Annotated in this window: 409 protein-coding genes, 7 tRNA genes, 1 other RNA gene and 3 pseudogenes (1 of these 420 running past the window's edge); 268 read left to right on the plus strand and 152 right to left on the minus strand. The window is 48.6% G+C overall.

Annotated elements, in window-relative coordinates; translation table 11 throughout:
• The first annotated feature begins 147 nt into the window (after positions 1–147).
• The 9 genes from JYB87_RS02695 to JYB87_RS02735 all read left to right on the plus strand — a co-directional run bounded on the left by JYB87_RS02695 (position 148) and on the right by JYB87_RS02735 (position 11,071).
• Complete coding sequence (locus JYB87_RS02695) at positions 148–3,357, plus strand: TonB-dependent receptor domain-containing protein (RefSeq protein WP_207355378.1); 3,210 nt, start codon at positions 148–150, stop codon at positions 3,355–3,357.
• A 60-nt stretch (positions 3,358–3,417) separates the two neighbouring features.
• Complete coding sequence (locus tag JYB87_RS02700; protein WP_207355379.1) at positions 3,418–5,325, plus strand: alpha/beta hydrolase family protein; 1,908 nt, start codon at positions 3,418–3,420, stop codon at positions 5,323–5,325.
• 307 nt (positions 5,326–5,632) lie between these two features.
• Positions 5,633–6,598 (plus strand): Fe-S cluster assembly protein NifU, encoded by a 966-nt coding sequence (gene nifU, locus JYB87_RS02705; RefSeq protein WP_207355380.1) that lies wholly within the window; start codon positions 5,633–5,635, stop codon positions 6,596–6,598.
• Positions 6,588–7,826, plus strand: coding sequence for a cysteine desulfurase NifS (gene nifS, locus JYB87_RS02710; RefSeq protein WP_207355381.1), 1,239 nt, complete (start codon positions 6,588–6,590; stop codon positions 7,824–7,826). The genes nifU and nifS overlap by 11 nt, the downstream gene beginning before the upstream one ends.
• Positions 7,827–7,856: 30 nt before the next feature.
• Positions 7,857–9,068, plus strand: a complete 1,212-nt coding sequence (gene nifV, locus JYB87_RS02715) for a homocitrate synthase (RefSeq protein ID WP_207355382.1) — start codon at positions 7,857–7,859, stop codon at positions 9,066–9,068.
• Complete coding sequence (locus tag JYB87_RS02720) at positions 9,055–9,330, plus strand: nitrogenase-stabilizing/protective protein NifW (protein ID WP_207355383.1); 276 nt, start codon at positions 9,055–9,057, stop codon at positions 9,328–9,330. Before nifV ends, JYB87_RS02720 begins: the two co-directional genes overlap by 14 nt.
• Before the next feature lie 26 nt (positions 9,331–9,356).
• Complete coding sequence (locus JYB87_RS02725) at positions 9,357–9,848, plus strand: nitrogen fixation protein NifZ (protein ID WP_207355384.1); 492 nt, start codon at positions 9,357–9,359, stop codon at positions 9,846–9,848.
• Positions 9,821–10,654 (plus strand): peptidylprolyl isomerase, encoded by an 834-nt coding sequence (locus tag JYB87_RS02730; RefSeq protein ID WP_207355385.1) that lies wholly within the window; start codon positions 9,821–9,823, stop codon positions 10,652–10,654. The genes JYB87_RS02725 and JYB87_RS02730 overlap by 28 nt, the downstream gene beginning before the upstream one ends.
• Positions 10,655–10,747: 93 nt before the next feature.
• Complete coding sequence (locus tag JYB87_RS02735) at positions 10,748–11,071, plus strand: hypothetical protein (RefSeq protein WP_207355386.1); 324 nt, start codon at positions 10,748–10,750, stop codon at positions 11,069–11,071.
• A gap of 41 nt (positions 11,072–11,112) precedes the next feature.
• Here the strand turns inward: JYB87_RS02735 and JYB87_RS02740 are convergent, their stop codons facing one another.
• Positions 11,113–11,604 (minus strand): hypothetical protein, encoded by a 492-nt coding sequence (locus tag JYB87_RS02740; protein WP_207355387.1) that lies wholly within the window; start codon positions 11,602–11,604, stop codon positions 11,113–11,115.
• A gap of 200 nt (positions 11,605–11,804) precedes the next feature.
• Here JYB87_RS02740 and JYB87_RS02745 point away from each other — a divergent pair, with 200 nt between their 5' ends.
• From JYB87_RS02745 to ppnP, 8 genes are all read left to right on the plus strand, one after another.
• Positions 11,805–12,746: a ketopantoate reductase family protein gene (locus tag JYB87_RS02745; protein ID WP_207355388.1), complete on the plus strand. Its 942-nt coding sequence runs from the start codon at positions 11,805–11,807 to the stop codon at positions 12,744–12,746.
• Between the two features lie 335 nt (positions 12,747–13,081).
• A complete protein-coding gene (locus JYB87_RS02750) occupies positions 13,082–15,097 on the plus strand; it encodes an alpha/beta hydrolase family protein (RefSeq protein ID WP_207355389.1) in 2,016 nt (671 codons plus the stop codon).
• Between the two features lie 238 nt (positions 15,098–15,335).
• Positions 15,336–16,577, plus strand: coding sequence for a porin (locus tag JYB87_RS02755; RefSeq protein WP_207355390.1), 1,242 nt, complete (start codon positions 15,336–15,338; stop codon positions 16,575–16,577).
• Positions 16,577–17,017 carry a type 2 periplasmic-binding domain-containing protein gene (locus JYB87_RS02760; RefSeq protein ID WP_207355391.1) on the plus strand — a complete coding sequence of 147 codons (441 nt, stop codon included), beginning with the start codon at positions 16,577–16,579 and terminating at the stop codon, positions 17,015–17,017. Before JYB87_RS02755 ends, JYB87_RS02760 begins: the two co-directional genes overlap by 1 nt.
• Positions 17,018–17,345: 328 nt before the next feature.
• Positions 17,346–18,572 (plus strand): hypothetical protein, encoded by a 1,227-nt coding sequence (locus JYB87_RS02765; protein WP_207355392.1) that lies wholly within the window; start codon positions 17,346–17,348, stop codon positions 18,570–18,572.
• A complete protein-coding gene (locus JYB87_RS02770; protein WP_207355393.1) occupies positions 18,572–19,009 on the plus strand; it encodes a type 2 periplasmic-binding domain-containing protein in 438 nt (145 codons plus the stop codon). Before JYB87_RS02765 ends, JYB87_RS02770 begins: the two co-directional genes overlap by 1 nt.
• Complete coding sequence (locus JYB87_RS02775; protein ID WP_207355394.1) at positions 18,966–20,579, plus strand: sensor domain-containing diguanylate cyclase; 1,614 nt, start codon at positions 18,966–18,968, stop codon at positions 20,577–20,579. Before JYB87_RS02770 ends, JYB87_RS02775 begins: the two co-directional genes overlap by 44 nt.
• A 204-nt stretch (positions 20,580–20,783) precedes the next feature.
• Positions 20,784–21,101 carry a pyrimidine/purine nucleoside phosphorylase gene (ppnP, locus tag JYB87_RS02780; RefSeq protein ID WP_207355395.1) on the plus strand — a complete coding sequence of 106 codons (318 nt, stop codon included), beginning with the start codon at positions 20,784–20,786 and terminating at the stop codon, positions 21,099–21,101.
• A 161-nt stretch (positions 21,102–21,262) separates the two neighbouring features.
• Here the strand turns inward: ppnP and JYB87_RS02785 are convergent, their stop codons facing one another.
• From JYB87_RS02785 to nifL, 5 genes are all read right to left on the minus strand, one after another.
• Positions 21,263–21,829, minus strand: coding sequence for a nitrogen fixation protein NifQ (locus JYB87_RS02785; RefSeq protein ID WP_207355396.1), 567 nt, complete (start codon positions 21,827–21,829; stop codon positions 21,263–21,265).
• Positions 21,807–22,082 (minus strand): 4Fe-4S dicluster domain-containing protein, encoded by a 276-nt coding sequence (locus tag JYB87_RS02790; RefSeq protein WP_207355397.1) that lies wholly within the window; start codon positions 22,080–22,082, stop codon positions 21,807–21,809. The genes JYB87_RS02785 and JYB87_RS02790 overlap by 23 nt, the downstream gene beginning before the upstream one ends.
• Entirely contained in the window at positions 22,063–23,421 is a 1,359-nt protein-coding gene (gene nifB / locus JYB87_RS02795) for a nitrogenase cofactor biosynthesis protein NifB (RefSeq protein ID WP_207355398.1), read from the minus strand. The genes JYB87_RS02790 and nifB overlap by 20 nt, the downstream gene beginning before the upstream one ends.
• Before the next feature lie 159 nt (positions 23,422–23,580).
• Positions 23,581–25,158 (minus strand): nif-specific transcriptional activator NifA, encoded by a 1,578-nt coding sequence (gene nifA / locus JYB87_RS02800; RefSeq protein WP_207355399.1) that lies wholly within the window; start codon positions 25,156–25,158, stop codon positions 23,581–23,583.
• A 7-nt stretch (positions 25,159–25,165) separates the two neighbouring features.
• Entirely contained in the window at positions 25,166–26,695 is a 1,530-nt protein-coding gene (nifL, locus tag JYB87_RS02805) for a nitrogen fixation negative regulator NifL (protein WP_207355400.1), read from the minus strand.
• A 597-nt stretch (positions 26,696–27,292) separates the two neighbouring features.
• On the opposite strand from nifL, the gene rsxA reads away from it, so the two are divergent.
• From rsxA to JYB87_RS02845, 8 genes are all read left to right on the plus strand, one after another.
• Positions 27,293–27,868 (plus strand): electron transport complex subunit RsxA, encoded by a 576-nt coding sequence (gene rsxA / locus JYB87_RS02810; RefSeq protein ID WP_207355401.1) that lies wholly within the window; start codon positions 27,293–27,295, stop codon positions 27,866–27,868.
• Between the two features lie 12 nt (positions 27,869–27,880).
• Positions 27,881–28,423, plus strand: a complete 543-nt coding sequence (locus JYB87_RS02815) for an RnfABCDGE type electron transport complex subunit B (protein ID WP_207355402.1) — start codon at positions 27,881–27,883, stop codon at positions 28,421–28,423.
• Positions 28,424–28,431: 8 nt separating this feature from the next.
• Positions 28,432–29,913 (plus strand): electron transport complex subunit RsxC, encoded by a 1,482-nt coding sequence (gene rsxC / locus JYB87_RS02820; RefSeq protein WP_207355403.1) that lies wholly within the window; start codon positions 28,432–28,434, stop codon positions 29,911–29,913.
• Complete coding sequence (locus JYB87_RS02825) at positions 29,906–30,904, plus strand: RnfABCDGE type electron transport complex subunit D (RefSeq protein ID WP_207355404.1); 999 nt, start codon at positions 29,906–29,908, stop codon at positions 30,902–30,904. The genes rsxC and JYB87_RS02825 overlap by 8 nt, the downstream gene beginning before the upstream one ends.
• Positions 30,904–31,521 (plus strand): RnfABCDGE type electron transport complex subunit G, encoded by a 618-nt coding sequence (locus JYB87_RS02830; RefSeq protein ID WP_207355405.1) that lies wholly within the window; start codon positions 30,904–30,906, stop codon positions 31,519–31,521. Before JYB87_RS02825 ends, JYB87_RS02830 begins: the two co-directional genes overlap by 1 nt.
• Positions 31,508–32,218 carry an electron transport complex subunit E gene (locus JYB87_RS02835; protein ID WP_207355406.1) on the plus strand — a complete coding sequence of 237 codons (711 nt, stop codon included), beginning with the start codon at positions 31,508–31,510 and terminating at the stop codon, positions 32,216–32,218. The genes JYB87_RS02830 and JYB87_RS02835 overlap by 14 nt, the downstream gene beginning before the upstream one ends.
• Before the next feature lie 2 nt (positions 32,219–32,220).
• On the plus strand, positions 32,221–32,481 hold the full coding sequence (locus JYB87_RS02840; RefSeq protein ID WP_207355407.1) for an RnfH family protein: 261 nt from the start codon (positions 32,221–32,223) through the stop codon (positions 32,479–32,481).
• Between the two features lie 190 nt (positions 32,482–32,671).
• The gene (locus JYB87_RS02845; protein ID WP_207355408.1) at positions 32,672–33,208 is read left to right on the plus strand and encodes a flavodoxin; all 537 of its coding nucleotides are present in this window, start codon (positions 32,672–32,674) and stop codon (positions 33,206–33,208) included.
• A gap of 55 nt (positions 33,209–33,263) precedes the next feature.
• Here JYB87_RS02845 and JYB87_RS02850 read toward each other — a convergent pair whose 3' ends face one another.
• On the minus strand, positions 33,264–33,539 hold the full coding sequence (locus tag JYB87_RS02850) for a DUF3861 domain-containing protein (protein WP_207355409.1): 276 nt from the start codon (positions 33,537–33,539) through the stop codon (positions 33,264–33,266).
• Between the two features lie 80 nt (positions 33,540–33,619).
• On the opposite strand from JYB87_RS02850, the gene JYB87_RS02855 reads away from it, so the two are divergent.
• Positions 33,620–34,051, plus strand: coding sequence for a MarR family winged helix-turn-helix transcriptional regulator (locus JYB87_RS02855; protein ID WP_207355410.1), 432 nt, complete (start codon positions 33,620–33,622; stop codon positions 34,049–34,051).
• 84 nt (positions 34,052–34,135) lie between these two features.
• Here the strand turns inward: JYB87_RS02855 and JYB87_RS02860 are convergent, their stop codons facing one another.
• From JYB87_RS02860 to JYB87_RS02870, 3 genes are read right to left on the minus strand one after another with little or no spacing between them, the layout of a single operon-like run.
• Complete coding sequence (locus JYB87_RS02860) at positions 34,136–35,035, minus strand: SphA family protein (protein WP_207355411.1); 900 nt, start codon at positions 35,033–35,035, stop codon at positions 34,136–34,138.
• Between the two features lie 11 nt (positions 35,036–35,046).
• On the minus strand, positions 35,047–36,573 hold the full coding sequence (locus tag JYB87_RS02865; RefSeq protein ID WP_207355412.1) for an FAD-dependent oxidoreductase: 1,527 nt from the start codon (positions 36,571–36,573) through the stop codon (positions 35,047–35,049).
• A 20-nt stretch (positions 36,574–36,593) separates the two neighbouring features.
• Positions 36,594–36,956 carry a cytochrome c3 family protein gene (locus tag JYB87_RS02870; protein ID WP_207355413.1) on the minus strand — a complete coding sequence of 121 codons (363 nt, stop codon included), beginning with the start codon at positions 36,954–36,956 and terminating at the stop codon, positions 36,594–36,596.
• A gap of 373 nt (positions 36,957–37,329) precedes the next feature.
• On the opposite strand from JYB87_RS02870, the gene JYB87_RS02875 reads away from it, so the two are divergent.
• The gene (locus tag JYB87_RS02875) at positions 37,330–38,754 is read left to right on the plus strand and encodes a PAS domain-containing sensor histidine kinase (protein WP_207355414.1); all 1,425 of its coding nucleotides are present in this window, start codon (positions 37,330–37,332) and stop codon (positions 38,752–38,754) included.
• A 21-nt stretch (positions 38,755–38,775) separates the two neighbouring features.
• Positions 38,776–39,432: a response regulator transcription factor gene (locus JYB87_RS02880; protein ID WP_207355415.1), complete on the plus strand. Its 657-nt coding sequence runs from the start codon at positions 38,776–38,778 to the stop codon at positions 39,430–39,432.
• A 50-nt stretch (positions 39,433–39,482) separates the two neighbouring features.
• Here the strand turns inward: JYB87_RS02880 and JYB87_RS02885 are convergent, their stop codons facing one another.
• Positions 39,483–39,950 (minus strand): hypothetical protein, encoded by a 468-nt coding sequence (locus JYB87_RS02885; RefSeq protein ID WP_207355416.1) that lies wholly within the window; start codon positions 39,948–39,950, stop codon positions 39,483–39,485.
• Positions 39,950–41,122 (minus strand): PepSY-associated TM helix domain-containing protein, encoded by a 1,173-nt coding sequence (locus JYB87_RS02890; RefSeq protein ID WP_207355417.1) that lies wholly within the window; start codon positions 41,120–41,122, stop codon positions 39,950–39,952. The genes JYB87_RS02885 and JYB87_RS02890 overlap by 1 nt, the downstream gene beginning before the upstream one ends.
• A gap of 308 nt (positions 41,123–41,430) precedes the next feature.
• Between JYB87_RS02890 and JYB87_RS02895 the strand changes: the two genes are divergently transcribed.
• Positions 41,431–43,359, plus strand: coding sequence for a S9 family peptidase (locus tag JYB87_RS02895; protein ID WP_207355418.1), 1,929 nt, complete (start codon positions 41,431–41,433; stop codon positions 43,357–43,359).
• Between the two features lie 107 nt (positions 43,360–43,466).
• Entirely contained in the window at positions 43,467–44,147 is a 681-nt protein-coding gene (gene mtgA, locus JYB87_RS02900; RefSeq protein ID WP_228729929.1) for a monofunctional biosynthetic peptidoglycan transglycosylase, read from the plus strand.
• 186 nt (positions 44,148–44,333) lie between these two features.
• Here the strand turns inward: mtgA and JYB87_RS02905 are convergent, their stop codons facing one another.
• The 4 genes from JYB87_RS02905 to JYB87_RS02920 all read right to left on the minus strand — a co-directional run bounded on the left by JYB87_RS02905 (position 44,334) and on the right by JYB87_RS02920 (position 47,613).
• Positions 44,334–44,927, minus strand: a complete 594-nt coding sequence (locus tag JYB87_RS02905; RefSeq protein WP_207355420.1) for a hypothetical protein — start codon at positions 44,925–44,927, stop codon at positions 44,334–44,336.
• 116 nt (positions 44,928–45,043) lie between these two features.
• Complete coding sequence (locus tag JYB87_RS02910) at positions 45,044–45,475, minus strand: FKBP-type peptidyl-prolyl cis-trans isomerase (RefSeq protein ID WP_207355421.1); 432 nt, start codon at positions 45,473–45,475, stop codon at positions 45,044–45,046.
• A 161-nt stretch (positions 45,476–45,636) separates the two neighbouring features.
• On the minus strand, positions 45,637–46,248 hold the full coding sequence (locus JYB87_RS02915; RefSeq protein ID WP_207355422.1) for a glutathione S-transferase family protein: 612 nt from the start codon (positions 46,246–46,248) through the stop codon (positions 45,637–45,639).
• Positions 46,249–46,365: 117 nt separating this feature from the next.
• A complete protein-coding gene (locus JYB87_RS02920; protein ID WP_207355423.1) occupies positions 46,366–47,613 on the minus strand; it encodes an MFS transporter in 1,248 nt (415 codons plus the stop codon).
• Between the two features lie 297 nt (positions 47,614–47,910).
• Here JYB87_RS02920 and ampC point away from each other — a divergent pair, with 297 nt between their 5' ends.
• Positions 47,911–49,032 (plus strand): class C beta-lactamase, encoded by a 1,122-nt coding sequence (gene ampC, locus JYB87_RS02925; RefSeq protein WP_407695838.1) that lies wholly within the window; start codon positions 47,911–47,913, stop codon positions 49,030–49,032.
• A gap of 137 nt (positions 49,033–49,169) precedes the next feature.
• A complete protein-coding gene (locus JYB87_RS02930; RefSeq protein WP_207355425.1) occupies positions 49,170–49,640 on the plus strand; it encodes an energy transducer TonB in 471 nt (156 codons plus the stop codon).
• A 126-nt stretch (positions 49,641–49,766) separates the two neighbouring features.
• Here the strand turns inward: JYB87_RS02930 and JYB87_RS02935 are convergent, their stop codons facing one another.
• Together JYB87_RS02935 and JYB87_RS02940 are read right to left on the minus strand one after the other, a co-directional pair.
• A complete protein-coding gene (locus tag JYB87_RS02935) occupies positions 49,767–51,275 on the minus strand; it encodes a fumarate hydratase (RefSeq protein ID WP_207355426.1) in 1,509 nt (502 codons plus the stop codon).
• 68 nt (positions 51,276–51,343) lie between these two features.
• The gene (locus JYB87_RS02940) at positions 51,344–52,747 is read right to left on the minus strand and encodes an anion permease (protein ID WP_207355427.1); all 1,404 of its coding nucleotides are present in this window, start codon (positions 52,745–52,747) and stop codon (positions 51,344–51,346) included.
• 766 nt (positions 52,748–53,513) lie between these two features.
• Here JYB87_RS02940 and JYB87_RS02945 point away from each other — a divergent pair.
• Positions 53,514–53,996: a GNAT family N-acetyltransferase gene (locus tag JYB87_RS02945; protein WP_207355428.1), complete on the plus strand. Its 483-nt coding sequence runs from the start codon at positions 53,514–53,516 to the stop codon at positions 53,994–53,996.
• 26 nt (positions 53,997–54,022) lie between these two features.
• Here the strand turns inward: JYB87_RS02945 and JYB87_RS02950 are convergent, their stop codons facing one another.
• On the minus strand, positions 54,023–54,961 hold the full coding sequence (locus JYB87_RS02950) for a LysR family transcriptional regulator (RefSeq protein WP_324032464.1): 939 nt from the start codon (positions 54,959–54,961) through the stop codon (positions 54,023–54,025).
• 132 nt (positions 54,962–55,093) lie between these two features.
• On the opposite strand from JYB87_RS02950, the gene JYB87_RS02955 reads away from it, so the two are divergent.
• Positions 55,094–56,509 carry an acetyl-CoA carboxylase biotin carboxylase subunit gene (locus JYB87_RS02955; RefSeq protein ID WP_207355429.1) on the plus strand — a complete coding sequence of 472 codons (1,416 nt, stop codon included), beginning with the start codon at positions 55,094–55,096 and terminating at the stop codon, positions 56,507–56,509.
• 46 nt (positions 56,510–56,555) lie between these two features.
• Positions 56,556–58,367: a sodium-extruding oxaloacetate decarboxylase subunit alpha gene (gene oadA, locus JYB87_RS02960; RefSeq protein ID WP_207355430.1), complete on the plus strand. Its 1,812-nt coding sequence runs from the start codon at positions 56,556–56,558 to the stop codon at positions 58,365–58,367.
• A gap of 87 nt (positions 58,368–58,454) precedes the next feature.
• Here oadA and JYB87_RS02965 read toward each other — a convergent pair whose 3' ends face one another.
• The gene (locus JYB87_RS02965) at positions 58,455–62,396 is read right to left on the minus strand and encodes an ExeM/NucH family extracellular endonuclease (protein ID WP_207355431.1); all 3,942 of its coding nucleotides are present in this window, start codon (positions 62,394–62,396) and stop codon (positions 58,455–58,457) included.
• Between the two features lie 554 nt (positions 62,397–62,950).
• On the opposite strand from JYB87_RS02965, the gene JYB87_RS02970 reads away from it, so the two are divergent.
• Both JYB87_RS02970 and JYB87_RS02975 read left to right on the plus strand, forming a co-directional pair.
• Complete coding sequence (locus JYB87_RS02970) at positions 62,951–63,742, plus strand: SDR family oxidoreductase (protein ID WP_207355432.1); 792 nt, start codon at positions 62,951–62,953, stop codon at positions 63,740–63,742.
• A 47-nt stretch (positions 63,743–63,789) separates the two neighbouring features.
• Positions 63,790–64,494 carry a glutamine amidotransferase-related protein gene (locus tag JYB87_RS02975; RefSeq protein ID WP_207355433.1) on the plus strand — a complete coding sequence of 235 codons (705 nt, stop codon included), beginning with the start codon at positions 63,790–63,792 and terminating at the stop codon, positions 64,492–64,494.
• A 108-nt stretch (positions 64,495–64,602) separates the two neighbouring features.
• Here the strand turns inward: JYB87_RS02975 and JYB87_RS02980 are convergent, their stop codons facing one another.
• The 3 genes from JYB87_RS02980 to JYB87_RS02990 all read right to left on the minus strand — a co-directional run bounded on the left by JYB87_RS02980 (position 64,603) and on the right by JYB87_RS02990 (position 67,558).
• Positions 64,603–66,147: a POT-type proton-dependent oligopeptide transporter gene (locus tag JYB87_RS02980; protein ID WP_207355434.1), complete on the minus strand. Its 1,545-nt coding sequence runs from the start codon at positions 66,145–66,147 to the stop codon at positions 64,603–64,605.
• Positions 66,148–66,372: 225 nt separating this feature from the next.
• Positions 66,373–66,816: an HNH endonuclease gene (locus JYB87_RS02985; protein ID WP_207355435.1), complete on the minus strand. Its 444-nt coding sequence runs from the start codon at positions 66,814–66,816 to the stop codon at positions 66,373–66,375.
• A 190-nt stretch (positions 66,817–67,006) separates the two neighbouring features.
• Entirely contained in the window at positions 67,007–67,558 is a 552-nt protein-coding gene (locus tag JYB87_RS02990; RefSeq protein ID WP_207355436.1) for a hypothetical protein, read from the minus strand.
• Positions 67,559–67,862: 304 nt separating this feature from the next.
• Here JYB87_RS02990 and JYB87_RS02995 point away from each other — a divergent pair, with 304 nt between their 5' ends.
• Both JYB87_RS02995 and JYB87_RS03000 read left to right on the plus strand, forming a co-directional pair.
• The gene (locus JYB87_RS02995; protein ID WP_324032468.1) at positions 67,863–69,080 is read left to right on the plus strand and encodes an alkaline phosphatase family protein; all 1,218 of its coding nucleotides are present in this window, start codon (positions 67,863–67,865) and stop codon (positions 69,078–69,080) included.
• A 45-nt stretch (positions 69,081–69,125) separates the two neighbouring features.
• On the plus strand, positions 69,126–69,932 hold the full coding sequence (locus JYB87_RS03000) for a 5'-nucleotidase, lipoprotein e(P4) family (protein ID WP_207355438.1): 807 nt from the start codon (positions 69,126–69,128) through the stop codon (positions 69,930–69,932).
• A gap of 76 nt (positions 69,933–70,008) precedes the next feature.
• Here JYB87_RS03000 and JYB87_RS03005 read toward each other — a convergent pair whose 3' ends face one another.
• A complete protein-coding gene (locus JYB87_RS03005) occupies positions 70,009–71,148 on the minus strand; it encodes an endonuclease/exonuclease/phosphatase family protein (protein ID WP_228729930.1) in 1,140 nt (379 codons plus the stop codon).
• 294 nt (positions 71,149–71,442) lie between these two features.
• Between JYB87_RS03005 and JYB87_RS03010 the strand changes: the two genes are divergently transcribed.
• Positions 71,443–74,586 carry a TonB-dependent receptor gene (locus JYB87_RS03010; RefSeq protein WP_228729931.1) on the plus strand — a complete coding sequence of 1,048 codons (3,144 nt, stop codon included), beginning with the start codon at positions 71,443–71,445 and terminating at the stop codon, positions 74,584–74,586.
• A 157-nt stretch (positions 74,587–74,743) separates the two neighbouring features.
• Here the strand turns inward: JYB87_RS03010 and asnC are convergent, their stop codons facing one another.
• Together asnC and rluA are read right to left on the minus strand one after the other, a co-directional pair.
• The gene (gene asnC / locus JYB87_RS03015; RefSeq protein ID WP_207355440.1) at positions 74,744–75,205 is read right to left on the minus strand and encodes a transcriptional regulator AsnC; all 462 of its coding nucleotides are present in this window, start codon (positions 75,203–75,205) and stop codon (positions 74,744–74,746) included.
• 111 nt (positions 75,206–75,316) lie between these two features.
• On the minus strand, positions 75,317–75,994 hold the full coding sequence (gene rluA / locus JYB87_RS03020) for a bifunctional tRNA pseudouridine(32) synthase/23S rRNA pseudouridine(746) synthase RluA (protein ID WP_207355441.1): 678 nt from the start codon (positions 75,992–75,994) through the stop codon (positions 75,317–75,319).
• Between the two features lie 161 nt (positions 75,995–76,155).
• On the opposite strand from rluA, the gene JYB87_RS03025 reads away from it, so the two are divergent.
• The 3 genes from JYB87_RS03025 to JYB87_RS18780 all read left to right on the plus strand — a co-directional run bounded on the left by JYB87_RS03025 (position 76,156) and on the right by JYB87_RS18780 (position 78,759).
• Complete coding sequence (locus JYB87_RS03025) at positions 76,156–78,270, plus strand: winged helix-turn-helix domain-containing protein (RefSeq protein ID WP_207355442.1); 2,115 nt, start codon at positions 76,156–76,158, stop codon at positions 78,268–78,270.
• Positions 78,271–78,410: 140 nt separating this feature from the next.
• Complete coding sequence (locus JYB87_RS03030) at positions 78,411–78,611, plus strand: hypothetical protein (RefSeq protein WP_207355443.1); 201 nt, start codon at positions 78,411–78,413, stop codon at positions 78,609–78,611.
• 22 nt (positions 78,612–78,633) lie between these two features.
• Complete coding sequence (locus tag JYB87_RS18780; RefSeq protein ID WP_267459561.1) at positions 78,634–78,759, plus strand: hypothetical protein; 126 nt, start codon at positions 78,634–78,636, stop codon at positions 78,757–78,759.
• A gap of 60 nt (positions 78,760–78,819) precedes the next feature.
• Here the strand turns inward: JYB87_RS18780 and JYB87_RS03035 are convergent, their stop codons facing one another.
• Positions 78,820–79,110, minus strand: a complete 291-nt coding sequence (locus JYB87_RS03035; protein ID WP_207355444.1) for a hypothetical protein — start codon at positions 79,108–79,110, stop codon at positions 78,820–78,822.
• Between the two features lie 284 nt (positions 79,111–79,394).
• On the opposite strand from JYB87_RS03035, the gene JYB87_RS03040 reads away from it, so the two are divergent.
• Positions 79,395–80,255, plus strand: coding sequence for an EamA family transporter (locus JYB87_RS03040; RefSeq protein ID WP_207355445.1), 861 nt, complete (start codon positions 79,395–79,397; stop codon positions 80,253–80,255).
• Positions 80,256–80,363: 108 nt separating this feature from the next.
• On the opposite strand, the gene JYB87_RS03045 is transcribed toward JYB87_RS03040, so the two are convergent.
• Positions 80,364–82,277 carry a phytase gene (locus tag JYB87_RS03045; RefSeq protein ID WP_207355446.1) on the minus strand — a complete coding sequence of 638 codons (1,914 nt, stop codon included), beginning with the start codon at positions 82,275–82,277 and terminating at the stop codon, positions 80,364–80,366.
• 2 nt (positions 82,278–82,279) lie between these two features.
• Positions 82,280–85,048, minus strand: coding sequence for a TonB-dependent receptor (locus JYB87_RS03050; protein ID WP_207355447.1), 2,769 nt, complete (start codon positions 85,046–85,048; stop codon positions 82,280–82,282).
• Between the two features lie 360 nt (positions 85,049–85,408).
• Here JYB87_RS03050 and JYB87_RS03055 point away from each other — a divergent pair, with 360 nt between their 5' ends.
• From JYB87_RS03055 to JYB87_RS03065, 3 genes are all read left to right on the plus strand, one after another.
• On the plus strand, positions 85,409–86,338 hold the full coding sequence (locus JYB87_RS03055; RefSeq protein WP_207355448.1) for a GGDEF domain-containing protein: 930 nt from the start codon (positions 85,409–85,411) through the stop codon (positions 86,336–86,338).
• A 1-nt stretch (position 86,339) separates the two neighbouring features.
• Positions 86,340–87,356: an AraC family transcriptional regulator gene (locus tag JYB87_RS03060; protein ID WP_207355449.1), complete on the plus strand. Its 1,017-nt coding sequence runs from the start codon at positions 86,340–86,342 to the stop codon at positions 87,354–87,356.
• A gap of 169 nt (positions 87,357–87,525) precedes the next feature.
• On the plus strand, positions 87,526–89,430 hold the full coding sequence (locus tag JYB87_RS03065; RefSeq protein WP_207355450.1) for a methyl-accepting chemotaxis protein: 1,905 nt from the start codon (positions 87,526–87,528) through the stop codon (positions 89,428–89,430).
• A gap of 116 nt (positions 89,431–89,546) precedes the next feature.
• Here the strand turns inward: JYB87_RS03065 and JYB87_RS03070 are convergent, their stop codons facing one another.
• The 5 genes from JYB87_RS03070 to JYB87_RS03090 form a co-directional block, all read right to left on the minus strand.
• Positions 89,547–90,113: a hypothetical protein gene (locus tag JYB87_RS03070; protein WP_207355451.1), complete on the minus strand. Its 567-nt coding sequence runs from the start codon at positions 90,111–90,113 to the stop codon at positions 89,547–89,549.
• Between the two features lie 272 nt (positions 90,114–90,385).
• Entirely contained in the window at positions 90,386–90,601 is a 216-nt protein-coding gene (locus JYB87_RS03075) for a hypothetical protein (protein WP_207355452.1), read from the minus strand.
• Between the two features lie 214 nt (positions 90,602–90,815).
• A complete protein-coding gene (locus JYB87_RS03080; protein ID WP_207355453.1) occupies positions 90,816–92,489 on the minus strand; it encodes a hypothetical protein in 1,674 nt (557 codons plus the stop codon).
• Positions 92,490–92,497: 8 nt separating this feature from the next.
• Positions 92,498–94,891 (minus strand): carboxypeptidase-like regulatory domain-containing protein, encoded by a 2,394-nt coding sequence (locus tag JYB87_RS03085; RefSeq protein WP_207355454.1) that lies wholly within the window; start codon positions 94,889–94,891, stop codon positions 92,498–92,500.
• Positions 94,888–96,330, minus strand: a complete 1,443-nt coding sequence (locus tag JYB87_RS03090) for a glycerophosphodiester phosphodiesterase (protein ID WP_207355455.1) — start codon at positions 96,328–96,330, stop codon at positions 94,888–94,890. Before JYB87_RS03090 ends, JYB87_RS03085 begins: the two co-directional genes overlap by 4 nt.
• A gap of 225 nt (positions 96,331–96,555) precedes the next feature.
• Here JYB87_RS03090 and JYB87_RS03095 point away from each other — a divergent pair, with 225 nt between their 5' ends.
• The 4 genes from JYB87_RS03095 to JYB87_RS03110 all read left to right on the plus strand — a co-directional run bounded on the left by JYB87_RS03095 (position 96,556) and on the right by JYB87_RS03110 (position 98,962).
• Complete coding sequence (locus tag JYB87_RS03095) at positions 96,556–97,401, plus strand: cobalamin-binding protein (RefSeq protein ID WP_207356581.1); 846 nt, start codon at positions 96,556–96,558, stop codon at positions 97,399–97,401.
• A 118-nt stretch (positions 97,402–97,519) separates the two neighbouring features.
• Positions 97,520–97,912 carry a SpoIIAA family protein gene (locus JYB87_RS03100; RefSeq protein ID WP_207355456.1) on the plus strand — a complete coding sequence of 131 codons (393 nt, stop codon included), beginning with the start codon at positions 97,520–97,522 and terminating at the stop codon, positions 97,910–97,912.
• Between the two features lie 88 nt (positions 97,913–98,000).
• Positions 98,001–98,432 (plus strand): universal stress protein, encoded by a 432-nt coding sequence (locus JYB87_RS03105; protein WP_207355457.1) that lies wholly within the window; start codon positions 98,001–98,003, stop codon positions 98,430–98,432.
• 212 nt (positions 98,433–98,644) lie between these two features.
• Positions 98,645–98,962, plus strand: a complete 318-nt coding sequence (locus JYB87_RS03110; protein WP_207355458.1) for a winged helix-turn-helix domain-containing protein — start codon at positions 98,645–98,647, stop codon at positions 98,960–98,962.
• Positions 98,963–99,018: 56 nt separating this feature from the next.
• Here the strand turns inward: JYB87_RS03110 and JYB87_RS03115 are convergent, their stop codons facing one another.
• The gene (locus JYB87_RS03115; RefSeq protein WP_207355459.1) at positions 99,019–99,351 is read right to left on the minus strand and encodes a DUF2956 domain-containing protein; all 333 of its coding nucleotides are present in this window, start codon (positions 99,349–99,351) and stop codon (positions 99,019–99,021) included.
• 135 nt (positions 99,352–99,486) lie between these two features.
• On the opposite strand from JYB87_RS03115, the gene JYB87_RS03120 reads away from it, so the two are divergent.
• From JYB87_RS03120 to JYB87_RS03130, 3 genes are all read left to right on the plus strand, one after another.
• Positions 99,487–101,265, plus strand: a complete 1,779-nt coding sequence (locus JYB87_RS03120) for an ABC transporter transmembrane domain-containing protein (RefSeq protein WP_207355460.1) — start codon at positions 99,487–99,489, stop codon at positions 101,263–101,265.
• 94 nt (positions 101,266–101,359) lie between these two features.
• Positions 101,360–102,064 (plus strand): DUF3581 domain-containing protein, encoded by a 705-nt coding sequence (locus JYB87_RS03125; RefSeq protein ID WP_207355461.1) that lies wholly within the window; start codon positions 101,360–101,362, stop codon positions 102,062–102,064.
• 203 nt (positions 102,065–102,267) lie between these two features.
• Positions 102,268–102,750 (plus strand): glutathione peroxidase, encoded by a 483-nt coding sequence (locus JYB87_RS03130; protein WP_207355462.1) that lies wholly within the window; start codon positions 102,268–102,270, stop codon positions 102,748–102,750.
• A gap of 29 nt (positions 102,751–102,779) precedes the next feature.
• Here the strand turns inward: JYB87_RS03130 and JYB87_RS03135 are convergent, their stop codons facing one another.
• Positions 102,780–103,544 carry an EAL domain-containing protein gene (locus JYB87_RS03135; protein ID WP_207355463.1) on the minus strand — a complete coding sequence of 255 codons (765 nt, stop codon included), beginning with the start codon at positions 103,542–103,544 and terminating at the stop codon, positions 102,780–102,782.
• Between the two features lie 383 nt (positions 103,545–103,927).
• Here JYB87_RS03135 and ggt point away from each other — a divergent pair, with 383 nt between their 5' ends.
• The 5 genes from ggt to JYB87_RS03160 all read left to right on the plus strand — a co-directional run bounded on the left by ggt (position 103,928) and on the right by JYB87_RS03160 (position 112,457).
• The gene (gene ggt / locus JYB87_RS03140) at positions 103,928–105,712 is read left to right on the plus strand and encodes a gamma-glutamyltransferase (RefSeq protein WP_207355464.1); all 1,785 of its coding nucleotides are present in this window, start codon (positions 103,928–103,930) and stop codon (positions 105,710–105,712) included.
• A gap of 301 nt (positions 105,713–106,013) precedes the next feature.
• A complete protein-coding gene (locus tag JYB87_RS03145) occupies positions 106,014–106,619 on the plus strand; it encodes an acetate uptake transporter (RefSeq protein WP_207355465.1) in 606 nt (201 codons plus the stop codon).
• 370 nt (positions 106,620–106,989) lie between these two features.
• Positions 106,990–108,324, plus strand: coding sequence for a leucine-rich repeat-containing protein kinase family protein (locus JYB87_RS03150; protein ID WP_207355466.1), 1,335 nt, complete (start codon positions 106,990–106,992; stop codon positions 108,322–108,324).
• A gap of 303 nt (positions 108,325–108,627) precedes the next feature.
• Entirely contained in the window at positions 108,628–110,169 is a 1,542-nt protein-coding gene (locus JYB87_RS03155; RefSeq protein ID WP_207355467.1) for a M20/M25/M40 family metallo-hydrolase, read from the plus strand.
• Between the two features lie 914 nt (positions 110,170–111,083).
• Positions 111,084–112,457, plus strand: a complete 1,374-nt coding sequence (locus tag JYB87_RS03160) for a hypothetical protein (protein WP_207355468.1) — start codon at positions 111,084–111,086, stop codon at positions 112,455–112,457.
• A gap of 464 nt (positions 112,458–112,921) precedes the next feature.
• On the opposite strand, the gene ppa is transcribed toward JYB87_RS03160, so the two are convergent.
• Entirely contained in the window at positions 112,922–113,455 is a 534-nt protein-coding gene (gene ppa / locus JYB87_RS03165) for an inorganic diphosphatase (RefSeq protein WP_207355469.1), read from the minus strand.
• 124 nt (positions 113,456–113,579) lie between these two features.
• Positions 113,580–114,542 carry a class 1 fructose-bisphosphatase gene (locus JYB87_RS03170; protein WP_207355470.1) on the minus strand — a complete coding sequence of 321 codons (963 nt, stop codon included), beginning with the start codon at positions 114,540–114,542 and terminating at the stop codon, positions 113,580–113,582.
• Positions 114,543–114,721: 179 nt separating this feature from the next.
• Here JYB87_RS03170 and JYB87_RS03175 point away from each other — a divergent pair, with 179 nt between their 5' ends.
• Entirely contained in the window at positions 114,722–116,926 is a 2,205-nt protein-coding gene (locus JYB87_RS03175; RefSeq protein WP_228729932.1) for a S9 family peptidase, read from the plus strand.
• A gap of 99 nt (positions 116,927–117,025) precedes the next feature.
• On the opposite strand, the gene JYB87_RS03180 is transcribed toward JYB87_RS03175, so the two are convergent.
• On the minus strand, positions 117,026–118,234 hold the full coding sequence (locus tag JYB87_RS03180; protein ID WP_207355472.1) for a cation:proton antiporter: 1,209 nt from the start codon (positions 118,232–118,234) through the stop codon (positions 117,026–117,028).
• 117 nt (positions 118,235–118,351) lie between these two features.
• Between JYB87_RS03180 and JYB87_RS03185 the strand changes: the two genes are divergently transcribed.
• A complete protein-coding gene (locus JYB87_RS03185; protein WP_207355473.1) occupies positions 118,352–119,194 on the plus strand; it encodes a universal stress protein in 843 nt (280 codons plus the stop codon).
• Here JYB87_RS03185 and JYB87_RS03190 read toward each other — a convergent pair.
• Positions 119,187–120,083 carry a LysR family transcriptional regulator gene (locus JYB87_RS03190; RefSeq protein ID WP_207355474.1) on the minus strand — a complete coding sequence of 299 codons (897 nt, stop codon included), beginning with the start codon at positions 120,081–120,083 and terminating at the stop codon, positions 119,187–119,189. The genes JYB87_RS03185 and JYB87_RS03190 overlap by 8 nt on opposite strands.
• Before the next feature lie 95 nt (positions 120,084–120,178).
• On the opposite strand from JYB87_RS03190, the gene JYB87_RS03195 reads away from it, so the two are divergent.
• Entirely contained in the window at positions 120,179–120,319 is a 141-nt protein-coding gene (locus JYB87_RS03195; protein ID WP_207355475.1) for a hypothetical protein, read from the plus strand.
• Between the two features lie 90 nt (positions 120,320–120,409).
• Here JYB87_RS03195 and JYB87_RS03200 read toward each other — a convergent pair whose 3' ends face one another.
• Positions 120,410–120,751: a zinc ribbon domain-containing protein YjdM gene (locus JYB87_RS03200; RefSeq protein WP_207355476.1), complete on the minus strand. Its 342-nt coding sequence runs from the start codon at positions 120,749–120,751 to the stop codon at positions 120,410–120,412.
• A 241-nt stretch (positions 120,752–120,992) separates the two neighbouring features.
• Here JYB87_RS03200 and JYB87_RS03205 point away from each other — a divergent pair, with 241 nt between their 5' ends.
• Complete coding sequence (locus tag JYB87_RS03205; RefSeq protein WP_207355477.1) at positions 120,993–121,628, plus strand: class I SAM-dependent methyltransferase; 636 nt, start codon at positions 120,993–120,995, stop codon at positions 121,626–121,628.
• Between the two features lie 147 nt (positions 121,629–121,775).
• On the opposite strand, the gene JYB87_RS03210 is transcribed toward JYB87_RS03205, so the two are convergent.
• From JYB87_RS03210 to JYB87_RS03220, 3 genes are read right to left on the minus strand one after another with little or no spacing between them, the layout of a single operon-like run.
• Positions 121,776–122,210 carry a nitrate reductase cytochrome c-type subunit gene (locus JYB87_RS03210; RefSeq protein ID WP_207355478.1) on the minus strand — a complete coding sequence of 145 codons (435 nt, stop codon included), beginning with the start codon at positions 122,208–122,210 and terminating at the stop codon, positions 121,776–121,778.
• A gap of 47 nt (positions 122,211–122,257) precedes the next feature.
• Positions 122,258–124,741 carry a nitrate reductase catalytic subunit NapA gene (napA, locus tag JYB87_RS03215; RefSeq protein WP_207355479.1) on the minus strand — a complete coding sequence of 828 codons (2,484 nt, stop codon included), beginning with the start codon at positions 124,739–124,741 and terminating at the stop codon, positions 122,258–122,260.
• A gap of 28 nt (positions 124,742–124,769) precedes the next feature.
• On the minus strand, positions 124,770–125,033 hold the full coding sequence (locus JYB87_RS03220) for a chaperone NapD (RefSeq protein ID WP_207355480.1): 264 nt from the start codon (positions 125,031–125,033) through the stop codon (positions 124,770–124,772).
• A 558-nt stretch (positions 125,034–125,591) separates the two neighbouring features.
• Here JYB87_RS03220 and JYB87_RS03225 point away from each other — a divergent pair.
• The 8 genes from JYB87_RS03225 to JYB87_RS03260 all read left to right on the plus strand — a co-directional run bounded on the left by JYB87_RS03225 (position 125,592) and on the right by JYB87_RS03260 (position 132,689).
• Positions 125,592–126,950, plus strand: coding sequence for a Na(+)-translocating NADH-quinone reductase subunit A (locus JYB87_RS03225; protein WP_207355481.1), 1,359 nt, complete (start codon positions 125,592–125,594; stop codon positions 126,948–126,950).
• On the plus strand, positions 126,950–128,185 hold the full coding sequence (locus JYB87_RS03230) for an NADH:ubiquinone reductase (Na(+)-transporting) subunit B (RefSeq protein WP_207355482.1): 1,236 nt from the start codon (positions 126,950–126,952) through the stop codon (positions 128,183–128,185). The genes JYB87_RS03225 and JYB87_RS03230 overlap by 1 nt, the downstream gene beginning before the upstream one ends.
• On the plus strand, positions 128,172–128,942 hold the full coding sequence (locus tag JYB87_RS03235) for a Na(+)-translocating NADH-quinone reductase subunit C (RefSeq protein ID WP_207355483.1): 771 nt from the start codon (positions 128,172–128,174) through the stop codon (positions 128,940–128,942). Before JYB87_RS03230 ends, JYB87_RS03235 begins: the two co-directional genes overlap by 14 nt.
• Position 128,943: 1 nt before the next feature.
• Entirely contained in the window at positions 128,944–129,564 is a 621-nt protein-coding gene (locus tag JYB87_RS03240) for an NADH:ubiquinone reductase (Na(+)-transporting) subunit D (RefSeq protein WP_207355484.1), read from the plus strand.
• Positions 129,565–129,573: 9 nt separating this feature from the next.
• Entirely contained in the window at positions 129,574–130,182 is a 609-nt protein-coding gene (gene nqrE / locus JYB87_RS03245) for an NADH:ubiquinone reductase (Na(+)-transporting) subunit E (protein ID WP_207355485.1), read from the plus strand.
• A 23-nt stretch (positions 130,183–130,205) separates the two neighbouring features.
• A complete protein-coding gene (gene nqrF / locus JYB87_RS03250; protein ID WP_207355486.1) occupies positions 130,206–131,423 on the plus strand; it encodes an NADH:ubiquinone reductase (Na(+)-transporting) subunit F in 1,218 nt (405 codons plus the stop codon).
• 189 nt (positions 131,424–131,612) lie between these two features.
• Entirely contained in the window at positions 131,613–131,792 is a 180-nt protein-coding gene (locus JYB87_RS03255) for a hypothetical protein (protein WP_207355487.1), read from the plus strand.
• Between the two features lie 99 nt (positions 131,793–131,891).
• Positions 131,892–132,689 (plus strand): UDP-2,3-diacylglucosamine diphosphatase, encoded by a 798-nt coding sequence (locus JYB87_RS03260; RefSeq protein ID WP_207355488.1) that lies wholly within the window; start codon positions 131,892–131,894, stop codon positions 132,687–132,689.
• Between the two features lie 63 nt (positions 132,690–132,752).
• Here JYB87_RS03260 and JYB87_RS03265 read toward each other — a convergent pair whose 3' ends face one another.
• The 4 genes and pseudogenes from JYB87_RS03265 to JYB87_RS03275 form a co-directional block, all read right to left on the minus strand.
• Entirely contained in the window at positions 132,753–134,759 is a 2,007-nt protein-coding gene (locus JYB87_RS03265; RefSeq protein ID WP_207355489.1) for a methyl-accepting chemotaxis protein, read from the minus strand.
• Positions 134,760–134,927: 168 nt separating this feature from the next.
• Positions 134,928–135,302 carry a CZB domain-containing protein gene (locus tag JYB87_RS18860; RefSeq protein WP_267459565.1) on the minus strand — a complete coding sequence of 125 codons (375 nt, stop codon included), beginning with the start codon at positions 135,300–135,302 and terminating at the stop codon, positions 134,928–134,930.
• Positions 135,303–135,329: 27 nt separating this feature from the next.
• Positions 135,330–136,013, minus strand: a pseudogene (locus tag JYB87_RS18865) (methyl-accepting chemotaxis protein); the annotation flags it as partial.
• Between the two features lie 197 nt (positions 136,014–136,210).
• Positions 136,211–137,752, minus strand: a complete 1,542-nt coding sequence (locus JYB87_RS03275; protein WP_207355491.1) for an MFS transporter — start codon at positions 137,750–137,752, stop codon at positions 136,211–136,213.
• Between the two features lie 368 nt (positions 137,753–138,120).
• On the opposite strand from JYB87_RS03275, the gene JYB87_RS03280 reads away from it, so the two are divergent.
• From JYB87_RS03280 to JYB87_RS03290, 3 genes are all read left to right on the plus strand, one after another.
• Complete coding sequence (locus JYB87_RS03280) at positions 138,121–140,025, plus strand: peptidase U32 family protein (protein WP_207355492.1); 1,905 nt, start codon at positions 138,121–138,123, stop codon at positions 140,023–140,025.
• A gap of 161 nt (positions 140,026–140,186) precedes the next feature.
• Entirely contained in the window at positions 140,187–140,783 is a 597-nt protein-coding gene (locus JYB87_RS03285) for a hypothetical protein (protein WP_207355493.1), read from the plus strand.
• A gap of 135 nt (positions 140,784–140,918) precedes the next feature.
• Entirely contained in the window at positions 140,919–141,524 is a 606-nt protein-coding gene (locus JYB87_RS03290) for a HupE/UreJ family protein (protein ID WP_207355494.1), read from the plus strand.
• A gap of 55 nt (positions 141,525–141,579) precedes the next feature.
• On the opposite strand, the gene JYB87_RS03295 is transcribed toward JYB87_RS03290, so the two are convergent.
• The 7 genes from JYB87_RS03295 to JYB87_RS03325 form a co-directional block, all read right to left on the minus strand.
• A complete protein-coding gene (locus JYB87_RS03295) occupies positions 141,580–142,401 on the minus strand; it encodes a formate/nitrite transporter family protein (RefSeq protein WP_207355495.1) in 822 nt (273 codons plus the stop codon).
• Positions 142,402–142,838: 437 nt separating this feature from the next.
• Positions 142,839–143,291 carry a SufE family protein gene (locus tag JYB87_RS03300; RefSeq protein WP_207355496.1) on the minus strand — a complete coding sequence of 151 codons (453 nt, stop codon included), beginning with the start codon at positions 143,289–143,291 and terminating at the stop codon, positions 142,839–142,841.
• A 2-nt stretch (positions 143,292–143,293) separates the two neighbouring features.
• Positions 143,294–144,514 carry an aminotransferase class V-fold PLP-dependent enzyme gene (locus JYB87_RS03305; protein ID WP_207355497.1) on the minus strand — a complete coding sequence of 407 codons (1,221 nt, stop codon included), beginning with the start codon at positions 144,512–144,514 and terminating at the stop codon, positions 143,294–143,296.
• A gap of 103 nt (positions 144,515–144,617) precedes the next feature.
• Positions 144,618–145,655 carry an NADP(H)-dependent aldo-keto reductase gene (locus JYB87_RS03310; protein ID WP_207355498.1) on the minus strand — a complete coding sequence of 346 codons (1,038 nt, stop codon included), beginning with the start codon at positions 145,653–145,655 and terminating at the stop codon, positions 144,618–144,620.
• A gap of 96 nt (positions 145,656–145,751) precedes the next feature.
• Positions 145,752–146,336 (minus strand): GNAT family N-acetyltransferase, encoded by a 585-nt coding sequence (locus JYB87_RS03315; protein ID WP_228729933.1) that lies wholly within the window; start codon positions 146,334–146,336, stop codon positions 145,752–145,754.
• A 68-nt stretch (positions 146,337–146,404) separates the two neighbouring features.
• Complete coding sequence (yjjX, locus tag JYB87_RS03320; protein WP_207355500.1) at positions 146,405–146,935, minus strand: inosine/xanthosine triphosphatase; 531 nt, start codon at positions 146,933–146,935, stop codon at positions 146,405–146,407.
• 4 nt (positions 146,936–146,939) lie between these two features.
• Positions 146,940–147,407 carry a GNAT family N-acetyltransferase gene (locus JYB87_RS03325; protein WP_207355501.1) on the minus strand — a complete coding sequence of 156 codons (468 nt, stop codon included), beginning with the start codon at positions 147,405–147,407 and terminating at the stop codon, positions 146,940–146,942.
• Between the two features lie 206 nt (positions 147,408–147,613).
• On the opposite strand from JYB87_RS03325, the gene JYB87_RS03330 reads away from it, so the two are divergent.
• Positions 147,614–147,871, plus strand: coding sequence for a hypothetical protein (locus tag JYB87_RS03330; protein ID WP_207355502.1), 258 nt, complete (start codon positions 147,614–147,616; stop codon positions 147,869–147,871).
• Positions 147,872–147,928: 57 nt separating this feature from the next.
• On the opposite strand, the gene JYB87_RS03335 is transcribed toward JYB87_RS03330, so the two are convergent.
• Both JYB87_RS03335 and JYB87_RS03340 read right to left on the minus strand, forming a co-directional pair.
• Entirely contained in the window at positions 147,929–148,342 is a 414-nt protein-coding gene (locus JYB87_RS03335; protein WP_207355503.1) for an META domain-containing protein, read from the minus strand.
• Positions 148,343–148,472: 130 nt separating this feature from the next.
• Positions 148,473–149,396, minus strand: a complete 924-nt coding sequence (locus JYB87_RS03340; RefSeq protein ID WP_228729934.1) for a GGDEF domain-containing protein — start codon at positions 149,394–149,396, stop codon at positions 148,473–148,475.
• Positions 149,397–149,567: 171 nt separating this feature from the next.
• Here JYB87_RS03340 and JYB87_RS03345 point away from each other — a divergent pair, with 171 nt between their 5' ends.
• The 5 genes from JYB87_RS03345 to JYB87_RS03365 all read left to right on the plus strand — a co-directional run bounded on the left by JYB87_RS03345 (position 149,568) and on the right by JYB87_RS03365 (position 152,698).
• Positions 149,568–150,089, plus strand: a complete 522-nt coding sequence (locus tag JYB87_RS03345) for a hypothetical protein (RefSeq protein WP_207355505.1) — start codon at positions 149,568–149,570, stop codon at positions 150,087–150,089.
• A gap of 47 nt (positions 150,090–150,136) precedes the next feature.
• Positions 150,137–150,490 carry a hypothetical protein gene (locus JYB87_RS03350; RefSeq protein ID WP_207355506.1) on the plus strand — a complete coding sequence of 118 codons (354 nt, stop codon included), beginning with the start codon at positions 150,137–150,139 and terminating at the stop codon, positions 150,488–150,490.
• A gap of 100 nt (positions 150,491–150,590) precedes the next feature.
• Positions 150,591–151,577, plus strand: a complete 987-nt coding sequence (gene dusA / locus JYB87_RS03355) for a tRNA dihydrouridine(20/20a) synthase DusA (RefSeq protein ID WP_207356582.1) — start codon at positions 150,591–150,593, stop codon at positions 151,575–151,577.
• Positions 151,578–151,809: 232 nt separating this feature from the next.
• Positions 151,810–152,124: a hypothetical protein gene (locus JYB87_RS03360; protein WP_207355507.1), complete on the plus strand. Its 315-nt coding sequence runs from the start codon at positions 151,810–151,812 to the stop codon at positions 152,122–152,124.
• 223 nt (positions 152,125–152,347) lie between these two features.
• Positions 152,348–152,698, plus strand: coding sequence for a hypothetical protein (locus tag JYB87_RS03365; protein ID WP_207355508.1), 351 nt, complete (start codon positions 152,348–152,350; stop codon positions 152,696–152,698).
• 92 nt (positions 152,699–152,790) lie between these two features.
• Here the strand turns inward: JYB87_RS03365 and JYB87_RS03370 are convergent, their stop codons facing one another.
• Positions 152,791–153,534 carry an enoyl-CoA hydratase-related protein gene (locus tag JYB87_RS03370; RefSeq protein ID WP_207355509.1) on the minus strand — a complete coding sequence of 248 codons (744 nt, stop codon included), beginning with the start codon at positions 153,532–153,534 and terminating at the stop codon, positions 152,791–152,793.
• 151 nt (positions 153,535–153,685) lie between these two features.
• Here JYB87_RS03370 and JYB87_RS03375 point away from each other — a divergent pair, with 151 nt between their 5' ends.
• Both JYB87_RS03375 and JYB87_RS03380 read left to right on the plus strand, forming a co-directional pair.
• On the plus strand, positions 153,686–154,663 hold the full coding sequence (locus JYB87_RS03375; RefSeq protein ID WP_207355510.1) for a DUF2333 family protein: 978 nt from the start codon (positions 153,686–153,688) through the stop codon (positions 154,661–154,663).
• Positions 154,664–154,668: 5 nt separating this feature from the next.
• The gene (locus JYB87_RS03380) at positions 154,669–155,406 is read left to right on the plus strand and encodes a TIGR04219 family outer membrane beta-barrel protein (protein WP_207355511.1); all 738 of its coding nucleotides are present in this window, start codon (positions 154,669–154,671) and stop codon (positions 155,404–155,406) included.
• Positions 155,407–155,480: 74 nt separating this feature from the next.
• Here JYB87_RS03380 and tolC read toward each other — a convergent pair whose 3' ends face one another.
• The gene (tolC, locus tag JYB87_RS03385; protein WP_207355512.1) at positions 155,481–156,800 is read right to left on the minus strand and encodes an outer membrane channel protein TolC; all 1,320 of its coding nucleotides are present in this window, start codon (positions 156,798–156,800) and stop codon (positions 155,481–155,483) included.
• A 266-nt stretch (positions 156,801–157,066) separates the two neighbouring features.
• On the opposite strand from tolC, the gene nudF reads away from it, so the two are divergent.
• From nudF to JYB87_RS03435, 10 genes are all read left to right on the plus strand, one after another.
• Positions 157,067–157,681 (plus strand): ADP-ribose diphosphatase, encoded by a 615-nt coding sequence (gene nudF, locus JYB87_RS03390; RefSeq protein WP_207355513.1) that lies wholly within the window; start codon positions 157,067–157,069, stop codon positions 157,679–157,681.
• Positions 157,674–158,117, plus strand: a complete 444-nt coding sequence (locus tag JYB87_RS03395; protein WP_207355514.1) for a DUF1249 domain-containing protein — start codon at positions 157,674–157,676, stop codon at positions 158,115–158,117. The genes nudF and JYB87_RS03395 overlap by 8 nt, the downstream gene beginning before the upstream one ends.
• A 15-nt stretch (positions 158,118–158,132) precedes the next feature.
• Positions 158,133–158,972 (plus strand): 3',5'-cyclic-AMP phosphodiesterase, encoded by an 840-nt coding sequence (gene cpdA / locus JYB87_RS03400; RefSeq protein WP_207355515.1) that lies wholly within the window; start codon positions 158,133–158,135, stop codon positions 158,970–158,972.
• A 33-nt stretch (positions 158,973–159,005) separates the two neighbouring features.
• Positions 159,006–159,581: a YqiA/YcfP family alpha/beta fold hydrolase gene (locus tag JYB87_RS03405; RefSeq protein ID WP_207355516.1), complete on the plus strand. Its 576-nt coding sequence runs from the start codon at positions 159,006–159,008 to the stop codon at positions 159,579–159,581.
• Between the two features lie 52 nt (positions 159,582–159,633).
• Entirely contained in the window at positions 159,634–161,520 is a 1,887-nt protein-coding gene (parE, locus tag JYB87_RS03410; RefSeq protein WP_207355517.1) for a DNA topoisomerase IV subunit B, read from the plus strand.
• Positions 161,521–161,624: 104 nt separating this feature from the next.
• On the plus strand, positions 161,625–162,683 hold the full coding sequence (locus JYB87_RS03415; protein WP_228729935.1) for a PQQ-dependent sugar dehydrogenase: 1,059 nt from the start codon (positions 161,625–161,627) through the stop codon (positions 162,681–162,683).
• 39 nt (positions 162,684–162,722) lie between these two features.
• Positions 162,723–165,005, plus strand: coding sequence for a DNA topoisomerase IV subunit A (gene parC / locus JYB87_RS03420; protein ID WP_207355519.1), 2,283 nt, complete (start codon positions 162,723–162,725; stop codon positions 165,003–165,005).
• Between the two features lie 485 nt (positions 165,006–165,490).
• Positions 165,491–167,173: an FAD-dependent oxidoreductase gene (locus tag JYB87_RS03425; protein ID WP_207355520.1), complete on the plus strand. Its 1,683-nt coding sequence runs from the start codon at positions 165,491–165,493 to the stop codon at positions 167,171–167,173.
• Positions 167,174–167,235: 62 nt separating this feature from the next.
• Positions 167,236–167,592: a cytochrome c3 family protein gene (locus JYB87_RS03430; protein WP_207355521.1), complete on the plus strand. Its 357-nt coding sequence runs from the start codon at positions 167,236–167,238 to the stop codon at positions 167,590–167,592.
• Positions 167,593–167,869: 277 nt separating this feature from the next.
• A complete protein-coding gene (locus JYB87_RS03435) occupies positions 167,870–169,498 on the plus strand; it encodes a sigma-54-dependent Fis family transcriptional regulator (RefSeq protein ID WP_207355522.1) in 1,629 nt (542 codons plus the stop codon).
• 38 nt (positions 169,499–169,536) lie between these two features.
• Here the strand turns inward: JYB87_RS03435 and JYB87_RS03440 are convergent, their stop codons facing one another.
• Both JYB87_RS03440 and JYB87_RS03445 read right to left on the minus strand, forming a co-directional pair.
• A complete protein-coding gene (locus JYB87_RS03440; protein ID WP_207355523.1) occupies positions 169,537–169,728 on the minus strand; it encodes a bacterioferritin-associated ferredoxin in 192 nt (63 codons plus the stop codon).
• Positions 169,729–169,881: 153 nt separating this feature from the next.
• Entirely contained in the window at positions 169,882–170,808 is a 927-nt protein-coding gene (locus JYB87_RS03445; protein ID WP_207355524.1) for a D-2-hydroxyacid dehydrogenase, read from the minus strand.
• Between the two features lie 51 nt (positions 170,809–170,859).
• On the opposite strand from JYB87_RS03445, the gene JYB87_RS03450 reads away from it, so the two are divergent.
• The gene (locus tag JYB87_RS03450) at positions 170,860–171,192 is read left to right on the plus strand and encodes a DUF3392 domain-containing protein (protein ID WP_207355525.1); all 333 of its coding nucleotides are present in this window, start codon (positions 170,860–170,862) and stop codon (positions 171,190–171,192) included.
• A 38-nt stretch (positions 171,193–171,230) separates the two neighbouring features.
• Here the strand turns inward: JYB87_RS03450 and JYB87_RS03455 are convergent, their stop codons facing one another.
• The 3 genes from JYB87_RS03455 to rsgA form a co-directional block, all read right to left on the minus strand.
• A complete protein-coding gene (locus tag JYB87_RS03455; protein ID WP_207355526.1) occupies positions 171,231–171,953 on the minus strand; it encodes a glycerophosphodiester phosphodiesterase in 723 nt (240 codons plus the stop codon).
• A gap of 189 nt (positions 171,954–172,142) precedes the next feature.
• Positions 172,143–173,003 (minus strand): archaetidylserine decarboxylase, encoded by an 861-nt coding sequence (asd, locus tag JYB87_RS03460; RefSeq protein WP_207355527.1) that lies wholly within the window; start codon positions 173,001–173,003, stop codon positions 172,143–172,145.
• 22 nt (positions 173,004–173,025) lie between these two features.
• Positions 173,026–174,090, minus strand: coding sequence for a small ribosomal subunit biogenesis GTPase RsgA (gene rsgA, locus JYB87_RS03465; protein ID WP_207355528.1), 1,065 nt, complete (start codon positions 174,088–174,090; stop codon positions 173,026–173,028).
• 99 nt (positions 174,091–174,189) lie between these two features.
• Between rsgA and orn the strand changes: the two genes are divergently transcribed.
• The 29 genes from orn to JYB87_RS03610 all read left to right on the plus strand — a co-directional run bounded on the left by orn (position 174,190) and on the right by JYB87_RS03610 (position 200,876).
• Positions 174,190–174,735: an oligoribonuclease gene (gene orn, locus JYB87_RS03470; protein WP_207355529.1), complete on the plus strand. Its 546-nt coding sequence runs from the start codon at positions 174,190–174,192 to the stop codon at positions 174,733–174,735.
• A gap of 100 nt (positions 174,736–174,835) precedes the next feature.
• A tRNA-Gly gene (locus JYB87_RS03475) sits at positions 174,836–174,911 on the plus strand.
• Between the two features lie 20 nt (positions 174,912–174,931).
• Positions 174,932–175,007 (plus strand) — tRNA-Gly (locus tag JYB87_RS03480).
• A 24-nt stretch (positions 175,008–175,031) separates the two neighbouring features.
• Positions 175,032–175,107 (plus strand) — tRNA-Gly (locus JYB87_RS03485).
• Positions 175,108–175,126: 19 nt separating this feature from the next.
• Positions 175,127–175,202, plus strand: a tRNA-Gly gene (locus tag JYB87_RS03490).
• A 250-nt stretch (positions 175,203–175,452) separates the two neighbouring features.
• Positions 175,453–175,908: a hypothetical protein gene (locus tag JYB87_RS03495; protein ID WP_207355530.1), complete on the plus strand. Its 456-nt coding sequence runs from the start codon at positions 175,453–175,455 to the stop codon at positions 175,906–175,908.
• A gap of 211 nt (positions 175,909–176,119) precedes the next feature.
• Complete coding sequence (locus JYB87_RS03500) at positions 176,120–177,604, plus strand: NAD(P)H-hydrate dehydratase (RefSeq protein ID WP_207355531.1); 1,485 nt, start codon at positions 176,120–176,122, stop codon at positions 177,602–177,604.
• Between the two features lie 33 nt (positions 177,605–177,637).
• Positions 177,638–178,117: a tRNA (adenosine(37)-N6)-threonylcarbamoyltransferase complex ATPase subunit type 1 TsaE gene (gene tsaE, locus JYB87_RS03505; RefSeq protein WP_207355532.1), complete on the plus strand. Its 480-nt coding sequence runs from the start codon at positions 177,638–177,640 to the stop codon at positions 178,115–178,117.
• A complete protein-coding gene (locus JYB87_RS03510) occupies positions 178,104–179,438 on the plus strand; it encodes an N-acetylmuramoyl-L-alanine amidase (RefSeq protein ID WP_207355533.1) in 1,335 nt (444 codons plus the stop codon). Before tsaE ends, JYB87_RS03510 begins: the two co-directional genes overlap by 14 nt.
• 7 nt (positions 179,439–179,445) lie before the next feature.
• A complete protein-coding gene (gene mutL / locus JYB87_RS03515) occupies positions 179,446–181,287 on the plus strand; it encodes a DNA mismatch repair endonuclease MutL (RefSeq protein WP_207355534.1) in 1,842 nt (613 codons plus the stop codon).
• A 32-nt stretch (positions 181,288–181,319) separates the two neighbouring features.
• On the plus strand, positions 181,320–182,210 hold the full coding sequence (gene miaA / locus JYB87_RS03520) for a tRNA (adenosine(37)-N6)-dimethylallyltransferase MiaA (protein ID WP_228729936.1): 891 nt from the start codon (positions 181,320–181,322) through the stop codon (positions 182,208–182,210).
• An 83-nt stretch (positions 182,211–182,293) separates the two neighbouring features.
• The gene (gene hfq, locus JYB87_RS03525) at positions 182,294–182,572 is read left to right on the plus strand and encodes an RNA chaperone Hfq (RefSeq protein WP_207355536.1); all 279 of its coding nucleotides are present in this window, start codon (positions 182,294–182,296) and stop codon (positions 182,570–182,572) included.
• A 20-nt stretch (positions 182,573–182,592) separates the two neighbouring features.
• Complete coding sequence (gene hflX, locus JYB87_RS03530) at positions 182,593–183,879, plus strand: ribosome rescue GTPase HflX (protein WP_207355537.1); 1,287 nt, start codon at positions 182,593–182,595, stop codon at positions 183,877–183,879.
• Between the two features lie 59 nt (positions 183,880–183,938).
• A complete protein-coding gene (gene hflK / locus JYB87_RS03535; protein WP_207355538.1) occupies positions 183,939–185,099 on the plus strand; it encodes an FtsH protease activity modulator HflK in 1,161 nt (386 codons plus the stop codon).
• A gap of 3 nt (positions 185,100–185,102) precedes the next feature.
• A complete protein-coding gene (gene hflC / locus JYB87_RS03540) occupies positions 185,103–186,017 on the plus strand; it encodes a protease modulator HflC (protein ID WP_207355539.1) in 915 nt (304 codons plus the stop codon).
• A 195-nt stretch (positions 186,018–186,212) separates the two neighbouring features.
• Positions 186,213–186,800: a ubiquinol-cytochrome c reductase iron-sulfur subunit gene (petA, locus tag JYB87_RS03545; protein ID WP_207355540.1), complete on the plus strand. Its 588-nt coding sequence runs from the start codon at positions 186,213–186,215 to the stop codon at positions 186,798–186,800.
• A 2-nt stretch (positions 186,801–186,802) separates the two neighbouring features.
• Complete coding sequence (locus JYB87_RS03550) at positions 186,803–188,017, plus strand: cytochrome b (protein ID WP_207355541.1); 1,215 nt, start codon at positions 186,803–186,805, stop codon at positions 188,015–188,017.
• The gene (locus JYB87_RS03555) at positions 188,014–188,739 is read left to right on the plus strand and encodes a cytochrome c1 (RefSeq protein ID WP_207355542.1); all 726 of its coding nucleotides are present in this window, start codon (positions 188,014–188,016) and stop codon (positions 188,737–188,739) included. The genes JYB87_RS03550 and JYB87_RS03555 overlap by 4 nt, the downstream gene beginning before the upstream one ends.
• A gap of 97 nt (positions 188,740–188,836) precedes the next feature.
• Positions 188,837–189,466: a stringent starvation protein SspA gene (sspA, locus tag JYB87_RS03560; protein WP_207355543.1), complete on the plus strand. Its 630-nt coding sequence runs from the start codon at positions 188,837–188,839 to the stop codon at positions 189,464–189,466.
• On the plus strand, positions 189,466–189,927 hold the full coding sequence (locus JYB87_RS03565) for a ClpXP protease specificity-enhancing factor (RefSeq protein ID WP_207355544.1): 462 nt from the start codon (positions 189,466–189,468) through the stop codon (positions 189,925–189,927). The genes sspA and JYB87_RS03565 overlap by 1 nt, the downstream gene beginning before the upstream one ends.
• Positions 189,928–190,084: 157 nt before the next feature.
• A complete protein-coding gene (locus JYB87_RS03570; protein ID WP_207355545.1) occupies positions 190,085–190,492 on the plus strand; it encodes a hypothetical protein in 408 nt (135 codons plus the stop codon).
• A 6-nt stretch (positions 190,493–190,498) separates the two neighbouring features.
• Complete coding sequence (locus tag JYB87_RS03575) at positions 190,499–191,170, plus strand: glutathione S-transferase (RefSeq protein WP_207355546.1); 672 nt, start codon at positions 190,499–190,501, stop codon at positions 191,168–191,170.
• Positions 191,171–191,275: 105 nt separating this feature from the next.
• On the plus strand, positions 191,276–191,845 hold the full coding sequence (locus tag JYB87_RS03580; protein WP_207355547.1) for an anthranilate synthase component II: 570 nt from the start codon (positions 191,276–191,278) through the stop codon (positions 191,843–191,845).
• A 143-nt stretch (positions 191,846–191,988) separates the two neighbouring features.
• A complete protein-coding gene (locus tag JYB87_RS03585) occupies positions 191,989–194,481 on the plus strand; it encodes a S9 family peptidase (protein ID WP_207355548.1) in 2,493 nt (830 codons plus the stop codon).
• Between the two features lie 194 nt (positions 194,482–194,675).
• Entirely contained in the window at positions 194,676–195,812 is a 1,137-nt protein-coding gene (locus JYB87_RS03590; RefSeq protein ID WP_207355549.1) for an HDOD domain-containing protein, read from the plus strand.
• 396 nt (positions 195,813–196,208) lie between these two features.
• Positions 196,209–197,426 carry an aspartate aminotransferase family protein gene (locus tag JYB87_RS03595; RefSeq protein WP_207355550.1) on the plus strand — a complete coding sequence of 406 codons (1,218 nt, stop codon included), beginning with the start codon at positions 196,209–196,211 and terminating at the stop codon, positions 197,424–197,426.
• Positions 197,427–197,523: 97 nt separating this feature from the next.
• Positions 197,524–198,549 (plus strand): arginine N-succinyltransferase, encoded by a 1,026-nt coding sequence (gene astA, locus JYB87_RS03600; protein ID WP_207355551.1) that lies wholly within the window; start codon positions 197,524–197,526, stop codon positions 198,547–198,549.
• 9 nt (positions 198,550–198,558) lie between these two features.
• Positions 198,559–200,019, plus strand: a complete 1,461-nt coding sequence (gene astD, locus JYB87_RS03605; RefSeq protein ID WP_207355552.1) for a succinylglutamate-semialdehyde dehydrogenase — start codon at positions 198,559–198,561, stop codon at positions 200,017–200,019.
• 56 nt (positions 200,020–200,075) lie between these two features.
• Entirely contained in the window at positions 200,076–200,876 is an 801-nt protein-coding gene (locus JYB87_RS03610; protein WP_207355553.1) for a DUF1338 domain-containing protein, read from the plus strand.
• Between the two features lie 107 nt (positions 200,877–200,983).
• Here the strand turns inward: JYB87_RS03610 and JYB87_RS03615 are convergent, their stop codons facing one another.
• Complete coding sequence (locus tag JYB87_RS03615) at positions 200,984–201,583, minus strand: TetR/AcrR family transcriptional regulator (RefSeq protein WP_207355554.1); 600 nt, start codon at positions 201,581–201,583, stop codon at positions 200,984–200,986.
• A gap of 100 nt (positions 201,584–201,683) precedes the next feature.
• Here JYB87_RS03615 and JYB87_RS03620 point away from each other — a divergent pair, with 100 nt between their 5' ends.
• The 3 genes from JYB87_RS03620 to JYB87_RS03630 are packed head-to-tail and all read left to right on the plus strand — an operon-like array spanning position 201,684 to position 205,898.
• Positions 201,684–203,129 (plus strand): efflux transporter outer membrane subunit, encoded by a 1,446-nt coding sequence (locus JYB87_RS03620; RefSeq protein WP_324032479.1) that lies wholly within the window; start codon positions 201,684–201,686, stop codon positions 203,127–203,129.
• 16 nt (positions 203,130–203,145) lie between these two features.
• On the plus strand, positions 203,146–204,336 hold the full coding sequence (locus JYB87_RS03625) for an HlyD family secretion protein (protein WP_207355556.1): 1,191 nt from the start codon (positions 203,146–203,148) through the stop codon (positions 204,334–204,336).
• Positions 204,337–204,347: 11 nt separating this feature from the next.
• Entirely contained in the window at positions 204,348–205,898 is a 1,551-nt protein-coding gene (locus tag JYB87_RS03630) for a DHA2 family efflux MFS transporter permease subunit (RefSeq protein ID WP_207355557.1), read from the plus strand.
• 65 nt (positions 205,899–205,963) lie between these two features.
• Here JYB87_RS03630 and JYB87_RS03635 read toward each other — a convergent pair whose 3' ends face one another.
• From JYB87_RS03635 to crp, 5 genes are all read right to left on the minus strand, one after another.
• The gene (locus tag JYB87_RS03635) at positions 205,964–206,956 is read right to left on the minus strand and encodes a DUF4382 domain-containing protein (protein ID WP_207355558.1); all 993 of its coding nucleotides are present in this window, start codon (positions 206,954–206,956) and stop codon (positions 205,964–205,966) included.
• A gap of 149 nt (positions 206,957–207,105) precedes the next feature.
• Positions 207,106–208,434, minus strand: a complete 1,329-nt coding sequence (locus tag JYB87_RS03640; RefSeq protein ID WP_207355559.1) for an ATP-binding protein — start codon at positions 208,432–208,434, stop codon at positions 207,106–207,108.
• A 3-nt stretch (positions 208,435–208,437) separates the two neighbouring features.
• The gene (locus JYB87_RS03645; RefSeq protein WP_207355560.1) at positions 208,438–209,109 is read right to left on the minus strand and encodes a response regulator transcription factor; all 672 of its coding nucleotides are present in this window, start codon (positions 209,107–209,109) and stop codon (positions 208,438–208,440) included.
• A complete protein-coding gene (locus tag JYB87_RS03650; RefSeq protein ID WP_207355561.1) occupies positions 209,090–209,452 on the minus strand; it encodes a PepSY domain-containing protein in 363 nt (120 codons plus the stop codon). Before JYB87_RS03650 ends, JYB87_RS03645 begins: the two co-directional genes overlap by 20 nt.
• Positions 209,453–209,531: 79 nt before the next feature.
• Positions 209,532–210,167 carry a cAMP-activated global transcriptional regulator CRP gene (gene crp, locus JYB87_RS03655; RefSeq protein WP_037442706.1) on the minus strand — a complete coding sequence of 212 codons (636 nt, stop codon included), beginning with the start codon at positions 210,165–210,167 and terminating at the stop codon, positions 209,532–209,534.
• 361 nt (positions 210,168–210,528) lie between these two features.
• Between crp and JYB87_RS03660 the strand changes: the two genes are divergently transcribed.
• Entirely contained in the window at positions 210,529–211,311 is a 783-nt protein-coding gene (locus JYB87_RS03660) for a tetratricopeptide repeat protein (protein ID WP_207355562.1), read from the plus strand.
• Between the two features lie 208 nt (positions 211,312–211,519).
• Here the strand turns inward: JYB87_RS03660 and JYB87_RS03665 are convergent, their stop codons facing one another.
• From JYB87_RS03665 to JYB87_RS03685, 5 genes are all read right to left on the minus strand, one after another.
• Positions 211,520–212,449 carry a phosphoribulokinase gene (locus JYB87_RS03665; protein WP_207355563.1) on the minus strand — a complete coding sequence of 310 codons (930 nt, stop codon included), beginning with the start codon at positions 212,447–212,449 and terminating at the stop codon, positions 211,520–211,522.
• Positions 212,450–212,558: 109 nt separating this feature from the next.
• On the minus strand, positions 212,559–212,813 hold the full coding sequence (locus JYB87_RS03670; protein ID WP_207355564.1) for a YheU family protein: 255 nt from the start codon (positions 212,811–212,813) through the stop codon (positions 212,559–212,561).
• A complete protein-coding gene (locus JYB87_RS03675; protein ID WP_207355565.1) occupies positions 212,797–213,765 on the minus strand; it encodes a hydrolase in 969 nt (322 codons plus the stop codon). The genes JYB87_RS03670 and JYB87_RS03675 overlap by 17 nt, the downstream gene beginning before the upstream one ends.
• Before the next feature lie 128 nt (positions 213,766–213,893).
• Positions 213,894–214,349 carry a TIGR02444 family protein gene (locus tag JYB87_RS03680; RefSeq protein WP_207355566.1) on the minus strand — a complete coding sequence of 152 codons (456 nt, stop codon included), beginning with the start codon at positions 214,347–214,349 and terminating at the stop codon, positions 213,894–213,896.
• A 44-nt stretch (positions 214,350–214,393) separates the two neighbouring features.
• Positions 214,394–216,307: an ABC transporter ATP-binding protein gene (locus JYB87_RS03685; protein WP_207355567.1), complete on the minus strand. Its 1,914-nt coding sequence runs from the start codon at positions 216,305–216,307 to the stop codon at positions 214,394–214,396.
• A 151-nt stretch (positions 216,308–216,458) separates the two neighbouring features.
• Here JYB87_RS03685 and JYB87_RS03690 point away from each other — a divergent pair, with 151 nt between their 5' ends.
• The 7 genes from JYB87_RS03690 to JYB87_RS03720 all read left to right on the plus strand — a co-directional run bounded on the left by JYB87_RS03690 (position 216,459) and on the right by JYB87_RS03720 (position 224,378).
• Positions 216,459–216,650 carry a YheV family putative zinc ribbon protein gene (locus tag JYB87_RS03690; protein WP_207355568.1) on the plus strand — a complete coding sequence of 64 codons (192 nt, stop codon included), beginning with the start codon at positions 216,459–216,461 and terminating at the stop codon, positions 216,648–216,650.
• Positions 216,651–216,846: 196 nt separating this feature from the next.
• On the plus strand, positions 216,847–220,524 hold the full coding sequence (locus JYB87_RS03695) for an ATP-binding protein (protein WP_207355569.1): 3,678 nt from the start codon (positions 216,847–216,849) through the stop codon (positions 220,522–220,524).
• On the plus strand, positions 220,521–221,159 hold the full coding sequence (locus JYB87_RS03700) for a hypothetical protein (RefSeq protein ID WP_207355570.1): 639 nt from the start codon (positions 220,521–220,523) through the stop codon (positions 221,157–221,159). Before JYB87_RS03695 ends, JYB87_RS03700 begins: the two co-directional genes overlap by 4 nt.
• Complete coding sequence (locus tag JYB87_RS03705) at positions 221,156–222,373, plus strand: phosphoenolpyruvate carboxylase (RefSeq protein ID WP_207355571.1); 1,218 nt, start codon at positions 221,156–221,158, stop codon at positions 222,371–222,373. The genes JYB87_RS03700 and JYB87_RS03705 overlap by 4 nt, the downstream gene beginning before the upstream one ends.
• Positions 222,374–222,623: 250 nt before the next feature.
• Positions 222,624–223,763, plus strand: coding sequence for a transglutaminase-like domain-containing protein (locus JYB87_RS03710; protein WP_207355572.1), 1,140 nt, complete (start codon positions 222,624–222,626; stop codon positions 223,761–223,763).
• A gap of 16 nt (positions 223,764–223,779) precedes the next feature.
• On the plus strand, positions 223,780–224,097 hold the full coding sequence (locus JYB87_RS03715) for a mercuric transporter MerT family protein (RefSeq protein ID WP_207356583.1): 318 nt from the start codon (positions 223,780–223,782) through the stop codon (positions 224,095–224,097).
• Positions 224,094–224,378 carry a heavy-metal-associated domain-containing protein gene (locus JYB87_RS03720; RefSeq protein WP_207355573.1) on the plus strand — a complete coding sequence of 95 codons (285 nt, stop codon included), beginning with the start codon at positions 224,094–224,096 and terminating at the stop codon, positions 224,376–224,378. The genes JYB87_RS03715 and JYB87_RS03720 overlap by 4 nt, the downstream gene beginning before the upstream one ends.
• 76 nt (positions 224,379–224,454) lie before the next feature.
• Here JYB87_RS03720 and JYB87_RS03725 read toward each other — a convergent pair whose 3' ends face one another.
• Together JYB87_RS03725 and JYB87_RS03730 are read right to left on the minus strand one after the other, a co-directional pair.
• Positions 224,455–224,877 (minus strand): CBS domain-containing protein, encoded by a 423-nt coding sequence (locus JYB87_RS03725; protein ID WP_207355574.1) that lies wholly within the window; start codon positions 224,875–224,877, stop codon positions 224,455–224,457.
• A gap of 204 nt (positions 224,878–225,081) precedes the next feature.
• Positions 225,082–225,966, minus strand: a complete 885-nt coding sequence (locus JYB87_RS03730) for a L,D-transpeptidase family protein (RefSeq protein WP_407695839.1) — start codon at positions 225,964–225,966, stop codon at positions 225,082–225,084.
• A 476-nt stretch (positions 225,967–226,442) separates the two neighbouring features.
• Here JYB87_RS03730 and JYB87_RS03735 point away from each other — a divergent pair, with 476 nt between their 5' ends.
• A complete protein-coding gene (locus JYB87_RS03735; RefSeq protein ID WP_207355576.1) occupies positions 226,443–228,182 on the plus strand; it encodes a potassium/proton antiporter in 1,740 nt (579 codons plus the stop codon).
• Between the two features lie 26 nt (positions 228,183–228,208).
• Here the strand turns inward: JYB87_RS03735 and lpxL are convergent, their stop codons facing one another.
• Entirely contained in the window at positions 228,209–229,135 is a 927-nt protein-coding gene (gene lpxL, locus JYB87_RS03740; protein ID WP_207355577.1) for an LpxL/LpxP family Kdo(2)-lipid IV(A) lauroyl/palmitoleoyl acyltransferase, read from the minus strand.
• A gap of 104 nt (positions 229,136–229,239) precedes the next feature.
• Between lpxL and hldE the strand changes: the two genes are divergently transcribed.
• The 5 genes from hldE (at position 229,240) to JYB87_RS03765 (ending at position 233,368) form a co-directional block, all read left to right on the plus strand.
• Positions 229,240–230,670 carry a bifunctional D-glycero-beta-D-manno-heptose-7-phosphate kinase/D-glycero-beta-D-manno-heptose 1-phosphate adenylyltransferase HldE gene (hldE, locus tag JYB87_RS03745; RefSeq protein WP_207355578.1) on the plus strand — a complete coding sequence of 477 codons (1,431 nt, stop codon included), beginning with the start codon at positions 229,240–229,242 and terminating at the stop codon, positions 230,668–230,670.
• Positions 230,670–231,521, plus strand: coding sequence for a hypothetical protein (locus tag JYB87_RS03750; RefSeq protein ID WP_207355579.1), 852 nt, complete (start codon positions 230,670–230,672; stop codon positions 231,519–231,521). Before hldE ends, JYB87_RS03750 begins: the two co-directional genes overlap by 1 nt.
• A 114-nt stretch (positions 231,522–231,635) precedes the next feature.
• Positions 231,636–232,109, plus strand: coding sequence for a TetR family transcriptional regulator (locus tag JYB87_RS03755; RefSeq protein ID WP_207355580.1), 474 nt, complete (start codon positions 231,636–231,638; stop codon positions 232,107–232,109).
• Positions 232,110–232,364: 255 nt separating this feature from the next.
• Positions 232,365–232,715, plus strand: coding sequence for a hypothetical protein (locus JYB87_RS03760; protein WP_207355581.1), 351 nt, complete (start codon positions 232,365–232,367; stop codon positions 232,713–232,715).
• A gap of 62 nt (positions 232,716–232,777) precedes the next feature.
• A complete protein-coding gene (locus JYB87_RS03765) occupies positions 232,778–233,368 on the plus strand; it encodes a CBS domain-containing protein (RefSeq protein ID WP_207355582.1) in 591 nt (196 codons plus the stop codon).
• A gap of 96 nt (positions 233,369–233,464) precedes the next feature.
• On the opposite strand, the gene pntB is transcribed toward JYB87_RS03765, so the two are convergent.
• The gene (gene pntB, locus JYB87_RS03770; protein WP_207355583.1) at positions 233,465–234,946 is read right to left on the minus strand and encodes a Re/Si-specific NAD(P)(+) transhydrogenase subunit beta; all 1,482 of its coding nucleotides are present in this window, start codon (positions 234,944–234,946) and stop codon (positions 233,465–233,467) included.
• Positions 234,947–234,957: 11 nt separating this feature from the next.
• The gene (locus JYB87_RS03775; protein ID WP_207355584.1) at positions 234,958–236,484 is read right to left on the minus strand and encodes a Re/Si-specific NAD(P)(+) transhydrogenase subunit alpha; all 1,527 of its coding nucleotides are present in this window, start codon (positions 236,482–236,484) and stop codon (positions 234,958–234,960) included.
• Between the two features lie 414 nt (positions 236,485–236,898).
• Between JYB87_RS03775 and JYB87_RS03780 the strand changes: the two genes are divergently transcribed.
• Genes JYB87_RS03780 through JYB87_RS03790 form a run of 3 tightly spaced genes read left to right on the plus strand, consistent with a single transcriptional unit; the run spans position 236,899 to position 241,180 of the window.
• On the plus strand, positions 236,899–238,689 hold the full coding sequence (locus tag JYB87_RS03780; RefSeq protein ID WP_207355585.1) for an assimilatory sulfite reductase (NADPH) flavoprotein subunit: 1,791 nt from the start codon (positions 236,899–236,901) through the stop codon (positions 238,687–238,689).
• Between the two features lie 48 nt (positions 238,690–238,737).
• Positions 238,738–240,432: an assimilatory sulfite reductase (NADPH) hemoprotein subunit gene (gene cysI / locus JYB87_RS03785; RefSeq protein ID WP_207355586.1), complete on the plus strand. Its 1,695-nt coding sequence runs from the start codon at positions 238,738–238,740 to the stop codon at positions 240,430–240,432.
• Positions 240,425–241,180, plus strand: coding sequence for a phosphoadenylyl-sulfate reductase (locus JYB87_RS03790; protein WP_207355587.1), 756 nt, complete (start codon positions 240,425–240,427; stop codon positions 241,178–241,180). The genes cysI and JYB87_RS03790 overlap by 8 nt, the downstream gene beginning before the upstream one ends.
• A 314-nt stretch (positions 241,181–241,494) precedes the next feature.
• Here the strand turns inward: JYB87_RS03790 and JYB87_RS03795 are convergent, their stop codons facing one another.
• The gene (locus tag JYB87_RS03795; protein ID WP_207355588.1) at positions 241,495–242,940 is read right to left on the minus strand and encodes a S41 family peptidase; all 1,446 of its coding nucleotides are present in this window, start codon (positions 242,938–242,940) and stop codon (positions 241,495–241,497) included.
• A 12-nt stretch (positions 242,941–242,952) separates the two neighbouring features.
• On the minus strand, positions 242,953–243,876 hold the full coding sequence (locus JYB87_RS03800) for a phospholipase A (protein ID WP_207355589.1): 924 nt from the start codon (positions 243,874–243,876) through the stop codon (positions 242,953–242,955).
• A 270-nt stretch (positions 243,877–244,146) separates the two neighbouring features.
• Between JYB87_RS03800 and cobA the strand changes: the two genes are divergently transcribed.
• The gene (cobA, locus tag JYB87_RS03805) at positions 244,147–244,956 is read left to right on the plus strand and encodes a uroporphyrinogen-III C-methyltransferase (RefSeq protein WP_207355590.1); all 810 of its coding nucleotides are present in this window, start codon (positions 244,147–244,149) and stop codon (positions 244,954–244,956) included.
• Between the two features lie 70 nt (positions 244,957–245,026).
• Here cobA and JYB87_RS03810 read toward each other — a convergent pair whose 3' ends face one another.
• A complete protein-coding gene (locus JYB87_RS03810; protein WP_207355591.1) occupies positions 245,027–245,869 on the minus strand; it encodes a TIGR03899 family protein in 843 nt (280 codons plus the stop codon).
• 257 nt (positions 245,870–246,126) lie between these two features.
• Here JYB87_RS03810 and hemG point away from each other — a divergent pair, with 257 nt between their 5' ends.
• The gene (hemG, locus tag JYB87_RS03815) at positions 246,127–246,648 is read left to right on the plus strand and encodes a menaquinone-dependent protoporphyrinogen IX dehydrogenase (RefSeq protein WP_207355592.1); all 522 of its coding nucleotides are present in this window, start codon (positions 246,127–246,129) and stop codon (positions 246,646–246,648) included.
• Between the two features lie 9 nt (positions 246,649–246,657).
• Complete coding sequence (locus tag JYB87_RS03820; protein ID WP_207355593.1) at positions 246,658–247,173, plus strand: cytochrome b/b6 domain-containing protein; 516 nt, start codon at positions 246,658–246,660, stop codon at positions 247,171–247,173.
• 42 nt (positions 247,174–247,215) lie between these two features.
• On the opposite strand, the gene JYB87_RS03825 is transcribed toward JYB87_RS03820, so the two are convergent.
• Complete coding sequence (locus JYB87_RS03825; protein WP_207355594.1) at positions 247,216–248,820, minus strand: long-chain-fatty-acid--CoA ligase; 1,605 nt, start codon at positions 248,818–248,820, stop codon at positions 247,216–247,218.
• A gap of 469 nt (positions 248,821–249,289) precedes the next feature.
• Here JYB87_RS03825 and JYB87_RS03830 point away from each other — a divergent pair, with 469 nt between their 5' ends.
• Both JYB87_RS03830 and JYB87_RS03835 read left to right on the plus strand, forming a co-directional pair.
• The gene (locus JYB87_RS03830) at positions 249,290–251,800 is read left to right on the plus strand and encodes a TonB-dependent receptor plug domain-containing protein (protein ID WP_228729938.1); all 2,511 of its coding nucleotides are present in this window, start codon (positions 249,290–249,292) and stop codon (positions 251,798–251,800) included.
• Between the two features lie 143 nt (positions 251,801–251,943).
• Positions 251,944–252,558 carry a LysE family translocator gene (locus tag JYB87_RS03835; protein ID WP_207355595.1) on the plus strand — a complete coding sequence of 205 codons (615 nt, stop codon included), beginning with the start codon at positions 251,944–251,946 and terminating at the stop codon, positions 252,556–252,558.
• On the opposite strand, the gene JYB87_RS03840 is transcribed toward JYB87_RS03835, so the two are convergent.
• A complete protein-coding gene (locus tag JYB87_RS03840) occupies positions 252,550–253,452 on the minus strand; it encodes a LysR family transcriptional regulator (protein ID WP_207355596.1) in 903 nt (300 codons plus the stop codon). The genes JYB87_RS03835 and JYB87_RS03840 overlap by 9 nt on opposite strands.
• Positions 253,453–253,572: 120 nt before the next feature.
• Here JYB87_RS03840 and JYB87_RS03845 point away from each other — a divergent pair, with 120 nt between their 5' ends.
• The gene (locus tag JYB87_RS03845) at positions 253,573–254,580 is read left to right on the plus strand and encodes a zinc-binding alcohol dehydrogenase family protein (protein ID WP_207355597.1); all 1,008 of its coding nucleotides are present in this window, start codon (positions 253,573–253,575) and stop codon (positions 254,578–254,580) included.
• An 89-nt stretch (positions 254,581–254,669) separates the two neighbouring features.
• Here JYB87_RS03845 and JYB87_RS03850 read toward each other — a convergent pair whose 3' ends face one another.
• Both JYB87_RS03850 and JYB87_RS03855 read right to left on the minus strand, forming a co-directional pair.
• Positions 254,670–254,996 (minus strand): DUF3144 domain-containing protein, encoded by a 327-nt coding sequence (locus JYB87_RS03850; protein WP_207355598.1) that lies wholly within the window; start codon positions 254,994–254,996, stop codon positions 254,670–254,672.
• Between the two features lie 95 nt (positions 254,997–255,091).
• Positions 255,092–255,481 (minus strand): tautomerase family protein, encoded by a 390-nt coding sequence (locus tag JYB87_RS03855; protein WP_207355599.1) that lies wholly within the window; start codon positions 255,479–255,481, stop codon positions 255,092–255,094.
• A gap of 150 nt (positions 255,482–255,631) precedes the next feature.
• Here JYB87_RS03855 and ung point away from each other — a divergent pair, with 150 nt between their 5' ends.
• The 3 genes from ung to JYB87_RS03870 are packed head-to-tail and all read left to right on the plus strand — an operon-like array spanning position 255,632 to position 257,770.
• Positions 255,632–256,300 carry a uracil-DNA glycosylase gene (gene ung / locus JYB87_RS03860; protein WP_207356585.1) on the plus strand — a complete coding sequence of 223 codons (669 nt, stop codon included), beginning with the start codon at positions 255,632–255,634 and terminating at the stop codon, positions 256,298–256,300.
• A gap of 30 nt (positions 256,301–256,330) precedes the next feature.
• Complete coding sequence (gene folM, locus JYB87_RS03865; protein ID WP_207355600.1) at positions 256,331–257,035, plus strand: dihydromonapterin reductase; 705 nt, start codon at positions 256,331–256,333, stop codon at positions 257,033–257,035.
• Between the two features lie 6 nt (positions 257,036–257,041).
• Positions 257,042–257,770, plus strand: a complete 729-nt coding sequence (locus JYB87_RS03870; protein WP_207355601.1) for a 16S rRNA pseudouridine(516) synthase — start codon at positions 257,042–257,044, stop codon at positions 257,768–257,770.
• A 34-nt stretch (positions 257,771–257,804) separates the two neighbouring features.
• Here JYB87_RS03870 and JYB87_RS18785 read toward each other — a convergent pair whose 3' ends face one another.
• The 4 genes and pseudogenes from JYB87_RS18785 to metH all read right to left on the minus strand — a co-directional run bounded on the left by JYB87_RS18785 (position 257,805) and on the right by metH (position 263,691).
• On the minus strand, positions 257,805–257,936 hold the full coding sequence (locus tag JYB87_RS18785; protein WP_267459562.1) for a hypothetical protein: 132 nt from the start codon (positions 257,934–257,936) through the stop codon (positions 257,805–257,807).
• 333 nt (positions 257,937–258,269) lie between these two features.
• Positions 258,270–259,175, minus strand: a complete 906-nt coding sequence (gene rimK, locus JYB87_RS18635; protein WP_228729986.1) for a 30S ribosomal protein S6--L-glutamate ligase — start codon at positions 259,173–259,175, stop codon at positions 258,270–258,272.
• 132 nt (positions 259,176–259,307) lie between these two features.
• Positions 259,308–259,706 (minus strand): annotated as a pseudogene (locus tag JYB87_RS18640) (ATP-dependent zinc protease family protein); the annotation flags it as partial.
• 262 nt (positions 259,707–259,968) lie between these two features.
• Positions 259,969–263,691, minus strand: coding sequence for a methionine synthase (metH, locus tag JYB87_RS03880; RefSeq protein ID WP_207355603.1), 3,723 nt, complete (start codon positions 263,689–263,691; stop codon positions 259,969–259,971).
• 230 nt (positions 263,692–263,921) lie between these two features.
• Here metH and JYB87_RS03885 point away from each other — a divergent pair, with 230 nt between their 5' ends.
• The 8 genes from JYB87_RS03885 (at position 263,922) to JYB87_RS03920 (ending at position 270,990) form a co-directional block, all read left to right on the plus strand.
• The gene (locus JYB87_RS03885) at positions 263,922–264,602 is read left to right on the plus strand and encodes a histidine phosphatase family protein (RefSeq protein WP_207355604.1); all 681 of its coding nucleotides are present in this window, start codon (positions 263,922–263,924) and stop codon (positions 264,600–264,602) included.
• 107 nt (positions 264,603–264,709) lie between these two features.
• Entirely contained in the window at positions 264,710–265,558 is an 849-nt protein-coding gene (locus tag JYB87_RS03890) for an ABC transporter ATP-binding protein (protein ID WP_207355605.1), read from the plus strand.
• Positions 265,533–266,585 carry a FecCD family ABC transporter permease gene (locus JYB87_RS03895; protein ID WP_207355606.1) on the plus strand — a complete coding sequence of 351 codons (1,053 nt, stop codon included), beginning with the start codon at positions 265,533–265,535 and terminating at the stop codon, positions 266,583–266,585. The genes JYB87_RS03890 and JYB87_RS03895 overlap by 26 nt, the downstream gene beginning before the upstream one ends.
• Before the next feature lie 20 nt (positions 266,586–266,605).
• Positions 266,606–267,673 (plus strand): nicotinate-nucleotide--dimethylbenzimidazole phosphoribosyltransferase, encoded by a 1,068-nt coding sequence (gene cobT, locus JYB87_RS03900; RefSeq protein WP_207355607.1) that lies wholly within the window; start codon positions 266,606–266,608, stop codon positions 267,671–267,673.
• Positions 267,673–268,458: an adenosylcobinamide-GDP ribazoletransferase gene (locus tag JYB87_RS03905; RefSeq protein WP_207355608.1), complete on the plus strand. Its 786-nt coding sequence runs from the start codon at positions 267,673–267,675 to the stop codon at positions 268,456–268,458. Before cobT ends, JYB87_RS03905 begins: the two co-directional genes overlap by 1 nt.
• The gene (gene cobU, locus JYB87_RS03910) at positions 268,455–268,973 is read left to right on the plus strand and encodes a bifunctional adenosylcobinamide kinase/adenosylcobinamide-phosphate guanylyltransferase (RefSeq protein ID WP_207355609.1); all 519 of its coding nucleotides are present in this window, start codon (positions 268,455–268,457) and stop codon (positions 268,971–268,973) included. Before JYB87_RS03905 ends, cobU begins: the two co-directional genes overlap by 4 nt.
• A 78-nt stretch (positions 268,974–269,051) precedes the next feature.
• Entirely contained in the window at positions 269,052–269,693 is a 642-nt protein-coding gene (gene cobO, locus JYB87_RS03915) for a cob(I)yrinic acid a,c-diamide adenosyltransferase (RefSeq protein WP_207355610.1), read from the plus strand.
• A gap of 181 nt (positions 269,694–269,874) precedes the next feature.
• Positions 269,875–270,990: a tetratricopeptide repeat protein gene (locus tag JYB87_RS03920; protein ID WP_207355611.1), complete on the plus strand. Its 1,116-nt coding sequence runs from the start codon at positions 269,875–269,877 to the stop codon at positions 270,988–270,990.
• Positions 270,991–271,106: 116 nt separating this feature from the next.
• Here the strand turns inward: JYB87_RS03920 and JYB87_RS03925 are convergent, their stop codons facing one another.
• The 3 genes from JYB87_RS03925 to JYB87_RS03935 all read right to left on the minus strand — a co-directional run bounded on the left by JYB87_RS03925 (position 271,107) and on the right by JYB87_RS03935 (position 274,419).
• Positions 271,107–271,649: a glutathione peroxidase gene (locus JYB87_RS03925; protein ID WP_207355612.1), complete on the minus strand. Its 543-nt coding sequence runs from the start codon at positions 271,647–271,649 to the stop codon at positions 271,107–271,109.
• A 128-nt stretch (positions 271,650–271,777) separates the two neighbouring features.
• Positions 271,778–273,676, minus strand: coding sequence for a methyl-accepting chemotaxis protein (locus tag JYB87_RS03930; protein ID WP_207355613.1), 1,899 nt, complete (start codon positions 273,674–273,676; stop codon positions 271,778–271,780).
• A gap of 326 nt (positions 273,677–274,002) precedes the next feature.
• A complete protein-coding gene (locus JYB87_RS03935) occupies positions 274,003–274,419 on the minus strand; it encodes a hypothetical protein (RefSeq protein ID WP_207355614.1) in 417 nt (138 codons plus the stop codon).
• A 294-nt stretch (positions 274,420–274,713) separates the two neighbouring features.
• Between JYB87_RS03935 and JYB87_RS03940 the strand changes: the two genes are divergently transcribed.
• Both JYB87_RS03940 and JYB87_RS03945 read left to right on the plus strand, forming a co-directional pair.
• The gene (locus JYB87_RS03940; protein WP_407695829.1) at positions 274,714–276,507 is read left to right on the plus strand and encodes a flavocytochrome c; all 1,794 of its coding nucleotides are present in this window, start codon (positions 274,714–274,716) and stop codon (positions 276,505–276,507) included.
• A gap of 194 nt (positions 276,508–276,701) precedes the next feature.
• Positions 276,702–277,697 carry a 2-hydroxyacid dehydrogenase gene (locus JYB87_RS03945; protein ID WP_207355616.1) on the plus strand — a complete coding sequence of 332 codons (996 nt, stop codon included), beginning with the start codon at positions 276,702–276,704 and terminating at the stop codon, positions 277,695–277,697.
• On the opposite strand, the gene JYB87_RS03950 is transcribed toward JYB87_RS03945, so the two are convergent.
• Positions 277,694–278,260, minus strand: coding sequence for a mechanosensitive ion channel family protein (locus tag JYB87_RS03950; protein ID WP_207355617.1), 567 nt, complete (start codon positions 278,258–278,260; stop codon positions 277,694–277,696). The genes JYB87_RS03945 and JYB87_RS03950 overlap by 4 nt on opposite strands.
• A gap of 85 nt (positions 278,261–278,345) precedes the next feature.
• Here JYB87_RS03950 and JYB87_RS03955 point away from each other — a divergent pair, with 85 nt between their 5' ends.
• The 3 genes from JYB87_RS03955 (at position 278,346) to ahpF (ending at position 281,477) form a co-directional block, all read left to right on the plus strand.
• Complete coding sequence (locus JYB87_RS03955) at positions 278,346–279,089, plus strand: spermidine synthase (protein ID WP_207355618.1); 744 nt, start codon at positions 278,346–278,348, stop codon at positions 279,087–279,089.
• A gap of 172 nt (positions 279,090–279,261) precedes the next feature.
• Positions 279,262–279,828, plus strand: a complete 567-nt coding sequence (gene ahpC, locus JYB87_RS03960) for an alkyl hydroperoxide reductase subunit C (protein WP_207355619.1) — start codon at positions 279,262–279,264, stop codon at positions 279,826–279,828.
• 101 nt (positions 279,829–279,929) lie between these two features.
• Positions 279,930–281,477, plus strand: a complete 1,548-nt coding sequence (gene ahpF, locus JYB87_RS03965) for an alkyl hydroperoxide reductase subunit F (RefSeq protein ID WP_207355620.1) — start codon at positions 279,930–279,932, stop codon at positions 281,475–281,477.
• A gap of 168 nt (positions 281,478–281,645) precedes the next feature.
• On the opposite strand, the gene JYB87_RS03970 is transcribed toward ahpF, so the two are convergent.
• Complete coding sequence (locus tag JYB87_RS03970) at positions 281,646–281,864, minus strand: CCE_0567 family metalloprotein (RefSeq protein WP_207355621.1); 219 nt, start codon at positions 281,862–281,864, stop codon at positions 281,646–281,648.
• 328 nt (positions 281,865–282,192) lie between these two features.
• On the opposite strand from JYB87_RS03970, the gene JYB87_RS03975 reads away from it, so the two are divergent.
• The 6 genes from JYB87_RS03975 to JYB87_RS04000 all read left to right on the plus strand — a co-directional run bounded on the left by JYB87_RS03975 (position 282,193) and on the right by JYB87_RS04000 (position 291,628).
• Complete coding sequence (locus tag JYB87_RS03975; RefSeq protein WP_207355622.1) at positions 282,193–283,107, plus strand: hypothetical protein; 915 nt, start codon at positions 282,193–282,195, stop codon at positions 283,105–283,107.
• 309 nt (positions 283,108–283,416) lie between these two features.
• Positions 283,417–284,694: a 2-hydroxycarboxylate transporter family protein gene (locus JYB87_RS03980; protein ID WP_207355623.1), complete on the plus strand. Its 1,278-nt coding sequence runs from the start codon at positions 283,417–283,419 to the stop codon at positions 284,692–284,694.
• Positions 284,695–285,225: 531 nt separating this feature from the next.
• A complete protein-coding gene (locus tag JYB87_RS03985; RefSeq protein ID WP_207355624.1) occupies positions 285,226–286,275 on the plus strand; it encodes an NAD(P)-dependent alcohol dehydrogenase in 1,050 nt (349 codons plus the stop codon).
• 157 nt (positions 286,276–286,432) lie between these two features.
• Positions 286,433–287,365, plus strand: a complete 933-nt coding sequence (locus JYB87_RS03990) for an ADP-ribosylglycohydrolase family protein (protein ID WP_228729939.1) — start codon at positions 286,433–286,435, stop codon at positions 287,363–287,365.
• A 2-nt stretch (positions 287,366–287,367) separates the two neighbouring features.
• A complete protein-coding gene (locus JYB87_RS03995) occupies positions 287,368–288,198 on the plus strand; it encodes an NAD(+)--dinitrogen-reductase ADP-D-ribosyltransferase (protein WP_207355625.1) in 831 nt (276 codons plus the stop codon).
• A 244-nt stretch (positions 288,199–288,442) separates the two neighbouring features.
• Complete coding sequence (locus JYB87_RS04000) at positions 288,443–291,628, plus strand: HD domain-containing phosphohydrolase (RefSeq protein WP_207355626.1); 3,186 nt, start codon at positions 288,443–288,445, stop codon at positions 291,626–291,628.
• Between the two features lie 78 nt (positions 291,629–291,706).
• On the opposite strand, the gene JYB87_RS04005 is transcribed toward JYB87_RS04000, so the two are convergent.
• Entirely contained in the window at positions 291,707–293,692 is a 1,986-nt protein-coding gene (locus JYB87_RS04005; RefSeq protein WP_207355627.1) for a TonB-dependent receptor domain-containing protein, read from the minus strand.
• 370 nt (positions 293,693–294,062) lie between these two features.
• Between JYB87_RS04005 and JYB87_RS04010 the strand changes: the two genes are divergently transcribed.
• Positions 294,063–294,521 carry an Lrp/AsnC family transcriptional regulator gene (locus tag JYB87_RS04010; protein WP_207355628.1) on the plus strand — a complete coding sequence of 153 codons (459 nt, stop codon included), beginning with the start codon at positions 294,063–294,065 and terminating at the stop codon, positions 294,519–294,521.
• A gap of 50 nt (positions 294,522–294,571) precedes the next feature.
• Here the strand turns inward: JYB87_RS04010 and JYB87_RS04015 are convergent, their stop codons facing one another.
• Positions 294,572–295,870 carry an L-cysteine desulfidase family protein gene (locus JYB87_RS04015; protein ID WP_228729940.1) on the minus strand — a complete coding sequence of 433 codons (1,299 nt, stop codon included), beginning with the start codon at positions 295,868–295,870 and terminating at the stop codon, positions 294,572–294,574.
• Positions 295,871–296,218: 348 nt separating this feature from the next.
• On the opposite strand from JYB87_RS04015, the gene JYB87_RS04020 reads away from it, so the two are divergent.
• The 4 genes from JYB87_RS04020 to JYB87_RS04035 all read left to right on the plus strand — a co-directional run bounded on the left by JYB87_RS04020 (position 296,219) and on the right by JYB87_RS04035 (position 301,175).
• Positions 296,219–298,219 carry a methyl-accepting chemotaxis protein gene (locus JYB87_RS04020; protein ID WP_228729941.1) on the plus strand — a complete coding sequence of 667 codons (2,001 nt, stop codon included), beginning with the start codon at positions 296,219–296,221 and terminating at the stop codon, positions 298,217–298,219.
• Positions 298,220–298,355: 136 nt separating this feature from the next.
• Positions 298,356–298,721 (plus strand): hypothetical protein, encoded by a 366-nt coding sequence (locus tag JYB87_RS04025; protein ID WP_207355630.1) that lies wholly within the window; start codon positions 298,356–298,358, stop codon positions 298,719–298,721.
• Between the two features lie 46 nt (positions 298,722–298,767).
• Positions 298,768–299,007 carry a DUF3624 domain-containing protein gene (locus JYB87_RS04030; RefSeq protein WP_207355631.1) on the plus strand — a complete coding sequence of 80 codons (240 nt, stop codon included), beginning with the start codon at positions 298,768–298,770 and terminating at the stop codon, positions 299,005–299,007.
• Positions 299,008–299,225: 218 nt separating this feature from the next.
• On the plus strand, positions 299,226–301,175 hold the full coding sequence (locus tag JYB87_RS04035) for an ankyrin repeat domain-containing protein (protein WP_207355632.1): 1,950 nt from the start codon (positions 299,226–299,228) through the stop codon (positions 301,173–301,175).
• A gap of 94 nt (positions 301,176–301,269) precedes the next feature.
• Here JYB87_RS04035 and JYB87_RS04040 read toward each other — a convergent pair whose 3' ends face one another.
• On the minus strand, positions 301,270–302,121 hold the full coding sequence (locus JYB87_RS04040) for an AraC family transcriptional regulator (protein ID WP_207355633.1): 852 nt from the start codon (positions 302,119–302,121) through the stop codon (positions 301,270–301,272).
• A 106-nt stretch (positions 302,122–302,227) separates the two neighbouring features.
• Positions 302,228–303,196: a zinc transporter ZntB gene (locus tag JYB87_RS04045; protein ID WP_207355634.1), complete on the minus strand. Its 969-nt coding sequence runs from the start codon at positions 303,194–303,196 to the stop codon at positions 302,228–302,230.
• A 136-nt stretch (positions 303,197–303,332) separates the two neighbouring features.
• Here JYB87_RS04045 and JYB87_RS04050 point away from each other — a divergent pair, with 136 nt between their 5' ends.
• Complete coding sequence (locus JYB87_RS04050) at positions 303,333–303,704, plus strand: YacL family protein (RefSeq protein WP_207355635.1); 372 nt, start codon at positions 303,333–303,335, stop codon at positions 303,702–303,704.
• Positions 303,705–303,833: 129 nt separating this feature from the next.
• Here the strand turns inward: JYB87_RS04050 and JYB87_RS04055 are convergent, their stop codons facing one another.
• Entirely contained in the window at positions 303,834–304,463 is a 630-nt protein-coding gene (locus tag JYB87_RS04055; RefSeq protein WP_207355636.1) for a response regulator, read from the minus strand.
• Complete coding sequence (narQ, locus tag JYB87_RS04060) at positions 304,456–306,162, minus strand: nitrate/nitrite two-component system sensor histidine kinase NarQ (protein ID WP_207355637.1); 1,707 nt, start codon at positions 306,160–306,162, stop codon at positions 304,456–304,458. The genes JYB87_RS04055 and narQ overlap by 8 nt, the downstream gene beginning before the upstream one ends.
• Before the next feature lie 298 nt (positions 306,163–306,460).
• On the opposite strand from narQ, the gene nrfA reads away from it, so the two are divergent.
• Positions 306,461–307,861: an ammonia-forming nitrite reductase cytochrome c552 subunit gene (gene nrfA, locus JYB87_RS04065; RefSeq protein WP_207355638.1), complete on the plus strand. Its 1,401-nt coding sequence runs from the start codon at positions 306,461–306,463 to the stop codon at positions 307,859–307,861.
• 566 nt (positions 307,862–308,427) lie between these two features.
• Here the strand turns inward: nrfA and JYB87_RS04070 are convergent.
• The 4 genes from JYB87_RS04070 to JYB87_RS04085 form a co-directional block, all read right to left on the minus strand.
• Complete coding sequence (locus JYB87_RS04070) at positions 308,428–311,583, minus strand: efflux RND transporter permease subunit (RefSeq protein ID WP_207355639.1); 3,156 nt, start codon at positions 311,581–311,583, stop codon at positions 308,428–308,430.
• The gene (locus tag JYB87_RS04075) at positions 311,583–312,791 is read right to left on the minus strand and encodes an efflux RND transporter periplasmic adaptor subunit (protein WP_207355640.1); all 1,209 of its coding nucleotides are present in this window, start codon (positions 312,789–312,791) and stop codon (positions 311,583–311,585) included. Before JYB87_RS04075 ends, JYB87_RS04070 begins: the two co-directional genes overlap by 1 nt.
• Positions 312,792–312,978: 187 nt before the next feature.
• On the minus strand, positions 312,979–314,199 hold the full coding sequence (srmB, locus tag JYB87_RS04080; RefSeq protein WP_207355641.1) for an ATP-dependent RNA helicase SrmB: 1,221 nt from the start codon (positions 314,197–314,199) through the stop codon (positions 312,979–312,981).
• Positions 314,200–314,281: 82 nt separating this feature from the next.
• Positions 314,282–315,004 carry a tRNA1(Val) (adenine(37)-N6)-methyltransferase gene (locus JYB87_RS04085; protein ID WP_207355642.1) on the minus strand — a complete coding sequence of 241 codons (723 nt, stop codon included), beginning with the start codon at positions 315,002–315,004 and terminating at the stop codon, positions 314,282–314,284.
• A gap of 339 nt (positions 315,005–315,343) precedes the next feature.
• On the opposite strand from JYB87_RS04085, the gene brnQ reads away from it, so the two are divergent.
• The 6 genes from brnQ (at position 315,344) to JYB87_RS04115 (ending at position 321,658) form a co-directional block, all read left to right on the plus strand.
• Entirely contained in the window at positions 315,344–316,747 is a 1,404-nt protein-coding gene (gene brnQ / locus JYB87_RS04090; protein WP_207355643.1) for a branched-chain amino acid transport system II carrier protein, read from the plus strand.
• Positions 316,748–316,840: 93 nt separating this feature from the next.
• Positions 316,841–317,743: a site-specific tyrosine recombinase XerD gene (gene xerD / locus JYB87_RS04095; RefSeq protein ID WP_207356588.1), complete on the plus strand. Its 903-nt coding sequence runs from the start codon at positions 316,841–316,843 to the stop codon at positions 317,741–317,743.
• A gap of 157 nt (positions 317,744–317,900) precedes the next feature.
• Positions 317,901–318,623, plus strand: coding sequence for a bifunctional protein-disulfide isomerase/oxidoreductase DsbC (gene dsbC, locus JYB87_RS04100; protein WP_207355644.1), 723 nt, complete (start codon positions 317,901–317,903; stop codon positions 318,621–318,623).
• Positions 318,624–318,715: 92 nt separating this feature from the next.
• On the plus strand, positions 318,716–320,440 hold the full coding sequence (gene recJ, locus JYB87_RS04105) for a single-stranded-DNA-specific exonuclease RecJ (RefSeq protein WP_207355645.1): 1,725 nt from the start codon (positions 318,716–318,718) through the stop codon (positions 320,438–320,440).
• Positions 320,441–320,785: 345 nt separating this feature from the next.
• The gene (locus JYB87_RS04110; protein WP_207355646.1) at positions 320,786–321,322 is read left to right on the plus strand and encodes a hypothetical protein; all 537 of its coding nucleotides are present in this window, start codon (positions 320,786–320,788) and stop codon (positions 321,320–321,322) included.
• Entirely contained in the window at positions 321,323–321,658 is a 336-nt protein-coding gene (locus JYB87_RS04115; RefSeq protein WP_207355647.1) for a cupin domain-containing protein, read from the plus strand.
• An 83-nt stretch (positions 321,659–321,741) separates the two neighbouring features.
• On the opposite strand, the gene rpiA is transcribed toward JYB87_RS04115, so the two are convergent.
• The gene (gene rpiA, locus JYB87_RS04120) at positions 321,742–322,401 is read right to left on the minus strand and encodes a ribose-5-phosphate isomerase RpiA (protein ID WP_207355648.1); all 660 of its coding nucleotides are present in this window, start codon (positions 322,399–322,401) and stop codon (positions 321,742–321,744) included.
• A 177-nt stretch (positions 322,402–322,578) separates the two neighbouring features.
• Here rpiA and JYB87_RS04125 point away from each other — a divergent pair, with 177 nt between their 5' ends.
• On the plus strand, positions 322,579–323,520 hold the full coding sequence (locus JYB87_RS04125) for a DUF808 domain-containing protein (RefSeq protein WP_207355649.1): 942 nt from the start codon (positions 322,579–322,581) through the stop codon (positions 323,518–323,520).
• 177 nt (positions 323,521–323,697) lie between these two features.
• Here the strand turns inward: JYB87_RS04125 and sodC are convergent, their stop codons facing one another.
• The 4 genes from sodC to zapA all read right to left on the minus strand — a co-directional run bounded on the left by sodC (position 323,698) and on the right by zapA (position 325,634).
• A complete protein-coding gene (sodC, locus tag JYB87_RS04130; RefSeq protein ID WP_324032490.1) occupies positions 323,698–324,222 on the minus strand; it encodes a superoxide dismutase [Cu-Zn] SodC in 525 nt (174 codons plus the stop codon).
• Positions 324,223–324,350: 128 nt separating this feature from the next.
• Positions 324,351–324,971, minus strand: coding sequence for a 5-formyltetrahydrofolate cyclo-ligase (locus tag JYB87_RS04135; protein WP_324032492.1), 621 nt, complete (start codon positions 324,969–324,971; stop codon positions 324,351–324,353).
• Between the two features lie 128 nt (positions 324,972–325,099).
• A non-coding RNA gene (ssrS, locus tag JYB87_RS04140) (6S RNA) lies at positions 325,100–325,284 on the minus strand.
• Between the two features lie 41 nt (positions 325,285–325,325).
• Entirely contained in the window at positions 325,326–325,634 is a 309-nt protein-coding gene (gene zapA / locus JYB87_RS04145; RefSeq protein ID WP_207355651.1) for a cell division protein ZapA, read from the minus strand.
• Between the two features lie 232 nt (positions 325,635–325,866).
• Here zapA and JYB87_RS04150 point away from each other — a divergent pair, with 232 nt between their 5' ends.
• From JYB87_RS04150 to JYB87_RS18815, 10 genes are all read left to right on the plus strand, one after another.
• Complete coding sequence (locus tag JYB87_RS04150; RefSeq protein ID WP_207355652.1) at positions 325,867–326,442, plus strand: UPF0149 family protein; 576 nt, start codon at positions 325,867–325,869, stop codon at positions 326,440–326,442.
• 36 nt (positions 326,443–326,478) lie between these two features.
• The gene (gene ubiH, locus JYB87_RS04155) at positions 326,479–327,726 is read left to right on the plus strand and encodes a 2-octaprenyl-6-methoxyphenyl hydroxylase (RefSeq protein WP_207355653.1); all 1,248 of its coding nucleotides are present in this window, start codon (positions 326,479–326,481) and stop codon (positions 327,724–327,726) included.
• A gap of 2 nt (positions 327,727–327,728) precedes the next feature.
• Positions 327,729–328,943, plus strand: a complete 1,215-nt coding sequence (locus JYB87_RS04160) for an FAD-dependent oxidoreductase (protein ID WP_207355654.1) — start codon at positions 327,729–327,731, stop codon at positions 328,941–328,943.
• A 253-nt stretch (positions 328,944–329,196) separates the two neighbouring features.
• Positions 329,197–330,291: a glycine cleavage system aminomethyltransferase GcvT gene (gcvT, locus tag JYB87_RS04165; RefSeq protein ID WP_207355655.1), complete on the plus strand. Its 1,095-nt coding sequence runs from the start codon at positions 329,197–329,199 to the stop codon at positions 330,289–330,291.
• 22 nt (positions 330,292–330,313) lie between these two features.
• Positions 330,314–330,703 (plus strand): glycine cleavage system protein GcvH, encoded by a 390-nt coding sequence (gene gcvH / locus JYB87_RS04170; RefSeq protein WP_207355656.1) that lies wholly within the window; start codon positions 330,314–330,316, stop codon positions 330,701–330,703.
• 115 nt (positions 330,704–330,818) lie between these two features.
• A complete protein-coding gene (gene gcvP, locus JYB87_RS04175) occupies positions 330,819–333,707 on the plus strand; it encodes an aminomethyl-transferring glycine dehydrogenase (protein WP_207355657.1) in 2,889 nt (962 codons plus the stop codon).
• 322 nt (positions 333,708–334,029) lie between these two features.
• On the plus strand, positions 334,030–335,103 hold the full coding sequence (locus JYB87_RS04180; RefSeq protein WP_207355658.1) for an ABC-three component system protein: 1,074 nt from the start codon (positions 334,030–334,032) through the stop codon (positions 335,101–335,103).
• Positions 335,091–335,546 (plus strand): ABC-three component system middle component 2, encoded by a 456-nt coding sequence (locus JYB87_RS04185; protein ID WP_207355659.1) that lies wholly within the window; start codon positions 335,091–335,093, stop codon positions 335,544–335,546. The genes JYB87_RS04180 and JYB87_RS04185 overlap by 13 nt, the downstream gene beginning before the upstream one ends.
• Positions 335,543–337,363, plus strand: coding sequence for an AAA family ATPase (locus JYB87_RS04190; RefSeq protein ID WP_207355660.1), 1,821 nt, complete (start codon positions 335,543–335,545; stop codon positions 337,361–337,363). The genes JYB87_RS04185 and JYB87_RS04190 overlap by 4 nt, the downstream gene beginning before the upstream one ends.
• Before the next feature lie 29 nt (positions 337,364–337,392).
• Positions 337,393–337,557: an RHS repeat-associated core domain-containing protein gene (locus JYB87_RS18815; protein WP_207355661.1), complete on the plus strand. Its 165-nt coding sequence runs from the start codon at positions 337,393–337,395 to the stop codon at positions 337,555–337,557.
• Positions 337,558–337,888: 331 nt separating this feature from the next.
• Here the strand turns inward: JYB87_RS18815 and JYB87_RS04200 are convergent, their stop codons facing one another.
• From JYB87_RS04200 to JYB87_RS04215, 5 genes are all read right to left on the minus strand, one after another.
• Positions 337,889–338,374, minus strand: coding sequence for a hypothetical protein (locus JYB87_RS04200; protein ID WP_207355662.1), 486 nt, complete (start codon positions 338,372–338,374; stop codon positions 337,889–337,891).
• A gap of 32 nt (positions 338,375–338,406) precedes the next feature.
• A protein-coding gene (locus tag JYB87_RS04205) for an IS3 family transposase (RefSeq protein WP_207355000.1) occupies positions 338,407–339,557 on the minus strand; the annotation gives its coding sequence in 2 pieces (ribosomal slippage) (positions 338,407–339,314 and positions 339,314–339,557; 1,152 coding nt in all).
• Positions 339,558–339,582: 25 nt separating this feature from the next.
• Positions 339,583–340,743, minus strand: a complete 1,161-nt coding sequence (locus JYB87_RS04210; RefSeq protein WP_207355663.1) for a hypothetical protein — start codon at positions 340,741–340,743, stop codon at positions 339,583–339,585.
• 44 nt (positions 340,744–340,787) lie between these two features.
• Entirely contained in the window at positions 340,788–341,138 is a 351-nt protein-coding gene (locus JYB87_RS18820; protein WP_324032495.1) for a tyrosine-type recombinase/integrase, read from the minus strand.
• Positions 341,139–341,347: 209 nt separating this feature from the next.
• A complete protein-coding gene (locus JYB87_RS04215) occupies positions 341,348–342,334 on the minus strand; it encodes a 3'-5' exonuclease (protein WP_207355664.1) in 987 nt (328 codons plus the stop codon).
• A 175-nt stretch (positions 342,335–342,509) separates the two neighbouring features.
• Between JYB87_RS04215 and umuD the strand changes: the two genes are divergently transcribed.
• From umuD to JYB87_RS04235, 5 genes are all read left to right on the plus strand, one after another.
• Positions 342,510–342,917 carry a translesion error-prone DNA polymerase V autoproteolytic subunit gene (gene umuD / locus JYB87_RS04220; RefSeq protein WP_207355665.1) on the plus strand — a complete coding sequence of 136 codons (408 nt, stop codon included), beginning with the start codon at positions 342,510–342,512 and terminating at the stop codon, positions 342,915–342,917.
• The gene (locus JYB87_RS04225; protein ID WP_207355666.1) at positions 342,917–344,179 is read left to right on the plus strand and encodes a Y-family DNA polymerase; all 1,263 of its coding nucleotides are present in this window, start codon (positions 342,917–342,919) and stop codon (positions 344,177–344,179) included. Before umuD ends, JYB87_RS04225 begins: the two co-directional genes overlap by 1 nt.
• A gap of 15 nt (positions 344,180–344,194) precedes the next feature.
• A complete protein-coding gene (locus tag JYB87_RS18645; RefSeq protein WP_228729942.1) occupies positions 344,195–344,647 on the plus strand; it encodes a hypothetical protein in 453 nt (150 codons plus the stop codon).
• Positions 344,619–344,879 carry a GmrSD restriction endonuclease domain-containing protein gene (locus JYB87_RS18870; protein ID WP_407695840.1) on the plus strand — a complete coding sequence of 87 codons (261 nt, stop codon included), beginning with the start codon at positions 344,619–344,621 and terminating at the stop codon, positions 344,877–344,879. The genes JYB87_RS18645 and JYB87_RS18870 overlap by 29 nt, the downstream gene beginning before the upstream one ends.
• A 478-nt stretch (positions 344,880–345,357) precedes the next feature.
• Positions 345,358–345,648: a hypothetical protein gene (locus JYB87_RS04235; RefSeq protein ID WP_207355667.1), complete on the plus strand. Its 291-nt coding sequence runs from the start codon at positions 345,358–345,360 to the stop codon at positions 345,646–345,648.
• A gap of 362 nt (positions 345,649–346,010) precedes the next feature.
• On the opposite strand, the gene JYB87_RS04240 is transcribed toward JYB87_RS04235, so the two are convergent.
• The gene (locus tag JYB87_RS04240; protein WP_207355668.1) at positions 346,011–346,361 is read right to left on the minus strand and encodes a hypothetical protein; all 351 of its coding nucleotides are present in this window, start codon (positions 346,359–346,361) and stop codon (positions 346,011–346,013) included.
• Between the two features lie 467 nt (positions 346,362–346,828).
• Between JYB87_RS04240 and JYB87_RS04245 the strand changes: the two genes are divergently transcribed.
• The 9 genes from JYB87_RS04245 to JYB87_RS04285 all read left to right on the plus strand — a co-directional run bounded on the left by JYB87_RS04245 (position 346,829) and on the right by JYB87_RS04285 (position 356,623).
• Positions 346,829–347,692 carry a TnsA endonuclease N-terminal domain-containing protein gene (locus JYB87_RS04245; RefSeq protein WP_207355669.1) on the plus strand — a complete coding sequence of 288 codons (864 nt, stop codon included), beginning with the start codon at positions 346,829–346,831 and terminating at the stop codon, positions 347,690–347,692.
• Positions 347,682–349,925 carry a transposase gene (locus JYB87_RS04250; RefSeq protein WP_207355670.1) on the plus strand — a complete coding sequence of 748 codons (2,244 nt, stop codon included), beginning with the start codon at positions 347,682–347,684 and terminating at the stop codon, positions 349,923–349,925. The genes JYB87_RS04245 and JYB87_RS04250 overlap by 11 nt, the downstream gene beginning before the upstream one ends.
• 1 nt (position 349,926) lies before the next feature.
• Positions 349,927–351,399 carry an ATP-binding protein gene (locus JYB87_RS04255; protein WP_207355671.1) on the plus strand — a complete coding sequence of 491 codons (1,473 nt, stop codon included), beginning with the start codon at positions 349,927–349,929 and terminating at the stop codon, positions 351,397–351,399.
• Complete coding sequence (locus tag JYB87_RS04260) at positions 351,396–352,316, plus strand: TniQ family protein (RefSeq protein ID WP_207355672.1); 921 nt, start codon at positions 351,396–351,398, stop codon at positions 352,314–352,316. Before JYB87_RS04255 ends, JYB87_RS04260 begins: the two co-directional genes overlap by 4 nt.
• Positions 352,317–352,319: 3 nt before the next feature.
• Positions 352,320–353,915 (plus strand): TnsD family Tn7-like transposition protein, encoded by a 1,596-nt coding sequence (locus JYB87_RS04265; RefSeq protein ID WP_207355673.1) that lies wholly within the window; start codon positions 352,320–352,322, stop codon positions 353,913–353,915.
• A gap of 18 nt (positions 353,916–353,933) precedes the next feature.
• Positions 353,934–354,215: a hypothetical protein gene (locus JYB87_RS04270; protein ID WP_207355674.1), complete on the plus strand. Its 282-nt coding sequence runs from the start codon at positions 353,934–353,936 to the stop codon at positions 354,213–354,215.
• Positions 354,216–354,346: 131 nt separating this feature from the next.
• On the plus strand, positions 354,347–354,502 hold the full coding sequence (locus JYB87_RS04275) for a hypothetical protein (RefSeq protein WP_207355675.1): 156 nt from the start codon (positions 354,347–354,349) through the stop codon (positions 354,500–354,502).
• A gap of 141 nt (positions 354,503–354,643) precedes the next feature.
• Complete coding sequence (locus tag JYB87_RS04280; RefSeq protein ID WP_207355676.1) at positions 354,644–354,892, plus strand: helix-turn-helix domain-containing protein; 249 nt, start codon at positions 354,644–354,646, stop codon at positions 354,890–354,892.
• Between the two features lie 624 nt (positions 354,893–355,516).
• Complete coding sequence (locus JYB87_RS04285) at positions 355,517–356,623, plus strand: hypothetical protein (RefSeq protein ID WP_207355677.1); 1,107 nt, start codon at positions 355,517–355,519, stop codon at positions 356,621–356,623.
• Positions 356,624–356,917: 294 nt separating this feature from the next.
• Here JYB87_RS04285 and JYB87_RS04290 read toward each other — a convergent pair whose 3' ends face one another.
• Genes JYB87_RS04290 through JYB87_RS04300 form a run of 3 tightly spaced genes read right to left on the minus strand, consistent with a single transcriptional unit; the run spans position 356,918 to position 359,528 of the window.
• Positions 356,918–359,137, minus strand: coding sequence for an ankyrin repeat domain-containing protein (locus JYB87_RS04290; RefSeq protein ID WP_207355678.1), 2,220 nt, complete (start codon positions 359,135–359,137; stop codon positions 356,918–356,920).
• The gene (locus JYB87_RS04295) at positions 359,124–359,336 is read right to left on the minus strand and encodes a hypothetical protein (RefSeq protein WP_207355679.1); all 213 of its coding nucleotides are present in this window, start codon (positions 359,334–359,336) and stop codon (positions 359,124–359,126) included. Before JYB87_RS04295 ends, JYB87_RS04290 begins: the two co-directional genes overlap by 14 nt.
• 51 nt (positions 359,337–359,387) lie before the next feature.
• Positions 359,388–359,528, minus strand: a complete 141-nt coding sequence (locus tag JYB87_RS04300) for a hypothetical protein (protein WP_207355680.1) — start codon at positions 359,526–359,528, stop codon at positions 359,388–359,390.
• A gap of 247 nt (positions 359,529–359,775) precedes the next feature.
• Between JYB87_RS04300 and JYB87_RS04305 the strand changes: the two genes are divergently transcribed.
• The 5 genes from JYB87_RS04305 to JYB87_RS04325 all read left to right on the plus strand — a co-directional run bounded on the left by JYB87_RS04305 (position 359,776) and on the right by JYB87_RS04325 (position 364,544).
• Positions 359,776–360,363: a glyoxalase superfamily protein gene (locus JYB87_RS04305; RefSeq protein WP_207355681.1), complete on the plus strand. Its 588-nt coding sequence runs from the start codon at positions 359,776–359,778 to the stop codon at positions 360,361–360,363.
• An 817-nt stretch (positions 360,364–361,180) separates the two neighbouring features.
• Entirely contained in the window at positions 361,181–361,609 is a 429-nt protein-coding gene (locus JYB87_RS04310) for a hypothetical protein (protein ID WP_207355682.1), read from the plus strand.
• A gap of 106 nt (positions 361,610–361,715) precedes the next feature.
• Entirely contained in the window at positions 361,716–362,774 is a 1,059-nt protein-coding gene (locus JYB87_RS04315) for a hypothetical protein (RefSeq protein ID WP_207355683.1), read from the plus strand.
• Positions 362,775–363,048: 274 nt separating this feature from the next.
• Positions 363,049–364,265, plus strand: a protein-coding gene (locus tag JYB87_RS04320) for an IS3 family transposase (RefSeq protein WP_407695816.1) whose coding sequence is annotated in 2 segments (ribosomal slippage) — positions 363,049–363,364 and positions 363,364–364,265 — 1,218 coding nt in all. Because the reading frame shifts where the segments join, the coding sequence is not laid out codon by codon here.
• A gap of 135 nt (positions 364,266–364,400) precedes the next feature.
• A complete protein-coding gene (locus JYB87_RS04325) occupies positions 364,401–364,544 on the plus strand; it encodes a hypothetical protein (RefSeq protein WP_207355684.1) in 144 nt (47 codons plus the stop codon).
• A 32-nt stretch (positions 364,545–364,576) separates the two neighbouring features.
• Here JYB87_RS04325 and JYB87_RS04330 read toward each other — a convergent pair whose 3' ends face one another.
• Positions 364,577–366,115 (minus strand): phospholipase D family protein, encoded by a 1,539-nt coding sequence (locus tag JYB87_RS04330; RefSeq protein ID WP_207355685.1) that lies wholly within the window; start codon positions 366,113–366,115, stop codon positions 364,577–364,579.
• 163 nt (positions 366,116–366,278) lie between these two features.
• On the opposite strand from JYB87_RS04330, the gene JYB87_RS04335 reads away from it, so the two are divergent.
• Positions 366,279–366,752 carry an HAD family hydrolase gene (locus tag JYB87_RS04335; protein WP_207355686.1) on the plus strand — a complete coding sequence of 158 codons (474 nt, stop codon included), beginning with the start codon at positions 366,279–366,281 and terminating at the stop codon, positions 366,750–366,752.
• A 120-nt stretch (positions 366,753–366,872) separates the two neighbouring features.
• On the opposite strand, the gene JYB87_RS04340 is transcribed toward JYB87_RS04335, so the two are convergent.
• Entirely contained in the window at positions 366,873–368,336 is a 1,464-nt protein-coding gene (locus JYB87_RS04340) for a helix-turn-helix transcriptional regulator (RefSeq protein WP_207355687.1), read from the minus strand.
• 442 nt (positions 368,337–368,778) lie between these two features.
• Here JYB87_RS04340 and rlmF point away from each other — a divergent pair, with 442 nt between their 5' ends.
• The 3 genes from rlmF to JYB87_RS04355 all read left to right on the plus strand — a co-directional run bounded on the left by rlmF (position 368,779) and on the right by JYB87_RS04355 (position 372,895).
• On the plus strand, positions 368,779–369,921 hold the full coding sequence (gene rlmF, locus JYB87_RS04345) for a 23S rRNA (adenine(1618)-N(6))-methyltransferase RlmF (protein ID WP_228729943.1): 1,143 nt from the start codon (positions 368,779–368,781) through the stop codon (positions 369,919–369,921).
• 256 nt (positions 369,922–370,177) lie between these two features.
• A complete protein-coding gene (locus tag JYB87_RS04350) occupies positions 370,178–370,987 on the plus strand; it encodes a molybdate ABC transporter substrate-binding protein (RefSeq protein ID WP_207355688.1) in 810 nt (269 codons plus the stop codon).
• Between the two features lie 234 nt (positions 370,988–371,221).
• Positions 371,222–372,895 carry a sensor domain-containing diguanylate cyclase gene (locus tag JYB87_RS04355; protein WP_207355689.1) on the plus strand — a complete coding sequence of 558 codons (1,674 nt, stop codon included), beginning with the start codon at positions 371,222–371,224 and terminating at the stop codon, positions 372,893–372,895.
• Between the two features lie 86 nt (positions 372,896–372,981).
• Here JYB87_RS04355 and JYB87_RS04360 read toward each other — a convergent pair whose 3' ends face one another.
• From JYB87_RS04360 to JYB87_RS04405, 10 genes are all read right to left on the minus strand, one after another.
• A complete protein-coding gene (locus JYB87_RS04360) occupies positions 372,982–373,338 on the minus strand; it encodes a cytochrome c3 family protein (RefSeq protein ID WP_207355690.1) in 357 nt (118 codons plus the stop codon).
• 73 nt (positions 373,339–373,411) lie between these two features.
• Positions 373,412–375,076: an FAD-dependent oxidoreductase gene (locus JYB87_RS04365; protein ID WP_207355691.1), complete on the minus strand. Its 1,665-nt coding sequence runs from the start codon at positions 375,074–375,076 to the stop codon at positions 373,412–373,414.
• Between the two features lie 696 nt (positions 375,077–375,772).
• Positions 375,773–377,551 carry a tetratricopeptide repeat-containing diguanylate cyclase gene (locus JYB87_RS04370; RefSeq protein ID WP_207355692.1) on the minus strand — a complete coding sequence of 593 codons (1,779 nt, stop codon included), beginning with the start codon at positions 377,549–377,551 and terminating at the stop codon, positions 375,773–375,775.
• Positions 377,529–377,807 carry a hypothetical protein gene (locus tag JYB87_RS04375; RefSeq protein WP_207355693.1) on the minus strand — a complete coding sequence of 93 codons (279 nt, stop codon included), beginning with the start codon at positions 377,805–377,807 and terminating at the stop codon, positions 377,529–377,531. The genes JYB87_RS04370 and JYB87_RS04375 overlap by 23 nt, the downstream gene beginning before the upstream one ends.
• Entirely contained in the window at positions 377,804–378,658 is an 855-nt protein-coding gene (locus JYB87_RS04380) for an SAM-dependent methyltransferase (RefSeq protein WP_207355694.1), read from the minus strand. Before JYB87_RS04380 ends, JYB87_RS04375 begins: the two co-directional genes overlap by 4 nt.
• On the minus strand, positions 378,655–379,164 hold the full coding sequence (locus tag JYB87_RS04385; protein WP_207355695.1) for a GNAT family N-acetyltransferase: 510 nt from the start codon (positions 379,162–379,164) through the stop codon (positions 378,655–378,657). The genes JYB87_RS04380 and JYB87_RS04385 overlap by 4 nt, the downstream gene beginning before the upstream one ends.
• Positions 379,165–379,166: 2 nt before the next feature.
• Complete coding sequence (locus tag JYB87_RS04390; RefSeq protein ID WP_207355696.1) at positions 379,167–380,438, minus strand: pepsin-like aspartic protease; 1,272 nt, start codon at positions 380,436–380,438, stop codon at positions 379,167–379,169.
• A gap of 161 nt (positions 380,439–380,599) precedes the next feature.
• Positions 380,600–383,461 carry a valine--tRNA ligase gene (locus JYB87_RS04395; RefSeq protein WP_207355697.1) on the minus strand — a complete coding sequence of 954 codons (2,862 nt, stop codon included), beginning with the start codon at positions 383,459–383,461 and terminating at the stop codon, positions 380,600–380,602.
• A gap of 13 nt (positions 383,462–383,474) precedes the next feature.
• A complete protein-coding gene (locus JYB87_RS04400) occupies positions 383,475–383,933 on the minus strand; it encodes a DNA polymerase III subunit chi (RefSeq protein ID WP_207355698.1) in 459 nt (152 codons plus the stop codon).
• Between the two features lie 314 nt (positions 383,934–384,247).
• Complete coding sequence (locus JYB87_RS04405; protein ID WP_207355699.1) at positions 384,248–385,681, minus strand: ATP-binding cassette domain-containing protein; 1,434 nt, start codon at positions 385,679–385,681, stop codon at positions 384,248–384,250.
• Positions 385,682–385,921: 240 nt separating this feature from the next.
• Here JYB87_RS04405 and JYB87_RS18825 point away from each other — a divergent pair, with 240 nt between their 5' ends.
• Positions 385,922–386,464, plus strand: a complete 543-nt coding sequence (locus JYB87_RS18825) for a type IV pilin protein (protein WP_207355700.1) — start codon at positions 385,922–385,924, stop codon at positions 386,462–386,464.
• Positions 386,465–386,638: 174 nt separating this feature from the next.
• Here JYB87_RS18825 and JYB87_RS04415 read toward each other — a convergent pair whose 3' ends face one another.
• From JYB87_RS04415 to JYB87_RS04435, 5 genes are all read right to left on the minus strand, one after another.
• A complete protein-coding gene (locus tag JYB87_RS04415; protein ID WP_207355701.1) occupies positions 386,639–388,606 on the minus strand; it encodes a M1 family metallopeptidase in 1,968 nt (655 codons plus the stop codon).
• Positions 388,607–388,868: 262 nt separating this feature from the next.
• Positions 388,869–391,178, minus strand: a complete 2,310-nt coding sequence (locus JYB87_RS04420; RefSeq protein WP_207355702.1) for an FdhF/YdeP family oxidoreductase — start codon at positions 391,176–391,178, stop codon at positions 388,869–388,871.
• 220 nt (positions 391,179–391,398) lie between these two features.
• Complete coding sequence (locus JYB87_RS04425; RefSeq protein WP_207355703.1) at positions 391,399–393,453, minus strand: FUSC family protein; 2,055 nt, start codon at positions 393,451–393,453, stop codon at positions 391,399–391,401.
• Between the two features lie 8 nt (positions 393,454–393,461).
• Positions 393,462–394,319 (minus strand): efflux RND transporter periplasmic adaptor subunit, encoded by an 858-nt coding sequence (locus JYB87_RS04430; protein ID WP_207355704.1) that lies wholly within the window; start codon positions 394,317–394,319, stop codon positions 393,462–393,464.
• Between the two features lie 3 nt (positions 394,320–394,322).
• The gene (locus JYB87_RS04435; RefSeq protein ID WP_207355705.1) at positions 394,323–394,523 is read right to left on the minus strand and encodes a DUF1656 domain-containing protein; all 201 of its coding nucleotides are present in this window, start codon (positions 394,521–394,523) and stop codon (positions 394,323–394,325) included.
• 371 nt (positions 394,524–394,894) lie between these two features.
• Here JYB87_RS04435 and JYB87_RS04440 point away from each other — a divergent pair, with 371 nt between their 5' ends.
• The 5 genes from JYB87_RS04440 to greA all read left to right on the plus strand — a co-directional run bounded on the left by JYB87_RS04440 (position 394,895) and on the right by greA (position 401,718).
• A complete protein-coding gene (locus tag JYB87_RS04440) occupies positions 394,895–395,512 on the plus strand; it encodes an FKBP-type peptidyl-prolyl cis-trans isomerase (protein WP_207355706.1) in 618 nt (205 codons plus the stop codon).
• Between the two features lie 59 nt (positions 395,513–395,571).
• Complete coding sequence (dapB, locus tag JYB87_RS04445; protein WP_207355707.1) at positions 395,572–396,387, plus strand: 4-hydroxy-tetrahydrodipicolinate reductase; 816 nt, start codon at positions 395,572–395,574, stop codon at positions 396,385–396,387.
• Positions 396,388–396,544: 157 nt separating this feature from the next.
• Positions 396,545–397,714 carry a glutamine-hydrolyzing carbamoyl-phosphate synthase small subunit gene (carA, locus tag JYB87_RS04450; RefSeq protein WP_207355708.1) on the plus strand — a complete coding sequence of 390 codons (1,170 nt, stop codon included), beginning with the start codon at positions 396,545–396,547 and terminating at the stop codon, positions 397,712–397,714.
• 25 nt (positions 397,715–397,739) lie between these two features.
• Positions 397,740–400,964, plus strand: a complete 3,225-nt coding sequence (gene carB, locus JYB87_RS04455) for a carbamoyl-phosphate synthase large subunit (protein ID WP_207355709.1) — start codon at positions 397,740–397,742, stop codon at positions 400,962–400,964.
• Positions 400,965–401,241: 277 nt separating this feature from the next.
• Positions 401,242–401,718 carry a transcription elongation factor GreA gene (gene greA, locus JYB87_RS04460; protein ID WP_207355710.1) on the plus strand — a complete coding sequence of 159 codons (477 nt, stop codon included), beginning with the start codon at positions 401,242–401,244 and terminating at the stop codon, positions 401,716–401,718.
• Positions 401,719–401,828: 110 nt separating this feature from the next.
• On the opposite strand, the gene yhbY is transcribed toward greA, so the two are convergent.
• Positions 401,829–402,128, minus strand: coding sequence for a ribosome assembly RNA-binding protein YhbY (gene yhbY, locus JYB87_RS04465; protein WP_207355711.1), 300 nt, complete (start codon positions 402,126–402,128; stop codon positions 401,829–401,831).
• A gap of 90 nt (positions 402,129–402,218) precedes the next feature.
• Between yhbY and rlmE the strand changes: the two genes are divergently transcribed.
• The 14 genes from rlmE (at position 402,219) to rpsO (ending at position 415,331) form a co-directional block, all read left to right on the plus strand.
• Complete coding sequence (gene rlmE, locus JYB87_RS04470; RefSeq protein WP_207355712.1) at positions 402,219–402,848, plus strand: 23S rRNA (uridine(2552)-2'-O)-methyltransferase RlmE; 630 nt, start codon at positions 402,219–402,221, stop codon at positions 402,846–402,848.
• A 42-nt stretch (positions 402,849–402,890) separates the two neighbouring features.
• Positions 402,891–404,837 carry an ATP-dependent zinc metalloprotease FtsH gene (ftsH, locus tag JYB87_RS04475; protein WP_207355713.1) on the plus strand — a complete coding sequence of 649 codons (1,947 nt, stop codon included), beginning with the start codon at positions 402,891–402,893 and terminating at the stop codon, positions 404,835–404,837.
• Between the two features lie 105 nt (positions 404,838–404,942).
• Complete coding sequence (gene folP, locus JYB87_RS04480) at positions 404,943–405,782, plus strand: dihydropteroate synthase (protein ID WP_207355714.1); 840 nt, start codon at positions 404,943–404,945, stop codon at positions 405,780–405,782.
• A gap of 25 nt (positions 405,783–405,807) precedes the next feature.
• On the plus strand, positions 405,808–407,145 hold the full coding sequence (gene glmM / locus JYB87_RS04485) for a phosphoglucosamine mutase (protein ID WP_207355715.1): 1,338 nt from the start codon (positions 405,808–405,810) through the stop codon (positions 407,143–407,145).
• Positions 407,146–407,326: 181 nt separating this feature from the next.
• Positions 407,327–408,109: a triose-phosphate isomerase gene (gene tpiA / locus JYB87_RS04490; RefSeq protein WP_207355716.1), complete on the plus strand. Its 783-nt coding sequence runs from the start codon at positions 407,327–407,329 to the stop codon at positions 408,107–408,109.
• Positions 408,110–408,111: 2 nt separating this feature from the next.
• The gene (gene secG, locus JYB87_RS04495) at positions 408,112–408,456 is read left to right on the plus strand and encodes a preprotein translocase subunit SecG (protein WP_207355717.1); all 345 of its coding nucleotides are present in this window, start codon (positions 408,112–408,114) and stop codon (positions 408,454–408,456) included.
• A gap of 9 nt (positions 408,457–408,465) precedes the next feature.
• Positions 408,466–408,552: transfer RNA gene (locus JYB87_RS04500), tRNA-Leu, on the plus strand.
• Positions 408,553–408,633: 81 nt separating this feature from the next.
• Positions 408,634–408,710 (plus strand) — tRNA-Met (locus tag JYB87_RS04505).
• A 165-nt stretch (positions 408,711–408,875) separates the two neighbouring features.
• Positions 408,876–409,331, plus strand: a complete 456-nt coding sequence (rimP, locus tag JYB87_RS04510) for a ribosome maturation factor RimP (protein ID WP_207355718.1) — start codon at positions 408,876–408,878, stop codon at positions 409,329–409,331.
• A gap of 26 nt (positions 409,332–409,357) precedes the next feature.
• The gene (gene nusA, locus JYB87_RS04515; RefSeq protein WP_207355719.1) at positions 409,358–410,857 is read left to right on the plus strand and encodes a transcription termination factor NusA; all 1,500 of its coding nucleotides are present in this window, start codon (positions 409,358–409,360) and stop codon (positions 410,855–410,857) included.
• A gap of 28 nt (positions 410,858–410,885) precedes the next feature.
• Positions 410,886–413,543: a translation initiation factor IF-2 gene (infB, locus tag JYB87_RS04520; RefSeq protein WP_207355720.1), complete on the plus strand. Its 2,658-nt coding sequence runs from the start codon at positions 410,886–410,888 to the stop codon at positions 413,541–413,543.
• 65 nt (positions 413,544–413,608) lie between these two features.
• A complete protein-coding gene (gene rbfA, locus JYB87_RS04525) occupies positions 413,609–414,016 on the plus strand; it encodes a 30S ribosome-binding factor RbfA (protein ID WP_207355721.1) in 408 nt (135 codons plus the stop codon).
• Positions 414,016–414,966 carry a tRNA pseudouridine(55) synthase TruB gene (gene truB / locus JYB87_RS04530; protein ID WP_207355722.1) on the plus strand — a complete coding sequence of 317 codons (951 nt, stop codon included), beginning with the start codon at positions 414,016–414,018 and terminating at the stop codon, positions 414,964–414,966. The genes rbfA and truB overlap by 1 nt, the downstream gene beginning before the upstream one ends.
• A gap of 95 nt (positions 414,967–415,061) precedes the next feature.
• Complete coding sequence (gene rpsO / locus JYB87_RS04535) at positions 415,062–415,331, plus strand: 30S ribosomal protein S15 (protein ID WP_207355723.1); 270 nt, start codon at positions 415,062–415,064, stop codon at positions 415,329–415,331.
• 61 nt (positions 415,332–415,392) lie between these two features.
• On the opposite strand, the gene JYB87_RS04540 is transcribed toward rpsO, so the two are convergent.
• Positions 415,393–417,375 (minus strand): bifunctional diguanylate cyclase/phosphodiesterase, encoded by a 1,983-nt coding sequence (locus tag JYB87_RS04540; RefSeq protein WP_407695830.1) that lies wholly within the window; start codon positions 417,373–417,375, stop codon positions 415,393–415,395.
• Positions 417,376–417,623: 248 nt separating this feature from the next.
• On the opposite strand from JYB87_RS04540, the gene pnp reads away from it, so the two are divergent.
• From pnp to JYB87_RS04610, 15 genes and pseudogenes are all read left to right on the plus strand, one after another.
• Complete coding sequence (pnp, locus tag JYB87_RS04545; protein WP_207355725.1) at positions 417,624–419,720, plus strand: polyribonucleotide nucleotidyltransferase; 2,097 nt, start codon at positions 417,624–417,626, stop codon at positions 419,718–419,720.
• A gap of 150 nt (positions 419,721–419,870) precedes the next feature.
• Entirely contained in the window at positions 419,871–420,782 is a 912-nt protein-coding gene (gene nlpI / locus JYB87_RS04550) for a lipoprotein NlpI (protein WP_207355726.1), read from the plus strand.
• Positions 420,783–420,830: 48 nt separating this feature from the next.
• Entirely contained in the window at positions 420,831–421,382 is a 552-nt protein-coding gene (locus JYB87_RS04555; protein ID WP_207355727.1) for a YqiA/YcfP family alpha/beta fold hydrolase, read from the plus strand.
• Between the two features lie 189 nt (positions 421,383–421,571).
• On the plus strand, positions 421,572–423,161 hold the full coding sequence (prfC, locus tag JYB87_RS04560; RefSeq protein WP_207355728.1) for a peptide chain release factor 3: 1,590 nt from the start codon (positions 421,572–421,574) through the stop codon (positions 423,159–423,161).
• An 83-nt stretch (positions 423,162–423,244) separates the two neighbouring features.
• Entirely contained in the window at positions 423,245–423,424 is a 180-nt protein-coding gene (locus tag JYB87_RS04565; protein ID WP_207355729.1) for a DUF5363 family protein, read from the plus strand.
• Positions 423,425–423,464: 40 nt separating this feature from the next.
• On the plus strand, positions 423,465–424,259 hold the full coding sequence (locus JYB87_RS04570) for a TatD family hydrolase (RefSeq protein WP_207355730.1): 795 nt from the start codon (positions 423,465–423,467) through the stop codon (positions 424,257–424,259).
• A 179-nt stretch (positions 424,260–424,438) separates the two neighbouring features.
• Positions 424,439–424,657: pseudogene (locus JYB87_RS18875) on the plus strand (Na+ dependent nucleoside transporter N-terminal domain-containing protein); the annotation flags it as partial.
• Positions 424,640–425,926, plus strand: coding sequence for a NupC/NupG family nucleoside CNT transporter (locus JYB87_RS04575; RefSeq protein ID WP_456114977.1), 1,287 nt, complete (start codon positions 424,640–424,642; stop codon positions 425,924–425,926). The pseudogene JYB87_RS18875 and the gene JYB87_RS04575, both read left to right, overlap by 18 nt.
• 260 nt (positions 425,927–426,186) lie before the next feature.
• Entirely contained in the window at positions 426,187–426,960 is a 774-nt protein-coding gene (gene deoC / locus JYB87_RS04580; protein ID WP_207355732.1) for a deoxyribose-phosphate aldolase, read from the plus strand.
• 15 nt (positions 426,961–426,975) lie between these two features.
• A complete protein-coding gene (deoA, locus tag JYB87_RS04585; RefSeq protein WP_207355733.1) occupies positions 426,976–428,307 on the plus strand; it encodes a thymidine phosphorylase in 1,332 nt (443 codons plus the stop codon).
• Between the two features lie 22 nt (positions 428,308–428,329).
• Entirely contained in the window at positions 428,330–429,553 is a 1,224-nt protein-coding gene (locus JYB87_RS04590) for a phosphopentomutase (RefSeq protein WP_207355734.1), read from the plus strand.
• Positions 429,554–429,619: 66 nt separating this feature from the next.
• On the plus strand, positions 429,620–430,330 hold the full coding sequence (gene deoD / locus JYB87_RS04595; RefSeq protein ID WP_207355735.1) for a purine-nucleoside phosphorylase: 711 nt from the start codon (positions 429,620–429,622) through the stop codon (positions 430,328–430,330).
• A 268-nt stretch (positions 430,331–430,598) separates the two neighbouring features.
• Positions 430,599–430,675: transfer RNA gene (locus JYB87_RS04600), tRNA-Trp, on the plus strand.
• Positions 430,676–431,101: 426 nt separating this feature from the next.
• Positions 431,102–432,073, plus strand: a complete 972-nt coding sequence (locus JYB87_RS04605) for a LysR family transcriptional regulator (RefSeq protein WP_207355736.1) — start codon at positions 431,102–431,104, stop codon at positions 432,071–432,073.
• A 352-nt stretch (positions 432,074–432,425) separates the two neighbouring features.
• Entirely contained in the window at positions 432,426–434,741 is a 2,316-nt protein-coding gene (locus JYB87_RS04610) for an OmcA/MtrC family decaheme c-type cytochrome (RefSeq protein WP_207355737.1), read from the plus strand.
• Positions 434,742–434,897: 156 nt separating this feature from the next.
• Here JYB87_RS04610 and JYB87_RS04615 read toward each other — a convergent pair whose 3' ends face one another.
• Together JYB87_RS04615 and JYB87_RS04620 are read right to left on the minus strand one after the other, a co-directional pair.
• The gene (locus JYB87_RS04615) at positions 434,898–435,692 is read right to left on the minus strand and encodes a class I SAM-dependent methyltransferase (RefSeq protein ID WP_207355738.1); all 795 of its coding nucleotides are present in this window, start codon (positions 435,690–435,692) and stop codon (positions 434,898–434,900) included.
• Between the two features lie 232 nt (positions 435,693–435,924).
• Positions 435,925–436,398 (minus strand): Dps family protein, encoded by a 474-nt coding sequence (locus JYB87_RS04620; RefSeq protein WP_207355739.1) that lies wholly within the window; start codon positions 436,396–436,398, stop codon positions 435,925–435,927.
• A gap of 175 nt (positions 436,399–436,573) precedes the next feature.
• On the opposite strand from JYB87_RS04620, the gene JYB87_RS04625 reads away from it, so the two are divergent.
• Positions 436,574–436,921 carry a DNA polymerase III subunit psi gene (locus JYB87_RS04625; protein WP_207355740.1) on the plus strand — a complete coding sequence of 116 codons (348 nt, stop codon included), beginning with the start codon at positions 436,574–436,576 and terminating at the stop codon, positions 436,919–436,921.
• Entirely contained in the window at positions 436,879–437,376 is a 498-nt protein-coding gene (rimI, locus tag JYB87_RS04630; protein WP_228729945.1) for a ribosomal protein S18-alanine N-acetyltransferase, read from the plus strand. The genes JYB87_RS04625 and rimI overlap by 43 nt, the downstream gene beginning before the upstream one ends.
• A gap of 30 nt (positions 437,377–437,406) precedes the next feature.
• Here the strand turns inward: rimI and JYB87_RS04635 are convergent, their stop codons facing one another.
• Positions 437,407–437,733, minus strand: a complete 327-nt coding sequence (locus JYB87_RS04635; RefSeq protein WP_207355741.1) for a YceK/YidQ family lipoprotein — start codon at positions 437,731–437,733, stop codon at positions 437,407–437,409.
• Positions 437,734–438,063: 330 nt separating this feature from the next.
• Here JYB87_RS04635 and JYB87_RS04640 point away from each other — a divergent pair, with 330 nt between their 5' ends.
• Together JYB87_RS04640 and JYB87_RS04645 are read left to right on the plus strand one after the other, a co-directional pair.
• Positions 438,064–438,339 carry a type II toxin-antitoxin system TacA family antitoxin gene (locus tag JYB87_RS04640; protein WP_207355742.1) on the plus strand — a complete coding sequence of 92 codons (276 nt, stop codon included), beginning with the start codon at positions 438,064–438,066 and terminating at the stop codon, positions 438,337–438,339.
• Positions 438,336–438,830 carry a GNAT family N-acetyltransferase gene (locus JYB87_RS04645; protein ID WP_207355743.1) on the plus strand — a complete coding sequence of 165 codons (495 nt, stop codon included), beginning with the start codon at positions 438,336–438,338 and terminating at the stop codon, positions 438,828–438,830. Before JYB87_RS04640 ends, JYB87_RS04645 begins: the two co-directional genes overlap by 4 nt.
• Positions 438,831–439,212: 382 nt before the next feature.
• On the opposite strand, the gene JYB87_RS04650 is transcribed toward JYB87_RS04645, so the two are convergent.
• The 6 genes from JYB87_RS04650 to JYB87_RS04675 all read right to left on the minus strand — a co-directional run bounded on the left by JYB87_RS04650 (position 439,213) and on the right by JYB87_RS04675 (position 444,523).
• Positions 439,213–439,539, minus strand: coding sequence for a hypothetical protein (locus tag JYB87_RS04650; protein WP_207355744.1), 327 nt, complete (start codon positions 439,537–439,539; stop codon positions 439,213–439,215).
• Between the two features lie 646 nt (positions 439,540–440,185).
• Positions 440,186–441,151: a lipoyl synthase gene (gene lipA / locus JYB87_RS04655; protein WP_207355745.1), complete on the minus strand. Its 966-nt coding sequence runs from the start codon at positions 441,149–441,151 to the stop codon at positions 440,186–440,188.
• Positions 441,148–441,804: a lipoyl(octanoyl) transferase LipB gene (lipB, locus tag JYB87_RS04660; RefSeq protein WP_207355746.1), complete on the minus strand. Its 657-nt coding sequence runs from the start codon at positions 441,802–441,804 to the stop codon at positions 441,148–441,150. The genes lipA and lipB overlap by 4 nt, the downstream gene beginning before the upstream one ends.
• Before the next feature lie 87 nt (positions 441,805–441,891).
• Positions 441,892–442,158, minus strand: coding sequence for a DUF493 family protein YbeD (gene ybeD, locus JYB87_RS04665; protein WP_037443561.1), 267 nt, complete (start codon positions 442,156–442,158; stop codon positions 441,892–441,894).
• 117 nt (positions 442,159–442,275) lie between these two features.
• Entirely contained in the window at positions 442,276–444,063 is a 1,788-nt protein-coding gene (locus JYB87_RS04670; protein WP_207355747.1) for an aminopeptidase P family protein, read from the minus strand.
• Positions 444,064–444,289: 226 nt separating this feature from the next.
• A complete protein-coding gene (locus tag JYB87_RS04675) occupies positions 444,290–444,523 on the minus strand; it encodes a hypothetical protein (protein WP_207355748.1) in 234 nt (77 codons plus the stop codon).
• Positions 444,524–444,822: 299 nt separating this feature from the next.
• Here JYB87_RS04675 and JYB87_RS04680 point away from each other — a divergent pair, with 299 nt between their 5' ends.
• Complete coding sequence (locus JYB87_RS04680; RefSeq protein ID WP_207355749.1) at positions 444,823–445,602, plus strand: ROK family protein; 780 nt, start codon at positions 444,823–444,825, stop codon at positions 445,600–445,602.
• On the opposite strand, the gene JYB87_RS04685 is transcribed toward JYB87_RS04680, so the two are convergent.
• The 3 genes from JYB87_RS04685 to JYB87_RS04695 all read right to left on the minus strand — a co-directional run bounded on the left by JYB87_RS04685 (position 445,592) and on the right by JYB87_RS04695 (position 447,947).
• Positions 445,592–446,065, minus strand: a complete 474-nt coding sequence (locus JYB87_RS04685) for an FKBP-type peptidyl-prolyl cis-trans isomerase (RefSeq protein ID WP_207355750.1) — start codon at positions 446,063–446,065, stop codon at positions 445,592–445,594. The genes JYB87_RS04680 and JYB87_RS04685 overlap by 11 nt on opposite strands.
• Before the next feature lie 66 nt (positions 446,066–446,131).
• A complete protein-coding gene (locus tag JYB87_RS04690) occupies positions 446,132–446,764 on the minus strand; it encodes a DUF1294 domain-containing protein (protein WP_207355751.1) in 633 nt (210 codons plus the stop codon).
• A gap of 16 nt (positions 446,765–446,780) precedes the next feature.
• Positions 446,781–447,947 (minus strand): DUF418 domain-containing protein, encoded by a 1,167-nt coding sequence (locus JYB87_RS04695; RefSeq protein ID WP_207355752.1) that lies wholly within the window; start codon positions 447,945–447,947, stop codon positions 446,781–446,783.
• A gap of 170 nt (positions 447,948–448,117) precedes the next feature.
• On the opposite strand from JYB87_RS04695, the gene JYB87_RS04700 reads away from it, so the two are divergent.
• From JYB87_RS04700 to JYB87_RS04740, 9 genes are all read left to right on the plus strand, one after another.
• The gene (locus tag JYB87_RS04700) at positions 448,118–448,435 is read left to right on the plus strand and encodes a hypothetical protein (RefSeq protein WP_207355753.1); all 318 of its coding nucleotides are present in this window, start codon (positions 448,118–448,120) and stop codon (positions 448,433–448,435) included.
• A gap of 189 nt (positions 448,436–448,624) precedes the next feature.
• Complete coding sequence (locus JYB87_RS04705; protein ID WP_207355754.1) at positions 448,625–449,116, plus strand: GNAT family N-acetyltransferase; 492 nt, start codon at positions 448,625–448,627, stop codon at positions 449,114–449,116.
• A gap of 461 nt (positions 449,117–449,577) precedes the next feature.
• Positions 449,578–450,117 (plus strand): electron transport protein HydN, encoded by a 540-nt coding sequence (gene hydN, locus JYB87_RS04710; protein WP_207355755.1) that lies wholly within the window; start codon positions 449,578–449,580, stop codon positions 450,115–450,117.
• A 19-nt stretch (positions 450,118–450,136) separates the two neighbouring features.
• Positions 450,137–452,314, plus strand: a complete 2,178-nt coding sequence (gene fdhF, locus JYB87_RS04715; RefSeq protein ID WP_207355756.1) for a formate dehydrogenase subunit alpha — start codon at positions 450,137–450,139, stop codon at positions 452,312–452,314.
• 221 nt (positions 452,315–452,535) lie between these two features.
• Complete coding sequence (locus JYB87_RS04720; RefSeq protein WP_207355757.1) at positions 452,536–453,021, plus strand: DUF2878 domain-containing protein; 486 nt, start codon at positions 452,536–452,538, stop codon at positions 453,019–453,021.
• A complete protein-coding gene (locus JYB87_RS04725; RefSeq protein WP_207355758.1) occupies positions 453,018–453,554 on the plus strand; it encodes a chalcone isomerase family protein in 537 nt (178 codons plus the stop codon). The genes JYB87_RS04720 and JYB87_RS04725 overlap by 4 nt, the downstream gene beginning before the upstream one ends.
• Positions 453,554–454,108 carry a DUF3833 domain-containing protein gene (locus JYB87_RS04730; RefSeq protein ID WP_207355759.1) on the plus strand — a complete coding sequence of 185 codons (555 nt, stop codon included), beginning with the start codon at positions 453,554–453,556 and terminating at the stop codon, positions 454,106–454,108. Before JYB87_RS04725 ends, JYB87_RS04730 begins: the two co-directional genes overlap by 1 nt.
• Positions 454,109–454,311: 203 nt before the next feature.
• The gene (locus tag JYB87_RS04735) at positions 454,312–454,956 is read left to right on the plus strand and encodes a thioredoxin domain-containing protein (RefSeq protein WP_207355760.1); all 645 of its coding nucleotides are present in this window, start codon (positions 454,312–454,314) and stop codon (positions 454,954–454,956) included.
• Between the two features lie 912 nt (positions 454,957–455,868).
• On the plus strand, positions 455,869–458,001 hold the full coding sequence (locus tag JYB87_RS04740) for an OmcA/MtrC family decaheme c-type cytochrome (protein ID WP_207355761.1): 2,133 nt from the start codon (positions 455,869–455,871) through the stop codon (positions 457,999–458,001).
• A 248-nt stretch (positions 458,002–458,249) separates the two neighbouring features.
• Here the strand turns inward: JYB87_RS04740 and JYB87_RS04745 are convergent, their stop codons facing one another.
• Positions 458,250–459,173 carry a LysR family transcriptional regulator gene (locus JYB87_RS04745; protein ID WP_207355762.1) on the minus strand — a complete coding sequence of 308 codons (924 nt, stop codon included), beginning with the start codon at positions 459,171–459,173 and terminating at the stop codon, positions 458,250–458,252.
• Positions 459,174–459,283: 110 nt separating this feature from the next.
• On the opposite strand from JYB87_RS04745, the gene JYB87_RS04750 reads away from it, so the two are divergent.
• Both JYB87_RS04750 and JYB87_RS04755 read left to right on the plus strand, forming a co-directional pair.
• A complete protein-coding gene (locus JYB87_RS04750; protein WP_207355763.1) occupies positions 459,284–460,567 on the plus strand; it encodes an MFS transporter in 1,284 nt (427 codons plus the stop codon).
• A gap of 453 nt (positions 460,568–461,020) precedes the next feature.
• A protein-coding gene (locus tag JYB87_RS04755; RefSeq protein WP_207356592.1) for an ammonium transporter crosses the window boundary here: on the plus strand, positions 461,021–461,373 show its beginning. The gene runs 808 nt beyond the window's last position; 353 of the gene's 1,161 nt are visible here — the first part of the coding sequence; it begins with the start codon at positions 461,021–461,023; its stop codon lies beyond the right edge, outside the window.

Consider the following 461,373-nt stretch of genomic DNA (forward strand, 5'->3'; position numbering starts at 1 on the left):
TTTATTGTTTCAAATGTAACTTTGTGGCTTATACCTGTTAACAAAAAAGTCCTGCGATGTTAGCTTAACCAAGTATCTGTTCTTATTTGCGCTGTTGGAATGGAACAAAAATAAGATAATTCAAAAAGATATGGGATGGAGAATGATATGTTTAGGACAAGCATGCTTTCGACGGCAATTCGATATTCGTTGCTGATAGGATGTGTGGGGGGATTTCACGCATATGCTAACGATGCTGCAGAAGTGGAGAAAACTGCAGTTACAGAAAGTGCTCAAGCTTCTACAACGACTTTAGAGGAAGAAGAAGCGGTAGAGCGCATCATTGTTACTGGTAGCCGTATTCGTAAAGCCGAGTTTTCTGAAGCTTCACCAGTACAAGTTATTGATGGCGATGTTTCTCGTGAACTTGGTATGTTTGATGCCGCCTCAATGCTACAAAGCTCAACTCAAATCGCCGGTGTGCAGATTGATAACACCTTCGGCGGTTACGTTACTGATAACGGCCCAGGTGCTTCAACCATTGGTTTCCGTGGTTTGGGCGCGGAACGTACCTTGGTGATGATCAACGGTCGCCGCATGGCACCTGCCGGTATCGGTGGTGCACCTACCTCACCAGACTTGAACATGATCCCTGGGGTGATGATTCAACGTATCGAAAACCTGTTTGACGGTGCGTCTACAGTCTATGGTTCTGATGCGGTAGCCGGTGTTGCCAACGTTATTTTGAAAAAAGACGTGGAAGGTTTTGATATCACTGCGTCTCGTTCACAGCCTAAAGGTGATGGTGGTGAAGAGACAGTGTTATCAGCCATGTGGGGCACCACATTTGATAACGGCTTTGTGACTGTTGGTGCTGAATACAACGATCAGAAAGCGATCTCTCGTGGCGGTAATGACTTTACCCGTGGTTGTGAAGAGCGTATTTGGGAAACTGAAGATGGTCGCCGTATCATCCGTGCCAGCGGTTATGGCCCTACTGCCCGTGGTGACGTAGATACTTGTGATATTTTCCCGCTGACCAACCGTGTTCAATTCGACAACTTCTTCGGTAGCCTCTACTCAACCCCAGGTTATAGCAACGTGGGTGTACCAGGCTTCTCTGAAAGTAACGTGTCAAACATCTACGCTGGCTATATGCCAACCTGGATCATGGCAGACTCTAACGGCGACGGTATTCCTGATGCTGTAATCGTTGATGGTAACGGTGATGGTTATACAGACGTTGATCTGCAAGATCCGCTATATGCCTATCAGAAGTCTGACTATTACAAGTCTGGTGACTACCGTTCACGCAATAAGCGTTATTCGGTAATGTTAAACGGGGAATACAATTTCCAAGATGATAACAACACCACGCTTTACTACGAAGGCTTATACGCTAAGCGTAAGTCTCCATCGTTTGATCCTGGTGCGCAGATCTTTGAATGGGTACCTGATACCAACCCGTTCAACCCTTGTGGTGTGAATGGCATCAACTGTATGGCCGCTGCGGGCACCGATTGGGGTCCTGTATGGGCGCGTCCTATCATTAACATTCGTGGTGACCGTGACAGCGCAGATATTGAGTTAAGCCAATACCGTGCAGTGGCAGGTGTTACTGGTGATTTGCATGCGTTGGAAAACATCGGCCTGCAAAACTGGTATTACGATACTTATGTGTCTTACAGTGCCTCTAAAGGTACTAACAACATGATGGGTATCAGCGAAGAACGTCTGGTGAACTCCCTGAATACCACAGTGATGAATCCAGATGGTTCGATTACCTGTGGCGATGGTACTGACGGCTGTGTGCCAGTGAACTTGTTCTCTGAAAACATCTATCAACCAGGTGGTGGTACTCTGACTCAGGCAGAATATGACTACCTGATGGTTGAACGTAAGATGGAAACCAAGGTAAATCAAGCGATTATCAACGGTTACGTTGGGGGTGATCTGTTCCATCTGCCATGGAACAATGAGCCAGTATCTTCAATCTTTGGTATTGAATGGCGTCGTGATGAGATTGAAACCAATGCCAACGATGTTGCGTCTGAAGGTCTGCTGTGGGGTTGGTTTGCTGATGCGGGTGCGGATGGCGCACGTATTTTGCGTGAAGCCTTCACCGAAGTTGATTTGCCGTTGATTAAGGGCAAACCAGGTATTGAAGAACTGACCTTTACTGCGTCTGGTCGTGTATCAAAAGAAACCTACTACAGCACCGCCAAAACCTACAGCCTGAAAGGGGTGTATCGCCCAGTAGATTGGTTAACCTTACGTGGTACTAAAGGTACTTCTTATCGTGCACCAAACTTACGTGAGCACTTCTTGAATGGCCAAAGTGGTTTCAGCACGCTGACTGACCCTTGTGTCGTTCCAGCAGATGCGCGTGTGACTGACCCACTGAATCCTAATGTGCCAGCAACTTATGATCCATCGTTGGACGAACGTGATCCAGTTACCTTGCAACGTTGTTTGGCCTCAGGTGTTGACCCAACCACCCTTGGTTTGGGCCAAAATGGTGAACAAGAGTTTACTAACTCTTACAGCACTGAAGTGACCAGTGGTGGTAGTGAAGAGTTGGATCCTGAAACCTCAGTTGCGAAGACTTGGGGGATCATTTTCGAACAACCATTTACCGATGCATTTGAGTTAACCTTGTCTGCTACTCGCTTCAATATCGAAGTGACCAACAGTATCGCTGAACCAAGTGCTGGGTATAGCATCAACCAATGTTACTCTGCTGACGGTAACGCTGCATTCTGTGACCGTTTAAGTCGTGGTGATGATGGTCGATTCGGCTTTATTGACTCAAGCTTTATCAACATCGGTCTGATTACCTCTAAAGGCTTCGACTTCAACCTGTACTACAAGCAAGATGTGGTCGTATTTGATAACAGCCTTGAAATTGGTTTGGACGTGACTGCAACACGTATGACAGAAGCGGTATACGACGTGTTAGGTACTGTGGACGATAACGTGGGCGAACCAGACTATCCAGAATGGCGTGGCAAAGCGTTGCTGAGCTTACGCTACAGTGATTTCTTCATGAACTGGCAAGCAATCTATATCGCCGCTGGTGAAGAAGATGATCTGGGTGACTTCGAAGAAGACACCATTGGTTGTACAGGTTTGTATAACGATGACGGCAGTCCACTGTTATGTCGTCCAGTGGGTTACACCGAAGACTATTGGACTCACAACTTGTCTTTGGGTTACGAGTGGGACAACTACACAGTTAACTTAGGTGTCAGAAACGTGTTTAACGACAAGCCACCAAAAGTTGACCCAGATGGTTCTTGGTCAAATACTAACATCCCATTGGGTGTTGGTTATGCAACACCAAGAACAGTGTTCCTGAACCTGAATGCTAAGTTCTAACTTCAACTAGTAGTGAATTTAAATGGCCCTAACTAGGGCCATTTTATTAAGGAAGATTGAATGAACGGCTATTTGAAATTTGTAGTGATGATTACCTTGGCTATCGGCTTGTCGCTGAACGCGACGGCTGCCGAAAGCAAATTTGATGAAGTTGATGCGTTTTCTGTGTTGCCTTTTATCCGCTCAGTGGCGGTTTCACCCGATGGCAAACACCTTTCTGTGATTCGCTCTACCTCGAAAAACGGCGATTATATTATTGAAATTTATGACGCTAATGATTTGAAAAAGTCTCCCGTGACCTTGGGAGCTAACAAAATGTTAGTGTCGAGTGTTGTCTGGCTTAACAACGAGCGTATTGCGGTTAACTTTCGCCAGATCCTCGAAGATAGAGCCCATAAGTATTGGGTGAGTAAGTTTGCGATTACCAGTATTGACGGTAAAAGCGATTGGTTAGTGCCTTTCAGTAAAGCAACTCGAGGCGGCTTTCAGCTGTTGAACACTCTCCCCGAAGATGATGACAATATTTTAGTCTTTGGTGATGCCAATAATAACTACGTACCGGATGTGATTAAGCTGAATGTGAATACCGGTAGCACCGCGATTTTGGTGCGTGGTTCAGACAAGATTAATGGCGGTTTTATTGCCGATTACAAAGGCGATATTCGTGTCGGCCAGGGCTGGAATTTAGCTAACAACAGTATTGATATCTATGTGCGTAAATCAGGTAGCGATGATTGGCAGCTGCTAAAAGAGGTATCTGCTAAAAGCCGTGAAAACTATGAAGTGGTTGGTTTTAATAAGAGTAACCTGAATCAGCTTTATGTATTGATGAATCACGGCGAGGATACCACTGGGCTTTATCTGTACGATATTGACAAAGGCAGCTATTCAGAACGTTTATACGGCCTGCAAGGGGTTGATATTGATGCGGTAAGCTTTAATAAACAGCACGAACTTGCGAGTTTTACCTATACCGAAAAACAACCGGTGCAGTATTTCATCGATCCGAAAGAGGAAGCACTTAATAATCAACTTTATCCGCTGTTTCCAAAGCAATTTGTTAGCATTATCAGCCGCAGTGATGCAGAAGATCAGTTTGTCGTTCGGGTGATGTCGGATAAAAATCCTGGCGAATTTTATCTGCTGAACAGCAAAGGGCAGTTGCAAAAAGTTGGTCCTAGCCGCCCATTGTTGACTGAAGATCAGCTGGCATCGGTAAAATACATTTCTTATAGCGCGCGCGATGGGAAGAAAATTCGCGCCTATGTCACTATGCCCACCACAGGTAAAGCACCATATCCAACGGTGGTATTACCGCACGGTGGCCCATGGGCTCGTGATGTGGTGATTTTTGACGAATGGTCACAATTGCTCGCACATCATGGCTACTTAGTCATTCAACCAAACTTCCGTGGCTCAACTGGTTATGGCTTAGATTTTTGGATGGCAGGTGACAAAAATTGGGGGCTTAAAATGCAAGATGACCTTGATGATGCTGCGCAATTTTTGGTAAGCAAGAACTTGGCAGACCCGAAAAAGCTCGCCATGTTTGGTTGGAGCTATGGTGGCTATGCGGCGTTTGTCTCCGCTATGCGGGAAAACAACATTTATCAGTGTTCCATTGCCGGTGCTGGAGTCAGTGACTTAAATCGGATCAACGCCACACTCAACGACAACCGTTATCTCAGCATCTTGCAAGAACCGACCATTAAAGGTGTTTCACCGGTCGAAAAGGTGAAAGACGTGAATGTGCCGATTATGGTGATCCATGGTGATATCGATAGCCGCGTACCGATTGAACACAGTCACGCGTTTGTGAATAAGCTGAAGGAGTTCAACAAGGATTATAAATATGTTGAGCTCAAAGATGCGGACCATTTCTCCGATACCCTGTTCTATGACAACAAGGTAATGCTGTACCAAAGTATTTTGGACTGGCTGGATAATAAATGCGGTTTGCGTAACTAAGTAAACTAGGTTCACTCCCCTTACTAGCGCTTGTCCTGTTTGCGACAAGCGCTATATCAACAAAATTGTCAGCTTTGGTACAAATTGCTGACAAGCATGACACAGCGCTCAATTTCGTGATTGGCATAGGCCAAAAACTTTGATTAATCTCGCAATTATTCAACCAGTTATCAAAATGTAAACGAATTGTGGCGGCTGGTGCGCCATTTGCACTAACTCCTAAACCAATGACACATGGGTATGGCTTTTACGCGACAAATGCCAAGCCTGATACCAAGCACCGTCACACAGGTTAGGGAGTGAATATATGTGGGATTATTCAGAGAAAGTTAAGCAGCATTTCTTCAACCCGAAGAACGCCAAATTGGTCAGCAACGCCAACGCACGTGGCGATGTCGGCTCTATCAGTTGTGGTGATGCACTCAGCCTGAGCCTCAAAGTTAACCCTGACACTGAAATTATTGAAGACGCAGGTTTTCAAACCTTTGGCTGTGGCAGTGCCATTGCCTCCTCATCGGCATTGACCGAAATCATCATCGGCAAAACCTTAGACGATGCCCTCAAAGTCACCAACCAAGAGATTGCCGATTATCTTGATGGTCTTCCGCCGGAAAAAATGCATTGCTCGGTAATGGGCATGGAAGCCTTGCATGCCGCGGTGGCCAACTATCGTGGTGAAGTGTTGGACGATGACCACGAAGAGGGCGAGCTGATCTGTAAATGTTTCGCCATTGACGATTTGATGATCAAGCGCGTCGTAAAAGCCAATGGCCTGCAAACCTTAGAAGAGGTGATTAACTACACCAAAGCTGGTGGGGCATGTACCTCTTGCCATGAAAAAATCGAGTGGGTGCTGGATGAAACATTAGAGGAAATGGCCGAAGCGGGCATTGATGTGGCGGCCGTTGCCAAAGCCAACAGCAAAGTGGCTGCTACGCCAAAAATTGCGGCTGTCAGCAAAATTCAGCCCATTGCGGTAGCCGCGACTGACGATGCAGCCCTTGCTGAGCGCAAAGCGATTATCGAAAAGGTCATCGAGCAGGTGCGTCCTGCGGTACGTGCCGATGGCGGCGATATTCATCTGGTGGATATTGAAGATCATCTGGTGTTTGTCAGCATGTCGGGCAACTGCTCCGGCTGCGGTCTCTCAGGGCTAACCCTCGCTAACTTAGAAATCAAAATTTCCGATGCACTGGGCGAAACCGTCACGGTATTCCCGCTGCAACCAAGCAGTGAAGAAAGCGAGCAAAAGGAGGCCACTTATGATCTATGAAAACATCCATGCTGAGGCGTTGCCGAAGACGGTTTATCTGGATAACAACGCCACCACCCGCATCGACCCTAAAGTGCTGGAAACCATGTTGCCGTTTTTAAGCGATTTCTATGGTAATCCATCGTCAATTCATCAGCTTGGCGCGACGGTTGGCCATGCGATGGCAAAGGCGCGCGAACAAGTGCAGCTGTTGATGGGCGCTGAACATGCGTCTGAAGTGGTATTCACCTCCTGCGCTACCGAGGCCACCGCAACTGCGATTATGTCGGCGGTAGAAGCACTGCCAGAGCGTAAAGAGATCATCACCTCAGTGGTGGAGCATCCTGCTACGTTGCAACTGTGTCAGCATCTCGAACGCAAGGGCTACAAGATCCACTGGATCGGTGTTGATGGCAAAGGCCGCTTAGATATAGACGCCTTTCGGGCGGCGCTGAGCGACCAAGTCGCTGTCGTATCAATCATGTGGGCTAACAATGAAACTGGCACGCTGTTTCCTGTCGAGATGTTGGCCAAGTTGGCTAAATCTGTGGGCGCGCAGATGCATGTGGATGCGGTGCAAGTGGCCGGTAAATATCCGATTAATGCGCAACATACCGAGATCGATATGATGTCGATTTCTGGGCATAAATTTCACGCGCCGAAGGGCATCGGTGCCCTGTATCTGCGACGTGGCACGCGGTTTCGACCATTGCTGCGTGGCGGCCATCAAGAACGCGGGCGTCGCGCCGGTACTGAAAACGCGGCATCCATTATCGGCCTTGGCATGGCGGCAGAGATTGCTTATCACAGCATGGCGGCAGAAACGGCACGTCAATCAATGATGCGTGATCGCCTCGAACAAGGCTTGTTAGCACGGATCCCAAGCTGTTTTGTGACCGGCAATCCGCAGCAACGGGTGGCCAACACCACCAATATCGCCTTTGAATATATCGAAGGCGAGGCTTTGCTGCTGATGCTCAATCAAGTGGGCATCGCCTGTTCCTCCGGCTCCGCCTGTACCTCGGGCTCGCTCGAACCTTCTCACGTGATGAAAGCGATGAATATTCCGTTCACTGCAGCGCATGGCACTTTGCGTTTCTCGTTGTCGCGTTTTACCACTGATGACGATATTGATGCAGTGTTGCAGGAACTACCGGCCATTGTGGCTAGGCTGCGGATGTTGTCGCCTTACTGGGATAACGAATCCAACAGAGGATCAACCGAGATGTTCGCGCCGGCTTACGCCTAAGCGAATATCCGCGGAGGAGGCGCTAACACAATGAACAAGCTACCTTTTGTGCGCGTTAACGACACCACGCTGCGGGATGGCGAACAAACCCCAGGCGTGGCGTTTACCACCGATGAAAAAGTGCAACTGGCGCTGTTGATGCAGGCGGCTGGAGTGCCCGAATTAGAAATTGGCATTCCGGCGATGGGCGCGCAGGAACAACACACCATCGCCGCGATTACTGCCGCGCTTAAATCTGCGCACGCCGCAGCCGCCGCAACCTCGGCGCTGGCGCACTCACGCAGCGAAACCATGGCGTGGTGCCGCATGACCGAGTTTGATATCAGTCAGGCGCTGCACCTCGGTTTAGATTGGGTCGACCTGTCGACGCCTGTGTCACGGCAGCAGATTGGCAGCAAACTGAACAGTACCCCAGAGCAGGTGTTGGCGCGTACCGATCGCTTCGTCAAACAGGCGCTCGATTTCGGCTTTAAGGTCTGTGTCGGGATGGAGGATGCCTCCCGCTCCGAAATGGACTTATTGCTGTCGGTCGCCGAAGTCGCTGAACGCGCTGGTGCCAGCCGAGTACGATTTGCCGATACTTTGGGCATTCTCGACCCATTTAAAACCCAGCAGATGATTGGCCAATTGCGGCGCCATACCGATCTTGAGATCGAGATGCATGCTCACAACGATCTTGGGCTGGCAACCGCCAATACGCTGGCGGCAATTGATGCCGGCGCGACCTCGATTAACACCACCGCCAACGGGCTTGGTGAGCGCGCAGGCAATGCGCCGCTCGAAGAAGTGGTGGTTGCGCTCAGTGTGCTCAACAAAGCGGAAACTGGCATCGACTTACGGCAACTGCCAGCACTGTGCCAATACGCATTGCAAGCCTCTGGGCGGCAAGTGTCGCTGCAAAAAGCGATTGTGGGTGCCGGAGTGTTTACCCATGAGTCAGGCATTCACATCGACGGTTTACTCAAAGATATCAATAACTATCAGGGTTTTTCGCCAGCATTAGTGGGGCGTGAACACACGTTGGTGCTGGGTAAACACTCAGGCGTTAATGCGATCAGCACTGTCTATCGCGCACTTGGTATTGAGCTCGATGAGCAGCAATGTCAGCGATTGCGGCTCACGTTGCGACAGTGGTCAGAAACTCACAAATGTAGCCCCGATGAAGTCGCATTGCGCGCGTTAGCGCAGTCGGTGGCCATTCTTGGCGCAAGTCCAGTAGGAGAAGAATATGGAAGCAACTGATACCGATGTATTGCCAGAACATCTGCAATCGGCAGAGGATTTTCTCGACTTTTTCAAAGTGAAATATGACCCGGAAGTGGTCAAAACCAAGCGAGTGCAACTGCTGCGCTTGTATCACGGCGTGTTAGAACGTTACGACCCACCGTTGACCATGGAGCACTATCGCAAAGCGGTGCGGATTGCCTACGGCAGCATCAAGCTCGGGCAAGAGTTGGCTTTTGCTGATATGGGCTGCGGTACTTGTAGCGGTTGCGATGTGTAAGTCGCGCCAACAACGGAGAGCACACGATGGAAGATGGCGTTCGATTTGCCGCTGGCGCTGAAGTGCGTGTGGTGCGCAATGTGCGTAACGATGGCACCTTTTACGGGGTAGCTAAAGGCGAGTTGATTGTTGCCGAAGGCGATGTTGGCGTGGTGCGCAAGCATGGCTGGTTTCTGCAAGAGCAGGTGATTTATGAGGTGTTCTTTCCAGAAACTGGGCAACTGGTGGGCTTACGCGATGTTGAAGTGATCGATGCCGCGCTCCCTTTTGTGCCGTGCCGTTTTCGCATGCTTGATTACGCCCGTTTGACCCTGTCGCTGGCCAGTCAAGGTGAACTGTTAGCCCGTAAAGGCGATCGGGTGCAAGTCACCTGGATCGATCGCGATCTCGCCAGCGGTGAACTCAGTTTTACCGTAAAAATAGCCAACACCGAAGTGCAAGTGCCTGCTCGGGCGCTGGAAGATGTACCAGCAGAAGAAGAGGGGAGTCGATGGAGACGCAAAAGCGCCGCTATTTGATGGCAAAAGCTGCCACTGAGATGTTTAAACTCAATCCTGAGTACTTAAGTATGGATCAACGCCAGCAGGTTGAGTTGCAAGTTGAACGCTTGCTGCAGCTGCAACGTGCCATTATCAATAGCCCTGAGGCGGCTGGCGTTACCGTGTCGCCGGAGCAACTTAGCCAAGCGTGGGATAGCTGTTTAGCCCAGTTTGACTGTGAAACCAGCTTTGTTGAGTCACTGGAAAAACAAGGGCTTGATCGTGATGGGCTGCGCTCAGCAATATACGATGAACTGCTGTGTGAACTGGTGATGGAGCGCGTCAGTGTTGATATTCCGCCGTTGGCCATCGAGCAAGCGCGCCGCTATTACGACAGTCATCGGCAGGAGTTTGCGCGTGATGCCATTTGGCAGATGAGCCAAATTCTGATCACGGTGAATAACGACTATCCCGAGAATCATCGCAAAGCGGTATTAAAGCGTATCTGTCAGGTTCGGCATCTTGGCCAGCGGCAAGACTTCGCTCAGTTGGCGCTGCAGTATTCTGAGTGCCCGAGTGCACTCGAACGTGGCTTTCTTGGGTGGTGTGAGCAAAGCAAACTGTTTCCTGAAATCGCCGCTGTATTGCCAACATTAGCGGTAGAGCAACTCAGTGAACCGATTGAAACCGAGCTGGGGTTTCATATCGTGCGTTGGCATCAATATAAACCGGCCAAAAATGCCAGTTTCGAACAGGCATTGCCGATTTTACAGCAGCGCCATGATGAGCGAGCGCGTAAGTATCTGCAAAAACAGTGGCTGAATCGATTACTGGCGTATCAATAACTGCTTAGCCTTGGTATCAAATAGCACTCATGCTAGTCTTCGACTCTTTGCAAAAAGTCAGTGTCGACGCTGGCTCGCGTGGGAGTTTAGAGGTTGAAGTATTGGGCTGAAGCACCCTTGTGGTACCTCGTGTTGTTAGGCTTAGTGATTCCACTCGGGTTGCCGATTGGACTCAATCAGTTCGCGGTGGATTATTGGCTATCTGTTGCCATTACCGCGTTACCTATGTTGATTTATCTTGGCTTGATGCTGAGTTATCGCCCCAACAAGCACAATCGCGTGTTGGCATGGCTAGATGATCCTTTTAATCAAGGGGTGAATAAGCAGAAGGCAGGCCTAGGCGTAGCTATAGCGATTACCGTTGGTTTGGCGGCGCAGACTTTGTCGTTAATCGCGGTATTGATTTGGCTAGGCTAATCAAACATGGTTGCAGTGGCCTGAGATACTGTCGCCGTCATTCACATTTTGGCTGGCTGTAGCTGCCCGATAAATTTGGTATTGAGTCGAATTACGTTATAGGAAGCGCCGCTTCTTCTCGCGGTTAATTTCATGGGTATCTGGGTTTGGCGAATATCGGTATCTGCGCCAAAGAGCGATTGCTCATCTTGCCATTGAGCGCCCGAAGCAAATTTGATGTGGTAATCACCGACCGGCAGGCTTACTACCTTCAGACTGCCGCGTTTCACAAATACCACTGCGATTTTTTCGTCTGAGTCAGCATCTAGAAAGTGGAGCAAGTAATCTTGATTTGACTGTTGCGAATCTAAGGTGACTTGGACCAACTTCAATTCATTCTCGATTTGAACATCCGTCGTAACGAGCTGGTCAGCAGGGTATTGCGCGTTGTTTGTTGGCAGCAATAACCACGCAGTAACAGCGGCAATAACCACACAGGTCAGTAGTGCGACCACGAGCGTTTTGCTGAGGGAACCGAAAAGAAATTTACTCATGAGATCGCTTAAACCTAGTTGTGCTGGGTGCCCGGTTAAAGCGTCCTCTGCCGATAGAACAATTCCTTTGCGACATCTGTATCAATACTAAAGTCTAGGTCATTCACCGGCATGAGGAAAGCCTAGCTAGGCAGCGCTTAGGTTTATCTCACTGAAAATAGTGATATGGTGAGTCAGGTCATCATGCAAGGAGCTGAATAATGAGATTTGTGGTACTAGGTGCGGGCGGCATTGGTTGTTATTACGCTGCGCGGTTACTGGCGGCGGGGCATCAAGCGCTGCTGGTGGCGCGTGGTGAACACCTCACCGCGTTGCAGCAACAAGGGCTCACGCTAAAACATCCGCAGTTTTCATTTAATGAAGCGGTTGCGGCGACCGATGTGATTGGCCTAATGCGCGATTATTCCGCCTCAGATTTTGATTGGCTGTTGCTGGCGGCCAAAAGCAGTGCCACTGAACCACTCATGTTACAACTGGCCGACTGGTTAAACGCCAATCCTGAGTTACTCATCTTGTCATTGCAAAATGGGGTGGATAACGAAGCCCATATAGCGTCAGTGGTGGGGCAGGAACGCACGGTTGGCGGCTTAGCGGTAAAAATTGGAGCTCATATCATCGCTCCGGGTAACGTTGAAGCCACTGGGGTGGCACAGGTTGATTTCGGTGCTTGGCCGAACCAGCAGCAAAACCCCACGCTGCAATCACGCTTAATGGCGCTCGCTGAAGTTTTTACTCATGCCCAAATTCCCAACACGGTTTACGACAATGTGAGTTATGCCTTGTGGCGTAAGTTGGTGATTAACAATGCTGTGAACCCGCTGACGGCATTGACCTTACTTAACACGCGCGAACTCACCCAACACTCAGTATTTACCCACACAGTGAAAACCATGATGCAGGAAACCGGACGCGCGGCCAATGCCGAAGGTGTGCACTTAACTGAAGCTGACATCGAAGAGATGTATCAGTTGATTTGTGGCTTTGATGCGATAAAAACCTCAATGCTGGTGGACCGTCTAAAAGGCCGCACCATGGAGATTGATGATATTTGTGGCCCAGTGATCCGCGGTTGTATTAAGGCCGGCAAACCTGCGACGACGACAGAATTAATCGCGGCGTTGTTGCGTAATGCGGTGCAGTAAGCCATAGCCATAGCCGTGGCCGAAGTCGAACCGAGAGGTGCGGTTTAAAGTTTGTGCGTCAGCTTTGTTAATCACCGTCCAGCACAGTTGCTAATCTACAGTGATGCTGCGCTGCACCAAAGCAAGCAGTACGGGCGTAATCGCTGGTTGCTTTGGGCGGTTTAAATAGGTCGGCACTCTGCATAATTTAGCTTATCATCAATAGCTTACATGAAAATTTTCTTACGTTAACTTTGCGTTGATGCGGCGTAAATTACGTTGCGTCATACTGCTGCTTCGGTCATAGTCAGCCAACACATTTCATGTTGCGTTTAGTGCGCGAAAAGGACTTTTTCATGAAACTGGCTGGATTTATTCACCTTGCTGCCTGTGCGTTGTTGGTGCTATCGGTCAAGCTGTTTGCGGCGACCGATGTGCCGAGCCTAGCAGATTTTCTCGCCCCTCAAGATCATCTTGATGCAGCGCTTTCACCCGATGGCCGCTATCTGGCGCAGCTATGGTATCGAGATTCCGACAAAACCCGTTTTGTCTCGGTACGCGATCTTTCTCAACCCGAATGGCCGGTAATAGGCCGTCTCGGGGGCAATATTCAACGGCCGATCGGCATTAAATGGGGCAATAAATCGCGCTTATTAATCTATATGCGTGTGCCATTTAAGCCCGAAAAAGTACAAGCCGCTGCCAAAGAACCTGATTTCGATCCTGATAACTTTGACAGTTTTGATCGGTTAATGGCCATCGACCCGACCATGGAAAATGCCACGGTTTTGATGGGCGATACCCGACTGTCGTTTAATCGTCGAGTGACCGATATTCGCAATCTATTGCGGGACGATCCGCGCCATTTGATGATGACAGCGTTTTCACATAATCGTCTGTGTTTGTATAAGGTGGATCTCTACGATGGCAGTGCTGAGAAGGTGGCTGAAGGCGATCGCTTCACCTATGCACTTATGTCGGATCATAACGGTAAGCCGCTGTTTAAACTCAACTACTTGCCGATTGCCAAAGAAATTCAATTGTTTGAATACAAAAAGAACGATTGGCAAAAAACGCTGAATATCGAACTCGATGAAGAAGACAATAGCGATCTAGATGACCTCGTGGGTACTTATGAAGGGCTATTTGTTTACCGTAAGCGCAATAAAGACACTGGCTTTTATCAACTGACGGCGTTTGATACCGATCTGAATAAAGATGTGGTGTTGGCCGCAGATCCCAATCACGATATTTTGCAGCCATTATTTGAATATGGCAGTTACCAAATCAACGGCTACGTGATTGATGACGATACCCCGATCGTGAAGTTGTTTGATCCCGAAGCGCAGCGTCAACAACAGCAATTGGCGCAACTGTTGCCTAATCTCGATCTGCGCTACACCTCGGTCACTGATGACGGCAAGCAGATGGTGTTATCTGTGTCCAATACCGAAACGCCGCCTATTTTTTATCTGTACGATGAGCAAAGCGGCAAGCTGAAGTTGATTAACTATGGCTTTTCTAAACAGTCTTCCAAAGCGTTGGGATTCTCGGCGACGTTTGATTATCAAAGTCGCGACCAACAGCAAATCCATGCATTGCTGTTGCTACCACCGAACTACCAAGACGGCTCGCAATATCCCTTGATTATGATGCCGCACGGCGGACCGCAAGCGAATGTCGGCCTGCAATATGACACCTTTGCTCAAATGCTGGCAACGCGTGGCTATGTGGTGATGCAGCCCAATTTTCGTGGCTCTACCGGCTATGGTTTAGCGTTTGAGCAAGCGGGTTACCGTCAATGGGGGCAACGGATGCAACAAGACCTCGATGATGGGGCGCAAGCGCTGATCCGGCAAGGTATTGTGGCCAAAGGGCAAGCGTGTCTTGTGGGGTGGAATTATGGCGGTTATGCCGCTTTGATGGGGGTGATTGAAACGCCCGAGCTGTATCGTTGCGCGGTGAGTTTTTCCGGCATTACCGATCTACCCGAGTATGTTGAGCGCTTGGCCGACGGCTACGAAACCGATGCGCAGAGGCAAAAATTTGTCTACGACCGCATTGGTGATCCTGACAAAGATAAGCAGATGTTAAAACGTTATTCGCCTATCCATTTGGTGGACAAAGTGAATGGTGCTGCGCTGTTAATTGCCAGTAAGCTGAGTGATAAGGCGCGCTTTAATGCGCTCGACGATTTTGCTGATGTAGCTGCAAAATTGCATAAGCCGGTCAGTTTAATCAATCTCGATGATGTGGCGAAGGACAAGCAAACGGACAGCGTGTTGCGCTTATATAACCGTGTATTTGATTTCCTCGGGCAACACCTCAATAACCCCGTGCCTGCCTCAACTTCCCCTGCGAACACCCATTAGTGAATCGGGGAGCTCAGGCTCCCCGTTGTTTTAAACAAATCTCATTATTACTCGGGATAAAATTTCGTTTCTGCAGCAAAGAGATATCAAGTATTGACCAAAGTATCGTACAAATAAATGCCGCCTAATTACGCGTTTTCTATAGTCTTTTCTATACTAAACGAGTTCCATCCATTCGATTAAAAGTCCAATAAACTCAGATGACTATCCAACGTCAATCAGCGGGTAAAGAGTGATGATGCAAAAATTGCGTAGGATTCAACCTCATGGTTTGCTGCTGTTAGCGTCGTTGCCATTAGTGGCAAGTATGAGTGTGACAGCCGCTGTCGCTGAGTCAATTCAGTTTCGCGGCTTTGGTTCACTGAGCGCCACCTACTCTGACTCTGATGTGTTGGGGTTTCGTCGCGATCTGAGTCAAGACGGCCGCACCCAGCACTGGAGCATTGCACCGGATTCCATCCTTGGGGTGCAAGCCGATATGCAGCTGAATGATAAGTTGAAAGCATCAGTGCAATTAGTCTTCAAAGACCGTGCACATGACGCTTTTAATGATACGGTTGAATGGGCCTACCTGACCTATGACCCCAGTAATGATTGGCGGATTCGCGTAGGGCGGATCGGTGCCGATATCTCGATGATTGGCGATGTCGGTAATGTGGGCTATGCCTACGATTGGGTTAGACCTCCTGTTGAGGTGTATGGTGCAGTGCCGTCGTACCACTTTGATGGCATCGAAATAACCCATCGTAGCCATATCGCTGCTGGCTATCTGAGTACCAAGGCCTTTTATGGCAAGTCGCACGGGCATTTTGTAAATGCTGACACTTCCAGTGAGTTTGAGCTGAACCCCTATTGGGGCGCAGCGGTGCAATACGAAAAGGGATCGTTTAGCTTTAGAGCGGCCTATCTCAACGTTACTCTGTCATCATTAGAGGACACTGGGGTTGAGCTGCTTAGAGCAGCGCTCATGCCATATGCATTTTTACCTACAATTGCAGAAACCATGGAAGCGTTGGAATACCGTTCAGCCACGGACAATTTCATGTCTGGTATTAGCTATCGATTCGATAATTGGAGCGTGTTAGCCGAAGCGTCGTATATTGACAGCCATGAGGAGATGCTGCCACGCTTGTTCACCGCTTACACTGGGATCACCTGGCGATTTAACACAGTTTCAGTCTACAGTTTATTCGCCCATGTTCGTGCCTTAAATGCCACTTACAAAGTTTCGGAGGACGTGCCAGAACCGCTTAGAACCTATTCACAAATTGCCTTTGATGCCTCAGACCGCAGACAGAGCCTTATCGCGTTGGGTGCTCGCTGGGATTTTGCTGAAAATATGGCGCTGAAGCTGCAGTGGGATCACTACTGGGTGGCTGAGAATAAAGCGTCGCTTTGGGATGTTAGCGTGGAAAATTTTGTCGCGACGCCCAATGAACAAGTGAATGTATTAACCCTCGGTGTGAGTTTCGTATTCTAATGAAAAAATTAATCATCATACTCGCATTCTGGTTTACCGCTTTGGCTTCGCCTTTAGTTGCGAATAGCCAAGAGTTGTATGTGGTCGTTAACAAACAAAATCCACTAAGCAGCATCTCTAAGCAACAAGTCACTGATCTGTTTATGGGGCGGGCACCGTATTTCCCTTCCGGCGCCGCAGTGTTGAAATTAGATGCGCCGGGCGGTTCTGCTTTGCGAGCTAATTTTTATAAGGCATTGGTGAACATGACATTACCTGAGGTGAATGCCTACTGGGCGCGACTGATGTTTAGTGGCCGGGCAACTCCGCCGATGCAGGTGGCCAGCGAGCCAGATATGGTGCAGCTGATAGAGCAAAATCCCAACGCCATTGGCTACATTGCCGCGGGTAGTGAGAATGAAAATATTAAAATTCTGTTTGTTATTCCCAAAGCCGAGTGAACTGTAAATTTCGATTGATTATGTGTTTTATAATCGTCAAGAGTGACGCTTTAGCAGCGGCATGCTAATTTTAGCGCATCCACTTATGTGAGTGCGTGCACTTATTTTCCTATATTCATTTAGTTAAGCTTGGCCAGATGTTATCGCAGCAATAAAAGATTATTGTATTGCCAGCGCACTTACGTTGTTTTCTTGAGTCTGGTTACACTATTTGTGCATGGTTTCTCTATACTAATTAACAGTAAAATAACGTAAGTAAATTCAATAGGCTCGGCTGAAAAGCTGACTACTTGATCTCGTTAGCTTCGCAAGGATGAAGATGCGGATAATGCTAGGTTCTCGAATACAATGGTTGTTTGCCCCGCTGTTGCTTGCAGCAACGCTGAGTGGCTCTGTTTTGGCGGCTGGCGATGATGCCATCCAGTTTCGCGGTTTTGCTACCTTGAGTGCGGCCTATTCGGATTCGGCGTCATTGGGCTTTCGACGCGATATGACCCAAGAGGGTAAGTTTCAGCAGTGGAGCTTGGCGCAAGACTCAGCGTTTGGCTTGCAAGCGGATGTAAAACTTGCGCCAGATTGGCAAGCCACGGTGCAGCTGGTGGCCAAAAGTCGTGACGACTATAAGCTGCTTGATAACGTTGAGTTGGCCTTTGTCAGCTACGAACCTAATAACAACTGGCGTATTCGTGCGGGCCGCATCGGCAGCGATCTCACCATGATTGGTGATGTGGGTAATGTCGGTTACGCCTATGATTGGGTGCGTCCGCCGGTGGAGTTTTATGGTGCGATTCCGTTCTATCATTTTGACGGCATTGAAGTTAATCATAAAACCCAAGTTGCCTCTGGTTACCTGCATACCAAAGTGTTTTACGGTAAATCTGATTCACGCTTTATCTACGCAGGTACATCAAGCGATTTTGACTTACAGCCGTTTTGGGGCGCCGGGGTGCAGTTTGAAAAAGGTGCGTTTACTTTTCGTGCTGCATATCTGAATACCAAGCTCTCTAATCTGGGGAACGAAGGTTTAAGCGAGCTGAGCAACGTGCTGGCGCTATACGCGGCCTATCCAGGGGTGAGTGATACCTTAGATGCGTTGAATATTGATACCGCTACCCAGTACTATACTTCCGGCATCAGCTATCGTTTTGCCAATTGGAGCTTATTGGCTGAAGCCTCGTTACTCGACAGTGAAGAGCCACTGTTGCCCTCCACTTTTGCGGCCTACACTGGGATTGTGCGTCGAATTGATAATGTTGCGGTATACGGTTTACTTGGCCATGTTCGCTCAATCAATGCCAGTTACCAAGTCAGTCAGATGGTGCCTGAGCCATTGTACTCGATTTCTCAGTCGATCTTTGATGGGGTAGATCTCAGACAAAGTACCGCATCGGTAGGCGTTCGCTGGGATTTTCGTACTGATATGGCGCTAAAATTACAGTGGGATCACAGTTGGGTGACCGAAAATAAAGCGATGTTATGGCGAACTGATAGTTTTGGCGCAACACCCGATGAACAGGTCAATGTGTTTACCTTAAGTGTGAGCTTAGTATTCTGATGACTAGACTAATAACATTGCTCGCACTTTGCTTCAGCTTGCTGCTTTCGCCTCTGGTGGTTAGTAAAGAGCTGTATGTGGTGGTCAACAAACAAAATCCGATCGCAAAGATAACAAAGCAACAATTGACCGATCTGTACATGGGGCGTTCTCCTTATTTTCCTTCTGGGGCGGCGGTACTGAAACTCGATGCGCCGGGCGGTTCAACACTCAGAGAAGAGTTCTACCGCGAATTAGTGAGTATGTCGTTACCTGAAGTGAATGCCTATTGGGCGAGGCTGATGTTCAGTGGTCGAGCAACGCCACCGATGCAGGTCGCCAACGAACAGGATATGTTGAAGCTGATATCACAAAACCCCAATGCGATCGGCTATATCCCAGCGGGAGCAATGAATGAAGAGGTTAAAGTACTTTTCGTTATTTCAATGGCTGACTAGTCGCGTTGATTTAAAGGTACTGTTCGCCATCATGCTGGTGGCGGCCATCTTTATTCCGTTTACCACTTATATCAGTTACCGCCATGCCTATGATGTTGTTCAGAAAGATGCTGAGCAGCAGGTAGGTCGTCTGGTTAAAATCATTGAAAATACCGCAGCAACTGCGGCGTATCTTAATGACAAACAGCTGGCGTGGGAGATTATTACCGGCTTAAAAACCGCGCCGGTGATCGCCTCTGTTCGAATCACTCTTTCATCCAATGAATCGCTCAATCAAGGTAAGCCGTTTGAGAGTGCGGATAGAACATTTCAGCTCATGAGCCGTTTTAGCGATACGCCGGTGGGTAAAATCGACGTATTGCTCAGTCGTACTGAAATTAACGAGCAAGCGCGCGATGAGGGACTATTCCTGATGGGCTGGCAGTTATCGCTGTTGGTCACTTTATTGTTGTGTATGTTGTTAATTTTTAAATTTTTTGTGGTGCAGCGCTTACGGAACTTGATGACCCAAGTGCAGCAGGTTGAGATTGAAAGCAACATGACCGAGCAGGTCATACAGCTGTCCGGCAATGATGAACTTGCTTACCTCGCCAACCACACCAATCAGCTGATCCAAAAAATTCATGGCCTTTATATCGCCGAAACCGCCCGCAATATTCAAATCGCCCAGCTCGAACGCCAATTTCGAATGATTTTTGAAAATTCCCATGCAGGGATTGCACTGATCAATAGCCGCAATCAGGTATTTTTAGCCAACAGCGCCTTTGAAAAACTCCTGCTTGATAGCCGTGAAAAATCGGATGAACAGTATTATTTGCCCGAGTTGTTTAGCGAACCCTATGAGCTGGAAGATATGCTCAATCAGGTACGTATTGGTCACAAAAGTGAATTTAAGGATTTTTCGTTAAAGCGTGGCAAAGATATCTGGGTGCGGGTGCTGTTTTCGTTGGTAGAAGAGCAGCGCGGCAACCGTAATCGCTTTATCGAGTTGGTGGTGTATGACATCTCTGACCGCGCAAAACAGGAAAAAGTCTTTGCCTACAATGCCACCCATGATGCGCTGACGGGCTTGTTAAATCGCCGCGGCGCCGAGCTGAAATTTAAAGAGCAGCTCAGCTATGCTAACCGCCATAACTACCAATTTATTTTGGCCATGTTGGATCTCAATGACTTCAAACCGGTCAACGATCATTATGGCCACGAAGCGGGCGATGTGGTGCTCAAGGTGATTGCCTCGCGCCTACTTGGGGTGTTACGTGCAGACGATACCATCGTGCGTTGGGGCGGTGATGAGTTTGTGGTCGGGTTTGTATTAGAAGATCTCGAGCGGTTGTACATCATTTTGGATGATATTCAGCGCCAATTTACCATCCCGATTGAGATCAGTAATGATATTAAAGTGAATGTCGGCGCCAGTATTGGGGTGAGCCTTTCTAGCGTTGAGGGCTACAACCTTACCGCGTTACTTGAAAGCGCCGATGCTACTATGTATCTGGTAAAAAACAGCGACAAGCGTCAATATCGGGTTGCCGAAGAGCCCATCAGCGAAGAATACGCTAAAGTCGAGTAAGCGTGTATAGCTTGCGTCAGCCCGTTTCTTGCGCGTTTAATCCATCAAAATAATTTTCATCAATCATCACTCATTTTTGAGTTTATTTATTCATGCAGTGATTTTTTCACTGTTATGTTGAAATATTGTTGGATTTTTACCAAAAAACTTGCACACTCCACCGCAGATGATTTGGCATCTTTTATCTAGCTTGCAGGGGGCAGCATGTCGCAGTTTGAAAATGTAACCGTTACGAAAAAAGCCAATGTGTATTTTGAAGGCAAGGTCACCAGCCGCAAAGTGACCTTTGCTGATGGCAGCGTAAAAACCTTGGGGATTATGTTGCCGGGCGAATATGAGTTTGGCACTGAAGCGGCTGAACTTATGGAAATTTTAGCCGGTGATCTTGAAATCCTCCTGCCTGAGGCGACCGACTGGCAGAAAGTGGTGGGTGGTGAAAGTTTTAACGTGCCGGCCAACGCCAGTTTTAAACTGAAGATTTACCAAGTCACCGACTACTGCTGCTCTTACTTGGCCGACTAAACGGTTTTCGTCACTGAAAAGTGATCGCGAGCTTCGGCTCACCTAGCAGCAACTTATTTAAAAGCCCGCTTACTGAATATGCAGTAAGCGGGCTTTTTTCGCTGAGGTTTCTGCTTTAGCTGCTAAGCGCTGACCTAGTTTTTGGGGCTAGATTTCAGAGGCTAGGTTTCTGGGCCAAAGCACTCTTGATAGGTGTTGCATTGGTCGCAGCTCGGGGCGCGGCACACATAGTCACCACCGGTTTCGCATAGCTGCTTGTAGAGGTAGCGCTTCCAACGCATGTTGCGGTCATTGCCCGAAAAAATGGCCGGAAAGTACCAAGCAAAAATTTGGCTTAATCGAGGCCGCTCTGGTAAACCGAGATCTTTCCACAGATGGCGATTGCCAAGGCAACCACAGGCAATAATCATTGCGGCAAAGCGGGCATAGCAAGCGCTGGGGTTGGCATTTTCCATCAGCAGGCTGACCAACTCCTGTAGCTCACTTTGGCGGAGATTGACGATATCCTGCCGCACTTGCCGAATCGGCGTTTTATGCTGCCCGGGTAGAATGTAGAGTTCAATATGGCTGGCTGCCAAATCGGTAATTAATGCCTCAAATCCCGCGTTACCTAAGCCGAGATAGGGTGGTAATACCGTTTCGCCCGCGGCAAAGCTTTGCAGAATTGGCGCCCAAAAGCGTTCTAACTCTTGGGTACGCGTTAGTTCAATCGATAGATGTATTAACATGCTCGCGCACCTCTATTCCGGTTAGGCTACCGAGCGGATTCACCGCAATCGCATATTCGTTGACGATGGCCTCCTCGACAGGGCAGATGCTGGCACATTGCGGCGCGGCGTGTTGCCCTTCACAGCCAGTACAGCGGCGTGGATGGATCATAAACTGCTTCGGATTATCCGGATCGGCAAACACGGCATTGCTGGGGCAGACCAATAAGCAGGCATGGCAACCTACGCATTTATCAGTAATGGCATACTTCATCGCTGCTCTCCTTTTGGCTGTGCGTCGTGGCTGCTAGTTGACTATTGGCAATGGCAGCGAGGGCGACATCAATGGGGGCAAAGGCGTGATCCACATTGGGGGTAATGCCCATCTGCTCTAAGGTGCGCCATGGGGCGATACCGATGCGGGAGCAGAGCACCATGCGGCAGTCTTCGATTGCTTTAAACATCGCTTGTTTGTCGGCTTCCTCGTCGGGACATGCGCTCTCGCCATTACAATACTGCGCCACTTGGCGGCGTTCTAAAAACTGGAATTCCCCTGCCTGAGGATCAAGGCGATAGATCTCAAACTGTTGCGCATGGCCAAAATGGGTTTTTATCAATGGCTCGCCATTGGTGGCAACGGCCACTTTGAAGCTGTTATCCGCCTTGCTGGCGTTATCGGCCTCAGTGCCACAACCTCCACCGAGGGTGCCCACCGCATCGGCGCGGCACTGCTGGCAATGGGTCATCTGTGGCATAAATTGCCCGGACGCTTCACGGGCGCTGGCCAGCTCTGCCTCGGTGGGGCCGCGTTGACCCGTCACGCCAAAATAGGTGCCATGTTCGGCGGCCGAGATCAGCGGCATGATGTTATGTAGCAGTGCGCCACGGGCTTTAACTGCGGCAGACAACTCGGCGATATCGGCGTCATTGATACCGGGGATCAGTACCGTATTGACCTTGACCAACATGCCCAGTTTGGCGGCGGCTTCCAGCCCTGCGAGCTGATTACGGATCAGCCGTTCAGCGGCTTCAAGGCCTCGTAAACGTTGATGGTCGTAGTAGATCCACGGATAGATCTGCGCTGCGATCTCCGGGCGAATGGTGTTAATGGTGATGGTCAGGTGATTAACGCCATGGGCGGCGAGTGCATCGGCATAGTCGGCCAGCATTAGGCCGTTGGTGGAGATGCACAGCTGTGCGCTTGGGTCTTCATCTCGGATCAGCTTGAGGGCACTAAAGGTGGCTTTAGGGTTAGCCAGCGCATCACCGGGGCCGGCAATGCCGACTACAGTCAAATTAGGCGCGCGCTTTTTAATGGCACGAAACTGTTTAAGTGCGCCGTGAGGGTCGACCAGATGCGACACAACGCCAGGGCGTGATTCGTTGCTGCAATCATATTTGCGATTGCAGTAATTGCATTGAATATTACACGCAGGAGCCACTGGCAGATGCATACGCGCATACTGGTGCGCCTGTTTGGAGTAACAAGGATGCCGCGCAATTTGCTGTTGAACGTCTTTGGGCAACAGGTGGCTGACTGAAGCGCCATCAGTTTGGCTGCTTGGGCAACTGCTTGTTGTGGCCGACAAACGCTCATCGGTGTGGAGTTCCATAGTGACCTCTGGCATTTAGCACTAAATGATAATCTGCCGTTGCAAACTCTATTCCTGCTGTGGTTTGTATTTGAATCAATAGCTTAGGCGAAGTAGTGGCGGCCTCTGTCTGCTGTGCAAGTGACAATTGTCGCAAAGCAGACAAAGGCCGTTGTAGGCTTACAACTCTTTCATTTCGATGTTCATGATCTGAATCCGGTAAGCGATTTGGCGTGGGGTCATATTGAGCAGTCTGGCGGCTTTGGCTTTAACCCAGCCAGAGCGCTCAAGCGCATCAATCACCTGTTCGCGTTCATCCAACACCCGCTCCCGCACCACCGTGCCGTTATGGGGCTGACTGCTTGGTGCTGGGCTAGGCATGCTAGCAGGGGCGTTATAATGCGTTGTTTCCATTTGGCTAAACGTAACTAACTCTGGGCCGATGGTGCCAGATTCGCTCAGTACCGAGGCACGTTCTAGGGTGTTTTCCAACTCGCGCACGTTACCCGGCCAGCTGTAGGCCATCATGGCGCGTACCGCACTGTCGGTGAGTGACAGTTCACGCGATTGCGCTTGCCCAAGGCGTTTGATCATATGCTCAGCCAGCTCGGGCAGATCTTCAGTACGCTCCCGCAATGGTGGCAGATACATCGGCATCACGTTTAGACGATAGTAAAGGTCTTCGCGGAAGTTACCTTGGCTGACTTCCTCTTCCAAATTACGGTTGGTCGCGGCAATAATCCGCACGTTGACACTAATGGTGCTGGTGCCGCCAACCCGCTCAAACTCCTTTTCTTGCAGTACCCGCAACAGTTTGGCTTGAAAGGCTGCGCTGGTTTCACCAATTTCATCGAGGAATATCGTGCCGTTGTGCGCCATTTCAAAGCGACCTTTGCGCTGTTTGACTGCGCCGGTAAACGCGCCTTTTTCATGGCCAAATAGCTCAGACTCCAACAAGTTATCTGGCAGTGCGGCACAGTTGAGTTTGATAAAGGGGTTGTTGGCGCGCGGTGAGTTGTAGTGAATGGCGTTTGCTACCAGCTCTTTACCTGTGCCCGATTCACCGCGTAACAGTACGGTGGAATCCCAGCGCGATACCAAGCGGATTTGCTCGAAAATCTGCCGCATCGCCTTGGTGTGGCCAACCAGATTTTTAAAGCTGTAGTTGTTACGCACTTTGCGCCGCAGGCCATCGCGCTCATCGACTAACTGCTTTTCTTTGGCTTCGACTTTGTACGCCAACTGCACGTTCTTGGCGATTAAGTTGGCGATCATCTCTAAAAAGCGCGACAGCGCCGCCAGTTCATCATCACCACACATCGGCGGTTGTGCCGATAACGCGCCAATCACCTTATTGCTGCCGTCACGCAATGGCACGCAGATGTAGGGTTTGTCGTAGTCATACAGCGCCAGCTTGTCGGCAAAGCGGTTATCTTTGCCAATCTGCCGAATCACAATCGCACTGCCATGTTTCAGTACTTCACCCACAATGCCTTCGCCGACTTTGTAGTACACCTGTTTTTCGTCGGTTTCGACTGCTTGGCCGGGGTTGTGCAACAGCTTAATCAACAGAATATCGCGTTCCGCATCCAAAATGGTCAGCATGCCGTGCAGTAATTTGCACTCATTGTGCAGAATTTTCAGCACGTTATTGGCCGAATCCTTGTAGTTCAAACTGCTGTTGAGTTCACTACTTATTTTATACATTGCCGCCAGTAACTGGCGCTCAAGGTCGAATAACGAAATCTCTAAGCCCATAAGCACCTCACCAGCTATGCTTCGGGAAGGTCAGACGAATGCTGGCGCCCCCTAATGTTGCACTCTCAGCGATGGAGATTGTCGCTGAATGTTCGTTGAGTACCTGCTGCACAATCGATAAGCCGATCCCGCGACAACCAGATTGATGTCGCGGTTTAGTGCTGTAAAAGGGATGGAACACTTTAAGACGGATCTCTTCCTGCACCCCAACGCCGCTATCTTCCACTGTGATGCTGATGTCGTTGTCATCTTCATCGGTGGTGATTAATAGCGTCCGCTCCGAGGCTTTCGACGCTTGAATCGCATCCACCGCGTTATCGATAACCTGTTTCAGCGCCAACACTAAGCGGTGCGGCATCCCAGAAATCGACGGCAGGGTGGGTTTCAGCGCTAACTGCAGATGGGTGCTGCTGAGCAGCAGCTCATCGGTGCTGATGGCGGTGGCGTCGCGCACAATCAGGTTCAGGTTAACCGGTTGGAACGCTTCATTACTTCGCTCAGGAATCGCCTGCTTGATCTCATTCATGGCATCGACGGCGTTGATCATCGCTTCGTCCATCGCCGACAGTCCTGGACAAGCATGGCTGGTTTTTTTGAGGATTTTGACCGCCGACTCAATCATATTGAACGGCCCTTGCAGCTGATGCAGAGTAGCCATCAATGCCTCTTGCATCGCATGCACATAGCGGTTGTCGCTGGCAATCAACTTGACCGAGTGGATGCGGCGCTCTTCCACCAACAGCTTTTCTTTGGTGCGATCGCTAATGGCCACTACAGTGTAATACTCATCGGCTGGATGAAAGTAGGCTTCGGCGGTGGTGTCGGTCACTGGGATCTTAGCCAGCGCATAATCAAACCAGCGCTCGCCCATTGGCGCTTCTTGCTGAATATGAATCCCTTTGTAGCGGTTTTGGCGCGTGCCCATAAAGGCTTCAATCGAGTCAAAGTCATATTCTTCTTGCAGACTGTCGGCCAGCAGCGCAATCGGCGAGCGTTGAATACTGTCGCTCAGCTGTTCAAAGCGGCGGTTACTGAACAGCACGTTATGCTGCGCATCAATTAGGGCGATGGCGATCGGCGCAGAATTGAGTACCGCTTGAAACATGGTGAACTGGTTTTTTTGGTGGGTTTGCAGTTCATGTTGCTCAGTAATGTCTTTGTGGATGGAGTAATACAGCTTGGCGCCATCGTTGTTGGTAAAACCTGATATGGAGATGTCGGCAATATAGGGCTGGCCGTTTTTACGCTTATTGATCAGCTGACCATGCCAATGTTGGCCTTCGGTAATCGCCCCCCATAAGCTTTGGTAAACGCTGCGCGGGGTTGCCTTGTAAGACAGCATCGAGCAGTTATTGCCCAGCAATTCACTCTCTTGATAGCCGGTGATATCGGCAAACGTTTGATTCACTAACAGCAGATTGCCCGCTTGATCGGTAATGCTGATAGCGATCGGTGCGTATTGCAGTATCTGTTTAAAGGCTTCTAGTCCAATTTGCGGCGACGCTAATGCTTGCAGTATGTCGTGACGTTGTTCCATGAGCCTTCCTTATCAGGTTAGGTGGGATAAATGCGCGAACGGCTTATCCACAAAATGCACAATCAAGAATCATCTGTGTGGTTCGAAAGTGCATAAATCAGACCATCCTTAAAGTGAGTCATGCCCAAGTTGCTGATTAGTGTGAATTTATTGGCTTATATTTGCTTTGTTTGATTTAGAACAATTTCTCAGCAGCTAATCGGTTTTGTCAGCTTTGCGACAATTGTCGTATGCCTGAAAAGCTGAAGGGGGTGTTGGCGTTGATTTTCCCGGTATGAGGCATTAATTGTGCAAAATTGGTGCAATATTGACCAATCTTGCGCTCGTTATGCTGACGATGTTAACCCCTTTGCTAAGACCTGTTTTGTTGTCTGTTGTTGTTCACTTGTCCCTCGGCTATCTGTCGTGTTTGTAACATCTTCTTAACCCCTCGTCTTATTTGTTGTGTTTGCTACAAACAATTTTGGCTGCGTTATTCACGCAGGAAAATAAAATTATTAAATAAATTCATAATGTTATTTAGATTTTGGAGGCGTCTATTTCGCTGGCACAGGCTATGCACCTAAGTAAGCAAGCAATGAATTTAGGAGCGAGATGATGACCGATGGGCTGTTGATTTTTCTCGGTGCTGCCTTCGTCAATAACGTGGTTCTGGCAAAATTCCTCGGGCTTTGCCCATTTATGGGTGTGTCCAGCAAGGTAGACAGTGCCGTGGGCATGGGCTTGGCCACCACCTTTGTACTGACGCTGGCGGCGCTGATGAGCTGGGTATTGGAAGTGGCGATATTGAAGCCACTCAACCTCGAATTTATGCGGATTATCGCGTTTATTCTGGTGATCGCCGCAGTGGTGCAACTGACTGAGCTGTATGTGAAAAAAAGCTTTCCGTCGCTGTATCAATCGCTAGGGGTGTTTTTACCGCTGATCACCACCAACTGCGCCGTGCTTGGGGTGGCGTTACTGGCAGTGCAAGAACAGCTGAGCTTTATGCAGACCTTAATGTACAGCTTAGGTTCTTCAGTCGGCTTTCTAGTGGTGTTGGTGTTGTTTGCAGGGCTGCGCAGCCAGCTGAGTTTAAACAGCGTTCCAGCAGCATTTAAAGGCAACCCCATTGCGTTTATCACAGCAGGCCTGCTGTCGATGGCGTTTATGGGCTTTGCTGGCATCGTCTAACAGGAGGAAGTGATGATCATTACGGTGATTTTCTTTGTACTGCTGGGGGCGGTACTGGGGGCGGCGTTGGGATATGCATCGTCAGTTTTCAAGGTAGAAAGCAATCCACTGGTGGATGAGATCGAGGCGTTGATGCCCGGAGGCCAGTGCGGACAATGCGGCGTGGCTGGCTGTCGTCAGGCAGCAGAAGCCATGGTACGCGGCGAGCTAAATCCCAACGCCTGTCCTCTCGGCGGTCAAGGGCTGACTCAGACCATTGCCGATCTACTCGGTGTGTCGGTCGAAATGGGCGAGGAAGATATTCAATGGGTGGCCACTGTCAACGAGGCAGAATGTTCCGGCTGTGGCCGCTGCTACAAGGCGTGTCCGTTTGATGCGATTGTTGGCGCAACCAAACAGATGCACACAGTGATCAGCGATGTCTGTACCGGCTGCAAACTCTGTACTCAGGTGTGCGCCCAAGATTGTCTCACTATGGTGCAGGTGAAACCGGATACGCGTACCTGGTTTTGGCCGAAACCGCAACAGCCCACTACAGCCAGCGCGGCGGCATAGGAGCGCATATGTTGAACTTACTCAGCCGCCCATTTCGCGGTGGTATTCATCCAGAAAGCTACAAGACCTTGACCAATGGCAGTGGCATTGACCGTTTCTTTTGGCCGCGCAATGTGTTTCTGTCGCTACAACTGCGTAATGGTGCTCTGTTAACACCCTTGGTCAAAGCGGGCGATAGCGTCAAGCGTGGCCAACTGATTGCCAAAGGCCGTAACGACATGGTGGCACCGCTGCACGCGCCAGTTAACGGCATCGTCACAGGGATTACGCCGCACTTTAGCTCGCATCCCTCCAAGGTGAAATGCGACACCATCATTATTCGCGCCAACGGCGATAGACGCTGGGGCGAAACCCATCCGCAACAAAACTACTTAGCGCTCAGCAGCGACGAGATTATTGCGCGGGTGCGCGATGCTGGAATTGTAGGGCTTGGCGGTGCGGGCTTTCCAACCGTGGCCAAAATTCAGTTTGCCCGTAAGGGCGGTGCTGACACGCTAGTGATCAACGGCGGTGAGTGCGAGCCGTATCTCACCTGTGACGATGTGGCGATGCAGGAGTATGCGCCAGAGGTTATCGCCGGGGTAAAGCTGTTGATGATCGCCAGCGGTACCAAGAAAGCGATTATCGGCGTCGAAGATAACAAACCGGCAGCGTTGGCGCAGTTGAAGTCGGCCGCCTCCGAAGATGATGCCATAGAAGTGCGCGCCGCGCCGAGCATCTATCCGATGGGGTCGGAGCGACATCTGATCAAATTCCTCACCGGTAAAGAAGTGCCTATGGGCGGCCACGCAGGTGCAATAGGCGTGCTGGTGCATAACATCGCTACTGCGCGGGCGGTGTACCAGGCCGTGCGTTTTCAACGGCCATTGGTCAGCCGGGTGATTACTGTATCGGGCAAAGGCATTGGCTCTCCGCGTAACGTCGAAGTGCCGGTGGGCACGCCAGTTAACGAAGTACTGGAATACTGCGGCGGCGTAAAAGAAAGCACCTCACGGCTGCTGTTTGGCGGGCCAATGATGGGGCAGGTGATCTCTTCGCCCTATATCCCGATTGATAAAACTGTGGGTGGCATTTTGGCCTTGACCGACGATGAGGTCAAAACCCGCGAACAAACTGAATGTATTCGCTGTGGTCAGTGTGTGCGTGCTTGCCCTATGGGGTTAATGCCGTTCCAAATGGCGGCCTACGCGCGCTTATCAGACTTCAGCAAAACTGAAGAGTTAGGGGTGAATCACTGCCTTTCTTGCGGTGCCTGCAGTTATGTCTGCCCCGCGTCGCTGCCGTTAGTGCAGTACTTCCAATTTGCCAAAGGCTCAATCAATGCCAATCGCTTAAAGGCGCAACGTTCTGCAACCGCAAGGGCGTTAAACGAAGAAAGAGCACAGCGGTTAGAACGTGAAGCCGCGGCCAAGGCCGCCGCCAAAGCTGCCAAAGCGGCGGCGCGTAAACGTCCGGCCAGAGCGACCGCACAGGAGAGCGAAAATGATTGATTTTGAACCCAAAGCTGGGCCGTTTGCCCATACCAGCAACTCCAGCAGTCGCATCATGTACACCGTGGTGCTGACCTTGTTGCCCGCGGCATTGATGGGGATTTATCAGTTTGGCCTAGCCAGCTTACAAACCCTGTTGGTCTGTTGCGTGATGGCGGTGGTGACTGAATATATCTGCTTAAAGTTGATGAATCGCGCCGCCAATGCCTGTTTGGATGGCTCGGCGCTACTGACTGGGCTGCTATTGGCCATGAGCTTACCTGCCACAGTGCCAGTGTGGTTAGCCGGATTTGGCAGCGCTTTTGCCATTATTGTCGGCAAACAGATTTACGGTGGCCTTGGGCAAAACCTGTTTAATCCTGCGATGTTAGCGCGGGTAATGCTGCTGATTTGTTTTCCTGTGGAGATGACCAATTGGGCTGTGCCGACTCCGATAGATTTCAGCGGCAACCAAGTGGCGGTGCCGCAAGGCTGGTTACAGTTTGATGGCGTGACGGCGGCAACGCCTTTAAGTGGCTTAAACCCTGAGCCGGTATCGCTGCTGTCGCAGTTTTTAGGCAATGCTGCGGGCAGTTTAGGCGAAACCAGCGCGTTGCTGATTTTGCTGGGCGGGCTGGTGCTGCTGTATCGCCGCATCATCCATTGGGCGATTCCGCTGTCATTCATTGCTGGCCTTTGTGTTCCGGCGGCCATTGCTTATTTGTTTGCGCCTGAGTCATTTAGCTCACCGCTGGCGCAGTTGCTCAGTGGCGGCGCCATGCTGGGGGCATTTTACATTGCTACCGACTTGGTCACCTCACCGACCAGTGTTCGTGGCCAACTGATTTATGGCGGCGCTTGTGGTGCGCTGATCTGGTTAATCCGCTCCTTTGGTAACTATCCAGAAGGGGTGGCATTTGCGGTGCTGATTGTGAATGCGGCCAGCCCCTTGATTGACCATTACCTGCGCCCAAGCATCTTTGGTAGCAAGTCTGTGATGGAGAAGTCGTGATGCAGTTAGCGCTAGAGAAATGGAAAGACAGCATCAGTTACCAAAGTGGCTTGTTAGCCACCATTTGCGGCGGTGCCGCCTTGATTTTGGTACTGATGGAGTTGTGGACGCGACCCTTGATTAACCTGCGTATCGAGGAAGATCAAAACGCCTTATTGGATGAAGTGCTGGCCGGTGCGCCCTATGCCAACAAGGTGTTTGCGGCGCCGGAGGTTATCGTACTCAACAATCACAGCTATGAAATTTTTACTGCAAAAAATACTGCTGGCAGCACGACGCACTATGTGGTGCGCGGCGCTGAAGAGGGCTTTAGCGGCAAAATAAGCTTCTTAGTTGGGGTTGATATTGACGGGGTGATCACCGGCGTGCGGATTATCAGCCACACCGAAACCCCAGGGTTAGGCGACAAAATCGAGCTGGCCAAAAGCCAGTGGATCACCTCGTTCAACCAACATTCGTTAGCCAACACCCCGCTATGGGGCGTGAAAAAAGATGGCGGCAACTTTGATCAATTTTCCGGTGCCACCATCACGCCACGCGCGGTGGTGAAAGGGGTGCATAGTGCGATGCAAGCACTGGCCAACAACATGGAGAAACCAGCCCATGACGCAACATAATCCGCAGCAAAATAGCTCGCAGCAAAATCAGTATCGGCAGATTTGGGCTGCTGGCATGTGGGATAACAACATCGTACTCAAGCAGTCGCTGGCGTTGTGTCCACTGTTGGCGGTCACCAGCAGTGCCACTAACGGCCTCGGATTGGGCTTGGCAACCATGGTGGTGATGATCGCTTCTAACGCCCTGACCTCAATGGCAAAAGGGGTGATCAGCAAAGCGGTGCGCATTCCCGCCAATATCATCATTATCGCCTCTTTGGTGACCTTGATTGACGCACTGCTCAACGCTTGGCTACATCCACTGCACAAAGTGTTAGGGCTGTTTATTCCGCTAATTGTGACCAACTGCGCCATTCTCGGGCGGGTGGAATCGTTTGCCAGCAAATCGCCGTTGATGCCGTCGTTGGTTGATGGATTGGCGATGGGCTTGGGCTTTACGTGGGTGCTGACCATGCTGGGTGGCATTCGCGAAATCTTGGGTAGCGGCACCCTATTTGCCAATGCCTCCTTGCTGCTTGGGCAACACTTCGCTTTTTTAGAAACCACTGTGATCCCCGAATATCGCGGCTTGTTGCTGGTGATCCTGCCGCCGGGGGGATTTTTGGTGTTAGGGGCGGTGTTGGCATTTAAACAAAAGGCCGAGCAACTGTTGCTAGAACGTCGTGCGCTGGCCGCTGCGCCAGTGACTGGAGGTTGAGAATGAAAGTGAGTGTGGTGTACGCCCAACCCGAAGAGCAGGTGTGGCTGCCGGTGAATGTGGAGCAACACGCAACCTTGATGTCGGCCATTGAAGCATCTGGCATTTTGGCCATGTTCCCTAGCATCCGTTTAGATCAACAGAAGGTGGGCGTATTTGGCAAGATTTGCGCTCTAGACACCGAGCTGCAGGATGGCGATCGAGTGGAGATCTATCGCCCGATCACTTGGGTCGCGCCCGATGACGACGATGATGACGATTAAGCCGCAGTGCTGGAACCAATTGTCAGCTTTACGACAAATTTGTTCGTTACTGAAGTGAATGAATTAAAACTTAGTATATTTTTCAATGAGATAGTCTAGGAACGTGAATTGCAACTGCTGCTGTGAAGGAGTTGCAGTGAAAGACAAGGCAATTGCTGACTAAATCATAAATCTGTTGATGGGGTGGACTATGGCACAAATCGGAATTTTCTTTGGCACAGACACAGGTAGTACCCGTAAAGTGGCCAAACAACTGCAAAAGCTGCTGGGTGATGAGCTGGCCGACAAGCCACTGAACATCAACCGTGTCGAGGCAGAAACCCTCGCGGGCTACGATATCTTAATTTTGGGCACGCCGACGCTCGGTGAAGGCCAATTACCCGGGCTTTCTGCGGAATGTCAGGAAGAAAGCTGGGAAGAGTTTATGCCTAACTTTGATGCAATGGATTTGGCGGGGAAAAAAGTAGCACTGTTTGGTCTCGGTGACCAAGTGAACTACCCCGATGAATTTGTTGATGGTTTAGGCGAGTTGTATGACACAGTGGTGGAATGCGGTGCCGAAGTCGTGGGCAGTTGGCCTGTTGATGGGTACGACTTCAACCAATCTGCTGCGGTGGTGGATGATCGCTTTGTTGGCTTGGTGCTCGACAAAGATAATCAAGCCAGCTTAACTGATGACCGCCTCGGCACTTGGGTGGCACAACTGAAGGCTGAGTTGGGGCTGTAATGCCATCGTTGCCAACCATGGGTTAAACACTAACGCCACCTTGAAGGTGGCGTTTTTATGCGCTGGTTTTTAGCTTTTTCATAAACTGTTTAAATTGCGGGCCAAACTCATCAAACAGCGGGTTTTTATGCTCTTGCAGCATCACTTCGCTAAACAACTTTAAGCCCACAAAGAAGTTGTTGCGCTGTTCCTCACTAAAGCCAAACTTACCTTCAACCTTCTCGAGAATCTTAAAGATGTCGTCATGGTTGATGGTTTCAAAGCTCAGGCTTTGCTCGGTTTGCTGGGTGTCATTGAGTTTTTCTACGGAAATTCGGTATTGATGGGGCATGGTTTTCCTCTATCGCTATTCTTATGATTGTTTAGTTGATAAAATCAATTATCTCGAATTTTAATTGATAAAGTCAACTAATGAGCGTGAGTCAACTGCTATTTTCCGTGTTAGATGCCTACAAAACCGCGTTGCTATCGGCCTTCAGCAAACAACTGCCGGAGTTATCTTTGCTGCATTTTCGTGTGCTACGCCAAGTAGGGCGCGGCGCAGAGGCTGAGACTGGCGTGACGCCACTGCAGATAGCGCAAGGGCTGCAGCGCGATAAAGCGCAGGTCACGCGCTTACTGGCCGAATTGACCGATAAAGCGTGGTTAGTAAAAGTGCCGCATCCGCAAGATAAACGCAGCGTGTTGTTGCAGTTAACCCCGCAAGGGCAGGTGTTACTCGACCAAGCCTTGCTGCTTGAACAGCAGGTTTCGGCGGCGATGACGCAAGGTGTATCTGCAGCGCAGCAACAGGCATTGAGCGAAGGTTTGATTAAATTGCAGCAAAATCTCAGCGCAATCTAAGCGAAAAAAAGCCCACTGTTGAGTCAACCAGTGGGCTTTGCAGGGAACAACAATCGTTATATTGCGGTAATTAAGCAGCTGCGATTACAGACGTGTGGTGAACTTCAACCAGAACTTATCACCTTCCGGTTTGTTCTCGGTTGACACTTCCGTTTGATAGCGCAGCTCGACGGAGTAGCCTGCCGCCGTATCAAATTTCACCGCAGGGCCAATGGCAAAGGCTTTGCCTTTATAGCCATCTAAGTACTTCTGGCCATTTTGTTTGTCGCCAGTCAGCTGTTGGTAGTAATAACCGGCCACACCCAGGGTGAGGTTATTCAGATGGTAGCCAACGGCGTAGTCAAAGTGAAACTCCTGACCTGACTTGTAATCGGTGTCGTCGTTTTTGCCATTGAAGTCGTACATAAACTTGGCAGATGCTTCAAAGCCGTTGTTTAGATACGTAGCAACAAACACCGGGGTGAATACCCAATAGTTGCGGCCTGGATTGGCAAAACGGGTCATGTTGTATTCACCGGTTGGTGCGGTCACTTCCAGTGCAAAGGCATAGTGGAAGTTTGGCGTATGCCACCCCAACATCAGTGGTGATATTGAGATATCGCCCAAACCACTGGTGGTAGAACTCACCACCGGCGTGCCATTGACCGCCACTTCACCACTGAGGTGAACCAGCGGAATGGTGGTGTACATGCCCCAATCTGCGCCGAATAGCTTTTTATCGGTCATGTAGATGAAACGCGATACATCAGCGGTCGCTTGTAGATTGATATCTGTGCCAGTGTTATCCCCATCGGCATCAGTGACTTTATTCACTGTGTAATGGTTCAGATAATTTTGGTAATACAGCCCTTGCGGTGGCAATGCTCCCGACATAAAGCCTTCAGCGCCGTTTGGGTAAGCGTTACCGCCGCCTTCAGTGGCATTGGCTTGAAACCCAGCAAATCCCGCAGCAATCACCACGGCAGTGGCTAAACTCTTATTCATTGTCAGCATCCTTATTTACCTTGTTTGATGTATTCAACTGCGTGTTTTGCTGCTTCACGACCTGAATACGTCGCAAAGGCAAACGCGTGACCAGAGGCCCACAGGGTGTAAGTGTCTGAATACAAACCACCGACGTCGTTACCACCAGCATAAAGACCGGTAATCGGTTTTTCATCTGTGTTGACCACTTGCATGTCATTGGTGACTTTCAAACCACCCACTGAGGTGAAGTGATAAGGCATCAGTTTGACGGCGTACAACTTGCCGTGATTTAACGGACGCGTCCACATACGGTCTTTGAGGAAGGCTTCATCGTAGTGATTGTTCGCTGCGTTGTTGTATTGCGCATAGCTGGCTTTGAGGTTGGCGACCGGCACATTAATCTCTTTTGCCAGCTGTTCAATATTGTCTGCGGCGAAGAAGCTTTCTGATTTAGCGGCCAGTGCATTTTTAATTTCAGTGCGAATATTACCTAGCTTGGTCATCACCGGTACCAATACGCCAACGCCGTTATCCACCCCGTCTTTGATGGCATGGTCAACTTCTGCATCGTCAAAAATCGCCCAAGCATAGTTACCCAGTTGACGCCCAATGGCATTCCCCGCATGAGCAAAGCTGAAGGCAACGGTTTCATCGGTAAAGCGCTTGCCGTGGGCGTTGACCCACATGTTGGCTGGCTGCCAAGTCATAGTGTAGATATTGCCCAGTGGCACAATGCCTTTACCTTCAGTACCTGGATGCAACATCAAGGTTTCACCTTCATGAGCCGCGCCCAGATCTTTGGCCATCTCAATGCCGTCACCGGTTTTGTTCAATGGCAGTGTTGGCTTGAAGTTCGCGCCGTTATATTTGGTCCATTTATCGATTTTGTCTGGGCTGTTACCAAAACCACCGGAGCCGATAATCACCGCTTTGGCGTTAATCACCACATCGTTGCCTTTGTGGTCTTTGGCGCGTACCCCAGTGACTTTGCCATTTGTATAGATAAGGCTTTTGGCAGGGGTGCGCATCAGGAATTCTACGCCATCTTTTTCAGCGTGCTCTTGCAGGGCGGTCACCAATGCCGCACCGTGATGGAAGCGTTTACGATTTTGAATCAAGTGCCAGGTTTCTGGTTCTTTAGGCGAGATTTGCACCACGTCAAAATCAACGCCGCGTTCATGCAGCCAGTTCAGGTTGTCTGCTGAGTCGTCAACAAACTTGCGGATCAGCGAGGCATCATTATTAAAGTGTGAGTATTCAATAATATGTTCAAACGCTTCATCTTTGGTGAGGCCATAAGATTTACCGCGTTGCCAATCGCTTTCTACCCCAAACAAGCCTTCAGCAAAGTTTGAGCTGCCACCCAAGTAGGGGTTCTTTTCCAATACGATCACTTTGGCACCAGCTTCAGCGCCAGTGACTGCGGCGGCGAGGCCAGTAGAGCCGCCACCCACGATGGCAATGTCAGTATTGTAGGTAATGGTTTTGCCGTATGCAGTTTGGCAAGCAACAGCCAAGACACCTAGGGCAAATGCTTTTTTGAATACAGATTTCATTTTCTCATCCCTCGGTATGGTTATTTATTGATTTTGCTGAACTTTGCGTCACGCTCGATCGGGCCATGACAGTCTTGGCAGAATGCGGTGGTTTGGTCATGACTGGTGTGGCAAGCGGTACATTCAAGATGTTCGAAGTGTGGGCTTTGATGCACGTTCAAATGCATATCTTTGGTTTGCTCACCCAATTTTTCATAACTGGTGTGACAACTGAGACAGGTATCGTTTTTGATGGCGGCGTTAACATCGCTACCGTGGCAACTCGCGCATTTAATCCCTTGCTGTAGGTGGTGTTGTTGCCATTTAAAATCTTGTGCATGGGCGATACTGACACCGCCAATGCAGAGCATCATCATTGAAAAAACTAACGTGGTAATTTTCATTTTTATTGCCTCTATTAGGTGCTGCAAAATGAGCTTTAAGGAGTTTTATTTTGCGAGGCAATTTTAAAATTTATGGTTCGATGTTAACTAGCTATTTACTACCTAAAAGCAGCTAGGTGTTATTACCTAAAGTATTTGCTAAAGCTATTTTTAAATTATTTAAAACATAGGTTTATTAATAGATTCTATAAATATGAATTGTTAAATATAGGTAGTGTTACCTATATTGATTTAGGTATTGGCAGTTAGTTAATTTTTAAGTTTTAAAAATTGCGTTGCAGATATGTGACTCAATTCTCAAATGAACTTTGACTTAAAAGGTATTTGCTGGCGCACGTAGTAAACTCGGAACCATTAAATAGCATGATGATGTGTGAGTGAAGGTATGGAATACATTCAGCAAGCCGCGCAGGATGAGGACGGTCTAAGGCATAAATATAATGACTTGTTAGCGTCTCACGAACGCTATCGGTTGATGTTTGATCATATTCCGTTGGCTTATATGTCGATGAATGTGAATGCGATTATTATTGATTCAAATAATGCATTTAGTGAGCTCACTGGATATGAGCCACAGGAAGTTTTTGGTCGACCTTTTTCATTCTTTTTATTTAATAAAGCAGATATTAAATATCATTTGGAAGTCACATTTCCTGATTTTAGATGTTCAGGAAGAGCGCGCAGTATTCCGTGGAAATTACGCCATAAATCAGGGCGTGAAATATATGTAATGGTACATGGTAATGCACGGTTTGATGAATTTGGCGAGTTTGTTCAAACTCACTGCCTAATTGTAGATGTGACCGAAGAATATCGCGCCAAACAGGAATGTCAAAAAGCGGAATCAAAGGCGCAACTGATTTTAGATGTGATTTCTGAACGGGTGACCTTCCACGACAAGCAACGCAATGTGTTGTGGGCGAACAAGATTGCTCGCAACGATTCCAGTAAAGGCTGCCAAGATGACTGTGATTGTTGTGTAAATCATCAGTCGTCCTGCGATAAATGCCCGGTGATCAGGGTATTTAACAACCAGCAACCGGCCTTTGGTGAGTTGCAAAATCAAGGGCGCGTACTACAAATCTCGGCCTATCCCGCGTTTAATCATGAGGGTGAACTCGATGGCGTGGTGCAGGTTGCTCGCGATATTACTGAACGGCGCAATCTTGAGCGGGAAATATTGCGCCTGAGCAGTAGTGAACGGCAGCGCATTGGCCATGATCTTCATGATGGGCTTGGGCAGGAGTTAACTGGGCTAAGTTTTCTTGCCAGCGCCCTAGCAAATCAATTGGTGGGTCAAGATCCTGCGCTAGAAACCATTGCTTCAAAGATGGTGCAGAGTATCGGCCGCGCCCGCAAACGCATGTATAACGTGTTGCAAGGGCTCAACCATATTCCCGATGGCCCAGATGGATTAAGCCGTGCTTTTTATTCGTTAGCAGAGTCGGTGCGGGAACTATTTGGTAAACAATGTGTGTTCCATCAACGCGGCGAGCTGCACATCGATGACACAGTGTTGTGCGCCCATTTATTCAATATTGTTAATGAGTCGGTGAATAATGCGCTGAAATACAGTGGCTGTCAGCAGATTGAGATCAGCATTGATGCTAATGCTGAGCGGCTGGTTGCTGAGGTAAAAGACGATGGCTGTGGTATGCACAATAGCACTTCAAGAGTTGGTGCTATGGGGCTGAAAATTATGCAGTTTCGTGCCTCGATTATGAATGCAGAATTGCATATCGACTCCAATGACCATGGCACCAGCATTCGCTGTGAAGTGCCGTTAGCGACCCATTAATTGCGCCGGAAATCATAGGGTATGACCACAAAAACTAATATTTTGCTGGTGGACGATCACGCTATCGTTCGCGAAGGTTTATCTAGCCTGATTGAGCAGCAACAAGGCTTTTTGGTATCGGCGCAGGCTGACAGTGTGCAAGCGGCGTTGGTGTTATTGCAGCAGCAGATTTTTGATATCGCGATTGTTGATTTGTCGTTAGATAAGCAAAACGGGCTCGATTTAGTGAAAGAGATGAGCCGCGCTTATCCCGCGACTCGGGTGTTGGTGTTCTCCATGCACCCCGAGGAGATTTACGCCGAGCGAGCGTTGCGAGCAGGTGCGAAAGGCTACTTGATGAAAAGCGAGCCGCCGGAAATCTTACTGGTGGCGATTAAAAAGCTGCTTGATGGTACGGTATATTTGAGCGACAGCATGACCAAGCTGTTACTCGGCAATGCGATGGGCTCGGCCAAACAACGCAGTGCGAGCTCCTTTGGTGTGCAAGCATTGAGTGACCGGGAACTGGAGATCTTCACCTTGGTGGGGAAAGGCCACCCCAGTAAAGAGATTGCGCTGCAGCTTGGGCTAAGCGTGAAAACGGTCGATGCGGTGCGGCAAAATATTAAAAATAAGCTCGGGTTTCAATGTGCCAGTGAACTGGTGAAATTTGCCATTGAGTATGCCAACGCCTTGTAAGCGATGAGCTGTTTACTGAGTTTGAAAGGGAGCAAATGCTCCCTTTGTTGTTATTCCAGCCAAGCTTGGGGTAATGGCCAGGAGATAGTATGGCGTTCGCCCTGCCAGCGCTCAATGGTCAACCAAATTCGGTCTGCGGCGCTAAACTGTTCGGGCGCTAAGGCATGCACATGCAGACCATAACGACTGCCGTGGAGTATGCCCAAGTCGAGCTGTTGATGCTGCGCAAATGGTATCGGTTGTGGGCCAATACTCATAAAAGCTTGGCGAATATCATCAGGATTTCCGGCGTTATATAGCACCATAAAGTCCTTGATAAAGGCGCCATCATGCTGATATGGCGCGGCTAAATCGAGCGGCATCGGTGTCACTTCAAACTCGTTTAGTTGCTGACTGGCTAAACTGGGCGGAAAGCTTGGGTGCAAACTCTGATAGAAGAAAACCGCAGAAAACAGCAACACCAAACCACTCAACAAAAATTTATAACGGTGCCAAAAGGTCGCGTTACGTCTGGCCATTAGCGAGATTCTCCAACGGGCTGCGCTGTTTGGGCTGCGGTTTGTGTTGTGGTTTGTGATTGGCGCGGCGGCTTTACCTTAACTAAGCGCTTACGCCACATTAAAAAGCCAGTGAACGACATGCCGGTCAGCAGCGCGCCAAAGATAAACCAGATGATTTTGGTCCAAATGCCGCCCAAGGTGCCGTAGTGCAGCGGGTCAACAATGTGCATCACAGTTTGCATGGTATTCATGTTATCGGGTGCTAACTGCTGGCTGATCTCACCCTGCCAAGGGTTGATAGCCATTTGATAAGCATATTGATCAAAAAATGGATTAGCGCCGCTGCCGTACAGATGGTAGTTGTCGCGATTATGTTCCGGCAAGGCGATATAGCTGGGGCTAAATGCCGGATATTGCTGCTTGGCGGTTGCCAGCGCTTGTGCCAATGACACGGGAAACTCGTTGGGCTTTGCCGACGGCAGCTCAGTGATGGCCACCAGCGGTGCGTGCGGTTCAACCTCAATGTCGTTGTGCATCAAAATGCCTTGCAGCAGATACCACAGGCTAGTGATACAGATAATTACCATAAACCAAATCGACCAAACGCCAGCTGTACGATGTAAGTCGGCCAGTAAGGTTTTGCTGCCTTGATTGAAACGAATTTTAGGTTGGCTAAAGGCTTTCCAAAACTGCTTATAAATCATCAAGCCGCTGATCAGCGCTCCTAATAACACAAAGCCCATTGCGGACACTAAGTAATAACCGATGCTGTAGTTATGTTGCCAAGGAAACAACAGCCAGCCATGCAGCGAGCGCATAAAACCGATAAAAGTTAGCCCTTCGTTGATCTCTTGGATGGCGCCAGTGTAGGGGTTCACATAGGCGGTGGCGAATGGTCGTTGCTGATCGCTAAATATCACTCCTGCCGTCAAATAGGGCTCATACAGCAGTAGCGTGCTGACTTCGGCAGTGGGGTGTGCTTGTTGGACGATCTTAACCAGCTCAGCGGCATTTTTGGCGGGCAACTCATCAGGGTTGAGTGCACGGGCATTGGGGTTGGTGAGCCAAGTGAGTTCATGACTGATCACCGCTACCGTGCCAGTCAAACAGATAAAACAAAACAGTACCCAAATAGGCAGTGAGCACCAGCCATGAAACGAAAACCAAAAACGGTTGGACAACTTAGCCATGCAGAACTCCCCCAAAAATGAGGAATGGATGCTAATACAAATGATAACTGTTATCAACAATTGGCAAAGTAAAGTGTGAAATGAGTCTTTAAGCTAGTGGCTTGGCTTCATGGTCTTGGGGTTCGTCTTCACATTAAATCAACAGCATAGCAGTGATTGCTTTGTGAGCTAAATCATATGGAGTTTTTAACTTGTATGATAATTTGGCGCAGATAACCAAAAGCACTGATAATTCACACAACATAAAGGAGCCGTTGGCTGATTGTCTGAAGGCTTGTTAGGGCAGGGAATTTGCCAGCAAAGATGCTATGAAAGCACGATTTCTTCTCGCGCCTTTGGCGCTACTTTCACTATGGATGTTCACCACGCCGACCATCGCCGCTGAAGCGACCAACAGCGCGCCCTTATCGGTGGAATCGTACGGCAGTCTGCCATTTCTCAGTCAATTTGATCTATCGCCAGACGGGCAGCGTTTAGCCTACGTGCAAAACCAACATGGCCAACTGACCTTAGTTATTTACGATCTCAATACCAAACAGACGGATTACGTGGTGCAGTCGGACAACCTCAAGGTGTTTTTCGATGGCTACGAATGGGCCAATAACCATACCTTGTTAGTGCACGTGCGCGATGTGCGGGGTGAGTGGGGCCTGAGTTATAACATCACCCGTTTGATGACCTACGATGTTACCGGTGAACGTAAGTTGGAGCTCACGGTTAAGCAGCGTGAAGGTGAACGGGTAGCGCAGTTCCAAGACGATATTATCAGCATCTTGCCGGATGACCCTGACCATGTATTGATGGCAATCGATTATGAACTTGCCGGTCAGCCTGGGGTTTATAAGGTTGATATCTACAGCAATAGCCGCGAACAAGTGCAACGCAATACCCCCTATGTGATTGATTGGATCGCCGATCGACAAGGCAAAGTGCGCATTGCAGCAGGACGAGATGAAACCACTTACTTCTATGATTTGATGAAGGATGATAGTACCCGCGAGCGCTTGTTCGAATACGAGGTGTTTAGCCCTGACGCGGTGCATGTTAAAGGTTTCGGCAAAGACCCTAATATCCTTTATTTTACTGCGTTGCATGAGGGCAAAGATGCCCTGTTTCAAATGGATTTAACCACCCGTGAACGCCAGCTGGTCTATGCCGATGGCAAGTATGATGTGGCGGGAAACCTGCTCTATTCCGATCAAACTGGTGATGTTGCTGGGTTTGTTACTGCCAACGTTAAAGATAGCCGTGTTTATTGGGACCCAAATTTCCAAAAGCTACAGAAGGCATTAGCGAAGGCGATCCCCGATGCTTACAATGCAGTGATAGATATGAGCCAAGATGGTAACAAATATCTGCTCTATTCAGAGTCAGCAGAAGACAGTGGCAGTTACTTTATTGGCGATCGCAAAGCCGGACAACTGGTGTATATCGGCAGTCGCTATCCTGATGTGACGCCTGAAAAAATGCACAACAAACACAAGCTGACCTATAAGGCGCGCGATGGCCTTGAGTTAGAAGCGTATCTCACCCTTCCTGCCGATTTTAAAAAGGGCGCTGCCGCACCAACTATAGTGTTGCCTCACGGTGGGCCAATGTCGCGCGATGATGATAGCTTTGATTATTGGAGCCAATATTTTGCTGAGCAGGGCTATATCGTATTTCAACCCAACTTCCGCGGTTCTGTTGGTTATGGTTATGATTTTGCGATGGCCGCGATGCAGAAGTGGGGCCAAGAGATGCAGGATGACCTGCAAGATGCGGCGCACTATCTGGTAGACAATCAATACACGGATGGCAAGCATACCTGCATTGTCGGCGCCAGCTACGGCGGTTATGCGGCGCTGATGGGCGTGGCTAAATATCCACAAGACTTTAAGTGTGCCGCCAGTTTCGGTGGGGTGAGCGACCTCGCTTATCTGGTCAGTCAGGCGCGTTTCTTTACCAACGCTGATGTGGTGCGCAAGCAGTTTGGCCGAGATGCGGATAAGTTAGATGCGGCCTCGCCGGTCACCTATGCCAAGCAAATCAATCGGCCAGTGCTGTTGATCCACGGCAGTGACGACAATGTGGTGTCGGTCAAGCACAGTAAGTACATGGACAGCGCGCTTGAAAGCGCCGACAAAGATGTGCAGTTTATCGAGCTAGAGTATGGCGATCACTATCTGTCGAATCAGCAACATCGCTTGAAAACCTTGGCGGCGATTAAGTCATTTTTGGATAAGAACCTGCATTAGCCATTGGCTGCCATTCCGCAGTATCATGTAGTGAAAAGCCGATGTTACATCGGCTTTTTTATGCAGTTTTTCTTTTCTTTGAGTGGCAGTGTGGAGTCATATTTACCATGGGGAAAACCCTGAGACGTTGGTTAGGCCGTTTGCTGATTGCATGGTTGCTGCTGTCCATTGTGCCCGTTGCGCTATTGCGCTTTATCGATCCTCCGACTTGGAGTTGGCGTCTTGCGCGAGATATTGCGCCGCCAGCAGCAATTTCTCATGTATCACAGCAATGGCGTCCACTCAGCCAAATTTCACCGCAGCTGCAATTGGCGGTGATTGCCAGCGAAGATCAGCGTTTCCCAGAACATTTTGGTTTTGACTTCAAGCAGATCGGCAGTGCCTTGGCCGAGGCAAAGAAAGGCGAGGGCTTGCGTGGTGCCAGTACCATTAGCCAGCAAACGGCGAAAAATCTGTTTATGTGGCCGTCGCGCAGTTTTGTGCGCAAAGGGTTAGAAGCCTGGTTTACTCTGCTACTGGAGTTAGGCTGGCCTAAAAAGCGGATATTGGAAGTCTATCTGAACATCGTTGAATTTGGCCCCGGTATTTATGGCGCTGAGGCTGCGGCGCAGCATTATTTTCAGACCTCGGCGGCCAAGTTAACCAGCTATCAAGCCGCAGCATTAGCAGCGATTTTACCGAATCCGTGGAAGCTCAAATTGGGCACCAGTTACAACCAACAACGCACCGCGTGGATTCAACGCCAAATGCGCCAATTAGGTCAAGTCACGCTTAAGCAGTTGGATTAAGCGGCGACGACTCGGGCAAACCCCAGCCCAAGCCAATGCCAATGCCCAAGCCAAAGCCAAAGCCAAAGCAACATACGCTCGCTGCTGACATGCTCGACCATGATTATGTTGATGCATAGGGCGTTTTGTTTAACGCGAAGGCCGTTAAAACAGCGTTGATGCGAGTAAACCAGTCTAAGGGTGTGATTAGGGCGTGAAGATGTATAGGTTTTCCACCCAGAACAATTCACAAGCGCCATTGCCGGTATCCTCACGTGTCAGCGAACTGTGCCAACGCCAGCCATCAGGACTTGAGGCATTGACCAAGCTGCCAGTGATTTCCACAAGATCGCCTTTGCGAACGCGACCAAGCGTCTTTTTTACCATAGCGTTAGCTGGGATCAGATGCATATTGGCACTATGGGTTTCAATTTCACGCCGCGGGATGGGCAAGGTTGCGGTGCGCCAGAAATAAAACCGCCCTGATTGGGAGATTTCAATATGCTCCAGCACCGCTTCATCGGACATGTTGCCCCAGCCCAATGCCAGATCGACCGGCGACAGATCCGCTTCTCGCCCCCAATAATAATTTTCCCGCGACAACACTTTGGCCTTAATGGCGAAGCTGGCGACCTCTTGGATCGCATAGCCATCAACATTATGGATAACCGGTGACTCGATGCTCGCTTGCTGCGGCAGCTCACTGACCGTCACCCCTGGCCCAAGCGTCACTTGCGCGCGGTGGTGATAAATCTGCCAAGCGGCACCAGCAATGATTAGAAATAACAGTAATTTTTTCATCGGTTACTCGGTTTAACTTAACTATTAGTTTTGGGGACGAGGAGCAGTCCCACACCAAGATCTTGAAATGTTTACTTTAACTGCTCGCTAATATGGGCATGAGTCGGCGGGGTGACTTAGCTAAAGTCCACCAGTCTGACGTCCATCCACATCACTGCATTTGGGCCGATTTTGCCACCGTTGCCTTTACGTCCCCAGGCTAAATCTGGCGGGATCACAAACTCATAGCGGGCGCCTTTACTCATCATCAGCAAGCCCTCTTGCAATCCTTCAATCCCTTCGGCAAGGGCAAATTCTTCGGGTAAACCTTTACGATAGGTATCATCGATCACACTACCATCGGCCAGCAAAATACGTTGGTGGATTTTGACGGTATCAAACTCGCCCGGCTTAGCGCCGTCAGCGTCTTCAATCACGCGGTAAAACAAGCCGGAAGCGGTTTCGTTCACGCCCGCTTTAGCGGCGTATTTTTTGATAAATTCTTCGGTCAGATTTTTGTTGTGGCCAGTAGAGCCTTTGGCGGATTTTTTACTGCTATTTCTTGCCATGAGGAGTTACCAGAGTTATGTTTGCGGCTTAGCGGCGCACCGTTTAACCAAAGCTGGCCATTCTACCGTGCCGTTGCGATGACTGCACCCCAGCAGCATCGCGCATGTGACCCAGCGATGACTGCACCCCAACGGCATCGCGCATGTGACCCAGCGATGGCTTAGGCAAACGCTGGGCGGCTGGCCAACAGTTGATACCACGCGGCTATCGTTGGATATTGTTGCTGCACGGGTAGCTCAAGTCGGCTTTCGCAAAACAGCACCAAAATCCAAGCGCTGATGTCGGCCACCGTTAATTTGTCACCGACGATAAAGGTGGACGCAGTGAGCTGCTGCGCCAACTTAGGTAAAAATTTTTCCACCCGTAATTTGCTCTCTTCCCCCCATGCCGGAATGCAGTTTTCTCGATCTTGGTAAACACCGGAGATATTGCGAAACGCTTGAAATGCTGGCAGTAAACCATCCCATTCAATGATTCGGTTCCACATTTCAACTCGTGCACGTTCTAACGGGCTATCACCAAACAGCGAGCTTTCAGAGGGTGTCGTCTCATCAAAATAGCGGCAGATGGCCATGCTTTCGCAGATAAAGGTGTGCTCATCAAGCTGCAGCGTTGGCACTTTGCCATTCAGACTTTTTTGGGCGAAGTCGGCAGTCAGGTTCTCGCCACCGCGCACATCCACATGCACGTGTTCCAGCTCAACCCCTAACTCGTTTAGAAAGATATTCACCCGTTTGCAGTTGGGGGTAAGCGCCATTTCAAACAGTTTCATCAGCTAGCTTCCTTAATATGGTGTACTTTCGCTTCGGCTTGCGAGCTGTGGCCGATATGGTTGCTCGCGGAATGCCTTGCTATTGCGTGTGTTAAAGGTTAGTCGTACTTTGCAGTTTTAGGGTTGAAATTGACTAAAATCCGGCCGCGCCAAGCGGTGCAATAACTGATACATCGCTGCGACGACAATGGTTAATGCGGCGGCAAAAATGTATAGCGCACTACCACCAAAATGATCCAATACGATGCCGCCGCCCAGCGGTGCCATGGCAAAGCCAAATTCATAAAACGACGCCGCGCCAAAATAAGCACCGCGCAATTTGTCTGGCGCTAATCTGTCTATCTGCACATTCATGGTGGGGAACAGAATCGTTTCTGCCAAGCTCATAATCACAATCGCGCCAATCCAGCCCCAAAACAGGTCGATTGGATTTTGTGCTAACCACAGTTGTGAAATGCCAAGTAGCAACAGCCCTAACTGAATCCGATGCACCAAGGTCAATTTGGCCAATATTTTCAGCAAAATAAACTGCGAACAGATAATCACTAATGCGTTGGTAAATATCATGCTGGAGATTAAGGTAAGCAGTTGCGGCGCATTGGCGCGGGTTAAGTATTGGATCAGCGAGCTATCCATCTGGCCATAAATAAACATGCACACCATGTTGGCAAGGATCAGGCATTGAAACATCCGATCGGCCAATAACACTTTTAGGGTGACATGAAAACCAATCGGATCAGGTTTAATAGTGGGGGCAAGGTTAGCCGCCCGCTGTTTGATATCACTGTAGCTAAAGCCCCAATACAGCAGCACCAGCAGCAGGGCGAATGCCGCCGCGGTGATGTAAAAACTCGATTGTTGCCCTGTTAAGCCAAACCACACGCCAGCCATTGGCCCAACGGCACAGCCTGCGTTCACGGTGAAATACTGGCTTTGCATCGCCAATTCGCGAGTTTGCGGATCTTTAATCAAATCGCCAATGGTGGCTGAACTCAGTGGGCGCCACAGCGAGGTTGCGATTGAGCACAAGGTGATGACGCTGATGTAACCATTGACGCTGTCCACATTGGCCAGCAAAGAAAACGACACAATATAGAGCAGTCCCGTAATAAACATCAGCGTGCGGCGGCCGATTTTGTCGGATAACGAACTGCCAATAAAACTGGTGAACACCGCGACAATGGCGGCGTTAGAGAGGATGAAACCCACTTCCGTTGCGGACATAGCAAACTTGTCATAAAGGATAACCGCTAAAAACGGCCACACCATGTAATAACTGCCGCGGGTAATAAAGCCACCAAACAGCAAAATCCACATCAATGGCGGAAATTGTTGTAGGCGCTTGAGTGATACATCCGATTGCATCGCTAGTCTCTAAAAGCGATAAGAGGGACAATCGATTCTATCGGCAGTGGTCACAAATGGATAGCGCGTTGTTGGGGTTATTTTGTGCAACAGCTTGCCAATGGTTTGGCCGATGTTGGACTGCGTATTAGCGGCTGTTGATGTATCTTGTCTGCAATTGCTGTTATGTTGCGGCATGAGCTAAACATTGTGGCAATCGATTGAATTGTAATTGAAACACTGGGAGTTTTTGTGGTGAGAGCTTTTAGCGTAGCGATACTGATGAGTGCTGTAAGCGTACTCACCATACCGACAGCGATGGCAGTACAAACGTCTGCAACCTTGGCTGATACATTGCAAAATTCATTGCAAACTGTAGTCAACGATGCCGTAGCGCCCGTGATGGCGCAATACCAAGTGCCGGGGATGGCGATTGCCGTTATCCACCAGCAGCAACAGGCGTTTTTTAATTTTGGTGTGGCCGATATCGAGGCACAAACGCCGGTGACTGAATCGACCTTGTTTGAGCTTGGCTCAGTCAGTAAAACCTTCAATGGCTTGCTGGCAGGCTACGCGATAACTCAAGACAAGTTAGCCTTAGCCGACCATCCCAGTCGGTACAGGTCAGCACTAACCGGTACGGCAGTCGATCAAGCCACACTCCTGCACTTAGCCAGCTACACAGCAGGTGGTTTTCCGTTACAGTTCCCTGAATCAGTGCACGATGATGCCTCGATGCAGACTTATTTTCAGCAATGGCAACCCACGGCTAAGCCCGGTATGGTGCGGCAATACTCCAACCCCAGTATTGCCCTGTTTGGCTATTTGGTCAGTCGCGCTTTGGGGCAGGATTATCAGCAACTCATCGAGCAACAACTGCTGCCAGCAATAGGATTACACCACACCTATATCGATATCCCCGCTGATGCTGTGGCGGATTACGCTTGGGGCTATAACCGCAATATGCAGCCGGTGCATGTTACGCCTGATGTGCTAGATGCTGAAGCCTATGGGATTAAATCCAGTGCCAGCGATATGCTCCAATATGTGCAATTACAACTGGATAGTCAGTCGTTACCGCCTGCCTATCAGCAAGCTATTGGCCATACTCAGCAAGGCTATTATCAACTAGGGGCTATGCGCCAAGGACTGGGCTGGGAGCAATATCCCTATCCGCTCAGCAAAGCCAACTTGTTGGCGGGAAATTCGCGTGAGGTCATCCTGCAACCCCATGCGGTGACGCCGGTAACTGAACAACTTACAGGCGCGGCTTTGTACAACAAAACCGGTTCTACCGCAGGCTTTGGTGCCTATGTGGTGTTTGTGCCGCAACGTCAGTTAGGAGTGGTGATTCTGGCAAACCGTTACTATCCCAATGAAGCACGGGTAGAGATAGCCAGTGCGATCATGAAAATCTTAGACCCAAACGGCTGGCTGTAACGCAGCAGCGCTGCAGTATGCGCATGTGAATCATTAGCTAACTAAGTCTAATCAAATCAAATGGTTTGTATATTTGTTGACCGTCTGTTACTTTGACTTTTCACATTTTCTGTAACGACGCGATAAGGATATACGCGATGAAACTGCCGCTATTGGTGGGTGGACTTCTGCTATTGGCCGGTTGCCAAACGTCGGATAACGCCACCGCAACGAAACCTGACCCGAACCAAATTAAATATGTGGATCTGACCCGCGAGGATACAAAAGATCTGCTGGAAAAGTATTGGGTGATCAGTAAACGGGTTGAGCCTAGATATAACATTGAAGCCGCGAAAAAAGGGCTCTCTGGTTGCGTGACGACAACCGTGGGCATCGGTAGCGATGGCTCCTTGGTTGGCTATAAAGTCACAGATTCGTTTCCGCAGGGATTATTCGATCAGCAAGCCATTGCTTCATTGCAACAATGGCACTGGCAAGCGACAGAGGCCAATGTGGATAAAGTGCCTGTGTTGACCCAAGTGACTTTGGTGTTTTTACTGGCGGATAGAGCCCACAACATGGCGGAAGTTGAGCAACATTGCAATATCACCCCGCCAGCGAAATCATAGCTTTTTTGCAGCAAAATCAGCGATTAAAAAAGGCCTACTGCAAGAGCAAAATGCAGCAGGCCTTTTTCACGCATCCCGTTGAGTCGTCCGAGGGGACGCAAGGCGACTCAACTGCGTACTTACCCGTTACTTATTCATCTCAGCGATTTTCAGTTTCCAGATTTCTGGACCGGTTTTGTGCAGGTTGTTACCTTCTGAGTCAACCGCAACGGTCACTGGCATATCTACAACGTCAAACTCGTAGATTGCTTCCATACCCAGATCTGCAAAGGCTACCGTGCGAGCCGCTTTGATTGCTTTGGCAACCAAGTACGCTGCGCCACCTACAGCCATCAAGTAAACCGCTTTGTTTTTCTTGATTGATTCAACAGTTGCTTCACCGCGATCCGCTTTACCGATCATGCCCATCAGGCCAGCTTGCTCCAACATCAGGTCAGAGAACTTGTCCATACGGGTTGAGGTAGTCGGACCCGCTGGGCCAACCACTTCGTCACCTACTGCGTCAACTGGGCCAACGTAGTAAATGAAGCGATCTTTAAACTCAACCGGGAAGTCTTCACCGCGTGCCAGCATGTCTTGAATGCGTTTATGCGCCGCGTCACGACCAGTCAGGATTTTGCCTGACAGCAGTACAGTTTCCCCGGCTTTCCAGTCAGCTACGTCTGCCTTTTTCAGCTCGTTAACGTTAACGCGACGCACGTTTTCGCCCACTTCCCACGTTACTTCTGGCCAGTCTTCCAGTTTCGGTGGCGTCAGATCCGCAGGCCCCGTGCCATCTAAGTGGAAGTGCACGTGGCGAGTAGCCGCGCAGTTAGGAATAATGCACACAGGTTTAGAGGCTGCGTGCGTCGGTGCAGTTTTGATTTTGACGTCTAGGATGGTGGTCAAACCGCCCAGACCTTGCGCACCAATACCTAAGTCGTTGACGCGTTTGAAGATGTCTAGACGCAGTTTTTCTTCAGTAGTTTCCGCGCCTTTTGCCATCAGTTCGTGGATATCAACTGGGTCCATCAGCGCTTCTTTGGCCATCACGGCAGCTTTCTCTGCAGTACCGCCGATACCGATACCCAGCATGCCTGGTGGGCACCAACCAGCGCCCATTACAGGCACCATTTTTTCTACCCAAGCGGCGACGTCGTCAGATGGGTTCAACATCACCATCTTGGTTTTGTTTTCCGAGCCACCGCCTTTGGCGGCGATCATCACGTCAACTTTGTCACCTGGCACCATGTCGATATGCACGACAGCAGGACCGTTGGTTTTCGTGTTCTTGCGTGCGCCCGCAGGATCTGCAACAACAGACATACGCAGTGGATTAGTGGTGCTGCTGTAGGCGCGTTTGGTGCCTTCATCCACCATCTCTTGCACAGTCATGTCGCTATCCCACTGTACATTCATACCGATTTTTACGAAGCAGGTAACGATACCGGTATCTTGGCAGATTGGGCGCTTGCCTTCGGCAGACATGCGTGAATTGATCAGGATTTGCGCGATAGCATCTTTTGCTGCTTGGCTTTGTTCTGCGTGATAGGCTTTTTCCAGCGCTTTAACGAAGTCCAGTGGGTGATAGTAGGAGATGTATTGCAGTGCTTCTTCGATACTGTCGATGAAGTCAGCTTTTTTAATAATTGTCATGACGTTCCCTTTGCTCATTTGAAGAACTTAAGCACCGAAGCGCAGTGCCTCGGTGCTAAATTGCTTGATTAGTACAGACCGATCACTTTCCACCAGATACCACCGACAACGCCCCAAATCAGCAGTTGTGCGATACCCATGATTAAGCCCATGCCCCACCATTTAGGCAGTGACACGTGACCCGCACCAAACAGGATAGGTGCTGGACCAGTACCGTAGTGAGTACCACAACCCATCAGGTTAGATACGATACCGAAGATCAGCGCTGCCAATAGGCCAGGTGCACCCAGTTGTACTGCTACAGCCAAGAACACCGCATACAGTGCTGCTACGTGAGCCGTTGATGATGCAAAGGCGTAGTGGATGAAGAAGTAGATAACTACCAGTGCTGCCAGCGCGATTGGCCAATCAAGACCGGTCAGTGACGCTGCGATTGAACCACCGAACCATTTGATCAGTCCCAGTTTGTTCAGGAAGGTCGCCATCATTACCAGTGCAGAGAACCATGTCAGAGTGTTCCATGCGCCTTTTTCTTTCAGCACATCATCCCAGCTCAGTACGTTAGCGTTCACCAGAATAATCAGGCCAACCATTGCTGCAGTAGTACCGTTGATACCCAGTGTTTTACCGCCAATCCACAGCACGATAAGTGCGATGAAGGTGAACAGGGTGATCCACTCTGACATTTTCATTTTGCCCATGTCAGCCAGTGCTTTAGCAGCAATTTGTGGCGCTTGTGGTGTGGCAGTGATTTCAGGCTTGTTGATCAAGTAAGCGATCAATGGCATCGCCAACAGGGCAACAATCCCCGGTACGATGGCTGCTAATGCCCAACCGCCCCAAGTGATTTCAATGCCCATGTCGCCAGCTAATTTAGCTGCCAATGGGTTGGCCGCCATACCGGTCAGGAACATTGCGCCAGTGATGCAGGTACCGTGGAACACGGTGGTCATCAGGAAGCTGCCTAACTTTTTAGAGGTTCCATCTTCAGCGCGTGAACCGTAAGCATCTGCCACTGAGTTTGCCAGTGGGAATACAATACCGCCGGTACGTGCAGTGTTTGATGGAATTGCTGGTGCCAACAGGGTGTCGGTGATCAGCAGACCATAAGATAGCGTTAGCGTACGTTTGCCCATCAGCTTCATAAAGATGTAGCCGATACGTGCTCCCAAGCCACTCTTAATGAAGGCGCGAGAGATGAAGAATGCCATCACGATCAACCAGATGACGTGGTTTGAGAAACCGGTTAAGGCGTCTTTGATAGTCAGTGTGCCAGTGACCGCTGTGGCTGCAATACCACAAATCGCCACTGCACCCATTGGGATTGGTTCAAGAATCAAACCCAATACTGTGGCCACAAACACTGCCAACAAATGCCAAGCATTAGGATCTACCCCAGTTGGTACTGGAGTGAACCAGATACCGCACCCTACTGCTAGAATAACCAGCCATGAGACGAGTTTTTTATTCATGGTAAGCACCAATTACTGTAGTTAAAATAATGTACTAATTCGTTTGTTGTTACTTTTATCAGGCCGTTCAACCTGAGCCGCGTAATAACAGTAACTGAATGCTGGAATTAAATTGGCGAGCCTAATTCATAAGTAAATTAGTTTGGTTTTTGTGGTTTATTATGACTTTTGAAACTTATTGTTGCTTACGAAACAATAGTCGTGATACTAAGTTTTTGGTTGATATGTTTTATTTAAGATGATGAAAATTAATGATTATGTTGTTTTTATGTTGAGGTGCCTAACATCAGTGACGTGACTTCTAGCCGTTTGTAGCACTTTTTTATGTGATCTATATGAATAATACTTGATTAGATTACTCTGTCTTTAACTTAATATATGTATAAAAGTGTGAAGCGGATCGCTTGCTCGCTTATTTTGAACGTTATTAAACACTTTATGTAATTACTGATTATTTATTGCTTAGTTTTAATAACTGATAAAAATATAAACAATTTCATATTTAGCGTTTTATTCATTCAGGCCATTTTTTTACCGAATCTCATACGTTAATGGTATATAAAAGCGGGGGATTTGACCTGTGATGGCGAAACATGGGCCTTTTCACTGCAACCTTTCAACGCTGATTTTGCACTTGAATGTTGCTCCTGAGCGCAAACAATGTGATAAAGGGCCGCATCGCGTGCTAGGCCGCTTGCCGAATCTGCTGCGGCCAACATGTATGGTGCACGCTTCATGACAAATTTCATTTAAGGTTTGAAACGAAATGGACATTATTAAAGCGAGCTTGGCGGATGTGCCACGTATGTTGGCAATCTATCAGCATGCGCGCCAGTTTATGGCCGCTAATGGCAACGCCCAACAATGGGGCGATGGTTACCCAGCACAAGCTCAGCTGGAGCAAGATATTGCCAAAGGCCACAGCTATTTGTGTGTTGATAATGGCACTGTAATTGCCACTTTTTACTTTGCCATCGAAGAAGAGCCGACCTATCAGATGATTGAAGATGGCACGTGGCTAAATGCTCGGCCTTATGGGGTGTTGCATCGCATCGCAGTGCAAAGTGATAAAAAAGGTATCGCCACCTTCTGTCTCAATTGGTGCTTTGAGTTGGTGGGCAATATGCGCATCGACACCCATGAGCAAAATCTGCCGATGCGGCGGGTACTGGAAAAACTCGGCTATCAATATTGTGGCGTCATCTATGTGCGCGATGGTTCAGCGCGCTTGGCCTATCAAAAAAGCTAACCTCGATAAACGCGCATCAAGCGCTGCTAGACCTCAAACTGCGCAGCAATATGCGACACCAACTGCCGCTGCTGCACAATAAAGTTTTCAAATGCCTGTGCCGCCGGTGACAAATGGCGGCTACGCGGGTGCACTAAACACCAGCTTCTGACCAAAGGTAACTCCTTAATCGGCAACTCAATTAACGAGCCATCACGGAGTTCTCGGTAAACACAGTAGCGTGGCAACAGGGCAATCCCCAGCCCAGCACTGACCCCTTCGCGTTGTGCCTCGTGGGAGTTAAATTCAATCGTGTTGTCGAAATGAATATGCTTTTGGTGGAAAAACGCTTCGCAGGCTTTGCGGGTTCCTGAGCCGTGTTCTCGTCGCAGCAGGGTGAATTGTTGCAGCTCCTTGAGCGGCACGTCGCCGGGCATCTGGGTCAAAATATGGCCTGCCGGTACCACTGCCACAATCGGATTATTGAGAAACGGCATAAATTCTAAATCCAGATCGGCTGGCACGTCGGTCATGATCACCAAATCATCGCGGTTCTCATTTAAACGCTTAATGGTTTGGGCGCGATTAAATACATTGAGAATCGGGTAAATATTGGCGTGTTGCCGTTGAAACGCGGCAAGCAGATGCGGCAGCAGATATTTGGCACTGGATTCTGCGGCAATGCGAATTTCCCCCTGCAGTGTGCCGCGCAGTTCCGACAACTGCATATCCAACACATCAAACCGTTGAAACACATCGGCAGTGGTGGTCAGCAGATGATCGGCGGCGTCGGTGCGATACAGCTTCTTGCCAACATATTCAAATAAGCGTTGATCGAGCACATCTTCTAACTGGCGGATCTGCTGGCTCACCGCCGGTTGGGTTAAGCCCAGCAATTCAGCCGCACGACTATATGAACGTTGTTCGCACACAGTTTGAAACACTTGTAATTGTCGCAACGTAATCCGCATGTAGCTTTTTTGCACAATTTTACCTCAGCTATAACCAATAGCTTATGTTACGCAAAATAAATATTAATTTTAATTATTTTTGAATTCGAAGTAGTTTAAAACTACATCATAGAACTTTAACATTTTGTAACAGGGGAGTTACGTTTTGTGATCAAGAAAATCCTAATCGCCAACCGAGGCGAAATTGCAGTAAGAATTATCCGCGCCTGTGCCGAGATGGGGATTCGCTCAGTGGCGGTTTATTCAGATGCGGATCGACACGCGCTGCACGTAAAACGTGCCGACGAAGCTTATAGCTTGGGGGACGATCCATTAGCGGGTTATCTGAGTCCACAACGTTTAGTGAGTCTTGCAGTCGAAGTTGGCTGTGATGCCTTGCATCCTGGCTATGGCTTTTTGTCTGAAAATCCAGAGTTAGCCTTGCTCTGCGCCGAGCGTGGCATCAAATTTATTGGTCCAAACGCCGACATTATTCGTCGTATGGGCGATAAAACTGAAGCCCGTAGAACCATGATTGCCGCCGGCGTGCCAGTGACGCCGGGGACTGAAGGCAATCTGCGCGATCTTGAGCAAGCGCTAGAAGAAGCTGAGCGTATTGGCTATCCAGTGATGTTAAAAGCGACTTCCGGGGGCGGTGGTCGTGGTATTCGTCGTTGCGATAATCCAAAAGAGCTTGAGCAGTCTTATCCGCGAGTGATTTCAGAAGCCACTAAAGCCTTTGGTTCGGCTGAAGTGTTTTTGGAAAAATGCATCATCAATCCCAAACATATTGAAGCGCAGATCCTCGCCGACAGTCACGGTAACACTGTGCACCTGTTTGAGCGTGACTGCTCAATTCAACGCCGTAACCAAAAGCTGATTGAGATTGCACCAAGTCCGCAAATTACCCCTGAACAACGTGCTTATATCGGCAAAATGGCGGTGCGCGCCGCACAAGCGGTGAACTATGAAAACGCCGGTACGGTGGAGTTTTTGCTGGCGGGTGATGAAATCTACTTTATGGAGATGAACACTCGGGTACAGGTAGAGCACACCATTACTGAGCAGATCACCGGTATCGATATCGTGCGCGAGCAGATCCGTATCGCCTCAGGGGTGCCGCTGTCGGTCAAACAGGAAGATATCCATTACCAAGGCTTTGCGTTGCAGTTCCGTATTAACGCCGAAGATCCAAAAAATAACTTCTTCCCATCGTTTGGGCGTATTACTCGCTATTACGCGCCGGGTGGCCCAGGTGTACGCACCGATACGGCAATTTATACCGGCTACGTGATCCCGCCGTATTACGACTCCATGTGTCTTAAGTTGGTGGTGTGGTCACTCAACTGGGAAGACGCCTTGGATAGAAGTTTGCGTGCGCTCGACGATATGCGTCTGCAAGGCGTGAAAACTACTGCGACTTACTATCAACAAATCCTCCGTAACCCTGAGTTCCGCACTGGTGAGTTCAACACCAGCTTTGTGGAGTCGCATCCAGAGTTGTTGGATTACTCAGAAAAACGTGCGCCGGAGCAATTGGCGATCGCCATTGCCACTGCAATTGCCGCCTACGCGGGTCTGTAAAGGATGAAAGCTGGTGGCGTTAGCGACCAGTGGAGAGATAACAAAAATGAGCAAAAAAATCACTGTAACCGAAACTGTCTTGCGTGATGCCCACCAGTCATTGTTGGCAACGCGCATGCGTACTGAAGATATGCTGCCAATCTGTCCTAAGTTGGACAAGGTTGGTTTCTGGTCGCTCGAAGTGTGGGGCGGTGCGACCTTTGATGCCTGTTTACGTTTTCTGAAAGAAGACCCATGGGAGCGCTTGCGCAAACTGCGTGCAGCTCTGCCTAACACCCGTTTGCAAATGCTGCTGCGTGGGCAAAACTTGCTGGGTTACCGTCATTACAGCGATGACGTGGTTCGCGCCTTTGTTGAGCGCTCTGCGGCGAACGGCATGGACGTATTCCGCGTATTTGACGCGATGAACGACGTGCGTAACCTGAAAACCGCGGTAGAAGCGGTCAAAGAATCAGGCAAACATGCCCAAGGTACAATCTGCTACACCACCAGCCCGGTGCACACGGTTGAGAAGTTTGTCGCCCAAGCCAAAGAGATGGCCGCGATGGGCGTTGACTCGATCGCAGTAAAAGATATGGCCGGTTTGCTGACCCCATTTGCGACCGGTGAGCTGATCAAAGCATTAAAAGATAACGTTGATTTACCTGTGTTTTTGCACGCGCATGATACAGCCGGTGTGGCGGCAATGTGTCAGCTCAAAGCGATTGAAAACGGCGCCGATAACATCGACACCGCTATCGGTACCATGGCGTGGGGCACCAGCCATCCGGGCACTGAATCTATGGTGGCGGCACTGCGCGGCACTGAATATGACACCGGCTTAGATCTGGTGGCGTTGCAAGAGATCAGCACCTACTTTGCTGAAGTGCGTAAGAAATATCATCAATTTGAAAGCGCTTACACTGGCGTTGATACTCGCGTACAAGTGAACCAAGTGCCGGGCGGCATGATGTCCAACTTGGCCAACCAACTGAAAGAGCAGGGCGCGCTCAACCGTATTGACGAAGTGTTTGCTGAAATCCCTCGTGTACGTAAAGACTTAGGTTATCCGCCATTGGTAACACCTACCTCGCAAATCGTGGGTACCCAAGCGGTGTTTAACGTGCTGGCCGGTGAGCGTTACAAAACCATCACCAACGAAGTGAAGCTTTACCTGCAAGGGCGTTACGGCAAAGCACCAAGCCAGATGAACGTAGAGCTGCAACAACGTGCTATCGGTAAAGAAGAGATTATCGATGTGCGTCCAGCAGACCTGCTGGTGCCAGAGTTAGACGCATTGCGCGCCCAAGTGAGCGATCTGGCCACTTCAGAAGAAGATGTGCTGAGCTTTGCCATGTTCCCAGAAGTAGCGCGTCAGTTCCTTAGCGATCGTGCCAACGGCACCCTTGAGCCAGAACCGCTGTTGCCAATTGCCCAAGCAGGCTCCGCCGCCGGTGTTGAGAAGAAACAAGGCGTTCCGACCGAGTTTGTTATCGATGTGCACGGTGAAAGTTACCATGTGGATATCACTGGTATCGGCATCAAAGGGTCTGGCAAGCGCCATTTCTATATGTCGATTGATGGTTTGCCAGAAGAAGTGGTGTTTGAACCGCTGGGCGAATATGTCACCGATGGTACAGCTGAAAAACGTCGTCAAGCCAGCTTACCTGGTGATGTCACCACCTCAATGCCTGGCAACGTGGTGGATGTGTTAGTGCAGATTGGCGATAAAGTGACGGCTGGTCAGCCTGTACTGGTGACTGAGGCGATGAAGATGGAATCTGAAGTCACTGCGCCATTAGCGGGTACAGTTACTGCCATCAACGTTAAAAAAGGCGATCGCATTACTCCCGGTGATGTGCTGGTAGAGATTGAATAATCTTTAGCGTTACGTTAACGCATATAAAAACGCCCACAACCACTTGAAAGAGTACGTTGTGGGCGTTTTCGTATCAACGCTTAGCGATTATTGGCAGATATCGCCGTTAATTGCTGAGGCTTGACCGCTACCGTTACCGATAAAACCGAACTCAACGGTTTGTCCCGGCGCGATGGTTTTGTTCCATTCAAGGTTGCTGGCGTTGTATGGATTGTCCCCGTTCAGCAGTGCATTCCAGTTACTGCTGATAGTGCTGTTGTCGAGGAACGACCACGCTACCTGCCAGCCGCGAATGGCCACTTTACCTGTGTTGGTGATTTTCACTGCGCCTTGGAATCCGCCCGGCCAGCTGTTGGTCAACTGATAAGCACATTGCGCGGTCGGTTGATCAACTTGGCCGTTACCTGGATGCGGTTTAACTACTGGTGCTTGGCAGATGTCGCCAGTCACGTCAGTATCTTGGCCATCACCGCTGCCATTAAAGCCGACTTCGATGGTTTGCCCTGGTGCAATCTCTTTGTTCCAGCTGAGGTTTTTCACTGTGTAAGGGCCTTTGCCTTGCAGCTTGCCGTTCCACAGATTGGTGACGCTATCACCATTGTCATAACCCCAGTCGACTTGCCAACCTTTGATAGTCTCTTCAGATTGGTTAGTAATGCGGATAACCCCTTGGAAGCCACCTTGCCAGCGCTGAGTGATCTCATGTTGGCATAAGGCAGGTGCGTTATTAGCAATCAGCTTTAAGGTTGCGATGACGGGATCATGATCTGAGACGCGATATTGATCTGCCGCGTAGTAGTCCACCAGTTGCTGCGCTGATTTAGACTCAGTGTTGTAGTCCAAAATCGTTGGCTCGTCAGCGTTGATGTGCCAATCAGCAGCATCTACCGCGGTTTCCGCTAAGCCTGCAGAGACCAGAATATGGTCCATGTAGCCGAACAAACCGTCGAACTGGTATGAGTAACCTGCATCAGCTTGGAACTTGTTGATCAGATCGACAAAGCCTGCGTCAGTCAAGGTCGTGACTGGATCTTCTTTCGCGTAAGCGTTCAAATCACCGATAATCACTTTGTTTGGCTGTTGGCTTAAGGTTTCGTCAGTCGCAAACCATTGCAACAAGGCTTGAGCTTGCTGAACGCGCTTGGCGTTATAGCAGCTTTGGCCATCATTTTGGTCGGCGTCAGCGCCCTTGGCATTGCTACAACCTTTTGATTTAAAGTGGTTAACCACTACGGTGAACTGCTCATCACTGTTAACCAGTTTAAAGCCTTGTGCCATAGGTGGACGGCTAAACACACTATCAAGGTTCAGTTGTACGTCACCCACAGTGCTGACATTGGCTGGACGGTAAAGCATGCCCACAGTAATTTCATCAGTGCCGACTTTGCCGTTGGCATTGATGAAGGCATACGCGTTTTCACCCAGTTTGATGTTAACGCGTTTCACCAGATCGGCGATTGCGCTGTTGGCGTCAAAGCCGTCGTTTTCAATCTCCATCAGCCCGATGATGTCGGCATTGCTGGCGATGATTGCCGCGACAGTTTTGGCTACTTGGCGTTCATACTCTTCTGCAGTGTCTGCACCACGCGAGGTTGGGAAGCCTGCACCATTGCCGTCACCATTGAACAGGTTCAACACGTTCATGCTGGCAATAGACACATCACCCACGGCCACTGGCGGATGTTCTGGGCGGCTGTTGTTGGCAATAAATTGCGGTTCTTCGGTTGGGATCAAACGATACACGTCATAACTGAAATCAATGACGCCACGCAGGTTGGTGACCAAATCGCCTGTACGCAGGCTGTTAGCCGCAGACAAACCGCCAGTTGGATAACGTTGGCTGTCTGGATATGACTTGCTGTTGCCATCATCCAATACCAGTTGATCCAGCGCGTTCGCTTGTTGCAGTGCAATCGCTTCAGCAGAGCCCGGCTTGTACAGGTTGGTTGGGGTGAACAGACGCTTGCTCGACAAGGTCACTTCGCCATATTGACCGAGTGAATTGTTGTTGGTTACCATCAGGTCGCCATCAACAGTCACTAACATGCCTTCCAAACGTTCCATATCGGCTTTGGAGCTGAATGGCAGAGTAATGGCCAGCGGTGTGATGCTACCGCTACCACAGTTCAGCATGTCGCTCAGGGTGATTTCGGTTTTTTCGTGATATTCCGAAACTGCACCCATCACACGTACCACGCTGCCAACAGCTGGCATTGGTTGGCTACGGTTGTAGATGTAGATTGCTTCAGAGGTATTGGCATCACCATCTTCATCGGCGGCTTCTTCTTGCACGAAGAATGCTTTAGCGCCAGCGTTGACTGAGGTCACCACACCTTCAATGACCACTGTTTCACCCGCCAGTGGCGATACATCGCCATTACCTTGGATCGCGCTGATCAGCGTGGCATCCGCAGCACATTGGCCGAGGGTCAGTGGTTGCTCAGGCGGTGTTTCTGGCTCATTGCCGCCAGTGCCGTTATCACCACCCGTTCCGTTATCACTGCCATCACATTGGGCATCGCCATAGACTTCGCTAATCCATTCTGGATGGTCGATGTAAGGGTTACGGTTACCTTGGTATTGGTAGATGGCGTTGTTGCGCTTACGCTCGAAGTTATCGACAGGGTCTTGCTTGGCCCACTCTAGCATACGGCATAACAGCCCCAGCTCAGGGGCACCGCCACTGGTCAGATGGTTAACTAACACCAAATCAGGGGTGACATCGCCATTGCCTTCATAGCGGGTATCCATATACATCAGCATGCGGGCGACGTCGCCTTTTACGGCATCGCGCGGTTCAAATGAATCGCCGTCGATACGGTTTTGTGGATCTTCAGTTAACGGATTATCACTGTTATCAAAATCCAAATTACCGCGAGAAGCGTTGATTGAGATATCGGCAGGACGCAAGTGGTTAATGTCGGTATAAGCTTCATTGGATTCCGCGCTAAAACCATGACTCTTGGCCCACACGTGTTCGCGGTTCCAGTTATCTTGGTTATTGCTTTGAGTGCCAGAGCCGTTACTGTGTTTTGACATTGAGCGACCGCTGTACAGCAGGATCACGTTATCGGCATTCTCAGGGTCTTCGTCGGTATGGGTCAGTGCTGTCCATACTTCGCCATAGCTGAGTTTTTTCTGACCGTGGCTGATGGCGCTGTTGATTGCGGATTTTAATGTGGCCGCATCGGCACCGCTGTTTTCAGCATTAATTGCCGCTGCATAATAAGCCGCATCGCTAAAGCTGGCCGGATCAGCAACTGGGGTGAGCTCGCTGCAGTTAAAGCATGGCGTGGTATCGCCGCCAGTACCCGTGTCGCCACCAGTGCCAGTATCGCTGCCGGTGCCAGTATCGCCGCCAGTGCCAGTATCACCGCCAGTGCCGGTATCACCGCCAGTGCCAGTATCGCCGCCAGTGCCAGTATCGCCGCCAGTGCCGGTATCACCGTTGTCATCACCATAGACAAAGCTGCCGAGTGGGTACGGGGTTGGCGCAGTCGCATTACTGGTTTGATCGTCTAAGGCATTCGGGCCACTAAAGCTCCAGTTGGCCAAATTGAATTGCGCACCATCAGCAGTTGTGCCGCTATTTCGATGTGCCCAGCCGTCCATGTATTCCCAAGGCGTACCAGTACCGTCAACACCTAGCTCGCCAAAGCTGTCGATGACCACACCGTCACATTGCAGTTGTACAACGTCGTCACCGTTGAAAGTTGGTGTGCTCTGATCAGGTTCAAAGCCAAAAAACGCGCTAAACCCAGGCACTTCAAAAGAGGCGTATAAAAAGCTACCCGCGGTTGCAGTGCCACTAAATGTGCTGTGGTAAGCCGGAGCTGCGGCACCATTCGTGGCTAAGTTGATACCACAACGGCTTAAATCGCTTATGTCGTTGACGACATAAATTTCTACTGCTTTAGGAATGCCTCCGGTCAGCGGGCCATCGACTACGCCAGTGATGACCATATCTGCGGAAAAGGCGGAAGCAGAGACAAGCACAGCCGATAGCTGTAATGCCAGATTGATTTTCATTCTACCCTCAGTCTAATTTTGCCATATCCATGGCGTTCTGTTTGTGTCATTGGAAATTACTGAAAATATTTCCGAGGGCATTCTAATGAATAATCAATACAAATTGGTTACATGAATTTTAAAAGTGTTCAAAAAATGATCTTCTTTTACTGCTGCTTGGTCAAAATAGCACACACATTTTTATTGTTTTGATTTTAAGTTAAATGAATTAAATATTAAGCATCTGATTAATAACAGTTTTAAATTTTTAGCATTGGAGTGATTTTGTTGTGTGTTCTTGGTTATTTCAATGATTATTAAGCTTATTAATAGCGGTTACTTTAACCCTGTTCTGATTAATTTATTAATGGTTAAAATGATGACTTTTTTATTGGTATCGCGATAGGAAATTAAGTTTTAAATACGCAACAATCCATGCTGAATGACATTTTTAATGCGCGCCACTTAGGTTGGCACATGTTAACTAGGGAGTGAGCGGCACGCTTACGCATTAGCCTCGCAAAACACAAAGTGCTAATGTCATATGCCTTAGTTGGCTAACAGTGGATGTGAACATGGACTTACAACTCAAAGGCAAAACGGTAATGGTTGCGGCGGCAAGTAAAGGCATGGGCTATGCCATTGCGCTGGCGTGTGCTCAAGAAGGTGCGCGGGTATCGATGGCGAGCCGCGATAAACAGGCCATAGACGCTGCGGCAGCGACCATTCGTGCGGCAACGGGCGCCGAAGTACATGCTTATCAGTTTGATGCCGCTAACGCTGACAGCATTGCGCAGTGGGTGACGGCAACCGAACAGGATTTAGGGGCAATTTCTGGGCTGGTGGTCAATGCAGGCGGGCCACCTGCGGGCGATTTTCTCGATTTTAGCGATGCCGATTGGCAGTCTGCATTTGAACTCACCCTGATGAGTGCGGTGCGGTTAATTCGCGCTGTGTTGCCATCCATGCAGTCGTTGGGTGCCGGGTCGGTGCTGACCATTACCTCCTCTTCGGTAAAAGAACCGATCGATATCTTGCTGCTGTCCAACGTGATGCGCTCAGGGGTTACTGCGTTGATGAAAAGCTTGTCGCAAGCCTATGCTGGCGACAATATTCGCTTTAATAATCTATTGCCTGGGCTGATTGATACTGACCGCCTCAAAACGCTTAACCAGAAGCGGGCAGAGGCATTAGCAATCAGCGCTGAACAAGTGCGTCAGCAGCAAGAGGCTGAGCTGCCCATGGGGCGTTACGGTACTCCTGCTGAATTTGCTAACGCCGCGGTATTTCTGTTATCCAATGCCGCCAGTTATATTACCGGCAGTACCCTCGCCGTTGATGGCGGCAAGATAAAAACCGTGTGGTAATGGTTGCCAAGCAATCGTTGAAGATGTGCCTTAATGAAGGATAAAAAGTGAAGTTAGCCATTCTCCAAACCGATATTTTGCACCCTGAATTTTTAGCGCAATATCATGGCTATGGTGTGATGTTTCAGCGCATGTTTGCTGAGGCTGGCATTGCAGTACACAGCGACATTTTTAGCGTCATTGAAGGGATTTATCCTGACGCGCCGGAGCAATATGATGCCATGCTGATCACTGGCTCTAAGGCCGATGCCTTCAGTGATGAACCTTGGATTATCCAGCTGAAACAGTACCTGCAGCAGCGTTTTGCGCAGGGGCAAAAGCTGTTGGGTATCTGTTTTGGTCATCAATTGTTGGCGCATAGTCTTGGGGGAGTGGTGCAACGTGCAGCACAAGGCTGGGGCGTCGGTATCATGGATTATCACTGGTGTGAGTTGCCGACTTGGGCGGCGATTGAGCAACCCAGAGTGTCGCTGATCTGCAGCCATCGTGACCAAGTGGTGACGTTGCCTGCTGAAGCTAAGTTATTAGCCAAAAATGACTTTTGCCCCAACGCGGCGTTTTATATCGATTCTCGGGTGCTGGCATTTCAGCCTCACCCAGAGTTTACTAAACCTTATGCAGAAGCCCTATTGCGCAAACGTTGGCAGGATATAGGCGAAGATAAAGCGGCCACCGCGTTAGTGAGCTACCAAGCAGAGCATCAAGGTCAGCAAATCGCGCAACTGATGGCGAGTTTTATCCGCGCAAAATAGTATGTTGCGATGAATCTCATCAAAGCAAAAGGTCAGCAGCTGCTGACCTTTTTCATGTTTCGCTCTTGTGTGACGGTTGGCGTTCGTTATGCCAACTCAAGCCCCTGATTAGCTGGCGCGATAGTGATCTTGCATGGTGTAGGAGCGGGCATAAAGCGCAAACACCAAGGCGGCAAGCAGTGCAAATCCGGCAAAGAAGAACATCTGGAACGCGGTGACACTGATGCCCGTATCGGCAATTTTGGCGGTGACTGACTCATGCTTGACGCTGGCGTTGGCCAAGAGCACCCATAAGTTACCGACGGTCACTGACAGCGTCCAAAAGCTCATAATGCTGCCTTTCATTGACGCGGGCGCTTGGCTGTAGGCGAACTCCAGCCCAGTTGCTGATACCAACACTTCACCAAAGGTGAGCAGCGCGTATGGCAAAACCTGCCAAGTGATCGACATGACTGAACCACCATCCATCATCAACTGAATGGTGCCAATCACAATCCAAGCAATGCCCGAGAAGGCAATGCCAGCGCCCATGCGGCGAAGTGGCGTCACCTGCATGCCTGCGTTACGCAGCATTGGATAAAGCACAAAGTTGTTGAACGGGATTAGCAGCATCACCAGCATTGGGTTCAGCGCTTGCATCATCGCGGGCTCAAACCATTCAGGTTTGGCCATGTCGTTGGCTTGCAGAATCCAGGTTGAGGCTTTTTGATCGAACAGCGACCAAAACGGGGTTACTAAGGCGAACAGGATCAGAATGCGGAATACCGATTTAACGCCATCTACCGCTTCGGCAGGGTGGCTAGTCAGGGCGCGTTGTAACTGCATTGAGGCACCTGTGCCAACAAAACCCATAATGATCACCAATGCCAAACACAGCGCTGTGACTAAGCCCAGTTGTGGAATTTGCGATAAAGCCAGTAGCGCTAATGCCACGCCGACAACGCTCAGCAGCAAGCCTTTATTCGCTTGCCCTGCAACAGGGGTGAAAATCGCACTTTTGATCACCGGCATAAAGCCGTGTGGGTCTTGCGCTTGCGGTTCAATATGCACATAACGCTTGCGGCCATACCAGAAGAACAGCGTTGCAATAAACATCAGTACGCCCGGAATGCCAAAGGCGATTGCGGGGCCGCAGAATTTGAGGATCAACGGCATCGACAGCGACGCGAAGAATGAACCAAAGTTGATGGTGAAATAAAACATATCAAAGGCTTTTTGCGCCAATGTTTTATTGCTCTGATCAAACTGATCTCCCATAAACGAGGACACCAGCGGTTTAATCCCACCCGAACCCAGCGCGATTAAAAATAGCCCCGAGTAGAAGCCGGTTTTGCTGGTTTCAAAAATGGCCAGAAATGCATGGCCGATGACGTAGACAATACTGAGCCACAGAATGGTGTTGTATTTGCCAAAGAAACGGTCAGAAATCCATCCCCCTAACAGCGGGAAGAAATACACCCCAATCACGAACGAGTGGAACACATCTTTGGCTTCACCCTGACGTAACTCTTCGGGCACCGAGAGCAGTAGAGCTGTCATTAAAAACGGCGTGAGAATATTACGCATGCCGTAGAAGCTAAAGCGCTCGCAAGCTTCACTGGCGATAATAAACGGGATCTGGCGTGGCCAGCGTCCGGCAGAGGTCGTTGCCATGTTTATCCTTGTGGTTTGCTATTGTTATCTTGGGCCGAGTCTTCACTGAATCTCGGCTGCTAGGAGTTGTACTGTCCCATCCTACGGACTTCAAAGCAAAACTGCATGTAAGATTTTGTTAGCTAAGATGTCATTTGGCCGCCGTAACGGGCATTTTGCGCGCTATTCTCAAAGCAAAGCGTGAATTCTCGCTTAACAAAACTGCAAAACACGTGGCGCTGCACCTCAATATTCATCGTCTGCTTTGCCACGATTACAATCTAAACAGAGGATTTGCAGGTTATCTAGCGCTAACGCCAATTCTGGGTACTTTGAACGCGGCTTGATATGGTCAACTTCCACCGCAATGTTATGTTCCGCCTGAGTGCGATTACAGATGGCACAACGATGTTCGCGCGTTTGCAGCACTTGTAAGCGCAGTTTGCGCCAAGCGCTGGACTGATAGAAATCGACATTGGCTTGCGGCTGCGCCATTTGCAGTTGCTCAGGATGATCAAAGGATTGATGTTGCCGCAGTTCGGGCGAGAAATAACTGGCAGAGATATCGGGCAGATGCTGATGTTGCTCTAACCACTTGAAGATGCCGCGTTTAGCACTCAGCTCTGATTTGTATTTACGGGTACGGTATTTGGTGCCATCCCTGAGTGTAACTTCAATTTGCAGTTCCATTGCGGTTCCCGTAAGCGTGTTTTGGTCAGCCGATTTTAACCTTATTTGCACAGCAAAAAGAAGTCGTCGCTTCACAGAGGTGAAACCGCATTATTCAAGTAAATTAATTGGATAAGGGATATTTGACCCAAGAAAGATTGGGCAAACAATAGTCACTTGCTTGCCCGTTTCTCAGGTGAGCTGCTATCGATTAGCGCTTACCATTGCGAGGGCGTTTATTTTTTGCTTTTGGACGAAAGTTTTGCAGCAGTTGCTGTACCGCTTGATAAGCTTTGCCAGAGGTCGCTTTACTGAACTGCAAGCGTTGCTTGCCTTGGCGAATTTCCAAGGTATCGGCCAATTGACGGCAGGCAATTTCGTGGTCAAATAGCATCATGGTTTGGCTTAATACCTTGCCTTGACGATTCTTACGTTGTGACAAAATCCCTTTTTCGCCAATAAAATCCCAGCGGGCAGAGTAAAACTGCGGCACGCTCGACATCAATAATTTACAAGCCAACAACCAGATAGCGGCACTGACCACTAATCCAACCCAGCCGTACCAAGGCAGATCTGCCGCGCTGTAAAACACGATAGGTAACAGTGAGGCTATCCACAGCAGGGCGATCACGCCGTTGGTTACAAACACTTGTGGATAGTTGGCTTGCACCATCTCTTTGGCCGAAATAGAAGGACGATACAGTAGCTTACCGAGGGATTTACAAAGAATACGATGGTCTTGAGTCGCTGGGTTCTGTTGCATTTAAGGCACCACAAAATTGAAATTTATCTCACTCTAAAGCGCGAAAACGCGGAAAACGCTCGGCCAAAGTAAGCACTGCTAAACTATGTGGGTTTGCTAAGGTGGGGATTCAAGTGCCGAGTGAAAGTAAATGCCGAGGGTGAGAGTTAGCTCACTTTTGCTACTGTCGCAGCGTGGCCAAAATTGGCGGATGCTGAACATACACGTTTTTTCACAATTAAAGCCTCTTTTGTCGCGGCATCTTCCGTTATACTGTTCTGCCATTAAGACCCACTGTTCTCAAATTCCTAATATTATGAAGAAGATGATCTGCTCGTTGCTGGCGTGCATGAGCTTGTGTGCCAGTGTTGCGGTTCACGCGGCAACAGCACCAAACGACACTCCCACCGTGATTATGATTTCATTGGATGGTTTCCGTTGGGACTACATTGAAAAGTTTGATGCCAAAAATATCGGTGCGATTGCCACGCATGGCGTACGTGCAGAACAGCTGCGCCCAGCCTATCCCACTAAGACGTTCCCTAACCATATCACCCTCGCGACCGGGCTTTATCCAACCCATCATGGCATTGTCGATAACGACTTTTGTGATAAGCAGCGGCAACAGTGCTACAAAATGGGCGATGGTTTAAAAGACTCGACATGGTTGAAAGGTGTGCCGTTATGGAATCTGGCGGAGATGAACGGCGTCAAAGCTGCCACCTATTTCTGGCCTGAGTCCGATGCGCGTATCGGTGGCATGACACCATCTTATTACTTCCACTTTTCGCAACAAGCTGACTATCAAGATCGCATCGATCAAATGGTGGAGTGGCTCAAGTTGCCCGAGCAAGCAAGACCTCACTTTGTGATGGGCTATTTTTCTGCGGTAGATACAGCAGGTCATCTGTTTGGCCCCGATGCGCCCGAAACGGCTGCCGCGGTGCAACAGGTGGATAAGCTGATTGGCCGTCTACGCGATCGATTAAAAGCCGAAGTGAATTTCCCGGTGAATTTGATTGTGGTGGCTGACCACGGTATGGCGACGATTGAGCCAAGCCAAGCAATTGATTATCAACAGTTACCAATTGATAGCAGCAAATTTAATATCGTCAACGTGTCAACACGGTTGTTGATTTACGCCAAGCCTGACACCACCAAGGCGGATATTGCCGCACAACAGCAAAAACTCGCCGTTGCAGCTCATGGTCGTTATCGCGTGCTGGATGAGCAGTATTTGGCGGCGCGGCATTACACCGATAGTGCTCGGATTGCCGATGTGATTATCGAAGTCGATGCACCGGCATTATTCACCAAAAAGCCGTTAGCGGAGCGTGATCATCATGGCGCGCATGGCTTTAGTTACGTCAAAGATATGGGGGCGCTGTTTGTGGCAGAGGGTCCGGCTTTCAAGCAAGGTGTAATGCTTAAACCATTTGATAACGTGGATGTTTATCCTATGATTGCCCATATTTTAGGGCTGCCATTGCAGCAGCCGGTTGACGGTAATATCAAGGCATTACTGCCCGCATTAGCAGAATAACACGGCCGCTTTTGGCCAACAGTGATATCGAGTTTTGAGGAAATTATGAAATTAGCGCACCTTTTCGTTCCATTAGCGTTAGTGGCGGCAGCCGCTCAGGCTGAGGCTCCAATGAATCATGCCGCCATGGAGCTTGTGGCGCAAAACACCCAAAGCGTGGTGTGGATGCAACATTCAGGTGAATACCGCGCGCTTTGTTACCAAGCGTACAACATGGCGAAAGTCGCCTTTGAGCTGGCCAAAACCAAACAGCAGGGCAAATTAGCGGTGATGGTGGATTTAGATGAAACCATGGTTGATAACTCACCCTATGCGGCTTGGCAGTTACTGCATCATCAAGGCTATACCACCGAAGGTTGGGATGCTTGGGTGAACAGCGTACAAACTCCAGCCATTGCGGGCGCGGTCGATTTGGCAAACTTTGTCACGGCCAATGGCGGCACCATGTTTTATGTGTCAAACCGCTCAGATCGCACCTTTGCCGCAACTCAGCAAAACTTGCAAAAGCTGGGGTTCCCAAATGTGACTGAGTTTACCCTGCGTTTGAAGAAAGACACTTCGAACAAAGCACCACGCTTGGCGTCTATTGAGCAAGATGGTTACAAAGTGGTGTTGTTTATGGGGGACAACCTAAATGATTTCCCTGAAATCAACACCTATCATCAGCAGCAACAGCCACGCAATGCGCTGGTTGATGCCAACAAGGATGCCTTTGGTCATAAGTTTATTTTGCTGCCAAACCCATCATATGGTGATTGGGAACCGGCCATGGCGAAAGATTACTATCAGTTGACTGACGGGCAAAAATTGGACGTGCGCCAGCAAAGTCTGCGCCCGTGGCAGCAAAAGTAATTTGTGAATAAGTTGCTTGTGAATACTAATAAAAAACCCCGAAAATTCGGGGTTTTTTAATGGGTTATCACTCTCGTTACGGCAGTGGTGTTAATTCGACGGTCAGCCAAACTAAGCGATGATCGGATGATGCACCGCGGTTTTTAATCAAGCGAAATAGCGGGCTGGATTTTTCAGGCCAGAAAACACCGCCTTCAATAATCTTCATACCAGCCTTTGAGGGCAGAACATAATCCGCGCGCTCTTTCCATGACGCGGTAAAGGCTTTTGCATGCGGGTTATTTTTCTCATACGCCTCGCCGCCTTTGCTGGTTGGGGTGTAGCTGCCGTTCACCAATGGATGATCCAATAACTGCCGTATAGCGCCACTTTGCTCAGCACTTTTATATGGGGCTGAGTTCATATCGCCAACAAACACGAAGCGAGCATTTTGCTCAAAGCCGCCTTGTTTGCCTTGGTCATCGACAATATAGCCCGCGGCTTCAGCGCCATTGAGGTAGTCAGCCCACAAGCGGATTTCGTCATAGTTACGTAAGCCATTACGATTTTCAGGGCCATCAAATACCGGTGGGGTTGGATGTGCCGCCAAGACATGCAGCCATTCACCATTCACATTGACTGGCACGTCCCAGTGCGATTTAGACGATAACCGCAGCTGTTGCCACTCTTCATCGCTATACCACGATTGCTGCGTTTGTGGGTCAACTGGGCGCTGCGCATTGGGCATGCTGGCCCATTTTAGCTGCTGAAAACTGCGCACATGTTCGCTGTCGATGGGGTAGCGCGATAACACCACCATGCCATATTGGCCGGGATAGAAGCCAAAGCCCCACGCATCACCGCCGACACCGGACGCTTTGCCATCATGGTCGAGGTCAAAGGGCGATGGCTCACCAGTGTTGACCGGTGCAATGTAGAAATAAGGGTAATCAATCGCCTCTGCGCCTTGCTGTGGTTGATTGAGATAGCGGCGAATAAAGGCTTTCACCCCGACGTTTGCATCGGCGATGTAGTCAAATTCATTCAGTAATACGATGTCAGGGCGTACCCGTTGCAATATTTCGGCAATATTACGGATTTGCGGATTGTCATCTTTTTGTAACAAAGTTTGTAGCTTGTTCGAAGTGGGGATTTTTTGCCCTTGTTCTAAGTAGTTACTGCCTTCCATACTGACATTGAACGTGGCAATTTTGAGCTGTTGGTTGTTAGCTGACATGGCATTGTTACTAGTTAAAGGTAATAAAAACAAAAAGATATATTTTAACGAATTAACCCAGAGCGGTCGCATGAGAACCTCGTGACGAGATTGGAAAAAATTTGGCCGTAATGTTTATTTTCCGGTCAAAAAAGAAACAATTGTGTGTATGATGAGGCAGTGTTAAACAAAAGTGTAACGCTTTTATGGTATAACACGACCTCGTTGGCTGGAGTGTACCCTTGGCCAACGCGGTTTAGTTACGAACGTAACGGTTTACGTAACAAACATCAATATAAAAACTCAGGGGATCTAATGATGATTCAGGGATTTACCAAAAGCCGTTTAGCCTTGGCACTGACACTTGCCATCGGCGCATCTTCAATGGCCTACGCTGCAGACACGACGTCTTCTATGCGTGGTACCATTTCAGGACCTGACGGACAGCCAGCTCCTAACACCAAAATTACATTGATTCACCAGCCATCAGGCACTGTGACCGAAGTAACGACTAACGCCTCTGGTGCGTTCAGTGCGTCTGGTCTGCGTGTAGGTGGTCCATATCAGATCATTATCGATTCTGACGTGTATCAAGACACTGTAGAAAGCGACATCTTCCTGCAATTGGGTCAAACCTTCCGTTTGAATGAACAATTGCAAGCTGCAAGTAACGTTGAGCGTATCACCGTTACTGGTAGCCGTATTGCAATGACCAACAACAGTGGTAGTTCTAGCACTTTTGGTCTTGATGCAATTGAAAATGCACCTTCTTTCAACCGTGATTTGAAAGACATCATCCGCCAAAACCCACTGGCTTCTACTCTGGGTGGTTCTGACAACGCGATGTCTGTTGCAGGTCAAAACCCTAAGTTCAACAGCATCAGTGTGGACGGTGTTGGCTTGAACGATGACTTTGGTCTGAACTCAAACGGTTACCCAACCCAACGTTCTCCTGTATCTATGGATGCAATTGAACAGGTATCAATCGAAACCAACCCATTTGACGCTAAATACGGTGGTTTTACTGGTGCGCGTGTTAACGCAGTAACCAAGTCAGGTACCAACGAATTCCACGGCGGTGTTTTCTATGAAAAGACTGACGATAGCTGGGCGGGTAAAGCGAAGAACCCTAATACTGGTGCAAAAGTTGATGTTACCGGTGTTGAAAGTGAAACCTATGGCTTTAACTTGGGTGGTCCGCTGATCAAAGACAAACTGTTCTTCTTCGTTAACTATGAAGATTTCAGCAAGCCAGAAACTGCAAACTATGGCCCTGAAGGTTCAGGCGCGCCAAACGAAACTGTTTGGACGATGGCCGATTATCAACGCGTTCGCGATTTCACTAACCAAACTTATGGGTTTGATATCGGTGATTGGAACGCAAGCCCAGAAGTTACCGACAAGAAGTACATGGCAAAAATCGACTGGAACGTGAATAACGACCATCGTTTAGCCTTTACTTACAACAAAGTGAAAGGTAACCAACTGCGCAATACCACTAGTAATGAAGACACACTGCGTGCTTCTACTAACTGGTATGACAATATTCAAGATATGGAAAGCTACTCACTGCAATGGTTTGCAGATTGGACAGATAGTTTTTCTACTGAATTAGCAGTGTCTTACAAAGATGTGGCGACAGGTCAAATCCCTCCTAGCAAGGCAATTGGTCAAGTCACTATTTATACCGATGCTGATCATGATCATGAGTTAGTCTTCGGTCCTGACTATGCTCGTCAAGCAAACGAACTGCAAACCAAAACTTGGAAAGTTGATTTGTCAGCTGAATATCTGCTGGGTGATCACAAGTTGTCTGCAGGTTGGAACTACGAACGTTTAGACATCTTCAACCTGTATGCTCGTAACGCTTTGGGTGCTTGGGAATTTGACAGCATTGCGGATTATGAAGCGGGTAATGCTTCAACTTTATATTATGCAAACGCCTACACTGGTGACGTGAATGATGCTGCGGCTAACTTCGTTATCGGTACTAACGCGTTGTACGTTCAAGATGAGTGGGCACTGAGCGATAGCATCGACTTGGTTTATGGTCTGCGTTACGAACGTTATTTTGCAGACGACAAGCCAGCATTCAACCAAACCTTCTTCGACCGTTACGGCTTCTCTAACCAAGAAAACTTAGACGGCTTGGATATCCTGCTGCCACGTTTAGGTTTGACTTGGTATGCAACTGATGCCCTGACTGTTCGCGCTGGTGCTGGTCGTTACAGCGGCGGTAAACCTAACGTATGGTTGTCTAACGCCTTCAGTAACGATGGTGTGACCTTGGTGAGCTTTAGTGATCGCTCAATGCCAGATGATAGCTATCTGACTAACGTCGATATCCGTGGTGTGCCTGCTGAAGTGCAAGCAACACTGCAACCAGGCGATGGTGAAGTGAACCCAATCGACCCTAACTTCAAAGTACCATCAATCTGGCGCTTTAGCTTAGGCTTTGATTACACCTTCGATATTCCAAGCATGGGCGATGGCTACCTGTGGCATGCTGAAGCTATTCACGCGAAGAATAAAGACGATAACGCATGGCGTAACCTGAACTCTGCTCCTACTGGTGAAGTCACTTCAGATGGTCGCATTGTTTACGCACCACTTAATGGTGACCGTTACGACCTGATGCTGACTAACGCTGACAAGAGCGGTAAGTCTACCATTCTGACCACTAGTTTGAGCAAAGAATGGGAAAACGGCCTGTCAATGAGCATGTCTTATACCCATCAGGATGTTGATGAAGGTAACGCTGGTACCTCTTCTACTGCAAGTTCTAACTACGGTTATAACTACGTGATTGACCGTAACGAAGACTATGTGGGCACTAGCTACTATGAAATCAAACATAGCTTGAAGCTGACGCTGGGTTACTCTCATGAGTTCTTCCAAGGATATGAGACCAAGTTCAATGCGTTCTTCGAACGTCGTTCTGGTCAACCATTTACTTGGGCAATGCGTCGTCCAGGCACTGCACTGGGTGATCCATCACGTTTGACTAGCACCGCTGCACTGTATCTGCCATATATCCCTACTGGTCCAGATGACACAACTGTAGGTTATGCGAATAACTTCTCTTACGAGCAGTTTATGAATGATTACGTCATTCCTGCAGGTTTAGAAGGTTACGCGGGTGGTTTTGCGGATAAGAACGCGGGTACTAGCCCATGGATTAACACCATGGACGTGTCTATTTCTCAAGAAGTTCCAGGTTTCATGAAAGGACATAAAGGTCAGATCTATCTGACTGTACAAAACTTCCTGAACCTGTTGAATGATGATTGGGGTCAAGTTGAGACCAACGGTTACTCTAAGCGTTTTGCTGATTTCTCTGTGGCTAATGATGGTCAAATCATCTATAGCCCACTGAGCAGCGGCTTGTATAAAGACCCAACATGGGAAGATGAGCGCTCTACTTGGTACCTGAAAATTGGTGTTAAATACACCTTCTAATTTCAGTTAGCCAATACGCTAAATCTACTTAAATGAAAAATCCGATGGTGTTGCACCATCGGATTTTTTTATGCAGTCGATTTACGTCAGTGCGGTGTGAGCAATAAAAATGCCGCTCATGACATGAGCGGCATCAATCACCACAACCCGAAATATATTAAGGTTTTACTGCGCGAGAAATCGGGTTCTGTAGACTAATCAGTGTTTCAGTCGACTGAATTTCATCAATCGATTGAATACGATTAATCAGTACATGCTGCAACGCATCGATTGACTGGCACATGACCTTGGCGAAAATGCTGTAATTACCGGTAGTGTAATAAGCCTCAACCACTTCTTCTAAGGCATCTAGCTTGGCCAGCGCTGAAGGATAATCTCCGGCACTTTTAAGATTGATACCAATAAAGCAGCAAACGTCATAGCCCAGTGCTTTTGGATTAACAGTAATCTGAGCACCGGTAATGATGCCCGCTTGCTTCATCTTTTCAACGCGCACATGGATGGTACCAGCACTCACGTTAAAGCGTTTTGCTAATTCCGCGAACGGCGTTCTCGCGTCCTGCATCAACGCCTCGAGGATCTGGTTGTCTAGCTGATCTCTTTGGAATGATGTATCCACAACAACTTGCCTTATGTTCCTATAAACAGCACAAATTTACGTGTTTTATTAGTTAATTGCCAGTGATCCACATCATCTAATGCAAGATTAACTGTAAACTATTCCTTAAACTCACTGTTCGTTAATCGGATGTAAAAACGGTACGGCAGCATAAAAGGTCATGGATTTTTTTGTGTAAGGATGATCTACTGTTAAATAGGTTGCGTGCAGCAGAAGTCTCTGTGACATCGTCTTGGCAACACTATCTGCATAAAAATTATCCCCCAAAATAGGATGGCCTAACGCCATCATATGCAAGCGCAATTGGTGAGAGCGGCCAGTGACTGGCATCAGTTTGACTAATGTGGAGTTTTTGCCTTTGCTGATCACTTCGTAGTGAGTTACAGAGGGCTTACCTATGTCATGATCGATTTTTTGCTTGGGACGATTTGGCCAATCACAGATCAACGGTAAATCCACCGTGCCCGAGTTGTGACGCATATGACCTGCGACCCGCGCATAGTAAACCTTGTTGGTTTCACGTTCTTGAAATTGGCGCTTAAGCTCACGCTCAGCATTGCGGCGCAGGGCCAGCAACAACACACCAGAGGTTGCCATATCGAGTCGATGAACCACCTGCGCACCTTCGTGCAGCTGAAGTACGCGGCTATAGGCACTGTCATAATGTTCTGCTGCGCGGCCGGGCACGGACAATAAACCGGAAGGTTTATCGATCACTATGATGTCTTTATCCTGGTACAGGATATTTAACCACGGGATCATCGGCGGCTGGTAAACAAAATCACTCATAACAGCTCTGGCTGGCGGATAAGGTGCGCAACTTTAACCTTGAATTTACGCGGGTGCAAGTTGAGCGAAGATCGACAATTCACTCGGTTCAGACTTCTCATTTAGGGCGTTGGCGATTAGTATCGTAACCACTATTCAGGTTTGTTAAAAAGGCTTTACGTTTGCCGCCCAAATACCGACTCAATGAATGGGTATTAGACCCGCAAATGCTGACACTGACTCGAGCGGAGGAGCAGATCCGCCTCGAAAGTCGTGTGATGCAGGTGCTGTTGTGTCTGATCCGTCATGCAGAGCAGGTGGTGACTCGAGAGTTACTCATTGCTGAAGTTTGGAGCGGCGGGCTCGTGTCTGACAATGCTATTAACCGCATTATCGGGCTGTTGCGGCAATCATTGGGCGATAACGCTAAATCCCCCCAGTTTATCCGCACTGTGCCTAAAAAAGGCTATGTGTTGATAGCTGAGGTAGAAGTGCTTGGCATTGAGTCGGCAAATGATGTCAGTGAAGCATTTGCCACGACTACGCCTGATGCCAGTGGGGCTATGGTGACGGTTGACACCGCGCCCGTAGGGCAAAAAACACAAGTCGCCTCATCGCGGTTAATCTTTCTCAGCAGTATTCTGGTTATTTTGTTGATCCTCTGGTGGTGGCTGCCGCAATTGGGCTCGACTAACACTGGCATCACCCAAGATGACATTATGCAGATTAAGCCGCTGACCTTTAATGAAGGCCAAGAAGTTGACCCCGCATTATCGCCCGATGGGCGAAAGTTAGCGTTCGCTTACCGAGAGTTAGAGGCCGAACAATGGCAGCTAAAATTGCTGACCTTGGCCGATCAAAGTATCACTCAACTACCCTCAGCGATGGGTGTCAACATGCGTTATCCCGCTTGGAGTCGTGATGGCAACAAGTTGGCGTATCTGCGCTGGGGCGCCGATTCGGGTTGCCACATTATGGTGTATAACCTTGAGCAGCCAACGGCAGCACAAGCCGAGTTTACTTGTCATCAATCTACCCAATCGACCAGTATCGCTTGGGCTGAATCGGGCTTGGCGCTGTTTTATGTGGATGCCGATGGCGTAGAAGGTTACAAGCGTTTATTCCGATTGAGCTTGGTGGATGGCCGCAGAGAACAACTGAGTCAGCCGCACATTGCCGGGCGCGGGGATTACGCCATGGCGTTGTCACCAACCGGCAAGCAGATGGCGGTATTGCGCAGCATCGACTGGTTTGACACTCAGGTTTTGCTGTTTGATATCGACACTGGCGAGTGGCGTAACATCGTCCGCGTTGGCTACCCATTACGCTCTATCGCGTGGAATGCAGCCGGTGATGCAATGATTTACCGTGGCGAAGCGGGGCAGCTGTATCGCTTAAATTTAGCCAGTCATGTAATTCAGCGGATTACCAGCGTGGCATCTGAAATCAACTCTCCAGTGAGTAACGCCGCCGGGCAACTGACGGCGGTGGTCGGCGAGTTGTTTGAAGAGGAGCTTTGGTATTGGCCAGTGCCGCGCACTGCCGCCCCAAAACGTTGGATTTTCAGCAGCCGTCGCGACTATAAGCCGGCACTCAGCCATGATGGTAAACAATTGCTATTTGTTTCTAATCGTAGTGGCTTGCCACAAATCTGGTTGCGCCATGCCGATGGCCGCGAAACCCAGTTAACCCATCTCAGTTCATTTGCCCACCTTGATGAACTCAGTTTTGCGCCAGATGATCGCTTGGTCGCTGGGGCGCTCAATCGTAAAGCGTTTGTCCTCAATCCAGTGTCGGGTGATATGACGTTTCCGAGCGGAATGGACGATGTTCGCAATGTCGAATGGGGCCGCGATAGTCAGCATCTGTTGGCGGCGGTGGCGGTTGACGGCATTTGGCAGCTAAGACGGTTTGCTGTCGATAGCGGCGCCAGCGAATTGTTAATGTTAGAGGCGTTTGCGGGTAAGTATGCTGCAGACGGTGAAATCTATGTGACTCAACTGCATAAATCAGGAATTTGGCACCTGAGCCATGACGGTTTACGATTGGTTACTGAACAATATACCCCTCGATTCAGCTCGGCATGGAAAGTGGCGCAGGGGCGTATTTGGTGGGTAGAACAGCAAGAGCATAACAGCCAACTGGTGAGCATCGATCTTGCCGATGATACTCTCGCTCGCCAACCCATTGCCATGAAAAATGTCTCTAAACTATCCCTCTCCGTCGCTGAAACAGGCGATGTAATCCTGTCACTTTTGTCAAAATCTAACACCGACATTGTTCTTTTAACTCATTGATAGTTATTGGGTAATATTTTCGTCATCTTTTCATTATGGTCTGTTGTGGCGGATTAAGTCACTTTGTCGGTCCGGGGTTCGTAGTGGGTTTTCACCAGTACTTGAACTGACATGCTGAGAATGACCGATGGAGTGACACCATGAAAAAGTTAACGATGAAGTGGAAGCGAATCGTAGGTTTAGCGATGCTGCCAACCGTAATCGCTGTGCCGCTATTAAGTGCATCCGGCAGTAACTTTGCCAATAACAAAGGTGATGATGTGGTAAAGCCTGATTTGTGCGAACCCTATCCAGAGTGTGTCATCTACCAGCGCCCAGAATCAGATACTCACACAATGTAGTGAATGTGGTGGAGTAACGGCTATGTTGAATTACATCATTTATACGGCGGGTGCATTGAGTGCGATAGGCGTGGTCTATTACCTGTTTGTGAATATCATTTTGGCTTCAGAAGAATCCAGATTTATCGAAAATGGCAAGAAAGAATAACCCTTGACGCCCTTCCAATAAGAGCTGCACTACTGCCTATTAAGTAGTGCATTTTTTTATCTAAATAATCGATTTGCCCGATATCAGCATAAAGCAGAAGGTCCACACCACAAAGGCAAGCGTGCAGTGGATGAGGCCATAAAAAGCTTGATCGAGCCGTTTCATGCCCTCTGTAATAAACACTAAATGCAGATGCAGTAGCATGATGATTGGGAATAGAACTCCTAACACAAAAATCACCAGCCAGTTGCCATCCCCAATGAGCCAATGCCCGAGTAAGCTCCACATCACCATAAAAAAGGTCAGTACCGGTGGGGCAGCTAGGCGGTAATGCTCGGGATAGGGAAACATAGTTTGGGCCTCATCTTGGGATATCCGTGGATCACATAGGCGGCAACTGTCGTCAAGCGTCCTGCTTTGACAATAGCACAGCAGCCACGCTTGGTTAAGCAATCGCTGTTAAATCATTATCACGCCTTGGTTTATTGGCACAGAGGGCCGCGAGATTTTGTGGGCGAGCTCAGTCGGTTCACTCACATCATTCCCAATGATGTTAGCGTTTATTTGTTACACTGCAGCGAAGTTAATCAAGCTGCCGCATGGGTTGGCAGCGTTAGTGAGTAGGACGAATTGAGATGGCGTTGTTGTGGCTCATTACGCTGATTTGGGCGTTTTCATTTTCGCTGATAGGCGTTTACCTGCACGGGCAGGTGGATGATTACATTGCGGTGGCGTCGCGGATGGCGCTTGCGTTCATTATCTTCATCCCGTTTTTTCAAAAAGTTTCGCCTAAACAGGCGCTGGTGATGATGGCGACTGGCGCGATTGAAATAGCCGGTACTTATCTGTTTTTGTACCACAGCTACCAGTATTTGACGGTGCCGGAACTGTTGCTATTTACCATTTTCACGCCGCTGTATGTCAGCTTGTTTGCCGACCTATTTGCCAGACGCAAACCGTATCAGCTGTGGTTGCCGGCGTTACTTGCTGTGGCTGGTGCCGCCGTGATCCGCTGGGCCGAACTGAGCGAAGATTACTGGCTTGGCTTTGCCTATATTCAAGGCGCCAATGCTTGTTTTGCTTTCGGCCAAGTCTGGTATCGGCATCAATCACATACTAATAACTTGCCGCATCGCGCGCGTTTCTTTTGGTTTTTCGTCGGTGCGCTGCTGGTGAGTGGTTCGATGATGTTGGCTAAAGCGGATTGGAGTTTACTGCCGGATACTGCCAGTGAAATTACTGTGCTGTTGTGGTTGGGGATTGTTACCTCTGGGTTGGGCTATCTGGGGTGGAGCTATGGTTCAACCAAGGTTAATGCGCAGCAGTTAGCGGTGATGAACAACATGCTGATCCCTGCCGGTATTGCGGTGAACGTGCTGTTTTGGGGCGGGCAGGTGAGCGATTGGCCACGCCTGTTGGCCGGTTGCGTGTGTATGGTGGCTGCGTTGTGGGCAGCCAAAAGGGCGGCGCAGCCGTTGAATGAATCCGCAACGTAGCGGTAATGCCATTGGTAAACGATAGCGCTAATTTTTGTGTAAAAAAACAGCCGGAACTACTGATGAAATAGTCCGGCTGCGGCATCCATCGTGATGAACCTGCGATGGTTAGTTGCTTGAGTTGTTGATCTCAAGCGTCTTCAGTACGGTGTTCCAATCCACATACTTAAAGTTTTGCGCTTCATCTGGCAGGCGATTGCGGCCATCTTGCAATACCAGTAAGCCGTTCGGATATTGGCTGCCTACCGGTGTGCTGACCACATCAAGCCCGTCCGTTTCCGACACGCCATCGATGCCACTGAGTGCATCAAGACCCACACGGAAACTACCGCGATACTGATAAGGGGCAATGCCGTCAAATACCGCGTAGCTGTCGTTGCCTTGGCTGGAGACAATCAGTAATGGCTTATCACCACTGGTGATTTCCATCCCTTCAATGTCGGCGACCAATGCATCACCAATCTCTGCCACTTTGCTGAGTGTGGTGCTGGCATCTTGGTGAGCATCGGCGGTCCAAACCGCGACATCCTCTTCACCGACAAACAAGCGACCGCGCTCATCATCCACCGCGCAACCTTCGGGCTGGCTGGTCACGGTTAAGCGCCGCACTCTTTTCGACGTAAGTTCACCGTTGCTGGCGCTGATCAGGTACTGATCAATCCGGCCGGTTTTATCGTTGGCAAATACATAGAATTTGTCATCGATTTTACCCATGCACAGACCGTAGATAGGGTCGAGATCTGATGGCTGTTTACCAATGCGGAATACATCGCCATTTTGGTGAATACCATAAAACATCAGCGAGTTATCTTCACGTTTGCTGGCGGCGGCTAAGCCGATAGTTTCGCCGTTAAACGGGAAGCCATCACGTACATCCACGTTATTGAGTTTGCCATCGCCAAAGCGTGCGACTTGCTTGGCATTCAAATCATAAACGTACAAACCATCTTTTTTGTGGGTGCCCAAAATGCGCGATTGCTGCGGATTGACCGTGTTGACCCAAATAGCCGGATCATCCATGACATCGCCAGTGCGATCTGCTGCAGGTGTTTCGGCATTGGCGCTCACCATAGGTAGCGGCTTTTGCTGCTTTACTTGCGCAGTAGGCAGAGAAAACGCCGCTGCTGTTCCATCTTTGTAGCTCAGTAATACGTTGGTGCTGCCAGGGTGCGACACTGTGGCCGACAGGGTTTCTACCTCATGCGGTTGCAATGCGATAGATTGCGGCTTGGTTTTACGGTCAGCTTTTGCGGTTTGCAACGCGGTGACTGGCCAATAATTCAGGGTTGAACCTTGCTCATCAATGGCGAATAGGTTGCCCATGCTATCGGTGCGCAGTGCGCCAGGTTCGCTGGCGAGATCGCCCCAAGGTTTGAGCAGGTTGATGGGCGTGCGCTCAGCTACCGCTTCAATTCTTGCTGGGCTACGCCAGATGCCAACCCCTTCTTCCAAGGTGTACAGCCAGCCGCCGTTGTCATCCACCGCACAATCTTTAATGCCATGCGGTTGATTTAACGAGCGCACCAAAGTAGGTGCTGGCAACCATTGTTGATGCTGCGCCAGTAACCACTGTTGAGCACGACTTGCTCCGTCTTGCACAAATAAGCTCAGGGTATGGTTTTGTGCATCGTTAAATAAACACAGGCTGTCTGGCTGCAGCTGAGGTAAACGCCATTGCTGGCTGACGTTGAGCGCACTATCGCTAAAGCTGACCACCGTAATGCTGTTGGTCACTTCATCCAGTGTGGCGGCAACCCATTGCTGCTCGCCGAAGCGTTTGACACTCAATTGGTCAAACGCGCCATCCAGCTGTCGCTGACCTTGGGCATTACGCAGTGTCATCCCCTGTTGTTCACTCACGCTCAACAACAGGGTCGCATCCGAACTTTGCCAACTGGCGCTGGCCGCAGTCACCTGCGGTAGCACCTTTGGCTGCGTTTCCGCGGTGCTCACTTGCTCGCACCCGCTGAGTAGCAGGGTTGGGACTAAGCCACAACCGATATAAAACAGTGACTTATGCATGCTTAAAACCCGCTGATGTTGATGCCGATTTGGTAAGTTGGGCCGTAATCTTCAAATTGGGCATTACGGCGTTCATTACCTGTGTAGGTGTAATAAGGCTCATCGTTGATATTGAGCGCTTTGAAGTAGACCATAATGTCCTTGCTGACGAAGCCTTTAGCAATAAAGTCGATCTGCATATGATCTTGTTGGTAGATGTCATAGTTGGCGTCATCCAATTCACCCACTTCGGTCATGTAGTTTGATTTATACGCGGCAGACAAACGTAAGCTCAGGTATTCATTTTCATAACCCACGGCGATGTTACCTGTGGTATTGGATTGGCTTGGGAAGCGAATATCGCGGCTTTGTAATTCGCCATCATCCAACCAACTGATGCTGGCTTCTGAGTGGCTCAGGGTCAGGTTGGCGCTAAACAACAAGCCGTTCCAAGGCGATGGCAACATATCCAGTTTTTGGGCGAAGTTGAATTCTGCGCCATACAATTTTGAGCTGTCGCCGTTGATATAGGTGTTGGCTTCATCAAAGTCTTCATAGCCGTCACGACCGGCTAAGTCTGCTTCATAGATAAAGTTTTTGATGTTTTTATAGAACAGCGCTGCCGACAAAATACCGGATTCGCCCATGTAATACTCGGCGGCAATATCATAGTTGGATGACTCCAGCGGCTTCAGCTGTGGGTTACCAAAGCTGGCTTCTAACTCGCCTAATGAGCCTTCCAGTAGGTAGCCTGGTGACACTTGTTCAAAGGTAGGGCGTACCAATGAGTTGGTCCAGGCGGCGCGCAACACCAGATTGCTGTCAACGCCATAGCGGAATTGGATCGACGGCAACAGATTGTCGTAATCGTGGCTTACGTGGCGTTCACTGTAACTATCACTCAATTCGCTAAATTCCCAACCGGCACCGGTCAGCTCGGTTTTTTCATAGCGCAAACCCGCCACCATGCGCAGATCACCCCAGTCTGAGGTTGCCATCAGGTAAGCGGCGTTTACATCTTCATCGATGCGATAATCGTTGATGGTTGATTCCAGTTCATCGAGGTTATCGGCTGCGTCGAGTGTTCCCAGCATTTGCTGAATACTATTTGGTGAAATGCTTGGTCCAAAGGCGCCTAAGCCATAGTCCACCTCATCACCGGCATAGGCGCTCATCAACAACGCATCGTCAGCAAGACCTTGCTCATCCAAATCTTCATAGACCCAATGGGTTTCTTGGTTGGTCTTCTGACGACGACTGAATTTGCCGCCTGCCTTTAACTCAAGCACAGTGTCGTTGAGATACAGATTGCGACTGATATCGAGGCGACCATTGATGTTGCGGTCTTTAGCATCGGTTGATTCAACTTCGATCTCTTTCAGTTCATATTGCGCCGCATCGTAGAAATCTGCTGCGCCAGTAAGTACTGGTTTACGGTAGCTGCTGTAGCTGACGCCTTGGTCAAATTCACCTTCAAACGTCGCCCCTGAAATGCCGTGCGGGTTTTTCTCTTCCGCTTCACTCCAGCCAAACTGTGTCGATAGTTTCCAATCGTCGATGTGGGAATCACTGCCCAGCACGAATGATTTAATGGTTTGGGTTTCTTTGCGGTGTTTCAGCTCACGGCTGACTTCGGCGGTTTGGTCAGCCGCACCGAGGGCTAAGCCGTCGTCAAACTTAGTGGCGATGGCGTTACGAGACTCTTGGTCGCTAAAGCGGCTGTACAAGGTCCGCAGATAGAGGCTGTTATTGTCGTCGGGGCGCCAGTCAAAGTTCGCTGCCAACCCCAAACGTTCACGTTCGATTTGATAGTCGCGCAGCTGCACTTTTTCTAGCAGATCTTCGTCACCAATATCCCATTTACCGCCGGTTTCCACGTTGTCAGAGCCAAATTTGCGCACGGCGTTACTGGCGGCGAGTGCGATACCAAAATCGTCATCGGCACCGCCAATGGCATAGCGGTCACTGTAGGTAGCAGCCAGCTTATTGCCATATTCAGATTCATGTTCATCAAAGCTGCCTTCAGCGGTGAGCTTGGTAAAGCGGCCTTCTTTGTCAAAAGCAGACAAGCTCTTGATATCCACCGCGCCGCCCAGTGAATCGGCATCCATATCTGGGGTGAGGGTTTTGGTTACAGTGAGTGATTCCAACAGATCCGATGGGATCACATCCAAGGCCACGGCGCGAGTGCCTGATTCAGGCGCTGGCAACGTGCTGCCGTTGTAAGTCACGGCGTTAAGATCGGGGGATAAACCGCGTACCCGCACAAAACGGCCTTCGCCTTGGTCGCGTTCAATCGATAACCCTGCCATCCGTTGCAGCGATTCAGCGGCGTTAGAATCTGGAAATTCACCAATAGCATCGGCAGATGAGACCGTAATAAAGTTGTCGGCATTGCGCTGGGCGCTTAACGAGCGGCTAAGCGCACCACTTTGACCAATCACTGACACATGCTCAATATTGGCATCGGCCAGCGTGACGCTGGTTTGATAGACCTGTTCGGCACTCAGTTGGATCTGTTCAACCACACTGCTACTGGTGCCTGCTTGCAACTGATAGTCACCGGCGGCGAGGTTGCTAAAGGTAAATTCACCACTGGCATCGCTCAATTGAATACGGCTGGTGCCGGCCAATTTCACCGGTGCGCCTTGAATCGCAGCGCCGGTGCTATCAACGACTTGGCCTTTAATCTCAGCGGCGACAGCCGGCATTGCCAGTAACATGGCACAGGCTAATGCCAACGGTGTTTTGGCGGTGTTGAGTGGTTTAGCGCCAAAGGTGTTGCGGGTCATGATGATTCTCCGGTCAAAGTAATTCCCCCTAAACGCCGCTTACGCTAAGAACTAAATGTGTCAGTAACATTTCAGCCTTGCGCCAGAACGGCGCTACATCAGTAAAAAGGCGCCAAACATCGCGGAGCTAAGGTCAGATTGAGCTGATTTGACCCGCGGTTAAACTCAGCAAAATCGCGCGAATGCAGCCAAATAACGCAAGCTTGCAGGTTGGCCGGCAGCAGAATGGTTGATAGAAGGTGAAAACCCTGAGCTATTTTGACTAGGGGTCACATCAGCTCACTGATTTCATAAGTAAAAGTCAGGCGTTGAGGTTCGGCTGTCATCAATGTTTAACATTGCGTCAGTAGCCTCGCGAGCATGAAAACGAATATCTTTACTTGGCCTAAGCTACACCAAGGCAAACTGCTGCTAACACTATTAGCCGCTACGGGCTTAACGATTGCGGCCTCGTTTATTGGTGAGCTCAAAACGTGGCAACAACTTGATAGCTTTGACATTGTCGGCGAGTTTGCCGCGAGCCTCATGGCGCTGTTCTGGTTATGGTTGTTGATGATCAGTCGGCCACGCGGCAAGGTCACCAATTTGTTGTTGATTGGGACGAGTCTTTACTGGTTAACCACATGGTTAGATCTGCTGGACGAGTTTATCCGCTATCCCAACACCCGGATTTTTGCTTGGTTAGAGTCGTTGCCCGTGCCGATAGGGATGGTGCTGATCAGCATCGGATTGGTGCATTGGTTGGCAGAGCAGCAACATATCAATCGCCAATTAGCGCAGCGTGAGCATTTTCAGCGTGAACATAGCCTGATCGATGCGGTGACTCAGCTGTACAATGCCCGCTACTTTATGCTGCAGTTAACCCGCGAACTGGAACTGCACCAACTCCAACAAAAGCCATTGTCTGTCGCCATTGTTGATATCGACCATTTTGCCGACTTTAATCGCCAATATGGCATGTTAGCGGGTGACAACTGCTTACGAAATCTGGCGGGCATGATTGAATTAGGCTTACGTCAGCAAGATTTAGCCTGCCGTTTGGCCAACGATCGCTTTGTGATGTTGCTGCCTGACACCGATACCGATGCCGCACAAAACATTGTCGCTAGGTTGCTCAAGCAAGAACTGCTCAAGCAAGAGCAACTCAGCACCTCGGCAGAGGTCTCAGTCACCACCGCTGTGCTTGAATGGGACGAGCAAGAAACCGCTGCGGATTTAATGGCGCGGTTGTCGTTGCATTTAGATTGGCACAAACGTTGTCGTTACGCCGCTGATCAAGGAGTGGCTTAGCATGACATTCAGCGCCGGCTTTGGCAGTAACGATGCGGTATTACCGATAGGTTTAGTCAGTGGGCTGGTGGAACTTGCACAGCAGCAACAGCTTGATATTGATAAATTATTGCGTGGCTCACGGCTGTTTTATCAAGACTTGGCCGATCCGCAGCGCAAAATCACCCCAGCACAGTGGTTACTCATTATCGAACGCTTGAGCAAACTACATGCTGAACCCGATGCCTTGGCGTTGCTGTATGGCCAGCAACAAGCGCTGAATCACCACTCGTTAGTGACGTCACTGTGGTCAAGCGCTGCCCATTTAGCGCAAGCACTCAGATTGATGCAAAAGTTGTTACCTCTGCTGCAACCGTTAGTGATGCTGCGAGTGCGGCAACGACAGGATGAACTTGTGCTGCAACTGCAGCCTTCGTTTGGACTCGGCGCACAACAACGTTTTATTTTTAGCGCCATGTTGTCTGCGATACGTACCTTACTGCGGCAACAGTTGGGCGCAGATCTGCAATTGCAGATCGATTTACCTTGGGCTGCGGCGGAATGGCAACCGCATTTTCATGCTGCATTAGGCTCTCAACTTCTTTTTGACACGCCATGCTGCGCTATCTATCTCAAACGTGAATGTCTGTTTATGCCGTTTGTTGAAGCCGCGCCGTTGCGGCGGCAGCAACTGCTGACATCGGCACAGTTGGCGCTGGCGGATCGCCCCATCCGCGAGAGTTTACAATCGCAACTACGGCGCTTGGTCAGACGTCAGCTAAATAGTGGTATTGCCCTCGAACGTGCCGCGGCCTACCTGCAATGCAGCCCCGCTACTTTAAAACGCCGCTTGAAACAGGATGGCGTTAGCTTTCAGCAGCTGTTGGATGAAGTACGTCGTGATGAGGTACTGTTACGACTCTACATCTACGGTTACAGCAATCGCCAATTGGCGGAATGCCTCAATATTAATGACATGCATAACTTCAGACGGCTATTCAAACGCTGGACCGGAATGGTGCCAAATAGCTTTCGCTAGGCGTAACAGTTAGGGCCAACGTGCTGTTTGTTTTATCCGCGGCTAATTTTGCCATCGCTAATTAACATCATATGTATGAGTGAATCGTTACATTTGGTTAGCTACCTCAAAGTATTGTAAATGGCATTCGGTATAATCGCGCGTATCTATCAGAGTGGAGATGTTGTTGATGAGAGCACTGATGAAATGGTTTGACGATATATCGGTGACGTACAAGTTAAATATCGGCTTCGGTATTGTGTTGTTCCTAATGGTGGTAGTCGCATATGTGGGTTATCAGACCAATGTGTCGCTCAATCACAGCGGCGATCGTTTAAAGGCTTTCGATGGCCTAGATAAGAGCTTGCTGCAAGCCAAGCTACATCGCATTGAGTTTATGGCCAATGGTGATAAATCATTGGTGAGCAAAATTCAGCAAATCAGTGCGGATGCTCGATCATTACTGAGCGCGCAAAAAGCAGAATTCAGCGAAGCTGCCGATAAGCAGCGCATTGACCAAGCGATAGGTTTACTTGGGACATACGACGATGCGATTCAGAGCTTCGCCAAGCTATTAGATGAGCGTAGCGTATTGATGAGCAAAGGGCCTGAAGTCGGGCGCAAGTTAGTGGGCACATTTGCCACCTTAGTTGACCAGATGACCGCCAAAGCGCAAGAGACACAAGATCATAACGTTTTGCAGCACGCGACCTCCATCAGTCAGCAGATGACCATGTTGCGTTACTACATGCGTGGTTATGTGTATGACGGTACCAGCGCCAACTACAGCACCATCAAAAATGCCATCAAAGCGTTACTGGATGACATCACTGGTCTGCAGGGCTTTGAAACTCAGGCAGCCATCGAGATTCTCAACCGTTACGATGTTGAGTTGGACGCGTTGCTGGTGGTTAATCAACAAACGGATAACGCATCTACACAGTTGGGCAAGGCTGCTAAACAACTGATGGACAATATCAATACCCTAGTTAATCACTTGTCTGTTGAGCGCGAACAAGGCAAAGTCGCTAAACAGGAGCTGATGATTGCCATTATTATTCTCTCTGGTGTTATCGGTGTGGGGTGTGCGCTGTTCATCGGTCGACAAATTACTGCGCCGTTGAAACTGACGGTAACCGTGGCAAAAGCGATTGCTAAAGGGGATTTGACCCAAAGTGTCGACTCAAAACGTGGCGATGAATTGGGTGACTTGCTGCGGGCTATCGGTGAAATGAGCCGCACCTTGAAGCAAGTACTGGGGCAGATTGAAACCTCTGTTGAGCAAGTGACCAGCGCCGCGGCGCAACTGTCTGCTGCGACAGAGCAAAACAGCATTGGTATGCAAGAGCAGCGTAGCCAAACCGATCAGGTCGCCACCGCGGTGAATGAAATGACCGCATCAGTGCAGGATGTGGCTGACAACGCGGAGCAGGCATCACACTCTGCCAGTATGGCGGATGAAAAAACTGCCGCTGGTGAAGATATGGTGGCTAAAGCCATTCGCCAAATTGAGCTGCTAGCGAACGGCCTCGACCAAACCTCATTGGCGATGGATAAATTGCGCACTGACACTGAGCAGATTGATGCGGTGTTGGATGTGATTAAGTCAGTATCTGAGCAAACCAACTTGCTGGCACTGAACGCGGCCATTGAAGCGGCGCGTGCCGGTGAAGCCGGGCGTGGTTTTGCGGTAGTGGCGGATGAAGTACGTAGCCTTGCCAGCCGCACGCAAAACTCAGCCGGTGAAATCGAAAAACTGATTATTAACCTGCAAAGCGGTAGTCAGGAATCGATGGCGCGCATGAAGCAAAGCATGAGTCAATGCAGCGATGCGGTATCAATGTCGCGCAACGCCGGTGAAATGCTGAAAGAGATCACCCGCGCGGTATCGACCATTCAAGACATGAACCACCAAATTGCAGCGGCGTCTGAAGAGCAATCGGCCGTGGCGGAAGAAATTAACCGCAGTGTGATTCGTGTACGTGACATTGCTGAAGAGTCAGCTACAGCGTCAAATGATATTGCTCAGTCGGCAGAAAACTTGGCCGGTCTGGGTGGTCAACTGAAAGGCTTAGTGGGGCGTTTCTCGCTGTAAAGCCTTGTGCCACTTTTTGCCGGACTCCACTCAGGCAAGGCGCAATTAGAAAGGGAACTCATTGAGTTCCCTTTCTTTTTTTAACCAAGCGATGACCTAGTTAATAAAGCGACAACCTAGTTGTTAAGCAGTAAATCAACCAAGGACACAATCAAAAAGGTCTCTGGGTCGTATACCACGCCGTACCCTTGGTAGTAGCCGACATTACATCCGCGTGGCACATCGGTTAAGCGGCGAACTAAAGTGTCTGGCGCGGCGGTGATGTACTGGCGATATCTATCAGGAATCATCTCGCCTTGGGAGAATTTGGGGCGTTTATGACGATCGACTCTCGGCAAAATGCGCTGATAATGGCTCTGCAACACGTGCTTGTTATGGCTACTGAGTGCATAGGCGGCATTAGAGTGTGGATTGGCACGTTCAAGCGCCATCGGTTGATGGGCGCCTTTATCTTTGAACTTGTTTTTATCTTGCTGTTTTATTTTATCTTTCTGCTTATCTTTTTGTTTGTCTTTACCTTTTTGACCATGTTCATCTTGGCCATATTGCGGGTTGTGCTGCGGGTTTCCTTTCTCAGCATACTTGCCTTGATGCTGCTCTGGTTGCGGCGCGGCCCATGCTGGGGCTTTAGACAGCATTAACGTGGCGGCAATGCTGCTAATGATCAACAGTGATTTTTTCATAAGGCTATCCTTTCGCGTTATCCGTTTGCTTGGCAATACTGCTGACGGCGAAAAACCGTCGACGCGGCACAATATTCAAAGGTTATGCTCTTTTAGCATAGTTAAATCTGAACTCACTAGCAGCCACTGCTTGAGGCTCGAAGATAAGCGCATAGGCTAAGAGTGTTGTGGTCATTGTGACGGGCTGAAGCTGAAGGGAAGCTGAAGGCGTGGCGATAAGTTGATGACGCTGGCAGCCGTTGTGGTGAGCAACCGCTGCCAGCGAATACGGCTTAAAGATTGTCGAATTTGCTTTTTAGGTCGTAACTGTCGTCGGTCACAATACGTTCAACCGTTACCAGACGCTGCTTGAGTTCGCCGAGCTCTTCACGCAATTGCTTGATCTCAGCTTCGGCGGCAATGGCGCCTTTATGTTCTAGATAGGTATTCGCAATTTTGTACACAATACCACAGACGATCGCGACAACTGCCACTTCAAACGGACCCATGAGACTCTCTCCCTGACAAATAACAAAACTAAAAATCGTGTTGGTTTGTTACTGACATAGCAAGTGTAATGCCAGATTTAATTTAATTAAAAATCAGTAACTTGTTTTTAACTGAAATGATTTGATTCGTTATTCTGACCTAAAAGTTGGCAAATTTGCCACGCATTTACATTGCTTGAGCCAGTACAAAGAACATACTGGCTCAATTTTGTGGCTACTGCCAACTTTGGATCTTGGTTTGAATGTCACCCAAGTTTTTGCGTACCTCAGAGATTCGCTCACGCATCCGCCCCAACAGCTGTTGTTGACGCTTACGATTGCCACGACTGTAGAGATAGCCATGCAGCATCAGATAGATGTTAAACACTCCAAAAATCAGTAAAGGTAAGTATTTGATAAACCACTGCTGTTGATACAAAGGGGCAGTAAAGCTGTTGTAGGTCAGATCCAGCAGTGGAAAAAACGGGGTGCGCACATCACTGTAGGTCCAGGCGCCGAAGAAAATCGCCATCACCCACCACAAGCCTTGTCCGGTGAGGCCACCAAAACCTTCAAAGGTGCGCGGAGAATATTCGCGTTTCTTAGTGATGTTGTAGCCAAACTCACGATTGTATTGCGAAGTGCCACCAATATTGACGTCGCTGTAGCAGAAGTACACCCAATCGCCGACATCCAGATCGCCGAGGATCTCTTCGCTGAACTGCCAAGTAATTTTGCTGCCGTCTTCACTGAGCATGGCCACTTCACCACTGATGCCAGTATCGCGGTTGCGATCGGTGCGGGTGCTGGTGTGCGAGGTACTGTGGCTGTAACGGCTACCATAGTAGTGATCTGTGGTAGTGGTCGTGGAGGTTGTTACCGATACATCGGAAACGTCAGATTCCACAGCTTTACCGAGCACCTTGGCCATAAACCCTTTAATTTCGACTGTGCCATGCTGATTGGCACTCATCACATTCTTATGGGTGTAAGACGCTGCATATTCCAATCCGTATTGGCGCATTAATGCGGTTTCTTGCTCGACAATACTGCTGAGATTTTGCCGTTGCGATTGTTGATCGGCACCGCAGCTGACACAGTAATTAAAGGCCTGTGGAATACGGCATTTACAGCTAAAACAGATCACATCGCTGGACTGATTCGGCCGTTGTTGCAAGTGATAGCCCAAATCTTCACGGCTGATACTCAATAGCTGCTGCATGCATTGCTTCAGTACCGCAAAGCGATGTTGACCAGCTTCATACTTGGTCAGATTGCGCTTTCGTTCAATCAGATAACAAATAAGCGCCGCGATTGCGCCAGCGCCAATGGCATACTCCACTGGCGCGAGATTCAGCCAAAAATACGCTATCGAGCTGATGGTAATCCACAACCAAAACCAGAGCGAGGCGGTTTTACGCGCCGGTGGATCTAACTCGCGACCACGGATGGAGCGTTGCTGTGTGGGCAGGTGGTTGAGCACGCACAGCGCAGTATTGTTGTGTTTGACCACCTTGCGGGCATCACTGTCGGCAATGCGGTAATTGAGGCTGAAGCTGGTGGGATACAGTAGGGTTAGCACATCGCCTTTCTGGATCGAATTGAAAAATTCATCTTCCGCTTCAATCGAGGTGGTTTCGATATTGCCTTGTTCATCTTGCAGTTCTAACCACCAATAGCCGTAGATCAAGTTATTGTTATTGTTTACGAACTTGCGTTTGTAATAGAAGGTCGACACCACTTTGCCGCTCACCACGCGCGCGTCAGGATAAACACTACGCAGTTGCTGCATGGTCTCGGTGGACACCTGCTCAATGCCTTTTACTTTGAGTGAATCACTGGCAACGCTGTCGCCACAATGGCCACAAAACTTGTCGTTGCTGAAAATGGGTTGGTTGCAATGCTGCATGCTGGTCCTCAGCCCAATGGCGTTAAATTAATGGATAACTGCTGGTCGCCTGCTCGCACTGTGTGCCAGCGGCGGTAAGTTTCGTAGCCGGGTGCCGATATTTGGATATCGTAATTTCCGGGTGTTAGGTGCATGCCTTGGCTAAAACGCGGGCCAATATTCATGATGCGAATGGTGGGGTTGTCCACGTTCGCTTGAATCGTCAGGTTGGCTTGTTGCTTCATAAGTTGCTCAGCAGCGCGGCGCACGTCGCTGTCTTCCAGCAACTGGCGGGTGATATCCAGCTCGGCCAGCCGGTGCGCTACTGGCGCAAAGTTGCGATAGATATGGCTGTGCTGCTCAAACGCTAACCCGAGCGGATGTAGCAGTGGCTGCACATGCAAGGTCCAGCGCAGTGCATAGGCCATGACCGAATTACCTGATTGCTCAACCTTGCCGAGGAAGTAGTTCACTGGGCTGTCGGTTTGCTCGGTGTAGCGGTTATGTACCAACAGTGGCGGCAGGCTAATCAACAGCAGCAGTGGCAGGAATTTGAGTAACATCAATCCGCTGCGTTTGCCGCGGCTGGTGGTTTGAGCGCCTGCGTTTGCCGCATCAGCACCGTTGGCGTTATTGGCACTATTGGCCTCATTGGCAGATTCGGGCTGTTTTTTCGGCTCAGCGCTAAACAGTTGGCCTATTTTCAGTGGCAGTTTGATGATAGTCATACACAGCAAAAACAGGCTTAGCGACATTGAGATAGGCGGAATGATCACTGAACGCAGCGCTTGTTTACCGTGTTCCGCATATTTACCGCCATCGGCAAACTCGCGCTCAGCATCTTTTAACATCGCCAAATATTGTTGGGTGCGCTTTTCAATATTGGGTTCAAGCACATAGCGCTTAAAGTTGGCTTGGTTCCAATCGGCTTGAATATTGTCGACATAGAGATCGCCCATACGCTGGGCGATTTTAGCTTGCACTGCACTATGCAGTTGGAACTGTTGCCAGTTGAGGTTGATCGGCAGTGCTAAGCCGCGTTTTGCCATGGCGGATTGCCATTGTTTATCTGCATCTTGCTGCACTTTACTGGCCACGGCGCGATAAAAGCTCGGCCGATCGGCTATCTGCCAGTTGTTAGCCAGTTGCAGCCCTTTGCCACTCAGTTTTTGTCTCAGCAGCTGCTGAGTGTGCTCATGAATACGAAAATCAGTCAGCTCACTAATGCCAAACGGATAACCGGTTTGCTGTTCAAATTGCTGCTGAAACGCGGGCAAACTGAGGAACTTGTTACGATAAAACTCAGGGCTGTTAGTGTATTTGTAACGCTTGTCTTTAAAGCCGCCATCACCGCCGGTGGCCGCGCTTAACGCCTGCATGCCGGTGTAAAGTCCGCCAGTAAGTACGCCGCCCACGATCGAGGTGAGGATGTTTTCTGAGGTGCTAACATCTTCCACAATCAACCAATAGTCAGGCTCAATGTAGCCAAAGCCGGCTTTAGAAACTTCGGTTTTGTAGCGCGCATCAAGGCGGGTGATGCATTGCTCACGGCGTTCACGCTCAGAGGATTTATCGTAGCGTTCTCGGCACTTGGCGACTGCTTCAAAGTAGTCATAAATCTTCGGCCCATACTTTTGCGCGCGCCCCTCGGCCTTGGCAATCTGCGCTTTTTGCGCTTGCTGATACTGAGCCCAGCCGCTGTTAATCTCTTGTTCGACTTGCTGCCAGTAATCCTGCTCGCGTTTGGGAATATCCGCTAACGCTTGGTTGTAACGGTTGGAGCCTTCCGCATATTGCTGGTAATGGCCAGAAAGCTCTTGGTACAGCTGGCCATAGTCGGCATAGCTTTGGTCAAACTGATCATAAGCGCGCTTTTGTACAAAGTTGGCGATGATTTTTTCTTTGTAGCGCTCAAGGTTATCGGCCAAGTTGTGGTCGGCGTAGGTCATGCCGCCAAACAGCGCCAAAAAGGTCAGATTCTCTGACGATTTCATCTCCTTCGGGTCATAACTCAGGCCGGTGATTTCCACCGCATTGGCCGCCAACGCATCACGCAGCGCTGCACTCAAGGTGGCAAATTGGCGTTGTTCAGCTGTTGATGGCCGAACTAATAGCTTTTCAATCAGATACTTTTGCCCAAAGAATACTGTCGGCCAGGTGATCAGTGTGAGTAAGGTGAGGGTGGCAATACCGCGCAGTGCTGTGCGATAAAACAGCGCAGGTAGCAAGTCGGCTAACAGTAGGGTGACACCAATACCAGAGACTGTGCGGCCATAGATTTCTAAGTGTTCCAGTTGCTCTGGCTTGGGCGTGCCCAAGCCAACCAGCGACACTAATTGGGCGTTAAAAATTGCTTCCGGCACTAAATAGGCGGCGCTGAGGAGCACAAACAGGATGCGCCAATAACGGGGTTTCATTTTCATGGGGTCGTATTGTGGTTAGAAGAATCACTGGAAGATTTGCCACGCAGCTCAATTTGAATCGCTTCGGCAGGGGTGAGATCCACCTCGGTGCCGTGCTCGCGCGCGCCCGCTTTGGTATCTAAAAATACCGGCACATATTGGGTTTGTCCCGGCACATCCACCGGGCCTTTTTCAGGCTGGCCAAATGATTTCAAACTGCCATCAATTGCCGGATACAGATGTTGCGCAAAGTAAGTGTTCAGCTCATTAATGCGGCTTAAATCCAAATCTTGCGGCAACACAGCTATCTGTTTGGTCAGTGGTGTGGTGCCGCTGTAAGCACGCATCGGCGGTAGCGCATAGCGGCTGCAAAAGCCGTATTGGGTGTCATCGATGATGGCGAAATCTGGGCGAGCGTTGGCGGTCAGTTTAGCCAGTAAGTCAGCGTGATAAGCGTGGCTGTTCACCGTGTAAGTGGCAACAGGCATATTTTGGCTGCCTACCAGTCGCTTAATCTGTGTCGCAGTTGGCGCGTATTGGCGAATATCCATCACTAGGCCGAAGTTGCGCTTCAGCGAGCGTTTGAGCTGCTCTAATCCGCGGCGATTATCGTAACGTTTTTCGCGATAGTGGCGACTGCCAAAACCTTCGTAATCGGCCAACTCCTCTTTATTGCGCTCATAAATCGGGTCATTGGCGGCGCCGCGTTTCAGATCGGCAGAGACTTTCTTTAACGAGGCCAGTGCTGGACTTTGAATAAAAAACAGCTGTACTTCATCATTGATTTTTCGTACACGTTCTAGGCTGCTGAGCGACAAGCTGGAATAAAAGTAGTTACCGGCACCGAGGGTTTTAAACGCGAGATAATCGAGCATCTCAATAGCGTTATTGCCCGCACTGCCTTTAATTTCAATATTAAGCTGTTGGCCACGATGGGCGCTGGCGCGAAATACTTTTGCCAGCTCCACAAAAGTTGGCGGTACCGTTCCGACCAATTCACCGCTATTCAGGTCGCGCTCGCGCAGGTATCCCCACTCTTTTTTAAAATTAATGCTGGCGATTTTGCGGCGCTTGTTATCCACCGTGCCATCGGCGCGGCCAGTGTAAGCATCGTGATGCACCACCCACACATCATCGCCCGTCAGTCGCACATCAATTTCGACAATCGGAAATTGGTTATCCAGTGCATCAATCACCGCATTGGTGGAGTTCTCGTTATAGCGCACTGAGCCGCGATGGGCTTGTAGCGTCATCGCGCCGCACTGATGCGAGCTGAGATAGTTGATGTTACCTAAAGGGCTGCGCTGAAACCCGCGCGCGGCAAATGCTTGCTGCAATGCGGTCATTTCAGAATCAACTTTTAATGCTTCTGTAGGCTTTTGGGTGGATTGGCAGCCAGAGGTTAAAAATCCAGCAATAATGAGTACTAAAGATGCGTTAATAAAAGATGTTAATTGCACGGCGTAATAAATTTTTTATCGTTATCTTATTGATTAATTTCGATGTTATGTAGATGTTATTTAACAATCAATGTTTTTTGGTCGGTATTTACGTTTTTACTCTGTTATTGTGATTTTTGTGCGCTTATTCGCCAGTAAGTTGGCCAAAACGTTACTGGTATTGCTAACGCTTTCCCGTTAATCTGCGCTTTGGTTATGTGAGGGAACGATGGAATTTTGGCTGTGATGAATCGATTGCAAACACTGTTGTTGGCCTGTTGTCTGTGCGGGTTGAGTTGCGCCAGTTGGGCGCAAACGCCTGAGCCGCGGCCACTGCGGATTGTGGCTTTAGCCCCTCATGCGGTGGAGTTGCTGTATGCCATTGGCGCTGGCGATGAAATCGTTGCCGCCAGCGATTTCGCGGATTATCCCGCAGCCGCAAAGGCGATTCCGCGCATTGGTGGTTATCAAGGGATCCAGCTGGATCGCTTACTACAGTTGCAGCCAGATTTAGTGGTGGCGTGGCAAGGGGGCAACAGCCCAGAGGTGTTGGCGCGAATTAAGTCACTCGGCTTCAAACTCTATTTGAGCCATCCTGAGACCTTAGCCTCTGTGGCCGATGAGCTGGAAGCGCTCGGTGAACTCACGGGGCATACCGCTCAGGCTCAGCAACAAGCAGCGCAATATCGGCAGCAGTTAGCCGCGTTAGTGCAGCAGAATGCTGCTAAGCCCAAGGTTAAACTGTTTTATCAGCTGTGGTCGAATCCGTTGATGACGGTGGCGCAGGGTAGTTGGGTGCAACAGATCATCGATGTTTGCCACGGAGACAACGTATTTTACGATGCGGCGTCGCCCTATCCGCAAGTGAGCTTAGAAAACCTATTATTGCTGCAGCCGCAGTTAATCATTAGCGCCCAAGAAAAGGGCAATCCACAGAGTATCGATTGGCAGCATTGGCAGGGAATTCCTGCGGTAGCTCAGCAGCATCTGGTTGAAATTGATGCTGATATTTTGCAGCGCCAATCCCCTCGCGCCATTCAAGGCATTACCCAGATGTGCCACGCACTTGATAGCGTGCGCTCTGCCGATTAAGGCGTAAAACAGGCTTGCCAGTATGCCGCAGGTTTAGTGATGCAGATCACGGAAGTTGGTGGATTTGTCACTAGACTTAACCTTATAAGCCAGACAAAGGTGATGGGCGGAGGCGAAGATGGAGAGCAAATATCACGGCATTTCCATCGGTATTGAGCACAGTGGCAAGGATGATTTTTACCTCATCATCAAGGCCATTGGCACACTGACTCACCAAGACTACCAAATGATGGTGCCGGTCTTAGAAGCGGCGCTGGAGAAAGTGGTTCAGCCGCATATCTACTGCGTGGTTGACATTACTGAGCTGGATGGCTGGGAAGCGCGAGCAATGTGGGATGATCTCAAACTTGGGGTGCAACACGGGCGTGAATTTCGCAAAATTGCCGTGGTGGGGAACCGCGACTGGCAAGCGTGGATGACCAAGGTGGCGGATTGGTTTACCCCCACTGAGATGGAATATTTCAATCAACGGCATGAGGCTGTTGCTTGGCTGCGACAACACTCGTCGTAGCGCCTTGCAGAGAGGTTTTTCAGAGGAAAAGCCGGCTCTGTGCCGCTTGATACTCTCGAACCAATGTCGGTTCGATTAGGAGGTCAAAATGCGTGATAAAGACATTCTGTGGCCCACAGACTTTTCTGAAACAGCGTCCCATGCGTTGGCGTACGCGGTAGAAATGGCCAACTTCTATAAAGTGGGTTTGCGTATTCTGCATGTGGTCGATCAGCCAATTGCCGATGCCAGTTATCAGTTGCTGATTGTGACACCAGAAGAGTTGGCCCAAAGCATGGAAAAAGCGGCGGCTGAAAGCATGCACCGGCTATTGGCGCAGCTGAACACTGAGTTGCGGGTAGAAACCGTGATCCGTCGTGGTGATCCTGTCGAAGTGATTGTTGATGAAGCGGAAACCGCCGATATCGGCATGATCGTTTTGGCAAGCCACGGACGTTCAGGCTTCGCGCATTTCCTCAATACCAATGTGTCTGAGGAAATTGCGAATCGTGCGAAATGCCCTGTGCTGGTAGTGAAGTAGCTTATAGGCGCATAACTCCGTGAGAAACGTGCTGGTTTCTCACGGCCTGCTTGGTGGTGTTTGTTACTGTAATCAGTGACATAGGATGCTTGTGAGCTATTTTTGTGTTTTGCGCGATTTACATTGTCACTGTGGGTAAACTCAAGTAATTTGTAGCGACTAACACTTAATCAGTTGTGTGCCTTTGTACATAACAGGAACGGCGAGCGAACATGTGGCAAGCAGAGCAAGTAACCAAGCAACAAATCGCATTTCTTCGCAAACTCTACTTGGCTCATCTGATTGATGATGGGCAACACAACCTGTTATCGCTGCAAAAATTGACCGGTATGCCACGCCGCACAGTACAAGATGCCCTGGCCGCGTGCAGTGACATCGGCATTCAAATCGCATTTGTGCAAGATGGGGTGCGCAATAACAGTGGCTACTACCACATTCAAACGTGGGGCCCTATCAACAGTGCTTGGGTGGGAACCCATTTAAGCCAGATTGAACTGCTACTGCAGATCCCCGCGGCGCCGAGCAGTTAACCACAGAAGCAGTTAACCGCAGTTTGCACATTACGCTCGTTCATCCCACTTGTGTGTTACGCCAGCAGATACAGCCCAAACCCAATCCAGCTTAACAACAATAATCCCCACGGCAATCCACGTAACCAGCTTGGTGCTGGGGCAAAGTCGTCCAAGGCTTCATCATCCACGTCAAGTGCAACCGCCGCGGCATTCGCACGCTTCTTTTGCAGTTTATTGCGTTCGCGGGCTTTGGCTTTCTGCTGCTTTTTAAATTCAGCAATCCCTTTTTCAATCCCTTGAGCAATCAGCTTGGTCTGCTCTTTGGTTTGCCATGGCTTTTGGGTTGCTTTGGCAATATTTATGGCGGCTTGTTGGGTTTCGGCAGAAATCACAGGTTTATTCGACATCAGCGGCTAACTCAGTGGATGGAACGGTGTAGGTTTATTGTGCCAGTTTACCTAAAAATTCGCCTTAGCTGGCTGGATTTCGTTGATTATTGCCATCACAATCAAGCATCTGAGCCGTATTAGGAAGGATTACCTTTGATAACATCAGCGCCTGCAACCACCAAAGTACTGCCGTGGATTTTGAGTTTTCTTCGCCCCTATCGTTGGCGTGTGGTGGGCGCGTTGGTGTTTTTGCTGGTGGGGTCATTGGCTTGGTTATCGCTTGGCCAAGGAGTACGGATGATTGTTGATGAAGGCTTTCTGGCGGACAACGCCGACCGCTTGAATCAAATTCTGCTGCTCATTTTAGTGCTGACCAGCATCAGCGCTAGCGCCGTTTTCTGCCGTTTTTACCTGATGACCTGGCTAGGGGAGAAGGTAAGTAACGATATTCGGCAACTGGTGTATCGCCAGTTGCTTGGCCAAAGCCGCGACTTTTTTGCCAAGTTGCGTACCGGCGAAGTGATTTCCCGTTTCACCGCGGATTCGACCTTGCTGCAGAGCGTGGTCGGTTCCAGTTTGTCGATGGCGTTACGCTCTGGCGTTACCATCATTGGCGGCATGTTGATGATGGCGATTACCAGTTGGAAGTTAACCTTGTTGGTGCTGTTGGCGGTGCCGATGGTGTTGGTGCCTGTGGGGGTGTTGGGGCGCAAAGTGCGTCAATTAGCCCGCACCAGCCAAGACAAAGTCGGCGCGTTAGGCGCCTATGTTGATGAAACCCTGCACGAAATTCACACGGTGCAATCCTACGGCCATGAGGCGGAAGATAAACGTAATTTTGATGGTCTGCTAGCGGAGGTACTCGCTGCCGCCAGTGGTCGCATTAAATATCGTGCGCTGCTGATTTCAGGGGTGATGTTACTCAGCATCGGCGCGATTATCGGCGTCACTTGGGTTGGCGCGCACGACGTGATGGCGGGGCGCATCTCGGCAGGGCAACTCTCAGCCTTTATGTTTTATGCGGTGATGGTGGCCGGCGCGGCAGCGACCATCAGTGAAGTGATTGGCGACATTCAGCGCGCAGTGGGTGCTACCGAACGCTTGATGGAACTGGCGTTAACTCCGGTGACGATTGTTGAGCCCTCGGTGCCGTTATCTTTACCCTCCAAGGTGCAAGGCAAGTTGCAGCTTGCAGGGGTTAACTTTGCCTACCACACGGCTGAGCCGGTATTGCAACAACTTAATATCAGCATTAATCCCGGTGAACGGGTGGCGTTAGTGGGCCCAAGTGGTGCCGGTAAAAGTACCCTGTTTCAGTTGCTGCAACGCTTCTACTCGCCAACGGCAGGCACCATCTGTTTAGATGGCGTCGATATCAGTCAATTGACACTCGCTGAGTTGCGGGCGCAGTTTGCCTTGGTACCGCAAGAGTCGGTGATATTTGCCGGCTCAGTGCTGGAAAACGTGCGTTATGGTCGCCCTGAAGCCAGTGAGCAAGAGGTGATAGAGGCCTGTAAGGCTGCTTATGCAGATGAGTTTATTCAAGAGCTGGCCGATGGTTATCAAACCTACTTGGGTGAACGCGGCGTGCGTTTATCCGGTGGACAAAAGCAACGGATCTCCATTGCACGAGCCATTTTAGCGGATAGGCCGGTGTTATTGCTCGATGAAGCCACCAGTGCTTTGGATGCCGTCAGCGAAGTGAAAGTGAAACAGGCGCTCGATCGTTTGATGGTAGGGCGCACTACCTTGGTCATTGCCCACCGCTTGGCGACGGTACTGAATGCCGACCGTATTTTAGTGCTTGATAAAGGCCAATTGGTGGCCAGCGGTACCCATGCGGCGCTATTAGAAAGCAGCGAGCTTTACCGCAAATTTGCCTCGTTGCAGTTGGTCAATGAAGCCAGCTTAGCGGACAACTTAGTAAAATAACCAAGTCATCGGGTGAGTTATTTACTCTTTTGCGTATAGACTATGCGGCTGGTTCAAAAATATTACTGAAGCTGCTGTAGAAGTTGAGCGATAAATGTTTCTAACTGATTATTTTAATAAACAAAATAACAATATTACTATCACCCGCAAACAGGCGAGCGACTTTGCTAAAAAGATCGCGGGTGACGTAAATCCGATTCATGATGAAGATGCCAAGCGTTTTTGTGTGCCCGGCGATCTGCTGTTTTCGCTGGTACTCAATCAATATGGCCTCAGCCAACAGATGCAGTTTCGTTTTGAAGGCATGGTCGGCGATGCCGTACCGCTGCATTTTCGTGAAGCCAGTGAAACCCTGATCCGCGTTGAAGATGAAAATGGCAAAGCCTATCTGCAAGCTGAGCGTAGCGGTGATACCCGTTATTGCGAAAAGCAGATTGCCTCGTTCATCCGCAGTTATGTGGCGTTCTCTGGACTGAACTTTACTCACGCCATAGTGCCACTGATGCAAGAACATCAACTGATGATCAACCCATCACGCCCGCTAGTGATCTATGAAAGCATGGGCTTTGAACTGTCGACCCTCGACTTTGAAGAGGTGGAGCTGCAGTTGGTCAATAAGGTGATGGAAGTTGACGGTAAACGTGGCGATGTCACGCTAACCTTCAAGTTGATGAGCGGTGATACCCAAGTGGGCACCGGTTGTAAAACCTTGGTGATGAGTGGCTTGCGCCCGATTGATCCTCAAGCCATTGATGAGATGATTGCCGAATACAGCCAGCGCGCTGCCAATATTGGTTAAGTTGTTTTGCTGGTGCAGCGCCCGCTGTACCAGCACCCTTGTGTTGTTCTATCACGTCCCTTGTAACTATTCGCATAGCAAGTCTATCTTTACCTTTGGCAACCCATTTAGCGGTTGGCGAGTCAGCGCCATCTTCCTATACTTTGCACTATTCCATCAGCCGTATTAATGGCTGTTTTTATTCATCATCAAAGGGTTAGCTCATGGCACAATCAATCTACGATGTGCAAGTCACCGACATTCAGGGCAAGCAACAAACCATGGCGCAGTATCAAGGCAAGGTGCTGCTGATTGTCAACACCGCCAGCAAGTGCGGTTTTACGCCGCAGTATCAAGAGTTAGAAACCTTGTATAACGCATTACAGCCAAAGGGATTGGAGATCCTCGGCTTTCCTTGTAACCAGTTTGGTCATCAAGAGCCGGGTAGCGACAGCGATATCAGCCAGTTTTGCCAACTGAATTACGGCGTGAGCTTTCCGATGTTTGCCAAGATTGACGTCAACGGCGCCAATACCCATCCGCTGTATCAGCTGTTGAAACGTGAAGCCAAAGGCTTGTTGGGTTCGCAAGGGATTAAATGGAACTTCACCAAATTTTTGGTCGATAAAGAGGGACACGTCATCGAACGTTATGCCCCGACGACAAAGCCGCTTCAACTGAAGCAGACCATTGAGCAACTGTTGTAAGCGCAATTTTAGCTGCGCTAACGCTGAGTTCATTCCAATGACGTCAGCGCACTTACATCGGGGATGGGCAGTGATTGAAAGCCGGGTTTCGCAAACAGGTAACCTTGCATTAGATCCACGCCAGCGGCTTGCAGCCATTTAGCTTCGGCGGCGGTTTCAATCCCTTCGGCGAGCACTGTGATGTTGAGTTCATGCAGCATGGCAATGCAGTGGCGCACAATGCTTTGGCGCGCTTTATCGCGATCAATATTGCTGATCAGCGCCATATCTAACTTGATGATATCGGTTTGAAACTCAGCCAGCAGGTTGAGGCCAGAATAACCTGCACCAAAGTCGTCAATCGCGGTGCGAAAACCGAGTTCGTTGTAGCAGCTAATAATCTCTTTGACATGGTTGGAGTCGCTGATGCGTTCGCCTTCGGTAAACTCAAACATGATGTTAGTGGCAGGAAAATTAAAGCGTTCGGCAGCCTTGAGGGTGGTGGCGATACAGCGCTCTGCTTGGTATACCGCATTGGGCATAAAGTTGATGCTTAACATGCTGTCTAAGCCCAATTTACTGGCCCATTCGATCGCGGTAACGCGGCAGGTTTGGTCAAAGCGATACAGATTATCTTGGTCAACTTGCGCCAATACTTGCCCTGCGCCTTCGCCATTTTGGCCGCGCACTAACGCCTCATACCCAAACACTTGCAACGTGTTAGCATCCACAATCGGTTGGAATGCCATGCTGATCTCAAAGGCTAATTCCTTGGTTTCACGGCACAGTTGGCAAGCGGTTTTGGTGGCGGTCATTACTTCTCCCTGAAGATATTGGCGTCAGCTGCTACGGCGAATGACATAAGGATTGTTGCACTGAGCGCTCGCTTAATCACACTCAATAGGCAAGCTTAACTATAAACAATCCGGCGTGATTTCGCTTTATGTCGCAGAGTTGATTGATGGTATACAGCAAGCACGGCCATTTTAAGCGGCAAGCAGCATAACAAGAATGGGGTAATTTTGCTGTTCATTGTTTAGCTATGCAGTCGAACCATTTAAATATTGTTATCAAATAGGAGTTTTGATTGAATATTCATCAGTAAACCTAACTCGAATGTGACTGCTGCTTGCGAAAGATTGCTATTTTTCGCGCACTGCCATAGGGTTGAATCTCTTCACGTTGTATGGAACGCAAAATGAATTATAAGAAAGATTTCCTCAGAGGATCATTATTGGCGTTAGCAGTCGCTGCGCCGTTTATGTCGCAAGTCAGTTACGCCGCATCGCTCCCCGCTGTCGAAGCTAAAAATGGCATGGTTGTGTCATCGCAACGCTTTGCATCGGAAGCCGGGGTCGAAATCCTCAAAATGGGCGGTAACGCCATTGATGCTGCGGTTGCCACTGGTTATGCCCAAGCGGTGGTGAACTCCTGCTGCGGTAACATCGGCGGCGGTGGCTTTATGACGCTGCATCTGGCCGATGGCTCAGACCACTTTATCGATTTTCGTGAAATGGCACCAGCAGCTGCCAGCGCCAGCATGTACCAAGACAAAGATGGCAACCTCATTCCGCATGCCAGTACCCTCGGCTGGAGCTCTGTCGGTGTACCGGGCACTGTGCGTGGGTTTGAATTGGCGCTACAAAAATATGGCTCAGGCAAGTTAACCCGCGCGCAAATCATGGCGCCAGCCATCAAACTCGCCCGCGAAGGCTTTATTCTGACGCGTGGCGACACTGACGTTATCGACTCTAGCCTCAGCAAAATGCGTGGCGATCAACAAGCCTCAAAAATCTTTTTACGCGCCGATGGCAGCCCACTCGAACCGGGTGATCGTCTCACCCAAACCGCGCTGGCTGACACGCTGGAAATGATCGCTAAAGGTGGCCCAGATGCTTTCTACAAGGGCGATATTCCAAAAGCGATTGAAAAAGCCTCGAAAGCTAACGGCGGTTATTTAACTGCGAAAGATTTTGAAAATTACGTCGCTAAAGAGCGTACTCCAGTGCGTTGTTCTTACCGTGGTTATGACTTTATCTCGGCACCACCGCCAAGTTCAGGCGGCACCACCATGTGCCAAATCCTTAATATTCTCGAAGGCTATGATCTGAAATCGATGGGCTATGGCTCAGCGGATGCAATTCACTACACCGCCGAAGCGATGCGTCACGCCTTTGTTGACCGCAACAACCTGTTGGGCGACCCCGATTTTATCAACGTGCCGATGGATAAGCTGCTCAGCAAATCATACGCTGCTGAAATTCGCAGCAAAATCGACCCAGTCAACGCCACCCCGTCAAGCGAGTTGGGCGCCGGTGTGCCACCGCACGAAAAGCCACAAACCACCCACTACTCAGTGCTGGATAAAGCGGGCAATGCGGTATCAACCACCTACACCATCAACGGCCGTTTTGGCGCTGGGGTGATGGCGCCGGGTTATGGTTTCTGGATGAACGACGAAATGGATGACTTCACCTCCAAAGTGGGTGAGAAAAACATGTTCGGTTTGGTACAAGGCAAAGCCAACGCCATTGCGCCGGGCAAACGTCCGCTATCATCTATGTCGCCAACGATTATCACCAAAGACGGCAAAACCTTTATGGTGGTCGGTTCGCCAGGCGGTTCTTTGATTATCACCATCACCCTCAACACTGTGATGAACGTGATCGACTACGGCATGACTTTGCAAGAAGCAGTAAACGCGCCACGTATTCACCAACAATGGTTGCCGGATGTGGTGTTGTACGAAAAACGCGGTATCTCGCCTGACACGCTGAAGATCTTGAAAGATCGCGGCTACAACATGGTTGAAAAAGGCCAATGGGGTGCGGCGGAAGCGATTATGATCGGCTTGCCAAGCGTAGTGAGTAAGGATGAAAAATCCAACGTCAGCGATGCTTCTGTCTCTGGCAAAGTGCGCGAAGGCTTTATCTACGGTGCCAACGACGCACGGCGTCCACAAGGGGCGGCGGTAGGTTACTAAGCCTCGCTTCTTCAACGGATGTAATGCAAGAACCCAACTTCGGTTGGGTTCTTTGTTTTTGGCTTGGCGAGGTAGGAACCACTGAACATAGCGCCTTAACCTCGCATTGCGGCGTGAAATCTGAGAGCTAGTTTGCATTTGACGAAAATAGCTAATCACCCCAACTCACAGAGTCAAAATTAATCGTTAACCGCATTCGTATGACTATTGTTTGACTAATCTTTGCCCCCTAGAATCTCGCCGCTTTACCTATTCTGCGTCGACAGCGCAACCACCGACTGAACACAACCGGAGATTCACTGTGAGCGAAAAACTAGCAAACCCTGCACCGCTTGGCCTAATGGGCTTTGGCATGACAACCGTGTTACTCAACCTGCACAACGCAGGATTTTTTACCCTCAATGCAATGATTCTGGCGATGGGGCTGGCCTATGGTGGCTGTGCACAAATCATTGCCGGCATATTGGAATATCGTAAAGGCAACACCTTTGGCGTGACTGCATTTACCTCATATGGCTTCTTTTGGATAAGCCTTGTGGCTCTGCTGCTGATGCCTAAATGGGGTTGGGGCAGCGCAGCCGATGCATTCTCTATGGGGTGCTATTTGCTGATGTGGGGCATCTTTACTCTGTTTATGTTTGTCGGCACGCTCAATGGTCCGAAGGCGCTGCAAGTAGTATTTGGGTCGCTGGTGGTGTTGTTCTTCATGTTGGCGATTAAAGACTTTACCGGCAATGAAGCACTCGGTGTGCTTGCGGGATTTGAGGGGATTTTCTGCGGCGCGAGTGCCATCTATCTTGCTATGGCCGAAGTATTGAACGAGAAATATGGCAAAGTGATTTTACCGATTGGTGAACCTCAGCAGGCAACCGCAATCGCCAAAGATGCAGCGCCACAGCTGGCTTAAGAGCGGTTTATTACGCCGATACTGAGCAGCACCTTTTACGCAGATGCATTCCCTGAAGCACACGGACGTGCTTAACTTTTGCGATTAGCCCTACGCCGCACAGCACCGCCGCACAGCAGCGCTGCAAGCAACAGCGTTCGCGGCATTTGTCGCTGGTTTTATCTCAGCTCATTAGTCTTCATCGGCGCATGCCAATTTCATCCCTTCAATGGCAGCGTGCGTTGCAGCTAACATGTGCCATAGCGGCATTACTGCCGTTGCCCTCGACATGCTGTGAATTCAAAAATTAGGGTATACTGCCCGCGCAATTTGTTGTTAGAAGCCCGCGACTAAGGGTTTCTATTTGATTGAGCTAGGGTTGAGTTACTAGATGCACACACTTGAACAACTGCGCGCTGGCGCGCTGCAGGGCATTTCGCGGCTGACACTTCGTTGCGGTCTTACCGAGTTTCCACAAGAGATTTTTTCGTTAGCTGATTCGCTGGAAATCCTCGACCTTAGCGGCAACCAACTGTCATCTTTGCCTGATGATTTGCCGAGGCTCAGCAAGCTGAAAGTGATTTTCTGCTCCGAGAATAACTTCACCGAGTTGCCTGAAGTGTTGGGGCGCTGTGAATCGCTGAGCATGGTGGGGTTTAAATCGAATCAGATTACCCAAGTGGCGCCAGCATCGTTACCACCACAGTTACGTTGGCTGATTTTGACCGATAACTGTGTGCAGCAACTACCTGATAATTTAGGGGATTGCCCGCAGTTGCAGAAGCTGATGTTAGCGGGCAACCAGTTAACACATTTGCCGGATTCGTTAGCGCATTGCCACAAGCTGGAACTGATCCGCTTGGCTGCCAATCAACTTAACTCGCTGCCACAATGGCTGTTCTCGCTGCCGCGGCTGACATGGTTAGCCTATGCTGGCAATCCGTTCACCGCACAGTTAGAAGCCGAGGCGCTGAACGTGTCGCTGCCTGCGATCAACTGGCAGCAATTGGCCGTTAATGAGCTATTAGGTGAGGGCGCTTCTGGATTGATTTATCGCGCAGACTTATCGCGTGCTGAAACCACGACGCCAGTCGCAGTGAAGTTATTCAAAGGCGCGATGACCAGCGATGGCTTGCCGCAGTGTGAAATGGCATCCACCATCAAAGCGGGGCAACATCCGGCGCTTACCCAAACCCTTGGGCGGCTGACCGAGCATCCCGACGCGACCGACGGTTTGGTAATGCAGCTGATCCCCAGCGACTTTAGCAACTTGGCCGGGCCACCGAGTTTGGCTTCTTGCACCCGTGATGTGTATGCGTCTGATAGGTGTTTTACGCCCGCGGTGATATTTAATATCGCTAGTGCGATTGCCAGCGCCGCAGCGCATCTGCATCAGCAGGGCATGATGCACGGCGATCTGTATGGCCATAATATTCTCACGACTGAGACTGGTGATGCATTGCTGAGTGATTACGGCGCGGCTTCGTTTTACGACACGGCAAATGCCGAACTTGCCGCGCGGTTGGCGCGTTTGGAAGTCAGAGCCTTTGGTTGTTTGCTCGAAGAGCTGGTCGACCGTTGTTATGGTTTGACGGCTGATGCTCATCAGCAGTTGAGTGCATTAGTGGCAGCCTGTTTGGGTGCGGAATTGATGGCACGACCGACCTTTGAAGAGGTTTGTGAGCGCCTCATTGAACTGCAATCGCAGCAAGCCATCGCCGCCTGATGGACGTTGGCTCGCCGCGCGGTTGTTTAATTGTCTCTAAACAGAGTTATGTGCAGAGACAATTGTATTGGCCATTCCAATGAGGCTATAAGTCGTCTAGTGAAGTAGTGGCTATTCACCGCCCCCTACGCAGCGCCAAGGGCGATTGCAGTTGTTCGGCAACTCCGTTGGTTAGTCATTGCTATTCAGCTTTTATTTTTAGCCGCCATTTTTGATAAAAAGTGTTACATAACAACGGCTATTCGATAGTTTCTATTCTTCTTATACTGACGCTAAATACTAAAAAGAATATGGAATTCTGCTATGCCTCATGCTTTCCCTGCTCACCATTTCTCGCTGCGTCGTTTTGCTGGTATGACCGCTGTTGCGATGGGTTGCGCGCTCAGTGCTGCTATTAGTCCAGTTTCAGCGGCTGAAATCAGTCACGACCCTGCCATGGCTAAGGTGATCACCGCCCAGCATGACGAGATGATTGGCCGCCTACGTGATTGGATTGCCCTGCCGACGATTGCCGCAGAAGGGCTCAACATTCAAGAAGGGGCGCAGATGATGGCCTCGGTGCTGCAAGATGCGGGCTTTCAGCGCACTAAAATCGTGCCAACCAGCGGTTCGCCCTCAGTATTTGGTTACCTAGATGCCGGCGCGGCGCGAACCATTTCGGTGTACTTCATGTATGACGTTAAACAGTACGAGGCCGAAAAGTGGACTAAGCCACCGTTAGCAGGGGAATTGGTGAGCCGTGACGGCTTGGGTGATGTCATGCTGGCGCGCGGTGCCATCAATACCAAAGGGCCACAGATGGCATTTCTTGCCGCCTTGCACGCCTATAAAAAGGCCAACAAATTGCCACCGGTCAATATCGCCCTGATTGCGGAAGGTGAAGAGGAGGTGGGCTCCGCCCATCTTGCCGAAGCGCTGGCCGATGCCGAGGTAAAACGCTATCTCGAGCAAAGCATTGGCATGTTCTATTGCTCAGCAGCACAGTCGCTGGACGGTTTTGTGTCTGTCGACCTTGGCTCAAAAGGCATGATTGAAGTCGAGCTAACGGCCAACGGCGCAAATGGCATTGGCCCTGCGCACGACATCCATTCAGGTTATGCTGCCGTGGCCGACAGCCCTGTATGGCATCTGGTGAAGGCGTTGTCATCGATGACCAATGAAGATGGCACCAAAGTGACCATTGATGGCTGGTACGACAATGTGCGTCAGCCAAGCGCCCGTGAACAGCAGTTGATCGACTTACGTACCCAAGAGTTGGACGAGCAGTTGATGAAGCAGGATTTTGGCATTCAGCGCTGGATTGCCGGCGTGGATTACCGTACCGCACTGGATCGCATGGCCAATGCGCCAACGGCCAACATTGAGGGGATTTTCGGCGGTTATACTGGCGAAGGTGGCAAAACGATTTTGCCTTCTGCGGCAACGGCCAAAATGGACTTCCGCCTTGTGCCGGATCAAACCGCCGATGAAGCGAAAACCAAGCTCAAGGCGCACCTGAAAGCACATGGCTTTGGCGATATTGAGGTAAAGGTTAGCGGTGGCCTCGACCCAAGTCAGACCGCAGAAGATGCTGCACTCACCCAAGCCTTGTTGGCACAGTTAAATGCTCGCGGTATTCCTTATTCGCTTGACCCACGTAATCCCACCTCGGGGCCAACGTATCTGTTCACCGATAAGCTGTTTTCGCTGCCGTTTGTCAGTGTCGGATTGGGCTTAGGTGGTCGCTATCATGTGCCAGATGAGTTCTATTTGATTAACTCGACCAATCCTAAAGTGGCTGGGTTTGATGAGGTAACAGGGTTTTATGTCGATCTTTTGGAGGATGTTGCTAAAAGGGCGTTATGAGGGGAAATGGCGGTGCCATTTCAAGCTGCGCTTGGCTTATATGGCTTGCAGCCATTGCAAACTTCGTTTGCGAAAGATTGATGGCTTCGCCATACCAAGCTGCGCTTGGCAAGATTTATCACTGCGTGATTGCAAACTTCGTTTGCGAAAGTCGTGGAACTGCTCGTTCCACACCAGAGGATAAGGGGGCTGGACAGCCTCGCCCCCTTATCAATCCCCCAGCTGCCCCACGTCGCAAAACGCTCCGGCGCTTCTGGTTTGTCATCTGCGCAAATCGCTCTGATTCGGAATCCATTCCTCACCATCGCTTCTCGTCGTCCTTGACTCGATTGCTTGATGCCTGCCCAACGCACCTGCGCTGCGCCGAAGGGGAATCATGCTGCTTGAAAGTTGTTACTTTCATGATTGTTGAACGTTGCTTGATAGCACATTGCTATAAATCGCCTGCAGCGGGCTCATGCACTGGCGATCCAGTGGCACGCGGTGAACTCGTCCCTGAGCGCTCTACGCCAGCATCCATGCTGGCGAAGGCCACTGGTCCGCCCGTGCTGGGAATTCACGGAGTTATCCTGTGAATCTCAGTGTGTTTTCTGGGTTTGTTGAAAAGCGAAAACCTCGATTGTTTGATGCCTGCCCAACGCACCTACGCTGCGCCGAAGGGGAATTGGTGTTGCCTGATACGCTACCTGTGAACGCTGACCCGTTCGAGATTGATTCGAACAAGGCTACCTTACTCTGTTATCTAGACCAAAATATGCTCATTTTTCTATTGTGTTCAGTGGTATATGCGCATAAGTTGAGTGATGAGGAACAGTGAAATGCGGATTTAAGTCGTGATTAATTCCGACATCATGTCGTTTAATATACTGTGATGTGCTGTCAAACTTTTAACCTATGGTTTCTTAATAATATAAATGAAAAAATGTATTAATGAATATTACTGTGAGCTAGATAAACCTGTAGAAATTCAGTTTCAGCTAAATGGTTTTTCCGTTCAATTCCTTACTGAATTTGACGGTGTGGATGATTCTGCGGACTATGGTTATTTAAAAATTTCCGTTGAATCTACTTTGAGGGAGTATGAATCAATAATTGATTCTGAAATATTTTCAAGATCTAAGTATCTTGTTGCTTTAGGAATTGCATCATTCGTGATAGATGAGCCTTTGGACGTATTTGGTTCTACCTCTAAAAGTTATGTTTCTGAAGGCAATATTGAAAGTGTAGAGCCTAGGTTTATTCTTGATGGAGTGGATAATACTCAATACCTTATAGAAATAATTGAAAAGCTTACCGCAATGAAAAAACACGAAAGTGACCTGTTTTTTTCTTTGCTAGATAGGTGGAGAAAAGCAAGGTTTATGGAAAAGAATTCCGAGACGAGCTTTATATACACTGATGAAGCTACTTTAGCTTATTTTCATGTGCTTGAACTGTTGGGGGATCTTTATTCAAAAGAACTAAAAGCAAAATCTGATGTTATGATAAGTACTTTTGTTTCTGCTTACAATGAAGAAGTTTTATCTTTATCAGGGCAATCCCTAGAAGGCGAAAATAGCTCAAAGACTAAGTTACTTTCAAGCTTGTTATCTAAAGACTTATCTGTCACTGGAAAGATACTTTATCTTCTCAAAAAATATGATCTTTATAGTAACCAAACAGCATTTTGGATAAAAAATTTGGTCGAAGCTAGAAATAGTGTAGCCCACGGAAGACGAGTTTTTTACGATAAATCCATATTTCCAGTTCAACCATTTTTTCCTCTTGTTACCGATACAATTTATCCGTTGCAGTTTATTCGAGTTTTAACTGCTAATGTTATTTCAAAGCATTTAGGAGTTCACTTATATTCAAATGAGTGGAATGTTGTCGAAACATTTCTTATTGAAGATGTCTATAAAACAAAAGAATACTTATCTTTAGGTCATTTTAAACCACTAGATGAAATAGATGATGTAGAGGAAAATATCGTAAATGGTGGTATATCTTTATTCGTGTTAAGTAAAAAGATTTCTGCTAATCAATGTGTTGATTTTTACAGATTTTACTTAACTAATGAGAGCGAGAATCAAGATTTTTTATATTCTAATATTTACTCAATAATTATCTTGTTTGAATCTGTAGCAGAAAGTGATTTGTCAGATATGTTAAAGCAAGCAATATTAAATACATATACTCTTGAATGTAATGTTGATTTTAAGTTCAGAGATACGATGTATTCTCTTGAATTTCATGGCTTTGAAACCCCAAAACTGGAAGCTTTAATTAAAAGTGGTGTTATTCGATAGCACATAAGAAGTTACTTAAAAAGAAGTAAAATGTTTGACTGGTACTCCTTCGTCGCTAATTTTAGAAAAGCTTTTATGTGCCTCTTAGTAAGGAGTTAATTGGGAGGCAACAGCCAACGGTTTAAAATTGGTTAACGCAGCCTTTTCAAGCAACCTATTTGAACGCCTGGCTTAGCTAAAACAGCTCTGATATGGCAGGTGTACGCCGTGAATTCCCAGCACATGCGGACTTGTGGCCGTCGCCAGCATGGATGCTGGCGTCGAGCTTCCATGGATGGATTCACAGCGTGCCACAAGGATGCGTGTGCATAAGCCCGCTGCAGGCGATTAACCACAGCCAAGCTGCAAAGCGATGATGAAGTTTTCATATAAACACCAGCGGCGCCAGCAACTCCCGTTGCCAACAGGCAACAAAAAAGCCCGCGTTGCGGGCTTTTTTCATAGAACACCAACGAAAGGTAAGATTACTTACCTTCGTTATAACGTTCCGCACTAGTCAGAATCTCAGCACGAGCAGCTGCGGCATCTTCCCAACCGTCAACTTTAACCCACTTGCCTTCTTCCAGATCTTTGTAGTGTTCAAAGAACTGTTTGATCTGTGCTTTCAGCAGTGCTGGCAGATCGTTCACATCTTGAATGTGCTTGTATTCTTTAGAAATCTTGTCGTGTGGTACGGCAACGATTTTCGCGTCTTCACCTGACTCGTCGGTCATTTTCAGTACGCCAACTGGACGACAGCGGATAACGCTACCTGGTTGCAGTGGGTATTGAGTAGGTACCAATACGTCAACTGGGTCACCGTCCAAGCTCAGCGTTTGGTTCACGTAACCGTAGTTACATGGGTAGAACATAGGAGCAGTCATCATACGGTCAACAAACAAAGCGCCTGTGTCTTTGTCTACTTCATATTTGATCGGATCGTGGTTTTGAGGGATCTCGATAATAACGTAGATATCATCTGGCAGAGATTTGCCCGCAGGCACAGCATTTAAGCTCATGTAAGTATCCTTTCACTTAACAGTGGAATCTTGGCCGAATAGACGGCGCGAATATCAATGTGGCGGCTATTATAGCGCGAAAGCGAGGCTTGCCAATGCTGACAAGCCTACGCCTTAGTATTAGTTACTTGTGGTATTGCAAACAGGTGGCAACTTCATTGGCCGAACCGAGGATCACGGCCACGCGTTGGTGAATCGCTTCAGGCTCAATATCCAGAATGGTTTGGTAACCAGTGCTGGCGCTGCCGCCCGCTTGTTCTACCAACATGGCCATTGGGTTCGCTTCGTACATCAAGCGTAACTTGTATGGCTTGTTCGGGTTTTTGCAATCAGTTGGGTAAGTGAAGATACCGCCGCGACACAGTACGCGGTGTACGTCACCCACCATGGCAGCAATCCAACGCATGTTGAATGATTTACCGCGTGGGCCGGTTTTGCCTTGCAACAGCTCGTCGATATAGCGTTGCATTGGTGCTTCCCAAAAACGTTGGTTAGACATGTTGATGGCAAACTCGGCGGTGTCGGCAGGAATGGTCACCGCATCTTGGGTCAGCACAAACTCGTTGCGATCGTTATCCAAGGTAAACAGCTGGGTGCCTTTGCCTGTGGTCAGTGCCAGCATGGTAGCCGCACCGTAGAGCACATAACCGGCAGCCACTTGCTTACGACCTGATTGTAAAAAGCTTTGTTCGCTGATCTCACCTGCTGGCGCTGGCAATACTGAGAAAATCGTTCCCACCAGTGAGTTGATGTCGATGTTAGATGAACCATCGAGCGGGTCAAAACACACCAGAAAATCGCCGCTATCACCGCAAATTACCGGCTCATCTTCCTCTTCTGAGGCCAGTGCGCGCACATTGCCTGCGGCGGCAAGGGCATCTTTGAGCATGTCGTTAGTAATTACGTCGAGTTTCTTTTGGGTTTCACCTTGCACGTTTTCGTGGTCGGTGGTGCCCAAAACACCTGCCAGCGCGCCACGGCGTACCGCTTGGCTGATGCTAATCGAGGTGTTAGCGAGGGTATTGATCAGTTGGGTGAGCGAATCCGGAACGGCTTTTTCCGCCAGAGCTTGAGCCAGCGTTTGCATACTATTTCCTTGTTTCCATCAGGGACAAATCTCAATGGGTGAATGATACCCGATTTGGCTATTGTTTGTCTGCCAGCGGCAAAATAGGGCAGAATATCGACTCAACTGCTGCACAACAGCATGAATTTAGTGCGATCCGGAAAATAATAATGAATCGAATCAGGATGTTCTCTGTACTTATGGCCATACCCCTCACATTCGCCGCCACGCTTGCTAACGCGCAAAGCCTTGAAGGCGGCAGCACACCACTCACGGTTGAACGGCTTTATGACTCGCCAGCCTTGGCAGGCAGCAGCCCCCGTGAACTGAAAATTTCACCTGACGGCAGCCGCGCTACCTTTTTGGTAGGGCGTAAAGACAACCAACACTTTTACGATTTGTGGCAGATGGACGTCACCAGTGGCAAGGTGAGCCTGCTGCTGGATGCTGACAAGCTGGCGCAAGGTGAGTTATCCGATGAAGAAAAAGCGCGCCGCGAACGCCAACGTATCTTCGGTGAAGGGATTATGGAATACGCTTGGTCAGATGATGGCAAAGCGCTGCTGATCCCCGCCGCAGGCAAGCTGTATTACTATGCGCTGGCAGACGGCAAAGCGAAATTGCTGCCGACTGGTGATGACTTTATTACCGATGCCAAGCTGTCGCCAAAAGGCCATTTTGTGTCGTACGTGCAAGGGCAAAACCTGTGGGTGCTTGATCTGGCCACCGACAAGGTTACTCAGCTGACTCATGACGGTGGCGGTGCCATCAAAAACGCCATGGCCGAGTTTGTGGCGCAGGAAGAGATGGGCAAAATGAGTGGTTACTGGTGGGCGCCGGATGAATCGGCCATCGCTTTTAACCGTGTTGATGAAACCCCGGTCGAACTGGTGACCCGTAACGAAATCTATGCCGACGGCATTAAGCTGACTCAGCAGCGTTACCCTTATGCCGGTAAGCCCAATGTGCTGATCCAACTTGGGGTGATTTCACTACAATCCAAGCAGGTGAAGTGGATTGATTTAGGCAAAGAGACCGACATCTATCAACCGCGCGCCAAATGGTTGCCAGACAGCAAACATCTGTCGTTCCAATGGCAGAGCCGTAACCAGCAAAACCTCGATTTGCGGGTGGTGAATGTCAGCGATAACTCAGCGCCTGTGACCTTGGTGCATGAGCATGATGATATCTGGCTCAACCTCAATGATGACCTGAACTTCCTTAAAAACGGCTATTTTATCTGGACCTCTGAGCGTGACGGTTTCAGCCATATCTACCTGTTTGACAGCAAAGGCAAGGTGAAACAACAACTGACCCAAGGCGCGTGGGCAGTTGATAGCATCGACCATGTGGATGAAGCCGCACAGTGGATTTACTTCACTGGCCGCAAAGACAGCGATGTGGAAAAACACCTCTACAAAGTGAAGTTTGATGGCTCTGGCTTTACCAAGTTGTCGAGCGCCGCGGGGATGCACAGCGCGGTATTTGCCGATAACAAAGCGATCTACCTCGACTACTTTGATTCATTAGCGCAACCGCCACAGATTTCGTTGCATGACGCCAGCGGTAAACGTTTGGCATGGGTGGAAGAAAACGCGGTGAAACAAGGGCATCCGCTGTACCCGTATGCAGGGCTGTGGCAGCTGCCAGCGTTTGGCACCATCAAAGCTGATGATGGCCAAACCATGCACTATCGCCTGTTTAAGCCAGTGAACTTTGATGCCAGCAAAAAATACCCTGTGCTGGTACGCGTTTATGGTGGCCCACACGCGCAGTTGGTAACCAACTCGTGGAGTAGCCAAGATTACTTTACCCAATATCTGCTGCAGCAAGGCTTTGCGGTGTTCCAACTGGATAACCGCGGTTCAGGCCATCGTGGCACTAAGTTTGAACAGGTAATCTACAAGCAGCTTGGCGTGGCCGAAGTTGAGGATCAGAAAAAAGGCGTCGACTTCCTACGTACCTTGCCGTGGGTTGATAGCCAGCGCATTGCGGTTTATGGCCATAGCTACGGCGGCTATATGGCACTGATGTGTTTGTTTAAAGCGCCAGATTACTTCAAAGCCGCGGTCAGTGGCGCGCCAGTCACCGATTGGACGCTGTACGATACCCATTACACTGAGCGCTATCTGAGCCATCCGGCAACCAACGCCGAAGGTTATCGCCTCAGCAGCGTGATGCCGTATGTGAAAAACTACCAAAGTGGTTTGTTGATGTATCACGGCATGGCTGATGACAACGTATTGTTTGAAAACAGCACGCGGGTCTACAAGGCGCTGCAAGATGACGGCAAACTGTTTGAAGTGATGACTTACCCAGGTTCAAAACACTCAATGCGCGGTAATCAGGTGAAGACTCATCTGTATAAAACCATTACCGACTTCCTTGAGCGTAAGTTGCAGTAACCCGCTGTTATTAGAAAAAAGTTAAGCCAAAAGTTTAGTTAAAAGGTTAGTCAAAACGCCGCAACTGCGGCGTTTTTTATCGGCGTCAATTTACCCGCGCTAACCACATTGATGACCATCGGACTGGCTGAGTAGCAGCCGTTTTAACAGGATTGGCCCCAGCAGGGTGGTGGCCATGATCACCAACACCAACTCAGTAAACACGCTGGCGGAGATAATCCCCAGTTGCAGCCCAAACTGAGCGAACACTAAGCCCACTTCACCGCGCGGCACCATGGCACAGCCAACAATCAAGCGGTCGCGCCAAGCGCATTTGAGCGGAAATCCTGCCAGCAGTTTGCCGAGCATGGCGAGCAGCACCATCACGCAGAGTAGCAGTAAGTTATTTTGATCCAACGCCAGTTGGCTTAAGTCAACGCTGATCCCCACATAAACAAAGAATATTGGCGCAAACACTTCGGTGAGCGGTTGCATCGCGTGTTCCAGTTTATTGGTAAAGGGGAAGGGGTTTTGCAGGTAGCGCTGCCACGGACTGACAAACTGGCGTGACAGCGCTAACCCTGCCGAAAAGCCACCCAACAAGGCGGGCGCGCCAAGGTGATGTGCCAACCAAGCAAATAAGCAGATAAGGCTCAGCATGACTACCGCTTCATAACCGAGGTTTTGCGCGTGGCCGCTTAAAAAGCGCAGCAGGTAGATCAGCCCACGGCCAATCACAGGTGCAAACAGCAAAAACGCCACCAGTGTGAGCACCAGTTTGAGCATGGGGATTGCGGCAATATTGCCTTCATTGGCGAAGGTAAACAGCAGGCTCAGTAGAATCACCCCTGCAATATCATCCACCACTGCCGCACCGAGAATAATATGGCTACAACTCTCTTGCTGCTGATGGGTATCTTTGAGCACGCTGACTGAAATCCCGATGCTGGTGGCGGTGAGGGCACAACCATAAAACAAGGCGGCAAAAGGCGATAAGCCCATGGCATAAAAGGCCACCATGCCGGTAAACAGCAGTGGCAAAATAATGCCGATAAAGGCGACTAACAGGATTTGCCCGCCAGCGTGATAGAGGCGTTTGATGGAGGTTTCGGTGCCGATGCTAAACAGCAGCAAAATGATGCCCAGCTCGGCAATATGCGCCAAAATGGGATCGGGTTGAAGAAGTCCGAGCAGTGATGGGCCGAGAATTACGCCCGCAGAAATTTCGCCAACAACTGCTGGCCAACCAATACGTTGGCATAACTCTCCAAGCAACCTTGAGAGCAGTAAGATCAGAAACAGCGCCATCAACAGCGCGTCGATAGTCACGGTTTTCCTCTGTTTTTCGCCCGCTTTGTTATACTTAAGTATAGGGGAAAAGCGCCGCTCTTCCCCTATGAGTGTTGAGATTTCCACTCATCAAACGTGCATATGCGGGAGTCCATAATGAGTAAGGTATTTATCATTGAACCGCAGGAAGCCGCTCAAACCGATGTAATCTCAAAAGGAATTGAACTGGCCACGAGGTTGAACAAACAGCCGCAGGTCTTTGCTTATTGCTATGAGTATCTGCCCGACACTATTGTCTACGCCGAGGCAGAACAACAGATCATCACCCACAAGAAAAAGCAGATGACTGAGCTGATGAATCGGCTTGGTGCTGAAGATGTGCCGGTGAATGTGATTTGGTACGAACACTTGTGCGAGCACGCGGTGAACTACACCAAGGAAAACGATTTCGATTTAATCGTGAAAGGTATCTACCACAGCGAGTGTTTATTCCCCACCGATTGGCGTCTTATCCGTACCACCCGAGTGCCAGTGATGCTGCTGACTGATAATCCGCTGAATCAAGGCAATGGTGTGTTAATGGCGATGGATTTAGACACCATCAAGCCGGAAGAGTTAAGGCTGAATCAGCAGATCTTGGCACATGGGCAGCAGTTGGCCAAAGCGACCAACAGTGAGTTGCATCTGTCCTTTATTGTGCGAGTACCGAAGATCATTCGTGATCTTGAGATCCTCAATCTGCAGCAATTGGTGAAGGAAGCGTATCAGCGCCATCAAGAGGTGTTGGATGAGATGGGTATTGCGAAAGACAATATCCATATTATCTGCGGCGACCCAGCGCAATGCTTGTATCAACTTGCCTGCCGCTTACGGAGCCAATATCTGGTGATGGGCGCCTGTCAGCGGCAAAGCTTGTTTGGCTTGGCGATCGGTAATACCTCTGAAAAGATCCTCGAGCGGATCCGCAGTAACGTATTAGTAGTACCGACCACTAGCTAGGTTTGCGCCATACGGTGCGACGACTTAATGCCAGCAACGCATCGGCGGCTGGCGTTAGCGGTAGGTTGTTGCGCCAGATTAAGCCAATTTGCCAGGTGAGCTCCCGCTCCATTGATCTAAAAATCAACTTGTTACTGCCTAACTTGTGGCAAATTGGCTCAGGCATAATCGCCAAGCCCATGCCTTCTTCTACCATGGAGCCGATAAAGTCCCACTGACCACTGCGAAAGGCGATATTGAGGTTAATGCCCTGTTCGCGGGTGATGCGGTTAAATTGCTTGGTCAGTGAAAAGTCATCGTTATACACAATGAATGGGTACTGGGCTAAATCGTGCCAGCTGATTTTTTCTTTATCGGACAGCGGGTGATGCTGTGGCAAGCAGACTTTCAGCGGATAGGCTTGCAGCAGTGATGACGAGAGCTGTTCGGTATGGGTCACCGGCAGTGCGGTAAAGCCGATGTCGATGGTGTCGGCCAGCAGCGCTTGTTCACTGCCGAAGCCACCAAATTCTTGCATCTGCAGCTCAACACCGGGGTAGGCTTTACGGAATTCGGTCAACAGGTCGATAGTGAGGCTGCTCATCATTGGACAGACGCCAAGGCGCAAGTGGCCTGACTTTAAGCCGCTGAGGTTGGCTAGGTCTTGCTCCATGCGATGCCACTGGCCCATGATCTGGCAGGCGCTGGCATGGAACAGTTGCCCAGCTTGGGTTAGCTCCACTTTTTGGTTGCTGCGGATCAGTAACTGTTGGTCGAGGGTCTCTTCCAAACGTTGGATCATCTTACTGAGAGTTGGTTGAGTCAGGTACAACTGCTCGGCGGCACGGGTAAAGTTGCCAATCTCCACTAGGCGTAAAAAGCAGTGTAACGTCTTGATCGGAACATTCATGCTATTTGGGCATCCTTACTATCAATTTAATTCATTTTACCTATTGCAGTAGCAGATATTAATCTTTAGTCGAATAAATTGACAGGAGTATTTCCATGAAAGCTTATCAAGGTGGTTGGGTTAGCGCGTTATTTGATGCTGCGGTTGCACCAGTTGAAACCAAAGCAAAAAAAGACGTGACTAAGTCACAACGCAGCTCGCATGTGTTGACACCAAAAACAGTGAAACACGCATAAAAAACACCCGGCTAAACCGGGTGTTTTTTTATCTGCTGTTTAGCGTATTCACTTTTAAAACAGCAGCTTTGCTAACGAATTTGTTCTTCGTTAGGCTTTCTTCACAAACTCAGATTTGAGTTTCATCGCACCAAAGCCATCAATCTTACAATCGATGTTATGGTCGCCTTCCACCAGACGAATATTCTTCACGCGAGTGCCCACTTTCAGCGGGTTAGAAGCCCCTTTGACTTTCAGGTCTTTAATCACAGTCACGGTATCGCCATCGGCTAGCAGGTTGCCGTTTGAATCTTTAACGATCAGTGCGTCATCTGCAGCAGCGCCCGCATCGGCAGGGTTCCATTCGTTGCCACATTCAGGGCACACCAGCATGCTGCCATCTTCATAGGTATAAGCTGATTCGCATTTTGGGCAGTTCGGCAGTTCACTCATGGTGTAAATCTCTTTTTATCTCGGTTAACGTCCGCCCTTAGGCGCACAACTAAATAGGAAAACTTAACTTGAGGTTGGCGTTAAGCTCCTTTGGGCGCGGGATTATACCCATAAATTGCGTGTGGATTCATTGTTTGTCGTTATTTTTTCGCCAAAGCGTGATTTTGACAAAGATGAGCGGATGCCAGAGACATGCTAAAGTGTGCACCATTGAGAATTGAAATAACGGATAAAAGCCAAGTTGCTGCGATGTCCTTTATGCGGCGATAGTGCCGCCAAACAGCCAGTTGCCGCGCGAGTTAAACGCGATTATGTGCGTTGCGAAAAGTGTTGGTTGATCTTTATGTTGCCGAGTTCCCGCTTGAGCTTGGATGATGAGCGCGCCTATTACGCCACTCATGAAAATAACCCGGAAGACAGTGGCTATCTAAAGTTCCTGTCACGACTGACCACGCCACTCAGCCCCTATTTAGTGACGGGGATGCATGGGCTGGATTTTGGTTGTGGGCCTGGCCCTGCGATGCCGACGTTATTGGCGCCATTGCAGGTGACGCTGGATAACTACGACCCTTATTTTTTCCCGATTGTCTTAAAGCCAAAGTACGACTTCATTACCTCCACTGAGTGTTTTGAGCATTTCCATCAGCCCGGGTTAGAACTCGATAAGCTGGTGGCGCTGTTGCCAAATGGTGGAGTGTTAGCGGTGATGACCGATAGCTGGCAGTCAGAAGCGCAGTTTTATGATTGGCACTACACCCGTGATCCGACTCACGTGAGCTTTTTTCATCGCCGCAGTTATGACTGGATTTGCCAGCATTATGGCTTAACCCTACTGGAGTGGCAGGCACCGCGGGTGGCGATTATGGCCAGAGCCTGAGCTGTGAGTGAGTGAACTGAAAAGGCGAGAGGGCCATTGATGTGCATCAATGGCCCTCTCATTTTACCCGTTACGGTGTCGCTCCCTGACGCCGTGAACCGGTCACTTGCGGCTGCCATGAATACCCAGCTGCAAGCGTGTTACTCGTTACATTTTGTAGCTGTTGCCGACCAAGGCTGTTTTGTTGTCAGCCTGTGGCACATGGCATTGGGTACAAAAATAATTTTGGCCATTGAGTGTCCCTTGAGCGTCAATCACATGGGATTTGGCTACCGGCGTGGCTTTCATGCGCTCGGCTTTGTCCCAGCTGTGGCAGCTCATACAGCTGTTACGATCGCGATTGATGCTGTAGTCCGCTTTGTGCGGGATCAATGGTGGCTGCGCGGCAAAGTTACGGCTGATGGCGCTGCCTTTTTTCGGATAGGTGGCCATTTCCGCTGCGGGAATGGTGTCAGTCACGACGTGATTCCCCGCCAGTGATTGCACGTTGACCGGCGCAGCTGCTTGGTTTGTGGCTTGAGTTTGTTGACCGCTGCAGGCTGATAACAGCAATAATGCAGCAAGCGTAACTAATTTTTTCATCTTCATCTCTCCGCCTTGTAATAGGCAAATGGGTGGCTGAACTGCGATTAGGCTTTCACTACCTTCACCGGACATTTTTTAAAGTCGGTTTCTTTAGATAGTGGGTCGGTCGCGTCGAGCAGCAGCTTGTTCACCAACTGACGTGCATCGAAAAATGGCATAAACACCACGCCACGCGGTGGCTTGTTGCGGCCATCAGTTTCTACGCGGGTTTTCACATAACCGCGAGGTGAAGAGACCAGCACTTCATCACCACGTTGCACGCCACGGGCTTTGGCATCTTCTGGATGCATAAAGATTTGTGCATCAGGGAAGGCGCGGTACAGCTCGGGCACCCGCGCGGTCATAGTGCCGGTGTGCCAATGTTCTAGTACACGGCCGGTACTCAACCACAAATCAAACTCTTCGTTTGGCTCTTCTGCTGCAGGTTCATAAGGCAGGGCGAAAATCACCGCTTTACCGTCAGGTTTGCCGTAGAAGTTGAAGCCTTCGCCTGCTTTGACGTAAGGGTCTGAACCTTCCACAAAGCGACGTTTGGTTTCTTGGCCGTTCACCACTGGCCAACGCATACCGCGGCTGGCGTGGTAAGCATCAAAGGCGGCTAAGTCATGCCCGTGGCCACGACCAAAGGCGGCGTATTCTTCAAACAAGCCTTTTTGAATGTAGAAACCGAAATCTTTCGCTTCGTCATTCAGCTCGGCTTGGCAATCGGTCACTGGGTATTGATTGACCTTGCCGTTGGCAAACAGGATGTCGAACAGGGTTTTGTCGGCATATTCTGGCTTTTGTGCCAGCAGCTCAGCCGGCCAGACTTCACTGACTTTGAAGCGTTTAGAAAACTCAACCACTTGCCATAAGTCAGATTTTGCCCCTTCCGGCGCTTTCACCTGTTGGTGCCACATATGGGTGCGGCGTTCTGCGTTACCGTAGGCACCTTCTTTTTCCACCCACATTGCGGTTGGCAGAATCAAGTCGGCAGTCAACGCGGTGATGGTTGGGTAAGGATCTGACACCACAATAAAGTTGGCTGGATTACGGAAGCCGGGATAGATCTCTTCGTTGATGTTTGGCCCTGCCTGCATATTGTTGGTACACATGGTCCAGTAGCAGTTCAGCTTGCCATCTTTCAACATGCGGCTTTGCAGTACTGCGTGATAGCCAGGTTTTGGCGGAATGGTGCCTTTTGGCAAGCCCCATGCAGCCTCACAAATATCACGATGTTTTTCGTTGGTCACTACCATGTCAGCTGGCAAACGGTGAGCAAAGGTCCCCACTTCGCGGGCGGTACCACAGGCAGACGGTTGCCCAGTCAGCGAGAATGGGCTGTTGCCTGGGGTAGCGATTTTGCCGGTCAGCAGGTGCAAGTTGTACAACATGTTATTGGCCCACACACCACGGGTGTGTTGGTTGATGCCCATGGTCCACAAACTCATGACTTTCAGATTTGGATCCGCATAGGCTTGTGCCAGTTCCAGCAGTTGTTCTTTGCTGGCACCACTCATTTCACTGGCGTATTCCAGTGTATAAGTGCTGACGAATTTGGCGTATTCCTCAAAGCTGATTGGGGTTGATTTGCCATTGCCTGGGTTTTTGGCTTTCTTCTCTAACGGATGATCTGGGCGTAAGCCGTAACCAATGTCGGTCACCCCAAGGGCAAAGTTAGTGTGTTTGTTTACAAAGTCGGTGTTTACCGCATTGTTTTGAATGATGTAATTGGCAATGAAGTTGAGGATCACCAAGTCTGATTGTGGACGGAAGATAATTGGGTTATCCGCCAAACCAAAGCAGCGGTTTTCAAAGGTCGATAACACATGCACTTTGCCTTTCGGGTTGTTCAAGCGACGACCTGACAAGCGTGCCCATAAGATGGGGTGCATCTCGGCCATGTTGGCGCCCCACAGCACAAAGTGGTCAGCGTGCTCTAAATCGTCATAGCAACCAGCAGGTTCATCGATACCAAAGGTGCGCATAAAGCCACCCACAGCTGAGGCCATACAGTGACGGGCGTTCGGGTCGATGTTGTTCGTCAGGAAACCGGCCTTGTGCAGCTTAGCCGCGGCATAACCTTCCCAGATGGTCCATTGGCCTGAACCGAACATACCGACTGAGGTTGGGCCTTTGGTTTGAATCGCAGTTTTCCACTTTTCAGCCATAGTGTCGAAGGCAACGTCCCATGAGACCGGGGTAAATTCGCCTTCTTTGTGGTATTTGCCGTCTTTCATACGCAGCAATGGCGTGGTCAGACGGTCTTTGCCGTACATGATTTTGGAGAGGAAGTAACCTTTAATGCAGTTCAAACCGCGGTTCACCGGGCTTTCTGGATCGCCTTTGGTGGCAACCACTTTGCCCGCTTGGGTACCGACTAAAACTGAACAGCCCACACCGCAAAAACGGCACGGGGCTTTATCCCATTTGATGTTATCTGCTTGTTCGGCGGCTTCGACCATTTTTACCGGCAGGGTGGCACCAACAACGGTGGCAGCTGCAACAGCGGCATTGGCTTTAAGGAACTCGCGGCGACTAATGCTCATGGTGTTTCCTCGTTCTTCTTGATGTTAGTTAGTGACTGGCTTGGTCAACTTGGTGATAGATCAGGCTGCTGGATAAAACGCCAGCCATGCCGTTAATAGCTTCAACTTGGTCGAGTAACTGCTTTTGCGACTCACCCTCTATGGTCACCACTAACTTGCCGTCTGCGGTGGCGGCATGGACTTCGGTACCCGCCAATTGATTAATGCTGTGACTGAGCTGTTGTAGCTGTGCGGCAGCAGCATGTACCACCAAGCTGGTGATATGAAACTCCGACGTTGCTGGGGTAGACATGATGGATGTCCTCGACTGTTGGACTGGGGTAAACAGTCCGGTTGTTACGTTGGGCGCAGTCTAGAACTTACTATTTATGCGGGAATATACCTCGTCGGAGGTAAACGGCTGAATTGGCGATCAAGGTCAAGTTTTTGGCGTGATCGAGCTCTCATAACCTGATGATTTAGCTGGAACTTAACTACGTTTTCCGTCGTAGTGTTCGTCAGAGTTTATCGGCATGGAATATTAGTCAAATCGCGGTAACAGCAAGGCTGTAAATTCGGCAGCAAAACGAACAAATGTTGGCGTGTTTTGTTCGCTGTTGTTACTCCGCATCTCAACTCATAGTACTGGCACTAAAGTAAGTTTCAGTAAAGTAGCTAAAGATTCTTTATGAAATAAAAATACGTAATAAATGGCACTGTCTTGCGGCTTTCATGAATTAAAGCTGAAAATAACTACGATTTTCGTATTTATATTACAAGTTTTTAGGCTTATGTGATTTAGGTGACGGAAATTTTTTTGACACGAATATACCATATGAACAGTTTCCAAAAATCTTGAGAGCGATCCGCAATGTCAAGTACTTCTGAGCGTGTATATACCGTAAAAAAGGGCCTTGATGTGCCCATTTCTGGAGCGCCCAGGCAGATCATTGAACCGGCTACCGCAACTTCACAAATTGCCCTGTTGGGCTGCGACTATGTTGGCTTAAAGCCAACCATGTTGGTTGAAGTGGGCGACCGGGTCAAAAAAGGCCAGGCGTTGTTCGAAGACAAAAGCAATCCGGGTGTCCGCTTTACCGCCCCTGCTGCTGGTGTTGTGTCAGCAGTGAATCGCGGTGAACGACGTGTGTTGCAGTCTGTTGTCATTGATTGTGATGGTGATGACGCCATTGACTTCGGTGCAGCAGATCTTAACAGCCTCGACCGTGAAGCTGTGCAGCAAAAGCTGCTCGATAGCGGTTTATGGGCAGCACTGCGTACCCGTCCATTCTCCCGCGCCCCCAAACCTGGTTCAGCACCTGCTGGCTTATTTATCACCGCTGTGGATACCAATCCGCTGGCTGCCGACCCTCGGGTGGTGATTAATGACGCCGCCGATGACTTTGCCGCTGGGGTAAAGGTATTGCGTTTACTGACCGATGGCACTGTGTATCTGTGTCACGATGGTAACGGCGCATTGCCAGGCAGTGAAGTGCAAGGTGTTGAAAGCTATGGCTTCCAAGGCGTGCATCCTGCTGGGTTAGTCGGTACTCACATCCACTATCTGATGCCGGTCAATCAAGAGCGTCAAGCGTGGCACATCAGCTACCAAGACGTGATTGCCGTAGGTAAGTTGTTTACCACAGGTCAGTTAGATAGTAGCCGCGTGATTTCATTGGCGGGCCCATGTGTGGTTGAGCCTCGTTTGCTGCGCACCGTGATTGGCGCTAAAGCCAGTGAGTTGGTTGCCGGTCAAATCAAAGACGCTGAAGTTGCTCGCATTGTGTCGGGTTCAGTGCTCTCTGGCCATAAAGCTGAAGATGAACTGGATTTCCTCGGTCGCTTTAAGCTGCAAGTCTCGGTGCTGAAAGAAGATTATACCCAAGGTGTGTTGCCGTGGGTGTGTCCGGGAACTGATAAGTTCTCCATCACTCGCACGGTACTGTCGCGCTTTATGCCGAAGAAACTGTACGACATGACTACCCATGTGGGCGGTGCAAAACGCGCCATGATGGCCTTCGGTCAGTTAGATCGGGTTATGCCGCTGGATATTCTGCCAACCCTGTTGGTACGTGATCTGGTGGTACGCGACACTGACGAAGCGCAACTGCTCGGCGCGCTGGAGCTAGATGAAGAAGATTTAGCCCTGTGTACCTTTGTTTGCCCAAGTAAGTACGACTTCGGTCAGGAGCTGCGTGCTTGTCTGACGATCATCGAGAGGGAAGGTTAATGAGTAAGCCTAATAAACCTGAACTTCAGGATGCCTACTACGCGCCAGGGAGCACGATTAAGGATTTCTTCCGCTCACTGTTTATCGGCCATGGCGGCAGTACCCAAGATACCGTGCATGTGCGTGATGCGATTGAAGTAAAACGGACCATGACCATTGTCGGTATGTGTCTGTTGCCGGTCATTCTGTTTGCTATCTACAACATTGGTTTGCAAGCACAACTGGCACTCGCTGCCGGTGCTAAGTTGCCCGCAACTTGGCATCAAGCAATTTATGCTGCGCTGTTTGGTGAGTTTACTGCGGCGACCAGCACATTCGGTATGGTGTGCTACGGGCTGATTTACTATCTGCCTATCTACTTCACGGCGCTGATCACCACCCTGTTTTGGGAAGTGGTATTTGCCAAAGTCAGAAAGCAGGATCTGCACGAAGGTTTCTTCGTTACCGCGTTACTGTTTAGCTTATGTATGCCAGCCAACATCGCCTTGTGGTTAGTGGTGATGGGCATCAGCTTTGGTGTTGTGGTGGCAAAAGAGCTGTTCGGTGGCATGGGGTATAACTTCTTAAACCCTGCGCTGGCGGGCCTTGCCTTTATCTATTTTGCCTATCCAACCGAAGTATCGACTGCGGCGCAGTTGGTGGCCATTGACGGTTACACCAGTGCAACCACATTGGATATTGCCTCTAAAACGGGTCGTATTGCCCAGCAACTGAGTTTTGCTGCTGCCGATTACAGTTGGTATCAAGCCTTCTTCGACCCGAAATGGTGGGATGCCTTCTTAGGCTTTGAAGTGGGTGCCGTGGGTGAAACCAGCACATTAGCCATTCTGCTTGGCGGCGGTGTGTTGTTGATTACCCGTTTGGCTGACTGGCGCATTGTGGCCGGCGTGTTAGTGGGCATGATCGCAACCAGTGCGGCGTTTAATCTGTTTGGTGATGCAAAAAGCGTTTACTCCTCCATGCCTTGGACTTGGCATCTGGTCACAGGTGGCTTTGCTCTGGGGATGATGTTTATGGCGACTGATCCGGTAACTACCGCTTACACCCGTCCGGGCAAGCTGATCTTCGGTTTGTTGGTGGGCTTTATGGCAATCGTTATCCGTGTGGCCAACGTCAAGATGCCTGAAGGCATCATGCTGGCGATTCTATTTGCCAACTTGTGGGCACCGTTGTTTGACTCGCTGGTGGCACGTTTCAATATCAAACGGAGGATGAAACGTAATGGCATTCAATAAAGACAGTATTGCGGGCACCATGGTGTTCACCATTGTACTGTGCCTTGTCTGTTCCTTCATGATTACCGGTACTGCTGATGTGCTGAAAGAGCGCAAGCTGGTTAAAAAACGCGATGAATTGATGCGTAACGTGCTGGTGGCGGCCAATGTTGAAGGCGTGACTCACGATAACTTTCGCGAGATTTTTAACGCGAAAGTAACGCCTGTGCTGGTGAGCCTTGAAACGGGCGAGCCAGTTGCTGCTGAAAATCTGCTGGATTACGACACCAATATGGCTGCAATCAATCCTGAGACTTCAAGCAAGATCAGCAAAGATATCGCCAAGATTAAAACCCGTGCTAACAACATCCGTATCTTTAAGGTCAACAATGACCAAGGCCAGCTACAAACTGTGGTATTGCCTGTGTACGGTAAAGGCTTGTGGTCGATTATCTATGGCTTTATCGGCATGGAAAAAGACCTGAATACCGTTGAAGGCATCGTGTTCTACGAACATGGTGAGACTCCGGGTATTGGTGACTTTGTTAACCGCGAAGAGTGGCGTACCACTTGGCACGGTAAGCAGATTTATAACGGCACAGGTGCGGTAGCGCTGAAGATTGTCAAAGGCGGCGCTAATCCTAGTGATGTAAACGGTGTGGATGGTGTCAGCGGTGCAACACGTACCGGTGCAGGCGTGCAAAACCTGATTAACTTCTGGTTTGGTGCCGAAGGTTACGCCAACCTCATTGAAAAGCTAAAAGCGGCGGGGGTGTAACATGAGCGCACATTTATCTAGCCGTGAGTTAGTGATTTCGCCAATTTTTGCCAACAACCCAATTGCGATGCAAGTGCTCGGTGTGTGTTCGGCGCTGGCGGTCAGTAACTCGATGCAAACTGCATTGGTAATGACCTTAGCGGTAACCTTTGTGGTGGTTTGCTCCAACCTGTTTATCTCGATCATTCGCCAGTTTATTCCGAACAGTGTGCGGATCATTGCGCAGATGACAGTGATTGCGTCATTGGTGATTGTGGTGGATATGGTGCTGCAAGATGTAGCGCCGGACTTATCCAAGCAGTTATCAGTGTTTGTTGGGTTGATCATCACCAACTGTATCGTGATGGGCCGTGCTGAAGCCTTTGCGATGAAAGAGCCACCACATTTGGCTGCTTTGGATGGCTTAGGTAACTCACTGGGTTACGGTTTTATCCTGCTGTCGGTTGCCTTTGTGCGTGAGTTAGTCGGCGCGGGCAGTTTGTTTGGGCATGAGATTATCAAGACAGTGGCAAACGGTGGTTGGTATCTGCCGAACGAAATGTTCAAGCTACCACCAAGTGCCTTCTTCCTCATCGGCGCCATCATCTGGGTGGTGAACGTTGCTCGTCGTAAGCGCAAATAAGGAGCCGTCATGGAACACTATATTAATCTGTTTATTCAGGCGACTTTCATCGACAACATGGCGCTGTCGTTCTTCCTCGGGATGTGTACCTTTCTCGCGGTATCTAAGAAAGTATCTACCGCCTTTGGTTTAGGGGTTGCCGTGGTTGTGGTGATGTTGTTGGCCGTACCGGTTAACCAACTGATCTACACCTGGGTATTGAAACCTGGCGCACTGGCATGGGCGGGCTTACCGAATCTGGATCTGAGCTACCTGCAGCTGATCACCTTTATTGGGGTGATTGCCGCACTGGTACAAATCCTTGAAATGGTGCTGGATAAGTACGTGCCTGTGCTGTACCAAACGCTGGGGATCTTTCTGCCGCTGCTGACAGTAAACTGCGCGATTTTTGCGGGGGTTATCTTCATGTCAAACCGTGATTATGACTTTGCTGAATCTGTGGTGTTTGGTACTGCTGCGGGTTGTGGCTGGGCGATTGCGATTGTGTTGCTGGCGGGGATTCGTGAACGCTTGAAGTTCAACAATATTCCAGAAGGCCTGCAAGGCATTGGTATCACCTTTATCTCTACCGGCTTGATGGCACTTGGCTTTATGTCATTTGCTGGCATCACCCTGTAGCACGCAACAGAAGGGACATACAGATGGAAATGATCTACGGCATCGGCATGTTTACCTTAGTGGTATGCGTGTTGGTATTAGTAATTCTGTTTGCCAAAAGTCGTCTGGTAGAAAGTGGTGATGTCACCCTACGTATCAACGACGATGACGACAAAACAGTAACCGTCGCCAGCGGCGGCAAACTGCTGGGCGCTCTGGCCAGTAAAGATATCTTCGTACCTTCAGCCTGTGGTGGCGGTGGTACTTGCGGTCAATGCCGCGTGCATGTGAAGTCTGGCGGCGGCGATATTCTGCCAACTGAGCTGGAACACATCACCAAGAAAGAAGCCAAGCACGGTTGTCGCTTGGCCTGTCAGGTGGCTGTGAAATCAGACATGGACTTGGAGCTAGAAGAGGAGATCTTTGGCGTTAAGAAGTGGGAATGTGAGGTGATTTCTAACCGCTCAACCGCAACTTACATCAAAGAGCTGCTGCTGAAGTTACCCGAAGGCGAAGACGTTAAGTTTAAAGCCGGTGGTTATATTCAGATTGAAGCACCCGCGCATACGGTTTATTACAAAGATTTTGATATCCCTGAGAAATTCCGTGAAGACTGGGACAAGCATCAACTGTTTAACTTAGTTTCTACTGTGAACGAAGAGGTGATGCGCGCTTACTCAATGGCCAACTATCCCGCTGAGAAAGGCCGTATTATGCTGAACGTGCGGATTGCCACGCCACCGAATGACAAAATCCCACCAGGACAGATGTCATCGTACATCTTCAACCTCAAAGCCGGTGACAAGGTGACGATTTCGGGGCCATTCGGTGAGTTCTTTGTCAAAGAAACCGACGCTGAAATGGTGTTTATCGGCGGTGGTGCGGGGATGGCGCCAATGCGTTCCCATATCTTTGACCAGCTGAAAACTCGTCAAACTAGCCGCAAGATGACCTTCTTCTACGGTGCTCGTTCACTGCGCGAAGTGTTCTACCGAGAAGACTTTGATGCCTTGGCGGCAGAGTTTGCTAACTTCGACTGGCATTTGGCGTTGTCAGAGCCATTAGCAGAAGATAACTGGACCGGCTACACCGGCTTTATTCATAACGTGGTGTACGAGCATTACCTCAAAAACCACAAAGCGCCGGAAGATTGTGAGTTCTACATGTGTGGCCCTCCGATCATGAACAGTTCTGTGATTGCCATGCTGGAAAGCTTGGGTGTAGAGCGCGACAACATCCTGCTGGACGACTTTGGCGGTTAATCCCGTCACTCATCCGTTACCATCACAACGCCGCACATTATGCGGCGTTGTTTTTTAGGGGACGATAGATTGTTGCGAATTTTTATCCAATTAGGCATGATGTTGTCACTGTGTTAAATCCAGAGTAGCCAGTGACAGCGCTTTTCTGTGGCGTTTGTTGTTCGCCGTAACGCACAAAAGGAATTGTCTATGCAAAGATTGAAATGTCCATTCACCATTGCCGCCGTGATTCTGCTTTGCGTGTTTGTTTATCTGTTTACGGCTCACAGAGATGACGTGCAGCAGTGGTTGTTACCCCAAGCCGCGCAGGTTGATATGAGTCAACATGCCAATAGCGATAGCAGCGCAATCAAGCCGCACGCCGATTAATCCGTTGCTTTGTCACAAAACCATCAAGTGGATGTCACCGCGCTGTAAAAGCCAATAATTAGTCTGTGCCTGCCTAAAAACAGCAGGGAATTGTTGAGCATGACGCAGACATTCAGCGCCTATCATCGGGCGATTTGGTTATCTGATTTACACCTTGGCGAAAAACACTGTAAAGCAGATTATCTGCTGTCCTTCCTCGAAAAACATGATGCTGAGCAGCTGTTTTTAGTGGGTGATGTAGTCGATATTCAAGCTCTAAGTCGGCGTCACTTCTGGCCCGAAAAACATCAACAAGTGTTTGATTTACTCTGTCAGCGTGCCCGTAATGGCTGTAAAGTGATCTACATTCCCGGCAACCACGATATTCAGATGCGCCAATACGCGGGTGGCGTGTTTGATACCATCGAAATCCACCAAGAATATATCTACGACAGTCCATATCATGGCCGTTTATTGATGCTGCATGGTGACGTGTTTGACCGTCAGCTATGTTCCAGCAAACTCGAAGCTTGGTTTGGTGATCGCGCCTACGATCTAGTGCTGTTTTTGAATCGTATTTGGAACCTGTCTCGCCGCAGCTTTGGCCTGCAATACCAATCGGTGGCACGGATGCTGAAGCGCTGCTCTAGCAAGGCTGAACGTGCCATGAGCCGCTTTCGTCACGCTGCTATACAACGGGCGATAGCCGATGATGTAGATGGCATCGTCTGTGGACATATCCATTTCCCTGAACTGCGCACGCAGGCTGACAAGCTGTATATCAACACTGGTGATTGGGTGGAAAACTGCACCGCTGTCATTGAGCATATGGATGGGCGTCTAGAGCTGAACCACTACAGCGAAGCGAAAAAGCCGCTGCAGCGACTTGTTCCGCAACAAGCGGTAGTAACCAGTTAACTGATGCAAGTTAATGAAAAGCAGCGAATCGACGTTCGCTGCTTTTCATTTTTAGCGTTGCTATTAATGGTAGCGATGAGGCCGTTTGAAGTGAGTAAACAGTTGCTTTAGTAGGTGCTGAGTTGTGTTGGGAATGCTTTGAAATCTTAACCCATAGGTAAGGTGATCACCTTTTCTCGCCACATGCACAATAGATGCAGTGAGCTCCACTCGGCGTGTCGAAGATGGAATATCCTTCGGCAGGAAGAATTCCAATTTCACTGGTTGCGAATCGAAAAACTGCTCGCTTGAGCGCAGCTTCATCCCTTCCATGCTGATATCACTAGTTAAACCTTCGCCAATAATCTTCCCTTGAGTGATAGTCACTCGAAGTTTATTGTCTGCTCGCGGTGTACGGCGCTGCTCATTGGCAGACATTGGCATCGATTCACTTTGTTCGGTGACAAAACCTCTGAGTTGTTTGTCAAGTTGCTCAGAAATCTCATACAAATCACTTGCCACTAAAGAGGTGGTTTGGGCCTTGCCGCTACTTTCTTCTAATACAATGAACAGTTCTTGCAGTTTGTCGTTGAGATATTGCAAGCTGTTCACTTGTTCTTGATTTAATTGAGAAATAGACTCAGTGCGTTCGTTGGTGTTGCTTACACCCTCTGACATACTGTGAAATGATTGTACGGTCTTCTGTGATGTTTGCTGAGATTGATGCACGGCTTCAACGACTTGGTGCATTGAATTTACCGACGTACCTACTTTTTGGGTTAATTGGGTGATCAACTCAGATATTTCAGCGCTTGAACTGGACGTTCTAGCCGCTAAGTTACGAACTTCATCTGCCACGACGGCAAAACCTCGCCCTTGTTCCCCCGCGCGCGCCGCTTCAATCGCTGCATTGAGTGCCAATAGATTGGTTTGCTCCGCAATGTTACGAATCGATTCGGTGATTTCGCTAATCTGTTCAGTAAACCGCTTCAGTTCTTCCATCTGTTGCGCGGTTTGGTTAACCGACACAACCGCTTCACTCAGTTGTTCAATACTCTCGTTCACCTGCACAATGCCATCCTGTGCTGTTTTGAGCGTGGTTGATGAAAATTTTGCTGTATTTTCAATGTTATCACTCACCACTTTGGAGGTGTCTAACAGTGAAGATATTGCCGACATAACATGGGTAGAGTTTTGTTGTTGGAGATTACTGCTTTGAGAGATCTCTTCTGACACATCGGATACTTGATGGGCTGAGTGTGCCATTTGACGGCCTTCTTTTTGTACAACATCAATCACGTCGTGCAGCGCAACTCGCATCTGTTCAATATTGTGGGTCAGTTCCCCAAGTTCATTATTTAGGTGTGTGACTTTTCCATAGTTTTTTAGGTCGCCATTCGCAATCCGCTTGGTCGTACTCAGCGCTTGATGTAGCGGCTTGAGGATGCTGTTACGGATAATAATTGACAGCATCACCGCAACGGCCAAGAAGATGATGGTAATCAGTAGTTGATTACGCTCCATGGTAGAAATTTTGGCTTCAGAAGCGTCGCTTAGCATCACTACAGCCTTATTCATGCTGGCTAATACTTGCACGCTCAGCTCACTGAGTGACTGAAGATCTGAAGCGGTATAATCGTTATTTAACAGTGAGTTGATGCTGGATTTTTGTTGTTGCCATACTTGTTGTACTTGTGCCAACTGCTGGGCGACTTGCAGCGATGCCGAAGGCAGCGTCACGGCATTGTTCATCGTCAAATCTAGGTAGCTGGTACCGCCATTGGTGAGTGCTGCGAGCGAAACATCAAACAATCTTTCTGATTTTTCTACCGCAGTAAGATCAACTTTGCTGTTATTTTGTTTGGCAAGTTGCAGTGCCAAGAAAAACTCTTTGGTGATTTTTTGTGACAGCATACGTTGGCGGCCAGCGATGTTTATTACCATCGCATCGCTTTCTTGTTGTTTCATCGCAATCAAGGTGTATGAAATTAAGATTGCGATCGTCGCAATGAAAAGTAACGTCAGCAGCTGGAGTTTTCTTTTAACACTCAGATGGTCAAACCATGATGTTACTGTCGAAAAGGAGCTCATTTGTTTTCCTTAACTTATTTGAAGCCTATAAGCAGCTTATCGATAAAAGATCTCGATTTAAATACGTAAATTTATAATTTAGAGATAAAGAAGATATGGCTCACGGTGGCGATTAGCCACTATGAGTTAGCACGGAAAATACCGCAGGTGACTTTGAAGGCAGTTCCATTAACGGGTAGCATTTACAATGACTTGGTCAATCGCACGTACGACCTGCAAACTGGCTTCTTCCATGGTTTTTAATTGACGAACCATTTCTGCAATATTGCCATTACGTCGCGCATTTAACGCTTTGGCGCCTGCATCATGCACCAGCTTATGAGGTGCTTCAAGTTCTCGAAAGCCACGCAATTGGTCAAAATTATCTGCACCTGCGCCCCGATAGTACCAATCGCCTAAGCGGCAATCTTTATGGGTATTCACGGTTTCGTGCATGTCTTGTCTTTCGATTAAGTGATAGACATGGTTTTTCCAGACCGCGTGATCAAGTTTGGTGGTGGTGAGAAAGGCGATGGTGGCGCTGTTGCCAATGACGTGTTGCATCTTTTGCGCATTGCTCAGCACTTGGGTCACCACGCTATCGATTTGGGTGGACGAACTGGCTACTTGGGTGGCTGCTTCAAAGGTTTGCGATGACACTTCCTGAATATTCTTGGCTTGCAGCATAATCTCTTTCACCAAGCTTTCAATTTGATTGCTCGCCTCATGGGCTTTGGCGGCAAGATTACGCACTTCATCTGCGACCACGGCAAAGCCTCGACCAGCTTCACCAGCGCGTGCAGCTTCAATGGCGGCGTTCAATGCCAATAAATTGGTTTGCTCCGAAATCGCCTGAATATCAGTAATAAAGCGGTTGATGCTATTGGTGCTGTTGCTGAGTTGCACGACAGATTGTTGGCTCTTTTGCGAGTGAGTGTTGAGCTCGTTGGCCCGAATGGCTAAATTTGCCACTGCTTGTTTAGTTTGCTCAAACACCGAGCTCATCTGTGCCAGATGTTCATTCTCGTTTTGCATGTTTTCCGAGTTACTGAGCATGGCATCGCGAGTGGAATGCAGCATCTCTCCGCCCATAATTTGGCAGGCTAAAACTTCGGCAAAAGCTTGACTGTTCTCTGCTTGGTGCTGCTGTCCTTGCTCAAATTCTTGTATGGTTTGATGAAGTTCGTCGACCTGACGTTGATGGTCGCGGGTCATGGCGGTGAGTTGTTGTTCCAGCTCCTCTATCCGCTGTTGTTGCTGTTTGTTAAACCACATTCCGGCGGCGCTCCCTGAGATCGATTCCTGCAATCAAATCTAGCACAGGAGATTAAAAAGTGAACTGTGATGCCGAGAGATTTAGTGATTTTTATCGTTAAATTATTAGCTTAGCCAGAATTGTATTCGCCTAAAGTAGCAAGCCACGGCTGCTCTTCAACGCACCGTGGCTTGTTACTTTTTAAAGGCGTTAATGCTTAGGCGAATTTTTGCGCCTGTTGCAGTTTCAGTAGCCAGCGACCATAAAGGTAAATCCCAACCGCCGAAATACTGCCAATTGCGGCGATGATGTACCAGGCATAGCCAATGTTGTGGCTTTGATAGAGCAGTTCAGTGAGTGCTTTAGGGGATTCGCCAGTAAAGCTCACCAATTGCAAAAAGGCTTCACCTTGCGGGATTTGCTCAATTTGAGTTTGTGGCATACCGCGATCTGCTAACAGCTCACGGGAGAACAACTCTTTTGAGGCAAACATCTCATACAGTTTCGGGCCAAAATAGCCTTCTAAACTCCAACCTATCCCTTGTGGCAGCATCACAAAGCCTAGATACATCGCCTTTTTACCTTCCGGGGCGATGTTGCTCATAAACTCATTTTTCTTCGGGCTGATCATCATTTCACCGAGCGAAAACATGGCAATCGCCAGCACAATAAACCAAGCGGCATGGGTAAAGCCGACCAACACAAAGGCGAAGATACTGAACAAACAACCGACCAGCATCGCGGTGGTAATGCGATATTTGGCGGTGAGGGCGGCAATCAAAAAGCAGCTGGTCATGATCATCCCCGCATTCAGGTTCAGCATGCCTTCTGGCATCACTTTAGTGCCAGCATTATTGAGGCCGAGCCAAAATTGCAGAATGCCGTTCGAGGTGCCTTGTTCGCCAAAGAGACTGGTGACGATAACGCTGGTATCGACCCACTCTGATATATGAATTGGCAATACATCAAACAAGGAGTTGAACAGAAACCAGAAGCCAGCAAACACCAACATATAGTTGATCACCACAGGTTTCTTCAGTTCCTGCCAAGCATCTTTCCAGAGGAACTCTTGCCTAATTTCGCCGCTTTTAATCTTAGCTTGGCGCGCGAGTCGTGCTGCTTTGCCGGGCTCTTTATAGGCCAGTAAAAAGATAAAATTGAGCGAGATAATCGCGGCACAGGCATAAAACACCTTGTCCCACGACAACTGACGCATATGAACCGCCACCAGTGGCCCAAGAAAGCCACCAATATTCACCACTTGGTAGAAAATCCCCCACGCCATCGAGGAGTTATTGCGTTGGGTGGAGAGCGCCAGTGTGCCTTGAATCCCCGGTTTAAAAATGCCGGTACCGACGGCCAGTAGCATGGCGCCACCTAAAAAGCCCCAAAAGTTTGGCAACCATGCCATGCACAGATAACCACTGATTTTGACAATGGTGGAGGCAAAAATGGTTTCTTTGTAACCGACCCGATCTGATACACCACCACTGAATACCGGCACAAAGGTTTGTAAAAAAGCCCATACCGAAACGATGACGCCGTAGTCAGACAGGCTAATCCCCAGTCCACCGGCGGATTCGGGTGCTTTGGCATATAAGCCCGAACTGGTTTTTACCCCGTAGTAAGCGATACGTTCAACCAACTCCATGCCGCCGACCAGCCAAAATACATAACTGAGGCTGACAATTGAGGCCCACATGCCGAGCTGTTTTACTTCACTCAGATCGTTTCCTGAGTACTGATTTGTTGTTGTCATCTTTATGTCCAGACTGAAATTTACTTCAGCGTTGCAGCGAGATTTTATCGCTTGCCACTTTACCGACACTGAGGGGAAATTGAAAATTAGCGCGGTGAAACTGCTAACTTGCACAGGTGTAATTGGCAATAAAATGAAAAGTTATTTAATAGAGTTTCTTTGATTTTCTACGATTTATTAGTTGGTTAATCGTTATTTTTAAAGATTCACGCGTTGGCAGTGTATTTACACTTTGTGGGCGAAATTTTACAAAACCCCAAGTGATTTGACGGCAATGACGCGGGCGTAAATGAGTATCGATTGAATTCTGTGCCCTTGCGGCTTTTTTGCTATAATCCGCGCTTCGCTAATATTGGAAGCTGCTCAACATGGTGCAAATCTACACCCCTGCCAATGACATCATTCTGGATAACAAACTGGAACTTTTGTCTCCCGCAAAAAATGCTGATTACGGTATCGAAGCTATTCGCCACGGCGCAGATGCGGTGTATATCGGTGGCCCAGCCTTTGGTGCGCGCGCTACCGCAGGGAACAGCGTGAGTGATATTGCCCGCTTGAGCGAGTTTGCCCACGGTTATGGTGCGCAGGTGTTTGTGGCGCTCAATACCATTATGTCGGATGCCGAACTGCAACAAGCCGATACGCTGATCCATGAGCTTTATGATGCGGGCGTTGATGCGTTGATCGTGCAAGACATGGGCGTATTGCAGTTAGATCTGCCGCCAATTGCGCTGCACGCCAGTACCCAAACCGATAACCGCACCCCTGAAAAAGTCGCGTTTATGGAACAAGTGGGCTTCTCGCAAGTGGTGTTGGCGCGCGAGCTGAGCCTGCAACAGATTGCAGATATTGCCGCCACCGTGAAAACCCGCTTGGAGTTCTTCATCCATGGTGCGCTGTGTGTGAGTTATTCAGGCTTGTGTAATTTGAGCCATGCGTTTTCTAAGCGCTCGGCTAACCGCGGCGAATGTTCGCAGATGTGCCGCCTGCCATGTAACTTGAAAACCCGTGATGGTGAGCAACTGGCAGAAAACCAACACCTGTTATCACTGAAAGACAACAACCAGACTGATAACTTGGATGCGCTGATCAACGCCGGTATTCGCTCATTTAAGATTGAAGGCCGTTTGAAAGATCTGAGTTACGTGAAGAACGTGACCGCGCACTATCGTCAGCAGCTGGATAAGATCCTCGATCGCAATCCAGCGTTGCAAGCAGCATCTCATGGCCGCTGCGAATACACCTTTGTGCCGAATCCAGACAAAAGCTTTAACCGCGGCAAAACTGATTACTTTGTGAATCAACGCCACGGTGGCTTAAACGATTTCCGCACGCCGAAATATCTGGGGCAATCAGCCGGTAAAGTGACTGCCATAGGCAAAGACTGGCTGGAGATCGACCACAGCGGTAGTGAAGTTGAACAGCTGCACAACGGTGATGGCCTGTGTTATTTCACCATCGATTTCCAAAAAGCAATTCACTCGGATGCCAAGCTGAGTGGCTTACGGGTAAACCGCGCCGAAGGCAATCGCGCCTACTTGGCCAACCATGTGCCAAACGATTTGCGCGTGGGCATGGAGCTATTCCGTAACCTTGACCATGACTTTGAAGCGATTCTTAGCAAAGAGTCATCTAAGCGTTTGATTGAAGTCGATATCACCTTGTTTGATACCGACAGCGGCTTAGGTGTACGGGTTAAAGATGATCATGGTCATCAGATTGAAGTCAGCGCCGAACTCGAAAAACAAGCCGCCAATGATGCAGAAAAAACCATTGCCCAACAGCAAAAAGGCTTGGCGAAACTCGGAGGGACTCGTTATCACGCTCGCAAGGTTGAGATTGCCACTTCGCAGCCGTGGTTTGTGCCAGCTGGGCAGTTAAACGCGCTGCGCCGTGAGGCGATTGACGCGTTTGAGCAATACCGCGTTGATAACTATCAGCGCCCACCGCAATGGCCACGTAGTGATGTTGCCACCTTCCCGCAGAAGCATTTGAGCTTCTTGGGTAACGTGCTCAATGACAAAGCGGAAAGCTTTTACAAGCAGCATGGCGTGATTGAAATCGACGCAGCTTATGAGAAAAACCAAGTGCTGAATGATGCGCCATTGATGATCACTAAGCACTGTTTGCGCTACAGCTTTAACCTGTGTCCGAAAGAAACTCCAGGGATCAAAGCCGAGCCGATGGTGCTCGAAGTCGGCAGCGATACGCTCAAGTTGGTATTTGATTGCCAGAAATGCGAAATGATGGTGGTCGGCAGTAACCGTTTGTAATCATGCTGCTTGATTAACCTGTATCAACACTCAAAGCCGACATCAGCGTCGGCTTTTTGCTGCCCCTGTATGCTGAGGTTCAGCTTGGCTCGGGTATAGTCGTTAACTTAGCTTGCTGCTGACAGCGATAATAGACTGTATTTAAAAAGGAATAATGCGTAATGTTGCAATGGATGGTGAAGTATCGTGTCTGGATTTTTCTGTGGTGTTTGGTGCTATTGCCGTTATTGGAGTCGCTCTATCCGGGCACACTTTGGGGGCTGAATTGGCAGTCACCGATGTTGACCGCCTATGTGAGGGCATATCTATTGCTGCTAAAACTGGGCATGTTGTTTATTGTCGGGACTGTGCTGTTAGCCCTATATCCATACCTTAAGCCCAAGCTGAAGCGGCCAATTATCCCCGTCTCAGTTTTAACTGGGTTATGCCTCATGCAGCTGCCCTTTGTGTTGTTAGGGGTGATGTTGAATCTGCCAAGCGCCGGTTACCTTGAGCACTTTCATAACGAGTTTTCACTCGATGGACAACCGTTTTACGTCTATACCGCAGATCCCGGTGCTTTTGGGACGGCTTATCACTACGTGTATCGAGTCTGTCCGCGTCCTCTTGGTCGCTATGAGCTGAAAGAGCTTGGCCGTTTAGATTGGATGGGGGATATTCAGTTTCATCTTGAGGGGAGTGAGTTCGTCGCGACAGGTGAAAGCTCTCCAGATAAACCGCGGGAGCAACGTTTGTCACTTGCGAATAGCGATTGCTAATCGGTTGACTCAATCAAGACTAAAGTCGTTATCGGAATTGAACAGCTTTTGTGGTTTTTTTGAACTAAGTCAAATCCTCAGCGGATAAACTCTTCTAAGGTGTAGTTGTGTATCACAGGCCAACTAGAGGTATGTATGCGCAACTTCTCCGCGTTTAATGAACATCCGTTCCGTCTACCGATTACATTGCTTATTGCCTTGTTATTTTGGTTTTCTTTTGCGCCAGTTTTGTCACCGGAATTGCCCCAATTTCCACATTGGCAATTCATCGCAACTGTGTTGTTTATGATTGGCGTTGGCATTTGGGCGATGCAGATTGGTGGTCGAGCATTGTGGGCATTACCCCTGAGTTTCTCAGTGTTGTTATTGGCTGGCTTTGCCACCGAGCACACTTCAATCGCAATGATATTTGCAGAAGAGGGAATGTTACTGGCAGTGTTTTTGATCGGTATGTTGGTCGCGGGAAATGTGCGTTGGTCGGTACACGGGGCGATAGCGTTAACAGGCGTGTTAGCCTTTGCTTTTGGCTATCGTTTTGCTCACCTAGAGCCTATGGCGTCAGCGGATATTAGCCAACAATTGTTGCTCCTTGGCGCGCCGCTGGTGACTGCCGGCATCTTATGCTGTGTGTTTGGAGAAAGCGCTTGCTATGCACTGTTCAAAACCCACCATCGCAATATTGCATTTGGTTACGGAGGAGTGATGCTCGCTGCGGGTTTTCTGTTGGTGCTACTGCGCTAACGTATGTGTAAATAGCAAAAGACCGCCACGTTTGGCGGTCTTTTTTTATCCGCGATTAGGCCGATTTTTTCAAGGTACGGGCAGGGCTAGTGCGTACGTGAGTAAAGTACAGCGGTAAGCCAACCAACACAAATCCACCCACCAGATTACCGAGCGCCGTTGGAATTTCGTTCCAGACGATATACTCCATAAAGGTGAAGTTACCGCCCATGATCATTGAGAATGGGAACAAAAACATATTCACAATCGAGTGCTCAAAGCCCATAAAGAAGAACAACATAATTGGCATCCACATCGCCATCATTTTACCGGTTGCAGAGCTAGAGATCATCGCGCCCACAACCCCCATGGACACCATCCAGTTACACAACATGCCGCGGATAAAAATAGTCAACCAGCCATCGAACCCTTGTGCCTTGTAGCCTAAGGTGCGTGACTCGCCAATCTTGGCGACTTTCTCGGCGATGATCCCTCCGTCGACGTTATAGCCGTAGGTGAGAATAAACGACATCATAAAGGCGACGGTCAGTGCACCGCCAAAGTTACCCAAAAATACCAAGCCCCAGTTCCGCAGTACTTGGCTCATGGTCACCCCAGGTCGCTTATCGATTAATGCCAATGGCACTAAGGTAAACACGCCTGTGAGCAAATCGAACTTCATCAAGTACAGCATGATAAAGCCCACTGGGAACAATATTGCGCCGATCAGTGGTTGCCCGGTTTTAACCGCGACTGTGATGGCGAATACGGCGGCTAACGCCAAAATCGCCCCTGCCATAAATGCACGAATCAAGGTGTCTCGGGTAGACATATAAACCTTGGATTCACCTTGATCGACCATTTTGGTGACGAATTCATTTGGTTCTACATAAGACATCTTGGGTTCCTCACACAGTTGTCATTGAGATTCAGCGTTTGAGATACATGTTCGGGACTGCAGGGCTATCACGGCAAAATTCAGGCATAAAAAAACGCCCTAAGTATTGCGTGATTAACACGTAATACTTAGGGCGCCATTACCCGGTGATACATTCAAATTCAGTGCACTCATACTGAATTTGAAGGCTGCACATTCCGATTAAGCCACAGACTTCAGTGCCTGTTTTATTTTCATTTTATCAATTGCAGGTAGTGTGCCAAAATTAATAATCATTTAAAATCAGTATGTTGTTTATTGTGGTGGTATGTGGGATGAATCTTTATGTGCACTAATATGGTGAGGTTTTGCCCTGTTGAAGTGCAACTGCCTGCGTTACGTCAGGGCAAGGAGACAAGTTTAGCCTGTTACTTGTGAGCGAGATTATTTGGGTGAGATTATTGCGCCATTAGCTTAACTTGCTGCACTAACGCATAGAGCCCATTACTGCGCGACGGACTCAACTGGCCAGCCAATCCCAATTGAGCAAAATACGCCTCTGCGTTAAAGGCATTGATATCCGCTGTCGTTGCACCATTGGTGGCGGCTAAAATCAGCACAATCAGGCCCTTGACGATACGCGCTTCGCTGTCCGCCAGATAGAAGTGCTGGCCATTGATTTCAGTGTGATACAACCAGGCGGCACTTTCGCAGCCATCCACTTGGGCTTTCGCAGTTTTGAACGCGTCATCCATAGCTGGCAGCAGTTTGCCCAGTTGCATCAGCAAGCGGTATTTATCTTGCCAGTTACTGGCCTGAGCCAGTTTATCACGAGCGCTAAGCAGCTTATCTTGCTGTTGATAAAAGGCGCTAAATTGCGTGGCAGGCAGTGATGGTAAAGCGTCGGTCACAATTAAAAATCCTCATTCAGCAGTTCAAGGGTTTGCTTCAGCGCTGCTAAAAACTGCTGAATATCTTGCTCATTGGTGTAGATGCCAATCGAGGCGCGGCAGCAACCGCTGAGCTGTAACAGTTCCATCAGCGGCATGGCGCAGTGATGGCCGCAGCGAATCGCTACGCCTTGCTGATCTAGCAGCGCGCCGATGTCTTGATGATGTTCGCCGCGCACGTTAAACGCCACCGCACCGCAGTTATCACTGTGGGCGCCGTATAACTCGATTTCTGGCAACTGAGCCAATCCTTGCTGCAGTAGTTGCAGCATGCGTTGCTCATGGGCGTTGCTGTCGCTGTTGGCGTGTTGCTGGAGAAATTCGATCGCTTCGCCAAGGCCAATAATCTCGGCAATCGGCGGTGTGCCCGCTTCTAACCGATGCGGCAGCGCGCCAAAGGTGGTGCCACTGAAACTCACGGTTTTGATCATCTCGCCGCCAGTCAGCAGCGGGGTTAACTTTTCGAGCTCGGCAAGCTTGCCCCATAAGACGCCAACGCCAGTTGGGCCATACATTTTGTGGCCAGAAAAGGCATAAAAATCGCAGCCGATGGCTTGCACATCCACGCTTAAGTGCGCAATCGCTTGCGCGCCATCGACGACTGTCATCGCGCCTGCTTGTTTCGCTAGCTGACACAACTGAGCGATATCATTCACGGTACCGAGCACATTGGACACATGACTCAGCGTCACCAGTTTTGGATTGCGCGCGAGCTGGGTTTTGAAGGCTTTGATGTCCAAGCGCTGCTGGCCATCCAGGGCAATCGGTTCGACGATTGCCCCTGTGCGCAATGCCAGTTGCTGCCACGGCACTAAATTGGCGTGATGGGCGGCACTATCAATCAACATCAAATCACCGGCGCTCAGTTGCGGCGCCAAACCATAGGCCAGCATGTTGAGTGATTCGGTGGTGCCGTGGGTAAAGATAAGCTCTTGGCGGATATGGGCATTGATAAAGCTTGCGAGCTGGTCGCGCACCGCTTCTACTGCGCGGGTGGCGCTGGCAGATAATTGATAAGAACCACGGTGCACATTGGCATTTTGCTGGCGATAGTAGTGATCCATCGCGGCGATTACGCTTTCAGGTTTCTGCGCGGTCGCGGCGGTGTCGAGATAACACAGCGGATAGTCACCTTGAGATAAGGTCAGCAGTGGAAACTGCGCGCGAATAGCAGCGTGGTTCATGGATCAATGCTCAGCGTTGCAACAAAAGAATAGGCGGCAGATCTTCAAAGATTCTGCCGCCTATTGCAAGGGCTTTAGCCTGTTTGCAGTCAACGAGCTTTCACTAAGGGCAAGGCAAGCGGAACTCGTCGGAGATATCTCGCAGTGACTGCAGTATCTCTTCATCAAGAGTTAAATCCAGGCTGCCGATGTTCTCTTCTAACTGCTGCACGCTGGTGGCGCCGATAATATTACTGCCCACAAATGGACGGCTGTTGACCCATGCGAGCGCCAGTTGTGCCGGACTCAGATTGAGTTTTTTTGCTAGTGCAACATAGGCTTCCGTGGCCTTTAATGCTTGTTGACTGCCGTTATAACGAGAGAAACGTTTGAACAAGGTTAGCCGCGCATTTTCAGGGCTTTGGCCATTGAGGTATTTACCCGTGAGCGTGCCGAACGCCAGTGGTGAGTAGGCCAACAGCGGCAGCTGTTCGCGGTGGCTGATTTCACTCATGCCTACTTCAAAACTGCGGTTTAGCAAGCTATACGGGTTTTGTACGGTGACGATGCGTGGCAGGCTATGTTTCTCGGCATACTGCAGATACTTCATGATGCCCCAAGGGGTTTCGTTTGAAACGCCGATATAACGCACCTTGCCCATGCGGATCACTTCTGCCAAGGCTTCGAGGGTTTCGATGATCGAGGCTTTGGTTTCACGTGGGTTTTCAGGGTAGTACAACTCGCCAAAAAAGTTGGTGTGACGTTGCGGCCAGTGGATTTGGTACAGGTCGATGGTATCAATCCCCAAGCGCTCTAACGAGGCATCCACCGCAGCATGAATATTGTTCCAATCCAATGCCATACTGGGACGAATGTAATCGCATCGGCCGGGGCCGGCGATTTTGGTGGCGATGACTAGCTTGTCGCGATTTTTACGACTGCGTAAATATTCGCCCAAAATGGTTTCGGTAGCGCCTTGGGTTTCTGGCTTAGGGGGAACCGGATACATTTCGGCGGTATCAATAAAGTTGATGCCAGCGCCAATCGCGCAGTCCAGTTGCGCAAAGGCCTCTGCCTGACTGTTTTGCTCGCCCCACGTCATGGTGCCGAGGCACAGCTTACTGACATCAAGGCTCGTCTGGGGAATTCGGCGATATTCCATCAATCACTCCCTTTGCTTGAATAAGAGATTCAAGCTAACAAGTTTTTTCAAGGCTGCACAGGGAGATGTTGTTCAGCTGATGTATTTTTCGCCAGTTTACAGCGCTTTTAGCATGGGGATTTCGCACACTGTGTGTCCGGTATTCCCCAAATGCTGTGGCAAGCGACGAAAACCGAGGTGATAGTATAGTCGAAGCGCCTCTGGCAGGATTTCGGTCGTCTCAAGGTAGATCTGCTGATAACCAAAGTCACGGGCAAAGTTCATACACAATTGCGCAATTGCGCTCGCTAAACCTCTGCCACGAATGCTTGGAAGAAAGTACATTTTCTGCAGTTCACAGATATCGTTGTTGCCAGCAAGGGCGCCGATACCACAACCGCCCACGATCTCGCCATCAGCCTCAATTACCAAATAGAGATGACCTTCAGGGGCATAAACTGTGGCGATATGATCTAAGGTTGCGTCACCCACACTGTAGCCTTTCTCGGGTGTCAGCTCATACTCGGCCGAGACTGTGCGAATTAACTGCGCGACGGCGGCGTTGTCTTCGGCTTTGATAGGGCGAATATTGATGTTGGGCGTCACTCGCCAGCGCCATGATTGTTTGGCGGGAATTAATCCTTGCGGTGGCTTAGCGTGAGAGCGGTCAGTCATGGCGAGTGGTGAATGAAAGTTGTTCAATGAATAGCACAACATAGCCTGAGAATTTGCACAGTGCAATCTCCGTGGAACAGTGTAATCTCTGTGGATCAGTACAAGTCACGGAATCGTAACGGGGCGCTGGCGAGGATCAGTGCTGCGGTATAAATGCTTTCTCGACTGGCATGACCTTGGGTTAATAAGCCAATCGCACCGCCCGCCTGCTTCACATTCACTGTGTTGAATAGCGCATCCATAATCTCACCGAGTTCTTGCGCGGGTAATTTATCAAACACTTGCTGCGGTAACGGTAACAATGCGCTACGCCCAACACACAATTGCGTGTTGGTGGCGATGGTGACATAGGCAAAGGTGGCCGGGCCATGGTCGAAATTATCCACGCCGCCTTCCATGCTGAGGTAATAGTCAGCTTGATGATGTGCGCGACACCATTCAACACGATTGATGGCACCTTGCTTGGTTTCGCTGTCTGTCATCGGTTGGTCAGCGACACCAGAGGGTGCCTTGACCGCTTCCACCACAATGTTGGCGTTTGGATGCAGCGTGCCGACCACGGCTTTAGCCGCATTTACTTTGACCGGATTGGTTGAGCCGACGACGATGCGAATAGTGTTGCTCATGGGTTTACTTCACCTTTTCTTCAAACATTAACTTTTCTTCAAACATCAAATAGTGGCTTTGCTCCATGCCGAGCGCTTTGTAGGTGTGCTGTGCGGCGTGGTTATCGTGCTCGACATACAAGCGGAAACTGGCGGCAGAGTTATCCGCTGCTGCTAAGTCTTTCACCTTTTGGTACAGGGCGCGATATAGCCCTTGGCGACGGAACGCGGGTTTTACGTATACGCTTTGAATCCAGTAGTAGTCTTTGGCGCGCCAGTCACTCCATTCAAAAGTGACCATCAGTGAGGCGGCAATTTCACCCGCTTTTTCTACCACCAAATAGAAGCCGCGACTGGGTTGTTTCAGCAGTGTTTGTACGCCTTGCGTCAAGATATCTGCATTAAGTTCCAGCCCTTCGGTTTCAAAGGCCATGGCTTGGTTAAAGGCGACGATGTCGGCGAGGTCTTGCTGAGTTCCTTTGCGTATCAACATATTGGCGATTTTGTCTAAGCGAGAAAATGAAGTGGCAACAATCTAGCAGGGGCTGGCGTTTGCTGCAAATTGCTTAGGCCGGATTTTTTATAGCAAAACCTTATTAGACTAAAGTCTAGTGATGGCTATAATTGTTCGGGAATTAGACAGATTTCCCGGTGTTACCGGTGTTGAGTTGTAGTGAACAGATGTTCCGGGGCAAGACGATGAATAACAGCAATAAAAATCCAGTGCCTAATTGGCTGATGGCAAATCTATTACACTTTGTATTAACTACCTTGACCTTTGGTCTATGGGCACCAGTTTGGTGGTGGTTTGTATTTCGCGAAGAAATTAAAACCTCGGGTTGGTTTCACCTGTTTGATAATGACTACTGGGACTACATCGTCGAGCGTGACGAGCCACCAGCAGCACTTTATCCAACCCGTTTTGATCTCGCTGGCGAAATGCAGTTCAAAGCGTAAGCTACACGCTTTACTGGCTCTTGAGTCTTTACGAAAACCTAGCCTCGGCTGGGTTTTTTAGTTTATGCGCTCTAATTTGAGCAATCGCTGGTGATGACGATCAAGTAGCTTCAGCTGATCACCTTTAATGTGCAGTTGTGCCACCTGTGGTAACACCTCACGAAAGGCTTGTTCTTGCTGCATCAATGCATCCACACAGGCTTTGCGAGTACCTTGTTCGGCAGTTAGTTGCAGCTGGTGATCCACCAACTGGTAGTGACCAGTAAAGCTATTACAGCTGTTATTGCCGCTGAGTTGACCGTCCTCGGCGAAGGTTAAATAAGCGGTGCTATAACTAAGCGTGGCTTGCTGCTTAATAGCGGTCAGGTACCATTTACCCACGAGTTGATTCGCAAGTTGTGGCTCATTGATGGAAGATTGGCAGGCGCTGATGAACCCTATCAACGCAACAACGACAGCAATTTTTCGCATAAGACAACGGCTAAATTAATGCGGGGCGTCAGTTTGGCAATTCTCATTAAAAAGTAAAAGCCTAATATCCGTGCATGACACACATTTATTAGGCTTTTCGATGAGTTGTTATTAATTGGTGGCTTGAATGTTACGCTTCGGTATTAATGCTGAGCGTTGCATGTGATGACTGTAAGCCTTCTTTGGCACTCTCCAACATCGGCGCGAGTTTGGCTGTAGAGTCTGGCGCAAAGAACTTGGCGCTAGAGTCTAGCGTCATCGGGGTGGGTGATTGGGCAAATTGCTTTTCGACCCGACGAATGATGTGCTCTAAATCGCGCTCCATATCCACAAACACCAGCAAGACAAATTTGGTGGCATCAAAATGCGCCGCCATATCCGCAACGCGCAAGGTACCAATCAACAAGTTCGCCAGTTCGCGATGTGCCCGTTCTTGTGTTTCTTCGTCAACCTCACCTTGTGGAACCAACTCAAAAAAGATTAGGCCGCAATGAGCGCCGAAGCGTCGACCCAAATTGAGCTGCCTCGGCGCCATCATAATGAAGCCATAACTGTTCAACATACCGGTGGCTGGATCGCGCATCGACAAGGCTTCAATCCGATGGTTTTGGCATAGCAAGGCTAAATCTTGTTGCAGTAAAATTTGAAATGGCTCAAGCATCATTGGCGATACGTGCTGCACCTCATTGGCGTGCGCATTCACCACACACAAACAACCGAACTCAGAACCATCGGGCCAAAATACCGGCCGAGATAAGATGCATATTGCGTTGCTAAATTCTTTCGGCAGTTCATCGGAGACCATTTGAGTAAGATCGAGGTTAAGGCCGCCGATGCCACTGGAGGTCATCTGCTGCAATAATGGGCTTTCAAGCTCGAACTGTTTACCAGGGGCGAACCGAAACGTGGTATCAGCTGCACTGGCAATAATTTCAAAGCCAGCGTCAGTTTTTTGCAGCACAAATACTTTATCTGCCTGATAATAGTGTTTCATCAACTCGCACTGTTGCACCCAGCGCACGAGGTTGAGTCCGTGGTTATCATGTTCCAGCAAACTTTTTCCTGGTTTCACTGTATCGGGCAGCATAAGGTGTTTCGCCTATGTTATTGAGTTATAGGTAAGTGTGGTGACTTTGTTGCAGATTTGCAACTTTATTCCAGTGTGCTATAGCAAAAGTGTGTAGTGGCTATGTTTTTATTTAAATAACATAAAAATTAGTGAGTTATGCAGATAAAATGTGCGGATAAAAGCGATATTCCGGTGATTAAAGCGTTAGAAAAGTTGGCCGTTTCTGATGAATTTTCCGAAATTGAGCTGCGCCAAGGGGTATCTGGCGATTTTTTTGATGAGCAACAGTTGCAGACATTAGTCGCGCAGCGAGCGATTTGGCTGATTTTTGATAACGCTTCTGCGGTGGGGTATTTGGTATTTGCCAAGTTTGACTTTCATCAACACAGCCCGCTCTATCGCCAGCTGCACAACCGTTGCTCTGGTAACAGAGAGTTGGGCATAGATTGGCAACATCTCAATGTGTGTGGTCCCGTGTGGCTCCATCAACGAGCAAGAGGTAAGGGCGCGTTTCAGCAGCTATATGCGGCGGCGAAAGCAAAGTCGTCAGGCCAAGTCATTGCGTTGATCGCCGAACATAATAGTGCATCAATAAAAGCCCACTGTCGCGCCGCGAATATGCAGATTATTGATTTTCAGACACTCTCCGGACGAGATTTCTATCTGCTGCTGGGCTAAAGCGTTAGCGCAGTTTTGCAATTTCATACATTTGAACAAGGGAAGCTATGACGCGGTTATCAGAGGCTGAAACGCTCGAAAATTTATTGCCTGAGCTGCAACGCTTGCCGTTGTCTAGCTATGATCTTGCCCGTTATCTTTTTTCTAAGCTGGCATTAGCAAACCTGAGCGCACAGGTGTGGGAGATCAAATTGGCCGACGCGACTCGGCACCATTTTGCGCTGCAGCATCATGAGGCTTGGTTGGATTGTGGTGCAGACAATGCTGCCCAAGCTACGCCAATGGTGCTCGGGGCAGATACGGTTGTTGAGCCCCTGAAGTTGCTTGAAGTCGCGGCGCTGTCGGAGGCGCAGCTACAGTTTATGTGTATTCAATCCGCCCATTTCGACCATTGCTACTGAGTTGCGGGCCATATTTTTGAGCTCAATACCTACTGTGTGTATAATCGCCCGCCCAGATCGTCATGGTGCTGCGTTATGCAGCAGCGTTTAACTATAGGTAATCAGTGTGAAGCAGCCTCTTAATCATTATCGTCGCTTTAGTATTGCGCCCATGTTGGAGTGGACTGATCGCCATTACCGCTACTTTGCTCGCCTTATGTCGTCGCAAACCTTGCTCTATACCGAGATGGTTACCACCGGCGCGATTCTGTTTGGTAAAGGGGATTACCTCGAATACAACAGCGAAGAGCATCCGTTAGCGTTGCAACTCGGGGGGAGTGATCCCGCTGCTTTGGCTAAATGTGCCAAAATCGCCGCAGAACGTGGCTATGATGAAGTTAATCTCAACGTCGGTTGTCCATCTGATCGTGTTCAAAATGGCCGTTTTGGCGCTTGTCTAATGGGCGAACCAGCGCTGGTTGCTGATTGTATTAAAGCGATGCAGGATGTGGTCGACATTCCGGTGACAGTGAAGACCCGCATCGGCATTGATGAGCAAGATTCCTACCCATTTTTGACCCGCTTTATTGATAAGGTTAGCGCCACTGGCTGCGAGACTTTTATTATCCATGCGCGTAAAGCGTGGTTGAACGGCTTGAGCCCGAAAGAGAACCGGGAAATTCCGCCGTTGGATTATCCGCGCGTCTATCAACTGAAGCAGGATTATCCGCAGCTCAATATTAGCCTCAATGGCGGCGTAAAAACCTTTGAAGAGATGGATACCCATCTGCAACACCTCGATGGGGTAATGGTTGGCCGCGAAGCTTACCAAAATCCTTATCTGTTGGCCGACGTTGATCAACGTTTGTATGGACTGGATAAACCGAGCTTAACGCGTGATGAGGTGGTTGATTTGATGCTGCCTTATATTGAGCGTCACTTGCAAAATGGCGGTCGCTTGAACCACATTACCCGACACATGACGGGGCTCTATCAAGGGGTGGCCGGTGGCCGTCGTTGGCGCCGTTACCTCAGCGAAAATGCCCATAAGCAGGGGGCCGATTGTGAGGTGGTATTGGCTGCACGCGCCAGTATTCAGCAAGGCTAAAAACGCTGTTGGTTAAAATAACGACAACAGTGGTGAAATTCGCCACTGTTTAATTTAGCTGCAGCATTTATCGGTAATCTGTGCCCAATTTTCTGCTGCAACCACCTCGTTAAAAATATAAATTTTATTTATATTTCAATATATTACGTGTTATTTTTGAATTCTGGCACACCCCTTGAATTATCCTGTTCGAACGCTGAATAGTTCAGCACTGAATAAAAGGATGATTCACATGAAAAACTTCACTTCTACTTTAATTGCCGGTGTATTGGTTTCAACTAGCTTATTGGGTAACGCTGCAGAAGCGGCAGATACCGCTGCTGATGTTCAACACCAATTGGTGACTTCAATCAGCAACAGCATTAGCCAGCAAGCCAATGAGCTGTATTACGGTGCGAAGGCTGAAATCCTCGCTTCAATTCAACGCGAACTGAGTTTGTCGCTGGCCAGTCTCGAACTTGATAACAGCCAAGCACCTATGATGGCTGAAGCGAATGATGCGCCAGTCGCGAACGACGCCAACGCGTTACAAACTGCGGCTAAGTAACAGGAGCGAATAATGAATTTAGCTGAACGTATGGGGAATCCTAAAAAATGGCTCTGTGGGTTAAGTCATAAGTTGGCGACAGATATGTCGTGGTCGCTAACCACTGTACGTCTAACGTGGATTTTACTTGGGATCATTCAACCTATTACGACCTTATTGGTGTACTTCGGGTTGAGCGCGCTGTATCCCATGCTAAAAAATCGTTAGTACGGCGGGAGGTCAAATGCATAAACACAGACGCTACCGTCGAAGTTCGCAGTTATTGGTTTGGGCCTTAGTGGCTGGCTTTATCCTGCTGGCGTTAATGATGACTCAGGCTGACACTCTGTCATGGATTATGGCATCACCGCTGATGTGGTTTGATGAGAGCCTTTGGTCAATGAGTCTCGCTGCGATGACGGTGCTGCTTTTGCTCTGTTGGGTGACGGCGGCTTTTAGTTTGATGGCGTTAGCGACCTTGTCTTGTTCGCTGATGGCTTTAGTACTGCTGTTGAGTGGTGCAAGTTTATTGTGGCCAATCATGTTGATATTGCTAGCTGTGTGGGGTTTTAATCGCGCATTGCAACAACCTTGACCGTCTACTTAGCGCCTTTAACATAAAGGGTGTTAAGCAGACAGCCACACTATGCGTGTTCAGTCGTCAGCTTGCTGTTGTTAGTCGTGCTTTCAGAATCTGTTCATCAAGAATTGTTGAAAATGCTGCCGAGCTTCGTCGCTGCTGAGACACTTGGTAAAGCAATCCAACTCTTGCTGCATATGCAGTTTGAGCTGATTCTTCCAAGGTTTCATCAGCGCTTTGGTTTGTTGCACCGCTGCACTTGGTTTGCTGGCAATCAACTTGGCTTTGCTAAGACTAAACTCAAATAACTCGTCTTCTTCAATGATTTCATTGATGATGCGATAGCCGCGCGCTTGCATGGCGTTAAATGGCTCACCAGTGAGCAGTAGCTCGGCCGCACGAGGGAAGCCTACCAGTTGTGGTAGCAACATGCTGGCACCTGCTTCGGGCACAAGGGCGAGATTGATAAAGGGCAGTTGAAATTGCGCACTTGCATCAGCATAAACCAGATCGCAATGCAGCAACATGGTGGTGCCGATGCCGATAGCAGGGCCACTGACTGCGGCAATCAACGGTTTTTTCAATGCCAGTAAGCAGAACAGAAATTGAATGGCCGGATGCTCAGCATCTATGTTGGGCAAGTTGAGAAAATCAGCAATGTCATTGCCTGCAGTAAAACAGTGCGGTTCGCCACAGAGCAGAAAGCTGCAGATGTCATTGTTGCTGTCACCTTCAATCAGGTAAGCTGTGAGTTCACGGTACATTTCCAGATTGATGGCGTTCAGTTTATCTAAGCGATTGAACTGTATGATACGCACACCGTCGATATCGTTAACCTTGATCATGGACATCTAAACTGCCTCCCTCGGTCAAACCATGAGTATGGCAGTGTAAGCGAATATGTGTAGAATTTAAACGTTCGTTTAATTTGAGCTGGTGTCACTGCCAAGCATCAATTAGCGTGACGCAAAGCTGAGACTCGCTAGAGTGAAGGAGCGAAACATGCAAGCAAAATGGAGCTGGAAAATACTACTGTCAGGTGTGGTAGCGGTTGTTTTCGCATTTTATCTGGTGGCTGTGTGGTGGAGCGTTGAGCCGGATGTGCTCGCACCGCAAACCACAACTTCTGCCGATGGTAAACCGCTCACCGGTTATGCCACCACCAGTGCCATCATTGATTCAATGGAAACCTTGTTGGATAAGTCTGGTGGCTGGTTGTCAAATGACATTACCCCGCCATCTTTGATGATGGACAACATGCCTGCCTTTGAATTTGGCGCGCTGGAGCAGATCCGCGACATGGCGCTGATCATGCGCAAAGAGTTTAGCCGCTCGCAGTCGCAATCTACCGCCGATAAAGATCTGCTTGAGGCGCATTCCAAGTTGAATATTGACCACACCAGTTGGTTGGTGCCGAGTGCTGAGAGTCAATATCGCGATGCCATCAAGCTGTTCAAACTCTATCGGGCGCGCATGGCTGACCCGAATAACAAAGATGCGCAATTTTATGCGCGTGCAGATAACCTCAATGAATGGCTCAAAGAGGTGCAAAAGCGGCTTGGTAGTTTGTCGCAACGTCTCTCCGCCAGTGTGGGGCAGGAGCGGTTAAACACTGATCTCGCCGGTGATAGCGCAGCGCGTCAGTCAACCCCTGTGGCATCAAGCCAGCAGATCAAAACCAGCTGGTGGCAGATTGATAATGTGTTTTTTGAGGCACGTGGCTCTACGTGGGCGCTACTGAATTTTATGAAGGCCATTGAAGTGGACTTCGCCGATGTGTTGCAGAAGAAAAATGCTGAAGTGAGCCTACGCCAGATTGTGCGCGAGCTTGAAGGGACGCAGCAAACGGTATGGAGTCCGATGATCTTGAATGGTTCCGGGTTTGGTTTTATGGCAAATCACTCTTTGGTGATGGCGAACTATATCTCTCGGGCAAATGCCGCCGTCATCGATCTTACTAATCTGTTATCACAAGGCTAATTTGAATGAAAATTTCCTGCATTGCACTCATGCTCGTGAGTGCTTTCGCGGCCAGTTCGGCCAACGCTGCTACGGTTTTAGGGGTTAAAGTTGGTGGCGATCTGTTGTGGGCTGAGTCCACAGGCGCGCTGGCGGAGCTGCACCACGCTAAGCAGAATATTGATTACAAGGACACTGCGCAGTACAGCGTGTGGTTGAACTTAGAACATCCGATCCCCTTGCTGCCGAATCTCAGAATTCGTGAAAACCATTTGGAAACCGATGGCAGATTGGCTGACGCGGAATTTGTATTTCAAGGCGTAGATTACACTGGCTCAGTCAAAGGCACGGCTGACTTATCTAACACCGATTTTGTGTTGTATTACGAGGTGTTTGATAACGATATTCTGTCGGTCGATCTGGGCGGCGCTTATAAGAAATTTTCGGGTGAATATCGCATGTCGCAGGATAACTTTGCTGGCAGCATCGAATTAGATGGTGGCGTGTATATGGGCTACGCCAGTGCCGAAGTGAGCCTAATCACGACCGGATTATTCGCCTACGGTGAGCTGCTCGCAGGGATTGATTACAACAGCATACGCGATTACCAAGTGGGCTTAGGCTGGCAGTTTGATGGGGTGGCGCTCGATACTCGAGTGAGGTTGGGCTACCGCCAATTCAACTTTGAAGATCCTAGTTTTTCGGGGGTGACGGCCGACATGCGCTTCAGTGGTGTTACCGCTGGTGTCGAAATCGTGTTTTAGGTGCTCACTGCTTAGCGTTTATCGCTCAAACAAAAAACCGCCTTTCGGCGGTTTTTTTAATGGTTCAGCGTCGCTTATTGAGCGGCAGGCTCGTCAGTTAAGCCGTTGTTAATGCTAACAACATCGGCTTCAGTCAATGTGCCGGCAGCTTGTTTCAATGCCAGAATTGAGTTGATGTAACCGTAACGGGCATCAGACAGTTGACGCTTGGCGTTGTACAAGTTGTAGGTGCTGTTGAGCACGTCAACGATTGTACGTGTACCCACTTCAAACCCTGCTTGGGTGGCTTTCAGTGCACTTTCAGCGGAAATCACTGACTGCTCATAGGCTTTAATTGACGTCATAGACGCGGTGACGTCGTTAAAGTTACTACGCACGCTGCGGATCACTTCACGGTGGGTTTGTTCCAACGCTTGGCTCGCTTGAACGTAAGCGTATTTCGCTTGTTTTATGCGAGATGTCACCGCAAAACCTTCAAAGATCGGGATTGACATGGTCAAGCCCACTGAGCTGTTATCGAAATCTGGCTGTGATACGCCGTCAGTTTCTTGATCTAAGCCTTTAGAATATGACGCATTAAAGCTCAGTGATGGCAGATGACCAGTCTTTTGCAGGCGGATTGTTTCCTTGGCGATATCTTTGGCTAAACGATTGCTCAAAATCGCCAAGTTGTTGTCTTCAGCCAGCTTTTGCCACTCATTTGATTGCGTAGGTGCTGGGCTAGACGCAGAGAAACGTTGCGTATCGAGCACTTTAATCTCGGTATGGTCAATACCGGTGATTTCACGCAGTGCTTCGTAGCTGTTGGTTAGCGCGTTTTGCGCCGTAATAACCGCAGCTGTGGCTAAGTCATATTGCGCTTGGGCTTCATGTACATCGGTAATTGCGGTCAAACCTACGGCAAAACGCTGTTTGGTTTGCTCCAACTGACGTTCGATAGCACTTTTTTGCGCTTGCTGATACTCAAATGTATCTTTGGCTGACAGCACATTAAAGTAAGCAGTCGTGACACGGATAATCAGGTTTTGCAGTGATGCTGCATAAACCGTATCAGCTTGTGACGCGGCTTTTTCTGCAAGGTCTAAACCTACCCAAGCGGCGTGGTCATATACCAACTGGCTAAGTGACAGTGTGCCTGCAAGGCCATTGGTATTCGAACCTGGGTCATTCCATGCTTTGCTGTATCGTACCTGACCACTTACGGTTGGTAGCAATGGTGCGCGGTTTTCTTCAATCGCTTCGAAAGTTTGATCGCGTTGCGCTTTAGCTTGCAAAACCACAGGATCGTTGGTTAATGCTTGCTGATATATTTGAAGCAAATCGTCGGCAAACGCAGAGTTCGCCGTCGCTGCGAAAGTCAACGCAGCACACAAAGTGCGGATCTTGAATTTCATTAGCTGTCCTTATAGACAAACACCCGATTCGGGGTTGTTTAACTTCGTTAGACTGTTAAATGCCCTTCGAAAAAGGCGGTATGCGCTTCCCGACGCTTCCCTAATACAGCAGAACTTGTTGGTTGAAATTCTAAGAAATCAACCAATTTGCAGTCAACTCCGTATTGTAACAGATTTTATGTTTAAAAAACGCTAACCACTTGCTAGACAGTGCACTGTCAGCGACAAAGCGTTAGGATTAGCAGCATAAACACGGAGAGGCAAAAATGACCGACAAAAAATTTTCTAAAGCGGATGTCGAAATAATTGAGCAAAGAACCCTTTATTCCGGCTTCTTTTCTATGGAAGAATACCGCTTCCGTCACCGCTTGTTTGCAGGCGGATGGAGCGAAGAGGTTTGCCGCGAAGTGTTTGAACGCGGTCATGCCGTGGTCGTGCTACCTTACGACCCCGTGACTGATCAAGTGGTGTTGATTGAACAGTTTCGTTTTCCGGCGGTCGCAACTAGCGAACATCCTTGGCTATATGAATTAGTCGCAGGCATGTTCGAGCCCAACGAAGCGCCCGAAGATGTTGCACGGCGCGAACTCATGGAAGAAAGCGGGCTAGAGGCTCGCGCACTGCATTTTGTGAACAGCTATCTTTCTAGCCCTGGTGGCTGTACCGAGCGCTACTATCTGTATTGTGCGCTAGTGGATGCCAGTAATGCTGGTGGTATTCACGGATTAGCCGAAGAGCATGAAGATATTCGCGTATTGGTGTTGCCACGGCAACAAGCGTACGAGATGACACAAGATGGTCGAATCGATAATGCATCGACAGTGCTAGGATTGCAGTGGTTGCAACTGAACTATGACAAGATGTTGGAATTGAATGACTAGAGCCGCTGTAAAAGACAGATATAAGCCGAATGTGAACCAGTTTTTGGCCTTATGTGGCCGCAACTATGCGCATATTCAGCGTTGGTTACCTGAACAATGCCAACTGGGCGACCAGTGGCAAGCGACGGGTGCGTTTGGCTGTCTTGATGTCGAAGTGCTTGAAAATACCCCCTACACTCAACTGGTCAGTATCACTCGAAACGTTGATTCTCAAGGTATAGTGCCTGTTCCTAAAGTAACCGTTCGCATATATCATGACGCGCAATTGGCTGAAGTGTTAAGCAGTCAACAGATCTTTCGCTTGCGCGCAGTGTATGATTATCCGAACCTGCGGATGTATCATCCAGATGAAAAATATCAGGTAAACGCCTTTTTGGAGGAGTTGTTGAAAATCGACTGTCACGCACACGCAAATGCCAGTCATAGTCTTGGGTAATCTTGGGTAATCAATGTGCTGAAAGAGGCTATCACTTACAGTATTCCTAAGGATCACACTGTTCGGCTAGTGCAGATTACCGATCCTCACTTATTTGCTGATGCTGAAGGGCATCTGCTGGGGGTGAATACCGCCAGTAGTCTGAAGGCTGTGGTCAGCACAGTAAAAGCGTTGAGCTATCCAGCAGATCTGTTGTTGGCAACTGGCGATATCAGCCAAGATTTTTCTGCTCAATCCTATCGCAACTTTGTAGAAGCGGTGGCGCCGCTGCATCTGCCTTGTCACTACCTGCCGGGTAACCATGATGATCTGAGGATCATGACGTTGCATATGCAGGGTAAGCACGTTTATGGCCAACAACGCGTGATTGTGGGGAATTGGCAGATAATTCTGCTGGACTCTACGGTGCATGGTAAGCCCGGCGGTCATCTGGCGGAGAGCCAATTTGCCTTGATCCGCAAAGCGATAGCCGCTGAGCCCGACAAACATGTGTTGCTGGTAATGCACCATAATCCCATTCACGTGCAATGTACTTGGTTAGATCAACACTGGATGGATAACGGTGCTGAATTTATTGCAGAAATGGCCAGTTATCCGCAGGTGAAAGGGATGTTGTGGGGACATGTTCATCAAGCGCTGGAGCAGACGATTACCGGTCAACATGGACCAATCAATTTGATGGCTACGCCATCAACCTGTATTCAATTTAAGCCGTTATCACCTTATTTTGCTTTGGATATGGTGCAGCCGGGCTACCGTTTGCTGGAGCTGCATGCCGATGGTAGCATGCAGACTAATGTTCATCGTGTTCCGGGCGAGCGCTTCTCGCCGGATGTTAAAGCAAGCGGCTACTAATTCATTGTAAAACGAGTAGCTGAACGAGGTTTTATGCTGCTCTACATTCATGGATTTAACAGTTCCCCTCAGTCGGATAAAGCTGCGTTAACCAACGCGTATTTAGCACAGCATTTTCCTACGCTTCATGTTGAATTTCCTCAGTTGCCAACCACACCTGCGGCAGCGATGACGTTACTCACTGCCAAAGTGGAAGCGGCCATTGCCGATGGTGAGCCATTACGCTTCATTGGTTCTTCATTAGGTGGATACATGGCCAGTTATCTGGTGGAAAAATACGGTGGCAAGGCAGTATTAGTGAATCCCGCGGTGAAGCCTTATGAATTATTTGATGAGTATTTAGGCGAGCAAACCAACCCTTATACCGGTGAGGTATACCAATTATTACCTGAGCATCAACAACAACTTTATGCTTTTGATACACAGGTAATATTCAAGCCAGATAGATTTTTTGTATTATTGCAGTCCGGTGATGAAGTGCTTGATTATCGACAAGCGCTGAATAAATATCACTGCTGTAAAATGCTCATTGAAGCAGGCGGAAATCACAGTTTTGAGGGCTACGGCGACAAATTAGCAGAAGTTTGCCGTTTTTTATGCTTATCTTGACAATCAGATCGTAGCGGCCCAACATGGCCCGAAACAATAACAAGTATGCGCTATGACTAATCAATACACCTCCGATGCCATTGAAGTTCTCAACGGACTAGATCCCGTTAAACGCCGTCCGGGGATGTATACCGATACCACTCGTCCAAACCACCTCGGCCAAGAAGTTATCGACAACAGTGTCGATGAAGCCCTCGCCGGGCACGCGCGTAAAATTGACGTTATTCTCCACACTGATAATTCACTTGAAGTTATTGACGATGGTCGCGGTATGCCGGTGGATATTCACCCAGAAGAGGGTATTCCTGGGGTAGAGTTGATCCTGACCAAACTGCATGCGGGCGGTAAGTTCTCCAACAAAAATTATCAGTTCTCGGGTGGTTTACACGGGGTTGGTATTTCGGTCGTAAACGCCTTATCCAAGCGAGTTGAAGTCACTGTACGTCGTGATGCACAAGTCTATGACATCGCCTTTGAACACGGTGATCGCGTTGAAGCGTTGCGCGTTTCAGGTACTTGTGGCCGCCGTAATACCGGCACCCGGGTACGCTTTTGGCCCGATGAAAAGTATTTTGATTCGGCTAATTTCTCAGTTTCTAAACTCACCTATCTGCTGCGAGCCAAGGCGGTATTGTGCTCCGGCTTAACCATCACCTTTGTTAATAAGCAAACGAACGAACAGCAAGAGTGGTGTTATGAAGCGGGATTAACCGATTACGTCAAAGAGGCGGTGGCCGATAATCCTTGTCTGCCTAATGAGCCGTTTGTTGGCAATATCTCGACGCAGTTAGAAGCGGCAGAATGGGCGATTACTTGGCTACATGAAGGTGGTGAGTGCCTCAATGAAAGCTATGTAAACCTAATTCCAACGCCGCTCGGTGGTACTCACGTTAACGGCTTCCGCCAAGGTTTGTTGGAGTCGATGCGCGAGTTTTGTGAATTTCGCAATTTGCTGCCGCGTGGCGTCAAACTGGGCCCCGATGATATTTGGGACAAAGCCTCGTTTGTATTGTCGGTGAAAATGCAAGATCCGCAATTTGCTGGCCAAACCAAAGAAAAACTGTCAAGCCGTCAATCTGCTGCTTTTGTGGCGGGAATTGTGCGTGATGCCTTCAGTTTATGGCTCAATAGCAATACTGACCAAGCGGCATTGCTGGCCGATATGTGCATCAATAATGCACAACGTCGCCTCAAATCGGCCAAAAAAGTGGCTCGAAAGAAGGTGACTTCTGGCCCAGCACTGCCCGGAAAGTTAACCGATTGCACCAGCCAAGATAACAGTCGTACCGAACTGTTTTTGGTGGAAGGTGACTCGGCGGGTGGTAGTGCCAAGCAGGCACGTGATAAAGAATTTCAGGCCATCATGCCGCTTCGCGGTAAGATCCTGAACACTTGGGAAGTCGATGCTTCGCAAGTGTTGGGTTCGCAAGAGGTACACGATATTTCCGTGGCCATAGGTTGCGATCCCGACAGTAACGACATTTCTGAATTAAGGTATGGCAAAATTTGTGTGCTCGCTGATGCTGACTCTGATGGTCTGCATATTGCGACTTTGCTATGTGCGTTGTTCCTCAAACATTTCAAAGTGTTAGTTGAACATGGACACATCTACATTGCGATGCCGCCGTTGTTCAGGATTGACGTAGGTAAGGAAGTCTTTTATGCCCTCGATGAAGAGGAAAAACAAGGCATTCTGAGCCGTCTCGCAGCAGATAAGAAAAAGGGCAAAGTCCAAGTCACCCGCTTTAAAGGGTTGGGCGAAATGAACCCATTACAACTGCGCGAAACAACCATGGATCCCAATACTCGACGGTTAGTCCAGCTGACCATTGACGATGTGGAAGAAACCGCATCCTTGATGGACATGCTGTTGTCCAAGAAGCGAGCAGGGGATCGTAAATCATGGCTGGAAGCTAAGGGAGACTTAGCCCAGTTTTAAATGCGCCGGAACAATCACAAGGCTGGGGTATGAAGAATCTATGTAACAGAACTGGCTCTAGAGTCGGTGCGGGTTTGTTACTGCTTGGAACCTCATTTATATGTATGACGGCTGCTGCCGCGCAGTCAGTCATTATTACCGTCACCAAAGGGTTTAGCGTGTCGTTATACGCGACAGATTTAGGTGACGCCAAACAGATTGCCGTTGGGGACGACGGCACCTTGTTTGTAGGTTCCCATAAGAGTGGCACAATTACAGCGCTAGTAGACAGCAATAGCGATGGCCGAGTCGATCGCCGTTATTTAGTGGCTAAAGATCTGGAATATCCAGAGGCTTTGGCATTTCACGATGGCAATTTATATGTGGCCGAAAACGAACGGATTGTGGTGTTCAATAATATTGAGCAGCGCTTGCGTCGTCCTGTGCGGCCGGTTGAAATCTACGATCGCTTACCCGACAACAGCAAAAAGAGCGTAAGAGGCATGAAGTTTGGCCCTGATGGTCGACTTTATGTCGCTATTGGTGCGCCTTGTAACGTCTGTGAGCCAACGTCGCCCTATGGCAGTATCATCGCCATCGACACCAAATTTGGTGAGGCGCGGCAGATTGCCACGGGTATTCGTCAAGTGGTGGGCATGGATTGGTCGCCAGAAGACAACAAACTTTGGTTTGCCGACAGTAGCCGCGATTGGATGGGCGATAACATACCGCCGGATGAGATCGATCGCGTCGAAAGTTTAGGCGAGCATTTTGGCTTTCCTTATATTCATGGCAAAAGCGTGAAAGAGCCTGCCTACGACAAGCCGAAAAATTTAAAAGTAACGCCGCCAGTGTTTGAGTTGCCGGCACACGTTGCTCCGAAAGGCATACTGTTTTATCGCGGTGATCAATTTCCTGAGGATTATCACAACCAACTGTTGGTGGCCGAAAATGGCTCGTGGAACCGCTCCAGTAAAGTTGGCTACCAGATTGTACTGCTGAAACTGGACGGCAACAAAGTGCTTGAGCGCAATACAGTGGTAAGTTTCTTGGACGGTGAGTTTCCCATGGCACGCCCCTACAGCATGGCCATGGCGCCTGACGGTTCGGTCTACATTTCTGACGACCTCAAAGGCAACGTTTACCGATTGTTTTATAAGGGCTCTGGCCCGAGTGATGAGTAAGTTTCAGCGGCGCAACGCCACGACAGGACTAATAACTATATGAGTGATTCGATCGGCTTAAGCATGGATGGGGTAGAACAGATGCCTCTAAGACGCTTCACCGAAGAAGCGTATCTGAACTATTCCATGTACGTGATTATGGATCGCGCCTTGCCACATATTGGCGACGGCTTGAAACCTGTACAGCGTCGTATTATCTATGCCATGAGCGAATTAGGCTTGTCGGCGACCGCAAAATACAAAAAATCTGCCCGTACCGTGGGTGACGTATTGGGTAAATACCATCCTCATGGTGACAGTGCCTGTTACGAAGCTATGGTATTGATGGCGCAACCATTTACCTATCGCTACCCGCTGGTTGATGGTCAAGGTAACTGGGGCGCGCCCGACGATCCTAAGTCGTTCGCGGCGATGCGTTATACCGAAGCGCGTTTATCTCGCTTTTCTGAAGTGCTGCTGAGTGAGCTTGGTCAAGGCACGGTAGAGTGGGGCAGTAACTTTGACGGCACCATGAATGAGCCGTTAACCCTGCCAGCCCGTTTACCGCATATTTTGCTCAACGGTATTACCGGGATTGCAGTAGGGATGGCAACCGATATTCCGCCGCATAATGCGCGTGAAGTTGCCGAAGCTTGTATTGAGTTATTGGATAACCCTAACGCCAGCCTCGAACAGCTGATGACCATAGTGCCTGGGCCGGATTACCCAACCGCAGCTGAAATTATCACGCCATCGGCCGATATCGCTAAAATCTACGAAACTGGCAAGGGCTCGGTCAAAGCGCGCGCAGTGTACACCGTTGAAGATGGTGAAATTGTAGTGACCGCGCTGCCGCATCAAGCCAGCTCCTCTAAGATTATTGAGCAGATTGCAGCGCAGATGCAGGCGAAAAAGTTGCCGATGGTAACGGATCTGCGCGACGAATCCGATCATGAAAACCCTGTCCGTTTGGTGATTGTGCCGCGCTCCAATCGCATCGACTGCCAGCAGTTGATGGCGCACCTATTTGCCACCACCGAACTTGAAAAAAATTACCGTATCAACCTGAACGTGTTAGGGCTTGATGGTCGTCCTCAAGTGAAAGGCTTGAAGCAGATGCTGACCGAATGGTTGGAGTATCGTACTCAAACCGTACGGCGTCGTTTGGAGTTTCGTTTAGATAAGGTGCTGTCTCGGTTACATATTCTTGAAGCCTTGATGATCGCCTTCCTCAATATCGACGAAGTGATTGAGATCATCCGCTTTCATGATGAACCCAAAGCGGAGCTGATGCGCCGGTTCAGTTTAAGTGACAAGCAAGCCGAAGCCATCCTAGAGCTGAAACTACGTCATTTAGCCAAGTTAGAAGAGTTCAAAATTCAAGCCGAGCAGGATGAGTTAGCCAAAGAGCGCGATGCGCTGGAGCTACTGCTCAGTTCTGAGCGGCGTTTGAAAACACTGATTAAGAAAGAGTTGAAAGCGGATGCTGACACCTATGGTGATGATCGTCGCTCGCCATTAGTTGAGCGCGCTGAATCTAAAGCCTTGTCAGAGCAAGATCTTGTCCCGACAGAAGCGGTTACCGTTATCCTTTCTGAAAAAGGCTGGGTGCGTTGCGCCAAAGGCCATGATATTGATGCGGCAGCATTACCCTACAAAGCGGGCGATCAGTTTTTATGTTCAGCACAAGGGCGCAGCAATCAACAAACGGTATTTTTAGACAGTTCAGGCCGCGCGTTTGCCACAGACACTCACACCTTGCCATCAGCACGCAGCCAAGGGGAGCCGATTACTACTCGGTTTAACTTGGTCGCCGGCGAGAACATGGAGCATGTGTTGCTCGGTGAAGATAGTAGCCAATACTTGCTGGCCAGCGATGCAGGTTATGGGTTCATCTGCGAATACAAGGAGATGGTATCGCGCAACAAAGCGGGTAAAGCGCTGCTGTCGCTGCCCAACAACGCCAAGGTGTTAACCCCGCGCTACTTTGATAAATCAATTAAAAACGACATTCTCGCCATTACTAACGAAGGGCGGATGTTGGTATTTGACGTCGCGGCATTGCCACAGCTGGCTAAAGGCAAAGGCAACAAGATTATCGGGGTGCCATCAGAGCGAGCGGCAAATCGCGAAGAGTTGCTGAGTCATTTACATATTTTGCCACAAGGCGCGAGTGTGACGCTGTGGGCGGGTAAGCGTAAACTGACCTTAAAACCTGCCGATATTGAGCATTATCGTGGTGAACGCGGTCGTCGTGGGAGCAAGTTACCACGCGGCTTACAGCGAGTTGACAGCGTCGAAGTCAGCTTTGATGCGCCAGCGGCGGAGACAACCGAAGGCTAATCCTGTCACGTCGAGAGTGTCACTCCCGCTAAATCAAAACCGAAGTTACCTGTTTATCTTAGGGACTTCGGTTTTTTTATTATCCTTTCAGTCAGTAACCCGCGATGTTCACTCAGCGGTGTATCTTAGTTCTGTTGCTAATTTCAACAAAAAATTCAACTGGCTTTGGCGATTTTGCTGCCCACAGCCGTGTGATCTTCGTAGCCTAAATCAGCGCTTTTACTCTTCCATATCGTTATAGCTATTTTGCAATTCGACAGTGAGTTTTTAATTCACTAATACATTAAATTTATAAAAATCATGTAGTTAAATTTTTTTGTATTTTTGGCATAGCTTTCGCTATAAGCGGTTAACTGGATAACTCACTGTGAATAGCGTTTCTGGGGAATGTCATCAATTGGCGTTGAGCAGTGAGTTGTGATGTGCGTGGCAAGGTGAACCCCGCGACTGCCAGTCAACTGATAACGAAAACTAAGGAGAACCGCATGAGCGCAGATAATTCTCATGAGCAAAAAGCGCTAGATCCGTACACAGCGTATGCCCTAAAACATGGTATTTCACGTCGTAAATTTCTCACCGGTGCTGCTGCCGCTACTGGCGCAATGGCGGCATCGGGTTTGACTGCAGGTATGGCATCAGCGGCAGAAACTGCTGAATGTCAGCAAACCTATGCAACCAGTAGTGATGGTGGCGCCACCCTTAACTTTTTGCCTAAGCCAGCAGTGATTGCTGAAAAAGATATTGCGTCCACGCAAAGCTTTGACGTGGTGGTCGTTGGTGCCGGTGCTGCTGGTGTGCCAGCGGCATTGTCAGCGGTAGAAAATGGTGCCTCTGTGGCCTGTTTGCAAAAGCAAGCGATTGTGGTCTCCCAAGGTAACACAGGCTCTGGCGTGGATTTTGAAAACAGTGACAAAGCTGCGGTAGAAGCCTTGGTCTCTAAAATCCTGCGTCAAAACGCGCACCGTCCAAACCCTGCACTGATCCGCAAATGGGCCTACAACTCAGGCGAAGCGTTGAAGTGGTTGATTGACCGCTCAAATAAGGCTGGCGCGCAAATTAAAGATTTGGGCACTAAACGCCAATTTCCATCGTTTGGCCTAACACCATACAAGTTGAACTTCATTACCACTGAATATGGTCCTAAGCCATATACCACAGGTGATGGCATGCGAGATTTGGCAAAAATTGCTGAAAAAGAAGGGGTTAAATTCTTCTTCAATATGCCTGCAAAACAACTTGTTCAAGATGCTGCAGGAAAGGTTATCGGCGTCATCGCTCAATCTCGTGATGGTAAATATCATCGTTACTTGGCCAAAAAAGGGGTGATTTTGGCGGCGGGTGATTATCAAAACAACGAAGCGATGTGTGACTACTTTGTGCCCGATGCGAAAAACTTTGTCCGTAAACAGCTGGAACGCACCGGTGATGGCTTTGCCATGGCGTACTGGGCAGGTGGTGTGATTGAGCCAATCGGCCACACCAAAATTCTGCATGACTTTGATGCGGGTCCTGCATCAATGTGCGATATGCCATTTCTATCTGTTAACCGTAAAGGTGAACGTTTCGTCGATGAAACCTACGAAATGTGCGTGATGGGTAACTATCTGCGTGATGCAGAAAACGCCGGTCACTATTCACAAATTTTTGATGCTGATTACATGACCGCTGCCGCAAAATGGCCTGGCCATCTGGTACCGCCAGAAGGGTTGAAAAGCTATATGCCAGATGTGGAAGCGGATAAAAAAGGCGTTTTCCCTTCGCTGACAAACACTCATGTGGCCAACACCTTAGAAGAGCTGGCTGAAAAACTGCAATGCGATCCTAAGACCTTTGTGGCAAGCGTTAAACGTTATAACGAACAGTGTGAAAAAGGCCGTGATGACGACTTCGGTAAACCAGCCGACAAGCTGTTGCCAATTGTGAAACCTCCTTTCTACGGTATTCACCGTGAAATCCGTCTGACAGGGATCTGCTCTGGCATGGTGGTCGATACTAACTCTCAAGCACTGGATGCTGACGGCAAGCCGATTGGTGGCCTGTTTATCATCGGCAACATGGCCGGTGGTTTCTATGGCGGTGCCGACTATCCAATGACAGTACTCGGTTTATCGCTTGGTCGCTGCTACACCTTCGGTTATTTGACTGGCCGCTACGTTGCCAAGCTGTAGTGAGTGATTGCAGGCCCGCGCGTGGCGCGGGCGATGCCACCTGAGTTTAAGGAATGAATCAAATGAAAAAATATCCATTATTTAATTTGTTACTGACCGCAGTGTTAACGGTATTTGTTGGCAGTGCGATGGCCAAAGGGCAAAACCTGTTGGATGAAACTCACTTCGACAAAGGCATTAAATGTGCCTCATGTCATGGTGATGCTCAACCTCGCCAAGCGGTTAATATGCTGACCTGTACCAAGTGCCATAATACTCAATCTTTGGCGAAGAAAACCAAAGACGTGAAACCTACCAATCCACATGAAAACCGTCACTTTGGTACCGAAACTGATTGCAGCAACTGTCATCATATTCACCAAAAATCTGACAACTACTGTGCCGGTTGCCACGCGCGCTTTGATTTTAAAGTTCCTTAGTAGAGCCCCACTTGAAAAGCTTATCCGCGGCTTTTCACCATCTACTCACCTGAAGGCAGTCCCCTGTCTTCAGGTTTTTTTTTGCTGTGAAAATCAAGCACTGTACAATTTTTGAGTAAGCGCCAAATCAGTTGAGCACACCCAGCTCTCCGCAGTTGATCTAACTCCGATTTTCACGCTATCGCCCGCTGCCATCGTAGTGAACTGTGAACTGCTTCCTCTGTCGTATTAGTTTGCTGTAGTAAGCTAAACCATCTGTTTTTAAAAGATTTATCTAATGAATACCTCGCAGTTGGATCTCAGAGAGCTATTAGCATTCAAACCCCGTGGCGGCATGATTTCGTTTCTTGGGTTACGAGTGCAATTTACCGAATTGCAATCCCACGGCTTTTGTCGTTCTGAACTAATTGATTGTGTTGGTGAAGAAACCGCGCGCACCTTTCTGACCCGTGCTGGATTTGCCCGTGGCTGGCTAGTTGCGAAACAACTGCGAGAACATTTTCCTGACGTTTGGGCCGAAGCATTGCAAGGCAATGTTGGCCCCCGTGTTGGCGCGATGTTGGGTTATGGCGAAATCATTAGTTCGGTACGGACCAGTGGGCTGGAAGGCAAACCGCTGGTGGAAAGCTATTTTGTTGGCACCTTTGAAGCGGAGGAGTCCTTGCGCTTACATGGTCTGTCTGACACTGAAGTATGTTGGGAAAAGGCCGGTTTAGCCAGTGGCTTTGTGTCCCACGTGCAGGGGCGTACCGTGTATTTCGCTGAAATTGAATGCCAGGCGCAAGGTCAAGCCTATTGCCATTTTATCGGTAACTTTGTTGACCAATGGGGCGAGGATGCACCGGCGGCGTTACGCTATTTTGGTGGCATTAGCGGCAGTGAAATTGACAGCACCTTAGTTAACAGCAACTCGGTTCTCCCCAACTTGTTTCAACAAGTGGAGTTTCCATTTTCTGCCAGTAGTTTGAAGGCAGATCAGATGGTGTCATCCAGCAACCTTATGCACGAAGTTACCCTGCTGGCTGATCGCGTCAGTGCGGTCACCACCTCGGTGTTGATCACCGGTGAGAGCGGTGTTGGTAAAGAGGTGCTCGTGCGCCATATTCATGAGCAATCGGCGCGCAAAGATAAGCCATTTGTGGCGATTAACTGCGGCGCATTAACCGAAACCGTGATTGAAAGTGAACTGTTCGGCTATGTAAAAGGCGCATTTACTGGTGCCGATCAAGACAAAGCTGGGCTTATCGAAAGTGCCCATGGCGGCACGCTGTTTCTCGATGAAGTCGGTGAGTTGCCATTAACAACCCAAGTGAAGTTACTGCGGGTGATTCAAGAAAACGAAGTGCGCCGGATTGGTGAAACCAAAACTCGCCAAGTGGATGTGCGCTTAATCTCGGCCACCAATGTGAATTTGGTCGATGCGGTCGCCAAAGGGGTATTTCGCCAAGATCTTTACTATCGCCTAAATGTGATTGAAATTGCCTTGCCACCGTTACGGAGTCGTACCGAGGATATTCTGCCTCTTTGCAGATATTATCTGAGTAAATTCAACGAATTGTTTAGTCGCGATATAGTGAGTTTGAGCCCTGATTGCGTTGATTTGCTGCTCAATTACAACTGGCCGGGTAATGTGCGTGAACTGGTCAATGCGATGGAGTATGCAGTGGTATTAGGTAAAGGCCCGCAGATTACACCGGCTGATTTGCCAAATAATATTCGAAATAGTATGGATAAAAGCCAGAGTTTGACCTGTCAGCAAAATACGCTAGAAGATGTGGAACGCGCACATATCATCAATGTGCTAGACAGCGTACATAACAATAAAACCTTTGCGGCCAAGCAGTTGGGAATTAGCCTGACTACCTTATATCGTAAGCTTAAACAGTATGATTTAGCTGAGGATTAACCTTGGCACTTCATTGTGCGCAATAGGGCTGCCGTTGGTTAGGCCACTTCGTAGTAGTTTGGCTCTAGTGCTAACTGCTGCTCAATAATCAGCGCCGCCATTTTGGTGCATTTGCCGCATTGGTCGCCCACGCCCAAGCGCTTTTTTACATCCTTTAAGCTGGTATCTCCTTGACTCACGGCCTGTTTAATTTGGGTGTCAGTAATGGCATGACACAGGCACACGTACATGGTGATATCTCCGCAATGAAATCGAAATTTTCGTTGTGGATGTGATTATAAGTGAAAACCATTCTCATTCACAATGCTGTTTTGCGGATTTTTTGCACTTTGTCACGTCTAAGACTGCACCATTTTTATCATTGAAATGATTTCAATTAACAATCAATAGCCTGCACTGATATCAACCAGATTCATTAACGGTTGTTGCTGGCAAAAACGCTGATAATTGTCGGCAAAAATCTGTACCACTTGCTCAGGAAAGCTCGGCGCTGCGATGTGCGGAGTGATAATCGCGTTGGCTTGTTGCCAAATCTTGTGGCTGCTGTGTAACGGTTCTTGCTCAAAGACATCGAGCACGGCGGTTAAATCTGCGCGCTGTTGTAGCAATTGCGTCAGTTCATCGAGGATGATTGCCGAGCCACGGCCCACATTAAACAAAGTCGCATTCTGCGGTAACTTGCTGAGCAGTTCGCCATTCAAAAGATGGACTGTCTGTGGCGTGTGCGGTAAGGCATTCACCAATACATCTGCGCAACTAATGATGCTCGCGAACTGCGATATCTCATACACCCGCTCAAACCCTGCGGTTGCGCGGCCGCGGCGACTGACTCCTAGCGCCTTCATGCCAAAATGATGAGCCGTTTGTGCCAGATGGCTGCCAATTGAACCCGTGCCCAACACCACTAAGGTTTTGCCCTGTAAAGTGCGGTATTCACCTTCTTGCCAAAGCTGTTGCCGTTGTTGCGCCGCATAGAGCCCTTGTTGACGATAGATGTTGAGCAGATAACCAAACACATATTCGCTCATCAATGGGCCAAAAACGCCCTTGATATTGGTGAGTTGGCAACTGAGTGGACGCTTAAGTTGCATCAATTTATCCACCCCAGCAAAGGTGCTTTGCAGCCATTGCAGTGAATGGCCAACAGAAATGAGTGGCGCCGCTAAACCGGGCTCTGCCAACCAGATATCGGTACTGCTGATCTGCGCTGGTTGTTCGTCAACAATGGTGAGATTGGGTAAGGCTAGGTCGCTTAATAGCTGGTGGTAAATCTCGTTTTCACGGGTCAGCAACAACAGCTTGTGCGACATGGTGTTCCCCTTTATGCTGTCGAGCAATTTACGACTCAACAGTGATTATTCATGGACTTAGTGGTTTCTTTTCTAACGCGAACCGGTGCGATGTTACATCCTTGGATGAATGAAATCGCTACCGCGATGGTGTCTTGTATCATTGTGGTGTTTGGTGCGGATTGCAACCGTTGGCTACGCATGCAACTTGGTGCTCGGTCATTTATTCTCCGCACTTTGATTTTTATTGTGGTGAACGCCTTTGGCTTTGGGCTGTTGATTGTCACACTGAGCCCTTGGCTGGCAGGACAGCTGCGCCATATGCCGTCCATGTGGATGTTACTGCTGGTGTGTGTGGTGTTTTTCTTGCTCGGCTCTTGGGCGCAGCGTAATCGTCAAAGCTAAAGGCTAGTTAACGCTAGTGGTTAAGTACCATTAAAGGTTTAGTCAAACCAGTGCGCGTCGATTTGGTCGCTGGGTTGTTCCAGTGCATGAAACGCGCGATCGGGAAAGTTGGTAAAGATACCGTCGACGCCAAGTTGCTGTAGTGCATAAATATCATCTATAAAATCAACGGTATACACATAGGTTTTTAGCTGATACTGCTTGGCAATGTGCAACATCTCGTGGCTGATAAAACTGATGTCGAGATGCAAGGCCTGTGGTTTGATGGCGGCAATGTCTTGTTCAATGCTCAGGGGAATGCCGCTGTAGAGAATACCAATGGCGGCATCAGGGAGTAACTGCCGCAATTGCTCCAGATAACGGTGATTAAACGATGAGATCAGCAGTTGTTCTGCGCTAAAGCCAAACTTACTGATAAACCAAGGGTATTGTTCAAGCAGCGGCGCGAGCGTGTGAACTCCTTTGAGTTCAATGTTGATCATGGCGCGGCCAGCGACCAGTTCCATGACCTGCCACAGCGTCGGAATCGCTTCACCGGCCACTGTATAGTGACTAAGTTCATCGCGGCTGTGACGATCGATGACCCCAAGGCCACTACTTTTAAACTCTAAGCGGCGGTCATGGAATACGTATAACTCACCTTCCACGCAATGCACGTCTAACTCAATCGCCTTTGCGCCTAACGTGAGCGCATAATCGATAGCACTCAGCGTATTTTCGGGGCGATGACCACTTGCGCCGCGGTGTGCAATAACCAGCATTTAAACATCCTTTAGGTGATGGAAAACATGACCTTTAGCTAATCGCTGGCACGATACAACATTGCCATGGCAATAACTATAGATGAGCGCTGACTTTCTAGTGAACTGCGCTTGTGGTGTGGTAAAGATGAGCTTAGGTAGGTAACAAAAACGCCGTGCAGCGCACGGCGTTAAACGATTGAACGATGATTACGCTTTCTTGGCAAAAGCTTGACCCATGCGGGTGGTCGCACCGGGAACCACTTCAGCAACAAAGCTCTCCAGCGCCCCTTTTTCAAACAGCATCACCACTGTGCTGCCGAGTTTAAAGCGACCCATCTCTGCGCCTTTCTCTAGCGTGATGGCGTTTTCAGCTTCGGTGTCATAATCCCACACGAAGACTTTTTTGCCGGTAGGTGGCGTCACTGTGCCAGCCCAAACCGTCTCGATGCTGGCGACAATCGTCGCGCCGACTAACACCATGGCCATAGGGCCAATTTCGGTTTCAAAAATCGCCACTACGCGCTCGTTGCGGGCAAATAAGCCAGGAACGTGCTGCGCGGTTAACGGGTTAACCGAGAACAGTTCGCCCGGCACATAAATCATTTTCGACAGGGTGCCCGCCACTGGCATATGGATGCGGTGGTAATCGCTCGGTGCCAGATAGATAGTGGCAAAGTCACCGTCTTCAAAACGGGCGGCCACGTCAGCTTTATCACCCAATAGCGCCAACGCTGAATAATCATGACCTTTCGCTTGAATAATGCGCCCTTGTTCAATGGGACCACGTTGGCTCACTGTGCCATCGACCGGATGGACGATATAACCTGCATCATCAAATAACGGACGGGCTCCATCCTTCAATGCGCGGGTGAAAAAAGCGTTAAAGGTCTTGTAAGCTTCCGGCTGTGGCTCAATCGCTTCGGCCATCTGCACCTTGTACTGGGCGATAAATTTTTTAATAAACCACGTGGTAACACCGCCTAACTCAGCCGCAGCGAGTTTACCTACTAAACGCGACACCAAATGCTTAGGTAGCAGATATTGCAGTGTGATTTTTAGCTTATCCAATGGTTTCAAGTCCTTGTTATTGTTAGATATCATCAATACCAGCGCGGAAATAACGTGCGTGACGTTGTTCGCCCAAGCTGGCAATAATTCGATGGTAGTTGTTAAACCTGTCTTCGGCGATTTTACCTGCTTCGACGGCGGAGCGCAGCTCACAGCCAGGATCATCTAAGTGCTTGCAATCGCGGAATTTACAGCCGCCCAGATAGTCTCTAAATTCAATAAAGCACCATCCTACACGGTCTGCCGGCAGATGCCACAGCGCAAATTCACGAACGCCGGGAGAATCAATCAATTTACCGCCATCAGCAAAATGCAGCAGCTTAGAGGTGGTGGTGGTGTGTTGACCTAACCCTGAGTTATCCGACACTGCACCAGTTTGTAATTCGGCTTCAGGCATCAATGCATTGATCAGCGAGGATTTGCCTACGCCGGATTGCCCAGCAAAAATGCTGGTTTTGTGGGCCAGTGTATTACGCAGTTCATCTAAACCATTGGCGGTTTTACTACTCACACACAGCACTTGATAACCGATGTCGCGATAACGCTGCAGCGCTGTTTCAATCTCTTCGCTGTTGCTGTCATCCAACAAATCGATTTTATTGAGCACTATGATGGGAGGAATATCGGTATCTTCGGCGGCCACCAAATAGCGGTCGATGATTTGAGTGGTAAATTCTGGCAGTACCGAAGACACAATCAAAATTTGATCGATGTTAGCGGCTACCACTTTTACCCCATCATAAAGATCTGGACGGGTGAGCGAAGATTGCCGTGGATGTACCGCTTCAACCACGCCACCAATCGCCGATTGGTTGTCATTGGCAAGCCGCAATACCACGTTGTCGCCGGTGACTAAGCTGCCAATGGTGCGGCGAATATTGCAGCGCACGATGTTGCTTTCGGCAGTTTCAACATCCACATGCTGGCCAAAACGCGAAATCACCACGCCTTCTTGTTCAGGGCCGAGATTGCTCTCTTGCAACTCCACTTCTGGCTCATCATTGGCTTGGCGGCGATCGAGTCGTTTTTGGTGGTTAGCCTTCATACGGCGCAACTGGCCTTGGCTCAGGGGTTTCTTTTTGCTCACTTAAACCTATAAGATCATGCTGATTCGGGGTCAAAGGCTCTATAATACACGCTATTGAACAAAAAAGCCTGATAGGGCGCTTGCGGGAGTATGACGAACATGGCGGCTAATGCTGACAATCTGATTTGGATCGATCTGGAAATGACAGGGCTTGAGCCTGCAACCGATCGCATTATCGAAATTGCCACAATTGTGACCGATAAAGAGTTAAATATTTTGGCGGAAGGGCCAGTCATTGCCATTCATCAATCCGATGAAGTGTTAGCGGCAATGGATGATTGGAACCAGCAGCACCACGGTGCTTCAGGTTTGATCGATCGAGTGCACGCAAGTGAATATTCAGAAGAAGATGCGATTCGCGCAACAATTAGCTTTCTTGAGCAGCATGTGCCAAAGGGTAAATCGCCTATGTGTGGTAACAGCATTGGCCAAGATCGCCGTTTTCTGAACAAATATATGTTGGAGTTGGAAGACTATTTCCACTATCGCAATCTGGATGTGAGCACCATTAAAGAGTTGGTGCGTCGCTGGCAGCCAGACATCATGCAAGATTTTAAGAAACAAAATACCCATCAAGCGTTGGATGATATTCGCGAATCTGTGGCTGAATTGCGCTTCTATCGTGAGCGAGTATTTAAAATTTGACCACTTAACGCGTAAATATGCACAAGGGGGTTGCAGGGTTAATAAATTTCCATATAATGCGGCCTCACCTTCGCTGCATCATGTAAGCGAAGCGCGGAATGCGACATTAGCTCAGTTGGTAGAGCGATACCTTGCCAAGGTATAGGTCATCGGTTCGAACCCGATATGTCGCTCCAACATTCCGTGGTTCAGTAGTGCGACATTAGCTCAGTTGGTAGAGCGATACCTTGCCAAGGTATAGGTCATCGGTTCGAACCCGATATGTCGCTCCAATACTGCTGAACGGTTTGATGATTGCGACATTAGCTCAGTTGGTAGAGCGATACCTTGCCAAGGTATAGGTCATCGGTTCGAACCCGATATGTCGCTCCAATCATCTGCAAATCTCGATGCGACATTAGCTCAGTTGGTAGAGCGATACCTTGCCAAGGTATAGGTCATCGGTTCGAACCCGATATGTCGCTCCAATTTTTCGAATCTCCCGCCTTATTTTCTTGCCATCAGCAACTAATTTTTTAGCTGTAATTTCAGTCTATCGATATCGCCTGTGCTGGTTTCGTGATCTACCGCCGTTTTTCTGCGTGTTTGCTAATGTAGCGAATGCCGTTACCTGAAAAGTATGACAATCGTCATGTAATCCTTAGACTATTACTTACATAATGGACGTAGAGTAAATCAACCAGCAGCCTAAGCGCTGTAACTCATGGAGGGTGCGGAATGCGTATCCAACAACTGCGTGAACTACTTGAATATGTTGCCGAATGTCATTTAGATATGGCGAAGTTGTACCATAGATTGAATGAACAGGCAGACTCTTCCCGAACCAAACTCCTACTCGATTATTTTGAGCAACACCAGAAAGGTGTGGCGCGTCACTTAGAAGACTATGTGGACGAAGCGCCAAAACGTATTTTGGAAAGCTGGTACAAAGATTTTGTCTTTGAAGATTTCAGCAAACGTTGCGAAAACGCCATGCTACCGGCTAGCATGAACGATGAAGACGTGTTGGAATTACATCTTGAATTAGACAATCTGCTGATTGGCTTGCTGGAAAAAACCGCTAACTCCTCTTCGGCAGAAGATGTAAAAAGTGCACTTGAAGATTTAGTGCGTGTGCAAAAAATCCACCAACAACGCTTAGTGCATAGCACGATGCGGATGGATGATATCTGATTTTTACTGCTAAAAACTCCCGTAAATAGCACATCTTCAGCCCGGCTTGACCGGGCTTTTTTCATCTTTTGGTAATTTAATCATTACGATAATGACCAATGTCATGTTGCGTTCTGTTGGAACTTGCTAGGCTCAATGCTTACTAATTAAGCACTCAAAGTTACCTAAACCTCAATTTAGGGTTGTTATTCTGCTTGGTGGAGTCGTTTACATGGCGCAAAATTTGTCTCATCTTCCTACAGCGCTGTATTCAGCAGCGGCCATTCGTGATGCCGAACTTGCGTGGGCGGCGCACCATCAAACTTCTCTCTATCAATTGGTGGAACGGGCAGGCTTGGCCGCATTTGAATTGCTCCAGCAGCGTATTCCTGCCACCAGTCGTATTTTGGTGATTGCGGGACAGGGCAATAATGGCGCTGACGCATTGCTTTGTTACTACTGGCTCAAACAGCGCGAATTTGACGTCGCTTTGGCACTGCATCCAGCAAAATACCCCACTGATGAATGGCAGCAAGCGTGGCAATTGCTGACTGAACATGGCTATCACGACCCTATCATCGAACTAACAAATGATGCGCTGTTGGCCGAGTTTGATGTCATTGTCGATGGCTTATTAGGTACTGGGGTTCGCGGTGAATTGCGTGATGAGATGGCGTCTCTAGTGACTGCAATTAATCAAACGGATGCCATCATATTTAGCCTCGATTTACCCTCTGGCATTAACGCGGATACTGGCGCGGGCGCAGCCGTCGTTGCCGACTTTACCTTGTGCATGGGCGCGATGAAGCAGGGGCTGCTGACCAGCAAGGCGCGTAATTGCAGTGGATTACTGTTCTTTGCCGATCTTGGCCTCAATGATTTTTTACCCGCAGCAAAGGTCAAACGTGTCGGCTATGACTATCTTGCTGGCTGTCTTGGTGTTCGCGCGCGTGATAGCCACAAAGGTGACAGTGGCCGAGTAACGGTAATCGGTGGCGACTATGGCATGGCGGGCGCGGTGCGGCTTGCCGGTGAAGCGGCGCTGCGAGCCGGTGCCGGTTTAGTAACTGTGATCAGTCGGCCAGAGCATCAACAGACGGTGAATAGCAATCGCCCCGAGCTGATGTTTTGGGGCTGCGAGCTGGTGGATATGGAGGTCTATTCTCGGCTTGGTTGGGCCAGAGTGCTGGTGCTTGGGCCTGGGTTGGGTAAACAAGATTGGGGTTACAACCTATTCAAAGCGGTGGGGCTGAGCGAAAAGCCGATGGTGTTAGATGCTGATGCACTGAATCTTTTAAGCCAAGACCCCAGACGCGAAGCAAATTGGGTGCTTACGCCGCATCCAGGAGAAGCCGCGCGTTTGTTGGGGTGCAATATTCAAGCAATCGAACAAGATAGGTTTGCTGCCGTGCGCGAATTGCAGCAGCGTTTTGGTGGGGTTGTGCTGCTAAAAGGTGCTGGCACTTTAATTTGCGATGGCGACACAGTATATGTAGCACCCGTGGGTAATCCGGGGCTTGCCAGTGGTGGGTGTGGTGATGTGTTATCTGGTATAATCGGCGCACTTATAGCCCAAGGGCTAAGTTTGGTCAGTGCCACCGTTGCCGCCGTAGTCATTCATGGTGAAGCCGCAGATAAAGCAGCAGAGCAAGGTGAGCGCGGCATGTTGGCAAGCGATCTATTTCCTTGGATCCGCCGATTAGTCAATACTGTGTAACCGCAGCTAACGCTGCAGAATGGAAGTGAAACAATGTCGAGTGAAACGCTTGTATTGCAGCTGCAAGATGAATCTGAAACCGTTGCCTTAGGTCGAACCCTCGCCCAAGCGATTAAACCGCCATTAGTGATTTACCTGACCGGCGAGCTCGGCGCCGGTAAAACCACCATGAGTCGTGGACTGATCCAAGCCTTGGGTCATCAAGGGGCGGTGAAAAGCCCAACTTACACCCTTGTTGAACCCTATGAGTTGGCGGATATCGATGTTTATCACTTTGATCTGTATCGATTAAGTGATCCTGAAGAACTTGAGTTCATGGGTATACGCGATTATTTCAGCGATCGCAGCTTATGTTTAGTTGAGTGGCCCGATAAAGGTGAAGGCTGTTTGCCTGCTGCGGATATACATCTGCATATTAAATATGTTAATACTGGTCGAGAAATTACCATCGAAGCCTCGTCGCCTGCTGGCAAGGTGCTATTAGATAACATAAATAACAATGCTAAAAGCTAATAACATCTCCTTTTTTTCCATTGCGACGGCCACGCTGTTCGCACTTTCTAGTGCTGCCGCTTTCGCCGCAAATACGCTCAATAGCGTCCGTATTTGGGCTGCCCCTGATTCAACGCGGATTGTCTTTGATTTAGCCAACAAGCCTGATTTCAATCACTTCACTCTCGATAATCCAGAACGTTTGGTGATTGATTTAGATGATACTCAGCAAGGTAGCAAGCTCTCGTTGGCGGAACTGAGTAATAACAGTGAGTTGGTTAAAAAAGTGCGGCTTAGTAAACCGCCGAAGCAAGGCATTTTACGGATAGTGGTGGATCTGAAACAGACAGCTACAGCCAACCTATTTTCATTGCCACCAACCGGGCCATACGGCGATCGGTTGGTCGTCGATTTTGACCCTGGCCGCAAAGCAACGATTAAGCAAGACAGCGATCGGCAGCAGAGCGATGATCGCGATATTATTGTGGCGATTGACGCCGGACACGGCGGTGATGATCCCGGTTCAATCGGGCCATCGGGAATGTATGAAAAGCGGGTTGCTTTAGCGATTGCCAAGCGTGTCACTGAACAGATTAATACCGTACCGGGCATGAAAGCGATCATGACCCGTTCAGGGGATTACTTCGTCGATCTCAACCGGCGCTCTGAGTTGGCACGCAAAGGCAAAGCAGATTTATTGGTGTCGATTCACGCCGATGCGTTTACCTCGCCACAACCGCGCGGCGCCTCGGTGTGGGTGCTATCAAATCGTCGTGCCAATTCTGAAATGGGTCGGTTACTGGAGCAAAGTGAGAAAGTCTCTGAGCTTTTAGGCGGTGTGGGTGAAATCGTGCAGAACACCGACAGTGAGCAGTATTTGATGCGCACGCTAATCGATATGTCGATGGATAACTCGCGCTCGGCGGGTTATCGAGTCGCTAGTGATATTTTGGGACGCTTAGGCAAGGTCACCAAATTGCATAAAAGTAATCCAGAGTACGCCAGTTTGGCAGTATTAAAGTCGCCTGATATTCCTTCGCTGTTGGTTGAAACCGGGTTTATTTCTAACCCGTCAGAAGAGAAGTTGCTGCGAAGCGATAGCCATCAACAGAAACTAGCGGATGCGATTTATGGCGGCATTATCAATTACTTCAAAACGTACCCGCCCGAAGGCACGTTATTGGCGCGCAGCGCCACCATTAATCATCGGGTGGTGAGTGGCGAGTCGTTATCGGTGATTTCGGCGCGCTATAACGTCTCAATTGATGCCATTAAAAAGGCCAATAATCTTAAATCCAACGTGTTATGGATTGGCCAAAAATTGGTCATTCCAAGAGTTTGAGGTCGCTATGACAATACGCGTGTTACCTCCGCAACTAGCGAACCAAATTGCGGCCGGTGAAGTCGTCGAGCGGCCCGCCTCCGTTGTGAAAGAACTGGTGGAAAATAGCCTTGATGCTGGTGCAACCCGAGTCGATATTGAGATCGATAAGGGCGGCGCCAAGCTGATAAAAATTCAAGACAATGGCAATGGCATCGCTAAAGAAGAGTTGGCCTTGGCGCTGTCTCGCCATGCCACCTCAAAACTTAGCAGCATCGATGATTTAGAAGCGATTTTAAGTTTTGGCTTTCGCGGCGAAGCACTCGCGAGTATTAGTTCGGTGGCCCGTTTAACGCTCACCTCCAAAACTGCAGAACAGGCGGAAGCGTGGTTAGCTTACGCCGAAGGCTCAGAAATGGCGGTGAAAGTGATGCCAGCGGCACATCCGCAAGGCACGACAATTGAAGTTGCCGACTTATTTTTTAATACCCCCGCCCGCCGTCGTTTTCTAAAAAGCGATAAGACCGAATTTACCCATATCGATGAATGGCTAAAGCGGATCGCACTCGCGCGTCCAGAAATCCATTTAACGCTCAAACATAACGGCAAGCAGGTACGTAACTATCGACCTGCAACCAATGAAAGTCAGTATTTGCAACGATTAACCCAAGTGTGTGGCCGTGGCTTTGTGGAACATGCGCTCAAGGTGGAATGTGAGCATGATGGCCTGCGACTCAGCGGTTATCTGCAATCTCCCATGCAAACCGAGTTAGTCGATGCACACTATTTTTACGTCAATGGCCGCCATGTGCGTGATCGACTGGTGACCCATGCGGTCAAGCAAGCCTTTGCAGGATTGGGCGAGCTTGAACAGCCCGGTTACATCCTCATGTTGTCGGTTGATCCGCATCAGGTTGATGTCAACGTGCACCCCGCTAAGCATGAAGTACGCTTTCACGAGGCCCGCTTTGTGCACGACTTTGTGTTACAGGCGCTCTCGTCAGCGCTCGAGCAATGCTGGTCATTGCCGTTAGTCGCAGAACAAGCGCCAATTAAGTCGCAATTAAGCCAGTCCACCTATGATCGCCGCGCCGATGAAGGGGGAGCAACCAGCCAGCGTGAGCCTCGACAACTAGCATCCGAGATTGATTATGAGACTGGGGAATATCGTCCAGCTGCAGATCCAGCATCTGAGCGAGAGAGCTACGGTTCATTCAACTTGAGTTCAGCTGCACGGCAATATGGTGCCAGTTCGCCTTCAAAAGCCGCAGTGCGAAGTTACGGTGCGCTGATCACTACGCCGATGGCGGTTCATGAGGCGAAAGTTGCCCAGACACATGACGTTGATAGTGCTTCCATGCCGCCGCTGTTGGATGGCGATTACTGGGTGTTAGTGGCTGAACATCAATTGAGTTTGTTGGCCGTGAAGCAAGTCGCCAGTGCGTTGACTAAGCTGGATATTGGGCTAAAGCTCGATAAAGGTTTGCCGATGCAACCCTTATTGATGCCGGTGGCAGTGGAAGCCAGCACTGCGGCAAAAACGTTGTTATCCAGCCATAACGAGTTGTTGCAGCAATTGGGCTTTTCAATCGACTTACGTCAGCGTCAGTTGATTATTAAAAAAGTGCCCCCATATCTGCGGGACACGCAACTTGCGCAAGTGGTTCCAGCGCTGCTGGAATGGTTGGCGCAAGGCGAGCATTCATTGACCGAGATAGCGGAATGGATGGCTACGAAAAGTGTTAGCGGATATATCTCGGCGCCTCTAATTTGGCAGCAATTTTTGCAACTCGATGATGCGCAACGACAACAAATTTTAAAAATGGCCAAGGCGTTACCTTGGCAACAATGGGTAGGTAATTCAGTTTGACGGCAACAGCAAAGCCACGGGTTATCACATTAATGGGACCCACTGCATCGGGCAAAACCGACTTAGCTATTGCGCTTGCTGAGCAGCACAACTGTGAGATTATCTCCGTCGATTCGGCGCTGATTTATCGTGAGATGGATATCGGTACCGCCAAGCCGTCAGCACAAGAGTTGGCGCGTGCGCCGCATCGCTTGATTGATATTCTCGACCCTAGCGAAAGTTACTCAGCCGCGGATTTTCGCAGTGATTGTCTATGCGAAATTGAACAGATCATCGCGCAAGGCAAAACGCCGTTATTGGTCGGCGGTACCATGATGTACTTCAAGGCGTTACTTGAAGGGCTATCACCGTTACCAGCAGCGGACGAGCAAATCCGCGCAGAGATCATGGTGCAAGCCGAACAACTTGGCTGGCAAGTGATGCATCAGCAACTGGCTGAGGTAGATCCTGTGTCCGCCGCAAGAATTCATCCTAACGATCCGCAGCGGTTATCGCGAGCGTTAGAGGTTTATCGTATCAGTGGCAAGTCACTGACTGAGTTAACGCAGACCAAGTCTGATGCGTTCCCTTATGAGGCGGTTCAATTTGCGATTGCACCGAGTGACCGAAAAGTCTTACATGATCGCATTGCACTGCGATTTAATCAGATGTTAGCGCTAGGGTTTGTTGAAGAAGTTGAGCGTTTACGCGCTCGAACAGATTTACATTTAGAATTACCGTCGATGCGCTGTGTGGGATATCGCCAATGTTGGCAGTATCTAGACGGAGAGTTTGACCATGAAAATATGACCGAAAAAGCCATTGCCGCTACTAGGCAATTGGCAAAGCGTCAATTAACATGGTTGCGGGGATGGCCAAACTTAACTTGGCTCGAAAGCGGTGCTGAAAGTAATTTAGTAACAGTTATACGCCAAAGCCTCTAGCTTAATGGCCCTTGCTGTATAATACTAAAACTAAATAAGAAAGTGTCACTGTTGGATTAATATAAAGTAAAAAGGAAAAAAAAATGGCTAAGGGGCAATCATTACAAGACCCATTCTTGAATGCGTTACGCCGTGAACGTGTTCCTGTTTCTATCTATCTGGTTAACGGCATTAAATTGCAAGGGCAGGTAGAGTCTTTTGATCAGTTTGTTATTTTGCTGAAAAACACAGTCAGTCAGATGGTGTACAAACATGCCATCTCAACAGTGGTGCCTTCTCGTCCATTCAATATGGGCAGTGGCAGCCATCAAGGCGGTCAAGCTGGTTACAACGGCCAGCACGAAGACAGCAGCGAACAGTAATATTTTAAGGAGCCTACTTCTTGTTTGAACGCTATGAGGCGGGGGAGACAGCCGTTCTGGTCCATTTGGAATTTTCCGATGAAGACAGCAGAGAAGATCTCCTTGAATTGCAACTGTTGGTTGAATCCGCAGGAGCACGTTCAGTCGGTGTTATAACAGGAAGTCGTAGAGCGCCTGATCGCAAATATTTTGTTGGTACAGGTAAAGCTGAAGAATTAGCTGCACTTGTTGCTGCTACGGAAGCTAACGTGGTGATTTTTAATCACGCGCTGACGCCTGCTCAAGAACGTAACTTAGAAGCGCTGTGCCATTGCCGGGTACTCGATCGTACTACGTTAATTCTTGATATTTTCGCTCAGCGGGCGAGAACGCATGAAGGTAAGCTGCAAGTTGAACTTGCGCAGCTGCGCCACATGTCGACTCGCCTCATCCGAGGTTGGACCCACCTTGAGCGTCAAAAAGGCGGTATCGGCATGCGGGGCCCAGGTGAAACTCAGCTGGAAACTGACCGTCGTTTGCTGCGTGGGCGGATCAAATATATTAACCGTCGTCTTGAGAAAGTAGACAAACAGCGTGAGCAAAGCCGTCGTGCACGTCAGCGCAGTGACATGGCAACGGTCTCGCTGGTGGGCTATACCAACGCCGGTAAATCAACACTGTTCAATACCCTGACATCGTCAACTGTTTATGCGGCCGATCAGCTGTTTGCTACACTGGATCCTACCTTGCGTAAATTGGATCTGGAGCATCATGCTGTCTTTTTGGCTGACACTGTAGGGTTCATTCGCCATCTTCCGCATGAGTTAGTTGCTGCATTTAAAGCAACGCTGCAAGAAACCCGTCAAGCCGATTTGTTGCTACATGTGGTGGACTGTGCGGACGACAATATGGACGATAATTTTGCCCAAGTGCAAGCGGTATTGACCGATATTGATGCAGCAGATATTCCGCAACTGATTGTATGCAATAAGATTGATCTACTCGAAGAAGCTCAAGCAAAAGTTGACGTTGATGGCGAAGGTAAGCCATACCGGGTGTGGATTTCGGCGCAAAAGCAACTCGGTTTAGACCTATTGCTAAAGGCGATTGAGCAACTTATTGGAAACCATGTAGTTGACGTAGATTTAAAGCTTCCTGCCAGTGCAGGACGTTATGTGAGTCAGTTTTTCCGATTAGAAGCGATTCAACAGCAAGCTTACGATGAAGAAGGGAACTGCTTACTGACTGTGAAAATGCCAGAAGCAGACTGGAATCGTTTAGTGAAGCAAAGTGAAGGTGAGCTTGAAAGCTTCGTTATTGAAGCTTGAACGGACTCAGATAAAGTTAATAAATAACCCAGTGTATTCATTCTGTTATGGAGTTTTAAATGGCTTGGAATGAGCCCGGTAACAAGGGTAATGATCCTTGGGGAAATAAAGGTGGTAACGACAAGGGACCACCAGATGTCGATGAAGTGTTTCGCAAACTGTCGAAGCGCTTTGGTGGTTCAGGCGGTGGCGCGGGCTTTAGCTTTGGTGCGCTAGCGATTGTTGTGGTGATTGCACTAGTTGTTTGGGGACTGGCGGGTTTCTACACCATCAAAGAAGCTGAACGCGGCGTCGTGATGCGCTTTGGACAACATGTCGGTGAAGTGGGCCCAGGTTTGCACTGGAAAGCCACGTTTATCGATTCAGTGTTGCCAGTAGATGTTTCAACCGTGCGGTCTATCCCAGCGTCGGGCAGCATGCTGACAGCTGATGAAAACGTAGTGCAGGTCGAGTTGGATGTGCAGTTCAAAGTGACTGACGCTTACAACTACCTGTTCAGTGCAGTTGATCCAAAATCGAGCTTAAGTGAAGCAACCGATAGCGCATTACGTTACGTGGTAGGTCATTCCAAAATGGATGACATTCTTACCACAGGTCGTGCCACAATTCGTGATAACACTTGGGCCGAAATTGAACGCATCATTGAACCTTACAAATTAGGCTTGACCATTGTGGACGTTAACTTCTTGCCTGCACGCCCGCCGGAAGAGGTTAAAGAAGCGTTTGATGATGCGATTTCTGCACAAGAAGATGAGCAACGTTTCATCCGTGAAGCAGAGGCGTATGAGCGTGAAATCGAACCTAAAGCACGTGGTCAAGTACAACGTATTAGCCAAGATGCGCGCGCATATAAAGAGCGTGTCGTGCAAGATGCAGAAGGTGCCGCTGCGCGCTTCGATAAGTTGCTGCCAGAATATAAACAAGCGCCTGAAGTTACTCGTAAGCGTTTGTATCTAGATGCGATGCAAGAAGTGTATAGCAACAGCAGTAAAGTGCTGGTCGACAGTAAAAACAGCAATAACATGATGTATTTACCGTTAGATAAACTGATGGAAAAGCGTGCTGCAGTATCTGAGTCTGATGTAATGCAGCCAGATTCTGTGACTAATTACAGTAGCTCTTCAGCAACGAGCAGTTCATCCAGTGCTTCAAACAACTATATGTCAACCACAGGACGTACTCCGCGCGATGCTCGTGTACGTCAAGGACGGGGGGAATAATCGATGAGAGGTATTTTGATTATTGCTGCCATCGTGATTGGCGTGAGTCTGTCATCTTTGATGGTTGTGACTGAAGGTGAGCGTGCGATTGTGTCTCGCTTCGGTGAAGTATTAAAAGATAACGTTGACGGTAAACCGGTGACTCGTGTGTATGGCCCGGGCTTACACGTTAAGCTACCTGTCATTGATAAGATCCGCTATCTGGATGCGCGTATTCAAACCTTAGATGGTGCGGCAGACCGTTTCGTCACATCTGAGAAGAAAGACTTAATGGTCGACTCTTATGTTAAGTGGCGCATTATGGACTTTGAAAAGTTCTACTTGGCCACTAACGGCGGTATGAAGTCAAACGCTGAGATGTTGCTGCAACGCAAAATCAACAGCGACCTGCGTACTGAATTTGGTAAACGTACGATCAAAGAGATTGTTTCGGGTATCAGCGAAGACAGCGCGGTTGCGGGGTCAAGTCGTGACGAGTTGCAACGTTTAGCTCTGGAAAATGCCGCAATTAGTGCGCAAGACCTGGGTATTGAAGTGGTGGATGTGCGCGTTAAGCAGATCAACCTGCCGAATAATGTCAGTAACAGTATCTTCCAACGTATGCGCGCCGAACGTCTGGCGGTAGCTAAAGAACACCGTGCAAAAGGTAAAGAAGAAGCGGAAACAATCCGTGCTCGTACCGATGCCAACGTAGTGGTGACGTTGGCAAACGCGCGTCGTGATGCTGAGGTCATTAAAGGTCAAGGCGATGCATTAGCCGCTAAGGTTTATGCCGATGCCTACAACAAAGATCCTGAGTTCTATAGCTTCCTACGCAGTTTAGAAGCCTATAAAGCCAGCTTTACCGGTAAATCAGATGTGATGGTGTTAGCGCCAGACAGTGAGTTCTTTAAGTATCTTAAAGACGGTAACAAGTAAGTTCAGTTTGCCTGTTGAAAGCCCAGTGAATACTGGGCTTTTTTGTCTCTATACCTCAATAAATAATCGATTTAGCGGTGATTTTTATCACTTTAGCAAATGAATTATTGAGCACTTTTTTTTATAATGCCGAGCAAACTAAACCAGATGTAAGCGCTTTTCTGATTGCAAGCGTAGCGCTGCGGAGAATATTGAATGAGCAGTTCGGCAGATTTCGGACGCAGACGCATATTAGCGCTCACCACGATTGCCGTCGGAGGCGCTGGAATTGCCGCTGCATCGGTGCCATTTCTCAAATCTTGGAACCCATCCGCCAAAGCCAAGGCAGCCTCAGTGCCGGTTGAAGTGAATATTAGCAAGCTTGAGCCAGGTCAGCTTATCAAAGTGATGTGGCGTGGTCGTCCCGTGTGGGTCGTAAAACGGCCGCAGGCCATGTTGGATGCACTCGCCCAACACGAAGAATTGCTACGTGACCCGCAATCCGTTGAGCCTCAGCAACCTAAGTATGCTCAAAACCCGTGGCGTTCAATCAAGCCCGAAATTTTTGTGGCGATTGGCATTTGTACCCATTTAGGCTGCAGCCCTAATTATCAACCCGACAGTTTTTCTGAGCATGTGGATCAAGTGATTGCCGGATTTTTCTGTCCTTGTCATGGCTCAGGGTTTGATATGGCCGGAAGGGTCTTTCAAGGGGTACCAGCGCCGTTGAATCTGGTTGTGCCGCCGCACAAATTTGTGGATGACAATCTGCTTGTGATTGGTGTTGATCAGGAACCTGCATAACGATGAAGAAACTAATTAGCTGGTTAGATGATCGCATTCCAATGTCCGCCACCTACAAGCGGCATGTGGGACAATACCCTGCACCTAAGAACTTCAATATCTGGTATCTGTTTGGCTCATTGGCCTTAGTGGTGTTAATGAATCAGCTATTTACTGGCGTTTGGCTTACCATGAGTTATGTGCCGACCACCGAAGGCGCATTTGCCTCGGTCGAATACTTGATGCGTGATGTCGAATACGGTTGGCTGCTGCGCTACATGCATTCGACTGGCGCGACCGCATTCTTTGCGGTGATCTATCTGCATATGTTCCGTGGGCTACTTTATGGTTCCTATCAAAAACCGCGCGAGTTGCTGTGGATTTTTGGCATGCTGATTTTTGTGGTGATGATGGCCGAAGCCTTTATGGGCTATCTGTTGCCTTGGGGGCAGATGTCCTATTGGGGCGCGCAGGTGATTATTTCGCTATTTGGCGCAATACCTGTAATAGGCGACGATTTAACGCTATGGATCCGCGGCGATTATGTGGTGTCGGGTGCTACGCTAAATCGTTTCTTTGCGCTGCATGTGATCGCGCTGCCATTAATTATGGTGGTGCTGATATTTTTGCATCTGATTGCATTGCACGAAGTGGGTTCAAATAATCCCGATGGTATCGAAATAAAAAAATACAAAGATGAAGATGGCTGGCCGCTCGACGGTATTCCGTTTCATCCCTATTACACAGTGAAAGACGTGCTCGGGATTGCCGGGTTCCTGATGATTTTCTGCTTTCTGGTGTTCTTTTTGCCAGAGGGCGGCGGTTTGATGTTGGAAAGCCCCAATTTTGAAGCGGCAAATCCACTAAAAACGCCGGACCATATTACGCCGGTCTGGTACTTCACCCCGTTTTACGCCATGTTGCGCGCGGTTCCTGATAAGCTTGGCGGCATCGTGGTGATGGGCTTATCGATTGCGCTGTTGTTTATTGTGCCTTGGCTTGACCGCTGCAAGGTGAAATCGGTGCGGTATCGCAGCCGATTACATAAGATCAATTTAACCCAGTTTGCGGTATCGTTTATTGCACTCGGTGTGATTGGGCTGTTGCCAGAAACTAGCGTGCTGAAGTGGTGCTCGCGGGTGTTTACCATCGGCTATTTCGGCTTTTTTATTGCGTTAATGCTTTACAGCAAGCACGAAGTGACCAAGCCAGTACCAGAAAGGGTGTCATTCAAATGAAGCAATTAATCGTGCTGATATTGTTATTGCTCCCTGCGCTCACGTTCGCTGCCGAAGTTGATTTGCAATCGGCTAACATTGATAGCCAAGATGTGGCAGCACAAAAACGCGGTTTTAAAGCATTTCAAACCTATTGTGCCTCCTGCCATAGTACCCATTTTCAACGTTATCAACGTGTAGCTGACGATTTAGGCCTAACTGAGGATGAGCTCAAACAGTACATGTTTACCGGAGCGCAGGAATCCGATTTGATCGAACGCACTATGACAGATGAAGATGCAACGCGGTGGTTTGGCATGGCGCCGCCAGATTTGACGCTCGTCAGCCGTGTTCGTGGTGAAGATTGGGTTTACAGTTTTCTCAAATCCTTTTATCAAGACGATAAACGTCCATTTGGCGTTAACAACCTGCTAATGCCATATACCTCAATGCCTCACGTGTTGCAGTATGAACAAGGATTAGCATTACCTACGCTGGCGCAACAGCAAAAGAATGGCCGTACTATCACGAAAGTTGTGGGAATAAGTGATCCTCAAGGCGGGAGCATGAGTGCTCCAGAGTATGATGCTTTGGTCAAAGATATCACCGCTTATTTGGTCTATGCTGCCGAACCGGTGAAAGCACAACGGGAGCAAATGGGACGTTGGGTACTGCTGTATCTGGCGGTATTTTTCTTATTGGCTTGGCTGTTGAAGAAAGAATATTGGAAGGATGTACACTAAAGCCTACAAAAAGTGGTAAAATACGCCATCCAAATAGCGCGAACTGGGCAATTAACGCTCATGTTTGCGTTTGTTTTATGAAATCTGGAGGGGATCGATGGCTCTGGCTGCCAATAAACGCTCTATTATGACCCTGTTTTCCGGGGCTGATGATTTGTACAGCCATCAGGTTCGTATTGTACTGGCTGAAAAAGGGGTGACAGTGGATGTGCTGCAGGTAGACCCTAATGAACTACCTGAAGATCTGCTGGAACTGAATCCTTACAATTCAGTGCCAACACTGGTTGACCGTGAACTGGTGTTGTACGAAAGCCGTATCATTATGGAATACCTCGACGAGCGTTTTCCTCATCCACCATTGATGCCGGTTTATCCTGTATCACGTGGTCAAACTCGTTTGATGATGCACCGCATTGAAAAAGACTGGTATAGCTTGGTTGATCGCATTCGTAACAACGATGGTGCCGATCAAGCGCGTAAGGAACTGCTGGAGAGCATTCTGGCCATCGCACCAGTATTTATTGAAATGCCTTACTTCATGAGTGAAGAGTTCGGGTTAGCAGACTGCTACCTTGGCCCATTGTTGTGGCGTTTGCCAGCGCTGGGTATTGAACTTGATGGTAAAGCGTCAAAAGAGATCAAAGCTTACATGACTCGCGTGTTTGAACGTGATTCATTTAAAGCGTCTCTGACTGAAACCGAACGCGAAATGCGTATGGGGCTGTAATGAAAGGAATGACGCCAAGTCGCCCGTATTTGTTGCGTGCTTATTTCCAATGGCTGTTAGATAACGATTTAACACCGCACTTAGTGGTTGATGCCACAGTGCAAGGAACTCAAGTGCCATTGCAGTACGTGAAAGACGGGCAAATTGTATTGAACATTGCACCATCAGCGGTAGGCAATCTGCAATTCGATAATGATTTTGTCGAATTCAGTGCGCGTTTTGGTGGTGTGCCACAACAATTGATTCTGCCGATGCAGTCTATTGTGGCGATCTATGCCCGCGAAAACGGTGCAGGTACAGTGTTTGATATGGAAGATGCATATCTGTTAGAAGAAGGCGAAGATGCCATGTTGAACGTGGTGGAGTCTGAAGCAGTTGATATCGCACACGAACGTAAGCCAAAAACATCAGTGACTGATGACAAGGCAAAACGCCGTGCGCATTTAACAGTGGTGAAGTAACCGATAACGTCTTTGCTGAAAGCCAGTCTATGATGACTGGCTTTTTTGTTTCTAACAGCTTGTAACGGCGAGTGATTTTGACCAACAACCGCGATTGTGGTGGCGAATCGAGTTGGGTAGAATCGATTGAAACTCCACCATCGAGAGGGAATACGACATGAAAGGTGCGGGCGGCACATCTGGCGGTATTGGCCAGTTTTTTCTTGGTTTGGCAATGATTTGTGGTGGCGGCTATCTGCTGCTCAATGCCATCAGTGTTTCCTCAAGTTTTGGCCTTGGCGCGCGGCTTTATGGCGTAGGTATGCTCGGCAGCCAATGGGGCATTACCGGCGGCATGATTATGATCCCGTTTATGTTTGGGGTGGGTTTAGTGTTCTACAACAGCCGTAATATTCTGGGGTGGATTCTTGCTGTCGGCGCATTGGTGGCGCTAATTTTTGGGGTGATATCCTCCATCCATTTCCATCTGCGTAATATGAGCAGCTTTGATTTAATTGTGATTCTGGTGCTGTTGGTCGGTGGAATTGGCTTGTTTTTACGCTCATTAAAGTCAGTTGAAGGTTAGCTGCTGATGGCGCACTCGGGGCTACCATTACTCTATAATTTTCGTCGTTGCCCTTACGCAATGCGTGCACGATTGGCATTAATTGCCAGCGGTGTGACCGTTAACGTGCGTGAAATCGAACTCAAGCACAAGCCGACAGCGCTGATGGCGTTATCTGCCAAAGCCACTGTGCCGGTAATGCAGTTGACCGATGGCACTGTGTTAGATGAAAGCGCCGATATCGCCTATTGGGCGCTGCAGCAGCAAGACCGGCATCAGCTACTGCAGCTTTCCGCGGCGGAGCAGCATTGGACTCAGGCGCTGCTCAAACAGAATGATACTGAGTTCAAATATTGGCTCGACCGTTACAAATATTTTGACCGCTTCCCTGAGCAAACACAGGCCGCTTATTGGCAGCAGGCGCTAGTATTTTTACAGCAGTTGGAAGCGCAATTAGCGAGTCACCAACAGGGGTATTTATTGCAGCGGCCAACCATCGCTGATCTGCTTGTCATGCCATTTGTACGCCAATGCGCGTTTGTCGATCAAGCCATGTTTGCTGCGGCGCAATTACCTTGGCTGCAGCAATGGTTAGCCGCGTGGTTGGCGCATCCGTGGTTTATCGCGGCGATGAGAAAGCACCCTATATGGCAACCCGGTGATGCGGAATACTGTCTATCGGCAACATTATCCCGTTAGCTTGCAGCGCGTTTACTTAACGGATGGTCGCTAACCATTGGTTCTTTGAGCTGAATCACATACAATGCCGCAGCGTTGTTTTGAGTTGCATGACTGGGCGATCATATGCTGTTGATTATCGATAACTACGATTCTTTCACCTATAACTTGGTGCAGTACTTTCAGCAGTTAGGTCAGCAGCCGCTCGTTTTACGCAATGATGAATTATCCGTTGAGCAGATTGCCAAGCTTAATCCGTCTCATTTGGTGATTTCACCAGGCCCTTGTACTCCTAATGAAGCGGGAATCTCACTCGCCGCCATCGAAGCTTACGCCGGTAAGTTACCTATTCTTGGAGTCTGTCTTGGCCATCAAGCGATTGCGCAAGTGTTTGGCGCAGAAGTGATTCGTGCCCAACGGGTGATGCATGGCAAAACCTCTGCCATTAGCCATAATAGCCAACGGCTATTTGCAGATTTACCCAACCCGTTAACCGTGACGCGCTACCATTCATTGCTCGTGGATAGTGTGCCGAATGGCTTTATTGAGGATGCCTGGTTTGATGACCCAGTACATGGGCACGAAATCATGGCGCTCAGTCATCCTGCGCTGCAGCTCTACGGCGTGCAGTTTCATCCAGAGTCGATATTGACCCAATCGGGTCACGCTTTGCTGCAAAACTTTCTCGCGCAATAACCCCAGTTTGCTAACACGCTCTTACAAGTTTCCCAGGTAACAATCGCCCTTGTCACTGCCCAGCTATGGTATAAATGGCGCTTTATCGCGAGCATCTATTCCCATGGCCAAAGTGCCCGGGCTAAAAATAACAAGGATATGGAATGAACAATTACCTTCGCCAACTTGGGCTGAGTGCAATTGCGCTGGCCGTTCTTTCAGGTTGTGCTGCTACCAGTGCTGAACAAACCTTAACCGCAGCAGTTACTGTGGTCGCCGCACCAACACTGGCGACACCGCCGGTTGCCGATCAACCTCTTACCTTGAATCAGATTATGGCCGACCCTGATTGGATGGGACTGACGGCAGAAGGCGCATATTGGAGCGATAACGGCGAATCAGTGCTGTTTTCTCGTGGTAAGAGTGCATCACGCCTACGTGATTACTACCGATTAAATATTGCCAGCGGCGAGACCGAAGCTCTGCCGTTAGCTGAGCTGCACAAGGCATCGCAACGTTTGGGCGTCTACAGTGCTGATAAAAAACGCAAAGCCTATGTGTATCAAAACAACTTGTTCGTGAAAGACATTGCCAGTGGCAACATCCAGCAACTCACTCGTCAAGCTGACCGCATCGACGGTGCCAGCTTCTTGAACAATGGCGATGTGGTTTATTGGCAAGGCGACAAGGTTTTCCAAATCGACAGCGCCAGCGGCATGGTTGCGGTGTTGGCCGACATTCGGTTTAGCAAAGCGCCAGAGGGCGTTAAAGACCCAAGCTCATTCCTCGCCAAGCAGCAAGCGCGCTTGATTCAATACGTGGCGCAAGAGCATGCGAAAGCCAAAGCGGCAGAAGATTACAAAGCGGTATTGCGCGCCGCAGACCCAACCATGGCGGCTGAGCCATTTTATCTCGGTGAGCAAGATGCGCTGCAAGAGCTGAGCGTATCGCCAGACGGGCAATACCTGTTCTTGGTGCTGCAAGACAAAAATTACACTGGCCGCGCGCAAAGCGACATCATGCCGAACTACATTCATGCCGATGGCGAGATTGAGTCTGTGCCAGTACGCGCTCGGGTTGCCGAAGATGATGTACCGGGGCAACGTTTTGTGGTGTTGGACTTGGCCAAACATAGCCAAAAGGATGTCACCATCGAAGGCTTAACTGGCTATAACGAAGATGTGTTAGCCAAGGTTAAAGCTGAAAATGCTAAAGCTGAAGGCAAGCAATATCAAAGCGAAACCAAACCGCGCAAAATCCGTTTGATTGAAGACTGGAGCTGGGTGCAAAGCGCTCTGCAGTGGCAAGATGGCAAACCTGTGTTAGCTGTCATGGTGGAAGCAGTTGATAACAAAGACCGTTGGATTGCCACGGTTGATCTGCAGAAGGGCAAGTTTGTTACCCAACACCGCCTGCATGATGATGCGTGGATTAACTATGATCACAACCAATTTGGTTGGTTGCCGAACAGCGACACCTTGTTCTATCTGTCTGAACAATCCGGCTATGCACAACTGTATATCAAACCTTTGGCTGGCAAAGAAAAGGCGTTAACCAGCGGCAACTATGTGGTGAGTGATGTGACCGTCGGGCCAAAGGCACAATACATCTATTACAAGGCCAACAAAGATCATCCCGGTAAATACAATGTTTATCGCGTTGAACTGGCCACTGGTAAAAATGAGCAGTTGACCGATTGGACGGGCACCTTGGATTATCAACTGAATCCAAGCGGCGATAGCTTGTTGCTGACCGCATCACAACTCACCAAACCTGATGAGTTGTATCTGCAGCCAATTGGCGGCGAACTCAAGCAACTGACCAATTACACCAGCGCAGAGTTTGCTAACTATCCTTGGCAGGCGCCAGAGATTATCGAAGTGCCATCTACCCACGGTGCCGGTAAAGTTTATGCCCGTTTATATCTGCCAAAAGGCTTTGATAAGCGCCGCGCAGAGAAGTATCCGGCCGTTATCTTTAACCACGGAGCGGGCTACCTGCAGGAAGTGCACTATGGCTTCTCGGGTTATTTCCGCGAGTTCATGTTCAACAATTTGTTGGCGCAGCAAGGCTACGTTGTGCTGGATATGGATTACCGCGGCTCAAAAGGCTATGGCCGTGATTGGCGTACTGCCATCTATCGCAACATGGGTCACCCAGAAGTGGAAGACTTGAAAGATGGTGTGGCGTGGATGGTACAAAATACCAACATCGACCCAACCCGCGTAGGCACCTATGGTGGCTCTTATGGCGGCTTCCTGACCTTTATGTCGATGTTCCGTGAGCCTGAGTTGTTCAAAGCGGGTGCAGCGTTGCGTCCAGTTGCGGATTGGGCTCACTACAACACGGGCTATACCTCAAACATTCTCAACACGCCGGATGATGATGCAATTGCTTATAACCGTAGCTCTCCGATTGAGTTTGCCGCGGGACTGAAAAACCATCTGCTGATATTGGGTGGCGTGGTGGATAACAACGTATTCTTCCAAGACAGTGTGCGTTTGGTGCAGCACTTAATTGAGCTGGAAAACCCGAACTTTGATATGGCGTACTATCCGGTTGAACCGCATGGTTTCCGTCAGCCTTCAAGTTGGTTAGATGAATACCGCCGTATTTTCCGCTTGTTTGAAACTGACGTAAAACCGCTTAAAAAATAACGTTTAGCGGCATTGAAGAATATTAGGCTCCTACTCAGGAGCCTATTTTTTGTCTGAGCGGCGTGCTACTGACATCATTGCGGCTATCGACAGCGCAACTCGGCGATATCTAACGTAAAAAGGGGTGAGGCCGATAACGTATACAGTTAGAATAGGCCATCATCCCAGTTTACGACCTGTAGGAAACAGAGACTTTGGTTGCTTCTTTAGTCGGCGGTGCAAAACCGTCAGCCATTAACGACATCGAACAACGCTTTTATAAACAGCTGATTTCCGGGCAGCAGCGTGGTGCTGTGTCAAATCCGTTGGATGCAGAGCTTGAAGCTATCGCCCATAAAATCGCGGTAGAACGTGAGGCCGCGATAAAACGTTTGGAAAAGAAGCAGCAAGCACAGCAGCTGGTGGCGCAACTCACCGAGCAGCTGACAAAGTTATTACAGGCAGAATTAGGTAACCGTTTATCGCAACCGCAACTGTTTCTTAAAGACAGTGCCGTTTCAGACAAACAACTGTTACTACTGGAATTACTAAACTCTCCTCGGGTTGACCTAAACCGTATTCGGCCGATTGTTGCGGAAATTGGCTGGTTGGGGCGCGATATCACCGCCATCGTAAATAGCCCATCATTTATGGCGCGTCGGCAACAACACAGTGATACCCAAGTAAACGATCTGAAAGTCGCGTTGGCGTATATCGGGCTCGATAATTTACGAGCCTACATTCCTTACTATGTGTGCCGCTATTGGTTATCGCAATCACCGAGTTTGCTGTGGGTCAGTCGTAAGGTTTGGCGTTATTCGCAGCTGCAAGGCATCGCAGCGCGCGCCTTGGCCGAGCTACATCAACAAGATCCGACCTTGTTTTACACCATTGCACTGATGAAGCAGCTGGGCATGTCGGTGATGTTAAGTGTCAGTGCGGATGTTTTTGAGCAACTGCGCCACACTTGGATGCGCCAAGCCTTGGTGGAGCGCGACAGCGCCTTGCATGATGCCTTGTCTGTGTGTGAATTCCCGCTAGATTTGGTATGGCCGATGATTGCCGAACAAAGTTTAGCGTTGACGTGGAAACTGCCTGAAAGCTTAGGCTTCGCTGATGTTAAAGCTGTGTCTATTCTACGTGAACTTACCGAAGCAAAAGGGGTTGTGGCGCTGTCTGATGACGCTAAAATTATCGCTAAATCCTCTTGTTATGCTAAATGCATGCTGCTTGATGAAGGGCAACAATTGAGCTTCAACGAACGGCAATTGATGTACCGTTACTATGAATTGAGCGAACAAGAAGCGATCCGACTCAGCGGGCAAAACTTCCGCAAAACAGAAGCCGTCTAAGCTGTACGCTTAGCTTGCCAACCAGTATTTTCTCCGCCTAAAAAATTCGCCTAAGGAGTGCTTCATTCTTAGGCGTATCACTGTTACCATTCGGATAATTATTCACTCATATCGAATAATTAAACAAATTGATGAGTTTGTGTTTTTTTTGTGACTATTTATGCCATCAAACCAGCTGAATAATGCCTGTTTAGCGCACTATATCAACTTGTTATTCAAAATCGGTTTGTGCGCGTCATTTACTAATGTAATCAATCTGGTGTTTTGATCACATTTAAGCTAAGTATGTCACATATACCAAACGCATTCTCGCAGTAGCATTCGATCAAAACCATTGGTAACACTGCGGCAGAAGCGTAGATAAAGCCACCTTCTGTGAAGAAAGGATTAGCAATAATGACAGTAGAAATTAAGTTGACCCGCGAGCAATTCGACGAAGTTATGGTGCCTAATTATGCACCATCCCCTATCATTCCGGTAAAAGGGGAAGGCAGCCGAGTTTGGGATCAGCAAGGACAGGAGTTTATCGATTTTGCTGGTGGTATCGCGGTCACCGCATTGGGGCATTGTCACCCAGCGTTGGTTGCTGCATTGAAAGAGCAGGGCGAAAAACTGTGGCATCTATCAAACGTGATGACCAACGAGCCTGCGCTGGAACTTGCCACTAAACTGGTGAACGCCACATTTGCCGACAAAGTCTTTTTTGCCAACTCAGGTGCAGAAGCAAACGAAGCGGCGTTGAAACTGGCGCGTCGCTATGCGTTTGATAAATATGGTGAAGGCAAAGACCAAATTATTGCATTCGATAAGGCGTTCCACGGCCGTACCTTTTTCACAGTAAGTGTTGGTGGTCAAGCAACCTACTCTGATGGTTTTGGACCAAAGCCTCAAGGCATTACTCACATTCCTTACAATGATATTGCGGCACTTGAAGCAACTGTGTCTGAAGCCACTTGCGCCATTATGATTGAACCGCTGCAAGGCGAGGGCGGCATTATTAGCCCAGATCCAGAATTCCTCAGCAAAGTGCGTGAGTTAGCGGATAAATACAACGCGCTGCTGATCTTTGATGAAGTACAAACCGGTGTTGGCCGTACTGGCGATCTCTATGCCTACATGGGCACAGATGTCACGCCTGACATTTTGACTTCTGCCAAGGCGATTGGCGGTGGCTTCCCATTAGCGGCGATGCTGACCACCAATGAGATTGCAGCACACTTTAAAGTGGGCACACACGGTTCTACCTACGGTGGTAACCCGCTGGCGTGCGCTATTGGCAACGCAGTATTGGATATCGTCAACACCCCCGAAGTGCTCGACGGTGTGAAGCAGCGTGAGCAACTGTTCCGCGATGGCCTAAATGCCATCAACGACAAATACCACGTATTTTCACAAATTCGCGGTAAAGGCTTGTTGCTCGGCGGCGTGCTGAATGAAAAATATCAAGGCCGTAGCCGTGACTTCCTGTTGGCCTCTATCGATAACGGCTTAATGACCCTAGTTGCAGGGGCAAATGTGGTGCGTTTTGCGCCTTCGCTGATCATTCCTGAAGCAGATATTGCTGAAGGTTTACAACGCTTTGAAGCTGCAGTCGCACAGGTGGTAGCTGGTTAGCTTATCTCAAACTGTCACGTTTGAGGTACGCAGTTTCGATCCCATCCGGGGACAAAACTGTCCCCGTTGTTTGGTTGGGAGAAGGGAGAACTTAACCATGTTAGTCATCAGGCCGATCCGTCACAGCGACTTCGCAGCGCTACGCACCATTGCCGTAGAATCCGGTCATGGATTCACTTCACTACCTGTTAATGATGAGCTACTGGCGGCAAAAATTGCCCGCTCGGAAGCGTCTTTTATTAAAGCGATTGAGCGCCCCGGTCATGAAGGCTATCTGCTGGTGCTCGAAGATACCGATACGGGTGAGGTAGTCGGCACCTGCGGTATCGAAGCGGCTGTCGGGCAGCAAGATGCTTTCTACCATTATCGCTTGGGTACCGAAGTTTATTATTCCAGTCAAATAGGCGTGCGCAATGAAGTGGAAACCTTAACTCTGTGCCACGACTACACCGGCTCAGCCGAACTGTGCACTCTGTTTTTGCGGCCTAATTATCGCCGTGGGTTCAATGGCCGTTTGCTCTCGCGTGTGCGATTTATGTTGTTAGCGCAATTTCCTGAGCGTTTTGGCGAAACCGTCATTGCGGAAATGCGTGGCATTAGTGATGAACAGGGCAATTCGCCATTTTACGCTTGGTTACAAGAGCACTTTTTGGGGATTGAGTTTACTCAAGCGGATTACCTTTCGGGACTTGGGCAAAAGTCTTTTATGGCTGAAATGATGCCGCGCAGCCCAGTGTATGTCTGTTTGTTGCCCGAGGTTGCACAGCGGGTGATTGGCGAAGTGCACAACAATACTCGCCCCGCACTCAGCATGCTGCAGGCCGAAGGATTTCGCTGGCGTAACTATATCGATATTTTTGATGCAGGCCCCACGGTGGAATGTAGCCGCGATGATATTCGCTCGGTGAAAGAGAGCCGCTTGTTTACGGTCAATATCGCTGATATCGCAGTAAACGCCGAGGCGCCACAATACATTGTCGCCAATACTCAATTAGCCGATTTTCGTGCCACGCTCACCACGCTGCAACTTGATGAAGACAGAGATACGGTGACCATTTCTCACGCACTTGCCAAGGCGTTGCTGCTGAACGATGGCCAGCAAATGCGAGTGCTCGCAATATAGGAATTTGTTATGACACAGCTGATTAACGGAACATGGCAAGCAGGTGACGGCGCCCCCATGGCGTCGTTTAATCCCGCCAATGGTGCGCAGATTTGGCAAGGTAATGCTGCCACCGCGCAGCAGGTGAACAGCGCCGTGAGCGCTGCAGCTGAGGCACAATTTGCTTGGTACATGCAGGGGTTTGAAAAGCGCCTCGCCATCGTTGAAGCCTATAAAGTGCAGCTTGAACAACACCGCGATGAAATGGCGACGCTGATTGCTGAAGAGACCGGCAAGCCGCTATGGGAAACCGTGACCGAAGCGACCGCAATGATCGGCAAAATTGCACTGTCAGCCAAAGCTTATCTGCAGCGCACAGGCACGACTGAGAGCGAATTGCCAGTAGCTCGTGCGGTACTGCGGCATAAGCCTCATGGCGTGGTAGCGGTGTTCGGCCCCTATAACTTTCCTGGGCATTTGCCCAATGGTCACATTGTGCCAGCGCTATTGGCGGGTAACACGGTTGTGTTTAAGCCATCGGAGCAAACACCTGCCGTGGCTGAGTTAATGCTAAAACTGTGGCAACAGGCGGGCTTACCGGCTGGGGTGCTAAACCTTGTTCAGGGCGAAGTGGATACGGGCAAAGCCCTGGCCTCGCATCCACGTATTGATGGTTTGTTCTTTACTGGCAGTTCGCGCACTGGGCAGATGCTACATCAACAGTTTGGCGGTCGTCCGGGCACAATACTCGCGCTGGAAATGGGCGGTAATAATCCGTTAATCGTGCGTGATGTGGCCGATGTTAAAGCCGCTGTGCACGAAATCATTCAATCGGCTTATATCTCCGCTGGGCAACGTTGTACCTGTGCCCGTCGTTTGTTAGTACCCAAAGGTGAGCAAGGTGATGCTTTGATTACCGCGCTGGTTGCGGCAGTGAAGCAGATCCGTGTCGCGCCATGGAACGCAGAGCCACAACCTTTTATGGGGGCGATGATTTCCCACAATGCGGCCAAGGCCATGCTGCAAGCGCAAGCTAAATTGCTGGATTTGGGCGGCACGGCGTTGGTGGCAATGACTATGTTAGCGGAAGGTACTGGTTTGGTATCACCAGCGTTGATCGATGTGACTGCGGTTGCTGAGTTACCTGATGAAGAATACTTTGGCCCGCTGTTGCAGTTGATCCGGTACGACAGTTTCGATGAGGCGATTAATATCGCCAATAATACTCGCTACGGCTTGTCTGCTGGTTTGTTATCCGATAGCCGCGAAGAGTTCGATTACTTCCTCGCGCGCAGTCGGGCTGGCATTGTGAACTGGAATAAGCAGATCACCGGTGCTGCGGGATCTGCCCCGTTTGGTGGTATTGGTGATTCAGGTAATCACCGCCCGAGCGCATTTTACGCGGCGGATTACTGTGCTTACCCCGTGGCCTCAATGGAAGCAGATAGCCTGAGCTTGCCAGAAACACTCAGCCCAGGTTTAACCCTTTAAGCTTGTGCGCATCGGTGTTGTGCTGTCCCGATGCGGTGGATCGTCAAGGAGTTGCTATGCATCAGAATATTGATTCACTGTTTACCGCCATGTGGCACGATTATGTGCGAATGACCCCATCGGCAGCCAAAATTCATGATTTGTTAGCGCAAGATGATGAAATAATTAATGATCATATTGCGCTGCGTACCTTTAATTTACCCAAGGTCGGCTTGCCTGTATTGGCGGCGCATTTTGAAGCGCTGGGCTATCGTGCGGCGGGTGAGTATGAATTCAAGCAGAAAAAGCTCAAAGCCAAACATTTTGAACACCCAGATGCCACCAAGCCCAAGGTGTTTATCTCGGAATTGTTAGTAGAACAATTTAGCCCTTGGTTGCAGCAGACGGTGGCTGAGCTGGTGGCGCAAGTCGATGCCGCTGCTGTGATTGACGATGAGTTTCTCTACTCTGGGCGCCATTGGCAGTTAAATTTTGCCACCTATGAAAAACTGCTCGCTGAAAGTGAATATGCTGCCTGGTTAGCCGCCTTTGGCTATCGTGCAAACCATTTTACTGTGTCCATCAATCATCTGCGCCATTATGATACTATTGTGGCGGTGAACGACACCCTTAAGCATGCGGGGATTGTGCTCAATAGCGCTGGCGGTGAAGTCAAAGGATCTGCGCAAGTGATGCTGGAGCAATCATCCACCATGGCGGATCAAATCCCAGTGGCATTTACCGACGGCGATCATACCATCCCGAGCTGTTTTTATGAGTTTGCACTGCGATATCCGCAGGCGGATGGACGTTTGTATTCGGGGTTTGTTGAGGCGTCAGCCGATAAGATTTTTGAGAGTACCAACGCCAAAGCCTGAACCTTATAAATAAAAAATGCGCCATTGGGCGCATTTTTTTCATCTCTACATAATCCCCACATAATCACCAAATAGGCGCGATTGGCCGTGGTGATTGTTTAACTCGCTTACTGATTTAATTTAAGAAATGCATCAACCGCGCTTTCAACAATTTCACGGATACGCTTGGCCGATGGCTTGCCAATCGCGCCGAGTGAGTAGGGCATCACTAACTCAGCTTCCAGCAAGCCTTTAAACTGCATGGCTGCGTGCCAAGGCTCAATATCGACTCGTAACTCATTGCTGGCGATACGCGAGGCTAAAAAGCGGCAGACGTTATCCCAGCCCTGCTTAGGGCCTTTCTCATAAAACTTTTTCCCCAGTTCGCTCTTGCCTGCTTCCGCCATCACCATGCGGTGAATCGCCATAATTTCAGGGGTTAAGATGGAGTCGAGGTAGTTAATCCCAAACTCGAGCATGCTGCTGCGAATATCCTTGGCTTGATTGAGCGAATGAAAGGCGTTGGCGATCTGCTCTGTGGCCGATGACTCCATTACCGCGTAGAAAATTTCGTCCTTGGAGGAAAAATAGTTGTACAAGGTCGCTTTTGAACCACCGAGCTGCTGCGAAATGTAAGACATTGAAGTTTTTTCAAAGCCTTGGTTAAAAAAAGCCTCTTTAGCTATCTCTATGATTGCCTGTCTTTTTTCTTCAGTTTTTACGCGCATCTTAGGTTCCAATCCTTGCTTACTGTTTGAGAGTTTCGCTTGACTAAACGCCCCTGTCAAGAATATAACTGTACGGTACAGTTTACTTATGGAGGTTGATGTGACTCATCACGTACGCCCCAAGTGGCAACCGCTGGCATTGGTGTCGCTGGCTGTTTTTGGGGTTTTAGGGCTCAATGGCTGCGCTTTGCATGATGCCGATGCGCAAGTATCTGCTCTGCAGCAAAGCAGTGCGCCGGCATTTGCCAAAGCATTTGCCGAGCAAAATGAAATTAGTTGGCCAACCAGCGCTTGGTGGCAGCGCTATCAGGACGCGCAGCTCAATGCGTTGGTGGAGCATGCGTTAGCGCAAGCGCCTACCATCAAAATGGCCGCAGCCCGAGTACAGCAAGCACAAGCGATGACGCAACAAGTGGGAGCGGCTGAGTTGCCGCAGCTTGGTATGGCAGCATCAGCCTCTGAGACTAAAGTCAGCTATCGCTATCAAGCCTATAATCCGCCGAAAAATTGGAACGATTATGGCTCGCTGACGTTGAACTTCAGCTATGACATCGATTTCTGGAACAAGAATAAGAGTGCGGTTGCCGCAGCCTCATCGGAATATGCTGCTGCACTGGCGGAGCAGGCTTCTGCTCAGTTAATGCTCACCACGGCCATCGCCAACGCTTATGCAGAATTAGCACGCTTGTACGCCAACCTCGATACCGTGACAGCCGCACTGCAAGTACGCCAGAAAACCGCGGAGTTGTTGACGCAGCGATTTGATAACGGCCTAGAAAACCGTGGCACTGTTAGCCAAGCGCAAGCGGTGGCCAAAAGCGCTAACGCTGAAGTATTAGCGGTGCAAGAGTCCATCATGTTGCAAAAACATGCATTGGCAGCGTTGTTAGGCGCAGGGCCTGATCAAGCCTTAACCATCGACCGTCCAGCAATTCAATTGAGTCAAAGCTTTGGTTTACCTGCAAACGCGGGATTGGGCTTGCTAGCGCATCGCCCTGATGTCACCGCGGCACGCTGGCGCGCACAAGCGGCGGCTTACCAAATTGGCGTGGCCAAAGCGCAGTTTTACCCCGATGTCAGCCTGTCGGCATTTGTTGGGATACAAGCCTTTGGACTTAACAGCCTGTTTGATAGTGGCAACGATGCTGGCAGTGTTGGCCCAGCGATCTATCTGCCGCTGTTCTCTGGTGGTCGTTTACAAGGACAGTTGAGCGCTGCAGAAGCTGGGTTTGATTTGGCTGCTGCCAGCTATCAACAAACCTTGGCCAATGCGCTGCAAGAAGTAGCCGACGTGCTCACCAGCACGCAAGCGCTGGATGGTCAGATTAGCGAAACCCAAGCCGCTGTAGATGCCGCGGAAGAGGCCCATCAAATCGCCAGCAATCGCTATCGCGGCGGTTTGGCAACCTATCTTGAAGTGTTGACTGCCGAAGACCGCTTGCTTGGTAGTAAGCGTGCCTTGGTTAATCTGCAATCGCGGGCATTTTCGTTAGATCTGGCGCTAGTACATGCGTTGGGCGGCGGTTATCAATCACATCAGTCTTAGTTCATAGGGTGTAAACATGAGTTCGCAACAGGTTTCTGAGCAGCCATTTGATGCTGTCAACGCACAAGCTGCGCGTAAAAAAGGCTTCACCGTATTAGTTGCGGTAATCGTACTGGTGGCGATTTGTACCACTGCGTACTGGTATTTTGTTGGTTCGCGCTATATCTCGACCGATAACGCCTATGCGGCCACCGAAATTGCCGCGGTGACGCCTGCCGTTGGGGGGATTGTCGCCAAGGTGAATGTGGTTGATACCCAGTGGGTGAATCAAGGCGATGTCTTGGTGGTCATTGATAACAGCGATGCCAAGCTCGCGTTTGAGCGTGCTAAAGCCGATTTAGCATTAGCCAAACGCCGCGTTGAAGGCTATATGGCCAACGATGAAGGCTTAGCCGCGTTAGTGGCGGCACGTGAGGCTGACCAACAACGTGCGGCGGCGCAGTTAGAGGTGGCGCAAGCGGATTTTGCGCGCGCAAAACTCGATCTAAAACGTCGTGAAAACCTGATCCAATCTGGCTCAGTGTCGGGCGAAGAGATGAGTAATGCCAAAACTGCATTTGCTCAAGCACAGGCAAACTTAAATGCTGCCAAAGCCGCTGCTGCACAGGCGCAAGCTAATCGCTTATCGACTATTGGCAACAAAAAGGCCAATGCGGTTTATATCGTCGATACAACGGTTGATACCAACCCGGAAGTGCTGCAAGCAAAAGCGCGTTTTGAACAAGCCAAAATTGATCTGGCACGTACAGTTATCCATGCACCTGTGAGCGGTATTGTGGCGCAACGTAGTGTGCAAGTCGGTCGTCGCGTACAAGTGGGTGAGCCGTTGATGGCAGTTGTACCCGTACAAAATATGCACGTCGACGCTAACTTCAAAGAGGTGGAACTTGGCAAGTTACAAGTTGGCCAACCAGTTGAAGTAACGGCAGATCTCTACGGCGATGAGATTATCTATCACGGGGTGGTTACCGGTGTCTCTGGCGGTACAGGTTCGGCGTTTTCTGCCATCCCCGCGCAAAACGCGACCGGTAACTGGATTAAGGTAGTACAACGTTTACCGGTACGGATTGGTTTAGATCCGGAAGAGTTAGCCAAGCATCCTCTGCATGTGGGTTTATCGATGGAAGTGACCATTGATACCGCCGCGCCATTGAACAAGGACGCTATCGCCGCAGTGGCAGACAGACAACAGCTGACTGAAGGCTAAGGCTGGCACAGATGAATCAGACTGATTTAGCTGAATCGCCCATTACCGAACCGCAGCCGCTGACCGGATTAGCGCTATTTGGTGGTGTACTATGCTTGGCTATGGCGAACTTCTTGGCGATTTTGGATACCACTATCGCCAACGTGTCGGTGGCCAATATTGCCGGTAGCCTTGGTACATCAACCAGCCAAGGCACTTACGTCATCACCTCTTATGCGGTGGCTGAAGCGATATCCGTGCCGTTAACCGGTTGGCTGTCACGCCGCTTTGGCTCAGTGCGGGTGTTTGTGACTTGTCTTATCTTGTTCGGCGTGTTCTCGCTGCTGTGTGGTATGGCCACAAGTATGACCATGCTGGTGGCCTGTCGGGTATTTTTGGGGCTGTCGGGTGGCCCTATGATGCCGCTATCGCAGACTTTGATGATCCGCATCTTTCCCAAAGATAAGAGTCACGCGGCAATAGGTATCTGGAGTATGACCACGCTGGTGGCGCCGATCATGGGACCCATCCTCGGCGGGGTACTGTGTGATCAGTTCTCGTGGCCCTACATCTTTTATTTTAAAGTGCCGTTTGCCATTTTAGCGGGCATCGCTTGCTGGAAAATCATCGGTGGCTTTGAAACTAAAGTGGTGAAAGCGGCTATCGACAAGATGGGTTTGCTGCTGTTGGTGGTGTGGGTTGGCGCGCTGCAGATCATGCTTGATGAAGGTAAAGACCATGATTGGTTCGCCTCTACGCGGATTACCGTGTTGGCGATTATTGCACTGATTGGCTTCATCTCATTCTTGATTTGGGAGCTGACGGAACGCCATCCAGTGGTGGACTTGCGGGTGTTCAGGCATCGGGGCTTTTCGGCCAGTATGTTGACCTTGAGCTTAGGCTTTGGGGCGTTTTTTGGCATCACGGTGATCACCCCTCTGTGGCTACAGATCTACATGGGCTACACAGCTACTGAGTCGGGCTATGCCACTGCCACCATGGGGATTATTGCGGTGTTTATCGCGCCAGCGATTGCTGCTGCAGTCAGTAAGTTTGATCCGCGGCCATTCGTGTTCTTTGGCGTGCTGTGGCTCGGATTATGGACTTGGCTGCGCGCCAGCAACAACATGGATATGACCTTCTGGCAGATCAGTTTGCCGATGTTTTTCCAAGGGATTGGGATGCCGCTGTTCTTTGTGCCGTTAACCGCGATTGCCTTAGGCTGCGTAAAACCTTCCGAGATGGACTCTGCTGCTGGCTTGTTCAACTTTATTCGAACCTTGTCGGGGGCATTTGCCACGTCGATGGTGAATACCGCATGGGAAAATGAAACTACTTATGTGCATGCTGAGCTATCGGGGTTAACCGATAGAGTGGGCGTTGCAGCGCAGCAGATGCAAGCTGGGGGGATGACCCATGAGCAAACCCTCAATTCATTGAATTGGCTGTTACAGCAGCAAAGCTCGATGATTGCGACCAACCAGATCTTTATGTGGGTGGCGGCCATCTTTGCGGTGGGGGCGTTTGCGATTTGGCTGTCGCCTAAGCCAACCCATACCGTTGATCCTGGCGCGAGTCATTAATGGTCAAAAGCTCCTCAATTGAGGAGCTTTTTGTTGGTGATTAGCTCGGAAAAATAGCAAAAAGACTAACCACCGCCGCCATGCCAATGGCCACGACCTGACGGAATATTACCGCACTGCAGGTAGGTATCACTGCCGCCACCCACGCCGGCAGTAACGCTGACGCTGCCTGCATCGGCAAAGATATTAAACACACCACTGCTGACATCATCGGTCAGCGGATCATCAAGATAGCCAGTACAGCTATAGCCTACGCGATAATCACCTTCATCGAGGTATCCCATGCCAAAATACCAATTTCCATCATCATCTTGATGCAAAGGCGCGACGGCGATTGGCGCAGTCATACCTGAAGGCGTGGTCGTTGACACATCGGCCATCTGGTTAATCGCGCTGACGGTAGCAGGATAGAGGTAGGCAAGATGGACAAAGTTGCCACTGGGAGCCACCGCATTCGGATTGGCTGCTTCACAACTGGCAATCCATTGTGGGTCCATATCCCCGAGTAGATGCCCCATCTGCAGGTTGTTCACACTACGGATGCCGCTTTGTGCCAGCTGATAGCCGTTTTGTTGCCGATATTGCAGCCCTTGATAAAGGCTGACTTCCAGCGTGTAGGCGTGGGTTTGATCGCGCTGCATGGTAAAATTTGGCAGCGGGATGACGCCATCTTCAACCTGCAACGCGTGTTGGCCTTGACCATCAATCACATAACAGCCGTTATTGCCGTCCCCTTGCATGACTGACAAGTAAACATTGTGATATTGGCCAACCGGCAGGTCGAAATTTTGCAAAAGCGGGATGCTCGCTTTGCCTTGATAATCGAGCAGATTAATCAGGGTGTTTTGCAGTGTGTAGCGGTGTTCTGCATGGTTGGCGTCGGTCATCACCAATTGGCCGAGTTGCAAGCGTACCGCAGAGACATTACCCATGGGCGAGTCGGATAATGCGATTGAGAGTTTACCGGTTTCTTTGATTGCTGCTGCGTCATCACTCCCGCCGCAGGCAGTGAGGGCACAGATGGCAGAAACCAGTAGCCCAGTGTGGTAGAGCTTCATGTTGGGCTCCTGTGTTAGTGAAGTGCACTAACAAGTGTAAAAGCACCTTATGGCTGCTGCCTAGATTCAGCGCTTTTACTGATGTATATCAAATATTAGCGATGAGTAAAGTGTGTGGGCAATGCTCCGCTTTGAGGTTGAGTTGTTGCTTAGGCATGGCTTAGGGTGACACGCAGTCCACCTAATGCTGGGCTGCTGTCAAAGTTGATCTCAAACTGATACTGCTCGGCGATATCTTTCACAATTGATAACCCCAGACCGTGGCCGGCCACTTCTTCATCGAGTCGCTTGCCGCGGCGAGTCAGTTTATCCAACTGCGCTTCTGGCACGCCGGAACCATCATCCTCAACACTGATAAATATTCTGCCTTGCTGCGGCCATACGCGGATAAGAACTTGGCTCGTTGCCCATTTGAAGGCGTTGTCGAGCAGATTACCCAGTAGCTCCATACCGTCTTCACGGTGAATTGGTAGTCGAGTGATCTGTGCTGCTAGGTCGAATTTTAGTTGAATTGACTTATGGTGATACACCTTTTGCAGGGTATTGCTGAGACTGTCGATATCTCGTGGCAGCACCATTTGCGCCGCTGGCAGCATATCGCCAGTGGCCCGCGCAGCGGCCAGCTTACGCTCGATCATATTGTGGATCTGCTGCAACTGTTGGTCGAGCAGTTGTGCAGTCTGCGGATCTTTAAGTGCTAACACTTCAACCTGCTGCCGCATTACTGCTAGTGGTGTTTTTAAACCGTGGCTGAGATTGCCTAAGTTATTGCGGCTGCGCTGAATTTGGACTCCAGTGTATTCCAACAAGCCGTTATAGGTTTCCGCCAGCGGCTTAATCTCTGCCGGCATCTGGCTGATATCCAGCGAATTTGTTTCGCCTTGGCGAAGTTTAGCCAGTGCCTGCTTTACGCCAGCAATTGGCTTAAATGACTGATGCAGAATGATAAATATCCCGATAATCATCGCGGCTAACATGGCGAGGTTGCCCAGCAATTTGGTGCCATACACTTCGCGAAATACTTTACGGCCAATACTGAGATCTTGCGCAACAGTCAGGGTAACGGTGCCGCTGGGTGACAGGGTCGGCAGTCCGATAGACAGCAATTGAATATCGTGTTTTTTCGGGCCTTTCGCTTGCCAAACACGGGTTTTACCGGCTTCGAGCGGCATTACACTGAGGTGCTGATCCCAAAGCGAGCGCGAGCGGATTTCAGTTTCACCGGCATTCAGCTGATAGTAACGGCCAGAGTAAGCGGGTTTATAAAAGCTCGACAGTTCGCCAGCGTTTATACTGATGTCCTTGGCGCTAATTTGCGTGGCAATCTCAACTTGAGTGATATCTTCGCGCAAGCGGTCGATAATCGAATCGTGAAACGCTTGCCGAAGCATGGATTCGATATAGATTAAGCTTACCAAGGAGCTGAACATCACCAAGCAGGTGAGCCAGATGGTGAGCTTGAGCCGAATGGACATCATAACTTATTGAATGCCGTGAAAAATGTAGCCTTGGCCGCGACGAGTTTCAATAGCAGTTTTGCCGAGCTTTTTACGTAAGTGGGTCACATAAACTTCAACGACGTTACTCTCTTTTTCGTCATCAAATTGGTAAAGCTTGTCGCTTAGCTGATTCTTGGACAGCAATTTTTTAGGCGATAACAGGAAGATACGCAGCAGGCGAAACTCCATTGCTGTCAGTTCATAACGCTGCTCACCCACGTCGACCGTTTGCTCAGATTCATCTAAGGTGATGCCGCCGAAGCTGAGTTGCTTATTAGGGGCGGTTGCGCGGCCGTGACTGCGAGAAATCACTGCTTGCAGGCGTGCCAGCAGTTCCTGCGTGTGAAACGGTTTACCGAGATAGTCATCCGCGCCTGCGTTAAAGCCTTCGACCTTTTCGTGCCATTGGCTACGTGCAGTGAGCATAATCACCGGTGTGCTGATCTCCTGCTGACGCCAATGTTGCAATAGCTCTAGACCGTTGCCATCAGGCAAGCCAATATCAAGCACTACGCAGTCATATGGGCTTTCTTTGAGTAGATAGTCAGCGTCCATGGCGTTGTTTGCCACATCGGTGACATAGCCAGCGGTTTTGAGTTGCTTAGTCAGCTCGCCAACCAATAACTCATTATCTTCAACGAGCAGTAGCTTCATCGGGTAAACAATCTCCTGGTAGCTTGTCAGGGCTTATCAGTCGGCCATCACTGGCATCGACAATCAGGCTTTGGACTATGCCCTGACGAAACTTGGTATATAAATCATAACGCCAATGCCCGTCGGAATGATACAAGTGGGCATCAAGTAGTTCGGCATCGCAGTGGCGCAGTAGCTCAGCGAGTGTCTGATCTAACGAGCGGATTACGCCAGAAGCCACTAACGACTTTGCTAATTCGTGGTCGGGTTCAAGAGGGTGGGCTTGATCGTGGGCGAACACAGAAAATGGCAATAACACACATGTCAGCAGGCTGAAATAACGCTTTAAATTCAGTCGTGTCATGGTGCTCCACCAAATAAAAATGGCCAGAATTTTCATTCCGGCCATTCTAGGTTTGCAGCATTAACTCAAGCTGAAGCTATCAGCGAGTACCATATACTACGATAGTTTTACCGTGTGCTTGGATGAGGTTTTGCTCTTCCAGCATCTTCAGAATACGGCCAACTGTCTCACGTGAACAGCCAACGATTTGGCCGATCTCTTGACGGGTAATTTTGATTTGCATGCCGTCTGGGTGAGTCATTGCATCCGGTTGTTGTGCCAAATGCAGCAGCGTTTGTGCAATACGACCAGCAACGTCCAAGAACGCAAGGTTACCCACTTTCTGACTAGTGTTTTGCAGACGGTGTGCCATCTGCGCAGCCAGTTTCATCAGAATTTCTGGGTTAACTTGGATAAGCTGTTTGAATTTCTTGTAGGAAATCTCGGCAATCTCACATGCCTGTTTCGCACGTACCCATGCGGTACGTTCTGCTTGTTCTTCAAACAAACCTAATTCGCCAATGAAATCACCCTGGTTTAAATATGACAGGATCATCTCTTTGCCTTCGTCGTCCTTGATCAATACAGCGACAGAGCCTTTTACGATGTAGTACAAAGTATCTGAGTCTTCGCCAGCATGGATCAATGTACTTTTGGCTGGATACTTATGAATGTGACAGTGAGATAAAAACCATTCCAGCGTAGGATCTGGTTTTGGCTTACCAATCAGAGCCATGCCTGTGTTCCTCGATTGATTGAAGTAAAGTTAGGTTATGCTAAATAACTAAAGCGAGTCAAATTTTCGTCTATTGTCCCGAAACATATGCCTATAACGACACACTGTTGAGTTTTCTTTGTTAATTAACGCAACCATTTTGATACTTTAGTGATATATGTCAATTAATACCGTGTAAATCAACCATTAGGATTCCGGTCTTGTAGGTCAAGTCACAATCAGTCGTTACCCCTACGTCTTATGCGTAGAATTTTGCTGAAAAATTGGGCAGATTAACGCAGTATTTTCGAGGTTTGTCGCTCGACATTACGGGGTAAATCTGGCTAACTGAGTGGCTCGTAGTTTAGATGAGGTTTCAGGCTTGAGGTATTCCGCAGTTATCTTTGGTGTCGTGGGTGGGTTGTTAACCTTGTCAGCGCAAGTGGCGGCGTTTAGCTTGCCGCAGCCGCAGCAAGATCAGATCGCAGGTCGCGTGGCGCTGATCCAATACAATGCTGAACGTGGTGAAGCACAGTCGCAATATCTGTTGGGGTTGATGTACATCTCTGGTCGTTATGTTGACAAAGATATTGATAGCGGAATGGGGTTACTTAAACAGGCCGCAGCCGCAAATAATGCCGACGCTCAGCGCGCACTGGCCGACTTAAGTTTTGAAGGGCGCATTGTTGCGCGAGACCTTTCGACCGCGGAGCATTGGTATCGCAAATTGGCGGAAACGGGCGACCATTGGGCCAACTTCCGTTTGGGCTTTGTTTATGCCGCTGGTGGTGCTGGCGTAGTGCGAGATTGCGGCAAAGCGGTGAAACACTTTTCTGATGCGGGCGATAAAGTGTCTATGGGTAATGTCGTGTGGATTTTGGCGACCTGTCCAGAGTCTCAGTTTCGTGATGGTGAGCGTGCTGTTGCGCTGGCAACTGAGCTATTAAAAGTTAATGAAGCCGACCCGACCTTTCTTGATAATCTTGCCGCCGCATATGCGGAGACCGGTGACTATGCCAACGCGGTAAAAACCCAACAGCAGGCATTAGTGCAGTTACATTTAAGTGCCAATCAACAGCTGAAAACCAAAGAAGATGAATTTCAGAAGCGCTTAGACAATTACCTTAACCACAAGCCTTATCGTGAGATTTTGCCACTCGACTAGGTATCGAAGATTCTTTGATGGTAAGACGGTGATGGTAAGAGCGTGATGCTGAGAATGTGGTGCAGTGCGTGTGTTGAAGAGAATGATGACATACTCAGTTAACAGACAGATTGTGGTGGGGGAATCCGGATACCTGAGTATGTCATCTACCAGTCTTTCAATGAAATCCTGATGCTGCTCAGCATACGGAGCACCAATTAAGCCAACATTAATTGTCCGCTTGCGGATCTGCTTTATTTTGCGCTTGTGCCTCAAGGGCTTCCATCGCTAAACAGGCTTTACGTTTTTCCATCAACTCGCGGATCAGTGGGGTGAGGATCAGCTCCATCGCTAATGACATCTTGCCGCCCGGCACCACCAAGGTGTTGACCCGCGACATAAACGACCCTTGGATCATACGCAGATAGTAAGGGAAATCGACATTGTCCATTCCGCGAAAACGGATCACCACAAAGCTTTCATCTAGGCTCGGGATATCTTTGGCGCTAAATGGGTTTGAGGTGTCGACGGTGGGGACGCGCTGGAAGTTGATATGGGTGCGAGAAAACTGCGGCGTAATATGGTTGATGTAATCTTCCATTGAACGCACGATGGAGCCCATCACTTTCTCTTTGCTATGGCCGCGCTCTGAGGTGTCGCGAATGATCTTTTGAATCCACTCTAAGTTCACAATTGGCACCATGCCGATAAGCAAATCGACGTGTTGCGCCACGTTGTGTTCTGGCGTAACGACCGCGCCGTGCAAGCCTTCGTAGTAAAGCATATCGGTATCATCTGGCAGCGGTTGCCACTGGGTAAACGTCCCCGGCATCTGGTTGTACGGTACGGCTTCATCAAAGGTGTGCAGATACGAGCGGGTTTCACCCACACCGCAGTTCCCATAGTCCACAAAACACTTTTCAAGTCGGGCAAAGTCATTTGCCTCAGAGCCAAAATAACTGATATTACGATTTTCCGCCTTGGCTTTGCGGATCATCACTTCCATCTCGGCGCGGGTGTAGTGGTGAAAGCTGTCTCCTTCCACATACGCTGCATTAATTCCCAACTGGCGAAAGATATGACTGAACGCAGTTGTGGTGGTTGTAGTACCAGCACCAGAGGAACCTGTCACAGCGATAATCGGATGTTTTACAGACATTTTTTATACCGTTAATGTTGCGAGCGCGAGGGAGGAGATATGTTGTATTAACGTGAATATAACATATCGGGCGGTAATAACTTATAAGGTAGTGACGCGATTAGGTCAATCATTCGCTGATTGGGGTGCGGCGTGAGATCTCCTCTCGGCTGCGTATCGCAATGGATTCATCTTCCTCACTGTACTCCACTAATAGCTCTTTTTTCTTGAGCATAATCATGCATTTTGCGGTTGCTTGTTGCATTGCCTCTGCATCCAGTTCCACAAAGCTGCCGTCTTCAATTTGTGACAGCAGATACTCGTGGATCAAGTTTTCTAAGGTTTCACGCGGTAAGCTTTGTAAGGCATCAAACGGGACTAACATCGTGCTGCTCCTGAAGAAAGCCGATAATACGTTGTTCTAAATAGTAACGTGGTCGCCACGGTGTCCCACCATTGATAAAGCCCACATGCCCACCTTGTGGGCAAAGCTCATAGGTTACGGCGGCGGGAAGCGCATTGGCGTTGAGTAACACCGCTTCGCTCATAAAGGGATCGTCAGCGGCGTGCAGAATCAAGGTTGGCCGACAAATCTGCTCAATCAGCGGCTTGGCGCTGGATTGCTGATAGTAGTCGTCAGCATTGGCAAATCCGTGTAGCGGCGCAGTGAGCTGATCGTCAAAGCGATAAAAGGTGTTGAGTTCATCAATGTTTGCATGGGTAATCTGCGGATGTTGTCGCTGTTTGGCGCGCATTTTTTGCTGTAACTGCTTGAGCAAATAGCGCTGATAAACTCGTGAGAATCCTTGCTCTAATTTGCGTGAGCAACTCGCCAGCATCAGCGGTGCCGACACTATCACCGCGGCATCGACCAAACTGCGTTGTTGCTGTTCTGCCTGATACTTGGCTAGTACATTGCCGCCCAGACTGTAGCCAACGGCCCACAGCGGTTGCTGCGGATAGCGTTGCTTGATCAGCGTTAAGCTGTTGTGCAGATCGGCGGTGTCGCCACTGTGATAACTGCGTGGCAAACGGTTGGCTTCACCCGAGCAACCACGGTGATGATGCACCACCGCATTTAATTTTGCTTGCCGGCAATAATGCATGATTCGCCGCGCATAATGAGATTTCGCGCTGCCTTCTAAGCCATGCACTACAACCACAATCGGTGCGCCTTCATGCCAGTCGTTTAGCCAATCTAAATCGATAAAATCACCATCTGCCAACTCGACACGTTCACGTTTGAATGCTGGCAGTGGTGGTTTCGTCAGAACCGGCAGAATGGTTTGAAGATGTGGGCTTTTAGCCCACCAAGGTGCTTTAAACATCAGTGGCATATTGTTTAATTACAGAACAAACGGCGGCGAAGAATAATGAATTTGAGTGTAACACGAAGCCGGCAGCTGCACGGCTTCATTTGAGATTAGGGATGATTAACCCGACAGATGTTCGCGCATACTGCGCTTTATGCCGCCGCGGTGAGTTCCGGGAATTGCTCGATGGAGAGGTTAAACATCGACAGGTAGCAGTTAAGATTCCAGTGGGGCGCTTGATAGGGTTGCGCCGCATAGTTCTGATTCAGTTTGTTCAGAATCAAGCGTTGGCCGTTACGCTCCAACATTAATTCTACATCCAACATGCGGCGATATTCTTGCTCTTGCAGCTGTGATTTAGACAAGCAACGCAGTTTGCGAAACGGCGCTAAAAACTTTTGTTGCCAGCTATTAAACTCAAGCTGTAATCGTTCCCAGCAATCTTCACCTAAGGCGATAGTGCGTTGATCCAGTGTCATTGCCAGTAGCAGCAAATTGACCGCTAAGCCGTATTCATCTTGCAACGCAATACAGGTACTTTGTAGCGAATGATAAAGCTGATCGCCATCTTGCCATAGCGAGCTATCAAATACGCGTTGTTCTACCATTTGCCACTCCTCCCTGCATCCGTGTCAGGTAAAACTGAGGCGCACTAACTGTTAAGTGCCTCTGCCTCAATGTCATCTATTTGCTCTTGCAGTTCAAGCCACGCCATCTCACTTTCTTCAAGTTGTTGGCTCAATTGTGTGCGCTCCGCCAAAATTTGGGTCAAGGTGGCTTTATTTTGTGTTTCGTACAAACTGGTATCGGCCAGTTGTGCTTCTAATTCACCGAGGCGTTGATTGCACTTTTGCTGTTCGGTTTCTAACTTGGTTTGCTGTTTTTTCAGAGGCGACAGTTTTTGTCTTAATTCGGCTTCAATCCGCTTCTGCAGTTTTTTATCTTGCTGCGGTTTTACGCTGTCAGCTTCAGGTTGGGCTTGTGATTTTGCCGCCTTGGCAGCTTCAAGTAACCATTGATGATAGTCATCTAGATCGCCGTTAAAGCTCTCTACCTCGCCATTATCAACGAGGTAGTAATCATCACAGGTCAGGCGTAACAGGTGGCGGTCGTGCGACACAATGACCATCGCGCCTTCAAAGCCTTGCAGTGCCACTGTTAATGCGTGGCGCATGTCCAAATCGAGGTGGTTGGTGGGTTCGTCAAGCAGCAGCAGGTTGGGGCGTTGCCACACCAATAACGCCAATACTAAACGGGCTTTTTCACCGCCAGAAAATGGCCGCACGGGTGCTAGCGCCATATCGCCGTGGAAGCCAAAACCACCGAGAAAATCACGCAGCTCCTGTTCGCGGGTATTGGGTGCCAGTCGTTGCAGATGCATCAGCGGCGAGTCATCAAGGCTCAAAAATTCAATCTGATGCTGGGCAAAGTAACCAATGCTCAGGCCCGGATTGGGTTCATACTTGCCGCGCATGGCTTGTAGCTCACCGGCCAGCAGTTTGATAAGGGTTGATTTACCTGCACCGTTGCGACCCAGCAGGCCGATACGAGCGCCGGGCACCAAGTTAAGATGCACTGAATTTAAAATGGTGACATCGCCATAGCCTACGGCGACCTTTTCCATCGCGACCAACGGATTGGGCAACGCATGGGGAGCGAGGAATTCCATATGGAACTCACTGTCTGCCTTGGCTGGCATCAGTTCTGCCATCTTTTCTAACGCTTTTAAGCGGCTTTGCGCTTGGCGCGCTTTACTGGCTTTATAGCGAAAACGATCCACAAACGATTGCATATGAGCGCGTTCACGTTGCTGCCGTTCAAAGGCCACTTGTTGTTGCACCATGCGCTCAGCACGAATTCGTTCAAAGGCGCTGTAGTTACCTTTGTAATAATTCAACTGCTGGTTTTCGACGTGAATAATTTCATCCACCACACCGTCAATAAAATCGCGGTCGTGGCTGATCAGCACCAGCGTGCCTTGGTAGCTCTTTAGCCAACTCTCCAACCAAAACATGGTGTCGAGATCCAAGTGGTTGGTGGGTTCGTCGAGCAGCAGCAAATCGGAACGACACAACAGTGCTTGCGCCAAGTTAAGCCGCATACGCCAGCCACCGGAAAAACTTTTCACCGGATTGCTTTGCTTTTCTTCGCTGAAACCTAGCCCGGCGAGCAGAGTACCGGCGCGGGAACGAATGCTGTAGCCACCGACAGCGTCGAGTTTGCCATGTAAATCGGCAATTTTATGGCCGTCATTGCTGGCTTCAGCTGCAGCCAACTGCTGCTCTAACGCGCGAAATTCACGATCGCCGTCCAGCACATATTCCAAAGCGGAAACCTCTAACGCTGGGGTTTCTTGCGCAACCGTGGCAATTTGCCACTGGCTTGGCACTTGGATATCGCCCTTATCCAACTGGAGTTTGCCCATGATCAGTGCCAACAATGAGGATTTGCCGGTACCGTTGGCGCCTACCAGCCCGACTTTGTGGCCGGGATATAGCGTCATGGAGGCTTCGCTCAGCAGCGTTTTGCTGCCACGGATAAGTTCTGCTTGGGAAATGGTGATCATCTACAGCGCTGGTTCTACATATAGCCTAGGAAAGCGCCGATCATAGCCTAGTCGCCATAACCAGTGCTAGCGCCAAGGTCAATGAAAAGCTGCCGCAATACCGATGAATGTGGCAAAATGAGCTCATCACAAGGATTAGGTTCAGATTGAAATGACCAGAAAACGATTTGTCGCTGGTGCTAAGTGCCCCAAATGTCAGGCGGTGGATAGCATAGTGTTGTTTAAAGAGAACGGCGTAGAAACCGTCGAGTGTGTCGAGTGTGACTACCGCGAACAGCAAACTGAACAGAAAGTCAGCCAAAAAGCCAACGGCGAAGTGATCGGCTTATTCAAGCCTGATTAATCTCTCTTTCATCGTCATAACATTTTTAAGCGGAATTGCTTGCCAGAGCAGCAGTTCTGCCGCTGCTGCGTTGCCAAGATCAAAGCTTTTGATTACTTTAAGAAGCTTGCGTTTATGGGCGGCTTCAGACCGTTCGCAAAAGATGTCATAGAAAACACAAAATGGAATGCCATCTTTTTGAACAATAAGGATAATTATGCCAAGCCTTATCAGAATTATACTGATTGATACTCACCTTCCTGGCGTTGTTGAACTGCGATTGGATGGCCACACCAATATTTGCGGTACTAACGCCTCAGGTAAAACCACATTACAGCGCTTAGTGCCAGTGTTTTATGGCGAATATCCGAGCCGTGTGGTGCCGTCCACTCGAGATAGTTTCGAGCGTTGGTATCTGCCCCATGAATCCAGTTACATCATCTATGAATACCAAAAGGCCGATGGCCTGCTGTATCAAGCGATATTAGCTTCAGCGGGTGATGGCAAAGGGGTGAACTATCGCTTTGCTGCCAAAGAGTTTGAACTAGAAGACTACGTGAAAAGCCGCAATGGTGATGCGATTTTATGTCATCCCATGGCTGAGCTGCGGGGCGTATTTAGCAAACTCAATGTGCCATTTACCAACCAGCTCAACACCCGCGAATTTCGCGCCATCATTCAAAACGATCGCAGCCTGCTAAGTACCGGCTCGAATCGCACTGAGCTACGCAATTATGCGCGTATCTTCTCGCTCTGTGATGCCGACCATTCGCTGCGCCACATCGAAAAATTGGCCAAAGCGGTGCATTCCAAAGAAGGCAAAATGGAGACCATCAAGTCGATGATTGCCGCCATTTTGGAAGAGGATGGAGTGAATCCGCCAACGTCCAGTATCAACCCGCAGCGGGTGGAAGCCTGGATCCGCGAAAGCCAACTGATTGCTGGTTTTGACAAAATCCGCCCAGAATTTGACAAGCTCGACCAAGAGTTTAATGAACTGCAAGCCGCTGAGTTGCGCTTGGCGAGCTTAGCGGGTGGCTACCGCCATGATGAGGTACTGCAAACCCAACGCGCCGAAGCCGAGCAAACCCGCGCCAGCGAACTCAATCTGCAATTGAAAATGCTCGATGAGCAGTGGAAAGAGCAGCGCGACGAGTTGAGTTTGGATCTGTCCGCCGCCAAAGGCGATGCCACGAATCTTGAGCATGAGCTGGACAGCATCGAGAACCAGCAAGCGGCCTATTTGGATGCCGATATTGAGCAAGCCGAAGCCAACTTAGAACAGCTGCCCCATTGGCGCAGCGACTTAGACAGCCTCGCCGAACGGCATAAACTGTTGACCGAAAAACACCAAGACGTGGAAGCCGCCTACAATGCGCGCCGCAGCAAAATTGGTGAGCAACTCAACCGCGAGCTGGAAAAACTGCATGCCGAACAAGACCTGCAGCGTGAAGCGCTGGATAAGCAAAAGCTGTTGGCCGGCGACGATATTGCCGCGTTGGAGAGCTATTGGCGTGAGCAGTTGGATGCCGGAAAGCAGCGTCATCAGCAGCAACAATATGAATTAAAACTGCAAGCGGCGGAGCTGAAGCTCAAAGTCGATAGCGTTACTTACACCGAAGAGGAAAAGTTGGCGCTGGCGGTATTTGATGAGCGCATTGATCGCGCTGATGCCGAGCAAGAAGCCGCTAATGCCAAGGTGGAACGCCTCAGCAGTGATGAGCGTAAATTCAAGGCGGCACGTGAGCAAGCCAGTGAAGCGCTGCGATTGGCCTCGCTGCGTGTCAATGATCGGCAAAATGAGCTGGAAGAGATCAAACAGATGCTGTTCCCGCAGTCACATACGCTGCTGGAATTTTTGCGCCGTGAACAACCGGGCTGGGAACAAGCGCTCGGCAAGGTGATCAACCCTGAGTTGCTGTATCGCACTGACTTGCATCCGGTAAGCGGCGATGCCACCGACACGCTATTTGGCTTACAGCTGGATTTAAAAGCCATAGATTTGCCGGCCTATGCCGCCAGCGAAACCGAACTGCGTACTCGGTTAGCCAGTGCGGAAGAAGCGCTAAGTAACGCCAAAGAGTTGAAAGAGCAGGCCGAAGAACAACTGGTTGCTGCTAACAGCGCGTTGGAGCAGCTCAATCGTGAGTTGACCTTTGCTCGTACCAGCTACAAAAACTTGCGTGACGATGTGCGCCGTCTCTTTGAAGAGCGTCGCAATACCCAAGCCGACATCAATAAAGCCTTGGCGGAACGTAAAGCGCAAGCGGGTAAACAGCTGACCCAACTTGACCATGAGCTGAAGCAGCTCCATAACCAACATTTGGATTGGTTAGAGCAGCAAAAAGAGTTAGCGCTAGAAGCACGCATGGATAAACAGGTCTACTGGCAAGATGTGACTGGCGCCATTGAGCAGCAATTGCAGCAACTGCGCGACAGCATTAATCAACGCCGTGAGCGTGCCAAAGAGGAGCAAAAAGCCTGTGAAACTTGGTATCGCAACGAGCTTAAATCTCGCGGTATCAATGAAGACGACATTGTGGCGCTCAAACGTCAAATGCGTGATCTCGAAGGGCAGATTGCCAGCGCTGAACAGCGTCGTAGCGATGTATTGCGCTACGAAGATTGGTACCAGCATGTGTGGTTGGCGCGTAAACCTAAGTTAGTGACTGAGCTCGCCAAAGCTAAACAAGCGGTGGCCGAGCTGGATGCACAACTCAAACAGCGTGCGAATGAAGTGAAACACAAACGCCAAGAGCTGGAAGCGGCAAGACGTCAATCCGATGCGGCGCAGGTAGAAGCCTCAGAGTTCCTTACCAAACTGCGCAGTTTGCTGCGTAAGTTGACTGAGCTAAAACTGCCGAAAACCAACGAAGAAACGCCGGGCAGTTTGGGCGAGCGTTTACGTCAGGGCGAAGAGTTGCTGCTAAAGCGCGAGCACCTGCTGACCTCAGTAAAACAGTATGTCGATCATTTCGATCAAGTGATTGCCAGCAAGTCAGGTTCAAGTTTGTCTGAAACTTGGGAGCGTTCGCGCGAAGGTGCCAGCTATATCACCGACAAAGGGATTCGCTTACTCGATTACCATAAGTTAGTGCCTGAGTTGGAGCAGTTGCTCAACGTGATGGTGCCGCAATCAGTGACCGCACTGCGTGAACAAGGGCGGATCTTCGGCGTTGACTTAACCGCATTTTACGATGTGTTGGCCGATATTGACCGCCGCATTGCCTCGCAAAGCGCGCGCATTACCCGCGAAGTCGGCGAAGAGCTGTTCTTAGACGGTGTATCCGATTCTGCGGTGCGGATCCGCTCACGCATCAGCGAGTTGGAATTCTGGCCAGAGCTGGAAACCTTTGTGAAGGCGTTTCGCGCCTGGAAGGCCGATGGCTTCAGTAAGTTGCCGGATGAACATTACACCGACAGCATGCGCCGTGCACTGGACATTATTGGTCGCTCAGCCTTAACCGGCGGCATTGCCAAGTTGCTCGAAATCGAATTGCGTTTGAAAGAGGGCAACTCGGACTTGGTGATCCGCACCGACCGCCAATTGAACGAATCCTCGAGTCACGGTATGGCCTACCTGATTTTGTGTAAGTTCTTGCTGGCGTTCACGCGCTTGTTGCGGGGTAAAGCCAACGTCACCATTCACTGGCCAATCGACGAACTCGGCACGTTGCACCACAGCAACGTGAAGAAGATATTCGATGCCTGTGAAAACAACGATATCAGCGTGTTAGGTGCATTCCCTAACCCAGAATCAGAAGTGCTTGGGTTATTTGCCAACCGTTACATCATCAACAAGCAAACCCGTAAACTGCAAACGGTTAAGCCCAAGGCTGACCCCATTGCTGAACTGCTGAAACAACGTCAAGCCGCCGAAGGAGCCATGCAATGAGTGAAATAATCGCCACCGGTGAGCTGATTGAACGTCTATTACGCGGTGAGTTTATTTGTCGCACCACCTTTGAAGATGGTTGGCGCGCGTTAAAAAGTCCGGCCACCTTGGATAAAGTTGAAAGCTATCTGAATCAGATTAACCGCACCGTGGCTCAAGCTGCTGAAGGCGATGTGTTCTTCGCCGGTTATGTCAATTTAGGTGACCACGAACGCAAAGTGATTTCGGCGCAGTTTCGTGAGATCTGCCAGTCGCTGATCCCGCTGGTGGAATGGCTGGTGTTAGTGCAAGAGGCCAGTGGCCAAGATGCACCGCTGTCGCAAGGTTCGCCAGTGCGATTAACTGAGCTGCAAACCCGCATTGAAGATACCCCTGCGTTTCGTGAGCAGTTAGCCAAACTGAGCCAATATCGCTTATTTGGTTCCAGCGCCAGCAGCGTAGATGGCCAGATAAAACTGGTGTTCAAGCGCTTAGTCGAGCTGGGTTATCTGATTAAGCCCAACCCCGAGAAGCAGATTTTTATCGCCACCGGTAAATTGGACTATCTCTACGAAGTGATCCGTTTTATTGATGAAACCGAAAGCCTGAGCTTGGAAGCGCAGGCAGAAACTGCCAGCCAACGGGAGTTGTTATGAGCAATAACCTGCATCAGTCAGGGGTTAAGCTGCTCAGGCTACTCGGCCGCAATGCCGAACTGGTTATGGACGCCTACTTAAGCGGCAGTGTTGATGAACAAGCGCTGGAACCGGCGACCGTCACTAAGCTGACCGAAAGCGGCATTCTGTGGCGCCCTGAACCTAACGAAGCCTTGCGGTTATCCCGCAATGTGCGTGCCTTGCTGGAAGATGGCCTCAAAGATGAGCGCAATCGCCAGATCAATGCCAACGTCGGCTCGGCATTAGCCACCATTAAAACGGTGGCAGGCCATTATCGTGAAGCGCGCGCCAGCGTTGATTACAGCGCGGCAGAAGCCTATCTTGCCGATCTTTCTGAGCAGGTGTACAGCTTTACCGAAAACCTGCGCTACTCAGTGCGGGTGTTGTGGGGTCGCATCAATAACGAGTTCGGTTATGTGGGCTCGCTCAGTGCCAAAATTCGCGAGAACGAGTTGGCGCAAAGCCAAGTGACCGAGCTGCTCAACGGCCTCGAGATGTTTGAATTTGCTGAATTGAGTGAATTAGCCGGTGATGTGCGTGAACTGCGTAAATTACTGGTCACGGGGCTGCAAGAAACCCTGACCAACTGCGCCCAAGAGCTAAGTGTGGTGCAAGGGCGCTTGCTGGAACTGTTAGGTCGCTTCCGTCAGATCCAAGGCCGAACCCGCTTGCTGAAAGGCTGGTTGTTATATACCGATCTGCACCCTGATTATGAAGTCGCCGACCATGTGGCGCATAAGCAGATCCCTACCTTATTTAATCAAGCTGAAGCGCTACTCGCGCCAGCAGCGGTGGACGTACATAACTCGCAGCATGAGCAGGAGTTGATGCAGTTGGTGGCGGGCATTCGTAGCATCAGCCGCGAGCAGCAACAAACCGTGGTGGCCGAGCCAATGCCAGTAGAAGTCTCGGCGGCCGAAGAGTTTGATATTCCCGATAATCCATTGAAACAGGCGGTAGAAGCTTATTTCTGTGCTGTGATTGAGTCAGGGCAGAATCAGTCGGCGCTTGATTACCTCTCTGACAATGGCCTGCAGTGGGATCGCGAAGCTTGGCTGTTCCAAGTTATTGGCGGTTTTGAAGGCCTAAGCGACGAGCATAAGCAGTTTTTTGCGCTGGAGCCATTAGGTCATAAGCATGAAGTTTATGACGGCAACTTTATTATTCAGGATGTGGAAATCGGCCTGCGCTAATCGGTTGTGATGTCACTGACACCATCTGCAGCAAACCGGTGAAACTTTGGTTCGGCCACTTAAAATGTGGCCGAACTCAGTTAACGAGTGCGAAGTGATGGTCTGTTTTCGCCGCCTATGTTAGAAAATGCGGCGCAAAATTTTAGCCGAATTGTCACGCGACAATATCGCGTAATGGGCGTATAACGTGCGCTAGTAATTGTTTAGCAATGATTGAACTAGCAACGATTTAGAACATAAGGATTGAGTAATGCTGAGACGTGAGTTTTTGAAAGGTGCAGCGCTAATGTCGGCTGCTGGTATGGCTGCGCCGATGATGGCAAATGCGGCAGTATCAACATCAAGCGAGCTGAGCGCTGTGGCTGGCCGTCGTCGTTTTGTGTTGGCGCAGACCTATGACGTTAAGCCTCCGGTAGGTTCAGAAGGGAAGGTGAACCTGTGGATCCCGCTGCCTGAAAATACCGAGTTTCAAAAACTGAACCATCTGGATGTGAAAGGCAATCACGATGATGCGTACGTCACCATGGAAAACAACTACGGCGCCAAGGCGTTGTTGGTGACCTGGGCTGATTCTAACAAGCCAATGAAGCTGGATGTGGCGTTGGATATTTCTACCGAAGATTGGGAACCAATGGCCAGCGGCGCTTTGGCACTGTATCGCACTCCAAGTAAAATTGAATACCCAGCAGAAGTGCAGCGCTATTTGGCGCCAACGGCGCATATTCCTACCGATGGCATTGTCAAAGCAACCGCAGATAAAATCGTGGGTAGTGAAACTGACCCGCTGAAAAAAGCTCACAAGATCTACCTGTGGGTGAGTGAAAACATGGAACGTGACGACAGCGTTATTGGCTGTGGTCAGGGGGATGTCCGTGCCATTTTGGAAAGCGGTAAGCTCGGTGGTAAGTGTACCGACATCAACTCAGTTTTTGTGGCGTTGGCGCGTGCCGTTGGGTTACCTGCGCGTGAGATGTTTGGTCTGCGTTTGGGCCAAGGCATCAAAATGGGTAAATACTCTTCTGCGTTTGGCAGTGCTGATGCTAACGGCGTTGCCAAAGAAACAGGTGGTCAACACTGCCGCGCCATGTTCTTCTTGGCGGGCTTTGGTTGGGTACCAGTTGACCCAGCAGACGTAACCAAAATGCGTTTAAAAGAACATATGAAACACAGCGATGCCGATGTGCAAGCGGTGAACCAATACCTGTTTGGTAACTGGGAAATGAACTGGGTTGGTTTTAACTACGCTCGTGACTTCGAGTTGTCACCAGCACCTGAACAAGGCGCAATGAACAACTTCGGTTATCCCTATGCTGAAGTGGATGGCGATCCACTGAACTACTACGATGCAAAAGCCTTTGCCTATGACTATCGCTCAACCGAGCAACGCTAAGCGCTTTGTGATGACCATGGCGGCGGCAGTTGTCGCGGCCATGGCCTCAAGTTTGTGCTGTATTGGGCCACTGATCTATCTCGTCTTTGGTGTCTCGGCGGCGAGCTTATCCGGTGTTGAGCAACTGGCTTGGCTGCAGTATCCAATGCTGCTGCTATCAAGTGTGCTGATCTTGCTCGGTTTTTGGCGGCTGTATTTTTCTAAACGACCTATCTGCAGCGGACGTTTTAGTCGTAACAACATGCTGCTGTTGTATTGGCTGACTTTACCTGTCGTATTGGCATTTCAGTTGTATCCCTATGTATTACCTTGGCTATTGGAGCGGATCGAATGAGATATTTTTTGCTAGTGACCCTGCTGCTGTTGTCACCACTCACCTGGGCGGCCAATAAGCAGGTGACCATTGATATCAAAGCGATGCATTGCTCACTGTGTGTGACTATGGTGAACAAGGTACTGCGGTCAACCGAAGGGGTGATTAAAGCCAAGTCGTCGCTGAAAACCCGTCAAGCGCAGGTGATAGTGCCAGAGGAATTCGATAACGAGTTGCTGTTAGAAGCCGTGGCGAAAACAGGTTATGAAGGGGTGATTAATCACGTTGAACCCGTGTCATAAGCTGATACCTCGTCAGTGCAAACAAAAAAGCGATACTGGCATCAGCATCGCTTTTTTAATGGAATAAATCTGCAGATTAGGCTTTTTGCAACAAGGTCTTACATAGACTGACAAAGTCAGACGAAGTGACAATCCCAATCACTTTGCCGTCAGCGTCGGTGACCGGCAAGCAACCATATTTGTGCTCAATAAAATAATCGACCACCTCCAACAGCGATGTATCAGCAAACAGCACCGGATATTCAGTTTCAATCAATTCACTAAGCGGCATATGGCGTTCGCGCCGCTCCAATGCGCCAGGGCCATAGCGGTTGTAGAGCCCAATAACTGTGGTGATCATTTTCTTGTGGGTCAAAACGCCCACTAAGGTCGCCGAGGTTTCAGAAATTACCGGTAGATGGCGCACGCCGCGATTGTGCATCAGTGCATGGGCATCGTAGATAGATGCTGCATCGCTAATGCATACAGGATTTTGGGTCATAATCTGTTGAACTTTCATGGCGTTTCCCTCTGTGGCAACTCCGTTTGAATAGCTTTTATTATAGATGGTTGGCACCTGAGGATTGTGCTGAAGCGATAAAATCGGCGCAAAAATCGCCTTAGCAGAGTGCTAGTTCGGGATAAGGGAATAGCGGTGAGCTTAAAAAAATAAACCCCGCAATCGGCAATTACGGGGTTTATTGCAGCGTCTACAGCTTTTGGCTTAGTTGATGCGGGTAGGAATACCGCTGCGATCATCCAATACACGTTTCAGAATGTAGGAATTCGTGTCCTTTGCAGCAATAAAACGCACGATTTGCGGTGTCAGCTGCAACACGGTTGGTTCGGCTGAGTTGAACTCTGCTTGGGTCTTAGACAGCGGATGATGCACTTCTAAATAACGCTTGCCGTTTGGTTCCAGTGTTGCTTTTATCGGTTGGTTGACGAACTGCACTCGTGTTCCTACGGGAACGGATTTAAACAGGTATTCAATGTCATCGTTACGTAACCGCACACAACCGTGGCTGACTCGCAAGCCGATACCAAAGCTGGCATTGGTGCCGTGAATGGCGTACAGGTTACCCAGATACATGGCGAACAATCCCATTGGGTTATCAGGGCCTGCAGGCCAAATTTTTGGCAAAGGTTCACCACGTGCGGCGTATTCTTTATGCATCTTTGCCGTTGGCGTCCATGTCGGGTTGGCTTTTTTACGTTGGATTTTAGTGACCCAGTTTTCTGGGGTATCCGTGCCTAACTGACCAATGCCAATCGGCAGCACTTCGACCACTTTTTTATCTTTTGGATAGTAGTACAGACGCATTTCGGCCACGTTGATCACGATGCCTTCTTTGGGCGCATCGGGCAGAATCAACTGATGCGGCACAAGCAAGGTGCTTTGTGGCTTCGGCAAAAAAGGATCGGCGCTTGGGTTAGCTTCCATCATATTGGTCAGACCCAACTGGAAATCTGCGGCGATACCTTCTAAGGTCAGTTTTTTCTGTGGCACCACATAGAATGCATTGCTACCCACTAAGCGGCTGCCTTCAGGCGGAAGCGGATATTCTTTTGCGATAAGTGTGCTAGAGAGTGTGGCGAGTCCCAACATCAGGGAGCTGATAATCAACTTCTTCATACGGCCTTTCAGGGTTGTGATGCATGCCTTTGGTGAAACCCAAGATATCGCAGCTAGCTTAGAATTGGCTGAACCTTGAGCGAGAACCCCATATTCTAGAGAAATCACTAGGGAAACCCAACAGCAATTGCTGCTTTATTCCACCGAAATTTTCGTTTTAGCGATGCTCATGGTGTGCCTGATGCCTTAACCGCCTCTGGTAAGCCTAAAACTGAGATTTTCTACAACATAGTCAATAAGTTAGTTATTGCTGCTTAAAAGTAGCGGTTATGTTGCAGAATTATTGGGAATTTTGAATTGAAGTTTGGCTAACCGATAAATTTTTTTTATTTAAAATCATTCTATTAAATAGTAAGTGTGTTAAGTTCATTAGGGTGAGGTTTATCTAAAGTTCAGCGCGGTTTATTGGCTGCTTTATGATAATGGTAGTGGGTTAACGGGAGTCGCCTATGGATGCAAACACGATTAACAACTTTTTTCTGGTCGGCGCCTTACTTGCTGCCATCAGTGTGTTGTTGAGTCCTGTTTCGTCACGACTCGGGATCCCCATTCTGGTGGTGTTTTTAGGCGTGGGTATGCTCGCGGGTGAAGATGGCCCCGGTGGTATTGTATTTAACGATTACTCCACCGCTTATTTGGTCAGTAACCTTGCGCTGGCGGTGATTCTGCTGGACGGCGGTATGCGTACGCGTGTGGCCAGTTTTAGGGTGGCGCTGTGGCCAGCATTGTCGTTAGCGACCGTCGGTGTGGTGGTGACCACCGGCTTAACCGGATTACTCGCCAGCTATCTGTTCAACTTACATTGGCTGCAAGGGCTATTGTTGGGTGCCATTGTCGGCTCAACCGATGCGGCGGCGGTATTTAGTTTATTAAAAGGGCGCGCCATCAATGAACGGGTGGGGGCGACCTTGGAGATTGAATCCGGCAGTAACGACCCGATGGCGGTGTTCCTCACTGTGACCCTAATTGGCATCTTAGCCTCCGTCGATCATAGTGTTGCCGCGCCACAGCTGTTAGTCAGTGTTATCAAGCAGTTTGGCTTTGGTACCTTGCTTGGCTTGATTGGCGGTTGGCTGATCTGGCGCTTAGTTAATCGCACGCAATTGCCTGAAGGGCTCTATTCGATTTTGGTGCTCAGTGGTGGTTTGATTGTTTATGCCATCTCCAATGCCCTCGGCGGCAGCGGTATTTTATCGATTTATCTCACCGGCTTATTTCTTGGCAATCGCGCCACCCGCAGTAAGCACGCCATTTTGAGCGTATTGGATGGCATGACTTGGGTGAGCCAGATCGGCATGTTCTTAGTGTTGGGATTATTGATTACCCCGAGCGAGTTAGAAACAGTGGCTTTACCCGGCTTAATCCTAGCGTTTGGAATGATTTTTATTGCTCGTCCTGTGGCGGTGTGGCTCAGTTTGGCGCCGTTTCGGCGCTTTCAAGCACGGCAAATCCATTTTATTTCGTGGGTGGGATTACGTGGTGCAGTGCCAATCATTTTGGCGGTGTTCCCAATGATGGCTGGGTTGCCGATGGCGCAGCTCTACTTTAACTTGGCGTTCTTTGTGGTGCTGGTGTCGCTGCTGTTTCAAGGAAGCACGCTGACCTACGCGGCACGGCTTGCTAAAGTGGAATTGCCGCCCAAGCCCGAGCCGGTATCACGCTCAGGCGTAGAAATCTACCCAGCCAGTGAGTGGGAAATTTTCGTCTACAAGTTGAAGGAAACCAAATGGTGCATTGGTGAACCGCTGCGCAATTTAACCATGCCCAACGACACCCGTATTGCAGCGGTGTTTCGAGATGACCAACTGATGCACCCGTCTGGCAGTACCACCCTTAAAGCGGGAGATACCCTTTGTGTGTTGGCCAAAGAGTCCGATCTTGATGCACTTAGCCGCATGTTCAGTGAAGCGCCTGAGAAGAAAGAGGCACCGCGTTTCTTTGGCGATTTCTTTATGACCCCAGAGGTGATTCTGGCCGACATGGCGATGGTTTATGGCTTTATGTTGGACGAAGACCATCAGCTGATGACTGTGGGTGAACTCGTCAAAGAACAACTCGGCAGTTCACCTGTGGTGGGAGATCACTTTATGTGGCAAGGCATCGGCTGGATGGTGTCGGAAGTGCAACTCGGTGAAGTGATTCGTGTGGGAATTCGCTTACCCACGCAAGAAGCGCAAGCCGCGTCGTAAGCGGCTGCGATCATTGAATTAACCGTCTATTTGTATAGCGATGGATCGCCCTTCACTGGGCGCGTCTTAAAGCGGCGGTGCAGCCACATATATTGGCTGAGATTACGGGAAATCAGTCGCTCAATAATGCCGTTACCGCGAATAGCATCAGCTTGTTCATTTTCGCCCGGATAGTTCTCCAGTGGCGCTTCAATCTCGATGGTATAACCATCATCATTGGCATTACGTTCCACAAAGAAGGGCAACACTTTGGCTTTGCCGAGTTTTGCCAACGTGGTGCCACCGGTAATGGTGGCGGCGTCTGGCACGGCAAAGAAGGGAATAAAGATGGCACTGGAGCGGCCAAAATCTTGGTCGGCGGTGTACCAAATCACATTGGGTGCTCGCAGGCTACGTACCATTTGGCGTAGATCGCGTTTGGGAATAAGTGCTTTGTTGGAACGCAAACGCCCCTTCACTTGTAGATATTCCATCACCGGATGATTGTGCGGCCGATAAACGCCAACGCCGGGGTTAAACTGGCCAAATATGCGTGCGCCCATCTCCAGCGGTAAACAATGCACCGCAAATAGAATCACCCCTTGGCCGGCATCTAAGGTTTGTTGCACATATTCTTGACCTTTAATGGCCATGTGCGACTGAATGCGATCATTTGACCACCACCATGCGTTGATGGTGTCAAAAATCGCTTTACCTGTTTCTTCAAAATTGCGCTTCAGCAGTTGTTCGCGCTCAGCTTCAGCCATCTCTGGAAAGCACAACGCCAGATTACGTTTCGCGGTATGCACCCGTTTTTTGGCAAAAGACATCGATGTACGACCAATCACCGCGCCCAGTTTCATCTGCCATTTGAGCGGCAGCAGAGTGAGCAGATGCGCCAAACCAACGCCACACCACAGCAACCAATGCTTTGGGTGGAGCAACTGTTTTGAAAATTCAGCTTTTTCGACCACGTTTCAGAATACCTACAACAAAAATTAGCGCTCATTCTAACGCAAATTTCAGTGAAAATTGGGTACAATCCTCCCTTATTTTGCCTAAACCGGAATTGTCCGAGATGAAAGTTACCCTGCCTCCGTTTGAAAAAGCTCGCGTATTAGTGGTTGGCGATGTGATGCTTGACCGCTATTGGGTGGGTCCAACCGGGCGGATCTCCCCTGAAGCGCCTGTGCCGGTGGTGAAAATCAACCAAATTGAAGACCGTCCCGGCGGCGCGGCCAACGTGGCGTTAAACATTGCTGCCCTCGGCGGGCAAACCTCGCTGTGTGGCATTGTCGGTGAGGATGATACCGCCACAGCGCTGAGCAATGGCCTGAAAGCTCAAGGCGTTGTGCCATCATGGTTGCAAGTGAACGATAAGCCGACCATCACCAAGCTGCGCGTGTTAAGCCGTAATCAGCAGTTAATTCGGTTAGATTTTGAAGAACCCTTCACCGCTGAGCAAAGCGCTGAAATGCTCGCTCAGGCCGAAAACTTACTGGCTGATTGCACTGTGGCGATTTTGTCAGATTACGCCAAAGGCGCCATCGATAACCCACAGGCGTTTATTGCCAAAGCGCGCGCGGCAGGGGTGAAAGTGTTGGTTGACCCTAAAGGCAGCGACTTTGCCCGTTACCACGGCGCGACCTTAATTACGCCCAACATGAGCGAGTTTGAAGCGGTCGTGGGCGCAGTGACCTCAGAAGCAGACTTAGTGCAGAAAGCCAAAGGCTTAATCGAACAACATGATCTGCAAGCCATGCTGGTGACCCGCTCAGAAAAAGGCATGACTTTGATTACTCGCGAAGGGAATGAACTGCATATCCCTACTGTTGCGCGTGAGGTGTATGACGTCACCGGCGCGGGCGACACAGTGATTTCAACCTTGGCAACCGCACTGGCGGCGGGTAGCGATCTTGCTCAAGCCTGTGCCATTGCCAACACAGCTGCAGGCATTGTGGTCGGTAAGTTGGGCACATCCACCGTCAGCCGCATCGAATTGATTGAAGCCTTATCGGCACATCAAGGCGAAACGGGTTTTGGGGTGGTGAGTGAAGAGCAATTGGCGTATGCCATGGAGCAAGCCCGTCTACGCGGTGAGCGCATCGTGATGACCAATGGTTGCTTTGATATTCTGCACGCAGGGCATGTGTCTTATCTGAAAGATGCCCGAGCCTTGGGGGATCGCCTAATTGTCGCGGTCAATGACGATGCCTCGGTGAAGCGCCTCAAAGGTGAAGGTCGGCCAGTGAACAACGTCGATCGTCGCATGGCGGTGCTGGCGGGGCTGGCCGCTGTCGATTGGGTAGTGCCATTTGCTGAAGATACACCGCAGCGCTTAATTGCTCGGTTACTGCCTGATCTGTTGGTGAAAGGTGGCGATTATCGCGTGGAAGAGATTGCCGGCGGCCAAGAGGTGATTGCAGCGGGTGGTAGTGTCAAAGTGCTCGGTTTTGAAGATGGCATCTCCACTACCGCAATTATTCAACGGATCATGGAAAAACCTTAATGATTGCCGCTGCGGTGTTGGCATCGGGCTTGTTTACGCTACCGGTCGGTGAGCGCCAAGCGCTGGTGTGTCCGCCGCAGCAATATTATCAATGTTTAGCTGAAGTGCCTGTGGCATTGCGGCCGCAGTTTCCGCAATCCAGTGAGCGCATTCAGCAAATGCTGGGGCATCGTGCTGCTATGGCGATGCCGCTGGATGACCCACAGTTTGCTGGCATTATTTTGTGGGCGCCGCAGCGCTTGCCGAACAGCATCAGCGCGCTGTGGAATGACAGTGTCTATCAATTATCCTTGGCCGAGCAGCAGCAGCAGTTAACCCTGTGGCACGAGCTCGGTCATCTGGAAATTAAGCGCTTACAGTCTGCTGCAGTTTTACCGCAACAGCTGACAACCCTTGAGCATGAATGGCTTGCCGACGGTTATATGATTTGGCGCAGTGCTCGCGAAACTCAATCGTTGGCATTGGCTGAACAGCAGTTGGATCGGCGCAATATGGCAGTATTTGCCGACATCAAAAACTTTTCTCATTGGACGCCGCTCTATCTGCAGCACACACTGGTGCAGCTCAAGGTTTCTGAGCTGCAACAGCAATCATTTGATCTGTGGATTGCACAGTTATTTCACGCCACTCCCCGCTACGGTGATGACGAACTGCAAGAGTTTTCTGGCTTACTGCAACGTTTGTTCGGCATGGGACGTTCGCAGTCGCTGCCAGATTATATGCTATGGCGACGCCCGACACTTGGCGCTGTCGTCGCCCCGACGTTACGTCGAGTGATGGGCAGCGCCTTGGCGCAGCAGTGGATGGCTGAGCAGAACTTATTGCCAAAGCAAAGCGCTGCACGCCAATAATTAGATCCCTCTAGATTCGTAACTAAAGAAACCTTGCCCAGCGGCGCAATCAGTTCAGTGCTTTGATAGTCTTGAAAGCCAATTGATTACTGATCCAAATACAGGAAATTCAATATGGCCAAACGTTCCAAATTGGACACTGAAAAGACCATCGCGCTGATCGAAAACGCCGCCTTGGAGCAGATCCTTGCTATCGGGTATGAGTCTATGTCCTATAGCACATTGTCTGAAGCAACGGGGATCAGCCGTACCGGTATCTCGCACCATTTTCCGCGCAAAGTGGATTTCCTGTTAGCGCTGAATCAACGTATTGGTCAGTTGTTTGTGGAGTCTTTGGATTTCTCTGGGCTGCGAGCACTCCAACTCAGCTGGCAGGCGGCGATGGACAGCGATAAGTTGCGGGCGATTTTACGCTTGTTCTTCACCTTTTGTGCCCGCCCCGGCGAAGACGTGCGTGAGTTTGCTGCCATTGATATGGCAAAAACCGCGGCGATGAAAGCGCTCGGCGAACAGGGCTGTGCCTTAGTGAGCCAACTGTTAGGCCAAAGTGCGTTGAGTCTGCTCACCGATAACCGTCTTGCAGCGTAAGTTAGCCCGTTTGTTGGCGCTCCTTTGCGCTGAAGTGGGTCAGTCTCGTTAAGTCGAACCGCTACATTCGCGCTTATTAGCCATGCCTATCTCATTGTTAATCATGAAATTAACAGTAATCGTTTAAAGTTTAAACGATTTTGCCGATTAACTGCTCGCAAAAAATGAGGGATCAATACTGCTAAATTAGTTGGTACTGTCCAACGCTTCGTGCTAGTTTCAAATGTACGATATTTGTGTGAGGCATATCACATTATGCAGCATTGGCGACTAACAACAGCATTCCTGAGCTTCAGCATGACGCTGATGGCTTTGCTGTATTGCGTTAGTGCTGCGATGGTACCAAGTCGTGATAGCCACAAGGTTGTTTTGAACTCTGATGATGTTGGTGTTGTTCAGGCCCACATCCTGACCGCAGCGGTTATTTTGCCGGAAACCTTGTCAGAGTCCTTTGAGCCGCTGGAGCCCCGAAAGCGCGCAAAACCACAGGCGAATTATCGCCTGCTCACTGAGCTGTCACCACTTACGCTGGTGACATTTCGCCACACTCCTCCACGTTATTTTATGGCGCCGAGCCGTGCACCGCCGCGAGTGTTGTTGGGCTAACTCCCTTTTAAAAACAACATAAAGCGACACAACAAAATGATAATTTTGCAGAGGTGTACCATATGAAAACGTTAAATACTTTTTGTTTGAGCAGTGCGCAAACCTTAGCGCAGTCATCTTGCGTGACACAGTTGAATAGCGATTCACCCGCGGTTGACGCCATGATGCCATTTGACCATCAGTTGCGTATGGCGCTACCCGCCACTATGCCTGCGCCAGAGGCTTATCGGCAGATGGTAGACGAAAACAGCAAGATCAACTACGTGATCAATGAGCGTCACGAAATTTTAGGCATTATTAGTCGAGGTTGGTTATCCGCAACCCATTTAGCCAAATTTGTCGATAAGACCCACGGTCCGTCGAGCTGGACGGTGTCGGATATGATGTTGCCCCGTTATGAGTTGTTGGCTGTGGCACAAGATGAGCTGGAAAATGCTACCGTAGCGGATGTGCTCGCGAGTTTTCGCAGTGTTCAACGCGACTTTCTGCTGGTGATCAATCAGCGTGGCAATGTGTGTGGTTTGTTTGCGGCAGAAGATATATTACAGCGCATGCAGCATCGTCCTTCTGAGCAAAACGAGCTCAATGTGCTCAATATTCTGCAGCAGATCCGCCAAAGCCATAAGCTGGAAGCGCAAGTAGTGCACAGCTAACCCAATTGCGTTAACGCACTCCGATATTCGGACGGAACGCTATAAAAAGAAAAGCCGGTGCAGAGCACCGGCTTTTTGCATCAGCAAGGAAATTGCTTACAGCGCCGCAAGAATCGCGCTGACAGAATCCTTCGCATCACCAAATAACATTTGAGTATTTTCTTTGAAGAACAATGGGTTTTGTACCCCAGCGTAACCTGTGTTCATCGAGCGTTTGAAGGCGATAACGTTAGTCGCTTTCCACACTTCCAACACTGGCATACCGGCGATTGGGCTCGCTGGATCTTCAGAGGCTGCAGGGTTTACGGTGTCGTTCGCACCAATCACCAATACGGTATCGGTTGATTCAAAATCATCGTTGATCTCGTCCATTTCCAATACGATGTCGTACGGTACTTTGGCTTCCGCCAGCAGTACGTTCATGTGACCTGGCAAACGACCTGCAACTGGGTGAATACCAAAGCGTACGTTAACACCTGCTGCACGTAGCTTCGCAGTGATTTCCGCCACTGGATATTGCGCTTGCGCAACCGCCATACCGTATCCTGGAGTGATGATGACTGAGCTTGAGTTTTTCAGCATATCAGCCACTTCTTCCGCGGTAGTTTCACGGTATTCGCCCATCTCTTCATCACCGGTTGAAACGGCACCATCAGTACCGAAACCACCTGCAATTACCGAAATAAATGAACGGTTCATCGCCTTACACATGATGTACGACAGAATTGCACCTGATGAGCCTACCAGCGCACCAGTAACAATCAGCAGGTCGTTTGACAACATAAAACCTGCTGCCGCTGCCGCCCAACCTGAGTAGGAGTTCAGCATTGACACCACTACAGGCATATCTGCGCCACCGATAGAAGCCACCAAGTGCCAGCCGAAGGCGAGGGCAATCAGGGTCATCACAATCGCGGCAGCCGTGTTACCGGCAGTGCTGACAAAGTACAACATCAGAATAAATGACACGACCACGGCCAACAGGTTCAGCTTGTGGCGATGAGGCAGCATCAAAGGTTTTGATGAAATCGCACCACGCAGTTTACCGAACGCGACGATTGAGCCGGTAAAGGTTACTGCACCGATAAAGATACCGAGGAAGATTTCGACCAAGTGGATGTTGAGCATTGCGCCGGTCAGCGCATGTTCTGATGCCGCAGTGGCTTCTGAATAGGCTTCTTTTACCGCCGCAATGGTGGTTTCCAAATCAGCACCTGCGGTGACGACCACATTGGCGGTCGTCGCTGGATGCAGATCAATCAAGCTGTTAAAGCCAACCAATACCGCTGCCAAACCAACGAAACTGTGCAGAATTGCCACCAGTTCAGGCATTTGGGTCATTTCAACTTTCAGTGCTAAACGTACGCCAATCGCGCCGCCAATCACCATTGCCAAAATAATCCAAGTAACGCCACTTGTTTCAGGGTTTAAAATGGTGGCCACCAACGCAATTGCCATACCGGTAACCCCTAAGTAGTTACCTTGCTTCGCGGTTTCTTGCTTGGATAAGCCAGCCAGACTCAAAATAAAACACAGCGCCGAAATAATATAGGCTGCTGTAACCAGTCCATGAGACACGATAAACCCCCTTAACCTTTACGGAACATCTTCAGCATGCGCTGAGTGACGGTGAAACCACCGAAGATGTTGATGCTGGCAATCAATACCGCCACAAAGGCAAGTGCGGTCACCAATGTTGAGCCTTGACCAATCTGTAACAGTGCGCCCACCACGATGATGCCGGAAATTGCGTTAGTCACTGACATCAAAGGCGTGTGCAGCGAGTGCGAGACGTTCCACACCACGTAGTAACCCACCACGCAGGCAAGCATAAATACGGTGAAGTGCGACAAGAACTCAGCTGGCGCAACCGATGCCACGGCGGCAAAGCCCACCATGCCAGCAGCGGCTAAGATGTATTTGAGTTTTGATGGCTCTTTTGGCGTGTCATCTTTCACAACTGCGGCTTTTGCTGCAGGCTTTTGCGGCGCGGCAGACACTGAAATCGCTGGTGGTGGGAAGGTGACTTCACCGGCTTTTACTACGGTCATGTTGCGCATGACAACGTCGTCAAAGTCGAGCACGGCATTGCCGTCTTTCTCTTTACACATCAGCTTCATCAGGTTGACGAGGTTGGTGCCGTAAAGTTGTGACGATTGTGCTGGCAAACGGCCTGGCAGATCGGTGTAACCAATCACTTTCACGCCGTTGTCGGTGACGAACAGTTCACCCGGTTTGGTGTATTCGCAGTTACCGCCGGTTTGTGCTGCCATATCGACAATCACTGAGCCTGGCTTCATTGAGTCGACCATCTCTTTGGTGATGAGACGTGGTGCAGGGCGACCAGGGATCAATGCGGTCGTAACAATGATGTCGACTTCTTTGGCTTGTTCGGCAAACAAGGCCATTTCCGCTTTAATAAACTCTTCTGACATCACTTTGGCGTAACCGTCAGATGATGAGCCGTCTTCGTCAAATTCGAGTTTGAGGAATTGACCGCCCATCGATTCAATCTGTTCTGCCACTTCAAGGCGGGTGTCAAAGGCGCGAACCACGGCACCGAGCGAACCTGCAGCACCAATCGCCGCAAGACCCGCCACACCGGCACCAATCACCAATACTTTGGCCGGTGGAACTTTACCGGCAGCGGTGATTTGGCCTGTAAAGAAGCGACCAAACTCGTGCGCTGCTTCAACAACCGCACGGTAGCCACCAATGTTGGCCATGGAGCTTAGCGCATCCAGTGATTGGGCGCGTGAAATACGCGGCACCATATCCATCGCCATCACGTTGATATTGCGTTGCGACAGTTTCTCAACCAACTCAGGATTCTGTGCTGGCCAAATAAAGCTGATCAGGGTTGCCCCATCCTTGATCAAGCCAATCTCTTCTTCTGTTGGCGCATTGACCTTGAAGATCAGGTCGGCTTGCCATACGTCTGGCGCGACGATGGCACCTACGGCTTCAAAAGCCTTATCATCAAAACTGGACAACGCCCCCGCTCCAGCTTGAACAGTAACTTCGAAGCCGAGCTTTTGTAGTTGCTCAACAGTGGCTGGGGTCGCAGCGACCCGAGTCTCACCGGCGAGGCTTTCTCTCGGTATTCCTATTTGCATGACTATTCCCTGATATTGAATAAATACGCTTTATTGAACGTTTTTGGTGCACAATAAATCGATTAGCTTTGTGGGTCAGAACAAATCAATATACGCTTTGTAATCGGTATATTCGACTGTTTATTGATCCTTACATGAACGAAAAGTTGAGATGTGAGTGCGTAACTTCCCTTCATGGCACATTCGTGCTAGATGCATTTTGGCAACTCCAGCAACGGAAACAAGCGCTGAATCGCAAAGTGATGCTAATCCCGACTGGTCGGAGCAAAATATTTGCGCCAGCACACATTTTTTTAACTTAAATAACTTTAGTTGCATATTCCAAATGCGTATAAAAAAGTAAATTTTATTCTTTTTTAACCGAATTGCTCGGCGCTAAGCTTGCGTGCATATCTATATTTGAAGGCTTAGCTCATGTCTCTTACCGAACTGTCATCACTGACGTCGCCACTGTCTGCCACGCAGATTGAGGCGCTCAAGCAATTTTCGTCACAACTTAGTCCGATTCAGCTGGCATGGGTGAGTGGTTATCTCGCTGCGACAGCCAATGGTGCGTCTGCTCCGCAAGCCGTGACTGCTGAATCCAGCAGCAGCTTAACCATTCTTTATGGCAGTCAAACCGGCAACAGCCGCGGTGTTGCCACTGAGTTAGCCAATCAAGCCAAAGCAGCAGGATTAGCGGTGAACTTAGTGTCGATGGGCGACTACAACAGCCGTAACCTGAAACAAGAAAGCGTATTGGCGATTGTGGTGAGTACCCAAGGCGAAGGTGAAGCGCCTGACGACGCAATTGAGTTACACAAGTTTTTAGCCTCAAAACGTGCGCCGAAACTGGACGGGGTGCGCTATGCGGTATTGAGCTTAGGCGATTCATCCTATGAATTTTTCTGCCAAACCGGCAAAGAGTTTGACGAGCGGTTAGCCAAGCTGGGTGCTAAGCCATTGTTGCCGCGAGTCGATTGCGATCTGGACTACCAAGTCGCCAGTGAAAGCTGGCAGAGCGAAGTGATTGCAGCGGCTAAGCCGTTATTAGCGCAATCGAGCCATGCAAGTGCGGCATCGCCTTCGGTGCCGTTTGCCCAAACCGCGCAACAATATAGTAAGCAGCAGCCCTATACGGCAGAAATTATTGTCAGCCAAAAACTTACCAGCCGTGATTCAGCTAAAGATACCCGCCATGTGGAAATCGATTTGGGGGATTCTGGCATTAGCTATCAACCGGGTGATGCGTTGGGCGTATATTTTAGTAACGATGCCACACTGGTCGATTCGCTGTTAGCCGCATGGCAGTTGGAGGGTGAGGCTGCGGTAACGGTAGCCAAAGAAACTTTCAGCCTGAAACAAGCGCTGCTGGAGAAAAAAGAGTTAACCCAATTATACCCAGGCTTAGTGAAATTCTGGGCTGAGCAGTCGCAAGCAGCTGAACTGTTGGCGATAGTGGAAGATAAGGCGCAAACCCGCGAATTTGTGCGGGGTCATCAAGTGGCCGATCTGCAACAACTGTATCCACTCAGCAATATCGATGCGCAAACCTTAGTGGATGCACTGCGTCCATTAACACCACGCTTGTACTCCATCGCCTCTGCGCAAGCTGAAGTCGACACTGAGGTGCATCTGACCGTTGGCTTAGTCGCCGATGAACGCAACGGCGAAATCCGTTATGGCGGTGCCTCGCACTTCCTCGCTCATGCCGAAGAGGGCGCAAGCGTTAAGGTTTATGTGGAAAGTAACAAACACTTCCGTTTGCCAGAAAACCCACAAACGCCGGTGATCATGATTGGCCCCGGCACAGGTGTTGCGCCGTTCCGAGCCTTTATGCAGCAACGTGCTAGCCAACAGGCATCAAGCAAAAATTGGCTGATCTTTGGTAATCCGCATTTTGAGCAAGATTTTCTCTATCAGACCGAGTGGCAGCAGTACCTGAAATCGGGCGTGCTGTCGAAAATCTCGCTGGCGTTTTCGCGCGATCAGCAAGAAAAAATTTACGTGCAACATCGCATCAAACAGCAAGGGGCAGAGCTGTGGCAATGGCTGCAACAGGGGGCACACTTATACCTGTGTGGCGATGCCGAACGGATGGCCAAAGATGTGCAGCAAGCGCTGGTGGACGTGGTGGCTGAGTTTGGTGAGATGACCGCTGCCGCCGCAAGTGACTGGTTAGATCAACTGCGTGCCGCTGGCCGCTTCCAGAAAGATGTTTACTAAGTTGGCGCCACGATAGCCAACCTGATAGCCGAATAAAGAGAGTAAGTGATGAGTGAGCAAAAATTAGCGGCAAACGAATATATCAAGGCGCGTAGTCGTCATCTGCGTGGCACCATTGAACAAGGATTAGCCGATCCTGTCACTGGGGCGATCAGTGACGATGATACCCAAGTGCTCAAGTTTCACGGTACCTACATGCAGGATGACCGTGACGTACGTAACGAGCGTAAAGAGCAAAAGCTAGAGCCTTTATATAGCTTTATGTTGCGTGCGCGGGTGCCGGGCGGCGTCTGTAGCGCTAAACAGTGGTTGGCGGTGGACGATATTTCGCGTCAATTAACCACTTCGAACAGCATCCGCTTGACCACCCGACAAACTTTTCAATATCACGGGATTCCAAAGCGTAATTTGAAAGCGCTGGTGCAGAGTTTAGATCGCGCGGCGTTGGATGCGATCGCCGCTTGTGGTGACGTCAACCGCAACGTGATGTGTAACCCCAACCCAGTTCAATCTGAGCTGCATACCGAAGTGTATGAAATAGCAAAACATCTGTCGGAGCACCTGCTGCCACACACCCAAGCCTATGCGGAAATCTGGCTGGATAAAGAAAAGTTGCTCAGCACTGAAGAGGAAGTCGAGCCGATTTACGGTGATACCTACCTGCCACGTAAATTCAAAATGGCAGTGGCGATTCCACCGGATAATGATGTTGACGTCTACACCAACGACTTTGGCTTAATCGCTATCGAAGAAAACGGCCAACTGGTGGGCTTTAATTTGACCGCAGGCGGCGGCATGGGCTCAACTCATGGTGAAGTGGAGACCTTCCCGCGTCTGGCGGATGACTTTGGCTTTATCAATAAAGAAGATGTCATCAAGTTTGCCGAAGCTGTGGTAACTACCCAGCGTGACTGGGGTAACCGCGTTAACCGTAAGCGTGCGCGTTTGAAATACACAATTGTTGACCACGGCTATGATGCGTTTAAAGCGGAATTGGAAAAACGTGCTGGGGTGAAATTTCAACCGAAACGTGAAGTGGTGCTGCAAGACCGTGGTGACCGTTTCGGCTGGGTCAAAGGCATTGATGATCAATGGCATCTGACTTTATTTATCGAATGTGGTCGCATTAAAGATGAGCCGGGCAAAATGTTACAAACCGGCCTGCGCGAAATTGCCAAAGTACACCAAGGTGATTTCCGTATGACCGCCAACCAGAATATGATCATCGCTGGTGTGCCTGAGTCAGAAAAAGCACGCATTGAAGGGTTGGCGCGGCAATATGGTTTCCTCGGTGATGTGATTACCACCACCCGTGAACACTCGATTGCTTGTGTGGCACTGCCAACTTGCCCATTAGCGATGGCCGAAGCGGAGCGCTACTTCCCAGAATTCATCACTAAGATTGATGAGTTGCAAGCCAAACATGGCATCAGCGAGCAGCCGATTGTAGTGCGGATGACAGGTTGCCCGAACGGTTGCGCGCGCCCATTTGCAGCCGAAATTGGCTTAGTGGGTAAAGCACCCGGACGTTACAATCTCTATTTAGGCGCCAGTTTTGAAGGCACACGGCTGAACAAGATGGTGCGCGAAAATATTCAGGAAGCCGAAATCCTCGCGGAGCTGGATGGCCTCTTTAGTCGCTATGCGGTTGAACGTAATGCGGCCGAGAGTTTTGGTGACTTTGTCGTACGCGTTGGCGTAGTCAAAGCAGTAATCGATGCTGCTAAGGATTTTCATGGCTAATGCATCACCGCTCAATCGCGCGGATTTAACGGCGTTACTGCAGCAAGATGAATCACAGCAAGCCGCTCGCTTGGCTGAGGTTAACCAATACCTCGAACAGTTGAGCGCGGCGCAACGGGTTGAATGGGGCTTGGCAATGCTGCCAGGCACTCATGCGTTATCGTCAAGTTTTGGTATTCAGGCGGCAGTGATGCTGCATTTAGTCAGCCGTGCTAAAGCGGATATTCCGGTAATTTTGACCGACACCGGTTATCTGTTTCCGGAAACCTATCGGTTTATCGATGAGTTGACCGAGCGGCTGCAGCTGAATCTCAAAATCTATCGTTCAGAACTGACGCCTGCTTGGCAAGAAGCGCGTTTTGGTCAGTTGTGGCAGCAAGGTGCTGAAGGGCTTGCACGCTACAATCGGCTTAACAAAGTTGAACCTATGAAACGGGCACTTGATGAATTGCAGGTAGGCAGCTGGTTTGCGGGGTTACGTCGCAGCCAATCGTCGACTCGTGAGGCGTTACCGATTTTGGCTATTCACGGTGAGCGTTATAAGCTGCTGCCCATCATCGATTGGAACGATCGTGATGTGCATATGTACCTGACCGAACATCAGCTACCTTATCACCCATTGTGGTATCAAAACTATGTGTCAGTGGGCGACACCCATTCGAGCAAACCATTAGCACCGGGCATGCTGGAAGAGGAAACCCGTTTTAATGGCATTAAGCGCGAATGTGGCCTGCATGATGAGATTTAACTATTGTGTAGCTGAAGAATTTTAACTAATTGAATTTATTTGTTATTTTAAGATATGCTCAAAAAACACACAAAATTATTCACAGCGATGCGATCTGCGTTATACTCGTAAATCCCTTCAGGGAAAATGGTTGTTGTTGCTGTATCAGACGCTTCATTTGAGTGTTGGCCCTCGGCAGGCAGCGGTGTTGCAGCGACCATTAGCGGTGACAATAACGCTCTGTTGAGCAGTGACTGCACGCTTTGATTGACTTGTTAGCGCAGCGTCAAAGCTTCTTCTCCTATCCCGGATAGCATATGCGAGTCCGGGATTCTTCATTTAAGTGCTAGATGGTTTTGTCCTATGTCTAGCCGTTGGTTATGTGCGCGATAGTGCTGCAAGGCGCTCAGCAGTTGCGACCAGTCCACTCGTCCATCACTTTGAATTTCAATGTCGGGCTTAGTGCCAATACCTGACAATAGATTGCCGTGACGATCATAAGCCAGCGAGGCGCTGAATTGCACATTAAGACCGCTGGCGGGCAGGCGAAACTGCAGTTGTCGGCCAAAATCACCTAAGGTTTTGCTGCCCAACAGTAAGGTATGAGGCCAAGAAGCCGCTGTATGGACCAGCCATTCACACTCGTGGCGACATTGTGGCCCAATCAGTAGTATCAGCTGCTGCGGCTCGGTTGTTTGATTGTTACCTTCATTGAGTTGCTCACTATTCACTAGCGGTTGCCGCGCAAACCATTCGCTGAGTTCACTGTGTTGATTCTGCATCAGTTGGCTTTTTACTGTAGGAAATAAACTAAAGCGTGCCAAAGGTTGGTAGCCAAACGGGCTTAAAAAATCATTACGCAATTGCGGTTGGCGTTTATAACGGCCAAAGCCCGATGGCTGGCTACTCGGGTTTTCATAACGTGCTGCCAACAGCCGTAACAAGCTGCTGTTACTGCCATCAGCTTGACGCAGATCCAGTACTAAAATCTCGGCATTCAGTGCTTTTTGTAGATCGAGCCGAAGTTGTTTGTTAACCGCAAATGAGTCTAAATCATCATTTCGCAGCAATTGTACATTCGCTGCTAATAGCCGCCAGCGATTCATCGCAAAGCTGCTGCTCTGCGGTACCTCTACCAGCGGCATATTGACTGAAACGGGGGCAATCTCATCATTGGTAAGGGTCAGTCGCACGGTATCGTGAGCCGCAAGCCCCATTATCTGCCGCAACAAGACGGTTTGAGCCATCAGATTGGCTAAGCGTTGCGGTCGTTCCGCGCCGACGGCGAGCAGTTGTGTTGCAGTGTGTTGCCAACGCTGAATCGGAATGCCATCAATATGGCTGACAAACGGATGTTCACGATCAAATGGTTGTGATTGGTCGTTGAGTGCCAGCCAGCGTTGTCCCATAGGTTTAAGGCTAAGCGGCAGTTGCGACTCTCGTGGCCACGGGAAAATAGTTGCACCAGGATCGTCGAGCAGAGCAAGGAGCTTGGCGACTTCAAGGCTAAATTGCTGCCGAGTGAGCTGGGTTGGGTAGCGCTGTACTAACGCTGACATCGCTTGAGCAATCGTGAGCTTTAATTGCGGCCGCAATACAGTAAACGCACTGTAACGTTCGAGTTCGAGTTGTAGCCGAGCGAGATCCTGCTGCAACTGGGTGTTGGTCAAAATATCGCGTTGGGTTGGGTCTTCAATGGCAAAGCGGGCAAGCTGAAGTGCGCTGACCAGCAGCGCAATCCAAAACAGATAGAGAATGACTCGAAAGCCGCCCGTGAACACCTATCTCTCACCCTATAATAAATCGTTTAATGCAAAGCCAAGGCCGATACGTTGTGTGTGCACATTGTAGTCGATGAGGCTTTCGCCATAGCCATTAAAGTATTGTGCATACAGGCGTAAATTCCCCAATATCGGATAACTCCACGTCAGTTGCAATGCACCGCGATTTTCACTGCGCAGGTTATTGCGCAGCATCACACTAAAGCGGTGGCGATCGAGACCATACAGTGCGGTTAGCTCAAGATTGCCCATGTAGCGGTTGATGTCTGGGTTATCGTCACCACTGCTGTCGTAGATGTCCTCTTTTTCACTTTCGGGAATACGCCACCAGGCTTTAACAGAAAAGGCCAATGGACCGCTGTCAAAAATCATGTTGCCGTAGATGCGGTTCCAGCTGCGCGACAGCGTGCCAGAGCGGCCATTGGATTGATGGACTACCCCAAAACCCCACAGCGAATTGGTAAAGTCACCAATTTGCCAATCATTATTGAACACCATAAAAAACTCGGGTTCATGGTTTGTCTCGCGAAATGGTGACGAGATATCTTTGTTGTACACCTGCCACCAAGATTGGTTGGTATAGGCGAAAAACAGGTGGCCATTGTCGCCAAACACATTGTAAGCCAGCGGAAACTTAAAGCTGATTTGGAATTTAGCTTCGGTGTGATCGAGCGAATAACCATCTTGTGCCATCTCAGTGGCAAATGGCGCTTCATTGACGGAAGTGCTGTAGGTCGCGGGCAGAAAATAATTCACTTTATGTGGGGTAAGCACAAAGGGGTTGTCACTGGCCTTAAGTTCATCCTCGACCCGCTTTTCCAATAGTGAAGGTTGTTTGGCGGGCTGTGCTGTTTGTTCAGCAGCGGCTAGGCATGGGCTAACGAAACAATAGCTTGATAAGGCTGCGGCGATAAATGCCGTAAATCTGCAGTGCATAAACTAGTAACTCCCTTTTTAGTCAATCACTTGAATTTAGTTGCTTGATTCGATAGGCGGATAAGATTGCCGCAGAAATCATGACATATCCGCTGTTCAATGCCTAATCTTCCGTGTCAGTGTCTGCCGTGCAAACGCTTGGTACTGATGAACCTATCTACAGCTTGTGTTTGCCTTATCGTTTATAGTTATAAAAACTAATTAATTTATATTTATAAATGCTTAAATCCGTCGCTATAGTGCAGTCTCTGCTCATGGGGAGATTTTGGTATGGCGTTGCTGCATCTGTCAGACAATCAGGTAAAAGGTAAGGTGTATCTACTGGGTTCTGGCCCAGGCGATGCGGATCTGCTGACAGTCAAAGCGTGGCGACTGCTAAAAACGGCCGATGTGGTGTTATATGACGCCTTGGTGAGCGACGAGATTCTCGCCTTAATCCCTGCGAGTGCGGAGAAGATTAAGGTCGGTAAGCGTGCTGGCAAACACAGTGCTGCGCAGGCAGAAATTAATCAGTTGCTGGTCACCAAAGCGTTTACCCGGTCACGGGTCATACGGCTCAAAGGCGGTGATCCGTTTATTTTTGGCCGTGGTGGCGAAGAACTGCAGGCATTAGTGGCAGCCAATATCGAATTTGAAGTGGTGCCCGGTATTACTGCGGCATCTGGTGCTTCTGCCTATGCTGGTATTCCATTGACCCATCGTGATTTTGTCCGCTCAGTAACCTTTATCACCGGACATTGCCAAAAGAACGGTGAGCCAGTGGATTGGCATTACTATGCGCAAGCCGATAACACCCTAGTGGTGTATATGGGCATTATCAATGCGGCGACGATTCAGCAAGGTTTGCTGGCGGCGGGGCGCAGTGCCAATACACCAGTCGCGATCATCGCCAAAGCCAGTACCTCGCAACAGCGCAGTTTTATTGGCACCTTGGGCACTCTTGCTGAACTGGCGCAAACGCCAGAGCTGCAAATGCCTGCGTTGATTATCATCGGCGAGGTGGTATCTCTGTCGGCAGAGCTAAATTGGTTTGAACAACAGTTAAGTGCCGCACCGTTAGCACAACTGCAAGAAAACTAAGGTACTCCGCCAGTTGGGCTTGGATTTAACTGGCTTTTGTTCTGTTGGCTTTGGTTTAACAGGCTTTGCTTCAACTGATCGTAAAGTCTTTGGCAAACATCGCACGCATTGCGCTGAGATAAGCATCATCAATCTTAGGCGTGACTAGCGCGGCTAACTCTTCACCGACCGGACTTAAGCGGTAGTAGTTAAACAGTAAATATCCAGACTTAGGTTTAACTGTAACTGTGTTGTGTGGAAAATGCAGTTCTAGCGGCGTTTGGGCTGCCAATAATCCGGTCTCAAATTCACCGCGATGCAGTAAGCCTGCGTCCACTAAGGTCAGCAGATTTGAATAGGGCAAACCAAAATTGGATAAGCCTAAATTCACATGGTTCTGCTTGCGAAAATAGTGGCCTAATCCCCCCGATACTCGATAGCCACTGATCAGCTTGAGCCGTGATTCTTGGTTGATTTTAACCGCCATTCCCAGTGCCTTTTCCAGAATATGTGATTCTTTTAAGGTAAGTTTGGTTAAGGTTTCCAAGGTGCGCAGGCTGAAGTTTCCCGGTTGCACAATTTCACTGGCGAGTATCCGAGCCCACAGATCTTGCATCGTATGATTGTGGATCTGTTCTGCCATCGAAAAAAACTGATGGGTCCAATCTGCATCTAAATCTACCCCGGCGACATCTGATGGTGTGTAACTCAAGGTCATGGCGTAGATATTTTCTAGATTGCGTTGGTATTGCTCTAGCTGCTTACGTAGGCGCATCTCGGCCCGTTCGAGCACGCTGGCGTTGGCAGGTAAATACTCCGCTTCTGAAGCCAACCCCAATAATCTTCCTAGCCTTAATACCTTTTTGCGGGCGGACATCTCCGTATGGTTCTGCACTTGGGCGGTATGTTCCAAGGTTTTGCCGTTATCGCTCATAGGTTGCGCTTCTCATCCTGAATGTCGCTTTTTTATGCAATGAATTTAGCCAGTTGTCTAGCCTAATCATGCATTAGAGCGGCGCGTGATTGTGCCGTTTTTTGTACTGGAGTGTTTATTTAGCATTTTGTGAACTGCACTGAAATTCAGGGGATTGGTCGCGATTGTCGACAATGCCCGTGATCTGTTTCATGTAATTTGTGGCATGATACTCCTACCATACCATTCGCTAACATTTTGAACACTCAGGGGTTAAAGTGACTAACACACTGATTTTATACTCCACCGTCCACGGACAGACACTGAAAATCTGCAACACTATTGCCGAGCAATTGCGTCAGCATGGTGAGCAAGTGACGATGGCTGCCATTACTGAAGCGCCAGCGTTGGCGTCATTCGATAAAGTGTTGATTGGTGCCAGTATTCGCCATGGCAAGCACAGATCTAATGTGTATGATTTTATTCGCGAACATCAAGCCGAGCTCGATGCCAAAATTAGCGGCTTCTTTTCGGTGAGTTTGGTAGCGCGTAAACCGGCGAAAAACACGCCCGAAACCAATCCTTACATGCAGGCCTTTTTAGAAAAATCTGGCTGGAAACCCAAATTGATGGCGGTGTTTGGCGGTAACTTGAATTATCAAGGTTATGGCGCCATGGACCGTAACATCATTCGCTTTATCATGTGGATCACCAAAGGCCCAACCGATCCAAATACCTGTGTTGAGTTCACTGATTGGCAAAAAGTGCAGGCATTTACTGAGCAGTTTGCGGCAGCGTAGGAGCGCATCATGAAACGGCTGGTTGATTTATTACTGCAGTCGCTACATCTGCTATTGATGTTGCTGTGTGCGTTTTTGCTGATTGGCAGTTCCAACCTGATGCTGCTGCGTAGCATTCCGCCCACCGCAGGGTTTTGGGATTTATCCCATGTTTGGTTGGGCTTACTGGCGGCGGTTTTGGGGGTGTTGTTTCTCGGTAAACTCTGCGTGCATGGCCGTTGGCGCTTGTATTTTCCGTGGTTAGTGTTGCAGTGGCGGCCGATTGTTGCTGACATCAAAGGCCTTTGCAAAGGCAAAATCCCTTCTGCGGGGGGCGCTGGGCTGTTCAGTTTAATTGAAGGCATCACCGTATTGTCTCTGGTGACGACGGGGATTACTGGCGCAATGTGGTTTGTCACCCAAGGCAGTGCTGATGCCGCAAGTTGGCGTTTATGGCATCATTCGGCGGCTCATTGGTTTATCGGGCTGATGATTGTGCATGTGGTGTGTGCGCTGAGCCATCTGATTGATATGATTCGTGATTAGACAGCAATTAGCTACCTGCCAATGAGCTAACCAAGTACACACTCAATTACCAGACAACTGCCGCCGCATAATTTTACCCACATTATTTAGCGGCAATTCGGTATCAAATTGCAGCACTTTGGGGATTTTATAGGGCGCGAGTTGCTCTTCACACAGCTGCTGCAATGCTGCTTCAATTTCATGAATATTGCGAGTCTGTGGTGCCAGCACAATACGGGCTTGCACTTGCTCACCAGTGCGTTCGTGCGGCACACCAAATACAGCCGCTTGAACGACCTCGGGATGGCTGTTCAACACAGCTTCAACCTCAGTCGGGTAGACGTTCACGCCTGAGACAATAATGATCTCTTTCTTGCGATCGACAATAACAAGATTACCCGCGTCATCTGCTCGGACAATATCCCCGGTACGGAAATAACCATCTTCAGTGAATGCCGCTTCATTTTCTTCCGCTTGTCGCCAGTAACCTTGCATCAACTGTGGCCCTTTTACTAACAACTCACCCGCTGCGCCGTTGGCTACTGGCTGGTCGTTGTCATCCACAATACGAATTTCGGTCTCTGCTAACGGTGTGCCGACACTTAGCGGCAATTGTTCACCGTAGAGATTGATACTGACGACGGGGGAAGTTTCCGTCAGGCCGTAGCCTTGGCTGATGGCGCAGCCGGTACATTTGTACCATTGCTTGGCGGCAACCTCAGTCAAACTGGTTGCGCCCGCGATGGTCAGTTTTAAGCGACTAAAATCCAACTCTTGAAACTTGGGATGATGACACAGCAAGCTAAACAGGCCGCTAATACCAGCGAAGGTGGTGGCCGGACGCTGCGTCCAAGCTTCTATCATCTCATCTAAACTGCGAGCGATAGGCAACAAGGTTGCGCTGGCACCATGTGCGAAGTAAAGCAAGTGCACCATAAATGAGTAGACATGGTAGATCGGCAGCGGCGATAGCAGCTGTTCTTCACCGTCTTGAATATAGCGCTGCAAACGCTCATAACACTGCGTCATATTGGCCAATAGATTGCGATGGCTAAGCATTGCCCCTTTGTTAACACCTGTAGTGCCGCCAGTGTATTGCAATAATGCCAAGGCATCACTTTCAATGACGGGCGCCGTAAATGTTAACGCTCTGCCCGCAGCAATCACTTGATTAAATTCAACATTCTTTAAAGCGGTTCGAGGCTGTGGCACAGGCTTCAGCAGGTCATTTAGGTGGGTAGAGATAATGGTGGTAAGCGGTGTGCTTTTACTCACCTTGGCTAACGTAGGCAACAGATCCGAGATCACCACCAAGGCCTGTACTTCGGCATCATTAAACTGCGCCACTAATTCACTTTCTGTGTATTGCGGGTTGGTATTGACTAACACCAGCCCAGCACGCAAAGCGCCAAAGCCACAGATGATGTATTGCAGACAGTTGGGCAGTTGCAGTGCGATTCTATCTCCCGGCTTGAGTGGCGAGTTGTGCTGTAGCCACGCCGCAAACGCTCGCGAATCTTGCTCCAATTGATTGAATGACAGCTTGACGCCACGACAACTAAACGCGGTGTTGTCAGCAAATCGAAAACACACTAGTTCAATCAACTGTGCCAGCGATGTTGCCGGAGATTTTGGGGTGGCTGACTGCTGTAATGGCGGTGTTGTCATAAGAATACTGGACTACTCAAGTTGCGTTAAATTTACGTCACTGATTGAGCCAAAACAATGCGCTCCATTTACAGAGAATAGAGTTTTTTTAAGAATTTAGCATCGAACTTTTGGCTGATGAATCCGCATTACGTTAATCATTTCTGTCGTTATGTATATTAGAAAGCAGTTAAATAAAGTTAACAAACGGCATTTTGTAGCAATTGTTAAAAATGTGTATTTTCTAATCTATTGGAGAATTAATGACTATTAGGTTGTGGAACTTAGTAGTTATTAAATATAACAATAAATTTTAGTCTAATTATTAAATATTCATTATTAGGTGTTTTGATTATTTTGGGTTGATGTTATTTTTATGTTGCCATTATTGGATTTTGGTGTGATTTTGATCACCGTAAAGACGAGGTGGGGCAAGAGAGTCAGCAGTAATGACCTTGCACAACAATAAAAACATAGCGAGACACAGAGAATGAAGAAACAACATAAGAACACGAATGCATGGATGATGAGCAGCATCAGTTTGGCTGTTTCTATGGCCTTGGCTGCCCCTGTTTTAGCTGAGGAAGATGCGGCAGCAAGCAGCACAGTGGCAACATCAAGCGTTGAACGTATCGCGGTCGTCGGTTCACGCGCAGCACCACGTTCAGTAGGTGAGTCACCTGTACCGGTCGACATCATCGGCAATGAAGAGTTCACCAAGAACGGCGCCACAGATATGAACGATCTGATGGGCAAAGTAGTGCCGTCTTACAACGTTAACGCGCAACCTATCAGTGACGCAGCAACCTTAGTACGTCCTGCTAACATGCGTGGCTTAGCGCCTGACCACACGCTGGTTTTGGTTAACGGCAAGCGTCGTCATCGTGCATCAGTAATCGCCTTCCAAGGCGGTGGTGTATCTGACGGTGCTCAAGGTCCAGATATTTCGGTTATTCCAGCAATTGCCCTGAAACAAGTAGAAGTGTTGCGCGATGGCGCAGCGGCACAATACGGTTCAGACGCTATTGCTGGGGTGATCAACTTCCAATTGAAAGATGCGGCTGAAGGCGGTGAAGTTGAACTGCGCGGCGGTCAATTTTACGAAGGCGATGGTGGCATGGGCCAGATCGCTGCGAACGTTGGCTTTGCTTTGACTGACGCTGGCTTTGCGAACCTGAGTGTGGAATACAAAGCCCAAGGCGACACCAGCCGCAGCGTGCAACGTGATGATGCACAAGGGCTGATCGATGGCGGCAATTTAGATGTGCCAACACCCGCGCAAGTTTGGGGTACGCCAGAAACTAAAGGCGACTTCAAATTCTTCTTCAACTCAGGTTTAGACCTGAACGAGCACAACAAACTGTATCTGTTTGGTAACTGGGCGCGTCGTGATGTAGAAGGTGGATTCTACTATCGTAACCCTGAAAACCGCAGTGGCGTTTACAGCAATGACGGTGGTGTTACCCCGCTGATCGGCGATTTGACTGGCGATATGTCAGGCGGCTGTGAAGGCATGAGCATCGCAGAAGCTGCCGCATCAGATGTGTGCTACTCATTTACTGAAATGTTCCCAGGCGGCTTTACACCACGCTTCGGTGGTGTGGTAAAAGACTCGTCATTCGTTGTGGGCTTGAAAGGTGAGCTGTCAACGGATTGGAGCTACGATGCTGCCTTCTCTTACGGTAACAACGACTCTGATTTCTATATCAAAAACACAGTCAACGCCTCATTAGGCCCAGATTCACCAAACGACTTTGATCCTGGTCGTTATGTGGAAACTGAGCACGGCGTGAACGTGGATTTTGATTACTTTGGTATCGAAACATGGAACATCGCCATGGGCGTTGAATTCCGTCGTGAAACATTTGAAATCTACAACGGTGACCAAGCCTCATTTGAAATTGGCCCATTGGCTTCTCAAGGCTTTGGTATCGGTTCAAACGGCTTCCCTGGCTTCAAACCAGAAGATGCGGGTAGCTGGAGCCGTGAAAACTACGCAGTTTACGTAGACGTTGAGAAAGAAGTTTCTCAAGACCTGTTGGTAACCGCTGCGGTACGTTTCGAAGACTATGATGACTTCGGTTCTACCACCAACGGTAAACTGTCAGCCATCTGGACTGTGAACGAATATTTCTCACTGCGTGGTGCTGCCAGCACGGGTTTCCGTGCGCCAACCGTAGGTCAAAACAACGTTCGTAACGTATCGACCTCGTTTGGTCCTAACGGATTGCAAGACCAAGCAACTCTGCCGCCTACTAACCCAATTTCAGTACAAAAAGGTGGTAAGCCGCTTGATCCTGAAACTTCGGTTAACTTGTCTGTCGGCGGTGTGTTGAATGTTAACGACTTCTTCCTGACCCTTGACTACTTCAACATCAAGTTGAAAGACCGTATTTCGCAAACGTCTGCATTGCAGCTGAGCGAAGCTGACAAAGAAGCCTTGATTGCACAAGGTATTCTGGATGCGAGCAGCTATTCAGCGGTGCGTTACTTCACTAACGACTTTGATACTACCACTCAAGGTATCGACTTAGTGATGAGCTATGCACCTGATTGGTTAGACGGTAGCAACTTCTCGTTGGCTTACAACTGGACTGAAACCACTGTTGATGACTTCAACCCTGATAACATCAGCGATGCCAAAGTGAAAGCGTTGGAAGAAGCGATTCCACACCACAAAGGCTCACTGACTTGGACCCAAGAAGTGACAGCCAATCTGCGTTCAATGGTACGTGTGAACTACTATGGCGCATACTGGGAAAACCACTTGGATTCAGATGGCGATCTGCCAATTGACGTATCAAGTGCGTTCACAGTCGATGCTGAACTGGGTTATGAGTTTGACGATTCATGGAGCATCTCTGTGGGTGCGCAAAACCTGTTTGATACTTACCCAGATGACAACCCATGGGGCGGTATCGCGGGTGCTAAGTACCCAGTAACATCGCCATACGGCTTTAACGGCGGTTACTACTACGGCCGTATTAACTACAAATTTTAACCATCCTTGACGTGGTTGTTGGGCAATAGACTCAGTCTATTGCCCTTTTTTATTTATCCGGCTGAATCGGCTATTCAAAGCGTGAATGGCTTTACGTTATAGTGCTTAAAACGCTTGAATGAACTAACAACAAAGGAAAGAGCATGAGTTGGAGCATGTGGCTGGGATTATTGGCAATTTGTGCCCTCGGTGCGATGTCGCCGGGACCAAGCCTTGCAATGGTGGTGCGACATACCTTGGGTGGTGGTCGTAGTCGAGGTATTGTCTGTGCGTGGGCGCATGCATTCGGCATCGGTGTATATGCGCTGATCACCTTACTCGGATTAGCGGCACTGATGGAACACTATCCGCTGGTGTTTAAAACCATCGCGATTGCCGGCGCGCTCTACTTAGCTTGGATGGGCTGGAAGGCGTTGACGGCTCAAGGCGGTATGCAGCAAAAACTCAGTGGTGGAGCGCCTGCATCGCTGTGGGTGGCAGCTCGTGATGGCATTGCGATGTCGGTGCTGAACCCCAAGATTATGTTGTTTTTTACTGCGTTATTTAGCCAATTCGTGCTCGCGGCACAACACAGCGGCGGCAAGAGTTTGATTGTGCTGACGCCACTGATTGTTGATGGTTTGTGGTACACCATCATTGCCATTATGTTGTCGCAGCCTAAGGTGCTGGATAAGTTGCGCGACAAAGCCTCGCTTATCGACAAATTGACTGGTGGCGTCTTATTGCTGCTTGCGGTGCGAGTGGTGGTCTCACTCTGACGCTTGCCCTAGACGTTGCAATAAAAACTGGCGCAAGGTCTTGATCAGTGGCGACAACTGGCGTCTATCAGGCACTAGCAGATTGAGCGGCGCCAGTTCACCTTGCCATTGGTCGCACAGGGCAACCAATCGTCCAGCGGTAATATCTGCCGCCACATCGAGTAGTGATTTATAGGCAATCCCCACGCCTGCTAAGGCCCAGCGGTGTACCATCTCGCCATCATCGGCACTTCTGTCGCCACTTACCTCGACACTCAACACCTCGCCATCGCGGCTAAATTGCCAACGGTTATGCAGTCTGTCGGCCAGCATAAAGCACAGGCAATTGTGCTGGCTTAGCGTCTGTGGCGAGGTCGGCGCACCGTGACGCGCAATATACTCAGGTGAGGCACACAACACCCGTCGGTTGTCCGCCACTAATGGCAGCGAAATCAGATTCGAATCTGGCGGTACACCATAGCGGATCAACAGATCTAACGGTTGCCGATAAAGATTACTGAGATGATCGCTGATTTGCAGTTTGAGATTCACCTTCGGATAAAGCTGCAAGAATTCATCCAGCAGTTGCATAAACAGATGTCGGCCTAAGTCTGAGGGGAGCGATAAATGCAGTTGCCCTTGCAGATGGGTTTGCTGTGAATGCAGTCGGGCTTCAGCCGCTTCGAGGGTGGCCAACGCTTGTTCGCATTGCTGCAAATACAGCTCACCTTGCGGGGTCAAACGCAAGTTGCGCGTTGAGCGAACAAACAGCGCTGTTCCCAACTGCTGTTCCACACGTTTGATGGCGGCGCTGATTGCTGCGGGGGTCATATCCATTGAACGTGCGACGTTCGATAAACTGCCTTGACGTGCAGTTTCCAACAGTATCTGCAAATCTTGTAGTCCTTTGAGCATAGGTGTCTTTAGTTGGCTATTTTCAAAAAATATTTGAAACTATTATTTAATTTTAGTGGTTTTTCAAGCCTAAAAAGCTCGCTACATTAACAGCATATTTTGCAACCTGAGTTCGGAACGATGAAAGCTATCGGTTACCAACAGGCTCATGCGTTAGGGGCGGCCAACAGTCTGGTGGATATTGAGTTACCCACTCCCAGCCCTGCTACGCACGATATTCTGGTAAAAGTCAGTGCCATTTCTGTAAACCCCGTGGATACCAAAATCCGCACCAATGCCAGTGCTGAGGCTGGAAGCTATAAAGTGCTCGGTTGGGACGCGGTCGGCACCGTGACGGCGGTTGGTAGCGAGGTTAGCTTGTTTAGTGTGGGCGATAGAGTGTGGTATGCCGGTGACTTAACCCGCCCAGGCAGCAATGCGGAATATCAATTGGTCGATGAGCGTATTGCGGCTGCAGCGCCAACCAGTTTATCTGACGCAGAAGCTGCTGCACTGCCGCTGACTACCTTGACTGCGTGGGAGTTGTTGTTTGATCGGTTGCAGCTGAGCGACGATGAATCGGCGAAAAGCATCCTTGTGGTCGGCGCTGCGGGTGGCGTTGGCTCGATTCTGGTGCAGTTGGCGAAAAAACTGAGCAAGATTACCGTGATTGCGACCGCTGGACGTGAAGCCTCGAAACAGTGGTTGCTCGAATTGGGTGCTGACCATGTGATTGACCATCATCAGGATTTCACGCCGCAACTGCAGGTACTTGGGATTGATGGCGTTAACTATGTGGCGTCGTTAAACAATACCGATGAGCATATAGCGCGGATTGTGGATGCGTTAAAACCGCAAGGCAAACTGGCGTTAATTGATGACCCACAAATGTTTGATATCAAACTGCTGAAGCGCAAAAGTTTGTCGCTGCATTGGGAATTCATGTACACCCGCTCGATGTTCGCCACCGAAGATATGCAGCGCCAGCATGAGATTTTAGCTGCCACAGCGAAATTGGTCGATGAGGGGCAGATCCGTACTACCGTGGCAGAGCAATTTGGTACCATCAATGCGGCCAATATTCTCAAAGCGCATCACTTGCTTGAGTCCCATCAAGCGCGCGGAAAGATTGTGTTAAACGGTTTTTAAGCAGACCGTAACTGCTTTACTCTTTATATAAATTCCAACAAGCAAAAAGGGGCGATTAGCCCCTTTTTTTATGCGCGTGTGGTAGGCATTTATGGTTGAAAATGTTGCACGCTGTTGTCTGCTTCTGGTGCTGCATCAGTCGCAGCGGGAGCAGGCGGATTAGCAATATGGTCTTCCAGATTATCCTGCAGCATTTCACGGTATTCGTTAGAAAACCAGTCTAATGCGCTGTCTTTTTCGTTAGCCAAATCAGAAGATTTGATGGCAGCTTCAAATGCATTATATCGCGCTGCAGCAAAGCGCAGTGCGGTGCCCACTTTACCTACATCTTGTTCCGCTTGGCTTAATTCATTCGCCAGCGCAATAAATTGATCGGCCAGTTCAAAAATCGTGGTGGCTTTATTGGCGTCTGTCATCGGTCCGCTCTCTTATGGTGAATGTAAAAAATCGAGCAATTCTACTGCAATCTGTGGCAGTTCTCAGCAGATATTTTAGCGTCAGCTGATGTGTGTTAAAGCTTACCTGTGGCGTACTGCGCTTCGCCCATGCCAAAGCTCCAATCTTCACGTTCATTGGTAAAGAATGAGATCATCAGATCTTCACCTCGAATGCCACATTGTTGCGCGAGTTCCGCCGCAAGACGCTGCATAAACAGATGTTTTTGCTCTTGTGGGCGCGGGCTGGTGAAAACACGCAGCACCGTCATTTGGCGTGAACGTTCAAAGCCAAGGCCGGTGTCTTCAATCACCATCAAACCCGCTTTATGTTCATTGACGATTTGGTAGCGATCCCGTGCCGGCACCTTAAAGACTTCCAGTACAACTTGATGGGCGCAATCGAGCATCGTGCGTAGATCACTGACGTTTTGTCCTTCCACCACATCAAACACTAACAACGGCATCTTAATATTCCTTGCTTCACTTAAAAATGCATTGTACGGCTCACATTCGTGAGATGCACGCGCTGCAGCGATGAATCTTGGGACTTGTATCAAAAGCTTTGCATCTCTAAGCTACGGCTAACTGAATGAATGCTTGGACAAAAAAACATCATGCAACAATGGGCCGACTTTATTGCCGCAGAGCAGAAGCAAGCTTACTACCAACAACTCAGCGCTTTCGTCGCTAATGAACGCGCCAGTGGCAAGGCGATTTATCCGCCTGAAGATGAGGTGTTTCGCGCCTTTGAGTTAACGCCGCTCGATCAAGTGCGTGTGGTGTTGCTTGGTCAAGATCCGTATCACGGCCCAAATCAAGCGCATGGTCTGTGTTTTTCAGTTAAGCCCGGCATTAAGGCGCCGCCCTCGTTAGCGAATATGTATAAAGAGTTAGCGACCGATATTGCGGGGTTTCAAATCCCTGAGCATGGCTTTTTAGAAAGCTGGGCCAAGCAGGGCATATTGATGCTCAACACGGTGCTGACGGTCGAACAAGGGCAAGCCAATTCGCATGCGAAAGCCGGCTGGGAAACTTTTACTGATCATGTGATTGAGCTGCTAAATGCCCATCCTTCACCTAAAATCTTTGTGTTGTGGGGCGGCCATGCGCAGAAGAAAGGTAAGCGTTTAGATGGCACGCGTCACCGTATTATCAGCGGTCCGCACCCATCGCCATTGTCGGCGTATCGCGGCTTTTTTGGCTGTCAGCATTTTTCTGAAATTAATCGCCAACTGATGGCGTGGAATCAAGCGCCAATCGACTGGCAGCCACAACTGGCTTGAGTTTTCCTACGCTGAAATAAGGAGCTGAGCATGGCCACAGTATTGATTACCGGTGTGGGCAAGCGCTTAGGTTTGGCACTGGCGCACGCCTTGTTGGATGACGGTTACAAGGTGATAGGTACCTACCGCAGTGACTATCCTTCGCTGCAAGGCTTGCGTGAAAAAGGCGCAAGCCTATACCAACTCGATCTGCTGGATGATGCGGCGCTCAATCAATTGATCAGTGACATTACTCAACAACATAAAACTCTGCGCGCCATAGTGCACAATGCGTCTGATTGGCTGTCGGAAAAATCGGCCGCGCCAGCGGAAGTATTTGACGCCATGCTGGGGATTCATGCGCGGGTGCCTTATCTGCTGAATCTCGCACTAGCGCCCTTGTTACAACAGGGCGCAACAGCCAGCAGCGATATCATTCATGTCACCGATTATGTGGCGCAAAAAGGCAGTGCCAAGCATCTGGCTTATGCGGCCAGCAAAGCCGCGCTGGAAAATCTTACCCAATCGTTTGCTGCCAAATTAGCGCCGCAAGTGAAAGTGAACAGCATCGCCCCGGCGTTAATGCTGTTTAATGAACTGGATGATGCTGACTATCGCGACAAAACCCTCAGTAAAGCCTTGCTGCCGAAAGAGGGCGGGGAGCAGGAGTTTATCGAAGCCGTGCGCTATCTGTTTGCCAGTGGTTATATGACCGGGCAATCGCTGCATCTTGATGGTGGTCGCGCCTTAAAATGAGCCGTTATGAACAGTAAACGAGGCCGTATCGACCGGTTTCTGGCGAGTCGATTGCAAATTCCCGCCAAGCAAGCGCAGCTGTTAATTCGCCAAGGTGAGGTGCTGCTGGACGGGCAAGCGTGCAGCGCTGTCGATCGCATCATCAATGAATTCACTCGAATTGAATGCCAAGGGCAACTGCTGCAAGCGTTAACGCCAGCCTATTGGATGTTGCATAAACCCGCCGGTGTAGTCAGTGCCACTACGGATGCAGCGCATCAAACGGTGCTGAGTTTACTGCCTGATGAGGCTCAAACGCAGCAGCTCCATATTGCCGGCCGGTTAGATAAACAGACCACCGGCTTGTTGTTACTGACTAACGATGCGCGCTGGAGTGAGGCGATTTCGCAGCCCTCTGCTAATAAGTACAAACACTACCGCGTGACCTTGCAGAATCCGCTAACAGAGGCGTATGTGGCGGCCTTTGCCCAAGGTTTTTACTTTGATTATGAAGGGATTACCACAGCGCCAGCGCAATTGAATATCATCTCGGATTATGTGGCGGATGTGATACTCACTGAAGGGAAGTACCATCAGATCAAGCGGATGTTTGGCCGTTTTCGTAACCCAGTCGTAGCGCTGCATCGTTATCAAGTGGGGCAAATCGTGCTGGATGACGGTTTAGCACTGGGGCAATGTCGTCCATTAACGGCGGAAGAAATTGCTTCTGTTGCAGAAAATAGCGAGCCAAACTAGGTTTGGCTATTGGTCTAGGGTTGGCTATCGGTCATTACTTTGCTGCGTTTTTGGCTTGATTCAGTTTGGCGAGACCTGAAAACAATCCCCAAAAGAACAGCCCAATACAGGCGAGAAATATGCCGATACCTACCGGTGAACCCCAACTAAACCATTCGATGTACATACTAAATCCTTTGTCGTGTGTTGGTAACTTATTCATTTGTGCATAAAAAACATGCAACAACACTGACCTATCCGACACCATAGATCAACCTTTTCACTACATCTTTACATCCAGAAGAGGGATAGATGTTTGGTTGTGAACTTTGAAAGCCTAACCAACCGCTACCGCGCTAGTTCAACCGATATAGGAAACAAAGCCGATATTAAAACTTCATTGTTGCTTACCTCGGCTAACTCTCGTTGATAGTCAATGCTAACGATAGCGTTGGCAGCGTAACATCCACTGCCAATTTGAACATTGATGATCGACTCAATTTAGCCAAGCAATTGTAAATTATGATGAAGTTTCGGCCTTTTTCTTGCCTGCAAGTTGCTTTTCAATCGCGATAATCATCTTAGAAGCGATATCTTCATTGGTAGCGGTTTCAATGCCTTCAAGACCCGGCGATGAATTGACCTCAAGCAGCAATGGCCCTTTATTGGAGCGAATTAAATCGACCCCGGCGACTTTAAGATCCATCGCTTTGGCGGCCTTAATGGCAATGCGGCGTTCTTCAGGGGTGATTTTGATTAGTTCTGCACGGCCACCTTGGTGGATGTTAGCGCGGAACTCGCCCGGAGCGGCAACGCGTTGAATTGATGCCACCACTTTGCCATCTACCACAAAGCAGCGCAGATCTTTGCCGCTCGATTCTTTAATAAATTCCTGCACCAGAATGTTGGCGTTGAGGCTTTTGAACGCGTTGATCACGCTCTCTGCGGCCTTGCGGGTTTCTGCCAGAACCACGCCTTTACCCTGAGTACCTTCCAGTAACTTGATGATCAGCGGTGCGCCACCCACCATATTAATCAAATCGCCAGTATCTAGTGGTGAATTAGCAAAACCAGTGGTGGGAATATCTAGGCCGTTATCCAGCAGCAATTGCAGGGCGCGCAACTTATCGCGTGACTGGGCAATGGCGGTTGAGCTGTTTAAACAGTAGATACCCAAAGATTCAAACTGGCGCAGTAGGGTACAGGCATAAAAGGTCATGCTGGGACGAATGCGCGGGATCACCGCGTCCAACTCATTGAGCACTAAGCCGCCGCGATAGTGGATCTCTGGGCGGGTCGCATCGAGTTTCATGTAGCAGTTTTTGATATTAAAAAACTGAATTTCATGGCCACGGCTTTCCGCTGCTTCAATAATACGGCGGTTGCTGTAAAGGTTTGGGTTGCTGGCCAGTAAGCCAATTTTCAGCCCTGTGGTGCGGATCTCTGGCGCGCGGTAAAGGGTTGCCAATTGATCTGACAAGCGCTCACCCAACAGGCAGTGCCCTGCGGGATCGACCAAGGTGCGACCATGCATCGCTTCACGCCCGAGCAGCATGCGATAACCCATGCTGTCACGGTTGGTGAGGGTGACTTCCACATCCCACAGTTGTTCACCCATTGCCAATGGCACACGGATCACTAAGCGCTTTTCGCGGTCGCCGCTAGAGCTCTTGATGATGCGTTGATCGATCACTTTTGCTTCGCAATGAACCGTAACTTTGCGGTTGTCTTGAATGGGGTGTACCTCAAACGAGACCCATGCTTCGCCATTACGGGAGAACGGCTGAATATTGATGGCGTGCAAAGATGAGGTTTTTGCGCCGGAATCCACGCGTGCCTTAATGGCAGGAATGTTAAGCGAGGGAAACGCGCACCACTCATCGCTGCCGATCACAATTTTCGGCTCAATGCTCTGTTTCATGTTTTGTAAATGCTCTGAATAGTGAGGATGGAACATCCTGAAGAAATCAAAATGCTGGCTACTACAAGCATAGTCGCCGATTGGCGTGCTTTATAGCCGAAAACCTTTACTTGGCAAAGCGATTTATGGCGCCGCCATCAAAAATTCATCTTCGCTGCACAAATTTCGAGAGAGTGTGGCCGGCAACAGAATTCGATGCGGCTGTTTGCCGGTGTGCCGCCATTGAGCGCGCGTAAAAAAACAAAAGGCACGTGTAAGTGCCTTTTGAACGGGGATGTGGGCTGCGAGCGCTGGCCGACTATTGCTCAGGATCGTAATCCAGCACGGGGGCGAGCCATTTCTCGGTTTCAACAATGCTCATGCCTTTACGGCGGGCATAATCTTCTACCTGATCGCGGCCAATATTGGTTATACCAAAGTAGCGCGATTGCGGATGGGCAAAGTACCAACCAGACACTGCTGCGGTCGGGTACATCGCAAAGCTCTCGGTGATATTGAGATCGATGCACTCGTTCGGTTTCAGCAAGTCCCACAGCAAGCCTTTTTCGGTGTGATCTGGGCAAGCTGGGTAGCCAGGTGCAGGACGAATGCCTTTGTATTTCTCGCGGATCAGCGCTTCGTTATCCAAGTTCTCATCGGCGGCATAACCCCAAAACTCTTTACGCACCCGTTCGTGCATCCGCTCAGCAAAGGCTTCTGCCAAACGATCCGCCAAACACTTGAGCATGATGGCACTGTAGTCGTCGTGTGCTGCTTCAAAACGCTCAAGATGGGCATCAATGCCGTGGCCAGCGGTCACTGCAAAGCCGCCCATGTAATCGGAAACGCCGGTTTCTTTTGGCGCAACAAAGTCCGACAAACAGAAGTTGTGGTTGCCGACCCGTTCAATCTGCATCCGCAGATGGTGGGTGGTCATCAACACCTCGCTGCGGCTGTCATCGGTGTAGAGTTCGATGTCATCATAGTTGACGCTGTTGGCCGGGAACAAGCCGATGACTGCTTTGGCGGTGAGCCATTTTTCGTCGATGATTTTTTGCAGCATCGCTTTGCCGTCGGCGAATACTTTCTGCGCTTCTTCACCCACGATCTTGTCTTCCAAAATCTCAGGATAGTGGCCGTGCAGTTCCCAGGCGCGGAAGAACGGTGTCCAGTCGATACGATCAACTAAGTCCGTCAGCGGATAATCATCAAACACTTGAATGCCGAGCTGCTTCGGTTTGATCGGCGGATTCGCTACCCAATCGTGGGTCACACGGTTTTCCCGCGCCGCTTCGAGACTGGCGATCTGCTTACGTTTGGTCTGCGACAGGCGTTTTTCACGCATCACCGCATATTCTTGGTAAGTGGCATCGATAGTCGCTTGGCGAGTGTCGTCGTTGATGAGTTTGCTCACCATCGGCACCGCGCGCGATGCGTCGGCAATATAGATCGCACCATGTGGATAGTGCGGGGCAATCTTCACGGCGGTATGGATTTTTGAGCAGGTTGCGCCACCGATAATCGCTGGAATGGTCAGGCCTTCACGCTCAAAGGTTTTAACGTTGTGCACCATCTCATCAAGGCTTGGGGTAATAAGCCCGGACATGCCGATGATGTCGACTTTTTCTTTGCGGGCGGTTTCGACGATCTTTTCTACCGGCACCATCACGCCGAGATCGATCACCTCGTAGCCGTTACAGGCCAGTACCACGCCGACAATGTTTTTGCCGATATCGTGCACGTCACCTTTCACGGTCACCATCAGTACTTTACCGTTGCTTTGGCCTTCGACTTTTTCCGCTTCAATAAACGGGTTAAGGTAGGCCACCGCTTTTTTCATCACGCGGGCGGATTTTACCACTTGCGGCAGGAACATCTTGCCTTCGCCGAACAGATCGCCGACCACGTTCATGCCGTCCATCAACGGCCCTTCAATCACATCCAGTGGCCGGGTGGCGGCTTGGCGCGCTTCTTCAGTGTCTTCGTCGATAAATTCGGTAATGCCTTTGACCAGCGCGTGTTCGAGGCGCTTGTTCACCGGCCAGTGACGCCACTCTTGCTCTTCAGGTTTGGCTGCGCCTGCACCGTTGCCGCGATAGTTTTCAGCAATCTCCAATAACTGTTCGGTGTTGCTGGAATCCGCTACCGGGCAGGGCAGGTTGAGCACTACCGCTTCTACGCGCTCTTTTAATGGCGGGTCGATGTCATCGTAAATCGCCAACTGACCGGCGTTAACAATGCCCATGTCCATTCCCGCTTTAATCGCGTGATAGAGGAACACCGCGTGGATCGCTTCACGCACCGGATTGTTGCCACGGAACGAGAACGACACGTTCGACACGCCACCGGAAATCATCGCGTGCGGCAGCGTGGCTTTAATATCTTTGATGGCTTCGATGAAATCGACGGCGTAGTTGTCGTGCTCGTCGATACCGGTGGCGACAGCGAAAATGTTCGGGTCGAAGATGATGTCTTCCGGCGGAAAGCCGACTTGATCGACCAGAATGCGATAGGCGCGAGTACAGATCTCGGTCTTGCGGGCACGGGTATCTGCTTGGCCGGTTTCATCAAACGCCATGATGATTGCTGCTGCGCCGTAGCGTTTCACTAAGGTGGCTTGCTCGATAAATTTGGCTTCGCCCTCTTTGAGCGAAATCGAGTTAACAATGCCTTTGCCTTGAATACATTTGAGGCCAGCTTCAATCACTTCCCATTTGGAAGAGTCGATCATGATCGGCACTTTGCAGATATCGGGCTCAGAGGCGATAAGGTAGAGGAAGCGGGTCATCACTTCCACGCCATCGAGCATGCCTTCATCCATGTTGATGTCGATGATCTGCGCGCCGCTTTCTACCTGCTCGCGGGCGACATCAAGCGCGGTTTCATAATCGCCTTCTTTGATGAGCCGTAGAAAACGGGCCGAGCCGGTCACGTTGGTACGTTCGCCGACGTTAATAAACAGCGAGTTGCTGTCGATAGTGAGTGGTTCCAAACCGGATAAGCGGCTGGCGACCGGAAGTTCTGGCAGAGCGCGCGGCTGATACTGCTCCACCGCTTCACGAATCGCTTTAATATGTGCTGGCGTGGTGCCGCAGCAGCCGCCAACCAAGTTGAGTAGACCTTCTTTGGCCCATTGACCGATAACCTCGGCCATCTCCTCCGGCGTTTCATCGTAGCCACCAAATTCGTTTGGTAGGCCCGCGTTCGGGTGCGCCGAGACAAAGGTTTCGCTGATGCGCGCCAATTCTTCCACATAGGGGCGCAGCTCTTTTGGCCCTAAGGCGCAGTTCAAACCAAAGGAGAGCGGCTTGATGTGGCGCAGCGAATTATAGAAGGCTTCGGTGGTTTGACCTGTCAGAGTACGGCCAGAGGCATCGGTAATGGTGCCGGAAATCATCACCGGCAGCCTTTGGCCGAGCTTTTCAAACACTGCATCGATGGCGAACAGCGCCGCTTTAGCGTTGAGGGTATCAAAGATGGTTTCCACCATAATGATATCTGCGCCGCCGTTGATCAGCGCTTCAGTGGCTTGGGTGTAAGCAGTCACTAACTCATCAAAGTGGATATTACGAAAACCTGGGTCATTAACATCAGGGCTAATCGAGCAGGTACGGTTGGTCGGACCAAGCACCCCCGCAACATAGCGTGGTATACCGGTGGCTGCGGCCACTTCATCGGCGGCTTGGCGGGCAAGCCTCGCGGCTTCGACGTTAATCTCAGTCACCAGCTCCTGCATGTCGTAATCGGCCATGGCAACCGTGGTGGCGTTGAAGCTGTTGGTTTCGATGATATCGGCACCGGCTTCAAGGTATTGGCGGTGAATGGTCTTAATGATCTCTGGCTGAGTTAACACCAGTAAGTCATTGTTACCTTTTACATCGCAGTGCCAATCCTTAAAGCGCTCGCCACGGTAGTCAGCTTCTTCCAGTTTATAGCCTTGGATCATGGTACCCATCGCGCCATCAATAATCAGGATGCGCTGTGAAAGGGCTGATTCGAGCTGCTGTTGAATCGGCGCTGACGGGGTTTTGCAAGTTGCCATCGTTAAAAACCTTTTCTTCATGCCATGGACACAAATGCCTGCGTTTGCTGTATGATCTAGATCACATTCGGTATACACCGACATTATGGCATCTTAGATGCGCTGCAGGCTTGATTACTACTCAGTAGTTTTGGACATTTATACGTATAGACGTCCATAATACGGATTCAATGTTACTGCGGCAAGGTGAAATTGGCCGCAATAGCTCGCGTGATAGTAAAGGATTTAGCATGACCCGCACCCGCAAACTGACAATCTTTTTGATGCGCCATGGCCACTGTGAAGGTGGTGAGATGTTGCGCGGTAAAACCGACGTGCCGTTGAGCGCGGAAGGTGAAGAGCAGATGTGGGATGCGTGGCGCTTGATTTCGGACGATATCGATGGCGCGCGCTTATCTTTATTGACCTCACCGCTGCGCCGCTGTTGTGATTTTGCTGATGCCTTAGTTGATGATATGCCGGAGTTTTTTGAACGTTCACTGCAGGTTGCCCCTTGGCTGTCTGAACTGGATTTTGGCGACTGGGACGGAGTGCCATTTGCTGAACTCGAAGCGCTGCATAGCGATAAGCTGATTGAATTTTGGCAAGCGCCGTTGGATATCACTCCGCCAGGCGGTGAGCCGGTGCGTGATTTTCATCAGCGAGTCGTGACTGGCTGGAAAGAGTTACAGCAACAGCTGCTCAAGTCCGATAAAGATAACGCGTTACTGGTGACCCACGGCGGCGTGATTCGCTCCTTGATGAGTGATGTGATTTGCCCCGGTGAACTGCCTGCAGCTGGGCTGTTTAATGCCTTTGACCTGCCTTACGGTTCGGTGGTCAAGATCAGTTTGTTTGCTTCTGAGGTGGGTGGTCAATGGCAATGCTCAGGCCGTTTGCATTGGAATTTTGCCAGTAGCTTTCCCCTCTAATGTTAAAACCTAGCGTAACCGCTTAATTTTTAAGGCTGAACAGTGACAGTTGTCCCTAAGCTGTTAGTCTTTAGTGATCGTATGAACAGACAACGCGGAGGTCGCGCATGAATGCTGCCCTTAGGGCAGAAAACCTTAGCTGGTCTGCTGATGGCAAAAAGATTTTGCAAGACGTCAGTTTTGCACTTGAGCCAGGCAAAATGCTGGGGTTAATCGGTCCAAACGGCGCTGGTAAGTCCAGTTTGCTGCGCTGCCTCTATCGCTACCACCAACCGCAAGCCGGTAGAATCCTGCTTAATAATAAAGAAATCAATAGCATAAGTCGTAAAAGCTTTGCGCAAACGGTAGCGGTTGTGTTGCAAGACACTCCGACAGAAATGAACAGCACTGTTGAGCAAATCGTGGCCACCGGTCTGACCCCTTACAAAGGCCTTTTCCAATGGGATGGCAAGGAGGATAATAACGCTATTCAAGCAGCGTTATGCCAGGTTGGGTTGGCCGACAAAGCATATGCGTCTTTTAGCCATCTTTCCGGTGGAGAAAAACAGCGAGCGTTAATCGCCCGGGCGATAGTGCAGCGACCCTCTTTGTTCATCTTGGATGAGCCGACAAACCATCTGGATATCCGTTATCAAATCCAAATTCTCGAACTGGTTCGCAGTCTCGGGATCACGGTTATCGCATCGATTCATGATTTGAATCTGGCATCGGCATTGTGTGATGAACTGCTGCTGTTGGCTGATGGTCGCTGTGTCGCGCATGGTGATGCAGCTGGGGTGTTGACCGAAGAGCGCATATCGCAAGTGTTTGGGGTGTGTTGCAAAGTCACGCCGCATCCACAAATCGGTAAGCCATTGATCCACTATTACTATGGCTACCAGAAAGAAGGTGGTTATCGTAACGAGGCTGGCTACCGCAGTAAGGCGGATCATGAGGTTGTCATTGATGCCAAGTAGCGCTGACAACCCATTATTAGCTCAGGTACAGCGCCGCACTCGGTGTTGGTGTGTGTTGTTACTGGGATTGATTATTTCGCCATTACTTGCCGCCAGTTTTGGTGCTGCAGATGTTAGCGTTACTGATGTTGTGAAGGTACTGGGTAAGCATTGGTTCGACATGGGAAACGTGTCTAGCATTCGCGAGCAGATTATCTGGGAGCTGCGTTTACCTCGTATCATTTTGGCATTTACAGCGGGTGCTGGTCTTGCGTTGAGTGGCTTTGTGCTGCAAAGCGTAACCCGCAATCCGCTGGCCGATCCGTATCTGTTTGGGATTAGTGCGGGCGCCTCTTTTGGCGCAGTCAGTGCGATAACCCTCGCAGGTGGGACCGTATTGGCGAGTTTATCTTTACCCGCTGGGGCATTTCTGGGGGCCTGTTTGTCAGTGTTGTTGGTGCTGGCATCAGCGGGGCAAAGGATGACGAGTCAAGTTGAACGTATGTTGCTGTCCGGTGTGGCGGTGTCATTTATGTTCGGCGCATTTACCAGCTTGTTGTTGTACTTCTCTACGCCGTTGGCGTCACAGTCGTTGCTGTTTTGGACCATGGGCAGTTTTGCTCAAGCCGATTGGCAAAGCTTGTGGTGGCCGGTCTGCGTAGTGACCTTCGCACTTGGCGTAGTGTTGAGCCAAAAGCGACAGATCCTTGCCATGTTAAGTGGCGATGAGACTGCACACACTCTGGGGGTCAGGGTAGTGAAAATGCGGCTGGGAATGTTGCTGTTGTGCTCGCTCATTACCGCAACTTTGGTAGCACATTGTGGCGGCATTGGGTTTGTGGGGTTGATGGTGCCCCATTTGGTACGTCTGTTATTGCCCGGACAGCAACCGATATTGCTGACGGCCTTAGTAGGCGGCTTGTTTATGGTGTGGGTAGATGTGCTCGCTAGAAGCGTAATGCCTTCACAGGAACTGCCGGTGGGCGTATTGACCTCGGCAGTAGGTAGTGTGTTTTTTCTGTTCGTATTAAGAAAACGCGGACATTAGATCAATCAGGATGGATTCGTATGTACAAGGTAACCCCAGTCAATCACTCACTGGATAGTGAGATACTCTCGCGTATTGATAACAAAACTAAGCCACTCGGCGCACTCGGTGAACTCGAATCACTGGCGCTGCAGTTGGGCCGTATTCAATTAACCTCTGCTGCTGACAAGCTGGCAATCAACAAACCGACTATGTTGGTGTTTGCTGGCGATCATGGTATTGCCGACTATGGTGTATCGATCGGTGGCAGTGAAATTACCGCACAGATGGTGCAAAACTTCATCAATGGTGGTGCTGCGATCAATGTTTTCTGTCGCCAAAATAACATGGCGCTAGAAGTGATTGATTGTGGTATCAAAACGCAAATTGATGATCCACGTATCATCAACCAACGTTTGGGTAATGCGACTCAGCCGATTCATAAAGCTGCAGCGATGAACATTGACACTGTGCATCAAGGTTTCGCCTTTGCACGCGAATTGGTGGAGCGCCATGTGAACAACGGCAGCAATCTGCTGGCGATTGGTGAAATGGGCATTGGTAACACCACTTCAGCTGCAGCTGTGATGGCGGCGTTGACCAGTATTCCGGTCGCCGAATGTACCGGCAAAGGCACAGGTATCGACATTGTGGCGCTGAAACGTAAACGTATTATCGTTGAACAAGCGCTGCAGCATCACTATTCTCATCTGACCAACCCAATTCAGATTCTTGCCTGCGTTGGTGGGTATGAAATCGTGCAGATGACCGGTACTATTTTGGCGGCGGCAGAGTTTGGTGTGCCGGTGCTGGTAGATGGCTTTATTGCTTCTGTTGCGGCATTAGCGGCGGTGAAATTGGCACCTGCTGCCCGTGATTATCTGATTTTCTCGCATGAATCAGGTGAGCATGGTCATAAACGTTTGTTGCTGAGCTTGAATGCTCGCCCAATGTTGCGCCTTGGTCTGCGCTTGGGCGAAGGTACTGGTGCAGCGTTGGCATTACCATTATTACAAGCTGCCGTGTCGTTTTATAACGAGATGGCCAGCTTTGCTGAAGCGGGTGTCACCTCTGTGGTTGAGCCTGCAGTCACTTCTGGAGCTGCTTAATGAAAGATCGGGCTGTCTGGCTGGAACAATTGCGATTATTGCTGATTGCTATCGGCTTTTTTACTCGGATTCCAGTGCCATCCCAAATCAATGTGGATAGCGACAGCCTCAATCGCGCCAGCCGTTATTTTGGCGTGGTTGGCTTGCTGGTGGGCTGTGTGTCAGCACTGGTCATGTGGTTGGTGTCATTGGTGTTACCGATGTCGATTGCCATCGTGTTGGCCATGCTCACCAGCATCTTACTTACGGGTGGTTTTCATGAAGACGGTTTAGCGGATACTGCCGATGGTTTTGGCGGTGGTTGGAGCATTGCAGACAAGCTCAACATCATGAAAGACAGCCGGTTGGGCAGCTATGGTGCGCTGGCGTTGGTGATGGTGCTGCTGCTCAAGTTTGAGCTGCTGACCGAGCTGACCTTGTACGATCCTGTCTCAGCGTTTATGGCGCTGATTTTGGCGCACACGCTGAGCCGAGTGATTGCCGCCAGCCTTATTTTTAGCGAAACCTATGTGCGTGATGAAGGCACAAGTAAACCTTTAGCACATCAACAGAGTATTAATGATCTCGGCATTCTGCTGTTGTCGGGGGTGCTGGTGGTGATGCTACTGGCGCCCGCGTCGATTATTACCTTTGTGGTCTGCGCTGTGGTGATCCGCTATGGCATCGTATTTTGGTTGCGCAGCCAAATTGGCGGCTATACCGGAGACACTCTCGGCGCCGCGCAGCAACTTAGCGAACTCGCGATTTATATACTGTTGTTGGTTGGCCGGAATAGCGCTGGATGATCCATCTGGTCATTGGCGGTGCGCGAAGTGGCAAGAGTCGCTTTGCCGAGCAATTAATAATGCAAAGCGGCTGTGCTTCGCCAGTGTATATTGCCACTGCAACCGCGGGCGATAATGAGATGGCGCAGCGTATTCGCCACCATCAACAGCAGCGCGCCAATAGTGACGCAGCATGGCAATTGCTGGAATGCCCACTGGCGTTAGCTGAGACGCTTACATCGTTATCGGGGCGCCAGCAGCCAGTATTAGTGGACTGTTTAACCCTATGGCTCACCAATCAATTACTGGCAGACGTCGATATGCAGCAATGCCGCAGTGCACTTTGCCAAGCAGTTGCTCACTTTGATGGCGAGCTGGTGCTGGTGACTAACGAGGTCGGGGCGGGCATTGTGCCACTGGGTGAACTTAGCCGCCGGTTTGTGGATGAAGCCGGGTGGCTCAACCAGCAGCTGGCCAGCATTGCCGATCAGGTAACGCTGGTGGTGGCGGGATTACCGCTCACACTGAAACAGTAATATCCTCATCAACTAAGCTTTTATTTCATTGAGATTTCTCACTTAACCATTTCACCCTTTTAGCCGCGAGATTTTATTGTGACTGATGAATTAACCCCAACCCCAACCCCACAGCCCAATGATGAACAGCAGAAAGCAGATCGTCATAAAGCCCGCCAGCAAAAACTCAAGCAGGCGGTGGATGCCCGCGTTGCGGCCGCGACCGACGAAAAGGGCATTTTGTTGGTGTTGACCGGCAACGGTAAAGGCAAATCTACAGCCGGTTTTGGCACTGTGGCACGTGCTGTCGGCCATGGAAAAAATGCTGCTGTGGTGCAATTTATCAAAGGTTCTTGGGATTGCGGTGAGCGTAAGTTACTAGAGAACGCCGGCGTACAATTTGAAGTCATGGGCACCGGCTTCACTTGGGATACCCAAGATCGTGCCAAAGACACCGCTGCGGCAGAAAAGGCTTGGCAAGCGGCGGAAGCGTGGCTCAAAGATGACCGCATCGACGTGTTGCTACTCGATGAACTGACCTACATGGTGAGCTTTCACTATTTAGATTTAGATAAGGTGATCACTGCTTTGCAAAATCGCCCGCCGATGCAGCATGTGATTATCACTGGCCGTGGTTGCCATCGCCAGTTGATCGATTTGGCCGATACCGTCAGTGAAATCAATAACGTCAAACATGCCTTTGATAGTGGCATCAAAGCCCAGTCAGGGTTTGATTATTGATAGCTGTGCATGACATTAGCGAAAATTTGGTGGCTGACCGCAGATTTTCGCTAAAGTCGATTTGATTCACATCTATGATTTAAAAGCGCAAATAGTCATTTTATCCGCTCTGATTCATTCGTATGATCGCCAATAGTTTAAATGTCATACGTATGAGGTTGTAATTCAAATGAAACGTTTAATGTTACGTAGCACGGCTGCGCTGATGTTACTGTTTGTTGTCTTGGGTGCATTGCTCATGATGCAGCCTAGCCCTCGTCATTTCAAACAACTGCAATTGGCTGACTTTTATCTGTTTTCATCGCCGCAGCAGTTACAACTGGCGCAACATTATTGGGATCGTCACAGCAGTGACTATTCTCCTGAATTGGCAGAAAAATGGTTTGTTCGCGCAGCCAAAAACGGCGAAGCAGAAGCCCATTACCAGCTGGCACATCTTTACTATATTTTCCCGAATCTTTCCGGCTTGGAATGGGAAGCCAATGTGCTGATGGCGACCGATGAGCTGGAACACGCAGCCAACAGCGGTATGCTCAAAGCGCAAACAGAATTGGCCGACATCCTGTTTAAGCATGACAACACCCCAGACAAAATTCGTGGTTTGGATTTTTTGGCCAGAGCCGCTAAGCAAAATGATGTGAAAGCCATGATGCAGCTCGGACGCCGTTACTGTACCGATCCTGATGTGCAAAACTTCACCCTTGGCAAACAGTATCTTACTCAGGCGGCGGAAGCTGGCGATAAGCAAGCGCCGCTGATGTTGGCGTCGTTCTATCAACAAGGCCGTTGTGGCGATGCTGACTTAGCCCAATACCGTTATTGGATTGAGAAATCGGCGACTGACGGTAATGTGGAAGCGATGCAACAGTTAGCCGCACAATACCTGCAAGGGGATGGTCGCAGCCAAGATTTGCTGCAAGCGGCACTGTGGCTCTATCGCGCGCAACAGCCCGATGCCCTGTATCAATTGGGCATGTTATTCCAGCAACAACCTGAGCTGTTTACTCAAGTGAAACAACAGGTGAGTTCCGGATTTGTGGCTGAATCGAATTACGCCGATAGCATAGTGAACTGCTTTTACTTGGCGACAGAACAAGGTCACCCGAAAGCAGCGTTTGCCTTTGGCGTATTGAATCTTGAACACAAAGACAATGAGTTAGCGATGCAGGCGTTTAAGATTGCTAAAGATGCGGGTTACCCTAAATTTGCAGCGCAACTCGGTGATGAGCAAGCTAAGAAAGATGTGCAAATCATCAAGGCCAACGACTTACAGCGATTCTTCGAACTGCAAGGTTAGTCGATTCTTGGGTAGGACAGTGCATAGCAAAAAGGACGGCGATTGCCGTCCTTTTGATTCATTTTTGGGTGCGTATTTTTGAGCGCGCACCGAGTTTTAGCGTTTGCCTAAGTCGTCTAGGCTAATACCTTATCCAGCACCTCAGTAAACTCTGCTGAGGTTACAGTAACGTCTGGCGCAAAGCGGGCTAACACTTGGCCATCCGCGCCAATCAAGAATTTTTCAAAGTTCCACAAAATGTCACTGTCAGTTTCAGGTAACAGCTTCATTTCGGCTAATTTGTCGGCTAAACCGCCAGTAGGATTTTTAATTGCGCTTGGCTGGGCGGCAATCAGTGCTTGGTACAGTGGATGACGATTGGCACCATTCACTTCAATTTTGGCAAACATTGGAAAGGTTACGCCGTAATTCAAGGTGCAGAATTGTTGGATTTCCGCTTCAGTGCCGGGCTCTTGTCCTAAAAATTGATTGCAGGGAAAACCTAAAATTTCAAACCCCGTGGCTGCCTTGGCTTTGTAAAGTGCTTCTAACTCTTCATATTGTTTGGTTAAGCCGCACTTAGACGCGACGTTAACTAGCAGTAATACCTTACCTTGGTATTTAGCCAGTGAGACCTGCTCACCGCTGATTGTGCTGACTTCAATGTCATAAATACTCATCTGATAAACCTCATTAATTATTTGATCTAGATCACATTGCATCAGTGATGATTTTTCGTCAAGCGTTGGCAAAAGAAAAGGGCGTTACCCGTGGATAACGCCCTCTATGTTCGTTGTGATTATCTGAATCATGCCACTTTAAAGCCCTTAATCGCGGTACTTAACTGCGCGCCCAGTGCGGCCAGCCGTTCAGTTGCCTCTGCGGTTTCGTTGGATGATGACGCAGTTTGGTTGGCAATTTCATTCACTTGAGTGACGCGGCGATTGATCTCTTCTGCCACAGTGCTTTGTTCTTCCGCCGCGGCCGCAATTTGATGGCTCATCTGCTGCACCGTTGATACGGCACGGGCAATTTCGCTAAACAATTGCCCCATGTTTTGCGCACTGTTGGCATTGGTGATGGCCATTTGACGGCTGTTTTCCATCATCTTTAACGACTTTTGTGCGCCGGTTTGAAGTTGCTGAATAATCGATTCAATTTCCGAGGTCGATTCTTGAGTGCGCTGTGCCAAGCTACGCACTTCGTCGGCTACCACCGCAAATCCTCGGCCTGCTTCGCCTGCGCGAGCGGCTTCAATGGCGGCATTAAGCGCCAGCAGATTGGTTTGCTCGGCCACGGATTTGATCACTTCCATCACACTGCCGATGCCATCGGTTTGTTTAGCTAATGTCTGCATGGCTACCGTTGTTTGATCGAGTTCGTGGTCAAGCTTATTCACAACCTCGATGGTGTCGTCCATCGCACGGTTACCCGCCATGGTGACTTGCTCGGCACTGCTGGTGGCTTCAGCGGCTTGCTCCGCATTTGAGGCGACATCATGTACGGTGGCGGTCATCTCGTTCATGGCCGTAGCAACCTGTTCAGTTTCTACTTGTTGCTGCGCCATGCCGCTTCGATTTTGTTCGGTCACGGCAGATAATTGGGTAGCTGCAGCGGTGATTTCGGCAATGCCGCCACTGACGTTGCTGATTAACTCAGTTAGTGAACGGGTCATATCGCCAATTGCTCGTTGCAGCGCGCCCACTTCGTCTTTTCGCTCGGTCGTCAGTGGATTGGTCAGGTCGCCCTTAGCGATGCGTTCGGCGGCGATTGCGGTAATATGCAGTGGCGCGGCAATCATGCGGTTAATAACAATAGTGGACAACACCCCAAGCACAATCGAGATGATCGATACGCTTGCCAAGGTGTAGCGGGCGCTGTCACTTTTGCCGTGTTGCCATGTCATTAAGTCATGCTCGAGATTATCAACCCCATTGCGAATACTGCGGGCAACTTCAACGTAGCGTTCGGTGAGTTTGTCGGCAGTAATATGCGCTTCAACATAGCGATTTAACTGTTGTTGCACACTGTCAATCTCGGTAATGAACCCTTTGCTGCGGCCATCACTCATACCCGAGACTTGCTGTTTAATCGAAGCAATTTGTTGACTGATCTGGCTGGGAATTTGGCCTGCTTGGCTTTTGTCAGCGAACCAAGCATTCAGATCAAAACGTAGCTGTTGAGCTTCACTGCTGATGGTTACGATTGTCGCAAGCTGTTGCCAGTGAGTATCGCTACCGCTATGTAATTGCTGTTCAAGTGCGTGGGTGTGCTCTATAAGCTGCTGTAGCGTGTTACGTGTCGCAGTTACTGCTTGAGATTGGCTTTGATACAATGGCACTAAGGTTTGAAACAGCTCGCGATATTGTTCAACAAAGGTGATGACTTGGCGATAAGCCGCCAACTGCTCGGCATTACTGCTCGACGCGGTTTGCGATTCGAGCAGTGACACCATGGTTTGAATGTTGTCGGCAAGTAATTGCTGATCGCTTTGGCTCATTGAGCGTAGATAGTTTTCTCGTGCCGCTTTGGTGTCAGAAATAACTTTATTGAGTTTCTGAATGGCAATCACTTTATCGCTTGAACTAATGACATTTCCTAGGCCTTGCCAGCCGGTAAATGTCAGCAACAGTGATAGCAGCAGCACTAAACCAAAACCTAACATCAGTTTGGCGGCAATCGATATGTTCTCAAAAATAATCTTCATATGTTAAGTCCCTTTAAATATGATGCGGCGCGCGTCCCAGTCATAATTGCGTCACCTTAACTAAAGTGTAGTCAGGTTTTGCAATTTTCCTAAGCTCATTCATATCAGCTTTCAATCAACTAAAAAAGTGATTTTACAAAGCGAATTTTTGTGGAGGATTAAAGGTCTTGGTGAAGTTATTGAAAATGAACTTGTATGGCGATTTTGATTGAAGGATCTATGTTTTTATTAGACTAAATAGCCACTATATTTATTAAAGCAATAACGTTTTAAACGCGATTTTGTATTATTTTATGCTAATGCAAACCCTCGGAGAACAGACGCTGTTAGCCCTTAATCTCATGACGTTGGTTGATACAGCGCCGATGATAAATCGAATAATGACGTAAGCCAGCAGGGCCATGGCTGACGATTACTGACAACACGATAATCGCGAAAAAAAGCCAATCCATATATTGCGGGATGATGAAAAAACTGCCCAGTAGTGCCAACTTTACTAGGGTTAACACCCCTTTTAGTTGAATTATCCAGCTAGGTTCTCGCACAATCTCCCATAGCATCAATAATGCGCCAGAACACAGCGCTACAACCCAATAGGGGTACCAAAGCTGGCTCTCTACTGCAAACAACACGCCTCCAGACGCACCACACACACCGACAATATGCAGGGTTCTTAAACTGGTTTTTGTGATGCGTTGCAGCCAAAAAATCGAGTTTGGTAAATATCGTTGATGTGGGGACATAGCAAGCCTATATATTAAGTTTTATACATCTAATTAATTATTTTAATCTAATATTAAAAGCCAATTTAAACAATGGTTTTTGTTACATTAGTGGTTGTTTATTCAATCTTATTTTATCGTGAACAATAGTTACAAAACGATTTTTCTCAGTTTTTTGTGAACAAGATAAATATTGGTGTAGCTGTTGAGTGTTAATTTTCGCTCTGGGACTAATCACATTATCAACTTGGAAAATAACAATTATTGCTAATGTGAACAAGGTAATGATGAGCAATGAAGTTCTGGAGGAATTCCATGAAAGTAGCGGGACTATTAAAAGTATCCAGCTTAGCACTTGTTTTATTTAGCTGTTATCACAACGCAGCGAATGCTGAAGCGGATAATTTAGCAAAATTCCATCTTAATATGGGCGACTGTGATAGCTGTCACGTCAGTAAAAAAGGGCCAACTGACGACAACCTTACCCATGAAAACCAACAATGTTTGAGCTGCCATGGTTCAATGGATGAACTCGCTGCTGCCGATGTGGCCGCGAAGAAAGAGATCACCCCACATAAATCACACTTGATTGGGGATATTGCCTGTACCGCATGTCACAAAGGCCATGAGCAATCGGTTGCTTATTGTGATGCCTGCCATAGCTTTGGCTTTGACATGCCGTTTGGTGGTAAATGGCAACGTACCTTTGAGCCCGTTGATAGTCACAAAGCGGAACAAGACAAAGCGATTGCCGCCGGTCCACGTGAATCAATTGATATCGTGGTGGTGGGATCAGGCGGCGCAGGTTTAGCCGCTGCTGTCTCTGCCTCTGAAAACGGCGCCAAAGTGATAGTGTTGGAAAAAGAACCGCTGGCTGGTGGCAATACTAAGTTAGCCGCCGGTGGTATGAACGCTGCTGAAACACAATTCCAGAAGAAGCGTGGCATTCAAGATAAAGTGTCCATCATGATTGAGGACACCATGAAAGGCGGTCGCAATATCAACGACCCTGCGTTGGTGAATATTCTGGCGAGCAACTCATCCGATTCTATCGATTGGTTGACCTCTATGGGCGCCGATATGAGTGACGTTGGCCGGATGGGCGGCGCCAGTGTTAACCGTACTCACCGTCCTACTGGTGGTGCGGGTGTGGGCGCGCATGTGGCGCAAGTTCTTTATGGCGCTGCAGTGAAAAGCGGTGCCGATATTCGCTTCAATAGCCGTGTTGTACGTGTGCTTGAAGACAGCAATGGCAAGGTTGAAGGGGTGTTAGTTGAAGGTAAATACACTGGTTTCTACGTGATCAAAACCAGCGCTGTAGTAATGGCGACTGGCGGCTTTGCGAAAAACAATGACCGTGTAGCCAGTTATGATCCTAAGCTGAAAGGCTTTGCGGCGACTAACCATCCAGGTGCAACCGGTGATGGTTTAGATGTCGCGTTGGCGGCAGGTGCTGCGACCCGCGATCTTGAATACATTCAAGCGCACCCAACTTGGTCTCCAAAAGGTGGAGTGATGGTGACTGAAGCGGTACGCGGTAACGGAGCGATTTTGGTTAACCGCGAAGGTAAACGCTTCGTGAACGAAATCACCACCCGCGATAAAGCCTCGGCAGCCATTTTGAATCAAACTGGTGCCAGTGCTTTCTTGTTCTTTGATGATTCAGTACGTAAGAGCCTGAAAAAAATCGAGAACTACATCCATCTTGGCATCGTCACTGAAGGCAAAACCGTGGCGGACTTAGCTGCTAAATTGGGGCTGCCAGCCGCAAATTTAGAGGCTACAGTGGCAAGCTACAACGGCTTTGTGAAAGCAGGTAAAGATGCACAATTTGAACGGCCTAACATGCCGCGCGAACTGGCGACTGGTCCTTACTATGCGCTGGAAGTGAAGCCAGCAGTGCACCACAGCATGGGTGGCGTGAAAATCGATACCAGCGCTGAAGTGCTGAATAAAGATGGCAAAGTGATCAGCGGCTTGTTTGCTGCAGGTGAAGCCACCGGTGGTGTCCACGGCGCTAACCGTTTAGGCGGTAACGCGATCTCTGACATTGTCACCTTTGGCCGAATTGCAGGCCGTAACGCCGCGCAATTTGTTAAAGCAAAATAAGCGCTAACTACTGATGCGCTGCCACTGATGCCACGGTGCATCAGAGGTTAAACCTTGAGGCGAGCCATAGCGGCTCGCCTTTTGCTTTGTGCGCCAGCTCAAGTTTTATCGGTGATCAAGTTTGATGTTCAAGACAATATCAGCAAAGTCTCCTACACTGCTCAACAATTGTTGTTTTTGAAGTGAGTCACACCATGAGAATCGGTTTTTTTAGTGCCAAGCGGTACGACATTCAACACTTTACCCAAACCAACGAGGCGGGAAATTTTGGCGCTGAAATCGAGTTCTTCGATTATCGATTGAGCCGACAAAACGTGCGCTTGGCGTTGGGCTTTGAAGTCATTTGTGCGTTCGTGAACGATGAACTGTGTGAAGAGGTGCTGACCAAGCTCTATGCCTCCGGCACCAAGATCATTGCGATGCGTTGCGCTGGCTTCAATAACGTGGATTTAGACGCCGCTAAACGTTTGGGGCTCGAAGTAGTCAACGTGCCAGCTTATTCGCCTGAGTCAGTGGCCGAACATACCATCGCCTTGATGCTGACCTTGAACCGTAAAATTCACAAATCTTACGGTCGTACCCGTGACGCTAACTTTTCCTTAGAAGGATTAGTGGGCTTTAACATGTATGGTAAAACGGTTGGGGTGATTGGTACCGGTAAAATTGGTATCGCCACCATTCGCATTTTACGTGGTTTTGGTTGCAAGGTGTTGGCTTACGATCCGTTTATCAATCCGTTGGTTGAGCAGCTTGGCGGTGAGTACGCCAGTTTGGATGATATCTACAAAAACAGCGATATCATCAGCTTGCATTGTCCGCTGACCAAAGACAACCAGCATCTGCTCAATGCTGATAGCTTTGCCAAAATGAAGCCGGGCATGATGGTGATTAACACTAGCCGTGGTGGCTTGCTTAATGCCGTTGATGCCATGGAAGCACTGAAAATGGGGCAGATTGGTTCACTCGGGTTAGACGTTTACGAAAACGAGAAAGAGCTGTTCTTCGAAGATAAATCGAACGAAGTGATTTTGGATGACGTGTTCCGTCGTCTATCCGCTTGCCACAACGTGATATTCACCGGCCACCAAGCGTTTTTGACTCGTGAAGCTTTGGATAACATTGCCCAAACCACCTTGAGCAATGTTGGCCAAATTCTGGCGGGTAAAAAATGCGGTAACGAGCTGTTTTAAGCTTGTACCTTATCCGCTTCTGATGGTGTTGTTGCTGCAACTGCCGCCGGCGCAGTTGTTGGCAACGGCACTGTGTGTTGCTGCGTCAGCTTAATGACTGGATGGGTCAACGCTAAGGTATTGGGGTAGGTAATGGTATCGCCGCTGTCGAGTTTGATCAGCAGGTGAAACAGGGTTACCTCTTCCAAAATGCCGGTGGCATCAACGTCGGCATCAATAATCTTGATGCGATCGCCTAGTTTGTACGGGAACATAAAGAAAATCAGGATCCCGGCAGTCAGATTCGACAATATGGACCACTGTGCAAACAGGGCCATCCCCATTACCGCAAAGGCGGATGAGACAAACAACGACACATCTTGGTAGCCAATCCCCAGCGATATTGCCATCATCGACAAGGTGACAAAAAATAACACCAAGCTAATAAATTTGCTTACCAGACTGGTTCGGGTTGGGTTAATGTGTTTGCTCGCGCTGAACTCATGAATTAACTTGCTGATCCTGCGCTGAATAAGCACAAACGCAGCAACATAAAGAATGATGATAAAGATATTGGTCACCATGAGCTGTGTTCCTTTTGTGCCTGCTGTTCAATGGTAGGTGTTATGTTAACCAATTTATATTCCCGGTAAAGTTACGGAGAGATGGATGGATGATTATCAACTGCTAGCGTCTACGGCAGATGAATATGGCAGTATTGCAGTACTGGAACTCGGGGATACACGCATTTTAACCTTTGGTTTTAACGACGAGCAAAGCAAGCTCAACAAAAAAGTACCGCATCAACCACAGCATACTTACCTCAAAGCGATGTTGATGTCGCTATTATACGGCACGCCCAAACGAGTGATAGTCCTAGGGCTCGGTGGCGGTTTATTAGTACATTCGTTGCGCAATTTTGACCCCTCCATCAAGATTACCGCGGTGGAGTTACGCGAAGCTGTCATCGATGTGGCCAAAAAGTATTTCATGCTGCCGTTATCGAAAAAACTGACCTTAATACAGCAGGATGCATTTGACTACATGGCCAGCCGTGACGACCGTCGAGTCGATGTGATCTACAGCGATCTATTCCACGCTGATGGGATGGCGGAGATGCAGCGCGATAGCGAATTTCTCGATAACTGTTTATATCAGTTAAAAGACCACGGCTTACTGGTGCTGAACTGTTGGAAAGAGGCTCGTGGCGATGAAGAGTTGCGTCAGCGCTTGCTGGCACGCTTTGCCGACGTGCGCGCTTGTTTGACCGGAAGCGGTAACTGGGTGGTGTTTGCCGCACGGCGACCACAGGTGTTTACTCAAGCTGGATTAAAGCAGTTGGCCCTAAGTTTATCGCCTAAATTAGAGTTTGATATGACCCAACCACTGACCAAATTTGAGGTTTGGCAGTAACCTCATCTGAGATTGATTAGCAGAGCTTGATGTAGATTTTCTCGAAAAAACCGATTGGAACAATAGTTTTTATCTGATTTAACAAAAAACACAAGCGGACTAGTATTACTTCCATCGAACGGGCAAACGAGTTGCCCAATGAGTTTTTATCAATGATGACGGGAGTAATAACATGCCTCAAGCTCTGAACACTGCAATCAAACCTTTCAACGCAACCGCTTTCCACCAAGGTGAATTTGTTCAAGTATCTGAAAAAGATCTGTTGGGCAAATGGTCAGTAGTTTTCTTCTACCCAGCGGACTTCACCTTCGTATGTCCAACTGAATTGGGCGACCTGGCTGACCATTATGAACAGCTGCAAAAACTTGGCGTTGAAGTTTACTCAGTATCTACTGACACTCACTTCACTCACAAAGCATGGCATGACAGCTCTGAAACTATCGGCAAAATCCAGTACTACATGGTAGGCGACCAAACTGCCACCATCACCAACAACTTTGGTGTACTGCGTGAAGGCCAAGGTCTGGCTGACCGTGCGACTTTCTTGATTGACCCAGAAGGCATCATCCAAGCAATGGAAGTGACTGCTGAAGGTATCGGTCGTGACGCGGAAGACCTGCTGCGCAAAATCAAAGCTGCTCAATATGTAGCTTCTCACCCAGGTGAAGTTTGCCCTGCTAAATGGAAAGAAGGCGAAGCCACTTTGGCTCCTTCACTGGACTTGGTAGGTAAAATCTAAGTTAGATTTTATCTCCTCGCTCAATCACTTCGGCCCAGAGATACATTCCTCCGCTGGGCCGGAGTTCTCCAACTCTCCTCTTATTTTCACAGGACACGTTCATGTTAGACGCAAATTTAAAACAACAACTGGACACCTATCTGCAATACATCAAGCAGCCTATTGAAGTTAGCGTGTCCGGTGATGACAGTGCTAAATCGAAGGAAGTCACCGAGCTGGCCAGTGAACTGGCAAGCATGAGTGATAAAATCAGCCTTAAACAAGGCAGCAACGCGCGTACCCCATGTATGTCGATTGCCGCTGCAGGGGTTGAACCACGCGTACATTTTGCTGGTGTACCTTTGGGTCATGAGTTCACTTCATTAGTGTTGGCACTGTTGCAAGCCGGTGGTCACCCATCGAAAGCCGATCCTGAGCTGTTAGAGCGGATCCGCCATTTGAAAGGTGAATTCCACTTTGAAACCTATATTTCGCTGTCGTGCCACAACTGTCCAGACGTGGTGCAAGCGCTGAATTTAATGGCTAACCTCAATCCAAATATCACTCACGTGATGATTGACGGTGGCTTGTTCCAAGATGAAGTCAACCAACGTGGCGTGATGGCAGTGCCAGCGGTTTACCTCAACGGTGAACACTTTGGTCAAGGCCGCATGACGCTGGAAGAGATCGTTGAAAAAGTGGATACCAGTGCGGCTGAAGATAAAGCCGCAGCACTGAATGAAAAAGCCCCATACGACGTGCTGGTCGTTGGCGGTGGCCCTGCGGGCGCAGCGGCAGCTATTTACGCCGCACGTAAAGGCATTCGTACCGCGATTGTGGCCGAACGCTTCGGTGGTCAGGTGATGGACACCGTTGGCATTGAGAACTTTATTTCGGTGACCTATACCGAAGGACCAAAACTGTCAGCCGCACTTGAGCAACACGTGAAAGAGTACGGTGTAGATATCATCACCGGTCAACGTGCAGCCAACATAAAACGCGATGGTTTGCTAAATATCGAACTGGAAAGCGGTGCCACCTTGAAAGGTAAAAGTGTGGTTTTGGCCACTGGCGCGCGCTGGCGTGAGCTGGGTGTGCCGGGCGAAGAGCAATATCGCACCAAAGGCGTAGCTTACTGCCCACACTGTGACGGCCCATTCTATAAAGGCAAAAAAGTCGCAGTGATTGGTGGCGGTAACTCAGGTATTGAAGCGGCGATCGACTTAGCGGGTATTGTTGAACACGTTACAGTACTCGAATTTGCTGACACCCTGCGCGCCGATGAAGTGTTGGTGAAAAAAGCCAAATCGATGGGCAACATTGATATCATCAAAAATGCGCAAACTACTGAAGTCTTGGGTGATGGTAGCAAAGTGAACGCTATCGCGTATAAAGACCGTGTGACCGGTGAAGCGCATACCATCGAACTGGCAGGGATCTTTGTGCAGATTGGTTTAGTACCAAACACAGGCTTCTTGAAAGAAAGTGAAGTGGAACTGAGCCGCATGGGCGAAGTGATTATCGATGCTAAAGGTGCAACCTCAATGCCGGGCGTATTTGCTGCTGGTGATGCTGCTAATATTCCTTACAAACAGATCATCATCTCGATGGGTAGTGGCGCTACAGCAGCACTGAGTGCCTTTGACTACTTAATCCGCGAAGCCGAATAAGCCGAGCAGATTTAGCGAAGCATTGCTCAGTAGTAAGCGCCTCGCAACTTCTCAACTCATAAAAAAGCGCCTCGTAACTCGCCTCATAGTAATTTTCATTACGGGCATTACGAGGCGTTTTTATGTGTTGTTTCCTCGGTTTTCTAAGCTGTTCAGCCGTATTGGTTGTTATTCCACTTTACTGGCATCGGCTTCGGCCTCTAGCAGTTGTTGGTTAAGCGCCGCCCAATGCTGACAGGCATCAAAGCAGGCTTGGGTGACGCCGGGCAATTCTGCAAACGCCTGTGGCAATCTATCTTCAACTAAGTCATGTAATACGCCTGCGTGTTCAGCTGCGATGCGTTTGGCGCGGCGAACTTCTTTCTGCAACTGAGCTAACTGTTCCATGGATGACTCCTATTTGCGGTGAGGGCATATCCGTTAAGCTATCAAACGCCATACCAAAGTTTTTTTATAGCAAGACTGTTATGAATCAATCGGTTATTTGTGGCAGCAAAATGCTGATTTGTGGCAAAGGCGACGCTTTTGCGCGTTAGCGAACAAGAAGTCAGCGCAGGCGATTGGCTCGCATTGATGGCGGTTGTTGACCAAGTTTAGCGACGAGGACTGGCGGGATGCGCCGTTTGACGTGCAAATCCATTCGACAAGCGTGGAACTGACGTGCCATGCTGCTCAGTCTTAAAGACGGATTGATCATACTGTTGGAACAAGATTGATGAACAAACTGGCGTATTCTCTGCTGGCCAGCTGGCTGTTGAGTAGTTCTGCCTTCGCGGTGGAGTTGGGTTTTAGCGGCATGACCCAGATGCAAGCTGACCGTTATTTGGTGGTACAGGATAAAAAGGTGTTTCAAGCGGGCGAGCGGCTGGGCATTTTTCAACTGAACAGCGCCGGCGAGCAACAATACACGCCGATCGTGATCAATGATTGGCGCGACAGCGATGGGCAAAGCAGCGACTTAGAATCGGTATGTAAGCTGCCCGGTACCCAGGCGCAATATTTGCTGGCAGAGTCGGGCTATTGGGATGGCAAGTTTGGCCGCATTTTTCGAGTTCAGCTGCAGGACAATCACGCCGAAGTGTTGCAGGTCTATCATCTGCCTAAGTTAATCCCCAGCGGCGAACATACAAAGGGCGACAATTTTGAAGGAATGCTCTGTACCCAAGTTGGAGATGACACGCTGGTCATTATCGGCGAACGCGGCGGCAGTAAAGCCTATCGTCATGGGGTGCTGCGAGTTGGCGTGCTACAGGCGGATAACATAGATTGGCAGCGCTATGCTGAGCAAAGCTATCAAGTCAAAGTGCCCAAAGCGTGGCGACCGGCCAAGTACCGCTCAATCTCTGATCTGTATCTTGATGAGCAGGGGATTATTTGGGCGGCGGCCACCCAAGATGGTGGCGATAATGGCCCGTTTCGCTCTTTGGTATATGCGGCAGCAAAATTGGCACAAACCAGTCACTCCGCGCTGTTTACTGAGCCGAAAAAGCAGCCACAGTGGCAGATAGAAGGGCTAAAGGTAGAAGCATTGGCAGCCCCCAATCCGCATATTGCACACAGCATCATGAGTATCGGTTCTGAGGATGAACACTACGGTGGCGTGTGGCGGCCACTTTTTGCACAAGAGTAATCCGCTGTTGGCGTGGCGAAAATTAGCAAAAAATAATGTTCGCTGCGCCAATCATCATACAAATCTTCCAGAGAGTCCTTTATTGCTCAATAGCTTGGTTACAATTGCAGCTAAAATCGCCGCAAAAAACACCATTTGCTGACTTAAGTTACATATCTATCTTTTAGTTTTTAATGACATACCGCTGAGTCGCCCCGCCAAATAAAAGTGCTAGTCTTCGCAAACGTTACACAAACGACCCGTTTTCGGGGGCACAAAAAATCCCATTTGGGGAACAATTAAAAACTCTGCAAGAGCGAGCAATAATAAATGAATAGCACTTCAATTTCTGCCAAAGACAAGCGCACGATTAACTTCGTGTTCTTACTCTCAGCGGTGATTATAACGCTGGCCACTCTTCAAAATAAGTTACCGTCTGGACTCATTGGGGCTCTGGGGATTATGGCGGTAGTGGGTTATGTACTGAATCTTGTTGGCAATCGAACGCCTATCATCAACCAATTTTTTGGTGGTGGCGCGATTGTGGTGATTTTCGGTTCATCTTACCTGTTTCATAGTGGCTTAGTGCCAACTGAAACTGTTACTACAGTTACTACCTTTATGAAAGGGGGTGGTTTTCTAGCGTTCTTTATTGCCAGCTTAGTGACTGGCTCGGTACTCGGTATGGATTCCGACGTACTGAAAAAGGCCGCATTTAAATATATTCCGGTGATCCTCGGTGGGGTGGCCTGCGCGTTCCTGTTCGCGGGATTGGTCGGTGCCATGCTGGGCGAAGGTTTCTTTGAATCTGTCATGCTGATTGCTCTGCCGATTATGGGCGGCGGCATGGGCGCAGGTGCTGTGCCGCTGGTGGAGATTATGTCGGGTAAAACAGAGATGACCGCCGATGTGCTGATGTCAAAGATGGTACCAGCATTAGCGATTGGCAACGCGATTGCGATTGTTACCGCTGGCTTGCTGCACAAGCTAGGGCAGGCGTTGCCATCGCTGACCGGTAACGGACGCCTCATGCGCAGCGGCGAAGTGAAGGAAACCTTGGAAGAGGAATCATCACCGACAGTACAACAGCTAGGGTTTGGGGCCTTGCTGGCGATTACCATGTACTTTGTCGGCACTCTTTTAGGCACTGTGATTGCCATGCACCCGTATGCCTTGATGATCATCTTCGTTGCCTTGGTGAAGGTCTCTGGCGTGTTGCCGCGCGAATTGGAAGTGGCGGCGCATGGGTGGTGCAAGTTCGTACTCGATAACCTCACGCCGGCATTGCTGGTGGGCATCGGCGTGGTGTATACCGACCTCGATCAAATCGTGGCAGCGCTGACCCTATCCAACCTGTTGATGGTGTTTTCAACCGTGTTGGGAGCTGTAGTGGGTAGCGCCATAATTGGTCGCATGATGGGCTTCTATCCCATTGAAGCTGCTATCACCGGCGGGCTGTGTATGGCAAACATGGGCGGTACTGGCGATGTGGCTGTATTAGCGGCCTGTAAGCGCATGGAGTTGATGCCGTTTGCACAAATCTCATCGCGTCTTGGGGGCGCTTTGATGCTGATTTTGGCAACGCTGATTTTGAGCTTTTTAGGTTAAGGTTTATTGCGTTGTTTGAGCAATAAACGTGTTTTCAACGCAACAGTGGTGTAAAGCGCTGCTGTTGCGTTGTGCGATGGATAACGCCGTTCGGCGCTAACTTCTATTTTCCTTTCTTCGTTTTCCCTTCACTAAATTTTTTGCTGTGTTGTCAGTGGTCAAATTGCTACTGTTATTCATCATTATTGGAATTTTAAGCAAGTGCTAAATTGGGCGGGCTTGGTAAGCTGTAGCGGTGTTGCTGCGCCTAATATTAGCGGATCTACATTGGCCACCGCAGAACTCAGCGCGTTAATGTGCATATTGGTTCATCACTGATATGAATTTTGCTTATTAAAAGATGGAGTAGACTACTGACGTTGCTTATTAGCCGATTTCTTTCTACGCTCAACTCTGCAAACGGGGTTGCTTTTTTGCAGCATTAGGCAATAAAGAAAGAGGATCAGGCAGCTACTTTTAGCGTCAAATTTTTCATAATAGGCACGTATTAATTACCTATATTGTTAACTCCAGAAATAGGGCAACGGTTTTATGAAAACAGTAGGATATGCAGCACATAGTGCTGATTCAGCATTAGTTCCTTATCACTTTGAACGCCGTGATCTGCGTGCAAATGATGTCGCAATCGAAATTCTGTATTGCGGCGTTTGCCACTCAGATCTGCACACAGTCAATGGTGACTGGGGCCCTCAACCATATCCGTTGGTGCCAGGCCATGAAATCGTTGGTGTAGTGCAATCTGTCGGTGCCGATGTGAAAAACTACAAAGTAGGTGACCGCGTTGCAGTAGGTTGCATGGTTGATAGCTGCCAAGTGTGCGACCAATGTCATCACCACGAAGAGCAGTTCTGCCGTAGTGGTATGACCCCAACTTACGGTGCGCCTGATCGCCAAACTGGCGACATCACTCAAGGTGGCTACTCTAAACATATCGTAGTGCGTGAAGAGTTTGTGCTGAGCATTCCTGACAACATGGATATCAGTAAAGCAGCGCCAATCCTCTGTGCTGGTATCACGACCTTCTCACCACTGCGTACTTGGAATGTCACCAAAGGCACACGCGTAGGTGTTATCGGTCTGGGTGGTCTGGGTCACATGGCGGTAAAACTGGCGCATGCGATGGGTGCAGAAGTGACTGCGATAAGCCGCTCTAAAAACAAAGAAAAAGAAGCGATTGAAATGGGCGCTAAAGCCATTTTGGCTTCAAGCGATCCAGATGCGATGGCCGCTGCCGCCTGTTCGTTCGATCTGATAATCGATACTGCACCGGTGAAGCACGATGTAAGCATGTACGCATCATTGCTTGATGTTGACGGTACCTTGGTGGTTGTCGGCCAAGTTGGACCATTGGATGAACTGATGAGCATTCCGCTGGTGATGGGCCGTCGTCGCGTGGCGGGGTCGCTGATCGGTGGTATCAAAGAAACCCAAGAAGTCCTGGATTTCTGCGCAGAGCACAACGTTTACCCAGACTGCGAAATGATCAAAATGGACGAGATCAACAGCGCCTTTGAACGTTTAGCAAAAGGCGATTTGGCACATCGTTTCGTGATCGATATGTCATCACTCGCAGCGGAGTAATCCCCCGCAATCCGATTGAAACGGTAGCTACGGCTGCCGTTTTTTTTGACTAAATTTTCGATAATCGCACAAAAATACAACAAAGCTGTTCGACGTCATGTTTATTTGGCCCCAATGGCTTATGTTTATGAGATGCAAGCAAAACTAAGGAGTGGTTATGTCCAATTTGTCACCTGAAAAATTGCAAGACAAAGCGCGTGGCTGTTTGATTGGACTGGCGATTGGTGATGCGGTGGGAACGACGCTTGAGTTTCAGCCGCGAGGCAGTTTTACCCCCATCGACGACATGGTCGGCGGCGGGCCTTTTATGCTGAAGAAAGGTTATTGGACCGACGATACCTCAATGGCCTTATGCCTCGGCCATAGCTTAGTGGAGTCTGACGGTTTTGATGCCCATGACCAGATGCTGCGCTACTGCAACTGGATGGAAAATGGCTACATGAGCAGCATTGGGATCTGCTTTGATATCGGCAGCACTGTGTCCACGGCGTTGCGCCATTTTCAACACACCGGTGAGCCATTCTCTGGCGCTAAAAATCGCTGGAGTTCGGGCAACGGCAGCATTATGCGAATGGCGCCGGTGGCCATTTTTTATCAAGAAAATACTGAAAAAGCCGAGTTTTATGGTGGCGAGAGTTCGCTCACCACCCATGCGTCAGATCTGTGCCACGACGCTTGCCGCTACTTTGCCAAACTGCTGGTGTACCTCATCCATGGCGCTGATAAACAGGCGTTTCACGCGCTGTCTTACACGCCGCGCACGCCTGAAGTCTTGATGATTAAAGCTGGTGAATTTCTGCATAAAACACGGGACGAAATCAAAGGCTCCGGCTATGTGATTGACTCGCTCGAAGCGGCGCTATGGTGCTTTATCAACAGTGAATCCTATGAAGAGTGCGTGTTGCTGGCGGCCAATTTAGGCGATGATGCAGATACCACGGCCGCCGTCGCCGGCCAACTGGCAGGCGCGTATTACGGCTACAAAGCGATTCGAGTGGATTGGCGCAAAGCGCTGCATCAGCATGATGAAATTTTGAAATTGGCGGATGCCCTGCTTGGTGCTTCCAAGCAGCACAGTTCTGGGATTTAGCAGTGGATACGGCAGCGGCTTATCAATGTAGTGAGGCCGAAATGGCCTTGCTACAGCAGGTTACGCTGCCGCTGAATCATTGCAGTGTGCCATCTTGGCTGCTGGCTAGTTTGGCCTATCAGCAGCGACCAATTCCATTGCAACTCGACAGTGTTGGCGCTTGGTACCAAAAGCTCTTTTGCACCCTCAGTCAGTTTGAAAACAGTGCCGATCGCGCTGCCAGCTTTAATGATTTTATGCAGGTGCGCTTTTGTTTGGCGGTACAGTCTGGAAGTGACATAACGCAGGAGATAATCACTCGCCCGAAAGTGAATTATCGCCGTTTGCTGCTTGGCTGGCTGATGGATTCTGATAACGACCAAGGCGCTGCATGGCGCAGTTGGGTGGAGTCTCGGTTTGGCCTGCTAACGCAATTTCACCAGCAAGAGGCAATCACGCTAGAAAGCGATGCCTATTTGCGCTTTCGTCACCAGTGCTCGCGGGCAACATACAACACCAACGAAGTGTTTGAGCAGTTGGATCTGCTGTACCAATATTGTCAATTAGAGTTGAGCTTACGTTATCCGCAGCAAGAGCATCTCTGTCTATATCGAGGCAGTGACGCTTTGCCCGCATATCAGTTTGCTGGCCAAACCGCGATGTTATTCAACAATCTCAGTTCATTTACTCTCTCAGCCGAAGGGGCGCTGCACTTTGGCACTCAGGTGGTTAAGGTAAGCGTGCCGCTGACCAAAATCGTCAGTTTCGATTCGCTACTCCCCGGCAGTTTGCAAGGTGAACAGGAATTTATGGTGTTGGGTGGGCTGTATGCGGTTGAGCTTATAACGATCTAATTTTTCTACAGCTTTTACTTTCTCTTCTCGAAAAATTGGCCACTGACATCCGATGTAAAATTTTGCAGGTGTTTTCCCCTCAGTTTTGCCGATTACCCAATAACTTTGAAATTTTGTGCCATAGTTTAAGCATAAAATTGATTCGTGCCTGACTGCTTTTCGCTGGAAGTTTATGAAAAATTCAGTCTAGTAAATCTCTTATTGGTTCGAGAATAATTGCTCCATTGTTGATATTGGGGGGCTAATGCTAAATCTGCGCAGTTCGATGGGGAAAATTCATTTTTCCATCCAAGTGACGGTTGTTTCCGTATTTATATTTGCGACGTTTTTGACGGCGATCGTGGCGCTATCATTGCAGTACCATTTTTCACTGTCGTTATCTAAAGATAATATTGAGCAGAGCTTTCGTCATTTTGGCGAGGATGTTGGCCGAGCACTCAAGCAGTTTGATACAGAAGCCTCTAGTACTGTCAGAATATTAGCGAAGCAAGAGCGCGCAACATCATTAGCTGAGTTCCCCAAAGAAAGACAGGAAATCTTTGGTGAGTTTTTGCGTGCGAATTCGATGTTTTACTCCATCTATGTCGGATTTGACGATGGTGATATGTTTCAGCTTATTAATCTCGATAGTGCGCCAATTATTCGCAAAAGCTTTGCTGCTGAAGCTGAAGACCGCTGGATTTTATCAACAGTAACCGATGTTGATGGCCAGCGATTACAGCAGTTGAATTATATGAATGACACATTTGAACTCCGCCATTCAAAAACATTGCCGTCAAGCTACTTTGCCAACAAACGCCTTTGGTATCAACAAGCTAGACAGGACAGTGTACATAAGACTGAACCTTACCAATTGCGCGATATTCAAGCGTCCGGACAAACCTATTCGCTAAAAACGGCGACCGGCAAAGCAGTGTTTGGGGTGGCGATTCTTATCGATTCCATCCAGGAATATTTTGAAAGAGTGATGGATGATGAGCATATGCAGGCTTTCATTTTTCATCCATCGGGCAATTTGGTCACCTCAATCAATACGCACTATGAGATCCCCCCATTAGCGAGCATGCCGCCCCTTAATTGGAGTGCGGAAGAGCAAGCAATCTTGGCGAAATACCCAAGGTTAAAGGTGTCCAATGAGCGTAGTTGGTCGCCAATAGATTTTAGTATTTCCGGTATCCCTAAGGGCTATAGCATCGATTTTTTAACCCTGATGGCTCAGGCAATGGGGGTGCAATTAAGCTATGTGAATGGTGTGGGATGGAATGACATATTGTCACTTTTTGCCCATCAAGATATCGATATGTTGCAGTCTACCAATAAGAGTCAAAGTAACGAGTCTTTGGGACTTTTTTCAACGCCATATCTTGATCTGCCCTATCTATTAGTGACTAACGACCAGCAGCCAGAAATCTATAATATTGCATCGCTCTATGGCAAAACGATCGCGATTCCCGCCGGTTGGACCATTATCAAATATATCAAGCAGGCATATCCACAGATCCAAGTTATAGAGGTCGATTCTACCGCGAGCGTGCTGCGTGCTGTTGCAAGTGGCGAGGTGTTTGGAGGGATTGATTCTGGCGCAGTATTGCAATACGAAGCCGCGAACTACTTTATTCAAGGCTTGAAATATCAAACCCAGATCGATTTACGCCAACTCGGTGTTCCGAGTGAGTTGCACTTAGTGTTACAGCCGCAATATGCTGAATTAATGCCCATCGTCAATCGCGCAATTTCGGCTGTCAATGAGCGCTATAAAAGTTACTTAACAGGCAGATGGATATCGGGCACATGGGGGCAGGAGACTTCAACTACTGTGCCCTATGCGCAGATAATCAAAATGGCGAATTCTCCTCAGCAGTTGGGCACGTTACAGCAGTTTAAGGAGCAAAATAAGGAATTCTTTATCTACGTTACCTCGGTGGATAAAAGTGATAGCTATCAGCATTATTTGGCACTGTTGCTACCTCGTAAACAGTTATTAGCTGATGCGCTACAACGGATTTTATTTTCACTGATGATTACCTTTTCCATGTTGATACTGTTGAGTCCGCTGTCGTGGTTGTTCTCATCACCGATTGTTTTACCTATTAAACGCTTGGCGGATGAAAGTAGCAAAATTAAACAGCGTCAATACGATCAAGTCGCAGTGCCGAGCAGTCGGATTATTGAAATCGACGAACTTGGGCAATCAATTGCTGAAATGTCTTTGTCGATTCAACAACAAGAACGCAGCCAACAAGAGTTGCTCGATGCCTTTATTCAACTTATTGCCCAAGCGATTGACTATAAATCACCTTATACCGCTGGGCACTGCCTGAGGGTTCCTGAATTGGCACTGATGATGGTGCGACGGGCAAACGCCTCGAATGAAGCGCCATTTGCAGATTTTAGCTTCACTTCAGACAAGGAATGGCGTGAATTTAAGGTGGGTGCTTGGTTACATGATTGCGGCAAGATTATTACCCCAGAGCATATTGTTGATAAGGGGTCAAAACTTGAAACCATCTATAACCGAATTCATGAAGTGCGGATGCGCTTTGAAGTGCTTTTGCGCGATGCGGATATCGATTTCTACAAGCAGGTGGCGAATCAACCAGAAAAACAAGCGGAATTAGCGCAGCAACGTGAGCAGAAACGTGCTCAACTAATTGATGATTTTGAATTTGTTGCTAAGTGTAACGTAGGTGATGAATTGTTAAGCGAGCGCGACAAAATTCGCTTAAAGCAGATCGCTACACAAAAGTGGACGCGCAATTTGAGCGATCGGCTCGGTCTATCGCCACTTGAAGAACGCATCTATTCTGAAGTTTCACCGACGGAGATACTTCCCGTTCAAGAGCCATTGCTGGCGGATAAGCTAATTCATAAAGTGCCGCGGCATCACAGCGTTGAGTATCCTGAGCATCTGGGGATCAAGATGGAAGTGCCAACCTTGCTGTATAACCACGGTGAGTTGCATAACTTGATGATTGAACGCGGTACGCTGACCGCTGAAGATCGCTTCAAAATTAATGAGCATATTATCAGCACTATTCAGATGTTGGATAACTTGCCTTTCCCTGCGGATATGGCCAAAGTGCCACGCTATGCCTCAACCCACCACGAGACCCTTGATGGCCGTGGTTATCCACGTAAGCTAATGGCTGAGCAGTTGTCGATTCCTGAAAGGATCATGGTGTTGGCTGATATTTTTGAGGCGCTTACCGCCAGCGACCGGCCGTACAAGAAAGCTAAAACTGTCAGTGGATCGATTAAGATTTTGTACCAGATGGTAAAAGACGGCCATGTGGATGCCGATGTATTTAAGTTGTTTTTGAGTTCGGGGATCTATCTGGAATATGCACGCCGTTATCTCGATCCATCGCAGATAGACTTAGTGGACATTGAGCGTTATATGGACGCTGCATGGCAGCCGCAAGAGAGTTAATCTCCGCCAACGTGTGCCGTAAATCAATCAGAAAAGAGGAAGCCAAGGCTTCCTCTTTTGCATTATCAGCGGTGGAGATTAGAACTTGTACGCGACTGACAGTTTGATATTGCGCCCTGGCTCATAGTCGTCTAATTGCAGCAGGCCAAACACCGGATGATTGGTAACCCCTGTGCGTGATGCGTGGGATACATACAGGGTATCAAACAGGTTTTCGACGCCTAGGGTAACGTTGAGGTTGTAGTTAAATACTGCAGGTTCCCACACGGCGGTGATGTTATGTAACTGATAACCGGCTTTTTCACCTTCAGCGAAGGTTTTTTGCCACTGCCAGCGCAGCTCTAAATCTTGTGAAGTAACAAAGTACTTGAAGGTCACGGTTGCACTATCGCCCACTTCACGATCCAACGGTTCGCCACCCGTTGCACCATCGTCATGGACTTTTGAATCAGAGCTAGCGTACGTTACCAAGGTAGAGAATTCGTTCAGTGCATAGAAAGCACTGGCTTCATAACCGTGGATCTTCACTTTACCGATGTTTTGATCCCACTCCATACAGTTACGGCCAGTACAGTCATCGAGTGGGTAGTCTACTGCTTCAATGTAATCATCGATTTGAGTTTGAAACGCGGTGAAGCCAAGACGTATTTCATCAGCACCCAGCACGTTAGCGCCATTGTAGCGAATACCTGCTTCACTGTTGCGTCCGGTTTCTGGCGCTAGTTCAGGGTTGAGGATTTTACCCGCTTGTTCGTTACTGAAAATCTCCCCCGGTTGCGGCCCTTTAAACAGTTCTGTGGTGCTGGCATGTAGCGTAATATCTTCCGTCAGCGCATATTGCGCCGCCAATGCCGTTTGCCAGTTATCCCAGCTTTGCTGTTCAGGAATGGTTGCAGAAGATTTGCTGTAGTGGTTGAAACGTACCCCCGGCGTTACGATGAGGCCGTTACCGAAGTCGATAGCATCTTCAACAAATACACCCAGATCATCCGCTTGCTCATGACCCAGAGTAATGCCATCTGTGGCGACAGTTTCACTGTCATTATCAATCTTTAACCACTTCACCCCGTAGGTGAATTGGTGAGTCAAGCTCACACTTGTTAGGGCGCTATTGGCGATTAAGGTTAAACCGGAGTTCTTTGAAGTACCGGATGTTTGGTCGCCTTCATAGTCACGCCACAAATCGGATGTGTTTTGATAGAGATCGGCACGCAGGTTAAGCGCTGCACCGAAATCTAATTCATAGTGTGCGCTGATGGTGTCACGGTCATAGTGAGTGTCGTACAGCGGTACATCGCCACCGCCAATAGCGCTGTTGGTGCGCACGCCCATATCAGGACGGGCAGTGTAATCACCATGGTTACGGTAGCTATCGTATTTGAGGGCGAGGCGTTGTTGTTCGTTGATATCCCAACCCAATTTCGCCATCAGGTTGCTGATGGTGCCATCGCTACCCAGCACTTTAATGCCTTCACCGTCTTTAAAGTTATTACGGTTTTGCGTGGTGCCGTAAGCGATAAAGTCGAGGCTATCGGTCAACTGACCATAACCGGTAAACGACAAGTATTCGTTGTTATTGCTGTTGTAACCCAGCAGAACGCGGCCGCCAAAGGCATTTTGACCATCAAGCAGATCGCGCGCTGATTTAGTGCGGAACTCCATTGCACCGCCCAACCCAGAGTGCACGACGGAATTTGAACCCACTTGAATATCAACCGATTCCAAAATATCAGGGTTGATGTTGAGGTTGCCCATGTGGTGAAACATGCTGTTATTTTGTGAAGCACCGTCGATCAAAATCTCTAGATCGGTGTCGTCGAGACCGCGCACGTTAATCCGTTGGTTGAGTGAGTGGGTACCGCCCACATCAACACCGGGAATTTCTCTTAACAAATCACTTAAATGATCGGCCTGCTTTGAGGCAATTGCTGACTCATCGACATAAACCGATGAGCTAGTGACCTTGGTTCCCCACACTTGTAGACGTTCTAAGTTGTCGTCATCTGCCCAAGCTGTGTGAGTAAGAGTGGATGCAATAAGACATGCTAAGTAGCGCTTTTTCAATGTGTTATCCCCAAAGATTTGGCCAACTGCCGGAAATGTAGCTGATTGTTTATCAATTTTTTGGAGATACTATCTTGGTAAAAATATTGATGCAAATGATAAGTATTGTTATTTGCGTTAGATCATATATTTTAACATTGCCGACTTAAGCGAGTGGGTAACCCTGCGTATGGATTAAACTCATTCCCCTCGATTTTCTGTGGGCTATTGGCTATTGGCTATTGGCGAAGGGCGAAGGCGTTGCATTGACTGATGCATAACTACAACGAACAACGCACTGCATTTAAAGTAATGTGGAAAACTATTCTTTAATTAATCGATTGTGAAGGGTAAATTTACTCTCAAACATGCGTAGGTGAGATGACTTGCAATGAAACTCGATAATACCGATAAAACGCTACTCAGATTGTTACAGCAAGATGCGACGATTTCGCTGAATGAGTTGGCGGAGCGTGTCAATCTAACAACCACACCTTGTTGGAAACGGCTTAAGCGCCTCGAAGATGAGGGCATTATCAGTCGGCGAGTGGCACTGTTAAACCCTGAAAAACTCGGGCTGGTGTTAACCGCATTCGTGCAGATCGTCACCAATAATCATTCGAACGATTGGTACCAAGGTTTTGTTTCGCGGGTGAGTGAGTTTGCTGAGGTGATGGAGTTTTATCGTATGGCCGGTGAATACGACTACATGATGAAGGTACAAGTCGCCGATATGAAACGCTTTGACGACTTCTATAAAAAGCTGGTGAATAACGTTGAGGGCATCTCTAAAGTGACCTCGACCTTCGCCATGGAGTCGCTTAAGTACTCCACGGCGTTGCCGGTTTAGCGCGTTACTCGTTTATCGAGTTGTCTGTTTACTGAGTTATTAAACGGCGCTTATTGCGCCTTTTGCACCATGATGTTGAGGATCTGCTGATCGGTATGGGTCATCGCATCATTGGCCAGCGCCGAAAGATTGCGGATTGAACTGTCGACATCATTGGCCACAATTCCTTCTTCACCGGTGACACAGATATTATCAATCGCCATCAAACTCGACTTCATCGCAGCGCCCGCCGCCGAAGATACTTTCATGGCACAGGCGTTTTTAGCACCATCACAAATCACCCCGGCGACATCGCCAATCATACTGCGCACTGCATAGCTAATTTGTTGATACTGGCCGCCCAGTAGGTAGGTGATCCCTGCGGCGGAGCCCATTGCTGCAGTCGTTACCGCACACAGAGCCGATAATTTATGTTGGTGATGTTTGATATAAATCGCCAGCAGATGCGACAACATCAGTGCACGCAGCAGTTGCTCATTGCTTGCCTTGAGATATTCAGCCGCGACCACGACCGGCATCGTTGCGGCAATGCCTTGGTTGCCCGAGCCTGAGTTGCTCATGGCAGGCAGCATCGCGCCGCCCATGCGAGCATCAGAGGCAGCGGCAGAGCGACTAATCACATCAGTCAACAAACCGCCGTTAATCAGCCCTCGGTCCACATGGCGCTTTAAGGTTGCGCCAACTTGTAAGCCATATTCGGCACTTAACCCCTCTTTTGATAGGGCTTCATTTAACACTTTGCTTTGTTCAATAAAGGCGATATCTGCCAGTGGCACGTCTGTCGCAAATTGATAGATATCGAGCACACTTGCTTGCGCGGGCAACTTGGCTGGCGCTGTGTTTTGTGTGGTTGTGCTTACCGGTTCGCGAATAAAAGTGGTGATGCCATCTTCTTCAATCGACACCACTTTGGTGTGTTCATCGGCGATAGTGACTTTGACAGAGCGTTCAGCACTGAATAGCGTGACTTGTGCCAGCAGTACCCGTTGAGTATCGGTCACAGCAACATTGACCTGTTGTTGCTCGAGATAGACTTTAGCTTGCTGCACATGTGCTGCAGTCAAGCCGTGAAATACTTCCAAGCCAGCAGTTGCATCGCCGCCGACTACCCCCGCCGCAGCGGCAATCGCTAAGCCATTCATGCCAGTACCTGGGACTTTGACACCCATACCGTTTTTCATCAGATTGGGTGATACCTGCACTTGAATCGCTTGCGGTAACTGGCCCAGTTTTTCTCTGGCAATCGCGGCTGCGAGTCCGACTGACACTGGCTCTGTGCAGCCTAATGCCGGCAGTACTTCTGCTTTGACGGTATCGATAAAGGTTTGCCACATGGGGTTGCTGTTCATTGTTGTTTTCGTTGTTAGCTGTGGGGAATAGCAAATAAGATAGCGCGAAGTGCGGAGAATTATATTGCCTTATTTTCTATGTTTAAGTCTTTTTTATGGAAAATTATTCTCTATATTTATCGAATGGCAGCACCTACAACCTATGTTACGCCGTATTCAGCAAGAAACTTAACAAGAAAGTGGGTGAACCGGCGTTTGGCTGCTCACTGGCGGCCATTGTTACCGAAATGTAGAAAAAATAAGCATATTCTTGGCGGGATGACAGGCGGTTTCCTAAACTCCTCTTATATCAGTGACAGCATCGATATCAGAGGCGATTACATGCGTATTCACTCAATCAGAATTAAGATGATTCTACCGATTGCATTTTTGGCGATAATTCTTATTGGTTTATTCAGCTTTATGGCGGTGATGAGCATGCTGCAAAAGCATGCGATGAAGATGCAAGCCGAAAATTATTTTGAAGCAATTGCAACTGTGCTCAACGCCGACCGTGATATTTACCAAGCGCGTCTAGCACAATCCCGTTATCTCAATGGCAACGGGGAAAAGGCCGCTAATCAAAAAGATTTTGATGACAATGCGCAGCAGGTAAATGACCGCTTTCATCAATATCTAAAGTACTTAGAGGATGAGCCAGAGTTAACGGCCCCTTTTAGTAACTTTACGCCGTTGTTTAATGAGTGGACCAGTGCCAGCAATAAGGTGATGAACACCTCGCAAGTGGCGGAAAACCTCACTCAAGCGCTTATTGCGGGCGACAATGAGTTTCAACAGATCCGCAACATGCTCGACATGGCGGGTGAATCATTACGCGAACATACCCGTGATATTGAAAAAAACAAAAATGCTGATATTTCGCAGTATGTTGAAGCGATGGCTGAAGTGCTAAATGCTGATCGAGACATCTATCAAGCGCGGTTGGCGTTAGAAAAGCTAATCCATAATGAAGGCAACTATGATAAAAACTTGGCCTTCTTTGAAGAAAACGCCAAGCAAGTGATTCAGCGATTTCATAACTATCGCAGTTATCTGATTAATGAACCTCTGTTGGTTGCGCCTTACGATGCGTTTGATGCGCTCTACAGCAAGTGGTATTCGCAGAGTCAGTCACTTATCACCTCGCCCGATGCAACGACGCAACGCAGCCTCCCTGATGATGTCAAAACCATGGACAGCAAATTCGCTGCTATTCGTAATGTGCTTGACCAAGCGGGAGATGCAGCGCGTAACCATGCGCGTGAGATGAAGGAAGAGCTCAACCAAAAAGTCGATAGCTATCAGAATATGGCGATGGTCATTATCTGTATCGCCTTTATCGCGGCCTTAGTGGTCGGCTACGTCATTCCGTTACGTTTAACGCGTGAAGTTGAACATATTGCACGTCGCATTAAAGAGATTGCCGAAGGTGATGGTGATTTAACCCAACGGATTGGCAGCAGCGGTAAGGATGAACTTGGCGATCTCGCCCGAGAGTTTGATGGTTTTGTGGCGCATCTGCGCAAGATTGTCGGCAATATTCAACAAAACTCTGCCGCCCTCGGTGGCACTACATTCGAGCTCAACAAAGTGTCGGAGCAAGCGGGGCAGATTACCAGCGGTTTGGTGCACGCGTCTGAGGCGATTGTGAGTGCTGGCAGTGAAATGAATATGTCGAATCAGCACATGGCGGAATTAGCTAAGGGCACGGCAGATGAATCGAAAACTTCCAGCATACTGACCCAGAATGGGGTGAAAGCGGTCACCGCTTCCAATCGCGCGATTGATAGTTTGGTGAAAGATATTGGGGTGGCGTTAGAGCGAGCCACAGTGTTGGAACAAAGCTCCGCCTCGATTGCCTCGGTGTTAGAGGTGATTCGCAAAATCGCTGAGCAAACTAACTTACTGGCGTTGAATGCCGCGATTGAGGCTGCTCGCGCCGGTGAACAAGGGCGCGGCTTTGCGGTGGTTGCAGATGAGGTACGGGTATTGGCCACTCGTACTCAGAGCAGTACCGACGAAATTGAGACCATGATTGAGCGATTAAAATCCAGCGTGGCTGAGGCGGCGCAAGCGATCCGTAACAGCCGCGGCAATGCTGACAGCACGGTAACTAATTTTGAAGAGGTGATGCGGATCTTCGAAAGTTTGAGTGAATCCTTCGATAAGGTGCAGGATATGGCGGCACAAACCGCCCAAGCCACTCAAGAACAATCCACCGTGGCAAACCACATCAATCAAAATCTAGTGGCGCTGAAAGAGCAAACTGACGGTGTCAGTGAAATGGCCGATCAGGTGCAGCAGCAGTCGTCGCAAATATCCAAACTGTATCAGGCGCTTAATCGTCAGGTAGACAGCTTTAAGGTATAGCTGCCGCGGCTTCATTTCCAACCGCTTGGCGTATTGTGTAACTCAGATGCGCCAAGCTTTTTTTTGCGTTGAAAATAGCCGAGCGATATGCGAAGTTAGTGAGAAATCATAAGGTTGATATAACAAGGATGTCGTCATGTGGCAAAAAATGGGTTTGCTTTTACTTGGGGTGGTCGTATTTATCAGTGGTTTTTTTGCTGGTGCTTATTTTATGTTTGCGGGCGGCAACTTATCACTGAGCAGTCAACTGTATGCTGGCGGTATGGAAATGGTGGCCGTTTTGCGGTCGTTGGATAAAAATGAGCAATCGCGGGCAAAATCGATTTTATGTAACTCTATCAATACCCGTTTAGTCATTATATCGACAGCCAATCAGCTATTGAATGAACGGCAAAGAGCGGAAGTTGATAGCTTAAAAGCCGAAGCGTTTGGCACAGCAGGTGAAATTCAGCAGTTTGATAATCTCACCAGCAGTTTATGCCCTAGAGATATGCTGCAATAAGGCTTAAGCTTGCGTGAGTTAACTGGAAAGCGTTTAGGTGTAATCGATGGCATGTGATGCCTGTTTTAGTGATGTGTTTAAACAGAAAATTGGCCGCTGTAAAACCTGTATGTGGCAGCTGACGGTGTTGTCGATTATCTGCTGGCCATTATGGTTTTATCTGTTTAGTGACACCCCAAAAACCGTTAATTCCATCGCTCTACTGTTTTTCTGTATTGCCTTTTCTGGGCTGTTAGCGCTGCACCTGTTGGTGCTAAGTTGGCGCAAACTTACTGGCCGAGAGTAAGCTGTTTGGTTTTTTCTCTTTCTCTTTATATTTAACTTTCTCTTTCTCTTTCATTTTCTCTTTCACTGTCGCTCCTGCATTCGTTTTCAGGAGCACTCTGCCTCAATAACCTAAGCACCTGCGTGAGCAACGTAAAGTTACAATCTTCGTTTGCAGCTCGTGCCGCTTTTGCGGCAAATTCACAGCTCGATATTATGGTTTCCCCAAGGAATGGTGTTTTGAAAAAGTGGTTATTGCTGTTGGTGTTGCTGGTTATCGCCATTGTTGTCGGCGTTTGGTTGTCTGCTGTTCAGTCGAGTTCGCCCGTTGAGTTCGGCGCCTCGGCAGATAGTGGTTTGCTTAGCGCGGATGCTGCTTCAAGTGACCCGAAAAAAGCTGCTACCTCCGTTAAGGCGCTAGATACGACTAACTTTGCTGAATGTCGACGCTTTACGGTGGACAAACAAAGTGAAGAGGGGAAGTGGTTCAGAGATAGTTATGAAAGCTGGGGCAGCTATTTAGCCCAAGGTTATTCGTTGGACGACATCACGGCCGCGATTGACCACTTGGGTAACTCGAACTTTGCCGAATCTTTTCGAATTACGCAGCTGCGTGAACACAGCCAACTACAGCAAACAAACCATCAATTAACACAATCTTTTTATGATGAGTTGTCTGATGATGAGACTGAAGCCGCTGAATCTATGGGATTTAGTATTATGCGTGTGGTGCCTAATCCGCAATTGGTGCAATTTATCGCGCTCCCCGAGGCTGAAAAAGCGCAGCAAGTGGGCAAACAAGAGGTAAGTGTGGATGATATTGCGGCCTTGATGCTGGATCCTCAGGTGGCTGAAACGGACATTCAGGCATTACTCGCCCAAGTGGCTAATGTCAACGCGACGGTTGGCTTCGAACAGCTCGCCTCAACGTCACTACTGGACTTCGCCATTTTTGGTAACCGTGGCGCAATTGTAAAACAGCTACTTGATGGCGGAATGCCGCTCAGTAACGACCGCTATTTAGGGGCTTCACAAGAGTGGGCGTTGGTGAATCTGTCAGAGCAAATGGATCGAGACGATGCTGCAACAGCGAAGGCGGTTAATATTGTTAATCTGCTCATACCCTATGGCGCTGGATCGCGGTTTAGTCAGCACTCTGATACGCTAATTGAGGGATCTATTCCGCGCTGGTATTTTAAATTTGATCCGTCAGATATTGCGCGATTGCAGCAGGATTACGGCTTGGATTTAACCCAGATCCCGCCGCGAGAGGCGATGCCAATGGATGATGACTCGGCATCATCGGCGTTAATCAGCGAACTTGAGCTGCAACGCCGTGATTACTTGAATCAAACCTTGGGTGTGACCGATGCCAATGATGCTTTTAGTCGCTGTAATAACACCTTGGCAGCGGTTGAACAACGCTGGAAAGCCAAGCGTGCTGGCGATGAACTTTATGCTTTGCGGCAACAATATCCAGATAATACAGCGCTGCTGCTACAGCAAGCGGCGACGATCGATCCGCTAGTGGTCGATCTCTACCGTGAGCAAACCATCAGTAGTTACCCTCAGCGTGTTGTGCCCGAAGCCCACGATATATTGATGTCGTTAGGCCGAGATAATGATATCGATCGTGTTATCTCCAAGCTGCAGCCGCTTGAGTTAACTGTGCCGCAAAAAAATTACGTCGTGCTTCAGGCGTTATATTTTGACGGTCGCTATTACCGCAAATTAGCCGATAGCAGTTTATTTAGCGATGATGTGCCTTATTACACTTTAGCCAGGCATCAGCTGACAAAGCCGTTCGTGGAGCAATTGGAACAAGGTGGTGCGGATTTAACGGATAAAGACGATCGCGGCAAAACCCTGTTGTATTACGCGGTGGCAGCGCACAAGCTTGAGTTGATGGATTATTTGCAGCAGCAGGGGTATCCGTTTGACTTGGATGAGCTGCATGGTGAAGACCCGTTGCATCAGGTCTTAGATGTCAGTCGCGGCGACTTTGATCCGGCCAAGTTGCTGCCGATGGTGGAGATTTTGATGCGGTATCAGCCTACGATCAATCCGTTTCATTTGCAGCGGCTGGCGTTAATGAAGCTGATGTACCCAGCGTTATATCAACAGTTAGCGGATAAATCCCCGCAACTGCAGGTCAATGACGCAACGCCGTTGCCGAATGTGCGGCCTTAGCCGCACGTTCATTAAAGCAAAAAGCAGAGGCGAGTTGCATTGAGCAAGTCGCCTCTTTGTTTTTCGCTGCAGAGGGTGTTGAAATGACCCCTCATTACTTCAGCGGCAGGTAGATGTCGGTCAGCAACTCACATTCATCCACCTCATGAATAAAGTTGAGCCAGTGAAAAAAGCACGGAAAATCTCTGAGCTCTTCGCCACTGTCTGGCAGCCAGTCACGATATAAGGCATACACACTGTCTGACAGATTATCGTGGCTGCCGTGATGGCGCAGCACTGCAAATCGTCCGCCGGGGATTTCGCCGTTTGTTACACCAACAGCGTTTTCTGGCACTGGTACGGTGACTGTGCCTGCAATATCAAAGCGAAATTCGTCAGCGGGCACTGTGGCTGGATCGGCATAGGGAATGCCAAAGGTGTCGCTGCTGGCAATCGGCGAAAGCCCAGTGGTTTTGCGCCATTCAATAAATTTAGCAGCGGTCTCTAACACGCGCTCTGGCGCGCCACGGTGGCTTAAGTAAGCGATTTGTTGGGTTGGTTTTTCAATAATTCTAATCTGCATCGGTTGCGTCCCTGTGCTGAGGTTGGGCAGTTGAAATACGTGATGCCATTGAGACCAATCAGGCGCTTGGCGAAACTCCGACGGGGTTTGGCCAAAGGTTTTCTTAAAGGTACGCGCAAAGGCTTCAGGGCTGCTAAAGCCTGCATTGAGCGCAATATCGATAATTTTCAGCGGTTCAAATGCCAGTTGAAACCCCGCCCGTTTTAACTTGGCCAACTGAATATAGCGGGTGCTGCTCACCCCAAGTTGTGCCACAAACAAGCGATGAAAATGAAACCGTGAACACGCGGCCACATCGCACAGCTGCGCTGGGGTTAACACTTCATCTAAGTGTTGTTGAATAAACTCGCAAACACGGGCAATCCGTGACAGTTGAACCGACATTGGCTGACTCCTCAATAGCTGCCAGCAGTGTGGCAGCGATTAAGCACAAAAGCCTGATTGAAATTGCCATATTGCACCGTTGAGATACGCTCAGCAGCGAACGCGATTACAGCCAACGATGACGATAGAAAAACCACAACTGCAGCGCCACAATCAAAAATAGCCCCGCACAAAATGCAGCGAATGCCCAAGGCGTTTCAGCACCAGGAATTCCGGCAATATTGACTCCAAGCAAGCCAGTCAAAAAGCCTAATGGCAGGAAAATAGCCGAAATTAACGATAAGAAATAAAGCCGTTGGTTGACCGCTTCAGATTGATGGTTTTGCAACTCCTCTTGTGCCACCGTGGCTCGCTCGCGGATTGAATCGAGATCTTCAATGCCCCTTACAAGAGTGTCGTTTATTTCGTTAAAATTCAGCCGCTGGTGCTCATCAAACATCCCCGCTGAGTCATTGAGCAGCTTACTGAACGCATCGCGCTGTGGCGCTAAATAACGGCGTACTACCACGGTTTGGCGGCGCAGCTCAGCGATGTCGGTACGCAGATCTCGGCGGTTGCCATCGAGTAGGTTGTCTTCAAGATCATCTAAACGTGCTTCTAATTGATCGATAAAGGTGACATTGCGCTCGGTGAGGCGTTCAGTAATGCCCAATAAAAAGCCACCGCTATTGACCGGCCCGTTACCGTCGATAATCTCTTCCACTAAGCTTTTTACCGATAATAAATCGCGACTGCTGGTGGTGATAATACGTTGATTTGAAATATAAATGCGGATAGACACCATATCTTCTGGGTCGGCACCTGGATTCAGGTTGATGCCCCGCAACGCTAGCAGTAAGCCATCGCCTGAGCGTAACACCCGTGGCCGCGTGTCTTGCGCTAATAACGCATCGGTTTCGAGATGAGTGAGACCACTGGCTTGTTCAAGCCACGCCTCGGTGGCGGGATGTTTGTAGTTAAAGTGCAGCCAGATTAACCCCTGTGCTGGGGCCGTGCCGAGTGCCTCCTCTTTGCTGAGTTGCCTTGGCGCGTGTTCGCCATTTAATTGCAATGCGCTCACTAATCCATCAGGCATCTTAAACCCTCCTCTTTTACAGTGCCTTCACGCTAACTCAATCGTGCAATATTGAGAAGTGAAGAATGTTTCCCTAAGGCATTCTTAGCCGAGCTGGATTAAAATAAAACTAACAGAACAACACACGAGAATTCCCATGGAATATGAATTTAGACGTGATATTGCCAGTGGCGCGCCTTGGGCAAGTTTCAGTATGGAACACCAGATTATGGGGCAGTGGTTTTCCGAAGAGCTGGGCAATGACAACGGCATTTGTGAGCAAGTCAAACGCGCTATTGAGCAACTCCAACACGGTAAACTGAATGACTGGCAGCTGGTGGGCGGCGACTTAACCTTGCAGATGGATACTGAGCAAGTGCGTATCTATGCCAATGTGCTCGATTTTGAAAGCGACGCTGACATCGAAGAAAATATGTCGCTGTATGATGCCGAATCTGAAGCCTATTGCGGTCTCGAAGATTTTGAGCAGGTGCTTGATAGCTGGCAGCGATTTATTGCCGAACGTTAATCTGGTGCGCTAATCCGTTGCGCTGGGGTGTTGCGGCGATATCGAGCCTAAAATAATTCAGCCAAACAGCAAGGCTATTTGGCTGGTGTGCGCAGAGTGTTGACGAAACAACACGACAGTCAGCAGCGATTAACGATTGAGATATCTGACCGCCATTTCTGTACGTGATTTGGCATCCGCCTTGCGCAGTAGATTCTTCACATGCACTTTGACCGTGCCTTCACTGATATGCAGCACATCAGAAATCATTCGGTTGCTCAAACCTTCGGCGAGATGTTGCAGTATTTGCAGCTCTCTTGGGGTCAGCGCGTCAATCCATTCATTTTCATCGGTTGTTGAAGCCAGTTCATCGAGAAATTCGACCACTTCTTCGCTCACCACGGTTTTGCCGGACATCGCTTGCTTTAATTGGCTCAGCAGCAGATCGGGCTCAGTGTCTTTTAACAGGTAACCATCTGCGCCCGCTTTTAATAAGCGCACCACATCTTGTTTGGCATCGGACACGGTTAGAATGATGATTTTGCAGGTCACATCTTCTTGGCGCAGCGCGTTCAGCGTGTCGAGGCCGGACATGCCTTTCATGTTCAAATCAAGCAGTACAATATCGGGTTCATCTTCCGCCAGTGCCGACAGCGCATCAATGCCGCTACCCGCTTCACCAAACAGGCTAAAACTCGCATCCGACTCCAATAGCTGACAAATGCCACGCCTTAGCAGGGGGTGGTCGTCAACTACCATTACGGAATATACCTCAGCCATTGTCTTGCTCCTGTTGTGGTGGAAATATCAAGGTCACTTTGGCGCCGCCAGATTCATTGGCGCTGAATGTTACATCGCCTGCAAGCCGACTAGCACGCTCATGCATGATACTGATACCAAAATGCTGTTCTCGCTCTTTAATATGCTCCAAGCCGATGCCGTCGTCGCTGATGCATATCACAGCCATGTTATCAGCATTTTTTTCACATGACACTTTGATATGTTTTGCCTTTGCATGTTTGATCGCATTTAAGGTGGCTTCGCGAGTAAGTTGAAGAATATGAATATGTTGGTGTGCTGCCAGCAGGTGCGATGGCAGTTTAAAATCGAGGCTGATTTCCGCCTCTGTCTGTGGCCTAAGTTGATCTAACATCGCCTCCAATGCACTGCGTAAATTAGGCTCTTTTACTGTGAGGCGGAAGGTGGACAGCAGCTCACGCAGCTGTGCATAAGCGGTATTAACCCCTTCATTGATTTCGCCCAACTGCTGTTCGACTTTGTCGGTGCGGCACTGTTGTTCTAAGCCTTTATTGAGCAGGCTGATCTGAATTTTGAGGAAAGAGAGCAGTTGCCCTAATGAATCATGCAACTCGCGGGCAATGACCGCCCGTTCTTCTAGTAGTGCCAATTGTTGCCGCTCTTCTGAGGCATTATGAATGATGATTGAGCGCGCTAACATCAAGGCAAAGTTTTGAAATAGGTGCGAGTTGAGATTCGAGTCAGAAATGATCTCTAAATAGCCTAAGCGTTGCTGTTCGAAGATCACTGGATAGCAGGTCGTTCGCGGATGCTCTGGCCAATCATCGGTGGCAGATACCACTTCCATCTCTTCATCGTCTTGTTGAATCACCAGCCGCAGATAATGGAGATGCTCGTATTCTTTGAGCTGGCGGAGTGACTTACGCAGCAGTTCAAAATTGAGTTGATCGGAGTTAAGCATGATGAGGTTATCGTACAGAAAACTCAGCTCCTTGTTGGCACGCGTAAGTGCGATGGTTTGCTCCTCGACTTGAGACTCCAGTGCGCCATACAGGGTTGCCAGCTCAGATACGGTAGAGCGCAGCGCACCCGAAAGGGCACTGAGCTCTTCATATTCCGAGGTTGGAATCGTCACATCGAAGCGGCCTTGAGCAATAATTTGTGCCGACTCCATCATCTTTCCTAGAGGTTCAGCCACTTTACGCCGCATAAAACGCACCGCAATAAAGGCGATGACCATCATTAGGCTTAGCCCGATAACTTGAAAGATAACCAGCAGCTTGAGCTTAAAAGCCGCATGCTGCTCCATTTCAAATACGAGGGTGTTGATGGTGTCCACAAAGCCTTTAACTGAGGCCGCATAGTCTCGGGAGTTTTCAGCCTCGGCGTAAGCTTTCATGGTTTGCCATTTTTCGATGACCAATTGATATTGCTGCTGCATCGCTTTCGGTGCAGTCCAATCCGAAGCGCTTTTCAGCTCGTCGGAATAGAGAGTATTTTCGAATTCTTGAATTTTCTCTTCCAGCACTTTGCTGTCGCTGTCGGCGTAAAATAGCAGTCGATAGCTTTGCATCCTGAGTGAGCCAGAGGCGTTGATAGCGCGAGAGTCACCCAAGCTGTAGGACAAGTTGACGATAGAAAAACTTGCGAGTCCGCTCGACAGTAGGATCAGCAGCATCATCATCCCTAATATGGTTGCCGTGAGACTTCCCTTTTTCATTATTAGCGCCTTTTTAAATTAATTAGGTGTATCTAATTGAGAAATAAATATTTACACAATAGCATGAATTAATTGTCGCGTTGTTCAAGGTGGTTAACCTTAGTTTCATTAGTGGTATTTAAAGTTACATAACATTTGCGCAAAGTTGTGAACTAGGTCTCGCGCATAGTTTGATCTGACGCAAGTTTACTCAGGGATATTACCTAAGAGGTATATATCGACCAGGTGTAAAGGACTACTTTTCATACCGAAAGTCGTGCTAACGCCACGCAATAATGAAAAATAACACGGAGATGAGATGGTGAAAAACTTCAGCAGAAAATCTATCACTGCAAGCATGCTGATGGCCGCCACCGTTATGGCTGCTGGTGCATTTGCGAGTGACAAAACTGAGCCTCGCAGCGAAGTTTACAAAGACAAATTCAAAGCGCAGTTTGCCTCATGGCATGCCACTGATGAAAGCAAAGACAACACGGATCTGTTAGCTGCTGACCCTAACTTAGTAGTGTTATGGGCAGGCTATGGCTTTGCGAAAGATTACAATGCACCTCGTGGCCATATGTATGCACTGGGTGATGTACGCGCTACTTTGCGTACCGGTGCACCACGTGCTGAAGGTGACGGTCCAATGCCAATGGCGTGTTGGAGCTGTAAAAGCCCTGACGTACCACGCGTGATTGAAGAGCAAGGTGAAGACGGTTACTTCACCGGCAAGTGGTACAAAGGCGGTAAAGAGATCTCTAACACCATCGGCTGTTCAGACTGTCACGAAAAAGGCAGCTCTAAGCTGCGTTTGAGTCGTCCATTTGCTGAGCGTGCGTTTGAAACGATTGACCAACCGTTTGATAAAGCGTCACGCAACCAAAAGCAATCTATGGTGTGTTCACAATGTCACGTTGAATACTACTTCGAAAAAGTTGAAGGTCGTAAAGGCTTCGTGAAGTTCCCATGGGACAACGGCACCTCAGTTGAAGCGATGGAAACCTACTACGACAGCATCAACTTTGCTGACTGGACTCATAAGATTTCTAAAACACCAATGCTGAAAGCGCAACACCCAGGTTATGAAACTTGGTCAAGCGGTGTTCACGGTGCTAACAACGTGTCTTGTGTTGATTGCCACATGCCAAAAGTGACCAACGACCAAGGCCGTAAATACACTGATCATAAAGTGGGTAACCCATTTGATCGCTTTGAAGATACCTGCGCGCGTTGCCACACTCAATCCAAAGAGTTCATGGTTGGCCAATACGAAAAAGGCAAAGCAAAAGTTAAAGAGTTGAAAGCAACTGCAGAAGAGCAATTGGTTCGCGCTCACTTTGAAGCGGGTGCTGCATGGGAAGCTGGTGCAACTGAAGCGGAAATGCAACCGATTCTGACCGATATCCGTCACGCTCAATGGCGCTGGGATTACTCGATTGCTTCACACGGCGTATATGCACACAACCCAACTGAAGCCTTGCGTATTTTGGGTACTGCTGTAGACAAAGCGGCTAACGCTCGTATCCAACTGGCTCAGCTGTTGGCTAAAAAAGGTGTTGCACAGCCTATCGCAATCCCAGATATCTCCACCAAAGCAAAAGCACAAGCTGTGGTTGGACTGGACATGGAAAAACTGAATGCTGAGAAAGAAGCATTCAAGAAAGAAGTGTTACCAGAGTGGGATGCTGCTGCGAAAAAACGTGAAGCAACTTACTAATACTGATTAACTCCTCCTTATGCAAAGGCCTTCGAATTCGAAGGCCTTTTTGTATTCGCTTGGCGGCACGTGTGCCTCATTCATTTACTCATTGAGCAATAGCTCGGAATTGCCACTGACTCATCTTACTGGGCAGGAAAAGGATAAGACCTGAATCCTCGCGACCGAGTTAACTCGTGCTCAGTGGATCGTTAGCTTCCCATTCGCGGCAGTTGCAAACCCAGTGTTGATACGACGAATAGTTGCTGCATGGCATGGTGGCTTAGGCAGGCTGGCGGAGACGAGTCTCGTTCATTGGGGCAATACTGGCAAACGATATCCACCTGCAGTTGATGCCCCTAGCGCATGAGTAGCAAAGCCTAGTTTCAGTGCCGCCTGTGCATCAGCGCCCAATGTAGCCAGCAAAAGCACCAACCTCAAGTGAGTACTTGCAAGCAGCGTCAGTACACCTAGGTCAGAAAATCTAGGCCGGCAAATGTAGGCCGTTATCGGCGTCACCAAAGAAAACGCCCCGACCTTAATAGCCCGGGGCGCTTTGGTATAAATCGCGTCAGCGTTTATTGCTGCTATTGCTGCGGCAACCACCACCAACGATATAAGCGTGACCAAATGTAGCCGATGAAGCCAAATATAATGCCAAACAGCTTTTTGACATCTTCTAGGATCAGATAGGCCAGCGGCACCATAATCAGTGTCACTATAGTGGAGAACAGAATACCGAACGCCAATGATACTGCCATTGGGATCATGATCTGCGCTTGCAGGCTCTTTTCTGCCATGATCGGCACCAAGCCCACGAAGGTGGTCAGAGAGGTGAGGATGATGGCGCGGAACCGTTCACAACCTGAGTTAATGGCCGCTTCACGAATCGAATAGCCTTCTTCCCGCGCACGGTTAACGAAGTCCACCAGAATTAACGAGTCGTTTACCACCACCCCAGCCAGCGCCACAATGCCGCATAAGCTGAGAATGCTCATCGATAAGCCAAGGAACAAATGACCAAACAGCGCACCGATCATCCCAAATGGAATCACCGACATGATAATCAAGGGCTGGCTATATGAACGCAAAGGAACCGCCATCAGTGCGTAGATACAGAAAACGGCAAACACAAAGCCTTTGACCAAACCAATCAAAGCATCTTGTTCATCCTGACTGGTACCATCGAGAGTGGTTGATATCTGCGGGTACTTTTTCGCCAGTTCAGGCAAAAAGTTCTCGGTGATATCTTTGACCACTTTTGAGGGTTCGACTTTGTCCTTGTTGGCGTTGGCACTGATGGTAATTGCGCGGCGGCCATCAACACGGATGATAGAAGAATACGACTCACCAAGCTGCACATTGGCCACGCTGCTAAATGGCACTTGGGCACCACTGGCAGTACGGATCATCATATTTTCTAAATAACCTAAGCTGGTACGCTGCTCTTGTGGGTAGCGCACCATCACTTTGATCTCTTCTTTGTTACGCAGCAGACGTTGCGCTTCAAAACCGTAGAAGCCATAACGCACTTGGCGAGCGAGATCCGACAGGGTTAAACCGAGCGCTTCCGCTTCGGGTTTGATGCTCAACCGGATCTCATGGCTCCCTGACGAAAAGTTATCGGCCACGTCATAGATGCCATCAAAGGTTTCCAGTTTGTGTTTCAGTTCATCAGAAGCTGCAGACAGCTGCTCAAGGTTAGCGGATACCAAGCGGAAAGACACATCGCCACCTTGACCATTGGTGCTGGCGTTGAAGTTCAGGTTTTTCACCGCGACCAATTCAGGCAGTTGTTTGCGCCATGCTTCAACAATACCATTGCCATCCACGTCACGTTCTTCTGACTTGGTCAGCTCTGCAAAGATAAAGGCTGAGGTACGGCCATTCATATTCACAAAACTATGGTTCACTACGGGATAACCTAGTTCAGTTTCCATTTTGGCGTTCATCGAATACAGCGCATCTTCAATCTGCATCACCACTTTTTGAGTGTTGATTTCAGAGGAGCCTTCATCCATTTCAAGGTTCACTTGGATAAAGTCAGACGGAATATCCGGGAAAAATACCCAACGCACTTTGCCGGTAGACACCATCGCAATCGAGATAAACAGAATGCAGGTGAACAGGATCATCACAGTGTAGCGATTCGGAATCAGACGCTCCATAAAACCACGGTATTTCACATCAATAAAATGCTGTACTAGGTTATTGAAACGGCGACGGTTGCGCGCGGCAAAGCTGTTGCTGGTCTTACTAGGTTTCATATGCGCCAAGTGCGCAGGTAGGATCAATTTAGATTCAACCAGCGAGAAGCCCAAACACAGTACCACGATCAAGCCGATGGAAATCCAGATGATCCCCATTGGCCCCGGTACCATCAGCATCGGAATAAATGCCGCGATGGTGGTCAGTACCCCAAAGGTGGCGGGCATGGCGACCTTTTTGGCGCCACGAATCACGTTCTCGACCGAATGGCCGTATTTTTCCGTTTCGGTATGGGCACTCTCGCCAATCACAATGGCGTCGTCCACGAGGATCCCGAGTACCAAAATAAAGGCAAATAGCGTCAGCATGTTGATCGACAGACCAAACATCTCCAACGGCATCAACGCCAATGCTCCGAGGAAACACACCGGCAGACCGAGCATGACCCAGAACGCCAATTTTAAATCAAGGAAGATTGCCAGAATCACAAACACCAACAAGGCACCGTAGAGCATGTTGGATAACATCATGCTGAGGCGACCTTTGAGGTAGTGGGTTAAATCACCCCAATAATCGAGTTGCGCCCCCGTCGGCAAGGTGGCTTTGCGTTTGGCAACAAAGGCCTTTACTTGGTCGGCAATCGCAATCGCATCTTGGTCATCAATACTGGTGACTTCGATAATGGCGGCGGGTTTGCCGTCAAAGCGGGTGTAATCCAAGCGTTCTTCAAAACCGTCATCAATATGCGCTACATCGGTTAGCATCACGCGGCTGCCATCGGCTCGGGTACTGACCACGATTTGGGCAAAATCGTCATAGGTATAGGCTTGCGCCTTGGTACGCAGCAGAATATTACCGTCTTGAGCACGAATAGAACCGCCCGGTAGGTCAAGCGAATAGCTTTGAACCGCGCTGGCCACTTGGGAGAAGGTTAAGCCGTACTCACGCAGTTTATCTTCAGATAGCTCAATACTGATTTCATAATTGAGCACGCCGGTCACACTGGCACGAGTTACCGCCGGTAAATCGGTCAGTTCATCGCGGATCTGCTTTGCCAACTCTTTCATGTCATGGCTATCAATATCGCCATAGACCGACACCCAAATCACATTGTTTTCAGGGCGAATGCGGTGAATATCAGGGCGTTCAATGTTGGCCGGAAATGTTGAGATGGAGTCGATACGCATTTTGGCTTCATCGAGTACATCTTGTGGCTCATAACCATCGGCGACTTCAATCTGTACTGAGCCAACGCCGTCGCTGGCAGTTGAGGTGATTTTTTTAATCCCCACCACATCCCGCAACGCTTCTTCAATCTTGATGTTAATCCCTTCTTCAATCTCTTGCGGTGCGGCGCCAGGGTAGGCCACCGTAATACTCAAAAAGTTGAGTTCAAAGGAGGGAAAGACTTCTTTGTTGATGGTAAACGCGGAAAATAGCCCGCCAATCACCAACAGAATCATCAGCAGGTTCGCGGCAACACTGTTGCGCGCAAACCAGGCAATGATACCGGTTTCTTGTTGTTCGGCTTCCATCACTCGTTCCCTGCTTTGGCTAACTGATGGGCGGCTTCGGCATCGTCTGCTTTGCTTGAAGGCGCAACATCGCCGGCAACTTTCACTTTTAGGCCAGATTCCATATTGACCAATGCAGTTTCGGCTACGCGATCACCATGATTGAGGCTGTCTTGCAGGTATACGTTTTCTAAATCGGTACGTACCACTTTGACTGAGCGCATCTCGATGCGGTTTTCATCATTCACTACCGCAACTTTGTTATTACGCACCATGTAACGCGGCAGTTTGACCACGTTTGACAGGGTACGGCCACGGATTTCCGCATCCACAAAGCTACCGAATTTCAGCGCTAATTGACCCGTTTGGGCGATGGTATGGCGCAGGTAAGGATCTTGCACTTCGGCTACCAGATAAACCATGCGGTTATCGGGATCGACCACACCTTCACTGCGAACCACATGTGCTTGCCAGCTCACGTTTTTTCCAGCCAGTTGAGTGGTCAAGGTCACTTCAGTGTAAGGGTTATCAACCGATTCCAAATAAGCCAACTCTTTGTTGGCCAATGGCAGACGCACTTCTGCAACGTTGGTATCTAACAATTCACCGAGATTGGTACCCACGGTGACGTATTGGCCTAAGTTAACTGCGCGGGCGCTGACAATCGCATCGTACGGGGCACGAATGACGGTGCGTTCCAAATTGCGCTTAGCGCGATCTAACTCGGCTTCGGCATATTTAACATTGGCTTGTTGTTGTTTCAATTGTGGTTTGCGCAAGCCCAGCTCTGGCGGAACCCCTGAAAATCCCTTGAAATCAACTTTAGCCACTTCACCGCGCGCACGTTCTTCCTCTAACGCGGCTTGGGCTTGGGCTAAATTGGCTTCGGCTTGTTTCAACGCGGCTTGATAGTCGTAGGGCTCAATGACGGCCAGCTCATCACCTTGCTTCACCATGCCACCGGCCACAAATTGCGGCGCGATTTTTTCAATTCGACCCTGAACTTCACTCACCAACTGGGTGCGATATTTCGGGTTCACCGTGCCATACGATGCGATTGAAAGCGTGACAGTTTGTGGATCAGCGGCCACCACATTCACCACCGGCAGCGTTTCTTCTTCTGGTTTTTTCTCAGGTGGTTTCTGCGTGGCAAAAAGCGCCGCAATGACCGCGACGGTCAAAATTACAATTACGATTGGGGGTAAAACCCGTCTTAAAAAAAGATACATAGCGGTGTTCTTTCCATGTTGCAGAGCTACGGAGTGCTGTCCGTTAACTTACCAGATGCGCACAGTACGATAAATTGCTTTTTGTAAAATAAATGTGTCAAAAACTACTTGAATTGCAAGCAAAGCTTTCTGGATAGCAAAAAGGACAGCATGGCTGTCCTTTTTTTCACTAGGTGACTTATTTTGCTTATTTTTTTGCCTTCTTGCTGACTTTAGCTTTTTTGTCTCTAGCACTGACTTTTTTCTTCACCGGCGGTTTAGCTTCTTTGTGTTTTGGGCGTAGAGCTTCAATCACTCGGCGCTTTAATTTTTGCTCAGTGTAACGTTCAATTTTGCCTACAACGCCAATGTCGTGCGCTTCAACCAATGAGATTGCGGTGCCTTTTTTACCCGCACGACCGGTACGACCAATGCGGTGTACGTAGATATCAGCAGTGCGCGGCATATCAAAGTTGATCACGTGGCTGATGTCGTCAACGTCGATACCGCGTGCGGCCACGTCAGTTGCCAACAACACTTTCACTTCACCTTTGGTAAAACGGCCAAGGGCTTGAAAGCGTTTCTTTTGCTCCATATCGCCGCGCATAAATGCCGCCGGAATCCCAGCTTGTTGCAGCATGCCTTCAAGGCTGGCCACGGTTTCACGGGTTTTGGCAAACACCATAGCGCGAGTCACTTCTTCGCTGCGCAGAATATGGCATAGCAGTGCGAATTTGTGCGCTTTGTCGTCAGCCAGATGGATCCATTGATGGATTTTGTTCTTCTCGCTGCGCGGTGGTTCAGTGGCAACAACGACAGGATCGTTCAGCAGCTTCTCGGCAAAAATCTGAACGCCGGTGCCTTCTAAGGTCGCAGAGAACAGCATTTTTTGCTTACATTCTTGTGCTTCTACTGCCAAGGTTTGCACCACTTTGGCAAAGCCCATGTCCAGCATGCGGTCAGCTTCATCGATCACCAATATTTCAACATTGGTGGCTTTGAAGTTGCCTTTATCGAGGTATTCCAGCAAACGGCCAGGGGTGGCCACCAACAGGTCGATATTGCCTGCAAGCATCTCTTGCTGCGGCGCATAAGGAACACCACCGGTGATGATGCCGATGTTTAAATCGAGATCTGACGCCAGATGGCTGGCATATCGATGCACTTGGCTAGCCAGTTCACGGGTTGGGGTAAGAATCAACACGCGTGGTTGGCCAGGGCGGCGACGCGGAAAGTCGATGAGGTGCTGCAGCGCTGGCAGCAAAAAGGTGGCAGTCTTACCTGTACCCGTCGGCGCGTGCGCAAGAATATCCCGTTGCTCCATGGCGAACGGAATCGCTTGTTGTTGAATACTGGTAGGCGCCTGATGGTTCATCGCCTTTAATGAATCCAGCAACGCCGGATCTAAATCAAACTCTTCGAATTGCATGCAAATACTCTCGTATTGAATTGCGCGGCAGTATACCTGTTCGCGCCCCGCGGTAACAGCGTTTCGCGGGGTAAATTCCGCTTTAAAGCTTCAGGTAGAAATCTTGGGTCAAGCGGCGCATGGTGTCTGTGTACTGCCCATGTTGCACTAAGATGGCAAAGTCTTCCGCGATACAGTCGGCGGGGGCGGCTTGTTGGCTAAACAACAGCAACTGACGGTTGGGCGCTTTGCCCATCACACTGCTCACCGCCACCGCTAATTGTAGTGGTAGATCGACGGCTTTGGCGGCCGCTATCAGACTATGAGCTTCAACGGTTGGTAACACTAAACAGGCTATACCATCCGTGCTCAGTAACTGCGCGCAGCTTTGCATCAACTCTGTAAATGACAAGGTTAGCGCGTGGCGCGCCGTTGCGCGGTTGTTACTGGCGGCAGTGGGGCCATTCAAAAAATAGGGCGGATTACACAAAATCACATCATAGCCCGCAGTATTCGTAGCCAGAGTGGCTTCAGTAAACTGCTGAATACTTTGCTGATGCACCCGAATTTGAGCAGCCCATGGCGAGTTGGCAACATTGCTAACACAGGTATTGGCGGCGGTTTCATCCAGCTCCACAGCATCGATGATGGCCAGCGAATTGCGCTGCGCCGCCATTAAACTCAGTAAGCCGCTGCCAGCGCCAATATCTAACACCCGTTTGGCGTGGTTGATGGGCGCCCAACTGCCCAACAGTACGCTGTCAGTGCTAACGGGCATGCCACAACCAAAATCGTCCACATGGAACTGTTTAAAGGTAAACCCCATAAAATCATCATTTAACTTGCTAAAAACAGCGTTATTGTACGCGGTAATGCTGCTAAACGCGCGTCATGAATTCGGCTTATGTGGCGATAGGGTCGGCAAAGGCTAATATACCGAAAAACAGTTAATTTTTGTTGCTGGCTCTTGCTCGGCCTCGGCGCCTTTGGTAATAGTGAATCTTTGAAGGAAGGAGCGAACCGCCCTCAATCAGCGAATTGGCGTGCATTTTTACAAAGTGTTGGTAATTTCCGCTGTCGGTTCGACCTTGATATACACCCTGAAAGAACAGCCACCTTTAGCGTGAGTTTTTCTTTAAAAAAATAATAATTTCAGAGGCATATTGTGCAAAATAAGCAACTAACCGCAGGCGATATTATTGGCCTTGGATTTATGGCCTTCGCCTTCTTCTTGGGCGCGGGTAACCTAATTTTTCCGCCGTTTGCTGGCTATCAAGCGGGTGAAAACACGCCGTTTGCCATGTTGGGCTTTTTGATTACCGCCGTGGGGTTACCGCTGGCTGGCTTAATCGCCGTAGCAAAATCGAAAGGTAAAGTTATGCGGATGTTACCGCCGGTCGCTGCAACGGTATTGGCCTCTGCAATTTACATCATTATTGGCCCAGCATTCGCTGCGCCGCGCACCAGCTTGGTGGCATTCGAGATTGGCCTAAAACCCTTTATTGATAACACCGACACCATCATTCACTTGGGTGGTTTAGCGCTCAATCAAGCACAATTGCTGTTTACTATCGTGTTTTTTATTGTGGTGATGTTGTTGTCGGCCTTTCCCGGGCGCTTGATGGACAGTGTCGGTAAAGTGTTAACGCCGTTGTTGATTGCCTTGCTGGTTGGCCTGGCGATTTCGGTCATGTTATTTGCCAGTGGCAATATGCCTGCTGCTACAGGTGATTACGCCTTGCATCCGCTGTCAAAAGGGATTGTTGAAGGCTACAACACCATGGATACCTTAGCATCCTTGATGTTTGGCATGTTAATCATCGACTTGTTGCGTAAAAAGGGCATTGAAGATACCCATCTGCAAACGGTTTATCTGACCAAAGCCGCGTTTATCGCCGCTGCGGGGTTAGCCTTTGTGTATATCTCGCTGTTTTACCTTGGCGCAACTGCCGGCGAGTTGGCCTCTGGCGCAACCAATGGCGGCCAGATCCTGACCAACTATGTGAATCAACAGTTTGGTGATTTAGGCAATATTGCACTGGCCGTGGTGGTGAGCTTGGCCTGTTTAACCACTGCAGTGGGCTTGGTGACCTCTTGTTCTGATTACTTCAGCGAATTGTTCCCCGTTCTGTCCTATCGGGTGCTGGTAGTGGTGCTGAGTGTGGTGTGTGCTGTAGTAGCTAACGTGGGGTTAAGTGAGCTTATCAGCATCAGTATTCCGGTGTTGATGATGGTCTATCCAGTGGCGATTGCCTTGGTGCTGGTGACCTTCCTTGAGCGTTTCTTCCGCCGGCCGAAATTAACCCATCGCGTATCACTGTTGGTGGCACTGTTGTTTGGTATTTTTGATGGCTTGAAAGTGGCCGCGGCGTCGATGAAGTCGTTTGATGTCAGTGATGCCACGCCATTTTCGCAGGGGCTGATCCACTTTGTCGCGTGGATTTCGCCAGTGATGTCTGAGCTGCCATTGTACGATCAAGGCATGGCATGGTTGGTGCCGACCTTGGTGGCGATTGTGGTGTGTATTATCATTGGCCACAGCACTAAGCCTAGCAGCGTCAATGCCTAACATGCTTAACATTCATTAGGTGAAATCAATGGCGCTGCGGCGCCATTTTTTATTTCAGGATTGCTTTGCCAAGGAGCGTCACACGTGTCTGCTATGCCAAAGCCGTATCAGGCGGATCCCATTATTGAAGCCTTTATTGATGACCTGTGGTCAGAGCGCGGTTTGAGTGATAATACCTTGTCGGCCTATCGCACCGACTTGCAGCATTTTGATCAGTATCTGCAGCAGCGTGGAGTGCGCTTGATTGATGCCGCCCGCGATGTGGTGCAGGACTATCTCGGTAAGCGCTTTGACGAAGGCTTAAAAGCCAGTTCGCAGGCCAGACTCATGAGTAGCTTGCGGCGCTTTTACGGTTTTTTGTTAGTGGGCAAGCAGATCGACAAAGACCCAATGGCATTGATCTCATCGCCAAAACTGGCGCGTAAGCTGCCCGATACCCTCACTGAGGCAGATATTGACGCCTTGTTGGCCGAACCCAATGCCGAAGACACCATCGAAGCACGCGATAAAGCGATGCTTGAGCTGCTGTATGCCACCGGCTTACGGGTCAGCGAGCTGGTGGGGTTGACCATGGAGCAACTCGGCTTACGCCAAGGCTTAGTGCGCATTACCGGTAAAGGCGGCAAGGAGCGCTTAGTGCCGCTGGGTGAATTCGCGCTGGAAGAGTTGGAGCGCTATCTGAGCCACACGCGGCCATTGCTGCTGGGCGAGGTTGCCAGTGATGTGGTGTTTCCATCGAGCCGCTGCCGCATGATGACGCGGCAAACCTTTTGGCACCGCATCAAGTTATATGCGCTGCGCGCTGGGATTACCAAGGCGTTGTCGCCGCATACTCTGCGACACGCGTTTGCCACACATTTGCTGAATCACGGCGCTGATTTACGGGTGGTGCAGTTACTGCTGGGGCATAGTTCCTTATCAACCACCCAAATCTATACCCACGTCGCCCAAGCGCGTTTGCAACAGTTACATAGTCAATTTCATCCGCGCGGTTAACCACTAGTTCAATGTTTACCTCATTGAACACAACCGCTCACAAATGCTGAGCGGCCAACGGTTGATTTACATCATTTTTAGGGTTAACGTGCCTTCAATTGCCTGCTCGCTAATAAAGTGCTCTTCGCTTTAGCGGCGTATACAAGAGAGACGTAAAATGAAATTGCCCCGGATTGTTACCCTGTGCTTATCGCTTGCGGTAGCGCCAATGTTGTTTGCTGCGACACCCGCAGGTAAATATGACGAGTTAAAACAACAACTCACCGACCGACTCGGTATTGAAATCAATGCCCTGACCGATTCACCGATCGAGGGATTGCTGCAAGCTGTGACCAGCCACGGCATCTTGTACGTGTCTGCCGATGGCACTAAGTTGATGCAGGGCACTATCTACGATTTAAAAAATCGCATGAATAACCTCACCGAAGCGGCAATGGCGCAACCACGTTTGGAGCAGTTGAAGCCGTTTGAAAATGAGATGCTGGTGTACAAAGCCAAAAACGAAAAGCATGTGGTGACGGTGTTTACCGATATCACCTGTGGCTATTGCCGTAAGCTGCATCAACAGATGCAAGAGTATAACGATCTCGGCATTACCGTGCGTTACATGGCTTATCCTCGCGCAGGTGTACCATCGAAAGTGGCGGAAGATATGGAATCTATCTGGTGCGCTAAAGATCCATTGAAAGCGATGGATGATGCCAAAGCCGGAAAATCTGTGCCAAGCGCCACCTGTAAAGCGAATATCGCCGCTCAGTACAATCTCGGCGTAAGCTTCGGTATCAACGGCACGCCATCACTCATTTTAGAAAACGGCACCATGCTGCCAGGCTATATGCCACCAGAGAAACTGAACGATGCGCTAAGCACGCTGAACTAATTAGCGAATAGCGTTGATTCCAAGAAAAGGTGAGCCTCGGACTCACCTTTTTGTTATCTTGCCGTCAGTCAATTTGCAGAAGATATACCCTCGTGATCCATACCATAGTACGTCGCCCCACCGTTGATGACAGCCATCTGCCCAGCACTATGCATCCGCTGTTAAAGCAAATTTATGCCCGTCGCGGCGTGTTAGTGGATGATTGTGAACTGGTGCTCAAACGCCTGCTGAGCCCCGATACTATGTTGGGCTTACCCCAAGCCGCCGCTATCGTGGCCGATGCTATCGCCGCACAAAAACGGATTGTGATTGTGGGCGATTTTGATGCCGATGGTGCGACATCAACCTCGGTGTGTTTACTCGCATTACGCATGTTTGGTTATAACCACTGTGACTATCTGATCCCCAATCGGTTTGATTTTGGCTATGGCCTTAGCCCTGAAATTGTTGCGGTCGCGCAGCAGATGGGCGCTGAACTGTTGATTACCGTCGATAACGGTATCTCTTCAATTGATGGGGTTGCCGCCGCCAAAGCTGCTGGCATGCAGGTGGTGGTGACCGACCACCATTTACCCTGCAGCCAGTTACCTGCCGCTGATGCAATTGTGAATCCGAACCAGCCCGGCTGCCGTTTCGCGTCGAAATCGATTGCTGGAGTTGGGGTGGCGTTTTACTTGATGACGGCATTACGCGCTGAACTTCGCAGTCGTGATTATTTTGCTCAGCGTGGCATGCAGCAGCCGAATCTCGCCTATCTGCTTGATTTGGTCGCGCTCGGCACTGTGGCCGATGTGGTCGCACTCGATAGCAATAACCGCATTCTGGTGGATGCGGGGCTAAAACGGGTGCGTGCCGGCCAATGTCGTGTCGGCATTATCGCGCTGCTTGAAGTGGCGCGCCGCGCGCCTGAGAAAATCGTCGCCGCTGATTTTGGTTTTGCTGTCGGCCCACGGCTGAACGCTGCTGGCCGCTTGGATGATATGTCGCTCGGGGTCGAAACCTTATTGTGTGACGACATGATGTCGGCGCGGCGCATGGCCGCTGAACTCGACGGGCTCAATCAAGAGCGCCGCGAGCTGGAAGCGGGCATGCAGCAAGAAGCACTGCAACGGTTGCGAACGCTTGAGTTTGGCCAAGCAGATATGCCGTGGGGGATTGCGCTGTATCAGGCGGACTGGCATCAAGGGGTGATCGGCATTTTGGCGTCACGCATTAAAGAGCGCTATCACCGCCCGGTGATTGCCTTCGCTGAAGCGAGCGACACTGAAATTAAAGGTTCGGCGCGTTCAATTGCTGGTCTGCATATGCGTGATGTGCTGGAGTTGGTGAACAGTCGGCACCCAGGCATGATTAAAAAGTTTGGTGGCCACGCGATGGCTGCAGGCTTAACCCTTGAAAAATCGGCGTTTAACCAGTTTGCGCAAGCATTTGATGAAGCGGTGCACAATCAGCTATCTGAAAAGGATTTAGCTGGCGAGCTGCTCAGTGACGGTGAATTACCGCTGGAGCTGTTTACCCTCGATACAGCGCAGTTGCTGCGTGATGGCGGCCCTTGGGGGCAGGCATTTCCTGAGCCCGTGTTCGACGGTCACTTTCGTATTCTGCAGCAGCGCTTGGTGGGCGAGAAGCACCTCAAGTTGGTGCTTGAAAGCGAATGTAGCAGCGTAATGGTGGATGCGATTGCCTTTAACGTCGATCTCAGCGTTTGGCCCGATGCCTCAGTGCAATATATTCGTGCTGTGTATAAATTGGATATTAATGAGTTTCGCGGCAACATCAGTTTGCAGCTGCTGATTGATCAACTTGAACCGCTTTGACGAGTCGCTTTGACCATAGCTGTGTAGTGGGGATTAGCCAGCGCTTTTTGCTGTGCCGATTTCGCTGCAGTATTTGATCAAAGCCAACGGCAATCTTTCTGGTTGCCGTTTAATTTTTTACTAGATGTGAAAATTTTTCACCAGTTCACAAATCCGACAAAATCCTCTGTTAAATTTCGCCAATTTGCTGGCAAATCGATCCTTCTTTGACGGCAGAACACTAAAATAATTCCTGAGAAAAAAAGATTAATGTAAAAAAATTGTTTCCTGCTTTACAAAAATTTTCAACACGCTATAAGGTGTATTGGATATTTGAACGGCAAGCTACGGTTGGAGAGATACATAATGAAATACATATGGGTAGTATTGGCGATCATGCTTTCGGGCTGTTCATCAGTATCTCAAACCGCAGGGACTGATCAGCATCTGGTAACGTTTGATGAGCAAGATTTTGTTGGTATCGATCCAGATTCTGTTCGCGCGAGATTAGTGGTAGATGACTTTGTAAAACTGCGCACCATTAAGTTAGGTGCTGAAATTGTGTCAGCCCAAGGATCAGTCAGAAAGGAGTTTCCGCTGGTGCTGGTGGGCGTGGATATGATGCAAGCTGAGCGGAGTTGGATTTTTTTGACTCAATCGCGTAACCGCTACCAGTTCCAACTGACTGCCGAAGGCAAACGCGAGTTTGAAGAGTTTCAACAGTGGCTCAAAGGCAAATCTTGCACTCACTACAGCTATGCGTTCGACGTGAAGTTTGAAGACGATATTGATCGTCCGTTCAGTTACACCTTAAAACTGATGCTGCAACCTTCACAAGGCTACATCACTATGGTGGATAACCATCGCGTCAAATCACCATTCTTGGCTCCGTCAGGCTCATAAATGCCTGCCAGTGTCACCAATCTGTTAGATTCTCTGCCGTCTTCATTGACGGCAGAGTTGTTTGAAACTCTCATCAAAACCCCAGAACTGCGCATTGAGCGGATTTTGTCGGATGGGCAAGTCACGCCAGAGGGGCAGTGGTACGATCAAGCCGAAGATGAGTGGATTTTGTTGCTGCAAGGTGCTGCCCACATTCAATATGCCGATGGCCGCGAAGTGGCGCTAACCGTAGGCGATAGTTTGCTGCTGCCTGCACGATGCCAGCACCGCGTGAGCTGGACGACTGAGGATGAAATTACCGTCTGGTTAGCGGTGTTTTATCCGCCCAGCCAATAGCCCTAGTTGAGTGTTGCACGCATAAAAAAGCCGCATCACTGTCAAACAGTAATGCGGCTTTTCTGTCGCTGAAATCAGCGAAATTATGCTTCGATGGTTTTAACGCCTGAGTCAGTACCCACTAACGCCACATCGGCGCTACGCAGCGCAAAAATACCGTTCGCCACTACACCTGTGATGTTGTTGATGGTACGCTCCATCTCGATTGGATTCATGATCTTAAAGTTGTACAGATCGAGAATGATGTTGCCGTTATCGGTCACCACACCTTCACGATAAACCGGGTCACCGCCCAGTTTCACCAACTCACGCGCCACATAGGAACGCGCCATTGGGATCACCTCAACCGGCAGTGGGAAATCACCCAACACATCAACTTGTTTACTGCCATCCACAATACAAATAAAGGTTTTGGCAACTGCTGCGACGATCTTCTCGCGAGTATGCGCTGCACCGCCGCCTTTGATCATCTCCATGTGAGGATTGATTTCGTCGGCGCCATCCACGTAGATATCCAATTGATCCACAGTGTTAAGGTCAAACACTGGAATACCATAAGATTTTAAACGTTCTTCAGAGGCCTTTGAGCTTGATACTGCACCTTCGATATCGCCTTTAATACTCGCAAGTGCATCAATGAAATGATTGACTGTAGAACCAGTGCCGACGCCTACAATACTGTCTTTTTCAACGTATTTAAGAGCAGCCCAGCCAACGGCTTTTTTCAATTCATCTTGGGTCATTATGGGTTCCAGAGTTGAGATGATGGAGAGTTATCGGGCGGTATTATAGCCATAACTTGGCATTACTGCAGCGCTTGCTTAACAATCCGCCGAAATTTTGCGGAGTTAGCGCGGCGACTGAGTTATGATGCCGCTTTAAACTGTTAACATAATTTTAGCCTGCAAAAAGGAGCTGTCATGGCTGGAGCGAGTTTGCTGACACTGTTGGACGACATTGCCACCATTTTGGATGATGTTGCCGTGATGAGTAAGGTGGCGGCGAAAAAGACCGCGGGTGTCTTAGGCGATGACTTGGCGTTAAACGCCCAGCAGGTGACCGGCTTTCGTGCCGAGCGTGAACTGCCTGTGGTGTGGGCGGTGGCCAAAGGCTCGTTGCGTAACAAAGCGATTCTGGTGCCTGCGGCCTTGCTGATTAGCGCCTTTGTGCCTTGGCTGATTATGCCGCTGCTGATGCTAGGCGGTTTGTTTCTCTGCTTCGAAGGCTTTGAAAAGCTGTGGCATAAATTAACCCATAAAACTGAGCATAAAAGCGAAGCCGAAGCGGTTGAGAGTTTGCAACACGCCGGAGGATTAGAAGCGTGGGAGCAAAGTAAAATCCAAGGCGCGATCCGCACGGATTTTGTGTTGTCGGCGGAGATCATCGTGCTCACCTTAGGCATTGTGGCCGAGAGCGAGTTTGTCACTCAATTGTCGACTTTAGCGATTATCGCGGTGGTGATGACGTTAGGCGTATATGGCTTAGTGGCAGCGATCGTAAAACTCGATGATGTCGGGCTGTATCTTAGCGAACGTCAAGGGCAGGGCGGCTTGTGGCACAGCGTGCGTCGCTTCGGCTTATTGTTGGTCAGTGCCGCGCCTAAATTGATGAAGCTGCTGACCGTGGTTGGCACTGCGGCAATGTTTATGGTGGGTGGTGGCATTATTGCGCACGGCGTGCATCGCATTGGCGAATGGATTGAACACCAAGCCGTGGCGGCATCAGCGATTGAAGGCATGGGCAGCCTGCTGAGTATATTGGTGCCGACGCTGCTTAATGCGGTGTTGGGTATTGTCGCTGGCGCGGTGGTGCTAGTGCTGATTAGCGGCTTAAGCAAACTCAAACAGCAAGTGACTAGCTAAGCTTAGGCGTTAACAACCGTTGGCTTTAAATGCCGTAGCCATTCACATAGAAATTCACATAGCAATCCACATAGAAATTCACATAAAAATCCGCATAAAAAAACGCAGCTTAAACAAGCTGCGTCTTTTGTTTAGTGCCTAAGTTGAACTCAGCACGAACTCAATCACATCTCAAGCTTAGTCAATCACACCACAGGCCATACGAGCACCGCCACCACCGAGAGGTTTTGGCGTATCAGAGAAGTTATCGCCGCCAGCGTGGATCATCAAGGCTTTGCCTTTGACATCAGCCACTTTCAATTTAGGCGCTAACACCGGAGTACTGGCCACGCCATCTGCAGTGACAAATAGCGGCGGCAGATCGCCCACATGGGTGCCATCGCTCCAAGGGTAACCGTGTGTGCCAGTGCCTGCGGGATCAAAGTGACCACCTGCAGCGCCACCGAGTATGGTTTTGCCATCTTTTTCGCTAGGGCCACAGCTACCATTTTGGTGAATATGGAAACCATGCACGCCCGGGGTTAATTCTTTCAGGTTGGGTGTCAGCACTAAACCGTAGGCAGAATCGGCTAACGCCACGGTACCGATCGGTGTTGTGCCTTCAGCAGTTAACAGCGATACCTCAACTTGCGTTTCAGCGGCCATTGCTGCCGTTGAAAGCAAACCAGCACAGGCGAATGCCATCATTGAACGTTTAAACATAGACAACCTCTCCATTGGTTATGGGTGAACCGTAAGACAGCAATTCAGACAGAACGCAGACCTCGCTTACGGCAGTTGCAACAGCTTACGCTCAACTAAAATGTGACGCAAATCATATTAATGGTGAGTTATAGATTATTAATTAACCGTGTAGGGGTGACGATTAACGGCAGTGGAATATCCCATTCCGCCACAGGCAGTTGCTCGTGATGTTGGCAGTCGTGGGCATAGCCAACCGCCAGTGCTGACAGCTGCGGATTAGCCAAGGTGCGATCATAAAAACCACCGCCCATGCCCATGCGGTTACCCAAATTATCAAACGCCACCAAGGGGGTGAGGATCAGATCCAACTGACGCGGTAATACCAACTGTTGGCTATTGAGTTTGGGTTCCAGAATACCGAAACGATTTTGCTGCATTGTGGTCTGTGCATCGTAATGCAAAAACAGCAGGTTGCCGTGATTGAACGGATGTAACACGGGCAAACACGTCGCAATGCCGCGTTGCCATAAGGCCTCAAACAGCGGCGCGGTACTCAGCTCACCATCACAGCTAAAGTAGAGGGCAACCTGACGAATCGCAGGGCGCGCGTCAATAATCTCCAGCAAGCGTTGCGAGGCCATCGCCGCCGCTTCGGCTTGAAACTCGGCCGACAAACTACGGCGTTGCTTACGGATTTCCGCTCGTAACTGTTTGCAGTGCGCTAAACGCTCATCGTGGGGAATTGCGGTGCCAGCAGGAATCGTCAAAATCAAACTCTCTCAAATGACCGTGAGTTACGGCGGTGATTACCTTGGCTATCATCGGTGCTTCGGCCGACGAGTGCAAGTTGAGCGCAGAAACGAAAAAATCGGCCTTAGCCGATTTTTGAATTGGGATGCTCCCCAGAGTGCCGTTAGCCGGCGTAAGCCCTTGAACCAGAAGTTCAAGGTCGGGTCACTGATTACATCCTAAGGCTTCTCGGTTCGCGCCGAGCATGCTCAATGTCAGTAAAAACAGTAACCCTAAGGTCAAAGATATCGGCACAGGGACATTGCCAACTATCGAACACCCCAGGGAGCAAATTCGGGGTTGAGCCAAAAGGCTCGTTACACATTATTAGTTTAGTCTGCTCTATCGCTGCGCTCAACCAGCGCTTGCTCTAGGGTAGACTGCAACAACAGAATACGTTGATCCATTTGTTGCATATAATCTTGATTCTTTTGCTTTTCTGTCAGCAGTTCGTGGCCAATATTTAATGCAGCCATTACTAATAAATCTTCTCTGCTGAGACTGTTAGTTCGGCCTTTTAGCTGCGTTAACTGCTGCTCAATATTGTGTGCCACTAACCTCAGAGCCTTTTCTTGCCCTGCGGGACAAGCAATTGAGTAGCTGCGTCCCATCAAGGTGATATCTACAGCGTTAATACTCATTTTCGACAATCTTCCTATTGCCCGGCGTCTGAGGCGGACTATAAAGGCCTGCGTTTTAAAGTGCAAGTGACGAAAGCTGAACCGACGAGCAATCTGTTATTGATTGATGTTTCACTGAACAGATTCAGCACATAAGACCACTTAACCCTCGCAGTTTTCAGGCTTTACCTTGGTCAGCTTGGCCAACTCTGATAGCATTGCCGATGTAATTTACTCATTGAGATTGTGGGATATGGCGACTCCTCCTTCATTGCAGATTGATAAGCTGCGTGAACAGTTAGACTGTGCCGAAATCGGCCAACATCCAGTAGAAGTGCATGGCGCTCTGGTGGGCATTATTTGTGGCGGTGCAGCGGCAACAGATTGGCTGCAGCCTATGTGCGAATTGATGAATGATGGCAAACAGTTGCCAAGCGCGCTGAGCAGCTTGATCCAAGATATGCATCAAGATGTGGCTGCCCGCTTAGCTGACCCTGAGTTTGGCTTCACCCTACTGTTGCCAGAAGAGGAAGAACCGCTCGCCTCTCGGTTAGAAGCGCTGTCACTGTGGACCCAAAGTTTCCTCACTGGTATCGCGGTGGTGCAACCTAAACTGAATCAATCCTCTGAAGATGTGCGCGATGTGATCCGCGACTTGGCTGAAATCACCCAAGTGGATCTCGACGTTGGCGAGGATGAAGAAAGCGAAAGCGCCTTCCAAGAGTTATTAGAATTTGTCCGCATGTCGGCCATTCTCTGTTTTGCTGAGTTTGTGCTGCATGCGCAAGCCAGTGTCAGTGCCGAACAAGACAAAGGCATTTTGCATTAAGGAGTACAGGCCGTTTATGGCGGCCTGAAAATCGACATGGATTCAAACGCCAACTTGACTCAAGTAGATGTTGCGATTGTCGGCGGTGCAATGGTGGGCGCAACCACCGCATTGGGGTTAGCCCAGCAAGCTAAGCGCTGTGGTAAACCGTTAAAGATTGCCCTCATTGAAGCGCATCAATCCGGTCAACAAGATTCCGGTTTTGATGCCCGCGCCATCGCCGTTGCTGATGGCTCTATCTTCGCCTTATCCCAACTGGGTATTTGGCAAAGCCTTGCTAAACTCGGTACGCCAATCCGCGATATTCACGTATCAGACCGTGGCCATTTCGGCATGACCGAAATTAACGCTCAACGCTTTGGCTTGGACGCGCTCGGGCAGGTGATTGAACTCAGCCGTGCAGGCCAAGTGTTAGAAGCCTTGCTCACAAAAAGCGGCATTGAATACTACTGCCCAGCGACACTGGCCAGTATTCACAGCGAACAACAGCATCACACGCTGACCCTCGATAACGGCCAGCAGCTGCAATGCAAACTGCTGATCGCCGCTGACGGCCTCAACTCTAAAGTGCGTGAACTGCAACAGCTGCCGCTTGAGGTCAGTGAGTTTGGTCAAAGCGCCATTATCGCCAATATCAGCGTCAGCCAGCCGCACCACAACATGGCGTGGGAACGTTTCACCGAAAACGGCCCGATTGCCTTGCTGCCGATGGCTGATAGTGACGGCAAACCACGCTTATCGTTAGTGTGGGCGATGGCAACGCCGCTGCTTGAACGTCACCTAGCCATGAGCGATAGCGAATTTCTTAGCGCGTTGCAGCAAGCCTTTGGCAATCGCGCCGGTAACTTTTTAAAACTAGGTGAACGCCACTGTTATCCGCTGGCATTATCGCTGATGCCGCGCCCTGCGTATCATCGCACTGTCTATCTCGGCAACGCCGCGCAAACTCTGCACCCGATCGCGGGGCAAGGTTTTAACCTCGGTATGCGCGATGTGATGGCCTTGGTGGATGCGGTGGGCGATGGCTTGGCACAAGATCAGGATCTGGGAGGCGTTCAGCTTATCCATCACTACTTGCAAAGTCGTGAGCAAGACCGCCGCGAAACCATCGCCAGTATTGAACTGCTGGTGCGTGGATTCTCGAATCAATACTGGCCGCTAGTGGCTGGGCGCAATCTTGGCTTACGCATGCTGTCTTGGTTACCACCGCTGAAAACTCCGGTCGCACGCCGCGCCATGGGGTGGCAAGGTCGGCAGCAATCTCGTTCTCAAGCAAGGAGCTGAGCATGTTCAAAACACAAAGTTATGATGTGGCCGTGATTGGCGGCGGCATGGTGGGGCTCGCCACCGCATGCGGTCTTGCCAAATCTGGATTAGATGTGGTGGTGATTGATAGCAGCGCCGCTGCGCCTGTCAGCGGTGAGCCACGGCTGCGCGTCAGCGCCATCAATAAAGCCAGTCAAGCACTGCTGCAACACTTAGGTGCGTGGAGCAATATTCCAACCGCACGCTTAGCGCCGTATAGCAAAATGGACGTGTGGGAAAAAGACGGCATGGGCGCGATTCAATTTGATGCCGCTGCGGTGAGTGCTGACTCACTCGGCACCATTATTGAAAACGACGCAATCCATTACGCTTTAGCCCAAGCGGCTGCTGAGTACGACAACCTGCGCCTGCTCGAAAACGAAAAAGTGCGCCAGCTGGCCTTTGGTGAACGCGAAGCCTGGATCACCCTAGAACGGGGCGACAGCATTAGCGCTGCCTTGGTGGTGGCGGCTGATGGCGCTAATTCTTGGGTGCGGCAGCAGTGCCAAATTCCGCTGACATTTTGGGATTATGACCATCAAGCGATTGTGGCGACCATCAAAACGCAACTGCCGCATGGCGGTTGTGCGCGGCAGGTGTTTTCAGCCGATGGGCCATTAGCTTTTTTACCTCTGTATGGTGCCAACCTGTGCTCAATTGTATGGTCGGTACCGCCAGAAAAAGCCGAACAGCTATTAGCGTTAGATGCGGCGAGCTTCAGTAAAGCACTGACCGCTGCGTTTGATGGCAAACTTGGCTTATGCGAACTGCAAAGCGAACGTCACTCCTTCCCGTTGCGGATGCGTTTTGCGCGTCACTTTGCTCAACATCGGTTGGTATTGGCCGGTGACGCGGCGCATACCATTCATCCGTTGGCCGGGCAGGGCGTTAACCTCGGTTTCCTTGATGCTGGCGCGATTGTCGATGAGATCGCCAAACTGCACGATGAAGGCAAAGATATCGGCGCCTACGAAAACCTGCGCCCGCTTGAGCGCTGGCGTAAAGCGGAAGCGATGGAGATGATTGCCGCAATGGAAGGCTTCCATCGCCTGTTTGCTGGCAGCAATCCGCTTAAAAAAGCGATCCGCGATATCGGCTTAAACTTGGTTAATAGTGTTTCAGGAATGAAAACACTGTTCATACAACAGGCCATGGGACATAAATTCAAGTTACCGCGCTTATGTAAGCCTGATTAAATCTTCTAATCTGGCCACACAAATCCAGATAAAAGCCCAAAATATTTTAATATTCTGGGCTTTTATTTTGCTCATTAACTCGCCAATAGTGTGATACTAATCATCTGTCGCATTAAAAAAACTAATCTACAATAGATCGGATTAGAAATTTAACCTGTATAACGAAATCGCACGCAGTTTATACTCGGTGAGCATTTTAACCCTGTGTCAGCAGGATAAGAAAACCGCAAGCCCCGACAGAGAAGGGATAACAATGGCTAATAAAACTGTTCTCTACCAAAAGCACTTGGAAGCCAACGCGAAGATGGTCGACTTCCACGGCTGGGATATGCCCCTCAACTACGGTTCCCAAATTGAGGAACACCATGCTGTGCGTCAAGACGCAGGCATGTTCGACGTATCGCATATGACAGTGGTAGATATTGAAGGTGATAACGCTAAAGCCTTTTTGCGTTATCTGTTGGCGAATGATGTCGCCAAACTGAAAGTACCGGGTAAAGCACTCTACAGCGGCATGCTGAATGAAGATGCTGGCGTGATCGACGACTTGATCACCTACTACCTGACTGACACTTACTACCGCGTGGTGGTGAACTCTGCGACCCGCGAAAAAGATTTAGCGTGGATCAACAAGCAAGCAGAAGCCTTTGGCGTGAGCGTGATTGAACGTCCACAGCTGGCGATGATTGCTGTTCAAGGCCCGAACGCCAAAGCCAAAGCGGCCACTGTGTTCACTGCAGCACAAAATGCTGCCGTTGAAGGCATGAAGCCGTTCTTCGGTGTGCAAGCTGGCACTTTGTTTATCGCTACCACAGGTTATACCGGTGAAGCTGGCTACGAAATCATGGTGCCAGAAGCCGATGCCCCAGCCCTGTGGCAAGCACTGCTTGAAGCAGGCGTTAAGCCAGCCGGTTTAGGTGCACGCGATACCCTGCGTTTAGAAGCAGGCATGAACCTCTATGGTCAAGATATGGATGAAACCATCAATCCATTAGCCGCCAACATGGGCTGGACCATTGCATGGGAACCAAGCGACCGTGACTTTATCGGCCGTGCGGCACTGACAGAAATCCAAGCGGCTGGCACTGAAAAGCTGGTCGGTTTGGTCATGGAACAAAAAGGTGTACTGCGCCACGATATGCCTGTGTACTTCACCGATGCAAACGGTGTAGAACATGCTGGCATTATCACCAGTGGTACATTCTCCCCCACATTAGGCTATTCTATTGCGATGGCACGGGTTCCAAACGCAATCGGGGATTCTGCTGAAGTGGAAATGCGTAAAAAGCGCGTCGCTGTTAAAGTGATAGCGCCAAGTTTTGTGCGCAACGGAAAACAAGCTTTCTGAATTACGGTAAAGGAAAACAATAATGAGCGATATTCCTAACGAATTATTCTACACCGCTTCTCACGAGTGGGTTCGCAAAGAAGAAGATGGTAGCTACACAGTGGGTATCACCGAGCACGCCCAAGAGCTGCTGGGCGATATGGTGTTTGTTGAACTGCCAGAAGTGGGCGACACCCTGAGCGCAGGCGACGACTGTGCCGTGGCTGAATCTGTAAAAGCCGCTTCTGACATCTACGCGCCAATCTCTGGTGAAGTGGTTGCCGTAAACGAAGCGTTAGAAGATAGCCCTGAGCTGGTAAACAGCGAGCCATATGCTGACGGTTGGTTCTTCCGTATTAAGCCATCTGATGACGGCGACTTGGAAAACCTGCTTGATGCAGAAGCCTATCAGGCTGTTATCGACGAAGAGTAAGCGTCGATGCCAACGAAGCCCCAACTCAGGGGCTTCGTTTGTTTGAACAAGATTAGATCGATACCTCGTCTCCCCCTACAGACGCATATCGGCGACAAGTGGAAACAATAGTCAAATGACCAAGCAAACTCTCGCTCAGCTCGAGCAACACGATCTGTTTATTCGCCGCCATATCGGTGCTGATGCTGACCAACAGCAACAGATGCTGAATTATGTTGGCGCGGATTCTCTGGAAGATCTCACCGCACAAATCGTGCCGGAAGCTATTCGTCTTGGCCGTGAACTGGCACTGGATGACTCATGCACCGAAGCCGCAGGTACTGAATGCCTGCGTGAGATTGCCGCCAAAAATAAGGTGTTTAAAAGCTATATCGGTATGGGCTACTACGGTACTGAAGTACCAAAAGTTATCCTGCGCAACGTGCTGGAAAACCCAGGTTGGTACACCGCTTACACCCCTTATCAGCCAGAGATTGCTCAAGGTCGTTTAGAAGCGATTCTGAACTACCAACAGATGTCGATGGATTTGACTGGTCTGGATCTCGCCTCAGCATCACTGCTGGATGAAGCCACAGCCGCTGCTGAAGCAATGGCACTGGCTAAGCGTGTATCTAAGGCTAAAAATGCCAACATCTTCTTTGTCGCTGATGATGTATTCCCACAAACCATCGACGTGGTCAAAACCCGCGCCGAATGTTTTGGTTTTGAAGTCGTAGTTGGCCCGGCTGACACCGCCGCTGATTACGAGCTGTTTGGCGCCCTGTTCCAATACACCAACAAGCTGGGTGCGATTGGCGATTACGCCGCGCTGTTTGCCAAACTGCAAGAGAAGAAAGCCATTATCACTGTAGCCGCAGACATCATGTCGCTGGTGCTGTTGAAATCACCGGGCGCAATTGGTGCTGACGTAGTGTTTGGTTCGGCGCAACGCTTTGGCGTGCCAATGGGCTTTGGTGGTCCACACGCAGCATTCTTTGTCACTAAAGATGCCCACAAGCGTTCAATGCCAGGCCGTATTATCGGTGTATCAAAAGATACTCGCGGTAACAGCGCGCTGCGTATGGCAATGCAAACCCGTGAGCAACATATCCGCCGCGAAAAAGCTAACTCAAACATCTGTACTGCACAGATCCTGCTGGCCAACATGGCATCGTTCTACGCGGTTTATCATGGCCCACAAGGTCTGAAAACCATCGCTGAGCGCATTCACCGTTTGACCGACATTCTGGCGGCTGGCTTAAGCGCCAAAGGCGTGAGCCTCACTAACAGCACTTGGTTCGACACCCTGACGTTCACCGTTGCGGATGTTGATGCGGTAGTTGCCCGTGCGGCAGCGGCTGAAGTGAACCTGCGTGTTGATGCTGAAGGCACACTGGGTGTCAGCTTGGCTGAAACCACCACTCGCGCTGATATCGCTGAACTGTTCGATATCATCCTCGGTGCAGGTCATGGTTTGGATGTCGCCGCGCTGGATAGCGACATTGTTGCTAATGGCATCGCGTCTATCCCTGAGCACTTAGTGCGTGAAGATGCGATTCTGACTCACCCAACCTTCAATCAGTATCACAGCGAAACTGAGATGATGCGTTATATCAAACGTCTTGAAGACAAAGACTTAGCGCTGAATCACTCAATGATTTCTCTGGGTTCATGCACCATGAAGCTGAACGCAGCGGTGGAAATGATCCCAGTCAGCTGGCCTGAATTTGCCAACATGCACCCATTCTGCCCACAAGATCAGGCACAAGGTTACACCCAACTGGTGAACGAACTGTCTGATTGGTTGGTGGAAATCACCGGTTACGATGCCGTGTGTATGCAGCCGAACTCAGGCGCACAAGGCGAATACGCTGGTTTGTTGGCGATTAAGAAATACTACGAAGCCAACGGCCAAGCACACCGCGACGTGTGTTTGATCCCACACTCAGCTCACGGCACTAACCCAGCATCAGCCCAGCTGGCGGGTATGAAAGTGGTCGTGGTTGAATGTGACAAGCAAGGTAACGTTGATATGGCCGATCTGCGCGCACGCGCTGCAGAAGTGGCTGACAACTTAGCTTGTATCATGATCACTTACCCATCGACTCACGGCGTGTATGAAGAATCTGTGCGCGAAATCTGCGATATCGTGCATCAACATGGCGGTCAGGTGTACCTCGATGGCGCCAACATGAACGCGCAGGTGGGCATTACTGCACCGGGCTTTATCGGCGCTGACGTATCGCACCTTAACCTGCATAAGACCTTTGCTATCCCTCATGGGGGCGGCGGTCCAGGTATGGGTCCTATCGGTGTTAAGGCACACTTGGCACCGTTCGTCGCTGGTCACTCAGTGGTAAAACTGGGCAAAGCAAGCGACAACAACGGCGCAGTATCTGCGGCGCAATACGGTAGTGCGGGCATCCTGCCAATCAGCTGGATGTACATCAAGCTGCTGGGCGCGAAAGGCTTACGTCTGTCGACCCAAACCGCCATGCTGAACGCTAACTACTTGGCCAAAAAGCTGTCTGAGCACTATCCAGTGTTGTACCGTGGCCGTAACGACCGCGTGGCGCACGAATGTATTATCGACCTGCGTCCTCTAAAAGAAGCATCAGGCGTGACTGAAATGGATATCGCTAAGCGTTTGAACGACTACGGTTTCCATGCGCCAACCATGAGCTTCCCAGTAGCGGGTACGCTGATGATTGAGCCAACCGAGTCTGAATCAAAAGTGGAATTGGATCGCTTTATTGAAGCGATGGTGTCTATCCGTGGCGAAATCGCCAAAGTGGAAGCCGGCGAGTGGCCAGCGGATAACAACCCGCTGCACAATGCGCCGCACACTATGGCGGATATCATGGACCCAACGTTTGATGAGCGTCCTTACAGCCGTGAACTGGCGGTGTTCCCAAGCGCGGCAGTACGTGCCAATAAGTTTTGGCCGACGGTTAATCGTATTGATGACGTTTTCGGGGACAGGAACCTTCACTGTAGTTGTGTACCTGTTTCTGAGTACAAATAACATTTTAAATCATGATCACATCAATTGTAGTTGGATACCGCTGCATTGTAGTTGGAAACAGCAATTGAAGTTGGAAACTCGATAGCCTAAGAAGGCGAACCAAATGGTTCGCCTTTTTGCTATGTCGCCTTCCCGAATTGTTCATGCCCCATTCCAAGCTAGCGCACTTATCCGTCAGATTTGCGGCTAAGTACTTGACATATTTTTTCTAATCAGTTTAGTGTCTAGTGCACTGAGTGCTTACCACGGTATATTTTTTAAGTAAAATATAGGAAGATAATAAGCAGAATAATAATTTTAAATTTGGATGACTTATATATAGATGGAACTAGAAAAGGAGATCCCCTCCCCAAAAAGCGCCAATGTTCCTTTGTCGGCAGTATCAGCTTTAGCTGGCGAAGTTATATCGCCATTAAGGCGTTTGCAGCAAATGGACGAAGACGATTGGGAAGAATTTACTTGTGAACTAGCAACTTATTGGAAAACACAGTATTTGCGAGTCAATCGGGTTGGGGGAGCTGGTGATATGGGGCGTGATGTTATTGCTTACACCCCAGATGGAAGTTGGGAAAATTTTCAGTGCAAATATTACAGCTCACCTTTGAATTTGACAGATGTTCTGTTAGAAATTGGTAAGCTTTGTTACCACTCACATCAAGGGCATTTTTCTATGCCTGCAAAATATTACTTTGTTGCTAAGAGTGGCTTAAATGGCGTTAGCCTTAACGCCCTTAAAGATTCTAATAAGCTGAAAGCAGAACTCATTTCTGGTTGGGATAAAAAGTGCAAAGACAAAATCACTAAGAAAAAGAGTGTAAGCCTAGAAGGTGATTTTCTTAAATTTGTTGAGCATGATGTTGATTTTACAATATTTGATCAAATCCCACAGCTGAGGCTTATCGAATTACATAAAAATCATACTCCTTATTACATAAGAAGATTTGGAGCATTAGAGTTTGATCGGCCAGCCCCTGCAATACCTCCAAACGATATTCAAAATAATGAATTGAAATATATTGCAGAGTTATTAAAGGCAATAGAGTCTATAGAATCTCAGGTGAGTTCTGTTGATGATTTGGAAGCATTTCCTGCGTTTTTAATGGAACTAAAAAGTGCGCGTAAAAACTTCTATTCAGCAGAAAGCTTAGAGAAATTCTCCAGAGACTCAATGCCTCCTGATACATACGAAAATTTGCTTGAAGATTGTTATGAAGCAATTTCTAGCCTGGTTCTGATGGTTCACAATAATGGCTGGGATAAATATTTGGCTATCTCGAATCACGTAACACAAGTTTCATTTTCTGCGCATCCATTAAATCTATACATGAGTATTCGTGATAAGAAAGGTGCTTGCCACCAATTGGTGAATAAAGGTTTTTTAAAATGGAACAAGTAAAACTTAAAGCCCCTAAGATATTTAATAGTGATGTTGAATTGGCAACTAGAGTCGCACTAATACTGTCGAGTATGGAAGGTGAGAAATTCGACATAGATGAATTGGTCTTATTAGATTACGCGCTATTGTATTCAAGCGAATTCAATGGGCCATCAAACCTTCATCCTGCTGTCCCAAATCATTTGGCAGAAATTGCACAACGGAGAGAGTTGCTACCTAAGTCGCTTTTGTTTTTTATTAAAAAAGGGCTAATTGACGTTCGCTATGATGAAAAAGGAAAATCTTTTTGTGCGAATAAAAATACAAATAGCTTTGTTAGTTGCTTAAATTCAAGTTATTTCATCAAAATTTGGGAACGATTAAGTTGGTTGTCTGAGAATTACAATCGGATTATCCAGATACCAATAATGGAGTTGAGAAAAGGAGTATCGAGTCCGGCATGATTATTAAAAGAATATCCGTAATAGGAAAAGGCAAACCGAAGGCTGAACTTTGCTTTGATAAAGGACTCAATGTTGTTGCTGGTGCATCTGATACTGGTAAGTCATATGTCATTAAGTGTTTTCAATATATTTTTGGTGCTGAAGAGCCTCCTAAAAATATTGACGAAGCTAAAGGCTACAATACAGTTGAAACAGAAATTAAAGTTGACGAAAATGAAAGCTTTATTCTTCGAAGGGAGATATCGGCTACCAAACCTCAAGTTACTCTAATTAAACTTGAGCCAGATGGTACAGAATCAGAAACTATTGTTTTAAACCCAAGCCACAAAGGAAAAAACAATCTATCGGCATATATTCTCGGAAAATTGGGCTTAAACGGCAAAGTATTAGTAAACGGTGTACAGAGTTTAAAAACCTCTTCTTTGACTTTGCGTGTACTGAGTAAATTATTTTTAGTCGATGAAGGACGGATGATTACCGAATCCTCACCTCTGGGTGAAGGCCAGCGAGAGTATACTCAAGAAACGTCATTACTTAAAACTTTGCTCACTGGTGCAGATGATTCAGTCGTTAAAGAGTTGAAACAACAACAAGATACAGAAGGAGCTGTAGAATCGCGTGTTAAAGCTTTGGAAGAGTATGTTGCCAAGAAATTTTCTAACCATGAAGAAGTAAAGTCCACAACAGAAAAGTTAGACTCAGAATTGAATGAGTTAGAGGAATCTCTATCTAAGGCTCAAAACGAACTAACCGCTCTGGTTGAAGCCAATAGTGAACTTGATTCTAAAAGAAATAAATTTAGGGGTGAACTAAGTAAGTTACGTGAAGCAGAAAAAGAAAACCTTCTACTACAGGGGAGATTTAGCCTTTTAATTGAGAAATATAATTCAGATTTGGAAAGGTTAGAGGCAGGAGCTGAAGCGGCTTCTTTTGTTGAACTATACGAGTTGGCTAATTGCCCAACTTGCGGACAAGAGTTTGAACAAGAAAAAGATGTAGAAGAGCTAAAGCAATTGGTGCAAAGCACCGAGGCGGAAATCAATAAAAATAAATTTCGAGTTAAAGGGTTAACTGATTCAATTGAGGACCTAAAGCAAGAGTATCAAGCACTTGCAAAAAAGATAGTTCAAAAGGAAGCAACACTTAAAGAGATATCGGAAATCATAGAAGGGAATATATCTTCGAAGTTTAAGGACTACAACGTAGCTATTCGACTATTAAATAGTAAAAAGAATGAATTTTTGAAACAAAGAGCCATAGTGGATTCTCGTGAAAGCTTATTAAAAGAAATAGGAGAATTGCGTGTCCAGCTTGAAGACAGAACTGAAAAATATGTATTTCCTGATTTTAGTGCTGAGTTAACCGCCTTGTGTAAGAACATTAGTGCAATCTTACAGCGTTGGTCATTTCCCGGACATGAAGACGTTACTTTTGATATGAAAACTAGGGATTTGGTAATTGGTGGCAAGCCAAGATCCCATTTTGGTAAAGGATACCGAGCAATTTCGTATGCAGCTTTTTCACTAGGCTTTATGGAATATTTGTCTAAGTTTGAACGCCATCCAAAACTTGTAATTCTTGATTCTCCGTTGACCACTTATCGAGCGGGTGACAATGATGAGAATGATGATGAGGTTCAATTAAAAAAAGATATGATTTTTGCTTTCTACATTGATCTTTGCGATTCGTTTAAAGATAAGCAAATAATCGTGTTTGAGAACCAAGAGCCAGATGAAGTTTTGAAAACAAAAATGACTTACTACCACTTTTCTAAGAACAAGGAAATTGGTAGATATGGATTCTTTCCAGTAGCTTAATTTAAGGATCGTAAATCCGCTGTATCCATATGAACGGTCGGATCTACGATTTTAACGTTAGACGTTTCCTGAGTGTCGCTCCCTTCTTGCAGTTCCCCGAGAACAGCCAGAGTGCTAACCCGTATTCATACATCTTGAATAATCCGATGGCAGGCACAGATCCGACTGGGTTTATGATGGCCAATAATGTATAGGATGAGTGAATTTTGCACGAGGTTAGAAGTTTTGCTATAGAAAGTAATCATTCAAACTCTAATCAAGCAAATCCGCTGACTCATTTATGTCCCAGCGACGTGTCTGCGTCGAATTGCTGAAACATCTTTGCTCCTTTTCCATTTTCGGAAAAAATTTCGCGATCATAGACTGCGGACATTTCCCCAAAAAACTCATTTAACGTAAATGATATTCATGGAGAAATAGTGATTTTTTATATTTGTAAAGTCGCTTGGGGACATTAGCGACTTAGTGCTTATCCCTGCTACGAACATCCACATATAAATAAGGGGAATTTGTAATAAGAGTTAGTTAGCGTATAGGTGCACCATTTAAATTTGAAAGCTCTTTTTCAAAAGTTGATTCTTTGGACTTTAGAACATGATCAACATGTGAGTAGTACCTAATCAGATCTTCAATCACCACTCTATCCGGCGAAGATAGTTCATTTTTTCTGGTAGCATTCTCAAGAATACGTTTGCTAAGTGTTTTGTTACTAGAGGCATCCAACTCATTCATTAACTTAACGATCATCTCAAGATAATAAGCATATTGACTATCGGTAAGCTTATTCGACTTAACTAAAGTATAAAGTGTACTACCAAGCGTAGAAGCCGCCCATTTTATAGGTACACTGTTGGCATTCAGTTGAACCTTGCTATTTTCATCAGAGTCATATGTGGCTGCGCCAACCCAGCCTCTTAATGCATCTAACGATTGATAAATGAGATAATCGAAACGAGTCGGGAACTCTTTTTCTTTGTCCACATCAGGGCTAGGCATATAGTTATTAAGCATTTTGATCTGATCCAGTAATAGTGGACACTTTGCTAAGCACTATTTTTTAATTCAAAGTTTTCTGGGCTCAAATAACCAAGAGCACTATGCCGTCTGGTCCGATTGTAATCAACCTCAATGTACTCAAATACAGCTTGTCTCATTTGATCTCGTGTCATGAGAGGCTCATCTTGCAGCGCTTCAACCTTTAATGTGTGGAAGAAGCTTTCCACGCAGGCATTATCCCAACAATTTCCTTTACGGCTCATGCTTTGTACTAACTGATGTTTCTGAAGCAAAGCACGGTAATCATTTGCGCAGTATTGGCTGCCTCGGTCGCTATGGACAATCACGCCGGTAGGAAAGCTTCGGCGGAATAAAGCCATCCTCAATGCATCACAAACAAGCTCCGATGTCATTCTGCTTGCCATCGACCAACCCACCACTGTGCGAGAGTAAAGGTCAATGATTACAGCCAGATATAGCCATCCTTCGTTGGTGTACAGATACGTGATGTCGCCAGCCCACTTCAGGTTCGGCGCATTTGCAGTAAAGTTCTGCTCTAGCAAATTAGGTGCGACTGGATGCTTGTGGTTGCTGTCGGTCGTTACCTTAAATTTCTTCGCTGCCTTTGGCACTAAACACTGCCGTGACATGCTGTCCATAATGGTTTTGATATCCGCCTTACAGTCATTATCCGCTAAATCTTGCTGAATACGCCGTGCGCCATTGCGCTTCTTGGAATCGTCAAAAGACGCTTTAATCAGCACATCACGGGCCGCACGCTTAATCGCTCTTGGGCTCAGCGTCATGCCGTTCTGCCGCCAGGTGTAATACCCACTACGCGATACCTTGAGTACCTCCACCATTCGCTTGAGAGAAAAACGGTGCTGATGCTCGAGGATGAACTCAAATCTGGCTACTTTTGGTTCTTCGCGAAGTAGGTGGCCGCCTTTTTTAGGATGGCCAAATCTTCCGCTTGTTCAGCAAGTTGGCGTTTAAGCCTTGCGACCTCAGCAGCAAGTTCTGCTTCCCTAGACGTAGTATTGGATTTCTTCTCAGTACTGGAACGCCAATTGTAGAGTTGGGATTCGTAAAGATTAAGCTCACGCGCTGCGGCGGCTACACCAATCTTTTGAGCGAGCTTAAGAGCTTCGGCTTTAAATTCTTGCGTATGGATCTTGCGGGGTTTCTTTGTTGACATACTTCACCTCAATAAGCGATTTTACTCACTTAGCGAGATGTCCAAAAGTACCGGATCGGATCATTTCATCTACATATCTTTCTATGTACATCAGCCACATATGATCTTGGTGCCCCATGTGAATGGCTCTTGATGTCATTACGGTGAAGAAGTGAATACTTACGAAGATAGGACATGTCCATTTCTCTTCTTCGTAATAGGTATATGAGAACGGCTTGTTATAGTAATTATCTTCACCTTTTTGTTTTTTGATAAACTCTTTGGTGTAATCGCCAATGGGTTTCCAGACACCAACTTGAGAAGCAATTTCGATATCTTTGAAGTAGAAGCTCAACAGGGGGTTAGAGTCATCGATGTAATACTCACCTGTATAAGAGCAATTTTGGTTATCTTGAAGTTCTCGGTAGAGAGGGCTTGATGTGTTGGCAATCAGTTCTTTTAAAAACAACGTAGTAAATTCGTCATCAGCACTAAAACGAACTGTTGTAAATTTCGCACAAAGCAATGGTTGTGTTTGAGCTAAGTGCCTAACAAAAAGGTGGGACTTAAATATCGCAGAAATGCTCGTGGATACATCTTCTCTGTATTTTCTATGATCAGGCAAGCAATACGACAATGTGAACGCAAAAGGCTTCATCAGATTAATAAGAGTTGTTTTGACACGACTACTGTTTGAACTATCATGAGGTTCTTTGCCTAATTCCAGCTCAATTAGATCCTGAATTGAAGGACGATAAGGTGCCATTAATCTAGATCGAATTCGGTCGAACCACCGATCATGAAAGGCTAGTAAGAATTGATGATGATATTTATCTAATAAGAATGCCAATTGTTCAAACTTCTGATTTCTGAGTAAATGACTTGATACTTTTTGCCAGTCAGCAGTTTTTGATTTAGGCAGACGTTTTCCACCTAGCTTTAAAGCTAAGTAAAGTAAGATCGCAACGATAGCAGTAAAGGCAGTTATCTTCTCATCAAAACCCCATAGCCATTTGAACGGCAAAGCTAAGTCAATAGCACTCAATACAGGTAGGTAGATTGTATAGAGTAGAGCGCTGACAAGAAAGCCAACTACGGATTTATCAACCCATGAGAACCTAAGTTTCAAGTCAATTCGCTTCTCTTCGGCGAGTAGTGTATATCCTGCGACTAATATGGCTAGCACCGTTAGGGCGTTTGCGTCCACTGTGTGTCCTTATTGTAATTCTGCTATAACAAGCTCTAAGCTTTTTATGTTTCACAACTCTCTGAAATCCTTAGCGCATCTTCAATCTCGACGCCAAGGTATTCAATCGTGCTTTCGAGCTTAGCATGACCCAGAAGTAACTGAATAGCCCTAAGATTCTTGGTCTTAGCGTAGATCAAAGAAGGCTTGGTTCGACGTAGTGAATGCGTACCGTATTGCGTTTTGTCTGAGCCTATATCAGTCACCCAATGGTTCACTAGCGTGGTGTAATGGTATGAGATTGGTTGTCCCTCACGGCATGGACTAAGGGAAAGAAAGTCTGTTGGTGCCAACGTATTTTGAATGATCCACTGTGAAAGTGTTTGCTGAGTCTTTGGTGTAATTTCGAAGTGCACCTCTTGTTAGGTCAGAATACATAAAATAATAAATCGAGGATTATTTAGACCATCCACCCTAAATGATTTCTGTCCCAGCGAGTTCTTTGCAGGTATGAAACTGTTCAAAGAAAACAGGGGGTAATCTTTAAGAAAGTTTGACATTTTTCGGAATCATCAAAATTTAGCTGCACATATCCTAAGGCAGATACTCGACTACAGCTCGGCTGTCAGTGAGGTGAAACTGTAGCTGAGCGTGTCCATAATGCGCCCAGGCAGGCTGCATTTCTAAATTGCTCTCCCGGTTTAAATGGATGAGTATTCAAAGTGAATGATTTGGTAACGTCATCCCAGCCCTTATGCTGGCTTTGATTGAGCGTTATATATCCCTGCTTAGCTAATGAATCGCGTAGCGCTGAAAAAGGGATGGGATCATATGAATGTCGGCATTCGTTCCAATAGAACCCTACGCAGCTAGCACTCCCATTTCTTTCATTCGCGCTTGAAAGAAACTTCTCATCAATAGTGAACGTATCTCCATGCTGCCTAAACAGTCGTTCTGGCAGTAGCTCACTATCGTCGAATTCAAATTGGCGATGTTTTTCAGCCATTTCATTGGCGAAGATATTGGGCAGCAATCGTACTATATTTTTCACGTCATCCAGTCCTCGATGATGTTGTCCCCGTGGGGTTATGCCTACTAGCTCCATTGCTCGCTGCATTCCAACGCGTTTTTTGAGGTGCTGTGCTTTAGCGAATGCCTTCTTTAAATTGAAGATCTGACTAAACTCAAGCGGTGCTAGTTGATGACATTCGCAATCAAGTCCTAACTGAACTGCATCATAGGCTCCCCAACTGCAAAAGATGAGCGAGTCGTATGCTCGATACCAATCAATAAACTGCTGAAAAACATCACCAAATGGTAATGCGTTATCGATGTCGACTTGCTGGATCCCTGTCAGATTTCTGCAAAACTCGGAAAGTTTGGGATGCTTGAGTGGTTTAATTAACTGGCTGAATTCATCAATAACGGTGAGGTGCCGGGTTTCAACAATCACGGCTCCTATCTCGATGGTTTCTCGGTGTTCTGGGGGAATGGAATCGTCAGCAGTACAGGTGTGCTCGATATCTACAATGAGTAGGTGTGAGAAATAGCACCTTAGTGCTTGAAATCCAAGCGTCGAGTAGGTGATTTCAACATCATTTAGATGTGGCATTGTGATTTCATCCCCTGAAAAATGACCATCGATAAGATACTTAAATCTACCTCAAACTCTGGTAGCTTCATCACGTAAACAACGCAGTTATAGAGACCAAACATTCACAGTAACGTGTTTCATTTGATAGTATACACTGTATAAAAACACAGTATGCAGGGTTTTGCCATTATCCATGAAAGTCGTCCCTATTTATGCGAGCGCAGGGATAACCGGTTTTGAATCCCCAGCCGCCGAATATAGCCAGTTACCCCTCAGCCTAGATGAGCTGCTTGTTGAGCATCCATCAGCGACTTTTTTTTGCATTGCCAATGGTGATTCCATGCAACAAGCTGGGATTTTCGATGGTGATGTTTTAATCGTTGACCGACATGTCAATCGGATGAGTGGCGATGTGATTGTCGCCAATATAAACGGTGAGTTTGTCTGCAAGTTCATCGATACCAAGCAACGTCTGCTTCTGTCGGCAAATGAAGCTTATCAGCCCGTGCCAATCTCTGAGTTTGATACCTTTTCGATTGAGGGCGTTGTGGTGCGAGCTGTCCGTTGCTTTAGACCTTGTCGGTTATTGAGGCGCTCGTAATGTTTGCGTTGGTCGATGCTAACTCCTTCTATTGCTCTGCTGAACAGGTGTTTAGGCCTGACTGGCGTGGCAGGCCTATCGTTGTGCTGTCGAACAATGATGGCTGTGTCGTCGCCGCCAACCGGCAAGCTAAGGAAGCCGGTATCGAAAAATTTAAGCCTTGGTTTCAAGTAAAGGCATTAGCACAACGGAAGGGCGTGATTGCCTGCTCATCAAACTATGAGCTCTATTCCGACTTATCTTCAAAGATGATGCAAATCGTTGGACAGTTTGCGCCTCGGCAGCACATTTACAGCATTGATGAGACATTTCTCGACCTCAGCGGCATGAGGCTGAATGAATCTGAGCTATTGTCCTTGGGGGCGGATATCCGCCGAACCGTATGGCGGGAAGCGCGTTTGCCTGTCGGTGTCGGTTTCGGTGAGACCTTAACGCTGGCAAAAGCAGCCAATCATGCTGCTAAGCGCATCGAAGGTTTCAATGGCGTCTGCGCCATCAATAGCGAAGCCACCCGGCAATCTATGCTTGCCCAAATGCATGTCTCTGATGTGTGGGGGATTGGCCGTAAGTTGAGCCGTCGACTTGAAGCGATTGGGATTACTACCGGATTACAACTCTCCAAACTTCCTATCAAGTTAGCTCGTAAGCAGTTCAGTGTCGAAATAGAGCGTCTAGTCTTAGAGCTCAATGGCACGCCCACTCGAAATTGGGACGAAGCACGGGCGGATAAACAACAAATCTTCTCAACACGCTCCACTGGTGAGCGAATTCAAACGCTCGAGCCCCTGAAGCAGGCATTTGCTATGCATGTGGCAAAAGCTTGTCAGAAGGCCCGGCAGCAGCATAGTGTCGCGGCTTCCATACTTATCTTTGCGCATAACTCACCTCATGACGATGGCGTGTCCCGAGGGTTTAGACACGTGCTGCGCTTAACGACCGCAACGAATGATAGCCTGACCATCGGAAGCCAAGTCGCTGGAATAATTCCAAAGCTGTTTGTACCCAATGTGCGCTATTACAAGATAGGCGTTGGCTTAGTTGACCTCAGGCCACAAGAGCATGTGCAATACGATCTATTCACGCCACCGGCTGAAGAGCCGAAACTCATGGCGGTTTTAGATAAGCTCAATCAACGTTATGGTAGTGACACGGTATTTGTCGCGGCCCAAGGCATTCATGAAAAATGGCATATGCGGCGTGACCTACTCACCCCACAGTACACCACGGACTGGCGGCAAATCCCGGTCGTAAAATGCCGCTAAATAATGGAGTCAAAGATGGTTAGATTTTTAGTCGCAGTATTGCTCAGTTTGAGTGCTACTAGCACGATGGCGGCGGAAGCGAGGATGTCGAATAGCCACATCTGTCATGACAGCAGTAGTCCGTATTACGCACGCCTCAAACATTTTACGTCCTACTCAACCATGGATGCTTGTCTCAAGGCAGGTGGTCATTTACCTAAGCAAGCCAAAAGCGCATCAAAACAGCATGCCGCCGACTCAACGTACTCAAGGAGCAAATTTGGTCACGGCTGGGATGATGCCGACCATGATGGTCAAGACACTCGTCAAGAAGTGCTTATTGCCCAGAACACAGCCCAGATAACGCTCAGTCGTTCGGGGAGAGTGAAGCAAGGACGTTGGACATCAATGTACTCTGGCAAAACTCTCTTTGCAGCCTCTGCCTTAGATATTGACCACATTGTGCGCTTGGCAGCACGGTGCGGATAAGTGGTCACAAGACCGTAGAGAGCAGTTTGCTAACGACCAACGAAACCTTGTCGCTGTTGAAGCATCATTGAATCGTTCAAAGGGGGATAAAGGACTTGATGAATGGCTGCCTCCTGCGAACCAGTGCCAATATATCGCGCGATTTTTAAGAGTACTCAAACAGTATCAGTTGAACGTCAGTGCTACCGAAGAAGCGCAATTCAGCAAACTCAGGACGCAATGCAAATCATAATGGCTACAAATGGATATTCATGACCGCATTTGCACTGCGAAAAGCACCATATTTTATGTAACCTATTGAATATGAAACTAGTTTTATTGGTTTTGTTAGCCAGAGTTTGCGTTGAAAGTCAACAAATAAAAAATGTGGTGCCCGAATCAAAGACTTAGAAATTTTTTTGCATGCGTTACTGTAAAACTGAAAAAAAAGGTCCTACATATATAAATAAGAAATGACGTATTAAAAAATGAGGGCCCTTTAAGCAAAGAAATTGGGTAAATCTAGACTCCTAACTGAGTGATTTTTGACTGACATTTCTGCTTATCAGTAGAAGCCAAGATGCAAACTGGAGCCTTCAAGCGAAGCTTGGTAAAAAGAAAGTTTTTGAGATCAATAGACCGCCCAAAAAGCCGTTTTTTTGAGGTGGGGGGTATTTCAACCAACAAACGGGTATACTTGCTTGAAAATCACTCAATGCATGGAAGCTTGAATGTACATCGATAACAACACGCTCACAGGCTATCTTGGTGAACATCCAAACCTAACCCTTTCATGTAGTGCAGATGTAGACGAGCGCTATACATTCTTGTTTCTGCGCCTGATGCGGGAGCTCAAGCGATTCAGCCAAGCTGATGTGCAGATACACGTGTTCTACATCGATATTGATAAACGCACGGGCGTACCCACACCGCAAGTAGAGGTGATTGGACAAGCGCCATCCGAGTTTGAGTTGCTTTGCGACAGATATGAGCTGTTGTATAAGCTTGCACTGATCTCCTAAGTGCTTTAAACAGCGCAAACGAGTAAATCGTCATGACATTTGCTGAAAGTGATATTGAGACAACGATCATTCCATCGCCTCGGACTCGCTATGCCGCGACCGAAGTTGGCGTTCGAGTCAGGCATATCCGTTCGGGCATTATTGCTGAATCAACAAACGAGCCATCCCAGTACCTTAACAAGCAAGTTGCGTTATCTGCACTCAGCCGCTTACTTAACCTGACGAGTTAGCACTGCTATCCACAGGCGTGTGATAAGCGCTTTTATCTTTTGAACTGTTGTCATGTCGGGAATGAACAGCTCTGCGTGGCATAAATCGAGAGCTGACGGAGTGCTTGTAAGCCTATCTGTAGACCTAGGCATCTATTTAACCCCTGTTATCAGTAAAAACTCAGTCATTTTGATATTGGATAGGTGGCATCCATTTTCAGCAAATTGAGCCTCTATCTGTTGAAGCGCAATTTTGTGAAAACTGCGCAAAGCACCTTCGGTTTGAGGTTGAAGCCAATATTCAGATTCAGCTTTACTGCATACCCAGAATCCATCGGTGTTGGTGCGGCTCGAGAAGTTGTCCACGGTGAGATCCTCTACCAAGTCGCATGAGTTATCACCAAAGGCAATAAATAGATGAAAGTGACTATCAAAGTCTGGATGGTTCGAAACAAATATTTTCCACCCCGATGGATGATATTCAATAATGCCGTGTTTCTTCATTGATAATGTCCTTACTTGTATTTTTAAATAAAAGTAATTGTGTTTTTTTGAATAGTCAATCATCTAAGGTTGTTATTAAATTGATATTAACTGCTTTTCGTTTTTTGACATGAAATTTATTGTTTATATATTATGTGGAGATTTTATCTGATTTAAAATAAGTGTAACTTCTTAAATGGTTGTTTTTATTATTGATTTTTTGATTCTTGGTTGGTTTTTTTGTTGGAAAAATGACTGAAAAATCAATATGTTGTATATTATATTGGGTTAGATTTTTTAGTTATCCATAAAGAGGTTTTATATAACCATTTAAATTTAATGCTCAATTAAATCATTGTTGTTTATTCTGTTTTTTATTTTTGTCTATTTTTGAATTTTTAGTGTTTTTACGGATGGTAAAATTTTGTCTTGATATTGCCTTTTTACATACCTATATTTTTTGAAAATATTTAAAATGGTATGAAATTTTGAAAAATGTTATTCAGCCTGAAATTAATAAGTCAGAATTAAATAAGATTGAATCCTATACTGCGAAATTAAAAAGAGAGAAAAATTATAAGCCGTGGCTAACCGCAAGAAACTCTCACACGTACGGACAAGCACAAGTCATCTCAAGTGTGAAATTCGGTCGTGTCCATCACTTCCTCAGTCGAGGCGAGGCTGCTGCATTTTTTCATTTCGAAGCTAATCAGAATGTCATCGCATTGTACGAGCAGTATCCGCTGCCATTAAATGAAACGATGCAAATCGCAATTGCACTGAACATCGTGCATCCAGCTACGACACTGGAGTTTGAACAATATGACGGTGTAAAAGTCGCAAAAACGATGACGCTTGATTATCTAGTCCAATACCGCAGTGGCGATTGGGATGCCTATAACTTTAAGTATGCGTCCTCGCTCGATCCAAATTTCACAGATCCGCGACAAGTTGCGCGAACTCGCGCTAAAGAGCTAATAGAACGTGCTTATTGTGAGCAGAACAACATCTCGTGGCGTCAATTGACTGAGCATTCGTTTGATGAAGAGCTTACGCGCAACTTAATTTACTTACGTGAATGCTTTGAACGCCCCGATGTGATTGAAGTAAGTGATGATGTGAAATCGGCTTTATTGTTTCAGTTTAAAAAAGCGTTTAAAGAACATCCTCTGCACGCTATCAGAGACATTCTTGAGCATGTCGGAACATGCTTTGGGCTCACACTGAAAGAGACAGAATTGTTTTTTCAGCTACTCGTCTATCGCCGACAGTTACTCTGTGATTTGACTCAGCCTTTAGTCCTGAATCGTCCGCTGCCAGTCGAACCTGAGCTGGAAGTTTATGCGAATTAATCAAAGAATCGTCTCAACAAATGATAACTCAGTGAACTGGTTGATAGTCGCCATAGATGATACATCTGGGATGATTGCTGTCAGTGATTTGAACGCTGTTCGCCCGAGACGACCCACGGTACTCGCTGTCAGCGACGTGATTCGACACATCAATGCTAACCGGTGGGCGTTAGCTGAACATGAGTTTCCGGCAGCACTTTATGTCAGCGATAGCAAAATGAAAGAGATTCATCTTGCGAAACAATTAGCACATCATACATCTGCGGCGAAAAGTAAGAGCAAACAACTACGTGATCCCCTGCAAATGCGAGATGAGGCGTGGAGTGCGCTTTCTCCTCTGTTGAGTGATCCAGCAAAATTACACACCTATTTATACGGTCATAGTGCAGGTATTGTCAGCGAGCTCATGAGCGGCTCCAATCGCAGTAAGAAATACATCACGAGTAATCTCAATGCATATTTTTACTATGGCAGTATCAAAAACGCGTTGCTGCCGAAGTACTTCTGGTGTGGTAGTGAATTTACGTTGCCCCAGGAGCCGGTGCGTTTAGATGATGGCTCTTTCGACCTGTCTAGCAAACCAGGCCAAAAAGTTAAGTACGGAGCACAACAATACCGACACGTAACAGCAAAAGACATTATAGAAATTAAAGTTTTTTTGAAGAAAAACTTGAAGAATCGGCAGCAAGTCAAGTTGAGCTACTTGTACGATGAATATGTTTACGGTTGTTGCTCTGTGGCTATTCGTCCAGAAAATATGCCTGATGATGAAATCGCGGTTGAACTGCGAATGCCTCTCCCGAAGAATCATCGTTTATCTCCTCGGGCATTCTCCCGCCAAGTTAAGAAGATTGTGCCCCGTTTAGAGTGGATTAGAAAGCAGGTCGGGGCGAAGAGTTATCTTCGAGATCATGCGGCAAAAGTCGGTGTAGCAAAACACGGGCTTCGCGGAGCCACAAGTCGCTATGAAATTGACTCTACGGTCCTGGATGCTTATGTCAGGTGGGAGTTTTCTCCCGAATTGTTGGCTATAGGTCGCCCCATTTTTTACATCGTTATCGATGTCGTAACTGGAATGATTGTGGGCATGCACTTAGCCTTCCACGGTCCCGATTGGATTGGGGCATCTCAAGCGCTATTTAATGCATTTACGGACAAAGTCGCATTTTGTCGAGAGTATGGTTTAAGAATTACTAATGAAGATTGGCCCTGCCATCACACATGTAGAGAAATCACGTTTGATAGAGGGGGCGAAAATACGGACGGGCATATCGAGGCGATGCTAAAAGCCAAAATCGGTATAGCTGTCAGTAACTTGAATGCGTACTACCAGGGCTCGGCTAAGGGCACTGTAGAGCAGAGTTTTCGCACAACACAAGATGACTCGTTAAAGCTGGTGCTTGGGCAAGTGATAAAGATTAAAAATCACGATCTACAGCATGCTAGCCGTACCGCAATATACACATACCAGCAAATCATGTTAGCGCTTATTAAATGCATTCTGCATGCAAACAATTCTCGAGTAAAAACTAGCAATCGAACGTTTGAGATGGAGCGTGATGGCGTGCAATTTACGCCGCGTGATGCATGGAATTACAGCTTAGCCAATACAGTGATTGCACCAGCGCAAATCGCGGAAGATTACTTACGTTTTGCTTTGTTGCCGGAAGATAATGCATCGATTCAATCGCGAGGGGTGTATTACAAAGGGCTATTCTATAGCTCTGCCAGCTTTGAACGTCTCCCGTTAATCGAAGAAGCCAAAAACTTCGGCAGAAAACCCATCAAAATTCGCTACTCATCAACGAGTACAAACTCGATATGGTGGCAAGAACCTGATTCGCAAACGGTTTATAAACTCGACCTGACCGAGCGTAGCGAAGCCTATAAAAATATCACTTGGGCGAGTGTTCTGCACCGATTGGAAATTCTCAAACATGAATTGGCTGAAGCCAAAGAACGTCAGTTTATCAGTAAAATCATGCTATTAGGTGATTTAAAACTTTTAGAGAAAGTTGCTAAAAATCGTTCGTATCATCTAAAACGCAGCAAGGCCAAATCGCCAGCTCAGGGCATGAAAGATAGATATCAACTCTCTGGGGATATGCAGAAAAATCAATTGGATACAAAGTTGCAGCAAACATTTGCAGAAGATGAAGCTGCATCTGTAGAGCGTTCTGTTAAAAAAATGCCGTGGGGCAATCCCAACGTGACGAAAATTGGAGATGAATAATATGGAAAAAGCTAACTACATTCGTCATCCAAATCCCGTGCATCGCGGAAATCCGTTAGTTGAAGGCCTAGGCTTCCCACTGTCAAAACAACAGGTACAAAAGCGTTGCTCAGTTAAATTCGAAGGCGAATTAGACTTAACGGAAGTGCCAGAAGATTTGCATGGCTACTACATTCGCTCGAGCATTTTGAATTTGTTTAGCGTGCATGTTTGTCAGGACGAAATGGTCGAACTGTATGAAAACATTCGCTTAGGAATTGAATGCGGTTATATCGGAAGAAACCCACTCAAGCCCGATTTTCAGCGAGTCATTGTGGCAATTGAGCGTGATAAAGATGCGCCTTTGAAGGCTCAGAATATTAAGCGTCTCAACTTACTCGAGAATAGTTTTACTTTTTTGCTTTCGGGTCTTAGTGGACGCGGCAAGTCATCGATGACGAAAGCGGCATTGAGACTTATACCTCAACACCTCTATCACAAGGATTATTTGCAGACGACCGGCGACAGCGTCAGTCTAGATATCAAGCAAATCACTTACCTCTATGTAGAGCATCATGATCGACAGGGGCAGAAAGCGTTTTTGACATCAATTTTAGAGGCTGTAGACGAAGCTACGGACGAAACGTATGCATATCATCATCGTAATAGCACGGTGAAAGAGTTAATTAACGCAGTAAGAAAAGCTTTGGTCATCCATCACGTTGGCGCTCTCATCATTGATGAAGCTCAGAATTTTGCAAAGGCTTCAACAGACTTAAAAATTGGCACAAATGAAAAGACATCGATGAAGTTTGTTGAGGAGCTGATAAATACGCTGGGCATATCAACTATTTTTGTGGGAACGTTCAGTGCGTTAGAGCTATTCACTCGTGAGATGACAATTACACGACGGACGATCCGTGCAGGCTCCATGAATTTAGGCGGCTGTCCGGTTGACTCACCTTTCTGGATCAATCTCTGTCATGTGTTATTTACCGCGATCAAATTAAAAGGTGAAGCAGATGAAGAAGGGCTGCTTCGTCAGAAATTATATGAGCTCTCGGCAGGCATTCCGGCGATTGCAGTATCAATGGTTCAAGCAACACTGCGATTTCTCAGTTACTACGAACCGGCTCAGCAAACGCTGACAATTGATGCACTAGCGTATGTTGCAAACAAACAATTTTCCCCACTAGCTGGTCCTGTGCGTGCTTTGCTTACAGGTGAGTACCACAAATATGAAGATCTCAAGCCAATGCTTTTGCTCGAAGAGGTCAATCCGTCAGGCGATAACGTTACATTAGCGCGTGCAAAAGAGATTGAGCAACAAGCCCAAGCGATGCTGGAAGACTATAAAGAAAAACGTGTGCTAGCTGGACGTTTGCAAGCCAAACAAGTCATGAGCAGCAGTTCGACTCGGGACGAGGAACTCAGGCGCATAGGAGATAAGCTTTCACCCAAAAATCTACTGGGTTTGTTAGGTGATGATGAATGATGAGCTTGTTTCAATTATTGCCTGACGAAGATTTGATTAGTGCAGCGGGACGTTGGTATCTCATGACGCGCGTTGGCAGCGCTTATTCATCTGCGCACTATATGGCAACGCTTCTGAATGGGCGAATGCCCCACCATCTTTGCTCTACAGTGACATCTCAGTATCTAAGCGAGCTTCGTATTGATGACAGAGCTAAGAAAGCGGTCGAGCATTCTTTAGCGCCTTTCGAATCGAGTTTCTTGAGAGATGATGAGCGTGACATATATCAACGCTCACCAAGTGCAATCACTATCACTGGAGTGCGCTCGACACATATCCAGCGATTTCGCTGGTGTGCAGTGTGCGTCATGAATGATGAAGCAACATTTGGCGTGCCTTACTTTCACCGAAACCATCAACTACCGGGGGTGTTTCATTGCGATAAACACCAAGAACCGTTGATTGAAAGCTGTTTTGCATGTGGATGGCACATTACCTCTTTAGCTAAACAGAATTTGCCACCGTTCGATAATATCTGCCCGAACTGCAACAGGTCTCTAGAGTCTGTTGAGATACAACTGTCGGACTCAATGCAGAATATTCAGCGAAATAGTTTAGCGCTTGCACGCAGCACAGATTGCACTGACCGACTTACCCCCCTCATAACGCGAGTACGAGCATCAGTAGGCTTGTCTTCAGCACAACAAAACACGCAAGCAGAGCGCAAAAGGCTCACAGAATTTTGTGATGCTTTCATCGATTTCTATAGTGAAGACGAAATCGAATCCTTGTTTAGCCAAGTTGTTGATTTCAAAGGGCGCAAAATATCAAAACTGATGCGAAGTCCGCGCATAAAATTCATAGAGTCTCGAGTCGCCCCCATTCATCCATTGCTGTACTTGATGCTCTCATTGTTTTTAGCGTCACAAGGGGATTGATGCATGTCGGAGATGGAAGGAAGCTGGTTGCCGGGGGAATCTGCATATAGCGTAGTCGCAAGAGCTTACCTCTGCTCACCCTATGCATCGTGGAAGCGTACCAATCAAGCCTCCTTTGGGCATCAAGAGGTTCGTATCCATCCGGTGTTACCGGGACACCTTCCTGCTATTGCTGCACTGGCTCGCACTAGTATTGCTGAATTGCGCTTAAGGGCTTCTGGGCATGTATTGGTCAGTTTTGGCTTACTGACTCCTGATAGACGTGTAAAGCTGATGCAAAGTGAGTCAGCGCTTAACGCTTCGAAAGTAATTGAACATGGGCGTTTATCCGCCGCCAAAGTAAGCTTTGGGCATCAATTAAAATGTTGTCCACGATGTGTCGAGCTAGATGAAGATAACTATGGCGTGGCGTATTGGCATACGGTTCATCAGTTACATGGCGTCTTAGTGTGTCCAGAGCATGGACTGGTGCTCAACAGCGTATCTTGTGGTGATGGTGGTGTTAACCACCAGTACGTACTCCCTTCAAACAATCTGATGCACGAAAATGGACGCGACAAGGCCATATACCTAAGCCAGTATATTTCGTCGTTATATGCCTTGCTTTGTCGGTACTCGCCACTATGTGACATGGCTAGATTGTATCAGGGGTGGCTAGAGCACAAACAACTGCTCAGTCAGTGTCATCGTATTCGTTGGCGTGAGTTGAGACGTCGGCTAAATCAATTTTGGGGTGAACTATTCGATCCTCTTCTTAGTGGTCTTCCTGCTGACTTAATGCGGTTTCAGTACGTGCCACGGTTAGTTCATCAAAATTGCCCTACGCATTACATAAGGCATGTGCTGATTATGGCATTTCTCACCGATACGCCAACGGCCTTCTTTAACGGTCCTCCTAGTAAACCGAAATCAGCACCTTTGAAATCACCTGATTGTGTAGATGAAATCAAGGTATTGGCACTATTAGATAAAGGATTATCAATGCGTCAGGTTAGTGTGCAGCTCCAATACAGTGTAGGAACGGTTAAAGGGATTGCGTTACGTCATCAGCGGCTTATCGGACGGCGTCGACAAAAAATAACGCCACAAATCGAGCGAGATATCTGGCGCAAAGCCATATACGGCCAGCATCGAGAGATCATTGCTAAAACATTTAACGTGTCTAATGGTGCTGTTGAGCAAATCATCCAGTCTCATCGAGGGCTTTCAGATTGGCGACGGCATTTGCGTTTTGTTGTTCGGAGACGACAAGCACGTGAGACTCTGGTGGATTTTATGGGTAGGCACCCTGATGCTTCAAGAAATGAAATTAAGATGCAATGTTCCGCATACATCTGGTTATACAAGAGAGATAAACAATGGCTTTATGAACAACTCCCTGAACGAATGAAGGGAGTTTTACGTGGCCCAATGAATTGGGATGTTCGAGATTTTGCCATCTTGCTACAGATGCATGAATTGACTGGACCATACAACTCGCTAAGCGCTCTGGATAGGGCTCTTGGAGGACATAACTGGTTGTTGACGTATCGAGAGAAATTACCGCGTTCACTTGAATATGCCTACAGACACTTACTCACAGCCACTAACGACAGATAACCATTTGAGGAGTCCCCAATGACGGTGTATTGCCAATATGCGTTTCAGCTCCAGCCTGATATGCAGGTAGAGAGGATTTTAACCCAATTTGCTATAGAGCATTTCGATGGGAGGCAGGCAGTTAAAATCGACGAATACCAATACGGTGTGGATAACGGAATGAATGACTTAAGAGCCGTGATTAAAGAAGAGCGGCAATTGATAACGTTCTGCTGTCGCTATGCAAAAGATGTGGCACGTACCGAAAGTATGGTTTTAGCCTTTGCCAAAGCTCATGATTTGGTTGTAATCACAATCTAGTTTGAGTCGTCGGTAGACGCTTTTTGAACAGGAAAGAATGAGTGATAATGGCATATCACGGGCGATTCACTCATCGATGGTTGCCATACAGGCCGCAACCCTATTCATATCTCGAATGACTTGGATTATTTATGAAAGAACTTGATGATAATAAGCTGAATAATGAAGAAATTAAGCTTGATGAAGAAGCATTAGCGCTTCTTAGTTTTATTGCAATAGGCGAGCAAACCATCGCAGAGAAATCTCAATCATATGAAGAGCTAGTAACCTTTATTTCAGAGATTTAAAACACGAGTCTTTAGGCTCAGATCTGTCATATCATTACTAGAATGCGGCTAACAGAAATACGGGTTTACCACTGTCCCCGAAATGGGGCATTTCTTAGTTAACGTGCAAGATGAAACTCGATGAGAGTTAAGGTGGATATTATGGCTAAATCACTAACTGATCTCCGTAAGAAGATTAAGCCAGAAGTACAATTAGCAGCCAGAGCTAAAGCTGTGGCTATTATCTCTGAAATGTGCCTGGCAGAATTGAGAAATGCACGTGACCTTAATCAAGCTACTGTAGCGAAACGTTTAGAAGTCACTCAGTCGGATATCTCTAAAATTGAGTCTTGCCCAGATCTTTTATTGAGTACTCTGGGCAATATATCGAGGCTCTTGGTGGTAAATTAGAGTTACACGTTAAGTTTCCTGACGGTCAGGATGTGGAGATTAAAATTTACTAGCTCAGACTTGGTCTGACAATTTCATAAACTTCACCTCGGCCGCAGTGGTCATTACCGCTCTAGATGAGCTTTGCAGCAACCGACTTAAAACTAATCTGCCCCGAAACTTGTTATGAGTTCGGGTGAATGAGCGTTCTGGCACAGCCCGGTTGACCAAATTTTAGATAAAATCCGTCTAGTGATGTCGTGACGATTCAGCTTAAGTATGACTTCTTTATATGGAAGTCAATCAGCTTAATTTAAGGTTAGCAGATTGATCTTAGGGATACTAACCTCTCCCTATTGAGGTCGATTTAACGTTTAAATGCTGCCATGGTAAGACTGGTTCAGAGAGGTAGCCAAAGTGCGGTCTATATGGTGTCATACTAAATAAGTTAATGATATTTAATGGCTGAATATTAATAGGGGTAACTGAAGATGATTTTTAATATATTTCTTTGCTTGTTCGATGTAAAGTATTAACGAATCTCAATATTAATAAATATAAGGATAAGGGGTTTATGAGTTGTTCTATTTTTAGAGCTTTAGAAGCAAAGATGGCTGTTGAGGCGGATAAAGCTATCCAAAAAAAATGCAGTATTTATCTGAAAAGATAAATGCGCAAGATACGAAAGTATTCTTCAAGCCTAGTAATATACCAATCTCTGAACTTATAGATGTGAAAAAATCTAAAAGAATGGCAGTGTTTACTTTTAAAGTAAAAAAAGGATTTGCAAAGTTCGTTGAAGATGCACTTTCTCAATGTGTGGGTGAGGCAAGATTGGTTTTTTCTTATTGTATCAATCGAGCTGAAGATAAGGATAAAACAAAAGAAAATATTTCTAATTTTATTATGAGGTTGGTGGAGATAAATAATAAGCGTGATGAATGTGCTACAATGGAAGTGTTAATTCAAAATTTATCACATATTAAATTCATGCAGCAAGATGAGTATATAGTTTATGGATCGGTGAATTTTTCTATAAGTTCAGACGCTCCGATGTCGGGAGCCTTTTCACAAAAGTATCCATCTTATGATGAATTGATTTGTGAAAGCAACTCTTGTGGTGAGAATATTTCTGACCTTATGTGGGATTTTATGCTATTGAAATACCCTGATATCCATCCCATATCAATTCCTAAGTATCCAGATGAAAAAATGTTGGACGATATTGTTGATAAAATATATGAGGGTTCTAAAAAGGAATATTCATTAAATGATATTTCTATGCCAGTTATAATAAATACGGAACAACTTGATTTACAACAGGTAATTGATAGTATTTATGAAATTCTTTCTATAGAAAAAGATTTTTTTCAAGATGATCCTAAATTAGAATATTATATCACATATTCCACAGAAACATTGAATTTTTATTTGGGTGCGGCAAAATCAAAAAGTAACTCCCGTATATTAGATAGTCTGTTTGATGAATTGGATAACTTTGTAGAGGAGAAAGTTAATGAGTATCGAAATGTATACATAGACCGAGATGTTGAAATAGAAGTCCGGTTTGATACAAGAAGAGAAGTGCTTTATGAGCCTACCGAAGAAGAAATCTCAAGTTTATCTGATGAAGTTACTGCTGAAGTGGATTCTGAAATTTCTCAGCTAAAAGATGATTTTTTAGAGTCTTTTGACGATGAGTTAAAAAATTTGTTGCATGAGTTGATAATAGAGGAATGTGAAGATAGTTGAATCGCTACTACTTCTCTAGGGAGAAATTTTCATTTTTTACCTCGTAAATAATCAATATCATTGATAACTTTTTACTTTAGTTTGAAATGTGGTTTCTCCAATTTCTCTTAATATTCGGTGATTTTTAGGCGTTTAAAAGATTTGGCTATATCAAGGAAGTTAATAGTATTGCTATTATAGTCGATGCGATTAGATAGTACGGAATCACCAGTAATGGAATTTTCGATTTTGATGGTAATTTAGTAGTGAATTCACATACACGTTATTAACTGATTTTTACTATGGATGGTGGAATTAATCATGCAAGTTTTCTATATATTCACCGATTTGATTTGCTTTGAAAAATTTGGCTATATCAAGGCAGTTAACAGCCTTGTTCTTAGAGTCAACGCCATCAGGTAGTACATATACTTTTCTCCAATCGCCGCCATGTTCAAGCATCAAGCGAAATAAATTTAGCTCATCATTTTCTACGGCAAGCATCAAAGGTGTGTAGTTCATTCCTTTAATGGAGTGTTCTTTATTAACATCGGCTCCTCTATTAATTAACATTCTTGCAATTTGACGTAGCTTTGCGGGAGATTTTGGGTAATTTTTTAACAAAATCTCTTTTAGTTCCTCAAATATTTGTTTATGTCTATCTGATAATTTTGTTCCGTTGCTAATCATGGTTAGTAACTCTTTATTCATTCCTGCAAATATTGGCTTCAATCGATGAATGTTTTCAGGATGAGGATTGTTAATTATTTGGTGAATATCAAAATCTATTTTTTTAATTTTCCCAATCAGTCCTAGTACATGATACAGAGGTGTGATCCAGTCGAGTCCACCTCTTAAGTCAATCTCGATTTTATTCGACATGGATAGAACTTTTTTCACAATATCAGGATTTCCCGTTTCGACTGCCGCGAGTAGCGGAAAATTCATTTTTCTCACGGATACAGCATTTAAAATGTTATCCGAGTGTGCTTTTACTGAAATCATTTCAAAAATACGGCTGTCCATTGGCGAGGTATGATCAGTAAAATCCATTTGTGTTAAGGACATGAGTAGTGGGGAATCGTTTACTTCAGATAAGGCGTTTACAGAAGCTTCTTCGTTGAGAAGTCGAGTGACTTCACTAACGTTGTTATCGGCACATGCGACAATCAGTGGTGTTGTTTTTCTTTGGAGTCCACCCTCTATACCGACAGTTATCTTCTTTTTGTCCAAATTATTAGTTAGCACATCTTCATCATCTATGAGTAAGCCTGCTTTGATTGGATATTCAGGATAAATCACACCCGGGTATGCCAACTCATTAGTGAAGATGTGTGAAAATTTGACTCTTAGATCCGCGATTTCATTGCCAGCAAGTAGCTCAATTTTATTTTTACCATCAACTTCCCGTCTCGCTGGTAGATAGTCTAGTCCAAGCAAGATAGCTGCTGATTTTAGTCGATTAATGAATACCTTATCTGGTCTTTCCTGATATGCTGCAACTAGCAATGCTTCATTCAGGATTACCTCTATCTGATAGTCAGAGTGACCTCTATAAAGTACCTCTTCAAAGGCCCGCTTATATTCGTTGTTCGCAGCTTTTAGCTGGCCATTCAAGACTAAGTGATGAGCATTGAACTGATGATATGCGTATTTTAAGCCGAGCCTCGGGTCAAACTTATCAAGTTCCTGTTTCAACTTAGCTAGGAGCTGCTCAAAATGTGCTTTGTCATTGTTCGATTTTGTTGACTGGCATTTGTTACGTATTTCTTCAAAAATCTGTTTTATATAACGTTTAGCAATTAAGAAATGTTTAGCATTCTGGCTATGTGCCAATTTGAATTCTCTACTCATTGGCTCCCAATCTATCGGAGCATGTTCTTTATCAGGAGAAAAATTTAGAACAAATCTTGAGCATATCACCCCCCACTTGATATTCAGCCATTGTTGTTCTGATATGTGTTTACTGTCTGAATAGAGATTCAACTTCTCAACAAATTTCAAAGAAGGGAGTTCTCTTTGATTTCCCCAAAGGAATACTCGATCTTTTGCTTCCTTAGTGTTCATTAGAGACCACAGCCACTTTCGAGTATCCTCTCTTAGAAGTATTAAATCTATACCGGATGGCATACATAATCGTTCTTTATAGTTATCGATTTGGCCGAAAGCTGAAAGGATTAACATGCTGAAAAAATTAGTTTTCTGAAAAATTTCATTAGCCTGTTCTACGGATAGACCATCTAGAGGATGTTGTTTAATCCATTCAAAATATTCTCTAAAAACAGTTCGTAAAAAGATGGTTGTTCTAGCCCATATCTCATCGCCAAATATTGATCGTATTGGTGCCAAAATGGTCAATTCTTTGAGGTCCTCGAACTCACCAATGTGGATTTCTGTTTTCTTACAAGCATCATCCAGTTTTCTAGCACACTGAGGAGATATGAATGACTTGGTGTCAAAGGCATTTGCTATCTCTCTTAATAGGCTTTGCGCGGTAGGATAAGGCGTTGATCGATTTTTATTAGTAAACCTCATTTTTTATTACCCTTTCGATGTCCTTTCTAAGGTTTTTATAGGCACGACAGTCACTTGGCGTAGATGGTACTGTAATGCGTTTCCCTGTTCTTGAAAATAAACTGCCGTGCTTTTTTCCTTTTGAATATGACCAATGGTGATTTTTGATCAACCAAGAAATGTAATTATGGATATCTTTATCATTGCTAATGCGCTTCATATAGCTCCTTAAACGGGGAGAGAGCGCTCTCCCCATTTTTCGTCAACTTATCTATTGGCCATTTTTCTCTGCCGCACGTTGAGCACGACCAGTAAAGTCGCCCTTAGGAACTTGTCCTCCTTGTTTTTTCGCATTTGAGCTATGAATGCGTGCTGCATCTGTTTTCGTCATTGGTGTTTTTTGCTTAGACATGGGATCTCCTGATGTCTGTTAAGTGGAGATCTGATGATAGGAATTGAGCCTTTTAAGGTAAGCAGGGTAATTGGAGAGAAAATTTTTAATTGATTTTCAGCGGTCAAGTCGTAAGCTTTGCTTAGGTCTTGTCGATACCTGCTGCCCACTATAGCGAACCCGGATGGGATGACTCGAACACTTCTTTAGCTTAGGTTTTTCTGCGACCTCGGCAGTGGGCACCGTTTTCGCGTAATTGGAGAAACTTATGCAAATCAAACGTATTGTCTCAATTTCTACAGTCGAACGGTTAAAGCAAAAAGCGCGAAAGCTGAAGCGAGAGCATGCAATATCTCATACTGAAGCATTAGAAGTTGTTGCTAGAACGATTGGTTTTGATCATTGGCACCAAGTCACTTTAGCGTGTGAGCCTTATCGATTAGCTGATGAAGCATTTTCAAATGGCTGTGTTTTAGCATTTGATCAAAAAGAATCACTTGATGTTGATACTCGTGATGGAAAGCTTGTCAACGATCCAATATTGGGCTTTCTAGCCAAAAACAAACTTACTGAGATTTTCGGCAATTTTGTAGATGAAGACGACCCCCTTGGACGGAGATTTAAGGATACGTTGTCTGCTGAAGAATTAGAGCATGAGGTGCAAGACTATTTTGATTTTGAATTTTTCAGAATAGTTCCTGGTGCTTGTGAGTTTTCGTTGAAAAAGGTCTTGTCATATCTGAAGGACTATACTTCTTGGATGCCGAACTACATCTGGGTCAAGGGTGAGTTAATTGATTGCTTTGACTTACCGTCAGTTTATGATGACGAGGACCTTGTTGAGCTGCGGCTATAGAGGGTAGTGCAAAGATCCGATTGGTCTTAAGCAACTTCACATATATTATTGGTTAAGTTGGTGTAATGGCTGATTTTAGGGGCTGTAATAGTCTGTCAGAAAGACGCAATCTCTCTAAAAGCTTGGGATGAAAGCAGAGCCTAAACTTTGAACGCTGCACTCTAATGTAGAGTTTCCTACTTAAATTGATTGAGTTGTTGGACGGTGACGAAAAAGCAAATCAGAGGTTCCAACTACAATTGTCGAGTTGTTGTCTCAGATAGTTGATTATTGAAACCTATAGTTTCCAACTACAATTGACGTGATCAAATCAATCGGTTATTGACGTATATAGTGCCATTTGGCATTGATTTGAGTTAGCTTGAAGCTTGAGAAGGCGAACCGAAAGGTTCGCCTTTTTGCATTTAGCCCGAAGTGGTCAATTGCCTGCCGCAGGCTTATGCACACGCAGCCTTGTGGCACGATGCAAGTACGTCCGTGTAATCTCGGCGCCAGCTAATTACGTCCCTGTAATTAGCCAGCTCGCCATCCTTGGCTCGCGCTCATGGGCACATCGCTATCACGATATTCGCCATGCTGGCGACGGCCACAAGTCCGCATGTGCTGTTAAATGTCGGCGTACATCCGCATGCTAAGCGTTAACTGTAGGTAATTTGATGTGTAACAAGCACATTAACTGCAGTACGTCAGGTCAAAATTTCGCTTTTTCCTATTGTGCTCAATAAGATGTGAGCATAAATTAAACGAAAAGTTTTCATGGAAAACGACATGATGTCATCCAATATACTGTTGGGCGCAATAATCGAACGGAGACAATATGAATTATCCTGAACCACAAGATCAGTCATCGCGCTGGTGGCTATGGCCACTGCTGCCGTTCGCAGCTTTTATAGGGGCAGGCATTGGAGCATTCTTATTGACTCTATTTCAATGGTTCGGATTGAAAATGCAGGGAGGATTTAGCGAAGATGGATGGTATTTTTTGTACATACTACCCATTATCTCGTCAGCTGCATTTGGATGGCTATTCGCATATATAACGCTTTATCTTGCTCCAAAAGGCAAGGTAATAGCTGCATCGGTATTAGTAGCAATTCTTGGCGCCTTCTCAGTATTCGGACTTCTTTTTATGTGGCTAAGCCCTCAGCGCGAAGTAGCCGAAGCTGTACAGGCCACAATTAGCTCAGTCGCAACAGTATCTGCTGCAATTGCAACCATTGTTACGCAAAAGAATGAGTTTGAATAAGTCGCGCCAAACAAGGCGCTTAATGCGTAGACTTTGTCTTCTCGGACGCCGTTTTGCGACGCCCATTAGCTAATTCGTTATGCCCTAATAGGAGAAATAAGCAAAAGTGGAATACTTAGTTTATGAATTTCCTGACTATGCTGAACGAGTAATTGACATTCTGTTGGAGGAAAACTGGCTTGTTCATTCGTTTCCTTTAAGTAATGATGCGGATATTTTTAACCCATCTGTATACTTGTATAACACAGACACTAATGGGTTAGAGTACACAATTCATTTGGATCTCAATATATATCAATACATATTGAATGCATTCAAGAAAGAGAAGAAAAATTCCTTACATAGAAGTGCTATCGCTTTGGTGGTTTTTGCTAAACTTACAAATATTAAATTTGACCCAACAATCGCAATCTATGAAAAACTGAACTATAGAAATCAATGTCCAGATGAATTAATTGATGATTTAACTTTATTTCGTCAAATTGACAACGCTAAAATGGAAAATTTAGCAGAATTTGCTCTAAGCTTTACTGACGCAATTAAACTTCCAGAGCCTGCTTATATAGACCGTTCTCAGTTAAAAACGAAACTTACAGAGTTTCGCAGATTAAAAAAATGGGACACTCTTTATGTTCTCGTGATGAAGTTAACGGCGTTGTACTTCTTTGAGACCCGGTTATCGAATGAAGATAAGCTGGAGGCATTTTGGTGTTGGTGTCATGAAGAGTTCTTGTTTTCATTAGTTGCGACTTGTCTAGCTATTAAGATGTTTGGTAAGCAGCCCACACCAAAGCTAATGAAATACGCACCAAAATGTTCTGCTGAAAAAAACAAACAGAACTTAGTCAATATGACTTGGGATTTGTTCTTGTTAGACAAATTCTTTGAAAACTGGGTGAAAAAACCAGATGACCAAGAGTTTATCTATGCTAGTAATGACAAGCCACTACAGGAAGTCCTAAAAACAGCAATTAAGATACAAAAAGAGGGCACAGTCGTTAATTTAACGCAAGACTTGTCACCTTCATTAATCTCATTATTTACGGCTACGTTTGATCAAGTTGCATCAGAGCACGAACGACGCATTTTGAATGTGAAAGACTTTCAATCGTTTCGTGATGATATGATCATGCACTATGAGAACGCTTTAGAAGTGCGGGCATAACAAACAAATTAAGAGTATTTAGCACGCGTGGCATTTTTAGCATGCGTTAGTTTTTGGAACGGAAGTGCTATGCGGAGGCTTGGTCATTGCGTGCCTCACACCTTAATTGGGCGTTAATCCATAGAAATTTTATCCGAAATCGACTTAATACATCGGACGTCCTAACGGGCTTTTCTCCAACAGCTGTTTTTTGAATGGCGTTGTAATAGCCCCCGATTAAAACGGACACTCATTAGTTAAGCGATAGGCTTAGACCTATCTTTAAGGAGTGTCTATGGAACGTATTGAAATTATTACTGGCGAACAACGTCGCCGTCGTTATACTCCGCAAGAAAAAGCAAAGTTCGTTGCCATGACTATGCAGCCGGGCTATTCGGTTTCGCTGGTTGCCAGGCAAAACGGCATAACCCCGAGTCTATTGTTTAAGTGGAAAAAGCTCATGCAAGATGGTGGTATGTCTGCTATCCAGTCTGGTGACGAAGTCGTCAGTGCTGCAGACCATAAGGCGCTTCAAAAGAAAGTGAAACAGCTTGAGCAGTTGCTCGGCCGTAAAACGATGGAAACCGAAATTCTAAAAGAGGCGCTGGAGATAGCTCAGTCAAAAAAGTTGATATCGCGCATGCCATTGCTACCACCGGACGATTCCCTGTCCTCCGAGTAGCTGCGGCTCTTGGCGTGTCGCGTTCGAACTTATACCAACGTTTGTCCGTGCGCCGAGAAGGCCGCTCAGTACGCTACAACAAGGCTGATGATGCGCTGTTATTGCCGTTAATAATCGACCTCTGCGAGGAGCGTGGAAGCAACGGCTATCGCCGGATTACTGCGCATTTAAATCGCCAGTTGAAAGCAGAGCAGCATGTAATTACACGAGTGAATCCCAAACGCGTCTATCGCCTGATGCAACAAAACAACTTGCTGTTACGCAAACATACCGGTCGTGTAAGTGAGCACCGCGCTCATGACGGTCAGGTTATTACGTTGCACCCAAACACTCGCTGGTGCTCAGACGGCTTTGAAATAACGTGCTGGAACAAAGAAAAAGTGCGCGTGGCATTTAGCTTAGATTGCTGTGATCGTGAAATTATGAGTTATGTAGCCACAACGACGGGTATCCGCGCTGACATGGTTCAAGACATTTTGGTTGAAAGCATGGAACAGCGCTTCGGAGATGTCCGAGAGTTGCCACATACCGTGGAATGGTTAACCGATAATGGCAGTTGTTATATCGCCGAAGAAACACGGCAGTTCGCGAAGTCACTCGGTTTTAAGGTGTGCACGACGCCAGTTAGAAGCCCGCAAAGCAATGGCATGGCAGAAGCTTTCGTGAAGACGTTTAAACGAGATTATGTATACCTGAATGACCGTCCAGACGCAGCCACGGTGCTTGCAAAGCTCGCTGAATGGTTTGACGATTACAACAATTACCACCCACACAGTGGATTGAAAATGATGTCACCTAGAGAGTATCGAGCTCTCAAAGTGGCGAGTTAAACTGTCCGTTTTAGTGGGGGCAACTACAGGCGTCCGCTCATTCTGTGACCTCGCAAACACCGCCGTTGATTCCAATCCTTTAAGATTAGACAAAATTAATACTCGGTCACGAGTAATAACAATGGGGATGAGCAGATGGATTGGGAAGCATTTTTAGCGGCAGGTGCACTTTCAGTATTGCTGGCATTGGTGTTGTTGTCAGTGGGTTCTTGGGTAGGCAGTTGGTTGATTGACCAATTCCGTTTTTCTGCGCTGCATCGTCCATCTAGTCGCCAGTAACTCCCGCTTTTGTCATCAGGCCGAATAGAAAGCTACAAAATATTCTTCGGCACAATTCTGCGTAATTTCACCCCGATGCGCTTGGATAAACTCTCGGTGCTGTCGGGGTTAAAGTCTTTGGTGATCTGCCAAGCGTTGTCGGCGTCCATCTCTTTGAGCATCGAGGCTTTCATGTCTTGAGTGATCGCGGCTGAGTCAATTACTGTGATGCTTTCGGTGTTCAGGTTGGCGCTGCGGGGATCAAAGTTGTAGGTGCCAATCACTGTGATATGGTCATCAATGGTCATGGTTTTAGCATGCAGACCAAAGATGGGCACGGTTGCCGAGCGTTTGTACATATGCTCAGACATCACCTTTTGCCTGATTTTGGCATCGGGTTTGAATTCATACACTTCTACCCCAGTTGCCAGCAATGCGGCTCTATTGCGTTGATAACCGCTAAACGCTTCTAAGTTGTCGTTCGAGGCCAAGCTGTTGGTGAGGATTTTAATGTTGATCCCTCGCTGCACCAGTTTGCGCAGAAATGCGCGGTCGCTTTTGGTGGTGATCAAGTAGGGCGTTTGAATCACTATGCTGTTGCTGGCGCTTTCTGCCAGTTCCACCAATTTCGCATTGGTAATACTTCCGCCGCCGAGAAAATGGCTGCGGTCATTCTTACCCGGTAGGTCAGCAATATATTCCACCTTATCAACGAATAAAAACTTCCCGTCAGCGGCAAGCTGTTTAAAGGTGGCGGGTACATCTTCAATTTCGGCGCGAATTTCAGGGCTAAAATTGGCCGGATTGCAGGCGTAGGAATGTAGCCGCGAAAACTCTGGATTGGCAGGGGCGGGCAGCTTATCGAACAGCGTGGCGATGGACACGCTGAGCTTGCTTTGCCAATACTGCTCAAAAGAGCTTTCCACCGCGTGAACAGCTTTGCCGGCCAGAAAAACATCACGGTCTCTGAAATTATATTCGTGGTCAAAGCCAAAATACTCGTCGGCAATATTGCGGCCACCGGTGATGGCAATCTGCTGATCAACCAAAAACACCTTGTTGTGCATCCGCTGGTTGATGCCGTGAAAATCGGTCAGCAGCCCAGTCGCCTTTTGGAAAATGTTCTTACCCAAATTCACGTTCGGGTTATAGATTTTAATTTCGATATTTTTATGGGCGTTGAGCATCAATAACTCATCGCCGCGCGCTTCCAGCATGATGTCATCCACCAACACCCGCACCTTGACGCCGCGCTCAGCCGCCCGCACTAAATAGTCAGTCGCAATCAAACCCACGTTATCAATGGAAAAGATAAAGTATTGTACGTCGATAGTTTTCTCCGCCCGCTCGGCCAGCCAAGCGCGCGACATCATCGCCTCTGTGCCTTGCTCCAACACATAAACCCCGGTCTTGTGCTGCATTTCTTCGGCGTAGGGCGCAGTAAATTGAGCGAGCGTTTCGGTAGGTCGGGGTTGCTGCAGCGCACAATAGTCACGGTCGGATAACGGCACACTGTCGGGCGCAGCAGCACAGCCTGCGGCAAGCAGCAACAGAGAAGCGAAAACGATATTGATGCAGGTTTTGTTCGACATAAGTGCAGATAATAAAAAACTATTTATCGTGGAATTAAGTAACATACTCGTTGGCGCAACCGATGTCACCGTTATGGTGAAGCGTTAACAGCCCTAACTGACATTTCAGCAGCAAACAACCAAGCATAACGCTCAACGATGGGCGCGAACGACCGGAGGCAAAGTGAGCAACATCTATCTGTTTGACTGGGGCGATACGCTGATGGTCGATTTTGTTGAGCAGCAGGGAAAAATGTGTGATTGGCCCACGGTAGCGCTAGTCGATGGTGCGTTAGATGTGCTGAAGCAGCTTGCAGAGCACCACCCAATTTACGTCGCAACCAATGCAGCCGATTCAGTTGAAGCAGATATTCAATTAGCCTTTGAGCGCGTGGGGTTAGCACCCTACATTGCCGGATATTTTTGCAAAGCCAACCTCGGTATTGGCAAAGGAACGCCAGCGTTTTTTCACAAGATCCTCAACACGCTGAATGTTGAACCTGAGGCCGTGATCATGGTGGGCGATAGCTTCGACAACGACATCGCTCCAGCGCTACAAGCAGGTATCAATGCGATTTGGTTTAATCCAAAGCAGCTCCACCTTGATACCGCCACGCCAGTGCATCAGATAAGCCACTTGTCACAGCTTTGCAGGTAACCACTTTGCCGTTAACTACTTTGCCATTAACTACTTTGCCATTGCTCTCCAAACTTCGATGCGGGTTTGCTTCAAAGTAAGTTCGATAATTTGGTTAGATTTTCGGCGGCTTAACTTACCTCACACCGAGTTTTGGCTCAGCGATTTCAGGTATTCCGACGGTGTTTGTGCGGTAGTTTTTTTAAAGCTGGCGCTGAAATAAGACAGATTGCTAAAGCCGCTGAGATGTGCCGCGACTTTGATGCTGTTGCCATTTTGCAGCAGCAGTTTGGCTTGATTAATCCGATGTTCGCGCAACAAGGCTGAGGGGGATTTAGCAAAACAGTGCTGGGTTTTGCGGTGTAAGGTGCGCTCGGTGCAGTTCAGTAGCTGAGCTAACTGGGTCACGTTAAAGTTTTCCTCCGCATAATGTTGGTTTAGCGCCCGTTGAAATTTCTCTTCAAAGTCCAAGTCGGCTTCCGGTTCTACTAGCGTGTCCGGTTTGGTTAGCAGCTGTTGTTGGAATTGAATATCTGGCATTTGCTGTAGCTGATGATGCAGTTGGTTTAACGCGCGCTGTAATTTCTTACTGCAACTGTTGACCGCCACCGGGTCATCTTGCCGTTGTTGCAACTGCTCTAACTGTTGCTGCATTAGCGTCAATGGTATTTGCAGTTCAATACTAAGCTGCTGCACTAAGCGCTGTCGATTGACGATTTCGGTACTCAAGCTGGCGGTGCGTTCTGCCACTTGTTGTTCAAGCTCGCTGGTACGCTGATTTTTCTGCTGCATTAATGCCACGTAGTACTGCTCATTGAGCGCTAATGCCTGCTCCTTTTGATTCAACTCCGCATGAAACGCATCAATGACTTCGCGATGATAGCGGTCAAATACATGGTGGCTTTGCAGATAGCGGCGGCAGAACACCCCCGCTAACAGGTAGCCCGTTAGCCAACGTATTCGCTGCCAGAGGTTTTCACCTTGAAACTGAAACTCCAGCCGTGAGTAACCCAGTTGCCCCTCGCTCCCCAGTTGATCGGTCTCGATGCGGCCAGTTGCATTTTGATAGCCAAACAGCTCCAGCGTGCCGATGTAACAGCCAAGGTTTTGCTCAGTGATTGTGTGGTTGTGAATCACCCCCGGCAGATACTTGAGTTCGACACAGCCGCCGCTGCAGCTGAAGTGCGACAGCAACACGGCTTTGGTTTGGTTGAACTGACGATTGATTTTATCGACCAGCCGTACGCTGTGCTCTGGCCCGAGCAGATGTAAGAATGCCGCCATAACGTGGTTGCTGTTGGCGGGCATATTCTTGACCGTATGGCGGCCAATTTCAAAGGCGTTGTAAGGCAGCTTGCCGAGGTTGCTAAAGATTTTGCTGTTGAGCCACGAGGGCACCCAATGGCGGCCATTGGTGAGGTATTCGTAGCTGATCGGCTGGCCATCCATCTGGTAACACGGCGATGGGCTGAGGTTGGCGCCAAGCACATCGGCAAACAAGCGCTCAATGTCGGCGCTATCGCCGTATTGGCGAATATAATCGACCATCGCGGCGTAATTACGGCAGCAAACTTTAGGCGAATTATCTCCAGCAAAATCAATCATTAACCTTATTCCACCAGTCGCTGTTATTGTTTGGGAGGATTATAAAAAATCGGATGTTGTTATCGTTACTCAATATCAGACAAGCGCTTGCGAATTTCGGACAAATCAGCAGAAAGCGGGCCACGATGGTACTTTTAAGTTGTTAGCTCGATTACAACAGAAGATATCCATCGCTGTTTCTATTAGATACGATGTCTGCATCTGCTCGGTTAGCTTCAGGTACCGCGTAAATCTGTAACGGTAAAACGCAGTTGCCTGCCCCCACGCCAAACTCAACACCGTATTAAACGCTCTGCTAACAGTGCGAGGGGATTGGCACTTTTTATCGAAACAGACCACAATAGCGCCCGCGCCGCAAAGCATAGGTGATGTGTGCTGGCAATCTGGTGTTGACGCTTCAATGTCGAAGCGAGAAAGAGCTAAAGAGAGAAAGAGAACGATTATGGCTAAATCGGCTAAACCTGCGATGAACCCTGTGGCAAAGGGCAAGCCTGCCGGCAAAAAGCCGAACAAGCCAACGCAGCCAGCATTAACATCAGCCAAAAAAACGGGTGATAAAGTAACTGGAAAGGCCAGCACTTCATCAAACCTCAAGTTTGAAGTGATGCAAGGTGTTGCAGGGTTGCACCCGCGTAATCGCCATCAAGGCAGTTACGATTTTACCGCATTGGTAACCGCCGAGCCTGCCCTTAAATCGTTTGTGACCCAAAACCCTCATGGGCAAGACACTATTCCCTTTGCCAATCCTGAGGCGGTAAAGCTACTCAACAAGGCGTTGCTGGCGCATCATTACGCAGTGCGCCAATGGGATATTCCTGCGGGGTTTTTATGTCCGCCCATTCCCGGTCGTGCTGACTATATTCATCGGCTCGCAGCCTTGCTGTATGCCGATTGCCCCTCATTGCAACAAGCCCCTGTGCGGCTGTTAGATATTGGCGTGGGGGCGAACTGTATCTACCCGATTATTGCCGCGGTGGAGTATGGCTGGCGCGTGGTGGGCAGCGATATTGATCCCGTGTCGGTCAAAAACGCGCAACTGATTGCCCGCAGTAATCCTGTGCTCGGGCAACAGATTGAATGCCGTTTACAGCAACGGCCGCAAGCGATTTTCAGCGGTATCATTGCCGAGGGTGAGCGTTATGCGGTGACCAGTTGTAATCCGCCATTTCACAGTTCGCTGGCAGAAGCGCAGCAGGGCACCCAACGCAAATTAGCCAATCTGCAGAAAAATCAGCAGCAACGCGGTTCAAAAGCTGCAACGCATTCTACGCCAATGGCGGCCAATGCAGGGAAAGCCGCACTTAATTTCGGTGGTCAAAAAGCCGAGTTATGGTGCCCAGGTGGTGAAGCGGCCTTCCTGAAAAATATGGCCTTTGAAAGTGCCCAATATGCCAAGCAAGTGCTGTGGTTTAGCAGCTTAATCTCCAAAAATGACAATGTGCGCTGGATGCGAAAGCAGCTTGAAAAAGCCGGAGCTGTAGAAGCTAAGGTGGTTGAAATGGCGCAAGGGCAAAAGATCAGCCGCTTTATCGCCTGGAGTTTTTTAAACCAAGCACAACGGCAGCAGTGGTGTGCTCAGCCCTGAATGTTGGCGCTGGCTGTTGCCGCCGCTATTGGTGTGATTCCAAATGGCCAAAGCTGGGGTGAGCTTGGTGCCAATTTATCGCAGTATCTCATTGATATTCATCTCAAATAAATCTTCATTAAGCGTTTGCTGAACTATCGATATATAAAAGATTACACATAGCTCGAGGCTCGGCTAAAATAGCGCTGTGTGGGGGCGTCCGCGCGAGTGGCGCGAGACAACAATGATGAATTTGGCCGTTCTACGGAGAGATAGCATGACAAAGCAAAAGCAGGTATTGGCGCTAAGTTTGGGGGCTGCGCTGATGATGGGTTCTATGCACGCCAGTGCCGCAACAGAGACAATTGAATTGCGCGCTGCGGGTAGCTTAAAGGCGGCGATGACAGAAATTGTGAACAGTTATCAAGCTGAGACCAACCATGCGGTGGCAATGCAATTTGGCCCATCTGGCTTACTGCGTAAGCGCATCGAAGAGGGCGAAAAAGTTGACCTGTTCGCTTCTGCTAACATGAAGCACCCAGAAGCACTTGTCGCGGCCAATAAAGGCGACAAAGTCTCCATGTTTGCCCGCAATGAACTGTGCGCACTGGCGCAACAGAACGTGCCCTTGACCAGTGAAAACTTGCTCGACACCCTGCTCGATCCACAAATTAAGTTGGGCACTTCTACGCCAAAATCAGACCCTGCCGGTGACTATGCGTGGATGTTGTTTGCCAAGGCAGAAGCGGTAAAAGCGAATGCACAAGCGGCGTTAGAGCAAAAGGCGTTGAAACTGACAGGTGACAAAACCAGTGCTAAAGCACCGGAAGGTCGTAACCCTTATGGTTGGGTGATGGAAAACAAACGTGCTGATGTGTTTCTTACCTATTGCACCAACGCTAAGTTAGCCCAGAAACAAGTCCCCGATTTGAAGATTGTGGCAATCCCACCAGCGCTCGCAGTGGGCGCTAATTATGGTTTGCTGGTGTTGAAAGACGCTAATCCAAACACGCAAGCCTTGGCGAATTATATTCTGTCTGACAAAGGTCAGGCGATTTTGGCCAGCTACGGTTTTAAACAACCTTAAGTCTTGTTTAGCTCGGTGTGATTAACGTGGTGAGGCGAACAATCGGTTCGCCTCTTTTTTTGGCTTCGCTGGGTGGTGCTGGTCAACGCGGCGCTTACCAACAAATATTTGCGGCAATTGCTGGTGTCATGCAGCACAGAGTCTATTCTCAATAAGACAGTGTGATTACGTAAGTCTTTGGCATTACAGTGGCTAAGTTATCCTTGCCATCTGTGCCGAGCCGCAAGGGCAAGTATGGATAACACCACGTTATTAATACAGTTGATCTTTGTTACTGGCCTGAACGGGCTACTCACCTTTGTGTTTATTTCTAAACAACTCAACCATTATGTCAGCCTTTATTGGCGCATCTCGGCCATTCTGCTGTTTTGTTCAACCTGCTTTTTTGCCTGGCTCGAGCATTATCTCAGCGCCTTTGTTATCGTTTTTTCTCACTATCTGTTTTTTTTGAGCATCATGTTTCAGCTGTCGGCGGCAGTGTACTTTGAAATCAGCCGCAAACTGTTCACTAAAATTGAGCTGGTGCTGCTGTCTGCTGTGTTCATCGCGGGTTTTGGGTGGTTTAGCTATGTCGACGAAGATTTTAAATCGCGGATTGTGGTCATCTGGACAATGTTGGCACTGCTGGGGACGTATGCCATCTATTTTGTGTTTGTAAAACATCGGCAACCGACAACTAAAGCCGTGGGGATCTGGATTCTATTTGGCTTGACCGTATGCCTGCATCTCGTGGGGGCATTACTCACGTTAAATGATGCTACCGCGGTGTCACTCTACAAAAGCGGCTTATTAAACACCATTGCGCTGGTGTATTTGGGGATGTACATCATCACCTTTTTTGTGGGGATGCAGCATGCCACTATTCGCGCGCAAACGTTTCAGCTGCAACAAGAAAAAGATCGCACGGCGCACCTGTTTGAGTTTCTCCATGCTACCGCTCAAGACCTTGAGTTTTCGAGTCTTTACGCCTCTATTGAAAATATTTTGCAGAGTTCCTTTAACGTGGGTACTGGGGCAATTTTTATTCGTGATGAAGCGGTTAGCGGCATTTTCAACATGAGTTACTGCTTTGATGAACTGGGGTTGCCGATTGAAAAATTTAAGTCGGTCAGCAATAACATGGGGCTTGCTGGCGCGGCGATTGCGCAAGGACGGGCGATTAAGGTGAGCGTTGATCAATATCACCAGTATGTCGACCCGGCCATTGTGCAGCAATTTAAAGCCAAAGGGGTGACTCATTTGGTCAGTATCCCGTTAATCGTTGGCGAGCAAGCGCTGGGCGCGGTCACCATTATTTACTCGGCTCATCGGCCGATTAACCAGCTGTTTGACATTGAATTTTTCTCGTATCTCGGTGAGCAGATCGCCTTGGTGATCAACAATGCTGTGCTTTATAAAAAGGTGACCTATTTAGCCACCACAGATCCATTGACCGGCTTGTTTAACCGCCGACGCTTTAAAGAGTTGGTGAAATTAGAACAAAACCGCATGAAGCGGCAGCAACGATGCTTCACCATTGCCTTACTGGATATTGACCACTTTAAATCGATCAACGACAGCTTTGGTCATGATAGTGGTGACAAGGTGCTGCAGGCGGTTGCTGCCATGCTGAAACAAACCTGTCGTGAAGCGGATTCTATTTGTCGTTGGGGCGGCGAGGAGTTTGTGGTGTTACTGGTGGAAACCGGCTTAAGTGAAGCCAATGTGGTGGCGGAGCGGATTCGGCAAGAGTGTTCAGCCCTGCAGGTGTCAGGCTTAGCGCAGCGGACGGTAACCGTAAGTATTGGGTTGGCTGAGTTGCGGCCAAGTGATCTGTCAGTCGAAGATTTGATTAATCGCGCTGATAAAGCCTTGTATCAAGCGAAGGCGCGTGGCCGCAATTGTGTGGTGAGCGACTTAGCCGGTTAAGCTAAGTCTTGGCGGCTTACCAAAGAAAAAGGCGAACCAAAAATGGTTCGCCTTTTTGCATATCAACAAGCGCTTAGCTCACGTTTCTAGGGTACTTTGAAATCAAAACGTGGGTGACATGCAATACATGAGTTTTTAGATGGCTGGTGAACTTGGTGACACTTAGCACAATCTGTTTGAGTACCTTCGTGACGGTTGTTGTGCACGTTGGTAGGTTTCATGTCTTTGGTTTTTTGAGCCAGTTTTTCAGGGTTATGACATTTTTGACATTTTGTCATTGGCACTGCTTCACGTGGTGTTGCATCACCGTGGCAAGAAGCACATTTGATGCCTTTTGCGAAGTGAGTTTGGTCCAGTAAAGTATCGCCTTTTGCCATAGTGCTACCAGCAAATACAGTCAATGCTGCAGCAAGTACGATGTTGAATAATTTGAAATTCTTCATTTTGTCTTTTCCATTTATCTTATTCGGTAAAACGCGCCTAGCGACTAGGCGCCCCGTCTGCTAACGCTGTTAATTACAGCTTTGCAACGTATTTGCCAGCCAAGTAGCCGAAGGTGTAGCAACGACCCAGTGACAAACCGAACACAGTCAACGGATAGTCAACGCCGCCGTAGAAGCCCGCTGCCATGTTACCGATGATGAACAGACCTGGAATTTCTTTACCGTCTGCATCCAGTGCTTGGTGATGTTTGTTAACCAACATACCTGAACACAGAGTAGATACGCGCATACGGCGATGGATACCGTAGAAAGGAGGCTTAACTACAGGCACCATCAGTTTAGATGGCTTACCGAAGTCTTCGTCCTTACCTTTTGCACACAGTTCGTTATAACGTTTAACGTTAGCAACGAAAGTCTTAGGATCACATTCCAACTTAACTGCCAGCTCTTCCAGAGTGTCAGCTTTGTAAGTGTTGGTCAGTGATGGGTAAACACCTTTCTTCTCACCTGGTTCTTCAGGCATGTACACTTTGATTTCTTCTGGGCTGTACAGGTGACCTGGCCAATCTTTAGCAGTGGTCATGTAGTCAGCGTCAAATACTTGAGAGTAGTGACCAGCGTTTACTGGGTCTTTCAAGTAGTTGTTCATCAGTGACATTTCAACTTTTTCGTTAACGAAACGTTCACCTTTGCGGTTCAAAGTCAGGAATGGCATGTCGCACATTGATGCTGGACCTGCGTCGAAGTCGTGCAGCATTTTAGTGTGGCCAACAGGTTCGATAACACCACCTGCCCAGTATGCCATTGCAAAACCATCGCCCATACGATCTTGTTGTTTACGTTCAAACACTTTCAGATCAGGGATGAAGAAGTCACACATTGCCTTGTTGTTTTGGTAGTCACCAGCAGACAAGATAACGCCTTTCTTCGACAGGAATTTGTGGTATTTACCATTGATATCTTGAGCGATAACACCCAGGATTTTGCCTGATTTGTCTTGGATCAGTTGCTTAGCTGGAGTTTGGTAGAAGAATTTAACGCCAGCTTTCTCGGCAGTTTTTGCCAGAGCGCGCATACCATCACCAGTGGTGTATGGTTTTGGACCGCAGAAAGAAGTCACAAAGTTCAGACGGTCGCCTTTTTCAGCAATACCGTGAATACCGTGTTGTGGACCAGTACCTTGGTCAACAATTTGGCCGCCGCTTTGTTTAGCACGGTCGATAACCCAAGATACAGCTTCACCTGAGTTGTAAGCCCATTCTCTCAGCAGTTCAGGGCTTGAACGGTGTTGGTTATCTGCCATCAGGCGGTTAACCAGTGCTTCAACAGCAGACTTGTCACTGTTTTTCAGGTCGATACCTGAACCAGTGTTACCTTGTGAAACAGCCATTGCTTGTTTTTGCAATACAGCAACGCTTGCGCCTTGTTCACGAGCTGACAGTGCAGCTGGAACACCTGATGCACCAGCACCTACAACCACAACGTCAAACGTTTGGGTTGAAGCGATTTCTGCATCAGAGATTTCGATTGGTTTTGGCAGGAAGCTAACAGTAGCGCCACCAATTTCCCCAAATTGTTGGCATGGTACTGGTGCTGCTTCTGCAGTACCTACAAGACCACCAAGTGCTAAGCCACCGGTACCCATTGCTGCACGGGTAAGGAAGCTACGGCGTGAAAGACCGTTTTGCAGGACACTGGCGGTGTATGGATCGAGCTGCTTTTGTTTCTCATTACTCATTTTTTTATACTCCTCTACTCATTTTTTATTCCAACAAACAGCACTAAATCTCAACACCACGATGCGTTCGCTTAGCACAGGTTATTGGCAATAACCGCATTTGATATACTGGTTTATTAGGCGTACTTGAGGCTGCATAGCATCGTTCAAATCCCACACCAGCCATCGTTAAAATGAAATATATGACATATGACGTATAGCAAAAAGTATTGAAGTTATTGTCTTTGCAGTGCTTCGCAAAACATCTGAAAGTGAGAGCAGTAGTTCAAATTTTTTTGTTATGTTTTGTGAATATAAAAAAATAAAGAATGGGTCACAGAAAAGCGGGTTATTGTGGCGATAGTGAAGAATAAATTTGTGATTTATCTACCAATTTTCTGGAAAATTATAGTTAACAAAGGTGCTGAGTTTTACGAAAAACAGCCTTATTAGCAGCAATTAAATTAAATAAAGGTGGTTTTTATCGGGATTTTTGGAGGCGAAAAGGCTATTTGAAGTGAATGGTCTTTTTTGCCGTGGAATTATTTTGCAGAGTTTGTGATCTTATTCTCAAATGGTTTTTCCTAATATAAATGAATTAAGAAGCTACTCATTTTTTCAGATGATGAATTAATAAATTACGATAAAGTAAATACTAAATAAGTGGCGATCAAATTATTACTGAACGCCGAATCTTATTATTTCAATGATGCGGGCTTACTGAACAACGGGTTGTAGGTTGAGCCTGAGCTGTTCAAAGAACGCCACTACCCGGTTACGACCTTCAGACTTGGCGTTGTACATGGCAAGGTCGGTATCGTGCATCAAGATTTCGAGAGAGTAGCCTGAGATGAAGGTTTCAGAAACACCAAAGCTAGCCGTGATGGTATGGCTGCTATCAACATTGGCATCTTCTATCTGTTCAAAACAGCCACGTAACCGCTCAGCAACTTCAACCGCTTGTTGTTGGCTGGTATTAGGCAGGATGATACAAAACTCCTCACCACCAATCCGGCCCATAATATCTTCTGGACGACAGTGCTGCTTCGCCACCTCAGCAACACTTTTTAGCGCTGCATCACCGGCACCGTGACCTTGGGTGTCATTGAGCTGTTTAAAATAGTCTAAGTCGAACATGATGCAACTGACTCGCTGGCGCTGACCTAACGCGTGCTTCAGTAACTTGTGCGCTTCATGAGTGAAATGGCGGCGGTTAAACACCCCTGTTAAGCCATCGCGTTGAGCCAATAGGCGGAAATGACGCTGCGAGCGGCGTGATTGCACAATGATGAGTATCAGCATGGCAATCACACAGAACAGCGCAATAAGAATATCGCGCCGTCCGCGACTTTCATTTTCAATCAATTGTTGTTGCAGTTGCAGCAGCTTATTTTGTTGGTCGAGCAGCTCAATGCGGTTTTGCTGCTCTATGCTTTGATGTTGGGCCAATTGGAAAGCAAGTGATTTTGCTTGGATGTCATCAACATAGGTTTTATCTGCCTCGGCATATTTTTTATAAGCTTCGAGCGCGGCAGTCGTGCCGTTAACATGCACATAATATTCATACAGGGCTCTATAGGTTCTCACCGCTGATTGGTAGCTCTGGCCCTGCGCTACCAGTGGCGCTGCGAGTTCGCCGTACTTTTTAACTACATCCCATTGTTCTAACTTTACGGCAGCTTCGGCTATTAACGAGTAATAAAGTCCTTTTAATGGGGTGTAGCGGGTATTTTCTATCTGCGGTAATTGCTGAGTGAGCAGTGACATCGCAGCCTGATAATTCTGCTCTTTAAGCAAGCTTCTAATTTTAAAGTTATTGATGAGTCCAATTATCACGGCTTCATTGGCTTGCTGACATTTTTCAATGCCCTTAGCAAATAAATCGCTGTTGGAGCTTAGGTTATTCAAGCCGAATGCGGCTTCAACCTCAAAATGTGCTGCCGCACATTGGCCGCGCAGTGTCGTCGTCGTACTTTTCAATTGTTGACTGTAATCTAGGCCCAGTTGGTACTGGCCTAGAGAATTGTAAAAAGTTGCTGCGACCATGAGTAATTGATCTTTTAGTTTGGAATTGGTTATTTGCTTCGAACTTATTATTAATACACCCAATTGCTCAAGGCCAGCTTTCCAATCTTGTGTAAAACTATAGGCATTAACTAAGGTCAAACGGGATCTGAGTTTGATTTCCTCTGGTGCTTCGGATTCGATGAGTTGTTCATATCCCGCAATGGCTTCTTTAATTTGACCGCGAATAATTTTTCGATACAACTCAAAGTATTGGAAAGATGCCTGTTCATATGCAGACATTTCAGAAAAGTGTTGTTGCAGGTTGTCTAATATAGTGGAGAATTTTTGGATATCGCTGGTGCGTATCTTGTCAGCTTCGTTTAGCTGTTGCTGGTAATCACTGGCGTAAGCGCAAGAGAGCGACATCAGTGCGACAACTGTCGCACTGATGGTATTGAGCACTAACTTACGCAATCTTGAGCGATGCATTTTTAGTATCAGTGTCATCTTCTTTTGGTTGCTCACCTTGTTCGTCTTCGTCTGGCTCAGCGGGTGCTAAGAAACAAACAATATCTGTATTGATTTTCAGTTCTTCGGCAAAACTTGCTGCATCGTTATTTAACAAAGCTGCGATCTGCTGAGGTTCAAAACCTGCTGCCAAAGCCGCTTGTGCCAATGCTTCTGGTTGTTGCAGTGATACGTCAGCGCCAACTTGAGCTAAAAAGTTAACTAGTTTGTTATTCATTGTATTTTCTCTCTTTTGTTGAATGGTATTACATTGTTGTCTTGCTTAGAAATATTTGTTGCTTGTTGCTGTAAGATTTTTAGCCGTTGCCGCATCTGGATATTAGGCACCAGTGATTTTTCTGGTGGGATAACCAGCGTGGTGTGCTGGTTAATTTCCGCTTGCAGTAAGGCTTTCAGCGGCAACTGCTCCATTCTTGGTTGCATCAATGGCATGGTGGCGGCTTCATAGAGCCAGCAGTTATGCTCAAGGGAGTAATCTTCTGCCAGTAGTTCTAGCAGTAAGCGGCGTTCGGCAACGCCAGTAGTGCCAATGCCCATACTGAGATCGCCGGCCAAACCAATCTGCCACAATACCAGCATGGCACTCGGGTCGATGCGGCGCTGATACAGCATAAATTGGCTGGTTTCATAGTGTTGGCAGCCTTGTTTGCCGGGGTCCATACCTAAGTCGGCATAGAGGCAGGCTTCCGCAGAAATGCCCGGCACCATAGTGGCGTCAAAGCCTAGAGCGCGTGTTTGTTCAATGGCTTGATGTGCTGGTTTAACAAATACGCCGGGGTGACCATAAAATGCAGCCACCACCTTTTTATTTTGCTGCACGGCGGTAACAATCGTTTGCACCATCTCTTTATAGGTTTTATGGCGCGATTTATCCTTGCCATAAAGTGATTGCAGGCTGTGCACATTGGGGTTGAGCTGCTCGAGCCATTTTTCCACAAAGCCATCCGACATGGCGCTAAATACGATGTCGGCATTTTCAATGTGGCTGCGACTGATCGGACAGATATGCGCCCCGAGCATCATACCGACGCCGACGCAAGTGAGAGAACCTTTAGTGGTGGCTGTCATTGACACTCCTTAAAAAGATTAAGTGTTAGATAGCCTTGAAGCTGCTGAGCTTTGCCCTCAATAGCTCGAAAGTTACTGAACCCCATGCGTTTATTCAGCCTTAGTGCGGCGAGATTCTGTGAATCGAATGTGCCGACAAGTTGCTTTAACTCGAGTTGTTCGCTGCAGTATCTAATTACACGAGGAACGACTTCATCCGCCACCCGTTTTCGGTGAGCTCTTCGGAGCAGAATTATGCCAATCTCAGCTTGTTGTTTGGCTTTAATGTCTGCGATACCTACAACACCTAGCGCTTGTTCCAGTTGTTCTATTACCCAAAAAAAACAATAGGGTGCTTTACGATACATTGTTTTCAATGTGGTATTAAACGCTGCAATAGCGTCATGCTCACTTAGCGCTGGCCCTATATGGCGCATTAACTCTTTATCGCAATAAAGCGATTGAAACAGTGTCGCATCCTGCTCTGCTAATGGCCTTAAGGTAAACCGTTCAGTTTGCAATAGCATGACTAACGCCCTCTCGGTGCGGCAAAGCGCACAGTGCCGTTGGCGGTGTCATCTCGTTCAAAAATCACGTAATAGGCGCTCAGCAGTGGTAGCCCGATAATCGATTGTGGCGTCCAATTTGGCAGTTGCCCCATCAGTTTAAATACCGCTTTGCCGTGCGCCGGACTATTCAATTGCCAGTAGTGCTGTGCGGCACAACTGAGCGTCAGTGGGGCGCCGTTCTGCCCTTGAAAGTGAAATTCGATAGCCGGCCAGTCGGCAAGATTGAGCTGTTGCGCATCGATACCTTGCTGCTGCGCGGCAATCACTTTAGTGACGTCGCCACAAAATGGTGCCAATAGCTCCGTAGCGTTTGTTACTGCTTGAGCAAATTGCGTCATCAACTGAGTAAAGGCATCTGCGGGGAGCGAGATTAACGATGCCCCCGTATCAATAATGGCGTTACTCGAGCCTGCGATAATGAGTAGTGAATCGCTCGGCGTGACCTTGATGGTGGCTTGACCAACAAGATTAAGACCAATGAGATCAACGTTATAGTAGCGATCGTGCAATACCTTTAACGTATGAAATTCGCCTTGATAATGTTGTGTTTGCTCAGCACCGCCACCCAGCAACAACCAGCCTTGGTTTAAGGGATCATGGCTTGGGTGGGCATAGTTGGGGTCAATATGAATGCTGGAGCGCTGGCACACTAAACTAAAACGGTTAGCACAAACGCCTTGTTGCGCGAGGGCATCAAAGGTGGAGGGCAAATCGGTTTCGGTGGCGTGTTGTTGCAGCTTTTTAAACGCCGCTAAATCTTTGTCGGTCGCGTGGCTTTGGCTCGGAAATGGCCAAGGGTAAGTGTTCGGCGGCGCAGTGCCTTGTGAGGTTAAATAGCCACTGAAGTCGTAACTTCGATTAAGCGGTGCGTAGGCCAACCCTAAAATACCGTCGGCTTCAGCAAAGGTCTGGCTCGCTTCCTCTTGTACCAACGCCACTGCAGTTTGGCTTAACTTTGCTGAGCCAAGGGCGATTTCGGTGTGGATCACCGGCCCCATCCAACCGCCGACACCATAGAGAATCTCTTGCGCTAAGCTGGTGGGCTGCAAATGCTGGTCGTGTTCCGCTTGGTATTTTGAATGATGAACCGCCAGCGTAGAGGAACCTGAATCGATCACTAGCCTGACTTCTTGTTGCTGACTGCCTAAGCGCATTGCTGCGGTATAGCCCCCTTGGGCAAGCGTGTTAAGCAGCGGAAGTTTGATAACAGTCGAGTCTGGCGATGCCTTCATATCAGCGATGGGTAATTAATTAGTTACCTAATGCTATGAAGTAATAAGTTTTTGTTCAATATAACAAATGTAAAAATCCAAATAAAATTAACAAGTTGTGCAAAATAAAAACGGCGGCCAAATGGGCCGCCGTTTGCATTGAGCTTAGATGAACGGGCTTATTAGCCTTCCAACTTCGCCAATTCTGCCTTCTGTTCAGTCAGCTTTTCTTGGTCACGTTGGTAGTCAGCCAGCTTAGCGCGTTCTTTTTCAATCACGTCTGCTGGTGCTTTAGCGACGAAGCCTTCGTTCGAAAGTTTGTTCTCAATACGGCCAGCTTCTTGCGCCAGTTTTTCCAGCTGTTTGTCGATACGCGCCATTTCAGCGGCAACGTCAATCAAGCCTGCCATTGGGATCAGCAGTTCCATTTTGCCGACCAATTGTGTGGTCGACATTGGTGCCGCTTCGCCGTCTGCCAATACAGTGATGCTTTCCAGCTTCGCCAGTGCGGCCAAGAAGGTACGGTTGGCGTTCAAACGGGCAGCGTCTTTTTCGCTGTCGTCTTTCAGCAATGCGTTCAGCGGCTTAGATGGGGCGATGTTCAGCTCAGCACGAATGTTACGTACCGCGACAATCACTTGTTTAACCCATTCCAGATCCGCTTGCGCTTCAGTATCGGCTTTATCCGCTTGATACTCAGGGAACGGCATCAACATCAGGGTTTCACCTTCTACACCGGCCAGCGGTTTCACGCGATGCCAGATGGTTTCAGTGATGTATGGTGTCAGTGGGTGCATCAAGCGCAGCAGTTGCTCCAGTACCGTTACCAATGTATGGCGAGTACCGCGCAGTTCAGCGTCAGTGCCGCTGTTCAATACTGGCTTAGTCAGCTCCAAGTACCAGTCACAGAATTGGTTCCAAGTGAATTCGTACAGGGTGTTAGCGGCCAAGTCGAAACGGAAGGCATTGATGTGGTCATCAAAGGTTTTCACGGTTTCGTTGAACAGGCTGATGATCCAGCGATCCGCCAGTGACAGGGTCATCTCGCCGCCGTTCTGACCACAGTCTTGCTCTTCAGTGTTCATCAACACGTAGCGCGAAGCGTTCCACAACTTGTTACAGAAGCTGCGGTAACCATCCAGACGTTTCATGTCCCAATTGATGTCGCGGCCCGTTGAGGCCATGGCAGCCAAGGTAAAGCGCAGCGCGTCAGTACCGTGGGCTTCAATGCCTTCGGCAAACTCTTTGCGGGTGCTCTTTTCGATCTTGGCGGCCAGTTGTGGCTGCATCATGTTACCGGTACGTTTTTGTACCAGTGATTCCAAGTCGATACCGTCGATCATATCCAATGGGTCAAGCACGTTGCCCTTAGATTTCGACATCTTGTTACCTTGCTCGTCACGGATAAGTCCGGTGACGTACACGGTTTTGAACGGCACTTGCGCTTTGCCATCTTCGTCTTTGATGAAGTGCATGGTCATCATGATCATGCGCGCTACCCAGAAGAAGATGATATCGAAACCGGTCACCAACACATCAGATGGGTGGAACAGTTTTAGATCTTCGGTGTTTTCTGGCCAGCCCAGCGTTGAGAAGGTCCACAATGCAGAGCTGAACCAAGTGTCCAGTACGTCGTTGTCTTGGCGCAGGGCGATATCGGCACTCAGGTTATTTTCGCTACGGACTTCCGCTTCGCTACGGCCAACGTAGACGTTACCGGCATCGTCGTACCATGCTGGAATACGGTGACCCCACCACAGCTGACGCGAGATACACCAGTCTTGAATGTCGCGCATCCACGAGAAGTACATGTTTTCGTACTGCTGTGGCACGAACTTGATGTCGCCATCTTCAACCGCTTTGATCGCTGGCTCAGCCAGAGATTTAACTGCCACGTACCATTGGTCGGTCAGCAGCGGTTCGATCACCACGCCTGAGCGGTCACCGTAAGGTACTTTCAAGCTGTGTGGCTCGATTTTTTCAAGTAAGCCCAGTGCGTCAAACGCTTCAACAATCGCTTTACGTGCTGCGAAACGTTCCATGCCGGCGTATTCGCTTGGCAGGCTGTTATCCAATGCGGTGTTTTGGCTGCCGTCAGTGTTCAACACTTCAGCGGTGGCACGGATGTCACCGTTCAGCGTCATGATGTTGAACATTGGCAGGCTGTGGCGCTTACCGACTTCGTAGTCGTTGAAGTCGTGCGCTGGGGTGATTTTCACGCAGCCAGTGCCAAATTCGCGGTCAACATAGTCGTCAGCTACAATAGGAATGCGACGGTTTACCAGCGGCAAAATGATCTCTTTACCGATGAGGGATGCGTAGCGTTCATCTTCAGGATGTACCGCCACGGCGCTATCACCCAGCATGGTTTCTGGACGAGTAGTCGCAACCACCAAGTAATCTTTGCCATCAGCGGTCAGGGCATCGCCCGCCAGCGGATAGCGGAAGTGCCACATAGAGCCTTGTTTTTCTTGGTTTTCAACTTCCAGATCGGAAATCGCGGTGTGCAGCTTTGGATCCCAGTTCACCAAACGTTTGCCGCGGTAGATCAGGTTGTCTTTGTACAAACGGACAAACACTTCTTGTACCGCTTTTGACAAACCTTCATCCATGGTGAAACGTTCGCGATCCCAATCTACAGAAGCGCCCATGCGACGCAGCTGTTTGGTGATGGTGCCGCCCGATTGCGCTTTCCATTCCCATACTTTTTCCATGAACGCATCACGGCCTAAGTCGTGGCGGCTTTTGCCTTCTTCGGCTTCCAGCTTACGCTCAACCAGCATTTGGGTAGCAATACCGGCGTGGTCGGTACCCACTTGCCATAGGGTATTTTTGCCTTTCATGCGTTGGTAACGGATCAGCGTGTCCATGATGGTGTCTTGGAACGCATGGCCCATGTGCAGGCTGCCAGTGACGTTCGGCGGCGGGATCATGATGCTGTAGTTGCCGTTGCTGCTATCACCACTTGGTTTGAAGTAGCCTTTCTCTTCCCAGGCTTTATAGAGTGCCTGTTCAATCGACTGCGGGTTGTATGTTTTATCCATGGAACCAGTTTTCTCAAACAAAATTAATGGGTTGTGTTGCCAAATCTTGCGTACTCAAAGCAAAGCCTTGGTCGCGATACTGGCGGTAACGGTTGCGCGCAATCGCCTTACGGGCGTCATCACCGGCAACAAAATCGATGATCTGGCTGAAGTTTCCGGCAAATGGCGGAATATCGTTAGCCAGATTTATCAGTATGGGCCGCCGTAAATTGGGGCCAACACGGTCAAATCCTATCTCAACCGGCGCACCTTTTGCTGGGCCTTCACCTTTAAGGTTGTGCGGCACAAAAGCGCTCGGTTCAAACTGCCACAGCAGTTCATCTACTTGATAAGCTTGCGATTGGTCATCGCAATGAATGTAGATCCACTGGCCGCTGCGATAATGTAACTGCGCTAATTGGCAGGCAAGCAACTGCGGCTGTTCCTCGTTATTAACGGTTGAGGGCAGCAAGTAAAACAGTGCTTGAGTCATTGTCGTGGCATGCCTTGTTGGGGATCGATTCGCGAAGGATGGATTCTACACTAAAGCCGCTGGCAGGTTAAATAGATAGCGCTAAACGCTGCTGGCTTTGGGGCGAAGTTTTCTCAATCTAGCCAGCTTTAGAAGCAATACTAATGCTATGAAGTAATTAACGGCAAAAATGATATCTGTGAGCAGCTGATATTCTTCGACTTCTGCAAATCCCAAATATTGGATTAGCAATAGCTCACCGAAAAACGCGGCAGAACCTAGTGCTACTGTTAACACGATTAACAGTAGCACGAGGAAGAGCCCTGTCAGGGACTTCAATTAGCGTGGCTCAACTGCAACTTATGGCCACCATTAGCACTCGGCACAAAATCGGCAAAGTGATGAATTGCGTCGAGTGAATCTTCATGGTGGTGCGTCACATACAGCAACTGAGTGATGTTACTGCTGGCGATGCGATTGAGCGCATGGAACACCAACTTGCGGTTGAGATAATCCAGCCCTTGATAGGGCTCATCCAAAATCAGCAATGCCGGTTGTTTGATGAGGGCACGCGCTACCAACAACAAGCGTTGTTGACCGTAATCGAGTGAGCGGAAACCAGTTTTCTCAAACGCTTGCATCTCCAGCATGGTTAGCCAAGTTTTGGCTTGCTCGATTTGTGCCAGTGATGGTTTTTGATAAAGCCCAATCGAGTCAAAAAAGCCGGACAGCAACACTTCCAGTGCGCTGCAGTTCACCCGATATTGCAGGTGCAGTGACGATGACACCACGCCAATGTTCTTTTTAATCTCCCAGATGCTTTCGCCGCTGCCGCGTTTGACGCCAAGAATGGTAATGTCATTGCTGTAGCACTGCGGATGATCGCCAAGGATCAAACCGAGCAGGGTACTTTTACCGGCGCCATTGGGGCCGCGCAGTTGCCAGTGCTCGCCAGCGCGAATGGTCCAATTCACATCTTCAAAAATCAACGTATCGGTGTAGGCCACGCGTACATTGCGCAGTTCCACCCGCGGATCAGGGTAATTTTTGTCGTTTTGCTGTTTTAGCAGCGACAGAATCTGCTCACTTTTTTGCGCCGACAGCGCCTGCATCTGCGCCAGCAATGGGTGGTTATGCCATTCATCGCGGCGCAGTGTTTGCGTTAGCTTTTGTTCGTCAAACAGTGCGATGTGACTGATAAACTCGGGCAGCTCATCTTCACGAGAGGTGAGAATTAGCAGCTGAGTTGTTGGCAACAGTGATTGCAGCAGCTCGGTCAGTGCGGCGCGGTGTGCCACATCTAAACCGGCGTAGGGTTCATCCAAAATCAGCAGTTGTGGTTGACGTGCCAAGGCGCGCGCCAACATCAAGCGACGAGTTTCGCCAGTAGATAGCATGCGAAAGCCACGGTCTTTCAGGCGGACTAAGTCGGTTTTTTGCAGCAAGTCATTGAGTGTCGCTTCATCAATCCCTTCAGCGCGCAGCAATGCGGTCACGCTGTCACCGGCTTGCGCTTCGCTTTCATCATCTGCGATCTGCTCATCGAGCAGTTGCTGTTGTTGATGCAGTGACACGCAAGCCACCTTTGTGGGTAGGCCGTCAATCTGACCTTTGCGGGCGACAAGCTCGCCGCTGAGAATCCCCACCAATAATTCTGCCGCTTGGCCATGACTGGCAAATACTCCCCAGTGCTCATCGGGCTTTAAGTGCCAATCATCAATAAACAGTGCGGTTGAGGTAGTTTGGTATTTGAGGTTTTGAATATGCATTAGACGAACAACGGCTTACAACAAAAAGAGGCCAATAATACTGCAATAAAAAATGGTGAATTGCTAGCCAGATTGGTGCAGCAAACTTAGTGACGAAAAACGCGATATGACGCTTCTCAAAAAAGCGTGTAAAGCTTGGTTGATTTTTGTTCTGTTAGCATGCGGGTGGATAGGCGGAATAGACCTTTTGCATTAGCATGGCAAAAAATTCTACACATTATCAATGAAATGGAGTTTGTGATGGGGCGTTTGTCAGTGAGTGCTACACGTGGTTTTACGCTGATTGAGCTGGTGGTGGTGATCATTATTTTAGGGATTTTATCGGTCATTGCTGCGCCTAAATTTATCAATCTGCGTAACGATGCGATGATGGCCAATATGCAGAAGTTGAAAGGTGCGATTGAAGCCGCTGAGCAGCTGACTTATGCGAAATCCGCTATTGCGGGTGTAGAAAAAAGCGCGCATGCCTCTATCGATGTGAGTGGGCAAACCATTGATGTCACCTATGGCTATCCGGCGGTCGATGGTAAAACAACTGAAAATAGCGATACGAGCTCCACTGCGCAGCTGGATGCTGGCGGTTTATTGCAGCTGATTGAAATTCCCGAAGGCTGGAATTCACGCCACAGCACCTTAAATGACACTAACGCGTGGGTGTTTTGGCCAGCAATCATTGCGGTGGATGCGGGGACTGCACAATGTTTTATCCGCTATCGCGAGTCGACAGGGGTAGGGCAAAAGCCAGTGATTGATTACGTGACCACAGGTTGTGATAACTATTAGCAGAATCTGTTTTTATCAGAAACTGTTGTCAACAGAAGCAGCTACGCACAGCATCAGCGATTAGCAAAGTTAATCAATTATTGAATCAATAACCTAATCAATGAAATAGAAAGGCCGCGAATACGCATTAACCGTATCGCGGCCTTTCTTTTTAGCTAAATTGACCGAGCGGACTTACTTGAGCGTAAAGGTGTTGTTGGCGCGATTGGCGTCAGGCAACTTATGCTCTGGGTCGATAGTCACGCTTTTCAGCGGCTTATCTAACTGCAGCACGATGCTTGGTGCGCTGCGGTTCATCCAAGTTTCAATCGGTAACTGCATCGCTTGTTTGCTGCCATCGGCAAATTGCAGCAGCAACTTGGCAGGCATCACCAACTTTTGTTTGCTGGCAAAGTGAATTTCAGTGCCTTTAATCCATTTATTGTCCACTTGATTGATACCCGTGACAGCCATATCCAACTGCCAGTTATTCAAATACCAACCACGCCACCACCAGGCTAAGTCTTCACCTGCGGCACTTTCCATAAAGCGGAAGAAGTCCGACGGCGTTGGGTGCTTGTAGGCCCAAGTGCTTATGTAGGCTTTGAATGCCGGATCAAACCGCTCTGGGCCGAGGATCTGCTCGCGGAGCAGCACTAAACCCAATGCGCCTTTGAAGTAGCTCACTGAGTGACGATATTTCTCTGCCACCGCTTCCGACGGCATCATTAAGGTTGGCGCATTTGGATCGGCCAATACCTCAAGAATTTCATCCACCGGATTGCCACCTTTAGGGGCGTACTCGCCATCGCGTTTCGGCGCAAATTCACCGTTATTGAATGCGTCTGAGGCGTAAACATCAATGAAGGTGTTAAAGCCTTCATCCATAAACGCATGGCGGCGTTCATCGGAACCGACAATCATTGGGAACCAGCTATGGCCAAGTTCGTGGGCGGTGATCCAAAACAGCTTGTCGTCTTTATCGCGCATGCCATCGAACACGATACCGGGATATTCCATCCCAGCGCCGTGCCCGCCTAAGTTAACCGCGGCAGGCCAAGGATATGGATACCATTGGCTAAAGTGCTCAATCGAGCCTTTGACGTATTCTGTTGAACGATCCCATTTATTGGTGCCAGCAGCTTCCGGTGGGTAAGCCGACATCGCCAATGAGGTTTTACCGTTGGGCAGGTTAATCTTGGCTGCATCGATAATAAACGCAGGTGAGGCGGCGAAAGCAACATCGCGGGTATGTTCCATGCGGAAATGCCAATCGCGTGTCTGTTGCGTTGCAGCGGCAATGGCGCTCTGTGCATCGGCGGCGGTACGGATATAAACGGTTTTGTCGCTGCTTTGAGCGGTTTCGAGGCGTTTCAGCTCGGTTTTGTTGAGCACTTCTTTGGGATTAATCAGCTCACCTGAACCCACCACATAATAATTAGCGGGTACTGTGACTGTGTAATCAATCGTGCCGTATTCCAGATAAAACTCAGAGCCAATATAGGCGTTGTTATGCCAACCATGTTGGTCGTCATACACTGCCATCCGTGGATACCATTGGGCGATTTCAAAAATCTGACTGTTTTCGGTTGGGGTGACGGCAGTGCGACCGCCCCAAGTGCCGGGAATTTGGTAGCTATAGTTCAGCTTTAATTGCAGTTTGCCGCCATCAGCTGCTAACGGTTGCAGCAATTCAATCCGCATCCGAGTGTCATCAATCAGCGGTTTAACCAAGTAGCTTTTGCCCGAGGCAATCACTTCAATGGAGGTGATTTGATAGCCGTCAGTGAACTTGCTGCGATACCACTCAGAGGCAGTGCTGCTGCGTGAGTCTTTGCGGTACATGTTCTGATCCAGTTGTAACCACAACTGTTCGAGCTTGTCTGGGCTGTTGTTGGTGTAGGTGATCAGCTCTTCACCGCTGAGGGTTTGCTTGTCGGTGTCGATATGGGCATGCAAATTATAGTCAACGCGGTTTTGCCAATAGAGTTCGCCGGGCTTACCTGCGCCATTGCGGTAGGCAGTGGCAGGCGTTGGCATCGACAATGGCGCAAATAGTTCGCGCGGATCATAGGGGGTATCAGCTGCAAAACTGGTGGCCACCATCAATAAGGTAGAACCGCCAGCAAACACTTGGGCCGCTGATTTAGGCCAGAGGGACATAACACTTCCTTTTATTGTTGTTTTTACGAGCTTCGCTTGAAAAGCGGGAGATTAGAAATACCAGTACAGCTGACTACGATAACAATTGCTGCGGTTCCATTCGAGGCGAAAATGGCACAGCGGTATGTTTTTTATCGCAGCTGAATTGTTACAAAAATTTTGTGTGGCTTCACCACTCTGCGGCAATCTTCGTAGTGTATCAGACAGGTCACAGCATCAGGCTCGGTAGCGCCAATGATGCTGTGACAGTGGTTTAGCGCGCCTAACGCGACTTGCTGGTGACAATGGGCGCAGCTTTTTGACTGGGCGATACTCGCACCAAAATCGATTTTGAGGTGGGCGTAAAGCTGCGATCTCCCACGCTATCCAGCGGAATTAACGCATTGGCTTCCGGGAAATAGGCGGCGATATTGCTTGGCGCTATCTCATGGGGGATCACTTTAAAGGCTTCAATCTTGCGTACTGTGCCGTCATGCCAGAATGATTCGATATCCACCAAATCACCGGTGTTAAGCTTGAGCCGGTGCATATCTTCTTGATTGAAAAACACCACATTACGTTCGCCAAATACGCTGCGGTACCGATCATCGTAGCCATAGATGGTGGTGTTGTATTGATCGTGTGAGCGCATGGTTTGCATTAAAAACACATTGGCTTCATCGGGCAGTTCCACCGGCACAATCCGTTGTGGCAGTTCATGGCTAAAAAACTGCGCTTTGCCGCTGGCGGTTTTCCAGTTCAGCTCGCGGGCACTGTTGCCCAGATAAAAGCCGCCGGGTGCGTCTAGGCGTTGATTGAATTGGGCAAAACCGGTAATGGTGTGCTCGATTAAATCGCGAATTCGGTCGTAGTTATCGGTCATGGCGCGCCAATCAACAGGCGTTCTTTCGCCTAAGGTCGCCGCCGCAATGCCCGCGACAATGGCGATTTCGGAGCGCATCTGCTCGCCGTGAACATCAATTCGGCCAGAGGAGGCATGTACCATAGAGAAGGAATCTTCGACGGTGATCTTCTGTGGCCCTGAGGCTTGTAGGTCGATGTCGGTACGGCCATAACAGGGCAAAATAATCGCGTCTTTGCCGGGATTAACATGAGTGCGATTGAGCTTAGTGGCAATGTTGACGGTTAACTCGGCATTGCGCATGGCTTGGGCGACCTTGGCGGTATCCGGCGCTGCTGCGACGAGGTTACCCCCAAGGCCAATGAAGATTTTGCTCTCGCCGCGCGCAAGCGCTTGTAATGCTTCCACCACATTGTGGCCGTGATTGCGCGGCGGCTTAAAGCCAAATACCTGCTCGAGGCTATCTAAAAATGCGGCGGATGGACGCTCATTAATCCCCATGGTGCGATCGCCTTGCACATTGGAGTGACCGCGAACCGGGCAAAGCCCCGCACCTTGTTTACCTATATTGCCGCCAAGCAGTTGTAAGTTAACCAATTCATGAATGGTGTTGACCGAGTGTTTGTGCTGGGTGATGCCCATCGCCCAAGTGACAATCACCCGTTTGGCGTTTTGGTAGATGTCGGCTAAGGCTTCAATATCGGTGCGGCGTAAACCAGATTGGCGGGTGATTTCTGCCCAGCTGGTGGCATCGACTTGAGCTAAATACTGCGCGACACCATCGGTATGTTGCTCGATAAACGCCAAATCAAATACTGATTTGCCTTGTTGCTGCGCCTGACGATGACGTTTATACAAGGCTTTCACGATGCCGCGCACCAGCGCCATATCGCCACCTAGTTTCGGCATGTAGTAATCACTGGTGGTCGGCGATGAGCCGTTTTTCAGCATCTCTAGCGGATCTTGCGGATTGGTAAAACGTTCTAAGCCGCGTTCCTTGAGGTTGTTGAGTGCCACAATTCGCGCGCCACGTTTATAGGCGGCTGCTAGGGTTTCTAGCATGCGCGGATGGTTAGTGCCGGGGTTTTGCCCAAACAGAAAAATCGCATCAGCATGCTCAAAGTCTTCAATGCGCGTAGTGCCTTTGCCGATGCCGATGGCTTCCGCTAAGGCGACACTGGTTGCTTCATGGCACATGTTGGAACAATCAGGAAAGTTGTTGGTGCCAAAGCGGCGCACAAACAGCTGATACAAAAATGCGGCTTCGTTGCTGGCACGGCCAGAGGTATAAAACTCGGCTTGGTTAGGGCTGGCCAAACCATTCAATTTGCTGGCGATAAAGTTAAACGCCTGTTGCCAACTGATCGGTTCGTATTTATCCGTAGTGCCGTTGTATTTCACTGGCTCACTGAGGCGGCCTTGGTATTCCAGCCAGTAATCGCTTTGCTGGTTAAGGTAACTAACGCTGTGCTGCGCAAAAAAATGGCGATCAACGCGCTTGCTGGTGGCTTCCCAGTTGACGGCTTTGGCGCCATTTTCACAAAAGCGAAACCGTCCCGGTACGCCCTTTTCGCCCCAAGCGCAGCCAGGGCAATCAAAGCCATGATCTTGGTTAGTTCTGAGCAGGTTGAGCAGATTTTTTGCCACGTTGTGGCTCTTGAGCAGATGTTCAGTGGTCGCTTTAAGTGCGCCCCAGCCACCTGCGGCATTTCCATATTCTTTGTAACTCATGCTGAGTAATGCTCCGCGGCAAACTACATCGGCTACTGAGAGTCCTTCGCAGTACTGTTGCCAAAAATGAGATTTAGGTCACATAAAGGTTAATCTACGCGGATGCTAAGATTGGAGCAAGTAATAGGCAGTATTTTGCTAACAAAAAATCAATAGATAACAATTTGTTATAGATAAGTTGATGAAGTTTTATCATTTTACCAACTTACTTTTTGATTGGTTAGATAGGCTTAAAATCATGTGCAGTACGCTCAAAGGTCATGGCGATGCGGGCACACATCCCTTCAATGACTAGGCGTTGCTGCGCTGGGAGTGACGATTGCTGCAGTGCCAACACCAGTGCGTTACTGGCATTGGTAAATTGGTTCGACGTTGTGCCTTCGCTTGCAGCCAAGTAGGCATCCGCCAGTGCATGTTGCCATTCGAGTAATATCGGTGACAGGTTAGCCTCATTAAGGCCATGCAGCAGTCGTTGTAGTCGTGCCGAAATATGGCCAAGGTTCAACCCTGTGAGGCCAATGTCAGTCAGGCGATGACCGCTGGCTTGAGGACCTTTGTCAGCATTAGTGAGGCGCATTAATCGGTCGCCCATACGGCCATTGAACCAGTCTTCAGGGTTGTGATGTTTATGCAGTTGGCGTAAATCGTTGACGGTTGAACGGATCAGAAATCGTTGCATCATCGCTGCGCTGGGGCCCGTGATCAGCTTAAACAGGCAGATGAGAATTGATACCCCAACGAAAATTGCCAAGGCGTTACTGACGGTATAGTCGATTGCAAATGCGCGTGACATATCGCTGGAAGGCTGCACCATGATCACGAACGGAATACACAACCCAAGGCCATATGGCAGTGTTGGTTTGTTAGCAAGCGCTAACAAGCCAACAAAAAAAGGTGCCCCGAGGATCATGGCCAATAACTCAAAATCGCCGCTGCTTTGGGCTAACAGATTGAGTGCGAAAAAGATGGCCAGCGGGGTGGCGATTGCAACCCCAATTAACAGCCGCTTTAACACCATCATTAATATCATCATGGGCAAGCGCGCCATCATTACCGAAAAAATCACCGGTAAAATCATGATCATCAATGCGGAGGCCGACCCGGTTCCCAGCCAAATTCCGGCACCAATCAGAAACATCACTGTGGTGCGAAACCCGGTTGTCAGCCCAACAAGCGGATCGCGATGGGGCACTAACGCTGGGGCATTGAGGCGCACGTTACGGCTACTCACGAGCGCATCGTAGGCTTTCATCACCACCATCAAATCGGAAATTAACTCAGAGGCGACTTTGAGTAAGCGTGATTCCAGCGGACTTTCATTTGGGTTGTCGCTGCGGTGTTTCAAAAAGTGGCTGCGTTGCGCTTTGGCGATGTGATAACACTCGTCAAAATCTTGTGAGGCTGACATGCGGGCAAAGTCATCGCTTAAGGCTTGCAACATTTGCCCTAAAGTCGGGGTGATTTGTTCTGGGTGATTCCGTTGCAAACGACCGAACACTTGAATGACCGCCAATAACGACATCACCTTATTGCAGAGCAAGTTCGCGGCGCGGCTCTTGCCCGGACCTAATGGACCTTCATAGACAACCGCGGTGGCATCATCGGTGAGTGCGGTGAGTGAGGTGAAAATGGTATCAATATGTTGGTGACGTTGGTCATGCGAACTGTCTTTAGCCAGTTCGGCGGCCAAGTAGTCGAGGGTTTGATTCACCACTAATCGCGCTTGCTGTTGCAGTACTTGAGTAACGCTTATTGGCCACAACAATTGGCTGACCAATGCCGCACATACTGAGCCGACAACAATCTCGCTAATGCGCGATTGCGCTACATCGAAAATGGTTTGCGAGTTGGCGGTCGTTGGGCTCACCATCACCAGTAGCACAATAATGCAGGCAGTGATCCCAGCCATTGCAAACGCATAAATAAAGTTGATGGAGCGCATCATCGCTGAAAGCGCGGAGTTAACTCCAAGCCACAACGCCAATGCACCAATGGCCAGCTCGGGATAGCCCATAAAGGCTTCTAGAATAAAAATGCCGACCGCACCACCGATTAAGGTCCCCAAAATTTGGCACAGCGATTTTTCAATCACCAAGCCACTTTCTGGGCGAATCTGCAAAAATACCGCTGAAATCAGCGCCCAATACGGGCGATCAAGGTTCAGCGCCATCGCCACAAATAAGCTCATTGCCATCGAAATCACCCCTTTGGTGGCGAAGATCAGGCTGGCTTTATCTGGGGTGAGAAATACCTTTTGTACGGGCGATAACTGCATGATGTTAATTACTGCTGCAGATGGATTGATACGGTCATACCGGCGCTGATATTGATGTCAGCGGGTAGTGGATCAAACTTGATATCAACCGGAATACGTTGGGCTAAGCGAACCCAATTAAAGGTTTGTTGCACTTGTGGCAGCAGCTGGCCGTTGCTGGAGGTATTGGTGTCGGCAATCGCCTTACCTATGCTCACCACAGTGCCGCTGAGTTTATCGTTACCATTCATCAGGCTGATATTGGCTTTCTGACCTACATGAATAAGAGGTAGCTTGGTTTCCTCAAAGTAACCGGTGACATAAAAAGAGTCTTGCTGTACTAACGACAGCACAGGCGTACCTTGATGCACATAGTTACCTTCGCGCAGGGTCAGATTGATAATGTTACCGGCTTCCGGCGCCACAATTTGAGTGCGTTCAAGGTTAATTTTGGCAGTATTGAGTTCTGCTTGCGCTAATTCAAAATCGGCTTTGGCTGATTCAGTATTGATACGAGCCGTTTCTAGATCTTCATCGCTAATGAGTTCGGCATTGGTGAGCTTTTTGCGACGTTCATATTTATGCTTTGCCAATTCCAGCGCGATTTCGCGATTCTTTAACTGCGCTTGCAGCTCTTTGAGGGTGGCTTGATAACGGGTGTCATCAACCGCAAACAGTAAGTCACCTTTGTTGACAGCGGCGTTGTCGGCCACATTAAGTTTATTTACCCAGCCAGAAACATCGGGCGCAATGGTGATGATGTTGGCGCGAATGCGACCATCGCGAGTCCAAGGTGAATACAGGTAATGCTCCCAGATCCAGCGGCCAGAAAAGATTGCCAGAATCACAACCAGCAGGGTAACGGCAATGCGGGTAACTTGTGCCATGAATTAATTTCCTAATATGTTCACAACGACAGCTAAATAGCAGATATACAGACCTGTTTCAAACCACGCGACTTTCCACACGCGTTGGTAGAGGCCACTGCGGTACAACACTTGTCGAGTCACAAATGACATCACAAATGCCACCGGGATGTAGATCAGTAGCGGACTAAAAAGTAATCCCCCAAACGAGAGTTCTTCCAGCATATGAGTATTCAACCTGTCGGGATAACTGAACCGGCGTCAGTCTAGGTAGGAAAGACTTGCCGGATAACATGTGCCTTATTTTGGCATGCTCAAGATAAATTGGGATTGAGCTGCAGTGATTGAGTTAAAAATGTGATGTACATCATATTCCTACTTGCGCCACGCAATAGCAACCGCTATAGCTTGGTTAACAGCTTGTTGCTGTCAATTTTGGCTTACAAATTTTGGCGCATTTCGGAACCACTGGCGCGGCTGAAATCGACTAGTAAACGTCACGCTTCGAGAGCAAAAAATAGCGCAACATCACTATGACAAACATGGTACACTTCGCGGCTGAAATTTGATTAAAACAAACCAAGAGTAATCCGATTATGTCTGATAAGTTCACTACTGTTGAACAGCAAGCAAGCTACGGTGTAGGTCGTCAGCTGGGCGAACAACTGGCTGCTAACTCGTTTGAAGGTCTGGATATTCCAGCTGTTCAAGCAGGTTTGGCTGATGCATTCGAAGGCAAAGAAAGCGCAGTAACAATGGAACAACTGCATGTTGCTTTTAGCGAAATCAGCACTCGCATCAAGCAAGCGCAAGAAGCTGCTGCTGAAGCTGCTGCCGCTGCTGGTAATGCTTTCCTTGAAGAAAACGCAAAGCGTGATGGTGTTGTAGTAACTGATTCAGGTCTGCAATACGAAGTGATTACTGAAGGTACAGGTGAAAAGCCTACCTATGAATCTACCGTGCGTACTCACTATCACGGCACTTTCATCGACGGTAACGTATTTGATAGCTCAGTCACTCGTGGCGAACCTGCTGAATTCCCAGTATCTGGTGTTATTGCCGGTTGGACTGAAGCACTGCAATTGATGCCAGTGGGTGCTAAGTACCGTCTGTACGTGCCACATCACTTGGCTTACGGTGAGCGTGGTGCAGGTGCTGCAATTCCACCTTACTCTGCATTGGTATTTGAAGTTGAGTTGTTAGATATCATCTGATGACAAAATCGCTTGAGTCGCTACTCAGGCGATTTTTTTGCCTTGGAGGATAAAGAAGAATGAGTGCAATCAGAATAGCCGTTGCTGGCAGTGGTGGCAGAATGGGGCGTACCCTCATTGAAGCTACTACGCAATTTGAGCAATTGGTGTTAGGAGCTGCAATAGAGCGCAGCGGTTCTTCGCTTGTTGGTGTGGACGCAGGCGAATTGGCTGGTTTAGGTAAACTCGGTGTAACCGTAACCGACAGTTTGGACGCTGTAGCTGATGATTTTGATGTGCTGATTGACTTCACCAGTCCAGAAGGCTCGTTGGCAAACCTTGATTGGTGTAACCGTCATGAAAAGCCAATGGTTGTTGGAACGACTGGTTTTAATTCCTCTCAAAAAGCACAGCTTGAAGCCTTTGCTGAAACCCTGCCGGTGGTGTTTGCACCAAATATGTCGGTAGGCGTGAACTTGATGTGGAAATTGCTCGAAGTTGCCGCTGAAGTGATGGGCAGTTATACCGACATCGAAATCATCGAAGGTCATCACCGTTATAAGAAAGATGCGCCATCGGGCACTGCGCTGAAAATGGGCGAAGTGATTGCCAACACCTTAGGCCGAGATTTAGAAAAAGTCGCGGTTTATGGGCGTGAAGGTATCACCGGTGAACGTGAGCGAGACACCATTGGCTTTGCGACGATTCGCGCAGGCGATTTGGTGGGCGAACATACCGCTATGTTTGCTGATATTGGTGAGCGGTTAGAGATTACCCATAAAGCATCGAGTCGTATGACCTTTGCCAATGGGGCGATGCGTGCCGCCATTTGGTTACTCGATCAGAAACCTGGCATTTATGATATGCAACAGGTGTTAGGATTGAAGCCGTTATAGTTTTTTAAAAACCGCCATATTGGCGGTTTTTTTATGATTGATTATCCGCAGTGTCTAGACGAAATAGGTATTTACCTATATAATTCTTGGAATTTGTCAAAATTTCGTAAAAACGCGGAAGACAACTGCACAAAGACATAAAATATAAATAATTTTAATGACTTGGCTCTTTACGGAGGTCGCGTTGACTAAGTCTGCCTTACTCGTACTCGAAGATGGAACCGTCTTTAAAGGAACAGCTATTGGTGCTGATGGATTAGCTGTTGGAGAAGTCGTTTTTAACACTTCTATGACTGGCTATCAAGAAATTCTCACCGATCCTTCTTACTCTCGACAAATCGTTACTCTCACTTACCCTCATATCGGTAATACTGGTACGAACAGCGAAGATACTGAATCTGAAGCCGTACATGCCTGTGGTCTGATTATTCGTGACCTGCCGCTTGTTGCCAGCAACTTCCGTTCGCAACAATCACTGAGTGAATATCTTGTTGCCAACAACGTGGTTGGGATTGCCGATATCGACACCCGCAAACTGACGCGTATCCTGCGCGAAAAAGGTGCTCAAGCGGGTTGTATTTTGGTGGGTGAAGATAACGTCGAAAAAGCGCTGGCAGAAGCCAAAGCGTTCCCTGGTTTGAAAGGCATGGATTTAGCCAAAGAAGTGACCACTGCTGAAACCTATCAATGGCGTTTCGGTAGTTGGGATTTGGTCAATGGTTTGCCAGAAGCCAAACCAGCATCAGAACTCAAGTACAAAGTGGTTGCTTACGATTATGGTGTGAAGCGCAACATTCTGCGCATGCTGGTTGACCGCGGTTGTGATGTAACCGTAGTGCCTGCAAAAACACCCGCCAGCGAAGTGTTGGCAATGAATCCAGATGGCGTATTCCTCTCTAATGGTCCTGGCGACCCAGAGCCATGCGATTACGCGATTGCTGCAATCAAAGAGATTCTGACGACAGAAATTCCAGTATTCGGTATCTGTCTTGGTCACCAGCTGTTGGCTTTGTCTACCGGTGCAAAAACGCTGAAAATGAAGTTTGGCCACCACGGTGCTAACCATCCTGTGAGCGATATTGAAAAAGGCACAGTGATGATTACCAGTCAGAACCACGGCTTTGCTGCTGATGAGACCAGCCTGCCTGCCAACGTGAAAGTGACCCATAAGTCACTGTTCGATGGCTCACTGCAAGGCATCCATCTGACAGATAAGCCTGCGTTTAGCTTCCAAGGTCACCCAGAAGCAAGCCCAGGCCCACACGATTGTGCGCCGCTGTTCGATCATTTTATCGAACTGATTGAAGCCTATCGTCAAGCAAAGTAGTAACCGTCGGGAGAAGATTTTAGCAATGCCAAAACGTACTGATATCAAAAGTATTCTTATCCTCGGTGCTGGTCCGATTGTGATCGGCCAAGCATGTGAATTTGACTACTCTGGTGCGCAAGCCTGTAAAGCGCTGCGAGAAGAAGGTTACCGCGTAATTCTGGTGAACTCTAACCCAGCCACCATCATGACTGATCCAGGCATGGCCGATGCGACCTACATCGAGCCAATCCACTGGGAAGTGGTGCGCAATATCATCGCCAAAGAGCGTCCTGACGCTGTACTGCCAACCATGGGCGGCCAAACTGCACTGAACTGTGCGTTAGAGTTGGAAGCACGCGGTGTTCTGAAAGAATTCAACGTGGAAATGATCGGCGCAACTGCAGACGCCATCGACAAAGCTGAAGACCGTGCTCGCTTCGATAAAGCGATGCGTGCTATCGGCTTAGAATGTCCACGTGCCGGTATCGCACACAGCATGGACGATGCACTGAAAGTGCTCGATGAAGTTGGCTTCCCATGTATTATCCGCCCGTCATTTACTATGGGTGGTTCAGGTGGTGGTATCGCCTACAACATCGAAGAATTTGAAGAGATCTGTACTCGCGGTTTGGATTTATCGCCAACCAACGAACTGCTAATCGATGAAAGCCTCATCGGTTGGAAAGAGTACGAGATGGAAGTGGTGCGTGACCGTAACGATAACTGCATCATCGTCTGTTCTATCGAAAACTTTGACGCCATGGGCGTGCACACTGGTGACTCAATCACCGTTGCGCCAGCCCAAACCCTGACCGACAAAGAATACCAATTGATGCGTAACGCCTCGATGGCGGTACTGCGCGAAATCGGCGTAGAAACCGGTGGTTCAAACGTACAGTTTGGTATCAACCCGAAAGATGGCCGCATGGTTATCATCGAGATGAACCCACGTGTATCACGCTCATCGGCACTGGCATCTAAAGCGACTGGTTTCCCTATCGCTAAAGTGGCTGCCAAATTGGCTGTCGGGTTTACCCTTGATGAGCTGATGAATGATATCACCGGCGGCCGTACGCCAGCGTCATTCGAACCATCAATTGACTACGTGGTTACCAAAGTACCTCGCTTCAACTTCGAAAAATTTGCTGGTGCTAACGACCGTCTGACCACTCAGATGAAGTCTGTGGGTGAAGTAATGGCCATTGGCCGTACCTTCCAAGAATCTGTTCAGAAAGCACTGCGTGGCCTCGAAACGGGCAAAAACGGTTTTGACCCCATCGTTGATCTAAACGATGCCGATGCAATGCAACGCATCCGTTTAGAGCTGAAAGAACCTGGTTCAGACCGTATTTGGTATGTTGCCGATGCATTCCGCGCTGGCATGAGCATCGACGACATCTTCACCCTGACCAACATCGATCACTGGTTCTTGGTGCAGATTGAAGAAATCGTTAAGTTAGAGCAGCAAGTTGCAGCCGCAGGCTTAGCTGGTATTGATGCTGAGTTCCTGTTCAAACTAAAACGCAAAGGTTTCTCTGACGCGCGTTTGGCTGCTGTGCTCGGCATCAGCGAAGCTGAAATGCGTAAGTTGCGTCATCGCTTAAACATCTTCCCAGTCTACAAGCGGGTAGATACTTGTGCGGCAGAGTTTGCAACTGACACTGCGTACATGTACTCCACCTATGAAGAAGAGTGCGAAGCCAATCCGACTGACCGTGAAAAAATCATGGTGCTCGGTGGCGGCCCTAACCGTATCGGTCAAGGTATCGAGTTCGACTACTGCTGTGTGCACGCATCGCTGGCGCTGAAAGAAGACGGTTACGAAACCATCATGGTGAACTGTAACCCTGAAACCGTATCAACCGACTACGACACGTCAGACCGCCTGTACTTCGAACCGGTAACGCTGGAAGACGTACTCGAAATCGCCCGTTTGGAAAAACCAAAAGGCGTTATCGTACAATACGGTGGTCAAACACCGCTGAAACTGGCGCGCGCACTGGAAGCGGCTGGCGTACCTATCATTGGCACTAGCCCAGATGCGATTGACCGCGCTGAGGACCGTGAGCGTTTCCAACAAGCGATCCGTCGTCTGGAAATGAAACAACCAGAAAACGACACCGTAACTACGGTTGAAGGCGCGGTTGCTGCGGCTGAGAAAATCGGTTACCCACTGGTGGTGCGCCCATCATACGTACTCGGTGGCCGTGCGATGGAAATCGTTTATGAAGAGCAAGACTTACGTCGCTACTTCAAGGAAGCGGTAAAAGTTTCCAACGAATCGCCAGTGCTGCTGGATCACTTCCTCGATGATGCGATTGAAGTGGATATCGACGCAGTGTGTGACGGCAAACTGGTGGTAGTTGGCGCTATCATGGAGCATATCGAGCAAGCCGGTGTTCACTCAGGTGACTCAGGTTGTTCACTGCCGCCATACTCACTGAGCCAACAAATTCAGGATGAGATGCGTGAGCAAGTGCGTAAGTTGGCGTTTGAATTAGGCGTAATCGGCCTGATGAACGTCCAGTTTGCGGTGAAAGACAACACCATCTTCATGATTGAAGTGAATCCTCGTGCCGCGCGTACCGTGCCTTTCGTATCGAAAGCTACTGGCGTGTCGCTGGCGAAAATCGCAGCCCGCGTTATGGCTGGCCAATCGCTGGAACAACAAGGTTTCACCCAAGAGGTGATCCCACCTTACTTCTCTGTGAAAGAAGTGGTGTTGCCGTTCAACAAGTTCCCAGGTGTTGACCCACTGCTCGGCCCTGAAATGCGCTCAACCGGTGAGGTGATGGGGGTTGGTGAAACCTTCGCTGAAGCCTATGCGAAAGCACAATTAGGTGCGGCGCCAAAAGATTCACCGCGTTCAGGCCGTGCACTGTTGTCAGTGCGTAACAGCGACAAGAAGCGAGTTGCTGAATTGGCGAAAAAGCTGATTGAACTGGGCTTTGAAATCGATGCGACTCACGGTACTGCAGTCGTACTGGGCGAAGCTGGTATTAACCCACGTTTGGTGAACAAGGTACACGAAGGTCGTCCACATATTCTTGACCGTATGAAGAATGGTGAATACACCTATATCGTAAACACTACAGAAGGTCGTCAAGCGATTGAAGACTCGAAGCAACTGCGTCGTGGTGCATTGCGTTACAAGGTGAACTACACCACCACTTTGAACGGTGCGTTTGCGACCTGCTTGTCGCTCAACGCGGATGACCGCAACAATGTTGCCTCAGTGCAAGAGCTGCACGCGCGCATTAACAAATAACGGTTAAAAAGCGTTGCAAAGGCCACACTCAGGTGTGGCCTTTTTGTTTTGTGTGCAGTTAACCAGATAAATTTGTCGGTGACACTGGTATGAACCCCACAGCTTAGGTAAGCTGTAAGTAAGATGAATTTATGTCGATAGCTGACGCATCAAGCACTCATAAGTACTTCTTGGCGCCAATTCATTATTCGTAGCGCGCTCATTTACCCATATTAATTTCTGTGTAGGCCAACTGGCTTGCATAGGACGCTTTTGTTTTACAGGAGGCGAAAAATTCATGAACAAAGTTCCAATGACACTGAAAGGTGCAGAACAATTACGTAAAGAATTGGACTACCTTAAGTTCGAACATCGTCCAGCGCTGAGTGAAGCGATTGCGACTGCACGTGAGTTGGGCGATTTGAAAGAAAACGCAGAATACCATGCGGCACGTGAAGAGCAGGGGATCTGTGAAGCACGTATTCGTGATATCGAAGGTAAGCTGTCTAACGCCCAAATTATCGACGTCACCAAAATGGAAAACACTGGCCGCATTATCTTTGGCGTAACAGTGACCATTTTAAACCTTGATACCGATGCCGAAGTGACCTACCGCATCGTGGGTGATGATGAAGCGGATATCAAGTCTAACTTGATTTCAGTGAACTCACCGATCGCACGTGGTTTGATCGGCAAAAACGTTGGCGATGAAGTCAGCATTCAAACGCCCGGCGGTGTTGCTGATTACGAAATCGTTGAAGTGCAATATCTCTAACACGGCCTTATTTACGGCCTGTTAAGGCTGTATTAATGGACGGTGCTGAGAATAGCCGGTAAAACAAAAAAGGAAGCCAATTGGCTTCCTTTCGTTTTGTGGTCAGATGCTTATTTTGCCTTTGGCAATGCGATCTTCTTCTCTTCAGAAGGACGGAAGATCACCAGTACATGACCAATAACCTGGACTTTGACGGACTGAGTTTCCCGTACAATGGCATCAACGATAGCTGCTTTCAGTTCTCTGTCTTCAGACGCCACTTTAACTTTAATGAGTTCATGGTGTGACAGGGCATTATCAATTTCAGCCAGTACTCCCTCAGTCAGACCATTGGCACCAAGCAGTACCACTGGCTTTAAGGGGTGAGCCAGTCCTTTGAGATACTGTTTTTGTTTGGTTGTTAAGTTCATTTTTACCAACTTTCGACGAGTTACTGTTGAAAACGCGCTATTCTACCCTTATATAGCCCTCGTGTAACTCAGATTTGTTGCGGAATTTAAATGTCAGGAAAAAAGCGTACAGCCAGCTCTACCCGCTGGATGCAAGAACATTTCGACGATCATTATGTCAAGTTAGCGCAAAAGCGCGGCTTGAGATCGCGAGCAGCGTTTAAGTTAGAAGAGTTACAGCAAAAAGATCAGCTGATTAAACCGGGCATGACAGTCGTCGACTTAGGTGCAGCGCCGGGGGGCTGGTCTCAAGTCGCGGTAAAACTTGTAGGTGACCATGGCAAAGTGGTTGCCTGCGATATTTTACCGATGGACCCAATCGTTGGGGTCGATTTCTTGCAAGGTGACTTTCGAGAAGAGAAAGTATTAGACGCTTTATTGACCCGTGTTGGTGACGACAAAGTCGATGTGGTGTTGTCTGATATGGCACCCAATATGAGTGGTGCTGATGTTGTCGATCAACCTAGAGCCATGTATCTTGTTGAATTAGCTTTGGATATGTGTCATCAGGTATTAGCGCCCAATGGCAGTTTTGCTGTAAAAGTGTTTCAGGGTGAAGGCTTTGACGACTATATGAAAGCGGTACGTGATGCTTTCAAAGTTGTGAAAACCCGGAAGCCAGAGTCTTCTCGTCCACGGTCGAGAGAAGTCTATCTGGTAGCGACAGGGTATAAGTTGTAGTACTCTGAGTGATGTAGGTCTCAATACTGAGAGGTTCAATAATTGAGTGACATGGCAAAAAATCTAATCCTGTGGGTCGTCATCGCGGTTGTGTTGATGTCGGTCTTTCAAGGATTTTCTCCTTCGTCATCTTCGTCGCAGAAGATGGAATACTCAACGTTTTTGGATGACGTTCGTTCAGGTCAGGTGGCTTCTGTAGAAGTGAAAAGCGACCAGCGCACCATTGAAGGTACGCTTAGAACTGGCGAGAAGTTTGTCACCATTATGCCGATTTACGACCGTGATCTGCTCAATGATCTCGATCGCAAAGGTGTTGCGATGAAAGGTCAGGAAGCTGAAGAGTCTGGCGTGTTGACGCAGATTTTCATCTCTTGGTTCCCAATGCTGCTGCTGATTGGTGTGTGGATTTTCTTCATGCGTCAAATGCAAGGCGGTGGCGGTAAAGGCGCAATGTCGTTTGGCAAGAGCAAAGCCAAACTGATGAGCGAAGACCAGATTAAAACCACTTTTGGCGATGTTGCAGGTTGTGACGAAGCCAAAGAAGAAGTGAAAGAGCTGGTTGATTACCTGCGTGACCCAACCAAATTCCAAAAACTGGGTGGCCGCATTCCAACCGGCGTACTGATGGTGGGGCCTCCGGGTACCGGTAAAACTTTGCTGGCCAAAGCGATTGCTGGTGAAGCTAAAGTGCCTTTCTTTACCATTTCAGGTTCAGACTTCGTTGAAATGTTCGTCGGTGTTGGTGCATCACGTGTGCGTGACATGTTTGAACAAGCGAAGAAATCAGCGCCTTGTATCATTTTCATCGACGAAATCGATGCGGTTGGTCGCCAACGTGGTGCCGGTCTAGGTGGTGGTCACGATGAACGTGAGCAAACCTTGAACCAAATGCTGGTTGAAATGGATGGCTTTGAAGGTAACGAAGGTGTGATTGTGATTGCCGCAACCAACCGCCCAGACGTGCTGGACCAAGCCTTGTTGCGTCCGGGTCGTTTTGACCGTCAAGTGGTAGTTGGCCTGCCAGACGTGCGTGGTCGTGAGCAGATCCTGAAAGTTCACATGCGTAAGATCCCACTGAGCGATGACGTAAAGGCGAGTGTCATTGCTCGCGGTACGCCTGGTTTCTCTGGTGCTGATTTGGCGAACTTAGTCAACGAAGCCGCCCTGTTCGCTGCCCGCGGTAACCGCCGTGTGGTGACGATGGAAGAATTCGAAAGAGCAAAAGACAAAATCATGATGGGTGCTGAGCGCCGCTCTATGGTGATGTCTGAATCTGAGAAGGAATCTACCGCCTACCATGAAGCAGGCCATGCGATTGTGGGTTGTTTGGTGCCAGAACATGATCCTGTGCATAAGGTCACCATTATCCCACGTGGTCGTGCACTAGGTGTAACCTTCTTCCTGCCGGAAGCGGATTCCATCAGTGAAAACCGTCGTAAGTTAGAAAGTCGCATTTCTGTGGCTTATGGTGGTCGTCTCGCGGAAGAGATCATCTACGGTCCTGAAAAGGTATCGACCGGTGCTTCCCAAGACATTAAGCAAGCGACTGCGATTGCGCGCAACATGGTCACCCAATGGGGTTTCTCTGAAAAATTGGGCCCATTGCTGTACGCGGAAGAGGAAGGTGAAGTATTCCTCGGCCGTTCAATGGCCAAAGCGAAGCATATGTCTGATGAGACTGCAGCAATTATCGATGCAGAAGTTAAGGCATTGATTGAACGTAACTATCGTCGTGCTGAAACCTTGTTGAAGGAAAACCTCGACATCCTGCACGCCATGAAAGATGCGTTGATCAAATATGAGACCATCGATTCACGTCAAATCGAAGACTTGATGGCGCGCCGTGAAGTGCGTCCACCAGTCGATTGGCAGATGGATGATAAAGGTTCAGACGACAGCAACAATGGTAGCGCTTCAAAGGATTCACCGCTGAGCGACAAGCCTAAGTCAGAAACTGATATCTCAAATCCAGGTGAGACACACCATTAATCTCCCTTTTTGCTGAGTAGAAAGCCCCTTTTTAGGGGTTTTCTTTTTATATTTATTTCGTTTTGTACGATCGGCTGATGTGAGTTCGATCTGTTTGGAGGTCGTGTGTTTACCTTAACCTCTGGTAACAAAAAGCTGCTGCTAAATTCGCCCAAGGTCATGGGCATTTTGAATGTTACTCCTGATTCATTTTCTGATGGTGGTAAATATTCTCAGTTCGAGCTTGCTTGCCAACACGCGGATGAGATGATTGCTGCAGGGGTCGATTTTATTGATATTGGCGGTGAGTCGACTCGCCCAGGTGCGGCAGATGTGTCTGAGCAGCAAGAGTTAGACCGTGTGGTGCCGTTGGTGGAATACGTGGTGCGTAACTCTGATGTATGGATTTCGGTCGATACCAGTAAAGCTGCGGTCATGCGCGAGTCTATCGCCAGCGGAGCACACTTAATCAATGATGTGCGCTCTTTGACTGAGCCAGGGGCTTTAGATGTTGTAGTAAAAGCACAAGTCCCCGTGTGCATAATGCATATGCAAGGGCAACCAAAGACCATGCAACATGACCCTCAATATCAGGATGTGGTGGCTGAAGTGCTGCAATACTGTCAGCAACGGACCGCTGAGTGTGTTGCTGCAGGATTAACCAAAGAGCAGGTTATCGTCGATCCGGGATTTGGCTTTGGTAAAACACTAGCGCATAATTACCGCCTATTAGCTGAACTGAATCGGTTTAGCGAGTTAAATCAACCGTTGCTTATCGGCTTGTCGCGTAAAAGTATGATTGGCAATTTGCTGCAGCGACCGGTTGAACAGCGCTTAGCGGGCAGTCTCGCCGGCGCAATGTTAGCGGCTCAGCAAGGTGCGCATATCATTCGTGTGCATGACGTGAACGAAACGATAGATGTCTTGCGTGTGCTGGCGGAAACTCAAGCTGCGGCAAGTTCATAAATAATATGATAGATAAGGGTGTTGAGTGAGTACTCGGAAATTTTTTGGTACGGATGGCATTCGCGGTAAGGTCGGCGCAGGAAAAATGACGCCAGAGCTTGCGCTTAAACTCGGCTGGGCGGCTGGGCGAGTTTTATCGCGTAATGGCACCCGTAAGGTGCTCATTGGTAAAGACACTCGTATCTCCGGCTATCTTTTTGAATCAGCGCTTGAAGCGGGCTTATCCGCCGCTGGTCTCGATGTGATGTTGATGGGGCCAATGCCTACGCCTGCGGTGGCCTATCTTACTCGCACGTTTCGTGCTGAGGCCGGAGTGGTTATCAGCGCGTCACACAATCCTTACTACGATAACGGTATCAAATTCTTTTCAGCTCATGGCACCAAGCTCGATGATGCTGTTGAGTTAGCGATAGAAGCTGAGCTTGAACGTCCGCTGCAATGTGTTGAATCTCATCTGCTAGGCAAAGTCACACGTATTAGTGATGCCGCTGGACGTTACATCGAATATTGCAAAGGCCATTTTCCTACCGATCAAACCTTAGAGGGTATGAAAATTGTGGTCGATTGCGCGCACGGCGCTACGTATCACATTGCCCCAAGCGTATTCCGCGAATTAGGTGCTGAAGTTGTCGTTATCGGTGATAAGCCGAATGGTACCAACATTAACGATAAGGTTGGCGCGACTTCAATGGCGGCTATCTGTCATACCGTCATTGCTGAAAAAGCTGATTTGGGAATCGCGTTAGATGGCGACGGCGACCGAATAATGATGGTAACCAAAGATGGCCAAGTGGTAGACGGCGATCAGATCCTTTTCATTTTAGCCAGCGACACCCATCATCGCGGTTTGTTGCGCGGCGGCGTGGTTGGTACTCAAATGTCCAACTTAGGGTTGGAGTTGGCACTGAAGGCACTCGATATTCCGTTTGCCCGTTCCAAAGTGGGTGACCGCTATGTGATGGAGCTGCTGGGTGAAAAAGATTGGCGCATCGGTGGGGAAAACTCCGGCCATATTGTTAACCTAGATCACGGAACGACAGGTGATGGTATTGTTGCGGGTATTCAAGTGCTTGCAGCGATGTGCCGCCGTAATTTAACCTTGGAACAGTTGATCGCGCCAATTAAACTGTTGCCACAAGTTTTACTTAACGTCAGCTTCGAAGGCACGCACAATCCACTTGCGGCTGAAGATGTGAAACGGGCGGTAGCCGAAGTGGAACAAAAACTCGGTCAATCTGGGCGTGTTTTGCTGCGTAAGTCGGGTACAGAACCCTTGATCCGTGTTATGGTTGAGGGCACTGATGAAGTCATCGTCAGACAGCATGCTGAGTATATTGCAGCAGCTGTGAAGCAACTTGTTTAAATAAAACGCTCAAAAATAAATCATAAAAATTAATTGGTTAAAGTCAGCTATCAGGTACGATAATGACTCTAAGCATAAAAAGTGTTCGAACGTCGTTGAAAACACAAATTTTGTTGGACCGGGTATTGTAACTTGATAACTGGTCCGCTATTATTCACGCCGCTTTCTAAGGAGATGGTCAATGGCTCTTAGACGCCCGATGGTCGCCGGTAACTGGAAAATGAATGGTAGTGCGCAGTTAGCGCAAGAGCTATTCAAGAAGTTTGCCGCCAAGCTCAATAATGACGCCGTTGAGGTTGTTTTGTGTCCTCCCACTATTTATTTAGAAAGTGTAAGGCAGCAGTTAGAAAAACACCGTGAAGCGCTTAAAGGTTCGATTGTTCGAATGGGCGCGCAAAACGTGAGTCAGCATGATTTTGGTGCTTACACAGGTGAGATTTCCGGTGGGATGTTGACCGACGTAGGTTGTAAGTATGTCATTATCGGCCATTCTGAGAGACGAAGAATGTACGGTGAGACCAGCGACGTCGTAGCAGATAAATTTGCTGCCGCCCAAAAGCATGGTTTAACGCCCATCCTGTGTGTAGGTGAGTCAGGTCCTGCTCGTGAAGCAAGACGGACATTTGAAGTCCTAGCAGAAGAGTTGGATGTAGTCATTGAAAAGAATGGCACCATGGCTTTTGATAACGCCATTATCGCTTACGAGCCGCTTTGGGCTGTAGGGACTGGTAAAAGTGCGACGCCTGAACAGGCGCAGGAAGTTCACGCGTTCATTCGCAAGCGACTTTCTGAAGTTTCGCCTTACATTGGTGAAAATATAAGAATTCTTTACGGTGGCAGTGTGACACCGAGTAACGCGGCTGATTTGTTCGCTCAACCCGATGTGGATGGTGGATTAATTGGTGGCGCAAGTTTGAACTCTACCGAGTTCTTGAGTTTGTGTGCCATAGCAACGAGCGCGTAATTATGTACCAAGTACTGATTGTAGTTTATCTGTTGGTCGCATTAGCCCTGATTGGTCTGATTCTGATCCAACAAGGTAAAGGAGCTGATATGGGTGCCTCTTTCGGTGCCGGTGCATCAGCAACTTTGTTCGGTTCTTCAGGTTCAGGTAACTTCCTGACTCGTAGTACCGCAATTTTGGCAATTTTATTCTTCATTCTGAGCTTAACGATTGGCAATTTGAGTGCTAACCACGCTAAGCAAGAAGAAGGTTGGCAGGATTTAGGTGGCGCAGCCGCAGTTCAAACAGAGCAGCAAGCACCTGAAGCACCAGCAACTCAAAAAACAGAAGAAAAAATTCCAGATTAAAACCTTTTAGCCGAGGTGGTGAAATTGGTAGACGCGCAGCCTTGAGGTGGCTGTGACCTAACGGTCGTGCGGGTTCAAGTCCCGCTCTCGGCACCATAATTAACCCTGTTTAAACTGGTTAGTTTACACAGAGTTATTGCAAGTTTTACGCTAACTAAGTAAAATTGCAGCAGTTGACGCGGGGTGGAGCAGCATGGTAGCTCGTCGGGCTCATAACCCGAAGGTCGTCGGTTCAAATCCGGCCCCCGCAACCAGCTCCAAGTGTTATCATTAGTGGTAACACTAATACAGGTTCTCGGAACAGCAACAACCTCGTATTAAACGGGGTTTTTTGTTATCTGGACCTTAGCGTTTTACTGCGATGTTCGGCAGTGTGATATTGGGGCTATATGCCCTTTTTTAGTTTCAGGAGTATTCATTTGGCAACATTGGAATCAAGACTCGAAGAGATGCTGACACCGGCGATTGAAGGTTTAGGATATCAGCTTTGGGGCATTGAATTCGTCATGGCGGGTAAACATTCTACGCTGCGTATCTATATTGATAGCGAGCAGGGTGTAAACATCGAAGATTGTGCGGCAACCAGTCGCCAAGTGGGTTCTGTGTTAGATGTTGAAGACCCCATCCCGTCGGAATACACCTTGGAAGTATCCTCTCCTGGACTCGATAGGCCGCTATTTAAAGCTGAACAATATCAACTTTATGTGGGTGAAGATGCCAAAGTGCAACTCACAATGCCTGTGGCGGGTAGCCGCAACCTGAAAGGGCAAATCACTCAGGTTGAAGGGCAGATGGTGACGCTGAAAGTAGATGGTAAGGAACTGGTCATTGCCTTGGATAACATCCGAAAAGGCAACTTGATAGCTAAATTTTGATGAATTCAAGGTGAACGAGGCAAGACATGAATAAAGAAATTTTGCTGGTCGCTGAAGCGGTATCAAACGAAAAGGCTGTACCCCGTGAGAAGATTTTCGAAGCCTTGGAAATCGCACTGGCTACCGCTACTAAGAAGAAATATGAAGGCGATATCGACGTTCGTGTATCGATTGATCGTAAGAGCGGCGACTACGAAACATTCCGTCGTTGGTTAGTGGTAGACAACCAAGGCGCATTACTCGAAAACCCATATCGTGAAATCACGTTGGAAGCAGCGCAGATTGATGCGCCGGATATCCAAGCGGGTGAGTATGTAGAAGATGAAATTGACTCTGTACAGTTTGACCGTATCACTACGCAAACTGCTAAGCAGGTTATCGTACAGAAAGTACGTGAAGCAGAGCGCGCCCAAGTCGTTGAACAATTCATCGACAAAGAAGGTGAGTTGGTGACCGGTATTGTGAAGAAGTCTAACCGCGAGAGCATCGTGGTTGATCTCGGTAACAACGCTGATGGCGTGCTGTACAAAGAAGATATTATCTCGCGCGAATCATTCCGCCCAGGCGACCGTGTACGTGCATTGCTGTACGCTGTGCGCCCAGAAGCTCGTGGCGCGCAACTGTTTTTAACTCGCACCAAGCCTGACATGCTGATTGAGCTGTTCCGTATTGAAGTACCGGAAATTGCTGATGAGATGATCGAAGTGATTGGTGCTGCTCGCGACCCAGGTAGCCGTGCAAAAATTGCGGTGAAGTCTAACGACCGCCGTATTGACCCAATCGGTGCATGTGTGGGTATGCGTGGCGCTCGCGTTCAAGCGGTAACTAATGAGCTGAGCGGTGAGCGTATTGATATTGTGCTGTGGGACGACAACCCAGCGCAATTCGTAATTAATGCCATGGCACCAGCTGATGTGGCTTCTATCGTTGTTGATGAAGATAACCATTCTATGGATATCGCGGTAGAGCCTGACAGCTTGGCACAAGCCATTGGCCGTAATGGTCAGAACGTTCGTTTGGCTACCCAACTGACAGGTTGGGAGCTGAATGTGATGACTGTCGACGATCTGAATGCTAAGCATCAAGCTGAAAGCGCCAAAGTGACTTCACTGTTTGTGAAGGCACTCGACATCGATGAAGAGTTTGCTCAAGTGTTGGCCGATGAAGGTTTCACTTCTTTGGAAGAGATTGCCTACGTACCAGCATCAGAGCTCTTGTCTATCGACGGGCTAGATGAAGATATCGTCGCAGCGTTGAGAGATCGTGCGAAAGCCGCATTGTCTACTCGCGCACTGGCCTCAGAGGAAGCGCTGGACGGAGCCCAGCCAAGTGACGAATTGCTCGGATTACCAGGACTGGATCGCCATCTTGCGTTTGTACTCGCCAGCAAAGGCGTAGCTACTCTTGAAGATTTGGCCGAGCAAGGTATTGACGACTTGATCGATATTGAAGAATTGACAGAAGAGAAAGCTGGTGAGCTGATTATGGCTGCTCGCAACATCTGTTGGTTCGGTGAAGAAGCGTAAGTCGGTCAACAGATAGGGGAGTTAACGGATGGCAGATACAACCGTACAAAAGTTGGCCAAAGAAGTTGGGAAAGACGTTGACCGTCTGATTGAACAGTTTGCAAAGGCTGGCATCACGAAACGCCAAAATGATGAAGTAACCGAAGTAGAAAAACAGCAACTGCTGGATTTTCTGACTAAGCAACATGGCGGGGATAGTGTGCCTTCAAAAATGACCTTGCAACGTAAGACTGTTTCAACACTGAGTGTCTCAGGCGCTGGTGGCCAGTCAAAAGATGTAAAAGTAGAAGTGCGTAAGAAGAAAACCTTCGTTAAACGCGATGTCGCTGAATTAGCGCGCCAAGCTGAAATTGAAGCGGAAGAGAAGGCGAAGGCGGAAGCCGAAGCTCAAGCCGCTGCAGCAGCGAAAGCAGCGGCTGACGCTAAAGCAAAAGCAGAGGCGGAAGCCAAAGCTAAGGCTGACGCAGAAGCGAAGGCAAAAGCTAAAGCGGCTCAGCCAAAAGTGGCTGAAGAAGCAAAAGCTAAGCCTGAAGAAGACGAAGAAAGTAAAGCAGAAGCTGCACGCATTAAAGCCGCTCAAGAATTAGCGGTTAAGCGTAAAGCCGATGAAGAAGCTGCTCGCGCTGCTGAAGAAGCTCGTCGCATGGCTGAAGAAAACGCCAAGCGTTGGGAGATCGAAGAGAAAGAACGTATCGAAGCTGAAAAACGCAACGATCACCATATCACTACCTCAAAAGTTGCGCGTGCAGCTGAAGATACCAGTGATATGGAAGAAGAGAAACAAGGCCGCCGTAGCCGTCATAAGAGTGCGGGTAAGAAGCGCTCTAAAGACGCTCGTCAAAGCAGCGAAGGCGGCCGTGAACGTGATATTCGCAACAAGAAAGCGGCCAAAGCCAACAAGCACGGCTTTAATAAGCCGGTTGTTGCGGTTAACCGTGACGTGCGTATTGGTGAAACCATTACCGTAGCTGACCTCGCTCAGCGTATGGCGGTAAAAGCCACTGAAATCATCAAAGCGATGATGAAGATGGGTTCAATGGTCACCATCAACCAAGTGTTGGACCAAGAAACTGCACAATTGGTTGCAGAGGAATTGGGCCACAAAGTGATTCTGGTGCGTGAAAACGAACTGGAACACGAAGTATTGGCTGACCGTGACGGTGAAGATGTCAAAGTAGAGCCACGTGCGCCAGTTGTTACCATCATGGGGCACGTTGACCACGGTAAAACCTCGCTGCTCGACTACATCCGTCGTACTAAGGTTGCTGCTGGCGAAGCCGGTGGTATTACCCAGCACATCGGTGCATATCACGTTGAAACTGACAACGGCATGATCACCTTCCTGGATACTCCAGGCCACGCTGCGTTTACCGCAATGCGTGCTCGTGGTGCGCAAGCGACCGATATCGTGGTACTGGTTGTTGCTGCAGATGACGGCGTAATGCCACAGACCATCGAAGCTATCCAACACGCAAAAGCCGGTGGTGCGCCGCTGATTGTTGCTGTGAACAAGATGGATAAGCCAGAAGCAGACGTGGATCGCGTTAAGAGCGAACTGTCACAGCACGGCGTAATGTCAGAAGAGTGGGGCGGCGAAAACATGTTCGTTTACGTCTCTGCGAAAACTGGTCAAGGCGTTGATGAACTGCTGGAAGGCATCCTGCTGGAAGCTGAAGTACTTGAACTGAAAGCAGTACGTGATGGTATGGCTGCGGGCGTAGTGGTTGAATCTAAGCTCGACAAAGGCCGTGGTCCAGTTGCTACCGTATTGGTACAAGAAGGTACTCTGCGTCAAGGCGACATCGTACTCTGTGGTCTTGAGTACGGTAAAGTGCGTGCGATGCGTGACGAAGACGGTAACGAGATTAAAGAAGCGGGTCCATCAATCCCTGTTGAGATCTTAGGTCTGTCTGGTGTGCCATCAGCAGGTGACGAAGCAACAGTAGTGAAAGACGAGCGTAAAGCGCGTGAAGTAGCCCTGTATCGTCAAGGCAAGTTCCGCGAAGTGAAGCTGGCACGTCAACAAAAAGCCAAACTGGAAAACATGTTCGCGAACATGACTGAGGGTGAAGTTCAGGAACTGAACATCATTCTGAAGGCTGACGTACAAGGTTCTCTGGAAGCAATTTCTGACTCGCTGACCAAACTGTCGACTGATGAAGTGAAAGTGAACATCATTGCCAGCGGTGTTGGTGCACTGACTGAGAACGATGCGACCTTGGCTGCTGCTTCTAACGCTATCATGGTTGGCTTCAACGTGCGTGCCGATGCACAAGCACGTAAAGTGATTGAATCAGAAAGTGTTGACCTGCGTTACTACAGCGTTATCTACGACCTGATCGATGAAGTGAAATCTGCGATGAGCGGTATGCTGTCGCCAGAATTCAAACAACAAATCATCGGTTTGGCAGAAGTACGTGATGTGTTCAAATCACCTAAGATTGGTGCAATCGCTGGTTGTATGGTTACCGAAGGTACGGTTAAACGTAGCGCGCCAATCCGCGTACTGCGTGACAACGTGGTGATCTACGAAGGTGAACTTGAATCACTGCGTCGCTTTAAAGATGACGTTAACGAAGTTCGTAACGGTACTGAATGTGGTATCGGCGTTAAGAACTATAATGACGTACGAGTAGGCGACCAAATCGAAGTATTTGAAACCGTAGAAGTGGCGCGTAGCCTCTAATTTCGGTTTTGAACCAACTTGTAGGGCGGCTAAGGCCGCCCTTGTTGATTTTAGGGGTAAATAAAATGGCAAAAGAATTTAGCCGTACCCGGCGAATTGGCCAGCAGCTACAACAAGAGCTGGCGTTCGTACTACAGCGCGATATGAAAGATCCGCGTATTGGCATGGTGACTGTGAATGATGTTGATGTGTCACGGGACCTCAGCTTTGCAAAAGTCTATGTCACACTGTTTGAAGAAGATCCTCAGGCAATTCAAGACAAGATGACCGCACTCATGAACGCTGCACCGTACGTACGTACCTTGGTGGCCGGACGTATGAAACTGCGCGTAATGCCGGAACTCAGATTCGTATACGATGCCTCTCTAGTTGAAGGTATGCGCATGTCTAACTTGGTTAGCCAAGTCATCAACGATGACAAAGCGAAGCAAGCACAATTTGGTGTTGAGCCAGATGACGAGGAACAAGAGTAATGGCAAGACGACCGAAAGGCCGTTTTATCGATGGCATTGTGTTATTGGATAAGCCTACCGGCGAGAGCTCCAATCACGCGCTGCAACAAGTGAAGCGAATTTTTAACGCTGCGAAAGCGGGTCATACCGGCGCCTTAGATCCATTAGCGACCGGTATGCTGCCTATCTGTTTGGGCGAAGCCACCAAGTTTTCGCAGCATCTGCTCGATTCTGATAAGCGTTATTTGGTCACCGCAAAACTTGGTCAGCGTACTGATACCAGTGACTCTGACGGTGAAGTGGTGCAAACCCGTGAGATAAACTTCAGCCAAGCCCAGCTTGATGCCGCCTTGGAGAGTTTTCGCGGTGATACGATGCAAACGCCATCGATGTTCTCTGCGCTCAAGTACCAAGGTCAGCCGCTGTATAAATATGCGCGTGAAGGTAAGACCGTGCCGCGTGAAGCTCGGCCTATTACGGTTTATGAGCTGAATTTTATTGGCCTTGAAGGCGACGAGCTGACGCTGGATATTCGCTGCTCTAAAGGCACCTATATTCGCACCATTATCGATGATTTAGGTGAGCAACTGGGCTGCGGCGCACACGTGATTATGTTACGCCGTACCGAGGTTGCTGATTACCCAACGGATAAAATGGTGACCCTTGAGCAATTACGGGCGATTACAGAGCAAGAAAAAGGCTCTCTAGCCGCACTATATAGTTTGCTTGATGCGCTGCTTTTGCCGATGGATACCGCAGTGGCGGATATGCCAGAGTGCCATTTGCCCGACGACGCGGTGGCGTATGTGATGCACGGTAATCCGGTCCGCTTTAACGGGCCAGCCGCCGGCACGCTGGTGCGCATTACCCACGGCGAACAGCATCAATTTATCGGCGTGGGATCTATGACCGACGATGGTCAACTTGCACCAAAACGTTTAATTGTAATGCCTGAAAAAACTGATATCTAAGCTTGCGGTAGAGAGTCAGTCACGCTATTATGCGCAACCTTCGGCTGAGTTAGTGATCGGCTGGAGTTTAATTTAGTTTATTTTTGGAGAAACTCATGTCACTAAGTACTGAACAAAAAGCAGAAATTCTGGCGAAATTTGGCCGCGGCGAAGCCGACACTGGCTCACCAGAAGTTCAAGTTGCCCTGCTGACTGCACAGATCAACCATCTGCAAGGTCACTTTAAAGAGCACAAAAAAGATCACCACTCACGTCGTGGTCTGCTGCGTATGGTAAGCGCACGTCGTAAACTGTTGGCTTATCTGAGCAAGAAAGACAACGCACGTTACGTTGCTCTGATCCAAGAACTGGGTCTGCGTCGCTAATAGCGATTCGGCACAAAAAAGGAGGCTTATGCCTCCTTTTTTGTTGGCCAAAATTTATGGATTACGACTGAACTTGGCGGCTTCTTGGTGCCAAATAGAGTTGTTCGAACTCTTCGATTGGCAACGGCTTACTGTAGTAAAAACCTTGGCCAATCACACAACCATTACTCTTTAACCAGCGCTCTTGCTGTTCGTTCTCAATCCCTTCCGCCACAATATTGAGATGCAGTTGTTTGCCAAGGGTCAGAATCGTCGACGCTATTGCATTGTCGTGGGGTAAATCAGATACAAATGCTCGGTCGATTTTCAGCGTAGTGATCGGCAGATGGCGCAGATAAGACAGTGACGAATAGCCCGTGCCAAAATCATCAACCGCAATCCCAAATCCTGCTGACTTTAACTGCTTCAGCTTGTTGATGGCTAAATCGATATCGTCCATCAGCGAGGTCTCGGTAATCTCGATTTCAATCAAACTCGGGTCGATTTGATAGCGCATGGCCATCCGTTTGATATCAGGGATGAGGCTCGCATCCGCAAACTGTTTCGAGGACACGTTACATGCCACCGTGGTGCTGGTGTTGTACAGTTTCTGCCATTTGCTCAATGATTTACAAGTTTGCTCCAATACCCAACGGCCAATCGGCACAATAATGCCAGTTTCTTCAGCAACGGGAATAAAGGTCATTGGACTGATTAAGCGACCTTCATGCTGCCAGCGGATCAGTGCTTCACAGCCCACCAGTTCGCCAGTGTGAATATCTAGTTTAGGTTGGAAGTGCAGTAAAAACTCGTTGTTGATGATGGCATCGTGCAGCGAGGCTTCGGTTCTGAGGCGCACAGCGGCTTTTTCAGTCATCTGTTGTTTAAAGAAAGACCACTGATTTGAACCGATAGCCTTGGCGTTATACATCGCCATATCGGCATGGCGAATAAGATCTTCAGGGGTTTGGCCATCATCGGGAAATAACGAAATCCCCACAGATGCGGCTGGATGCAGCGAATGGTCATCAAGCTTAATGGGCGTTTGTAGCTGTCTGATGAGTTTATCGACAAACTCTGCGGCTTCATTCGCAGAGCGTAGTTCATCATGCAAAATTACAAATTCATCACCACCAAGGCGCGCGACTGTACCGCGGTTGCCAACAAAACGACGCAGCATTAACGCTACGCGGATCAGAAACTGGTCGCCAAGCGCATGGCCAAGTGAATCGTTCACGTTTTTGAAGCGATCTAAATCGATAAACAATACACCCAATTGTTGATTACTGGCTTTGGCCCGTTGAATGGCTACGGCAATGGTTTCTAACAGTAAGGTGCGGTTGGGCAGGCCAGTTAAGCTGTCTCGGGTAGCCAGTTTGCGCAGTTTGTTTTGGGTTTGGGTAAACTCCATCAAAATTTGATTCAGCTTGGTGGTGACTATGCCAAGTTCATCATCTTCATGATTGCTAAACGTGGGCAATAGGTGATTGTCGGGTGACTCTGGGTCAATGCGATCAATGGCTTCGCCAATTTTGGCAATCGGCTGGGTTAAGAAACGATGGAAAATAAACGACAACACTAAGGTGATAAACAGTGCGCGCGCCAATGTGGCGAAAAAGCTCATCTGTAGCTGGCTGAACAGGGCTTTGGCCAAGTCCCGTGTATCGTAGTCAATATAGAGCGTACCAATATGTTGCGGCTTTTTATTGATGGACGACTCGGGTGGATTATACAGATCGCGCGATACCTGTTTCAGCGGCCCGAACAGCCTGCTGCCAATTGCTAGGTAGATGTCTGCGGTTTCATCGACACGATTATCTAAATTGACGAATTTTTCGCTGTTATCCAACAGCACTTTAGCACTGGCGATATAGTCTACATTTAGAATGCCTTCGAGCGTTTGTTCTGCCAACGCTCTATCAAAGGCCCATACGGCGCTCTCTAACGGGTGTTCAACCGAATCTAACAATTCCTGCTGCGCATTTTCCAACGTCTCAGTTTGTACTTTTACCAGCATCAGTACTTCAACGATAAAGATGGCAAAGGCAAAAAAAAGCGCTGTCATTACCACGAGTACTGTTTGTTTGAATGTGAGTGATTTAAAACGCGTTTTTCTCATCTAAACCATTCCAATGTGTGAGATTTCGGCTCATGACTCTAAGATTAGTCTAAATATTCCAGTTAAGTTGTCTGTAAAGATCTATTTTAAAAAAATTCTCCGGCCGCAAAGTTATGCAATCGCTTTATTCAGATAGAAGCATTGCTGTATACTTACGCGCGAAAATTAAGGTTATTAATTAAGGAATGGGTCACGTGAATCCAATAGTTAAGAGTTTTGAGTATGGTCAGCATACTGTCACCCTGGAAACAGGTGTTATCGCACGTCAAGCCGATGCAGCCGTTATGGCCAGCATGGGCGACACCACAGTTTTGGTAACGGTTGTCGGTAAAAAAGATGCAGATCCTGGCCGTGACTTCTTCCCTCTTACAGTGAATTATCAGGAAAAAACTTACGCAGCGGGTAAGATTCCGGGTGGTTTCTTTAAGCGAGAAGGACGTCCATCAGAAGATGAAACTTTGATCGCCCGCCTTATCGACCGTCCTATCCGTCCACTTTTCCCTGATGGTTTCACCAACGAAGTTCAGGTTATCGTGACTGTAGTTTCGGTTGATCCACAGATTGAGCCAGACATTGTTGCAATGATTGGTACATCTGCTGCGTTGGCTATTTCTGGTATTCCATTTAACGGTCCTCTGGGCGCTGCCCGTGTAGGTTACGTGAATGGTGAATACATCCTCAACCCAGGTGCAGAAGCGCTGGTCAACAGCCAACTGGATTTGGTGGTTGCGGGTACTCAAGCTGCGGTTCTGATGGTTGAATCAGAAGCAAAAGTACTGGCAGAAGAAGTGATGTTGGGTGCTGTTGTTTATGGTCACGATCAACAACAAGTTGTGATCAACGCGATTAACGAGTTCAAAGCCGAAGCCGGTAAACCAGCTTGGAATTGGACTGCACCAGCGAAAAACGAAACCTTGGCTGAAAAAGTGAAAGCCGCTGCTGAAGCTGGTTTGACTGAAGCATACCAAATCACTGCTAAGCAAGAGCGCTATGCTGCTGTTGCTGATGTGAAGAAAGCTGCCATCGAGCAACTGTTGGCTGCAGATCCAGAACTGGATACGCAAGAAGCTGACAACCTGCTGGGTAGCTTGGAAAAAGCAGTTGTACGTAGCCGTATCATCAAAGGTATGCCACGTATCGACGGTCGTGAACCTGATATGATACGTGCGCTGAGCGTGATGGCGGGCGTATTGCCACGTACTCACGGTAGTGCATTGTTCACTCGTGGTGAAACCCAAGCACTGGTAACCTGTACGCTGGGTACTGAGCGTGATGCGCAAAAAATCGACTCTATCATGGGCGAGCGCACCAACCGCTTTATGCTGCACTACAACTTCCCTCCATATTCAGTAGGTGAAACCGGCATGGTTGGTTCACCAAAACGTCGTGAAATCGGTCACGGCAAACTGGCATGGCGTGGTGTGAATGCAGTAATGCCTTCTGCTGAAGAGTTCCCATACTCAGTACGTGTGGTATCAGAAATCACTGAATCTAACGGTTCAAGCTCTATGGCTTCTGTATGTGGTACTTCACTGGCACTGATGGATGCGGGTGTACCTATCAAGACTTCTGTTGCGGGTATCGCAATGGGCTTGGTGAAAGAAGGTGATGACTTTGTAGTACTGTCTGACATTCTGGGTGATGAAGATCACCTGGGCGACATGGACTTCAAAGTAGCCGGTACTCGCGATGGTGTGACTGCACTGCAGATGGACATCAAGATCGAAGGTATCACCAAAGAGATCATGGAGATTGCACTGCGCCAAGCTTATGGTGCCCGTGTCCATATCCTGAACGTGATGGATCAAGCGATCAACACTGCGCGTTCTGAAATCTCTGAACATGCTCCACGTATCACTACTATCAAGATCAATCCAGAAAAAATCCGTGATGTTATCGGTAAAGGCGGCGCTACTATTCGTGCACTGACTGAAGAAACCGGTACCACCATTGAGCTGGAAGACGACGGTACTGTGAAGATCGCTTCAAGCAATGGCGAAGCCACCAAAGAAGCTATCCGCCGCATCGAAGAGATCACTGCTGAAGTTGAAGTGGGTCGTGTTTACAAAGGTAAGGTTATCCGTATCGTTGATTTCGGTGCGTTCGTTAACATTCTTCCGGGTAAAGATGGTCTGGTACACATCTCGCAAATCTCTGATGAGCGTGTAGCTAACGTGTCTGATCACTTAGAACTGAACCAAGAAGTTGAAGTGAAAGTGATGGAAGTTGACCGTCAAGGCCGTGTACGTCTGTCGATCAAAGAAGCTAAGCCAGCTGGCGCTGCTGAATAAGCACTTGCCAACAAGTGACAAGAGGAGATCTGCGGATCTCCTTTTTTATTGCCGCAGTAAAATATTCTCATCGCACTCGGCGGCAATATTGGCGGGCTGCGGCAGCAGTTGATAATATAAATGCTTATACGCAATAAAAAGGATTGGGAAATGAGCGGGAAAGTGCGTGCCGTATTGATGGCACTGATCGCTGGGTCTGGGCTGTTATTGGGCGGTTGTGCCACCACAGCCAAGAATGAGGTGCAAGGACAACTGCTGGTCGCGCCTGTCTTAAATGACTACAAACTAGAAATGACCTTGGCCAAGCTCAATGAAATTCTTGTCTCCGCTAAGTTAACCGACGAGCAACGCGCACGGTTTATCTATGAGCGCGGCGTGATATATGACCGTCTTGGTTTGCGACTCAATGCTCGTATTCAATTTCATCAAGCTCTGTCGATCAAGCCTGATCTCGCCGATGCCTACAATTTCATGGGGATCTATTTAACCCAAGAAGGCAATTACGAAAGTGCTTACGAGGCATTTGACTCAGTGCTAGAGCTGATCCCCGATTATGACTACGCCTATCTCAACCGTGGCATAGCGCTGTATTACGCCGGAATGCCCGAATTGGCCACGCGTGATATGACCACGTTTTATCAGCAAGATCCGCAAGATGGTTATCGCGTTTTATGGCTCTACCTCGCTCAAACCGAAGTCGATGCGGCGAAAGCTAAGTTAGCGCTGCAAAAAAATCGTACTGGATTGGCGGGGGATGTGTGGGCGACCGTAATTGTAGATTATCTGTTGGGACGCCATTCCGATGCGGAGTTGTTGGCGCTGGCAAAGCAAAAACTGACACAGCCGCGAGAATATATTGAGCGTTTGTGCGAAGCCTATTTCTATATGGCCAAGGCGGCGATTGCTCAGCAGAAAAACGACAAAGCGGCGCAGTATTTACGTTTGACCCTCGCGACCAACATCTTTGATTTTGTGGAATATCGCTATGCTCGCGTCGAACTGAGTCGATTGCTGAAAACTGATCAGGACGCTGAATTTGAAACACAACCCGCCAAGCAGTAATCGCTGGGCGTTGGCTATACCGAGCCAGTTCATTAGGCACAGTGCGACATGAAAATTTTCTATCTCCACGGACTTGGCTCTAGCGGCCAAGCCTCCACCGCCACCGGGCTCGCCCAAGCTGGCTTTGAAGTGATTGCGCCAGATTATCAGCCAGAGTTATTCAATCTGAGTTTGGCAACGCAGTGGCCGTTAGTGGAACGCTGTCAGCCATCCGCCATTGTGGGCACGTCAATGGGCGCTTACTACGCGCTGAAACTGGCCGAGCGTTTTGAAATCCCGGTGGTGGCCGTTAATGCCTGCTATGAGCCCGGCAGATTATTGGCAAAATACCTCAATGAACCGGCAATGAACTTTCAAACCCAAGCGCCTATTCCGTTCACTGCGCAGATGTTAGCTCAGTTCCAGCCGCTAAATCCAAGTCGAATCCTCAAGCCAAAAATTCTGATTGGTGATGCCGATGAGGTTATACCCGCAGACTATCAGCAAACCTTCTGCCGCGCTAAGGGCTGGCAGTGGCAAAGCGTAGATTGGGGCCATCGAGTTGGCGATTGTGCATTACTGGCGCAGATTATTCACGCACATGTCGCCACGTATGGCTAACTTATCAGTGTCATTAAGCGCGAATTCGTGCTCGCTTTGACCTGAGAATGGGTTTTACTTGGCTTGTTAGATTGTTTCTGCGGCGCAGATCAGCGAAAATACCGCACTTTAAAATTGTATGTGTCTGAAGCGAGCCCACGCTAGGCGTGTTGAGTCCTCGCTTCCTGTCTAACAGAAGATTGTTAATCCATGTCGAACTCAGCCATCGCCACAGAAATCGGTAAACGCCGAACTTTCGCTATTATCTCGCACCCCGACGCCGGTAAAACCACCATTACCGAAAAAGTACTGCTGCACGGACACATGATCCAACAAGCTGGTACGGTGAAAGGACGCGGCTCTAGTCATCACGCCAAGTCTGACTGGATGGAGATGGAAAAAGAGCGTGGTATTTCGGTCACTACCTCAGTGATGCAGTTCCCGTATAACGACTGTTTGGTCAACCTGCTGGATACCCCAGGCCACGAAGACTTCTCGGAAGATACCTATCGTACCCTGACCGCAGTAGATTCCTGTTTGATGGTGATCGACGCCGCTAAAGGTGTGGAAGACCGTACGCGCAAATTGATGGAAGTGACCCGTCTGCGTGACACCCCAATCGTCACCTTCATGAACAAATTGGACCGTGATATTCGCGATCCAATGGAGCTGCTCGATGAAGTGGAAGGCGAGCTCAACATGATGTGCGCGCCAATCAGCTGGCCGATTGGTTGTGGTAAATCGTTCAAGGGCGTGTATCACTTGCACCGTGATGAGACCATTTTGTATCAAACTGGTCACGGCCATATCATTCAAGAAGTCCGCATTATCAAAGGCTTGAATAACCCAGAACTGGATGTGGCGGTGGGCAGCGATCTGGCAGCGCAATTGCGTGATGAGCTGGAGTTGGTGCAAGGTGCTTCCAACGAATTCGATTTAGAGCTGTTTTTAAATGGTGAATTGACGCCGGTATTCTTCGGTACTGCATTGGGTAACTTTGGTGTTGACCATATGCTGGATGGTTTGACCGCTTGGGCGCCTGCACCGCAACCACGTGAAGCTGAAACTCGCACCATTGAAGCAACCGATGAAAAGTTCAGTGGTTTTGTGTTTAAAATCCAAGCCAACATGGATCCTAAACACCGTGACCGTATCGCCTTTATGCGGGTGGTTTCGGGTAAATACACCCAAGGCATGAAGATGAAGCACGTACGTATTGGTAAAACCGTCAGTATTTCTGATGCGGTTACCTTTATGGCCGGCGACCGTGAACGTGCTGAGGAAGCCTATGCCGGCGATATCATCGGCTTGCACAACCACGGCACTATCCAAATTGGTGATACCTTCACGCAGAACGAAGATATCAAATTCACCGGTATTCCTAACTTTGCGCCAGAGATGTTCCGTCGTATTCGTTTGAAAGACCCGTTGAAACAAAAGCAGTTGCTCAAAGGTTTGGTGCAGTTATCAGAAGAAGGCGCGGTACAGGTGTTCCGCCCGCTGGAAAGCAACGACTTGATCGTTGGCGCTGTGGGTGTGCTGCAGTTTGAAGTGGTGGTGGCTCGTCTTAAATCTGAATACAACGTTGAAGCTATCTACGAAGCGATTAACGTGGCAACTGCGCGCTGGGTATACTGCAAAGATGCCAAGAAAATGGACGAATTCCAACGTAAATGCTCAACCAACTTGGCGCTCGATGGCGGTGACAACCTGACCTATATCGCACCAACAATGGTTAACCTTAGCTTATCGATGGAGCGTTACCCTGATATTGAGTTCGCCAAGACCCGCGAACATTAATTCAGCACAGCAAGTTTGCTAAATCGGCAGAAGCTTGTTAAAAAAGCGGAGTAACTACTCCGCTTTTTTGTGCCGGAAATTCTATGAATCATTTAGTTGGCTTTATCAAACGCGCATGGCAAGGCTACACCGGTTGGTGTGACAAGATGGGACTGACCGAAGAAAACCGTCGTTGCTGCATGCCGCGCCTATATGATCCCCCATTGGACAAAGCCGCAAATAATCCTACGACAGACACTCAGGCCAAAGAGCCGCAGCAGTGATGCTTCACTCAGATGGATATGAAAGACGGATTCGATCGTCATGCAACTGACCGATAGCCACGCTCACCTTGATCTCGCCGAGTTTGCGGCGGATCGTGCTGAACTCTGGCAGCAGATGCAGCAACAGGGGATTTCACGGCTAATTTTGCCTGGGATTGCGCCTGAGCAATGGCCATCCATGCAGGCCATTGCTGCACAGTATCAATGGCAATACGCCTTGGGCATACATCCTTGGTATCTACCAGATGATCAAACTGCCGCAATTGCACAACTCAACCAACAGTTGCAGCAAGCTCAAGGTGACCCGTTATTAATTGCGGTTGGCGAGTGTGGATTAGATAAACTGCGTGCCAAACGAATGCAGCACAGCGATGAGCACAACTGGCATCGGCAGCTGAGTTTATTCACCGCGCAGCTGGCGTTAGCGCAACAATTCTCGTTACCGTTAATTGTGCATGCGGTGCAATGCCACGGTGATATGCTGCAAATACTGCAACAGGAAAGGCTTAGGCGTGGCGGCGTGATTCACGGCTTCAGTGGCAGTATTGAAGTGGCGTTGCAATATTGGCAGCTGGGTTTTCGCGTTGGCATCGGCGGTTTAGTGTTAAATCCCGAGGCAAAAAAGTTGCGTGATGCGGTCGCGCAACTGCCAGTAGCCGCAATATTGCTTGAAACTGACTCGCCAGATATGGCGCCTAAATGTCTCGATGGCGCGCGCAATACCCCGCTGACGCTGACGGCGGTGGTGGCCGAGGTCGCCAAATTAACAAATTTATCGGTTGTTCAGTTAGCAGAACAACTAGAACTCAATCGAGTTCAATTATTTGAGTGCTAAACAGTTTTCACTAAACGCCATTGTTGTTTGAAATAAAATGCTGTAACTCAATGAAAAACAACTGTAAAAAGTCGTGTTAGCAAGGCGATTTAAGGAGTGCCGTTCGCTATAATGCGCGCGGGTCTGGGCGGGAACGCCATAAAAGAACTAAAAAAGGGTAATGATTAATGAGCGTCGTCATGAGTTTAGTAGGCATTGTGGTCCTACTAGCGATAGCGTTTTTGCTGTCCGCGAACCGAAAAGCAATCAATTTCCGTACTGTAGGCGGCGCGTTTGCCATTCAGGCGATATTTGGTGGCTTCGTCCTCTATGTACCTATCGGTAAAGATATTCTCAAAGGAGTATCTGACGCAGTTTCTAGCGTTATCCAAAAAGCTAACGTGGGCATCGAGTTCCTGTTTGGCGGTTTAGCGCAGTTCAAGCTGGGCTTTATCTTCGTTATCCACGTGTTGCCCGTCATAGTGTTTTTCTCTTCGCTGATCGCGGTGCTGTATTACCTCGGCATTATGCAGTGGGTGATCCGTATTATTGGTGGCGCACTGCAGAAAGCCTTGGGCACTAGCCGCACCGAGTCAATGTCAGCCACCGCCAATATCTTTGTGGGTCAAACCGAAGCGCCGATGGTAGTGCGTCCGTTTATCCCTACCATGACTGAATCTGAACTGTTTGCCATTATGGTGGGCGGCATGGCGTCGATTGCTGGTTCGGTAATGGCCGGTTATGCGCAGATGGGCGTACCGATGGAATACTTGGTGGCGGCCTCATTTATGGCGGCACCCGGTGGCTTGTTGATGGCTAAAATTTTCCATCCAGAAACCGACAGCACCAAAGATGATGTGGAAGAGCTGCAAGATGATCCCGACAAGCCGGCTAACGTACTCGATGCGGCGGCTTCAGGCGCGTCATCTGGCATGCAGTTAGCGTTGAACGTTGGCGCTATGTTGCTGGCATTTATCGCTTTGATTGCGTTAATCAATTCCATTATCGGCAGTATTGGTGGCCTGTTTGGTTATGGCGATGCCGCGTTGCAACAAGCGTTTATGGCATTGCAAAGTGCGTCGGCAGTATCACCAGAACTGACCTCTGCCTTTAACGGTAGCGTGGCTGAATTGGCCAAGCAGGCGCATGTCAGTGTCGCGAATCTGGCGATTGTGGATATCGATCGGCAATTGGTTGCTGCCCAAATTGGGCAATTGAGTGCTCAACCGCAACTCGCAGATGCAGCTAATGCGGTGGTGCTTGCTGCTAATGACCAAATCTCACTTGAGCTTATTCTTGGCTATATCTTTATGCCGCTGGCATGGTTGATTGGCGTACCGTGGAATGAAGCGATGTTAGCCGGTTCGTTTATCGGCCAGAAAATCATTGTGAACGAGTTTGTTGCTTACTCTAACTTTGCCCCCTATCTGAAGGACGTGCTTGATGGTGGCAAGCTGGTGGCGGAAACCGGTCTGGTGATGACAGATAAAACCAAAGCGATCATTTCGTTTGCGCTGTGTGGTTTTGCGAACTTGTCCTCTATTGCGATTTTGCTCGGTGGTTTGGGCGCGATGGCACCGAATCGCCGTCATGATTTAGCCCGTCTGGGGATGCGTGCCGTGATTGCTGGTTCATTGGCGAACCTGATGAGTGCCACGATTGCCGGCTTGTTTGTCTCAATCGCCTAAGGCTTGTCACGCAAATGCAATTAAACCCGGCTAAGCTGCCGGGTTTTGTTTTTTGGTGCTAACACTAAGTGAAGGCGATTGTTTTTCAATTGTTCATAATATTTGAACGGCGGTTCTAGATTTGATGTTAATGCGGGGTTATCATTGGCGCCGCATTTAAGTGTTCAGACCCATGCGTGTGGTTGCGGTATGGGTCTGAATATTTTGATAACAGCATAGGTGAGGGCGATGGCCCCAACGCCTTTTGTGGAGACAACAGAATGATGGATTTGCAACACGCCGCCAAACTGGCGATCAGCTTAATGGATTTAACCACGCTTAATGATGACGATACCGATCAGCGAGTGATCGACTTATGTCATAAAGCGAAAACCCCTGCGGGTAATACCGCCGCGGTTTGCGTGTATCCTCGTTTTGTGCCAATTGCTCGCAAAACCTTGGCTGCGATTGGCGCCGGCAGCGTGCGTATTGCGACCGTCACTAACTTTCCACATGGCAATGACGATGTTGAACTTGCGGTATTGGAAACACGTGCCGCCGTCGCCTATGGCGCTGATGAAGTCGATGTAGTGTTCCCCTACAAAGCGTTTATGGCTGGCAATGAAACCATCGGTTTTGAGCTGGTGAAGGCTTGTAAAGCCGCTTGTGGCGACAGCGCACTGCTGAAAGTCATTATCGAGTCTGGCGAGCTGAAAGACCCTGCGCTTATCCGTAAAGCGTCTGAAATAGCCATTGACGCTGGTGCGGACTTTATCAAAACCTCTACCGGTAAGGTGCCTGTAAACGCCACCATTGAAGCGGCAGAAATCATGCTGACGGTGATCAGCGAGAAAAACCGCAACGTGGGCTTTAAGCCAGCCGGTGGCGTGCGTGATGCAGCACAAGCGGCGGAATTCTTAGGTGCAGCAAACCGCATCTTGGGTGACGACTGGGTTGATGCGCGTCATTTCCGCTTCGGTGCTTCAAGTTTGCTGAACAACTTGCTGCACACGCTGGAACTGTCAGCAGCGCCTGCTGAAAGCAAAGGCTACTAAGCTGCGGATACGTTGATGTTTTTAGCGCAAGAGATTATCCGCAAGAAGCGTAACGGCGAGGTACTAAGTCATGCCGAGATTGGCTTCTTGGTGAATGGTGTTACCGACGGCAGTCTCAGCGATGGCCAAATCGCCGCGTTTGCTATGGCCACCTATTTCCAAGGCATGACGATGGATGAGCGGGTTGCGCTCACCTGTGCCATGCGCGATTCGGGCGATGTGCTCAGCTGGGACAACTGTGGTTTTGATGGCCCAGTGCTGGATAAACACAGCACCGGCGGCGTGGGTGATGTCACCAGTTTAATGCTCGGCCCTTTAGTAGCTGCCTGCGGCGGTTATGTGCCGATGATTTCTGGCCGTGGTCTTGGCCATACCGGCGGTACACTGGATAAACTCGACGCGATTCCCGGTTATCAAACCAGTGTTAGCAGCGCCCAATTTGCCAAGGTTGTGCGCGAAGCCGGTGTGGCGATTGTGGGGCAGACTGCGTCCTTGGTGCCTGCGGATAAACGCTTTTACGCGATTCGCGATAACACCGCCACTGTAGAATCTATGGGGCTAATTACCGCCTCAATTTTATCAAAAAAACTTGCCTGTAGCCTCGATGCGCTGGTGATGGACGTCAAAGTCGGCTCGGGTGCGTTTATGCCGACTTTTGAAGACTCCAAAGCCCTTGCGGAATCGATCGTGACTGTTGCTAATGGCGCAGGTACTCGTACAGCCGCACTACTCACCGACATGAACCAACTGCTGGCCTCTGCTGCGGGGAATGCCCTGGAAGTAAGCGAAGCCGTGTGTTTTTTACGGGGTGAAAACCGTAATCAACGTTTGCATGAAGTCACCATGGCGCTCGCCGCCGAGCTGTTACTGCAAGGAAAGCTGGTTGACTCGATTGATGCGGCACAGCAAAAGCTGCAACATGCACTCGCCTCGGGGGCTGCGGCAGAACGCTTTGGCCGTATGGTGCATGGATTGGGCGGTCCTGCTGATTTTGTGGATCACTATTCGCGTTATTTGGCTACTGCTGAGGTGATTAAGCCAGTCTATGCCGCGCAGGTGGGCATAGTGCAGCAAATGGATACTCGCGCGATAGGTATGGCTGTGGTCGCACTGGGTGGTGGCCGTTGCCAAAGTGGCGATGCACTGGATTATCGGGTCGGTTTGAGTCATGTCAGCCAGCTGGGTGATTGCGTCGATGCCGATACACCACTTGCCGTGATTCACGCTAAATCAGCAACCGATTATGCTGTGGCGGCAACTGCCATCCAGCAGGCGATCCAGATTGGTGATATTGCACCAGCGTCATTACCTCAGATTTACCAAACGATTCGCTCAGAAGGGAACTAAAGATGCGCAAGGAGCTAACGCGATGAAGCGTTGTATTATTCTTATGCTGGATTCTTTCGGGATTGGTGCCAGCGCCGATGCGGCTAAGTTTGGCGATGAAGGCGCTGATACCTTTGGTCATATCGCCGCCGAATGTGCGGCAGGCCGAGGTGATAACGCCGAGCGCTGTGGCGCGCTCAAGCTGCCTAATCTTGCCAAGCTCGGTTTGGCACACGCTGCTAAAGAAAGCACCGGTGAATTCCCAGCAGGTTTTGCGGATAACATTGAGGTTATCGGCGCCTATGGTCATGCCGCTGAACTGAGTTCAGGCAAAGACACGCCAAGCGGTCACTGGGAGATGGCGGGTGTGCCAGTGTTGTATGACTGGGGTTATTTCGCCGAGAAAATTAATTCATTCCCCAAAGAGTTAACCGATGAAATTCTGCGCCGCGCAGAGTTACCCGGTTTTTTAGGTAACTGCCATGCGTCGGGCACGGTGATTTTGGATGAGCTCGGTGAGCAGCATATGCAAACAGGCTGGCCTATCTTTTACACCTCGGCCGATTCGGTGTTCCAAATCGCTTGTCATGAGGACACCTTTGGCCTTGAAAAGCTTTATCGCCTGTGCGAAATCGCTCGCGAAGTGTTAGCGCCTTATAACATTGGTCGGGTGATTGCGCGGCCGTTTGTGGGCAGTGGTAAAGGCCAATTTGAACGCACCGGTAATCGTCATGACTATGCGGTCGAGCCGCCAGCCAAAACCGTGCTGGATAAACTCAAAGCCGCAGGCGGCAATGTTATCAGTATCGGTAAAATTGCCGATATTTATGCAAACTGTGGCATCACCGCTAAAGTTAACGCAACAGGACTGGCTGAGTTATTTGACGCGACATTAGCCCAAGTCAGTCAGGCGCAAGCTAACAGTATTATCTTTACCAACTTTGTCGATTTTGATTCGCAGTTTGGCCATCGACGCGATGTTGCTGGCTATGCAGCAGCATTAGAATATTTTGACTGCCGTTTGCCTGAGTTACTTGCTCAATTGCAGCCGGACGATTTACTGATTTTAACCGCCGATCATGGCTGTGATCCCACTTGGGTTGGCACAGATCATACTCGCGAACACGTACCAGTGTTAGCGTATGGCGCAGGTTTAACCGCAGGCTCTTTGGGGCTGCGTAATACATTTGCTGATATCGGCCAATCGGTAGCAGCGTATTTCAACTTGGAGCAAATGGACTATGGCTCCTCCTTTTTAACGCGCTGATTTCACTGACACTCACAGCCGGTAAAAAGACACTACGACAGATTTAACTTTAATGAGGTTAATTTAATGGCTACACCACACATCAACGCCGCTGACGGCGCCTTTGCTGAAACCGTGTTGTTTCCGGGTGACCCACTGCGTGCCAAGTACATTGCAGAGACGTTCTTAGAAGACGTTGTACAGGTGACCGACGTACGTAACATGCTAGGCTTTACCGGAAGTTACAAAGGCAAGAAAATTTCAGTGATGGGCTCAGGGATGGGGATTCCATCTTGCTCTATCTATGCCACTGAATTGATCAAAGACTACGGCGTGAAAAACATCGTCCGCGTCGGTTCTTGCGGCGCTATTAGCCAAGACGTCAAAGTGCGCGATGTGATCATCGGCATGGGCGCTTGCACCGACTCAGCGGTAAACCGCACTCGCTTTAAAGGGCACGATTTTGCTGCGGTGGCAGATTATGACCTGCTCAGCAAAGTGGTTGATGCTGCCAAAGCACAAAATATTCCTGTTCGCGTTGGTAACGTCTATTCAGCAGATCTGTTCTACACCCCTGAAGCGGATATGTTTGACGTGATGGAGAAGATGGGCGTGCTGGGTGTTGAAATGGAAGCTGCTGGCCTTTACGGCGTGGCTCACGAGTTCGGTGCGCGTGCCTTGTGTGTGGTGACAGTGTCTGACCACATTCGAACTGGCGAGCAAACCACCTCAGATGAGCGTCAAAACACCTTTAACGACATGATCGTGATGACCTTAGAAGCGGCATTGCATTTCTAAGCTGCACTATGCGGGTGACGATTTATCAAAAAAGAGGCGATTAGCCTCTTTTTTTGCTGGCTAACTGGCTGATTTGCGCAAATGTTCGCAGCGTAGAATCAGGCGGTAGCACGACGATTAGCGGTTGTTTTTTGAGTGAATTGTGGATTTTTCAGCGGGGTTGCGCAGCGATTAGACTCGGTTGGCTGAAAAAGCCGCATTCGAAAGGTTTATCAGCAAAAAGTCCTTTACCTTTAATCGGGGTTTTTGCATAATTCGTCCCGTTCGTAGGGGTGTAGTTCCAATTGGTAGAACAGCGGTCTCCAAAACCGACGGTTGCGAGTTCGAGTCTTGCCACCCCTGCCACTAATTTCGACGGCTTGCATAGCAATATGCGAGCCGTTTTTCTTTTCTGGATTTGCATTTTCTGCCAGACCTCGGCTTTTCGACAATAGCGCTTTGCCTGAATGATAGTCAACGCATTGTTAACGCGCAGGCTGAACCCCCATTATTTGAATCAAGCTTTCGGTGCACTCCAATCAGATGCAATTTGGCGCATTAGACCCACGTCAAACTCACTTGAATAAATACTCTATATAATCAATAGCCTTGTTTTATATTGATGCGATTTAGCATAAATAGGATTCATTATTATTTAGCCTAGTTTAGCTGTGATGAATGTAGCGAGATTATTGTGATCAGCTTTGCCTAAATCAGCACGCTTGCTTGATATTAATTATAATTCATATAGCTTTACATTTATTATACATTTGTAAAGTATAGCGAATCGAAATGACTCATGATTTAATGAAGCGAATTAAAGAACTGGATGTCTTTAGTCTTATCGTCTTTAGGCACATTTTTGAGTCAGGCCATGCCAATGAAGTTGCGCGAAACTTGGGGGTTTCCCCATCAAAAGTCAGTCGCAGTTTGAATGCGCTGCGTGCAGCATTTAATAATGATCTTTTCTACCGCCGCCAACAGGGGCTAAAACCCACATTATTTGCGGAAAAGCTCTATCCCAACATCTGTGTTTTTACCGATTCGCTCGAACAATTCAAAGATGTATTGCTCGATGAGCATTATCCACATGAAGATATTATTTTAAAATTGGCCGTAGTCCCTATGTTTATGCCAATTGTAGCGCAACGACTTGCCGCTCCTGAAATACAACAGCAGTTAGGAAAAATCCAACTTTATTGCTGGGACGAAAATTCCATCGATAATTTACACAAGGGTGATCTCGACTTTGGGATCTCAGTAACCCAAGAGTTAATGGATTATCATGAACTCACTCAGCAAAAAATAATTGATACGCAAGCGCTTTCAGTGGTGGCTAAAAGTAATCATCCTATCTGGCAAAGTTACGCACAATTTGATGTGGAGCATTTGGCAGACTTTCCATTCGTTTATATTGCGACTCAGGGGTTTAATGATCGTCTAGATCCATTTGAGCAATATTGTCGCGAAACAGAAAAGAGTTACGTCAGTATCTCGCCGGTTAAGAGTTATGCAGAGTGGTATTGTCATTTATTGACGATGAATAGTGTTTCTATCGCTCATATCGGTGAGCGTAACTTAATTAATGATCTGCCGGGGCTGCGCTGCGAACGTATGCCGCAACCGCAATTTTTACGCTTAGATAATGCACTAAGAACACCGAGGATCTATTTAATTGAGCGTTCTAAACCATTACGCCGCTACAACGAAAATACGCGAGGATTAATATTCTCAACAGTTTATGAGTTATTAAGTGATAACTAATTAAAAATATCATTAAGTGCTTAATTATCTGAGTTGTTTTAAGGTTAAATTAATTGTCTCAATTTTCAGATTAAATTAATATTTTTAATTTTTTGCATTTCAATTTTTATTCTAAATAACCTAATGTTTTGATTTGAATGAAGGGCGTGTGATAACACGCCTTTTTTACATTTGTTTTTTTAAAGTTGATCGTGATATCTGCAATAGTTAATTTCAAATATCGATATGCCGTATTTATCTATTAGAGTCATGTTTCACAAATAATATACAAAATCCCTACTTTAAAAGTGTTTTTATTTATTATTAATCTACTGCTTATGCAGACGTGAAAATAAAAATTAAGGGAACAATGATGAAGAAAAGAACTGGTTTATCGTTATTAGTTCTTGCCATGACCAGTGTCCTCGGGCTGAGTGCCTGTGGCGATGATGGTAAGGATGGCGTAGATGGCGCTAACGGTGTTAACGGTACAAATGGTGCTGATGGTCAACCTGGTACTCCTGGGTTGTCAGCTGGTCAATTTGCAACCACGATTGAAAACCTGACAGACCTCGTAATTACGCTTGAACCAAGCGATATCGTCGTTTCTGGTACCACACCATTCTCTGTGAAATTCACTGCAATGGCTAAAACCGTGTCTGGTGATATGGTGCCATTTGTGGGTTTGAATAAAATTCAACTATATGTTGGACATCAATCTGAAAACAATTCAGGTAAAGGCTCGGCTTATCAGTGGGCTAACCACACCATGCTGAATGGCGCTGGTACTAGCATGTACTGTAGCGATACAGGTGTGACTGTGGATGCTCATGGTAACTCAGCTAATGCTTGTACACTGGTTGAAGATCCTGCAAATCCAGGTAGTTACACAGGTACTTGGGAGCACGAAGGTAATGCACCTGTTGTTTGGGCTGATGACGATGCCAATAGCTTGCACCGTGTAATTATCCGCAGTTATGCAACTAACGCCGTAGGCGTTCAGTTGAAAAACCGTCTGTTGACTGCACCAGTTGATTTTATTCCTGCGACTGGTGAATTGGCTGAATCAGCTAAAGATACTGTGCCTGACACTGCTTGTATCCAATGTCACGGTGCTGTTGAAGGCTTCCCTGAAGGCGATGAGCGCATCAACAACATCTCTCGTCATGGTGCAAACTATCAATCAGTGCAGATGTGCGCAATGTGCCACACTCCTTCAACCACTGAAACTTGGCCTCAAATGGGTCTGCCACTGGATTTCCCAGCCATGATCCACGCGATCCATACTGGTAGAGAAAATGCTGAGTTCTTCACTAGCGAAAGCGCAGTTGAAGACTTTGGCAAAATCAGCCTGCCTATGGATGTTGCCGACTGTACTATGTGTCACACCAACGATGAAGCTTACAACACTAGCATTACAGCTGCTGCTTGTCAGGGTTGTCATATGAGTGTGAACTTTGAAACTGGTGAAGGTCACTCTGAGTTCAATCTGGCACAAGCCAATGACTCTCAATGTATCGCATGTCATGGTTCAGGCGAACTGGCACCAATCAATGCTCATAAGATTGGTGACCGTTTTGCAACTATCGAAGCGCTGGACGTAAGCGTGTCTAACGTTGCTTACACTGAAGGTGCAACTGCTGCTGATGCTGATACTCTGGCTGTAACTTTGGCTGTGAAGTTCAAAGGTGAAGCTGTTCCAGCTGGCTTTGACTTCGGTACTTACGCACTGAGCTCACGTGTTGCTGCTTTGATGGTGGGTACTATTGATCAATATGGTATGCCAACTGCGGCATTCACCATGGGCTTAACTGGCGCTGCTGCTGATGCAACTGGTCATGTGACTGTAACTGCATCTGGCAATTACAACTTAGCTGATGCAAGCATCTATGTTGCTTCAAACATCCTGCTGTGTAACGACGTTCAAGGTAATTTAGCATCTTGTGCTAATGCTCATACCAACCGTATCTCTGTAGCAATGCCTACTAAGTACTGGAACTTGGCTGTTGCTGATGGTAGCAATGCAAACGTCGGTCGTTTCAGCCAACCAGAACGTATGAGTGCAAACGAAGCAGGTTGTGGTAACTGTCACGACACGCTGGTTAACCACCACTACGGTAACCTGACATTCAGCCAATGTTCTAACTGTCACAACAACAACGCTCCAGGTTCAGCATTCCCTGGTGCATATGTTCAAACTGGCGTAGACGCTGATGGCGAACCAACCTTTGGTGCTTTGGCAATCACTCCATTCGGTAACCATGATCTGGCAACAGTATCTCACCGTCTGCACAGTGGTATCCAAACCAGCGCAACTGGTGCGTTAATCTACCGTGACCAAGCGGGTGCGATTGTTAACTACCCAGCAGCTGATACTGATTGTGGTGCTTGCCACGTAGAAGGCAAAACAGTATTTGCTGACGATGGTGGTTTGACTTCTGGTCGCCGTGCTATCGCAGTAACTAACGAAGATGGTGCAACTGTATACATCTCTCCAACTGCTGAAGCATGTCGTTCATGCCACGCTCACTCAGATGCTGCTTCATACGCTCACTTCAAGAGCAACGGTGCGGTTACTGTTGAAGATGGTAGCACAGATAAAGATCTGCCTATCGAATCATGCTCAACTTGTCACGCTGAAGGCAAAACCTACGGTGTTGATAAAGTTCACATGACTCTGAAACACTAATAGGTATCAATAGGCACGCTTGAGTAGCGTGCCTATTCAAATATTGGCGAGGTTGCGGTGATGCGAGATAGGGATGTCCGTTAGCCGTAACCCCGCCTTTTCTTTTGCTTAATTGGCACCGTTTTCTGAGCCACTGTTAAGCCTTCAAAGTCGCTCTTACGGCTTTTTTACTTTGATAAAGTAACGGTCGGTATGGCCTTTAATCTGCGGATCAAATACTGATAACTCATGGGTATCTGCTGCATTGTGGTAGATGTCAGTAGTTTCAGCAGCCACAAAGCCAGCCTTTTCCAACACAGCGTTAATCAGCTGCGGCTGAATCCGATGCAGCTTGGCGTTGTCATTACCTGCATTACCGATATGATCCACCACTGCGAAGGTAGCGCCGGGTTTGAGCGCATCATAGACATTCTTCAAAATGGCCAACGTGCCTTGCTCGCCCACACTGTGGTAATAGTCGTGAATATTGTTGCCCCAGAACACCAAATCTAGTTGGTTGTTTAGTGGAATGGCATCCATTTCCCAGATCTCGGCTTTCACATTCTTGAGCTTGCCTGTCTCAATGCGGGTATATAGCTGCTGGATAATTTTGCCACCCGCCATCTGCTCTAGATGATGATTATTCTGTGCGTAAACTGTACCTTCATCGCCAACGGCTGCTGACAGAATCTCGGTACTGTAGCCGCCGCCCGCGCCCATATCCATCACAGTCATGCCTGGCGTGATATTGAGAAATTGCACCATCTGTACAGGCAAACGGCTTTTATCTTGTTCCAGCTCTGTCTGATGAAATGGCGCTTTGAGCAGGGTTTGCACGTTGGCAACTGCTTTGGCAACTTCGGCCTTGTTATCAGCCGCCAGACTACTAAATGCTGGGGCAAATAACAGCGCTGTCATCAGCGGCAGGGCTCGCGGCAAATGGCGACGGAGGGAGAGTGAAAAAGTCTGCATTGTCATAGTCCTTTATTAATAGCTAATTTGTGTAAGGCGCATATTAGCAGGCCAAGTGTGAGAAATAGCTGAATAAAATGGGTTGGATTACACAGATTAATTAACCTGATTAGCGAGGTTCGACCAAAACGCAGATAAAAAAGAGGCCGCTTGCGCGGCCAAAAAACTAACTCAGGGAACGATATAACGATGAATAAGCAAAGGACTCTAACAATGAAAAACGGTTAACCCATTAGCGCTGCAGCAGAGCGCGTAGCATCCACGCGGTTTTCTCATGCAACTGAATACGTTGGGTCAGCAAATCGGCCGTCGCCTCATCATTGGCTTGGTTAACCAATGGATACAGGTTACGGGCGTTACGAATAATCACTTCTTGGCCTTCCAGCAACTCTTGAATCATCTGGTTGGCATCGGTCACGCCTGTATCTTCTTTGATACCTGTGACCGCGGCAAAGGCACTGTAAGACCCCAATGCGCGTTCACCTAGCGCACGCACACGTTCGGCAATCACATCGACGGCGCCTGCCAGCTCGGTGTATTGGTCTTCAAACATTTGGTGCAAACTGTTAAACATTGGCCCAGTGACGTTCCAGTGGAAGCTGTGGGTTTTCAAATACAGGCTATAGGTGTCGGCGAGCACTTTGTTTAATCCCGCTGCAATCTCTTGGCGATTGGCTTGATCGATACCGATATTAATCTGACTCATAATGACCTCCTATTAAGTTGATGAGCTAAGTCTACTGCGGTGGTTAAAAGTTTAAAGCGGATAGAATAGATGTTATTAATCGCTTTTTTAGTTGAACTTGAGTGCACGTTTGCTAAGCCCCATTGCGCTGGGGATTCTGGTAAACTGTCGCTAATTGAATGTTAACGAGTGTTAAATGAACAGCTATCTACACGCCATGGGGATCACCGAATGGCAGCCAAAATCGGCGCAAATTACTGAAGGTTTGTGGCTGTTAAGTGATAACAGTGCAGAAGTGAGCCTCGAACATCCGCTGGTACAAGAGGTATTAAAGCTGCTGCACGTGAATAGTAGTGACTGCCGGATCGCCAGCAGCGACATTGCGGCTAAAATCGCGCCAAGCAATGTGTTGTGGGACATGCGTGTCGAGCCGCAATCCGGTCGCCTACGCAGTCAACCTTTGCCGCTGTTATGTCAAAGCGTGCAAGGTAAGCGCGATTTATGGCAGCAAATCTGGCAACAGCAGGCGCAGCAACAGCAATGATCAAATCACTGACCATCGCTGATGTCGGCAGCATGCTGCCCATCGAAAATGCCGCCCACGTATACCCGTGGAGTGAAGCTGTGCTCGCCAGCTGTTTTGGTGAACGCTACCGTGTATTTGGGCTGTTTATTGAAGAGGAATCCGGGCATTCGCAACTAGTCGGCTACGCCATCTACCAATATCTGTTTGAAGAAGCGACGCTGATGAATATTTGCATCAATCCCAGCGCACAGGGCAGGGGCTTCGGTAACACACTCCTCAGCCACAGCATGCAAACGCTGGTGGATAAGGCCGCTATTGAAGTGGTGTTCTTAGAAGTGCGCCAAAGCAACCAAGCCGCCATCGCGCTGTATCACAAACTCGGCTTCAGCATCGACGGCGAACGCAAAAACTACTACCAAACCGCCAGCGGCCGAGAAACTGCAGTACTGATGTCAAAGCGGTTTGCTAGTTAATTCGTTTGTTATGGCCTTGCCGAATCATCCTTAATTTACCTGAATGTCGCCATCCTTGGATTGGGTCACAATCGTGTAAGGAAGTACGATGGTATCTGCGACAACAGAGAACGCGGAATCAATAACAAACCATGGCACATTATTGAGGGTGCCACCTACATTTGCTGTTTTGCTCGGCTCGCCACGCAGCAGGCAAACATTATAGGAAATGCCACTGTAAATGCGTGGAATGGTCTCGCAGTAGCTTTTCTTCCCTTGATGCTCGATAACAACATGATTGTTATCAGGAGATATCGTCTTGATTGTGGCGCAAGAACAGCAAAGGCATGCGACTAATGGCAGTAATAGTGTTTTCAATTTTCCAAGTTCCTTCTAGGGAAATAACCGACTATTAAGGGGATAGGCTAAGCGCCGCATAATTGGCGCTAATTTGTGCATTCATCATATCTTCCGATGTACGAATAAATCTAGCAGGGATTAGTGTATTTACACATATCACCATGATTTTCATCGAATGAGTCAAAGCAACTAAGCGGCTATCCCTCACTATCACAAACTCGGCTTCAGCATCGCCAGTGAACGTATAAGCCGATAGTTAGTTGTGTGTCAAAGTGACACTTAAATTGATCATTATTGGCGTTGGATTCATAATGCTTGGCGTGCCACTTTGACACATTGGAGAACACGATGGCCTCAACATTGCCGCGTATTACCGCCAGAGTAGACCTTGATACCCAAGATTTACTGACCAAAGCCGCTGCTATTGCCGGTATGTCTAGCATTAACTCTTTTGTGCTAAACGCCGCCATTGAAAAAGCTAAGCAGGTGATTGAGCGTGAAGAAACTCTCAAACTCAGCCGAATTGACGCTATGGCACTGATGGATGCACTCGACCAACCCGCCAAGGCCAATACCAAACTGCAAGCCGCCGCCAAGCGCTACGATGGTAAAAGCCAGCAATGAATACCGTGCTGCTCGACAAAGATAAACACGATAGAAACCGATTCAATTGTGGTATCGACGCGCTGAATAACTACTTCAAAGTGATGGCCAGCCAGCAAGCCAAAAAAGACAATACCCGAACTTTTGTGTTGGAAGATGACACCGATAACTCGGCCGTGATTGGCTTTTATACGCTAACCATGACCCCGATCGACCTGAACGCCTTACCGATCAAACTGCAGAAAAAACACCCGTCATCTATGTCCGGCGGACTCATCGCCCGCTTAGCCGTAGATAATCGTTACCAAGGCCGAGGATTCGGCGAATGGTTACTGATCGACGCCCTGCGTAAATTACTTGCCGCCAGCGACACCGTCGCCTTTCCCATCGTAATCGTAGATGCCAAAGACGGCGCCGCGCACTTTTGCGAAAAATATGGCTTCACCGCATTTCAAGACACTGAAAACAAACTCTTCATCACCATCGCAGACATCCGCGCCAGCTTGAGTTAACGACACTGTTGCAACAAACTAACGCTTTTTCTTTATAGCTGGAAGGAGCAAAAACAGGTATCGCTGTACTGCTCATTATACTTCCAACTTACAGTAAACTCCTGTGTTTTAAGTGGGAGCAGGTGACTAAAGTAATCAAGTCGCAATGTCTCTTGTTATGGATATTACTTAGCTATCGATGGTAAATGTAGTAATTACTATGGGGTTTCTAATGAAGCGAAAATTATTTTATTTTTTATTAAGTTGAATAGATAAAAATATAAATCATAAATACATTTATCTCTAAATTTGGTGTATGTGGGTGATGTATTAAATAGTCGTGTTGATGGTGGTTAAAAATATTTTCGGGCTAAAACATCTAATTTTAGCCCATGTTTTATTCTTATTTCATATACGTTACTTCAATTTTCTTATCGACAAGATACCTACAGATTTCCCAGTCTGGGTTATATGTTGCAATATTATGTATTGCGATTCCTGCTAATGCAGCAATTCCTAAACCTGCATCAAGAAGTCCAATCGTAGCAGTTGCTACGCGCTTTGATGTATAAATTCGACAAGACATGTCTCTACTCTCGATATGTCTTTCAATCAATTGGACAGCATCACTCAAATGACCTTCCAATAGTACAACTTCAAATGATTTTTTATCTCTAATTAAATCTAGATGTTCACCAGCTTCTATCTGCTGGTATGTAAATCGATTCATTTTAACTCCATTTAGAATCTTTTTGTAGAAAATGTAAGAATCACTATTTTACAAACTTCTACTAAAATGTAAATTTTGTATTTATTTTTCTATTGGTTAAATAAATGAAAAATATAATGTCTATTTCAAATTTTAATTTTTGATAAATATAAACACACAAAATATAAATACGCGTAGCTAAGTGTGCTGTAATTCGCTAAAAATAATTTTTTAAAAGCTAGGTTTAGCAATGTAATTCTACTTTTTTTATTGGATAGTTACAATATTGGTTCTATTTAGTTGTTTAATGTTTGTCACATTTCCCATTTTCACTCGCCAGCAACTTTACTATGTAATTCCCGACATATGCAGACTTGTGGCCGTCGCCAGCATGGCGAATATCGCGATAGCGATGTGCTCATGAGCGCGAGCCACAGATGGCGAGCTGGCTAATTACATGGATGTAATTGGCTGGCGTCGAGATTCCAAGGATGGATTCACATCGAGCCACAAGGATGCATGTGCATTGCGCACCGCAGGTGATTAATAACGCTAAATTATCCGACAGCATAGAATTTGCAAATACGCACAAAGCTGTCAGCAGACAATAAAAAACCGCGCATTGCGCGGTTTTTCAGAACTCACCAGTAACGCTAAAACAAGAGCGTTACTTCACCTCTTTCCCTTGTGCTTGCAAATCCGCATGGTAGCTAGAGCGAACCAGTGGGCCGCAGGCGGCGTGGGTAAAGCCAAGTTCCGTTGCCAGTTCGTGCATTTTGTCGAACTCAGCTGGGGTCACATAACGTTCTACCGGCAGGTGGAATTTTGATGGTTGCAGGTATTGCCCCAAGGTCAGCATGTTGACGTCGTGAGCGCGCAGGTCACGCAGCACATCGGCAATCTCTTCATTGGTTTCGCCAAGGCCCATCATCAAACCTGATTTGGTTGGAATGTGTGGGTGACGCTCTTTAAAGCGTTTCAGCAGATTGAGCGACCATTGATAGTTCGCCCCTGGGCGCGCTTTGCGGTAGTGCATTGGCGCAGTTTCCAGATTGTGGTTGAACACATCAGGTGGCTCAGTCGCCAGAATATCCAATGCTTGATCGATACGGCCGCGGAAGTCAGGCACCAGAATCTCAATCTTGATTTCTGGGTTCAGTTTGCGGATTTCACGAATACAGTCAGCAAAGTGCTGCGCGCCGCCATCACGTAGGTCATCACGGTCAACCGAGGTGATTACCACGTATTTGAGCTTCATATCGCGAATGGTTTCAGCGAGTTTGACTGGCTCGTTTTCATCAGGCTTGAGCGGGCGGCCGTGGGCCACGTCGCAGAACGGGCAGCGGCGGGTACAGATCGCGCCCAAAATCATAAAGGTGGCAGTGCCGTGGTTAAAACATTCCGCGAGGTTCGGGCAAGAGGCTTCTTCACACACCGAGTGCAAACCGTGGCTACGCAGCGCAGATTTGATATCTAAAATGCGTTGGTTTGACGACGGTAGTTTTACACGCAACCAATCTGGTTTACGCAACATAGTGTCACGTTCCGATGGCACCACTTTCACGGGAATACGGGCAACTTTATCGGCATCACGTAGCTTGACGCCCGGTTGTAAACGTTCTGGCCTGTTCATAATGATTTCGGTAATCCTTGGTGATGGATCAGCTGCGTATAACCTAAGCGCTGACTAAAAATTTCGGCAAATTCGTTGGCAGCTTGCACAACGGTTTGCGGCCCGCCAAGTTGTTTGGCTTGGGTCATCTCTAACCCTGCATAACCACAGGGGTTGATGCGATGAAACGGCGCTAAGTCCATGTCGATATTGAATGCCACACCGTGGAAGGAGCAGCCGCGACGAATGCGCAGCCCCAACGAAGCGATTTTGTCACCGTTGACGTATACGCCCGGTGCATCAGCTTTGGGATAGGCTTCAATGTCATATTTGGCGAGCACAGACACAACCGTTTGCTCAATGTCGGTCACCAGTTGGCGCACGCCGATTTTGAGTCTTTTCACATTTAACAGCGGGTAAGCCACCATCTGGCCGGGGCCGTGATAGGTCACTTGGCCGCCACGGTCAACTTGGATCACCGGAATATCGCCGGTGTTGAGCAAGTGTTCCGCTTTGCCTGCCTGTCCTTGGGTGAACACCGGTGGGTGCTCGACTAACCACAACTGATCTTCAACAGTGTCGTCGCGGTCATCCGTTAGCTGCTGCATGGCATGCCAAACGGTTTCATAATCCATCATGCCCAGATGGCAAATGTGTAAGGTTTTGTCTGACAAGAGAAAATTGTCTCCAGTTTCACCGTGGCGCTATTATACGCGCTCAAGGCAAAAATGTAATATAGATCACACTTTTGCCGGTAAAGATTACAGCACGCGGCGCACGCCTTCGATGGCGGCAAACTCAGTGTAGAGTGTTTCGATGTGCTCTTTGCTTTCTACAATCACGCGGATGGTGACTGAGAGGTAGCTGCCTTTGCTCGATGCTTTGGTGCTAGGCGTGTAATCGCCCGGTGCATGACGTTGAGCCACCAATACCACTTTTTCCGCCAAAGTATCGCTGGCATCGCCAACCACTTTAAATGGGAAATCGGTAGGGAACTCTAGGTACTTATCGAACTCGGTATTCAACATAAAACGCTATTCCAAAAATACAGGGATATGGGCAAATATGGCGGCGATTATAACCGAATTCAAGGCGCGGATCAGGTAAGAAAAAGCCGGTATTGCTACCGGCTTGATTTATCTCGATTAAAGCGCGCTGGTGGCCTGTTTTAGCCAGGCTAAATCGTCACCTTCGAGCACTGGTGACAGGGCAGCCAGCACCCGTTGATGGTAGCTGTTAACCCAGTCGATTTCGGCGCTAGTCATGATCGATTTATCGAACAAGCGCTGGTCCATCGGAATAAGAGTAATCGCTTCAAACTGGTAAGTTTCGCGTTCGGCGTTGGCTAACGCGTCACATGGCTTGACGGTGACCAAGTTTTCTAAGCGGATACCAAAACCGTTTTCACGGTAGTAGCCCGGCTCGTTCGAGATCACCATGCCCACTTGCAGCGCAATGGCATTGTGGTTTTTACCGATACGTTGCGGGCCTTCATGCACACTCAGGTAATGGCCGACGCCGTGGCCAGTGCCGTGGTCGTAATCAAAACCGTGTTGCCACAAGTATTGGCGCGCCAAAATATCCAACTGTTGGCCGGTGGTGCCTTTCGGAAAGCGTGCTTGATCCAGCGCGATGTGGCCTTTGAGCACCAAAGTCACCATCTTGCGTTGTTCGTCTGTCACCTCGCCAATGGCGATAGTGCGAGTGACGTCGGTGGTGCCATCTAAGTATTGCGCGCCAGAATCGACGAGGTAGATGCTGTTCATCTCTACCTGCGCTGGCGTGCCGTTCAGATGATTGTAGTGGCACATGGCGGCGTTTGAACCCGCGGCAGAAATGGTGTCAAAGCTTGGCTCTTGATACAGCGGATCGGCTTTGCGGAAGCTTTCCAATTTATCGGATAGCGTGGCTTCATCGTATAAACGATTGGCGGCAGTTTCACGATCGAGCCATGCGAGGAAACGGCTGACGGCCGCGCCATCACGTACGTGACACGCTTTCATGCCCGCCAGTTCGACTGGATTTTTACAGGCTTTTGGCAGCGCGACAGGGTCGAGGCCAGCAATTAATTTTACGCCCGCTTCACGCGCTTGCAGTTGGCATTCGGCGTTGGCGCTGTTTGGGTCAGCAAGCAGTTTTTTGCCTTTAAGTGCAGTAATCGCAGCGGCCAACTCTGACTCATCGGCAAAGTTGACGCCAGCGCCAACATGGGCGGCAATGTCGCTTGGCAGTTTGCGTTGGTCGCAATACAGCGTCATATCGCCATTGGCACTCAGCAGCGCATTACCTAATACCACCGGAATGCGCGGAATATCTTGGCCGCGAATATTGAGCAACCAGCAGAAGGAATCGAGCGCGTTGATCAGCGCCACATCAGCGCCTTCTTTTTTTACTAGCTCACCAATGAATTTGCGTTTCTCAATGCTGGTTTTACCGGCCACGTCATCACTGAACAGCGAAGCCGGATTCACCGCAGCGGCTGGGCGGTCGTGCCAGCAGATGTCGACCAAGTTTTCAGGCAGACGCACCAATTCGATGTCGACTTTGGCTAAGCGGGTTTGCGCCGCTTCAAACCAAGCAAGCGTAACGCAGCGAGCATCAATCCCCACGCGGCTGCCAGCGGGCAGTTTATCGGCCAGCCACTCATATTGTGGCATTTCGGTCAGGCTTTCATAGCTGTATTGGCTGCCATCGACCTGTTGGCGCACTTGTACCACATAACGGCCATCAACAAATACCGCTGCGCTTTGTTGCATCACAATCGCCATGCCCGCTGAGCCAGTAAAGCCGGTGAGCCACCATAAACGTTCGTTGTGGGCTGGCACATATTCGCCGAGGTATTCATCGGCGCGTGGTTGCATAAAGGCATCAAGCTCAAGCTTGGCCATTTCGGTGCGAATGGCGTCCAACCGCGCTGCGATAGAGGTAGACATAGAAACTCCGTTATCGGTGTGGCGCACCGCCGAGTGGTCGTGCGCGAGAAGATGAGCAATTAAGTGCGAGGATTATGGCAACTGTGGCTTGGCTTTCGCAAGTTCAGCGGTAAGAAAAAGCGTTGCTGAATGTAACGCTCAGCCAGCAAGTTATTCAGCTTGCTGGTGGGGCGAGAGCATAATTTGAAGCGCGAGGTTGGTGAATTTTTGATGCATTTTTGCAAAATTAATCGTTAACAATACGATCCCATATTGTTTTGAGCGAGCCGTTCACAACGCCATGTTTTATGTCACTGTGGCTGACATTGTCAGTTGCTTGCGGAGGGGAGGCTTCTTGTTCACGCCTGTTTTTCTCTTTTGCTGTTTCGTCGTAGACGTTCTGGCTGATAGTGCTGCAGCCGGTGATGGTGGTTAACACTATGAAAACTGTCGCTGGCAGTAATAATCCTTTATGGTTCATAACGTATCCTTGGTAGTGGCGAACAATAAATTAACGTCGTGATGAAATTTTCAGCAGGGGTTCGACACTATTCTTAACGCTGAAGTTCCGCAACCAGCCGTGGTGATTATGTGAGTCATGCAAGAAGATCTAATCGCGTATGGGCAAATTTTCCCGCTGGGTTGCGCCGGTTTAATCCATTCGCTGCGTTAATCATCTGTTTTACGGGTAAATAATCGATGGTTACATCGCTGTAAAAGCAGGATTATGCTAGTATGTGCCGCAGTTAAAGCTCGCTGAATGAGCACGATGGAGGGGCGATGGCTGAATTAACGATTGAGGTAGGGGCGGATACCGCGCTACTGCAATACACCGATGATGGTGTCACCGAGCAGTACAAAGTGCCAACGGGGGAAGGTTTTTCGCTGGCCGATCTCAATCAGCATATCGCTGACTTTGAAAGTGATTACCAATTATCTGACTATCGATTAGCGATAGCGTTTCCCGGCATTGTGCGTGACAACACCTTGCTGTCTTGCAAACATCTTCCCTCGTTGATGGGGGTGAATCCTGAAAAAATTCAATCCGGTGCAAAAAAGTTATTGCTGAGTAACGATGTACAAGCGGCGATGTATGCGGTTGCCAGTGATAAATATCGTTGCGAAATTCTGGTGGGCTGTTCTGCTGGTATGGGCTTAGCCGTAGCGTTTGACGGTAAAGTGTTTACCGGTGCCACAGGCATTGCTGGTGAGTTGGGTAGTTGCCGCGTGATGAGTGAATCGGGCGAATTTAGCTTAGATCAAATGGCCAGCGGTGAGTCGATTCGGCAACGGCGTTTTCGTAACCCCGTAGAGTTGTATCGTTCAGGTGCATATCTGGGGATGGCGATTGCGTGGGCGGCGAATTTGTTGAACCCACAGCGCATCTGGTTAGCGGGGAGCACGCTGAACCAATCGGATTATTACAAGGGCTGTGTCGCGAACTTAAAAGAGATGGCAATGCCCGCGGCGTTGAGTCATTGTCAGATCAGCCGAGTGGATGATTCTGAAACGATAGTCTGCCGCGGACTGCAAGTGATGTTGCAAACCCTTACGGATTAACTTTTAGCAATTCAACATCAAAAATCAGTGCAGAGCCCGGCGGGATAGGGCCTGCAGTGCGATTACCGTAGCCTAACTCTGCCGGAATAAAGAAGCGCATTTTGTCGCCTTCGACCATCAACTGCACACCTTCGCTCCAACCTTGAATCACTTTATTAAGTGGGAACTCAATCGGCTCGCCGCGGGCATAAGAGCTGTCAAACACGCGGCCATTGATCAAACGGCCTTCATAATGCACTTTGACTGTGTCGGTTGCTTTAGGATGTTCAGTGCCTTCACCGTGGACTAAGTACTGATATTGCAATCCTGAGTCGGTGGTAATCACCCCTTCTTGCGTTTTATTGGCTTCCATAAATGCCTTGCTGGCGTCGATGGTTTCTTGCATGCCCACCCGTTGTTGGCGATCGATAAAGAAGTAGAAAATAACGGACGCAATAATAATAACGGCAAGCACAATTCTCATGGATGATCCCTACAAAAGTAAAAAGACGCTGTATGTTACCAGCGACTGTGACTGAGCGCCAAAAATCTAGTACCAGCTGACGGGCAACTGGGCGCGATAGTGAAACAGCGCAAATAGCGCGGCAATGTTGAGGATGACCATCAACCAAAACAGTTGGCGAAACTCGGTTTTGACAGATTTATGCCGCAGCTGATGCTGCGCCAATAACGCACCGGGCCAACCGCCTAACAAGGCTTGAATCTGCAAAGTGCTTTCGGCAATCCGCCAGCTATTATCGCGAGCGGCGGCTTTATCTTTGGCGTAAGCGATATAGCAAATGAGGCTCATCGCCAAATACCACAGCGGCGTATACAGCGGTAGCCAATGTTGCCAACTTGCCAGCGCCAATACTGGCCACAAGCACCAAGACCAGACCCAATAGCTGCGGCCTGCTTGATATTGCTGCTGCTTTTGTTGTCGCTGCTTAGTTTGCTGCCGTAGTAGTTGTTTATCCTCTATGGTCATCGCATTTAGTGCTTGCCAACGACCTTTATCATCTTGCGTTAGCTCATAACTGAGCAACTCGCCCACAGCAGGGCGGCGGCTTTTGTTTGCCATCTCTTTGATATGCAGAAACACTGGCTTATCGCCGGAAACGGGCGTAATAAAGCCAAATCCTCGTTCATCGTGCCATTGGCTGAGATGTCCTTTTCCTTTCATCTAAATTCCTTTTTTATCATGGTGCTGGATGATAATTGCGCCCAAATGCCAGTTTACGCCATAGCGACTCTAATGGCCCTTGCGCGAAATAGTGCAGCCAAAGCGAGGCAATGACTAATTGAACGGCATTCCACAACATAGCGATGGCTAAATAGCCATACCAATCAAGGCTGACGTTAAGCTCTGGCGCAATATGGCGAAATAGCAGTACGCCAGCTACAGATTGACCGATATACAGGGTTAACGGCATTCGACCAACGGCTTGTAGCGCCGAAAATATCGATGACGATCGATATTGGCTCTTAGCTAATTGATGAATAATCCACAGCGACATCGGCAACGCCGCCACATTGGTTACGGCCTCGGCAACGCCGGTTAATGCTGCATTTTCAGATGTCGCAATCAAGTAGGCAATTGCCGATAGCAGCACCGAGCTAGGCAGTAAAAATCGTGAATAGTGTGCCAGTCCAACTGTAAACCAACCGCTGCGCACTGCATATGCGCCCAATAACATCAGCCCCAACAGTTGCCAAAGATAGGTCAGCGGAAAATACAGCAGATCGCCTACCCAATACATGGCTTGCAGTGCCACTTGTTGCTGATAAGCGCCGGTCCACAAGCTGACCTCTTGCTGGAATTCAGCCGATTCACGGTAGATGGGGGGAATATCACCCGCCAACAATGATGCGACACCACTGAGCAATACCCCCATCACGAAAAGCCGCAGCGCCAACGCTAACATCGCTTGAGGCGGTTGCTTTAGATAACGCAGCAAGATTAAACCGCACACCGCATAGTTAAACAGAATATCGCCCGGCCAAATTAGAATGCAGTGCAGCACGCCTAATACCAGCAACCAATACATGCGCCGTTTGAGCAAGTCAGTTGCGCCGGCAAAACGTTGCCATTGTAGATACAACCCCGCGCCAAAGAGCATGGCGAATAAACTCATAAAGCGATCGCGTAGCACAAAGTAATACAGCACTTGCCAGAGTTTATCTGCGAAGTTTGCCTGCTGGTGCGGCACATAGTCGTACAGGCTGACGCCCATTGAAAAGACATTCAGCAATAAAATGCCCAGTACTGCGATACCCCGAATGGTATCGATACTGGCTAAGCGGGCAGCGGTCACAGCAGTTGACACCTTAAGCAACATTGCATGGTTAGTCGATGGCAGCAGCATAGCGCACCTTTGTTGTGTTTGTTAATGCTGACAGCAGCTTAGCTAAATAATTAGCCAGCTAATGCAGCAATAATTAATGCTGCAAATTTCGCCAAAGATCGCATTTTCAGTGCGACAAACCCACTAATCTCTTCGCCCTTAAGGAGTGTTTTAGCGATTGAGAGGAACTCATGAACTACGTTGAATCATATATTTTGCTGTCAGGGATGTTGATTGCGGGCTTGCTGTATCTGCGTAATTTGCGTCGGCAGCAATTGGTGGACTATATACGGCAATCTTACGCCCCCAGTTTCCAGCTGCTGGCCGATGAATTTGACGACAGCGACACCCTATTCCAAGATATTTTGCGTGCGATAAAACTCGGTCAACTCGCTGTTGATGACGATCTGCAGTTGCAGCGATTTTATTATCAATTGCAGTGGCTCAATTGGTTGCCGGTGCTGACGCTGATCCTCGGTTTTTTGTTAGCCGCTTGGATTCAACCTTAACCTCCAGTGTGAAGCAGTTTTAATCGGTATAGGCTTTCCTAGCGTATTTTGGTTAATTAGGATGTGATTGATTGCTCAAAAAAATGCAAATATAACGCGGAGTAACACGCATTATTTAAAACACCCATCTTGTATGCTGCTTACATCGGTACGCTGAGGAGTCAGCGGGAATTACCACGCGAGGGAACCATGATAAATATTAGAGAATTTCACCCGCAAGATTATTCCCAGGTGCAGCAAATCTACCAAGAAGGGATAGATTTCGGCTTCGCCACATTTCAAACCGAAGTGAAAAGCTGGGATGAGTGGGACAACTCGATGATTTCGGTTTGTCGCTTAGTTGCGGAACTGAATGGCTGCATTGTCGGCTGGGCTGCGTTGTCACCCGTTAGTAGCCGCCCTGTGTATCGTGGTGTGGCAGAAGTCAGTATTTATGTGGCGGCAGAAGCCCGTGGCCAAGGCGTTGGTCATGCCTTGCTGAAAAATCTGGTGAGCCAATCAGAAGCATTAGGCTTTTGGACCTTGCAATCGGGCATTTTCCCTGAAAATCAGGCCAGTATTGCATTGCATCGGCGTAACGGTTTTCGGATCCTCGGGGTGCGAAAAAAGCTCGGGCAGCTCAACGGCGAATGGCGCGACGTGGTGTTTATGGAGCGTCGCAGCGCCGTCACTGGGCTTTAATTTCGATATTGAATTTACTGAGTCGAAAGCTCTGCAATGCAGAGCTTTCTTGCTTAATACCGCAGTTGCCTTTTTTACGTGCTGCTACCCGCTAAAAAGATCATCCCTCTTTTTTTGTGCAACTCAATCACGCCAGAAAATTGCACACATCAGCGTCCTTTCGAAAAGGTGTTTCAGGCTCGCTCTAGTCTGTTAATACGCCGATTTGCCACTCAAAAAACGATCAGCAAAAACTGCACAGATCGGAGCTGTTTCTGTACAAAATTCGGCATTTTGCCGAATCAATATCAAAGTTAGGTTGATTAAATGATGCTAATGTCGGGACGGATTAAATAACAATATGAAGTTAAAAAACAATAAATTGGCTCTGTCGTAAGTCTTGTGAGCCGCAATTTGCATGTAACAAACCATTTTTAAATACAATAACTTAACGCCAAACGCTGTGAAAACGGAGAAGTTCAATGAACCGATTTATTCTCGCAGATGCCAACAAATGCATCGGTTGCCGCACCTGTGAGGTGGCCTGTGCTGTAGCGCATCGAGCAGACGGGGATGTGACAGCGCTTAATAATGCCAATTTTCATCCGCGCATTCATGTGGTGAAAGGGGCTGATATTAGTACGGCGGCGACCTGTCGCCAGTGTGAAGATGCGCCTTGCGCCAATGTGTGCCCAAACCATGCGATTCGTCATGAACATGGCTTTGTTCACGTACTGCAGGAGCATTGCATTGGGTGTAAAACCTGTGTGCTGGCTTGCCCGTATGGTGCAATGGATGTGGTGGTTAATCAGGTAGTTTCCGCCAGTTCTACGGCGAATCTATTGATCAACAAAGCCCAAGCCAATAAGTGCGACCTCTGTTATACCCGCGGCCAAGGCCCTGCGTGTATTGAGGTTTGCCCGACCAATGCGCTGCGCTGCGTCGATCGCGCTGAACTAGAAAAACTGAGTGCAGAAAGACGCCGTCGTACCGCGTTAGAAGCCGGTGCTTTGTACATCTAAGTCTGTCAGGAATTCTGTTATGGAAAAAACAACCGTTGTCTGCCCCTATTGCGGAGCAGGCTGCAAGTTGAAGCTCGTCGTAGATAACGGCAAGGTTATTCGCGCTGAAGCTGCCAACGGCTATACCAATCAAGGGGAGCTGTGTCTGAAAGGCTATTATGGCTGGGACTTCCTCAACGATACCAAATTACTCACACCACGCTTACGCGAGCCGATGATCCGTCGCCAACGGGATGCGGCGTTTGAAACCGTTAGCTGGGATGAAGCGATTAAGTTTGTGGCTACTCGCTTGGCCGACATTAAAGCCAAGTATGGTCCGCGCTCAATTATGACCACAGGGTCATCACGCGGCACCGGGAACGAAACCAACTATGTGATGCAAAAATTTGCACGCGCAGTACTCGGCACTAATAACGTCGACTGCTGCGCGCGCGTCTGACACAGCCCCTCTGTCGCAGGTCTGCGCAGTACATTGGGCAACGGCGCCATGAGCGTCTCGTTGGACGATATTGAAAAATCAAAATGCTTGTTCGTATTTGGTTATAACGGTGCTGATTCGCATCCGATTGTGGCGCGTCGCATTATTAAAGCACGGCAAAATGGCGCCAAAATTGTGGTGTGCGATCCGCGTAAAATTGAAACCGCGCGTACCGCTGATCAATTTTTGCAGCTGCGCAACGGCAGTAATATGGCACTGATTAATGCCTTTATTTATACCCTGATTGAGGAAAACCTCTACAACCGCGATTTTGTGGCGAAGTACACCGAAGGCTTTGAAGGCCTGTGGGATGTAGTGAAAGACTATGCCCCTGAAGCGGTGCAAGCGATCACCGGTGTGGCGGCAAGCCAGATCCGTGAAGCGATGCGCACGTATGCCAAAGCGGAATCTGCGGTGATTATGTGGGGCATGGGCGTCACCCAATTTGGCCAAGGCACCGAAACCGTGAAAGGTTTGGCTGCGCTATCGTTGTTGACTGGGCATCTTGGTCGCGAAGGCGCGGGTGTTGCGCCAGTACGTGGACAAAATAACGTGCAAGGGGCCTGTGATATGGGCGCCTTGCCGGATTTGTTCCCTGGCTATCAGTCGGTCACAGATCCGGCTATTCGCGCTAAGTTTGCCAAGGCGTGGGGGATTGACCCGGAACAGATGGATACCGAGCCTGGGGTGAGGTTGTCGTTGGTGCCGCATCTTGCTGATGAGGGCAAAATCAAGGGCTACTACATTATGGGTGAAGATCCGCTGCAAACCGAAGCGGACTTGGCATCGGTGCGTAAAGGGTTAGAAGCGCTTGATTTGCTGGTGGTGCAAGACATCTTCATGACCAAAACCGCTGAAATGGCGGACGTGATTTTGCCGGCGACGTCGTGGGGCGAGCATAGCGGTGTTTACACTTGCTGTGACCGTGGTTTCCAACGCTTTGAAAAAGCGGTTGAGCCTAAATACAACGTCAAACGTGACTGGGAAATTATCTCGCTGATTGCCACTGAGATGGGCTACCCCATGCAGTATGACAATGACCAGCAGATTTGGGATGAAATGCGCGAGCTCTGCCCAATCTACTATGGCGTTACCTACGAAAAAATGGGTGAGTTTGGTCATATTCAATGGCCATGCCCAAGCGAAGATCATCCGGGCACAGCAATTTTGTACACGGATCTGAAGTTCAACGCTGTGCCATCGGGTAAAGGGCAATTGATTGCGCATCATTGGCGTCAACCGGGCGAGCTGACCTCGTCAGATTTTCCGTTGGTGCTCAGTACGGTGCGCGAAGTGGGGCACTACTCTTGTCGGTCGATGACTGGCAACTGCGCTGCACTGAAAACCTTGGCCGATGAACCGGGCTTTGTGCAAGTACATCCACAAGACGCGCAAACACTGGGGATCAGCGATCAGGCGCTGGTGTGGGTTGAATCCCGTCGCGGTAAGGTGATTACTCGCGCTAACTTCAATGAGCGGGTGAATCGTGGTGCTGTCTACATGACCTATCAATGGTGGGTCGGGGCGTGTAACGAGTTAACCCAAGAGCATATGGATACCGTGACTCATACGCCTGAAGCGAAATATTGTGCGGTGAATATCAGCGCCATCGACGATCAACGCTGGGCTGAAAACCACGCGACACAGATTTACAACGAGCTAAAAGCGCGTTTACGTAATGCCGTAGATGAGGCCAAACCTAAGATAGCTTCAGTGTAATTTGCAACGATTGCAAAGTGTGTTAACCGTCGAAAGTAAGGGACAACCATGGAATGGGCGTCCCTTTTTGCTTTATTAACCCGCGAACGCTATACAGGCCGTCACACGTTAGCCCCTTTTGTTATTGCCAATGATCCTTCCTCCTCATTGCTTCGTTTCTATTCAGGTAAACATTTTTACGTTCGCTAACTGCCTTTTGCGCCGAAATTGAGGATGACTAAGTGAAAGCGCTACTTCTTTCATCGTGTTGGTTTCAATGCTTGTGGTTCGCCGCCGTGGTGGGGCGCGAAGCATGGCAATGGTTAACCCTCACGATGGTGATCCTCACTTTACTGCTCAGTATCAGAACCAACGCTGCGCAATGGCGTTGGAGTCTGGCAGTGGCCCTGTTTGGCATCGTACTCGATAGCATCAATCAAGCGGCGGGGTTCTTTGTATTCAATAGTGCGCATCTGCCGTGGTGGATGATGAGTCTGTGGTTGGCCTTCGCTTGGTACAGCTGGTGGTTGAGCGATTTACTGCGGCGTTACCCTGTGTTCATCAGTGTTTTGTTAGGGGCGCTGGCGGGAATGTTGAGTTATCTTGCCGGTGCTTATTTGCAAGCAGTGATGTTGCCCTTCGGTGTGCCGCTCACTGCAGTGATCTTGTTTTGTCAGTGGGGCGTATTAATTGGTTTGATGTTGGCATATCGAGGACGGTTTAGATGAAATGGCGACTCATGCTCAGCTTACTTGGCATTTTAGCCGCGCCAGTATTAGCCGCGCCAGTAAAAGCCGAACCAACACAAGAGTGGGTAACTTGGCCGAGTGTTGGTCAAGCCAAACTGAGCTGGCTCTGGTTTGATATCTACCATTCAACTTTGCGCAGTCCAAGCGGCCGCTATGAAGGCGATGGCTCTACAGTCGCCCTACAGATTGTTTACCAACGCGACATCAGCGCTGAAGAGTTGTTGAAGGCCACCGAGGAGCAATGGCAACAGTTGGGATTTACTGACGAACAAGTGGCTCAATGGCTGCCGCAGCTTTCGGCTATTTTTCCCAGTGTGAATCAAGGGGATCAATTGGTGTATGTCTCGTCGGCCAATAAAGGGCGGTTTTATTGGCGCCAGCAGGCGTCTTCCACTTTTGAACCCTTAGCTCACATCGATAATCCTCAGCTGGACAGCGCTTTTTTAGCGATTTGGTTATCGCCCAATAGTGCCTATCCCAAACTGCGGCAACAACTTATTGGAGCCACCTAATGTTAAAACACTTACTAAAGCGCTGGCACGGCCTGCTTGCCTTCATCCTCACCACCGTAACGCTCACTGGCTGCAGTAGCGATTTGACGGAGTACCGCACCACTTCACCTAAATTCGACTTGTTTGACTACTTCCAAGGTGAACTAAAAGCGTGGGGCATGGTGCAGGATTACACCGGTAAGCAGACGCGCCGCTTTGAAGTGCAAATTAAGGGCACTGTCATCGGTAACACGCTGACCCTAGATGAAGCCTTTGCGTATGACGATGGTGAAACTGATACTCGAGTGTGGACCATTACACGCAGCAGTGATGGCAAGTATATTGGACAAGCTGACGATATTATCGGTGAGGCCAGCGGTGAAGAGCAGGGCAATGCACTACGTTGGCGCTATGATTTTCGCTTGAAAACCGCTGACTATGATATAGACGTGCATTTTGATGATTGGATGTATCGCCAAGATCAACACCATGTGTTTAACGTATCTTCAATTTCGAAGTGGGGTATCGAAGTAGGCAAAGTGACGCTGTTTTTCACCAAGCTTGACGTCGAGTGAGTCGATTGAGCCGAGTGAGTATGTGTACATCATGTGGTTGGCGCAATCGGCTATCGATAATCCAAGTGAATCCAACCAAGACTAAGCAAGCCACAGCTAAACAAAGCTTAACAATTGCTCAGGTTGAGCTTGCTGTTTGGCACTAGCAATATTGCAGCAAATTCGTCACTATGAAGCCCTATGTTTTTAAAAGGAATTCGTGTGTGATGAAGCGGGGTTTTATGTGGCTGGCGAGCGCAATGCTCGCGATGTTGGCGATGTCTGGTTTGGCGCAGGCTGATGATGAGTTTAAAGCGGGTACTGATTACACAGTGCTGGAACAACAGATTAAAGATCCAGACACCAAGGGGCCTTATCTGTTGGAATATTTATGGCTTGGTTGTTCGCACTGCCAAGCAATGAATCCTCTGGTTAAAGCTTTCGAAGAATCACACCCCAAGGTGTCGATTGTCCGTCGCCCTGCGGTGGGTAATGATCGCTGGGTATTCGATGCTCATGTATTTTATGCGCTGTTCTCAATGGGACATGGCGATTTGATCTATGACATCATGGAATACTACCGTTCGTTAGCGCGTAGCGAACGTCGCTTGCCTGATCTTGCTGATGTGAAAGGCTATATCGCCAGCAAAGGTATTGATCCGCAGCAGTTTGAAAAAATGATGGATTCAGATGAAAACTTAGCGCGACTCTCGGTGGCATATCGCGATCAGCAATCATTTGGATTAAAAGGCGTGCCGGTGTTTTTAGTCAGTGGCAAATATCAAATTCGGTTTGAGGCGTTATCCAAAGCCAAAGACCCACAAACACGCTTTACAGCGTTAGTGGAATATTTACTGAAACAAAGCTAAGCGCATATTCGTTACTTGTGGCGAAGGGTAATTCGTCACAAGTAGCTCGCGAGTCACCTTCATTTCCAAAAGTTTTATGTAACAGCCATCATGTAATAGCCATGATGAAACAGTATTCATCTGCAATCACTTACAACCAAGCAATAAGCACTGGTTTGCTCAAAATTATGTTGGTTTTATTATTATCTTTTAGTTTTCTGAAATTTTTATTTTTGTCGATGATTAATATTTGCGGTAATTGAAAAATAGGTTGGTGAATGTGATCTCTGACCTATATGTTAATTCAATTAATTATTAAATAGTGATAGATATAAAATAAATATAAAAGTATGAGGGATGCACTTATAGCTATTAGCGTACAGGGCTGAAACTCGTGATGGCTTAAAGGTATGATGTTTAGCTCGCCACGGATTGTTTGACCTACTTAGCACCTTTTATATTTTGTTTTGATATATCAACTTAATGCTTAAGTCATTAATTCATAAATGTTCTTATTAGAGTCTTCACATTTATTATTCTAAAGTCTAATAATTTGCGAATTTTTAATTATCGGATTTTACGATTCGCTTAATTAGTTGGTGAAATGTATTACGTTTTATCTTTGCGTTAGATCATCTTTATATCCTCTGTTTAACTAATATTTTTATTTTGGTGATTTTAAATATCGCAATTTGTTGTTTCTTGTCACATATAAAACAACTGAATTTAAAATTAATTCAACATTTGTAGTATGTTTATTTGGCGACAGTTTTATATGTTGTTCAGATGACGCGGTGTTAATTCACATTGTGAAACGTTGAATTAGTTAAAACCGATATAAACCTGATGATGATATTGGCTAGTAATATCTGGCAAGCCACTGACTTCATATGATGCTGTATTTGCGCTAACAATACTTAACAAGGGACGCAAATGATGAAAAATCATAATATGTCATTACTTGCACTGCTCTTATCCGGCATGCTCGCTCTCACAGGTTGTGGTGGTGACGACGGTAAAGACGGTGTAGATGGTGCTAATGGTGCAAACGGCGTAGATGGTACTGACGGTGCAGACGGAAAAGACGGTGTTAACGCCGGCGAGTTCGTTTCTACAGTCTACAAAGCCGGTGATGTGTCGTTCACAATCGATGCTGCTGAAAACACCTTAGCAGGCAGTGATGCATTCGTATTGAAATTCAGTGTGGCAGCCACTAACCAAGTGGGTGATGCTAAACCGTTAACTGGTTTAGAAGAAATTCGTGTTTATTCGGCTACTGCAGTAACAAATGCGACTCAAGACGGTCCATCTGTCTACTGGCAAAGCAATGGCTCAATGTACTGTACCTTAACCGGTATGCGTGGTACTGCTGAAACCTGTACATTGACCGAAGATCCTGAAAATCCAGGCAGTTATACCGGCACTTGGGAACATGATGGCGCTGCGACTATCATGAGTGCTGCAGATGACTTGAATGCACCACATCGCATAATGTTGCGTGTTTACGGTCTGACTGATGAAAACGGCGTTGCAATTAGCGATAAAGTATTGGAAACATTCACCTATCTGCCAGCTACTGGTGAAATGGGTGTTGCTTCTGGTAAAGACACCGTACCTGATGCGGTTTGTAAACAGTGCCACGGTGAAAGCGACGCAACTGGTAAGCTGGCCAACATCCATGCTCACCACAACTATGAAAGTGTTGAAAACTGTATCCAATGTCATAACCCAGGCACTCAACCTTCAGCTGAAGAAGCTGCCGAAGGTTATGTCTATGACCTGCCAGCGATGATCCACCGTATCCACGGCGGCGAACATCTGGCTGCGTTGGCGCCTTATGGCTTTATCCAAGCCGAAGAGTGGGCTGAAATCAAATATCCAGCACCGCTGTACGAATGTACTGTTTGTCACCAAGGTGGCGATACTTGGGCAACCGAGCCAACTCGCGCTGCATGTACTGGCTGTCACTCTAACATCGACTTTGCTACCGGTGTTGGCCACTCTGAATTTGAATTGGCACAAGCGGATGACTCTCAATGTATGGCTTGCCACACATCTGGTCCTTTGGCACCAATTCAAGCACACAAAGTGGGTAAACAAGCTGAGTATGCAGATCTACTGAAAGTGAACTATACCGGCGCAACCAAAGCCGCTTCCGTTAACCCTGGCTACCAAGTGGTTACCGTCACTGCAGAAGTTACTCTGAACGGTGCACCATTAGCGAACGTTGCTGATTTGGCTGTGATCAAGAAAACTTCAACACTGATGGGTAACATCAGTGCTACAGGCGAAGTCACTCGTTGGGCAACTCGTCCTAACCTGACTGCTGGTACCTTGGTTAACGGCGTATTGGAACTGACACAAGAAGTGACAGATGCTCAAGCTACCGGAACCATCTATCTGTCAGGCGATATGCAATATTGCGTAAGCTCAGCAGGTAAAGCAGTAAGTTGTGCTGATGACGATTTGTCATTCGGTGATGACGACTGGATTGGTGCAAATATCCCAACTAAGTTCTTCAACTTAGACGGCGGTACTGCAACTCCTTCACGCTATGTAGTTGAAGACACCATCACTATCGCACAAGACAAGTGTAATGCCTGTCACTCAGACATGAACTATGTCAAACGTGGTCACCACGGTGTGCATAATATTGACCAATGTATGGATTGCCATAACAACAATTATCCAGGCGCTCACAACGGCTTTGATAACAAAGATTTGGCAACCTCTGTTCACTATTATCACAGCAATGATGTAGTGCCTTATCCAGGTCCTGCTGACGATTGTACTATGTGTCACAAAGACGGTGATGCACTGTTCCGTGACGATGGTACTTTGACTTCAGGCCGCAAAGCGATTCAAGTGCCTAATGGTTACATTTCACCTGTATCTGAAAGCTGCCACGCTTGCCATATCTCTGAAGCAGCGGTTGCGCACTTCAAGTCAAATGGCGCTTATGTGTTAGGTTCAGAAGCAGAAACGAGTGCTCTGCCAGTTGAATCATGTGCAACTTGTCACGCTGAAGGTAAGTCATTCGGTATCGATAAGTTCCACAAAATGTAACGAATAGCTGGGGACTGCTTCGGTTGACTAAGCTGAAGCTTTCCCTACTGCGAAGTTGTCACCGTGTTTTTCGCTGTCACAGCGTCCCCTGTTGAGGCCCAAAAACACGGATTGAGTATCAACGCGAGCAGTATTTGTGACATGTTGTTGGGGTCTGTCATAAAGGCTTTGGTGCCGTTTGAAGTAGTCCCTAGCACCTATGAGAAAAGCAGCTCTTGTGAGCTGCTTTTTTGCTGTTTAATCTGCGGTTATTGCGGCTTTTCTGCCAGCAAGGCTTCCCGTGCTAACCGTTGCTGATTGACCACTGCCGCAAAATTTAGTGCCGGTTTGGATGGATGTTTAGCGCAGTGCGCAACCGCTAACTCCACTTTTATGGCGGTTTTCTGAATGGGCCGATACACCACACCTTTTACCGCCAGTTGTTGCATCGATTCTGGCAACAGCGAAATTCCCAGCTCTGCCGACACCATCGACAAAATCGAGGCGATTTGTGGTGCTGGCTGGCCGACCACTGGCTCGAATCCCGCTTCTTGGCAAACGTGAACCACCGCATCGTGCAGGCTCACGGCGAGGGTTCTTGGCGTCATAATAAAGGGTTCGTAGCGCAGTAAGCGGGTATCAATCGCCTCGGAATGGCGCGCAAGCGGGTGCGATGAGGGCAGGGCAATCACCAGCTGCTCTTCCAAAAAGTGCTGCACGGTCAGTTGATTGGGATCGGGATCTGAGGGCCGTAAAATTGCTGCATCAAGCCGATCAGTTTCTAACCCTTCAGCCAAGGCTAATGAGTTAGCCTCTTCAATGGTCAGTTCCACCTCAGGATAGCGACGGCGATATTGGCGAATCACCGCCGGAATTGCTGGATGCAAAGCGGCGGTGCCGGTGACGCCCAAGCGCAGCTTACCGGTTTCACCTTTGGCCGCTTTTAACGCCGTTTCCTTCGCTTGTTGTATTTGCAAAGGCAAGCCTGATACTTCGCGATATAGCGCTTTGCCTGCGTCAGTCAGTTCAGCCCCGTGCGGGGTGCGAAAGAACAGCTCGGTACCTATCTCTTGCTCAAGTGCTTTTATCTGCTGACTTAATGGCGGCTGGGCAATGTGCAATCGATTAGCGGCTCTGGTGAAATTTTGTTCTTCTGCGACCGCTAAAAAGTAGCGAATGTGACGTAGCTCCATGCTATATCCAAAACATATCAAGATGTGATTTATTATATATTAGAACTATTGCTTGCAGCTGCATAAAATGACCATGTTGTCTTTTTTATTAGCCTAAAGTCGTAGATATTATGAACAGTTCAGAACCTAGTCCTTCCAGCGCTGTCAGCGCAACTGCCGATTCAGTTGTGGCTGACAGCGAAAGTTATGCCGGTATCGAAAAAGGCTCTCAAGCTTTTAAACATGCCAGTATCGCGTTGTTTCTTGCCGGATTTTCCAGTTTTTCCCTCATCTATTGCGTGCAACCTTTGTTGCCCAACCTCTCCGCCAGTTTTGGGGTTAGCCCCGCAGAAAGCTCACTCGCCCTTTCCGTCACCACAGGATTTCTCGCATTTGCCATTGTGTTAGCCGGTGCATTCTCACAAGCCTTGGGTCGTAAAGGCTTGATGTTTTGCTCAATGGCTGCGGCTGCTGGGCTTAACTGTTTAGTGGCGATTTCGCCAGAATGGCATGGGGTGCTGCTAGGACGAGCATTGGAAGGCATAGTGTTGGGCGGCGTTCCCGCAGTGGCTATGGCGTGGCTGGCAGAAGAGATTGCCCCAAAAGATCTTGGCAAAGCGATGGGACTTTACGTTGGTGGTACCGCCTTTGGCGCCATGATGGGCCGTGTCGCGATGGGGCTACTCACTGAGTTTGCTTCATGGCGGGTGGCGATGGGCGTACTCGGGTTTCTGTGTTTAATCTCTGCCATTGGCTTTTGGTATCTGCTGCCAGAATCGCGTAACTTTGTCCGCAAACCGGGACTGAACTTAGGTTTTCATTTGACCTCATGGAAGAGTCATCTGCGTAACCCGCGCTTGGTGAAACTTTATGCGGTGGGTTTTATGCTGATCAGTGTGTTTGTCACCCTGTTTAACTACACCACCTTTCGCTTGTCGTCTGAGCCATTTGGCTTTAACCAAACCCAAGTCAGCATGATCTTTTTAGCATTCGCATTCGGTATTGTGTCTTCCTCAATGGCGGGGAGTTTGGCGGATAAATATGGCCGTACCAAACTGCTGTTTGCAGCTTTTATTCTGATGCTAAGTGGCGCAATGTTGACCCTGTTTGGCGCGATTACCCTGATTGTCTGTGGCGTAGCCTTGATTACGACCGGCTTTTTTGTGGGGCACTCAGCGGCCAGCAGCTCCGTTGGTGCAACGGCGAAACAGGCTAAAGGCCATGCATCTTCGCTCTACCTGTTGTTCTACTACATGGGTTCCAGTATCTCTGGCACCGCGGGTGGTTGGTTTTGGCAGCATGGCGGTTGGCCGTCTGTGGTGATGTTCACTGGCAGTTATGCGTTGGCAGGTTTGTTACTGCTGTATGTCACGGCGTGGCGTGAAAAACATGCCACCCAAGGCCAAAGCTTCTAATCTGCGACCTTAACCGTCGTAGCTGAATGATCGGTAACCAGCCCCGCTACTGTTAGCAAACAGGCGGGGCTGTTTTTTTTGAATGATTTATCACCGTTATGATGGACGCTTTTTATGGCGTCAATAGTAGCCTATTGCACTGAAGTGCTTGATTCACAAATTCTCATCAATCTTGCTCAAGTGTTGCTTATCAGCACAGTCTTTATTAGCGGCCATTAAGGCTTAGCAACATATCTTCCATATCTGGTTAACATTCGTATAATGCTGTTCCACGTTGTTGGGCGTGTACTCCTACAGAGTTGGGGGAAGGGGGCGGTCTCATCAGCGTTATTTGCCTGATGTGACCATTAACTACCTATATAAATGATTATAAATTAGAGGTTTATTGTGGCGACTATTGACGTTGGGAGCGTTAATTCGGCGGTGGAAACACTCGTCCATAGCGCGAACACCATGTTTATCCTGCTTGGGGCGGTGATGGTGTTGGCGATGCACGCTGGCTTTGCTTTCTTAGAAGTGGGCACAGTGCGGCATAAAAATCAGGTAAATGCCTTAGTGAAGATTTTGACGGACTTTGCGGTGTCGACATTGGCGTATTTCTTCATTGGCTATCAAGTGGCTTACGGCGTTGATTTTTTTGCCAGTGCCAACGAGTTAACCCAAAGCAATGGCTATGAGTTGGTGAAGTTCTTCTTCCTGCTAACCTTTGCTGCGGCAATTCCGGCGATTGTGTCTGGCGGTATTGCTGAGCGGGCGCGTTTTTATCCAATTTTGGTGGCAACTGCGCTGATTGTGTCGTTTGTTTA

This window comes from Shewanella avicenniae (genome assembly GCF_017354945.1).
Classification (GTDB): domain Bacteria; phylum Pseudomonadota; class Gammaproteobacteria; order Enterobacterales; family Shewanellaceae; genus Shewanella; species Shewanella avicenniae.

Bases quoted from the DNA above. Each gene is read 5' to 3' on its own strand.
- hflC (WP_207355539.1), top strand. From the start codon at position 185,103: ATGAGAGGTATTTTGATTATTGCTGCCATCGTGATTGGCGTGAGTCTG.
- JYB87_RS03970 (WP_207355621.1), bottom strand. From the start codon at position 281,864: ATGGAACAGTTAGCTCAGTTGCAGAAAGAAGTTCGCCGCGCCAAACGC.
- JYB87_RS04400 (WP_207355698.1), bottom strand. From the start codon at position 383,933: ATGACTCAAGCACTGTTTTACTTGCTGCCCTCAACCGTTAATAACGAG.
- JYB87_RS03255 (WP_207355487.1), top strand. From the start codon at position 131,613: ATGCAAAGATTGAAATGTCCATTCACCATTGCCGCCGTGATTCTGCTT.
- JYB87_RS04015 (WP_228729940.1), bottom strand. From the start codon at position 295,870: ATGAACAGCAACCCCATGTGGCAAACCTTTATCGATACCGTCAAAGCA.
- JYB87_RS02920 (WP_207355423.1), bottom strand. From the start codon at position 47,613: ATGCAATCGGATGTATCACTCAAGCGCCTACAACAATTTCCGCCATTG.
- JYB87_RS04740 (WP_207355761.1), top strand. From the start codon at position 455,869: ATGATGAAAAATCATAATATGTCATTACTTGCACTGCTCTTATCCGGC.
- JYB87_RS03680 (WP_207355566.1), bottom strand. From the start codon at position 214,349: ATGGTAGAACAACGCGTATTTGATAGCTCGCTATGGCAAGATGGCGAT.
- JYB87_RS03185 (WP_207355473.1), top strand. From the start codon at position 118,352: ATGAGTAAGGTATTTATCATTGAACCGCAGGAAGCCGCTCAAACCGAT.
- JYB87_RS03630 (WP_207355557.1), top strand. From the start codon at position 204,348: ATGAATCAGACTGATTTAGCTGAATCGCCCATTACCGAACCGCAGCCG.
- JYB87_RS04070 (WP_207355639.1), bottom strand. From the start codon at position 311,583: ATGGAAGCCGAACAACAAGAAACCGGTATCATTGCCTGGTTTGCGCGC.
- JYB87_RS03335 (WP_207355503.1), bottom strand. From the start codon at position 148,342: ATGCGAAAAATTGCTGTCGTTGTTGCGTTGATAGGGTTCATCAGCGCC.
- JYB87_RS04350 (WP_207355688.1), top strand. From the start codon at position 370,178: ATGACAAAGCAAAAGCAGGTATTGGCGCTAAGTTTGGGGGCTGCGCTG.
- tsaE (WP_207355532.1), top strand. From the start codon at position 177,638: ATGTCGAGTGAAACGCTTGTATTGCAGCTGCAAGATGAATCTGAAACC.
- ung (WP_207356585.1), top strand. From the start codon at position 255,632: ATGCAACAATGGGCCGACTTTATTGCCGCAGAGCAGAAGCAAGCTTAC.
- JYB87_RS03080 (WP_207355453.1), bottom strand. From the start codon at position 92,489: ATGCAGCATTGCAACCAACCCATTTTCAGCAACGACAAGTTTTGTGGC.
- JYB87_RS03945 (WP_207355616.1), top strand. From the start codon at position 276,702: ATGAGAATCGGTTTTTTTAGTGCCAAGCGGTACGACATTCAACACTTT.
- JYB87_RS03595 (WP_207355550.1), top strand. From the start codon at position 196,209: ATGACAGTAGAAATTAAGTTGACCCGCGAGCAATTCGACGAAGTTATG.
- JYB87_RS02865 (WP_207355412.1), bottom strand. From the start codon at position 36,573: ATGAAATCTGTATTCAAAAAAGCATTTGCCCTAGGTGTCTTGGCTGTT.
- JYB87_RS04190 (WP_207355660.1), top strand. From the start codon at position 335,543: ATGATTATTAAAAGAATATCCGTAATAGGAAAAGGCAAACCGAAGGCT.
- gcvH (WP_207355656.1), top strand. From the start codon at position 330,314: ATGAGCGATATTCCTAACGAATTATTCTACACCGCTTCTCACGAGTGG.
- metH (WP_207355603.1), bottom strand. From the start codon at position 263,691: ATGGCAACTTGCAAAACCCCGTCAGCGCCGATTCAACAGCAGCTCGAA.
- JYB87_RS02720 (WP_207355383.1), top strand. From the start codon at position 9,055: ATGGAAGCAACTGATACCGATGTATTGCCAGAACATCTGCAATCGGCA.
- crp (WP_037442706.1), bottom strand. From the start codon at position 210,167: ATGGCTCTGATTGGTAAGCCAAAACCAGATCCTACGCTGGAATGGTTT.
- ppnP (WP_207355395.1), top strand. From the start codon at position 20,784: ATGTCGCAGTTTGAAAATGTAACCGTTACGAAAAAAGCCAATGTGTAT.
- JYB87_RS02990 (WP_207355436.1), bottom strand. From the start codon at position 67,558: ATGCAACAGAACCCAGCGACTCAAGACCATCGTATTCTTTGTAAATCC.
- nifL (WP_207355400.1), bottom strand. From the start codon at position 26,695: ATGGAACAACGTCACGACATACTGCAAGCATTAGCGTCGCCGCAAATT.
- JYB87_RS03305 (WP_207355497.1), bottom strand. From the start codon at position 144,514: ATGAACCACGCTGCTATTCGCGCGCAGTTTCCACTGCTGACCTTATCT.
- JYB87_RS04235 (WP_207355667.1), top strand. From the start codon at position 345,358: ATGTACATCGATAACAACACGCTCACAGGCTATCTTGGTGAACATCCA.
- JYB87_RS03195 (WP_207355475.1), top strand. From the start codon at position 120,179: ATGAAAGCTTATCAAGGTGGTTGGGTTAGCGCGTTATTTGATGCTGCG.
- JYB87_RS03730 (WP_407695839.1), bottom strand. From the start codon at position 225,966: ATGTTGGGACTCGCCACACTCTCTAGCACACTTATCGCAAAAGAATAT.
- tpiA (WP_207355716.1), top strand. From the start codon at position 407,327: ATGGCTCTTAGACGCCCGATGGTCGCCGGTAACTGGAAAATGAATGGT.
- JYB87_RS04670 (WP_207355747.1), bottom strand. From the start codon at position 444,063: ATGTCTACCTCTATCGCAGCGCGGTTGGACGCCATTCGCACCGAAATG.
- JYB87_RS03855 (WP_207355599.1), bottom strand. From the start codon at position 255,481: ATGCCGTTGTTAGTGTTTGATGTGGTGGAAGGACAAAACGTCAGTGAT.
- JYB87_RS03840 (WP_207355596.1), bottom strand. From the start codon at position 253,452: ATGCTCAAAGGACTACAAGATTTGCAGATACTGTTGGAAACTGCACGT.
- gcvP (WP_207355657.1), top strand. From the start codon at position 330,819: ATGACCAAGCAAACTCTCGCTCAGCTCGAGCAACACGATCTGTTTATT.
- JYB87_RS04375 (WP_207355693.1), bottom strand. From the start codon at position 377,807: ATGAATAACAAACTAGTTAACTTTTTAGCTCAAGTTGGCGCTGACGTA.
- JYB87_RS03870 (WP_207355601.1), top strand. From the start codon at position 257,042: ATGAACAGTAAACGAGGCCGTATCGACCGGTTTCTGGCGAGTCGATTG.
- ybeD (WP_037443561.1), bottom strand. From the start codon at position 442,158: ATGTTGAATACCGAGTTCGATAAGTACCTAGAGTTCCCTACCGATTTC.
- nifA (WP_207355399.1), bottom strand. From the start codon at position 25,158: ATGGGCTTAGAGATTTCGTTATTCGACCTTGAGCGCCAGTTACTGGCG.
- JYB87_RS03010 (WP_228729931.1), top strand. From the start codon at position 71,443: ATGATGATTCAGGGATTTACCAAAAGCCGTTTAGCCTTGGCACTGACA.
- JYB87_RS04730 (WP_207355759.1), top strand. From the start codon at position 453,554: ATGTTAAAACACTTACTAAAGCGCTGGCACGGCCTGCTTGCCTTCATC.
- JYB87_RS03375 (WP_207355510.1), top strand. From the start codon at position 153,686: ATGCAAGCAAAATGGAGCTGGAAAATACTACTGTCAGGTGTGGTAGCG.
- JYB87_RS02840 (WP_207355407.1), top strand. From the start codon at position 32,221: ATGAAAGTGAGTGTGGTGTACGCCCAACCCGAAGAGCAGGTGTGGCTG.
- JYB87_RS02970 (WP_207355432.1), top strand. From the start codon at position 62,951: ATGGACTTACAACTCAAAGGCAAAACGGTAATGGTTGCGGCGGCAAGT.
- JYB87_RS04330 (WP_207355685.1), bottom strand. From the start codon at position 366,115: ATGTCGAACAAAACCTGCATCAATATCGTTTTCGCTTCTCTGTTGCTG.
- JYB87_RS04405 (WP_207355699.1), bottom strand. From the start codon at position 385,681: ATGCATATTCAAAACCTCAAATACCAAACTACCTCAACCGCACTGTTT.
- JYB87_RS03055 (WP_207355448.1), top strand. From the start codon at position 85,409: ATGAAAACGAATATCTTTACTTGGCCTAAGCTACACCAAGGCAAACTG.
- JYB87_RS03035 (WP_207355444.1), bottom strand. From the start codon at position 79,110: ATGTTTCCCTATCCCGAGCATTACCGCCTAGCTGCCCCACCGGTACTG.
- greA (WP_207355710.1), top strand. From the start codon at position 401,242: ATGAACAAAGTTCCAATGACACTGAAAGGTGCAGAACAATTACGTAAA.
- carA (WP_207355708.1), top strand. From the start codon at position 396,545: ATGACTTGGCTCTTTACGGAGGTCGCGTTGACTAAGTCTGCCTTACTC.
- JYB87_RS03425 (WP_207355520.1), top strand. From the start codon at position 165,491: ATGAGCGCAGATAATTCTCATGAGCAAAAAGCGCTAGATCCGTACACA.
- JYB87_RS04435 (WP_207355705.1), bottom strand. From the start codon at position 394,523: ATGCTGGAAGAACTCTCGTTTGGGGGATTACTTTTTAGTCCGCTACTG.
- oadA (WP_207355430.1), top strand. From the start codon at position 56,556: ATGAGCAAAAAAATCACTGTAACCGAAACTGTCTTGCGTGATGCCCAC.
- nrfA (WP_207355638.1), top strand. From the start codon at position 306,461: ATGGTGAAAAACTTCAGCAGAAAATCTATCACTGCAAGCATGCTGATG.
- JYB87_RS04110 (WP_207355646.1), top strand. From the start codon at position 320,786: ATGAAATACATATGGGTAGTATTGGCGATCATGCTTTCGGGCTGTTCA.
- xerD (WP_207356588.1), top strand. From the start codon at position 316,841: ATGCCAAAGCCGTATCAGGCGGATCCCATTATTGAAGCCTTTATTGAT.
- JYB87_RS04040 (WP_207355633.1), bottom strand. From the start codon at position 302,121: ATGTCGGTTCAACTGTCACGGATTGCCCGTGTTTGCGAGTTTATTCAA.
- JYB87_RS03160 (WP_207355468.1), top strand. From the start codon at position 111,084: ATGAAAAAATGTATTAATGAATATTACTGTGAGCTAGATAAACCTGTA.
- JYB87_RS04390 (WP_207355696.1), bottom strand. From the start codon at position 380,438: ATGAAGGCATCGCCAGACTCGACTGTTATCAAACTTCCGCTGCTTAAC.
- JYB87_RS03225 (WP_207355481.1), top strand. From the start codon at position 125,592: ATGTCAAGTACTTCTGAGCGTGTATATACCGTAAAAAAGGGCCTTGAT.
- JYB87_RS03580 (WP_207355547.1), top strand. From the start codon at position 191,276: ATGCTGTTGATTATCGATAACTACGATTCTTTCACCTATAACTTGGTG.
- JYB87_RS02730 (WP_207355385.1), top strand. From the start codon at position 9,821: ATGGAGACGCAAAAGCGCCGCTATTTGATGGCAAAAGCTGCCACTGAG.
- JYB87_RS04725 (WP_207355758.1), top strand. From the start codon at position 453,018: ATGAAATGGCGACTCATGCTCAGCTTACTTGGCATTTTAGCCGCGCCA.
- JYB87_RS03365 (WP_207355508.1), top strand. From the start codon at position 152,348: ATGCATAAACACAGACGCTACCGTCGAAGTTCGCAGTTATTGGTTTGG.
- JYB87_RS02945 (WP_207355428.1), top strand. From the start codon at position 53,514: ATGGACATTATTAAAGCGAGCTTGGCGGATGTGCCACGTATGTTGGCA.
- JYB87_RS03495 (WP_207355530.1), top strand. From the start codon at position 175,453: ATGCGTATCCAACAACTGCGTGAACTACTTGAATATGTTGCCGAATGT.
- JYB87_RS02980 (WP_207355434.1), bottom strand. From the start codon at position 66,147: ATGGCAACGACCTCTGCCGGACGCTGGCCACGCCAGATCCCGTTTATT.
- truB (WP_207355722.1), top strand. From the start codon at position 414,016: ATGGCAAGACGACCGAAAGGCCGTTTTATCGATGGCATTGTGTTATTG.
- yhbY (WP_207355711.1), bottom strand. From the start codon at position 402,128: ATGAACTTAACAACCAAACAAAAACAGTATCTCAAAGGACTGGCTCAC.
- tolC (WP_207355512.1), bottom strand. From the start codon at position 156,800: ATGAAATTCAAGATCCGCACTTTGTGTGCTGCGTTGACTTTCGCAGCG.
- JYB87_RS03670 (WP_207355564.1), bottom strand. From the start codon at position 212,813: ATGTTAGTCCCGTTTGATGCCTTACAAAGCTTACCGCGTGAAACCTTA.
- JYB87_RS02745 (WP_207355388.1), top strand. From the start codon at position 11,805: ATGAGATTTGTGGTACTAGGTGCGGGCGGCATTGGTTGTTATTACGCT.
- JYB87_RS03125 (WP_207355461.1), top strand. From the start codon at position 101,360: ATGTTTCTAACTGATTATTTTAATAAACAAAATAACAATATTACTATC.
- ubiH (WP_207355653.1), top strand. From the start codon at position 326,479: ATGGATTCAAACGCCAACTTGACTCAAGTAGATGTTGCGATTGTCGGC.
- JYB87_RS03625 (WP_207355556.1), top strand. From the start codon at position 203,146: ATGAGTTCGCAACAGGTTTCTGAGCAGCCATTTGATGCTGTCAACGCA.
- JYB87_RS04295 (WP_207355679.1), bottom strand. From the start codon at position 359,336: ATGAAGCGCATTAGCAATGATAAAGATATCCATAATTACATTTCTTGG.
- JYB87_RS04000 (WP_207355626.1), top strand. From the start codon at position 288,443: ATGCTAAATCTGCGCAGTTCGATGGGGAAAATTCATTTTTCCATCCAA.
- cobA (WP_207355590.1), top strand. From the start codon at position 244,147: ATGGCGTTGCTGCATCTGTCAGACAATCAGGTAAAAGGTAAGGTGTAT.
- JYB87_RS04325 (WP_207355684.1), top strand. From the start codon at position 364,401: ATGGATTGGGAAGCATTTTTAGCGGCAGGTGCACTTTCAGTATTGCTG.
- JYB87_RS03330 (WP_207355502.1), top strand. From the start codon at position 147,614: ATGAATAACAGCAATAAAAATCCAGTGCCTAATTGGCTGATGGCAAAT.
- JYB87_RS03645 (WP_207355560.1), bottom strand. From the start codon at position 209,109: ATGAAGCTACTGCTCGTTGAAGATAATGAGTTATTGGTTGGCGAGCTG.
- JYB87_RS04200 (WP_207355662.1), bottom strand. From the start codon at position 338,374: ATGCTTAATAACTATATGCCTAGCCCTGATGTGGACAAAGAAAAAGAG.
- JYB87_RS03845 (WP_207355597.1), top strand. From the start codon at position 253,573: ATGAAAGCTATCGGTTACCAACAGGCTCATGCGTTAGGGGCGGCCAAC.
- rimI (WP_228729945.1), top strand. From the start codon at position 436,879: ATGGCAGCAAATCTGGCAACAGCAGGCGCAGCAACAGCAATGATCAAA.
- orn (WP_207355529.1), top strand. From the start codon at position 174,190: ATGGCGGCTAATGCTGACAATCTGATTTGGATCGATCTGGAAATGACA.
- JYB87_RS03575 (WP_207355546.1), top strand. From the start codon at position 190,499: ATGGCGCACTCGGGGCTACCATTACTCTATAATTTTCGTCGTTGCCCT.
- JYB87_RS03050 (WP_207355447.1), bottom strand. From the start codon at position 85,048: ATGACCCGCAACACCTTTGGCGCTAAACCACTCAACACCGCCAAAACA.
- nifV (WP_207355382.1), top strand. From the start codon at position 7,857: ATGAACAAGCTACCTTTTGTGCGCGTTAACGACACCACGCTGCGGGAT.
- JYB87_RS02700 (WP_207355379.1), top strand. From the start codon at position 3,418: ATGAACGGCTATTTGAAATTTGTAGTGATGATTACCTTGGCTATCGGC.
- prfC (WP_207355728.1), top strand. From the start codon at position 421,572: ATGTCGAACTCAGCCATCGCCACAGAAATCGGTAAACGCCGAACTTTC.
- sspA (WP_207355543.1), top strand. From the start codon at position 188,837: ATGGCTCTGGCTGCCAATAAACGCTCTATTATGACCCTGTTTTCCGGG.
- srmB (WP_207355641.1), bottom strand. From the start codon at position 314,199: ATGCAATTCGAAGAGTTTGATTTAGATCCGGCGTTGCTGGATTCATTA.
- JYB87_RS04290 (WP_207355678.1), bottom strand. From the start codon at position 359,137: ATGAGGTTTACTAATAAAAATCGATCAACGCCTTATCCTACCGCGCAA.
- JYB87_RS03690 (WP_207355568.1), top strand. From the start codon at position 216,459: ATGACCAGAAAACGATTTGTCGCTGGTGCTAAGTGCCCCAAATGTCAG.
- JYB87_RS04305 (WP_207355681.1), top strand. From the start codon at position 359,776: ATGCAAATCAAACGTATTGTCTCAATTTCTACAGTCGAACGGTTAAAG.
- hfq (WP_207355536.1), top strand. From the start codon at position 182,294: ATGGCTAAGGGGCAATCATTACAAGACCCATTCTTGAATGCGTTACGC.
- JYB87_RS03975 (WP_207355622.1), top strand. From the start codon at position 282,193: ATGAACAAACTGGCGTATTCTCTGCTGGCCAGCTGGCTGTTGAGTAGT.
- JYB87_RS04440 (WP_207355706.1), top strand. From the start codon at position 394,895: ATGTCTGATAAGTTCACTACTGTTGAACAGCAAGCAAGCTACGGTGTA.
- JYB87_RS02785 (WP_207355396.1), bottom strand. From the start codon at position 21,829: ATGTTAATACATCTATCGATTGAACTAACGCGTACCCAAGAGTTAGAA.
- JYB87_RS18785 (WP_267459562.1), bottom strand. From the start codon at position 257,936: ATGTACATCGAATGGTTTAGTTGGGGTTCACCGGTAGGTATCGGCATA.
- JYB87_RS03500 (WP_207355531.1), top strand. From the start codon at position 176,120: ATGGCGCAAAATTTGTCTCATCTTCCTACAGCGCTGTATTCAGCAGCG.
- JYB87_RS04555 (WP_207355727.1), top strand. From the start codon at position 420,831: ATGAAAATTTTCTATCTCCACGGACTTGGCTCTAGCGGCCAAGCCTCC.
- JYB87_RS04385 (WP_207355695.1), bottom strand. From the start codon at position 379,164: ATGCTATTGCAAACTGAACGGTTTACCTTAAGGCCATTAGCAGAGCAG.
- JYB87_RS02985 (WP_207355435.1), bottom strand. From the start codon at position 66,816: ATGGAACTGCAAATTGAAGTTACACTCAGGGATGGCACCAAATACCGT.
- JYB87_RS03210 (WP_207355478.1), bottom strand. From the start codon at position 122,210: ATGAAAAAATTAGTTACGCTTGCTGCATTATTGCTGTTATCAGCCTGC.
- JYB87_RS02965 (WP_207355431.1), bottom strand. From the start codon at position 62,396: ATGAAAATCAATCTGGCATTACAGCTATCGGCTGTGCTTGTCTCTGCT.
- rsxC (WP_207355403.1), top strand. From the start codon at position 28,432: ATGTTGAACTTACTCAGCCGCCCATTTCGCGGTGGTATTCATCCAGAA.
- parC (WP_207355519.1), top strand. From the start codon at position 162,723: ATGAGTGATTCGATCGGCTTAAGCATGGATGGGGTAGAACAGATGCCT.
- rlmF (WP_228729943.1), top strand. From the start codon at position 368,779: ATGGCTAAATCGGCTAAACCTGCGATGAACCCTGTGGCAAAGGGCAAG.
- JYB87_RS03295 (WP_207355495.1), bottom strand. From the start codon at position 142,401: ATGTCTTATGTAGAACCAAATGAATTCGTCACCAAAATGGTCGATCAA.
- petA (WP_207355540.1), top strand. From the start codon at position 186,213: ATGAGCAGTTCGGCAGATTTCGGACGCAGACGCATATTAGCGCTCACC.
- JYB87_RS02755 (WP_207355390.1), top strand. From the start codon at position 15,336: ATGCAAAAATTGCGTAGGATTCAACCTCATGGTTTGCTGCTGTTAGCG.
- JYB87_RS03760 (WP_207355581.1), top strand. From the start codon at position 232,365: ATGCAGCATTGGCGACTAACAACAGCATTCCTGAGCTTCAGCATGACG.
- JYB87_RS02770 (WP_207355393.1), top strand. From the start codon at position 18,572: ATGACTAGACTAATAACATTGCTCGCACTTTGCTTCAGCTTGCTGCTT.
- JYB87_RS03890 (WP_207355605.1), top strand. From the start codon at position 264,710: ATGAATGCTGCCCTTAGGGCAGAAAACCTTAGCTGGTCTGCTGATGGC.
- JYB87_RS03565 (WP_207355544.1), top strand. From the start codon at position 189,466: ATGAAAGGAATGACGCCAAGTCGCCCGTATTTGTTGCGTGCTTATTTC.
- JYB87_RS03715 (WP_207356583.1), top strand. From the start codon at position 223,780: ATGGCGGCGGCAGTTGTCGCGGCCATGGCCTCAAGTTTGTGCTGTATT.
- JYB87_RS02815 (WP_207355402.1), top strand. From the start codon at position 27,881: ATGATCATTACGGTGATTTTCTTTGTACTGCTGGGGGCGGTACTGGGG.
- JYB87_RS03555 (WP_207355542.1), top strand. From the start codon at position 188,014: ATGAAGCAATTAATCGTGCTGATATTGTTATTGCTCCCTGCGCTCACG.
- JYB87_RS03235 (WP_207355483.1), top strand. From the start codon at position 128,172: ATGGCATTCAATAAAGACAGTATTGCGGGCACCATGGTGTTCACCATT.
- JYB87_RS02895 (WP_207355418.1), top strand. From the start codon at position 41,431: ATGAAAGCACGATTTCTTCTCGCGCCTTTGGCGCTACTTTCACTATGG.
- rpiA (WP_207355648.1), bottom strand. From the start codon at position 322,401: ATGACCCAAGATGAATTGAAAAAAGCCGTTGGCTGGGCTGCTCTTAAA.
- JYB87_RS03285 (WP_207355493.1), top strand. From the start codon at position 140,187: ATGTTGCAATGGATGGTGAAGTATCGTGTCTGGATTTTTCTGTGGTGT.
- JYB87_RS03930 (WP_207355613.1), bottom strand. From the start codon at position 273,676: ATGAAGATTATTTTTGAGAACATATCGATTGCCGCCAAACTGATGTTA.
- JYB87_RS03925 (WP_207355612.1), bottom strand. From the start codon at position 271,649: ATGAGTATTTATGACATTGAAGTCAGCACAATCAGCGGTGAGCAGGTC.
- JYB87_RS03060 (WP_207355449.1), top strand. From the start codon at position 86,340: ATGACATTCAGCGCCGGCTTTGGCAGTAACGATGCGGTATTACCGATA.
- ggt (WP_207355464.1), top strand. From the start codon at position 103,928: ATGAATTATAAGAAAGATTTCCTCAGAGGATCATTATTGGCGTTAGCA.
- JYB87_RS18645 (WP_228729942.1), top strand. From the start codon at position 344,195: ATGGTTAGATTTTTAGTCGCAGTATTGCTCAGTTTGAGTGCTACTAGC.
- ppa (WP_207355469.1), bottom strand. From the start codon at position 113,455: ATGAGCTTAAATGCTGTGCCTGCGGGCAAATCTCTGCCAGATGATATC.
- JYB87_RS04590 (WP_207355734.1), top strand. From the start codon at position 428,330: ATGAAGCGTTGTATTATTCTTATGCTGGATTCTTTCGGGATTGGTGCC.
- JYB87_RS03830 (WP_228729938.1), top strand. From the start codon at position 249,290: ATGAAGAAACAACATAAGAACACGAATGCATGGATGATGAGCAGCATC.
- cobT (WP_207355607.1), top strand. From the start codon at position 266,606: ATGTACAAGGTAACCCCAGTCAATCACTCACTGGATAGTGAGATACTC.
- JYB87_RS02880 (WP_207355415.1), top strand. From the start codon at position 38,776: ATGACCACAAAAACTAATATTTTGCTGGTGGACGATCACGCTATCGTT.
- miaA (WP_228729936.1), top strand. From the start codon at position 181,320: ATGGGACCCACTGCATCGGGCAAAACCGACTTAGCTATTGCGCTTGCT.
- JYB87_RS03110 (WP_207355458.1), top strand. From the start codon at position 98,645: ATGTGGCAAGCAGAGCAAGTAACCAAGCAACAAATCGCATTTCTTCGC.
- JYB87_RS03825 (WP_207355594.1), bottom strand. From the start codon at position 248,820: ATGACAACACCGCCATTACAGCAGTCAGCCACCCCAAAATCTCCGGCA.
- JYB87_RS03450 (WP_207355525.1), top strand. From the start codon at position 170,860: ATGGACTTAGTGGTTTCTTTTCTAACGCGAACCGGTGCGATGTTACAT.
- JYB87_RS03550 (WP_207355541.1), top strand. From the start codon at position 186,803: ATGAAGAAACTAATTAGCTGGTTAGATGATCGCATTCCAATGTCCGCC.
- nifB (WP_207355398.1), bottom strand. From the start codon at position 23,421: ATGGAACTCCACACCGATGAGCGTTTGTCGGCCACAACAAGCAGTTGC.
- JYB87_RS04705 (WP_207355754.1), top strand. From the start codon at position 448,625: ATGATAAATATTAGAGAATTTCACCCGCAAGATTATTCCCAGGTGCAG.
- JYB87_RS03395 (WP_207355514.1), top strand. From the start codon at position 157,674: ATGACTAGAGCCGCTGTAAAAGACAGATATAAGCCGAATGTGAACCAG.
- ahpC (WP_207355619.1), top strand. From the start codon at position 279,262: ATGCCTCAAGCTCTGAACACTGCAATCAAACCTTTCAACGCAACCGCT.
- JYB87_RS04310 (WP_207355682.1), top strand. From the start codon at position 361,181: ATGAATTATCCTGAACCACAAGATCAGTCATCGCGCTGGTGGCTATGG.
- JYB87_RS03005 (WP_228729930.1), bottom strand. From the start codon at position 71,148: ATGTCAGCTAACAACCAACAGCTCAAAATTGCCACGTTCAATGTCAGT.
- JYB87_RS04610 (WP_207355737.1), top strand. From the start codon at position 432,426: ATGAAGAAAAGAACTGGTTTATCGTTATTAGTTCTTGCCATGACCAGT.
- rluA (WP_207355441.1), bottom strand. From the start codon at position 75,994: ATGAGTGATTTTGTTTACCAGCCGCCGATGATCCCGTGGTTAAATATC.
- JYB87_RS02725 (WP_207355384.1), top strand. From the start codon at position 9,357: ATGGAAGATGGCGTTCGATTTGCCGCTGGCGCTGAAGTGCGTGTGGTG.
- JYB87_RS03990 (WP_228729939.1), top strand. From the start codon at position 286,433: ATGTCCAATTTGTCACCTGAAAAATTGCAAGACAAAGCGCGTGGCTGT.
- JYB87_RS04275 (WP_207355675.1), top strand. From the start codon at position 354,347: ATGAAAGAACTTGATGATAATAAGCTGAATAATGAAGAAATTAAGCTT.
- JYB87_RS04010 (WP_207355628.1), top strand. From the start codon at position 294,063: ATGAAACTCGATAATACCGATAAAACGCTACTCAGATTGTTACAGCAA.
- JYB87_RS04645 (WP_207355743.1), top strand. From the start codon at position 438,336: ATGAATACCGTGCTGCTCGACAAAGATAAACACGATAGAAACCGATTC.
- napA (WP_207355479.1), bottom strand. From the start codon at position 124,741: ATGAGCATTAGTCGCCGCGAGTTCCTTAAAGCCAATGCCGCTGTTGCA.
- nifU (WP_207355380.1), top strand. From the start codon at position 5,633: ATGTGGGATTATTCAGAGAAAGTTAAGCAGCATTTCTTCAACCCGAAG.
- JYB87_RS04675 (WP_207355748.1), bottom strand. From the start codon at position 444,523: ATGAACCATAAAGGATTATTACTGCCAGCGACAGTTTTCATAGTGTTA.
- JYB87_RS03775 (WP_207355584.1), bottom strand. From the start codon at position 236,484: ATGCAAATAGGAATACCGAGAGAAAGCCTCGCCGGTGAGACTCGGGTC.
- deoA (WP_207355733.1), top strand. From the start codon at position 426,976: ATGTTTTTAGCGCAAGAGATTATCCGCAAGAAGCGTAACGGCGAGGTA.
- JYB87_RS03810 (WP_207355591.1), bottom strand. From the start codon at position 245,869: ATGAGCGATAACGGCAAAACCTTGGAACATACCGCCCAAGTGCAGAAC.
- JYB87_RS03765 (WP_207355582.1), top strand. From the start codon at position 232,778: ATGAAAACGTTAAATACTTTTTGTTTGAGCAGTGCGCAAACCTTAGCG.
- JYB87_RS03100 (WP_207355456.1), top strand. From the start codon at position 97,520: ATGGAGAGCAAATATCACGGCATTTCCATCGGTATTGAGCACAGTGGC.
- JYB87_RS04750 (WP_207355763.1), top strand. From the start codon at position 459,284: ATGAACAGTTCAGAACCTAGTCCTTCCAGCGCTGTCAGCGCAACTGCC.
- JYB87_RS02995 (WP_324032468.1), top strand. From the start codon at position 67,863: ATGATCTGCTCGTTGCTGGCGTGCATGAGCTTGTGTGCCAGTGTTGCG.
- JYB87_RS04250 (WP_207355670.1), top strand. From the start codon at position 347,682: ATGCGAATTAATCAAAGAATCGTCTCAACAAATGATAACTCAGTGAAC.
- JYB87_RS03200 (WP_207355476.1), bottom strand. From the start codon at position 120,751: ATGAGTGAACTGCCGAACTGCCCAAAATGCGAATCAGCTTATACCTAT.
- JYB87_RS04685 (WP_207355750.1), bottom strand. From the start codon at position 446,065: ATGAGAATTGTGCTTGCCGTTATTATTATTGCGTCCGTTATTTTCTAC.
- JYB87_RS04650 (WP_207355744.1), bottom strand. From the start codon at position 439,539: ATGAATCGATTTACATACCAGCAGATAGAAGCTGGTGAACATCTAGAT.
- JYB87_RS03000 (WP_207355438.1), top strand. From the start codon at position 69,126: ATGAAATTAGCGCACCTTTTCGTTCCATTAGCGTTAGTGGCGGCAGCC.
- JYB87_RS02760 (WP_207355391.1), top strand. From the start codon at position 16,577: ATGAAAAAATTAATCATCATACTCGCATTCTGGTTTACCGCTTTGGCT.
- narQ (WP_207355637.1), bottom strand. From the start codon at position 306,162: ATGAAAAAGGGAAGTCTCACGGCAACCATATTAGGGATGATGATGCTG.
- JYB87_RS02910 (WP_207355421.1), bottom strand. From the start codon at position 45,475: ATGGCAAGAAATAGCAGTAAAAAATCCGCCAAAGGCTCTACTGGCCAC.
- JYB87_RS03700 (WP_207355570.1), top strand. From the start codon at position 220,521: ATGAGTGAAATAATCGCCACCGGTGAGCTGATTGAACGTCTATTACGC.
- JYB87_RS03895 (WP_207355606.1), top strand. From the start codon at position 265,533: ATGAGGTTGTCATTGATGCCAAGTAGCGCTGACAACCCATTATTAGCT.
- astD (WP_207355552.1), top strand. From the start codon at position 198,559: ATGACACAGCTGATTAACGGAACATGGCAAGCAGGTGACGGCGCCCCC.
- JYB87_RS04265 (WP_207355673.1), top strand. From the start codon at position 352,320: ATGTCGGAGATGGAAGGAAGCTGGTTGCCGGGGGAATCTGCATATAGC.
- JYB87_RS03720 (WP_207355573.1), top strand. From the start codon at position 224,094: ATGAGATATTTTTTGCTAGTGACCCTGCTGCTGTTGTCACCACTCACC.
- JYB87_RS02775 (WP_207355394.1), top strand. From the start codon at position 18,966: ATGAAGAGGTTAAAGTACTTTTCGTTATTTCAATGGCTGACTAGTCGC.
- JYB87_RS04695 (WP_207355752.1), bottom strand. From the start codon at position 447,947: ATGCTGCTGCCATCGACTAACCATGCAATGTTGCTTAAGGTGTCAACT.
- folM (WP_207355600.1), top strand. From the start codon at position 256,331: ATGGCCACAGTATTGATTACCGGTGTGGGCAAGCGCTTAGGTTTGGCA.
- JYB87_RS18825 (WP_207355700.1), top strand. From the start codon at position 385,922: ATGGGGCGTTTGTCAGTGAGTGCTACACGTGGTTTTACGCTGATTGAG.
- JYB87_RS03455 (WP_207355526.1), bottom strand. From the start codon at position 171,953: ATGCTGGTTATTGCACACCGCGGCGCAAGTGGTCATCGCCCCGAAAAT.
- JYB87_RS04255 (WP_207355671.1), top strand. From the start codon at position 349,927: ATGGAAAAAGCTAACTACATTCGTCATCCAAATCCCGTGCATCGCGGA.
- JYB87_RS02740 (WP_207355387.1), bottom strand. From the start codon at position 11,604: ATGAGTAAATTTCTTTTCGGTTCCCTCAGCAAAACGCTCGTGGTCGCA.
- JYB87_RS02850 (WP_207355409.1), bottom strand. From the start codon at position 33,539: ATGCCCCATCAATACCGAATTTCCGTAGAAAAACTCAATGACACCCAG.
- yjjX (WP_207355500.1), bottom strand. From the start codon at position 146,935: ATGAGCAACACTATTCGCATCGTCGTCGGCTCAACCAATCCGGTCAAA.
- ahpF (WP_207355620.1), top strand. From the start codon at position 279,930: ATGTTAGACGCAAATTTAAAACAACAACTGGACACCTATCTGCAATAC.
- JYB87_RS03665 (WP_207355563.1), bottom strand. From the start codon at position 212,449: ATGTCTGTAAAACATCCGATTATCGCTGTGACAGGTTCCTCTGGTGCT.
- JYB87_RS04270 (WP_207355674.1), top strand. From the start codon at position 353,934: ATGACGGTGTATTGCCAATATGCGTTTCAGCTCCAGCCTGATATGCAG.
- JYB87_RS02825 (WP_207355404.1), top strand. From the start codon at position 29,906: ATGATTGATTTTGAACCCAAAGCTGGGCCGTTTGCCCATACCAGCAAC.
- JYB87_RS03360 (WP_207355507.1), top strand. From the start codon at position 151,810: ATGAAAAACTTCACTTCTACTTTAATTGCCGGTGTATTGGTTTCAACT.
- cysI (WP_207355586.1), top strand. From the start codon at position 238,738: ATGAGTGAGCAAAAATTAGCGGCAAACGAATATATCAAGGCGCGTAGT.
- cobU (WP_207355609.1), top strand. From the start codon at position 268,455: ATGATCCATCTGGTCATTGGCGGTGCGCGAAGTGGCAAGAGTCGCTTT.
- JYB87_RS03800 (WP_207355589.1), bottom strand. From the start codon at position 243,876: ATGCACTGCAGATTTACGGCATTTATCGCCGCAGCCTTATCAAGCTAT.
- JYB87_RS02845 (WP_207355408.1), top strand. From the start codon at position 32,672: ATGGCACAAATCGGAATTTTCTTTGGCACAGACACAGGTAGTACCCGT.
- JYB87_RS04085 (WP_207355642.1), bottom strand. From the start codon at position 315,004: ATGGGGTTTACCTTTAAACAGTTCCATGTGGACGATTTTGGTTGTGGC.
- rpsO (WP_207355723.1), top strand. From the start codon at position 415,062: ATGTCACTAAGTACTGAACAAAAAGCAGAAATTCTGGCGAAATTTGGC.
- JYB87_RS02855 (WP_207355410.1), top strand. From the start codon at position 33,620: ATGAGCGTGAGTCAACTGCTATTTTCCGTGTTAGATGCCTACAAAACC.
- JYB87_RS03265 (WP_207355489.1), bottom strand. From the start codon at position 134,759: ATGAGCTCCTTTTCGACAGTAACATCATGGTTTGACCATCTGAGTGTT.
- JYB87_RS02890 (WP_207355417.1), bottom strand. From the start codon at position 41,122: ATGGCTAAGTTGTCCAACCGTTTTTGGTTTTCGTTTCATGGCTGGTGC.
- JYB87_RS04625 (WP_207355740.1), top strand. From the start codon at position 436,574: ATGAACAGCTATCTACACGCCATGGGGATCACCGAATGGCAGCCAAAA.
- JYB87_RS03750 (WP_207355579.1), top strand. From the start codon at position 230,670: ATGATTGCCGCTGCGGTGTTGGCATCGGGCTTGTTTACGCTACCGGTC.
- JYB87_RS03705 (WP_207355571.1), top strand. From the start codon at position 221,156: ATGAGCAATAACCTGCATCAGTCAGGGGTTAAGCTGCTCAGGCTACTC.
- JYB87_RS02940 (WP_207355427.1), bottom strand. From the start codon at position 52,747: ATGAATAAAAAACTCGTCTCATGGCTGGTTATTCTAGCAGTAGGGTGC.
- JYB87_RS03045 (WP_207355446.1), bottom strand. From the start codon at position 82,277: ATGCATAAGTCACTGTTTTATATCGGTTGTGGCTTAGTCCCAACCCTG.
- JYB87_RS03685 (WP_207355567.1), bottom strand. From the start codon at position 216,307: ATGATCACCATTTCCCAAGCAGAACTTATCCGTGGCAGCAAAACGCTG.
- JYB87_RS04025 (WP_207355630.1), top strand. From the start codon at position 298,356: ATGTGGCAAAAAATGGGTTTGCTTTTACTTGGGGTGGTCGTATTTATC.
- JYB87_RS04160 (WP_207355654.1), top strand. From the start codon at position 327,729: ATGTTCAAAACACAAAGTTATGATGTGGCCGTGATTGGCGGCGGCATG.
- JYB87_RS18815 (WP_207355661.1), top strand. From the start codon at position 337,393: ATGAACGGTCGGATCTACGATTTTAACGTTAGACGTTTCCTGAGTGTC.
- secG (WP_207355717.1), top strand. From the start codon at position 408,112: ATGTACCAAGTACTGATTGTAGTTTATCTGTTGGTCGCATTAGCCCTG.
- JYB87_RS04565 (WP_207355729.1), top strand. From the start codon at position 423,245: ATGAATCATTTAGTTGGCTTTATCAAACGCGCATGGCAAGGCTACACC.
- JYB87_RS04125 (WP_207355649.1), top strand. From the start codon at position 322,579: ATGGCTGGAGCGAGTTTGCTGACACTGTTGGACGACATTGCCACCATT.
- nudF (WP_207355513.1), top strand. From the start codon at position 157,067: ATGACCGACAAAAAATTTTCTAAAGCGGATGTCGAAATAATTGAGCAA.
- JYB87_RS04360 (WP_207355690.1), bottom strand. From the start codon at position 373,338: ATGAAGAATTTCAAATTATTCAACATCGTACTTGCTGCAGCATTGACT.
- JYB87_RS03780 (WP_207355585.1), top strand. From the start codon at position 236,899: ATGTCTCTTACCGAACTGTCATCACTGACGTCGCCACTGTCTGCCACG.
- JYB87_RS03230 (WP_207355482.1), top strand. From the start codon at position 126,950: ATGAGTAAGCCTAATAAACCTGAACTTCAGGATGCCTACTACGCGCCA.
- JYB87_RS03130 (WP_207355462.1), top strand. From the start codon at position 102,268: ATGGCACAATCAATCTACGATGTGCAAGTCACCGACATTCAGGGCAAG.
- JYB87_RS04420 (WP_207355702.1), bottom strand. From the start codon at position 391,178: ATGAGTTACAAAGAATATGGAAATGCCGCAGGTGGCTGGGGCGCACTT.
- mtgA (WP_228729929.1), top strand. From the start codon at position 43,467: ATGGGGAAAACCCTGAGACGTTGGTTAGGCCGTTTGCTGATTGCATGG.
- JYB87_RS04540 (WP_407695830.1), bottom strand. From the start codon at position 417,375: ATGACAGCGCTTTTTTTTGCCTTTGCCATCTTTATCGTTGAAGTACTG.
- JYB87_RS04395 (WP_207355697.1), bottom strand. From the start codon at position 383,461: ATGGATAAAACATACAACCCGCAGTCGATTGAACAGGCACTCTATAAA.
- JYB87_RS03150 (WP_207355466.1), top strand. From the start codon at position 106,990: ATGCACACACTTGAACAACTGCGCGCTGGCGCGCTGCAGGGCATTTCG.
- JYB87_RS04280 (WP_207355676.1), top strand. From the start codon at position 354,644: ATGGCTAAATCACTAACTGATCTCCGTAAGAAGATTAAGCCAGAAGTA.
- JYB87_RS03065 (WP_207355450.1), top strand. From the start codon at position 87,526: ATGAGAGCACTGATGAAATGGTTTGACGATATATCGGTGACGTACAAG.
- JYB87_RS03610 (WP_207355553.1), top strand. From the start codon at position 200,076: ATGCATCAGAATATTGATTCACTGTTTACCGCCATGTGGCACGATTAT.
- JYB87_RS03260 (WP_207355488.1), top strand. From the start codon at position 131,892: ATGACGCAGACATTCAGCGCCTATCATCGGGCGATTTGGTTATCTGAT.
- JYB87_RS03155 (WP_207355467.1), top strand. From the start codon at position 108,628: ATGCCTCATGCTTTCCCTGCTCACCATTTCTCGCTGCGTCGTTTTGCT.
- JYB87_RS03105 (WP_207355457.1), top strand. From the start codon at position 98,001: ATGCGTGATAAAGACATTCTGTGGCCCACAGACTTTTCTGAAACAGCG.
- JYB87_RS03885 (WP_207355604.1), top strand. From the start codon at position 263,922: ATGACCCGCACCCGCAAACTGACAATCTTTTTGATGCGCCATGGCCAC.
- JYB87_RS03585 (WP_207355548.1), top strand. From the start codon at position 191,989: ATGAACAATTACCTTCGCCAACTTGGGCTGAGTGCAATTGCGCTGGCC.
- nifS (WP_207355381.1), top strand. From the start codon at position 6,588: ATGATCTATGAAAACATCCATGCTGAGGCGTTGCCGAAGACGGTTTAT.
- JYB87_RS03615 (WP_207355554.1), bottom strand. From the start codon at position 201,583: ATGCGCGTAAAAACTGAAGAAAAAAGACAGGCAATCATAGAGATAGCT.
- JYB87_RS03290 (WP_207355494.1), top strand. From the start codon at position 140,919: ATGCGCAACTTCTCCGCGTTTAATGAACATCCGTTCCGTCTACCGATT.
- JYB87_RS04045 (WP_207355634.1), bottom strand. From the start codon at position 303,196: ATGCCTGATGGATTAGTGAGCGCATTGCAATTAAATGGCGAACACGCG.
- JYB87_RS04425 (WP_207355703.1), bottom strand. From the start codon at position 393,453: ATGCAGTTATCGCCCGTACAAAAGGTATTTCTCACCCCAGATAAAGCC.
- JYB87_RS02835 (WP_207355406.1), top strand. From the start codon at position 31,508: ATGACGCAACATAATCCGCAGCAAAATAGCTCGCAGCAAAATCAGTAT.
- JYB87_RS04285 (WP_207355677.1), top strand. From the start codon at position 355,517: ATGCAGTATTTATCTGAAAAGATAAATGCGCAAGATACGAAAGTATTC.
- JYB87_RS03850 (WP_207355598.1), bottom strand. From the start codon at position 254,996: ATGACAGACGCCAATAAAGCCACCACGATTTTTGAACTGGCCGATCAA.
- JYB87_RS04415 (WP_207355701.1), bottom strand. From the start codon at position 388,606: ATGTCCCTCTGGCCTAAATCAGCGGCCCAAGTGTTTGCTGGCGGTTCT.
- JYB87_RS03940 (WP_407695829.1), top strand. From the start codon at position 274,714: ATGAAAGTAGCGGGACTATTAAAAGTATCCAGCTTAGCACTTGTTTTA.
- hflK (WP_207355538.1), top strand. From the start codon at position 183,939: ATGGCTTGGAATGAGCCCGGTAACAAGGGTAATGATCCTTGGGGAAAT.
- deoD (WP_207355735.1), top strand. From the start codon at position 429,620: ATGGCTACACCACACATCAACGCCGCTGACGGCGCCTTTGCTGAAACC.
- JYB87_RS03310 (WP_207355498.1), bottom strand. From the start codon at position 145,655: ATGGAATATCGCCGAATTCCCCAGACGAGCCTTGATGTCAGTAAGCTG.
- JYB87_RS02915 (WP_207355422.1), bottom strand. From the start codon at position 46,248: ATGAAACTGTTTGAAATGGCGCTTACCCCCAACTGCAAACGGGTGAAT.
- dapB (WP_207355707.1), top strand. From the start codon at position 395,572: ATGAGTGCAATCAGAATAGCCGTTGCTGGCAGTGGTGGCAGAATGGGG.
- JYB87_RS03985 (WP_207355624.1), top strand. From the start codon at position 285,226: ATGAAAACAGTAGGATATGCAGCACATAGTGCTGATTCAGCATTAGTT.
- JYB87_RS04605 (WP_207355736.1), top strand. From the start codon at position 431,102: ATGACTCATGATTTAATGAAGCGAATTAAAGAACTGGATGTCTTTAGT.
- lipA (WP_207355745.1), bottom strand. From the start codon at position 441,151: ATGAACAGGCCAGAACGTTTACAACCGGGCGTCAAGCTACGTGATGCC.
- JYB87_RS04430 (WP_207355704.1), bottom strand. From the start codon at position 394,319: ATGGCACAAGTTACCCGCATTGCCGTTACCCTGCTGGTTGTGATTCTG.
- JYB87_RS04380 (WP_207355694.1), bottom strand. From the start codon at position 378,658: ATGACAGCCACCACTAAAGGTTCTCTCACTTGCGTCGGCGTCGGTATG.
- JYB87_RS03240 (WP_207355484.1), top strand. From the start codon at position 128,944: ATGAGCGCACATTTATCTAGCCGTGAGTTAGTGATTTCGCCAATTTTT.
- JYB87_RS02870 (WP_207355413.1), bottom strand. From the start codon at position 36,956: ATGAAAATTACCACGTTAGTTTTTTCAATGATGATGCTCTGCATTGGC.
- JYB87_RS03725 (WP_207355574.1), bottom strand. From the start codon at position 224,877: ATGAAAGTTCAACAGATTATGACCCAAAATCCTGTATGCATTAGCGAT.
- JYB87_RS03920 (WP_207355611.1), top strand. From the start codon at position 269,875: ATGTTACGTAGCACGGCTGCGCTGATGTTACTGTTTGTTGTCTTGGGT.
- JYB87_RS03075 (WP_207355452.1), bottom strand. From the start codon at position 90,601: ATGGGTCCGTTTGAAGTGGCAGTTGTCGCGATCGTCTGTGGTATTGTG.
- JYB87_RS04020 (WP_228729941.1), top strand. From the start codon at position 296,219: ATGATTCTACCGATTGCATTTTTGGCGATAATTCTTATTGGTTTATTC.
- deoC (WP_207355732.1), top strand. From the start codon at position 426,187: ATGATGGATTTGCAACACGCCGCCAAACTGGCGATCAGCTTAATGGAT.
- JYB87_RS03735 (WP_207355576.1), top strand. From the start codon at position 226,443: ATGGATGCAAACACGATTAACAACTTTTTTCTGGTCGGCGCCTTACTT.
- JYB87_RS04300 (WP_207355680.1), bottom strand. From the start codon at position 359,528: ATGTCTAAGCAAAAAACACCAATGACGAAAACAGATGCAGCACGCATT.
- gcvT (WP_207355655.1), top strand. From the start codon at position 329,197: ATGGCTAATAAAACTGTTCTCTACCAAAAGCACTTGGAAGCCAACGCG.
- nlpI (WP_207355726.1), top strand. From the start codon at position 419,871: ATGAGCGGGAAAGTGCGTGCCGTATTGATGGCACTGATCGCTGGGTCT.
- JYB87_RS03190 (WP_207355474.1), bottom strand. From the start codon at position 120,083: ATGAATGTTCCGATCAAGACGTTACACTGCTTTTTACGCCTAGTGGAG.
- sodC (WP_324032490.1), bottom strand. From the start codon at position 324,222: ATGTTTAAACGTTCAATGATGGCATTCGCCTGTGCTGGTTTGCTTTCA.
- JYB87_RS02930 (WP_207355425.1), top strand. From the start codon at position 49,170: ATGAAACTGCCGCTATTGGTGGGTGGACTTCTGCTATTGGCCGGTTGC.
- JYB87_RS03820 (WP_207355593.1), top strand. From the start codon at position 246,658: ATGAAACGGCTGGTTGATTTATTACTGCAGTCGCTACATCTGCTATTG.
- JYB87_RS03935 (WP_207355614.1), bottom strand. From the start codon at position 274,419: ATGTCCCCACATCAACGATATTTACCAAACTCGATTTTTTGGCTGCAA.
- JYB87_RS03440 (WP_207355523.1), bottom strand. From the start codon at position 169,728: ATGTACGTGTGCCTGTGTCATGCCATTACTGACACCCAAATTAAACAG.
- JYB87_RS03570 (WP_207355545.1), top strand. From the start codon at position 190,085: ATGAAAGGTGCGGGCGGCACATCTGGCGGTATTGGCCAGTTTTTTCTT.
- JYB87_RS03040 (WP_207355445.1), top strand. From the start codon at position 79,395: ATGGCGTTGTTGTGGCTCATTACGCTGATTTGGGCGTTTTCATTTTCG.
- rlmE (WP_207355712.1), top strand. From the start codon at position 402,219: ATGTCAGGAAAAAAGCGTACAGCCAGCTCTACCCGCTGGATGCAAGAA.
- JYB87_RS03280 (WP_207355492.1), top strand. From the start codon at position 138,121: ATGGTGCAAATCTACACCCCTGCCAATGACATCATTCTGGATAACAAA.
- JYB87_RS04185 (WP_207355659.1), top strand. From the start codon at position 335,091: ATGGAACAAGTAAAACTTAAAGCCCCTAAGATATTTAATAGTGATGTT.
- JYB87_RS03415 (WP_228729935.1), top strand. From the start codon at position 161,625: ATGACGGCTGCTGCCGCGCAGTCAGTCATTATTACCGTCACCAAAGGG.
- JYB87_RS02790 (WP_207355397.1), bottom strand. From the start codon at position 22,082: ATGAAGTATGCCATTACTGATAAATGCGTAGGTTGCCATGCCTGCTTA.
- JYB87_RS04260 (WP_207355672.1), top strand. From the start codon at position 351,396: ATGATGAGCTTGTTTCAATTATTGCCTGACGAAGATTTGATTAGTGCA.
- JYB87_RS03070 (WP_207355451.1), bottom strand. From the start codon at position 90,113: ATGAAAAAATCACTGTTGATCATTAGCAGCATTGCCGCCACGTTAATG.
- JYB87_RS03380 (WP_207355511.1), top strand. From the start codon at position 154,669: ATGAAAATTTCCTGCATTGCACTCATGCTCGTGAGTGCTTTCGCGGCC.
- JYB87_RS03905 (WP_207355608.1), top strand. From the start codon at position 267,673: ATGAAAGATCGGGCTGTCTGGCTGGAACAATTGCGATTATTGCTGATT.
- JYB87_RS03405 (WP_207355516.1), top strand. From the start codon at position 159,006: ATGCTGCTCTACATTCATGGATTTAACAGTTCCCCTCAGTCGGATAAA.
- JYB87_RS03635 (WP_207355558.1), bottom strand. From the start codon at position 206,956: ATGAAGCTCTACCACACTGGGCTACTGGTTTCTGCCATCTGTGCCCTC.
- JYB87_RS03675 (WP_207355565.1), bottom strand. From the start codon at position 213,765: ATGCCACTGATGTTTAAAGCACCTTGGTGGGCTAAAAGCCCACATCTT.
- JYB87_RS03755 (WP_207355580.1), top strand. From the start codon at position 231,636: ATGGCCAAACGTTCCAAATTGGACACTGAAAAGACCATCGCGCTGATC.
- JYB87_RS04640 (WP_207355742.1), top strand. From the start codon at position 438,064: ATGGCCTCAACATTGCCGCGTATTACCGCCAGAGTAGACCTTGATACC.
- JYB87_RS03085 (WP_207355454.1), bottom strand. From the start codon at position 94,891: ATGAAAATGAAACCCCGTTATTGGCGCATCCTGTTTGTGCTCCTCAGC.
- JYB87_RS03370 (WP_207355509.1), bottom strand. From the start codon at position 153,534: ATGTCCATGATCAAGGTTAACGATATCGACGGTGTGCGTATCATACAG.
- JYB87_RS03350 (WP_207355506.1), top strand. From the start codon at position 150,137: ATGACGCGGTTATCAGAGGCTGAAACGCTCGAAAATTTATTGCCTGAG.
- JYB87_RS04355 (WP_207355689.1), top strand. From the start codon at position 371,222: ATGGATAACACCACGTTATTAATACAGTTGATCTTTGTTACTGGCCTG.
- JYB87_RS03980 (WP_207355623.1), top strand. From the start codon at position 283,417: ATGAATAGCACTTCAATTTCTGCCAAAGACAAGCGCACGATTAACTTC.
- JYB87_RS03950 (WP_207355617.1), bottom strand. From the start codon at position 278,260: ATGGTGACCAATATCTTTATCATCATTCTTTATGTTGCTGCGTTTGTG.
- JYB87_RS03790 (WP_207355587.1), top strand. From the start codon at position 240,425: ATGGCTAATGCATCACCGCTCAATCGCGCGGATTTAACGGCGTTACTG.
- JYB87_RS03220 (WP_207355480.1), bottom strand. From the start codon at position 125,033: ATGTCTACCCCAGCAACGTCGGAGTTTCATATCACCAGCTTGGTGGTA.
- JYB87_RS03445 (WP_207355524.1), bottom strand. From the start codon at position 170,808: ATGTCGCACAAGCTGTTGTTGCTGACCCGTGAAAACGAGATTTACCAC.
- JYB87_RS03510 (WP_207355533.1), top strand. From the start codon at position 178,104: ATGCTAAAAGCTAATAACATCTCCTTTTTTTCCATTGCGACGGCCACG.
- JYB87_RS02860 (WP_207355411.1), bottom strand. From the start codon at position 35,035: ATGAATAAGAGTTTAGCCACTGCCGTGGTGATTGCTGCGGGATTTGCT.
- JYB87_RS18780 (WP_267459561.1), top strand. From the start codon at position 78,634: ATGTTGAATTACATCATTTATACGGCGGGTGCATTGAGTGCGATAGGC.
- carB (WP_207355709.1), top strand. From the start codon at position 397,740: ATGCCAAAACGTACTGATATCAAAAGTATTCTTATCCTCGGTGCTGGT.
- JYB87_RS04370 (WP_207355692.1), bottom strand. From the start codon at position 377,551: ATGCATCGCTCAAGATTGCGTAAGTTAGTGCTCAATACCATCAGTGCG.
- infB (WP_207355720.1), top strand. From the start codon at position 410,886: ATGGCAGATACAACCGTACAAAAGTTGGCCAAAGAAGTTGGGAAAGAC.
- JYB87_RS04050 (WP_207355635.1), top strand. From the start codon at position 303,333: ATGGAATATGAATTTAGACGTGATATTGCCAGTGGCGCGCCTTGGGCA.
- JYB87_RS18860 (WP_267459565.1), bottom strand. From the start codon at position 135,302: ATGCAACACGTCATTGGCAACAGCGCCACCATCGCCTTTCTCACCACC.
- JYB87_RS03275 (WP_207355491.1), bottom strand. From the start codon at position 137,752: ATGACAACAACAAATCAGTACTCAGGAAACGATCTGAGTGAAGTAAAA.
- JYB87_RS02935 (WP_207355426.1), bottom strand. From the start codon at position 51,275: ATGACAATTATTAAAAAAGCTGACTTCATCGACAGTATCGAAGAAGCA.
- JYB87_RS04115 (WP_207355647.1), top strand. From the start codon at position 321,323: ATGCCTGCCAGTGTCACCAATCTGTTAGATTCTCTGCCGTCTTCATTG.
- JYB87_RS03955 (WP_207355618.1), top strand. From the start codon at position 278,346: ATGGATGATTATCAACTGCTAGCGTCTACGGCAGATGAATATGGCAGT.
- rbfA (WP_207355721.1), top strand. From the start codon at position 413,609: ATGGCAAAAGAATTTAGCCGTACCCGGCGAATTGGCCAGCAGCTACAA.
- umuD (WP_207355665.1), top strand. From the start codon at position 342,510: ATGAAAGTCGTCCCTATTTATGCGAGCGCAGGGATAACCGGTTTTGAA.
- astA (WP_207355551.1), top strand. From the start codon at position 197,524: ATGTTAGTCATCAGGCCGATCCGTCACAGCGACTTCGCAGCGCTACGC.
- JYB87_RS03115 (WP_207355459.1), bottom strand. From the start codon at position 99,351: ATGTCGAATAAACCTGTGATTTCTGCCGAAACCCAACAAGCCGCCATA.
- JYB87_RS02765 (WP_207355392.1), top strand. From the start codon at position 17,346: ATGCTAGGTTCTCGAATACAATGGTTGTTTGCCCCGCTGTTGCTTGCA.
- mutL (WP_207355534.1), top strand. From the start codon at position 179,446: ATGACAATACGCGTGTTACCTCCGCAACTAGCGAACCAAATTGCGGCC.
- rsxA (WP_207355401.1), top strand. From the start codon at position 27,293: ATGACCGATGGGCTGTTGATTTTTCTCGGTGCTGCCTTCGTCAATAAC.
- JYB87_RS03640 (WP_207355559.1), bottom strand. From the start codon at position 208,434: ATGATGTCCATTCGGCTCAAGCTCACCATCTGGCTCACCTGCTTGGTG.
- nusA (WP_207355719.1), top strand. From the start codon at position 409,358: ATGAATAAAGAAATTTTGCTGGTCGCTGAAGCGGTATCAAACGAAAAG.
- JYB87_RS03175 (WP_228729932.1), top strand. From the start codon at position 114,722: ATGGCCATACCCCTCACATTCGCCGCCACGCTTGCTAACGCGCAAAGC.
- JYB87_RS04075 (WP_207355640.1), bottom strand. From the start codon at position 312,791: ATGTATCTTTTTTTAAGACGGGTTTTACCCCCAATCGTAATTGTAATT.
- JYB87_RS03170 (WP_207355470.1), bottom strand. From the start codon at position 114,542: ATGCAAACGCTGGCTCAAGCTCTGGCGGAAAAAGCCGTTCCGGATTCG.
- nqrE (WP_207355485.1), top strand. From the start codon at position 129,574: ATGGAACACTATATTAATCTGTTTATTCAGGCGACTTTCATCGACAAC.
- JYB87_RS03325 (WP_207355501.1), bottom strand. From the start codon at position 147,407: ATGTTGATACGCAAAGGAACTCAGCAAGACCTCGCCGACATCGTCGCC.
- JYB87_RS03695 (WP_207355569.1), top strand. From the start codon at position 216,847: ATGCCAAGCCTTATCAGAATTATACTGATTGATACTCACCTTCCTGGC.
- JYB87_RS04240 (WP_207355668.1), bottom strand. From the start codon at position 346,361: ATGAAGAAACACGGCATTATTGAATATCATCCATCGGGGTGGAAAATA.
- JYB87_RS02830 (WP_207355405.1), top strand. From the start codon at position 30,904: ATGCAGTTAGCGCTAGAGAAATGGAAAGACAGCATCAGTTACCAAAGT.
- JYB87_RS04690 (WP_207355751.1), bottom strand. From the start codon at position 446,764: ATGAAAGGAAAAGGACATCTCAGCCAATGGCACGATGAACGAGGATTT.
- JYB87_RS04700 (WP_207355753.1), top strand. From the start codon at position 448,118: ATGAACTACGTTGAATCATATATTTTGCTGTCAGGGATGTTGATTGCG.
- JYB87_RS03710 (WP_207355572.1), top strand. From the start codon at position 222,624: ATGCTGAGACGTGAGTTTTTGAAAGGTGCAGCGCTAATGTCGGCTGCT.
- JYB87_RS04055 (WP_207355636.1), bottom strand. From the start codon at position 304,463: ATGGCTGAGGTATATTCCGTAATGGTAGTTGACGACCACCCCCTGCTA.
- JYB87_RS04745 (WP_207355762.1), bottom strand. From the start codon at position 459,173: ATGGAGCTACGTCACATTCGCTACTTTTTAGCGGTCGCAGAAGAACAA.
- dsbC (WP_207355644.1), top strand. From the start codon at position 317,901: ATGAAATTGCCCCGGATTGTTACCCTGTGCTTATCGCTTGCGGTAGCG.
- JYB87_RS02750 (WP_207355389.1), top strand. From the start codon at position 13,082: ATGAAACTGGCTGGATTTATTCACCTTGCTGCCTGTGCGTTGTTGGTG.
- JYB87_RS04180 (WP_207355658.1), top strand. From the start codon at position 334,030: ATGGAACTAGAAAAGGAGATCCCCTCCCCAAAAAGCGCCAATGTTCCT.
- hldE (WP_207355578.1), top strand. From the start codon at position 229,240: ATGAAAGTTACCCTGCCTCCGTTTGAAAAAGCTCGCGTATTAGTGGTT.
- JYB87_RS03430 (WP_207355521.1), top strand. From the start codon at position 167,236: ATGAAAAAATATCCATTATTTAATTTGTTACTGACCGCAGTGTTAACG.
- JYB87_RS04680 (WP_207355749.1), top strand. From the start codon at position 444,823: ATGGCTGAATTAACGATTGAGGTAGGGGCGGATACCGCGCTACTGCAA.
- JYB87_RS04030 (WP_207355631.1), top strand. From the start codon at position 298,768: ATGGCATGTGATGCCTGTTTTAGTGATGTGTTTAAACAGAAAATTGGC.
- JYB87_RS04225 (WP_207355666.1), top strand. From the start codon at position 342,917: ATGTTTGCGTTGGTCGATGCTAACTCCTTCTATTGCTCTGCTGAACAG.
- JYB87_RS03435 (WP_207355522.1), top strand. From the start codon at position 167,870: ATGAATACCTCGCAGTTGGATCTCAGAGAGCTATTAGCATTCAAACCC.
- parE (WP_207355517.1), top strand. From the start codon at position 159,634: ATGACTAATCAATACACCTCCGATGCCATTGAAGTTCTCAACGGACTA.
- JYB87_RS03095 (WP_207356581.1), top strand. From the start codon at position 96,556: ATGAATCGATTGCAAACACTGTTGTTGGCCTGTTGTCTGTGCGGGTTG.
- JYB87_RS04620 (WP_207355739.1), bottom strand. From the start codon at position 436,398: ATGAGTCAGATTAATATCGGTATCGATCAAGCCAATCGCCAAGAGATT.
- zapA (WP_207355651.1), bottom strand. From the start codon at position 325,634: ATGAGTATTAACGCTGTAGATATCACCTTGATGGGACGCAGCTACTCA.
- JYB87_RS04570 (WP_207355730.1), top strand. From the start codon at position 423,465: ATGCAACTGACCGATAGCCACGCTCACCTTGATCTCGCCGAGTTTGCG.
- JYB87_RS02885 (WP_207355416.1), bottom strand. From the start codon at position 39,950: ATGGCCAGACGTAACGCGACCTTTTGGCACCGTTATAAATTTTTGTTG.
- JYB87_RS03345 (WP_207355505.1), top strand. From the start codon at position 149,568: ATGCAGATAAAATGTGCGGATAAAAGCGATATTCCGGTGATTAAAGCG.
- JYB87_RS04365 (WP_207355691.1), bottom strand. From the start codon at position 375,076: ATGAGTAATGAGAAACAAAAGCAGCTCGATCCATACACCGCCAGTGTC.
- ampC (WP_407695838.1), top strand. From the start codon at position 47,911: ATGGCAGTACAAACGTCTGCAACCTTGGCTGATACATTGCAAAATTCA.
- JYB87_RS03835 (WP_207355595.1), top strand. From the start codon at position 251,944: ATGAGTTGGAGCATGTGGCTGGGATTATTGGCAATTTGTGCCCTCGGT.
- JYB87_RS04150 (WP_207355652.1), top strand. From the start codon at position 325,867: ATGGCGACTCCTCCTTCATTGCAGATTGATAAGCTGCGTGAACAGTTA.
- JYB87_RS04340 (WP_207355687.1), bottom strand. From the start codon at position 368,336: ATGATTGATTTTGCTGGAGATAATTCGCCTAAAGTTTGCTGCCGTAAT.
- JYB87_RS03650 (WP_207355561.1), bottom strand. From the start codon at position 209,452: ATGACACGACTGAATTTAAAGCGTTATTTCAGCCTGCTGACATGTGTG.
- nqrF (WP_207355486.1), top strand. From the start codon at position 130,206: ATGGAAATGATCTACGGCATCGGCATGTTTACCTTAGTGGTATGCGTG.
- JYB87_RS02695 (WP_207355378.1), top strand. From the start codon at position 148: ATGTTTAGGACAAGCATGCTTTCGACGGCAATTCGATATTCGTTGCTG.
- JYB87_RS03135 (WP_207355463.1), bottom strand. From the start codon at position 103,544: ATGACCGCCACCAAAACCGCTTGCCAACTGTGCCGTGAAACCAAGGAA.
- JYB87_RS04615 (WP_207355738.1), bottom strand. From the start codon at position 435,692: ATGCAGACTTTTTCACTCTCCCTCCGTCGCCATTTGCCGCGAGCCCTG.
- hydN (WP_207355755.1), top strand. From the start codon at position 449,578: ATGAACCGATTTATTCTCGCAGATGCCAACAAATGCATCGGTTGCCGC.
- JYB87_RS04215 (WP_207355664.1), bottom strand. From the start codon at position 342,334: ATGCCACATCTAAATGATGTTGAAATCACCTACTCGACGCTTGGATTT.
- JYB87_RS02905 (WP_207355420.1), bottom strand. From the start codon at position 44,927: ATGAAAAAATTACTGTTATTTCTAATCATTGCTGGTGCCGCTTGGCAG.
- JYB87_RS03030 (WP_207355443.1), top strand. From the start codon at position 78,411: ATGAAAAAGTTAACGATGAAGTGGAAGCGAATCGTAGGTTTAGCGATG.